382 protein-coding genes, 1 tRNA gene, 1 other RNA gene, 2 pseudogenes and 1 riboswitch (2 of these 387 running past the window's edge) are annotated in these 457,707 nt (G+C 71.8%); of the genes and pseudogenes, 165 read left to right on the top strand and 221 right to left on the bottom strand.

Annotated elements, in window-relative coordinates; genetic code table 11:
- A protein-coding gene (locus tag ACGFIM_RS23765; RefSeq protein WP_393203651.1) for a TIGR03619 family F420-dependent LLM class oxidoreductase crosses the window boundary here: on the top strand, positions 1–446 show its 3' portion. It extends 463 nt beyond the left edge of the window; 446 of the gene's 909 nt are visible here — the last part of the coding sequence; its start codon lies beyond the left edge, outside the window; its stop codon occupies positions 444–446.
- A gap of 291 nt (positions 447–737) precedes the next feature.
- Here ACGFIM_RS23765 and tpx read toward each other — a convergent pair whose 3' ends face one another.
- Positions 738–1,238: a thiol peroxidase gene (gene tpx, locus ACGFIM_RS23760; RefSeq protein WP_364060804.1), complete on the bottom strand. Its 501-nt coding sequence runs from the start codon at positions 1,236–1,238 to the stop codon at positions 738–740.
- Between the two features lie 294 nt (positions 1,239–1,532).
- The gene (gene icmF / locus ACGFIM_RS23755) at positions 1,533–4,745 is read right to left on the bottom strand and encodes a fused isobutyryl-CoA mutase/GTPase IcmF (protein ID WP_393203648.1); all 3,213 of its coding nucleotides are present in this window, start codon (positions 4,743–4,745) and stop codon (positions 1,533–1,535) included.
- 124 nt (positions 4,746–4,869) lie between these two features.
- On the opposite strand from icmF, the gene ACGFIM_RS23750 reads away from it, so the two are divergent.
- Positions 4,870–5,919 carry a glucose 1-dehydrogenase gene (locus ACGFIM_RS23750; RefSeq protein ID WP_393203647.1) on the top strand — a complete coding sequence of 350 codons (1,050 nt, stop codon included), beginning with the start codon at positions 4,870–4,872 and terminating at the stop codon, positions 5,917–5,919.
- A 172-nt stretch (positions 5,920–6,091) separates the two neighbouring features.
- On the opposite strand, the gene ACGFIM_RS23745 is transcribed toward ACGFIM_RS23750, so the two are convergent.
- Both ACGFIM_RS23745 and ACGFIM_RS23740 read right to left on the bottom strand, forming a co-directional pair.
- Entirely contained in the window at positions 6,092–6,811 is a 720-nt protein-coding gene (locus tag ACGFIM_RS23745; RefSeq protein ID WP_393204174.1) for a CHAP domain-containing protein, read from the bottom strand.
- A 169-nt stretch (positions 6,812–6,980) separates the two neighbouring features.
- Positions 6,981–7,751 carry a PP2C family protein-serine/threonine phosphatase gene (locus tag ACGFIM_RS23740; RefSeq protein ID WP_393203645.1) on the bottom strand — a complete coding sequence of 257 codons (771 nt, stop codon included), beginning with the start codon at positions 7,749–7,751 and terminating at the stop codon, positions 6,981–6,983.
- Between the two features lie 76 nt (positions 7,752–7,827).
- Here ACGFIM_RS23740 and ACGFIM_RS23735 point away from each other — a divergent pair, with 76 nt between their 5' ends.
- The 8 genes from ACGFIM_RS23735 (at position 7,828) to ACGFIM_RS23700 (ending at position 17,173) form a co-directional block, all read left to right on the top strand.
- Positions 7,828–9,657, top strand: coding sequence for an N-6 DNA methylase (locus ACGFIM_RS23735; protein ID WP_393203643.1), 1,830 nt, complete (start codon positions 7,828–7,830; stop codon positions 9,655–9,657).
- A gap of 40 nt (positions 9,658–9,697) precedes the next feature.
- Positions 9,698–10,588 (top strand): serine/threonine-protein kinase, encoded by an 891-nt coding sequence (locus tag ACGFIM_RS23730; RefSeq protein WP_364060789.1) that lies wholly within the window; start codon positions 9,698–9,700, stop codon positions 10,586–10,588.
- Positions 10,589–10,764: 176 nt separating this feature from the next.
- Positions 10,765–12,060 (top strand): ABC transporter substrate-binding protein, encoded by a 1,296-nt coding sequence (locus ACGFIM_RS23725; protein WP_393203640.1) that lies wholly within the window; start codon positions 10,765–10,767, stop codon positions 12,058–12,060.
- Complete coding sequence (locus ACGFIM_RS23720) at positions 12,057–13,019, top strand: carbohydrate ABC transporter permease (RefSeq protein ID WP_393203638.1); 963 nt, start codon at positions 12,057–12,059, stop codon at positions 13,017–13,019. Before ACGFIM_RS23725 ends, ACGFIM_RS23720 begins: the two co-directional genes overlap by 4 nt.
- A complete protein-coding gene (locus tag ACGFIM_RS23715; RefSeq protein ID WP_364060780.1) occupies positions 13,016–13,819 on the top strand; it encodes a carbohydrate ABC transporter permease in 804 nt (267 codons plus the stop codon). Before ACGFIM_RS23720 ends, ACGFIM_RS23715 begins: the two co-directional genes overlap by 4 nt.
- Complete coding sequence (locus ACGFIM_RS23710; RefSeq protein ID WP_393203636.1) at positions 13,816–15,186, top strand: GH1 family beta-glucosidase; 1,371 nt, start codon at positions 13,816–13,818, stop codon at positions 15,184–15,186. The genes ACGFIM_RS23715 and ACGFIM_RS23710 overlap by 4 nt, the downstream gene beginning before the upstream one ends.
- A 32-nt stretch (positions 15,187–15,218) precedes the next feature.
- Positions 15,219–16,214: a LacI family DNA-binding transcriptional regulator gene (locus ACGFIM_RS23705; RefSeq protein WP_393203634.1), complete on the top strand. Its 996-nt coding sequence runs from the start codon at positions 15,219–15,221 to the stop codon at positions 16,212–16,214.
- 17 nt (positions 16,215–16,231) lie between these two features.
- Positions 16,232–17,173: a phosphotransferase family protein gene (locus tag ACGFIM_RS23700; protein WP_393203632.1), complete on the top strand. Its 942-nt coding sequence runs from the start codon at positions 16,232–16,234 to the stop codon at positions 17,171–17,173.
- Between the two features lie 82 nt (positions 17,174–17,255).
- Here the strand turns inward: ACGFIM_RS23700 and ACGFIM_RS23695 are convergent, their stop codons facing one another.
- The 6 genes from ACGFIM_RS23695 to ACGFIM_RS23670 form a co-directional block, all read right to left on the bottom strand.
- Positions 17,256–17,783: a carboxymuconolactone decarboxylase family protein gene (locus ACGFIM_RS23695; protein ID WP_393203630.1), complete on the bottom strand. Its 528-nt coding sequence runs from the start codon at positions 17,781–17,783 to the stop codon at positions 17,256–17,258.
- Between the two features lie 36 nt (positions 17,784–17,819).
- Positions 17,820–19,334, bottom strand: coding sequence for an alpha-amylase family glycosyl hydrolase (locus tag ACGFIM_RS23690; RefSeq protein WP_393203628.1), 1,515 nt, complete (start codon positions 19,332–19,334; stop codon positions 17,820–17,822).
- A gap of 4 nt (positions 19,335–19,338) precedes the next feature.
- On the bottom strand, positions 19,339–20,271 hold the full coding sequence (locus ACGFIM_RS23685; protein ID WP_393203626.1) for a carbohydrate ABC transporter permease: 933 nt from the start codon (positions 20,269–20,271) through the stop codon (positions 19,339–19,341).
- Entirely contained in the window at positions 20,268–21,134 is an 867-nt protein-coding gene (locus tag ACGFIM_RS23680; protein ID WP_393203624.1) for a carbohydrate ABC transporter permease, read from the bottom strand. The genes ACGFIM_RS23685 and ACGFIM_RS23680 overlap by 4 nt, the downstream gene beginning before the upstream one ends.
- 6 nt (positions 21,135–21,140) lie before the next feature.
- Positions 21,141–22,490, bottom strand: a complete 1,350-nt coding sequence (locus ACGFIM_RS23675) for an ABC transporter substrate-binding protein (RefSeq protein ID WP_393203622.1) — start codon at positions 22,488–22,490, stop codon at positions 21,141–21,143.
- Positions 22,491–22,672: 182 nt separating this feature from the next.
- Positions 22,673–23,662 (bottom strand): LacI family DNA-binding transcriptional regulator, encoded by a 990-nt coding sequence (locus tag ACGFIM_RS23670; protein ID WP_393203620.1) that lies wholly within the window; start codon positions 23,660–23,662, stop codon positions 22,673–22,675.
- 239 nt (positions 23,663–23,901) lie between these two features.
- Between ACGFIM_RS23670 and ACGFIM_RS23665 the strand changes: the two genes are divergently transcribed.
- The gene (locus ACGFIM_RS23665) at positions 23,902–26,754 is read left to right on the top strand and encodes a CARDB domain-containing protein (RefSeq protein WP_393203618.1); all 2,853 of its coding nucleotides are present in this window, start codon (positions 23,902–23,904) and stop codon (positions 26,752–26,754) included.
- Between the two features lie 24 nt (positions 26,755–26,778).
- Here ACGFIM_RS23665 and ACGFIM_RS23660 read toward each other — a convergent pair whose 3' ends face one another.
- A complete protein-coding gene (locus ACGFIM_RS23660; protein ID WP_393203616.1) occupies positions 26,779–27,651 on the bottom strand; it encodes a sugar kinase in 873 nt (290 codons plus the stop codon).
- Between the two features lie 193 nt (positions 27,652–27,844).
- Here ACGFIM_RS23660 and ACGFIM_RS23655 point away from each other — a divergent pair, with 193 nt between their 5' ends.
- The 4 genes from ACGFIM_RS23655 (at position 27,845) to ACGFIM_RS23640 (ending at position 30,479) form a co-directional block, all read left to right on the top strand.
- Entirely contained in the window at positions 27,845–28,594 is a 750-nt protein-coding gene (locus ACGFIM_RS23655) for a hypothetical protein (protein WP_393203614.1), read from the top strand.
- Positions 28,595–28,768: 174 nt separating this feature from the next.
- Positions 28,769–29,470, top strand: coding sequence for a DUF4344 domain-containing metallopeptidase (locus tag ACGFIM_RS23650; protein ID WP_393203612.1), 702 nt, complete (start codon positions 28,769–28,771; stop codon positions 29,468–29,470).
- Between the two features lie 31 nt (positions 29,471–29,501).
- Entirely contained in the window at positions 29,502–30,206 is a 705-nt protein-coding gene (locus ACGFIM_RS23645) for a maleylpyruvate isomerase family mycothiol-dependent enzyme (RefSeq protein ID WP_393203610.1), read from the top strand.
- Positions 30,207–30,215: 9 nt separating this feature from the next.
- Positions 30,216–30,479, top strand: coding sequence for a DUF6343 family protein (locus ACGFIM_RS23640; protein WP_393203608.1), 264 nt, complete (start codon positions 30,216–30,218; stop codon positions 30,477–30,479).
- Between the two features lie 6 nt (positions 30,480–30,485).
- On the opposite strand, the gene ACGFIM_RS23635 is transcribed toward ACGFIM_RS23640, so the two are convergent.
- The gene (locus ACGFIM_RS23635; protein ID WP_393203606.1) at positions 30,486–30,734 is read right to left on the bottom strand and encodes a type B 50S ribosomal protein L31; all 249 of its coding nucleotides are present in this window, start codon (positions 30,732–30,734) and stop codon (positions 30,486–30,488) included.
- Between the two features lie 101 nt (positions 30,735–30,835).
- Entirely contained in the window at positions 30,836–31,603 is a 768-nt protein-coding gene (locus ACGFIM_RS23630; protein WP_393203604.1) for an SDR family NAD(P)-dependent oxidoreductase, read from the bottom strand.
- A gap of 488 nt (positions 31,604–32,091) precedes the next feature.
- Here ACGFIM_RS23630 and recQ point away from each other — a divergent pair, with 488 nt between their 5' ends.
- Together recQ and ACGFIM_RS23620 are read left to right on the top strand one after the other, a co-directional pair.
- Complete coding sequence (recQ, locus tag ACGFIM_RS23625) at positions 32,092–33,918, top strand: DNA helicase RecQ (RefSeq protein ID WP_393203602.1); 1,827 nt, start codon at positions 32,092–32,094, stop codon at positions 33,916–33,918.
- 1,143 nt (positions 33,919–35,061) lie between these two features.
- Positions 35,062–35,325 (top strand): hypothetical protein, encoded by a 264-nt coding sequence (locus tag ACGFIM_RS23620; protein ID WP_393203600.1) that lies wholly within the window; start codon positions 35,062–35,064, stop codon positions 35,323–35,325.
- Positions 35,326–35,461: 136 nt separating this feature from the next.
- On the opposite strand, the gene ACGFIM_RS23615 is transcribed toward ACGFIM_RS23620, so the two are convergent.
- Positions 35,462–35,782 (bottom strand): hypothetical protein, encoded by a 321-nt coding sequence (locus ACGFIM_RS23615; RefSeq protein ID WP_393203598.1) that lies wholly within the window; start codon positions 35,780–35,782, stop codon positions 35,462–35,464.
- Positions 35,783–37,821: 2,039 nt separating this feature from the next.
- Here ACGFIM_RS23615 and ACGFIM_RS23610 point away from each other — a divergent pair.
- On the top strand, positions 37,822–38,157 hold the full coding sequence (locus ACGFIM_RS23610; protein ID WP_393203596.1) for a hypothetical protein: 336 nt from the start codon (positions 37,822–37,824) through the stop codon (positions 38,155–38,157).
- Positions 38,154–38,672: an SgcJ/EcaC family oxidoreductase gene (locus ACGFIM_RS23605; RefSeq protein WP_393203594.1), complete on the top strand. Its 519-nt coding sequence runs from the start codon at positions 38,154–38,156 to the stop codon at positions 38,670–38,672. Before ACGFIM_RS23610 ends, ACGFIM_RS23605 begins: the two co-directional genes overlap by 4 nt.
- A 199-nt stretch (positions 38,673–38,871) precedes the next feature.
- Here the strand turns inward: ACGFIM_RS23605 and ACGFIM_RS23600 are convergent, their stop codons facing one another.
- Entirely contained in the window at positions 38,872–39,690 is an 819-nt protein-coding gene (locus ACGFIM_RS23600) for an alpha/beta hydrolase (protein ID WP_393203592.1), read from the bottom strand.
- A gap of 139 nt (positions 39,691–39,829) precedes the next feature.
- Between ACGFIM_RS23600 and ACGFIM_RS23595 the strand changes: the two genes are divergently transcribed.
- Complete coding sequence (locus tag ACGFIM_RS23595) at positions 39,830–40,468, top strand: alpha-ketoglutarate-dependent dioxygenase AlkB family protein (RefSeq protein WP_393203590.1); 639 nt, start codon at positions 39,830–39,832, stop codon at positions 40,466–40,468.
- Positions 40,469–40,676: 208 nt separating this feature from the next.
- Here the strand turns inward: ACGFIM_RS23595 and ACGFIM_RS23590 are convergent, their stop codons facing one another.
- From ACGFIM_RS23590 to ACGFIM_RS23565, 6 genes are all read right to left on the bottom strand, one after another.
- On the bottom strand, positions 40,677–41,366 hold the full coding sequence (locus ACGFIM_RS23590; RefSeq protein WP_393203588.1) for a helix-turn-helix domain-containing protein: 690 nt from the start codon (positions 41,364–41,366) through the stop codon (positions 40,677–40,679).
- A 9-nt stretch (positions 41,367–41,375) separates the two neighbouring features.
- Complete coding sequence (locus ACGFIM_RS23585; RefSeq protein ID WP_393203586.1) at positions 41,376–42,422, bottom strand: alpha/beta hydrolase-fold protein; 1,047 nt, start codon at positions 42,420–42,422, stop codon at positions 41,376–41,378.
- 92 nt (positions 42,423–42,514) lie between these two features.
- Positions 42,515–43,738 (bottom strand): amidohydrolase family protein, encoded by a 1,224-nt coding sequence (locus tag ACGFIM_RS23580; protein ID WP_393203584.1) that lies wholly within the window; start codon positions 43,736–43,738, stop codon positions 42,515–42,517.
- A 419-nt stretch (positions 43,739–44,157) separates the two neighbouring features.
- Positions 44,158–44,364 carry a hypothetical protein gene (locus ACGFIM_RS23575; protein WP_393203582.1) on the bottom strand — a complete coding sequence of 69 codons (207 nt, stop codon included), beginning with the start codon at positions 44,362–44,364 and terminating at the stop codon, positions 44,158–44,160.
- 543 nt (positions 44,365–44,907) lie between these two features.
- On the bottom strand, positions 44,908–45,192 hold the full coding sequence (locus ACGFIM_RS23570) for a hypothetical protein (RefSeq protein WP_393203580.1): 285 nt from the start codon (positions 45,190–45,192) through the stop codon (positions 44,908–44,910).
- 58 nt (positions 45,193–45,250) lie between these two features.
- Positions 45,251–46,267: a LacI family DNA-binding transcriptional regulator gene (locus ACGFIM_RS23565; protein ID WP_393203578.1), complete on the bottom strand. Its 1,017-nt coding sequence runs from the start codon at positions 46,265–46,267 to the stop codon at positions 45,251–45,253.
- 147 nt (positions 46,268–46,414) lie between these two features.
- Here ACGFIM_RS23565 and ACGFIM_RS23560 point away from each other — a divergent pair, with 147 nt between their 5' ends.
- From ACGFIM_RS23560 to ACGFIM_RS23520, 9 genes are all read left to right on the top strand, one after another.
- Entirely contained in the window at positions 46,415–47,695 is a 1,281-nt protein-coding gene (locus ACGFIM_RS23560; protein ID WP_393203576.1) for an extracellular solute-binding protein, read from the top strand.
- Complete coding sequence (locus ACGFIM_RS23555; protein WP_393203574.1) at positions 47,692–48,651, top strand: carbohydrate ABC transporter permease; 960 nt, start codon at positions 47,692–47,694, stop codon at positions 48,649–48,651. The genes ACGFIM_RS23560 and ACGFIM_RS23555 overlap by 4 nt, the downstream gene beginning before the upstream one ends.
- Positions 48,648–49,496, top strand: coding sequence for a carbohydrate ABC transporter permease (locus ACGFIM_RS23550; protein WP_393203572.1), 849 nt, complete (start codon positions 48,648–48,650; stop codon positions 49,494–49,496). The genes ACGFIM_RS23555 and ACGFIM_RS23550 overlap by 4 nt, the downstream gene beginning before the upstream one ends.
- 8 nt (positions 49,497–49,504) lie before the next feature.
- The gene (locus tag ACGFIM_RS23545) at positions 49,505–50,872 is read left to right on the top strand and encodes a glycoside hydrolase family 5 protein (protein WP_393203570.1); all 1,368 of its coding nucleotides are present in this window, start codon (positions 49,505–49,507) and stop codon (positions 50,870–50,872) included.
- Positions 50,873–50,941: 69 nt separating this feature from the next.
- Positions 50,942–51,907, top strand: coding sequence for an STM4015 family protein (locus tag ACGFIM_RS23540; RefSeq protein ID WP_393203568.1), 966 nt, complete (start codon positions 50,942–50,944; stop codon positions 51,905–51,907).
- Between the two features lie 81 nt (positions 51,908–51,988).
- Complete coding sequence (locus ACGFIM_RS23535; protein WP_393203566.1) at positions 51,989–53,068, top strand: STM4014 family protein; 1,080 nt, start codon at positions 51,989–51,991, stop codon at positions 53,066–53,068.
- Between the two features lie 159 nt (positions 53,069–53,227).
- Positions 53,228–54,034 (top strand): STM4013/SEN3800 family hydrolase, encoded by an 807-nt coding sequence (locus ACGFIM_RS23530; protein ID WP_393203564.1) that lies wholly within the window; start codon positions 53,228–53,230, stop codon positions 54,032–54,034.
- A complete protein-coding gene (locus ACGFIM_RS23525; RefSeq protein ID WP_393203562.1) occupies positions 54,021–55,301 on the top strand; it encodes an STM4012 family radical SAM protein in 1,281 nt (426 codons plus the stop codon). The genes ACGFIM_RS23530 and ACGFIM_RS23525 overlap by 14 nt, the downstream gene beginning before the upstream one ends.
- The gene (locus ACGFIM_RS23520; protein ID WP_393203560.1) at positions 55,295–56,128 is read left to right on the top strand and encodes an STM4011 family radical SAM protein; all 834 of its coding nucleotides are present in this window, start codon (positions 55,295–55,297) and stop codon (positions 56,126–56,128) included. Before ACGFIM_RS23525 ends, ACGFIM_RS23520 begins: the two co-directional genes overlap by 7 nt.
- A 227-nt stretch (positions 56,129–56,355) precedes the next feature.
- Here ACGFIM_RS23520 and ACGFIM_RS23515 read toward each other — a convergent pair whose 3' ends face one another.
- The 3 genes from ACGFIM_RS23515 to ACGFIM_RS23505 form a co-directional block, all read right to left on the bottom strand.
- Positions 56,356–57,816, bottom strand: a complete 1,461-nt coding sequence (locus ACGFIM_RS23515) for a DUF6745 domain-containing protein (RefSeq protein WP_393203558.1) — start codon at positions 57,814–57,816, stop codon at positions 56,356–56,358.
- Entirely contained in the window at positions 57,816–58,112 is a 297-nt protein-coding gene (locus tag ACGFIM_RS23510; RefSeq protein ID WP_393203556.1) for a hypothetical protein, read from the bottom strand. Before ACGFIM_RS23510 ends, ACGFIM_RS23515 begins: the two co-directional genes overlap by 1 nt.
- Positions 58,113–58,177: 65 nt before the next feature.
- The gene (locus ACGFIM_RS23505) at positions 58,178–59,743 is read right to left on the bottom strand and encodes a DUF4434 domain-containing protein (RefSeq protein WP_393203554.1); all 1,566 of its coding nucleotides are present in this window, start codon (positions 59,741–59,743) and stop codon (positions 58,178–58,180) included.
- A gap of 97 nt (positions 59,744–59,840) precedes the next feature.
- Here ACGFIM_RS23505 and ACGFIM_RS23500 point away from each other — a divergent pair, with 97 nt between their 5' ends.
- The gene (locus tag ACGFIM_RS23500; protein ID WP_393203552.1) at positions 59,841–60,632 is read left to right on the top strand and encodes an SDR family NAD(P)-dependent oxidoreductase; all 792 of its coding nucleotides are present in this window, start codon (positions 59,841–59,843) and stop codon (positions 60,630–60,632) included.
- A gap of 73 nt (positions 60,633–60,705) precedes the next feature.
- Here ACGFIM_RS23500 and ACGFIM_RS23495 read toward each other — a convergent pair whose 3' ends face one another.
- Complete coding sequence (locus tag ACGFIM_RS23495) at positions 60,706–61,095, bottom strand: VOC family protein (RefSeq protein WP_393203550.1); 390 nt, start codon at positions 61,093–61,095, stop codon at positions 60,706–60,708.
- A gap of 59 nt (positions 61,096–61,154) precedes the next feature.
- Between ACGFIM_RS23495 and ACGFIM_RS23490 the strand changes: the two genes are divergently transcribed.
- Positions 61,155–61,583: a MarR family winged helix-turn-helix transcriptional regulator gene (locus ACGFIM_RS23490; RefSeq protein WP_393203548.1), complete on the top strand. Its 429-nt coding sequence runs from the start codon at positions 61,155–61,157 to the stop codon at positions 61,581–61,583.
- 165 nt (positions 61,584–61,748) lie between these two features.
- On the opposite strand, the gene ACGFIM_RS23485 is transcribed toward ACGFIM_RS23490, so the two are convergent.
- Positions 61,749–62,255, bottom strand: a complete 507-nt coding sequence (locus tag ACGFIM_RS23485; protein WP_393203546.1) for an FAD-dependent oxidoreductase — start codon at positions 62,253–62,255, stop codon at positions 61,749–61,751.
- A 35-nt stretch (positions 62,256–62,290) separates the two neighbouring features.
- Between ACGFIM_RS23485 and ACGFIM_RS23480 the strand changes: the two genes are divergently transcribed.
- Positions 62,291–62,692, top strand: a complete 402-nt coding sequence (locus ACGFIM_RS23480) for a TetR/AcrR family transcriptional regulator (protein WP_393203544.1) — start codon at positions 62,291–62,293, stop codon at positions 62,690–62,692.
- A 164-nt stretch (positions 62,693–62,856) separates the two neighbouring features.
- Here the strand turns inward: ACGFIM_RS23480 and ACGFIM_RS23475 are convergent, their stop codons facing one another.
- The 6 genes from ACGFIM_RS23475 to ACGFIM_RS23450 all read right to left on the bottom strand — a co-directional run bounded on the left by ACGFIM_RS23475 (position 62,857) and on the right by ACGFIM_RS23450 (position 69,495).
- Positions 62,857–63,921 carry a dienelactone hydrolase family protein gene (locus ACGFIM_RS23475; RefSeq protein ID WP_393203542.1) on the bottom strand — a complete coding sequence of 355 codons (1,065 nt, stop codon included), beginning with the start codon at positions 63,919–63,921 and terminating at the stop codon, positions 62,857–62,859.
- Complete coding sequence (locus tag ACGFIM_RS23470; RefSeq protein WP_393203540.1) at positions 63,911–65,191, bottom strand: Gfo/Idh/MocA family protein; 1,281 nt, start codon at positions 65,189–65,191, stop codon at positions 63,911–63,913. The genes ACGFIM_RS23475 and ACGFIM_RS23470 overlap by 11 nt, the downstream gene beginning before the upstream one ends.
- Before the next feature lie 8 nt (positions 65,192–65,199).
- Positions 65,200–66,486 (bottom strand): ABC transporter substrate-binding protein, encoded by a 1,287-nt coding sequence (locus tag ACGFIM_RS23465; RefSeq protein WP_393203538.1) that lies wholly within the window; start codon positions 66,484–66,486, stop codon positions 65,200–65,202.
- A 48-nt stretch (positions 66,487–66,534) separates the two neighbouring features.
- Positions 66,535–67,401 (bottom strand): carbohydrate ABC transporter permease, encoded by an 867-nt coding sequence (locus ACGFIM_RS23460; protein WP_393203536.1) that lies wholly within the window; start codon positions 67,399–67,401, stop codon positions 66,535–66,537.
- Positions 67,385–68,347 (bottom strand): carbohydrate ABC transporter permease, encoded by a 963-nt coding sequence (locus ACGFIM_RS23455; protein WP_393203534.1) that lies wholly within the window; start codon positions 68,345–68,347, stop codon positions 67,385–67,387. The genes ACGFIM_RS23460 and ACGFIM_RS23455 overlap by 17 nt, the downstream gene beginning before the upstream one ends.
- Positions 68,348–68,541: 194 nt before the next feature.
- Positions 68,542–69,495: a LacI family DNA-binding transcriptional regulator gene (locus ACGFIM_RS23450; protein ID WP_393203532.1), complete on the bottom strand. Its 954-nt coding sequence runs from the start codon at positions 69,493–69,495 to the stop codon at positions 68,542–68,544.
- Positions 69,496–69,687: 192 nt separating this feature from the next.
- Between ACGFIM_RS23450 and ACGFIM_RS23445 the strand changes: the two genes are divergently transcribed.
- From ACGFIM_RS23445 to ACGFIM_RS23430, 4 genes are read left to right on the top strand one after another with little or no spacing between them, the layout of a single operon-like run.
- Complete coding sequence (locus tag ACGFIM_RS23445; RefSeq protein WP_393203530.1) at positions 69,688–70,581, top strand: NAD-dependent epimerase/dehydratase family protein; 894 nt, start codon at positions 69,688–69,690, stop codon at positions 70,579–70,581.
- Positions 70,578–71,450 carry a 5-dehydro-4-deoxyglucarate dehydratase gene (locus ACGFIM_RS23440; RefSeq protein ID WP_393203528.1) on the top strand — a complete coding sequence of 291 codons (873 nt, stop codon included), beginning with the start codon at positions 70,578–70,580 and terminating at the stop codon, positions 71,448–71,450. The genes ACGFIM_RS23445 and ACGFIM_RS23440 overlap by 4 nt, the downstream gene beginning before the upstream one ends.
- Positions 71,447–72,499: a mandelate racemase/muconate lactonizing enzyme family protein gene (locus tag ACGFIM_RS23435; RefSeq protein WP_393203526.1), complete on the top strand. Its 1,053-nt coding sequence runs from the start codon at positions 71,447–71,449 to the stop codon at positions 72,497–72,499. Before ACGFIM_RS23440 ends, ACGFIM_RS23435 begins: the two co-directional genes overlap by 4 nt.
- A complete protein-coding gene (locus tag ACGFIM_RS23430) occupies positions 72,499–74,427 on the top strand; it encodes a DUF6807 family protein (RefSeq protein WP_393203524.1) in 1,929 nt (642 codons plus the stop codon). The genes ACGFIM_RS23435 and ACGFIM_RS23430 overlap by 1 nt, the downstream gene beginning before the upstream one ends.
- A 91-nt stretch (positions 74,428–74,518) precedes the next feature.
- Here the strand turns inward: ACGFIM_RS23430 and ACGFIM_RS23425 are convergent, their stop codons facing one another.
- Entirely contained in the window at positions 74,519–75,262 is a 744-nt protein-coding gene (locus ACGFIM_RS23425) for a TetR family transcriptional regulator (RefSeq protein ID WP_393203522.1), read from the bottom strand.
- A gap of 101 nt (positions 75,263–75,363) precedes the next feature.
- Between ACGFIM_RS23425 and ACGFIM_RS23420 the strand changes: the two genes are divergently transcribed.
- The gene (locus tag ACGFIM_RS23420; RefSeq protein ID WP_393203520.1) at positions 75,364–76,587 is read left to right on the top strand and encodes an acyl-CoA dehydrogenase family protein; all 1,224 of its coding nucleotides are present in this window, start codon (positions 75,364–75,366) and stop codon (positions 76,585–76,587) included.
- A 27-nt stretch (positions 76,588–76,614) separates the two neighbouring features.
- On the opposite strand, the gene ACGFIM_RS23415 is transcribed toward ACGFIM_RS23420, so the two are convergent.
- The 3 genes from ACGFIM_RS23415 to ACGFIM_RS23405 all read right to left on the bottom strand — a co-directional run bounded on the left by ACGFIM_RS23415 (position 76,615) and on the right by ACGFIM_RS23405 (position 79,098).
- Positions 76,615–77,244 (bottom strand): DUF6879 family protein, encoded by a 630-nt coding sequence (locus ACGFIM_RS23415; protein WP_393203518.1) that lies wholly within the window; start codon positions 77,242–77,244, stop codon positions 76,615–76,617.
- Between the two features lie 14 nt (positions 77,245–77,258).
- Positions 77,259–77,390: a hypothetical protein gene (locus ACGFIM_RS23410; protein WP_393203516.1), complete on the bottom strand. Its 132-nt coding sequence runs from the start codon at positions 77,388–77,390 to the stop codon at positions 77,259–77,261.
- A 781-nt stretch (positions 77,391–78,171) separates the two neighbouring features.
- Positions 78,172–79,098 (bottom strand): alpha/beta fold hydrolase, encoded by a 927-nt coding sequence (locus ACGFIM_RS23405; protein ID WP_393203514.1) that lies wholly within the window; start codon positions 79,096–79,098, stop codon positions 78,172–78,174.
- A 393-nt stretch (positions 79,099–79,491) separates the two neighbouring features.
- On the opposite strand from ACGFIM_RS23405, the gene ACGFIM_RS23400 reads away from it, so the two are divergent.
- Genes ACGFIM_RS23400 through ACGFIM_RS23380 form a run of 5 tightly spaced genes read left to right on the top strand, consistent with a single transcriptional unit; the run spans position 79,492 to position 83,958 of the window.
- Entirely contained in the window at positions 79,492–80,157 is a 666-nt protein-coding gene (locus ACGFIM_RS23400; RefSeq protein WP_393203512.1) for an ABC transporter permease, read from the top strand.
- Entirely contained in the window at positions 80,150–81,337 is a 1,188-nt protein-coding gene (locus ACGFIM_RS23395; protein WP_393203510.1) for an ABC transporter ATP-binding protein, read from the top strand. The genes ACGFIM_RS23400 and ACGFIM_RS23395 overlap by 8 nt, the downstream gene beginning before the upstream one ends.
- Entirely contained in the window at positions 81,334–82,110 is a 777-nt protein-coding gene (locus tag ACGFIM_RS23390; RefSeq protein WP_393203508.1) for an ABC transporter permease, read from the top strand. The genes ACGFIM_RS23395 and ACGFIM_RS23390 overlap by 4 nt, the downstream gene beginning before the upstream one ends.
- Positions 82,107–83,066 (top strand): glycine betaine ABC transporter substrate-binding protein, encoded by a 960-nt coding sequence (locus ACGFIM_RS23385; RefSeq protein WP_393203506.1) that lies wholly within the window; start codon positions 82,107–82,109, stop codon positions 83,064–83,066. Before ACGFIM_RS23390 ends, ACGFIM_RS23385 begins: the two co-directional genes overlap by 4 nt.
- 40 nt (positions 83,067–83,106) lie before the next feature.
- Positions 83,107–83,958 (top strand): SDR family oxidoreductase, encoded by an 852-nt coding sequence (locus ACGFIM_RS23380; RefSeq protein ID WP_393203504.1) that lies wholly within the window; start codon positions 83,107–83,109, stop codon positions 83,956–83,958.
- On the opposite strand, the gene thiC is transcribed toward ACGFIM_RS23380, so the two are convergent.
- A complete protein-coding gene (gene thiC, locus ACGFIM_RS23375; protein ID WP_393203502.1) occupies positions 83,955–85,508 on the bottom strand; it encodes a phosphomethylpyrimidine synthase ThiC in 1,554 nt (517 codons plus the stop codon). The two genes, ACGFIM_RS23380 and thiC, sit on opposite strands and share 4 nt — an antisense overlap.
- Positions 85,501–85,613, bottom strand: a riboswitch (TPP riboswitch). (Overlaps the previous gene by 8 nt.)
- Before the next feature lie 95 nt (positions 85,614–85,708).
- On the opposite strand from thiC, the gene ACGFIM_RS23370 reads away from it, so the two are divergent.
- The 3 genes from ACGFIM_RS23370 to ACGFIM_RS23360 all read left to right on the top strand — a co-directional run bounded on the left by ACGFIM_RS23370 (position 85,709) and on the right by ACGFIM_RS23360 (position 88,165).
- Positions 85,709–86,056, top strand: a complete 348-nt coding sequence (locus ACGFIM_RS23370) for a hypothetical protein (protein WP_393203500.1) — start codon at positions 85,709–85,711, stop codon at positions 86,054–86,056.
- Positions 86,057–86,066: 10 nt separating this feature from the next.
- Positions 86,067–86,933 (top strand): universal stress protein, encoded by an 867-nt coding sequence (locus ACGFIM_RS23365; protein ID WP_393203498.1) that lies wholly within the window; start codon positions 86,067–86,069, stop codon positions 86,931–86,933.
- Positions 86,934–87,133: 200 nt separating this feature from the next.
- On the top strand, positions 87,134–88,165 hold the full coding sequence (locus tag ACGFIM_RS23360) for a cellulose binding domain-containing protein (protein WP_393203496.1): 1,032 nt from the start codon (positions 87,134–87,136) through the stop codon (positions 88,163–88,165).
- On the opposite strand, the gene ACGFIM_RS23355 is transcribed toward ACGFIM_RS23360, so the two are convergent.
- Positions 88,162–88,827 (bottom strand): AIM24 family protein, encoded by a 666-nt coding sequence (locus tag ACGFIM_RS23355; RefSeq protein WP_393203494.1) that lies wholly within the window; start codon positions 88,825–88,827, stop codon positions 88,162–88,164. The genes ACGFIM_RS23360 and ACGFIM_RS23355 overlap by 4 nt on opposite strands.
- Positions 88,828–88,932: 105 nt before the next feature.
- Complete coding sequence (locus tag ACGFIM_RS23350) at positions 88,933–90,153, bottom strand: FAD-dependent monooxygenase (RefSeq protein ID WP_393203492.1); 1,221 nt, start codon at positions 90,151–90,153, stop codon at positions 88,933–88,935.
- 155 nt (positions 90,154–90,308) lie between these two features.
- Between ACGFIM_RS23350 and ACGFIM_RS23345 the strand changes: the two genes are divergently transcribed.
- A complete protein-coding gene (locus ACGFIM_RS23345) occupies positions 90,309–90,941 on the top strand; it encodes a TetR/AcrR family transcriptional regulator (RefSeq protein ID WP_393203490.1) in 633 nt (210 codons plus the stop codon).
- A gap of 102 nt (positions 90,942–91,043) precedes the next feature.
- Here ACGFIM_RS23345 and ACGFIM_RS23340 read toward each other — a convergent pair whose 3' ends face one another.
- On the bottom strand, positions 91,044–91,781 hold the full coding sequence (locus tag ACGFIM_RS23340) for a phosphotransferase family protein (RefSeq protein ID WP_393203488.1): 738 nt from the start codon (positions 91,779–91,781) through the stop codon (positions 91,044–91,046).
- A 62-nt stretch (positions 91,782–91,843) separates the two neighbouring features.
- On the opposite strand from ACGFIM_RS23340, the gene ACGFIM_RS23335 reads away from it, so the two are divergent.
- Entirely contained in the window at positions 91,844–92,212 is a 369-nt protein-coding gene (locus ACGFIM_RS23335) for a hypothetical protein (protein ID WP_393203486.1), read from the top strand.
- Between the two features lie 79 nt (positions 92,213–92,291).
- Here ACGFIM_RS23335 and ACGFIM_RS23330 read toward each other — a convergent pair whose 3' ends face one another.
- Positions 92,292–92,447 carry a hypothetical protein gene (locus tag ACGFIM_RS23330; RefSeq protein ID WP_393203484.1) on the bottom strand — a complete coding sequence of 52 codons (156 nt, stop codon included), beginning with the start codon at positions 92,445–92,447 and terminating at the stop codon, positions 92,292–92,294.
- Positions 92,448–92,885: 438 nt separating this feature from the next.
- On the opposite strand from ACGFIM_RS23330, the gene ACGFIM_RS23325 reads away from it, so the two are divergent.
- The gene (locus ACGFIM_RS23325; RefSeq protein WP_393203482.1) at positions 92,886–93,800 is read left to right on the top strand and encodes an MBL fold metallo-hydrolase; all 915 of its coding nucleotides are present in this window, start codon (positions 92,886–92,888) and stop codon (positions 93,798–93,800) included.
- Positions 93,801–93,864: 64 nt separating this feature from the next.
- On the opposite strand, the gene ACGFIM_RS23320 is transcribed toward ACGFIM_RS23325, so the two are convergent.
- Positions 93,865–94,071, bottom strand: coding sequence for a hypothetical protein (locus tag ACGFIM_RS23320; protein WP_393203480.1), 207 nt, complete (start codon positions 94,069–94,071; stop codon positions 93,865–93,867).
- A gap of 509 nt (positions 94,072–94,580) precedes the next feature.
- A tRNA-Arg gene (locus ACGFIM_RS23315) sits at positions 94,581–94,652 on the bottom strand.
- A gap of 116 nt (positions 94,653–94,768) precedes the next feature.
- Between ACGFIM_RS23315 and ACGFIM_RS23310 the strand changes: the two genes are divergently transcribed.
- Positions 94,769–95,158: a response regulator transcription factor gene (locus ACGFIM_RS23310; RefSeq protein WP_393203478.1), complete on the top strand. Its 390-nt coding sequence runs from the start codon at positions 94,769–94,771 to the stop codon at positions 95,156–95,158.
- A 20-nt stretch (positions 95,159–95,178) separates the two neighbouring features.
- Here ACGFIM_RS23310 and sigJ read toward each other — a convergent pair whose 3' ends face one another.
- The gene (gene sigJ, locus ACGFIM_RS23305; protein ID WP_393203476.1) at positions 95,179–96,150 is read right to left on the bottom strand and encodes an RNA polymerase sigma factor SigJ; all 972 of its coding nucleotides are present in this window, start codon (positions 96,148–96,150) and stop codon (positions 95,179–95,181) included.
- A gap of 307 nt (positions 96,151–96,457) precedes the next feature.
- On the opposite strand from sigJ, the gene dnaE reads away from it, so the two are divergent.
- Positions 96,458–100,012, top strand: coding sequence for a DNA polymerase III subunit alpha (gene dnaE / locus ACGFIM_RS23300; RefSeq protein WP_393203474.1), 3,555 nt, complete (start codon positions 96,458–96,460; stop codon positions 100,010–100,012).
- Between the two features lie 90 nt (positions 100,013–100,102).
- Here dnaE and ACGFIM_RS23295 read toward each other — a convergent pair whose 3' ends face one another.
- From ACGFIM_RS23295 to ACGFIM_RS23285, 3 genes are all read right to left on the bottom strand, one after another.
- Positions 100,103–101,608, bottom strand: a complete 1,506-nt coding sequence (locus ACGFIM_RS23295; protein ID WP_393203472.1) for an MFS transporter — start codon at positions 101,606–101,608, stop codon at positions 100,103–100,105.
- Positions 101,605–102,048: a MarR family winged helix-turn-helix transcriptional regulator gene (locus tag ACGFIM_RS23290; protein WP_393203470.1), complete on the bottom strand. Its 444-nt coding sequence runs from the start codon at positions 102,046–102,048 to the stop codon at positions 101,605–101,607. Before ACGFIM_RS23290 ends, ACGFIM_RS23295 begins: the two co-directional genes overlap by 4 nt.
- A 157-nt stretch (positions 102,049–102,205) precedes the next feature.
- Entirely contained in the window at positions 102,206–103,036 is an 831-nt protein-coding gene (locus tag ACGFIM_RS23285) for an alpha/beta fold hydrolase (RefSeq protein ID WP_393203468.1), read from the bottom strand.
- Positions 103,037–103,162: 126 nt separating this feature from the next.
- Between ACGFIM_RS23285 and ACGFIM_RS23280 the strand changes: the two genes are divergently transcribed.
- The gene (locus ACGFIM_RS23280; RefSeq protein ID WP_393203466.1) at positions 103,163–104,020 is read left to right on the top strand and encodes an SAM-dependent methyltransferase; all 858 of its coding nucleotides are present in this window, start codon (positions 103,163–103,165) and stop codon (positions 104,018–104,020) included.
- A 382-nt stretch (positions 104,021–104,402) separates the two neighbouring features.
- On the opposite strand, the gene ACGFIM_RS23275 is transcribed toward ACGFIM_RS23280, so the two are convergent.
- The gene (locus ACGFIM_RS23275; protein WP_393203464.1) at positions 104,403–104,960 is read right to left on the bottom strand and encodes an NADPH-dependent FMN reductase; all 558 of its coding nucleotides are present in this window, start codon (positions 104,958–104,960) and stop codon (positions 104,403–104,405) included.
- Between the two features lie 131 nt (positions 104,961–105,091).
- On the opposite strand from ACGFIM_RS23275, the gene ACGFIM_RS23270 reads away from it, so the two are divergent.
- From ACGFIM_RS23270 to otnC, 4 genes are all read left to right on the top strand, one after another.
- A complete protein-coding gene (locus ACGFIM_RS23270) occupies positions 105,092–106,090 on the top strand; it encodes a cupin domain-containing protein (protein ID WP_393203462.1) in 999 nt (332 codons plus the stop codon).
- Between the two features lie 80 nt (positions 106,091–106,170).
- On the top strand, positions 106,171–107,091 hold the full coding sequence (locus tag ACGFIM_RS23265; RefSeq protein WP_393203460.1) for a hypothetical protein: 921 nt from the start codon (positions 106,171–106,173) through the stop codon (positions 107,089–107,091).
- Between the two features lie 109 nt (positions 107,092–107,200).
- Positions 107,201–108,433 carry a 3-oxo-tetronate kinase gene (otnK, locus tag ACGFIM_RS23260; protein WP_393203458.1) on the top strand — a complete coding sequence of 411 codons (1,233 nt, stop codon included), beginning with the start codon at positions 107,201–107,203 and terminating at the stop codon, positions 108,431–108,433.
- A complete protein-coding gene (gene otnC, locus ACGFIM_RS23255) occupies positions 108,430–109,068 on the top strand; it encodes a 3-oxo-tetronate 4-phosphate decarboxylase (protein ID WP_393203456.1) in 639 nt (212 codons plus the stop codon). Before otnK ends, otnC begins: the two co-directional genes overlap by 4 nt.
- Positions 109,069–109,125: 57 nt before the next feature.
- On the opposite strand, the gene ACGFIM_RS23250 is transcribed toward otnC, so the two are convergent.
- Positions 109,126–111,927, bottom strand: a complete 2,802-nt coding sequence (locus ACGFIM_RS23250; protein WP_393203454.1) for an AAA family ATPase — start codon at positions 111,925–111,927, stop codon at positions 109,126–109,128.
- 102 nt (positions 111,928–112,029) lie between these two features.
- Here ACGFIM_RS23250 and ACGFIM_RS23245 point away from each other — a divergent pair, with 102 nt between their 5' ends.
- Positions 112,030–112,644 (top strand): LysE family translocator, encoded by a 615-nt coding sequence (locus ACGFIM_RS23245; RefSeq protein WP_393203452.1) that lies wholly within the window; start codon positions 112,030–112,032, stop codon positions 112,642–112,644.
- A 5-nt stretch (positions 112,645–112,649) separates the two neighbouring features.
- Positions 112,650–113,213, top strand: coding sequence for a TetR/AcrR family transcriptional regulator (locus tag ACGFIM_RS23240; RefSeq protein WP_393203450.1), 564 nt, complete (start codon positions 112,650–112,652; stop codon positions 113,211–113,213).
- A 22-nt stretch (positions 113,214–113,235) separates the two neighbouring features.
- On the opposite strand, the gene ACGFIM_RS23235 is transcribed toward ACGFIM_RS23240, so the two are convergent.
- From ACGFIM_RS23235 to ACGFIM_RS23220, 4 genes are all read right to left on the bottom strand, one after another.
- A complete protein-coding gene (locus ACGFIM_RS23235; protein ID WP_393203449.1) occupies positions 113,236–114,432 on the bottom strand; it encodes a hypothetical protein in 1,197 nt (398 codons plus the stop codon).
- A 9-nt stretch (positions 114,433–114,441) separates the two neighbouring features.
- Positions 114,442–114,822: a RidA family protein gene (locus tag ACGFIM_RS23230; RefSeq protein WP_393203447.1), complete on the bottom strand. Its 381-nt coding sequence runs from the start codon at positions 114,820–114,822 to the stop codon at positions 114,442–114,444.
- A gap of 9 nt (positions 114,823–114,831) precedes the next feature.
- On the bottom strand, positions 114,832–115,908 hold the full coding sequence (locus ACGFIM_RS23225) for an alanine racemase (protein WP_393203445.1): 1,077 nt from the start codon (positions 115,906–115,908) through the stop codon (positions 114,832–114,834).
- A 109-nt stretch (positions 115,909–116,017) separates the two neighbouring features.
- Entirely contained in the window at positions 116,018–117,544 is a 1,527-nt protein-coding gene (locus tag ACGFIM_RS23220; RefSeq protein WP_393203443.1) for an amidohydrolase family protein, read from the bottom strand.
- Positions 117,545–117,724: 180 nt separating this feature from the next.
- Between ACGFIM_RS23220 and ACGFIM_RS23215 the strand changes: the two genes are divergently transcribed.
- The 3 genes from ACGFIM_RS23215 (at position 117,725) to ACGFIM_RS23205 (ending at position 120,008) form a co-directional block, all read left to right on the top strand.
- Complete coding sequence (locus tag ACGFIM_RS23215) at positions 117,725–118,579, top strand: arylamine N-acetyltransferase (RefSeq protein ID WP_393203441.1); 855 nt, start codon at positions 117,725–117,727, stop codon at positions 118,577–118,579.
- 39 nt (positions 118,580–118,618) lie between these two features.
- A complete protein-coding gene (locus tag ACGFIM_RS23210) occupies positions 118,619–119,686 on the top strand; it encodes a protein kinase (RefSeq protein WP_393203439.1) in 1,068 nt (355 codons plus the stop codon).
- 127 nt (positions 119,687–119,813) lie between these two features.
- Positions 119,814–120,008: a hypothetical protein gene (locus ACGFIM_RS23205; RefSeq protein ID WP_393203437.1), complete on the top strand. Its 195-nt coding sequence runs from the start codon at positions 119,814–119,816 to the stop codon at positions 120,006–120,008.
- Between the two features lie 49 nt (positions 120,009–120,057).
- On the opposite strand, the gene ACGFIM_RS23200 is transcribed toward ACGFIM_RS23205, so the two are convergent.
- Together ACGFIM_RS23200 and ACGFIM_RS23195 are read right to left on the bottom strand one after the other, a co-directional pair.
- Positions 120,058–120,375 carry a DUF3817 domain-containing protein gene (locus tag ACGFIM_RS23200; RefSeq protein ID WP_393203435.1) on the bottom strand — a complete coding sequence of 106 codons (318 nt, stop codon included), beginning with the start codon at positions 120,373–120,375 and terminating at the stop codon, positions 120,058–120,060.
- A 2-nt stretch (positions 120,376–120,377) separates the two neighbouring features.
- Positions 120,378–121,163 (bottom strand): SURF1 family protein, encoded by a 786-nt coding sequence (locus ACGFIM_RS23195; RefSeq protein WP_393203433.1) that lies wholly within the window; start codon positions 121,161–121,163, stop codon positions 120,378–120,380.
- A gap of 105 nt (positions 121,164–121,268) precedes the next feature.
- Between ACGFIM_RS23195 and ACGFIM_RS23190 the strand changes: the two genes are divergently transcribed.
- Positions 121,269–121,442 carry a hypothetical protein gene (locus ACGFIM_RS23190; RefSeq protein WP_364060449.1) on the top strand — a complete coding sequence of 58 codons (174 nt, stop codon included), beginning with the start codon at positions 121,269–121,271 and terminating at the stop codon, positions 121,440–121,442.
- Positions 121,443–121,661: 219 nt separating this feature from the next.
- Positions 121,662–122,165, top strand: a complete 504-nt coding sequence (locus ACGFIM_RS23185; protein ID WP_393203431.1) for a hypothetical protein — start codon at positions 121,662–121,664, stop codon at positions 122,163–122,165.
- A gap of 2 nt (positions 122,166–122,167) precedes the next feature.
- Here ACGFIM_RS23185 and ggt read toward each other — a convergent pair whose 3' ends face one another.
- Positions 122,168–123,946 carry a gamma-glutamyltransferase gene (gene ggt / locus ACGFIM_RS23180; RefSeq protein ID WP_393203429.1) on the bottom strand — a complete coding sequence of 593 codons (1,779 nt, stop codon included), beginning with the start codon at positions 123,944–123,946 and terminating at the stop codon, positions 122,168–122,170.
- Between the two features lie 94 nt (positions 123,947–124,040).
- On the opposite strand from ggt, the gene ACGFIM_RS23175 reads away from it, so the two are divergent.
- Positions 124,041–125,144, top strand: a complete 1,104-nt coding sequence (locus tag ACGFIM_RS23175; RefSeq protein ID WP_393203427.1) for a sensor histidine kinase — start codon at positions 124,041–124,043, stop codon at positions 125,142–125,144.
- On the top strand, positions 125,141–125,788 hold the full coding sequence (locus ACGFIM_RS23170; protein WP_393203425.1) for a response regulator: 648 nt from the start codon (positions 125,141–125,143) through the stop codon (positions 125,786–125,788). Before ACGFIM_RS23175 ends, ACGFIM_RS23170 begins: the two co-directional genes overlap by 4 nt.
- 4 nt (positions 125,789–125,792) lie before the next feature.
- Here the strand turns inward: ACGFIM_RS23170 and ACGFIM_RS23165 are convergent, their stop codons facing one another.
- Complete coding sequence (locus ACGFIM_RS23165) at positions 125,793–126,290, bottom strand: hypothetical protein (RefSeq protein WP_393204172.1); 498 nt, start codon at positions 126,288–126,290, stop codon at positions 125,793–125,795.
- A gap of 9 nt (positions 126,291–126,299) precedes the next feature.
- Positions 126,300–127,192, bottom strand: a pseudogene (locus ACGFIM_RS23160) (FAD-dependent monooxygenase); the annotation flags it as partial.
- 94 nt (positions 127,193–127,286) lie between these two features.
- On the opposite strand from ACGFIM_RS23160, the gene ACGFIM_RS23155 reads away from it, so the two are divergent.
- The 7 genes from ACGFIM_RS23155 to ACGFIM_RS23125 all read left to right on the top strand — a co-directional run bounded on the left by ACGFIM_RS23155 (position 127,287) and on the right by ACGFIM_RS23125 (position 131,557).
- Positions 127,287–127,490: a hypothetical protein gene (locus ACGFIM_RS23155; RefSeq protein ID WP_393203423.1), complete on the top strand. Its 204-nt coding sequence runs from the start codon at positions 127,287–127,289 to the stop codon at positions 127,488–127,490.
- A gap of 8 nt (positions 127,491–127,498) precedes the next feature.
- Positions 127,499–127,957 carry a Clp protease N-terminal domain-containing protein gene (locus ACGFIM_RS23150; RefSeq protein ID WP_393203422.1) on the top strand — a complete coding sequence of 153 codons (459 nt, stop codon included), beginning with the start codon at positions 127,499–127,501 and terminating at the stop codon, positions 127,955–127,957.
- A 169-nt stretch (positions 127,958–128,126) separates the two neighbouring features.
- On the top strand, positions 128,127–128,309 hold the full coding sequence (locus ACGFIM_RS23145) for a hypothetical protein (protein ID WP_393203420.1): 183 nt from the start codon (positions 128,127–128,129) through the stop codon (positions 128,307–128,309).
- Between the two features lie 148 nt (positions 128,310–128,457).
- Complete coding sequence (locus tag ACGFIM_RS23140) at positions 128,458–128,751, top strand: SHOCT domain-containing protein (protein WP_393203418.1); 294 nt, start codon at positions 128,458–128,460, stop codon at positions 128,749–128,751.
- A 90-nt stretch (positions 128,752–128,841) separates the two neighbouring features.
- Complete coding sequence (locus ACGFIM_RS23135; RefSeq protein ID WP_393203416.1) at positions 128,842–129,042, top strand: hypothetical protein; 201 nt, start codon at positions 128,842–128,844, stop codon at positions 129,040–129,042.
- Complete coding sequence (locus tag ACGFIM_RS23130; RefSeq protein WP_393204170.1) at positions 129,039–130,127, top strand: sulfite exporter TauE/SafE family protein; 1,089 nt, start codon at positions 129,039–129,041, stop codon at positions 130,125–130,127. Before ACGFIM_RS23135 ends, ACGFIM_RS23130 begins: the two co-directional genes overlap by 4 nt.
- Positions 130,128–130,180: 53 nt before the next feature.
- On the top strand, positions 130,181–131,557 hold the full coding sequence (locus ACGFIM_RS23125) for a sel1 repeat family protein (RefSeq protein WP_393203414.1): 1,377 nt from the start codon (positions 130,181–130,183) through the stop codon (positions 131,555–131,557).
- 6 nt (positions 131,558–131,563) lie between these two features.
- Here ACGFIM_RS23125 and ald read toward each other — a convergent pair whose 3' ends face one another.
- Positions 131,564–132,673 (bottom strand): alanine dehydrogenase, encoded by a 1,110-nt coding sequence (ald, locus tag ACGFIM_RS23120; protein WP_393203412.1) that lies wholly within the window; start codon positions 132,671–132,673, stop codon positions 131,564–131,566.
- Positions 132,674–132,725: 52 nt separating this feature from the next.
- A complete protein-coding gene (locus ACGFIM_RS23115; RefSeq protein ID WP_393203410.1) occupies positions 132,726–134,108 on the bottom strand; it encodes an aspartate aminotransferase family protein in 1,383 nt (460 codons plus the stop codon).
- A gap of 276 nt (positions 134,109–134,384) precedes the next feature.
- Between ACGFIM_RS23115 and ACGFIM_RS23110 the strand changes: the two genes are divergently transcribed.
- A complete protein-coding gene (locus ACGFIM_RS23110; RefSeq protein ID WP_393203408.1) occupies positions 134,385–135,740 on the top strand; it encodes a dipeptidase in 1,356 nt (451 codons plus the stop codon).
- A 3-nt stretch (positions 135,741–135,743) separates the two neighbouring features.
- Here the strand turns inward: ACGFIM_RS23110 and ACGFIM_RS23105 are convergent, their stop codons facing one another.
- Positions 135,744–136,481 (bottom strand): cysteine dioxygenase, encoded by a 738-nt coding sequence (locus ACGFIM_RS23105; RefSeq protein ID WP_393203406.1) that lies wholly within the window; start codon positions 136,479–136,481, stop codon positions 135,744–135,746.
- 110 nt (positions 136,482–136,591) lie between these two features.
- Between ACGFIM_RS23105 and ACGFIM_RS23100 the strand changes: the two genes are divergently transcribed.
- The 3 genes from ACGFIM_RS23100 (at position 136,592) to ACGFIM_RS23090 (ending at position 145,182) form a co-directional block, all read left to right on the top strand.
- A complete protein-coding gene (locus tag ACGFIM_RS23100) occupies positions 136,592–137,473 on the top strand; it encodes a LysR family transcriptional regulator (RefSeq protein WP_393203404.1) in 882 nt (293 codons plus the stop codon).
- A 21-nt stretch (positions 137,474–137,494) separates the two neighbouring features.
- Positions 137,495–138,121: a LysE family translocator gene (locus tag ACGFIM_RS23095; protein WP_393203402.1), complete on the top strand. Its 627-nt coding sequence runs from the start codon at positions 137,495–137,497 to the stop codon at positions 138,119–138,121.
- A 95-nt stretch (positions 138,122–138,216) separates the two neighbouring features.
- Positions 138,217–145,182, top strand: a complete 6,966-nt coding sequence (locus tag ACGFIM_RS23090; RefSeq protein ID WP_393203400.1) for a hypothetical protein — start codon at positions 138,217–138,219, stop codon at positions 145,180–145,182.
- A 20-nt stretch (positions 145,183–145,202) separates the two neighbouring features.
- On the opposite strand, the gene ACGFIM_RS23085 is transcribed toward ACGFIM_RS23090, so the two are convergent.
- From ACGFIM_RS23085 to ACGFIM_RS23065, 5 genes are read right to left on the bottom strand one after another with little or no spacing between them, the layout of a single operon-like run.
- The gene (locus tag ACGFIM_RS23085; RefSeq protein ID WP_393203398.1) at positions 145,203–146,786 is read right to left on the bottom strand and encodes an acyl-CoA synthetase; all 1,584 of its coding nucleotides are present in this window, start codon (positions 146,784–146,786) and stop codon (positions 145,203–145,205) included.
- Entirely contained in the window at positions 146,786–147,931 is a 1,146-nt protein-coding gene (locus ACGFIM_RS23080; RefSeq protein WP_393203396.1) for a thiolase domain-containing protein, read from the bottom strand. Before ACGFIM_RS23080 ends, ACGFIM_RS23085 begins: the two co-directional genes overlap by 1 nt.
- A complete protein-coding gene (locus tag ACGFIM_RS23075) occupies positions 147,928–148,956 on the bottom strand; it encodes a lipid-transfer protein (protein ID WP_393203394.1) in 1,029 nt (342 codons plus the stop codon). The genes ACGFIM_RS23080 and ACGFIM_RS23075 overlap by 4 nt, the downstream gene beginning before the upstream one ends.
- Positions 148,953–149,852, bottom strand: coding sequence for a Zn-ribbon domain-containing OB-fold protein (locus tag ACGFIM_RS23070; protein ID WP_393203392.1), 900 nt, complete (start codon positions 149,850–149,852; stop codon positions 148,953–148,955). The genes ACGFIM_RS23075 and ACGFIM_RS23070 overlap by 4 nt, the downstream gene beginning before the upstream one ends.
- On the bottom strand, positions 149,842–151,389 hold the full coding sequence (locus ACGFIM_RS23065) for an acyl-CoA synthetase (RefSeq protein ID WP_393203390.1): 1,548 nt from the start codon (positions 151,387–151,389) through the stop codon (positions 149,842–149,844). Before ACGFIM_RS23065 ends, ACGFIM_RS23070 begins: the two co-directional genes overlap by 11 nt.
- 116 nt (positions 151,390–151,505) lie before the next feature.
- On the opposite strand from ACGFIM_RS23065, the gene ACGFIM_RS23060 reads away from it, so the two are divergent.
- Positions 151,506–152,315 (top strand): crotonase/enoyl-CoA hydratase family protein, encoded by an 810-nt coding sequence (locus tag ACGFIM_RS23060; protein WP_393203388.1) that lies wholly within the window; start codon positions 151,506–151,508, stop codon positions 152,313–152,315.
- Between the two features lie 24 nt (positions 152,316–152,339).
- On the opposite strand, the gene ACGFIM_RS23055 is transcribed toward ACGFIM_RS23060, so the two are convergent.
- Positions 152,340–153,446 (bottom strand): NAD(P)H-dependent flavin oxidoreductase, encoded by a 1,107-nt coding sequence (locus ACGFIM_RS23055; protein ID WP_393203386.1) that lies wholly within the window; start codon positions 153,444–153,446, stop codon positions 152,340–152,342.
- Positions 153,447–153,613: 167 nt separating this feature from the next.
- Entirely contained in the window at positions 153,614–154,534 is a 921-nt protein-coding gene (locus ACGFIM_RS23050) for a DUF3068 domain-containing protein (protein ID WP_393203384.1), read from the bottom strand.
- A gap of 166 nt (positions 154,535–154,700) precedes the next feature.
- Between ACGFIM_RS23050 and ACGFIM_RS23045 the strand changes: the two genes are divergently transcribed.
- Positions 154,701–155,846, top strand: coding sequence for an acyltransferase family protein (locus ACGFIM_RS23045; RefSeq protein ID WP_393203382.1), 1,146 nt, complete (start codon positions 154,701–154,703; stop codon positions 155,844–155,846).
- Here ACGFIM_RS23045 and ACGFIM_RS23040 read toward each other — a convergent pair.
- The 5 genes from ACGFIM_RS23040 to ACGFIM_RS23020 all read right to left on the bottom strand — a co-directional run bounded on the left by ACGFIM_RS23040 (position 155,773) and on the right by ACGFIM_RS23020 (position 163,666).
- Entirely contained in the window at positions 155,773–159,936 is a 4,164-nt protein-coding gene (locus tag ACGFIM_RS23040) for an alpha-(1->3)-arabinofuranosyltransferase family protein (RefSeq protein WP_393203380.1), read from the bottom strand. The two genes, ACGFIM_RS23045 and ACGFIM_RS23040, sit on opposite strands and share 74 nt — an antisense overlap.
- Complete coding sequence (locus tag ACGFIM_RS23035) at positions 159,933–161,051, bottom strand: glycosyltransferase family 4 protein (protein WP_393203378.1); 1,119 nt, start codon at positions 161,049–161,051, stop codon at positions 159,933–159,935. The genes ACGFIM_RS23040 and ACGFIM_RS23035 overlap by 4 nt, the downstream gene beginning before the upstream one ends.
- Entirely contained in the window at positions 161,048–161,851 is an 804-nt protein-coding gene (locus tag ACGFIM_RS23030) for a glycosyltransferase (protein WP_393203376.1), read from the bottom strand. The genes ACGFIM_RS23035 and ACGFIM_RS23030 overlap by 4 nt, the downstream gene beginning before the upstream one ends.
- A gap of 11 nt (positions 161,852–161,862) precedes the next feature.
- Positions 161,863–161,997: a hypothetical protein gene (locus ACGFIM_RS23025; RefSeq protein ID WP_329584535.1), complete on the bottom strand. Its 135-nt coding sequence runs from the start codon at positions 161,995–161,997 to the stop codon at positions 161,863–161,865.
- 121 nt (positions 161,998–162,118) lie between these two features.
- A complete protein-coding gene (locus tag ACGFIM_RS23020; protein WP_393203374.1) occupies positions 162,119–163,666 on the bottom strand; it encodes a hypothetical protein in 1,548 nt (515 codons plus the stop codon).
- An 80-nt stretch (positions 163,667–163,746) separates the two neighbouring features.
- Between ACGFIM_RS23020 and ACGFIM_RS23015 the strand changes: the two genes are divergently transcribed.
- Positions 163,747–165,573, top strand: a complete 1,827-nt coding sequence (locus ACGFIM_RS23015) for a hypothetical protein (protein ID WP_393203372.1) — start codon at positions 163,747–163,749, stop codon at positions 165,571–165,573.
- 16 nt (positions 165,574–165,589) lie between these two features.
- On the opposite strand, the gene ACGFIM_RS23010 is transcribed toward ACGFIM_RS23015, so the two are convergent.
- The gene (locus tag ACGFIM_RS23010; protein WP_393203370.1) at positions 165,590–167,767 is read right to left on the bottom strand and encodes an acyl-CoA dehydrogenase; all 2,178 of its coding nucleotides are present in this window, start codon (positions 167,765–167,767) and stop codon (positions 165,590–165,592) included.
- Between the two features lie 75 nt (positions 167,768–167,842).
- A complete protein-coding gene (locus tag ACGFIM_RS23005; RefSeq protein WP_393203368.1) occupies positions 167,843–168,619 on the bottom strand; it encodes a hypothetical protein in 777 nt (258 codons plus the stop codon).
- 1,180 nt (positions 168,620–169,799) lie between these two features.
- Here ACGFIM_RS23005 and ACGFIM_RS23000 point away from each other — a divergent pair.
- The 3 genes from ACGFIM_RS23000 to ACGFIM_RS22990 are packed head-to-tail and all read left to right on the top strand — an operon-like array spanning position 169,800 to position 173,087.
- A complete protein-coding gene (locus ACGFIM_RS23000) occupies positions 169,800–170,513 on the top strand; it encodes a hypothetical protein (RefSeq protein WP_393203366.1) in 714 nt (237 codons plus the stop codon).
- 19 nt (positions 170,514–170,532) lie between these two features.
- Positions 170,533–171,987, top strand: a complete 1,455-nt coding sequence (locus ACGFIM_RS22995) for an AMP-binding protein (RefSeq protein ID WP_393203364.1) — start codon at positions 170,533–170,535, stop codon at positions 171,985–171,987.
- A gap of 5 nt (positions 171,988–171,992) precedes the next feature.
- A complete protein-coding gene (locus tag ACGFIM_RS22990) occupies positions 171,993–173,087 on the top strand; it encodes a S1C family serine protease (protein ID WP_393203362.1) in 1,095 nt (364 codons plus the stop codon).
- A gap of 136 nt (positions 173,088–173,223) precedes the next feature.
- On the opposite strand, the gene ACGFIM_RS22985 is transcribed toward ACGFIM_RS22990, so the two are convergent.
- The 3 genes from ACGFIM_RS22985 to ACGFIM_RS22975 form a co-directional block, all read right to left on the bottom strand.
- Positions 173,224–173,844: an OmpA family protein gene (locus ACGFIM_RS22985; protein ID WP_393203360.1), complete on the bottom strand. Its 621-nt coding sequence runs from the start codon at positions 173,842–173,844 to the stop codon at positions 173,224–173,226.
- Entirely contained in the window at positions 173,828–174,439 is a 612-nt protein-coding gene (locus ACGFIM_RS22980; RefSeq protein WP_393203358.1) for a hypothetical protein, read from the bottom strand. The genes ACGFIM_RS22985 and ACGFIM_RS22980 overlap by 17 nt, the downstream gene beginning before the upstream one ends.
- A 225-nt stretch (positions 174,440–174,664) precedes the next feature.
- Positions 174,665–175,627 carry a GlxA family transcriptional regulator gene (locus ACGFIM_RS22975; protein ID WP_393203356.1) on the bottom strand — a complete coding sequence of 321 codons (963 nt, stop codon included), beginning with the start codon at positions 175,625–175,627 and terminating at the stop codon, positions 174,665–174,667.
- Positions 175,628–175,725: 98 nt separating this feature from the next.
- On the opposite strand from ACGFIM_RS22975, the gene ACGFIM_RS22970 reads away from it, so the two are divergent.
- Entirely contained in the window at positions 175,726–176,139 is a 414-nt protein-coding gene (locus ACGFIM_RS22970; protein ID WP_393203354.1) for a hypothetical protein, read from the top strand.
- Positions 176,140–176,302: 163 nt separating this feature from the next.
- Here ACGFIM_RS22970 and ACGFIM_RS22965 read toward each other — a convergent pair whose 3' ends face one another.
- The 8 genes from ACGFIM_RS22965 to ACGFIM_RS22930 form a co-directional block, all read right to left on the bottom strand.
- Complete coding sequence (locus tag ACGFIM_RS22965) at positions 176,303–176,899, bottom strand: hypothetical protein (RefSeq protein ID WP_393203352.1); 597 nt, start codon at positions 176,897–176,899, stop codon at positions 176,303–176,305.
- Positions 176,896–177,780 carry a hypothetical protein gene (locus ACGFIM_RS22960; RefSeq protein WP_393203350.1) on the bottom strand — a complete coding sequence of 295 codons (885 nt, stop codon included), beginning with the start codon at positions 177,778–177,780 and terminating at the stop codon, positions 176,896–176,898. Before ACGFIM_RS22960 ends, ACGFIM_RS22965 begins: the two co-directional genes overlap by 4 nt.
- Before the next feature lie 364 nt (positions 177,781–178,144).
- Complete coding sequence (locus ACGFIM_RS22955; RefSeq protein ID WP_393203348.1) at positions 178,145–178,924, bottom strand: alpha/beta hydrolase; 780 nt, start codon at positions 178,922–178,924, stop codon at positions 178,145–178,147.
- Positions 178,921–180,975, bottom strand: coding sequence for a glycosyltransferase family A protein (locus ACGFIM_RS22950; protein WP_393203346.1), 2,055 nt, complete (start codon positions 180,973–180,975; stop codon positions 178,921–178,923). The genes ACGFIM_RS22955 and ACGFIM_RS22950 overlap by 4 nt, the downstream gene beginning before the upstream one ends.
- A gap of 34 nt (positions 180,976–181,009) precedes the next feature.
- Positions 181,010–182,131 (bottom strand): PLP-dependent aminotransferase family protein, encoded by a 1,122-nt coding sequence (locus ACGFIM_RS22945; protein WP_393203344.1) that lies wholly within the window; start codon positions 182,129–182,131, stop codon positions 181,010–181,012.
- A complete protein-coding gene (locus tag ACGFIM_RS22940; RefSeq protein WP_393203342.1) occupies positions 182,128–183,210 on the bottom strand; it encodes an alpha-hydroxy acid oxidase in 1,083 nt (360 codons plus the stop codon). The genes ACGFIM_RS22945 and ACGFIM_RS22940 overlap by 4 nt, the downstream gene beginning before the upstream one ends.
- A complete protein-coding gene (locus tag ACGFIM_RS22935) occupies positions 183,207–185,282 on the bottom strand; it encodes an amino acid adenylation domain-containing protein (protein WP_393203340.1) in 2,076 nt (691 codons plus the stop codon). Before ACGFIM_RS22935 ends, ACGFIM_RS22940 begins: the two co-directional genes overlap by 4 nt.
- 2 nt (positions 185,283–185,284) lie before the next feature.
- A complete protein-coding gene (locus ACGFIM_RS22930; protein WP_393203338.1) occupies positions 185,285–186,406 on the bottom strand; it encodes a serine/threonine protein kinase in 1,122 nt (373 codons plus the stop codon).
- Between the two features lie 359 nt (positions 186,407–186,765).
- On the opposite strand from ACGFIM_RS22930, the gene ACGFIM_RS22925 reads away from it, so the two are divergent.
- The 9 genes from ACGFIM_RS22925 (at position 186,766) to ACGFIM_RS22885 (ending at position 212,327) form a co-directional block, all read left to right on the top strand.
- Entirely contained in the window at positions 186,766–186,966 is a 201-nt protein-coding gene (locus ACGFIM_RS22925; RefSeq protein ID WP_393203336.1) for an MbtH family protein, read from the top strand.
- A 242-nt stretch (positions 186,967–187,208) separates the two neighbouring features.
- Positions 187,209–189,914 carry a condensation domain-containing protein gene (locus ACGFIM_RS22920; RefSeq protein ID WP_393203334.1) on the top strand — a complete coding sequence of 902 codons (2,706 nt, stop codon included), beginning with the start codon at positions 187,209–187,211 and terminating at the stop codon, positions 189,912–189,914.
- Positions 189,911–195,328 carry an amino acid adenylation domain-containing protein gene (locus tag ACGFIM_RS22915; RefSeq protein ID WP_393203332.1) on the top strand — a complete coding sequence of 1,806 codons (5,418 nt, stop codon included), beginning with the start codon at positions 189,911–189,913 and terminating at the stop codon, positions 195,326–195,328. Before ACGFIM_RS22920 ends, ACGFIM_RS22915 begins: the two co-directional genes overlap by 4 nt.
- Positions 195,325–204,768, top strand: coding sequence for an amino acid adenylation domain-containing protein (locus ACGFIM_RS22910; RefSeq protein ID WP_393203330.1), 9,444 nt, complete (start codon positions 195,325–195,327; stop codon positions 204,766–204,768). Before ACGFIM_RS22915 ends, ACGFIM_RS22910 begins: the two co-directional genes overlap by 4 nt.
- A complete protein-coding gene (locus ACGFIM_RS22905) occupies positions 204,765–206,540 on the top strand; it encodes an ABC transporter ATP-binding protein (protein WP_393203328.1) in 1,776 nt (591 codons plus the stop codon). Before ACGFIM_RS22910 ends, ACGFIM_RS22905 begins: the two co-directional genes overlap by 4 nt.
- Positions 206,537–208,315: an ABC transporter ATP-binding protein gene (locus ACGFIM_RS22900; protein ID WP_393203326.1), complete on the top strand. Its 1,779-nt coding sequence runs from the start codon at positions 206,537–206,539 to the stop codon at positions 208,313–208,315. Before ACGFIM_RS22905 ends, ACGFIM_RS22900 begins: the two co-directional genes overlap by 4 nt.
- A gap of 4 nt (positions 208,316–208,319) precedes the next feature.
- Complete coding sequence (gene asnB / locus ACGFIM_RS22895; protein ID WP_393203324.1) at positions 208,320–210,149, top strand: asparagine synthase (glutamine-hydrolyzing); 1,830 nt, start codon at positions 208,320–208,322, stop codon at positions 210,147–210,149.
- Between the two features lie 226 nt (positions 210,150–210,375).
- A complete protein-coding gene (locus ACGFIM_RS22890) occupies positions 210,376–211,191 on the top strand; it encodes a thioesterase domain-containing protein (protein WP_393203322.1) in 816 nt (271 codons plus the stop codon).
- A complete protein-coding gene (locus tag ACGFIM_RS22885; protein ID WP_393203320.1) occupies positions 211,176–212,327 on the top strand; it encodes an acetyl-CoA carboxylase biotin carboxylase subunit family protein in 1,152 nt (383 codons plus the stop codon). Before ACGFIM_RS22890 ends, ACGFIM_RS22885 begins: the two co-directional genes overlap by 16 nt.
- Positions 212,328–212,769: 442 nt before the next feature.
- Here ACGFIM_RS22885 and ssrA read toward each other — a convergent pair.
- The 5 genes from ssrA to ftsE form a co-directional block, all read right to left on the bottom strand.
- Positions 212,770–213,153, bottom strand: a transfer-messenger RNA (tmRNA) gene (ssrA, locus tag ACGFIM_RS22880).
- Between the two features lie 341 nt (positions 213,154–213,494).
- Complete coding sequence (locus tag ACGFIM_RS22875) at positions 213,495–215,345, bottom strand: penicillin-binding transpeptidase domain-containing protein (RefSeq protein WP_393203318.1); 1,851 nt, start codon at positions 215,343–215,345, stop codon at positions 213,495–213,497.
- Between the two features lie 49 nt (positions 215,346–215,394).
- Positions 215,395–215,862 (bottom strand): SsrA-binding protein SmpB, encoded by a 468-nt coding sequence (gene smpB, locus ACGFIM_RS22870; protein WP_393203316.1) that lies wholly within the window; start codon positions 215,860–215,862, stop codon positions 215,395–215,397.
- Between the two features lie 47 nt (positions 215,863–215,909).
- Positions 215,910–216,821: a permease-like cell division protein FtsX gene (ftsX, locus tag ACGFIM_RS22865; RefSeq protein WP_393203314.1), complete on the bottom strand. Its 912-nt coding sequence runs from the start codon at positions 216,819–216,821 to the stop codon at positions 215,910–215,912.
- Positions 216,822–216,841: 20 nt separating this feature from the next.
- Positions 216,842–217,531 carry a cell division ATP-binding protein FtsE gene (gene ftsE, locus ACGFIM_RS22860; protein ID WP_393203312.1) on the bottom strand — a complete coding sequence of 230 codons (690 nt, stop codon included), beginning with the start codon at positions 217,529–217,531 and terminating at the stop codon, positions 216,842–216,844.
- 202 nt (positions 217,532–217,733) lie between these two features.
- On the opposite strand from ftsE, the gene ACGFIM_RS22855 reads away from it, so the two are divergent.
- Entirely contained in the window at positions 217,734–217,928 is a 195-nt protein-coding gene (locus ACGFIM_RS22855; RefSeq protein ID WP_393203310.1) for a hypothetical protein, read from the top strand.
- Here ACGFIM_RS22855 and prfB read toward each other — a convergent pair.
- Complete coding sequence (gene prfB, locus ACGFIM_RS22850) at positions 217,911–219,029, bottom strand: peptide chain release factor 2 (protein ID WP_393203308.1); 1,119 nt, start codon at positions 219,027–219,029, stop codon at positions 217,911–217,913. The genes ACGFIM_RS22855 and prfB overlap by 18 nt on opposite strands.
- A 47-nt stretch (positions 219,030–219,076) precedes the next feature.
- Here prfB and ACGFIM_RS22845 point away from each other — a divergent pair, with 47 nt between their 5' ends.
- Positions 219,077–220,093 carry a hypothetical protein gene (locus ACGFIM_RS22845; protein WP_393203306.1) on the top strand — a complete coding sequence of 339 codons (1,017 nt, stop codon included), beginning with the start codon at positions 219,077–219,079 and terminating at the stop codon, positions 220,091–220,093.
- 166 nt (positions 220,094–220,259) lie between these two features.
- Here ACGFIM_RS22845 and ACGFIM_RS22840 read toward each other — a convergent pair whose 3' ends face one another.
- The 4 genes from ACGFIM_RS22840 to ACGFIM_RS22825 all read right to left on the bottom strand — a co-directional run bounded on the left by ACGFIM_RS22840 (position 220,260) and on the right by ACGFIM_RS22825 (position 226,819).
- Complete coding sequence (locus ACGFIM_RS22840) at positions 220,260–225,134, bottom strand: NAD-glutamate dehydrogenase (protein WP_393203304.1); 4,875 nt, start codon at positions 225,132–225,134, stop codon at positions 220,260–220,262.
- 38 nt (positions 225,135–225,172) lie between these two features.
- Complete coding sequence (locus ACGFIM_RS22835) at positions 225,173–225,976, bottom strand: tryptophan 2,3-dioxygenase family protein (protein ID WP_393203302.1); 804 nt, start codon at positions 225,974–225,976, stop codon at positions 225,173–225,175.
- An 85-nt stretch (positions 225,977–226,061) separates the two neighbouring features.
- The gene (locus ACGFIM_RS22830) at positions 226,062–226,265 is read right to left on the bottom strand and encodes a zf-HC2 domain-containing protein (protein WP_393203300.1); all 204 of its coding nucleotides are present in this window, start codon (positions 226,263–226,265) and stop codon (positions 226,062–226,064) included.
- Positions 226,265–226,819: a sigma-70 family RNA polymerase sigma factor gene (locus tag ACGFIM_RS22825; RefSeq protein WP_345396666.1), complete on the bottom strand. Its 555-nt coding sequence runs from the start codon at positions 226,817–226,819 to the stop codon at positions 226,265–226,267. The genes ACGFIM_RS22830 and ACGFIM_RS22825 overlap by 1 nt, the downstream gene beginning before the upstream one ends.
- A gap of 108 nt (positions 226,820–226,927) precedes the next feature.
- On the opposite strand from ACGFIM_RS22825, the gene ACGFIM_RS22820 reads away from it, so the two are divergent.
- The 4 genes from ACGFIM_RS22820 (at position 226,928) to ACGFIM_RS22805 (ending at position 231,772) form a co-directional block, all read left to right on the top strand.
- Positions 226,928–227,554, top strand: a complete 627-nt coding sequence (locus tag ACGFIM_RS22820) for a DUF4142 domain-containing protein (RefSeq protein WP_393203298.1) — start codon at positions 226,928–226,930, stop codon at positions 227,552–227,554.
- Between the two features lie 15 nt (positions 227,555–227,569).
- Positions 227,570–229,204: a DUF1996 domain-containing protein gene (locus ACGFIM_RS22815; RefSeq protein WP_393203296.1), complete on the top strand. Its 1,635-nt coding sequence runs from the start codon at positions 227,570–227,572 to the stop codon at positions 229,202–229,204.
- A gap of 71 nt (positions 229,205–229,275) precedes the next feature.
- Positions 229,276–230,127 carry a ferric reductase-like transmembrane domain-containing protein gene (locus ACGFIM_RS22810; RefSeq protein ID WP_393203294.1) on the top strand — a complete coding sequence of 284 codons (852 nt, stop codon included), beginning with the start codon at positions 229,276–229,278 and terminating at the stop codon, positions 230,125–230,127.
- A 28-nt stretch (positions 230,128–230,155) separates the two neighbouring features.
- Positions 230,156–231,772, top strand: a complete 1,617-nt coding sequence (locus ACGFIM_RS22805; protein WP_393203292.1) for an NADH-ubiquinone oxidoreductase-F iron-sulfur binding region domain-containing protein — start codon at positions 230,156–230,158, stop codon at positions 231,770–231,772.
- Positions 231,773–232,532: 760 nt separating this feature from the next.
- On the opposite strand, the gene ACGFIM_RS22800 is transcribed toward ACGFIM_RS22805, so the two are convergent.
- A complete protein-coding gene (locus ACGFIM_RS22800) occupies positions 232,533–233,342 on the bottom strand; it encodes a L,D-transpeptidase family protein (RefSeq protein ID WP_393203290.1) in 810 nt (269 codons plus the stop codon).
- Positions 233,343–233,482: 140 nt separating this feature from the next.
- Here ACGFIM_RS22800 and ACGFIM_RS22795 point away from each other — a divergent pair, with 140 nt between their 5' ends.
- A complete protein-coding gene (locus tag ACGFIM_RS22795) occupies positions 233,483–234,121 on the top strand; it encodes a GNAT family N-acetyltransferase (protein WP_393203288.1) in 639 nt (212 codons plus the stop codon).
- Between the two features lie 144 nt (positions 234,122–234,265).
- On the opposite strand, the gene ACGFIM_RS22790 is transcribed toward ACGFIM_RS22795, so the two are convergent.
- Genes ACGFIM_RS22790 through ACGFIM_RS22780 form a run of 3 tightly spaced genes read right to left on the bottom strand, consistent with a single transcriptional unit; the run spans position 234,266 to position 238,058 of the window.
- Complete coding sequence (locus ACGFIM_RS22790) at positions 234,266–236,227, bottom strand: acetoacetate--CoA ligase (protein ID WP_393203286.1); 1,962 nt, start codon at positions 236,225–236,227, stop codon at positions 234,266–234,268.
- Positions 236,228–236,286: 59 nt separating this feature from the next.
- A complete protein-coding gene (locus ACGFIM_RS22785) occupies positions 236,287–237,144 on the bottom strand; it encodes a serine hydrolase (RefSeq protein WP_393203284.1) in 858 nt (285 codons plus the stop codon).
- Positions 237,141–238,058: a LysR family transcriptional regulator gene (locus ACGFIM_RS22780; RefSeq protein WP_393203282.1), complete on the bottom strand. Its 918-nt coding sequence runs from the start codon at positions 238,056–238,058 to the stop codon at positions 237,141–237,143. Before ACGFIM_RS22780 ends, ACGFIM_RS22785 begins: the two co-directional genes overlap by 4 nt.
- A gap of 87 nt (positions 238,059–238,145) precedes the next feature.
- Here ACGFIM_RS22780 and ACGFIM_RS22775 point away from each other — a divergent pair, with 87 nt between their 5' ends.
- Entirely contained in the window at positions 238,146–239,717 is a 1,572-nt protein-coding gene (locus ACGFIM_RS22775; protein ID WP_393203280.1) for a penicillin-binding transpeptidase domain-containing protein, read from the top strand.
- A gap of 12 nt (positions 239,718–239,729) precedes the next feature.
- On the opposite strand, the gene ACGFIM_RS22770 is transcribed toward ACGFIM_RS22775, so the two are convergent.
- The 11 genes from ACGFIM_RS22770 to ACGFIM_RS22720 all read right to left on the bottom strand — a co-directional run bounded on the left by ACGFIM_RS22770 (position 239,730) and on the right by ACGFIM_RS22720 (position 248,904).
- A complete protein-coding gene (locus ACGFIM_RS22770; RefSeq protein ID WP_393203278.1) occupies positions 239,730–240,482 on the bottom strand; it encodes an HAD family hydrolase in 753 nt (250 codons plus the stop codon).
- 119 nt (positions 240,483–240,601) lie between these two features.
- Entirely contained in the window at positions 240,602–241,228 is a 627-nt protein-coding gene (locus ACGFIM_RS22765) for an HAD family hydrolase (RefSeq protein ID WP_393203276.1), read from the bottom strand.
- A gap of 496 nt (positions 241,229–241,724) precedes the next feature.
- Positions 241,725–242,165, bottom strand: a complete 441-nt coding sequence (locus ACGFIM_RS22760) for a DUF2690 domain-containing protein (RefSeq protein ID WP_393203274.1) — start codon at positions 242,163–242,165, stop codon at positions 241,725–241,727.
- A gap of 127 nt (positions 242,166–242,292) precedes the next feature.
- Complete coding sequence (locus ACGFIM_RS22755; RefSeq protein WP_393203272.1) at positions 242,293–242,799, bottom strand: DUF6912 family protein; 507 nt, start codon at positions 242,797–242,799, stop codon at positions 242,293–242,295.
- 90 nt (positions 242,800–242,889) lie between these two features.
- Positions 242,890–243,534, bottom strand: a complete 645-nt coding sequence (locus tag ACGFIM_RS22750) for an HAD family hydrolase (RefSeq protein ID WP_393203270.1) — start codon at positions 243,532–243,534, stop codon at positions 242,890–242,892.
- Positions 243,535–243,595: 61 nt separating this feature from the next.
- Positions 243,596–244,891, bottom strand: a complete 1,296-nt coding sequence (gene nagZ, locus ACGFIM_RS22745; protein ID WP_393203268.1) for a beta-N-acetylhexosaminidase — start codon at positions 244,889–244,891, stop codon at positions 243,596–243,598.
- A gap of 138 nt (positions 244,892–245,029) precedes the next feature.
- Positions 245,030–246,697 (bottom strand): phosphoenolpyruvate--protein phosphotransferase, encoded by a 1,668-nt coding sequence (gene ptsP / locus ACGFIM_RS22740; protein WP_393203266.1) that lies wholly within the window; start codon positions 246,695–246,697, stop codon positions 245,030–245,032.
- Positions 246,694–246,954: an HPr family phosphocarrier protein gene (locus tag ACGFIM_RS22735; protein ID WP_393203264.1), complete on the bottom strand. Its 261-nt coding sequence runs from the start codon at positions 246,952–246,954 to the stop codon at positions 246,694–246,696. Before ACGFIM_RS22735 ends, ptsP begins: the two co-directional genes overlap by 4 nt.
- Positions 246,955–247,137: 183 nt before the next feature.
- Entirely contained in the window at positions 247,138–247,584 is a 447-nt protein-coding gene (locus ACGFIM_RS22730; RefSeq protein WP_393203262.1) for a PTS glucose transporter subunit IIA, read from the bottom strand.
- A gap of 10 nt (positions 247,585–247,594) precedes the next feature.
- Positions 247,595–247,831, bottom strand: coding sequence for a glucose PTS transporter subunit EIIB (locus ACGFIM_RS22725; protein ID WP_393203260.1), 237 nt, complete (start codon positions 247,829–247,831; stop codon positions 247,595–247,597).
- Between the two features lie 38 nt (positions 247,832–247,869).
- Positions 247,870–248,904, bottom strand: a complete 1,035-nt coding sequence (locus tag ACGFIM_RS22720; RefSeq protein ID WP_393203258.1) for an SIS domain-containing protein — start codon at positions 248,902–248,904, stop codon at positions 247,870–247,872.
- A 127-nt stretch (positions 248,905–249,031) separates the two neighbouring features.
- Between ACGFIM_RS22720 and ACGFIM_RS22715 the strand changes: the two genes are divergently transcribed.
- The 4 genes from ACGFIM_RS22715 to ACGFIM_RS22700 all read left to right on the top strand — a co-directional run bounded on the left by ACGFIM_RS22715 (position 249,032) and on the right by ACGFIM_RS22700 (position 253,219).
- A complete protein-coding gene (locus tag ACGFIM_RS22715; protein ID WP_393203256.1) occupies positions 249,032–249,772 on the top strand; it encodes a GntR family transcriptional regulator in 741 nt (246 codons plus the stop codon).
- Positions 249,773–249,844: 72 nt separating this feature from the next.
- A complete protein-coding gene (locus ACGFIM_RS22710) occupies positions 249,845–251,158 on the top strand; it encodes a PTS transporter subunit EIIC (RefSeq protein ID WP_393203254.1) in 1,314 nt (437 codons plus the stop codon).
- Positions 251,159–251,301: 143 nt separating this feature from the next.
- Positions 251,302–252,597 carry a PTS transporter subunit EIIC gene (locus ACGFIM_RS22705; RefSeq protein ID WP_393203252.1) on the top strand — a complete coding sequence of 432 codons (1,296 nt, stop codon included), beginning with the start codon at positions 251,302–251,304 and terminating at the stop codon, positions 252,595–252,597.
- 193 nt (positions 252,598–252,790) lie between these two features.
- Complete coding sequence (locus tag ACGFIM_RS22700; RefSeq protein ID WP_393203250.1) at positions 252,791–253,219, top strand: Rv3235 family protein; 429 nt, start codon at positions 252,791–252,793, stop codon at positions 253,217–253,219.
- A 223-nt stretch (positions 253,220–253,442) separates the two neighbouring features.
- Here the strand turns inward: ACGFIM_RS22700 and secA are convergent, their stop codons facing one another.
- Positions 253,443–256,232 (bottom strand): preprotein translocase subunit SecA, encoded by a 2,790-nt coding sequence (gene secA, locus ACGFIM_RS22695; protein ID WP_393203248.1) that lies wholly within the window; start codon positions 256,230–256,232, stop codon positions 253,443–253,445.
- A 224-nt stretch (positions 256,233–256,456) separates the two neighbouring features.
- Here secA and ACGFIM_RS22690 point away from each other — a divergent pair, with 224 nt between their 5' ends.
- Both ACGFIM_RS22690 and ACGFIM_RS22685 read left to right on the top strand, forming a co-directional pair.
- Positions 256,457–256,717: an HGxxPAAW family protein gene (locus tag ACGFIM_RS22690; protein ID WP_393203246.1), complete on the top strand. Its 261-nt coding sequence runs from the start codon at positions 256,457–256,459 to the stop codon at positions 256,715–256,717.
- A gap of 758 nt (positions 256,718–257,475) precedes the next feature.
- Positions 257,476–258,675 carry a winged helix-turn-helix domain-containing protein gene (locus ACGFIM_RS22685; protein WP_393203244.1) on the top strand — a complete coding sequence of 400 codons (1,200 nt, stop codon included), beginning with the start codon at positions 257,476–257,478 and terminating at the stop codon, positions 258,673–258,675.
- 819 nt (positions 258,676–259,494) lie between these two features.
- Here ACGFIM_RS22685 and ACGFIM_RS22680 read toward each other — a convergent pair.
- From ACGFIM_RS22680 to mtrA, 6 genes are all read right to left on the bottom strand, one after another.
- The gene (locus ACGFIM_RS22680) at positions 259,495–260,193 is read right to left on the bottom strand and encodes a response regulator transcription factor (RefSeq protein WP_364060212.1); all 699 of its coding nucleotides are present in this window, start codon (positions 260,191–260,193) and stop codon (positions 259,495–259,497) included.
- 172 nt (positions 260,194–260,365) lie between these two features.
- Positions 260,366–261,034, bottom strand: a complete 669-nt coding sequence (gene hpf / locus ACGFIM_RS22675) for a ribosome hibernation-promoting factor, HPF/YfiA family (protein ID WP_393203242.1) — start codon at positions 261,032–261,034, stop codon at positions 260,366–260,368.
- A gap of 626 nt (positions 261,035–261,660) precedes the next feature.
- Positions 261,661–262,344 (bottom strand): ComF family protein, encoded by a 684-nt coding sequence (locus ACGFIM_RS22670; RefSeq protein WP_393203240.1) that lies wholly within the window; start codon positions 262,342–262,344, stop codon positions 261,661–261,663.
- Between the two features lie 573 nt (positions 262,345–262,917).
- Positions 262,918–264,657, bottom strand: coding sequence for an LpqB family beta-propeller domain-containing protein (locus tag ACGFIM_RS22665; RefSeq protein WP_393203238.1), 1,740 nt, complete (start codon positions 264,655–264,657; stop codon positions 262,918–262,920).
- Positions 264,644–266,389 (bottom strand): MtrAB system histidine kinase MtrB, encoded by a 1,746-nt coding sequence (gene mtrB / locus ACGFIM_RS22660; protein ID WP_393203236.1) that lies wholly within the window; start codon positions 266,387–266,389, stop codon positions 264,644–264,646. Before mtrB ends, ACGFIM_RS22665 begins: the two co-directional genes overlap by 14 nt.
- An 18-nt stretch (positions 266,390–266,407) precedes the next feature.
- Positions 266,408–267,085: an MtrAB system response regulator MtrA gene (mtrA, locus tag ACGFIM_RS22655; protein WP_090763607.1), complete on the bottom strand. Its 678-nt coding sequence runs from the start codon at positions 267,083–267,085 to the stop codon at positions 266,408–266,410.
- Positions 267,086–267,573: 488 nt separating this feature from the next.
- On the opposite strand from mtrA, the gene ACGFIM_RS22650 reads away from it, so the two are divergent.
- Genes ACGFIM_RS22650 through ACGFIM_RS22630 form a run of 5 tightly spaced genes read left to right on the top strand, consistent with a single transcriptional unit; the run spans position 267,574 to position 272,823 of the window.
- On the top strand, positions 267,574–268,587 hold the full coding sequence (locus ACGFIM_RS22650) for a hypothetical protein (RefSeq protein ID WP_393203234.1): 1,014 nt from the start codon (positions 267,574–267,576) through the stop codon (positions 268,585–268,587).
- The gene (locus ACGFIM_RS22645) at positions 268,584–269,270 is read left to right on the top strand and encodes a DUF4129 domain-containing protein (protein ID WP_393203232.1); all 687 of its coding nucleotides are present in this window, start codon (positions 268,584–268,586) and stop codon (positions 269,268–269,270) included. The genes ACGFIM_RS22650 and ACGFIM_RS22645 overlap by 4 nt, the downstream gene beginning before the upstream one ends.
- Positions 269,267–270,448, top strand: a complete 1,182-nt coding sequence (locus tag ACGFIM_RS22640) for a DUF4350 domain-containing protein (RefSeq protein ID WP_393203230.1) — start codon at positions 269,267–269,269, stop codon at positions 270,446–270,448. Before ACGFIM_RS22645 ends, ACGFIM_RS22640 begins: the two co-directional genes overlap by 4 nt.
- Positions 270,438–271,418, top strand: a complete 981-nt coding sequence (locus ACGFIM_RS22635) for an AAA family ATPase (RefSeq protein ID WP_393203228.1) — start codon at positions 270,438–270,440, stop codon at positions 271,416–271,418. Before ACGFIM_RS22640 ends, ACGFIM_RS22635 begins: the two co-directional genes overlap by 11 nt.
- 34 nt (positions 271,419–271,452) lie before the next feature.
- Complete coding sequence (locus tag ACGFIM_RS22630; RefSeq protein WP_393203226.1) at positions 271,453–272,823, top strand: DUF58 domain-containing protein; 1,371 nt, start codon at positions 271,453–271,455, stop codon at positions 272,821–272,823.
- Between the two features lie 37 nt (positions 272,824–272,860).
- Here ACGFIM_RS22630 and ACGFIM_RS22625 read toward each other — a convergent pair whose 3' ends face one another.
- Entirely contained in the window at positions 272,861–273,853 is a 993-nt protein-coding gene (locus ACGFIM_RS22625; RefSeq protein ID WP_393203224.1) for a stage II sporulation protein M, read from the bottom strand.
- Between the two features lie 51 nt (positions 273,854–273,904).
- On the opposite strand from ACGFIM_RS22625, the gene ACGFIM_RS22620 reads away from it, so the two are divergent.
- Entirely contained in the window at positions 273,905–275,071 is a 1,167-nt protein-coding gene (locus ACGFIM_RS22620) for an RDD family protein (protein ID WP_393203222.1), read from the top strand.
- 151 nt (positions 275,072–275,222) lie between these two features.
- Here ACGFIM_RS22620 and ACGFIM_RS22615 read toward each other — a convergent pair whose 3' ends face one another.
- On the bottom strand, positions 275,223–276,614 hold the full coding sequence (locus ACGFIM_RS22615; protein ID WP_393203220.1) for an LVIVD repeat-containing protein: 1,392 nt from the start codon (positions 276,612–276,614) through the stop codon (positions 275,223–275,225).
- 420 nt (positions 276,615–277,034) lie between these two features.
- Between ACGFIM_RS22615 and ACGFIM_RS22610 the strand changes: the two genes are divergently transcribed.
- A complete protein-coding gene (locus ACGFIM_RS22610; protein WP_393203218.1) occupies positions 277,035–277,667 on the top strand; it encodes a DUF305 domain-containing protein in 633 nt (210 codons plus the stop codon).
- 413 nt (positions 277,668–278,080) lie between these two features.
- Here the strand turns inward: ACGFIM_RS22610 and ACGFIM_RS22605 are convergent, their stop codons facing one another.
- Together ACGFIM_RS22605 and ahcY are read right to left on the bottom strand one after the other, a co-directional pair.
- A complete protein-coding gene (locus tag ACGFIM_RS22605) occupies positions 278,081–279,316 on the bottom strand; it encodes an adenosylhomocysteinase (RefSeq protein WP_393203216.1) in 1,236 nt (411 codons plus the stop codon).
- 149 nt (positions 279,317–279,465) lie between these two features.
- Complete coding sequence (gene ahcY, locus ACGFIM_RS22600; RefSeq protein WP_393203214.1) at positions 279,466–280,893, bottom strand: adenosylhomocysteinase; 1,428 nt, start codon at positions 280,891–280,893, stop codon at positions 279,466–279,468.
- Positions 280,894–280,996: 103 nt separating this feature from the next.
- Here ahcY and ACGFIM_RS22595 point away from each other — a divergent pair, with 103 nt between their 5' ends.
- Positions 280,997–281,347, top strand: a complete 351-nt coding sequence (locus ACGFIM_RS22595; RefSeq protein WP_393203212.1) for a MerR family DNA-binding transcriptional regulator — start codon at positions 280,997–280,999, stop codon at positions 281,345–281,347.
- 410 nt (positions 281,348–281,757) lie between these two features.
- On the opposite strand, the gene ACGFIM_RS22590 is transcribed toward ACGFIM_RS22595, so the two are convergent.
- Genes ACGFIM_RS22590 through ACGFIM_RS22570 form a run of 5 tightly spaced genes read right to left on the bottom strand, consistent with a single transcriptional unit; the run spans position 281,758 to position 285,780 of the window.
- Positions 281,758–282,693, bottom strand: coding sequence for a cation diffusion facilitator family transporter (locus ACGFIM_RS22590; RefSeq protein WP_393203210.1), 936 nt, complete (start codon positions 282,691–282,693; stop codon positions 281,758–281,760).
- A gap of 48 nt (positions 282,694–282,741) precedes the next feature.
- Complete coding sequence (locus ACGFIM_RS22585; RefSeq protein WP_393203208.1) at positions 282,742–283,848, bottom strand: SIS domain-containing protein; 1,107 nt, start codon at positions 283,846–283,848, stop codon at positions 282,742–282,744.
- Complete coding sequence (locus ACGFIM_RS22580) at positions 283,845–284,012, bottom strand: Trm112 family protein (protein WP_364060155.1); 168 nt, start codon at positions 284,010–284,012, stop codon at positions 283,845–283,847. The genes ACGFIM_RS22585 and ACGFIM_RS22580 overlap by 4 nt, the downstream gene beginning before the upstream one ends.
- Complete coding sequence (locus tag ACGFIM_RS22575) at positions 284,009–285,367, bottom strand: phosphomannomutase/phosphoglucomutase (protein WP_393203206.1); 1,359 nt, start codon at positions 285,365–285,367, stop codon at positions 284,009–284,011. Before ACGFIM_RS22575 ends, ACGFIM_RS22580 begins: the two co-directional genes overlap by 4 nt.
- A 44-nt stretch (positions 285,368–285,411) precedes the next feature.
- Positions 285,412–285,780 carry a DUF3499 domain-containing protein gene (locus ACGFIM_RS22570; RefSeq protein ID WP_393203204.1) on the bottom strand — a complete coding sequence of 123 codons (369 nt, stop codon included), beginning with the start codon at positions 285,778–285,780 and terminating at the stop codon, positions 285,412–285,414.
- A 367-nt stretch (positions 285,781–286,147) separates the two neighbouring features.
- Between ACGFIM_RS22570 and ACGFIM_RS22565 the strand changes: the two genes are divergently transcribed.
- Positions 286,148–286,507 carry a metallopeptidase family protein gene (locus tag ACGFIM_RS22565; protein WP_364060146.1) on the top strand — a complete coding sequence of 120 codons (360 nt, stop codon included), beginning with the start codon at positions 286,148–286,150 and terminating at the stop codon, positions 286,505–286,507.
- A 542-nt stretch (positions 286,508–287,049) separates the two neighbouring features.
- On the opposite strand, the gene ACGFIM_RS22560 is transcribed toward ACGFIM_RS22565, so the two are convergent.
- From ACGFIM_RS22560 to ACGFIM_RS22545, 4 genes are all read right to left on the bottom strand, one after another.
- Positions 287,050–288,354: a DUF5719 family protein gene (locus ACGFIM_RS22560; protein ID WP_393203202.1), complete on the bottom strand. Its 1,305-nt coding sequence runs from the start codon at positions 288,352–288,354 to the stop codon at positions 287,050–287,052.
- Positions 288,354–291,182 carry a glycosyltransferase family 2 protein gene (locus ACGFIM_RS22555; RefSeq protein WP_393203200.1) on the bottom strand — a complete coding sequence of 943 codons (2,829 nt, stop codon included), beginning with the start codon at positions 291,180–291,182 and terminating at the stop codon, positions 288,354–288,356. Before ACGFIM_RS22555 ends, ACGFIM_RS22560 begins: the two co-directional genes overlap by 1 nt.
- Positions 291,183–291,310: 128 nt before the next feature.
- Positions 291,311–291,571 (bottom strand): WhiB family transcriptional regulator, encoded by a 261-nt coding sequence (locus ACGFIM_RS22550; RefSeq protein WP_176903063.1) that lies wholly within the window; start codon positions 291,569–291,571, stop codon positions 291,311–291,313.
- 317 nt (positions 291,572–291,888) lie between these two features.
- Positions 291,889–293,583, bottom strand: a complete 1,695-nt coding sequence (locus tag ACGFIM_RS22545; RefSeq protein ID WP_393203197.1) for a hypothetical protein — start codon at positions 293,581–293,583, stop codon at positions 291,889–291,891.
- 181 nt (positions 293,584–293,764) lie between these two features.
- On the opposite strand from ACGFIM_RS22545, the gene cofD reads away from it, so the two are divergent.
- Together cofD and ACGFIM_RS22535 are read left to right on the top strand one after the other, a co-directional pair.
- Positions 293,765–294,703: a 2-phospho-L-lactate transferase gene (gene cofD / locus ACGFIM_RS22540; protein ID WP_393203195.1), complete on the top strand. Its 939-nt coding sequence runs from the start codon at positions 293,765–293,767 to the stop codon at positions 294,701–294,703.
- Positions 294,704–294,764: 61 nt separating this feature from the next.
- Entirely contained in the window at positions 294,765–296,042 is a 1,278-nt protein-coding gene (locus tag ACGFIM_RS22535; protein WP_393203193.1) for a coenzyme F420-0:L-glutamate ligase, read from the top strand.
- Here ACGFIM_RS22535 and ACGFIM_RS22530 read toward each other — a convergent pair.
- From ACGFIM_RS22530 to ACGFIM_RS22500, 7 genes are all read right to left on the bottom strand, one after another.
- Positions 296,032–297,786 (bottom strand): substrate-binding and VWA domain-containing protein, encoded by a 1,755-nt coding sequence (locus ACGFIM_RS22530; protein WP_393203191.1) that lies wholly within the window; start codon positions 297,784–297,786, stop codon positions 296,032–296,034. The two genes, ACGFIM_RS22535 and ACGFIM_RS22530, sit on opposite strands and share 11 nt — an antisense overlap.
- Positions 297,787–298,011: 225 nt before the next feature.
- Positions 298,012–300,558, bottom strand: a complete 2,547-nt coding sequence (locus tag ACGFIM_RS22525; RefSeq protein ID WP_393203189.1) for a bifunctional FO biosynthesis protein CofGH — start codon at positions 300,556–300,558, stop codon at positions 298,012–298,014.
- Between the two features lie 48 nt (positions 300,559–300,606).
- On the bottom strand, positions 300,607–301,503 hold the full coding sequence (locus ACGFIM_RS22520; RefSeq protein ID WP_393203187.1) for a DNA-3-methyladenine glycosylase family protein: 897 nt from the start codon (positions 301,501–301,503) through the stop codon (positions 300,607–300,609).
- Positions 301,504–301,534: 31 nt separating this feature from the next.
- A complete protein-coding gene (locus ACGFIM_RS22515) occupies positions 301,535–302,626 on the bottom strand; it encodes a sugar phosphate nucleotidyltransferase (protein ID WP_393204168.1) in 1,092 nt (363 codons plus the stop codon).
- A gap of 20 nt (positions 302,627–302,646) precedes the next feature.
- Positions 302,647–303,762 (bottom strand): glycosyltransferase family 4 protein, encoded by a 1,116-nt coding sequence (locus ACGFIM_RS22510; RefSeq protein WP_393203185.1) that lies wholly within the window; start codon positions 303,760–303,762, stop codon positions 302,647–302,649.
- A 93-nt stretch (positions 303,763–303,855) separates the two neighbouring features.
- The gene (locus ACGFIM_RS22505; RefSeq protein WP_393203183.1) at positions 303,856–304,761 is read right to left on the bottom strand and encodes a lysylphosphatidylglycerol synthase domain-containing protein; all 906 of its coding nucleotides are present in this window, start codon (positions 304,759–304,761) and stop codon (positions 303,856–303,858) included.
- Positions 304,758–305,597: a methyltransferase domain-containing protein gene (locus tag ACGFIM_RS22500; RefSeq protein WP_393203181.1), complete on the bottom strand. Its 840-nt coding sequence runs from the start codon at positions 305,595–305,597 to the stop codon at positions 304,758–304,760. Before ACGFIM_RS22500 ends, ACGFIM_RS22505 begins: the two co-directional genes overlap by 4 nt.
- Before the next feature lie 94 nt (positions 305,598–305,691).
- Between ACGFIM_RS22500 and ACGFIM_RS22495 the strand changes: the two genes are divergently transcribed.
- The 3 genes from ACGFIM_RS22495 (at position 305,692) to ACGFIM_RS22485 (ending at position 309,038) form a co-directional block, all read left to right on the top strand.
- The gene (locus tag ACGFIM_RS22495) at positions 305,692–306,885 is read left to right on the top strand and encodes an SPFH domain-containing protein (protein WP_393203180.1); all 1,194 of its coding nucleotides are present in this window, start codon (positions 305,692–305,694) and stop codon (positions 306,883–306,885) included.
- A gap of 107 nt (positions 306,886–306,992) precedes the next feature.
- On the top strand, positions 306,993–308,069 hold the full coding sequence (locus ACGFIM_RS22490) for a hypothetical protein (RefSeq protein ID WP_393203178.1): 1,077 nt from the start codon (positions 306,993–306,995) through the stop codon (positions 308,067–308,069).
- Between the two features lie 9 nt (positions 308,070–308,078).
- A complete protein-coding gene (locus tag ACGFIM_RS22485; protein ID WP_393203176.1) occupies positions 308,079–309,038 on the top strand; it encodes a YbhN family protein in 960 nt (319 codons plus the stop codon).
- On the opposite strand, the gene ACGFIM_RS22480 is transcribed toward ACGFIM_RS22485, so the two are convergent.
- The 3 genes from ACGFIM_RS22480 to ACGFIM_RS22470 form a co-directional block, all read right to left on the bottom strand.
- Positions 308,939–310,000 carry a glycosyltransferase family 4 protein gene (locus ACGFIM_RS22480; RefSeq protein ID WP_393203174.1) on the bottom strand — a complete coding sequence of 354 codons (1,062 nt, stop codon included), beginning with the start codon at positions 309,998–310,000 and terminating at the stop codon, positions 308,939–308,941. The two genes, ACGFIM_RS22485 and ACGFIM_RS22480, sit on opposite strands and share 100 nt — an antisense overlap.
- Positions 310,001–310,002: 2 nt before the next feature.
- Positions 310,003–310,932 (bottom strand): glycosyltransferase family 2 protein, encoded by a 930-nt coding sequence (locus tag ACGFIM_RS22475; RefSeq protein ID WP_393203172.1) that lies wholly within the window; start codon positions 310,930–310,932, stop codon positions 310,003–310,005.
- Positions 310,933–311,032: 100 nt separating this feature from the next.
- A complete protein-coding gene (locus tag ACGFIM_RS22470) occupies positions 311,033–313,204 on the bottom strand; it encodes a hypothetical protein (protein ID WP_393203170.1) in 2,172 nt (723 codons plus the stop codon).
- Between the two features lie 273 nt (positions 313,205–313,477).
- Here ACGFIM_RS22470 and ACGFIM_RS22465 point away from each other — a divergent pair, with 273 nt between their 5' ends.
- From ACGFIM_RS22465 to ACGFIM_RS22445, 5 genes are all read left to right on the top strand, one after another.
- Positions 313,478–314,971 carry a hypothetical protein gene (locus ACGFIM_RS22465; RefSeq protein ID WP_393203168.1) on the top strand — a complete coding sequence of 498 codons (1,494 nt, stop codon included), beginning with the start codon at positions 313,478–313,480 and terminating at the stop codon, positions 314,969–314,971.
- 163 nt (positions 314,972–315,134) lie between these two features.
- Entirely contained in the window at positions 315,135–316,781 is a 1,647-nt protein-coding gene (locus ACGFIM_RS22460) for an LCP family protein (RefSeq protein ID WP_393203166.1), read from the top strand.
- Between the two features lie 261 nt (positions 316,782–317,042).
- On the top strand, positions 317,043–319,127 hold the full coding sequence (locus ACGFIM_RS22455; protein WP_393203164.1) for an acyltransferase family protein: 2,085 nt from the start codon (positions 317,043–317,045) through the stop codon (positions 319,125–319,127).
- A gap of 56 nt (positions 319,128–319,183) precedes the next feature.
- A complete protein-coding gene (locus ACGFIM_RS22450) occupies positions 319,184–320,146 on the top strand; it encodes a glycosyltransferase (protein ID WP_393203162.1) in 963 nt (320 codons plus the stop codon).
- A 450-nt stretch (positions 320,147–320,596) separates the two neighbouring features.
- The gene (locus tag ACGFIM_RS22445) at positions 320,597–321,310 is read left to right on the top strand and encodes an acetoacetate decarboxylase family protein (protein ID WP_393203160.1); all 714 of its coding nucleotides are present in this window, start codon (positions 320,597–320,599) and stop codon (positions 321,308–321,310) included.
- Between the two features lie 98 nt (positions 321,311–321,408).
- Here the strand turns inward: ACGFIM_RS22445 and ACGFIM_RS22440 are convergent, their stop codons facing one another.
- The 6 genes from ACGFIM_RS22440 to ACGFIM_RS22415 all read right to left on the bottom strand — a co-directional run bounded on the left by ACGFIM_RS22440 (position 321,409) and on the right by ACGFIM_RS22415 (position 327,139).
- Positions 321,409–322,293, bottom strand: a complete 885-nt coding sequence (locus ACGFIM_RS22440; RefSeq protein WP_393203158.1) for a glycosyltransferase family 2 protein — start codon at positions 322,291–322,293, stop codon at positions 321,409–321,411.
- A gap of 182 nt (positions 322,294–322,475) precedes the next feature.
- Positions 322,476–323,243: a CDP-alcohol phosphatidyltransferase family protein gene (locus ACGFIM_RS22435; RefSeq protein ID WP_393203156.1), complete on the bottom strand. Its 768-nt coding sequence runs from the start codon at positions 323,241–323,243 to the stop codon at positions 322,476–322,478.
- The gene (locus ACGFIM_RS22430) at positions 323,221–324,261 is read right to left on the bottom strand and encodes an iron-containing alcohol dehydrogenase family protein (RefSeq protein WP_393204166.1); all 1,041 of its coding nucleotides are present in this window, start codon (positions 324,259–324,261) and stop codon (positions 323,221–323,223) included. The genes ACGFIM_RS22435 and ACGFIM_RS22430 overlap by 23 nt, the downstream gene beginning before the upstream one ends.
- Positions 324,262–324,290: 29 nt before the next feature.
- Entirely contained in the window at positions 324,291–325,025 is a 735-nt protein-coding gene (locus ACGFIM_RS22425; protein ID WP_393203154.1) for a sugar phosphate nucleotidyltransferase, read from the bottom strand.
- Between the two features lie 75 nt (positions 325,026–325,100).
- Positions 325,101–325,724, bottom strand: coding sequence for a DUF5941 domain-containing protein (locus ACGFIM_RS22420; RefSeq protein ID WP_393203152.1), 624 nt, complete (start codon positions 325,722–325,724; stop codon positions 325,101–325,103).
- Positions 325,721–327,139 (bottom strand): CDP-alcohol phosphatidyltransferase family protein, encoded by a 1,419-nt coding sequence (locus ACGFIM_RS22415; protein ID WP_393203150.1) that lies wholly within the window; start codon positions 327,137–327,139, stop codon positions 325,721–325,723. The genes ACGFIM_RS22420 and ACGFIM_RS22415 overlap by 4 nt, the downstream gene beginning before the upstream one ends.
- 112 nt (positions 327,140–327,251) lie before the next feature.
- On the opposite strand from ACGFIM_RS22415, the gene ACGFIM_RS22410 reads away from it, so the two are divergent.
- Together ACGFIM_RS22410 and ACGFIM_RS22405 are read left to right on the top strand one after the other, a co-directional pair.
- Positions 327,252–328,514 (top strand): SDR family oxidoreductase, encoded by a 1,263-nt coding sequence (locus tag ACGFIM_RS22410; RefSeq protein WP_393203148.1) that lies wholly within the window; start codon positions 327,252–327,254, stop codon positions 328,512–328,514.
- Positions 328,515–328,540: 26 nt separating this feature from the next.
- On the top strand, positions 328,541–330,277 hold the full coding sequence (locus tag ACGFIM_RS22405) for a CDP-glycerol glycerophosphotransferase family protein (RefSeq protein ID WP_393203146.1): 1,737 nt from the start codon (positions 328,541–328,543) through the stop codon (positions 330,275–330,277).
- 401 nt (positions 330,278–330,678) lie between these two features.
- On the opposite strand, the gene ACGFIM_RS22400 is transcribed toward ACGFIM_RS22405, so the two are convergent.
- Complete coding sequence (locus ACGFIM_RS22400; protein WP_393204164.1) at positions 330,679–331,695, bottom strand: glycosyltransferase family 2 protein; 1,017 nt, start codon at positions 331,693–331,695, stop codon at positions 330,679–330,681.
- A 79-nt stretch (positions 331,696–331,774) separates the two neighbouring features.
- Between ACGFIM_RS22400 and ACGFIM_RS22395 the strand changes: the two genes are divergently transcribed.
- The 5 genes from ACGFIM_RS22395 (at position 331,775) to ACGFIM_RS22375 (ending at position 336,217) form a co-directional block, all read left to right on the top strand.
- Positions 331,775–333,214, top strand: coding sequence for an LCP family protein (locus ACGFIM_RS22395; RefSeq protein ID WP_393203144.1), 1,440 nt, complete (start codon positions 331,775–331,777; stop codon positions 333,212–333,214).
- Positions 333,215–333,248: 34 nt separating this feature from the next.
- Positions 333,249–333,620, top strand: coding sequence for an STAS domain-containing protein (locus tag ACGFIM_RS22390; RefSeq protein WP_393203142.1), 372 nt, complete (start codon positions 333,249–333,251; stop codon positions 333,618–333,620).
- Positions 333,621–333,673: 53 nt separating this feature from the next.
- On the top strand, positions 333,674–334,519 hold the full coding sequence (locus ACGFIM_RS22385) for a GNAT family N-acetyltransferase (RefSeq protein WP_393203140.1): 846 nt from the start codon (positions 333,674–333,676) through the stop codon (positions 334,517–334,519).
- Positions 334,513–335,352: an LLM class flavin-dependent oxidoreductase gene (locus ACGFIM_RS22380; protein ID WP_393203138.1), complete on the top strand. Its 840-nt coding sequence runs from the start codon at positions 334,513–334,515 to the stop codon at positions 335,350–335,352. The genes ACGFIM_RS22385 and ACGFIM_RS22380 overlap by 7 nt, the downstream gene beginning before the upstream one ends.
- Before the next feature lie 184 nt (positions 335,353–335,536).
- Positions 335,537–336,217, top strand: coding sequence for a hypothetical protein (locus ACGFIM_RS22375; protein WP_393203136.1), 681 nt, complete (start codon positions 335,537–335,539; stop codon positions 336,215–336,217).
- A 141-nt stretch (positions 336,218–336,358) separates the two neighbouring features.
- Here the strand turns inward: ACGFIM_RS22375 and ACGFIM_RS22370 are convergent, their stop codons facing one another.
- From ACGFIM_RS22370 to ACGFIM_RS22360, 3 genes are all read right to left on the bottom strand, one after another.
- A complete protein-coding gene (locus ACGFIM_RS22370) occupies positions 336,359–336,754 on the bottom strand; it encodes a VOC family protein (RefSeq protein WP_393203134.1) in 396 nt (131 codons plus the stop codon).
- A 124-nt stretch (positions 336,755–336,878) separates the two neighbouring features.
- Positions 336,879–337,550, bottom strand: coding sequence for an HAD family hydrolase (locus tag ACGFIM_RS22365; RefSeq protein ID WP_393203133.1), 672 nt, complete (start codon positions 337,548–337,550; stop codon positions 336,879–336,881).
- Positions 337,551–337,702: 152 nt separating this feature from the next.
- Entirely contained in the window at positions 337,703–338,866 is a 1,164-nt protein-coding gene (locus ACGFIM_RS22360) for an acyl-CoA dehydrogenase (RefSeq protein ID WP_393203131.1), read from the bottom strand.
- A 130-nt stretch (positions 338,867–338,996) separates the two neighbouring features.
- Here ACGFIM_RS22360 and ACGFIM_RS22355 point away from each other — a divergent pair, with 130 nt between their 5' ends.
- Positions 338,997–340,310: a UDP-glucose dehydrogenase family protein gene (locus tag ACGFIM_RS22355; protein WP_393203129.1), complete on the top strand. Its 1,314-nt coding sequence runs from the start codon at positions 338,997–338,999 to the stop codon at positions 340,308–340,310.
- Between the two features lie 70 nt (positions 340,311–340,380).
- On the opposite strand, the gene ACGFIM_RS22350 is transcribed toward ACGFIM_RS22355, so the two are convergent.
- The 3 genes from ACGFIM_RS22350 to ACGFIM_RS22340 form a co-directional block, all read right to left on the bottom strand.
- The gene (locus ACGFIM_RS22350; RefSeq protein WP_393203127.1) at positions 340,381–341,280 is read right to left on the bottom strand and encodes a GNAT family N-acetyltransferase; all 900 of its coding nucleotides are present in this window, start codon (positions 341,278–341,280) and stop codon (positions 340,381–340,383) included.
- Between the two features lie 223 nt (positions 341,281–341,503).
- Positions 341,504–341,998 (bottom strand): 5-(carboxyamino)imidazole ribonucleotide mutase, encoded by a 495-nt coding sequence (purE, locus tag ACGFIM_RS22345; protein WP_393203125.1) that lies wholly within the window; start codon positions 341,996–341,998, stop codon positions 341,504–341,506.
- Entirely contained in the window at positions 341,995–343,143 is a 1,149-nt protein-coding gene (locus ACGFIM_RS22340) for a 5-(carboxyamino)imidazole ribonucleotide synthase (RefSeq protein ID WP_393203123.1), read from the bottom strand. The genes purE and ACGFIM_RS22340 overlap by 4 nt, the downstream gene beginning before the upstream one ends.
- A gap of 391 nt (positions 343,144–343,534) precedes the next feature.
- Here ACGFIM_RS22340 and ACGFIM_RS22335 point away from each other — a divergent pair, with 391 nt between their 5' ends.
- Complete coding sequence (locus tag ACGFIM_RS22335) at positions 343,535–344,017, top strand: GtrA family protein (RefSeq protein ID WP_393203121.1); 483 nt, start codon at positions 343,535–343,537, stop codon at positions 344,015–344,017.
- Here ACGFIM_RS22335 and ACGFIM_RS22330 read toward each other — a convergent pair.
- The 8 genes from ACGFIM_RS22330 to ACGFIM_RS22295 form a co-directional block, all read right to left on the bottom strand.
- Complete coding sequence (locus ACGFIM_RS22330) at positions 344,001–345,278, bottom strand: ATP-binding protein (RefSeq protein ID WP_393203120.1); 1,278 nt, start codon at positions 345,276–345,278, stop codon at positions 344,001–344,003. The two genes, ACGFIM_RS22335 and ACGFIM_RS22330, sit on opposite strands and share 17 nt — an antisense overlap.
- A 3-nt stretch (positions 345,279–345,281) precedes the next feature.
- Positions 345,282–345,950 (bottom strand): response regulator transcription factor, encoded by a 669-nt coding sequence (locus ACGFIM_RS22325; RefSeq protein WP_012888073.1) that lies wholly within the window; start codon positions 345,948–345,950, stop codon positions 345,282–345,284.
- Positions 345,951–346,603: 653 nt separating this feature from the next.
- The gene (gene bfr / locus ACGFIM_RS22320; RefSeq protein WP_393203119.1) at positions 346,604–347,098 is read right to left on the bottom strand and encodes a bacterioferritin; all 495 of its coding nucleotides are present in this window, start codon (positions 347,096–347,098) and stop codon (positions 346,604–346,606) included.
- A gap of 25 nt (positions 347,099–347,123) precedes the next feature.
- Entirely contained in the window at positions 347,124–347,300 is a 177-nt protein-coding gene (locus tag ACGFIM_RS22315) for a (2Fe-2S)-binding protein (protein ID WP_364060003.1), read from the bottom strand.
- Between the two features lie 185 nt (positions 347,301–347,485).
- Positions 347,486–348,106 carry an MBL fold metallo-hydrolase gene (locus ACGFIM_RS22310; protein WP_393203117.1) on the bottom strand — a complete coding sequence of 207 codons (621 nt, stop codon included), beginning with the start codon at positions 348,104–348,106 and terminating at the stop codon, positions 347,486–347,488.
- Complete coding sequence (locus ACGFIM_RS22305) at positions 348,106–349,191, bottom strand: S-(hydroxymethyl)mycothiol dehydrogenase (RefSeq protein WP_393203115.1); 1,086 nt, start codon at positions 349,189–349,191, stop codon at positions 348,106–348,108. The genes ACGFIM_RS22310 and ACGFIM_RS22305 overlap by 1 nt, the downstream gene beginning before the upstream one ends.
- Positions 349,192–349,279: 88 nt before the next feature.
- Positions 349,280–349,792 carry a PH domain-containing protein gene (locus ACGFIM_RS22300; protein ID WP_393203113.1) on the bottom strand — a complete coding sequence of 171 codons (513 nt, stop codon included), beginning with the start codon at positions 349,790–349,792 and terminating at the stop codon, positions 349,280–349,282.
- Between the two features lie 71 nt (positions 349,793–349,863).
- Positions 349,864–350,685: a biotin--[acetyl-CoA-carboxylase] ligase gene (locus tag ACGFIM_RS22295; RefSeq protein WP_393203111.1), complete on the bottom strand. Its 822-nt coding sequence runs from the start codon at positions 350,683–350,685 to the stop codon at positions 349,864–349,866.
- A gap of 38 nt (positions 350,686–350,723) precedes the next feature.
- Here ACGFIM_RS22295 and fdhD point away from each other — a divergent pair, with 38 nt between their 5' ends.
- Positions 350,724–351,599 (top strand): formate dehydrogenase accessory sulfurtransferase FdhD, encoded by an 876-nt coding sequence (fdhD, locus tag ACGFIM_RS22290; RefSeq protein WP_393204162.1) that lies wholly within the window; start codon positions 350,724–350,726, stop codon positions 351,597–351,599.
- 45 nt (positions 351,600–351,644) lie between these two features.
- On the opposite strand, the gene ACGFIM_RS22285 is transcribed toward fdhD, so the two are convergent.
- The 3 genes from ACGFIM_RS22285 to ACGFIM_RS22275 form a co-directional block, all read right to left on the bottom strand.
- A complete protein-coding gene (locus ACGFIM_RS22285; RefSeq protein WP_393203109.1) occupies positions 351,645–354,266 on the bottom strand; it encodes a phosphoenolpyruvate carboxylase in 2,622 nt (873 codons plus the stop codon).
- A 68-nt stretch (positions 354,267–354,334) separates the two neighbouring features.
- The gene (locus ACGFIM_RS22280) at positions 354,335–355,894 is read right to left on the bottom strand and encodes a hypothetical protein (RefSeq protein ID WP_393203107.1); all 1,560 of its coding nucleotides are present in this window, start codon (positions 355,892–355,894) and stop codon (positions 354,335–354,337) included.
- 3 nt (positions 355,895–355,897) lie between these two features.
- Positions 355,898–356,890: an ABC transporter ATP-binding protein gene (locus ACGFIM_RS22275; protein ID WP_393203105.1), complete on the bottom strand. Its 993-nt coding sequence runs from the start codon at positions 356,888–356,890 to the stop codon at positions 355,898–355,900.
- A gap of 36 nt (positions 356,891–356,926) precedes the next feature.
- Here ACGFIM_RS22275 and ACGFIM_RS22270 point away from each other — a divergent pair, with 36 nt between their 5' ends.
- From ACGFIM_RS22270 to ACGFIM_RS22245, 6 genes are all read left to right on the top strand, one after another.
- Positions 356,927–358,513 carry an acyl-CoA carboxylase subunit beta gene (locus ACGFIM_RS22270; protein WP_393203103.1) on the top strand — a complete coding sequence of 529 codons (1,587 nt, stop codon included), beginning with the start codon at positions 356,927–356,929 and terminating at the stop codon, positions 358,511–358,513.
- Positions 358,510–358,719 carry an acyl-CoA carboxylase subunit epsilon gene (locus tag ACGFIM_RS22265; protein ID WP_393203101.1) on the top strand — a complete coding sequence of 70 codons (210 nt, stop codon included), beginning with the start codon at positions 358,510–358,512 and terminating at the stop codon, positions 358,717–358,719. Before ACGFIM_RS22270 ends, ACGFIM_RS22265 begins: the two co-directional genes overlap by 4 nt.
- Positions 358,720–358,826: 107 nt before the next feature.
- The gene (locus tag ACGFIM_RS22260) at positions 358,827–359,768 is read left to right on the top strand and encodes an NYN domain-containing protein (RefSeq protein WP_393203099.1); all 942 of its coding nucleotides are present in this window, start codon (positions 358,827–358,829) and stop codon (positions 359,766–359,768) included.
- A gap of 83 nt (positions 359,769–359,851) precedes the next feature.
- Positions 359,852–361,312 carry an AlkA N-terminal domain-containing protein gene (locus tag ACGFIM_RS22255; protein WP_393203097.1) on the top strand — a complete coding sequence of 487 codons (1,461 nt, stop codon included), beginning with the start codon at positions 359,852–359,854 and terminating at the stop codon, positions 361,310–361,312.
- The gene (locus ACGFIM_RS22250; RefSeq protein ID WP_393203095.1) at positions 361,309–361,821 is read left to right on the top strand and encodes a methylated-DNA--[protein]-cysteine S-methyltransferase; all 513 of its coding nucleotides are present in this window, start codon (positions 361,309–361,311) and stop codon (positions 361,819–361,821) included. The genes ACGFIM_RS22255 and ACGFIM_RS22250 overlap by 4 nt, the downstream gene beginning before the upstream one ends.
- A gap of 12 nt (positions 361,822–361,833) precedes the next feature.
- Positions 361,834–362,373 carry a hypothetical protein gene (locus tag ACGFIM_RS22245; RefSeq protein WP_393203093.1) on the top strand — a complete coding sequence of 180 codons (540 nt, stop codon included), beginning with the start codon at positions 361,834–361,836 and terminating at the stop codon, positions 362,371–362,373.
- Between the two features lie 626 nt (positions 362,374–362,999).
- Here ACGFIM_RS22245 and ACGFIM_RS22240 read toward each other — a convergent pair.
- Positions 363,000–363,542, bottom strand: coding sequence for an MFS transporter (locus ACGFIM_RS22240; RefSeq protein ID WP_393203091.1), 543 nt, complete (start codon positions 363,540–363,542; stop codon positions 363,000–363,002).
- Positions 363,543–363,787: 245 nt separating this feature from the next.
- Between ACGFIM_RS22240 and ACGFIM_RS22235 the strand changes: the two genes are divergently transcribed.
- A complete protein-coding gene (locus ACGFIM_RS22235; RefSeq protein WP_393203089.1) occupies positions 363,788–364,222 on the top strand; it encodes a MarR family winged helix-turn-helix transcriptional regulator in 435 nt (144 codons plus the stop codon).
- Here ACGFIM_RS22235 and ACGFIM_RS22230 read toward each other — a convergent pair.
- The 12 genes from ACGFIM_RS22230 to ACGFIM_RS22175 form a co-directional block, all read right to left on the bottom strand.
- Entirely contained in the window at positions 364,212–365,141 is a 930-nt protein-coding gene (locus ACGFIM_RS22230; RefSeq protein WP_393203087.1) for a hypothetical protein, read from the bottom strand. The genes ACGFIM_RS22235 and ACGFIM_RS22230 overlap by 11 nt on opposite strands.
- A complete protein-coding gene (locus ACGFIM_RS22225) occupies positions 365,141–365,803 on the bottom strand; it encodes a hypothetical protein (RefSeq protein ID WP_393203085.1) in 663 nt (220 codons plus the stop codon). The genes ACGFIM_RS22230 and ACGFIM_RS22225 overlap by 1 nt, the downstream gene beginning before the upstream one ends.
- The gene (locus ACGFIM_RS22220) at positions 365,800–368,574 is read right to left on the bottom strand and encodes a BTAD domain-containing putative transcriptional regulator (protein ID WP_393203083.1); all 2,775 of its coding nucleotides are present in this window, start codon (positions 368,572–368,574) and stop codon (positions 365,800–365,802) included. The genes ACGFIM_RS22225 and ACGFIM_RS22220 overlap by 4 nt, the downstream gene beginning before the upstream one ends.
- A 71-nt stretch (positions 368,575–368,645) precedes the next feature.
- On the bottom strand, positions 368,646–369,059 hold the full coding sequence (locus tag ACGFIM_RS22215; RefSeq protein WP_393203081.1) for a flp pilus-assembly TadE/G-like family protein: 414 nt from the start codon (positions 369,057–369,059) through the stop codon (positions 368,646–368,648).
- Entirely contained in the window at positions 369,056–369,463 is a 408-nt protein-coding gene (locus ACGFIM_RS22210) for a TadE/TadG family type IV pilus assembly protein (protein WP_393203079.1), read from the bottom strand. Before ACGFIM_RS22210 ends, ACGFIM_RS22215 begins: the two co-directional genes overlap by 4 nt.
- Positions 369,460–369,891, bottom strand: a complete 432-nt coding sequence (locus ACGFIM_RS22205; RefSeq protein WP_393203077.1) for a TadE/TadG family type IV pilus assembly protein — start codon at positions 369,889–369,891, stop codon at positions 369,460–369,462. The genes ACGFIM_RS22210 and ACGFIM_RS22205 overlap by 4 nt, the downstream gene beginning before the upstream one ends.
- Positions 369,888–370,124 (bottom strand): hypothetical protein, encoded by a 237-nt coding sequence (locus tag ACGFIM_RS22200; protein ID WP_393203075.1) that lies wholly within the window; start codon positions 370,122–370,124, stop codon positions 369,888–369,890. The genes ACGFIM_RS22205 and ACGFIM_RS22200 overlap by 4 nt, the downstream gene beginning before the upstream one ends.
- Positions 370,124–371,050, bottom strand: a complete 927-nt coding sequence (locus tag ACGFIM_RS22195; protein WP_393203073.1) for a type II secretion system F family protein — start codon at positions 371,048–371,050, stop codon at positions 370,124–370,126. Before ACGFIM_RS22195 ends, ACGFIM_RS22200 begins: the two co-directional genes overlap by 1 nt.
- Complete coding sequence (locus ACGFIM_RS22190; protein WP_393203071.1) at positions 371,037–371,951, bottom strand: type II secretion system F family protein; 915 nt, start codon at positions 371,949–371,951, stop codon at positions 371,037–371,039. Before ACGFIM_RS22190 ends, ACGFIM_RS22195 begins: the two co-directional genes overlap by 14 nt.
- 2 nt (positions 371,952–371,953) lie before the next feature.
- Positions 371,954–373,249 (bottom strand): CpaF family protein, encoded by a 1,296-nt coding sequence (locus ACGFIM_RS22185; RefSeq protein WP_393203069.1) that lies wholly within the window; start codon positions 373,247–373,249, stop codon positions 371,954–371,956.
- Positions 373,246–373,962 (bottom strand): hypothetical protein, encoded by a 717-nt coding sequence (locus ACGFIM_RS22180; protein ID WP_393203067.1) that lies wholly within the window; start codon positions 373,960–373,962, stop codon positions 373,246–373,248. The genes ACGFIM_RS22185 and ACGFIM_RS22180 overlap by 4 nt, the downstream gene beginning before the upstream one ends.
- 1 nt (position 373,963) lies before the next feature.
- On the bottom strand, positions 373,964–374,629 hold the full coding sequence (locus tag ACGFIM_RS22175; RefSeq protein WP_393203065.1) for a hypothetical protein: 666 nt from the start codon (positions 374,627–374,629) through the stop codon (positions 373,964–373,966).
- Between the two features lie 332 nt (positions 374,630–374,961).
- On the opposite strand from ACGFIM_RS22175, the gene ACGFIM_RS22170 reads away from it, so the two are divergent.
- The 3 genes from ACGFIM_RS22170 to eccB all read left to right on the top strand — a co-directional run bounded on the left by ACGFIM_RS22170 (position 374,962) and on the right by eccB (position 382,143).
- Positions 374,962–379,554 carry an FtsK/SpoIIIE domain-containing protein gene (locus ACGFIM_RS22170; RefSeq protein ID WP_393203063.1) on the top strand — a complete coding sequence of 1,531 codons (4,593 nt, stop codon included), beginning with the start codon at positions 374,962–374,964 and terminating at the stop codon, positions 379,552–379,554.
- Between the two features lie 197 nt (positions 379,555–379,751).
- Positions 379,752–380,639 carry a M23 family metallopeptidase gene (locus ACGFIM_RS22165; RefSeq protein ID WP_393203061.1) on the top strand — a complete coding sequence of 296 codons (888 nt, stop codon included), beginning with the start codon at positions 379,752–379,754 and terminating at the stop codon, positions 380,637–380,639.
- A 100-nt stretch (positions 380,640–380,739) separates the two neighbouring features.
- Positions 380,740–382,143, top strand: a complete 1,404-nt coding sequence (eccB, locus tag ACGFIM_RS22160) for a type VII secretion protein EccB (RefSeq protein ID WP_393203059.1) — start codon at positions 380,740–380,742, stop codon at positions 382,141–382,143.
- A 157-nt stretch (positions 382,144–382,300) separates the two neighbouring features.
- On the opposite strand, the gene ACGFIM_RS22155 is transcribed toward eccB, so the two are convergent.
- Both ACGFIM_RS22155 and ACGFIM_RS22150 read right to left on the bottom strand, forming a co-directional pair.
- Positions 382,301–383,098, bottom strand: coding sequence for a hypothetical protein (locus ACGFIM_RS22155; RefSeq protein WP_393203057.1), 798 nt, complete (start codon positions 383,096–383,098; stop codon positions 382,301–382,303).
- A gap of 3 nt (positions 383,099–383,101) precedes the next feature.
- On the bottom strand, positions 383,102–384,148 hold the full coding sequence (locus ACGFIM_RS22150; protein ID WP_393203055.1) for a hypothetical protein: 1,047 nt from the start codon (positions 384,146–384,148) through the stop codon (positions 383,102–383,104).
- Between the two features lie 205 nt (positions 384,149–384,353).
- Between ACGFIM_RS22150 and ACGFIM_RS22145 the strand changes: the two genes are divergently transcribed.
- The 6 genes from ACGFIM_RS22145 to ACGFIM_RS22120 are packed head-to-tail and all read left to right on the top strand — an operon-like array spanning position 384,354 to position 388,852.
- Positions 384,354–384,776: a WXG100 family type VII secretion target gene (locus ACGFIM_RS22145; RefSeq protein ID WP_393203053.1), complete on the top strand. Its 423-nt coding sequence runs from the start codon at positions 384,354–384,356 to the stop codon at positions 384,774–384,776.
- An 18-nt stretch (positions 384,777–384,794) separates the two neighbouring features.
- A complete protein-coding gene (locus ACGFIM_RS22140; protein ID WP_393203051.1) occupies positions 384,795–385,106 on the top strand; it encodes a WXG100 family type VII secretion target in 312 nt (103 codons plus the stop codon).
- Between the two features lie 40 nt (positions 385,107–385,146).
- Entirely contained in the window at positions 385,147–385,515 is a 369-nt protein-coding gene (locus ACGFIM_RS22135; RefSeq protein ID WP_393203049.1) for a hypothetical protein, read from the top strand.
- A 7-nt stretch (positions 385,516–385,522) separates the two neighbouring features.
- A complete protein-coding gene (locus ACGFIM_RS22130) occupies positions 385,523–386,983 on the top strand; it encodes a hypothetical protein (protein ID WP_393203047.1) in 1,461 nt (486 codons plus the stop codon).
- A complete protein-coding gene (locus ACGFIM_RS22125; RefSeq protein WP_393203045.1) occupies positions 386,980–387,393 on the top strand; it encodes a hypothetical protein in 414 nt (137 codons plus the stop codon). Before ACGFIM_RS22130 ends, ACGFIM_RS22125 begins: the two co-directional genes overlap by 4 nt.
- A gap of 19 nt (positions 387,394–387,412) precedes the next feature.
- The gene (locus ACGFIM_RS22120) at positions 387,413–388,852 is read left to right on the top strand and encodes a hypothetical protein (RefSeq protein ID WP_393203043.1); all 1,440 of its coding nucleotides are present in this window, start codon (positions 387,413–387,415) and stop codon (positions 388,850–388,852) included.
- A 132-nt stretch (positions 388,853–388,984) separates the two neighbouring features.
- Here ACGFIM_RS22120 and ACGFIM_RS22115 read toward each other — a convergent pair whose 3' ends face one another.
- Together ACGFIM_RS22115 and eccD are read right to left on the bottom strand one after the other, a co-directional pair.
- Positions 388,985–389,422, bottom strand: coding sequence for a YbaB/EbfC family nucleoid-associated protein (locus ACGFIM_RS22115; protein ID WP_393203041.1), 438 nt, complete (start codon positions 389,420–389,422; stop codon positions 388,985–388,987).
- Positions 389,423–389,452: 30 nt separating this feature from the next.
- Positions 389,453–390,889 (bottom strand): type VII secretion integral membrane protein EccD, encoded by a 1,437-nt coding sequence (eccD, locus tag ACGFIM_RS22110; protein WP_393203039.1) that lies wholly within the window; start codon positions 390,887–390,889, stop codon positions 389,453–389,455.
- 162 nt (positions 390,890–391,051) lie between these two features.
- Here eccD and eccCa point away from each other — a divergent pair, with 162 nt between their 5' ends.
- From eccCa to ACGFIM_RS22095, 3 genes are read left to right on the top strand one after another with little or no spacing between them, the layout of a single operon-like run.
- Positions 391,052–395,050, top strand: a complete 3,999-nt coding sequence (gene eccCa, locus ACGFIM_RS22105) for a type VII secretion protein EccCa (RefSeq protein WP_393203037.1) — start codon at positions 391,052–391,054, stop codon at positions 395,048–395,050.
- The gene (locus tag ACGFIM_RS22100) at positions 395,037–395,369 is read left to right on the top strand and encodes a hypothetical protein (protein WP_393203035.1); all 333 of its coding nucleotides are present in this window, start codon (positions 395,037–395,039) and stop codon (positions 395,367–395,369) included. The genes eccCa and ACGFIM_RS22100 overlap by 14 nt, the downstream gene beginning before the upstream one ends.
- Positions 395,370–395,392: 23 nt before the next feature.
- A complete protein-coding gene (locus tag ACGFIM_RS22095; protein ID WP_393203033.1) occupies positions 395,393–396,502 on the top strand; it encodes a transglycosylase SLT domain-containing protein in 1,110 nt (369 codons plus the stop codon).
- A gap of 168 nt (positions 396,503–396,670) precedes the next feature.
- Here ACGFIM_RS22095 and ACGFIM_RS22090 read toward each other — a convergent pair whose 3' ends face one another.
- The 3 genes from ACGFIM_RS22090 to ACGFIM_RS22080 all read right to left on the bottom strand — a co-directional run bounded on the left by ACGFIM_RS22090 (position 396,671) and on the right by ACGFIM_RS22080 (position 401,000).
- Positions 396,671–399,277: a protein kinase gene (locus ACGFIM_RS22090; protein WP_393203031.1), complete on the bottom strand. Its 2,607-nt coding sequence runs from the start codon at positions 399,275–399,277 to the stop codon at positions 396,671–396,673.
- Positions 399,278–399,440: 163 nt separating this feature from the next.
- Positions 399,441–400,583, bottom strand: a complete 1,143-nt coding sequence (mycP, locus tag ACGFIM_RS22085; RefSeq protein WP_393203029.1) for a type VII secretion-associated serine protease mycosin — start codon at positions 400,581–400,583, stop codon at positions 399,441–399,443.
- Between the two features lie 144 nt (positions 400,584–400,727).
- Positions 400,728–401,000 carry a WXG100 family type VII secretion target gene (locus ACGFIM_RS22080; RefSeq protein WP_393203027.1) on the bottom strand — a complete coding sequence of 91 codons (273 nt, stop codon included), beginning with the start codon at positions 400,998–401,000 and terminating at the stop codon, positions 400,728–400,730.
- A gap of 270 nt (positions 401,001–401,270) precedes the next feature.
- On the opposite strand from ACGFIM_RS22080, the gene ACGFIM_RS22075 reads away from it, so the two are divergent.
- Both ACGFIM_RS22075 and ACGFIM_RS22070 read left to right on the top strand, forming a co-directional pair.
- Positions 401,271–403,019 (top strand): biotin carboxylase N-terminal domain-containing protein, encoded by a 1,749-nt coding sequence (locus ACGFIM_RS22075; protein WP_393203025.1) that lies wholly within the window; start codon positions 401,271–401,273, stop codon positions 403,017–403,019.
- Between the two features lie 331 nt (positions 403,020–403,350).
- The gene (locus ACGFIM_RS22070; protein ID WP_393203023.1) at positions 403,351–404,736 is read left to right on the top strand and encodes a hypothetical protein; all 1,386 of its coding nucleotides are present in this window, start codon (positions 403,351–403,353) and stop codon (positions 404,734–404,736) included.
- Positions 404,737–405,437: 701 nt separating this feature from the next.
- Here ACGFIM_RS22070 and ACGFIM_RS22065 read toward each other — a convergent pair.
- Positions 405,438–405,848, bottom strand: a complete 411-nt coding sequence (locus ACGFIM_RS22065; protein WP_393203021.1) for a VOC family protein — start codon at positions 405,846–405,848, stop codon at positions 405,438–405,440.
- 354 nt (positions 405,849–406,202) lie between these two features.
- On the opposite strand from ACGFIM_RS22065, the gene ACGFIM_RS22060 reads away from it, so the two are divergent.
- Positions 406,203–406,733 carry a GNAT family N-acetyltransferase gene (locus ACGFIM_RS22060; protein WP_393203019.1) on the top strand — a complete coding sequence of 177 codons (531 nt, stop codon included), beginning with the start codon at positions 406,203–406,205 and terminating at the stop codon, positions 406,731–406,733.
- 80 nt (positions 406,734–406,813) lie between these two features.
- On the opposite strand, the gene ACGFIM_RS22055 is transcribed toward ACGFIM_RS22060, so the two are convergent.
- The 11 genes and pseudogenes from ACGFIM_RS22055 to ACGFIM_RS22005 form a co-directional block, all read right to left on the bottom strand.
- A complete protein-coding gene (locus ACGFIM_RS22055) occupies positions 406,814–407,146 on the bottom strand; it encodes a gas vesicle protein K (RefSeq protein ID WP_393203017.1) in 333 nt (110 codons plus the stop codon).
- Positions 407,143–407,334 (bottom strand): gas vesicle protein, encoded by a 192-nt coding sequence (locus tag ACGFIM_RS22050; protein ID WP_393203015.1) that lies wholly within the window; start codon positions 407,332–407,334, stop codon positions 407,143–407,145. Before ACGFIM_RS22050 ends, ACGFIM_RS22055 begins: the two co-directional genes overlap by 4 nt.
- A gap of 28 nt (positions 407,335–407,362) precedes the next feature.
- Positions 407,363–408,352, bottom strand: a complete 990-nt coding sequence (locus ACGFIM_RS22045; RefSeq protein WP_393203013.1) for a GvpL/GvpF family gas vesicle protein — start codon at positions 408,350–408,352, stop codon at positions 407,363–407,365.
- Positions 408,345–408,677, bottom strand: coding sequence for a gas vesicle protein GvpJ (gvpJ, locus tag ACGFIM_RS22040; RefSeq protein ID WP_393203011.1), 333 nt, complete (start codon positions 408,675–408,677; stop codon positions 408,345–408,347). Before gvpJ (ACGFIM_RS22040) ends, ACGFIM_RS22045 begins: the two co-directional genes overlap by 8 nt.
- Position 408,678: 1 nt before the next feature.
- Positions 408,679–409,089, bottom strand: a complete 411-nt coding sequence (gene gvpO, locus ACGFIM_RS22035) for a gas vesicle protein GvpO (RefSeq protein ID WP_393203009.1) — start codon at positions 409,087–409,089, stop codon at positions 408,679–408,681.
- A gap of 6 nt (positions 409,090–409,095) precedes the next feature.
- Positions 409,096–409,320 (bottom strand): gas vesicle protein GvpG, encoded by a 225-nt coding sequence (locus ACGFIM_RS22030; RefSeq protein ID WP_393203007.1) that lies wholly within the window; start codon positions 409,318–409,320, stop codon positions 409,096–409,098.
- Positions 409,321–409,333: 13 nt separating this feature from the next.
- Positions 409,334–410,128, bottom strand: coding sequence for a GvpL/GvpF family gas vesicle protein (locus ACGFIM_RS22025; RefSeq protein ID WP_393203005.1), 795 nt, complete (start codon positions 410,126–410,128; stop codon positions 409,334–409,336).
- 226 nt (positions 410,129–410,354) lie between these two features.
- A pseudogene (gene gvpJ / locus ACGFIM_RS22020) lies at positions 410,355–410,561 on the bottom strand (gas vesicle protein GvpJ); the annotation flags it as partial.
- A gap of 263 nt (positions 410,562–410,824) precedes the next feature.
- On the bottom strand, positions 410,825–411,829 hold the full coding sequence (locus ACGFIM_RS22015) for a LacI family DNA-binding transcriptional regulator (protein ID WP_393203003.1): 1,005 nt from the start codon (positions 411,827–411,829) through the stop codon (positions 410,825–410,827).
- On the bottom strand, positions 411,826–414,609 hold the full coding sequence (locus tag ACGFIM_RS22010; RefSeq protein WP_393203001.1) for a glycoside hydrolase family 3 C-terminal domain-containing protein: 2,784 nt from the start codon (positions 414,607–414,609) through the stop codon (positions 411,826–411,828). The genes ACGFIM_RS22015 and ACGFIM_RS22010 overlap by 4 nt, the downstream gene beginning before the upstream one ends.
- 104 nt (positions 414,610–414,713) lie before the next feature.
- On the bottom strand, positions 414,714–415,919 hold the full coding sequence (locus ACGFIM_RS22005; RefSeq protein ID WP_393202999.1) for an ROK family protein: 1,206 nt from the start codon (positions 415,917–415,919) through the stop codon (positions 414,714–414,716).
- A gap of 274 nt (positions 415,920–416,193) precedes the next feature.
- On the opposite strand from ACGFIM_RS22005, the gene ACGFIM_RS22000 reads away from it, so the two are divergent.
- From ACGFIM_RS22000 to ACGFIM_RS21990, 3 genes are read left to right on the top strand one after another with little or no spacing between them, the layout of a single operon-like run.
- A complete protein-coding gene (locus ACGFIM_RS22000; RefSeq protein ID WP_393202997.1) occupies positions 416,194–417,837 on the top strand; it encodes an extracellular solute-binding protein in 1,644 nt (547 codons plus the stop codon).
- 35 nt (positions 417,838–417,872) lie between these two features.
- Complete coding sequence (locus tag ACGFIM_RS21995) at positions 417,873–418,880, top strand: ABC transporter permease (protein ID WP_393202995.1); 1,008 nt, start codon at positions 417,873–417,875, stop codon at positions 418,878–418,880.
- Positions 418,877–419,806, top strand: a complete 930-nt coding sequence (locus ACGFIM_RS21990; protein WP_393202993.1) for a carbohydrate ABC transporter permease — start codon at positions 418,877–418,879, stop codon at positions 419,804–419,806. Before ACGFIM_RS21995 ends, ACGFIM_RS21990 begins: the two co-directional genes overlap by 4 nt.
- A gap of 12 nt (positions 419,807–419,818) precedes the next feature.
- Here ACGFIM_RS21990 and ACGFIM_RS21985 read toward each other — a convergent pair whose 3' ends face one another.
- Together ACGFIM_RS21985 and ACGFIM_RS21980 are read right to left on the bottom strand one after the other, a co-directional pair.
- Positions 419,819–419,998 carry a hypothetical protein gene (locus ACGFIM_RS21985; protein ID WP_393202991.1) on the bottom strand — a complete coding sequence of 60 codons (180 nt, stop codon included), beginning with the start codon at positions 419,996–419,998 and terminating at the stop codon, positions 419,819–419,821.
- 85 nt (positions 419,999–420,083) lie between these two features.
- Positions 420,084–420,620 carry a hypothetical protein gene (locus ACGFIM_RS21980; protein ID WP_393202989.1) on the bottom strand — a complete coding sequence of 179 codons (537 nt, stop codon included), beginning with the start codon at positions 420,618–420,620 and terminating at the stop codon, positions 420,084–420,086.
- Positions 420,621–420,822: 202 nt separating this feature from the next.
- Between ACGFIM_RS21980 and ACGFIM_RS21975 the strand changes: the two genes are divergently transcribed.
- On the top strand, positions 420,823–420,984 hold the full coding sequence (locus tag ACGFIM_RS21975) for a hypothetical protein (RefSeq protein ID WP_393202987.1): 162 nt from the start codon (positions 420,823–420,825) through the stop codon (positions 420,982–420,984).
- On the opposite strand, the gene ACGFIM_RS21970 is transcribed toward ACGFIM_RS21975, so the two are convergent.
- The 4 genes from ACGFIM_RS21970 to ACGFIM_RS21955 are packed head-to-tail and all read right to left on the bottom strand — an operon-like array spanning position 420,967 to position 424,571.
- Positions 420,967–421,608 (bottom strand): VOC family protein, encoded by a 642-nt coding sequence (locus ACGFIM_RS21970; RefSeq protein ID WP_393202985.1) that lies wholly within the window; start codon positions 421,606–421,608, stop codon positions 420,967–420,969. The genes ACGFIM_RS21975 and ACGFIM_RS21970 overlap by 18 nt on opposite strands.
- On the bottom strand, positions 421,595–422,419 hold the full coding sequence (locus ACGFIM_RS21965) for an alpha/beta fold hydrolase (protein ID WP_393202983.1): 825 nt from the start codon (positions 422,417–422,419) through the stop codon (positions 421,595–421,597). The genes ACGFIM_RS21970 and ACGFIM_RS21965 overlap by 14 nt, the downstream gene beginning before the upstream one ends.
- Positions 422,416–423,369: a Rieske 2Fe-2S domain-containing protein gene (locus tag ACGFIM_RS21960; protein WP_393202981.1), complete on the bottom strand. Its 954-nt coding sequence runs from the start codon at positions 423,367–423,369 to the stop codon at positions 422,416–422,418. Before ACGFIM_RS21960 ends, ACGFIM_RS21965 begins: the two co-directional genes overlap by 4 nt.
- Positions 423,366–424,571 (bottom strand): flavin monoamine oxidase family protein, encoded by a 1,206-nt coding sequence (locus ACGFIM_RS21955; protein WP_393202979.1) that lies wholly within the window; start codon positions 424,569–424,571, stop codon positions 423,366–423,368. Before ACGFIM_RS21955 ends, ACGFIM_RS21960 begins: the two co-directional genes overlap by 4 nt.
- Before the next feature lie 51 nt (positions 424,572–424,622).
- Here ACGFIM_RS21955 and ACGFIM_RS21950 point away from each other — a divergent pair, with 51 nt between their 5' ends.
- On the top strand, positions 424,623–425,810 hold the full coding sequence (locus ACGFIM_RS21950; protein ID WP_393202977.1) for a cytochrome P450: 1,188 nt from the start codon (positions 424,623–424,625) through the stop codon (positions 425,808–425,810).
- On the opposite strand, the gene ACGFIM_RS21945 is transcribed toward ACGFIM_RS21950, so the two are convergent.
- The 3 genes from ACGFIM_RS21945 to ACGFIM_RS21935 are packed head-to-tail and all read right to left on the bottom strand — an operon-like array spanning position 425,803 to position 428,015.
- Entirely contained in the window at positions 425,803–426,654 is an 852-nt protein-coding gene (locus tag ACGFIM_RS21945) for an ABC transporter permease (protein ID WP_393202975.1), read from the bottom strand. The genes ACGFIM_RS21950 and ACGFIM_RS21945 overlap by 8 nt on opposite strands.
- On the bottom strand, positions 426,651–427,592 hold the full coding sequence (locus ACGFIM_RS21940; protein WP_393202973.1) for an ABC transporter ATP-binding protein: 942 nt from the start codon (positions 427,590–427,592) through the stop codon (positions 426,651–426,653). Before ACGFIM_RS21940 ends, ACGFIM_RS21945 begins: the two co-directional genes overlap by 4 nt.
- A gap of 48 nt (positions 427,593–427,640) precedes the next feature.
- Complete coding sequence (locus tag ACGFIM_RS21935) at positions 427,641–428,015, bottom strand: hypothetical protein (RefSeq protein ID WP_393202972.1); 375 nt, start codon at positions 428,013–428,015, stop codon at positions 427,641–427,643.
- Between the two features lie 240 nt (positions 428,016–428,255).
- On the opposite strand from ACGFIM_RS21935, the gene ACGFIM_RS21930 reads away from it, so the two are divergent.
- From ACGFIM_RS21930 to ACGFIM_RS21920, 3 genes are read left to right on the top strand one after another with little or no spacing between them, the layout of a single operon-like run.
- Positions 428,256–429,605 (top strand): cytochrome P450, encoded by a 1,350-nt coding sequence (locus tag ACGFIM_RS21930; RefSeq protein ID WP_393202970.1) that lies wholly within the window; start codon positions 428,256–428,258, stop codon positions 429,603–429,605.
- Entirely contained in the window at positions 429,602–430,543 is a 942-nt protein-coding gene (locus ACGFIM_RS21925; protein WP_393202968.1) for a class I SAM-dependent methyltransferase, read from the top strand. Before ACGFIM_RS21930 ends, ACGFIM_RS21925 begins: the two co-directional genes overlap by 4 nt.
- Complete coding sequence (locus tag ACGFIM_RS21920; RefSeq protein ID WP_364059772.1) at positions 430,540–430,725, top strand: hypothetical protein; 186 nt, start codon at positions 430,540–430,542, stop codon at positions 430,723–430,725. Before ACGFIM_RS21925 ends, ACGFIM_RS21920 begins: the two co-directional genes overlap by 4 nt.
- A 261-nt stretch (positions 430,726–430,986) precedes the next feature.
- Here ACGFIM_RS21920 and ACGFIM_RS21915 read toward each other — a convergent pair whose 3' ends face one another.
- From ACGFIM_RS21915 to ACGFIM_RS21890, 6 genes are all read right to left on the bottom strand, one after another.
- On the bottom strand, positions 430,987–431,331 hold the full coding sequence (locus tag ACGFIM_RS21915; protein WP_364059769.1) for a YciI family protein: 345 nt from the start codon (positions 431,329–431,331) through the stop codon (positions 430,987–430,989).
- 456 nt (positions 431,332–431,787) lie between these two features.
- Entirely contained in the window at positions 431,788–434,721 is a 2,934-nt protein-coding gene (locus ACGFIM_RS21910) for an NHLP bacteriocin export ABC transporter permease/ATPase subunit (protein WP_393202965.1), read from the bottom strand.
- Positions 434,718–436,976 (bottom strand): NHLP family bacteriocin export ABC transporter peptidase/permease/ATPase subunit, encoded by a 2,259-nt coding sequence (locus tag ACGFIM_RS21905; RefSeq protein WP_393202962.1) that lies wholly within the window; start codon positions 436,974–436,976, stop codon positions 434,718–434,720. Before ACGFIM_RS21905 ends, ACGFIM_RS21910 begins: the two co-directional genes overlap by 4 nt.
- A gap of 9 nt (positions 436,977–436,985) precedes the next feature.
- Positions 436,986–437,810 carry an HlyD family efflux transporter periplasmic adaptor subunit gene (locus ACGFIM_RS21900; RefSeq protein WP_393202959.1) on the bottom strand — a complete coding sequence of 275 codons (825 nt, stop codon included), beginning with the start codon at positions 437,808–437,810 and terminating at the stop codon, positions 436,986–436,988.
- 4 nt (positions 437,811–437,814) lie between these two features.
- Entirely contained in the window at positions 437,815–439,140 is a 1,326-nt protein-coding gene (locus ACGFIM_RS21895; protein WP_393202956.1) for a SagB family peptide dehydrogenase, read from the bottom strand.
- 53 nt (positions 439,141–439,193) lie between these two features.
- Positions 439,194–441,326 (bottom strand): TOMM precursor leader peptide-binding protein, encoded by a 2,133-nt coding sequence (locus ACGFIM_RS21890; protein ID WP_393202953.1) that lies wholly within the window; start codon positions 441,324–441,326, stop codon positions 439,194–439,196.
- 473 nt (positions 441,327–441,799) lie between these two features.
- On the opposite strand from ACGFIM_RS21890, the gene ACGFIM_RS21885 reads away from it, so the two are divergent.
- Entirely contained in the window at positions 441,800–444,640 is a 2,841-nt protein-coding gene (locus tag ACGFIM_RS21885) for an AAA family ATPase (RefSeq protein ID WP_393202951.1), read from the top strand.
- On the opposite strand, the gene ACGFIM_RS21880 is transcribed toward ACGFIM_RS21885, so the two are convergent.
- From ACGFIM_RS21880 to ACGFIM_RS21840, 9 genes are all read right to left on the bottom strand, one after another.
- A complete protein-coding gene (locus ACGFIM_RS21880; protein WP_393202949.1) occupies positions 444,641–445,093 on the bottom strand; it encodes a hypothetical protein in 453 nt (150 codons plus the stop codon). It lies immediately after the preceding gene.
- Between the two features lie 592 nt (positions 445,094–445,685).
- Positions 445,686–448,352: a cellulose binding domain-containing protein gene (locus tag ACGFIM_RS21875; RefSeq protein WP_393202948.1), complete on the bottom strand. Its 2,667-nt coding sequence runs from the start codon at positions 448,350–448,352 to the stop codon at positions 445,686–445,688.
- Positions 448,353–448,521: 169 nt separating this feature from the next.
- Positions 448,522–449,010, bottom strand: a complete 489-nt coding sequence (locus ACGFIM_RS21870; protein ID WP_393202946.1) for a hypothetical protein — start codon at positions 449,008–449,010, stop codon at positions 448,522–448,524.
- 73 nt (positions 449,011–449,083) lie between these two features.
- Positions 449,084–451,963: a glycoside hydrolase family 3 C-terminal domain-containing protein gene (locus ACGFIM_RS21865; RefSeq protein WP_393202944.1), complete on the bottom strand. Its 2,880-nt coding sequence runs from the start codon at positions 451,961–451,963 to the stop codon at positions 449,084–449,086.
- A gap of 13 nt (positions 451,964–451,976) precedes the next feature.
- Entirely contained in the window at positions 451,977–452,798 is an 822-nt protein-coding gene (locus ACGFIM_RS21860) for a carbohydrate ABC transporter permease (RefSeq protein WP_393202942.1), read from the bottom strand.
- On the bottom strand, positions 452,795–453,676 hold the full coding sequence (locus ACGFIM_RS21855; protein WP_393202940.1) for a carbohydrate ABC transporter permease: 882 nt from the start codon (positions 453,674–453,676) through the stop codon (positions 452,795–452,797). The genes ACGFIM_RS21860 and ACGFIM_RS21855 overlap by 4 nt, the downstream gene beginning before the upstream one ends.
- Positions 453,677–454,981: an ABC transporter substrate-binding protein gene (locus ACGFIM_RS21850; RefSeq protein WP_393202938.1), complete on the bottom strand. Its 1,305-nt coding sequence runs from the start codon at positions 454,979–454,981 to the stop codon at positions 453,677–453,679.
- A gap of 17 nt (positions 454,982–454,998) precedes the next feature.
- Positions 454,999–457,284, bottom strand: coding sequence for a TIM-barrel domain-containing protein (locus ACGFIM_RS21845; RefSeq protein WP_393202936.1), 2,286 nt, complete (start codon positions 457,282–457,284; stop codon positions 454,999–455,001).
- Between the two features lie 261 nt (positions 457,285–457,545).
- On the bottom strand, positions 457,546–457,707 hold the end of the coding sequence (locus ACGFIM_RS21840; RefSeq protein WP_393202934.1) for an NAD(P)H-quinone dehydrogenase. The gene runs 1,227 nt beyond the window's last position; only the last 162 of its 1,389 coding nucleotides appear in the window; its start codon lies beyond the right edge, outside the window — the gene reads right to left on this strand; the stop codon is at positions 457,546–457,548.

Here is a 457,707-nt window from a genome sequence, read left to right as displayed (position 1 = left end):
CGGTGTCGTTCGAGCACGACCTGTGGTCGATCCCGCCCAGCCACATCGAGCCCAAACCGGCCCGCCGCCCGCCGCTCTACCTCGCGGGCTTCGCCGAGCCCGCGCTGCGCCGCATCGGCAGGCGCGGCGACGGCTGGCTGACCGCCACGCTGCCCATCCCCGTGCTGACGTCGATGTGGCAGACCGTGTGCCACGCCGCCGAGGAGGCCGGGCGCGATCCCGGCGCGCTGCGCATGATCCTGCGCGCCAACCCGATCATCACCGACGACGGCACGCCGCCGCGGAGCGGCACGGTGGCCGAGATCAGCGCCTACCTCGCCGAGGCCGTGGAGGCGGGCGGTGCGCACGAACTGATCATCGACCTCCAGCACACCGCCACCGACGACCAGCACATGCTCGACCTCGCCAAGTCCTTCCAGGACGAACTCACCACCCGTCTCGGCTGACCCCGGCCGCACGAGCGCCGGCCGGGTCGCGCACTCGCCCGCCCGGCCGGGAAGGGCCGGGGAAGCAGCCGCGCACAGGGCTCCCGGTCGCGCGCCACCGCATGAGAAGCCCGCCCCGGGCGAACAGCCGCCGCGCGAAGAGCCCGTGAGCGGAGAGCCCGTGAACGGAGAGCCCGTGAACGGAGAGCCGGACGCGCAGCCGGATGGAAGGTCCGGGCGCAAAGGGCCGGGTGTGGGAGAGCCCGCCTGGCTCGGGGTGTGAGGGCAGGCGGGCCCGGAGTCCTCAGCGGATCACTTGAGGGCGGCGAGGGCGCCGTCGTAGTCGGGCTCCTGGGTGATCTCCGGCACGAGCTGGGAGTAGACCACCTTGTTGTCGCCGTCGAGGACGATCACCGCGCGGGCGGCGAGACCGGCCAGCGGGCCGGACTCCTGCGCCACGCCGTAGTCGGTGAGGAACTCGCGGCCGCGCATCAGCGAGAGCGTGGTGACGTTCTCCAGGCCCTCGGCACCGCAGAAGCGGCCCTGGGCGAACGGCAGGTCGGCCGAGATGCACAGCACGGCCACGTCGGGGTGCTCGGCGGCGATCTCGTTGAAGCGGCGCACGGAGGCCGCGCAGACACCCGTGTCGATGCTCGGGAAGATGTTGAGCACCTTGGTCTTCTGGCCGAAGTCGTCGAGCGTGCGCTCGGACAGGTCCTTGCCCACCAGGCGGAACGCGGGCGCGGTGTCGCCGGCCTGCGGGAAGGTGCCGCCGACCGTAATCGGGGTGCCCTTGAAGGTGACGTCGGACATGAAAACCTCCTGTTAGCGATGGTGCCGAGATCGTGCCCAGCAGCGCGATCCTATCGACGCCCGTGACCGGTGAACCCCGCACCGCCAGTCCGCCGTCCGCCGATGATTCCGCCCGCCCCGCCCGCTGAGGCTCCCTCGCACGGCTCCGGTGGGCGGCGCGAACGCCGTGAGTCAGCCCCACGCGCACGCACCTTCCAGCCGGGACAGGCGAACGCCCTGAAGAGGGCTCCGCGCTCAACGCCCCGGCCCGCGTGCGGCGCAGGTGCCGAAGCGGGCGGGGCGGGCCGTGGGTGGTCAGATGTTGCGGCGGTACTGGCCGCCGGCCTCGAAGAGGGCGTCGGTGATCTGGCCGAGCGAGCAGTGCCTGACCGCCTCCATCAGCACCTCGAAGAGGTTGCCGTCCGACATGGCGGCCTCGCGGAGCCGGGCGAGGTGGACGGGCGCCTCGGAGCGGTGCCGCTCGTGGAAGGCGCGCAGCCGTTCGAGCTGGGAGCGCTTCTCCTCCTCGGTGCCGCGCGCCAGCTCCAGCTTGTGCGGGTCGGAGTCGTCGGAGCCGGCGGGGTTGCGGAAGGTGTTGACGCCGATGATGGGCAGGGAGCCGTCGTGCTTGCGGGTCTCGTACAGCATGGACTCGTCCTGGATGCGGCCGCGCTGGTAGCCGGTCTCCATGGCGCCGAGCACGCCGCCGCGGTCGGACAGCCGCTCGAACTCGGCGAGCACCGCCTCCTCGACCAGGTCGGTCAGCTCGTCGATGATGTACGACCCCTGCAGCGGGTTCTCGTTCTTGGCCAGGCCCCATTCGCGGTTGATGATGAGCTGGATGGCCATGGCGCGGCGCACCGACTCGGCGGACGGCGTGGTCACGGCCTCGTCGTAGGCGTTGGTGTGCAGGCTGTTGCAGTTGTCGTAGATGGCGATGAGGGCCTGCAGCGTGGTGCGGATGTCGTTGAAGTTCATCTCCTGGGCGTGCAGGGACCGCCCGGAGGTCTGGATGTGGTACTTCAGCTTCTGCGAGCGCTCGCCCGCGCCGTACCGCTCGCGCATGGCGATGGCCCAGATGCGGCGGGCGACCCGGCCGAGCACGCTGTACTCGGGGTCCATGCCGTTGGAGAAGAAGAACGACAGGTTGGGCGCGAAGTCGTCCACCTTCATACCTCTGGCCAGGTACGCCTCCACGTACGTGAACCCGTTGGCCAGCGTGAACGCGAGCTGGCTGATGGGGTTCGCCCCCGCCTCGGCGATGTGGTAGCCGGAGATGGAGACCGAGTAGAAGTTCCTGACGCCGTTGCGGATGAACCATTCCTGGATGTCGGCCATCATCCGCAGCGAGAACTCGGTGGAGAAGATGCAGGTGTTCTGCCCCTGGTCCTCCTTGAGGATGTCGGCCTGCACGGTGCCCCTGACGGTGGCCAGGGTGCGGGCGCGCAGCTCGCGGTCCTCGCGCTCGTCGGGCTCGCGGCCGTGCTCGGCGCGGAAGCGGTCTCTGGCCTGGTCGATGGCGGTGTTGAGGAAGAACGCGAGGATGGTCGGCGCGGGGCCGTTGATGGTCATCGACACCGACGTGTTGGGCGCGGACAGGTCGAACCCGTCGTAGAGCACCTTCATGTCGTCGAGGGTGGCGACGGAGACGCCGGACGTGCCGACCTTGCCGTAGATGTCGGGCCGCGGGTCGGGGTCGTGGCCGTAGAGGGTGACGGAGTCGAACGCGGTGGACAGCCGGGTCGCGGGCTGGCCCTCCGAGAGCAGCTTGAAGCGCCTGTTGGTGCGGAACGGGTCGCCCTCGCCGGCGAACATCCTGGTCGGTTCCTCGTCGTCGCGCTTGAACGGGAACACGCCCGCGGTGAACGGGAACATGCCGGGCAGATTCTCGCCGCGCAGGAAGCGCAGCAGCTCGCCGTGGTCGGTGTAGCGGGGCAGGGCGACGCGGGGGATGCGGTTGCCGGAGAGCGTCTCGCGCCACAGCGGCGTGCGGATCTCCCGGTCGCGGACCTTCACCACCAGCTCGTCGCTGGAGTAGCGCTCCTTGATGCCGGGCCAGGCCTCGAGCAGGGCGCGGCTCTCGTCGCTCAGCTCGCGCTCGGCCTGCTCGGCCAGCTCGGCGAGCCGGCCGGACTCGGGGGCGTCCTCACCCAGGAGTTCGCGTACGGCGGCGAGCTGCTGCCTGCGCCTGGCCACCTCGGCCTGCGCCCGCGTCTCGGCGTGGTAGGCGCGCACGGTCTCGGCGATCTCGGCCAGGTAGCGGCTCCTGGACGGCGGCACGATGGCCTCGGCGACCTTCGAGGTACGGCCTTCGACCTTGGGCAGCAGCCCGGGGCCTGAGGCGCCGGTCGGCAGCAGCGGCTTGAGGTGGTGGTAGAGGGCGGTGACGCCGGTGTCGTTGTAGCGGGCGGCGATGGTGCCGAAGACCGGCATGTCCTCGGGCGAGACGCCGAACGCCTCGCGGTTGCGTACGAGCTGGCGGCGCACGTCGCGCAGGGCGTCCTCGGCGCCGCGCCGCTCGAACTTGTTGATCACCACGGCCTCGGCGAAGTCGAGCATGTCGATCTTCTCGAGCTGCGAGGCCGCGCCGAACTCGGGCGTCATGACGTAGATCGGCACGTCCACGTGCGGCACGATGCCCGCGTCGCCCTGGCCGATGCCGGGCGTCTCGACGATCACCAGGTCGTGGCCGGCGGCCCGGCAGGCGGCGATGACGTCGTCGATGCAGGCGGGCACCTCGCTGGCGGCGCCCCTGGTGGCCAGGGAGCGGAAGTAGGTCTGGGGGCCCAGGCTGTTCATCCTGATGCGGTCGCCGAGCAGCGCGCCGCCGCCGCGCCTGCGGGTGGGGTCGATGGCGATGATCGCGATGCGCAGCTTGTCGTCGTGGTCGATGCGGAAGCGGCGGACCAGCTCGTCGGTGAGCGAGGACTTGCCGGAGCCGCCCGTACCGGTGATGCCGAGGACGGGCGCGCGGCGGTCGGTGGCGTTCCTGATGCCCTCCAGCAGCTCGGCGGGGGCCCGGCCGCTCTCGATGAGGGTGATCGCGCGGGCCAGCGCCGCCTGGTCGCCCGCCATGACGGCCTCGACCGGCGGCGGGTCGCCCAGCTCGACGTCGCACTCCTGGATGAGCTGGTTGATCATGCCGGGCAGGCCGTAGCGCTGGCCGTCCTCGGGCGAGAAGATGCGCGCGACGCCGCGCGAGTGGAGCAGCTCGATCTCCTCGGGGACGATGACGCCACCGCCGCCGCCGTACACCTTGATGTGGCCCGCGCCGCGCTCGCGCAGCAGCTCGACCAGGTAGGTGAAGAACTCGACGTGCCCGCCCTGGTAGGAGCTGATCGCCACGCCCTGGACGTCCTCCTGGATGGCGGCCGTGACGATCTCGTCGACCGAGCGGTTGTGCCCGAGGTGGATGACCTCCGCGCCCTGGGCCTGGAGGATGCGCCGCATGATGTTGATCGCCGCGTCGTGCCCGTCGAACAGGGCCGCGGCGGTCACGAAGCGGACGGGGTGTACCGGGACGTGCACGCCTGATCACTCCTTCGTGGAGGCTTCTCCCCCAAGATATTTGGACGTCCTACTTTCTTGATAGTAGGACGTCCTACTATTTCCCGACAGTGTCCGGGGTAAGGGGCTGGCAGGAGGTGACGCGATGCGCGCGCTGACGTTCGTGCCGGGAAGCAAGGGCACGCTGGAGGTGCAGGAGGTGCCCGACCCCGAGCCCGGCCAGGGCGAGCTGCTCGTCCAGGGGCTCGCGCTGGGCATCTGCGGGACCGACAGAGAGCTGGAACAGGGCGCCTACGGCTGGCCGCCGCCGGGAAAGGAGCGCATGGTCATCGGGCACGAGTCGCTCGGCCGGGTGCTGCGGTCGCCGGACGGCTCGGCGTTCTCGCCCGGCGACCTGGTGGTGGGCGTCGTACGCCGCCCCGACCCCGAGCCGTGCGGCGCCTGCAAGCGCGGCGAGTTCGACATGTGCCGCAACGGCGGCTACACCGAGCGGGGCATCAAGGAACTCGACGGCTTCGGCAGCGAGCTGTGGACCATCGAGGCCGCCTACGCCGTCCGGATCGATCCCGCCCTGGGCGAGCTCGGCGTGCTGGTCGAGCCCGCCTCCGTGGTGGCCAAGGCGTGGGAGCAGATCGAGCGGATCGGCTCGCGGTCCTGGTTCGAGCCGCGCACGCTGCTGGTGACGGGGGCGGGGCCGATCGGGCTGCTCGCGGCGCTGCTCGGACGGCAGCGCGGCCTGGAGGTGCACGTGCTCGACCGCGCCCCGCACGGGCTCAAGTCGAGCCTGGTGGAGGAGCTGGGCGCGATCTACCACTCGTCCTCGACGCTGGAGGACTTCCTGGAGGCCAAGCCGGACATCATCATCGAGTGCACGGGCGCGGGGCGGCTCGTCATCGACTCGCTCACGACCACGGCGGCGGCCGGCATCGTGTGCCTGTGCGGCCTGGCTCCCGGCGGGCGGGCGCACCGGGTGGACGCGGGCGTGATGAACCGGGAGATCGTGCTGGAGAACGACGTGGTCTTCGGGACGGTGAACGCGAACCTGCGGCACTTCAGGGCCGCGGCGGCGGCGCTGGCCCAGGCCGATGCGGAGTGGCTGGGGCGGCTCATCACCCGGCGGGTGCCGCTGACGCGGGCGCTGGAGGCGTTCGAGCCGGCCGAGGACGTCAAGGCGGTCATCGACCTGACGTCCTGAGCCCTCTCAGCTCCGCTCGTACGGCCTGCGTCTCCTGGCGGCGGGCTCGGGCGCGGACCCGGCGGGGACCGGCGTGCGCGCGGGACGGGCGGCCTGCGGGGCGCCTTGGAAGCTCTGAGCCCTGGGACGCGAGGTGTGCGGCGGCGCAGGGACCTTCCTGACGGGCCTGCGCTCAGGGGGGGCTCTCGGCGGCGAAGGGGTTCGCGGAGGCCGGGACGCGCCGCACGTCCTGGGCGGCGGAGCGGGAACGCGGGGACCACGACCAGGAGAGCCGGCGGTGTGCGCCGCGGCGGCCGGTCAGCCGCAGCGAGAGGACGATCGTGGTGAGCACCATCGCGGCGAGTAACGCGACGGGCGTGCCTAAGAAGTCGAACGGCGTGCCCTGCCCGGTCTGCGACCTGGGCGGCGAGATGAAGGGCTGCTCGGTCGAGCGGATCTCGTTCAGCTCCGCGTTGGCCTTCACCAGGCGCGGGATGCCGTAGCCGACGACCTTGTCGGTCGTCCTGACCTTGCGTTTGAGCCAGACGCGGTCGACGTTCGCCTCGATGGTGTGGATCTTCTTGCCGGCCACCCGCTCGACGATGCCGACGTGGTCGATGCCCTTGTAGCTCTTGCCGCCGCGCCAGTCGAAGAAGACGAGCGCGCCGGGCTCGGGCTTCTTGCTCCACGCGCCCTTCTGGATGAACCAGGCCGCGTGGGAGGGCGTCCAGGCGAACTCCCCGACGTACTCGGAGACGCCGGCCTTGTTCGCGGCCCAGGCGAGGAACATGTCGCACCACGGTGCGTCGCGGTATTGGCTGTCCTGGACGCGATCGGCGTACCACTGGCCGAACTTGGTGTACTGGCCCTTCTTCTCCTTGTATCCGAGTTCCTGCCGCGCCGTCTTGAGCAGCTTGTCCGCGATCGGGTCCAGAGTGACTCCTCCCAGAAAACAGGCGAATCACGATGGACTGTAGTAGCGCCATCGCGGAAGCGCGCGGGTCACCCGGAAAGTGTCACCCTATGAGCCGAAATTTCGGCCGTGTTGCTCCTGTGGCGGATGTGACGAGCTACTACGACTCTTAGGAGCCGGCGCCCACGCGGTAGACGTTCGCATCGCCCGCGCCCGGCGCGACCACGTCGGCCACGATCACGGTCACGTTGTCGGGCGAGCCGCCCTCGTTAGCGAGATCGATGAGCCGCTGGACGGCCGCCGCGGGTTCTGCCACCGTGGTCAGGACCTCGTGCAGAACCTCGGGCCCGAGCACCGTCGTGAGCCCGTCGGAGCAAAGGAGGTAGCGGTCATCAGGCTCGGCCTCGCGCAGCGCCATGTCCGGCTCCGCCCTGCCCTCGCTGCCCAGCACGCGCAGCACCATCGACCGGCGGGGGTGGACGGCGGCCTGGTCCTCCGTGATGCGCCCTTCGTCCACCATCGACTGCACGAGTGTGTGATCCTTGGTCATCTGGTAGAGAGCACCATCGCGAAGCAGGTATCCGCGGGAGTCACCGAGATGAGCCAGAGCGAAGCGGTAGCCGTCCCAGAGCATGGCGGTCACCGTGGTGCCCATCCCTCTGCGCGCCGGGTCGATGTCGGCCAGCTCGACCAGCCTGCGCCCCGCTTCGTGCACGGCGCCCTCCAGGGCCGCCTCAAGGTCGGAGCCCGTCTCGGGAAGCGTGGCGTCCAGCTCGCGCATGACGGCGATCACCGCCGAGCTCGCAAGCTCGCCGGCCGCGTGTCCACCCATCCCGTCAGCCACCACGAGCAACCGGCCGCTCGCGTAGCCGGAGTCCTCGTTCTGCTCCCGGCGGCGGCCCACGTCTGATCCGGCGGCATAGCGGATGTTGTGCTTCATACCCTGCAGTAAATCATTGGTTGAAAGACTTCACAAGCAGATGCGCTGAAGACTCTTGTGAACTACTGTGGGCTCCATGAGCCACGACCCGACCGTCAACGCCGGGGACATCGCCCGGCTCGCCGGCGTCGGGCGGGCCGCGGTGAGCAACTGGCGCCGTCGCCACGACGACTTCCCCCAGCCCATCGGCGGCACCGCCAACCAGCCGCTGTTCTCGCTGCGGCAGGTCGAGTCATGGCTACGCCGCTATGGGAAGTCCTACCAGGTCTCCCTGGGAGATCGTGCCTGGCAACGCCTGAAAGCCGCGGGAGATTTGCATCTGGGCGAGCTGGTGGCCCAGGCCGGGGCGCTGCTGACCAGGGCGGCCCAGGTCGCCGGCGACGGCGACGGCCCGCGTCCTGCCGCCGGTCCCGGCGGCGAAAGCGCAGGTCACGACGGTGCCGGAGCGCTCGATCCCGAGCTGACCGACCTCATACTCCAGCTGGGCGGCGAGCTCGGGCCGCTGCGCGCGTACGAGTTCCTGTGTGAGCGTTATCTCGAAGCGCACTCGCGCCGGCTCTCGGTCACCCGCGACGACATCGCCGGGCTGATGGTCCGGCTCGTCGGCACCGAGGGCGCGACCGTGCTCGACCCCGCGTGCGGCGTGGGCACGCTGCTGCTCGCCTCCAGCCGCGCCGCGCGCATCCTCGGCCAGGAGCTCAGCGAGACCTCGGCCGCCATCGCCGCCTCCCGGCTGCGCCTGCGCGGCGTCGAGGCGACGATCGTGGCCGGCGACTCCATGCGGCGCGACGGCTTCGCCGGCGAGCGGGCCGACGCGGTGGTGTGCGACCCGCCGTTCGGCGAGCGGGCCTGGGGCTATGAGGAGCTGACCGGCGACCCGCGCTGGGAGTACGGGCTGCCGCCCAGGGGCGAGCCCGAGCTGGCCTGGGTGCAGCACTGCCTCACCCACGTCAAGCCGGGCGGCCTGGTGGCCATCCTGATGCCGCCGGCCGCCGCCAGCCGCAAGGCGGGCCGCCGCATCCGCGCCAACCTGCTGCGCGCGGGCGCGCTGCGGGCCGTCGTGTCGCTGCCGGGCAGCGACCTGTGGCTGCTGCGCCGCCCCAAGGCCGGTGAGCGCCCGCCGTCGGAGGTGCTGATCCTCGACGCCACGGCCGACCTGTCGACGGTGGAGCCGGCCTGGCAGGCCTACATGGAGGACCGCTGCGACCAGACCGTGCGGATCATCGACCTGCTGGCCGACGAGGTCGACATGACCCCGGCCCGCCACCAGCGGCGCGACGACGTGGGCCGGGCCTTCGCCGAGGCCCGCGACCGCTTCCTCGCCGCCGCGGCGGTGCCGCCGCCCGACCTCAAGGTGCTCGACCAGCCGCTCGACCAGCCCGCCACCACGCTCGGCGACCTCATCAAGGAGGGCCTGGTCACGGCCTCGCAGGCGCCGCCCAAGATGGCCGCCGACGGCGGTGACATCCCGGTGCTGACCTCCGACGACCTGCTCAACGGCGGCTCGCCGTCCGGCTCGACGACGATGCAGCAGGGCCTGGTCCCGATCAAGCCGGGCGACGTCGTGGCCTCCTACTCCGCCGTGCGCGTGATGGCCGACGGCGGCGCGGTGCTGGGTCCTCACCTGACGCTCTACCGCGTGGACGGCCGCAGGCTCGACCCCGACTTCCTCGCCGGGTTCCTGCGGGCCGCGGGCGGGCGGGTGACGACCGGCTCCAGCAGGTTCGACGTGCGCCGTACCAAGCTGCCCCGGCTGTCGTTGCGCGAGCAGAAGGCGTACGGCGCGGCGTTCCGGCAACTGGCCGTGCTGGAGGACGCCATCCGCGAGACCTCCACGCTGGGGCACACGCTGATCCGGCTGGGCCTGGACGGCCTCGCCGACGGCCACCTGCACCCGCAGTCCTGACGGTGTAGTTTTCTCCGGAAGGCTGCGGGAGAGGGGGTTTATGGTCATCGGTGACCGCTACGAGCTCGACGACCTTCCTCTCGGTCAGGGCGGCATGGGCGCCGTCTACGCGGGCCATGACCGCCACCTCGACCGCAGGGTGGCGGTGAAGCTGCTGCGCCTGCCCAGCGGGCCGGACAACGAGCTGGAGCGCCGGTTCATCAGGGAGGCCAGGATCCTGGCCAGGCTGGAGCATCCCGGCGCGCCCGTGCTCTACGACTTCGGCACCCACGAGCAGCGGCTCTACCAGGTGATGCAGTTCATCGAGGGCGTCACCGTGGCCGACGTGGTGCACGAGCACGGCCCGCTGCCGGTGCCGTGGGCGGCGGCGATCGCGGCCCAGGCGTGCGCGGTGCTGTCGGCGGCGCACGCGCTGTCGATCTGCCACCGCGACCTCAAGCCGACCAACCTCATGCTCTGTCCCGACGGCAGCGTGAAGGTGCTGGACTTCGGCCTGGCGATGCTCAGGGAGCCCGACGTCACCACCTTCACCAGGATCGGGCAGATCCTCGGCACGCCCGCGTACATGGCGCCCGAGCAGATCCAGCACGGCATCACCGAGCCGCGCAGCGACCTGTACTCGCTGGGCTGCGTGCTGCACGAGATGCTCTCCGGCGAGCAGCTCTTCACCGGGCCGACCGACTACGTGGTCTTCGAAAAGCAGGTCAAGGAGCGCCCGCCCACCATCCCCGGGCTGCCGGAGCCGCTGAGCGAGCTGCTCGCGCAGCTGCTGGAGAAGAAGCCCGACGACCGCCCCGCCGACGCCGACGAGCTGTACGAGCGGCTCGACCCGTTCGCGGTCGGGCTGCCGATGCTGCCCGGCTTCCTCACCACCGACCCGAGCCCCGGCCGCATGTACGCCAGGATGGCCGGCCGCGCCCTCACCGGCTGAACCGGTTCCGCCGCACGCGCGCCGCGAAACCCCACCCGACCTCGCGAGATCGCGCTCTCTCGGATAACACCATCGTTATCTAACCTCCGTTGACAGAGCCGTGTGAGCGCCGCGAATCTCTTGAGAGAGCGCTCTCTCAGTCACTCCCTTTTGTACAGAGACCCAGGAGGGTTTCGATGGCCCCTCGCATCCGGCGGCTCGGCCTGCCCCTGCTCACCGCGTCCGTCCTCGCACTGGCGACGGCCTGCGGCGGCGGAGGCGAAGGCACCGCGGCCGAGTCGAGCGCCAAGCCCGGCGAGAAGATCAAGCTGACCGTCGACCTGTTCGGCGACTTCGGCTTCCAGCCTCTCTACGAGGACTACAAGAAGACGCATCCGAACATCGAGATCGTCGAGAACGTCACCCAGTTCAACGACCACCACAGCAACCTGGTCAAGCGGCTGGCCACCAACGCGGGCGCGGGGGACGTCGTCGCGGTCGAGGTCGGCTACATCAGCACCTTCACCGCCCAGCCCGGCAAGTTCGTCGACCTCAAGCAGTACGGCCTCGACAAGCGCCAGTCCGAATACCTCGACTGGAAGTGGCAGCAGGGCCTCAGCAAGGACGGACAGCAGCTCCTCGGCCTCGGCACCGACGTCGGCGGCCTGGCCATGTGCTACCGCAAGGACCTGTTCAAGAAGGCCGGGCTGCCCGACGACCGCGACAAGGTCTCCGAGCTCTGGCCGACCTGGGAGGACTACATCGCGACCGGCAAGAAGTTCGCCGCGGCGAACGTGCCCGGCGCGAAGTTCGTCGACTCCCCCGGTGAGATCTTCCGCGCCATGGTCAACCAGGCCCCGGTCGGCCTGTACGACGAGCAGGACAACATCATCGTCGAGACCAACCCCGAGGTGAAGAAGGCCTGGGACCTGTCCAACCGGCTCACCCAGGAGGGCCTGACCGCCAAGCTGGCCGCCTTCTCCCCGCCGTGGAACACCGGCTTCGCCAAGGGCTCGTTCGCCACGATCATCTGCCCCGCCTGGATGACCGGCTTCATCCAGGAGCAGGCCAAGGACTCGGCCGGCAAGTGGGACATCGCCGCCGTGCCCGGCGGCTCGGGCAACAGCGGCGGCTCCCACCTCATGGTGCCCAAGCAGAGCAAGCACCCCAAGGAGGCGGCCGAGCTGATCGACTTCCTCACCTCCAAGGAGAACCAGGCCAAGGTCTTCAAGGAGGAAGGAACGTTCCCGTCGATCCCGTCGCTGTACGACGACCCGTCGATCCAGAACTTCACCAAGCCGTTCTTCGGTGACGCCCCCATCGGCAAGATCTACTCCGACGCCGCCAAGGCGCTCAAGCCGCAGCACCTCGGCCCGAAGGAGGCCGACGTGCGCACGGTCATCGGCAACGGCCTCGGCCGGGTCGAGCAGGGCAAGCAGACGCCCGACGAGGCGTGGGCGCAGGTGCTCCAGGACGTCAAGAAGATCAAATGAGCTCTCTCCCTCTCGCGGTCACGCAGAGGCGCAGGCGCAGCGTGCGGCACACCCTCGACACGAGGGTGTCGCCGTACGCCTACGTGGCCCCGTTCTTCCTGCTGTTCTGCGCCTTCGGGCTCTTCCCGCTGGTCTACACGGCCTGGGTGAGCCTGCATGAGTGGACGTTGCTGTCGGAGACGCAGGAGTTCATCGGCCTCGGCAACTACGCGACGTTGCTGGGCGACTCCTACTTCTGGAACGCCACGTTCAACACCCTGTCCATCGGGATCCTGTCCACCGTGCCGCAGCTCGCCCTCGCCATCTGGCTCGCGCACCTGCTCAACAGGCGGCTGCGGTTCCAGACGCTGTTCCGCGTCGCGCTGCTGCTGCCGAACGTCACCAGCGTCGTCGCGGTGGTCGTGATCTTCAGTCAGCTCTTCGGCCGGGACTTCGGCCTGATCAACTGGATCCTGTCCTGGTTCGGCGTGGGCCACATCGACTGGGCGGCGGGCACCGCCACCTCGCACGTCGCGCTCTCCGTGATGATCATGTGGCGCTGGACCGGCTACAACGCGCTGATCTTCCTCGCGGCCATGCAGGCCGTGCCGCGCGACCTGTACGAGGCCGCCACCCTGGACGGCGCGAGCAGCTTCACCCAGCTCCGCCGCATCACCATCCCCATGATCAGGCCGACGATCATCTTCGTGGTGATCGTCTCGACGATCGGCGCGATGCAGATCATCGCCGAGCCGATGCTGTTCGGCCAGAGCAGCGGCAGCGGCGGCGGCATCGCGACGGGCGGTCCCGACCGGCAGTTCCAGACGCTCGCGCTGTTCGTCTACGAGCAGGGCTTCGCGAACTCGACGTTCGACTTCGGCTACGCCTCCGCGGCCTCCTGGCTGATGTTCGTCGCCGTGGTGATCGTCGCGAGCATCAACTTCCTCATCACCCGGCGCATGAAGGGCGGTCTGGTATGAGGCTGCGCTACCTGACCCTCATCGCGGTGGCGTTCTTCTCGGCCTTCCCGCTGTACTACAGCGTGGTCGTGGCCTCCCGGCACAACTCCGCGCTGGCCCAGGTGCCGCCGCCGCTGCTGCCCGGCGGGAACTTCTTCGCCAACGTCGCGCGCGTCTTCGACACCGTGCCGTTCGGGCTGGCGCTGCTCAACTCCGTCATCGTGGCCGGCTCGATCTCGATCGCGGTGATGTTCTTCTCGACGCTGGCCGGGTTCGCCTTCGCCAAGCTGAGCTTCAGGGGCAAGAACATCATGCTGGTCATCACGGTCGCGACCATGATGGTCCCCGCGCAGCTCGGCATCATCCCGCTCTACATGCTCATGGTGAAGCTGGAGTGGACCGGCACCAACTACGCGCTCATCGTGCCCGCCCTGGTCAACGCGTTCGGCGTGTTCTTCATGACGCAGTACCTCCAGCGCGCGCTGCCCACCGAGCTGCTGGAGGCCGGCCGGGTGGACGGCTGCACGACCTGGGGGCTGTTCTGGCACGTCGTGCTGCCCGCCGCGCGGCCCGCGGCGGCAGTGCTCGGCATGCTGACGTTCATGTCGGCGTGGAACGACTACTTCTGGCCCCTGGTCGTGCTCACCCCGGACAACCCGACCGTGCAGGTGGCGCTGTCGACGCTGGCCAGCGGCTACGTCAACGACTACGTGCTCGGCCTGGCGGGCACCGCGATCGGCACGCTGCCGCTCGTGGCCGTCTTCGCGCTGTTCGGCAAGCAAATCATCGGCGGAATCATGCAAGGAGCTGTTAAGGGATGATCTTTCCCGAGGACTTCGTCTGGGGAGCCGCCACGGCCTCCTATCAGATCGAGGGGGCGGTCAAGGAGGACGGGCGGGGCCAGTCGATCTGGGACACCTTCTCCCACACCCCCGGGAACGTGGCCGACGGCGACACCGGCGACGTCGCCTGCGATCACTATCACCGCTTCCGCGACGACGTCGCCCTGATGCGGGAGCTGCGGCTGGGCGCCTACCGGTTCTCGGTGGCCTGGCCGCGCATCCAGCCGGACGGCCACGGAGCGATCAACCCGCGCGGCCTGGCCTTCTACGACCGGCTCGTGGACGAGCTGCTGGCCGCGGGCATCACGCCGTACATCACCCTCTATCACTGGGACCTCCCCCAGGCGCTGGAGGACCGCGGCGGGTGGACCGACCGCGACACCGCGTACCGGTTCGCCGACTACGCCCAGGTCGTGTACGACCGGCTCGGCGACCGCGCCCGCAACTGGGCCACGCTCAACGAGCCCTGGGTGTCGGCGTTCCTCGGCTACGGCAACGGCGTGCACGCGCCGGGCCGCCGCGACCCAGCCGAGGCCCTGCGCTCGGCGCACCACCTGCTGCTCGGCCACGGGCTCGCGGCCAGGCGGCTGCGCGAGTCCGGCGCGGGGACCGTGATGCTCGTCGTCAACTCCGCGCCCGTGCTCACCCCGGCCCAGGTCAACGACCCGTCGGCGGTGGCGAGCGAGGAGGACGCGGCGGCGGTCGACCGCGTGCACGCGCTGCTGACCCGGCAGTTCCTCGACCCCGCCGTGTACGGCAGGTACCCGGACGAGGTCATCGCGGCGGCCGAGCACAACGGCGGCACCGCGCACATCCGGGACGGCGACCTCGCGCTCATCAACGCGCCGCTCGACCTCATCGGCATCAACTACTACAACCCGTGCGTGGTCGAGGCCGGTCCCGGTCTGCCCGCCGACCCCGCCTGGCCGGGCTCGGAGGGCGTCAGGTTCGCCGAGGCCGACGCGCCGGTTACCGCCATGGGCTGGCCGATCGTCCCCGACGGCCTGTCCCGCCTGCTGATCCGGCTCTCGCAGGACTATCCGCAGGTCGGGCTCATGGTCACCGAGAACGGCGCGGCCTTCGACGACGTCGTCGAGAACGGCAGGGTGCACGACGACGACCGGGTGGCGTACCTGGACGGGCATCTGCGCGAGGCGCACCGCGCCATCGAGGCGGGCGCCGACCTGCGCGGATACCTGGTCTGGTCGCTGCTCGACAACTTCGAGTGGGCCGAGGGCTACCGGCGGCGCTTCGGCATCGTGCACGTCGACTACGCCACCCAGGAACGGCTGCCCAAGGACAGCGCGCTCTGGTACAGGGACGTGATCGTCAGGAACGGCCTGTAGATTTTTATCGTGGTCTTCCTATCGGTGCAGTCATGAGACGCCCGACCCTGGAGGCGGTCGCCGCCCGGGCGGGTGTCTCGCGTGCCACGGCCTCCCGCGTCGTCAACGGGCAGACGACGGTCGCGCCCGAGATCCGCGACGCCGTGCTGCGCGCGATCGACGAGCTGGGCTACGTCCCCAACTCCGCCGCGCGCAGCCTCGTCACCCAGCGCACCGACTCGATCGCCCTGGTCGTCAGCGAGCCGGGCAACCGGGTCTTCTCCGAGGACCCGATGTTCTCCACCGCGATCAGGTCGGCGTCGGTGGAGCTGGAGGCCGTCAACAAGCAGGTCGTGCTCATGCTGGTGTCCTCGCCCAAGAGCCACGCCAGGGTGGAGCGTTACATCGCCGGCGGCCACGTCGACGGCGTGATGCTGCTGTCCATGCACGGCGCCGACCCGCTGCCGTCGGCCCTGTCGCGGCTGCGGGTCCCCGTGGTCTCCTACGGGCGGCCCGCGGTGCCGGTCGACATCCCGTACGTCGACAACGACAACGTCGGCGGGGCCGAGGCGGGCGTGCGCCACCTGGTGGAGAGCGGGCGGCGCAGGATCGCCACCATCGCCGGGCCGCAGGACATGATCGCCGGCCAGGACCGCCTGACCGGCTACCGCAACGTGCTGCGCGACTCCGACCGGCGCTCCATCGTGGCCGTCGGCGACTTCACCCGCGAGTCGGGGGCCGTCGCGATGCGGCAGCTCCTGCGCGACGACCCCGAGCTCGACGCCGTGTTCGTCGCCAACGACCTCATGGCGGTGGGGGCGCTGCAGTCCCTGCGCCAGGCGGGGCGGCGGGTGCCCGACGACGTGGCGGTGGTCGGGTTCGACGACATCGAGGCGGCCAAATACACCGAGCCGCCGCTGACCACGCTCCGCCACCCGATCGCGGAGCAGGCGGCGGCCATGGTGCGGCTGCTGCTCAACCTGTTCGAGGGCGGGCCGGCCGACCCGGTCATCCTGCCGACCGAGCTGGTGATCAGGGAGTCGGCCTGAACGCGCAGGGGTCCGCGGTGACCGCGCCGGAGAGCGGCGCCGCCGTGCCGGGAGCCGCCGTGCCGGGAGCCGCCGTGCCGGGAGCCGCCGTGTCCACGGAGGCGGCGGTGGCGGCGGCCGTCGCGCTGGCCGAGGAGCACGGCGTGCGGGTGCGCGAGCCCGTGGTGCTCAACGACTCGTTCAACGTCCGCGTCCACCTGCGGCCCGCGCCCGTGGTGGCCAGGGTGCCCACCGTCACCGCGCTCGGCCGGGCCCGCCCGCAGGACGCGCTGGCGCGCGAGCTCTCCGTCGTGTCGTTCCTGGCCGAGGCGGGCGCTCCGGTGGTGCCGCCCAGCGACCTGCTGCCTCCAGGTCCGCACGTACGCGACGGTGTGACGCTCTCCTTCTGGGCGTACGCCGAGCACGACCCGGGCCGCGAGGTGACGCCCGCCGCGTTCGGGGGCATGCTGGCCGAGCTGCACGCCGCGCTGCGCGGCCACCCCGGCGACCTGCCGCTGCTCGGTCCCGTGCTGGACGAGCCGCTGCGGCTGCTCGACCTGCTCGCGGCGGCCCTCGACCCCGGCACGCTGGCGCGGCTGCGCGAGGCGCACGCCGAGCTGGCCGAGCGGTTCTCCGGCGCGGCGGCGGGGGCGCAGGTCGTGCACGGCGACGCCCATCCCGGCAACCTGCTGGCCACGCCGGACGGCCTGCTGTGGAACGACTTCGAGGAGTGCATGGCCGCGCCGGTGGCGTGGGACCTCGCCTGCCTGCTGCGCACCAGGCGGCTGGACGGGCGGGCGGCGGTGCGCGCGTACGGCGCCGACCCGGACGACCCGCTGCTGCGGGCGTGCCTGGCGGCGCGCGGCCTGCAGGGCACGCTGTGGGTGCTGCTCAGGGCCTTGCGCTTCCCCGAGACGGCCGGCGAGGCCCGCGCGGCCCTGGACGCCTGGCTGCGCGACCCGACCGGCGAGACCCGCTGATCGCCCCGCCGCCGGGCCGCGGGGACCTTCTCCCTGCCCCGCCATGCGCCGAAAACCCGGCCATGGCCGAGCCGGGCCGCGGTCAGACGCGGAAGACGCGGAGCTGGAGCGCGAGCGTGGTGTAGTAGCCGACCAGCGTGGTCAGCTCGAACAGCTCGCGCTCCCCGAGCAGCGCGTACTCCTCGTCGTCCAGGTCGCCCTTGGTGACCAGGGCGCGGGCGACGCGCAGCACCGCCGACTCCACCGGGTCGTCGAGCCGGAGCTCGTCGCCGGCGCGCAGGGCGGCGAGCTGCTCGCCGGTGAAGCCCAGCTCGCGCGCGATCGGCTCGTGCGCGGCCTGCTCGAACGCGCTGTCCTGGTGCCCGGCCACCACGAGGATCGCCAGCTCCCTCGCCCGGTCGGGCAGCGTGGAGCGGTAGCGGATCGCCGCGCCGAGCCGCTGCAGCGGGTCGCCGACCGGCGGGCTGAGCAGCATCGCGTTGAACGGCCCGGTGAGCCCGCCGTCCTCGTCCACCATGAACCGGCCGCGCGGCCCCGAGGTGATCGAGTCGTAGAGCTCCCGGGCCGCGGGGTCCAGGTCCTGCGGTGGTGTCCGACGCAGCCGTGCCATGCCGCGATCGTAACGGGCGGCGGCACGGCGGCGGGCTCAGGCGGTCGTCAGCCAGGCCGTGGTGTCGGTGGGCAGCATGCCGTCCTCCAGCGGCCCGCTGGCCAGCAGCACCCGGCCTTGCGGCAGCGCGACCGGCGCGGCGCCCAGGTTCGTGACGCTGGTCAGGCCCGAGTCGCGGGTGAAGGCGAGCACCTCCTCCCCCATCGGCAGCCAGGTCAGCGTCCCGTCGCCGAGCAGCTCCCTGCGGATGCCGAGCGCCGAGCGGTAAAGGTTCAGCATGGAGCCGAGGTCCGTACGCTGCGCCTCGGCGGTCAGCTTGCGCCAGCTCTCCGGCTGCGGCAGCCACGGCGTGCCCCTGCCGAAACCGAACGGCGGCTCGTCGCCCGACCACGGCAGCGGGACGCGGCAGCCGTCGCGGCCCGGGTTCTTGCCGCCGGAGCGGCGGTACATCGGGTCCTGGCGCACCTCGTCCGGCAGGTCCTCCACCTCGGGCAGGCCCAGCTCCTCGCCCTGGTAGACGTAGACCGAGCCGGGCAGCGCCATCGCGAGCAGCGCGGCGGCGCGGGCGCGGCGGTGGCCGAGCTCCAGGTCCGTCGGGCTGCCGTGCAGGGCGCCGCCGTGGGCGAAGGAGGTGTCGGCGCGTCCGTACCTGGTGACCGGCCTGGTCACGTCGTGGTTGGACAGCACCCACGTGGGCGGGGCGCCGATCGGGGTGTGCGTGGCCAGCGTCAGCTCGATCGACCTGCGCAGGTCGCGCGGGTCCCACGCGCAGGACAGGAAGTCGAAGTTGAACGCGGTGTGCAGCTCGTCGGGGCGCAGGTAGCGGGCGAAGCGCTCCTGGTCGGACAGCCAGACCTCGCCGATGAGGACGCGGCCGCCGTACTCGTCGGCGATCTTGCGCCACTTGCGGTAGACGTCGTGCACCTCGTCGAGGTCCTCGTACGCGGTGTCCGACTTGATGAGCAGGGCGGCCGAGTCGATGCGGAAGCCGTCCACGCCGCGCTCGAACCAGAACCGCAGCACGTCCTCGAACTCCCGGTGCACCTCGGGGTTCGTCCAGTTGAAGTCGGGCTGCTCGGGGGCGAACAGGTGCAGGTACCACTGGCCGTCGGGGACCTGCGTCCACGCCGGGCCGCCGAAGATCGACTGCCAGTCGTTGAGCGGCTCGTCGGCGAACCAGAACCGGTCGCGGGCCGCCGGGTTCGCCAGGGCCTCCTTGAACCAGGCGCTCTCGACCGAGCTGTGGTTCGGCACCACGTCGATGATGACCTTGATGCCGAGCCCGTGCGCCTCCTCGATGAACCGCTCGGCCTCGGCCAGCGTCCCGAAGACCGGCTCGATGTCGCGGTAGTCGGCCACGTCGTAGCCGCCGTCGGCCATCGGCGACGGATACCACGGGTTGAGCCATATGGCGTCGATGCCGAGGTCCTTCAGGTACGGCAGGCGGGAGCGCAGGCCGGCGAGATCGCCGACCCCGTCGCCGTTCCCGTCGGCGAAACTCCGCAGGTAGACCTGGTAGATCGCGGCCCCCCGCCACCACGTGTGCGACATGCGCTCATCCCTTGATGCTTCCGGCGGTCAGGCCCGCCATGATGTGCCGTTGGAAGATGAAGAAAACGATGATCATGGGGATGCTGGTGATCAGCAGCCCGCCCATGACCTGGTTCTGGGTGACGGCCCCGGCCGTCTGCGACAGGCCCACGCTGATCGTCATCTTCTCGCTGTCCGTCATGACCAGCAGCGGCCAGACGAAGTCCTTGAACGAGGTGACGATCGTGAAGATGGAGACCACACCCAGGATGGGCCGGGAGACCGGCAGGACCACCGACAGCAGGGTCCGCACCGCCCCCGCCCCGTCGATCTGCGCCGCCTCGATCAGCTCCCGGGGGATCGAGTCGAAGAAGCGCTTGAGCAGGAAGATGTTGAAGCCGTTGGCCGCGGCCGGCAGCCACAGCGCCCACGGGTTGTTGAGCAGGCCGAGGTCGACGACCGTGACGTACAGCGGGATCAGCACCACCATCGCCGGGATCATCAGCGTGGCCAGCATCATGCCGAGGATGACGCCGCCGAACACCGGCCGCAGCTTCGACAGCGCGTACGCCGCCGACACGTCCACGGCCATGCAGACGGCCCAGCCGCCCAGCGCGTAGTAGCCGGTGTTGAACAGCAGCGTCCCGATGTCGAACAGGTCCCACGCCTCGAAGAACGCCTCGGGCGACGGGTCGGCGGGAAAGAGCGTGGGCGGCATCTGCGCCAGCTCCTCCGGCGTCTTCAGCGCGCCGGTCGCCATCCAGTACAGCGGGAAGACGAACGCCAGCGTGAACAGCACGAGCACCGCGACCAGCACGAGCCAGTAGATCCGCCGTCCCCACCTGCTGTTGAGCTGGTGCGGCGAGACGATGGTGCGGAACGGCACCTCGATCGGCTTCGGCGCGCGCTTGCCGCCCCGGTCGCGCCGGGCGGCCGCCCGCGCTCCGATGGAGATCACGCCTTGTCCTCCCTGGTCAGTCTGAGCTGGAAGGCGGCGAAGACGAGCAGCACGATCATCAGCATCATGCCGAGCGCTCCCGCCGAGCCGTAGTCCTGCAGCGTGAACGCGTTCTGGAACATCAGGTACGCCACCGTGATCGTGGCGTTCTCCGGCCCGCCGCCGGTCAGCATGTACGGCTCGATGAAGACCTGCATGGTCGCCACGATCTGCAGCATCAGCATGAGCAGCAGGATCATCCTGGTCTGCGGGATCGTGACGTGCCTGATCCGCTTGAGGATGCCGGCGCCGTCGAGCTCGGCCGCCTCGTACAGCTCGGGCGGGATGTTCTGCAGCGCGGCGAGGTAGATCAGCGTCGCGCTGCCCATGTTCATCCACGTCGAGACGATGACCAGGCTGATCAGCGCGGTGGACGAGCTGTCGAGCCAGGCGAGCGGCGGCAGGCCGAAGGCGTCGAGCACCTGGTTGAACAGCCCGGGCCCCGGGTCGTAGAACCACCGGAACAGCAGCACCGCGACGATCGGCGGCAGCATGACCGGCAGGTAGACCACGAACCGCAGGTAGGCCCGGGCGTGGCGCAGCTCGTTCAGCACGAGCGCGACGACGAACGGCACGGCGTAGCCGCACAGCAGGGCGAGGAGCGTGAACTCCAGGGTGTTGAGCCAGGCCTCGCCGAAGGCCGGGTCGGAGATCGCCGTCTTGAAGTTGTCGAACCCGACCCAGACCGGCTCGTTGATCAGATCGGTCTTCTGGAAGCTCAGGATGAACTCCCTGACCATCGGATACCAGGCGAACACCGTGAAGCAGAACAGCGCCGCGCACAGGAACCCGTAGGCCGTCAGATTGCGCCTCAGAAACCGCATGAAGGGTCAGCCCTTGGCGGCCAGCAGCGCGTTCGCCTTCTTCTCCGCATCGGCGAGCAGCTGGTCGATGTTCGCGTCCTTGCGGCTCAGCACGCCGGACATCGGCACGTCGAGAATGGCGTACAGCTCCTGCGCATGCGGCGGCTCGGCCTTGGGCGGGACGTTGCCCGCGGCCTCGACGTAGGAGGCGTAATTGGCGACCGGCAGCGTCGCGTTCTTCTCCCGCTCGGCCTGGATGGCCTGGCCGGTGGGCGAGTCGCCGTACACCGCGTTGTCGGGCACGCCGACCGGGTTGCCGATGGCCTTGCCGCGGGCGAAGTCGAAGCGGCCCTTGCCGACGGTGTTGTAGCGGAAGTCCAGCCACTGCAGCGCGGCCTTGGCCTGCTCGGGCGTCGCCTTCGGGTTGATCATGAACGCCTCGCCGCCGCTCAGCGACGCCTTGGCCTCGGGGAAGCCGGTGATGCCGTAGTCGTCGACGTCGCCCTTGAACTTGGTGACCACGTCCGTGATCACGTCGGGGGCGCCGAGCATCATGCCGACCTTGCCGCTGCCCATGGCCATCATCAGCGACTCCCAGCCGACCAGGAGCTTGGTGCCCATGCTGTCGTCCACCCAGCGCATGTCGTGCAGGGTCTGGAGCACGGCCTTGCCCTCAGGCGAGTTGAACGCGGCCCGCTTGCCGTCGGGGGTGAGCACGTCGCCGCCGCGGCCGTAGAGCGCCTGGGTGAAGTGCCAGCCGCCGGTGTTGCCGCCGGAGTACTCGCCGTAGCCGACGTAGCCGGGGCCCAGCGCGGCGATCTTCTTCGCCGCCTCGCGCACCTCGGCCCAGGTCTTCGGCGGGGCGTCCGGGTTCAGCCCGGCCTTCTGGAAGAGCGCGCGGTTGTAGACCAGGCCGACGCTGTAGTGCACGTTGGGGACGCCGTAGACCTTGCCGTCCTTGGTGAGCAGCTCCTTGTGGTCGGCGCGCAGGTCGTCCCAGTTCTTGATGAGGTTCGTGTACGGCGTGATGTCCAGCGCCTGGCCCTTGGAGATCACGTCGTCGTAGTTGGTCATCGGCACCACGAACGCGGTCTCCATCTGGCCGCCCGCGAGCTTGGGACCGAAGGTCTTGGGGTCGAAGCACGGCTGCTGGTCCGTGCTCTTGACCGTCACGCCGGGGTGTTCCTTCATGAACGTGGCCACGTCGTCGTCCCACGCCTTGCGTTCCTTGGGCGCGGACTTGGCCGGCTGGCAGGCCACCGTGATCGACACGGCCGAGGCGCCGCCGGCGGACGGGGCGGGCTCGTCACCCGAGCCGCATGCGGTGGCCGTGAGGCTCAACGCGGTTACGAGCAGGAGTCCGGTGGATCTCTGCATGGTTGGACCCTTCTTGATGCGAGGTGCCCACACCATAGGTTCCGCGACGGAAAGGCGCAATATTTCGACTTCACATTGCAAGATAACGACTGCGTTACGCGTCCCTCCGACCTCCGCACGCGCCGCCGCCTCCAGACCTCGGCGCGCGCCGGGAGGCGGGCCGGACTGCGTTACTCGGGCTGTCAGACCTTGGCGCGGGCCGTGGAGGCGCGGACGACGAGCTCGGGCTCGAACAGCAGCTCGTCGGCGGGGACCACGGCCTTGTCGATCTGGGCCACCAGCAGATCGACGGCCGCGCGCCCCATGGCGTCGATGGGCTGGCGCACGGTGGTGAGCGGGGGCTCGGTGCAGTTCATCAGTGCGGAGTCGTCGAAGCCGATGACCGAGACGTCGGCGGGGACGGCGAGCCCGGAGCGGCGGGCGGCCCGCACGGTGCCGAGCGCGAGCAGGTCGCTGGCGCAGACGACGCCGGTGACCCCGCGCCTGACCAGGCGGGTGGCGGCGGCGTGGCCGCCTTCGAGCGAGAACATCGTGTGCTCGACCAGCTCGGGGTCGCCGCCTGACGCGAGGAAGGTCTCCAGCTTGCGCCGCGACGGCATGTGGTCCTTGGGCCCGAGCACCATGCCGATGCGCTCGTGGCCGAGCGCCCGCAGATGGGCGATGGCGATCTCGGCGGCCACCGCGTCGTCGCAGGACACCTGGGGGAAGTCGAGGTGCCGGACGGCGGCGTTGACCAGGACGGTGGGCAGCTTGCGCTCGTGCAGCAGCTCGTAGTGACCGTGGGAGGCGTCGGCCTGGGCGTACAGGCCGCCGGCGAAGACCACCCCGCTGACCTGCTGCTGGAGCAGGAGGTCGACGTAGTCGGCCTCGGAGACGCCGCCGACGGTGCGGGTGCACAGCACCGAGGTGAAGCCCTGCTGGGCCAGCGCGCCGCCGACGACCTCGGCGAAGGCGGGGAATATCGGGTTCTGCAGCTCGGGGAGCACCAGGCCGACGAGCCTGGCACGGTCGCCGCGCAACTGGGTGGGGCGTTCGTAGCCGAGCACGTCGAGCGCCGTCAGCACCGCCTCGCGGGTCGCGTCGGACACCCCGGGCTTGCCGTTGAGCACGCGGCTCACGGTCGCCTCGCTCACTCCGACTTTCTTGGCCACCTCTGCGAGTCGTCGTGTCATGCGCAAACTATACGGCCTTCAGCGCAAGCGCTTGCAACGGCTTACGCTCACCCGACGTCGCGCCTTGCGCGGGGCTCACGGCGGTTCCGGCCAGCCGAGACGGCGCTGACCAGCAGGGCCGTACGGAATCGGACAACACGCGACAGGTAATCTGTTGCGAAATCTCGTCGAAATATTGCGGCCATCTGTGCGACATCTTATGGTGCGGCCATCCGCTTCACCCTCGAAGGGCCACCCCCATGAGAGCTCTGCTAGCCGCCCTCTCGTTACTCGTCCCGCTCCTGGCCGTACCACATCAAGCCGCCCACGCCGCCGCTGAGGGGAACCTCGCGCTCGGCAAGCCGATCACCGCGTCGTCCCACACCCACGTCTACGTCGCCGCCAACGCCAACGACGGCGACGTCACCACGTACTGGGAGAGCGCCGGATATCCCGCCACGCTCACCGCCGAGCTCGGCGCGGACGTCACGCTCGGTTCCATCACGCTCAGGCTGAACCCCGACCCCATCTGGGGCCGCCGCACCCAGACGCTCGCCGTGCAGGGCCGCACCCAGAACGGCGGCGACTACACCACGCTCGTCCCCGAGGCCACGTACACCTTCGACCCCGCCACCGGCAACAGCGTGACGATCCCCGTCACCGGCCGGGCGGCGGACGTGCGGCTCCGCTTCACCGCCAACACCGGCGCGCCCGGCGGGCAGGTGGCCGAGTTCGAGATCTCCGGCACCCCCGCCCCCAACCCCGACCTCACCATCACGAGCCTGACCTCCTCGCCCGCCTCCCCCACCGAGACCGACGAGGTCACGCTGTCGGCGACGGTCAGGAACGCGGGCACAGAAGACTCCCCCGCGACATCCGTGACCTTCTACGCGGGCGATGACAAGCTCGGCACCGCAGCCGTGGGTGCGCTGGCCGCCGGCGCGAGCACGACCGTCTCGGCGGGCATCGGCGCGCGCGAGGCGGGAACGTACCGGATCTCGGCCACGGTGGACGAGGACGGCGAGATCCCCGAGCAGAACGAGTCCGACAACACCGCGACCGCCACCCTGACCGTCCGGCCCGCCGAGACGGCCGACCTGGTCGCCTCCCCCGTCTCCTGGACGCCGGGCAAGCCGGCCGCGGGCGAGACGGTGACGTTCACCGTCGCCGTCAAGAACCAGGGCACGGTGGCATCCGGCGGCGGCTCCCACGGCATCACGCTCACCGTCACCGACGCCTCGGGCGACGTGGTCAGGACGCTGACCGGCGCGGTGAGCGGCCCGATCGCCCCCGGCGCCACCACGAGCCCGGTCACGCTCGGCACGTGGACGGCGGCGAACGGCAAGTACACGGTCAAGACGGTGCTCGCCGCAGACGACAACGAGCTGCCGGTCAAGCAGGAGAACAACACCAGCACGCTGCCGCTGTTCGTCGGGCGGGGCGCGAGCATGCCGTACGACACGTACGAGGCCGAGGACGCCGTCATCGGCGGCGGCGCGACCCGCGTCGGCCCCAGCAGGGAGATCGGCACGATCGCCGGCGAGGCGTCGGGGCGGCGCGCCGTGACGCTGAACCAGACCGGCGCGTACGTCGAGTTCACCGCGAAAGCCCCGACCAACACCCTGGTCACCCGGTTCTCGATCCCCGACGCGCCGGGCGGGGGCGGCATCGACGCCACGCTCAACGTCTACGTGAACGGCACGTTCCGCAAGACGATCGAGCTGACCTCCCGCTACGCCTGGCTGTACGGCTCCGAGGCGAGCCCGGTCAACGACCCGAACGCGGGACCGCCCCGGCACATCTACGACGAGGCTCACGTGCTGCTCGGCGAGACCGTCCCCGCGGGCGGCACGATCAGGCTGCAGAAGGACGCGGCCAACACCTCGACGTACGCGATCGACTTCGTGGACTTCGAGCAGGTCGCGCCCGAGGAGAACCCGGACCCGGCGGCGTACGCCGTACCGGCCGGATTCACCCACCAGGACGTGCAGGACGCGCTCGACAAGGCCCGCATGGACCCCGAGCTGACCGGCGTCTACCTGCCGGCGGGTGACTACCGGACGGACGGCAAGTTCCAGGTGTACGGCAAGGCGATCAAGGTGGCCGGCGCGGGCCCCTGGTTCACCCGCTTCCACGCGCCCGCCGACCGGAGCAACACCGACATCGGCTTCCGCGTGGACGGCACCGCGGGCGGCTCGTCGTTCTCCGGTTTCGCCTACTTCGGCAACTACGTCGAGCGCATCGACGGCCCCGGCAAGGTCTTCGACCTCACCGACGTGGCGGACCTGACCATCGAGAATGTGTGGGTCGAGCACCAGGTCTGCATGCTGTGGGGCACGAACGTGGACGACTCCGTCATCAGGAACGCGCGGATCAGGAACGTGTTCGCCGACGGGCTCAACCTCACCAACGGCAGCACCGGCAACCGCGTGACCGACGTCGAGACCAGGTCCACGGGCGACGACAGCTTCGCGCTGTTCTCCGCCACCGACAAGAACGCGGGCGAGCAGCACGGCAACGTCTACGAGAACCTGACCTCGCTGCTGACCTGGCGGGCCGCCGGCCTTGCGGTCTACGGCGGCTACGGCAACACCTTCCGCAACATCTACGTGGCGGACACGCTGGTGTACTCGGGCGTCACGATCTCCTCGCTGGACTTCGGCTACCCGATGCACGGCTTCGGCGCCGACCCGCCCACCACCTTCGACGACATCTCGCTGGTCAGGGCGGGCGGGCACTTCTGGGGGCAGCAGACGTTCCCGGCGATGTGGCTGTTCTCCTCATCGAAGGTGTTCCAGGGCATCAGGATCAGCGATCTGGACATCGTGGACCCGACGTACAGCGGGATCATGTTCCAGACCGGCTACCAGGACCCGAGCACGCCGCTGAACCCGATCACGGACACGGTCTTCACGAACGTGTCCATCAGCGGGGCCACGAAGAGCGGTGACGCCTTCGACGCCAAGTCCGGCTTCGGGATCTGGGTGAACGAGCTGCCCGAGCCCGGTCAGGGCCCGGCGATCGGGTCGGCCACGTTCCACAACCTGCGCCTCAGCGGCAACCACGAGGACATCAGGAACACGACCTCGACGTTCACACTGGCCATCGACTAGATCCCGGCGACTAGATCCCGGCGACTAGATCTCGGCCCGGGTGGGCAGCCCCTGCCAGTCGCTCACGCTGGTCACCGCGGCGGCGCTCAGCAGCGCCCCGCGGTGCAGGCGTTCCTGCGGAGTGAGGCCGTCGAGCGCGGCGCTGATGTAGCCGGCGGCGAACGCCTCGAACGCACCACAGGTGTCCACGATCGGCACCTGCCAGCCCTGGACGTCGTAGCGCATCCGGGCGGCGCGCACGCTCGCGCCCTTCGCGCCCCTGTCCACGACGACCTCGCGCTCCGGGGTGAGCGCGGCCTTGACCAGGTCCAGCTCGTCCTGGCGGAGGAAGAGCAGGTGGGAGGCGCGGGCCAGCTCGCCCAGCACCTCTTCCGCCTCGCGTACGGAGGACCACAGCTCGGGGACGTACTCGACGGCGAACGAGATCATGACGTCCGCGTTCCTCGCCGCGTTGACGGCGACGCGGACGGCTTCGCGCGCGTCCCTGCTGAGTCCCGCCGTGACGCCGGTCACGTGGAGCATCTTCGCGGCGCCGATCCGGTCGATCGGCACGTTGCCCGGCGCGAGCAGCGAGCCCGCCGAGCAGGTCCGGTAGTGCGAGACGCGGGCCTGCCTGGCCACCCGGGTGTCGCGGAGCAGCAGGCCGGTCTGCACGCCGTCCACCACCCGGATGTCGGTGACGTCCACGCCCTCGCCGCGTAACACGGTGAGCGCCCTGGCGCCCAGCTCGTCGTCGCCGACCTTGCCCAGGTACGCGCAGCGGTGCCCGAGCCTGGCGAGCGCGACGGCGAGGGTGAACTCGGGGCCGCAGACGTCCAGCCTGGCCTCGCTCTCGTGGCGGACCCTGCCGCTGGAGACGACGCCCAGCGGCTCGCCGAGGGTGTAGACGTCCGTCATGGGCCCAGAGCGTAGTGGATCACGTGTCCTAAATCGCATTTTTCGGACATAAGTCCTGGTTAAAGCATGATCAAATTTTTTCCCGAACTTAGACACAACCTTTTCCAGATCCGGTGCCTCAAAGTAGTAGAGGGAGCCGGCACCCCCGAGGCCGAGCTCTGAAGTCAATACGGGGAGAGGAATCAGCACCCTCATGAGAAAGATCGCAGTTGGAATCCTGACCGCCATGGTCGGCGGCACCATGCTGGTGTCGGGCGCGGGCGTCGCTTCGGCGGCCACCGCGACCACGGCTCACAAGCCGGGCACCAAGCTTTACATTCGCGACATCAAGCCGAACCCGGTCCTGGTCAAGCGGGGCGCTGAGACCACGACGTACTTCAACGTCGGCGCCAGCCGCAACGTCAAGCGCGTCGAGCTGAGCGTGGCCCCCGAAGGCGTCCGCACGCTGGCCGCCAAGAAGGTCAAGGACCTCAAGGGCTGGCGCTTCTCGGTCGGCTTCAACGAGCACGACCCGGCGGGCAAGTGGAAGGCCACCGCCGTGGCCTTCGACTACCGCGGCAGGAAGGTCGCCACCGACTCGGCGTTCTTCTACGTCAAGCAGGTCAAGACCAAGGCCGACACCCGCATCACGCGGTTCAACGCCGGCCCGTCCAAGGTCCGTAAGGGCAAGACGATCACCTTCACCGGTCGTCTCGAGGCCCGCGACGGCCGCCGCTGGGAGGGCGCCGACCGCGAGCGGGTGGACATCTACTACCGGGCCACGGGCTCCAAGGTCTGGAAGCGGGTCACCTCCGACCTCACCGACCGGCACGGCAAGTTCTACGCCAAGACCCGCGCCTACAAGAGCGGCTCCTTCCGCGCCGTCTTCAGCGGCGACCGGCAGCTCAAGGACACCAAGAGCCGTACCGACTACGTGCGGGTCTACACCTGGCACCGCCACTGAACACGTGGGCAGGGCCCGATGAGGGTCCCGCACATGTGAGGCCATAGGCCGGCGGCCCGGCCCCTCCCGGGGCCGGGCTTCCGGCTTTTTCGGCCCGGACAGGTTTAGTGATCTTGGGATCGCCGCATGGGAACCCCCATTGCGAAAGCCGACCCCCCGTGAAGGAGCTTCCGGATGCCGCACCCCGTGATCGCCCTTGTCCTGAGCATCACGAGCGCGCTGGGAGCGGCCCCCTCATCCGAGGTGTCCGTACGCTACGAGCAGCCCTCCTCCGCACGCGCCGAGCAGGCGGAGAAGCTGCTGAAGAAGAGCGGCGCGCTGAAGACCGACATCCGCACGCCGCGGCCCGTCGAGGTCGTCGCACGCGACTGCGACTCCCCCGAGGCGACCTGGAACGACGGCAAGCGGCGCATCACGATCTGCTACTCGCTCGTCGATCAGGTGCACCGCACGATCAAAGGCATCTCGCAGACCGAGGAGGCCGACGACAAGACCACCGGCGCCCGCACCGACGGCGCGCTCGCCGTGCTCTTCCACCGCCAGCTCGGCCATGCGCTGACCAAGCTCAACGGCATACCCGACAGCCCCGTGCAGGCCGACCAGTTCGCGGCGCTGACGCTGCTCGCCGACGACCCCGAGCACGTCGTGGCCGCCGCCGAGGCCCGCCACCTGCTCGCCGGCCACGACGGACCCGCCCAGCTGGACGGCATGAAGGAGTCGGCCTCCTTCGCCTGCCTGCTGTACGGCTCCGACCCCGGCAAGTACGCCCGCATCGCCAAGGGCGGCTGGGTGCCGCCGGAGCGGGCCCCCTCCTGCCCCGCCGAGTACGAGCGGGTCAAGTCGGCGATCGGCGGCGCCGTGCGCACCGGGCCGTGAATCGCCGGACTTGACGGGTAGCGTCCCCGGTATGGCCGAGGACCTGCTCAAAGACTTCAACCCGTTCGACATCTTCGACGCCGAGGCCGCGCGGCTCGACCGGTTCTTCTCCGGGCTCGACGAGGCCGGCTGGCAGCGGCCGTCCCGATGCGCGGGCTGGTCGGTCCGCGACGTGCTCGCGCACCTCGCGGGCGAGGAGACGTACAACCACGCCTGCCTCGACGAGACCGTGCCCGACCTCATGGCGCGGCTGGCCGCCGAGGGCGTGAGCGACTACAACGACTTCAACGAGCTGTGCGTGCGTCAGCGCAGGGACCTGCCGGTCGGCCAGGTGCTCGACGAGTGGCGCACCAAGAACGCCGAGACCAGGGCGCGCATGCGGGCGCTCGGCTACGACGCCATGCTCCAGACCCTGGCCGGGCCCTACCCGGTCGGGCAGCAGACGTTCCACTACGACTCCGAGTACGCCACCCACGCCGACGACGTGGGCGCGCCGGTCTCCGACGAGGAGGCCGAGGGCAGGACTGCGTGGCGCGTCGCGGTCGGCAGGTTCGTGCTGGCCGAGCGGGGCGCGAAGGTGCAGGTCGAGCCGATGGGCGAGCAGATCTTCGCCGCGGTCGACGGCGTCAGCGCGACGCTGCCCGCCCCCGACTTCGTGACGGCGACCGTGGGGCGGCTGCCCGACTCCTACGACCTCGACCCGCGCCTGGCGGCGGCCCTGCGCTGCCTGGCCTGAGGAGGCTCCATGTGGTCTCGCGACCGCTCGGGCACCGAGCCGGTCACCGCCCGCAGCGCTCTGGGCGTGCGGCGGGTGCTGTCGATCATCGCGCTGGTGCTGGCCGTGGTGGCGGCGGTGTTCTTCGCCGTCCAGGCCATGAACACGGGCGAGCAGGTGTGGATCTGGGAGGCGGTGATCGCAGTGGTGGTGGCCGTCGTCGCCGCCGTCGATCTGCTGGTGCTGCGGCACCGCCGGGCCTCCGCCGAGGCAGAGAGCCGGCGGCGGCGCTGAGCCGCGTCAGGCGGTGCGGCCGTAGCGCTGCTTGAAGCGTTCGACGCGGCCGGTCGTGTCGAGGATGCGGCCCTTGCCGGTGTAGAACGGGTGGCTCGCCGACGACACGTCCACGTCGACGACCGGGTACGTCCTGCCGTCCTCCCACTCGATGGTCTTGTCGCTGGTCAGCGTGGAGCGGGTGAGGAAGGCGTGGCCGGCGCTCGGGTCGCGGAAGACGACGGGGCGGTAGGCGGGGTGCAGGTTCTTCTTCATGCCCCCTCCAACCGGATGACAACGGTTTTCATTCCCATCCTCCTGGGTCTTTCAGCAGGCACTTTCCGGAGCCTTCTCCGGGCCGCACGGCCTCGAGGCCTTCATGCCGGCGCCTCGGGGTCGAGCCCCAGCACCGCACGACCCCCGTCCACCGGCACCGTGACCCCGTTGACGAAGGACGCCTCGTCCGAGAGGAGATACGCCACCACGGACGCCACCTCCGCCGGGGTGGCGACGCGGCCCAGGGGATGCAGTCTGGCCAGCTCGGCCTCCACGGCCGCCGCGCCCTCGGGGCTCTGCTCGGCCAGGAACCGCTCGTACCGCTCGGTCGCCACCGAGCCGGGCGCCACCGCGTTGACCCGGATGCCGCGCTTGCCGTACTCCACGGCCAACGCCCTGGTCAGCCCCTCGGTGGCGGCCTTGGCCGTCGCGTACGGCAGGCTGCCGGGCACGGGCCGCGCGGCCTGGTGCGAGGTGACGTTCACGATGGCACCGGGCGTCCCGGCGGACAGGAAGTGACGCACGGCGGTGGCACAACCCACAAGCGCGAGGTCGAGATTGGCCGCGATCAGGCCCCTGACCTCGGCGATCGGCGTCGAGTGCACGGAGGCGTCACGGAAGACGGCCGCGTTGTTCACCCATCCCGCCAGCCGGCCCGACTCCCCGGCCAGGCGGGCGGCACCGCCGGCGACCTCCTCGTCGGAGGCGTCCCCGATGAACGGCACGACCCGGCGGCCGTCCGCCCAGGACAGGGCCTCCTTGTCGCGTTCAAGGGCGACCACGGTGACCTGATCGTCGCGCAGCAGCCGCTCCACCACCGCCCTGCCGATGCCTCGTCCACCACCAGTGACCACGTAGGAAATAGTCATATTCTTGACGCTAATCGATCTTTTGCGCTTTTGCCGGGATCAAAGTGACGTGCGTCACCATATTCTCCCGAGAATGGACAGAACGTAATCGCGCGATTGCGATGACGACATTTTCCGGACGCATGGGCGATCACCTGGCCGACCGGATGGGGCGCCATTTATCGCGCCTTTTCCCGCCGCTTGAACGGACGGTTGAGTACGGCGGATACGCCGTTGAGTGCGGTGGGTGCACAGCGGCGAGTACGGTGGGAAGCCGCCGCCTACAGCGGGGACACGCCGGGTGGGCCCTGCGGCCGGGAACACGTCGTTGCCTATGTGGGAACACACCGGGGTGCGGCAGGGACGCGCCGTCGCCTACGGTGGACGCGCGACCGCGACAGGGCGGACCCGCGCCCCGCGATGATCCCCGCTCGGTACGGCGCCGAATGCATGGTCAGCCCAGGGCGGAACCGAACACCAGCCCACCGCCGAACACGTAAGGTAGCCGCATGGATACCCCCACCGACGTCCTGCACCGCGTGTTCGGCTACGCCTCCTTCCGGGAGGGCCAGCAGGAGATCATCGATCACGTGGTGGCCGGGGGTGACGCGCTCGTCCTGATGCCCACCGGCGGCGGCAAGTCCCTGTGCTACCAGATCCCCGCGTTGGTGCGTCCCGGCGTCGGCGTGGTCATCTCCCCCTTGATCGCCCTGATGCAGGACCAGGTCGACGCGCTCAGGGCGCTGGGCGTGCGCGCCGGGTTCCTCAACTCCACGCAGGACTTCGACGAACGCCAGCTCGTCGAGGCGGAGTTCCTGGCCGGCGAGCTCGACCTGCTCTACCTCGCCCCCGAGCGGCTGCGCCTCGAGGCGACGCAGCGGCTGCTGTCCAAGGGCGAGATCTCGGTGTTCGCCATCGACGAGGCGCACTGCGTGGCGCAGTGGGGTCACGACTTCCGCCCCGACTACCTCGAGCTGTCCCGGCTGCACGAGCTGTGGCCCGACGTTCCGCGCATCGCGCTCACCGCCACCGCGACGCCCGCCACCCACGCCGAGATCTCCTCCAGGCTCGGCCTCGAGCAGGCCCGCCACTTCGTGGCCGGCTTCGACCGCCCCAACATCCACTACCGCATCACCCCCAAGAGCGACCCCAAGCGGCAGCTCCTGGAGTTCCTGCGCACCGAGCACGACGGCGACTCCGGCATCGTCTACTGCCTGTCCCGCTCGTCCGTCGAGAAGATCGCCGAGTTCCTGGCCGACAACGGCATCCCCGCGGTCCCCTACCACGCCGGGCTCGACGCCCGCACCCGCGCCCACCACCAGGCCCGGTTCCTGCGCGAGGACGGGCTCGTGGTGGTGGCCACCATCGCGTTCGGCATGGGCATCGACAAGCCCGACGTGCGCTTCGTGGCCCACCTCGACCTGCCGAAGTCGGTGGAGGGCTACTACCAGGAGACCGGGCGGGCGGGGCGCGACGGGCTGCCCGCCACGGCGTGGATGGCGTACGGGCTGCAAGACGTCGTCCAGCACCGCCGCTTGGCCATGGAGGGCGACGAGGCCCACCGCCGCCGCCAGGTGCTCCACCTCGACGCGATGCTCGCGCTGTGCGAGACGGTCGGCTGCCGCCGCGTCATGCTGCTCGACTACTTCGGGCAGACGGGCTCCCAGCCCTGCGGAAACTGCGACACCTGCCAGACGCCGCCCGAGTCGTGGGACGGCACGATCGCCGCCCAGAAGGTGCTGTCCACGGTGCTGCGGCTGGCGCGGGAGCGGCGGCAGAAGTTCGGGGTGGGGCAGATCGTCGACATCCTGCTCGGCAAGAAGACCGCCAAGGTGCTGCAGCACAACCACGACACGCTGAAGGTCTTCGGCGTGGGGGCCGACCTGGGCAACGCCGAGTGGCACAGCGTCGTCCGCCAGCTCCTCGCCCAGGGCCTGCTGGCGGTCGAGTCCGACTACGGCGCCCTCGTCCTCACCGACGCCAGCGCCGACGTGCTGCGCGGGCAGCGCGAGGTGCGGCTGCGCCGCGACGTCCTCCGCCCGGCCCGCGCCAAGGCGTCCTCCCCCGCCGCGAAGGCCGCTAAGGCCGCCGCCGAGCTGCCCGCCGAGGCCGCCCCGCTCTTCGAACGCCTGCGCGCCTGGCGCGCCGCGGTCGCGAAAGAGCAGGGGGTGCCCGCCTACGTCATCTTCCACGACGCGACCCTGCGCGAGATCGCCACCGCGCGACCCACGACACTCCAGGAGCTCAGCCGGGTGAACGGTGTGGGGGAGAACAAACTGGCGAAGTACGGCGACCAGGTCCTGGAGCTTCTAGGCGAAGACACCCCGGAGGCGTAACCCGGGAAGACGCCTCCTTCGGCCGGCCATACCCTCGACACCACCTGGCCGGCCCCGGCACCTCCGCCAACGTCCCGGCCGAACGCCCCACGGGTAGACCAGCCCCAGCACGCCTCGACGACCTCACGCCCCATGACCGGCCCAGCACCCGACACGGCCGCACGCCGCACGCCGCACGCCGCACGTCGCACGTCGCCCTAGCGTCCAACACGGCTGCACGCCGCGCGACCGAGCCAACGTGCAGCGCGCCCGCACGCCACGTGACCGAGCCCGACACCCGGTACGGCCGCAGGCCCGAGGCCACGCCCAGCGTCCACTACGCCCACTCGCGCCACGACCCACCCCCACGTCCGGCACGACCGCACACCCAGCGACCCACCCCCACGTCCGGCACAGCCGCACACCCAGCGACCCACCCCCACGTCCGGCACAGCCGCACACCCAGCGACCCACCCCCACGTCCGGCACAGCCGCACACCCAGCGACCCACCCCCACGTCCGGCACGGCCGCACACCGCGCGTCCGCCTAGCACCCGACACGACCACCAGCCCTGTGACCCAATGTCCGGCGGCGGCCACCCACCCTGCGACCGGCCCCGACGCCCTTCCGCGTTCTTTCACACCCGCCTCACCGCACCCGAGTCCGTCGTGAAGGAACGGAAGGCGGGCGATGAGCGCGTGGCGGGGCAGTCGGCCCGCAAAGCGCACGCCGACCTACGTACGGACACAGACGACTACGTACGGACACGAACGCATGGGCACAGGCCGGTCTCCCCAGGCCCGAACAGATAGCTGACGGCGAGCGCCCGCATAAGAGCATCCCTACGGAGGAGTCACCGGCAGCGCCCCACGGGCTCGCCACCGCGAGCCGGTCATCACCGCAGGACCCCGCGAACCGCAGGGCGGCCCCGCGAGCCAGTCATCACCGCAGGACCCCCGCAAACTAGTCACCGCAGGGCCCCCGCGAGCTGGTCACCACAGGGCTCGCGGAAGGAGTCCACGAGAGCGCGTCTCGCGAAGAGACGCAGAAATGCAGAAACGCCGGCGGGTCAGGACGACCGACCGCCAGAGGCACGGACGAATCCTGAGGCTGTGGAGCGGCGCGCGGCGAACACGGGCCGACGAAAGAGACCACCCACGGAGGTGGACAACGAGGAGGGACCGCGCCGAACGATGGTGGTGGCGACGGCCGCACGAAGAACGGTCGTCGCCACCACGTTGGCCGGCCTGTCCGCGCTGGACGAAGGGTCGTCTCGCGGACTCGACCGGACGTCTTACCGGCTCCCCGGCATGGCGTGGCTCGCGTGGCATTCCAGCCGCAGCCGAGTGACCCTGACCGATCTTCTCACCGTATCGGTCGGAACGCCGCCGGGTTCTACCAAGAGCCGCGTCAAGGTGTGCGGTTGACATTTCCGTACGAAGTGATCGTACGACGTGTCGGGAGTCGATGTGCAGCCGGGTCCCGCCACTCGGACACTTGCCGATCTTCAGATACCCCGTTGCGCGGGTTCGCCGGCGGGGAGGGGCGGTGGTCTGCCGGCCGTCAGCGGAACGGGGTCCAGGCGGGATCGCGGCCGAGGAAGGCCAGGAGGTGGTCGTGGGCGGGGGCGTGCGGCGGGACGGCGAGCGGCGGCGCGAAGCGGACGAAACGCTCCTCGGCGGTCACGAAGAGGCGAGCCAGGTCGAGCAGTTCCTCGGCCAGGAGCGGCGGCAGCGGCCGGCGTTCACCGCACGACACGGCGACGTCCCACCCGTGAACGGCCACCTCGATCGCCCCCACCGCGGCCACCATCGGACGGGTCAGATGCCGGTCGCCGACCGCGACGAGATCGTCCCCCGCGAGAGCGACCCACCGCCCGAGCACCTCCGTGACGCTGTCCCTGAGGAGAAGAGCAAGGTTACGCACACCACGGTGCGAGGCCGAGCCACGCATCCCATCCTGCGGAGCCTGGCCGCGCAGCTCATCATGCTGCGGGTGCAGATTGCGAAGCTCGCGCTGCGAGGCCGGGGTGGCAGGGCCAGGTGCAACCGGGTCGCGGAGCCCATCCTGCGGGACCGGACTGGGAGGGTCCGGCTGTGCGGCTGGGTGGCGCACCTCACCCTGCGGGGTCGGATCGCACCGCCCCTGCCGACGCGGCTCACCCTGCGCAGTCGGATCGCACCGCCCCTGCCGACGCGGCTCACCCTGCGCAGTCGGATCGCACCGCCCCTGCCGGTGCGACTCACCCTGCGCAGTCGGATCGCACCGCCCCTGCCGGGCGGATGCGTCACGGAACTCGCCCGGCACAACCGAGCCGCGGAGTCCGTCCCGCACAGCCGGATTACGCAGCTCGTCCTGCAGGTCCGAACTGGGCGGTTCGGGCTGTGCGGCCAAGTGGCGCACCTCACCCCCTGCGGTCGGATCACGCCACCCCTGCCGGGCGGACCCTTCATGAGACCCACCCGCCACAACCGAACCGCAGCATCCGTCCTCCACGGCCGGGCTACGCAGCTCGTCTTGCGGGTCCGAAGTGGGAAGCTCGGACCCTGCGGCCCAATGCCGCACCTCACCCTGCGGGGTCGGATCACGCCACCCCTGCCGGGCGGACCCATCACGGGACCCACCCGGCGAAGCCGGGCCACCTGGCCTGTCCTGCGCGGCCGGGTTGCGGAGCCCATCCCATGGGGTCGGGGTGCGGCGCTCCTGCTGTGCGGTGAGGCTGTGGGGCTCGTTCTGCTGTGCGGCGGCGCTGCGGGGCGTGTTCTGCTGTGTGGGGTTGCGGGGGGCGGCGATCACGGTTGGCTTGGGCTTCTTGGTCATTTGCGGTTGCAGGCCGATCGCCTTGGTGTCGTCCATCGGGGGCGCGGGCGAGACGGTGGCCGTTTCGGCGGGGCGCGCTGTACTGCCCGCGGCTGTGCAGGCAGGGGCGGCCGCTTCGGCGAGGGTCTGGAGGGAGTCGCTCAGGTGGAGCAGCAGGTCGTGGAGCGTCCAGCCGGTGCAGGGAGTCGGGCGGCCCAGGATGGCCGGGGTGACCAGGCACAGGCTGCCGAGGGCGTACGTGGTGGCTCGCTCAAGTAGCGCCACCCCTGCTTTCAGAGCCTTCTCGTGCTCGCTCATATCGCCTCCTCGTAAGTGGAGACCCGTGGGGAGACGAGAACTCATCGGGGCCGGTACGTCGTCACCCCTTCCCGCGGGTCGTCGGCCTCCCGTGAGTCGTCGGCCTCCACTGGGGCTTGGCTTCCATGGTCAGCCCCGCTCTAACGCTCTCGTCGTCGGCTTCCCGCGGATCGTCGGCTCCCACTGGGGCGTCGGCCTCCGCTGGGTCGTCGGCTTCCTGTGAGGCGTGGGTTCCTGTGGGTCGTCGGCGACGGGAGGATCCGGTCTGGCGGGTGGCCTGGGCCAGGGGCACGCTCCTCCTGGTGCCACGCGGTTCCGGGCATGCGGGGACCGTCACGCGTTGCCGGTGCTTCGGCAATCGCCCAGGAGATCTGTGGAGCCGCGATGGTGCGTGGAACCTTGTGCCGGGATCTGGAGTAGTGGGGGTGAGGACGGATGAGGTGAAGGAGGTCCGGGTGAAGGCGTGGTGGGGTGTCGCGGCTGTGGTGGTGGCGATGGTGACGGGGGTGGGCGGGTGCGCGGGTCCGGGGTCGGCCTCCGGCGGTGAGGCGAGTGCCGGTGCGGGGACCGGCGCTGGTGCGACGTCGGGTGGCGGCGCCGAGGCGGGTGCCGGTGCGGAGGCGACTGCTGACGCGCAGGCTCCGACGGCTACCGGCGGGCAGGCGACGCCGACCGCTGCGCCACCGACGGTGCCGGCGACACCGGCTACGGCAGCCGAGACGGAAGACCCGGCGGCGACGGGGAGCGCCGCTGACGCGGAGACGCGGGCGACCGCGCGGGCCGGGGTGGGGTGTAAGGGGACGCCGGTGTTCCTCGGCGAGGGGTTCCCGGAGGTGCGGGGGACGGCGGAGGGGGCCGAGCTGTGGGGGTTGCTGTTCGTACGGACGACTCCGCTGAAGCGCGGGGACGAGGTGAAGATCGTGTGGCGGATGACCGGCGAGGGACCGCTCAAGGTGCGGGCGAGCCTGCCCGACGGCACCCAGGCGAAGCTGATCTGGGGGCCCGAGGAGCATGGCGGGTCCAATTGGCGCAGGCCCGGCCAGGAGTGGGGTACGGGCTTCGTGTTTCCGAAGGCGGGCTGCTGGAAGATCGAGCTCACTCGTACGCGCGGCTCGGGCCACCTCTGGCTGCCGGTGCGATGACGGCCCGGCCCGGGCCCTGCGCGCGCACCCGTGATCGGCTCGCCCCGGCCGGCGGAGGTGGCAAGGGCTGCAGGGCCTTCGGCACGACCGCCCCCGATGCGGCGTCGCTCCGCCTGCAGTGCTGTGGGGCACACCGGATTGACAGCCTCGTGGCCGCCGTACAGGAATCCCAGCAGAGGGAGCAGGTGGAAGACTTCATGGGCCTGTTCCGCAAGACCGACCCGGTGTGGACGACCGCGCACGGCAAGCGGATTTCCGGCTGGCAGGCCATCCACGACTTCACCGCCCTGGTCCTGCCGGGCGCCACCAAGCACGGCGTCGCCACCTACACCCCCGTGCGCATCCTCTTCATCCGCCCGGACGTGGCCGCCGTCAACGTCCACCAGGTGCCCTTCAACCCTGACGGCACCCCCGCCGACGTCCCCGAGGGACGCCCGTTCTCCATCCTCGCCAAGGAAGAGGGCGTCTGGAAGATCGCGGCCGCCCAGAACACCCGGGTCCATCAGGGCTCCTGAAGCGTCCGGAGGCACATCGCGGTTGCAGTTCGGATGGCACGGTGGCCGCCCGGTTCGCCCGCGCCACGGCTCCGGTCCGGACGGCACGGACGGCGGCCCGGTTCGCCCGCGCCACGGCTCGGGCGCGGGCGAGCGCGTCGCTTCCGGCCGGCCGATCCGTCATCCCACCGGAAGCGTCGGCGGCCGCCAGGTGGGGGCGTTACGACTCGCGGCCGGTCAAGGCGCGGTCGATGAACGCGGTGACGTCGTCCAGGACCTCGTCCTTGTTCGTCTCGTTGAAGATCTCGTGGCGTGCCCCGGGGTAGATGCGCTCGGTCAGGTCCGTCCCGCGGATGGCGTCGATGCCGGTGCGGGTCCCGGAGATGGGGACGAGCCGGTCGTCCTCGCCGTGTGCCCAGAGCGTGGGCAGGGGGCCGAGGCTGCCGGTCTTGTTGATGACGTCCAGGGTGGTCGCGAGCGCCTCCAGCGTGGCCCGCTTGAACGGGCCGTGCCAGACCAGCGGGTCGGCCGCGTACGCCTCCCCCACCGCCGGGTCGCGGGACAGGGTGGACGGGTCGATGGGGGTGTCGGGCGGCTCGGGGTAGGCGAGGAGTTCCGGTACGATCGCCCACTCGCCGAGCACCGGGCCCGACAGGACGAGCGCGGCCAGGCCGGTGCCGTAGCGCTGGGCGTAGCGCGCCGCGATCAGGCCGCCCATCGAGTGGCCGATCATCACGACCGGTACGTCCGGGTGCGCGGCCCTCGCCTGCTCCTCGACGGTGTGCACGTCGGTGACCACGTCCTCGTAGTCCTCGATGAGAACGCGGTCGCCCCCGGACTTGCCGTGCCCCATGTGGTCGAGCCCGTAGACGGCGGCTCCATGCCGGACGAGCCGGTCGGCCACGTACTCGTACCGGCCGATGTGCTCCCCGTATCCGTGGACGAGGATGGCGATGTAGCGCGGCCGGTCGTTGGGCCATTCGCGGACGTGGTTGGTGACTCGGGTGCCGGTGAACGTGTACTCGCGTGAGGTGGCCATGCCCGCTCCTGGATGCTCACTTCTGGGTCCGAAGTGCGGTGAGCGTACGCCGTCCGGCACTCGCGATCAAATAGGCCGGGCTCGAGGTCCGCAGGGAGAATGGGGGGATGCGGCGTACGACACCAGAACGGGAGATGCCGTGATCCCGCTGCCGTTCAGGGAGATCGCCCCGGGTGCGGTGCACGTGCCCGGCTGGCTCAGCCTCGATCAGCAGCGCCACCTCGTCCAGGCCTGCCGGGAATGGGCGAAGGGTCCCGTGCCGATGCGCCACACCGTGCTGCCGGGCGGCGGCGTCATGTCGGTGCAGACGGTCTGCGTGGGCTGGCACTGGCAGCCGTACCGGTACACCCGCCTGGCCCACGACGTGAACGGCCGGCGGGTGGCGGAGTTTCCCGCGTGGCTGGCCGAGCTGGGCCGGCGCGCGCTGGCTGACGCGTACGGCACGGACATCCCGTACGAACCCGACACCGCGCTCATCAACTTCTACGACGGCCAGGCCAAGATGGGCATGCACCAGGACAAGGACGAACGTTCCGACGCCCCTGTGGTGTCGCTGTCCATCGGGGACGCCTGTCTGTTCCGGTTCGGCAACACCGAGACGCGCGGCCGGCCCTACACCGACATCCGGCTCGAATCGGGCGACCTGTTCGTGTTCGGCGGGCCGTCAAGGTTCGCCTTCCACGGGGTGCCGAAGGTCTATCCGGGCACCGGAGACCCCGCCACGGGCCTGGCCTCCGGCCGGCTCAACATCACGATGCGCGTCACCGGCCTGCAGTGAGGAGATCACGCGATCGTGCCCGCCCTGCGGCGAACGCGTCCACGGGCGTGACCCGCCGCAGACGGCGAACCCTCCGGAGCGCGTCACGGGCGCGACCCGCCGCAGACGGCGAACCCCGCCGGCGCGGGTCACCGTACGGCCGCGGGCACGGAGGCCACCGAAGGTGACGGGCCCGCAAGCACGGATCACCGGGCCTGCGGGGGCGGGGTCACGCGTCTGCGAGGACGTACCCGAACTCGTCGTCCTTGAAGCTGCGCCGGAGCGTGCGCAGCACCCTGCCGGGGTCGTCGTCGGGCCCCTCGACGTAGAAGGGCTTGCCGTCACGCCCGAACGTGATCGCCGCCTCCTCCTCCCACTTCCCGAGGACGTCGGCGCCGAGCGAGAACAGGTCGTGCGGCTCGAACCCGAGCGTGCGGGCGTAGTCGACCGAGCCGAAGACGAGGTGCCTGGCCAGCTCGATCGGGGCCTCCTGCCACCCGGCGTACTCGCCGAAGAAGTACTCGCGGAAGCGCACGAGGTCGCGGTCGTCGAGCACGTCGGGCCCGATGACGGCCTTGACGCCCAGGCACCAGACGTCGGCGAGGTAGCCGCAGACCGTCAGCCGGTCCCAGTTGTACCGCCGCGCGATCAGCACGCTGAGGTTGCCGCCACCGCCGGAGCCGGGGGCCTCGTCGACCCAGCCGCGCGCCGGATCGACGCCGAGTCCTTCGCTCCAGCCGACGTTGATCCAGCAGCCGACCACCTCGGCCTCACCGGGGCCTGCGGCCTGGGCGGTCTCCTCGGCGATGGCGCGCACCAGCGGCGCCACGACGGACGGCGAGACCTTGAGCGCCCGGGCGATCTGCTTGGGCGACATGCCCTGCTCGCGCAGCTCGCGTACCTGGTCCTTCAGTTCCATTGCGGCAGCCTACTGGACCGGGCCCGCGGTCAGGCGGCGGGCGAGCCAGGCCAGGGCGAGCGGATAGCGGTATTCGATGCCGCCATGGCCTGCGTCGAAGAGCTCGAAGTGGACCCGGTCGTCCGGCACGCCCGCCGCCTCCACGGCGCGCCGGAACGCCACGGCGCCGAAGTCGAGGAAGTATTCGTCGCGGCGGCCCGCGTCGATCCAGATCGCCCGCATGGAACGCAGCGCCTCGGCGTGTCGCGGCTCGCCGGCCATCACCACCGGATCGCGGGCGAGCCACCGCTGCCACACCTCGGGCACGACCGCCCCCGTGTCGTCGAACGGCAGCCGCACCGTGCCGTCGTCGTCGGCGGAGTAGGCGGCCGCGTAGGCGTACATCTCCAGCAGCTCCAGGTCGCCCTCCTTGGTGCCGGCCGGCCTGCTGCGGAAGTCGGCGAGGAAGGCGTCGTACGAGCCGTCGTACATGTCGCGCAGCCGCCGCGCGAGCTGCGGGAACGTGCGCCGCATGCTCACCTCGAACAGCGCGTCGCCGGCGTGGGTGGCCAGCGCGCCGAACACGTCGGGCGCGAGCATCGCGGTCACCATCGCGCCGTAGCCGCCGCTGGACTTGCCGGTGATGGCGCGGTGGTCGCGGCCGGCGATCGTGCGGTAGTGGGCGTCGACGTACGGGACGATCTCGTCGCGCAGGTACGAGTGGTAGCGGCCGGTGGCCGGCGAGTCGAGATATTGGCTGCCGCCGAGCGAGGTCCAGGCGTCGACGTAGACGACGATGGCGGGCGGCACGTCGCCCCCGGCGAACAGGGCGTCGGCCAGCTCGGGGTACGGCTGGCGGAACGGCGCCCTGTTGAACCACATGGCGACATGGCCGGTGTAGCCGAGCAGCACGTAGATGGTGGGATAGCGGCGGTCGGGCGCGTCGTCGTATCCGGGCGGCACGTAGACGACGAGCGGCCGCTCGTGCGGGTCGCCGAGAGGGTTGCCGCGCAACAGCGCGCTGTCGACGACGTGGTGGTCGAGGCGTCCTGCGAGGTCGGCGGACCAGGGCAGCATGCGGGATCTCCTCGAGGGACGTGCGGACTCGGCCGGGCGGCGGAGACGTACGGCAGCATGATGCCTCACGCCACCGACGAAAACCGCGCCGCTCAGCCGACCGAGGAGGTCACGGTGTCCACGCCCGCCTGGCTCACCGACCGGCCCGCGACCAGGACCAGCGCGATGTTGCGCAGGTCGGAGAGGCGTTCGAGCGGGTCGCCCGCGACCGCGATGACATCGGCCCGCTTGCCGGGGTCGAGGCTGCCCGCCACCTCGCCCGCCCCGCAGGCGTCGGCGGCCAGCACGGTGGCCAGCTCGATGATCTCGGCGTTGCCGTAACCGGCCATCGCGAACACCTCAAGCCCGCCCACGTAGCCGTCGGTCCGGTTGGCCACGTCGCCCACCGCGAACCCGGCGTCCGTGCCCGCGATCTGCCGCACTCCGGCCTCCCGCATGCTCGCCACACCCGCCAGCCAGGCGTCGAGCATCTCCTGCCCGTGCACCTTCTTGACGCGGCGGAACGCGCCGTGCACGGTCGGGCAGACGTACGTGCCGCTCTCCGCGACCAGCTCCACCAGCTCCGGGTCGTAGCGGTGGCCGGACGGGGTGAAGAACGTGCAGTGCTCGATCGTGGTGACGCCGGCCTCGACGCTGCTGCGGATGGCGGCGTGGGCATGGGCGTGGGCGGCGACGCCCTTGCCGCGCGACGCGGCCTCCTCGACCACGGCGCGGAGCTGCTCGGTGCCGTACTGCGGGACCCAGCTCGGCGGCGCGCCCGGCGTCATCTGGCCGCCCGAGGCCATCACCTTGAGGCAGTCGGCGCCGGCGCGCAGGTTCTCCCTGGCCACCCTGCGGATGGCGGCCTCGTCGTCGGCCTCCCCGCCCATGTACCAGCAGTGGCCGCCGGTGATGGTGATCGGCCTGGTGGCGGCCACGATGTGCGGGCCGACGGCCAGGCCCTCCTCGATGGCGTCGCGCAGCTCCAGGTCGAGGAAGTCGCGCGCGCCCAGGTCACGGGCGGTGGTGACGCCGGCGGAGACGAGCTTGCGGGCGTTCTCGGCCATGCGCAGCAGCAGGTGGGCGTCGCTCTCGGGGCTGCGCCGCGTCACCGGATCGACCTTGTCGTCGAAGCCCAGGTGAACGTGCGCGTCGATCAGGCCCGGCAGCACCGTGTGGCCGGGCAGGTCGATCACCTCCGCCGCCGCGGCCGCCTCTCCGGCGCTGCCGCGCGGCCCCACGGACACGATCCGCGACCCGTCGATGAGGACCTCGCCGTCTGTGATCGTCTCTCCGGGACGTCCGGTGAGCACCCTGGACGCGCGAATGATCCTCATACGTCCCAGCGTGCCACGGCCCTGAAGGCGGCGAGAAGGAGACCGCGAGGGCGCGTGGGTTCTGGTTGTGGTACTTGCCGAGCGCGGACGTGACGGCATAGGCGGCGCCGTACTCCGCGTGCCCGGTGTCCTCCGCGCGCGTGCCGATCACCAGGTACGGGCTCGGCCGGAAGAGGCGCATGGCCCGCCTCCACCGCTGGTAGAGCCCGGCCGGGGCGTCGCCGTGGCCGGCGTCGAACTCGGGGTGATGGGGCGCCGACGGCTCCGGCGTCGAGGCGGCGAGCAGCAGCGGCCCTCGCCGGCCCCTGTCGACCCCTGACCTCCGCGACCAGCTCGATGAACCGGCGCCCCGCCGTACCCGGGTCGGCGCGCTTGATGCCCACCACGGGATAGGTGTGGCGCCCCCATCCGGGCCACGATCACGGGAACAGGCGGCGCCGGTACGCCTGGCGCAGGTCCTCCAGCAGCGCCGCGACCAGCAGGCGCTCGGCCGTCTCCCGGTAATCGGTCTGCTGCCCGTGTTCTGCCCGGCCGCCGATGCGCATCGCGTACTCGATGAGGCCGTCCTCCGCCGCGCGCCGTCCATGGGGAGCCTTAGGGAACCACCGGTAGTCGGGCATGCCCATGAGCGGCAGCGTGGCGTGCAGCAGGGCGATTGCTTTTTCTCGCCGGTTTCCGGCTGGGCCTCCCGCCAGGCCAGAGAATGAACCGGGTCAGCAGAAAACGGGGCGGTGAAAGCAGCGTGCCGCCGACCCAACGCGGAAAAAGACCGTCGCGGGAGGCCGGCCGCTCGACAATTCCCACCGCATCGGGAGCGGCGGACGCGTCGATCAGCGCGTGCGGCGCCCGGCGGCCGACTTTTCTGACGTCGTCCACGGCTTCATCGACGGGTGACATGTCGCCGGTGAACACCAGAATGGGCTTGCCGACTTCTCCGGCGAACGGAGAGGGACGGCGTACGACATCGATGAGCAGGGGAAACGCGGAGGCGTTGGATATGAGCGATCAATCCTCCGCATTGATGCTCACCAGCACGACTCGGCGGAACCGAGGGTACTCAGGTCGTGCCGCCGCCCGCTCGGGTATCGGTATGAGAATCCGACTTCCAAGGCTATTCTCCCTGCTTTCCCTTTTGGGAAAGCACTCTTATTAGATGAAATAGTACGAAATCACCGCTCGCTCGGCGGGGCCTTTTTCGCCGAACCCCGGTAGCGCTCGGCGTCGTACCGGCGGTCGTTGTCCTCCAGTTTGGCGTGCGCCGCCGCCATCAGGTCGACTCCCAGGACGTCGGCGAGCCGCACCAGGTAGAGCGTGACGTCCCCCAGCTCCTTGCGGATGCGCGCCAGCGTCTCGGGGTCGGGCCGCGCGGACGCCCTCTGAGCAGGTTCGCGTGAACCACGCCTCGCCGCGTCAGGCGACCACGGCTCGCAGCCGTACGCCTCACAGCAGGCCACGGCTCAGCACCGCCGGCTCGCGCCCGTGAACGGGCGCGGCCGGCCGCCGCCCCGCGGATCAGCCCTCGTAGCGGGCCGTGCTCTCGCGAACGATCAGCTCCGTGGCGAGCTCAACCCGCTTGGTCTCCGGCACCTCGCCGTGCCCCATGGCCAGCACCGTCTTGGTGGCGAGCGCGGCCATCTCCTGCAGCGGCTGGCGGACGGTGGTGAGCGGGGGCCAGGCGGACTTGGCCAGGGGCAGGTCGTCGAACCCGACGACGCTGAGGTCTTCGGGGACGCGCAGGCCGCGCTGGCGGGCCGCCTCGAAGACGCCGAAGGCCATCAGATCGCTGGCGGCGAAGATGGCGGTGGGCGGCTCGGGCAGGGACAGCAGGGCGTGGCCCTCGTCGTGGCCGGATTCGACGAGGAAGGTGCCGCGCCGGATGAGCTCGGGCACGACGGGCAGCCCGGCGGTCTCGAGCGCGGCGCGGTAGCCGTCGATGCGGGCCTGGCTGCACAGCATGTCGGACGGGCCGCTGATCATGCCGATGCGGCGGTGGCCGAGCTCGATGAGGTGGCGGGTGGCGGCGAGGCCGCCGTTCCAGTTGGTGGCGCCGACGGAGACGACGCCGGGCGCGGGCTCGCCTTCGGGATCGACCACGGCGAACGGCAGCGAGCGGGCGCTGAGCTGGGCCTGGATGCCGGTGGACAGGCGGGAGGCGACGATGACGACGCCGTCGGTCCGCCGCGCGGCGAGGCGTTCGAGCCAGTCGCGGCCGGGGCCCGCGTGGGTGTGCAGGACGGAGATGACGACGCTGGCGCCGGCGTCGTGTGCGGCGCTCTCGGCTCCGCGCACGATCTCCATGGCCCATGGCGACTCGATCTCGGCGAAGACGAGGTCGACCAGGCCCGCCGGGGTGTCGTCCTGGCTGATGCGCCGCTGGTAGCCGTGCTCTTGGAGCAGGCGCTCGACGCGGTGGCGGGTCGCCGGAGCGACCTCCGGACGCCCGTTGATGACCTTAGAGACCGTGGGGATGGACACGCCGGCCTCTTGGGCGATCAGTGCGATCGTGACCCGCCTCTTCGCTGCTGACACAAATCGGGAGTGTATCCGAAAGTTTCGGTTTGGGATCGCTCCCACGGCAGGTATTGACGCTTAACTTGCCGTTTACCTACGATCACGGCAACGAAACTATCGGGGGGTTCACGAAAGTTTCAATACGCCAGCTGAGGAAGGAACCCCATGAAACGCAGTCTGGTGGTGCTTGCGACCGCCTTGCTTGTGGCCGGTTGCAGTGGCAGTGGTGGTGGGGAGTCCGCTCCTCAAGAAGACGGCGCTCCCCAGAAGGTGACGCTGGAATGGTGGCACCTGTCGACGGCGGATCCGCTCAAGACGTTGTGGGACAAGCGCGCCAAGGAGTTCATGGCCGCGCACCCGAACGTCACGATCAAGGCGACCGTCCTGGAGAACGAGGCGTACAAGGCCAAGCTCACCACGATCACGCAGTCCGGCAAGGCACCTGACATCTTCGCCACCTGGGGCGGCGGCGTGCTCCAGCAGCAGATCGACGCCGGCCTGGTCAAGGACATCTCGGAGGACGTCGCCGATGTGCTGCCGAACTTCACGCCCGCGTCGCTGAGCGCGTACCAGGTGGACGGCAAGACGTACGGTCTGCCGACCGACATCGGCCTGGTGGGCTTCTGGTACAACAAGAAGCTCTTCAAAGAGGCGGGCATCGACGAGCCGCCCACGACCTGGTCGGCGTTCCTTGAGGACGTCAAGAAGCTCAAGGCGTCCGGGACCACCCCGATCGCCCTGGCGGGCAAGGAGAAGTGGCCGGGCCACTACTACTGGGCCTACCTCGCGCTGCGCATCGGCGGCCTGGAGGCGCTCAAGCAGGCCGAGACCGACCACGACTTCACCAAGCCCGAGTTCATCGAGGCGGGCCGGCAGGTGAAGGCGCTGGCCGACCTGGAGCCGTTCCAGAAGGGCTTCCTCAACGCGGCGTACTCGACGCCCGACGGCCAGGCCGCGCTGGTCAGCAACGGCAAGGCCGCCATGGAGCTGATGGGCCAGTGGGCGCCCGCCACGCAGAACGACGCGGGCAAGGGCCTCGGCGACGACCTCGGCTTCTTCAAGTTCCCCGCGGTCGAGGGCGGCAAGGGCTCGATCGACGACGCGTTCGGCGGCGGCAACGGTCTGGCCGTGGGCGCGGACGCGCCGAAGGAGGCCGTGGAGTTCGTCAAGTTCATGACCCAGATGGACAAGCACTCCGAGGCCGTGGAGTCCGGCGGCGTGCTGCCGGTGCTCAAGGGTGAGGAGAGCGCGGTCAAGGACCCGAACCTCAAGGCGGTCGCGGAGGCGCTGTCGAGCGCCACCGGCTACCAGCTCTACCTGGACCAGGCCTACCCGCCCGCGGTCGGCGCGCAGGTGAACGACAGCGTGGCCGAGCTGTTCGCCGGGACGAAGACACCGGAACAGGTCGGCGCCGATATCACCGAAGTGGCCAAGAGCGAAGGATGACGACGCTCACGAGAGGGCCGGAGGCGGTCAAGCTTCCGGCCCCCGCTCCTGCGACGAAGCGACGCGGCCGGTGGATCAGCATCACGCTGTTCATGCTCCCCGCGCTGGTGCTGTTCCTGCTGCTGGTCGTGGCCCCCATGCTGGTGGCCATCTACTCCAGCGCCTTCAAGTGGAACGGCCTGGGCGGGCTGCCGACCAACTTCATCGGCCTGGACAACTTCACCCGGCTGTTCAGCAGCGAGATCTTCGCCCAGGACCTGTGGCACCTGCTGGTCCTGGTGCTGTTCTCGATCTGCATCCAGCTGCCGTTCTCGCTGGCCATCGCCATGCTGCTGAACCAGCGCATCCGCGGCAGAGCGCTGTACCGGGTGGTGTTCTTCGCCCCGTACGTGCTCAGCGAGGTCATCACCGGCGTGCTGTTCTCGCTGATCCTCTCGCCGGGCTCGGGCATGGCGAACCAGATCCTCGGGCTGGTGGGCCTGGAGTCGGAGTGGCTGGCCGACCCCGACACCGTGATGCCGTCGCTGTTCCTGGTCATGACCTGGAAGTACTTCGGCTTCCACATGATGATCTATCTGGCGGGACGGCAGAACATCCCGAACGAGCTGATCGAGGCCGCCCAGATCGACGGGGCGACGGGCTGGAAGACGTTCAGGTACGTGACGCTGCCGCTGCTCGGCCCGACGATCCGGATCAGCGTCTTCCTGTCGGTCATCTACACGATCCAGCTCTTCGACCTGGTCTGGATCCTGACCGGCGGCGGGCCCTCGCACTCGTCGGAGACGATGGCGGTCACCATGATGGAGTGGGGCTTCAAGCGCTCCCAGGTCGGCTACGCCAGCGCGATCAGCGTCGTGATGTTCGCGCTCAGCCTCGTCTTCGCCCTCCTCTACCAGCGTTTCGTGATGCGCCGCGACCTTGAGGGCGCGACCACCTCGATGGGAGACAGGCGATGAGCAGCAAGACGGGAAAGCCGCTCAAGAGGCGGCGCAACACGCTGCCGCTGCACGTGATCGCGGTGATCGTGGGCGCTTTCATGGTCGCCCCGGTCGTGTACGCGCTGCTCGGCGGCTTCAAGACCAACAGCGAGCTGTCGGGGAACCCGTTCGGGCTGCCCTCGACGTGGGTCACCGAGAACTACACCGACGTGCTCGGCTCCGCGTCGTTCTGGCGGCAGATGTGGAACAGCACGTTCATCGCGATCAGCACGACCGTGCTGACGGTGGCGCTGTCGGCGCTGGCCGCGTTCGTCTTCGCCCGGTTCGCCTTCCGCGGCAGGGAGCTGTTCTTCACGCTCTTCACCGCCGGGCTGATGTTCCCGTTCGCGGTGGCGATCCTGCCGATCTTCGTGCTGCTGCGCGCGTTCGGGCTGCTGGACAACCCGCTGGGCGTGATCCTCACGCAGGCGGCCTTCGGGCTGCCGCTGACGATCATCATCCTGCGCGGCTTCTTCCGCAGCATCCCCGGCGAGATCGAGGAGGCCGCCACGATCGACGGGTGCTCGCCGTTCGGATTCCTGTGGCGCATCCTGCTGCCGATGGCCAGGCCCGCCATCGCCACCGTCTCCGTGCTGGCCATCGTGGGGAGCTGGAACAACTTCATGCTCCCGCTGGTGGTCTTCAGCGACGAGTCGAGCTGGACGCTGCCGCTCGGCATCCAGCAGTTCCAGGGACAGTACGCCTCCGACACCGCGCGCATCCTGGCCTACCTGATCCTGGCCATGGTGCCCGCGCTCGCTTTCTACGCCATCGCGGAACGACACCTTGTCGGTGGGCTCACCGCCGGCGCGACGAAGGGGTGAGTGAGTCCATGCTGCACGTGTCAGGGACCCGGCTGGTGACCGAGGACGGCACGCCGGTACGGCTGCGCGGGGTCGGCCTCGGCGGCTGGATGAACATGGAGAACTTCATCACCGGCTACCCGGCCAACGAGTCCGCCATGCGCGAGGCGGTCCGCGCCGTACTGGGCGACGAGCGGGCCGAGCTGTTCTTCGAACGGCTGCTGACCTCGTTCTTCACCGAGAAGGACGCCGACCTGCTGGCCGGGCTGGGCATGAACTGCGTGCGCATCCCGGTCAACTACCGCCACTGGGAGTCCGACGACCGGCCGATGGAGATCGACCCGCGCGGCTTCCGCCACCTCGACCGGGTCATCGCCATGCTGGGCGAGCGCGGCATCTACAGCGTGATCGACCTGCACGCGCTGCCCGGCGCGCAGAACCAGCACTGGCACAGCGACAACCCCACCCACGTCGCCGCGTTCTGGCAGCACCGGCACTTCCAGGACCGGGCGGTGCACCTGTGGGAGGTGATCGCCGACCACTATCGCGACAATCCGTGGGTCGCCGGATACAACCCGGCCAACGAGCCGGCCGACGTGTCGGGGAAGGTGATCGGGCCGTTCTACGACCGGCTGGTGAAGGCGATCAGGGCGACGGACCCGCACCACGTACTGTTCCTGGACGGAAACCGCTACTCCACCGACTTCTCGATATTTCGGGAGGTGTATGAGAACACGGTCTTCGTCATGCACGACTACGCGCTGGCCGGGTTCGCGCACGGAGGCCCGTACCCCGGCTACACGCGCGGCGAGTGGTGCGACCGCAACGAGCTGGAGCGCACGTTCGCCAAGCGCTCGAGCTTCCAGCGGGAGACCGGCACGCCGCTGTGGGTGGGCGAGTTCGGGCCCGTCTACACCGGCGACCCCGCCGTGGACGAGCAGCGTTACCAGATCCTGCGCGACCAGCTGTCGATCTACGACGAGCACGGCGCGGGCTGGTCGCTGTGGACGTACAAGGACGTCGGGCTACAGGGCCTGGTGCACGCCACGGGGGCGTACCTGGACCGGTTCGGCGAGGTCATCGCCAAGAAGCGGCGGCTCGGCGTGGACCGCTGGGGCTCCACGATGGAGGAGTGCGCGGAGGCGCTCGCCCCGCTGCACACGCTGGTCGAGACCGAGTTCCCCGAGTGGGACCCCTACCCGTGGGGCGCCCGCTACCAGACCGACGACCTGATCAGGCACATCCTGATGGCCCAGGCCATGCTGCCGGAGTACGCCGAGCGCTTCCGCGGGCTCGGCGACGACGAGCTGATCGAGCTGGCCGACTCTTTCCTGCTGGAGCACTGCGTACGCCGCGAGCCCCTGCTGGAATTGCTGTCGGCGAACCTCCAGGGCTGAGCCCCGGAATTGTCGGGTGGATCTAGTAGAACAGGAGTCGCTGTAGCCCCCGACAACCGAGGACCATCCGTGCTCTTCGACGACCAGCCCAGCCACGACGACACCTACGACGACTTCTACGCCGGGCTGCCGGTGTACTCCGTGCTGTCCGAGAAGAGCCTGGTGGAGTCGCCGCCCCCGGATCCGGGGGCGGTCGCCTGGAAGCTCCAGGCGAGCGAGTGGAGCGAGGAGCTTCCCGACGACATCATGGAGGTCCTCGGCTGGTTCTTCGACCACGCCGACACGGCGAAGGTCAAGGCGATCGTGATCGGCGAGTGGGAGGAGAACGCCGAAACCAGCTCCGAGCAGATCGTCAAGCTGCTCGCCGGCAATGCCGACCGGCTGCCCGAGCTGCGCTCGGTGTTCCTCGGCGCGATCTCTCCCGAGCAGTCGGAGATCTCCTGGATCCAGCAGTCCGACGTCACGCCGCTGCTGACGGCCTTCCCCCGGCTGGAGCGGCTTGAGGTGCGCGGCGGGTCGGAGCTGCGCTTCCCGCCGGTGCGCCACGAGTCGCTGCGCGTGCTCAGGTTCGAGACCGGTGGCCTGCCCGCCGCGGTCGTGCGCGGGGTCGGCGAGTCCGACCTGCCCGCGCTCGAGCACCTCGAGCTCTGGTTCGGCATCGACGACTACGGCGGCGACTCCACGCTCGACGACGTCTCCGGCATCCTCTCCGGCGCCCGGCTGCCCGCGCTGCGCTACCTCGGCCTGCAAAACTGTCCGTACGCCGACGAGCTGGCCGGCGCGGTGGCGGCGGCCCCGGTCGTGGCCCGGCTGGAGACGCTGAGCCTGTCGATGGGCTCGCTCGGCGACGACGGCGCGGCGGCCCTGCTCAGCGGCCAGCCGCTCACCCACCTGCGCCGGCTCGACCTGCGCCACCACTACATCGGCGAGTCCATGGCCGCCCGCCTGACCGCGGCGCTGCCGGGCGTCGAGGTGCTGCTCGGCGAGCCCGCCGACCCCGAGGACCACTGGCAGTACGTCGCGGTGAGCGAGTGAGGCCGGCATGACCCTCGGGCCGAGCCGGCCGTCCTCCATGTCCCCCGGTGCCACGCCCCGCGTCGCGGGGTGGGAGTGACGGTGCGTTTCGCCGTGGCCGGCACGCCGGGAGACCGGCGGGTCACGCTGTTCCGCGACGCGGTCGTGGCGCGGGGCCTGCCGGAGCCGTACGTCGTGTCCTGGCACGACGTGCTCGCCGGGCGGGAGATCGGCGCGCCCGATGGCTCGCTGCTGCGCATCGACTCTCCCGGTGAGGACGCGCGGGCCGACGAGCTGCTGCGCGGGCCGGGCGACCCCACCAGGGTCGGCGGCGGCGCGGCCTGGTACAAGGCGTTCGGGGCCGGGCTCGACCGGGTCGCGGCGATCCCCGGCGTGCGGCTGCTCGGCGACGTCGACGAGATCAAGGTGATGTTCGACAAACGGCGCTGCCACGCGGTGCTGGCGGCGGCCGGGGTGCCGGTGCCCGAGGCGTTCGCGACCCGCTCGTACGACGAGCTGCGCGCGGAGATGGCGCGGCGGGGGTGGGCGCGGGTGTTCGTCAAGCCCGCCCACGGCTCGTCGGCCTCCGGCGTGATCGCCTTCCAGACCAGCGGCCGCCGGGTCCACGCGGTCACCTCGGCCGTCTGGATCGGCGGCGAGCTGCGCAACTCGCTGCGGGTCAGGACCATCGCCGAGGAGGCGGAGGTGCGCCGGCTGGTCGACCTGCTGGCTCCCGACGGGCTGCACGTCGAGCGGTGGTTCCCCAAGGCGATGACCGGCGGGCGGGCGTTCGACCTGCGGGTGGTGACGGTGGCGGGCGCTCCGACCCACGCCGTCGTGCGGACCAGCCGCGTGCCCATGACCAACCTGCACCTCGGGGGCGCGCGCGGCGATCTCGACGTCGTACGCCGCCGGGCCGGGCTGTGGGAGCGGGTGCTGGAGGTCTGCACCGCCGCGGCCCGGTGCTTCCCCGGCAGCCTGACCACGGGCGTCGATGTGATGGTGGGGGCCGATTGGCGGTCGGTGGCGGTGGCGGAGGTCAACGCCTTCGGCGACCTCCTCCCAAGATTGGTGGATTTTTCAGGACATGGGCGTGACACCTATGCCGAACAGGTCGAGGCCGTACTGAGCGGCCGGTACCGACCTCGCACCGACCACCGCGACATGAGCACCGCAACCTGAGCACCGCAACCTGAGCACCGCGACATGAGCACCGCGACATGACCGCCGCGACGGACTCCGAGACGCGGACACCAAGACACGGACACCGAAACACTGGCACCGAGACACTGGCACCGAAACACGGCTCCGCGCCGACCACAGCGAGCCGACCACAGCGACATGAACCTCGACATGAACACGATCGTGGGCACCCACGACATCCTCATGATCACCCTCGACACGCTGCGCTACGACGTGGCCGCCGAGCAGGAGGCGGCCGGGCTGCTGCCCGGCCTGCTGCCGCCCGGCGTGCGCTGGGAGCGGCGGCACAGCCCCGGCAGCTTCACCTACGCCGCCCACGCCGCCATGTTCGCCGGGTTCCTGCCCACCCCGGTCACGCCGGGGCCCCATCCCCGGCTGTTCGCGGCCACGTTCCCCGGCAGCGAGACGACCGCGCCGGGCACCTGGGTGTTCGACGCGCCCGACCTGCCCACCGGGCTGGCGCGGGCCGGCTACCACACCGTCTGCATCGGCGGCGTGGGCTTTTTCAACAAGCTGACCCCGCTCGGGTCCGCGCTGCCCGGCCTGTTCGCCGAGAGCCACTGGGAGCCGGAGTTCGGCGTCACGAACCCCGGCTCGCTCGAGCGCCAGATCGACCGCGCCGCCGAGGTGCTCGGCCGCGTACCCGGCCTGGTCATGCTCTTCCTCAACGTCTCGGCGCTGCACCAGCCCAACCACTTCTACCTGCCGGGCGCCCGCGAGGACTCCATCGACACCCACGCCGCCGCCCTGCGCTACGTCGACCGGCACATCGGCCGCCTCTACGACCTCATGCGCCGCCGTCGCCGTCCGTGCCTGGCCATCGTGTGCTCCGACCACGGCACCGCGTACGGCGAGGACGGCCACACCGGTCACCGGATCGGCCACGAGGTGGTCTGGACCGTCCCCTACACCCACTTCGTCCTGGAGAACCATGCGGCCGCATGAAGGCCCCTATCAGAGCTACGTCTACGCCTACCCCCACAAGACCGCCTACCGCCCGCTCGATCCGCGCCCGCGCCTCAAGGAGGTCTGGGCCGGCGAGCGGCCCGGCGCCCTCTACGTGCACATCCCGTTCTGCGAGATGCGCTGCGGCTTCTGCAACCTGTTCACCCGCACCGGCGCCCCCGAGGAGCTGGTCACCGCCTACCTCGACGCGCTCGAACGCCAAGCCCGGCAGGTCCGCGACGCCGTGGAGAAGACCGCTTTCACCACGGCGGCCATCGGCGGCGGCACCCCCACCTACCTCAGCGCCCGCGAGCTGACCCGCCTGTTCGACCTCACCGAGCAGGCGATGGGCGTCGATCTCGCGCGCATCCCGCTGTCCGTCGAGACCTCGCCCGCCACCGCCACCCCCGACCGCCTGTCCGTGCTGGCAGAACGCGGCGCCTCGCGCATCTCGATCGGCGTGCAGAGCTTCGTGCCCGAGGAGGCACGCTCGGCCGTACGCCCGCAAAAACGCGCCGACGTGGACGCCGCGCTCGACGCGATCAGGGCCTCCGGCGTGCCGGTGCTGAACATCGACCTCATCTACGGCATCGACGGGCAGACACCGCGCTCGTGGCGCTACTCGCTCGACACGGCGCTCGGCTGGCGGCCCGAGGAGATCTACCTCTACCCGCTGTACGTCCGGCCGCTGACCGGGCTCGGCAAGCAGGGGCGGGCCTGGGACGACCAGCGGCTCGAGCTGTACCGGGTCGGCCGCGACCACCTGCTGGCCGCCGGATACGAGCAGGTCTCGATGCGCATGTTCCGCCTGCCCGGCGTCGAGTCCGGCACCGGCTACTGCTGCCAGACCGACGGCATGGTCGGCCTCGGCTGCGGCGCCCGCTCCTACACCAGCGGCCTGCACTACTCCTTCGAGTACGCCGTCGAGGCCCGGCACGTCCGAGCGATCATCGACGACTACATCGCCAGGGACGACTTCGACGTCGCGAACGTCGGCTTCGTCCTCGACGACGACGAGCGCAAGCGGCGCCACCTCATCCAGTCGCTGCTGCGCGCCGAGGGCATGTCGCGCTCCCTGTACGCCTCCCGCTTCGGCACCGACGTGCTCGACGACTTCCCGCTCGCCGACGCGTTCGCCCCCTGGCTGACGATCACCGACGAGACCGTCACGCTCACCCCCGAAGGGCTCACCCGCTCCGACGCCATCGGCCCCGCCCTGTTCTCGCCCCGCGTGCGGGCCCTCATGGAGTCCTACCGGCCATGCTGACCATCCTCTACCGCGGCCCGCTCGCGAGCTGCGACTACGACTGCGCCTACTGCCCGTTCGCCAAGCGCCGCGACACCCCCGAGCAGCTGCGCACCGACCGGGCCGCGCTCGAACGCTTCACCGCCTGGGCGGCCGCGCAGGACGAGGAGCTGTCGATCCTGTTCACGCCGTGGGGCGAAGGGCTCGTCAGGTCGTGGTACCGGCGGGCTCTGGTCGAGCTGTCCTGGCTGCCCCACGTCGCCAGGGTGGCCATCCAGACCAACCTGAGCTGCCGCACCGAGTGGCTGGCCGAGGCGTCCGAGCGGGCGGCGCTGTGGGTGACGTACCACCCGACCCAGGTCCCGTACGAGCGGTTCCTGGGGAAGGTGCGCTCCCTGCCGGTGCGCCACAGCGTGGGCATCGTCGGCGACCCCGCCCACCTGCCGCACGCCCGGCGGCTGCGGGCCGACCTGCCGCCCTCGACGTACCTGTGGGTCAACGCCGAGGAAGGCCGCCTCTACACCGACGACGAGGCCGCCGAGTGGACGGCCATCGACCCTCTCTTCCCCTACAGCCGCTTCCCCCACGCCAGCGCCGGCCTGCCCTGCCGCACCGGCGACACCGTGATCTCCGTCTACGGCGACGGCACCGTACGCCGCTGCCACTTCATCCCGGAGGTGCTGGGGAACCTGTACGACGGCTCGTACCGCGCCGCCCTCCGCCCCCGCCCCTGCCCCGCCGCCGCGTGCGACTGCCACATCGGCTACGTCCACCTGGAGCCTTTGGGCCTGTACGACGTCTTCGCCGGCGGCATCCTCGAACGCATCCCGCACGCCTGGCCCACCTGACCCCCGACGACGCCCGCCCCGCCGAGGCGACTGACCAGCCGAAAGCGCCCGCCCCGCCGAGGCGACTGGCCCCCCAAGGCGCCTGCCCCGCCGCGGCACCCGGGCGACGCGGACCGGGCCAAGACGCCGGGGACCCGCGCAGCGCAAGGCGGGCCGGGATGCCGGGACCCACCCACGCCGCTCCCACCCCCAGGCATCGGGGCCGGGACGGTTAGGCGGTTGACGGGTCAGGTTTCGCGTTCGGGGGTGTACTCGTCTTCGGTGAGGCCGAAGGTCCAGGCCACGCCCTGCTTGGCACGCCGAATCCACGGGGGCACGCGCAGGAAGTAGGTGCGGCGGGTGCCGTCGGGCTCCGGTGTGGAGTTGACCACCTCCACCATGGTCAGCGGCTCGTCCCCCGGCAGGTCGGCTCGCCACAGCGTGCCGGTCTCGTCGGAGTGGATCCGCTTGGCGTCGGACTCGGTGAGGTAGCGCTCGAAGCCGAAGTGTTCCAGCATGACGCGCCGCAGCTCGGCGTTGCGCTCCGTGCGGATGCGTTCGGCGGTGAGATCGCTCATCACGGCGCCGAAGCCGGCCGGCACGGGCATGCCGCGCCAGGCGTGCAGGGCGAAGCCGTCGGCGTACGACAGCGCGGGCCCGTCGGCGCGGTGCAGCCGGCCGAGGTCGTCGAAGTGCAGCTCGACGGGACGTTCGGTGACGATCGCCACCCGCTCGTACGGCCACCACCACCCCGCCTGCTCGGCCACCCGCTTGAGCCCGTCGAGACCCGGAACGTCATCGCCGAGACCCGCAGGACCCCCGAGCCCGCCACGCCCCTCCGGGCTCTCGGACCTGCCGGCCCCATCACGCCCGTCAGAGCCGTCCAGGCCGACGCGAGCGCCCGGCTCGCCACGCCCGTCCCGGCTCTCTCGGCCGCCACGCCCGCCGATCCCGCCTCGGCCATCGAGACCATCCGAGTCGTCCCGGCCGTCTGCGGCGACCGGCCCGCCCAGCCCGTCGTCCTCGCCCGGCCCTTGCGAACGGGCGTGGCCGGCGCGGGCGGGCGCGGCGAGGCCCCGGCGCGTGGTGCCGAGCGCGTCGAAGGCGAACAGCCAGGGGGCGTCGTGCTGGCCGAGTATGGCGTCGAGGGTGGCTTCCCGGAGCACCGCGCCGACGTCCCGGCCGCCCGGGGAAGAGCCGCCGGCCCCGTCCCGCCGGGCGCCCGGCTCGGCCGCCGGCGGGTCGGACGGGTCGTCGCCCAGCCGGCCGATCGCTCGCCGGATGTCGCTGATCAGGCGTTCGACCTGCGGCCAGAGCCGGCCGCCCGTCCCGGCCCAGTGCTCAGCCCAGCCGGCGGGCCCGAGCTCGGCGTACGCCGCCGCCCTGGCGCGCTCCCACGGCCTGGTGCGCAGGTCGTCGCGCACCGAACGCCCGGGACCGCCGGCCCCGAGCAGGCGGGGCGGCTCCGGCGCCGGAAAGGCCCCCGCAGGACTTTCCGGCGCGAGCCCCGCCTCGGCCAGCGCCGCGCGTGTCTGCTCGTCACCCGTCAGCCAGGCCGCCACGACCGCCCCCGCCGCCGGGGACGGCAGCGTCACGACCAGCTCGGGCTCGGGCAGCCCCGCCCCCTTGTACGCGTGACGCACCGCCGCCTCGGCCCCCTCGCCGGGCCCGGTGGCCAGCGCCACCTGCTCCCATGCCGGTGTGCTCATCAGTCGGCGACCATCTGGAAGGAACCCGGCACGTATTCGCGCTGCCTGACCACGCGGTACCAGCCCTTGGGCAGCGTGATCGCCGCGTGCTCCTCGTGGACGAGCCGCCCGCCCTCCGGCAGGTGGAGGAACCCCTGGGACAGGGTGCCCGGGCCCGCGATGGCGTGCGCGTGCCCGGTGGCCTCGCCGTACGCCAGCACCAACCGCCCGCGCGCGTCACGTGGCTCGGGAGGCGACGCGGCGGGCGCGGACTCCTCGGGAACGGGGACGAGCAGGATGTCGCCCTGTCGATACATCACCAACCTCCATCGATCGGGGGATGATCGAAAAGTAGCGACCGCCACCGACAATTCCGGGGCTCTTACCGCATCACGTACGGGCTCGTGCTCGACTCCCCCGCCGAGTTCGTGGCGGTGATCGGGGTCCAGGGGGACGTGGGGACGTACGGCGCCCAGGCGGACTCCAGGCGGGACGTGCGGCCGTACCACTCCTGCGCGACCCGTGTGCCGCCGAAGTCCAGGGTGCCGCCGCGCAGGTTGTAGCCCTCGACCTGCACGCCGGCCCGCCCGTTCAGCTCCTTCCTGTGCGCCGCCACGATGATCGGCTGCCGCCACCCGGCCGCGATGTCGTCGGCCAGGGAGGGCGTGTCGTAGCGGGCCTGGCAGGTGAAGAACGGGTCCCAGCCGTACGAAATGATCTTGGAGACGTGCGAAGCGGTCGCCATGATCTGCTGGTCGAGCCGGGCCTTCGTGGTGCGCCCGCGCGGCGGCTGCGGGTCCACCCGGCCGCACTCCCCCGGGGCGGGCGTAGGTTCGAAGCCTTCGATGTTCACCCACAGCTCGACCCCGTCGGGCACCCGCCGGGCGGCGGCTTCGAGGTAGTCGGCGGTGGACCCGTAGTACGCCTCCGCGTTGGTCACCGCGCCGACGACGGGCCGGAGCCGGGCGGCCACGGCGGCGCCGGCCTCGTGCGGGCCGTGGACGGGCACCTTGCCGGTGCCGCGTCCGTCCTGGACGGCGATGGCCATGGGCAGCCCGGCCCGGGTGCCCGCGATGTCCGCGATGCCCGCGGGCACCTGCGACGGCGGGAACCCGCGCCCCCGCCGCGCGTCGATGTACGGGCTGACGACGATCCTCTTGCCCGGCAGCGCATCGGCGACCACGGCGTGCTGGGCGGCGTACAGGGAGATGATCGGATCGCGCTCGGAGCGGCCCCGCGCGGCCAGCTCGAACGACTGGTACACCCCGCCGAACGCCGCCAGCGAGCCGAACCGCGCCCGGTAGCCGGCGAGCACCCGCGCGGTGAAGGCGTCGAGCGCCGCGGTGTGGGCGAGGTCGGGCTCCCACGGTTTGCCGGGGCGCTGGGGCGCGGCGGGCAGCCCGGGGTAGACGGTCATCCCGTACGCGGCGGCCTCGCGGATCAGATGGCCGATCCCGTCGCCGTCGGTGGAGATCAGCACCAGGTCGTGCTCGCGGGCGGTGCACGTCCTGGCCAGCGACAGGCGGTAGAAGACGCGCCCCTCGGCCTCGGCGCGCCGGTCGATGCCGGGGCAGCGCAGCAGGTCGTCGCCGAACTCCTCGCTGGTGACGTACGTGTAGACGCGCCGCACCCGCACCCCGGGCGGCTCGGCGCACGGCCGCCCGTCCATCCGGCAGGCGGCGAAGTCGGGGCCTGGACGGCCGGCGGCGAAACGGGGCCCGAACGTGATCAGGGTGTCGCCGCCGATGGAGTGGATCGCCTCGACCATGCGGCGGGTCACGCACGGGTCGGCGCGCGGGATCACCCAGTAGCCGGTCACCGCGTACGGGGCGGGGACCCGCAGGTCGCGCGGCGGGCATCCGTCGTCCGTCGCCGGTGGCTCGGTCTCGGGCACCACCAGGCTCGCCACGAAGGCGGCCGCCACCACCAGCCACAGGATCCGGTGCACCCACACCCCCTCACGCCCACTCCAGACTACGCAGCGGCCCCGGCCGCGGGCAGTACCGGACGATCACCGACAATGGCGGTCAGGGGGTAAGAACATCGTGCACATCGATCTCACAGGCAAGACCGCACTGGTGACCGGCTCGACCCAGGGCATCGGCGCCGCCATCGCCACCGGGCTCGCGCGGGCCGGCGCCCGGGTGGGGATCAACGGCCGCAGCGAGGGCTCGGTCGCCGCGGCCATCGAGCGCATCAGCGGGGAGCAGCAGTACGACCTGGTCGCCGCCCCCGGCGACGTCTCCACGGATGAGGGCAGCGAGCAGGTCGTACGGACGCTGCCGGACGTCGACATTCTGATCAACAATCTCGGCATCTTCGGCGCCAAGCCGCCGCTGGAGATCGACGACGCCGAGTGGCGGCGCTACTTCGAGGTCAACGTGCTGGCCGCGGTCCGGCTCACCCGGGCCTACCTGCCCGCCATGAAGGAGCGGGGCTGGGGCCGCATCCAGTACATCGCCAGCGACTCCGCCATCGCCATCCCGGCCGAGATGATCCATTACGGCATGTCGAAGACGGCGCTGCTGGCCGTCTCCCGTGGCTTCGCCAAGGAGGCGGCGGGCAGCGGCGTCACGGTCAACTCGGTCATCGCGGGCCCGACGCACACCGGCGGCGTGGAGGACTTCGTCTACCAGCTCGTTGACCGCGACCTGCCGTGGGAGGAGGCGCAGCGCGAGTTCATGCGGCTGCACCGGCCGCAATCGCTGCTACAGCGCCTGATCGAGCCCGAGGAGATCGCGAACCTGGTGGTCTATCTCAGCTCGCCGCTCGCCTCGGCCACGACGGGCGCGGCGGTGCGGGTGGACGGCGGTTACGTGGACTCGATCCTCCCGTGAGTGCCCGCACCGTGAGGGCCCGGATCGCCACGACCGCAACGGGCTCGGGTCGTCAAGACCGCTGCGGCTCACGTCAGTACGACTGGAGCTCGATGAGCGTGCCCTCCGGGTCGCGCAGGTGCGCGGTGCGCAGCGTGGGACCCCACTGGGGGCGGTCCTGGGGCGGGGCGGCCATGGTGGCGCCGTGCCGTTCCAGGATCGCGGCGGCCTTCTCCACATCGTCCACCTTCATGACCAGCATCGCCCGGTCCGCACCGCCCTCCTGGGACGGCGCCGCCGGAGGGATGCCGAGCTGGGCGTGGTCGAACAGGACCAGGCCGGCCTCGCCGTCGATGTCCCAGTTGGCGTAGCCGGGCAGCACCTTGACCGGTTCGACGCCGACCAGCTCGCGCAGCACGCCCTGGTAGAAGGCGAGGGTTGTCGGGAAGTCGCGCACGAGGAGCCGGGGGCAGAGCACGTCCATGGGTTGCCTCCAATAGTTGGTTGGAGTCAATTATTGGTGAGCACCATACACTTGGTGGCATGGATCTTCCGCCCACCCTCCTCGCGTTCCCGACCTTCGTGCTGCACAAGGTCGGCACGGGCAGCCGGAAGGCGCTGGCCGGGCGGCTGTCGGAGGAGGCGGGGCTGAGCCTGTGGGAGTTCGCGGTGCTGGCGGCGCTCGCCGATTTCGGCGCGTCTGCGCAGCGCGAGGTGGGCGATCGGCTCGGGCTCGATCCGAGCGACATGGTGCGGCTGATGGACGGGCTGATCGCGGCGGGCCTCGCCGTACGCGACCGCGACCCCGCCGATCGGCGCCGCTACCGCATCTCGCTCACGCCCGCCGGGCAGGAGGCGCTGTCGCGGGCTCGCACGCTGGTGTCGGAGGTGGAACGCGAGACCCTGGCGCCGCTCACGCCCGAGGAGCGCACGCTCCTGCACGAGCTGGTCACCAAGGTCTTCACCCGCTGACGCGCAGTGCGCGCGGCCGGAGCGCCACAGGGGCTTGAGCGCGGCAGACGACCGAAGCACCACAGGAGCTGAATCAGCAGGCGGCCGAGGCGCCGCAGGGACTGAACGCGGCGGGCGGCCGAAGCGCCGCAGGGACTGAACGCGAAGGAGGGGCGGCAGGCCGGGTCAGCGGCGGTCCAGGCCGCTGAGCTGCCAGGCGAGGCGGCGGCGGACGGCGGAGACACGGCCGGCCAGCGCGAGCACCGCGTTGCGCAGCGGGCGGGCCGCCGCGCGGGCCGTGGCCCCGTCGGGCAGCGGCGCGACGACCACCAGGCCGTCGGGCGAGAAGTACAGGATGACCTCGTCCTTCGGCACACCGCCGCGCAACCGCACGTCGGCGAGGACGAACGACTCCTCGTACGTGCCGCCGGTGAAGCCGATCCCGGCCTGCTCGCGCACCAGGCTGTGCATCCCGTCGGCGCCGACCAGGTAGGCGGCGCGCAGCACGGTGCCGTCGTCGAGGGTGGCGGCGACGCCGGTGGCGTCCTGGGTGACCGCGGTGACGCGGGCCGGCCGCAGCACCCGGCCGCCCAGCTCCTCCAGCCGGGCCAGCAGGTACGCCTCGGTGTCGGCCTGGGAGATCATCAGCGTGTACGGGTAGCGCGTGGGCAGCCCGCCGAAGGGCACCGGCACCAGCACCCTGTCGCGGTCGCGGATGGTGAAGCGCGGTGTGCACCCCGCGGGCGACCAGGTCGCCGGTGACCCCGTACGGCTCCAGCAGTTCCAGGGTGTGCGAGTGGACGACGGCGGCGCGCGAGGTGAGAAGGCGATCCGGAGCCGCGACGAAGGCGGCCGTCCTGGAGGCCGCGCGGGCGCACTTCGGCGAAGACGGCGGCGAAGACGGCCACGAGCGGGCCATCGCGGCCGGCGCGGGCGCCGACCCGGCCATGGTGATGCGCCGCTTCGGCAGCAAGGAACGACTGGTCGCGGCGGCCGGCGAGGCGGACCTCGGCCTGCCCGACCTGCGCGGCACGCGCCGCGCGAGGAGGTCGCGGCGGCGCTCGCGCGCCGCTTCCTGTCGCGCTGGGAGCCGGGCGATGGCCTGCCGGTCCTGCCGCGTACGGGGATGACGAACGCCCGGGCCGGTGGACGCAGCAGACAGTGGACCCGCGAGACGGGTGGGCGCAGCAGGCGGATGGACACCGCAGACGGGTGGACACCGCAGACGGATGGACACCGCAGACGGATGCCCATCGCAGGCGGTGGGTGCCGCGGATGGTGGGCTACGACGGGCTCATCGCGACGTGGAAGCAGGGGAACCGGAGAGGTTCGCCGCCAGCCAGGCGAAGGCCCGCTCCTGCATCGGCACGTCGAAGCAGTGCGGCACGTCGGCGAAGACGGCCTCGTACGCGCCGGGCGCGTCGCGGTAGCGCCCGGCGATGATGGCGTGCGCCCGCCGGATGCCCTCATCGGGGAAGAGGCGGTCGCGCGTGGCGTACTGGACCATGAGCGGCGCGGGCGCGCGGGCGGCCACCAGGTCGGGGTAGTCGCCCAGGCGCGGCAGGCCGGGCGGCCACAGCATCCAGGTGTGCAGCTCGACGTGCCCGCCGAGCATGTCGCGGAAGGAGGAGGCCATGGCGGCCACGACGACCGCGCGCATGTCGGGGTCGAACGCGCCGAGCAGCGCGGCCCGCAGCCCGCCGCCCGACAGCCCCACGCAGCCCACCTCGGCCACGTCGGGGCGTGAGCGCAGGTAGGCCGCCGCCGCGAGGTCCTCCCCCGCGACGACGCCCGCGAACGAGGTGCCGAGCGCGGCGCAGTGCTTGGCCACGACGTGCTCGTGCTCGCGGGCGGCCAGGTCGTAGCGGTCGGCCTCGCTCAGCTCCGGCCGCTCGGGGAGCTCCAGCGGGAAGCGGCGGCTGCCCCACACGAACACGTCGTGGGCGAGCACCACGAACCCGCGCCGTGCCAGCTCGTTGGCGTAGGCCCGGCCGCCGTAGAGCTCGCCGCGCAGCCGGCGCACCTCGGGACTGGGCGCGCCGGGGCCGTCGGCGATCTTCTCCTTGCCCGCCCACTTCATGCCGGCGTGGCAGTGCAGCGCCACGACGCCGGGCAGCGGGCCGTCGGCCGCGCGCGGGCGCAGCAGGTAGGCCCGGGTGCGCGGCCCGAAGCCCACCGACCAGGACAGCTCCTCGCCGTACAGGTCGCCGTCGGTCCAGGAGCGCTCGACCCGGACGTCGCCCGCGCTCAGGTCGAGCACGCCGATGGCCTCACGCGCCCGCGCGCGCAGCTCGGGCCCCGGCAGGGTGGGATAGAGCCCGAGCTGCGCGGCGGCGATGGGGGCCAGCTCAGAGAACACGGGTCCCGTCGTCGCCGAGCAGGACCGGGGCGCCGGTCCTGGCGGAGATGTTGGCGGCGTGACCGGTGAGCACGCTGCGGATGCCGTCGCGGTAGCCCGCCTGGCGGGCCAGCGGGTCGTCGCCGGGGCCGCGGAAGACGTCGTTCAGCAGCAGGCGGTCGCCGCCGCCGTGGCCGCCGGCGCCCTGCTCGATCGGGATCTCCTCCGGCGGGCTCCAGTGGCGGCGCAGCAGCAGCCGCTCGGAGGACCCGGTGGCGTGCTCCTTGGAGGCGGCGCTCGGGTCGATGGCGGCGTGGACGGGCGTCCACTCCCGCTCCACCACGTCCAGCTCCAGCCGGCCCTCCGTGCCGTTGAAGGCGACCCGGTAGCCCTCCCACGGCGCGTGGGCGTGCAGCGAGTACGTCATCACGGCCTGGTTGGTGTAGCGGACCATGACCGACATGTTGTCGTCGATCGTGATGCCCTCGCCGAAGACGTCCTGGTCGCGCAGGTAGCCGTCCTCGTGCTCGGCGTCCAGGTAGAGCCGCTTGAGCCGCTCGTCGGCGGAGATGTCGAGCAGCCAGGGGTCGCTGCCGAGACCCGGCGCGCCGTGCGCGCGCCTGGGCCGCTCGCCGAGCCCGCGCTTCCTCGCGTTCTCCGCGCCGTAGAAACGCAGGCCGGTCTGCGCGAAGACCATCTCGGGCGCCGCGCCCAGCCACCAGTTGACCAGGTCGAAGTGGTGGGTGGACTTGTGCACGAGCAGGCCGCCGGAGTTGGCCCTGTCGCGGTGCCAGCGGCGGAAGTAGTCGGCGCCGTGGATCGTGTCGAGCGTCCACTCGAAGTGCACCGACGTCACCTCGCCGATCGCGCCCTCCTTCAGCAGGCGGCGCACCGCGGAGTTGCGCGGCGAGTACCGGTAGTTGAAGGTGACGATCAGCTTGCCGCTGCTGCGCTCCGCCGCCGCGGCGATGGCCGCGCAGCCGTCGGCGTCGATCGTGAGCGGCTTCTCCACGATGACGTCACGGCCCGCGTCGAGCGCCGCGCACACGTACGTCGCGTGGGCGGCGTCGACGGTGGTGACGATGACCGCGTCGGCGAGCTCGAGCACCTTGCCGAACTCCTCAGGGGCGAAGCACGGCACCTGCCGCCCGATCCGCTCGACGTAGTAGTCCATGCGGGTGCGGTTGGTATCGCACAGGGCGACGATGGTGCCGGCGTCGCGCCAATCTCCGAGCAGCGCGTCGACGTACATCTGCGCGCGGTGCCCGAGCCCGACGAACGCGTACTTCATGACTCTCCTTAGCCTGCGATGGAGGCGTTGGCCTCCGTGATGAACTTCTGCGCAGCGTCATCGGGGGTCATGCGACCGAACATGACCTCCTCCGAGTAACGCGTCAGGATGTCCTCCATGGCGCTCGCGCCCTTCGGCGGAGCGGCCGGCGGGTCGGTCAGCTCGCCCTTGGCCTCGTCGAGGAAGGCGAGCGTCTTCTGGTCCGCCTCGGGCAGCTTGTCCTTGACCGCGGCCAGCACCTTCGAGCTGGCCGGCAGGCCACGGTCGCTGAGGATGATCTCGCCCGCCTCGGGGTCGTTGATCATGAAGTCGATGAACTTGGCCGCCTCTTCGGGGTGCTCGGACTTCGACGAGGCCGCGTAGAACATGGCGGGCTGCAGGAACATGCCGCCGGTCGGCGCGCCCTCCAGCTTCGGCATCCGCAGCAGCTCCAGCTCCTGGCCGGACGCCTTGGTCGCCGCGCCGAGCTGGTTGCTCCACCACATGCCCATCGCGCCGGTGTTGGTGCCGAGCAGCGACTGGTCGATGCTGGTGGCGCCGATCTCGGAGCTCTTGGCCGCCTCGGGTGCGCCCTTGGTGGCGATCAGGTCCTGCATGATCTTCCACCAGTCCTTGATGGTCTGGGGAGACAGGCCGAGCTTGTTGCCCTGGTAGAACTCCTCGCCCTTCTGCGCGGCGTAGATCTGCAGGTACGCGGGGTTCCAGCTCAGCTGCGTACCGATGATCTTGCCGCCGCTGCCTTCAGTGATCTTGGCGGACAGGTCGATGTAGTCCTGCCAGGTCCACTTGGTGTCGTCCGGCATCTCGGCCTTGGCCTGCTTGACCAGCGCCGGGTTGACGATCAGGGAGAAGGCGTTCACGCCCGTGGGGATGGCGAACTGCTTTCCGTCGATGGCACCCGTGGCCAGCACCTTGGCGTCGATGTCGGCCGTGTTGACCTTGCTGGACAGGTCGGCGAGGGTGCCGCGGTCGGCGTACTCGCGCAGGCCGCGGATCTCCAGGCTGATGACGTCAGGGGCGTCACTGCCGGCGACCTTGGTGGACAGCGTCTCGTAGTAGGAGGCCCAGTCGGAGAACTCGCCTTCGACGTCGATGTTCGGGTTCTTGGCCTCGAACTTCTTGATCGCCTCCTCGGTCATCTTCTGCCGCGCGTCACTGCCCCAGTAGGAGAAGCGCAGCTTGACCTTGCCATCGGCGGACTCGCCACCACCGCTTCCGCTGCCGCAGGCCGCGGTGACCGCCAGCACAGCGGTGGCGAGCAATGCCGCCGACCACATCTTCTTGCCAGAGCTCACGGCTCTACCTCCTATGGGTGTTCGCTGTTGAGGGGGGTGGAGGAGGAACTACTTCAGTCCCGTGGTGGCGACACCACGGATCAGGTATTTCTGGCCCGCCAGGAAGAACCCGAAGATGGGTCCCAAGGCGATGATCGACATGGCGAACATCGGGCCCCACGACGAGTCGCTACTGGCGTCCAGGAACGTCCGCAACGCTACCGGTACGGTGAAGTTGTCGGGGTTATTGAGATACAAGAGTTGACTGAGAAAATCGTTCCATGTCCAGATAAAGGTGAAGATCGCCGTCGTGGCCAGCGCGGGCGTGCACAGGGGCATGACGACCCTGATGTAGATACGCCAGTAGCCGGCCCCGTCGATCTCGGCGGCCTCGTCCAGCTCCCTCGGCAGCGTGCGGATGAACTGCACCATGAGGAAGATGAAGAACGCGTCGGTCGCCAGCACCTTAGGCATGATGAGCGGCCAGATCGTATTGATCAAGTCCAGCTTCGAGAACATGATGTACTGCGGCACGATCGTCACGTGCGCGGGCAGCATGATCGTGCCCAGCATGAGCGCGAACCACAGCTTCTTCAGCGGGAAGTTCAGCCGGGCGAACGCGTAGGCGGCCAGCGAACACGCCACCAGGTTCGCAAGCACCGACAGCACGGTGATCACCGCGGAGTTCCACAGGTAGTAGCCGAAGGGGTGCTTGAGCGCGTACCAGCCCTCGGTGTAGTTCTCCAGCGTGAAGGTGCTCGGCCACAGGCCGGGTTCGCGGAAGATCAGCTCCTCCGGCTTGAGCGAGCTGGAGATCATCCACAGCAGCGGATAGAGCATGATCAGGCCGAAGCCGATCAGCAGGATGTGCTTGACCACCGGCCCGCCGCGCAAGGGGCGGAACAGCACCGGAGTCGGCCTACTTGGTGTCGCCATAGAAGACCCAATACTTGGAAGCGAGGAAGTTCACCCCGGTCAGCCCGGCGATGATCAGCAGCAGGACCCAGGCCATCGCGGCGGCGTAGCCCATGTCGTAGTTCTTGAAGCCGTTGAGGTAGAGGTAGAGCGTGTAGAACAGGGTGGAGTCGGCCGGGCCGCCCCTGCCGCCACTGACGATGAACGCCTGCGTGAACGACTGGAACGACTTGATGAGCTCCAGCACCAGGTTGAAGAAGATGATGGGCGTCAGCAGCGGCACCGTGATCGACCTGAACTGCCGCAGCGGGCCGGCGCCGTCCACCGCGGCGGCCTCGTAGTAGCTGCTCGGGATCTGGCGCAGACCGGCCAGGAAGATGATCATCGGGGCGCCGAACGTCCACACGTGCAGGAGGATCAGCGTCGACAGCGCGGTGTCGGGGTCGCCGATCCAGCCGGGCCCCTCGATGCCGAAGAGCGCGAGCACCGCGTTCACCAGGCCGTCGGCGCCGAAGACCTTGCGCCACAGGATCGCGATCGCGACGCTGCCGCCCAGCAGCGAGGGCAGGTAGAAGATCGAGCGGTAGATGGCCAGGCCGCGCAGGCCGCGGTCGAGCACCAGGGCGAGCGCGAGGGCGAAGGCCAGTTGCAGCGGGACCGAGACGACCACGTAGATCGTGGTCACCTTCAGCGAGTTCAGGAACCTCGGGTCCTGCGTGAACATCTTGACGTAGTTGTCGAGCCCGACCCACTTGGCCTCCTCCAGGAGGTTGTAGTCGGTGAACGACAGGTACAGGGAGGCGAGGATCGGGCCGACCGTGATGACGAGCAGGCCGGCGAACCAGGGGGCCAGGAAGAGGTAGGCGGCCCGTGCCTCCCGACGGGACCGTTTCGTGGAGCGGTGGCCGCCGCGCGGGGCATCAGGCGCCGCCCGCCGGGGTTTCACCGCCGCCGAAACTTCAGTCATCACGGACCTTCCGGCGAGTAGGTGAACGGATAGCGCTTTCCTATAGCTGGCGGGAAAGTTACGTCAACCCTTTGCAGGCGTTACATAGCCGTTACCGATATATCTTTACAGCGTTTCACCAGCTAGTGAGCTTGATCGCCTGAGAAGTCTGATGAATTTCGTTTCGGTTTAGTACAACCGTTTGCAGCACCGCGTCATCGCGGAGCCGCGGTGGAGTCCCTGATCACGAGCCGGGTCTCCAGCGACGTCGTGGCGCTCACCTCCTGGATGAGCAGATCGACCGCGAGCCGCCCGGCCGCGGCCGTCGGCATGGCGACGGTGGTGAGCTTCGGACGGTTGAGCCGCCCGGGAACGATATCGTCAATTCCCACCACGCTGATGTCCTCGGGGACGGACAGCCCGAGGTCGCCGAGGCCCTCGATGAGCCCGATGGCCACCAGGTCGTTGTAGGCGAGCACGCCGGTCGCGCCCGAGTCGCGCACCCGCGCCGCCGCCGCGAAGCCGCCCCGCTCGGTGGGCGCGTTGGGGCCGATGACGACCAGCTCGACGTCCGGCACCTGCTCGGCCGCCGTACGGATCTCCGCGCTCGTCCACGACCCGGCCGGGCCCGACACCAGCGCGACCCGGCGATGCCCGAGCCCGGCCAGGTGCTCCACGGCCAGCTTCGCGCCGTGGCCGACGTCCATGAGCACGGTGGCCGCGCCGCGCAACCGGCGGTTGATGACCACGCACGGCACCCGCTCGGCCAGCCGTTCCAGCGCCTTGTTGGAGGAGCGGGGGCTGCACAGCACCACGCCGTCCACCTGTTTGGAGAAGGCCTGGATCAGCTCCTCCTCCACGGCCGGCTCCTCGTCGGTGTCGGCCACGAACAGGTGGTAGTCGCGCTGCCTGGCGGCCGCGTGGGCGGCCTTGATCAGCGGAGGGAAGAAGGGGTTGGCGATGTCCGCCACGATCAGCCCGAGATTGTGCGTACGCCCGGTCGTCAGCGCCCGTGCCGCCCGGTTGGGCCGGTAGCCCAGCTCCTCCGCCACGCTCAGCACCCGGTTGCGGGTGGCCGCGTTCACCATGTGCGGCGCGGAGAAGGTCCGGGAGACCGTCGACACGTGCACCCCGGACGCCCGGGCCACATCGCGAATCGTCACTGTCACAGTCGCTCACCCTAACGCAACCGCTTGCAGGGGCCACTAGGGCGATGAAAGCGCTTGCCACACGGCCGGTGAAACAAGCTCTTCGAGAAGCCCCAGCTAGACAGGCGGTGACGAAATCACCCCTTGACGCCTCGCCCTTCCGGACACAAAGGTTTAGTGCAACTGTTTGCAGTCTTGAAGGAGCCCCACACGGTGAGCAGAGTCCTCGTCACCGGAAGCGCAGGACGCCTCGGCCGCAGCGTGGTCACCACGCTCGCGGCGGCCGGGCACGAGGTCATCGGGGTCGACCCAGCCCCCGGCACGCCCGCGGAGGCCGCGGTCACGTTACCGGCCGACCTCACCGACACGGGAGAGGCGTTCGAGGTGCTGGCCGGATTCCGTCCCGAGACGGTGATCCACCTGGCCGCCATCGCCACGCCGTTCAGCCGGCCCGAGTCGGTGATCTTCAAGGTCAACACGCAGCTCGCGTTCAACGTGTGCGAGGCGTCGGTGGCACTCGGCGTGGCGAACCTGGTGCTGGCCAGCAGCCCCACCGTCATCGGGTACGGCGCCCCCGGCGGCTGGGCTCCCCGCTACCTGCCCATCGACGAGGAGCACCCGGTCAAGCCCTGGAACGCCTACAACCTGTCCAAGGTGACCGCCGAGCACACGATGAAGGCGTTCGCGGAGGCCGGCACCACCAAGATAGCCGCCGTGCGCCCGTGCTTCGTCATCCCGCCCGAAGAGTGGGCGGGCGCGCCCACGCAGTCCGGCCACACCGTGCGCGAGCGGCTCGACCGGCCCGAGCTGGGCGGGGTGTCGCTGTTCAACTACATCGACTCCCGCGACGCCGCCGAGATGATCGCCGTGCTCGCCGAGGCGCTGCCCGAGCTGCCCAACGGCGAGGTGTTCTTCGCCGGCGCCGCCGACGCGCTGGCCAGGAAGCCGCTGGCCGACCTGCTCCCCCAGGTCGTGCCCGGCACCGAGGGGTTCGCCGACGGGCTCACCGGCACCACCCCCGCCTTCTCGACCGCCAAGGCAGAGCGGCTGCTCGGCTGGCGGCCCAAGCGCAGCTGGCGTACCGAACTCAAGGATGAGACCGAATGAAACTCAGCGGTGTGCTGTTCTTCCCCGTGACCCCCTTCGGCGCCGACGGCGCGCTGGCCGAGGACGTGCTCGCCGAGCACGTGCGCAGGGGCATGGAACACGGCCCGGGCGGCGTGTTCGCGGCCTGCGGCACCGGCGAGTTCTCCGCGCTGTCGGAGGACGAGCACGCCCGGGTGGTGCGGGTGGCCACCGAGGTCGTGGCCGGGCGGGCGCCGGTGTTCGCGGGCGCGGGCGGGCCGATCGGCGCGGCGCTGCAGCAGGCGCGCGCCGCCAAGGACGCGGGCGCCGACGGGCTGCTGCTCATGCCGCCCTACCTCGCGCAGGGCCCTGGGCACGGCTTCGAGGCGTACGTGCGGGCCGTCGCCGAGGTGCTGCCGGTGATCATCTACCAGCGCGGCTCGGTCGTGCTCGACCCCGAGACCGTGGTCCACCTGGCCGGCATCCCGGGCGTGATCGGGCTCAAGGACGGCGTCGGCGACATCGACCGCATGCAGCGGATCGTGCTCGCCGTCCGCGAGAGCCACCCCGACTTCCTGTTCTTCAACGGCCTGCCGACCGCCGAGCTGACCATGCCCGCCTACCGGGGCATCGGCGTGCACCTGTACTCCAGCGCGGTGTTCGCGTTCGCGCCGGAGATCGCGCTCGCCTACCTGAACGGCGACGAGCGGCTGCTCACCGAGTTCTACGCCCCGCTCGTCCGGCTGCGCTCCAAGGTGCCCGGTTACGCGGTGTCGCTGATCAAGGCCGGGGTCCGGCTGCGCGGCCTGGACGTCGGCGGCGTGCGGCCGCCGCTGGCCGAGGTGACCGATGAGCACCTGGCCGAGCTGCGGGAGCTGATCAAGGTCGGGCTCGACCGGGTGGCGTCATGACGATCGCGGAGCTGCGTACCGAGCTGCGCTCGGCGCCGCTGCCCCGCCCGTGGGGCGCGGACGTGCCGTACAACCATGTGATCGTCACCCACGTGACGCTGAAGGACGGGCGCACCGGCACCGGGTTCTCCTGGACGCCGCAGATCGGCGCGCACGCCGTCAAGGCGCTGCTCGACCACGACATCCGCGAGGCGCTGATCGGCGCGCCCGCGCACCCCGAGGTGGTCTGGGACCGGCTCTGGCGGCACCTGCGCGAGGCCGGGCCCGGCGGCGTCACCACGATCGCACTGGCCGGCGTGGACCTCGCGCTGTGGGACCTGCGCTGCGGCGAGTCGGCGCTGCCCGACGTGCTGGGGCGGCGTCGCGACGAGGTGCCGGTCTACGGCAGCGGCGTCAACCTGCACTACCCGCTGGAGGAGCTGGTCGAGCAGGCAAGGCGCTGGGTGGCGGCCGGCTACCGCGGCGTCAAGATCAAGGTGGGCCGCCCCGACCTGGCCGAGGACGTCGAGCGGGTGGCGGCCGTCCGCGAGGTGATCGGCCCCGACCGGCTGCTGATGATCGACGCCAACCAGCGCTGGGACCTGCACAGGGCCCGCCGCGCGCTGGCCGCGCTGCGCGAGTTCGGCCTGTACTGGATCGAGGAGCCGCTGCCCGCCGACGACGTGGCCGCCCACGTCGAGCTGCGCCGCTCCATCGACGTGCCGATCGCCGTCGGCGAGAACGTCTACACCGCCTACGGCTTCCGCGACCTGCTGGCCGCCGGGGCCTGCGACGTGGTCCAGCCGAACGTGGTGCGGGTCGGCGGCATCACGCCGTTCCTGCGCATCGCCGAGCTCGCCCGCACCTATGACGTGCCGGTCTACCCGCACCTGCTCAGCGAGGTGTCGGGGCAGCTCGCGCTGGCGCTGCCGCAGCCGCTCATGGTGGAGGACGTCGAGGACGCCTCCTTCGCCCGCCTGGGGCTGCTCGCCGAGCCGTACCCGGTGCACGTGTCGGACGGCGTGCTGCGCGCCGGCGGGCACGCCGGGCTCGGGCTGGGGTGGTCGTGATGGCGCCGGCCAAGGTCATCCTCACGGGAGCGCAGGGGCACGGCCGCCACCACCTCGGCATCCTGCGCGAGCTGTCCGAGCGCGGCGTCGTCGAGCTGGCCGGCATCTGCGACCTGCGGCCGGTCGAGGTGGACTTCTGCGACCCGCCGCAGTCGTCCGACCTGGGCGAGCTGATCGCCAAGACCGGCGCGGAGTTCACCATCATCTGCACGCCGATCAACACGCACGCCGACCTCGCGATCACGGCGCTGCGCGCGGGCACGCACGTGCTGCTGGAGAAGCCGCCCGCGCCCAGCCTCGACGAGCAGCGCAGGATCGCCGAGGTCGTCGCCGAGACCGGCCTCGCCTGCCAGGTCGGCTTCCAGTCGCTCGGCTCGGCCGCCGTCCCCGCGCTGCGGCGGATCATCGCGGGCGGCTCGCTCGGGCGCATCCGCGGCATCGGCGGGGCCGGTGCGTGGGAGCGTCCTTCGGCGTACTTCACCCGCGCCCCGTGGGCCGGCCGCCGCCGGCTGAACGGCGTGGACGTGATGGACGGCGCGCTCACCAACCCGTTCGCGCACGCCATCGCGACCGCGCTGGCCCTCGTGGACTCCCCCATCGCCGGGATCGAGACCGAGCTGTACCACGCGCACCCCATCGAGTCCGACGACACCTCCTGCGTGCGCATCCGGCTGGAGGACGGGCTGGTCATCACCATCGCGGTGACACTGTGCGCGCCCGAGTCGCAGCCCCGGCACGAGCCGTACCTGGTGGTGCACGGCGAGCGCGGCAAGGCCACGCTGACGTACACCACCGACCGGCTCGTGGTGGAGCCGGCCGAGGGAGGGGTCGTCACCACCGTGCACGGGCGCACCGGGCTGCTGGAGAACCTCATCGACCACGTGCGCACCGGCGCCGAGCTGCTGGCGCCGCTGTCCGCGACCGAACGCTTCACCCAGGTGGTGGACGCCATCCGGCGGTCGCCCGAGCCGGTCCCGATCCCCGAGCGGCACCAGATCGTGCTCAGGGACGCGAGCGGCGAGGTCTCCGGGCGGGTCCTGCCCGGCGTGGTCGAGCTGACCCGGCGCAGCGCCGCCGAGCTCGCGCTCTACTCCGAGCTGGACGCGCCATGGACGCGGGTGTCGCTGCTGGTGTCGGGCACCGAGGTGGCCGCCTACGACTTCCGCCCCGACCTGCCCGCCACCGACTCGCCGCGCCCGTACCTGCACGGCGTGCGCACGCTCGGCGGCGTGGAGGTCACCCAGGTGCGGCCCGATGACCACGTGCACCATCTGGGCGCCGGGGTCGCGATCTCCGATCTCGGCGGCGCCAACTTCTGGGGCGGGCGCACGTACGTCAAGGACCAGGGGCCGACCTGGCTGGACAACCACGGCACGCAGCGGCACCTGGCCTTCACCCGGCTGGACGACGACGGCTTCACCGAGCTGCTGGAGTGGATCGGGCCCGGCGGGCCGCTGGTCCGCGAAGAGCGCACGGTGACCGCGCGGCCGCTGGGCGAGGCGTGGGCGCTGGACTTCGCGTTCACGCTGACCAACCTCACCGGGGAGCCGCTGAAGATCGAGAGCTCGGCCACCAAGGGCCGGGCGGGCGCCGGGTACGGCGGCTTCTTCTGGCGGGCGCCCGGCACCTCCGCCCGCCGGGTCACGCTGCCCGGGGACGAGCAGGCCGTCCACGGCAGCAGGGAGCCGTGGATCGCGATGTCCGGCACCACGCCGGAGGGGCGCGACTGGACGCTCGTCTTCGTGCAGGCCGACGGCGACCCGTGGTTCGTGCGGGTGGCGGAATATCCGGGAGTGGGACAGGCGCTGGCGTGGGACACGCCGCTGACCTTCGAGCACACGCTGTCGCGGCGGGTGGTCACGGTCGTGGCGGACGGCCGGCTGACGGCGGACGAGGCTGGGGCGCTGGCGTCCGCCGTCACGTTCTGAGGCCCACCTCAGGGCTCCGGTCCACGCCTCACCGGAGCCCCCACCCGCCGCCCCCGCCTCAGCCGGCCGCCCCGGCCGGGGCGGGGGCGCTTCATTCTCCACCGAGCTTTTCCACCGAGCCGGAACCCGCCCCCGTGCCCGAGTCCGGCTCAGCAGGCGGAGCGCCTTCCGGCTCCTGCGGCCTTCCTCCCTGCGACGCGGGCCCGGCGGCCGTCGATCTGAGCAGGCGCAGGGCGCCCCGGGACAGGGCGGTCAGGATGTCGGCCGCCTCGTCGAGATCGGGGTACCGCCCTTCGATGTGTCCCATGGCCAGCGCGTTGGTGGCCGCGTTGAGCCCTTCGGCGATCATCTCGAGCCGCCGCCGGTCGCGCTCGCCGTCCGCGGTGTAGCCGAGCGCGGCCAGGTCGGCGGCGTGATGGTCGCGGTAGGCGTCCGCCGTCTCCCTGGCGAAGTCGCGCAGCGAGGACGAGGGATCGTGGCGCGCCCTGAGCTGGATGCGCAGCAGCTCGGGATGGCGGCAGATGGCCTCGAGCGGGATACGGAACGTCTCGCGATGCAGATCGATGTCCCCGGGAGCCTCGCGGGCCTTGCGGCGCGCCTCGCGCATGGAGGCGCGCAGCCGCTCGCCGCCTTCCTCAGCCAGCACCCGCAGCAGCTCCTGCATGTCCTTGAAGTGCACGTAGAAGCTGGACTGCGCGATGCCGGCGGCCCTGGCGACCTTGACCGTAGTGAGGCCGGCCTCGCCCTCCTCGTCGAGGATGGTCAGGGCCGCGCGCAGCAGCCGGCGCCTGGTCAGGTCCTTGGCCTCGCTCCTGGTGCGCGGCGTGCTCGTCATCGGTCGATTCTCCCGCGGGTCTTGTGCGGAATTTCACCGATAGTACTATCGGTGAAATCGCCCTCGGGGATTCCGTCCCGCGCCTTGGGAGGTACGACCGCATGGCCATCGACTTCACCCTCGCCCCCGAGCACGAGGAGATCCGCAAGCGGGTCCGCGCGTTCATCCAGGGCACGGTCATCCCCGCCATGGACGAGGTGCCCGAAGGAGACCGCGAGGCGTACCTGCGCACGATCTTCCGCCTCCGCTCGCTCGCCAAGGAGCAGGGACTGTGGCTGCCGCACATGCCGAAGGAGTGGGGCGGCATGGGGCTCGGGCACGTCGAGCTGGCCATGGTGCAGTCGGAGGCGGCCAAGACCCGCATCGGCCCGTGGGTGCTCAACTGCCAGGCCCCCGACGAGGGCAACATGCACACGCTGCTGCACTGGGGGAACGACGAGCAGAAGGAGAAGTACCTCCGCCCGCTCGTTGAAGGGCGGGCGACGTCCTGCTTCGCCATGACGGAGCCGGAGGTGGCCGGATCCGACCCCACCCTGATCCGTACGGAGGCGGTCCAGGACGGCGACGAGTGGATCATCAACGGCCACAAGTGGTTCATCTCCAACGCGCGCCGGGCGAACTTCGCGATCCTCATCGCCCGTACGGAGAAGGACGTGCCCGAGGGGTCGCGGGGCGCGAACACCGCGTTCATCATCGACCTGCCCGACCCGGGCTGGCAGGACGTCCGCGAGATCGAGACCATGCACGGCTCGACCGGGCACAGCGAGATCGTCATCAAGGACCTGCGGGTGCCCGCGAGCGCCGTGCTCGGCGGGCGCGGCAACGGGCACCGGCTGGGGCAGTACCGCCTCGGACCGGCCCGCCTCGCCCACTGCATGCGCTGGATCTCGCAGGCCGAGACCGCCCTGGACATGATGGTGGACCGCGCGCTCAACCGCTACAGCCACGGCTCGCTGCTCGCCGAGAAGCAGGGCATCCAGTGGATGATCGCCGACTCGGCGATGGAGCTGTACCAGTGCAAGCTCATGGTCCTGCACGCCGCATCGAAGATCGACAAGGGTGAGGACTTCCGTACGGAGGTCTCCATGGCCAAGCACTTCGTCGCGGGCAGCCTCAACCGCATCGTCGACCGTGCCATCCAGGTGCACGGCGCGCTCGGCTACTCCACCGACACGCCGCTCGCCCAGATGTTCCAGCACGCCCGGTGGGCCCGCTTCGCCGACGGGGCCGACGAGATCCACCAGATGCGCATCGCCGAACGCACCATCGCCGCCTACCAGGCCACCGGCTCCACCTCGGCAGCCACCGGCGGCCTGCCGCTGTAGCCGTCGCCGGCAGCCCTGGGGACCGCGTCAGACGCTCACCCGGGGCGCGGGCAGCGGCACGATCTCCCGGTCGTAGTAGGACCGGAAGTCCTCACCCGCGGCGAACAGCTTGTCCAGCTCACCGTGGCAGGCCTCGATGACCTCCCGGTCGTCGATGCGCCGCGCCCCGCTGTGCCTGCCGGTCTCGTCGTACGTCACCTCGTACATCACCACCGTGCCGAGCACCACCAGCTCCGGCAGCCGCCGGCCGCCCTCCAGCTCGGCCACCTCGCCCGCGTCGAGCACCCGCACCTGCTCGACGGTGGCCACCCGCAGCGCCAGCACGTGCATCTCCCATTGCAGGTACGGCGTGACGGGCTGCTCCACGATCCTGATGCGCCGGCGCAGGAAGTTCTCGGCCGGGCGGTCGTACTCCCGCATCAGCCCGCCCCGGCTGTCGAACCAGCCGATGGGCTTGTCGTCGATGAGCTTCAGCGACCGGTCCCAGTCGCCCTCCATCATCGCGACCCAGCTCGGCTCGCCCGTCTCCTGGAAACTCTGGATGCGCTCCAGCTTCCAGAACACGTCATCTATTTTCCGGAAATTAGGCCAGAAATCGTCAAGGTATTCATCCGCACTCAGCCTGACGCCCGGTATTTCGTGAATGCGTTCAAGCATGAGAGTATCCCCTGTCACGCACGCAGCCCGCACGCCGGACGACCGGACAGCACGCCAGAACCGGTCGCCGCACTCGACGGCATGAGCTTGATTTCGCAGGTCAAGTCCCTGACTATCACCACGAAGCGCCGCTTGTCGAGCATCACCCACCCAACCCCGGCAAAACCCGAAAACCCGCCTCCGCACCGGAACAAACCCCTACAAATCGAATTGCCCCCGCCCCGATCGGACCCTGAAAATCAGCGGGAATCCACACCGGCCGGCAACACGCGCACTCACACCGGCCGCCGCATCGGGCCGGGGTGCCGAGGCCTCCCCTCGCCGTGAAACGGCCGCCGCACGGGCAGGACCGGTTCCCGTGCAGCGGCCGCGCGCCCGGCGGCCCCGGCCCGAGCTCACCCACCCGTCGGGCGCGGCCTTGCAGCGTTTGCGACACCATCCATCGGCGCACTCGCCGATCCGCTGCAGGCCGCGCCCGACCTACCCACCACCGATGCCGGTCACGCAGCACCCGCACCGGCACCCGGCGCCTACGGCGGCACCCAGCACTCGTGCCGGCCTCCGGCGCCCCCTCCTCCCCACCGGCCTCCTCCGCCCTCCCACCACCCGAACCGACGCCTCGGCGCCCGCACCAGCCCTCCCGGGCTCCGCGCCGGAAGCCCCAGCGGCCCGCCGAAGCTCAACGACCGCGCCGAAGGCTCCGGCGTCCCGCGCCGAGATCCCCAGCGGCGCCGCCGAAAGCTGCGACGTCCCCGCTGCGCGCTCCAGCGCTCGCGGCGGGCGCCCCGAGGGGCGCACCGGGCCACCGGCGACCACCGCGCCCCCGCGAGAAGCACCGGGCGTACGGGAGGCTCGCGCCGGCTTCCGGTGGGGCGCGGTGGTCGTCCCGGCGCGCCGGCCGGACTCCCCAGACGGCCGGCGCGCGGGTCAGCGGGCCTTGGCGGCCTTGGCGGCGACGGTCCGGATGGCCTTGACGGCGACCGCGGGCTGGTCCACGTAGATGTAGTGCTCGCTCTTCTTCGCCACGGTCAGGCGGCTGTTGCGGGACAGGGCGAGCCACTTGCGCTGGCCGGCGGTCCACGCCTTCTCCAGCTTCGGCCCGTACGTCGGGATCGCCGCGAGGTACGGCTTGCCGTGCCGGATCACCTCGACCGGGATGCGCCCGGCCGAACGCACCCGGCCGTCGGGGACGACCAGCATCTCAGGGTTCTGCCCCTGGAAGACCGCGAGGTTCTGGGCGCGCAGCTCGGCGGCGGGGCCGGTGGCCGACGCGGGGATGGCCTTCTTGACGTCGCGCTGCATGGTGGAGGGGGTGGCGTCGAGCAGCACCAGGCCCTTGACGCGGTCGCGGTGCTCGGGGGCGTACCTGGCGGCGATGAGCCCGCCCAGCGAGTGACCGGCGAGCACCACGGGCTGACGGCCGGCGACGCGGTCGAGCACGCCGGTGAGGATGCGCCCGGTGTCGGCGAAGGTCTGCTTGCGGGCCGGCTTGTCGCTCTTGCCCTCGCCGAGCCGGTCGTAGGAGCAGACGCGGTTCTTCTTGCTCAGCGTCTTCTGCAGGGAGGCCAGCTTGTCCAGCCCGTCACCCATGCCGGCCAGCAGCACGATCACCGGCTTGCGGCCCGTGGCCGGACGCCCGGAGCACGACACGTTCACCGACTTGCCGGCAACCTTGATCTTCTTGGTGCCGACGAACGGGTCGGCCTTGTGCCTGGCAGCAAAGGGGTCGAAGTTCGCAATGCCGGTGCCGGCCAGCGGGTCCCGCGGGGCGGCGGCGGCCGGTCCGGCGGCGATGCCCATCCCGACGGCGGTGCACGCAGTGATCACGGCGGCTGCCTTGAACGTGCGCTTCATGTCGTCCTCCCAAGCGTGATGTCAGGGCCGCCGGGCTGGTCCGGCCGGCGGTGCCGGCGGGCGATCTCGTTGATCGCGCCGGCACAGAGAACGCTAGGGTTTCGGCCCCCTCCCGGTCGTCACCGCTCGGTGGACAACCTCCGGTAGCTCTCAAGGGGGACAACCGCCGCGTCAGCCGGCCGCGGCGGGGATCAGGCGGCGGTCACGATGCGGGCGCCGGCGGTCGGCGGGCCGGCCGCGCAGCGCTCCCGGAAGGCCTCTTCCATCAGGCGCTAGAAGCGCTTCCACCCGAGGTCAAGAGCACCGCAGCAGGCAACCCTCCCCACTCCATCTTTGTGCAAGAAGTGACAGATGAGGCGTTTGATGCTGGGTGTCACGGCTAGGAGTCAGGCGATGACACTCTGGGAGTACATCGAGGACAGATGGGATCTCATCGTCTTCGAGACGTGGCAGCACGCCAGCATGGTCGCCCAATGCGTGCTGGTGGCGGCCGTGCTCGGCGTGCTCATCGGCGTGACCACCTACCGCCGCCCCAAGCCGTCGGCACTGGCCACGGCGGTGGCCGGGGTGCTGTTCACGGTGCCGTCGCTGGCCATGCTGGGCCTGCTGATCCCGCCGCTCGGCCTGGGCGTGGCCCCCGCGGTGACGGCGATCGTCCTGTACGCCCTGCTGCCCATCGTCCGCAACACGATCGTCGGCCTGCGCGACGTCGATCCCCTGCTGGTGGACGCCGCGCGCGGCATCGGCATGAGCCGCCGCAGGTCGCTGCTCAGGGTGGAGCTGCCGCTCGCCTGGCCGGTGATCCTGACGGGCATCCGCGTGGCCACGCAGCTCTCCATGGGCATCGGCGCGGTCGCCGCGTACGTCTCCGGCCCGGGGCTCGGCGAGCAGATCTTCTCCGGGCTGGCCAGGCTCGGCGGCGCGAACGCGCTCAACGCCACGCTGACCGGCACGATCGGCGTGGCGATCCTGGCGCTCGTCTTCGACGGCTTCTTCGTGCTCATCGGCCGGCTCACCACGCCGAACCGGCGGCCCGCATCGGGAGGTGCACGTGCCTGACCAGCAGCGGGCCACGACGACTCACGGCGTGCCGATCGAGCTGCGCAAGGTGACCAAGACGTTCCCCGGCGGCGGCGAGCCGGCCGTGAAGGAGCTGGACCTGGACATCGCGGCGGGCGAGATCGTGGTCCTGCTCGGCCCGTCGGGCTGCGGCAAGACCACCACGATGCGGATGATCAACCGCTTGATCGAGCCCACGTCGGGCGACATCTTCATCAACGGCCAGAACTCCCGCGACATCGACCCCGACCGGCTGCGCCGCCACATCGGGTACGTCATCCAGCAGGCCGGCCTGTTCCCCCACATGACGGTGGCGGCGAACATCGCCCAGGTGCCCAAGATGCTGGGCTGGGACCGCAGGCGCATCGCCGAGCGGGTGGACGAGCTGCTGACGCTGGTGGGGCTGGAGCCCGAGCAGTTCCGCGACGCGTATCCGCGCCAGCTGTCGGGCGGCCAGCAGCAGCGGGTGGGCGTGGCCAGGGCGCTGGCCGCCGACCCTCCGGTGCTGCTCATGGACGAGCCGTTCGGCGCGCTCGACCCCATCACCCGCGAGCGGCTGCAGGACGAGCTGCTCCGCCTCCAGGACGACCTGGCCAAGACGATCGTCTTCGTCACGCACGACGTGGACGAGGCGCTGAAGATCGGCGACCACATCGCGATCATGCAGCGTCCCGGCCACATCGTGCAGTACGCCCGCCCGGCCGAGATCCTCACGAACCCGGCCAGCGAGTACGTCGAGCAGTTCCTCGGCGGCGGCTCGTCGATGCGGCTGCTGCGCCTGACGAAGGTGGGCGACATCGAGCTGGATCAGGTGCCGTTCTTCGCCGAGGACCGCGACTGCGCCGACGTGCTGCGCGAGATCGAGCGGGACGGCCGCGGCTACGCGCTGATCACCGACGGGATGCGCCGCCCGCTGCGCTGGGTGACCACGGCCGGCCTGGAAGGCCGCACGGGCCCCGCCGGCGCGGCGGGCGATCCCGTGACCAGCGCGATCAGCCATCGCAGCACGCTGCAGGATGCGCTTGAGGCGCTGCTCAACGCCGACACCGACATCCTGCCGGTGGAGGGCAGGCGGCGCGCGTACGCGGGCGCGCTGTCGCTGAGCACGGTGCAGAACGCGATCCAGTCGATCAAGGCCCGCGAGCGGGAGCGGCGGATGAAGAGGAGCGGTGCCGGATGACGGTGGACAGCGCCGCCGAGAGGGAGGCCACCACCCCCGAGCCGCGCATCGGCCGGTCGTGGCACGCGATCCTGCCGCCGCTGTGCTACCTGGCGGTGGCCGCCGCGATGGTCGGCTACACGCAGGTGGTGCCGCTCGACGGCATCGAGCGCGGCTCGCTCAGCCTGCCGTTCCTGCTGCGCCGCACGTGGGAGCACATCCAGCTGGTGTTCTTCTCGACCGTGCTGGTGCTGGCGGTGGCGCTGCCGCTGGGCGTGCTGCTGACGCGCGGCGCGCTGCGCAGGGCCACGCCGGCGGTGCTGTCGCTGGTGAACCTGGGCCAGGCCACCCCGGCGGTGGGCCTGGTGGTGCTGCTCGCGGTGCTGTTCCAGATCGGGTTCTGGACGGCGGTGGCCGCGCTGTTCGCCTACAGCCTGCTGCCCACGCTGCGCAACACGATGGTGGGCCTGGAGCAGGTGGATCCGCGCCTGGTGGACGCGGGGCGGGGCATCGGCATGTCCGCATCGGGGGTGCTGTTCAAGGTGGAGCTGCCGATGGCGGTGCCGGTCATCCTGTCGGGCGTCCGTACGACGCTGGTGCTGAACGTGGGCACGGCGGGCATCGCGGCGTTCATCGGCTCGGGCGGGCTCGGCGACCTGATCACCGCCGGGGTGAGCACGCAGCGCAACCTCATCCTGATCACCGGATGCGTGCTGATCGCGGTGCTGGCGCTGCTCATCGACTGGGCGGCCGGCGTGGCGCAGCGGCTGCTGTCCCCGAAGGGCCTCACATGAGGGCTCTGGCCGCCGCGCTCGCGGTCCTGGTCTGCGCCGCCGGGTGCGGTCTGCGGCCCGCGTCGTCGTTCGTGCCGCCGATCGAGCCGGGCAGCATCCGCCCGATCCCCAACCTCGAGGGCAAGCGGGTGCGGGTGACGTCCAAGGAGTTCACCGAGCAGCTCGTGCTCGGCAAGATCGCCGTGGTCGCCCTCACCGCGGCCGGGGCGGACGTGGTGGACCAGACGAACGTGCAGGGCAGCGTGAACGCCCGCGCCTCGCTGATCCGCGGCGACGCCGACCTGATGTGGGAGTACACGGGCACCGGCTGGATCACGTACCTGGGACAGCAGCGGCCGGTGCCGGGCGCGCAGGCGCAGTACGAGGCCGTACGCGACCTGGACCTGCGGAAGAACGGCATCGTGTGGCTGCCGCCCGCCCCGCTGAACAACAGCTACGCGATCGGCGTCACCCGGGCGTCGGCCGAGAAGTGGGGCCTGTCGAAGATCTCCGACATCACCAAGGTGCCGCTGCCGCAGCGCACGTTCTGCGTGGACCACGAGACCTTCGGCCGCGACGACGGCTTCCTCGGCATGCTGCGGGGCTACGGCCTGGAGTACGGCAAGGACGTGCCGCGGGCGAACGTGAAGCGGCTGTCGGTCGGCGTGCTCTACCGGTCGGTGGCGAGCGGGCAGTGCACGATGGGCATGGTGACCACCACGGACGGCCGGGTCAAGGCGCTCGGCCTGGTGCTGCTGGAGGACGACCGGCACTTCTTCCCGCAGTACAACGCGGCGGTGACGATGCGACGGCAGCTCTTCCAGGCGCACCCGGAGATCGCCGAGATCTTCGCGCCCATCAGCGCGAAGCTGACCGACGACGTGATGCGCGACCTGAACGCCCAGGTGGACGTGGACGGCGACATGCCCGTGCTGGTGGCCCGCGACTGGCTCAGGTCACAGGGATTCGTCGGGTGAGGGGCGTTAGCCGCACCTGATCGCGGGCAGCCCGCAGGTCATGTCGCAGACACCACCACCCCAGCAGCAGCCCTATCCGGGCAGCACCGGCGAGATGGCGCCCGAACCGCGCGACGAGATGCGCGACTACGCCGGCCGTGACCTGCTCGCCGGCAAGAAGGCGCTCATCACCGGCGGCGACTCGGGCATCGGCAGGGCGGTCGCGGTGGCGTTCGCCAAGGAAGGCGCGGACGTCGCGATCGCGTACCTGAGCGAGCACGAGGACGCCGCGCACACCCGCAAGCTGGTCGAGGAGACCGGGCGGCGCTGCGTGCTGATCCCCGGAGACCTGGCCGACCGCGCCCACTGCGTGTCGGTCGTCGAGCAGACGGTCTCCGAGCTGGGCGGTCTGGACGTGCTGGTGAACAACGTGGCCTACCAGCAGCCGGTGAGCGGCCTGGAGGAGCTGGACGACGAGCAGTGGGAGCACACGTTCGCCGTCAACATCCACAGCTACTACCGCGTGCTGAGGGCGGCGCTCCCGCACATGCGCGAGGGCGCGGCCGTCATCAACACCTCGTCGATCAACGGCCTGCGCGGCAACAAGTCGCTCATCGACTACGCCGCCACGAAGGGCGCGATCAACGCGTTCACCTACTCCATGGCCCAGAACCTGGTCGAGCGCGGCATCCGGGTCAACGCGGTGGCTCCCGGACCGGTGTGGACGCCGCTCATCCCGGCCACGATGCCGCAGGAGAAGGTGGAGACGTTCGGCGAGCAGGTGCCGATGGGGCGACCCGCCCATCCGGACGAGATCGCCCCCTCGTACGTGTTCTTCGCCTCCGACCGGCTGTCCTCGTACTACACGGGCGAGGTGCTGGCTCCGATCGGCGGCGAGACCTTGCCGGGTTAGCCCGCGTCGCTCACGTAGACCGTGCCGCCCAGGCGGCGGAACTCGGCCGCCTTCTCCGCGTAGCCGGCCTGCCTGATGTCGTGGCTGATCCGCATTGAGCAGAACTTCGGCCCGCACATCGAGCAGAAGTGCGCGGTCTTGGCGGGCGCGGCGGGCAGCGTCTCGTCGTGGAACGAGCGGGCCGTGTCGGGGTCGAGCGACAGGTCGAACTGGTCCTCCCAGCGGAACTCGAAGCGCGCGTCCGACAGCGCGTCGTCCCACTCCTGCGCCTTCGGGTGCCCCTTGGCCAGGTCGGCGGCATGGGCGGCGATCTTGTACGTGATGACGCCGGTCTTCACGTCGTCCTTGTCCGGCAGGCCGAGGTGCTCCTTGGGGGTGACGTAGCAGAGCATGGCCGTGCCGTACCAGCCGATCATGGCGGCGCCGATGCCCGAGGTGATGTGGTCGTAGCCGGGGGCGATGTCGGTGACGAGCGGGCCGAGCGTGTAGAACGGCGCGTCGTCGCAGAGCTCGCGCTGGAGGTCGACGTTCTCCTTGATCTTGTGCATGGGCACGTGGCCCGGGCCCTCGATCATCACCTGGACATCGTGCTCGCGCGCGATCTTGGTGAGTTCGCCCAGCGTGCGCAGCTCGGCGAACTGGGCCTCGTCGTTGGCGTCGGCGATCGAGCCGGGCCGCAGGCCGTCGCCCAGCGAGAACGACACGTCGTAGCGGGCGAGGATCTCGCACATCTCGGCGAAGTTCTCGTACAGGAAGCTCTCGCGGTGGTGCGCCAGGCACCAGGCGGCCATGATCGAGCCGCCGCGCGAGACGATGCCGGTCTTGCGGCCCACGGTGAGCGGCACGTGCGCGAGCCGCACGCCCGCGTGCACGGTCACGTAGTCGACGCCCTGCTCGCACTGCTCGATCAGGGTGTCGCGGAAGACCTCCCACGACAGCTCCTCGGGACGGCCCTTCACCTTCTCCAGCGCCTGGTAGATCGGCACGGTGCCGACGGGGACCGGGGAGTTGCGCAGGATCCACTCGCGGGTCTCGTGGATGTCCGCGCCGGTGGACAGGTCCATGATCGTGTCGGCGCCCCAGCGGGTGGCCCAGGTCATCTTCTCCACCTCCTCCTCGATGGAGGAGGTGACCGCGGAGTTGCCGATGTTGGCGTTGATCTTCACGAGGAAGTTACGCCCGATGATCATCGGTTCGGATTCGGGGTGGTTGACGTTCGCGGGGATGATGGCCCGGCCCGCGGCCACCTCCTCGCGGACGAACTCCGGCGAGACGCCCTCGCGTATCGCCACGAACTCCATCTCCTTGGTCACCAGGCCCCGGCGGGCGCAGGCGACCTGGGTGACCGGATGCCCGGCCGCCCGCCGCTCCTCGATCCACTCCGCCCGGCGGCGCGGCAGGCCCCGGCGCAGATCGGGCTCGTAGGAGGGGTCGGTGTACGGGCCCGAGGTGTCGTACAGGGTGACCGTCTTGTCGTTCGACAGGCGCACCTGGCGCATCGGGACCCGGAGCTCACCGCAGTAGATCTTGGAAAAGCGCGCGTCGCTCATCGCGCAAACTCCCTTCGCCGGCATTACCCGGAGCAGGTTCTGGCGGTCGGCGGCTCGCAGCCGTCCTCTCAGCCCGGTCTCCACCGGGCTCCCGCGTTCGGACGGCGGTGATCGTACCCGGGCCCGCCAAGGTCCCAAACCCGCCCGAAAAAGGTTTGATGGGTCTTCTCAGCGGTACGGACCCCATCAGGGGAAACATGATGAGAATCGCCGCTGTCGCAGGACTACTCGTCGTGATGGCCGCATCCGGCGCCACCGCCGCCGCCGGGGACGGCATGCAACAGCACGAGGTCAGCCAGGAGCAGTACGACATCCTGCTGGCTCAGTGCCGCTACTCCAATACCGGCAAGGCCAAGTGCCGCGCGAACGTGAGAGAGCTCTACCGCGTCGGCCGTACCGACCCCGCACTCGACTGCCGCACCTACGCCGGCGTGACCGTCTGCGGCACGCTCAAACTCAGCGCCGCCGAGCGCGCCTGCGTGCGCGACTCCGAAGCCAAGGGACTGTCGTTCCGGCGCGCCGAAGTGGAGTGCTACGTCCTGTCCTGAGGAGCCGAGCGTGATCATCGTAGGTGTGGACGGCTCCCGGCCCGGCCTCGAGGCGGCCGGCTGGGCCGCCACCGAGGCCGCGCTGCGCCAGGTGCCGCTGACCGTCGCCCACGTCGTGCCCGCGTGGGTGTGCGAGGAGGGCACCCCCGTCCGCTACGCCGAGGTCGCCCGGTGGATGCGCGAGGGCGCGCAGTCCGTGCTGACCTCCGCCAAGGACCGCGCGCTGCGCGAGCGGCCCCAGGTCCAGGTGGAGACCGTCCTGCTCCCCGGCGATCCCCGCGCGGCGCTGGTCGAAGCATCCGCCGAGGCCGAGCTGCTGGTCGTCGGGAGCCGCGGGCTCGGCGGCGTGCGCGGGCTGCTCGTGGGCTCCGTCGCGTACGGGGTCGTCGCGCACGCCGAGACGAACGTCGTCCTCGTCCGCGACCGCGCCGCCACGCCCGGCGAGATCGTCGTGGGCACCGACCTGTCCGCCCGCGCGGGCAAGGCCCTGGAGTTCGCCTTCGCCGAGGCCGAGCTGCGCGGGGCGCGGCTGCGGGTCGTGCAGGCGTGGGCCTGGCCCCAGCCGGGCGGCTTCGAACCCGCCGACAGCGACAGCGAGCAGGGCCATCTGCTCGCCCTGCAGAGCGCGCTCGTCCCGCTGCGCGCCGAGCATCCCGGCGTGGAGGTGACCGCCGAGGTGGTGCACGGGCATCCGGTCGACGTGCTGAAGGAGGCGGCGGCGGGCGCCGAGCTGCTGGTGGTGGGCTCGCGCGGGCGAGGGCAGCTCGCGGGCATGCTGCTCGGGTCGATCAGCCAGGCCATGCTGCAGCACGCGCCCTGCCCGCTCGCGGTGGTCCGCGCCCCCGACACGGCATCGCAGCCCGGCTCCCCCGTCTGACGACCCCGCCGGATCGCCCTCACCCGCGAACCTGCACCCGCACGCCCCGGCCTGACGAGTCCACCGCATCGCCCGCACCCGCGAACGTGAAAGTTACATGGATCTCCCCAGGTCACCCCTGATGACCAGATCGGCCCCTTTTCCGCATCCGTAAGGGTTCTTTACGATCTGCGCGCAGGGTGACGACGGGAGAGCGGACCATGCGCAAGATCGGTGCAGTGCTGGCCGGGATGGTGGCCGTGATCGCGGCCGTGCTGTTCGCGACGACGCCGGCCGAGGCGGCGGCCGTACGGATCATGCCGCTCGGCGACTCCATCACCGGCTCCCCCGGCTGCTGGCGCGCCCTGCTGTGGAACCGGCTGCAGAGCACCGGCCACACGAACATCGACTTCGTCGGCACGCTGCCGCCGCAGAGCTGCGGGATCGAGCACGACGGCGACAACGAGGGCCACGGCGGCTACCTCGCCACCAACGTGGCCGACCAGAACCTGCTGCCCGGCTGGCTCTCGGCCACGCACCCCGACATCGTGCTCATGCACTTCGGCACCAACGACGTGTGGAGCAACATCCCGCCCGCGACGATCCTCAGCGCGTTCACCACGCTGGTGAACCAGATGCGGGCGAGCAACCCCAACATGCGCATCCTCGTCGCCAAGATCATCCCGATGAACCCGTCGAGCTGCCCCGACTGCGCCCAGCGCGTCGTGGCGCTCAACGACGCCATCCCCGCCTGGGCCGCCGCGACGACCACCGACCGGTCGCCGATCACCGTGGTGGACCAGTGGACGGGCTTCGACACGGCCACCGACACCTACGACGGCGTGCACCCCAACGCATCGGGCGACCAGAAAATGGCCGACACGTGGTACCCGGCCCTGGTCGAGGCGCTGTCCGGCACCCCGACCCCCACCGACACGCCCACCGTGCCCGAGGGCGGCTGCACGGCCACGTACCAGACGACAGGTCAGTGGCAGGGCGGCTTCCAGGGCGAGGTCACCGTCACCAACACCGGCACCGCGCCGATGACCGGCTGGACGGTGACCTGGACGTACGCCGACGGCCAGCACCTCACCCAGCTCTGGGGCGGCACGCTGAGCACGGACGGCTCGTCGGTGACCGTGCGCAACGCGGCGTGGAACGGCTCGCTCGCGCCCGGGGCGTCCACGACGTTCGGCTTCCTCGGCTCGTACGAGGGCGCCAACACCGCCCCCACGCCCGCCTGTTCGAGCTAGGAGGACGCCTTCACCACCGGCGGCCCCTCGCTGGCCTGCACCAGCACGAACCCCTGCCCCCTGAACGCGAGCTGCATGGCCTCGCCGCTCCCCCGGCCGATCAGCGCGCCCATCTTCACCGTCCGGTTGACGCCGACCTGCAGCGAGGTGCTCCAGCACACCGCCGACTGCCCGTCGGCGTACGTCGGCATGCGCGAGGCGTCGAGCAGCACCGGAGTGCCGTGGGTGGTCACCGCCACCCACCCCGTGCCGGTGATCGTGGTGTTGAACAGCCCGCCGGCCGCGATCCCCGCGCCCTGCACCCGCTTGATGTCCCACGACAGCTGCGGCTGGAAGGCGAGTAGATTGCGGCCGTTGACCGTGATGCCCTCGTTCTCCAGGTAGAACAGGTGGATGTCGTCGGCGTTGTCGGCGAGGTAGAGCAGGCCCTGGCCGCTCACGCGCATCAGCGAGGCGCCCTCGCCCGTGACGGCCTTCTTGAACAGCTTGCCGAGCCCGCCGCCTTCGTAGTCGAAGTCCATCTCCCCCTGGAAGGCGACCATCGAGCCCTGTTTGGCCAGCACGTCGCCGGGGAGCTGCGCGCGCAGCATCTTGGCGTTCTCCAGCGCGAACCCGGGAGGGAGCCGCTGGGGGTCGATGTTGCCGAAAACCGAGCCGCGCACCTGCTTGTCAACCTTCCGTCGTCGGGTGTGTACGAAAGGATCAACGGCCGCGGGCCTCCCGCCGGTTCCCTCGCACGCGGTCCGGCTTCCCGCCGCGTCTGGGGTTCAGCTTCCCGCCGCGGTGCCGAGGAGGTGCGCGCCGGGCACGAAGTCCGGCAGGGTGAGCGCCGAGTGCGCGGGGCGCTCCGCCGGCGCGGGCCCCTCCACCAGATCGCGCAGCATGGCGTCGCGCCGCTCCATCTCCTCGGCCGTCGCGGGGAAGATGTGGCTGCCGCCGCCGTCGACGAACGCCTGGTTCAGGGTGACGAATTCGCGGGTCTCCCGCTCGTACGCGGCGAAGGCGGCCTCGGGCTCCGGGTACGCGGCCAGCGACCCGGCCAGCATGTACGCCCCGACGAGCGCGAGGCTGGTGCCCTGCCCGGTCAGGAACGACGGCGCGTACGCCGCGTCACCGACCAGCGCCACCCGACCCTTCCACCAGCGCGGCATGCGGATCTGGCTGACCGTGTCGAAGAACAGGTCGTCCGCCTGGCGCATGGCGGCCACCAGGTCCTGCACCTTCCAACCCGCGTCGGCGAAGGTCTCGGCCACCAGGTCCCGCTGCGCCTCGGGGTTGCGGAAGGCGTGGAACGGCGGGTCCTTGCGCGCGAAGTTGAGGAAGCCGTGCACCTCGTCGCTCTCGTCGCCGGGCGCGTAGAGGACCGCGGCCCTGCCGGGAGTGCTCCACAGCACCGCCTCATGGGAGAGCCCGAGGACGTTCGGCATCGTGAAGCCGGCGAAGACGTAGCCGAGGTAGCGGTGGAACTGCTCTTCCGGGCCGAACAGCGCCTCCCGGGTGCGCGAGTGCAGCCCGTCCGCGCCGATCACCACCCAGTACGTGTGCCGCGCGCCGCTTGCGAAGGTGACCTCCACCCCGTCCTTCGTCTCGGTCATGGTCTTGATGGAGTCGTTGAACACGAACCTCACTTCGCCTCCGGTGGCCGCGAACAGGGCGTCGGCCAGGTCGCCCCGGCGCACCTCCAGGTCCCGGCCCTCCACGCCGCCGTCGATGAGGCGCGGGTTGAGCACGGCGACCTCGTCCCCCGCGGCGTCGAGGAACGTGAAGCGGCGCATGTCCACGTTCACCTCGCGCAGCCGGGGCTCGATCCCCATACGGCGGACCGCTTCGAGCGCGGTGCCGCGCACGTCGATCGGATAGCCGCCGCCGCGCAGCCCGCCGGCCCGCTCCACGACGGTGACGGAGAAGCCGTAGCGGTTGAGCCAGTACGCCACCGCCGGGCCGGAGATGCCGCCGCCGGAGACCAGGATCTCGCGCTTCGTTGTCATGACTGATCTTCCTTCCTGTGGTTGTGGCACGAGCAGGGAAGGGCGGTGACGGCCCCGGAGATGTCAGCCCCTCGGGTCCGTGGCGCTCGCTACACTACAACGTGCAGTGTAATCAACACTACAACGGTCAGTGTAATTCCGCTACGATCAGCCCCATGCAGACCACGAAGACCCTGCGTGAGGGCTCGCCGCGCAAGCGGGCCGCCATCCTCTCGGCGGCCAGGGAGCTGTTCCTCACCGACGGCTTCGACCGTTCCAGCATCGGCGCGATCGCCGCCAAGGCAGGCGTGTCCACGCGCACGGTCTACGACTACTTCGGCGACAAACGGACCCTGCTGCGCGCCGTCGTCGAGGCGATCGGACAGTCGCTGATCACCGCCATCAAGGGGACCCTCGACGACACGCTCACCGGCGTCACCGAGCCGTCCGAACTGGAGGACGCGCTGGTCACGTTCTCCATGCGGATAGCGACCGACATGCTCGACTCGGCCGAGTACTCGACGTTGCAACGCCTGGTCGCGGCCGAATCCGCCAACCTGCCCGCCCCCGTCGAGCAGCCCATGTCCCACGTGCCCGAAGAGGCCCTCGCCGAGCGCCTGGCCGAGCTCGGCCGCGCCGGCCTCCTCGACGTCCCCGACCCCCGGCTCGCCGCCGACCACTTCATCGCGCTGACGTTCGGGGTCGCGATCAGCAGGCTCGGCTCGGCGAACGCCGCAGAGGACACCCGCGTCCGTCCGCTGATCGTGGAGGGCGTACGCGCCTTCCTCCGCGCGTACCGGGCCGCCTGACCCTTCGCGCGCACCGGGCCGGCTGAACCCTCCGCGCTTACCTGTGACGGCGCGCCGTCTCCGCCGGCCTCCGCGCGTACCGGGCCGCTCCGAGGGCCGCCATCACCCTCGGGCGCGCAGCACCGAGAGCTCAGGCCGGGGGTCGAAGCCGTGCTCGATCAGCCACGGCGTCGCCTGCAGGCAGCGCACCGCCCACCACCCGCGGATCACGTCGAGATCGACCTCACCGCCGTAGCCCTCGATGACCTCGGGCAGCCGTTCCTCGTGGCACAGCGTGAGGGTCGCGAGGTCGAACATCGCATCGCCCTGGCCGCCCTCCGACCAGTCGATCACACCCGTCACCTCGTCGCCGTCCACGAACACGTGGGTGATCTGCAGGTCTCCGTGCACGAACACCGGCGTCCACGGCCGCAGCGCCGCCTCGGCGATCCGCCGGTTGCGCGCCACCGTCTCCGCGTCCAGCACCCCGTTCGCGACCAGCCACGCGCAGGCGGCATCCAGCTTCGGCACGATCTCGTCGAGGCTCATCCCGACCCGCTCGGGCAGCGGCGCGTCGTGCAGTCTCCGCACGGCGGCGCCGGCCGCGACCCACGCCGCCCGCGACGCCGCCGACGGCTCCTCCAGGCGGCCCAGCGCCTGGCCCGGCAGCGCGCCCAGCGCCAGCACGGGCGGCCTGCGCCACAAGATCTCCGGCGTGGGGATCGGCGCCATGGCCATCGCCTCGACCTCGGCGTCGATCCTCGCCTGATCGGCATCGATCTTCAGGAACACGTCACCGACCCGGAGGGTCGTCCGCTCCCTATGGGCGACGACGACCTGCACCTCATCCACGCCGACCATTGAACGCGACGAAGGATGCGAACGTCGCCACGTTTTCCGCATGCCCGGCTAGGGTGAGGCCGATGTCGTGGACACTCGCAACGCCGGACGGCACCTCGCTCGACGTCAACGCGTGGAACTGGCGCCCGACCGTGGAGCTGCTCGAGCGGGCCGGCGTCATCGACGCGGAGACGGCCGGGCTGCTGGGCTACAACATCGACGTCGACCTGTCCGGCGAGCAGGCCCGGCGCATCGCCGATTTCCTGGACGCCTACCTCGCGGGCCTGCCCGATGACGGCCGGGTCATGCTGGACGGCTCGACCACCACGGAGCCCGACACGGACGAACTCCACCGGGACGATCTCAGCCGCAACTACTCCGCGACGGCCGCCTGGCTGCGCACCTTCCGCGACTTCTGCCGCGCGGCGACAGGCGGCTTCACCGTCGGCTGAGCATTCCTCTCCCTCGCCGGCCGAAGCGAGGGCGTTGACCACGGACGTGATCGCGACCGCGGCGAGAGCGCAGCCGCCGCTACTCGAACGCGGTCCGCTGCGTCGAGCCCCACATCATTTTCGCGGCGGTCTCGTGATAGAGCTTGATGGCAGGGTCGTTCTCGTCGTCGTAGTCGCCGTTCTGGTAATTGACGATTTTCGCGATGCACAGTGCGCAGAGCTTGCCCTCGGACACCGGTTCCTTACACGCGTTGCATTTCGCCATGCCACGGCCCTCCGATGTGGTCCACCTGCAAATGATCACCTTCATGACGGACCTTACATGGCGTATCGGAGCGTGTACTCCGAATCGCTGATTCGCTTATGCCCGGCCGTCTACCGCCGGAGAACGGCGGTGGCGCCGCGCAACAGTTCCTCGCTGCTTCCAGCGATACGGGTACAAGGCCGGACGCGTGCTCGGCGAGCAGTTTCAGCGCCGCCGCGCAAGCCCCGCCCGATCCGGCCAGGGCGGCGATTCAGGTGGACCAGTACGGCGCCCTTTGGCGGGAAATCAGGTCCGACCTGGTGCGATATCGGCTCCCTTATCGGTGAGCCATGAAGATCGCTATTGGACATGCCGAAACGAGGTCTGCTTCGCTGTCCGCACCCTTTTCGAGAAAGCAGGTCTCCGCTCATGCCGTCCCGTCGTACCGTGCTGGCCGCCACCCTGGTGCCGCTGCTGGAAAACGCGCGCCCGGCGTCGGCCGCGCCCAAGACCGCACAGGACTATTACGACCGCGCGGCCAAGCTCGCCGGAGACGATCCCGTGCTGAAGGCCCTGGTCAAGGCGCTCTCCCCCGGCCTCCAGATGCCGGCCGCGCAGCCCGTCAAGCCGTTCAGGATCTTCGATGACGTGGCGGTGGTCGGCACCACGTTCGTCCAGGCCACGGCGCTGCTCACCGCGAAGGGCGTCATCCTCATCGACGCGATGGGCTCACCGGACGACGCCAGGAAGATCATCGTTCCCGGCCTGCGTGCCGTCGGTGTGAATCCCGCCCACATCACGTACGTGGTCGCGACCCACGGTCACGACGACCACTTCGGCGGCGCGCAGTACCTCGCGGACACGTACGGCGCCCGCGTCATGATGCACAAGGCCGACTGGGACCTCATCGCCGAAGAACGCCCCGAGCACGCCCCCAAGCGCGACCTGGAGATCGCAGACGGACAGAAGCTGACCCTCGGCGACACCACGATCGTCTTCCACCACACGCCGGGCCACACCCCCGGCACCGTCTCCCCCATCTTCCCGGTCCGCTGGAGGGGCCGCCGCCACACCGCGATGCTGTGGGGCGGCACGAACCCGCCCGCCACGGTGGCGGCCAAGCGCGCGTACCTGTCCTCCGTACGTACGGCCGCCGCCGCGATGCGCAAGGCCGGGGTGGACGTCGAGCTGAACGGCCACGGCGGCGCCGACTACGGCCTGACCCGCATCGAGCAGCTGCGCGCGGGAGCCACGAAGAACCCGTTCATCATCGGCCCGGCCAGGACGCAGCGCTTCATGAAGGTCATGGAGACGATGCTGCGCGGCCGCATCCTCCAGGACTAGGGAGGTCCGCGTCCGGCCGCTCGGCCCCCGCCTGCTGCCGGCGCGCACGCGGGTCGGGGTCCGGTCACGCGAGGGAAGAATCCACACGAACATCCAGGGTTTCCGAGCCTTCGATTCTCCCGACCGTCACGTACAGCGTCTTCCCGTCTCGCTCCACCTCAACGCCTGCGACGAAAGCAGCACCAGCGTCTTCATGCGCCGGAATCGTCTTCCGCCATCCGTTCGCCAGGAAAGGATCGAGCAGCTGCGCGATATCGGTGCCGAGATCCATCACTCCGAACCACGACGAAGAACACCAGCGTGAGGTGACCGGCGATTCCCGCCATGGCCCGGGCGGTAAGTCACGTGGCGCGGAGCCGATCACATCCGACGATCAAGCTAGTGATGCTGCACCTCACCCGGCGAGGACCACGTTATGGGCTCCGGCTTCAACTCCAGCGGAGGCATGACGCTCCGCCAAAAACGCCTGATCGCGCTCTTTCGAAGCCGGCCCTCCTCATCCCCCTTCAGCCGGAGGAGCGAGCTTGGACATCCCCCGATCGCCCTCCGGCGAGGGGGCGGTGGCGCTGATGGTCTGCACGTCCCGCGGGCCGGCCGAAGGCCGCGCGCCCTTCCGTACCGGCAGCGGCTCCGGACGGGGCGGCAGCCACGCGATCACGGGCTCGCTCCCCACGCCCAGGACGGCCACCGGCTGCTCCGCGACCGGGTCGCCGGCCGACCGGCGACTTCCCCGAAAAGCAGAAAGACCTACGTTTCCGCAGGTCTCGGTCATACCGTGAGTGCCCCCTGCAGGATTCGAACCTGCGCACCCGGCTCCGGAGGCCGGTGCTCTATCCCCTGAGCTAAGGGGGCTCAACAGGTGATAAGGCTACCAGCATCCGGGGACCACTACGCACCAGATAACACTCCATGAACGCATCACGCGAAAACCACGCGTGACCTCCCAGCTACCGGTTAGCTTTGCGGCCGTGGGCGAGGCTCTTGGGAAAGTACTGGTCGTAGACGATGACGAGGTCATCCGTCAGCTCATCGCGGTGAACCTCAACCTGGAGGGGTTCGAGGTCGTCACCGCCACCGACGGGCAGGACTGCCTGGATCGGGTGCTGGACGTGAGGCCCGACGTCATCACGCTCGATGTGATGATGCCGCACCTGGACGGGTGGACGACGGCGCAGCGGCTGCGGTCGGACGAGGCCACCAGGCACATCAAGGTGGTGCTCATCACGGCGCGGGCGCAGGACGATGACAAGCTGCGCGGCAAGGGCATCGGGGTGGACGCGTATCTGACGAAGCCGTTCGACCCGGCCGAGCTGATCCAGGTGGTGCGGGATCTGGCGGCCGGGGCGGTCAAGAAGTGACCTCCAGCCGGTCCGGCACATCATCCAAACCAGCCGGACCGGCGGTGTGCTCCACATCTGCCGGGCCCTCGCGGTGACGGCTGGTCGGAGGCGGTCCACGCCGTCAGCTTGTCGGGGTTGCGTACGGCCCAGATGTCCGTGATGCGGTCTCCCGCCACCTCGAACGCGAGCACCGCCAGCGTCTTGCCGTCCTGCTCGGCCACCAGCCCCGGCCGGCCGTTCACCATCCGCTCGGTGAACGCCAGCCCCGGCGTCATCTCCATGATCTCCAGGGCGTGGCGGGCGATCGCCTGGGCGCCCCTGATCGGTTCGAGCCTGGCCGGGACGCGGCCGCCGCTGTCGGCGGTGAGGGTGGCGGCGGGGTCGAGGAGTCCGATCAGCGCGGCGATGTCCTGAGTCTCCCACGCCTGCTTGAAGTTCCTGACCACGCCGGCGCGCTGCGCGTTGGTGGTGGCGGGCCGCTGGGCGGCGGTGATGCGGCGCCGGGCGGAGGTGGCGAGCCGGCGGCAGGCGGCGGGGGTGCGGCCGACGATCTCCGCGACCTCGGTGAAGGGGTAGCGGAAGACGTCGTGCAGGATGAACGCGACCCGCTCGGCCGGGGTCATCGACTCGAAGACGACGAGGAAGGCCATGCTGAGCGACTCGTCGAGGGTGACGCGGTCGGCGGGGTCGGCGGTGCCGTCGCCGGTGGTGATCCAGTCGGTACGTTCCGGCACCGGCTCGGGGATCCACTCCCCCACGTAGCGCTCGCGGCGGACCCTGGCCGAGCCGAGCAGGTCGAGGCAGATGCGCCCGGCGACCTTGGTCAGCCACGCGGCCGGCACCTCGATGGCCTCCTGTTCCTCGCGCGACATGGCGTACCAGCGGGCGTAGGTCTCCTGGACGACGTCCTCGGCGTCGGACAGGGAGCCGAGCAGGCGGTAGGCGAGGCTGATCAGATGGCGGCGCTCGCCGACGACGGCGGCGAGGCTCGGGTCGGACGGACTGGTCATCGGCATGGTCCCTCGGTACGGCGGTCCTTCACCAGGATGACGACGCAGGGGCCGCGGATGTGAGGCTCACATTTCCCTCTGCTGCGTCGTCGGAGTCCCGTAGGTCCACGTATCCGAGGAAGGAAGCGTCATGTCCGCAGTCGAGCGGGGGCGGTCGCGGCTGCCCGGTCCCGCAAGGTTCATCCCCGAGGTGGGGGGCGATGGCGAGGGCCCCTCATGAACGGGCTCCGTTGCGGCGCTTCGAGTGGCGCCTGGGACGGCATAGGGTCGGTGGGGTAGATCTGGCGAGGCGAGGTTAGGGGACCGGGTGAGCAAGTCGTTCGTGCACCTCCACGTGCACACCGAATACAGCATGCTCGACGGCGCGGCGAAGATGAAACCGCTGTTCAAAGAGGCCGAGCGGCTGGAGATGCCGGCCATCGCGATGAGCGACCACGGCAACATGTTCGGCGCGTACGAGTTCCAGAAGGTCGCATCGGGCTCCCCGGTCAAGCCGATCATCGGCATCGAGGCGTACGTCGCGCCGGAGAACCGCTTCGTCAAGAAGCCGGTCTTCTGGGGCCAGCGCGCCGAGACCGGCGTGGCCGACGCCGAGGGCGGCAAGGACGTCTCGGGCGGCGGCCGGTTCACCCACATGACGATGTGGGCGAAGGACGCGGACGGGCTGCGCAACCTGTTCCGGCTGTCGTCGCTGGCCAGCTTCGAGGGCTACTACTCCAAGCCCCGCATGGACAAGGACCTCATCTCCCAGCACGCCTCCGGCATCATCGCCACGACGGGCTGCCCGTCCGGCGCGGTGCAGACGAGGATCCGCCTCGGCCAGTACGACGAGGCCGTCAGAGTCGCCGCCGAGTACCAGGAGATCTTCGGCAAGGAGAACTACTTCCTGGAGCTGATGGACCACGGCATCGACATCGAGCGCGAGGTCCGCGAGGACCTGCTGAGGCTGGCCAAGCAGCTCGGCATCCCGCTGCTGGTCACCAACGACTCCCACTACGTCACCGAGGACCAGGCCGACGCGCACGACAGCCTGCTGTGCGTGGGCGTCGGCAAGAACAAGGACGACCCCAACCGCTTCCGCTTCAACGGCTCCGGCTACTACCTCAAGTCGGCCGAGGAGATGTACCGCCTCTTCCCCGAGCTGCCGGAGGCGTGCGACAACACGCTGCTGGTCGCGGAGATGATCGGCGACCACGGCGAGGTGTTCGCGCACGTCGACCGGATGCCCGACTACCCCGACGTGCCCGAGGGTGAGACGCAGGAGTCGTGGCTGCGCAAGGAGGTCGAGCGCGGCCTGGAGATGCGCTACGGCTCTCCCATCCCGGACGAGGTGAGGGAGCGCTACGAGACGGAGATGAAGGTCATCGGCCCGATGGGCTTCTCCTCGTACTTCCTCGTGGTGGCCGACATCTGCAGGTACGCGCGCGACAACGGCATCCCGGTCGGCCCCGGCCGCGGCAGCGCCACCGGCTCGATCGTCGCGTACGCGACCCGCATCACCGAGCTGGACCCGCTGGAGCACGGCCTGCTGTTCGAGCGCTTCCTCAACCCCGAGCGCATCAACCCGCCCGACATCGACCTCGACTTCGACGACCGCCAGCGCGACCGCATGGTGGCCTACGTCACCCAGAAGTACGGCAGCGAGTACACCGCCCAGGTCAACACGTTCGGCACCATCAAGGCGAAGGCCGCCGTGAAGGACGCGAGCCGCATCCTCGGCTACCCGTTCGCCATGGGCGACAAGATCACCAAGGCGATGCCGCCCGACGTCATGGGCAAGGGCGTCCCGCTCGCCGACCTGTTCAACGAGGACCACCCCCGCTACGTCGAGGGCACCGAGATCCGCGCCCTCTATGAGTCCGACCCCGACGTGCGCAAGGTCATCGACACCGGGCGCGGCATCGAGGGCCTGATCCGCGGCACCGGCGTGCACGCGGCGGCGGTCATCCTGTCGTCGACGCCGCTGCTCGACCTGATCCCGATGCACATGCGGGACAAGGACGGCGTGGTCATCACCGGGTTCGACTATCCGTCCTGCGAGGACATGGGCCTGGTCAAGATGGACTTCCTGGGCCTGCGGAACCTCGGCATCATCGACCACGCCATCCAGATCATCAGGCAGAACCGCGGCATCGAGCTCGACACGCTCACCATTCCGCTCGACGACGCCACGACGTACCAGCTCATGGCGCGGGGCGACACGCTGGGCGTGTTCCAGCTGGACGGCGGGCCCATGCGCTCGCTGCTGAAGCTGATGGAGCCGACCCGGTTCGAGGACATCGCGGCCGTGCTGGCCCTCTACCGGCCCGGCCCGATGGCGGCCAACGCCCACACCAACTACGCCCACCGCAAGAACGGCCGCCAGGAGATCGAGCCGATCCACCCCGAGCTGAAGGAGGCGCTCGACCCGATCCTCGGCCCCACCTTCCACCTGCTCGTCTACCAGGAGCAGATCATGGCGGTGGCGCGAGAGCTGGCCGGCTACTCCCTCGGCGGCGCCGACCTGCTGCGCCGCGCCATGGGCAAGAAGAAGCCCGAGATCCTGGCCAAGGAGTTCGAGAACTTCCAGGCGGGCATGCGCGGCAACGGCTACTCCGACGAGGCCATCCAGGCGCTGTGGGACGTCATGCTGCCGTTCTCCGGGTACGCGTTCAACAAGTCCCACACCGCCGGCTACGGCCTGGTCGCGTACTGGACCGCCTACCTCAAGGCCAACTACCCCGCCGAGTACATGGCGGCCCTGCTCACCTCCGTCGGCGACGACAAGGACAAGGCGGCCGTCTACCTCGCCGAGTGCCGCAAGATGGGCATCCAGGTGCTGCCGCCCGACGTCAACGACTCCCAGCTCGACTTCGTCGCCGTCGGCGACACCCAGGTCCGCTTCGGCATGGGCGCCGTGCGCAACGTCGGCGAGAACGTCGTGGACGGCATCATCAAGGCCCGCACCGACAAGGGCCGCTTCACCGACTTCAACGACTTCCTCGCCAAGGTGCCGCTGACCGCCTGCAACAAGAGGGTCATCGAATCGCTCATCAAGGCGGGCGGGTTCGACTCGCTCGGCCACCCGCGCAAGGGCTTGATGATGATCCACGAGCAGGCCGTCGAGTCCGTCATCGACATCAAGAAGAACGAGGCCCACGGCCAGGACTCGCTCTTCGGCGGCCTCGCCGACGACGGCGACGACGAGATCTTCACCATCGCCGTCCCCGACGGCGAGTGGGACAAGAAGACCAAGCTCGACTTCGAACGCGAGATGCTCGGCCTGTACGTGTCCGACCACCCCCTGGCCGGCACCGAACGCCTGCTCGCCCGCAATCGCGACACCACCATCGCCGACCTGCTCGACAGCGGCCGCGAGGACCGCGGCGACGTGCAGGTCGCCGGCCTGGTCACCAAGGTCGACCGGCGGGTCAACAAGGCGGGAAACACCTGGGCGATCATCACCGTCGAGGACATGGACGCCGCCATCGAGTGCCTGTTCTTCCCGCGCAACTACGAGCTGTACGGCCCCGAGCTGCGGCCCGACATCGTGGTGTCCGTACGCGGGCAGATCAACAACCGCGACGGCGCGATCAGTGTCTTCGCCCAGGACATGACGCTCATCGACGTCTCCGGCGTCAACAGCGAGAACGGCGCGCCGATCACGCTGCAGATGCGGGAGGAGCGCATCACGCCCGCCCTGCTCGACGAGCTGCGCCAGGTGCTCAAGACCCATCAGGGGCAGGTGCCGCTGCAGATCAACCTGCGGCGGCCGGCGGGCAAGACGATGGTGCTGGCGCTGCCGGAGTGGCCGGTCAACGCGGCCCCCAGCTTCGCCGCCGACATCAAGGCCCTCCTCGGCCCCGAGTCCATCTCGCTCTGACCGCCCCGGCCGCCCCGCCTGTCCCCCGCTGGGGACGGGCGCGGGAGGCCGGGTGCGCCCGCTGTCGGAGGGTGGGGACCGGGCCGGTGGTCAGGTGCCGATGCGGCCGAGGGCACGGTCGGCGAGGATCAGGGAGAGCAGCAGGGCGGCGACGGCCGCGAGCAGCAGGCTCAGGCCGTGCAGGCCCGCCGTGGTGGCGCCGTGGCGGTAGAAGGCGGCGTTGGCGGCGGCGGCCAGCAGCGCGCCGATGTACATGAACGTGCGCAGCAGCCCGGCGGAGGAGCCCATGCGGGCGGGGTCGGCCTGGGCGTAGAGGGCGTTCTGGTTGCCCAGACCGATGAGCCCCTGCGAGATGCCGAGGACGCCGCCGATGAGCAGGAGCAGCCAGACCGGGCTGGAGGCGTGCAGGCCGAGCAGGGCGAGGCAGCCGGCGATCTGGGTGAGGGCGCCGACCACGAGCTTGGCGCGCACCTTGGCGCTCCTGCCGGCGATCGCGGTGGCGATGATCGCGGTCGCCGACAGGGGCAGCAGGAGCAGCCCCGCGTGCGACGGGCTCAGCCCGCGGCTCTCTTCCAGCCACTGGCTGAAGGCGTAGAGGAAGGCGTAGCTGGTGGTGAAGGCCAGCACCTGGCGTCCGTACGTGGCGAGCAGCGCGGGGTTGCCGCGCAGCACCCGCAGGTCGATGAACGGCTCCGCGCGGCGCAGCTCCCACCAGGCGAATCCGCCGCCCAGCACGGCCGCCACCGCCACCAGGTAGAGGTGCGCGCCGCCGGGCTCCATCAGAAAGAGCATGAACGCGGTGAGCATCCCGGCGAACCCCGCCATCCCCGGCAGGTCCAGCCCCTGACCCGGACTGGTGCGCAGGTCGGAGCGCTTGGGCAGCAGCAGCGTGCCCAGCACCAGGCAGGCGAGGGCGAGCGGCACGTTGACCGCGAAGATGAGGTGCCAGCCGCCGAGTCCGATGAGCAGGCCGCCGAGCGTGGGGCCGACGACCGAGATGACCTGGTTGGAGATCGACAGCAGGGCGAGCACGCCGCCGGGGTTCCGCAGCCCCGTGCGCTCTGCCTCGCTGCGCAGCAGGAACATCGAGGCCGGGTACGCGGCGCAGGTGCCGAGGCCGAGCAGCACCCGCGAGACGATGAGGACGCCCAGGTCGGGCGCGAACATCGCCATCGTGCCCGCGATGCCGACCAGCGCGGTGCCCAGCAGGTAGAGCAGGCGCGGGCCGTACATGTCGACGAGCCGCCCGATCACCGGCTGGCCGACGGCGGTGGCGAGGTAGAGGCCGGAGATCAGCCACGCCGTCTCCGACGGCGGCGCGCCGAAGGCCGCGCCGATCGGGATCAGCGCGACGGCGAGCATCGACGAGTTGATCGGGTTCAGGATCGAGCCGAGGATCATGGGCGCGATCAGCCGCCGGTCGAAGCCCCGCCGCCCATTCCGCGACCGGCCATGCGCCCGCTGCTCGGCCTCACCGGCGCCTTCCGGCCGGCCATGCTCCGGCTCTCCGGGGCCGTCCGTACCGCCCCACCGGCCATGCTCCGGCTCTCCGGGGCCGTCCGCGCCGCGCCGCGTCTCTCCGGCTCCCTCCTTCACGAGTGTGCGACCTCGTCCAGCAGGGCCATCGCTGTGATGACGGCGCGGATCTGCTCCTCGCCGCCCCGCTCGCGCAAGGCTGCGGCCAGCCAGGCTTGGCGGGCCTCTCTGTCGCCCTGGCGGCGGGCGGTGCCGAGGTCGGTCAGTGTGATGACCAGGCGGCGGCCGTCTGCGGGGTCGGGGTTGCGTTCGACCAGGCCGGCCTGTTCGAGGGAGGCGACGATCTTGGCCATCGACTGCGGCCTGACGCGTTCTGCGGCGGCCAGTTCGCTGGCGGAGGCGGGGCCGTGCTTGGCGATCCGGGTGAGGACCGACGACTGCGCCGGGGACAGACCGCCCTCCGACGGCAGGGCCTCCAGCCTGCGGCGCAGGCGGCCCAGCACCACCCACACCTCGGCCGCGGCCCGCGACGCAAGGTCCGATTCATCCCCGAAAGTCACCTTTTCACCCTAAAATGGGCAGCCTGAGCTGTGCAACTGAGGGTGTTCAGTTCAGGCTGCCCATCGGAGGCCCGACGAGAAAGGGCTCGTCCACCGAGCTCGGACCAGAAGGTCCTCGCGCAGACGGGCTCAGGCGGGAAGGTCCTCGCAGACGGGCTCAGGCGGGAAGGTCCTCGCGCAGGAAGGACGTGACGGCGGCCAGCCAGCGTTCCGGCTGGTCCACGTGGGCCATGTGGCCGGCCTCCTCCAGGATCACCGCGCGGGCCGACGGAATGAGCGCGCTCGCCTCCTCGGCCAGGGCGGCGGGGAACGTCATGTCCTGCCGGCCGTGCAGCAGCAGGATGGGCACGCCCAGCCCGGCCAGCCGCCGGGCGGCGTCGTCGATCCGCGCGGACGGCAAAGACCCCGCCTGCCAGGCGCGCAGCCACTCGCCCGAGAAGCGTACGGCGGCCAGGCGCTCGCGATAGCCGTCCAGCATCTCCGCCCGCCACACGTCGGCCTCGGCACCGGCGTACGCCGCCGCCCTGGTCAGCTCGGGCCCGGTCAGCGTGGACTCCGACCACACGCGGCGCTCGGCGGCCGTCCGGCGCTCACGCTCCGCCCAGCCGTCGTAGGCGTCCTTCGGCACCGGCGGCACGCTGCTCGACGCGATCACCAGGCGGCGTACGCGACCGGGCGCGAGCACGGCGAGCCGCTGCGCGAGCAGGCCGCCGTAGGAGAACCCGAGCACGTCGGCCCGCTCCAGGCCGAGGGCGTCGAGCAGCGCGACGAGGTCGCCGGTCGCGGCTTCGGGCGTGTAGTGGTGGGGACCCAGGCCCCGAGTGGAACGCCCGCATCCCCGCAAGTCCGCAAATATCACATCGTGGTGGTCGGCGAGCCGGACCAACGGCTCCCGCAGGTAGCTGTGGTCCCAGTCGGGTCCGCCATGGATCACCAGCAGCGGCTCGCGTCCAGGCCCCGGACCGGTCCTGGCCACGAAGATCCGCACCTGCGGATCTTTGCTGACTTCAACGCGATCCTCCGCAATCATCCACTTCTGCCGTTCGACGCCCCGCGTTACGATGCCGTTGATCTCCGAGTCAACCACCATGAGTCGGCCGACGTTTGGGGTGCCATGGGTGAGAACGGAAAGATCACGGAGCTGAGCGACGCCGGCGACCCCCCGGTGCCGCCCGGGATCGACCCGACCGTCCCCAGCATCGCCCGCGTCTATGACTACTTCCTCGGCGGCAAGGACAACTACGCGGTGGACCGCAAGGTGGCCGAGGAGGCGCTGAAGATCGCGCCGGATGCGCGCGAGGCGGGCAGGGCCAACCGCACGTTCCTGCGGCGCGCCGTCGAGTACATGACCGCCGAGGCCGGCATCCGCCAGTTCCTCGACCTCGGCTCCGGGCTGCCGACGCAGGGCAACGTCCACGAGATCGCGCAGGCCATCGCCCCCGAGGCGCGCGTGGTGTACGTCGACAACGACCCGGTCGTGCTGGCCCACGGCCGGGCGCTGCTGGCCACCAACGACGTCACCACCGTCGTCGAGGGCGACATCCGCAGGCCCGCCGAGATCCTGGAGCACCCCGAGGTGCTGAGGTTCATCGACTTCGGCGAGCCGGTCGGGATGCTGCTGGTGTCGGTGCTGCACCACGTCCACGACGACGAGGACCCCGACGGGATCATGGAGCGGTTCCGCTCGGTGCTCGCGCCGGGCAGCCACCTCGCCATCGTGCACTTCCACAATCCGGGCGACGAGCACCCCGAGGCGTCCAAGATCGCGCTCGAGGCCGAGCGGGACTTCAACCGCAACCTCGGCACCGGCCGCTGGCGCAGCCGCGCGGAGATCGCCGGGTACTTCGGCGACATGGAGCTGATCGAGCCCGGACTGGTACCGCTGGCGGACTGGCGTTCCGAACCGGAAGACCTCATCCGGCAGGACGTGACCCGCTACAACGTGCTGGCCGGCGTGGGTCGCCGCCGCTGACCGGCCCCACCACTGACCGGCCCCACCACTGACGGGCCCCCGCCACTGACGGGCCCCCGCCACTGACCGGCGCCACAGCGCGGCACCGCGCCCCCGCGCACGCCGGCCCCGAGCCGGTGCGCCCTGCCCCCTCCTCCCTGTGGCAGGGCGCACCTCCTCCCCCCTGCCCGCCGGGCAGGACACTGTCCCGCAGCTCGACCGCGCCCGGCCCGGCGGGGGTCCACGGTGCTCCTGATGACCGGTGTCGGGCGCGGCCTGCCCCTTACGAGGTCGTCGGGGGTTTCGGCGAGTGCGGCGATGCCGGTGCGCTCCCGGACCGATCCTGTCATCAGGATCGTTTTCCGTAGAGGGGGCGACTGGCCGGATAGATACGTCTTCGCCGTCATCCTCTCAGCGGCCGCAGCGCGGACCCCCACGCGAGCAGCTGGTCGAACATGAGGTTCAGCCGCTCCTCGTGCTGAGGGGCGGGCCGGAAGTCGGTGAAGTTCTCGAAGTCGGTGGCGACGGAGAGCGCGACGTACGCCTGCACGGTCGCCACCTGCACCGTGGACAGGATGTCGCGCAGGTGCCCGACGGAGCGCACGCCTCCATCGACCCCGTAGCTGACGAAGCCGGCCGCCTTGTTCGCCCACTCGTTGAACAGGAAGTCGATCGCGTCCTTGAGCGCGCCCGGGATCGAGTGGTTGTACTCGGGTGTCACGAACACGAACGCGTCGAGCGGTGCGATGGCCGCCGACCAGCGCTTGGTGTGCTCGTGCTGGTAGACGCCGGCGGCCGCCGGAGTCTGCTCGTCCAAGTGGCGCAGGTCGAAGTCCCGCAGGTCGAGCAGGCGGTATTCGGCGTCGCCGCGCTTGGTCGCAAGCTCGTGCACCCAGCGCGCCACCGCCTCGCCGTTGCGGCCTGGCCGTGTGCTGCCCACGATGATGCCCACCTTCGGCATGTCAGCGTTCCTCTCAGTTCCTCTCAGCAAGGTGTCGGTACGCCGACCACCGTAGGCGGGGGATGGTGAGATGCTGAATGCCTGGAAGTCCACGATTTATACGTCATCGTCCACGGGTCTAGACTGCTCGCATGGATGTCCTGAGCGACGTGGTCGCCCTGATGCGGACCGGCCGGCCGCTCTCCGCGCGCATCTCCTGGCGCGCCCCCTGGGCGCAGACGTTCCCCTCCGCGCCCGGCTCGGCGAGCTTCCAGATCGTGCTGCGCGGCTCCTGCTGGTTCGTCCCCGGCGACGGGGAGCCCATCCCGCTCAGCGTCGGCGACGTGGTGTTCCTTCCGCACGGAGACTCGTACGGGCTCACCGACGATCCCGAACGCCCCCTACCGCCGCCCACCGGCTGCAACCACCACGACCCCGCGCTGTTCACCTCGGCCGGGGTCGGCGGCAGCGGAGCGGAGACCGTCACGCTCGTCTGCGGCTATCAGCTCGATCCCCGCCTGGCGCACCCCGTCCTGCGCACGCTGCCCCCGGTGATCCATCTGACCGCGACGCTGGGCTGTCACCCCGAGCTGCGAGCGGCGGTCGAGCTGCTGGCCGGGGAGATCGACAACCCGCGCCTCGGCGCGGACACGATCGTGACGTCCCTGCTCGACGCGGTGCAGCTCTACGTGCTGCGCGCCTGGTTCACCTCCAACGAGGTCTGCACGTACGGGGGCTGGGCCGCCGCGCTCGCCGACCCGGCCGTCGGGCGGGCGCTCGACGCCATGCACCGCGCACCCGAGCGCCGCTGGACGGTCGAGTCGCTCGCCTCCCAGGCGGGCCTGTCGCGTGCCGGGTTCGCCCGCCGCTTCACCGAGCTGGTGGGGCAGCCGCCGCTTTCGTACCTGACGTGGTGGCGGCTCGCCACGGCGGCACGGCTGCTGATCGAGTCGGACGCGCCGGTGTCGGAGATCGCCGCGCGCGTGGGTTACGGCTCGGAGTTCGCCTTCGGCAACGCGTTCAAACGCGAGTACGGTCTCGCGCCCGGCAGGTTCCGCCGCCGCCACGCCCTGGCCCCCGCCGCCACCGGCGACGCGCCCTGGATTCAGGAGGCGGAGCGGCGCGGCCCAGCCTCGTCGACGGGGTCGTAGCGGACCCGAACCATCGCCGCACGATGACAATTAGTGGGGTATTTGGGGCTTATGGTGATGATCTGCACCAGAATGGGGGGATGGCATACCCTCCACAGCCGCAGCCCCAGCAGCCCGGCCCATGGGAAGGCGCACCCGGCCAGGGGGCGCCGCAAGGGTACGGCCCGCAGACACCCACCGGCCCCCGGCCCCCGGCCCAGCCCACCCAGCCGGGCCCGCCCACGCCGCCCGCCTACGGTCAGCAGGACTACGGGCCGTCACCGTACGCCCAGGGCGGTCCCCCGTCCGGACCCGCGGCCTCCCGGCCCGGCGGCGCCGGCACCGGCACCAAGGGCGCGGCGGTCGTGTTCACGCTCATCGGCCTCACCACGGCGGCCATCATCGGCCTTGTCATCTACTTCTTCGTCTCGCTCAAGGACGAGACCGGCGAGGTCGCCATGCCCACGTCCCGGCCGAGCACGGCGCAACCCGACCGAACCGGGCCTCCCCCGGAGACGAGCACCCCGGCCCCCACACGTGAGACGGCGCCGCCCCGCGCCCCCCTCACGGCCGACGAGTTCGGCGACTGGAACTTCGCGCTCGACGGGGTCAGGTTCCAGGCGAGCAAGGTCGCCGGCTGGACGTACGACACGTGCACCCCTGTGGACGGCAATGAGCGGGTGCTGCGCGCGAACGGGTGCCGGCGCGCGGTGCAGCTCGCGTACTCGGCCTACAAGGGCCACCTCAAAGCGCTGGTGCTGCTCATGGCGTTCCCCGACGAGCAGTCCGCGAAGTCCGCCGCCGACCGCCTGGCCGAGCTCTCCTCGAACGCGGTGCGGTGGCGCCGGGACCATACGCACGCCGACTACGTGTACGGCAAGATCCTCAAGGGGGCCTCCAAGAAATACGTGGTCGTGACGATCGTGACCGCCGACAAGACGGCGAGCAAGCGGGCGCAGAGCTTCCACGGGCACCTGCACGCCGACCACAAGGCCTATTTCCTGTGGCGCGACATGAGCTGATCAGGACCAGGCACCTCCGGAGGACTTCCGCCCCGTCGTCGCTGATCCACTTTTGCGCCGATAACGTCGGTTTCATGTTCGACCACCTCCCCCGCACCGAGAGGCGTCCATGATCGGTGCCATCGCCGACGACTTCACCGGCGCCACCGACGTGGCCGTGGCCATGCGCCGCCGTGGCCTGCGTACCGTCCTGTACTTCGGGCTGCCGCCCCAGGGCACCGAGCCGCCCGAGCACGACGTCGTCGTGATCGCGCTCAAGACCCGTACGATCCCCAAGGCCGACGCCGTGGCGCGCACGCTGCGCGCGCTGCGGTGGCTGCGGGCGCACGGCGCGGCGCAGCAGGTCTACTTCAAGTACTGCTCGACGTTCGACTCCACCCGCGACGGCAACATCGGCCCGGTGCTCGACGCGCTGGCGGACGCCATGGAGGTGCCGCTGGTCGCGATGACGCCGAGCTCTCCCGAGCACGGCCGCACGCAGTACAACGGCTACCTGTTCGTCGGCGACGTGCTGCTGGGCGAGTCGCACATGCGGCATCACCCGCTGACGCCGATGACCGACTCGTACCTGCCGCGGCTGCTGGAGGCGCAGAGCGCCTACCGGGCAGGGGTGGTGACGCTCGACCAGGTCCGCGGGCACGTGGTCGAACAGCGGCTGGCCGAGCTGCGCGAGCACGGCGTGCGGTACGCGTTCGTGGACGCGCTGGACGACTCCGACCTGGAGGTGTCGGGGCGGGCGCTGGCGGGGGCGCGGCTGGTGGCGGGCGCGGCGGGGCTGGCCGGCGGGCTGGCGGCGGCGCACGCGCGCACCGGCGGCGGCGAGCCGCCCGCGCCCGAGCCCTCCGGGGTGGCCGCGGTGCTCGCGGGGAGCTGCTCGGCCCGTACGCTGGAGCAGGTCGCGGCCATGATCGAGGCGGGCAGGCCGGCGTACCGGCTGGACCCGCTGACCGACCGCGACCCGGTCTCGCTGGCCCGCACCGCCCTGGCCTGGTACGACCGCCTGCCGCCCGGCTCGGGGGCGCCCCTCATCTACTCCTCGCTCGAACCGGCGGCGCTGCGCCGCGTCCAGCAGATCCTCGGCGCGGAACGCTCCGCCACGATCATGGAGCACGCGCTCGGCGACATCGCGCGCGGCCTGGTGGAGCGGGGCGTCACCCGGGTGATCTCGGCGGGCGGCGAGACCTCGGGCGCGATCGTCAGCGCGCTCGGCGTGCCGGGCGGCGTGATCGGCGCGGAGGCGGCGCGCGGCGTTCCGTGGATTCACACCCCTGACGGCCTGTCGCTGCTGCTCAAGTCCGGCAACTTCGGCGGGCCCGACCTGCTGGTGGAGGCGTCGCGATGATCTCTGCCGACCATGCCGGGCAGCGGCGGGAGATCATCGCCGCCGCACGCTCCCTGTTCGCACGCGGCCTCACCCACGGCAGCACCGGCAACCTGTCCGTGCGGGTGGGCGACCGCGTGCTCGTCACCCCGACCGGCTCCAGCCTGGGCACGGTCGAGGCCGCCGACCTGTCGCTGATCGACCTGTCGGGCGCGCACGTGGCCGGGCCCAAGCCGTCGAAGGAGGCGTTCCTGCACGCCGCGCTCCTGCGGGCCAGGCCCGAGGCGGGCGCGGTGGTGCACACGCACTCCACGTACGCCGCCGCCGTGTCCTGCATGGACGGGCTGGACCCCGACGACGCGCTGCCGCCGCTGACCGCGTACTTCGCGATGCGGGTCGGGCGGCTGCCGCTGCTGCCCTACTACGCGCCGGGCGATCCCGCGCTCGGCCCGGCCGCCGAGGAGAAGGCGCGCACGCACCGGGCGCTGCTGCTGAGCAACCACGGACCGATCGTCGCGGGCACGACGCTCGGCGCGGCCATGGACGCCGTGGAGGAGCTGGAGGAGACGGCCAAGCTCTTCCTCATCCTGCGCGGCCTGCCCACCCGCCCGCTCACCCCGGAGCAGCGCGAAGCCCTCGCCGATCCGCGCGGCTGACCGTCCACGGCCGGCCTGCTCCTCATCGCGGAGCCGGCCGGCCCGGCGTGCGCCGGGTCAGGGCAGCAAACCGAAGCGGCGGGCGGTAGCGGCGGCCTGGGTGCGGGTGGAGACGCCGAGCTTGCCGAGGATGTTGGAGACGTGGACGCTCACCGTCTTCTGTGCGATGAACAGCCGCTCGGCGATCTCCCTGTTGGTCAGCCCCTCGGCGACCAGCCGCAGCACCTCGGCCTCCCGCGCGGTCAGCCGCCCCTCGACCGGCTCGGCGGCCGCACCCGTGCCGGGCTCACCCCTGCCCGGCTCGCCTGTGCGGGAGCCACCGGCGGTGACGCCGAAGCGGGCGCGGCGCCCGAAGTCGAGCAGCGCCTTCTCCAGCGGCGCGGCCCGCAGCTTGCCCGCGACCTCCCTGGCGGTCTCCCACTCCGCCTGGGCGGCCTCGCGGTCGCCCGCCGCGAGCAGCGCCTCGGCCAGCCGCCAGCGGGCGCGCGCGGCCTCGTACACGAAGCCGTAGCCGAACGCCTCGACGACCTTGCGGCACAGCTCGACGTCGAGCCGCCCGTGGACGCGGTGCCACTCGGCCTCGACGCGCAGCGCCCACGCCCGCCCCTCGGGGCCGAGGTGCCCGCCGTCGCCGGTGGGGCCGTGCTCGGCGGCCAGCCTGGCCTGGGCGCGCAGCTCGTCGGCGCCCTCGGTGATGCCCAGGTCGGCCAGCGCCCACAGCCCGGTGGCGGCGATGCGGACGTTGCCGGACTCGCCGGGCTGCTGCGCCGCGAGAACCGCGCGGACGTGGTCGAGGGCGGTGGCGGGGTCGCCGTTCCACAGCGCGTGCTCGGCGGCCAGGCCCCGCGACATGTAGGAGGCGAGCGCGTCGGACCAGAACGGCCGCAGCCAGCTCAGCCGCGACTCGACCGCGGGCAGGCCCCGCGCCACCTCGATGAACAGCGCGAACGACGACAGGATGGCCTCGGGGACGGTGCCGACCCTGGCGCCGAACCCGGCCGCCATGGCCTCGGCGGCGTCCCACTCGCCGGCGACGTAGTGGATGAGGAAGCGCAGGAAGCGCAGGTCGGTGCCGTACGTGCTCCACATGAGCCCGGTCTGGGACGCCAGGCGGATGCCGTCGTCGGCGACCTCGGCGGCGTGTTGGAGCACGCCCTGCTCGTAGTGGATGCGGGCGTGGTGGAAGCGGGCCCGCAGGTCCATGGCGAGGTCGCCGGTGGGCCCCGCCATGGCCTGATCGATCAGGTCGTGAGCCCGGCGCATGTCACCGGCAACCTCGGCGTAGACGGCCAGCGTGAGCATGGCCCCGACCTCGGCGTCCCGGGCCCCGGCCGTGCGGGCGATCTCCAGCGCCCGGGTTGCCAGCTCCTCGGCCTCGTGGTGGCGCGGGCTCCACAGCAGCGTGCGGGCGTAGGTGGCCATGGCGCGGGCGAGCGTCGCGGGCTCGCGCGCGCTGTCGACGGCGCGCTCGGCCACCTCCATCGCGGCGGCCTCGTCATCCATCTCGTAGAGGTAGTAGGCGAGCCGCTCGCTCACCTCGGACGTCTGCGGCAGCACGCGGAGCTGCGCCACCGCGCGGTGCTTGTCGCCGCTGTCGGCCGCCATGACCGCGCTGCGGAACGCCAGCTCCACGCGGCTCTCCCCGGCCAGCCGCTCGGCGTCGTCGACCCGCTCCCACAGCGACAGCGCGCGGTCGTAGTGGCGGTGGGCCTCGGCGGGCGCGCCGACCCGCTCGGCCGCCCTGCCCGCCTCGACGGAGGCCGCCAGCGCGCCCGGCAGGTCGTGGCCGGCCAGATGGTGGTGCGCCAGCTCGGCGGGCGAGGTGAGCAGGCGGGCGAAGGCGGCGTGCAGGCGGGTGCGCTCGCCCGGCAGCAGGTCGTTGTAGACGGCCTCCTGGAGCAGCGCGTGGCGGAAGGCGTAGCCGTGGCCGCGCACCTTGAGCAGGCCGCGCGAGACGATCTCCCTGACCGCCTCCTCGAACTCGGCGAGCGGCAGCCCCGACACCTCGCGCAGCAGCTCGTCCTCCACCCTGTGCCCGGCCACGGCGGCGGCGCGCAGCACCCGCTGACCGGCCTCGGACAGCACCTCGACCCGCGACAGCAGCAGCCCGGCCAGCTCGTCGGGCAGGTCGTCGCCCTCGGCCATGGCGGCGAAGAGCTCTTCGGCGTAGAACGGGTTGCCGTCGGCGCGGGAGACGATGAGCCCGAGGCTCTGGGCGTCGATCTCGCCCAGCGTGGCGACGTAGTCGGCCATCTCGCCGTCGTCGAGCGGCCCGAGCTCCACGCTCGTCACCGTGGGCAGGCGCCTCAGCTCGGCGAGGACGGGCCTGAGCGGGTGGCGCCGGTGCAGGTCGTCGGTGCGGTACGTGCCGACCACGCAGACCCGCTCGCTCTGCAGCATGCGGCTGAGGAAGACCAGCAGGTCACGGGTGGACCGGTCGGCCCAGTGCAGGTCTTCGATGACGAACAGCACCGGCTGCACGTCCGCCAGCAGCCCGAGCAGTGAGCCGAACAGCCGCTGCTGGGTGAGCCCGGTGGCGGGCGCGCTCTCCGTGCCGGGCAGCAGCTGGCCCAGCATGGGGTGGGCGGCGGCGGCCTCGCGCACGGCCGGCTCCGCGCCGCGCAGCGCGTCGGCCAGCGGGAGGTACGGCAGCGCGTCGCCCAGCTCGGCGCACTGGCCGACCAGGACGCGGAAGCCGCGCGAACGGGCCTCGGCGACCAGCTCGGCGGCCAGCCGGGTCTTGCCGATGCCGGCGTCGCCGCCGATGAGCGCCACGCCCGCCACGCCATCGGCGGCCGATCCGAGCGCCCGCAGCAGTCCGGCCAGCTCAGCGGCTCGCCCGACGAAAAGACCTGTCACGTTTGCAAACTATGCCATCTTCCACCGACAGCCGATTGGTCCACGAAACCGCCCGGCGATTGGCTCTGCTGGCCGGACCAAGCCGGTCCTAGATTGCTCTCCGTGATTGATCCGACGACGTTCGCCGTCTTCGTGACGGTCAGCATCACCGTGGTCCTGATCCCCGGGCCCAACCACCTCTACATCGCCGCGCGCGGGCTCTCCCAGGGGCGGGCGGCCGGCCTCGCCAGCGCGTTCGGGGTGGAGACCGGCACGCTCGTGCACATCGCGGCCGCCGCCGCGGGCCTGTCGTACGCGATCGCGCGGTCCGCCACGCTGTTCGCGATCATCAAGTGGGCGGGCGTCGCGTACCTCGTCTACCTGGGCGTGCGCGCGCTCACCGGCAAGGAGCAGCGGTCCGACGCGCCGGAGCCGCAGCCGCTGCCCCGGGTGTTCCTCGAAGGGCTGCTGGTCAACGTGCTGAACCCCAAGGTGGCGCTGTTCTTCCTGGCGCTCCTGCCGCAGTTCGTGGACCCCCGCGCGGGCTCGCCCGCGCTCCAGGTGGTGGTGCTCGGCCTCACGCTGCTGCTGGTCGGGCTGATCTCCGATGTCGTGTACGCCGTCACCGCCGGCGCGATCGGCCGCCGCCTCACCCGGGCCGCCACACCCATGCGGTACGCCGGCGGCGTCGTCTACCTCGCCCTGGGCGTGCTCACGGCGTTCGCCGCGCGAGAATAGCCTCCATGGCGCCCAGGAAGCAGCGGGAGATCTTCGACGCGACCCTGCGGCTGGTGGCCGAGCGGGGCTACGACGGGCTGACCGTCGAGGGGGTCGCCGAGCGCTCCGGCGTCAACAAGACCACGATCTACCGCTGGTGGCCGTCGAAGGCGGCGCTGCTCGGGGCGGCGCTGGTGGAGTCCGACGTGCTGGGGTTCGCCGTGCCCGACACGGGGAGCCTGCGCGGCGACCTGATCGCGCTGGTGGAGAACGTACGACGGCTGCTGACCGAGCCGCCGGGCAGCGACATCGCGGTGGCCGCGCTCGCCGCCGCCGTCCGGCACCCGGAGCTGGACGGGCGGCGGTTCTTCGCCGACCGCTTCGCCAAGGAGCGGGAGATCTTCGAGCGGGCCGCGCGCAGGGGCGAGCCGGCCGCCTCCGCCGACCCGATGCTGATCATGGACCTGCTCGCCGGGGCGGTGTGGATGCGGGCGGTGCTGCGCGGCATGAAGGTCGGCGACGACTTCGCCGCCGAGGCCGTCTCCCTGGTCCTCGACGGCGCGCGGGCCGAAGATCCCGGAGCCCGCTGAGCGCCTCGGCCGCGCCCGCGCGTCAGCGGGCCTCGGACAGGGCGGCCGGGATGCGGTCGAGCACCGGGTACGGCACCAGCCCGTACGCGTAGAAGTCGAGGGCCATCGCCCCTGCCGCCTTCGCGCCGCGTGCCTTGGCCACCAGCCGGTCGGTGGAGTCGCTGTCGGGATGCCCCGGCCGCAGCACCGCGCGCACCTCGCGGTCCTTGCCCACCGAGCGCAGGTAGGCGGCGACGTCGTCGGCCACCCGCGCCGCGTCGCGGGCGTACGCGAGCACCCCGAACGCGGGCACGAGGTCGCCGAGCGCCACCAGGTCGACGCCGAACTGCCAGGCGTCGTGGGCGGCCAGGCCGGGGGTGGGCAGGCCGTCGGCGTACCCCTTGACCGCCCCGGTGGAGTCGATGAAGACCAGCTTCGAGCCCTCGCCGGCCACCGCCGAGGCCACCTCGGAGACCAGCGTGGTGACGGTCTCGGAGCGGGCACGGGCGTAGGCCACCACGTCGGGCCCCGCGTACGCGGTCAGCGCCGCCCGCGTCACCTCGCCCTGCGCGGGCGGGTCGCCGTCGAAGACGCCGCCCACGATGCGGGCGCACTCCTCGCGCGCCACCTCGGCGTCCACGCCGAGGTCGGTGGCCCGGCGCATGCAGTAGTCGCAGAAGCACAGGCCGAACAGGTAGGCGTCCATGGGCCCGAGCGGCACGAAGGAGCGCTGCGGCTTCAGCGGCCTGAAGTGCAGCGACTCGGCGACCACGCTGTCGGCGCCGAGCCTGGCCACCGCCCTGGCCAGCGCCACCGCGTACGCGCGCACGTCGGGGTGCGCGGGGCACAGGTCGGCGAGCGAGCCGCGGTCGCCGAAGCAGTCGCGCACGGTCACGTCCGGATGCTCGGTGCCGAGCGTGGCGTTGCGCAGGAAGACCGTCCAGGCGTGCAGCTTCAGCGACCGCTGCGCGCACGCCTCGGCGAGCCCGTCGAACGCGTCGGTGTGGCCGGGGACGGGCCGCAGCCGCAGCCCGTCGAACAGCTCGGGCGGCGGCGTGAAGTGGGCGCCGTCGTGGCGCACGGTCAGCCGGGACAGCCCGTGGGGGGTGACGTCGCGGGAGGCGTGGTGGACGGCGCCGACGGTGACGCCGGACACGCCGTAGCCGCTGATCCTGTCGAGCACCCGCTCGACGCCCTCGCCGCGCAGGTCCTCGACGAAGGCGTACACCGAACTGTCCACAGCCGCACCTCAGGCGCTCTTGTGCGCGACGAAGTCGATCTCGACGAGGATGTCCATCAGCTCGGAGCCCACGGTGGTGCGCACCGGGTAGGGCGGGGTGAAGTAGGACTTGTAGACCTCGTTGTAGGCGGCGAAGTCGCGCTTGACGTGCTGGAGGTGCACGGTGGCCTTGATGACGTCGTCGTAGCCGAGGCCGTGGGCGGCAAGGATGGCGCCGAGGTTGCGCATCACCTGGTGGGTCTGGGTGGCGACGTCGTCGCCGACGATTTCGCCGGTGTGGGGGTCGAGCGGGCCCATGCCGGAGGTGAAGACGAAGTCGCCGACCACGAGCCCTTGGGAGTAGGCGCCGACCGGGGCTGCGCCCTCCGTGGTCTTGAGCTCCTTTTTCACGAGATCTCCCTAGAAATTGGTGCGTATCGTGCCAACGACACGGTAATCCCGGTCCACCAGCGGCAGCACGCGCCACTTGTCGAAGGCCGTGCAGGGGTGGGAGATGCCGAGCGCCAGCAGGTCGCCGGGCTTGAGCCCGCAGGCGCGCACCACGGTGTGCTGGTCCTGCATCTTCAGGATCGTCACGCCGCCCCTGCGGGGGATCGGCAGGCCCTCGTCGTAGGGGGCGTCGCGCTTGCCCATGCCGACGATCGCGAGGTCAGGCTCGGGCGTGGACAGCACGTGCGCCCACACCTCCAGCGCCGGGCGCAGCTCGCCCTCCATGCGGTTGAACGGCGTGCGCTCGCGGTAGAAGCCGTCGTCGTGGGTGACGTACGCGCCGCTGCGCAGCAGGATGCGGGCCTGGGTGGCGACCAGCTCGCGGCCGATCACGTCGAACCACTGGCTGCCGCCGACGGTCAGGATGGGGCGCTTGAGCCGGACGTACTCGACGGCCTCCTGGAGCGCGGCCAGATATTTCCGGACCTCTTCCGCGCTCTTCAGCCCGCCCTCGTAGCCCGCCACCCCGGCCAGCTCGACGCCGGGCGTGCGCTGCGCGTACGCGGCCACCTCCAGCAGCCGCTCCAGCGAGCGGCAGCCGGCCCGCCCGCCCTCGTGGCCCAGCTCCACCAGCACCGGGAACGGCCGCGCGCCCGCGTGCCGGGCGAGGATGTCGATGACCGCCTCGGAGTCGGCGAAGCTCAGCAGCGCGAACGCGGGGTCGCGGTCCAGCTCGGCCGCCGCCCAGGCCAGCCCCGCGGGATCGACCACCTGGTTGGCCACCATGACGCGGCCCGCCCCGAAGCCCCTGACGATCTTCGCCTGCTTCAGCGTCGCCACCGTGAGCCCCCACGCCCCCGCGGCGAGCTGCATCGCGGCGATCTCCGGCGACATGTGCGTCTTGGCGTGCGGGGCCAGCTCCATACCGTGATCGCGGACGAACGCGGCCATCGTGGCGACGTTGTGCTCCAGCGCGTCGCGGTGCACCAGCATCGCGGGAAACTCCAGGCCGCCGTCGAAGACCGACTGACCGAGGATCGCCGGCACCACACCCCCTTCGTCCGCGTCCGACCCTATCCCAACGCCTGTCATCCCAACGCCTGTCCCGGCCGCGCGCTCACGGACCGCTCGGTCCCCGCACGCTCCCGCCGCGTGCTCACGGCCGCAGCGCCCGGCCCGGGGTGGCACCGGTCAGCTCGCCGCGCGCCAGCACCGGCACGCCCGACACCAGCACGTCGTCCACGCCCTCGGCGAGCGTACGCGGCGCCGGGTACGTCGCGAGGTCGGCCACCGTATCCGGGTCGAAGACCACCACGTCGGCGGCGCAGCCCTGCCGCAGCAGCCCCCGGTCGAGCAGGCCGAAGCGGCGCGCCGGATGGGCCGACAGGTGCGTCACCGCCTGCTCCCACGTCCAGTCGCCCAGCTCCCTGACGTGCCGGCCGAGGAACCTCGCGAACGCGCCGTAACCGCGCGGATGGGGGTGGCCGCCCACGTAGATGCCGTCGGAGCCGCCGGTCTGCGAGGGGTGGCGCAGCATCCTGCGTACCGACTCCTCCCCCTGCGGACCCTCGTCGGGACGGGCCGAGACCACGCCCGCCTCCAGCCGCGTCTCCACCAGCAGCCGGCGGCAGAACTCCGCGGGCGTCATCTCCGCGCGCTCGGCCGCCGCGACCATGGTCAGGCCCTCGGCCCACTCCAGGCCGGGCGCGTGCGAGACGGTCAGGCGCGGCCAGACCGCCTCCAGCGTCGGCCACCAGTCGTCGAGCACGCCCGAACCGATCATCTCGATCGCCGCGTCCGGCTCCGCGCCGGGCACCTGCGGCGGCAGCACGACCATCGCGAGGATCGTGTTGCCGCGCAGGTAGGGGTAGGTGTCGAAGGTCAGGTCCACGCCCGCGGCGAGCGCCCGCTCCACCAGCGGCAGCAGCACGTCGGCGGGGCCGTGCAGGTGGGAGACGTGCACGGCGGCACCCGACCGCTCGGCGATCTCCATCACCTCGGTCATCCCGGCCTCGGCGCGCTCGCCGTAGGCGCGCATGTGGGTGACGTACGGCAGCCCGCCCAGCGGGGCGCACAGCGCCGCCAGCTCCGCCGCGTCGGCGTAGCGGCCGGGCAGGTATTCGAGGCCGCTCGACAGGCCCACCGCGCCCTCCGACAGGCCGCGCTCGACGCGGCGCACCATCTCGTCGAGGTCGCCGGGCGCGGCGCGGTCAGGCGACGGGCCCATGACGTCGTAGCGGATCGTGCCGTGCGGCAGCAGGTACGCGGTGTTCAGCGCCACCGCCCGGTCATAGCCGTCGAGCAGCTCGCGCACGCTCAGCGGACCGTCGGTCAGCGCGCCGTTGACGGCGGCGAAGTAACGCGCGGCGTAGGCCACGGTCGCCGCCGAGCCGGGCGCGAACGACAGCCCGTCCTGGCCCAGCACGAACGTCGTCACGCCCTGCCGCAGCGCCGCCCGCTGCACCGCCTTGTCGAACACGGCGGCGTCGCCGTGGGCGTGGCAGTCGACGAACCCCGGCGCGACGAACCGCCCGGTCGCGTCGATCACCGTGCCGGCCCCGGCCGGATCGATCCTGCCGATCGCCGCGATGCGATCACCCGTGATCGCCACGTCCGCGCGGAACGGCGGGGCGCCCGTGCCGTCGAGCACCCGGCCGCCGCTGATCACTACGTCGAAGGTCACTCCAGGATTCAATCAGAGCCGCCCCTGCGAGTGCGTTCGGCGAGGCGGCGCAGCAGGAGGTGAATCCCGGCGACGGGCTCGCGCATGCTGAACGGCTCGGCGAGGTGGCGACGAAAGCCTGGGAGCGGGCTGTACAGACGACACTGCCGAAGTCGTGCGCAATCCGTGCAGAATTGCGGGATGGACACCACCGCTTATCTCTCCCGCCTTGGCCTGCCCTCCTTACTGGGCGCCCCTCCGAGCGCCGCGAACCTGCGGGCGCTGCACGCCGCGCACGTCGAGCGGGTGGCGTACGAGGCCTTGGAGATCTGGCTCGGACGGCGCACGACCGTCGATCCCGAGGAGTCGGCGGCGCGCATCCTCAAGGGGCGGGGCGGCTACTGCTACCACCTCAACGGCGCGTTCTCGGCGCTGCTGCGCTCGCTGGGCTACGACGTGACGCGGCACGTCGGCGGGGTGCAGATGCGCGACGGCGAGCCGGGGATCACCGGCAACCACCTGGTGCTGACCGTGCGCGGGCTGCCGTCGGAGGACAATCCGGGCGGCGAGTGGCTGGTCGACGTGGGGCTGGGCGACGCGTTGCACGAGCCGTTGCCGCTGGTGGAGGGCACCTATCGGCAGGGACCTTTCACGTACGGGCTGCGCCGCTCGGAAGTGGCGCCCGGCGGCTGGCGGCTTGACCACGACCCGAGCGGTTCGTTCCTGGGCATGGACTTCGCCCCCGACCCTGCGGAGATGTCGGCTTTCGCGGATATGCACGAACATTTGACGACGTCTCCAGATTCGGGGTTCGTGCGGGTGGCGGTGGTGCAGCGGCGCGACGCGTACGGGGTGGACTGCCTGCGCGGGCTGCGCCTGACCCGCTACGGCAACACGTCGCTGGCAGTGACGCTCGACTCGGCGCGCGACTACTTCGCGGCGCTCAACGACATCTTCGGGCTGCCGCTCGACGACGTGAGCGCGGCGGAGAAGGAGGCGCTATGGAGCAAGGTGCACGCGGCGCAGGAGGCCTGGCTGGCGGCCAGGACCTCGTGATGGCCGGGCCCTGTCAGTGGCGCTATGGTGCACGTAGACATGGGTGAGACCAGGAAGCTCAACGGTCGCTACCGCCTGCTCAATCCGCTCGGCTCGGGCTCGCTGCGCCTGGCCTTCGACGAGGCGGAGCACCGCGACGTGGCGGTCAGGCAGTTACGGGTGCCACCGGAGTTGCGGGAGTCCGCCCTGTTCGAGGCGCGCAGGGCGAGCGGGCTGCACCACCCCTTCGTGGTACGGGTGCTCGACGTGCTGATCGAGGACGGCGTGCCGTGGCTGGTCATGGAGTTCGTCTCCGGCACGTCGCTCGAGCAGGTGGTGCGATCGCAGCGTCCGCTGCCCATCGCCCAGGCGGCCAGGGTGGGCGTGTGCCTGCTGTCGGCGCTGAGCGCCGCCCACGCGGCCGGCATCGTGCACGGCCGGGTCGATCCGGGCAACGTGCTGCTCACGACGACGGGCCGGGCGCTGCTGAGCGGGTTCGGCTATCCGAGCCTGAGCATGCTGCCGTCGGCCGACCTGTGGTCACTGGCGGCCACGCTGCACTTCGCGGTGGAGGGCCGCCCGCCGGGGCAGGTGCCCGCCGAGGGCGCGGACCCGTTCAGGTCGCTGCTGCGGGCCATGCTGCACCCGTCGGGGCCGCCGCCGATGGAGGTGGTGCGCGAGACTCTGGAACGGCTCGCGGTCGACCGCCCGCTCGACGCCGTGATCGAGGCGTCGGGGCCGCTGCCGCCCGCCCAGGTGGCGGCGATCGGGCTCGACGTGCTGGAGCGGCTCGCGGCGTGGAACGAGTTCCACGGCGGGGTGCAGCCGGGCAACGTGCTCATCGACGACTCGGGCAGGGCACGGCTGATGCCGTTGCTGCGGGCGGGAACGCTCCCGGCGTTCTCGGCGCCCGAGGGCGCGGCGACGCAGGCGGCGGATCTGTGGTCGCTGGGGGCCACGCTCTTCGCCGCCGTCGAGGGCACGCCGCCCTCGCCCGGTGCGCCGCTGAAGCACGCGGGACCCCTGGCTCCGGTGCTGTACCGGCTGCTCAAGGGCAACCCGTTGGAACGTCCCACTGTGGACGAGCTCCGGGCCGATCTGCAGAAGATCGCCGGCGCCGGCCCATGATGCCCGTTGCGCAACGATTGAGATACATCGCGAGACGGAACCAAGCCGCCTGGTTCATCCGTTGGACAGGCGACGCAGAATGTGGGATGAGGCGGAGCGCGCGCTCCGCGTTCGGAGGGTTTCGAGGATGTCGCCAGTCCAGAAGTATCTGATCGGCGCGGGCGCCGCGGTCCTGATCGCCTGGCTGCTGCCGCTGCCGGGGTGGGTCGCCCTGCTGGTCCTCCTCGGCGTGATCGCCGCCCCGGTGGTGGGCTACTTGATGCTCGACCCGTCGCAGCGCGAGCGCCTCAAGAGGGCCCGCAGGCGCGGCATCGGCCGCTAGAAGCCGCCCGGAAGCATCGCCGCACGGCGGAGGCGCCCCTTACGGGGACTCAGCCCGCCTCCGCCGCCGCGCCCAGCTCGTTCTCCACCCGCCTGGTCACCCTGCGCTCGACGTAGAAGGACAGGAACGGCACCGTGCCGCCGAGCATGACGCCCAGCAGGTACGGCCACGACCAGCGCGCCTTCATGCCCAGGTTCATGGCCGCGACGAGATAGATCATGTAGAGGCCGCCGTGGATGGGGGCGACGATCTTCGACATCGCCTCCTGGCCGAAGCCGTAGCGCAGGACCATGCCGACGCAGAGCACGAGCAGCATGACGCCCACGACGTAGGCGAGCACCCGGAAGGGCTTGAGAGCCGATTCCACCGTTAACCTTCCAGAACCATTTCAGGGGACGACGTGCGGCGGTCCCGATCGCTTCGCACCGCGTCGCGGACGAAGTGGAACCACATGAAGACAGCGAATCCCGCGAAGATCCACCAGTTGGCGGCATAAGCCAGGTTACGCCAGGTCAGCTCTCCCCCGACGACGGGCGGCCGGACCTTGACCTGAGCGAGCGGGCCCGAGGGCGGCTGCGCCACGACGAAGCCGGTGCGGACCTTCTGCCCCTGCCACAGGTTGATCAGCTCTCCGGTGGAGACGGTCTGCACCTGGCCGGGCGGCAGCCCTTCGGCCCGCCGCTGCACGCTGTCGGTGCCCTGCTGGGGGCGCAGCCGGCCGGACACCGTGACCTTGCCTTCGGGCACGGACTGAACGGCCGGGTCGTCGGCCTTGGCCGTCCAGCCGCGCACGACGGGCATGAGCGTGCCGTCGTCGAGCCGGAGCGGCGTGAGCACCCAGTAGCCGTGGTCGCGCGAGACGTTGCCGCCGGGCGCGTCGACGTCGGCCCGCCGGTCGGCGACCAGGAGCTGCCGGTCCGCCTCGTAGACGCCCTCCGCGGTGACCCTGCGCCCGACGTACTCGCCGTTCATCTGCCCGCCCACCTGGGCGAGCGTGGCGACCGGCACGGCCGCGGGGTCGGCGGCGGCGCGCGGCTTGCCGGAGTCCTGGAACACCCCGAGCTGCCAGCGCCCGAGCAGGATGAACGCGACGAGGACCCCGATGGTCAGCAGGTGCAGCCCGAGGAGCCGGGGCGACAGCAGGGTCCGTAGCATGCATCCAAGCTATCTGCCAGGTCAATCGCTGTCGTCATCAGGATGGCCCAATCGATCCCACCAAAAGCCGCAAACGACGCAGGGGATCACGCTAGGCTGCTGCCCATGTCTGACCAGCACATCGATCCTGCGGGCAACACCCAGGCCTTCCGCGCGTTCGCGAACGCGCGCGAGCAGGAGGCCGCCGCCGAGCCGAAGAAGTCGCCGCTCGTCCCCATCATCGCAGTCGTCGCCGCCATCGTCGTCATCGGCGTCGTCGCGTTCCTGCTGCTGCAGTAAGCAGCCGACTGCATCACCCGCCGCGGAGGCCGTGGCGGGGATTCGTCGTTCCCGTACGCCGGCCCCGCCGGGGCATCCGGCCTCGTTGAATGCGCTGTCCGATGACGGACCTCCAGCTGCAAGCGCATCCTGCTGTCCAGCGACTACCACCCCACGCCGACCAGGCCGGACGTCTCCCTCGTCACGGACGCGATCACCGAGATCAGGCCGCGCTCGATCGTGGACGCCTCGGGGACGGAACACGAAACGGACGCGATCGTCTACGGCACCGGCTTCAAGGTGAGGGACGCGCTCACCGAGCAGCGCATCACCGGCCGCGACGGGGTGAGCATCCAGGAGGCGCGGAAGGACGGCGTCCAGACCCACCTCGGCATCGTCACCGCCGGGTTCCCCAACCTGTTCTTCCTGCTCGGCCCCAACACCGGCCTCGGCCACCACTCGGTCGTCTTCATGATCGAGTCGCAGGTCCGGTACGTGATGGAGTGCCTGCGGCTGCTCTCGCGCACCGGCGCGCAGGCGATGGAGGTGCGGCCGGAGGCGCGGCGCGCCTTCGACGCGCGGCTGCACCGCCGGCTCGACCCGCTGGTCCGGAACGCCGGCGGCTGCCGCTCCTGGTACCTCGACGAGCACGGCGTCAACCGGACGGTCCGGCCGGGCTTCACCTTCGAGTACTGGGCGCGTACGAGGAGGGTGAAGCCCGGCGCGTTCCGGCTCATCCGCTGACGTCAGCGGCGCGTGGAGACCACCATCGCGCTGCCGCCGCCGCGCCTGGTCGGCTCGGCCACCGCCTGGATGCGGCCCCGGCCCAGGAACTCCAGCGCCGTCGCGGCCCCGATCTCGGGGTTCTCCGTGAACGCGTGCCCCATCGACTCCAGCTCCGCCTGGTGCGCGGCCAGGAACGCGGGCTCGGCCTCGGTCCGCTCGGTGTTGCGCTGCGTGGCGCGCGGCGCGGCCAGCGCCTCGGGCAGCGTCATGCCCCAGTCGTAGCGGTTGAGCAGGATCTGCAGCACGGTCGTGATGATCGTGGAGCCGCCGGGCGAGCCGACCGCGAGCACCGGCCTGCCGTCGTCGAACACCAGCGTCGGCGCCATCGACGAGCGCGGCCGCTTGCCGGGGCCGGGCAGGTTCGGATCGCCCGGCGCGGGGCCGAAGGTGAAGTCGGTCAGCTCGTTGTTGAGCAGCACGCCGCGGCCGGGCACCACGATGCCGTTGCCGCCGGTGGACTCGATGGTCAGGTTGTAGGCGACCACGTTGCCCCAGCGGTCGGCCACCACCAGGTGGGTCGTCTCCGGGCCCTCCTTGGCGACCGGGGTGGCGGTGCCGCTCGGCCGGTCGCAGCGGCCGTAGCGGCCGTCGGGATCGCCGGGCGCGGCCGGGTGCGGCATCGCGGTCTGCCCGATCAGGCAGGCGCGCTCCTTGGCGAAGCCGTCCGACAGCAGCTCCTTGAGCGGTACGCGCGGGATGTCGCCGACGTACGCGCCGCGGTCGGCGAAGGCCAGCCGGGACGCCTCCAGGTATTCGTGCAGGCCGACCTGCGGCAGCGCCTCCAGGATGTTGAGCGCCTCGCCGACCGTGGAGCCGCCCGACGACGGCGGCGCCATGCCGTACACCTCCAGGCCCTTGTACGAGACCTTGGTCGGCTCGCGCAGCAGGGCGCGGTAGGCGCGCAGGTCGGACAGCTCCATCAGGCCCGGCCTGACGTTGCGGGTGCTGCCCGGCGTGACCGGGGGCCGCTTGACCGTGGCCACGATCTCCTTGCCCAGCCCGCCGCCGTACAGCCAGCCGGGGCCGCGCTTGCCCAGCTCCCGGTAAGTGTTCGCCAGCTCGGGGTTCTTGAACACCGAGCCGACCGGCGGCGGGGCGCCGTTCGGCAGGTAGAGGCGGGCGGTGGAGGTGAAGTCCTTGAAGCGGTCGGCGTTGGCCGCCGTCTGGTCGTGGAAGGTCTGATCGACCACGAAGCCCTTCGTGGCCACCTCGATGGCCGGCTGGAGCGCCTGCTTGAGCGAGTACGTGCCGAACGTGCGCAGCGCCAGATCCCAGTTCGCCACCGTGCCGGGCACGCCCGCCGACAGGCCGCTGGTGACGGCCTCGTCGAACGGGATGCCCTCCAGCGACGTGGCGGTCATCTTGCGCGGCGCGGTCTCCCTGCCGTCGATGGTGAAGACCTTACGTTTCCCGGCGTCGTAATAGACCATGAAGCCGCCGCCGGTCAGGCCGGCCGAGTACGGCTCGGTGATGCCCAGCACGGCGCCCGCCGCCACGGCGGCGTCGATCGCGTTGCCGCCCTTCTTGAGCACCGATATCGCGGCCTTGGTGGCATCGTGGTCGACGGTCGCGACGGCGCCGCCGTATCCCTCCGCCACGGGCACCTTGCGCGGGTCGTGCCGCTGCTGGAATGCCTGTGGCCGCTGGGGCTGCTGGGGGGTGGATTGTGCCGACGCCGCGGGGGCGGACGTGAGCGACACGAGGACTGCTGCTGCTGCGGAAAAGATCGCACGGCGCATGTTTCCCACGATGACCCAGCTACGCCCGTTGTGGTAGAGGCCGGTCACACATCAGGGTGATGCGCTGGTCAGAAGCTTGACTTAGCGTGGTCTCGTGCGTAGATCCGGCTTCGACCCCTTTCTCGCGCTGATCGTGGCCGTGGCCCAGGCGGTGATCGCCCGGGGCGCCTCCTGGGGGCAGGCCGGCTGGCGCGAGCCGCTCGACGGCCGCGCCTTCGCGCTGCTCGCGATCGGACCGGTGATGGTGCTGCTGCACCGCCGCTTCCCGCTGCTCACCACCCTCGGCGCGCTGGTCGCGAGCAACCTGTTCCTCCACTTCGGCTACGCCTACGGGCCCGCCTTCATCAGCCCGGCCGTCCTGCTGGTCCTCCTGGTCGTACGAGGGCGGAGGGCGCTCGGCTGGGCCATGGCCGGGGTGGCGGTGCTGTCGTACCTCGCCTACGCCTGGTCGATCGGCTCGTCCGACTTCTTCCACAGCGTGTGGGTGCTCACCGCGAACATGCTGCTGATGGTCATCGCCGAGCTGGTCAGGATCGCGAACGAGCGGCGGCGCGAGCGCGAGCGCACCGCCGAGGAGGAGGCCAGGCGGCAGGCCAGTGAGGAACGCCTCACGATGGCGCAGGAGCTGCACGACGTGCTCGCGCACAACATCTCGCTCATCCACGTCCAGGCCAGCACCGCGCTCCACCTCATCGACGACAACCCCGAGCAGGCCCGCACCGCCCTGGCCACCATCAAGACGGCCTCCAAGGAGGTGCTGGGCGAGATGCGCTCGGTGCTCAACGTGCTGCGCGAGGGTGCGCCCCGTTCCCCCACCGCCCACCTCGACCGGCTCGACGAGCTGATCGAGCGCTCCGGGCAGAAGGTGACGCTCGAACGCAACGGCTCCAGGCCGCTGCCGCCGCAGGTGGAGCGGGCGGCGTACCGGATCGTGCAGGAGTCGCTCACCAACGCCGGCAGATACGCACCAGGCGCCGACGTGCGCGTCCTGCTCGACTTCGGCGAGGACGAGCTGCTCATCCGGGTCACCGACACCGGCGCCGCCGGGCCCGCCCCGCTGGCCGGCGAGGGCAGCGGCAACGGCATCCCCGGCATGCGCGAGCGGGCCTCCGCGCTCGGCGGCACCCTCGTCGCCGGCCCGCACGGCGACGGATTCCAGGTCGAGGCCAGGCTGCCCCTACCCAAGGAGAGTTCATGATCAAAGTGCTGCTCGCGGACGACCAGGCGCTGGTCCGCGCGGGTTTCAAGGCGCTGCTCGACGCGCAGCAGGACATGACCGTGGTGGCCGAGGCGTCCGACGGCGCGGAAGCCGTCCGGCTGGCGACCCGGCACCGGCCGGACGTCGTGCTCATGGACATCCGCATGCCCGGCACCGACGGGCTCACCGCCACCCGCCAGATGCCCGAGGGCCCGCGGATCATCATCCTCACCACGTTCGAGCTGGACGAGTACGTCTTCGAGGCGCTGCGCAGCGGCGCCAGCGGCTTCCTCGTCAAGGACACCGAGCCCGCCGACCTCATCCAGGCCGTCAGGGTGGTGGCGGCCGGTGACGCGCTGCTGTCGCCGAGCGTCACCCGCAGGCTCATCGCCGAGTACGCATCCCGCGCCAAGGAGCCCGTCGCCACCGACGGGCTCGACCAGCTCACCGAGCGCGAGCGCGAGGTGCTCGCACTGGTCGGCACCGGGATGACGAACGACGAGATCGCGGCCAAGCTGTTCATGTCGCCCGCGACGGCCAAGACGCACGTGAGCCGGGCCATGATGAAGCTGCACGCCCGCGACCGGGCCCAGCTCGTGGTGATCGCGTACGAGTCGGGCCTGGTCAAGCCGGGCTGGCTGTGAGGGCTCAGACGACGGATTCCGCACGGGTGCCGGCGCGGCCGAACCAGTGCTCCGCCGCCGCCTCGACCCCGTCGGCGCCCGCCCAGGCCACATAGCCGTCCGGGCGGATCAGCAGGGTGTCGGCGGGCGGGTCGTCGCAGGACGCCCTGACCACCCGCACCCAGTCGTCGTCCAGGGCGGCACCGCCGCCCAGGTCGAGCAGCACGGGCCGGGCCTCGCGCATCAGCTCGGCCACTCGCCGCCCGCCGTGCAGCGCCAGGTCGGGCACGAACCGGCCGGCCAGCGGATGCGCGCCCTCACCGCTCGGATAGCGGACGCCCGCGTCGTGCAGCAGGGTCGCCAGGTGGCGGGCCGGGCCCTCGAACGCGAAGACCTCGGCGAGCAGCGCCCGCAGCGCCTCGCCCGTCTCGCCCTCCGCCCTGTCGATGGCGGCCTGCGCCCGGGCCTGTAGCAGCGTCCTGCGCGCGAATTCCCGCCGCTCGCTTTCGTAGGTGTCCAGCACCTCCTCGCTCACCCGCCCGCGCAGCCTGCCCGCGAGCTTCCAGGCGAGGTTGACGGCGTCGGTCATGCCGGCGTTGAGCGCCGAGCCGCCGGCCGGGAACAGGTGGGCCGCATCGCCCGCCAGGAACACCCGGCCGCTGCGGTGCCGCTCGGCCAGCCTGGCCTGGGATGACGTCCCCGACAGCCAGATCGGCTCGCCCAGGGGCAGCTCCCTGCCGAGCACCCGGCGTACGGCGGCCTGGAAGTCCGCCAGGCTCACGGGGCCGTCCTGGCAGGCGCGGCCTTCCCGCACCGCGGCGATGATCGCGCCGTCGCGCAGCGACGTGACCAGCACGCGGCCGTGCGGCCTGCGGTTCCAGCCCGGGTGCAGGCCGGTCGCCTCCATCGCGGCGAACGCCTCGGGGCCCGCGGTGAAGTGGCCGAGCAGCAGGCCCTCCTCGTCGGTCGTGGGGAAGGCGATGCCGGCCTGCTCGCGGACGAGGCTGCCCGCGCCGTCGCAGCCGACCGCGTACGCGGCCCGCAGCTCGCCTGCCGAGGTGCTCAATGTCACCCCCTCGCCGTCCTGGGCGAGCGCGCGCACCTCGCAGCCCCGCCTGATCTCGACTCCCAGCTCGCGCGCCCGCTCGGCGAGCCGCCGTTCCAGCTCCGGCTGCTGGATGAGCAGCAGCCGCAGCGGGATGTCGGCGATGCCGTCGAACCGCAGCGGCACCTCTCCGAACGGGAAACCCGGCGCGCGGCCGGCGTACGGGCTGCCCTCGCTGAAACGCTCCAGCAGCCCTCTGTGGTCGAGCAGCTCGACGATCTGCCCGACAAGGCCGTTGGCCTTGGGCAGGTCGCTCGGCTCGGACCTCTTCTCCAGCACGATCGGCGGGCGCCGGCGAGCCGCAGCTCGCAGGCGAGCATCAGCCCTACGGGGCCCGCTCCCACGATCAGCACATCTACCATGCCTGTCAGGCTAGGTTGACACAATCGTGCGTGTCAAGCTAGCCTGACAAGCGTGGATGTAACAGAGATCGCCGAGCGGATCAGGGCCAACGATCCCGCCATGGGCCTGCGCGCGGTCGGTGCGCTGCACCGGCTGGCCGAGCAGGTGGAGGCGGTGTCCGTGGCGCTCGCCAGGGAGCAGGGCTGGACCTGGGAGCAGATCGGTGACGCGCTCGGCATGTCACGCCAGTCCGTACACGCCAAATACGGCAAGTGAGGAGACCGATGTTCGGCAGAGAGAAGAGCCCGGTGACGATCATCGTCAAAGCGGGCTTCGAGGAGGCGCGCATGCGCGGGGACCGGCGGCTCGGCACCGAGCACCTGTTCCTCGGCCTCCTCCACCACAAGAAGTCCGCGCAGCTGCTCGGCGTCGACCTCGCCGCCGCCAGGGCCGCGCTCGACGAGCTCGACCGGGCGGCCCTGCGCATGCTCGGCCTGGAGGTCGGCGAGCTGCCCCTGACCCCGCGCCATCCGCCCGTTCCGGCCACCATGCTGACCTCGAGCGCCCGCGCGGTGCTGAACAAGTCGGTCAGGGCGCTCCCCGCCCGCGTCAGGAACGCCGAGCTGCCCCGCCACCTGATCCTCGGCCTCCTCGACCAGCCCCGCCCCGACCCGGTCGCCCAGCTGATCGACCAGCTCGGCCTGGACCGCGCCAAACTCCGCACCCGCCTCACGAGCTCCTGACCGGCACCTGGGAGGGCCGCCGCCCCTGCCGCCCCGGATCACCCTCCTCGAGCCCGTCCCAGCGGGCGAGCCCGGACGAAGATGCACCCGCCCGGCTCGGCCAGGCCTGGTCCGGCAAGGTCTTCCCGCAAAGAGCCCGGCCCGGTCCGCGAAGTGCCGGATCGCCGCCGTGGCGACCGAGTCGTACCCGCCCGACCTGGCACTGGCCGCCGCCCGGCTGCGGCCGCGCGGCGCGTGGGTGGTGGCGGACGACGACGAGCCGCGCCTGCCGTTCGCCGACGACGTCTTCGACCTGGCGCATTCGACGCGGTTTCTCCTCGAGGCCCGCGAGCCGGCCTCCCCGGCCGAATAGCCGATACCGGCTCGCGGCCTACCCCTCCCGTCGTACGCGGGCGCCGCCGGCGCACTCCTCCTGGCGCAGCGCGGACAGAGCCCGGCGTCCGATTCGCCGGAGCCTCCTTCGCAGGACGCTTGAGTCACGACGTTCGAAGGAGGAGAACATGCACACCATCGCCATGATGGCGCCCCACTGGGGCCCGGCCGCGGCGGGCTTCTGGCCGATCTTCCCCATCGCCTGGGGCCTGTTCTGGGTGGCGCTCATCACGCTGGCCGTCGTCGGCTTCCGCAAGGGCTGGTGGGGGCCGCGGCGCGCGGGCGGCAGGCCGCCGTTCGCGCCGGCGGAGCCGCCGACGGCGTCCGCGGAGCGGATCCTCGCCGAGAGGTACGCTCGCGGCGAGATGACGGACGACGAGTACTTCGAAAAGATGTCCGTTCTCCGCGGCGGCGCATCGTAAACATCACTTTGAGTGAAACAACTGTCACTGGCCGCATTTATGGACTCGCGTTACGTTTCGTCTACGGATACATCGAAAGTGGGGACAAGAATGCGGTCCATCGCCAAGTTCTGCGGCCAGTGCAGCTGTGGCTGCCCCGAGCTGTTCGTCGATCACACGGCGCCCGAGGAGCGCCAGGTGATCATCGTCGACGACTTCGGGCAGCGCGTCGAGATGAGCCTCGACCAGTTCAGTTCGATCGTTGAGGCCGCCAAGAGCGGGTCTCTGGACAGCCTGGCGCTCGTACCCTGAGCGCGCAGGCCCTCACCCTGCTGGCCGGCGGGGCCGCCGCCGGTCTGCTCGCGGGAACCGCCACCTGTACGGCGGCGCAGGGCGGGCTGCTCATCGGGCTCGCCGGCGACCGGAGGGGGCGTGATCCCGCGCTGGTGGGCTGGTTCCTCGCCGGACGGCTGGCCTCACACACCGCGGCGGGGGCGCTGCTCGGGCTGCTCGGTTCGGCCGTCAGCCTGCCGCCTCAGGCGCGAGCGGTGCTGCTCGTCGCGGCGGGAGTCACCGTCGTGGTCTTCGCCGTACGGCTGATCAGGCGGGGGCGCGCGAGCTGTGAGGACCACGCGGCGGGAACGGATCCGGCAGACGGCTCCGAGGCGAGGGCGGAGCACTCGGCCTGCTCGGATCCCGCGGCATGCGCAACCGGCCGGACGCACGCGCCCGGCCGGGAACCTGCGGCCGGCCACGAGCACGCGACCGGTGACGAGCCCATGGCCGCCCGGGAGCACGCGACACATGGGAAGCCCGCGGCCAGGCCCGCTGTCATCTCCCGGTGGAGAGCCCCGCTGCTGGGCGCGGCCACCATCCTCGTGCCCTGCGGGGTCACGCTCGGCATGGAGATGGTCGCGATCTCCAGCGGCTCGCCACTGGCGGGGGCCGCGGTGATGGCGGGGTTCGTGGCGGGCACCGCGCCGGCGTTCGCGCTCCTCGGGTACGTGCTGCGGCGCATCTCCAGGACGCGCCTGGCGCGCGCGGCCGGGGTGGTGGCGCTGGCCGCCGGCCTCTGGACGGCCGGGTCGGGCATCAGCCTCGGCGGCTGGCTGGGCGCCCCCGCGCCCGCCGAGGCCAGGCCGCAGGGCCCCGCGCCCACGTCGGTGACCGTGTGGGCCACCCGCGACGGCTACCGGCCCGCCATGGTGGATCTCCGCGCGAACACCGAGGTCGTGGTGGTGTTCGAGGTACTGGATCGGGGCTGCACGGACACCGTCGTGATCGACGGGCGTGACGTGGCGCTGCCCGCCACCGTACGCCTGCCGCCCCACCCTCCCGGCACGCTCCGCTACGTCTGCGGGATGGGCATGTACGCGGGCTTCATCAACTTCTCGTGAAGCATGAGGCGATTACGGTTCGCGATCGGGTGATCACGTGCCACTCTGTCGCCATGGCCTGGCGAGGAGAGGTGGCGGTGCCGGCGCCGCGCGCAGGAGACGAACCCGAGCTGCTGGCCGCCGCGCAGGCGGGTGACGCGCGCGCCGCGCACCGGCTGGGCAAGCTCTACGCCCAGCACGGCGAGCGCGCGGCGGCCAAGCACTGGTGGGAGCGCGCCGCCGCGGGCGGCAACGTCGACAGCGCGTACAACCTGGGCATCTGGCACGAGAAGCACGGCAGCCTGGAGGAGGCCGTCACCTGGTACGAGGCGGCGGCGAGCACCGGCGACGCCGAGGCGGCGACCAACCTGGCGACGCTGCTGCTGGAGCAGCGGGGCGACCCGGAGGCGGCCAGGAGGTGGTTCGAGACCGCGGCGGCGGCGGGGTCGCGGGCGGCGGCCAGGCGGCTGGCGCTGATGTGCGAGGAGTCGGGCGAGCTGGGCGCGGCCCGGGAGTGGCATCGCAGGGCGGCGGCGGACGGCGACGTGGCCTCGGCCCACGACCTGGGGTTCCTGGCCTACTGCGCGGGCGACGATGCGGAGACCCTGCACTGGTGGGAGTGCGCGGCGCGGGGCGGCCACGCCGAGTCGGCGTACTGTCTCGGCCTGTTCCTCGACGCGACCCGCGACCCCGAGGGCGCCGAGGCGTACTACCGGCTGGCCGCCAAGAGCGAGCATCCGGGCGCGGCGTCGCGGCTGGGCGGGGTGGCGCTGTCCCGGGGCGACCTGCGTACGGCGCGCGGCTGGTTCGAGCAGGCGGCGGCCGCCGGGCGGGCGTGCGACCAGCGGATGGCCGGGTTCGTCTGCGTGGAGCTCGGCGACACGGCGGCGGCCAGCCACTGGTTCGGCCGGGCGGCGGCGAGCGGCGACCCCGAGGCCGCCTACAACTACGGGCTGCTGCTGATCGCCGAGTTCGGTGACTTCGCGGGCGGCCGCCACTTCTTCCGCCAGGCCGCGCAGGCCGGGCACCATGAGGCCGCGATCGAGCTGGGCGGCCTGCTGTCGGCGGCGGGCGAGCACGGCGAGGCGCAGATCTGGCTGTCCGACCCGCCGCCGCCCGCCTGGGCGCGGCCGGCCGAGCCGGAGCTGACGGCCAGGGCGGAGCTGGCCGCCGCGGCGATCGCGCGCGGCGGCGGCGTCCCGCCCTCGGTGGCCGACATGGTCGAGGTGCTGAGCACGTGGGACGTCGTCACCCGGCCGCTGCACGACCACTCCGACGTGGTGGCCTGGCTGGTGGCGCGCAGCGGCGTGCATCTCAGCGCGGTCGAGCACCTGGCGTCGGTGCGCGGCACGCTGCTGCGTCCGGGCAGCGCGCCGTGGCCGGGTCAGGGCGAGCTGGAGCACGTCCTGACCACGGCCCGCGACCTGCGCCGCCGCCTCGGCGTCCGGTGAGCGGTCTTACAGGACCTCGGACACCGGCGTGTACGGCAGGCCGAGGGCCTGCGCCACGGGCTCGTTGGTGAGCAGCCCGCCGTGGGTGTTGAGGCCGCTCGCCAGCGCGGGGTCGCTCTTGAGCGCGTCGCGCCAGCCCAGGTTGGCCAGCTTGACCGCGTACGGCAGCGTCGCGTTGGTCAGCGCGTACGTCGAGGTGTTGGCCACGGAGCCGGGCATGTTGGCCACGCAGTAGAAGATCGACTCGTGCACCTTGTACGTCGGGTCGGCGTGCGTGGTGGGCCGGGAGTCCTCGAAGCAGCCGCCCTGGTCGATGGCGATGTCCACCAGCACGGAGCCGGGCTTCATGCGGGAGACCAGGTCGTTGGAGACCAGCGTCGGGGCCTTGGCGCCGGGGATGAGCACCGCGCCGATGACGAGGTCGGCCTGCAGCACCTCCTGCTCGATCGCGTACGAGGTGGACACCAGCGTCTTGAGCCTGCCCTGGTAGATGGCGTCGATCTGGCGCAGCCGGTCGATGTTGGTGTCGAGCACGGTGACGTCGGCGCCCATGCCGACGGCGACCTGCGCGGCGTTCAGCCCGGAGACGCCGCCGCCGATGACGACGACCTTGGCGGGGGCCACACCGGGCACGCCGCCGGGCAGGATGCCCCTGCCGCCGTTGAAGCGCATGAGGTTGTAGGCGCCCACCTGCGGCGCGAGCCGCCCGGCGACCTCGGACATGGGCGCGAGCAGCGGCAGCGCGTTGCCCACCTGCACGGTCTCGTACGCGATGCCGGTCGTGCGGGCGGCGAGCAGCGCGTCGGTGCACGGCTTGGAGGCGGCGAGGTGCAGGTAGGTGAACAGGACCAGGCCCTCGCGCAGCCGGTGGTACTCCTCCTCGATGGGCTCCTTCACCTTGAGGACCATGTCCGCCTCGGCCCATACGGCGTCCGCGGAGTCGACGATCTTGGCGCCCGCGGCCAGGTACTCCTCGTCGGTGATCTGCGAGCCCAGGCCGGCGCCCCGCTGTACGGTGACGTCGTGCCCGTTGCGCACCAGCTCGTGCACGCCTGACGGGGTGGCGGCGACACGGTATTCGTGGTTCTTGACCTCGGCTGGGACGCCGATCTTCATTGCGGTGGGTCCTTTCGGGAACCGGCACACCGTCGTACCGGGTGGGAGGGTGTCAAAGCCGTGCCCACGCCTCGGTGAGCACGCCGCGCAGGATCTCGCCGATCTCGGCGAACTCCTTCGGCCCGGCGATCAGCGGCGGCGCGAGCTGGATGACGGGGTCGCCGCGGTCGTCGGCCCGGCAGTACAGGCCGGCGTCGAACAACGCCTTGGACAGGAAGCCGCGCAGCAGCCGCTCGGACTCCGCGGCGTCGAACGTCTGCTTGGTGGCCTTGTCCTTGACCAGCTCGATCCCCCAGAAGTAGCCGGAGCCGCGCACGTCTCCGACGATCGGCAGGTCGCGCAGGTCGTCGAGGGTCCGGCGGAAGAGCGGCTCGTTGGCGGTGACGTGGCCGAGCAGGTCTTCGCGCTCGAAGATGTCGAGGTTGGCCAGGGCGACGGCGGCGGAGACGGGGTGGCCGCCGAAGGTGTAGCCGTGGGGGAACATGGTGTCGCCGCTCTTGAACGGCTCGAACAGCCGCTCGTGCGCGATCATCGCCCCGATCGGGGAGTAGCCGCTGGTCATGCCCTTGGCGCAGGTGATGATGTCGGGCACGTAGTCGAACTTCTGGCCGCCGAACATGGTGCCGAGCCGGCCGAAGGCGCAGATGACCTCGTCGGAGACGAGCAGCACGTCGTACTCGTCGCAGATCTCGCGCAGCCGCTGGAAGTAGCCGGGAGGCGGCGGGAAGCAGCCGCCGGCGTTCTGCACGGGCTCGGCGAAGACGGCGGCCACCGTGTCGGGGCCCTCCATCTCGATGGCGCGGGCCACCCGGTCGGCGGCCCACTGCCCGTACTGCTCGGGACTCATGCCGGGGACGCCGGTGATCTCGTCGGCGCGGTAGTGGTTAGTGTTGGGCACCCGGATCGAGCCCGGCACCAGCGGCTCGAACATCTGCTTGAACGCGGGGACGCCGGTGATGGACAGCGCGCCCTGCGTGGTGCCGTGGTAGGCGATCTGCCGGCTGATGACCTTGTGCTTGAGCGGCTTGCCGATGAGCTTGAAGTACTGCTTGGCGAGCTTCCACGCGGTCTCGACGGCCTCGCCGCCGCCGGTGGTGAAGAAGACGCGGTTCAGCTCGCCGGGGGCGAGGGCGGCCAGGCGCTGTGCCAGCTCGGCGGCCTTGGGGTGCGCGTAGGACCACAGCGGGAAGAACGCGAGCTCCTGTGCCTGCTTGGCGGCGGCCTCGGCCAGCTCCTGCCGGCCGTGACCCACCTGGACCACGAACAGCCCGGCCAGGCCGTCGAGGTAGCGCTTGCCGTGGATGTCGTAGACGTAGGACCCCTCGCCACGCACGATGGTCGGGATCTCGGACTGCTCGTAGGCGCTGTGTCGGGTGAAGTGCAACCACAGGTGGTCCTGAGCGGCATTCAGGACGTCGAGTTCCGGCTGCGTCATGGTTATCGTCCCTCGTGTCTCAACTCCCCACAGTCTGCACGTACACCTGCGGAGTTGCCAAGCGAATCGGTTGCAGCAATATGCAAGAAAATCGGGATCCGCAAAACCCATATGTAACGGCGACGAAATCCGCAGGTACATTAGCCCGCGGGTCCGCAACCGCGCCCTGCGCCGTTTCCGCAGCACAGGACCGGTTGTGGTCCAATGAGACCCGAACTGCCGTGAGCGCCCGTACACGGGCGCGACTGATGAGAACGACCCCCGGGGGACCGTCCCGTGACTCCTGAACAGATCGAGAACGCTGTCTCCGCCGCGATGCCGCAGGCCGTCGAGGAGCTCAAGAGGCTGGCCGCCATCCCCTCCGTGGCCTTCCCCGGGCACCCCGAAGAGCCCGTGCTCGCCGCCGCCGGGATGGTGGAGGAGCTGCTGCGCTCCACCGGCCTGCCGCGCGTGCAGCAGGTGCCCGTCGAGGGCAGCTTCCCGGCCGTCTTCGGTGAGGCCCCCGCGCCGCCCGGCATGCCGACCGTGCTGCTGTACGCCCACTACGACGTCCAGCCCGCCGGCGACCCGGCCGCCTGGCGCACCCCGCCGTTCGAGCCGACGCTGATCGACGGCCGCCTCTACGGCCGCGGCTGCGCCGACGACAAGTCGGGCGTCATCTCCCACGTGACGGCGCTGCGGGCGTTCCAGGGGAACTTCCCCGTCGGGATCAAGGTCATCATCGAGGGCCAGGAGGAGTACGCGGGTGACCGTCTCGAGGCGTTCGTCGAGCGCAACCCCGACCTGCTGCGCGCCGACACCATCGTGGTGGCCGACACCGGCAACCCGCGCGTCGGCGACCCCTCGGTGACCACGTCGCTGCGCGGCATGGCCGCCTTCACCGTCGAGGTGCGCACGCTGCGCGAGCCCGTGCACAGCGGCTCCTTCGGCGGCGCCGCCCCCGACGCGCTGGCCGCGCTCATGCGCATGCTGACCGCGCTGCACGACGAGAACGGCGACATCCGCGTGCCCGGCCTGCCCCGCGGGACGTTCCTCGGCCAGGGCCCGTCCGAGGAGGAGTTCAGGCAGACCGCGGGGGTGCTCGACGGCGTCTCGCTCGTCGGCTCCGGCTCGCTGGCCGACCGGCTCTGGGCGTCGTACGCGATCACCGTCACCGGCCTCGACGTCCCCAGCGTCTCCGGCGCCATCAACGCCGTCCAGCCCGTGGCTCGTGCCAGGGTGACGGTCCGCGTGCCTCCGGCGGGCGACCCCAAGACCACGGTCGAGGCGGTGGCCGACTTCCTGCGCCAGGTGGCCCCGTGGGGCGTGCAGGTGTCGTTCGGCGACTTCACGGTCGGCGCCGGCTTCCAGGCCGACTCCGGCGGCAAGGCCCGCGCCGCGCTCAACCGCGCCATGGAGCGCGCGTTCGGCCGCCCACCCAGGGACGTCGGCGCCGGTGGCTCGATCCCGCTGGTCAGCGCCCTGCTCAAGCAGTTCCCCGCGGCCGAGATCCTGCTGTTCGGCGCAGAGGACGAGGAGGCGTCGATCCACGCGCCCAACGAGCGGGTGGACCTGGAGGAGCTGCGCCGCATCGCCACGACGGAGGCGCTCTTCCTGCACGAGCTGAGCCTGCCCTCCGCGCTCGGCATCTAGCGGTCAGCGTACGGGCAGGTCGTAGGCGCGGCGGATGCTGCTGCCGAGCCTGGCGACGTCCGCCCCGTACACGTGCAGCGACACCCCCAGCTCGGAGCTGGTGTTGCGCACCCGGTGGATGTCCCCGGGCGGGGCGAACCCGCTGACCTCGCCAGGATGGTTGGCGGCCCGCCCGATCTCCACCAGGTGGTCGCCCATGTCGCGGTAGAGGATCTCGTACTCGATGCCGCTGATGATGCCGAACGTGCACCACGACACGTGATCGTGGATCGCGGTCTCCTGGCCGGGGCGCCAGACGACGCCGCAGATCGAGAAGGCGTCCTCGGCGTGCAGGATGTGGGAGACGTACCCGTCGGGCGAGCCCTCGCGCTCGCCCGGCGTGAGCACGTCGAGGCCGGGCAGGTGGTCGCGGAGCAGGTCGGCGACGGCGAACGCGGTGCGCCGGGCGTCGAGCCCGCGGGCCACGATGCGCGACACGCCCGCCACGAGGACGTCGAGCCCCGGCCGTACGACGGTGGTGCCGGTGGCCGTGTCCGCGCCGGCCCTGTTCGCGGGGGTCCCGTTCGCGGCGGCCGTGTCCCCGGTGGCGGTGTTCGCGGCGGCCCTGTTCGCGGTGGCCCTGTTCCCAGTGGCGCTGTTCCCGGTGGCGCTGTTCCCGGCCCTGTTCCCGGCCCTGTTCCCGGTGGGCGTGTTCGCCGTGGCGGCGTTCGCGGTGGCGGCGTTCGCGGTGGCGGCTTCCATGGTGAACCCCCTGCCGAGGTCCGTCGTTTTGCCTTCATCTCTACGGTCCCTCACCTCGACTGATAGGTCCAACAGATGTCTTGTGGTTGATCGATAGATATGCTTGATGAATGCTGGATGTGGTCCGCCTGCGCGTCCTCCTCGCGGTCGCCCGCAAGGGGTCGCTGACCGAGGCCGCCAAGGAGCTGCACTACTCCCAGCCGTCGGTCAGCCACCACCTGGCGAGGCTGGAGGCCGAGACCGGCGCCAAGCTCATCCAGCGGGCCGGACGCGGCATCCGGCTCACCGAGGCGGGCCGCCTGCTCGCCGAGCGCGCCGCCGAGATCATCGAACGCCTCGACGCCGCCGCCGAGGAACTGGCCGCCCACGTGGGGCTGCGCTCCGGACGGGTGCGGCTGGCCGCCTTCCCGTCGGCGCTCGGCACGTTCGTCCCCGACGCCGCCACGCTGCTCGCCGGCACGCACCCCGGGCTGCGGCTGCAGCTCACCGAGGTCGAGCCGCCCGAAGCGCTGCGGCTGCTGCGCGCCGGGCGCGCCGACGTCGCGGTCATCTTCCGCTACGACGACACCGCGCCCGAGGACACCGGGCTCCACCTGATCCACCTCTTCGACGACCCCGGCTACCTGCTGGCCGCCGGCGAGCCCGGCGAGGTCGCCGACCACGCGGACTCGCCCTGGATCGGCGGCTGCGACCGGTGCCGCAGCCACTTGCTCGACGCGTGCGCGAAAGCCGGGTTCGAGCCGCGCATCGGGTTCACCAGCGACGACATCGTGGCCGTGCAGGCGCTCGTCGCGGCCGGGCTCGGCGTGACGCTGCTGCCGGGCCTCGCGCTCGCCGCGCACCGCCACCCCGGCGTGCGGGCGCGGAAGGTGCCGGGATCCTTCCGGCACGTGTACGCCGCCGTGTACGGCGAGCCGCCCCACCCGCCCGCCACGGAGGCCCTGCTGAAGGCCATCAAGGACGCGGCCGGGCGGCTGCGGAAAAGTCTTTGACGCCGTTCCTACGATGGCCACATGCCGGACATCACGACGCTCGCCCTCTTCTGCGCCGCCACCCTGGGGCTGCTGATCGTCCCCGGGCCCGCGGTGCTCTACATCGTCACGAGGAGCGTCGCCCAAGGCCGTGGCGCGGGGCTGGTGTCGGTGCTGGGCGTGCACGCGGGCTCGCTCGTCCACATCGCCGCCGCGGCGCTCGGCGTCAGCGCCCTGCTCGCCGCCTCGGCCACCGCGTTCACCGTCGTCAAGTGGGCCGGCGTGGCGTACCTGCTCTACCTCGGAGCGAGCAGGCTGCTGCGCAGGGGCGGCGACGACCGGCCGATCGAGCTGCCCGTGCAGACCAGGCGGCGGCTGTTCTGGGAGGGGTTCGTGGTGAACGTGCTCAACCCCAAGACGGCGGTGTTCTTCCTGGCGTTCCTGCCGCAGTTCGTGCATCCGGAGGCCGGGCCCGTCTGGGCGCAGGTCCTGCTGTTCGGGCTGCTGTGGGTGGTGCTCGGGGTGGCGTCGGACGGCGCGTACGCGCTGCTGTCCTCCGCGATCGCCGGCCGCCTGGGCGGGTCGGCCCGCGTCCGGCGGCGCCTCGACGTGGGCAGCGGGCTCGTGTACCTGGGGCTGGCGGCCTGGCTCACGACCGAGAAGGCCTGACAAGACGGGAAATTTCCCGGCTGTAGTGCGATAGTGAGTGAGATCGGCCGCAGATCAGGGGACGGCACGGCGGGACGTAGCTGATAGGCGGACCCATGCACACGCCACCGCACAGCCTCGGGCTCGAAAGGGTCGCAGAGGTCTTCTCCGGTCATGACGACGTCGTCGGCGTGACCGGCTCCGCGTACGCGATCGGACCCGATCTCGTCCTGACCTCGGGACAGGTCGTGGACACCGGCGGGCCCTGCCACGTACGGCCCGCGTGGTCGGACCGGTGGCTGCCGGCCGCACCCGTGTGGCGGGCCAAGGGCGGGACGGGCGGGGCGGACGCGGTGCTGCTGCGGGTCTCCGAGCCGGCCTGGGCGTCCGTCGCGGGCATCGAGCACACCCGGTGGGGGCGGGTCGCGGGCGCGACGGCCCGGTGCGTGGCGTCGGGGTTCGGGCAGGCCGGCGAACGAGGCCCGGCGCGCCCGCCCGAGACCGTGACCGGGCTGGTGGACCCGCCCGCCGGCTTGGTGTCGCGCGCGCTGACGGCCCGCGTGGTGAGCCCCGACCTCGAGACGCGGCCCGCCGCACTCTGGCACGGGCTCCCCGGCGCCGCGCTGCTCGCCGAACCGGCCGGGCAGATCGTCGGCGTCGTCACCGCGTACGCGCCGCGCCGGCTCGACGTCGTGCCCGTGAACGCGCTGGTCGCCGACGAGTGGTTTCGCGAGCTGACCGGGGTCGCGCCGTGGCGCATCGAACCCGTCCCCGCCGCCCCCGCCGTCGCCCTCCGCCACCTCCTCGTCCCCGCCCGCTCCTTAACGGCCGCTCGACCGCACGTCCCGGCCACGCCCGCAGCAGGGCCGCTCCTGGCCGCTCCCACCTACCCGGACGTGCCCGCCCCGCCGGCCGCCACCGTCCGGCCGGCCCCTCCTCCCCCGCCAGACGCGATCACCCGGCGGATCCCCTCGTCCCCACAGAGCGCAACCGACCGGCAGGTCCACCCTCCCCTGCCAGGCTTGACCGGCGGGCAGGTCCCCCCTCCCCCGCAAGGATCACTGGCCTTTCCGCGTCCGGAGGGCTCGCCGGGCGTGGCGGGCTCGCCGGGCGTGGCGGGCTGGGCCGAGCTGACGGCGGAGCGTGCCGTGGTGGCGTTCCTGGGGCGGGAACGGCCGCTCGGCGAGCTGCGCGCATGGGCCGGGGAGGCGTCATCGCTGTCGATCGCCGTACTGACCGGGCGAGGCGGCACCGGGAAGACGCGGCTGGCCGGCGAGCTGTGCGCGGAGCTTGCGGCGCTGGGCTGGGACGCGGGGTTCCTGCCGCTGGACACGCTCGCCGCCGTGCTGTCCGCGCCGCACACCGGCGACCTCAGGCAGAGCGGCACGGCGGGGCAGGGCGTCCGGTTCGAGGCCGTACGTCCGACGCTGGTCGTGCTCGACGGGCCCGAGGCGTCGCCGCCGCTGGTGGGCGAGCTGGTACGGCGGCTGGCCCGGCACGGCCGCAACCCCCGCGTACGGCTGCTGCTGGTCGCCCGCGAACCCGGCGACGGCGACTGGTGGCGCCGCCTGGACACGGCGGCCGGCGGCAGGCTCAGGCGCCTCAACACCACAACCGTCCAGCTCAACGGCCACCCGTTGACGCTCCCCGAACGCCGGGAGCACGCGCTGGCCGCGATGCGCGCCTTCACCGCCCTCGGCGCCACCCCGCTGCAGCCCGGCCTCGCCCCGCAGCCTGACCCCGCACGGCCGCTGGCCGAGACCGCGCCACCCGGCGCGGGACAGGACACGACCGCGCCACCCGGCACGGGACAGGACACGACCGCGCCACCCGGCACGGAACAGGACACGACGGTGCTGCCCGGGGCGGGTCAGGGCGAGATCGCGCTGCCCGGCCTGCCCCGGCTCGACGACCCGGAGTACGGCCTGCCACTGCACGCGCACCTGGCCGCGCTGCTGTGGCTGGACGGCGCGCTCCACGTGAGGGGCGAGGAGCTGATCGCCCGGTTCGTCGCCCGCGAGTGGACCCGCTGGCTCCGGCTCTGGCCGGACGACCCGGACCGGCCCCACGACACGACCGCCCATCAGCCCGAGACGCCCGAGCGGCCGGACGACGCGCTCACTCACCTGCCCGGAGCCCACGAACGGCCCGACGACACGCTCACTCACCCACCCGGAGCCCACGAACGGCCCGACGACACGCTCACTCACCCACCCGGAGCCCACGAACGGCCTGGCGAGGCGGCTCTTCACCTGCCCGAGGAGCACGGCCTGCCCGGCGTCGCGGCCGGCCACGGCCCGCTGCGGGACCGTTCCGGTGATGTGGCCGCCGCACGGCCTGACGCGTTCGAGTGGTTCGAGAGTCCGGCCGAGCGCAGGCCGGAGGGGCTGAGGCGGCTCGGCGAGCTGGCGGCGTGGCAGGCGGTGGCCGTGCTGGTGCTCACCGCGGCACGCGACGACGAGCTGCCCGCGCTGCTCACGGCCGTCCCGGGCATCCGCGCCCGCACCACCGCGACAGGCGGCTCCGCCCGCCCCGGGTTCGCCGAAAGCCCTGCTCACTACGGCACCACGGGCATGGGCGCCGTCGCGGACACCCTTAGCAGCGGATCGAGGGCGGAAGGCGGGGCCGATTCCGGAGCCTGGCCCACCGCAGGTGCCGGAGCGGGAGGCGGGGCCGGGTCCAGCGCCGGAGCGGGAGGCGGGGCCGGGTCCAGCGCCGGAGCGGGAGGCGGGGCCGGGTTCAGTGCGGGGGGCGGGGTCGCTGGGGAGGTGGCGCGGTGGCTGGGGCGGCTCGGGGTGCCGGTCCACGGGTTCGACGTGGTGGCCGAGCACCTGCTGGACGCGACCGAGGACCTGGACGCGCTCGTCCTCGCCGTCCACGACCACGAGGCGAGGACGACGGCGCACCTCGTACGGATGCTGGACGTCCTGCGCCTCGCGGCCGGTCGCGAGCGGGTGCGGGCGGCGCTGTGGTCGCTGCTCGCCAGCCGCATCGGCCGGCTGGTCGCGGCGGCGGTCGCCGATCCCGCGAGCAGGCTCGGCGACGTGCTCAGCGCCGCGCTGACCTTGTTCGCCGACGATCGGCGGCTCGCCGAGGCGGTGGCCGCGCTGCCCGTGGCGCAGCCGGGGAACGCCGGTCCCGGCCTGCGCAACGGCGGGCTCGGCCTGCGGGCGCTGGACGTGACGCTCGCCGAGCTGACCGTGCGGCATCGGCGCACCACCGGGGAGCGGGTCGCGCTGGCAGGGGCGCTGGCGTGGTGGTCGCGCGGGCTGGCGGCCGTCGGCAGGGTGGGCGAGGCGGTCGCGGCCGCGGGTGAGGCCGTGGAGGTGTACGCGGGCGCTCCCCCGTACGAGGACGCGGCGGGGCATGCGGAGGCGCTGTTCGGGCTGGGGGCGTACCTGCTGCTCGGCGGCGAGGCGGACGGAGCGCTCAAGCCCGCGCGTGAGGCGGCGGCCCGGTTCGGCGTGCTCGCCGAGGACGATCCCCGCTACGCCTGGCCGGCCGCGCGCGCCCAGTACAACGTGGCGTGCGCGCTGCTGGAGAGCGGGCGGGTCGATGAGGCGGTGGCGGCGTTCGAGGCGGCGGGCGGGCATCCCGGCTTCGCGTCCTGCCTGGCGGACCTCCTCGCCGTCCCGCCCGCCTCCGGCCCCGGTCCTGGCCCTGGTCCTGGCCACGGCGCGAACGGGCCCACCGGCGCGAACGGGCCCACCGGCGCGAACGGGCTCACCGGCGCGGGCGGGGCTGCGGCGGCGGTGGCGCGTGAAGGCGCGGCGGTGACCTCCGGCGGGCTGCCGTTCGCCGGGGCGCAGGAGGTGGTGGCCGGGCCGGAGCCGCTGGCGCCGTCCGACCAGGTCGGTACGGCCGAGGTGCTGCCGGAGCTGGCGGCGCGCCTGGCGGTGGCGGTCACGTCCGCGCTCAGGGGCGTCGCGCCGACGAACCGGGACGTGGCGCACGGGCTGCATTTCGCCGCCGCCTGGCTGGAGACGAACGGCAGGCCGTCCGAGGCGCTGGCACCGGCCGGGGAGGCGGTGGCGCGGCTGCGCGGGCTGGCGGCCGAGGAGCCGGAGCTGCGGGCGATGCTGGCGTCGGCGGCGGGCGTGGTGTCGAGGCTGCACGCGGGGCTGGACGATCTGGACGCGGCGATCAGGGCGGCGGCGGAGTCGGTACGGAACCTGCGCTCTCTCGTGACGCTCGATCCCGCCGAGCACCGGAGCGCCCTGGCGGACCGGCTGCTCGACCTGGGCGAGCTGCTGCTGGCCGACGACCGGCCGGACGAGGCGCTCGAGCCGTTGCAGGAGGCGATGGCGGTGCCGGTGGCGGAGGTCGAAGGGCACCGGGCGGCGCAGGCGCGGGGCCGCCGGCTGCTCGGCCTGTGCCTGGACGGCCTGGGCCGCACGTCCGACGGTCTCGCGCAGCTGGAGATGGCGGCCGAGCTGTACGACGTGCTGAGCATCGACGACCCTTCCTACCGCCGGTTCGGCCTGGAGGTGCGGGCACGGCTGCGCAGGGGCGGCGAGCAGGACCGGCCCGCCGGCGAGCCGTGGCTGCTGCGGATGGTGCTGGACCGCACGGAGGAGGCGGTGGCCAGGGCGGAGCGGCGGCTCGCCGAGTGCAGGGAGGCGGTGGAAAGCGCCGGTCGGCCGGAGATCGAGCGCATTCACGCGTACCTGTCGGCTCAGGCGGATCTCGCCCGGGTGTGGGCGGACACGGGACGGGCGGGCGAGGGGTTCGCGCTCGCCATGCAGGCGGCCGAGCTGCTCGAACGGCATGCCGCGCCCGACCGGCCGCACGCGATCGCCGTGGGCATGGTGGCGGCGGCGCTCGGCCGGTCGCTGGTCGGGCTCGGGCGGTACAAGGAGGCGATCCCGCACCTGCTGACCGCGATCGAGGCGAGCAGGCCGCAGGCGGGCGCCCGCGCGGAGCTGGCCGAGCTGCTGATCCTGGAGACGTTCGCGCTGTCGCGCGCCGACTGCCCGTCGGACGCCGAGGCGGCGGCGGCGCGGCTGGTCGAGCTGTACACGTCGCTGGTGAAGGAGAACGCGGCCCGGCCGATCGCGCTGGCCGGCGCGCTGCGGCTGCAGGCCGGGATCCGCTTCGCCCGCCAGGACGTCACGGGCGCGCTGGCCTGCGCCGACCGGGCGCTCGCGCTGCTGCCGCTGCCATCGGGCGGCGACGAGCTGCTGCTCGCCGCCGGATGCCACGAGCTGGCCGGGCTGTGCCTGGCCGAGCTGCACGAGCCGGAGGCGGCCGAGGCGCGGCTGGCCGAGGGCACGGCGAAGCTGGCGGCCTGCGAGGGCCGGGTGCCCGGCGACTTCATGGGCGTTCACGTGCGGGCGCTGGTCCGGCTGGCGCGGCTGCGGGTGGAGCGGGAGGGACCGTCCGCCGGGGTCGAGCCGTACGCGCGGATCCTGGGCATCCGCCCGCTGCCGGAGCCGGACGCGCTCGACGCCCTCATCACGGCGCTCGACGAGTACGCGGGCGAGGTGCGGGAGGCCCGGTCCGATGAGGGTGCACCCGTGGACGTCGGGGGGCTGCTCGAGCCGCTGGCCGCGTTCACCGAGGCGCTGGAGCGCGAGGTGCCGCTCAGCGGCGAGGACGGCCAGGACGTGCACGACCGCTACGGCCGCTGCCTGATGACCCTCGCCGCCACCGCGCAGCGCAGCGCCGCCCAGGTGGCGGAGCTGGCGGTGCGCGTGTACCGGGGGCTCGCCGCCGTCTCCCCCGCCTACCGCGAACCTCTCGGCCGGGCGCTGGCCGCCCTCGCCGCCGCCCGTCCCGCGCTGCCCGTGCTGGAGCAGGCCGTCGTGCTGCTGGACGAGCGCGACCCGCGCCTGCTCGCGGAGACCCTGCACGGCTACGCGGGGGCGCTGCTCGACCAGGGCCGGGCGGTGGAGGCGCTGGCGCACTGCGAGCGGGCCGCGGACCTGTGCGACGAGCTGGACGACCCGGCCGTGGCGGCGGCGGTGTTCGCCCGGCTCGGCTCCGCGCTGGCCGCGCTCGACCGGCCGCAGGCGGCGCTCGAGGCGATCGCGTGGTCGCTGGCCGAGCTGGACAGGGCGGCCGAGGACGACGTCGAGCTGCCGCTGGTGCGGGCGCGGGCGATCCAGGTGCGCGGCAGGGTGCTGCGGATGTCCGGGCGCGGGCGGGAGGCGCTGGCGCATCTGGTGGAGGCGTTGCGGCTGTTCCGGGGGCTGCCCGAGCCGCGGGCCGCCGCCGAGACGGCCGCGCTGATCGCCGACGACCTGCTGGCGGAGGGCCGCGCGGAGGAGGCCGTCCAGTACGCCGAGATCGCCGCGAACACCTACGAACAGGGCACCGTCCAGCAGGTCCTCGCCACCCAGCGGCTGATCAGGTGCCACATGATGCTGGGCCGCCTGGCCGAGGCCGGCACGCTGGTGGAGGCCCTGATCCCGGTGGCCAGGCGGACGCCGGGCGACCTGACGTACCGGGCGGTCCTCGCGGACTCGCTGGCGCAGAGCTCCGAGCTGCTGCCCCTGCTCGGGCTGGACGACGGCACCGAGGCGGAGGCGAGGGCCCGCGAGGCGATCACCGTCTACGACCAGCTGCTGGCCGCGGGCGCGAACGCGCAGGCCCTGCACACCAGCAGGGCGGGCGCGTGCCTGACGCTGGCCGGAGCGCTGAGGATGCGGGGGCGGCCGGCGGAGGCGGTGCAGCCGCTGCGGGAGGCGGTGGCGGCGCTCGAACGCTTCTCGCCTGACAACCCGATGCAGGCCGGGCTGCTGTCCAGGGCGATGCTCATGCTGGGCGACGCGCTGATGGAGGCGGGCCGGGTGCTGGAGGCCGGGCTGGTGTTCCACCGCGGTACGCAGGTGACGCGCGACCCGCTGGCGCGGGCGGTGGCGCACGCCCGGTTCGGCGCGTGCCAGCAGGACCTGGGGCGCGACGACGCCGCCGACGCCGCGCTGCGCGTCTCCGCCGGCCTGCTGCGCGGCCTCCCCCGCGAGACCGCGTCCGAGCTGCTCCAGGACGTGCTGCGGCGCAGGCTCGCGCTGCTGGAGAAGGCGGGACGGGCGGCCGAGGCGCAGGCGGTCCAGGACGAGCTGGCCCGCCTGACCCCCTGACCGGCGCGTATCCGGAACGGCTAGGAGGCGTTCGCGGCGGTCTCCCTGGCCCACCGGTAGTCGGCTTTCCCGGCGGGCGAGCGCACCATCTCGTCCACGAACGCGTACGTCCTGGGCACCTTGTACCCCGACAGCAGCGTCCTGCAGTGCGCGTCCAGCTCCTCCCGCGTCACCTCCACGCCGGGCCGCAGCTCGACGACGGCGGCCACCCGGCTGCCCCACCGCTCGTCCGGCACCCCGGTCACCACGGCGTCGAACACGGCGGGATGCCCCTTGAGCACCGCCTCGACCTCCTCGGGGAACACCTTCTCGCCGCCGGTGTTGATGCACTGGGAGCCGCGTCCGAAGACGCTCACGGTGCCGTCCTTCCCGACGGTGGCGAGGTCGCCGGTGAGCAGCCAGCGGGTGCCCTCCTCGTCGGTGACGAACGTGCGGGCGGTCTTCTCCGGGTCGTTGTAGTAGCCGAACGCGACCCGCCCCGACCGGGCGACGGTGCCGATCCGCCCGGATCCCGGCTCGACGGGCCGGTTGCGCTCGTCGAGCACGGCCAGCCGGACGACGGCGTTGGGCTGGTAGCGCAGGCCCTTCTCGGGCGACGAGCCGGCCACCGCGGAGGCGGTGTAGCCGGACTCGGTGGAGCCGAAGTTGTCGAGGATCATCACGTTCGGCAGCAGCTCCTGGAGCCGGTCGCGGACGGCGCCCGACAGGATCGCGCCGGTCGAGCTGATCACGAAGAGCGAGGACACGTCGTACGAGCCGGACTCCAGCTCGTCGGCGATCGGCCGGGCCATGGCGTCGCCGGTGATGTTGAGCGTGGTCACGCGCTCGCGCCCGATGGCGCGTAAGACCTCGGCGGCGTCGAACTTGCGCACGTACACCATCGTCGAGCCCATCCAGAACGCGATGAACGTGGCCATCTGCGCCGCCCCGTGCATGAGGGGCGGCGCGGCCATCATCACCATCGGGGTGGCCTCGATCGCCGCGTCGATGACCTCCTGCGGGGTGGCGCGCGGCGCGCCGTACGGGTTGCCGCCGCCGAAGCCCATGAACAGGTCCTCGACATGCCACATCGCGCCCTTGGGGAGACCGGTGGTGCCGCCGGTGTAGATGATGTAGAGGTCCTGGCCGGAACGGGCGGGGAAGCCGCGCTCTGGCCTGCCGCGCTCCAGGGCGGCCGGGTACGGCACGGCCCCGCCGATCGACGGCGGCCCGCCCACGGCGATGAGGTGGTCGAGCAGCGGCGCCTGCCCGGCGACGGCGGCCACGCGCGGCTCGAACTCCACGTCGTAGACCAGCGCCCGCAGGTCGGCGTCGCGGTAGAGGTAGAGCAGCTCGGCCTCGACGTAGCGGTAGTTGACGTTGATCGGCACGGCGCGGATCTTCAGCGCGGCGAGCAGGCCGGCGACGTACTCCACGCCGTTGCAGAGGTGCAGCCCGACGTGCTGGTCGGGGTGGACGCCGAGGCCGGTGAGGTAGTGGGCGAGCCGGTTGGCTTCGGCGTCGAGCTCGGCGTACGTGCGCCGCTGGTCGCCGCAGACGATGGCCGTGCGCTCCCCGATCGCGTCCGCGAGCCCCTCGAACAGGTCGGCGTGGTTGAACTCCATCAGGGTCTCTCCCGTCCGACGATCCACATCGCGAAGAACTGGGCGCCCCCGCCGTAGGCGTGGCCCAGCGCCGTGCGGGCGCCGTCCACCTGGTGCTCGCCGGCCATGCCGCGCACCTGGAGCGCGGCCTCGGCGAACCTGATCAGTCCGGACGCCCCGATGGGGTTGCTGGAGAGCACGCCGCCGGAGGCGTTCCACGGGATGTCGCCGTCGAGCGCGGTGGCGCCCGACTCGGTGAGCTTCCAGCCCTCGCCCTCGGCGGCGAAGCCGAGGTTCTCCAGCCACATCGGCTCGTACCAGGAGAACGGCACGTACACCTCGGCCACGTCGATCTCGCGGCGCGGGTCGGTGATGCCGGCCTGGCGGTAGACGTCGGCGGCGCAGTCCTTGCCCGCCTGCGGGTTCACGGTGTCCCGCCCGGCGCGGAAGATCGGCTCGGAGCGCATGGCGGTGGCGTGCACCCAGGCGGGCGTGCCGGTGACGGCCGTTTCCGCGGCGAGGACGAGCGCGCAGGCGCCGTCGCTGGAGGGGCAGGTCTCCAGGTAGCGGATGGGCTCCCAGAGCATGGGCGTGGACTCGACCATCTTCTGGTCGATGCCGGGGATCTTGAGGTGCGCGTACGGGTTCTTCAGCGCGTTCAGCCGGTCCTTGACCGCGACGAGCGTGCCGATGTGGCCGGGCGCGCCGGATCTGCGCATGTACTCGCGGATGTGCGGGGCGAAGTAGCCGCCCGCGCCGACGACCAGCGAGGAGCTGAACGGCAGGTGGGTGGACAGGGCCCAGGTGGCGTTCGACTCCGACTGCTTTTCGAAGGCGACGACGAGGACGCGGTCGTGCACGCCGCCCTGGACGAGCGAGGCGCCGACGATGGCGGTGGAGCCGCCGACGCTGCCCGCGGTGTGCACGCGCATCAGCGGCTTGCCGGCCGCGCCGAGCGCGTCGGCGAGGTACAGCTCGGGCGTCATCACGCCTTCGAACAGGTCGGGCGCCTTGCCGACGACCACCGCGTCGATGTCCTTGAACGTCAGCCCGGCGTCGTCGAGCGCCCGCAGCGCCGCCTCGCGGACGAGCCCGGCGATGGAGACGTCGCGCCGCTTGGTGGTGTAGCGGGTCTGGCCGACGCCGATGACCGCGCACCTGTTCATCGGGCCTCCAGAACGGTGACGAGGTTCTGCTGCAGGCAGGGTCCCACGGCGGCGTGCGCGACGGTGCGGCGCGCGGTGCCATCGTGGATGCGGCGGGCGGCCTCGCCGATGCGGATGAGGCCGGTGGCCATGACGGGGTCGGCGGCGAGCGGGCCGCCCGAGGGGTTGATGACGGTGTCGCCGCCGAGCTCCAGCGCCTCGCGCAGGATCAGCTCCTCGTGGGGGAACCGGGCGTGCAGCTCGGCCACCTCGACGGGTCCCTTGGCGACGCCCGCGGCGCGGGCGGCGTCGGCGGCCGAGCCGGACCTGGCGAGGTCGCGCAGGCCGAGGTAGTGGGGTTCGACGCGGTGCGCGATGCCGGTGATGTAGGCGGGGCCGTCGCACAGCTCCCTGGCGCGGTCTCCGGCGGCGAGCACGACGGCGGCGGCGCCGTCGGTGACGGGCGGCACGTCGATCTTCCTGAGCGGCCGCACCGCGTAGTTCTCGCCGCCGGGCTCGGGCTCGGGGAGGTCGAGCGCGTACGGGTTGGCGCGCCCGTCGGCCCGGCTGCGGCGGACGATCTCGTCGAGCTCCTCCGGCTCCGCGCCGACGGCGGCGGCCTGGAGCGCCGCGTAGGAGAGCAGGTCGAGGCCGAGCGGGGCCAGGTAGTAGGGGTCGAGCTGGAGCGTCATGATCGTGCGCAGGTCGCCGAGCGACGACTTGCCGAAGCCGTAGACGAGGGCGGTGTCGACGTCGCCGTGCTGGAGGCGGACCCATGCCTCGTACAGGGCCCAGGCGCCGTCCATCTCGACGTGGCTTTCGGAGATGGGCGGCCAGGCGGCCAGCGCGTCGAGCGCGGAGACGAACGAGAACGGCGCCCCCGCCAGGTAGTCGCAGCTTCCCGAGCAGGTGAAGCCGAACCGGGTGAGGCCGGTGCGCTCCTTGACCTCGTCGATCACCGGGGCGATCATCTCGGGCTCACTGAGGCCGGTGTCGTGATCGGTGTGCCGCGTCTGCGCGAACGCGACGATCGCCACTTCTCTCATGACAGCTCCACGTCGGGCTCGCCGGTGGGGGCGAACCAGCGGATGTTCGCCATGGACGCCGTGCGCTCGTCCTCGGGGACCCAGACGGCCTTGACGCGCATGCCCTGCCGCACTTCGTGGGCGGGCACGTCGCCGACGAGCGCGATCATGGGGATGTCGGTGCCGTCGAGCAGGATGTACGCCGACACGAACGGCACCTGAGGCGCCCTCGGGTCGGGCAGGCTGTTGATGGCGAACGTGGTGACGGTCCCGGTGTCGGGCACCTCGACGGTGTCCGGGATGGCGGTGCCGCACTCGGGGCAGGCCGACCGGTACGGCACGTACACCTTGTCGCAGCGCGCGCAGCGCCCGCCGAGGAGGACGCCGCGCTCGATGCCTTCGAGGAAGACCCGCAGCGCGCCGCCGGCCCTGATGCGGTATTCGGTGCGAATGCCGGCGCGGATCTGGGAGACCTCGGGGACGAAGTGGGAGATGTCGGTGATGTGACCGGTGGGCCTGTCGCTCCAGACCGGCCAGACGCGCAGGCCCTGCCGCAGCGCCTTGGGGTTGCCGGGGTCCACGGCGTGCACGAGGTCGGTGCCGGCGCCGTCGAGACGGATGAACGCCCAGGCGAAGGGGCGGTCGAGGGGGTGGCCGGGCAGCGGCTCGTCCACCCAGGCCCACGTGGTGACCGTGCCCGCCGGGCCGACCTCGACGTACTCGCCGGTGACCGGCTCGCCGGTGGCGGGGTCGTACTCGAGGGGCGGCACCAGCACGCGGCCCTCCGCCGTGCGCACGCCGACGAGGCGGCGGGCGCGTAACTCGCTGAGGAAGCGGCCGATCACCGGCCCCGTGGTGCGGGTGTAGCCGCCGGGGAACTCCAGGACGTGCTGCGCGACCAGCGGATCAGATGGCACGGTCGTGTCCCTCCCAGTACGGGGCGCGGAGCTTGCGTTTGAGCAGCTTGCCGTTGGGCTCGCGGGGCATCTCGGCGATGAAGTCGATGCTCTTGGGCCACTTCATCCTGGACAGGCGGCCCGCCAGCGAGGCCAGCAGCTCGGCGGCCAGCTCGGGTCCCGGCACGGCGCCGGGGGCGGGCTCGACGACGGCCTTGATCTGTTCGCCCCACTCCTCGTCGGGGATGCCGAACACGGCGACGTCGGCCACCTTGGGGTGGACCATGAGCTCGTTCTCGATCTCGGCCGGGTAGATGTTCGCGCCGCCGGAGATGATCATGTCGGCCTTGCGGTCGCACAGGTAGAGGAAGCCGTCGTCGTCGAGGTAGCCGATGTCGCCGACGGTGAAGAAGTCCTTGAGGCGGTTCGCGGCGGTCTTGTCGGGGTCGCCTTTGTACTCGAACGCGGCGCCCATCATCTTCATGTAGATCGTGCCGGGGGTGCCGGTGGGCACCGGTTCGCCCTGCTCGTCGGCGATCAGCAGCTCGCTGATGGGCCAGGGCTTGCCGACCGTGCCGGGGTGCGCCTTCCAGTCCTCGGGGGTGGCGAGGGTGCCGCCGCCCTCGGTGGCGGCGTAGTACTCGTACACGCAGTCGCCCCACCAGTCGAGCATCGCCCGCTTGACCGGGACGGGACAGGGGGCGGCGGCGTGGATCATCCAGCGCAGCGAGGACAGGTCGTAGGCGGCGCGGGTCTTCTCCGGCAGCGCGAGCAGCCGCTTGAAGTGCGTCGGCACCAGGTGAGAGCCGGTGACGCGGTGCCGCTCGCACAGGCGCAGCATCTCCTCGGCGTCGAAGCGGTCCATGTAGACGAGCGTGTGGCCCATGTGCAGGGCGGTGCCGCCGAACTGGGTGACCGCCGTGTGGTAGCTCGGCGAGGTGACGAGGTGGACGTTGGGGCGGCCGGGCGTGATGCCGAACAGCGCGAGCAGGAACGTCATCAGCTCCGCACCGTCGTCCGGGTCCAGGCCGCTGAGCGGCCGTCTGACGCCTTTGGGCTTGCCGGTGGTGCCGGAGGTGTAGTGCATGGTGGCGCCGGCGGTGCGATCCTCGGGCGCGGTGTCCGGCCGCCCGCCGGTCAGGTCGCTCTCCGGGCGGAACCCCGGGGCGTCGCCGCCGATCGAGAAGCGCCGGTCGGGCGCGATGGCCTCGGCGCCGCGCGCGCCCTCGGTGAGGAAGCGCGGGTGCACGAAGAACGCCTCGGCCTCGCTGTCGGAGACGATGTAGGCGATCTCCGGGCCGGTGAGATGCCAGTTGACCGGCGTGTAGTACCAGCCCGCCTGCAGGGCCGCCAGGTAGAGGACGAGGCCGTCGGCGCTGTTGGGCACCAGGCCGCAGATGACGTCGCCGGGCCGGAGGCCGAGCGCGCGCAGCCCGTGCACGAGCCGGTTGGCCCGGGCCAGGAGATCGCCCGCGCGGTGCTGCCTGCCGTCGGGGTCCACGGCCGCGATCCACTCGGGATCCGCTTGCGCGAGCCTCCAGAAACCGAGCGTGCCCATCTGATCTCCTCAGCGTTGGGCGGGCAAAACAGGAACCTGTTCTCGTTTCTGGTGGGAGCGTATCCTGGGCCAAAGTCCTGAGCAAGCGCTTGATCTAGCGACGTACGGAGGCCTCAGTGGAGCTTTTGCCGATCAGCACGCCGCACTGCCGGATCGAACGCGACGGCCACGTTCTCATCGTCACCATGAACCGGCCGGAGGCCCGCAACGCGCTCTCCGCGGACATGCTGATCGGCCTGGCCTCGGCGTGGGCGTACGCCTCCGAGGAGCCCGGCGTGCGGGTGGCGATCCTCACCGGCGCGCAGGGCACGTTCTGCGCCGGGGCCGACCTCAAGGCGATGGGGCAGCCGTCGAGCGACCCCGGCGTGCAGGCCCGCGCCGCGAAGATCCCCGGCTTCCACTGGAAGGGGCTGCTGCGCGAGGACCCGCCCACGAAGCCGGTCATCAGCGCGGTCGAGGGCTACGCGGTGGCCGGAGGCACCGAGCTGCTGGTGGGCACCGACCTGCGGGTGGTGGCCGAGTCGGCGACGCTCGGGCTCTTCGAGGCCAAGCGGGCGCTGTTCCCGATGGGCGGCAGCGCCGTACGGCTGCCGCGCCAGATCCCCTACTGCCACGCCATGGACCTCCTGCTGACCGGCCGCGCGATCACGGCGGCGGAGGCGCTGTCGATGGGGCTGGTCAACCGCGTCGTCCCCGACGGCCAGGCGCTGGCGGCGGCCCGCGAGCTGGCCGACGACGTCGCCGCCTCCGGCCCGCTCGCCGTCCAGGCCATCCTGCGCACCTACCGCGACACGCTCGGCCTCTCCGAGCCCGAGGCCCTGAAGGTGTCGGACGAGCTGGGCTGGCCGGTGATCGGCTCCGAGGACGCCAAGGAGGGCACCCGCGCCTGGCGCGAAAACCGCCCCGCCCGCTATGAGGGCCGGTGACACCCGACGCCGGCACACGGTGGCTCAGCCGGTGGTGAGGTGCTGGAGGCGGGTGCAGGCTTCGGCGTACTCCTCGACCAGGGAGTAGACGACGTCTCTGGCGGGCCGGACCCGGTTCGTGATGCCGATGATCTGGCCGGCGGGGAACGTGGCGAGCTCGGCGGCATCGGAGCGGCCGATGCGGCGCAGGGCGTCGGAGACCAGCATGAACTGCAGCGGCATCGGCAGCGTGCCCGGCGACTCCGCGGATTCCCACGCCTCGGTCCAGGCGTTCTTGAGCAGCCGGGCGGGCTTGCCGGTCCAGCTCCGGGAGCGGACGGTGTCACGGGAGGTGGCCTCGAGGATGCGCCGCCTGGCCATCTCGGGAGTGTCGGCCTCTTCGACGGTGAGCCAGATCGAGCCCGTCCAGACGCCCTCGGCGCCGAGCGCCATCCCGGCGGCCATCTGGCGGCCGTTGCCGATGCCGCCGGCCGCCAGCACCGGCACGTCCACCGCGTCCACGACCTGCGGGATGAGCACCATGGTGGAGATCTCGCCGGTGTGCCCGCCGGCCTCGGCGCCCTGGGCGACCACGACGTCCACGCCGACCTCGACCTGCTTGAGCGCGTGGCGCGGGGTGGAGGCGAGCGCGGCGACCTTGACGCCGTGGGCGTGGGCGAGCTCGACCACGTCGGCGGGCGGCGGGCCGAGCGCGTTGGCGAGCAGCGCGATGGGATGGCGCAGGGCGACCTCGACCTGCGGGCGCGCGGTGGCGTCGGTCCAGCCGAGCAGCACCTTGCCGGGGTCGGCGTCCCCGGACAGCGGCGGCACGCCATGCCGGGCGAGCAGGTTCTCGACGAACGCCCGGTGGCCGTCGGGGATCATCGCCTGGAGGCGGCCGACCAGCTCGCCGGGCGCGAAGTCCGCGCCCTCGTACGAGGCGGGCATGACGACGTCCACCCCGTACGGCCGGCCGTCCACGTGGTCGTCGATCCACGTGAGCTCGATCTCGAGCTCTTCCGGGGTGAAGTAGAGCGCGCCGAGCACGCCCATGCCGCCGGCCTTGCTGACGGCGGCGACCACATCCCGGCAGTGGCTGAACGCGAAGATCGGAAACTCGATTCCGAACATGTCCGTGACGCGTGTCCGCATGGCCCGACGATACGTCCGCCATACGGCGAACTGCAACGCGTTCTAGCGTGGAATCCTCGGTCCTCTACTCACGGGTAACATCAAATTGCAACTTGTTCCAACCAGAACGCCCGCGGCCATGAAAAAGGGCCCGTTCCCGCGGAACGGGCCCGGAACGTACGCGGGGCTCAGGCGGCGGCCGGGCGGCGCAGGCCCAGGACGACGCCGGCCACGACGAGCACCACACCGACGATGAGCAGCACCAGCGGGATGACGTTCTTCAGCAGGTTGATGGCGTTCTTCGCCTGCTGGGCGTTGTCGACCAGCTCTTCCACGGTCTTGTCGGTCATCTTCGCGGTCGCGACGAAGGCGTCGGAGCGCTCGACGCCGTCCTGCGTCTTCAGCACCTCGTGGCGCTGCACCTCCTGCCGCACGGGAGACCCGGTGACCGGCTCGACCCAGTACGTGGTCTTGCCGTCGTACCAGCGGTCCACCTGCACGTCACCGGTGGCGTCCTTGATGCCGAGCACGTTGGCGGGGGCGGTGCGGGTCTCGGTCTTGGTGGGCGGGACCTGCTGCTCGAAGACGTAGACGGGCAGGCCGTTGACCGTGTCCTCGCGGACGAAGTGCGCGTCGAACGCCTTCTGCGCGGTGGCGTTGAACACCTTGTAGGTCTTCTTCTCCACGTTGAACGGGAACTTGTAGACCTGCCCCTCCATCTGCACCGGCGTCTTCTCGACGCTCGCGCCGCAGCAGTTCAGCGCCTCGCCGGTGTAGCGGTCGAAGGCGCTGCGCCGCTCGGTCAGCTCGATCAGGGGCCGCTTGTTGGTCACGTCGTTGACGACCATGGCCTCGTCCCAGACCACCCGCTCACTGGTGGCCTCCTTCACGTCGCCGCGGGTGGTGACGATGATGTCGAGGTCACCGGTCAGCACCTTGAGATCCTGCAGCGAGAAGTAGCGGGCGTCCTTGGCCTCGAGCCGCGAGATGCCGAACTGGTCGGCGGGCGCGGAGATGATCTTGTCGGCCGCCCAGAACCTCAGCAGCGGCGCCAGTGCGATGAAGAAAGCCCCGAACCCGATGAGGACGAGCGTGGAGATGCGACCCATCGAGGCCTCCGCATTGTAGAACATGTTGTCGTTCGGTGCGTTCGTCGAGCATCAAAGTATGACAGGGGGTGCCACCGGTCAGCGGCGGCGGAACCACCGCAACCAAATCGATAGAAACAAGTTCTATCGTAGTTTCGGCAATCGGCAGCGGACATCTGGAGCGTGGATGAAGGGCAGGGACGCCGCACTCGACGGCATCCGCGCGGTGGCCGCGCTCGGCGTCTGGCTGCTGCACGTCGGGAGCAACACCGGCGTCATGTACCGCGACGGCATGCTCAACTGGCTGATGAGCCGCCTCGGCGTCGCCGTCCCCATCTTCTTCCTCCTGTCGGGCCTGCTGCTCTACCGCCCGTGGGCGCGCGCGGTGATCGAGGATACGCCACGCCCGCGGCCACTCGGTTACCTGTGGCGCCGGGTGCTGCGCGTCATGCCCGTCTACTGGCTGGTGAGCGCGCTCGCCCTGTGGGCGTGGACCTCCTACGACTGGACCGGCTGGCTGAAGTGGATGCTGCTCGCGCAGAACTTCTTCCCCGACGATCCGACGCCCGACGGGCTCTACCAGATGTGGACGCTGCCCATCGAGATGTCCTTCTACGTGGTGCTGCCGGTGCTGGCCTGGGCGCTGCACCGGTGGGCGCGCGGCGGCAACCGCCCGGTGCGGCTGCTCGCGGGCATCTCGGTGCTGCCGGCGATCTCGGTGGTCACCGTGGTCGTCGCCCGGCTGGCCGAGCTGCCCGACCTCGCCCTGCTGCTGCCGTACCACCTGGTGTTCTTCGGCTGCGGCATGGCGATGGCGGTGCTGTCGGTGTGGATCGGGCACAGCCGGGTGATCGAGTCGCTGGCCCCGCAGCTCCTCGTCCTCGCGGGCCTGCTGTACGTGCTGCTGAGCACCGAGCTGGCCGGCCCGCGCACCCTCGTGATCCCCACGCTGTCGCAGTCGCTGTGGCGGATGGCCCTGGAGACGGCCGTGTCGGTGCTGCTGGTGGCGCCGTTCGCACTGGCCTCCAGGCCGGAGTCGCTGCGCAACCGGGTGCTCGGCAACCCCGTCGCGGCCTACCTGGGCCGCATCTCCTACAGCTTCTTCCTCTGGCACGCGCCGGTGATCACGCTGCAGCTCAAGCTGACCGGCGCGCAGCCGTTCCAGGCGGACTTCACCAGCGTCGCGGTGATCTCGTTCGTGGTGACGATGCTGCTGAGCGTCGGCAGCTACCACCTGATCGAGGTGAGCGCGCTCAAGCTCAGCCGACACCGGTCAGCACCTGCCTCGCCGCCGGCAGCTCGCGCCGCTCTTCCCGCCGCGCCGGCGCGCTGACGAGCTGCCCGAACAGCACGCCGACCGCCGCGCACGAGGCGAGCTGCGGCACGTGGTCCATGAGCAGCTCGACGTCGATGCCGTACTCGCGCAGCGTCATCGCGGCGGCCAGGGACAGCGCCGCCGCGCAGCACGCGCCCGCCGCCGCCCAGTGGGCGGGCCACCGCCTGGCCCGCAGCAGCAGGGTCACCAGCAGCGCGCCGAGCACCGCCAGCATGCCGGGCCAGCTCGCCGTCCAGCCGCCGAACGCCAGCGCCGCCACCACCACGTACGGCGCCCGCGGCCACGACAGCCGGGCCGCCGCGGCGGCGGCGGTCTCGCGCACGTGCTCGGGACGCGGCCCCCGCAGCACCACGGCGGCCAGTGCGAGCAGCGCGATCCCGGTGAGCCCCAGCAGGAGCGCGAGCCGGTAGACCCGGTCGGGCAGGTACTCCATCATCACGGTGCCCGTGGTGCCCGCGGGCAGCTCCCATGCCTGCTTCCAGCCGTCGATCCTGACCGGTTTGAGCGTCTCGCCGCCGATGCTCGCCCGCCAGCCGGCGTTGAAGTTCTCGTTGACGACGAGGAAGGAGTCCTTGGGCGCGCTGACCTCGACCTCGCGCTCGGTGGGCGTCCAGGTCTTCTGCACCACCCCGCCCTCCACACCGGGCGTCCGCTCGGGCAGCGCGCCGACCACCAGCGCGTCGATCGCGTACGGGTCCCAGCCCGCCACCCGCACCCGGTTGTCGCCGGCGGAAAGCCGCGCCTTCTCGCAGCCGGTGATCCGGACGGGCCGCTGTTCGAGCAGGTCGGCGTGGGTGCCGGTGACGCTGGTGGGGATCGTGCGGCCGTTCACCTCGATGGCCGGGCCGAAGCCGCAGCTCAGCCGCAGCGGCACGTCGCCGGGCCGCCCGACGGGATCGACGCCGGGGATGATCAGCTCGGTCACCTGCAGCCGCTGCGCGAACGGCGTGAAGCGGAGCTTGAGCGTGCGGGTCTTCATCGGCTTGAACGTCACGATGCCGTGCTCGTCCACACGGCCGCCGCGCACCTGCCCGCCGTCGCCGCTGACGATCACGTCGAGCGGGCCCTGATCGCCTCCGGGACGGCCGATCTGGACGCGGGAGACCGTGATCGGCTTCTTCCACGCGACGGTGAGCACGGGCTCCTTGTCGTCGGCGGCGGGGATCCACGTGGTGCTGTCGTCGCCGTCGAAGGCCGACCTGGGCGAGACGACCGCGTCCTCGCTGAGCTGGGACGAGCCGGTCACGCTGGTCAGGTCCGCACGGATGCGGGTGTAGCGGTCGATCAGCTCGGGGTCGCGCAGCACGGCCGTGCCCCGCACGGTCACGCTCCCCGCCTCATCGGCATGGAAAGTGCGGTCGAACCCGGTCTCCTCGCTCTGCTCGGCCAGCGTGACCTCGTTGCAGACCCAGCGCCGCGGATTGCGCATGCAGGCGGGCCGCCCGTCGAGGCCGCGGTCCATGACGTACACGTCGCCGTCCTCGCCGGGCAGCCGGATCGTCCGCCCGGCCGTGACACCGGGGATCGACAGCTCGACCACGCCGACGCGCTGGCCGTAGCTCCACGTGCCGGAGGCGGTGGCGGCCACCTTGATCCGCACCCAGCTCGTCGGCCCGTCCGGCACGCGCAGCCGCTGCGGGTCCGTCGTACGGGCGACGTCCTGCACCAGGCTGCCCGCCTCGGTCTCCACCGCGACGCGGGAGACGGCCTGGCCGAGCAGCAGGTCGGGCGCGAACATGATGTTCACGTACGGGATCCGCATCCGGCCGCGCAGGTCCACCCGCAGCCACTCGCCGCGCGGGTCCTTCGTGCCGTCGCTCTCCCAGCCGGTCTTCGCGTTGCCGTCCATGGCGGCGTACGGGCCGCGCCCGCTGCTGCTGATCCCGGCCGGCGCGTACGGGTCGGCGGCCGATGAGGAGGCGCTGATGCCGGCGATGCCGTCGTACTCGGCCACCGCGGCCTCGTCGAGCCAGCCCTCCTCCAGCAGGTCGAGTGCCCTGACCCCGTCGAAGTCGCTCTTGTGGCCGGCGGTGAGCGTCGGCGACCGGTTCGTGCGCAGCTCCCCGAACGAGCGTTCCTTCAGCCGCAGCGCATCACTGACCACGGTGGGCGCCTCGCGGGTGCCCGCGTCACCGTTGACCAGCACCGGCTCATCGTCCAGCAGGCCGAGGTCGCCCATCGTGAGCAGCGACTCCGGCGCGCCGCGCACCGCCAGCGCATCGGCCGCGGGGCGCACGGAGACCAGGTCGGCGGCGCCCGTCACCTCGTACAGCTCCAGCGCGGGGAAGGCCGGGTCCAGCATGTTCACCGCGTCGTCGGTCTCCTGGTCGCCGACCGGCTCGCCGAACGAGCGCACCTTCGTGATGCCGGGCGACTCGCGCAGCGCCTCGTAGACGCGCGACGGCCAGGCGCCCTGGAGGTTCGGCCTGACGAGGTCGTTCCTGACGAGCAGGTAGCGCACGCCGAGCCTGCGCAGCACCTCGGTCAGCCCGGCCGAGCCGCGGCCCGACGCGAGGCGCAGGTCGATGGCGTCGAGCAGCCGGGTCAGGCCGACCGAGCCGGGCGGCTCGATCTTCCTGGTGGTCCAGCGGGCCGTGGTCAGCGCCTGGAGCGGCTCGTCCATCGGGCGGCCCCAGACGTACTCGGCGAACTTCGCGCCCGGCACGACCAGCACGCCGTCGTCGCCCGCGTTGCGGTCGAGCCAGGCGGCGGCCTCGCGCCAGTGTGCGGGCACCTCCTTGAAGTCGCCGGGCGCGGCCAGGCCCTGGTTGAAGACCGGCAGCACGAGCGCGGTGCAGGCGGCGACGGCGATCGTACGGACCGGCAGCCTGGCGTGACGCGCCAGCAGGTGCGCGAACCCGAAGGCGAGCGCGAGCCGGACGAGCGGGTCGAACTTGCGCAGGTTGCGCAGCGGCGCGAGCGGCCCGTCGAGCAGCCAGCGCACCGCCTCGGCGGTGACCGGCTCGAGCGCGCTCGCGTGCCCGGCGACCAGCGCGGCCACGCCCACCAGGAAGAGCGTCACCACAAAGCCCCTGGCGGGCAGGTCGCGGCGGGCGAGACCGGCGAGGCCGAGCGCCGCGATCACGCCCGTGACCACGACCATCGAGGCCGCGGTCGCGATCCTGAACCCCGGCGGCTGCTCCAGCACGCCGTTCAGCGGCAGGTAGCGCGCCCAGTCGGAGGCGCCGCGCAGCACGTTCGTCAGCGAGGTGACGGCCGTGGTGGTCTCAGCGGTCTCGGTGTACGGCAGGAACGAGAACGCGTACCGGCCGATCAGCAGCAGCGGCAGCGACCAGAACAGGGTGGCCACCGCGACCGCGCCCGACCACCAGCCGAGCAGCCGCCAGCGCGGCACCGGGCGCGGCCTGGTGAGGATGTAGAGTACGGGCGCGACCAGCACGGCCAGCACGGCGACCGCGTTCACGCCGCCGCACAGCGCCACCGCAAGCGCCGACCTGATCGCGCCGCGCGCCCGCTGGCCGGTCTCCGACGCGGTGAGCAGCGGCAGCAGGATCCACGGCAGCATCGCGGCGGGCAGCCATTCGACGGAGATCTCCCCGATGATCGACAGCGTGCGCGGGGCCAGCGCGTACGCCAGCGCCCCCGCGATCCTGGTGCCCGGCGAGCCGATGCCGAGCCGTCCCGCCAGGCGCTCGACGCCGAGGAAGGCCACGCACATCAGCAGCGTCAGCCACAGCCGCTGCGTCACCCAGGGCGGGATCCCCGCGAGGTCGCCGAGTGCGAAGAACGGGCCCATCGGGAAGATGTAGCCGGACACCTGGTTCTGCAGCTGGCCGAAGTGCTGCAGGTCCCACAGGTGGGCGGCGCGCTCGAGCCAGCCGGCCGGGTTGAGCGCGAGGTCCATCTTGGTGTCGGAGATGAGGTGGCCCGGCCGGGTGGTGAACGCGAGCAGCGCGAAGCCGAAGCAGCACAGCAGCAGCCAGATCCGCCGCCTGGCGGCCTCGCCCACCGGGCGGCCCGCGCCGATGCGCCGCCCGGCCACCAGCTTGTCGGTGGGCAGCAGCGTGGGAGCGGGCGGCAGGGTTCTGATCCGCCCGGTCGCGGGCGGCCTGGCGGGCGAGCTCATGAGCGCTCCCGCCCGAAGTGCGGGTCGGGGCCGGGGTCGGCGCCGTGCAGGAGCGCGAGGAGGCGTTCGGCGCTGTGGTCCCAGGAGAAGCGGTCAGCCCATGCCCGACATTTCACGCTATAAGTTTCGTCCAGCTCGTCGAGTGCGGCGGCGATCCCCTTGGCCAGCCCCTGAACAGGCTCGCCGTCTTCCGGCAGCAGCCAGCCGGTCTCCCCCGGCCGTACGGCGTCGCGCAGCCCGTCCACGTCGAAGGCCACGGTCGGCACGCCCAGCGCGGCGGCCTCCAGCACGCTCAGCCCCCACCCCTCGCCCTGGGAGGCGCTGATGTGCAGCCAGGCCCGCGCGACCACCCGAGCCTTCTCCTCCTCCGGCAGGTAGCCGTGGAGCGTGACGCCCTCGGGCAGCCGGGCCCGCAGCGCCGCCTCCTCGGGGCCGCGGCCGACGATGTCCACGGCCAGGTCCGGGTGCTGCTCACGCAGCTCGGCGACGGCGTCCAGCAGCAGGTGCACCCGCTTGTGCGCGACCAGCCGCCCGAGGCAGACCAGGCGCGGCTCGCGGCTCTTCCCGGCGGGTCCCGGCGAGACGACGCTCACCCCGTTCGGCACGATGTGGACGGGACCCCGCCACCCGAGCCGCTCACGCATGGCGCGCTCGGTGGACGGCGAGACGGCCACGCTCGCGTGCCGCCGGTAGCTCCACCGCGAGACCGGCCCTTCGAGGAAGCGCCCGAAGGCCGCGAGCCAGCCCGGCATGTGCACGCCGAACTGCCGGTCGTGCACGTGGTGCACCACGCAGACCACCCGCGTGCGCCGCCGCACCACCCACGGGGTGAAGAACGGGATGCCGTTCTGGCAGTCGAGCACCGCGTCGAAGCGGCCCCTGCGCAGCAGCAGCCAGGCCAGCACCAGCGGATAGACGGTGAAGACACCGCCCATCCGCACGAAGCGCACGCCCTCCACGAGCTCGCTTCCGCGCTGCCCGGGAGCGCGGGCGGTGACGTACGTGACCTCGTGGCCGGCCCGCGCGAAGCGACGGGCCGACTCCCAGGCGAAGGTCTCGGCGCCGCCCGCCTGGGGATGCCAGGGGTCACGCCAGTTGACGACAGCGATCTTCACGGATATCCGACGGGGTCGAGCGGCGGCTCCCACGCCGTCCGCGCGGCGGATCCGGGCCTCGTGCGCAGCCGCAGCCAGATCCTGCCCAGCTCCAGCACGATGCCCGCGGTGTGCCGGGCCGGGGAGAAGCGCGAGCCCGGCATGTCGCGCCAGCGCACGGGGATCTCGGTGATCCGGCCGCCCCGCTCGGCGCAGCGGGCGAGCAGCTCGATGTCGAAGGCGAAGCCGGGCGTGCGCAGCAGCTCGGCGCACTCGCGGGCGAGCGGGCCGTCGAAGAACTTGAAGCCGCACTGGGTGTCGCCGACACCGCGCACGAGCGCGCCGGCCAGCGCGCGGAACCCGTACGCGCCCAGCTCGCGGATCCGGCTGTGCCGGTTCTCCACGCGGGAGTCCCGGTGGGCGCGCGACCCGATCACCACGCGCTCGCCGGACAGCAGCAGCCCGAGCGCCAGGTCGATGGCATCGAGATCGGTGGCCATGTCGGCGTCCAGGAAGCCGACGTAGGGCGCGCGGGTGGCGAGCAGCCCGGCGCGTACGGCGGCTCCCTTGCCGGGCCTCGCGCACCGGACGAGCCGGACGGGCACGGGGCCGCGCGGCCAGTTCTCGACGATCTCGGCCGTACGGTCCGTGCTGGCGTTGTCCACGACGATGACGGAAGCGGGGAACGGCATGCGGGCGAGCTTCGCGCACAGCTGCAGGAGCCCCCCGGGTAGTCGTCCTTCCTCGTTGTAGGCGGGAATGACGATCTCAAGCAGTGGTCGCCGGCTCGTGCCCTCGTCCCCTTGCGGAGAGGGTGGCATGGCGCTTCTGGTTACCGGTCGCCGTAGTTGTAGAGCGGCTGGTTGACCGGCGTGGCCGTGGCGCCGGTGAAGGACACGGTCGTGACCGTGGCCACGAGTGCCGCCACGGCTACGCCGATGATCGCTGCTAAGAGGACTTTGATCAACGGGGTTCCTCCTGAAGCGGGCGGGTAGTGCGGGCGTCCCTCAACTTAGAACCAATTCTTGCTACTGGGAAGTAGCTAGGTTGAACTCTAACAAAAACGCTGACGAGCGTACCGATCGGCGTCAGGGTGCCGCCACCCGGCCGTCGAACCGGTACAACCGCAGGTCACCGGTATCGACCAGGACCCTTGCGCTGCGTAGCCACTGCGCGAAGCGCTCGCGTTCCGCAACTGTCCCGGCGTCCACTATCACGTAGCGGAATCCGGCGGCTCGGAGATCCGGGGCAGGCCCGACTAGTACGCGTTCTACCTCCCGGGCGCGCGGGTCCTCGCTGCGCACGACCATGTCGCCGACGCGTACGGCGTCGTTGGTCACCACCCGCCGCCCCGGCACCGCGAAGAAGCGCTGGGCCGGGTCGAGCAGCGCCCGATGCCCGTTCCAGGGGAAGCGCCGGTAGGACTCGAACGGCAGCACCAGCACCTCGCCGGGCTCGGGGTCCCGCCTGATGATCTCGCGCGCCGCCGTCCAGCTCTCCGGGTAGCGCACCGCCTCCAGCCGGCCCAGCGCGCCCCAGGCCAGGGTGGGCAGCACCGCGACCGGCACCAGCACCAGCGCGAGCACCCACGCCTTCCACGCCGCCACGTGCTCGGCCAGCAGGCCGAGGCCGAGCGCCGCCATCAGCGCCAGCGGCGCCACGTACTGCTGGGCGTCCCTGAACACCGCGAAGCCGCCCCACAGCTCCACCGCCCGCTCGAAGACCGCCCTGCCCGGCGCGGTCACCCCCACGGACGCCACCGCGAGCCCGGCCGCCGCGGCCCCCGCGAGCCCCCACCTGCCCGGCATCCCGCCGCGCAGGAACGCGACCGCGCCCGCCGGCGTCAGCAGCAGCCGCGCCGCCGCGCCGACCGGATCGCCGTAGCCGGGCGGCACCGCGTACGCGTTCCAGATCCCGCCCAGCGACAGCAGGCTGCCCACCGCGCCGAACGGCGTGTCCGCCCTGGCGGCGAAGGCCGCCACGCCCACGGGGTCGCCCTCCAGCCCGTACGGCCGCAGCGCCGCCGGCACCAGCCACGGCAGGCTGAACAGCGCGAGCAGCGCCGCCACCCGGGCCACCGTCTTCACGCGCGGCCCACCGGCGGCCACAGCGGCCGGCAGGGCGGTGATCGCGGTCACCGTCATCGCCGCGAACCCGCCCACGGCGGCCGGCAGCATCGCCAGGGCGATCCGCCGCCCCGACCAGACCGCGCGCACCACCCAGGGCAGCCCCGCGTAGCCAAGCAGCAACGCCCACTGTCCGATGAGCAGCCGCTCGGCGACGTACGGGTTCCACACGTAGCAGGCCCCCGCGACCAGGCGCGGCCCGAGCGACGCCGACGGCACCAGCAGCGCCGCGCCCGAGCAGCCCAGCACGAAGACGCCGAGCAGGATCGCCTTCTGCACCAGCTCGGCGGGCAGCACCTGCGCGAGCGCGGTCACCACGGCGTCGCTCGGCACCACCCGCGGCGCGCCGCCCGCCAGCCCGAACGTGAACCGGGAGAACTCCGGCTCGGGCACGAACACCATGTCCTGGATCAGCACGAACCCCCAGCCCAGGGCCGGGCCGAGCGCCAGGCAGCCGAGCACGAGCCCGAGCAGGGCGGCGGCGAGCCCGGCACGGGCAGACTGGGACATCCCGCTATGACATCACAACCGGGACACGGCCGTTCCCCTGAGGAGCGTCCCCGGTTACGCTGCGCGCGGGGGAGAACGGGGTGATCATGGACGAAGGCGTCTTACCGCGCCTGCGCGGGCGCGACGCCGTGCCGGCGGCGGGTCTCGTGATGATCGCCGTGCAGCTCGTGTGGAAGTACGAGCTGGTCAGGCGGACGTTCTTCCGCCAGGACGACTTCCACTACATCATCCGCGGCCGGGAGAGCGGCCTCACCTGGGACTACCTCATGTGGGTGGACGTCGGGCACCTGCTGCCCGGCGGCTTCGGCATCTCCTGGGCGATGGCCAGGCTCGGCGGCTACAACGAGGCGCTCGCCCACGCCACCACGATGACGCTGCAGGCCGGGGCGAGCCTGGCCATGCTGCGGCTGCTGTGGGTGCTGTTCGGCCCCAGGCCCGCGATCCTCGTGCCGCTCGGGCTCTACCTGGTGACGCCCATGACCGTGCCGTCGCTGTCGTGGTGGGCGGCGGTACTGGAGACGCTGCCGCTGCAGCTCGCGCTGCCGATGGCGCTCGCCTCGCACACCCTGTACGTCCGCCGCGGGCGGGCGCGCCATCTGGTGGCGGCGTGCGCGTGGACGGTGTTCGGGCTGCTGTTCTTCGTCAAGGCCGCGTTCATCCCCGTGATCATGCTGGTGGTGACCGCCGTCTGGCTGCGGCCGCGCGGGTGGTGGCGGCTCTGGCGGGCCTGGGTGCCGTACGCGGCGATCCTGGCGGCGTACGCGGCCGTCTTCTTCACCGGGCTCTACGGCTCCGTACAGCTCAACGACAGGACACAGACGCCCGAGCTGCCCGGCGCGGGCACGGCGGCCGAGTTCGCGTGGGTGCTCGGCTTCCGCGCGCTGGTGCCGTCGGCGCTCGGCGGGCCCTGGCGGTGGCGGCCGATCGGCGACGACTACGCGATGGCGGCCACGCCCGCGCCGCTCGCCTGGGCCGCACTCGCCGTGGCGGCGATCGTGGTGGCGGTGTCGCTGCGGCACCGGCGGCGCGCCTGGGCCGCCTGGCTGACGCTGCTCGGCTACTTCCTGCTCGCGGACGTGGTGCCGGTGCTGCTCGGCCGCATCGAGCTGCTCGGCCCCGGCGTGCTCGGCCACGAGCTGCGCTACCTCGCCGCCACCGCCACCGTCGTGTCGCCGGCGGTCGCCCTCGCCTTCATCCCGCTCGACGGCGAGGAGCACCCGTGGCGGCGGCCGCTCCCCCGGTGGCGGTGGGCGTGGATGCCGCTGGCCGCCGCCGTCTGCGCGGGCTCGGTGTGGTCCGTGGCCGCGTACGCCGACCGGCCGCTGGGCGGTCCCGTGCGCGACTACGTGCGGACGGCCTCGCGGGCGCTCGCGCAGGTGCCGGCGGGTGCGGTGGTGCTGGACACGTACGTGCCGCCCGAGGTCGCGTCCCCGGCCTTCTTCCACGAGTACGCCCGGCACTCCAGGCTTCTCGGCGTGCCCCGCCCGTGGCCGGTGACGTGGACGCGGGAGCTGACCGGGCCGGTGCGCAACCCGCTGGCGTTCGACAGGCGGGGCCGGCTGCGGCCGGTGACCGTGCGCGGGCTGCGGCTCCCGCAGCGGGCGTGCGTGCCCGTCGGGGCCGGCGAGGTGCGCTTCCGCCTGCCCGCGCCGCTGCCCGGCGGCGCCTACACCGCGCAGATCTCCTACCTGAACGCCGCCCCCACCACGCTCGCCGTCCGGCTCGGCGGTCCCGGCGAGGCCCGGGTACCCACAGGAAAGGACCTGGGCACGACGTTCGTCCAGGTCCACGGCCAGGGCGCGGAGCTGTTCCTGCGCGTGCCGGACGGTCCGGCCGCCTGCGTCGGCGAGATCAGGATCGGCCGCCCGGTCCCCGACGAGGACGGCCCGGCCATCCCCGTGGGATGACCGGGCCGCCCGCGGGTCACTTGCCCGGCTCGGGGTCCCTCGGCAGGCCCAGCATGCGCTCGCCGATGATGTTGAGCTGCACCTCGGTGGTGCCGCCGTAGATCGTCATGGCGCGGGTCGCGAGCACCGCCCTGTTCCAGTAGCCGGCGTCACCCAGCTTCATGTCCGCCGCGATCACGGCGGAGCTGCCCAGCAGCTCGACCGCCGTCTCCGACACGTGCTGGGCGTGCGAGGTGGACAGCAGCTTGCGCACGGAGGCGTCCGCGCCCGGCTCGCTGCCCGCGAGCTGCTTGAGCGTCACCCGCAGCGACAGCGCGTTGATCGAGTGGCCCTCGCAGACCACCTCGGCCACCCGCTGCTTCTCGACCGGCGTCAGCTCCCTGCCGAGGCGGCCGGCGAGGCCCAGCAGGTCCGGCACCGACGCGCCGGTGCCGCCCGAACCGGACGACAGCGACACGCGCTCGTTGGACAGCGTGTTGCGGGCCACCTTCCAGCCCTGGCCCACCTCGCCCACGACCAGGTCGTCCGGCACGAACACGTCGTCGAGGAACACCTCGTTGAACAGGTTCTCGCCGGTCATCTCCGTCAGCGGCCTGACCGTCACGCCCGGCGCCTTCATGTCCACGAGGAAGTACGTGATGCCCTCGTGCTTGGAGCCCTCGTTGGAGTTGCGGGCGATGCAGATGCCCCACTCGGCCACGTGCGCGACCGACGTCCAGATCTTCTGGCCGTTGAGCTTCCAGCCGCCCTCGACCTTCTCCGCCTTCATCTGCAGCGAGGCCAGGTCGGAGCCGGCGCCCGGCTCGGAGAAGAGCTGGCACCAGATCATCTCGCCGCTGAGCGTCTTCGGCAGGAAGCGCTGCTGCTGCTCCGGCGTGCCGTACGCGACGATCGACGGCACCACCCAGGCACCGATGATCATGTTGGGCACGCGGACCTTCGCGGCCTTGAGCTCCTGCGCGATCAGCACCTGCTCCAGCGGCTTGGCGCCGCGGCCCCACGGCTTGGGCAGGTGCGGCATGACGAAGCCGCGATCGGCCAGCGCCCGCTTCTGCTCCTTGCCCTCAAGCCGCGCGATCTCCGCGATCTCGGCGCGGATCGACTCGCGCAGCTCCTCCGCGCCCTCCGGCAGCTCGATCTCCATCTCCCGCCTGACGCCCGACAGCGCCAGCTCGGCCACCTCGGCCGCCCAGTCGGCCGACGAGCCGAGCAGCGCGCGCAGGGTGAGCGCACGGCGGAAGTACAGGTGGACGTCATGCTCGTACGTGTAGCCGATGCCGCCGAACGTCTGGATGGCGTCCTTCGCGCACCGCACGGCCGCGTCGGGGGCCATCACCCCGGCGACCGCGGCGGCGAACTCCAGCTCCTTGCCCTCGGCGCGGGTGGCGTCCCAGACCGTGGCGCGGGCCTGCTCCAGCGCCACCAGCATGCGCGACAGCTTGTGCTTGATGCCCTGGAACTGGCCGATCGGGCGGCCGAACTGCACGCGCACCTTGGCGTACTCGGCGGCGGCCGTCACACACCACGACGCCAGGCCGGTGGCCTCCGCGCCGAGCAGGATCGCCGCGATGGCGCGCACGTCGGAGCGCTGCACGCCGCCCAGGATGCCGGAGGCCGGCACGGTCACGCCGTCCAGCTCGACCTTGGCGACCGGCCTGGTGATGTCGAGCGACTTCAGCTCGGTGACGGTGGCCGAGGCCGCCTCGATCAGCACCCACTCCTCACCGTCGTCCGTGGCGACCGGCAGCACCAGCGAGTCGGCCAGCGAGCCGCCCAGCACGGGCTCGGCGGTGCCGGAGACGACCAGCGAGCCGTCCTCCGTACGCGTGCCGGTGAGGTTCCCGGTCAGCGCGAGCGCGGCGGTCAGCGTGCCGTCGGCGTACCGCTCCAGGTGCTCGGGGCGCTTCGAGGCGTTGATGACCGCGCTGGCCAGCACCGTCGGCACGTACGGGCCCGGCGCCATGCGCTCGGCCAGCGCCTCGACCGCCACGGCCGTCTCCAGCAGGCCGTAGCCGGAGCCGCCGTGCTCCTCGGGCACGTGCAGGCCGAGCAGCCCCTGCTCGGCCAGCCCCGCCCAGAACGGCGGGCGCCCCTGCGAGCCGGCGCGCACCAGTTCCGAGGGGATGTTCCGCTCGGCCCAGCCGCTCACCGACTCGTAGAGCGCCTCATGCTCCTCGCTCAACCCGATCGCCATTGCTCATCCTCCAGCCAGGTCCGAGACATGCACAGAACCATATTCTAGAGGATGCTTCTGGCCTAGGTCTGCCGGTCAGATCGGGCGAACCTGCTCCGCGAGCGTGTTCAGATCCCGCCAGCGCGCCTTGTTCGCCTCGGGGATCGAGGCCATCAGCATCGCCGGCTTCGTCTTGCCCACCTCGATCACCGACACCATCGCCTGCGCCGTCTGCTTCTTCCCACCCGAGGTGTACGTCACCTTGAAGCCCAGCGTCCAGCCCGTGCCCACCGGGACCTTCTGCGACGCCGTCCACTCCTCCAGCGTCGCGCCCTCAGGGAACTGGGTGCGGATCGTCCACCTGGCCGCCTGCGTCGCGATCTCCCGGTAGTCGGCGTTCGACGACGGCTTCTTCTCCGGTGCCTCCCCCGGCAGCATCGCCGAGGCGATCACCGTGTACGGCGCCTCCACCTTGCCGATGCGCTGCGCCACCGAGAACGGCGAATACGACCTCGCCTTCCACGGCGCCGCCAGCCGCGGGTACTTGATACCGGTCTTCGTGTCGGTGATCGTGCCCGTGGCCGCGGACGCCGTGCCGGAGAACGTCGCGAACTTCTTGCTCGCCGGGGCGGGCGGCAGCACGATGGGGCTCTGCGTCGGCGACGGGCTCGCCGTCGCGGACGCCGACGGCGTCGGCGTCGGCGGCACCGGAGCCACCTGCACCACCTCCTCCGGCTCGTTCTTCGGCACGTCACCGGAGAACACGACGAACACCAGCAGGACGGCCAGCACCGTCGCCACGATGGCGGCGAACAGGTAGACGACCCTGATCGGGATGTCGCCGATCCCGCGCCGCTTCGGCGGCGGCGCCAAAGGCCGCACCCCGGGCTGCCCGAACCGCTGCTCTTCAGCCTGCCGCCCCGCCCCAGCATCAGCCCCACCGGCCGCCGCGCCAGGCCCTCCGGCCACCCCGACGTCAGGTCCGCCGGCCGCTGGAGAGTTCGTCTCCCCGGTCACTCCGGCGTGAGGCGCACCAGCCACCCCGGCATCCGCCCCCTGACCGGCCCCTTGCGCCGGACCGGCATTCGGCCCTTGGACAGGCCCATGCCCGGGTCCTTGCCCCGGGACCTGGGCCGCCCCGGCCCCTGCTGCTGCGCCCTGGCCCGGCCCGGCTGGACCCGTGCCAGGCGCTGCCTGCGGGCCGGAGCCCGGAACGGGGTTGGGGCCGGATCCTGCGCGCGGGCCGGAGCCCGGGACAGGGTTGGGGCCGGATCCTGCGCGCGGGCCGGAGCCCGGGACAGGGTTGGGGCCGGAGTGCGGGCCAGGTCCCATGGGGTGCGCGGCCGGTGGCATGCCCGGCCCCTGCGGCGGCATCGCGTTGGGCCCGGAGCCCGGCATCGGCCCCTGCGGCCCCGATCCCGGCACCGGGTGCCCGCCCGAGTTCGGCCCGGGAGCCATGTTCGGACCCGCACCCGGCGGCACCGGCGCACCCGGATACGGCCCCCCGGCGTTCGGCGCGGCGCCCGGCGGCATCGGATGGCCGGGCTGCTGCGGCCCAGGACCGTGGGGGCCGGCACCTGGCGGCACAAGGTTCGCACCGGAGTTCGGGCCGGGCCCGACGTGGGGCCCAGAGCCCATACCCGGCCCCTGGGGCCCCGGCCCGTAAGCGCCCGACCCCGCATGAGGTCCCGGCACGGGGTGCCCGCCCGAGTTGGGCCCGGGACCGACGTTCGGGCCCGCACCCGGCGGCAGGACCGGGCCACCCGGATACGGTCCGGGGGCTGAGGCCGGTGCGCCATAAGGGGGTGCGCCCTGCGCCGGGTTGCCACCGGCGGCCGGTGAAGGCGCGCCCTTCCGCCCGGAGCCCTGCGCCTTCGGCGGCAGCGGCGCCACAAGCCGCCCCAACTCCGTCTCGGTCCCTACCGCCGAGGTGACCCCTCGCCCGGCCTTCGCCCCCGCACCGGCCCCCTGCTGGGCCGTACCGCCTGCTCCGGAAGCGGCTCCCGGCTTCGCCGCAGCGCTCTTGCCCGGGGCCGCGCTCTTCTCGGAAGCGGTGCTCGGCTTCACCGCAACGCTCTCGCCCGGGGCCGCGCTCTTCTCGGAAGCGGTGCTCGGCTTCGCCGCAGCGCTCTTGTCCGAGGCGGCGCTCTTCTCGGAAGCGGTGCTCGGCTTCGACCCGGTCGCCTGGCCGCCGCCAGAGCCCGCCGCCTCGCCTGGCGAGGCGCCACCCCCCGCAGCCTTGCCCGACGTAGCGCCGCCCCCCGCAGCCGAGCCCGCGCCCGGCACGGCACCTTCGCCCGCGGCCGAGCCCTGGCCCGGCACGGCGCCCTTGCCCGCAGCCGCCCCCGGCGCGGACCCCTTCGCCGCACCCGCACCCGCGGCCGCGCCCGACGGCGCGCTCGCCACCGGCGCGGCGCCCTTGCCCGCAGCCGCGCCCGGCTTCGCGCCCGCCGCCGAGCCGCCGGCCGCGCCCGAGCCGGAGCCCTTCGCGGCGCCTGCGGACGGGCCCGTGCCTTTACCTGTGGCGACGGTCTTGCCGGGCCCTCCGGCGGCGGCGGAGGCGGAGGTGCTGGGCTTCAGTGGGGCGGACGGGTCGGACGCCGACGCACGGGAGATCTTGACCGTCTCCTCCGCGGGCAGGACGATCTTGCGGAACGGAGTGGTGGGTGGGTCATTGGTAGGTGTCTGGTCGCCGTCGTCCGCCATGGCCATGAGGTTACGGCACCCAGGAGCGCGATATTTCCGCTATTCCCCCACCAGAAGATGATTCTGTAATCTCACGGAGCATGAGGGGTTTCTACGAGATCGCGGCCCACGACCCAGAACGCCCCGCCCTCCTCGGCGACGAGGGCACGACCTACGGAGAGCTGCTCGATCGCGTCAACCGCGCCTCGAACGGCCTGACCTCGCGCGGAGCCGGCCAGGGCGACTGCGTGGTGACCGTGCTGAAGAACGGGCTCGACGCCCTGACGATGATGCTGGCGACGTACCAGATCGGCGTCTACCTCGTCCCCGTCAACTGGCACTTCACCACCGAGGAGATCGACTACATCGTGGCCGACTGTCAGGCCAAGGCGGTGATCTCGCCGGACGCCCTCACGGTGGCGGAGCTGATCGACGGGCAGCCCGCCACGCCGCCCGCCGTGCGCAAGGCCGGCTCGATGATGCTCTACACCTCGGGTACGACCGGCCGCCCCAAGGGCGTGCGCCGCCGCCTGCTGGACCTGACGCCGGAGGAGCTGTACCCGATCCTCATGCGCAAGAGCTGGCGGCACTTCCGGCTGCCGATGGACGGCGTGCACCTGGTGTGCTCACAGCTCTACCACTCCGCCCCGTACGGCCAGGCGATGATGGCGCTGCAGTTCGGCCACTCGATCGTGGCGCCCGAACGGTTCGACGCGGTGGGCACGCTGGAGCTGATCGAGCGGTACCGGGTGACGAACGCGTTCATGGTGCCCACGATGTTCCACCGCCTGCTGGACGTACCGGACAAGGAGAAGTACGACCTGTCCTCGCTCACGCACCTCTACCACGGGGCCGCCCCCTGCCCGCCGGCCACGAAGAAGGCGATGATCGACTGGCTGGGCCCGGTGCTGTGGGAGTACTACGGCTCCACGGAGGCGGCGGTGGCCACCATGGTGTCGTCGGAGGAGTGGCTGGCCAAGCCCGGCACGGTGGGCAAGGCGCTGGACGGCATGTCGTTCACGATCGTCGACGAGGACGGCAACGAGGTGCCGCCCGGCACGCCCGGCCTGGTCTACATCGGCGGCATCAACAAGTTCGAGTACCACGGGGACCCCGGCAAGACGGCGGCGACGATGCGCGGGCGTGACTACACGCCGGGCGACATCGGCTACCTCGACGAGGACGGCTATCTGTTCCTGCTGGACCGGCGTACCGACCTGATCATCTCGGGCGGCGTCAACATCTACCCGGCGGAGGTCGAGGCGGCGCTGCTCGAACACCCCTCCGTGGCCGACGTCGCGGTGATCGGCGTGCCCGACCCGGAGTGGGGCCAGAAGGTGGTGGCGCTGGTCCAGCCCGCCGAGGGGGTGACGGGCGGCGACGAGCTGACCGCCGAGCTGCTGCGCCACTGCGCGCCGCGCCTGGCCAGGCTCAAGCATCCGCGGGTGATCGAGTACCGGGACTCACTGCCCCGCACGCCGACCGGCAAGCTGAGCAGGAGAAACGTCCGGGAAGCGTATCTTTCCGAGTCGGCTGGGCAGTTCACATCCCCATGAGGGGAATGGCCGCAGGACTCGCCGTCGCAGCGATGCTGCTCGCAGGCTGCGGTCCTCCCCCGACGACCACGGGTACGGACACCCCCGCCGCCACGGCGACCGCCTCGGCCCCCGCCGCCACGGCGACGGCGCCTCCGTCCACCGCCATGCCCTCTCACGCGTCCACGCCTCAGGCGCTGGAGGCGGCGTACGAGAAGGTGATCGCGGACGTGCTGCCGTCCATCGTGCAGATCAACACGAAGGTCGGGCTGGGCTCGGGCGTGGTGTTCGACCGCAGCGGGCACATCATCACGAACGCTCACGTGGTCGGGCAGGCCACGCGCATGAACGTCACCATCGCCACGGGCGGCGCGCCCAGGACGGCCCGGCTGGTGAAGGCGTTCCCGGCCGGTGACCTCGCGGTCATCAAGGTGGACAAGGCGGACGGGCTGCGCCCGGCCAGGTTCGGCGACTCGTCCAAGGTGCGGGTGGGGCAGATCGTGCTGGCCATGGGCAACCCGCTCGGGCTGTCCGGCAGCGTGACCGACGGCATCGTCTCCGCCCTCGGCCGTACGGTCACCGAACCCCAGGACCCCGGCTCGCCCGGCGCGACCATCGCGGGCGCCATCCAGACCTCGGCCGCCATCAACCCCGGCAACAGCGGCGGCGCGCTCGTCGACCTGTCGGGGAACGTCATCGGCATCCCGACGCTCGCCGCCACCGACCCGCAGCTCGGCGGCGGCGCCGCGCCCGGCATCGGCTTCGCCATCCCGAGCAACACCGCCACCGACATCGCCCGCCAGATCGTCGAGAACGGCAAGGTCACCAACAGCCACCGCGCCGCCCTGGGCATCAGGGGCAGCACGGTCATCGGCTCGGACGGACAGCCGAGCGGCGTCGGGGTGGCCGGCGTGGAGCGCGGCGGCGGGGCCGAGAAGGCCGGCATCCGGCCCGGCGACGTGATCACCTCGATCAACGGCAAGGAGACGCCCACCATGGCGGCCCTGGCCGAGACCATCACCACGCTCAAGCCCGGCGCCCGCGTCAAGGTCGGCCTGATCCGCGCCGACGGCACGGAGGAGACGGTCACCGTCACCCTCGGCGAGCTCCAGGCCGACTGAGCGATCCCCTGCTCACCCCACTGCTCCGGCGGTCACTCCTCCCGGGGCGACCGCTCCCAGGCAAGCAAGCCCGCCTCTCACCGACGCCCCAGGCTCCGCCACCGCGCGGGGCGGCGGTTCGGCGGCGGGTCCCGCGCTACTGCTCGGCGGTGAAGATGATTTCGACGCGGCGGTTCTTCGCGCGGTTCTCCTCCACCGGCCTGCCCTGGACGATGTTCGGCAGCTTGGGGCGGCTCTCGCCGAAGCCCCGGGCCTGGAAGGTGATGCCGGAGCCGGCGAGCAGGCCGCGCATGACCTTCTCGACCGCCTGGGCGCGGCGGAGCGACAGGGTACGGTTGTAGGCGTCGGTGCCCTGGTCGTCGGTGTGGCCCTCGATCTTGACGACGCCGCCGTCGCCCTCGTCCTGGACCCTGCGCGCCACCTTGGCGAGGCGGTCGCGGGCCTTGGCGGTGAGCCGCCACTTGTCGAGCGCGAACAGCACGTCGCTGGTCACCGCGACCGTCACCTGCTCGCCCTGGGTGGTCTCGCTCTCGGTGCCGTCCATCGACTCGATCTCGCCGATGATGTCCTCGACGGGCAGTACGAGGTCCTCGACGGGCCCGGTGGCGCCGTCCGGCACGGTCGGGACGGGCGTCGGCGATGACCCCGGCAAGGCGACCGCCGGCAAGGCTACCGGCGGCGACCCCGCCGCAGCGGCCTCGGCCGGGAAGCCGGAGGCGACGGCCAGGGCGAGCGTGACGCTAAGAGATCGGAACATCGTTGAGCACGCCGAACATCGGCATCTCGATGTCGACCTTGGTGACGTCCGGCGGCGGAGCGGCGAAGACCGCGTACAGCGTGGAGGACTCGCCCGGCTCCAGGAACTGCCCCTGGGTGCCGGAGCACACGCACTCGGCGTCCTTGGTCGTGCCGTTGCGGGCCACCCGGTAGCGCTTGGCGTTGACGGGGTCGATCAGGGAGACGTTCGAGACGGTCAGGTCGAGCGGCCCCCTGCCCAGGCCGTTGTGCACGTTGACCTTGCCCTCGGTGGCGGTGATGGTCCAGGTGAGGCTGGCGGTCTTGCCCTGGCGGCGCAGGGAGGTGATGTCCACCCTGCCGGCGCCGGTCATATCGCCGGCGCTGACCTTGGCGGTGCGGGTGGCGATCACGGTGGCCTCCTCGGCGGGCGTCTGCTGCGCCGGTGCCGAGGCCTCCTGGGCGGGCGTCTGCTGCGCCGGTGCGGAGGCCTCCTGGGTGGGCTGTGCGGCGGCGCTGGTCGTGGGCGCCTCGCCGCCGCTGCCCGGCGGGCCGGGGAGCACGCCGCAACCCGCCAGCGCGAGAGCCGCGACGGCCGGCGCGAACAACTTTCGCATGTGTGGTCCACCTTCGTCGTCGGGATGCTTGGCCTCACCGCGCCTCGCCGCGGGCGGCGTGAGATGTCCGGATGGTCGCGTCACGCGCGCTGATCACGCCGCGCTCGCGTCTTGTGCGCGTGCCCTTCGGCCTCGCCCCGCCCTGGCGCCTCGCCAAGTGGGGTCAAACTCTGCCACAGTTCTCACAACGGCATCAACCACCCCGCAACGCCCCCGGTAACGGTCTCAACCGGCGGCCTGGGTCATCCGATAGCGGGAGGGCGGGATGCCGTACCGGTCGATGAACGCCTGCCGCAGCGTCTCGGCCGTCTTGAACCCGCAGCGCGCGGCGACGGCCGCCATCGGCAGCGACGTGGTGGCGAGCAGCTGGGCCGCGGCCTCGGTGCGGGCCTTGCGAACGTAGCGGCCTGGGGTCAGGCCGAGGTGCTTGATGAACAGGCGGGTGAGGTGACGTTCGCTGACGCCGGCCTCGGCGGCGAGCGCGGCGGTGCCGAGATCGTCGCGCAGGTGGGTGGCGATGTGCTCGACGAGCCGCCGGACCAGGCCGTCGGCGGGCGACGGCGGCTCGACGAACATGCTCATCTGGGCCTGGTTGCCCGGCCGCTGCAGGTAGGTGACCATGTTCCTGGCGACGGTCCTGGCCAGCTCGGTGCCGTTGTCCTCCTCGACGAAGGCGAGCGTGAGGTCGAGCGCGGCGGTGATGCCGGCGGAGGTCGAGACCTTGCCGTCGCGGATGAAGATCGGGTCGGGGTCGACGGTCACGCCGGGGAAGCGCCCGGCCAGCTCGTGCGCCTGCTTCCAGTGAGTGGTGGCGCGCCGGCCGTCGAGCAGCCCGGTGGCGGCCAGCACGTACGCGCCGGTGCAGACCGACGCGACCCTGCGGCTCTCCCGGGCCAGCCGCCTGATGTGGCCGACGATGTGCGGGTCGGCCGCGGCGTCCGCGTAGCCGATGCCGCCGGAGATGAGCAGCGTGTCGAGCGGGCCCTTGACGCGTTCGAGCGCGAGCTGCGCCTCGATGCGCAGCGCGGTGCCGGTGGTGACGGGGCGTCCGCCGGGGGTGGCGACGCGGTATTCGTAGTACGGCAGCGCGCCGTGCCAGTTGGCGCTCTCCAGCGTCGAGGTCACGCAGGCGATGTCGAGCAGCTCGGCCGCCTCGTACGCCACCACGACGAACCGTCGTCGGTCCATGGCCCGACTGTAGGTCCGGCAGACCGAGAACCCAAGTTTCCGGACATGTCCGGCCACTTCCCTTGGTCCCGGCGGACCCCGGCGGCGACAGTCGGGGCATGACGACGACCACCACCCCCGCCAGGACCGGCCGTAACTGGGGCAGGTTCGCCCTCCACTACGTCGAGATGATCATCGCGATGTTCGCCGGGATGCTCCTCATCGGCATGCTCCGCTCCGCCGCCGACCTCGGCGTCACGTACACCGAGCAGCCCGAGCTGTGGTACCTGGCGATGGCGCTCGACATGTCCATCGGCATGGCCGCGTGGATGCGGGTGCGCGGGCACGGCTGGGCGCCGACACTGGAGATGTGCGCGATCATGTTCGCCCCGGCCGTGCCGTTGTTCCCGCTGCTGTGGGCGGGCGCCATCGACGGCGGCGTGCTCATGATCGTCGTGCACGCCGGAATGTTCCCGCTCATGCTGGTGGCGATGCTGCGCCGCCTCGACGAGTACGCCGGCTGCCGTCACTGACCGCCGTGCGGCAGCCGTCGAGGACGTCCTGCCGCCGCGGGTGCCCGAACCCGGCCCGCGCGAGGCGCATCCCCGGCTCGGCCTCGGCGGCGCGCAGCGCGGCGCCGCCGAGATGCCGGTCGTGCGCGGCCGGCCCGCTCAGCAGGTGACCGTCCGGAACCTGCTACCGATCGGGCGCGTACTTCGCCGTGATATCGCGCAGCTCACGCTGCCTGTCCCGGATGTCGGTGATCAGCACGTACGCCACCAGCAGCAGCCCCAGGCAGAGCACGTCCGCCGCCCACCACGGGATCTCGGCGAGCAGCAGGTAGCCCTGCCCGTCGCTGAGCTCTCTGATCACCACGGTGACGACCGCGACCACGACGGTGACCAGGGCCCACGTCCACCAGCGCGGCAGGCTGCCCTTGTTCCACAGCCGCACCCGCCAGTTCATGAACACGGTGAGGACGCCCAGCAGCGCGCAGAACCCGATCAGCCACCACGGCAGCGCGAAGGCGGTCTGCTCGGAGATCTGCTCCTTGGTCGCGCGCAGCTCCGCCTCCGCCGCCTGCCGGGCCTGCTCGGCCTCCTGGAGCCGCCGCTCCAGCTGCGCCACCGTCTGCCTGCGCGGCGGCTGCGAGGTCTCCTCGGTGGGCAGCATGCGCGCCACGACCGTGAGCATGATCGCCACGAACGAGAGGGCGAGCACGATCGCCATGAACAGGTCGATGAACCGCAGGTCGAGCGGTGGCGCGAACGACCGCGTGGCCTGCTTTCTCACTGCTCCCTCACCAGCGTGTACTTCTGCGGCTTGCTCTCGACGGCGCTCAGCCGCTCGACCGCCGTGCGCAGCGCGTCGATGCCCTTGATCAGCTCCTCGGTCCTGTCCCTGGACTGCGCCAGCTCCTGCGTCAGCCCGCGCAGCTCAGGGCCGGCGGGCGCGGACGAACCGCCCTTCGCGGCGCCGGGCAGCCGGGCCAGGTAGACGAGGAACACTTCGTCGGCCGCCGCCACGCCGGCCCGTTCGGCCCGCTCGACCAGCGCCATCGCGCCGAACGCGAGCACGCTCAGGAACAGCGCGATCATGGTGACGCCGAACGCGGAGGCCAGCTCGGGCAGCACGTGCTGCTTGAGCGCCGTGATGAGCACGCCGGGGTCGCCCCGGTTGTCGAGCGCGTTGCCGAACGAGCCGACCATCGTGGCCATGGTGAGCGCCGTACCGATGAAGCCGAAGACCGGCAGCGCCCAGATCAGGGCGTGATCGATGTGGTGCTTGTTGGCCATCTCGGTGTCGTCGAGCGCGGAGCGCGCGCTCAGCACCGCCTCCGCGTCGCCGCCGGCCTCGGCCGCCTCCTTGAACAGCCGCAGCCGCCGCCCGACCAGCGTGTCATCACTGGGCCGGACGGCCTGCACGCTGGCCGCGGCCCGCGCCGTGGCGGCGCTCTCCTTCTTGATGTCGGGCACCGCCCGCACGATCCGCAGCACGGTGGTGAGGAACACCGCGATGATCAGCGTGACCACCAGCTCGGCCGCCCCCGGCGCCGTGGTCGCCCCCACGAATGACAGTAACTGGCGCACCATCCCGGTCATGAGCAGCACCGCGGACACCAGAATCCCCACCAGCGGCGCGAACCCCGAATGGCGCCAGTCGAACCTTGACACGCTTCAACCCCACTCCAGCACAGGAATTGTCAGAGCAACACCTAAGCACACGGACAGCAGTGGGTAGTGACGGAGTGGCAGATCTGTAACCAGACCGGTCCTGAAACGCACGAAACCCCGGATCACCTTACAGGGCAGGCGATCGGTACGGAATCTCCCGATGTGCGGGTTCGCCGGACGTGCGGGGTCTCTGCGACGCCACCCGGGCGCGCGACGCCTCCAGGTGCCCGGCGCCTCCGGGAGCGCGAGGCCGGCCCTGGGCTCGCGGCGCCTCCAGGCCCGCGGTGTCCCCAGGCCCGCGGTGCCTCCGGGCCCGCGGTGTCCCCAGGCCCGCGGTGTCTCCGGGCAGGTGGCGGGGCGCGGGTCAGTATCCCCAGTCGCGCAGCCAGCGGAGGCAGTCGGCGGCCCAGTGCAGGCCGGTGCCGTGCGCCAGCCCGAGCGCGTGCGGCCCCGTCTGGTACAGGTGCAGCTCGTACGGCCGCCCCCGCTCGTGCAGGGCCCGCGCGAACGCGAGGCTGTTACCGCAGGTCACCTCGTCGTCGTCACGGGTGTGCCAGACGAAGCATGGCGGCACCACGCCGTCCACCAGCAGCTCGCCGGAGAAACAGCGCCGCAGCTCCTTGTCGCCGGCCTGCTCTCCGAGGAAGTTGTCCCTGGTCTCCTGGTGCGCGAGCGGGTCCAGCATCGAGATGACCGGGTAGCACAGCACGCCGAGCCCGGGTCGCGCCGTCCGCCGCGCGTCATCGGGCCCGGCGACGCCGGTGAGCAGCATCGCCGCCAGGTGGCCGCCCGCCGAGGTGCCGATCACGCCGATGCGCTCGGGGTCGATGTTCCAGGCGGCCGCGTGGGCGGCGGTCACCTCCAGGGCGCGCCAGGCGTCGGCGAGCAGCGCCTGGTGGCGGTATCCGGCGGAGCCGAGCCGGAAGTGCACGACGACGCCCGCGATCCCGTTGCCGGCGAGCCAGCGCGCGTATTGGGCGCCGGACTTCTCCGACAGGAACGTGTACGCGCCGCCGGGCAGGATGAGCATGGCCCCGCCGGTGGCCTCATCCGGCGCGGGCAGGTGGACGTCGAGGAACGGCACGTCCCGCTCGCCGGTCCCGCGGGCGTGCGGGACCTCGCCGTCCCACAGCCGCACCTTCACCGCGTCCCCCTCCCGTTCGCGGGCTTCCCGCGCACGTGGACGGCCTGGCCGCGCTCGACGTCGATGACGAACTCCTTCTCCTGCCAGACCGCGGCCGGGTCCACGACCGGGGGCTTCTGGCGCAGGGCGTTCCTGGTGCGTTCCACGCCCTCCAGCAGCCAGGCGTACCGGTCGCGCGGGACGCGCTGCGCGTCGAAGAAGCCGGCGAGGGTCCGCCGGTAGCAGAGCATGATCTCCCGGTGGTTCTCCGCGATCAGCTCCTCGGCCAGCCGCTCGGCGACGTCCACGCGGTCGTCGTGCGCGGCGTCCCTGATGCGGTCCGCGTGCGCCGGGGAGAACCACCGCTCCTCGATCTCCGCCGCCCGCCCGGGGAAGAAGACCTCCAGCACGCGCTCGCGGACGACGCGCCGGGCCTCCGGGTCGTGGTGGGCGTGGAAGCGGTAGGCGTTCTGGAAGATCCAGCGCAGCGGGAACAGCAGCCGCTCGGGGAAGATCCGCTGCTCGAACGCCTGGTCGTCGTAGCCGCGCACCTCCTCCTCGATGTCGCGCTGGATGCGGGTCATGTGGACGTACAGGCCGCTGGCGCGCTCGATCGCCGAGTCCCGGGTGCGGCCGTAGAAGACGGACTGGCCGTGCATCAGATTCCTGGCCATCTTGATGAGGCGGTCGATCTCGGTCTCCGCGTACGCCTGCGCCGGCCCGAGGCGTACGGTGCAGCCGGCAGCCTGCAGCACCCGCCCCGACTGATAGTCGCTGCCGGTCACGATGCGCAGGCCCGGCCGGTAGAGCTGGTGCTGGCCGCCGATGGCGAAGGCCCACGTCCTGATGGCCTTGAGCGCGTCGCTGGTGTCCGGGTAGATCATCTCCTCCGGTACGCCCATACCGGCGAACAGCCAGGTGAGGAAGATGTCGTGGCCGACGACGGCGTGCCAGCGCCACTTCTCCTCCGGGCGCACACCGCCGTTCTCCAGGAAGACCAGCGCGGCGTCCCATCCCGACACGGGGGCCTGCGCCGGCACGATCGTGCGGTCTTCCAGCACGTACGCGCACCGCCCCGCCGGGTCGCGCAGCACGCCGAAGCGCCGCCCGTGCTCGTCGGTGCCGGTGAGCGGGACGCGCAGCACGCCGCCGCCGGCCGTGCCGAGCTCCATCTCCCCGCCGATGCGGCGGCGCAGCCATCGGGGCAGGACGTCGAAGGCGAGGACGCCCGACAGGTCGATGGGGACGTCCACGGCCGCGTCCCACCTGGCCCGCTCGGCGAGCCTGCCGGGCGCGGCGGCCCGGTGGCCGGAGAACAGCCGCAGCGCCGCGGTGGCCTTATAGGTGAGGAACGGCATGACGCCGTCCACGGTGGGGCTCTCGCCGAAGACGCGCAGGATCTCCCTGAGCACGTGGGGGTGGTAGACCGTGTCGCCGTCGGACACGGCGATCACGGAGTGCTGCAGGCGGCTCCAGTCGCCGTCCACCTCGCACATGCGCAGCACGGTCGCGACGCACCGATCGACGCCCAGCCTGGCCGCGTGGCCCGCGCCCGCCCTGGGCTGGTTGAGGTAGACGATGCGGGCGGGCCCCGGGTCGGCGTCGATGATGTTCTTGACGATCTGGTCGGACCCGTCGGTGGAGTTGTTGTCCACCGCCACGATCACCACCCGGCCCATGTCCACGCCCCGCTGGTTGAGCAGGGAGTGGAAGGTGGCCGCGATGTGCGGGGCCTCGTCCATGAACTTGACCACGATGAAGACGTCGCGCCGCTCCCTGGCGTAGCGCTCGGCGTCCGCGAGCGGGCGGCACTCGTCGGGGCCGAAGTGGACCGTCCTGCCCAGCAGGAAGCGCTCGACGACCGCGCGCTGCAGGTCCTCGACGGGGCGGGACTCGGCGCGCGCCCGCAGCACCCGCCGCGCCAGCAGGATCTGCTCCGCCCGCAGGTCGTCCACGTCGGAGCTCATGTGCAGCGCGAGCAGCGGGCTGCGCAGGGTGTCCGCGACCGGCTCGCCGCGTCTGCGGTCGGTCCACTCGTGGTGGAACAGGGGCGATCGTGGGTGTGATGTCACGCTGGTCTCCAAAGAGCAGGGGCCGGCAGGCCGCTCACAGGGCTCGCAGGTGGGCGCGGAGGAACGCGGCGAGCCGCTCGCATCCCTCGGTCAGGTCCGGCTCGTCGTAGTGGACGAAGCACAGTCGCATGCAGCAGGCGTGGCCGCCGCGCCAGGAGCACAGGCTCCCCGGCCGGTAGGCGACGCCCGCCTGGGCCGCCGCGGGGAGCAGGGCGGCGGTGTCCACGTGGCCGGGCAGCCGCAGCCACACGTAGTAGCCGCCGTCCGGCGGCTCGAAGGTCACCTCGGGCGGCAGCGTCGCGGCCAGCAGCCGGACCATGTGGCGCCGCCGCGCCGCGTACAGCTCGCGGATCTCCTTCAGGAAGCGGTCCTGCAGCCCGAGCGCGAGCGCGCTCTCCATGACGGCTCCGGCCACCGGGCTCGCCCCGCCGGCGCTGCGCAGCTCGCCGTCTTGCAGCAGATGGGCGAGCCGTTCGCGGCTCGCGTGGATCCAGCCGAGCCGCAGGCCGGGGGCGAAGATCTTCGAGAACGAGCCCAGCGAGAGCACCCGGTCGGGCGCCGCGGCGCGCAGCGACGGGACGGCGGGTCCGGCGTCGCCCAGGAGGTGGTAGACCTCGTCGGCGACGATCAGGAGGTCGTGCCGGGCGGCCAGGCCGGCCAGCCGTGCCCGGCGTCCGGGCGACAGCGTGACCCCTGTCGGGTTGTTGCAGACCGGGACCGTGTAGAGGAGCCGGGGTCGTTCCGTGGACAGCAGCTCGTCCAGCGCGTCCACGTCCAGCCCGTCGCCGTCGATCGGCACGCCGAGCACCCGCAGGCCCCTGTCCCTGAACACCTCCAGGGCGAAGAAGTACGTCGGGTCCTCGACCACGATCGTGTCGCCCGGCCTGGTGCAGCGGCTGAGCACCAGGTCGAGCCCGTGCGAGGCGCCGGCGGTGATCAGCAGCTCGTCCGGCTCCACGGGGTGCGGTGTCCACCCGGTCAGGAACCTCGCGATCTCGCCGCGCAGCGAGCCCCACCCCTGCTCGGGCGCGTACTGCAGGTAGTCGTTGCCCGGCAGGGCGAGCCGGTGGGCGGCGGCCTGCCGGAACGAGTCCAGCGGCAGCAGCCGGGGCTGCGGCTCGCCGATCCCGAGGTCGATGACGTGTGCTCCGGTCACGAACACCCCCCTGCGGGACAGACCGCGTCCCTGCCCAGCTCGGCGACGGCCGGGCGGCCCGACAGCGCCATGGCGACGTCCAGCTCGGCCTTCAGCAGCCGCAGCACCCCGCGCGCGCCCTCCTCGCCCGCCGCGGCGAGCCCCCACAGAACAGGGCGTCCGACGAACACCGCGCGCGCCCCGAGCGCGAGCGCTTTGAGCACGTCGATCCCGCGCCGCACGCCGCCGTCCAGGTAGACCTCCACGCGCTCGCTCAGATGGCAGATCGCACCGGCCACCTCCGCGAGCGCGTCCAGCGCGGCGATCGCGCCGTCGAGCTGGCGGCCGCCGTGGTTGGAGACGATCACCCCCGAGACCCCGCACTCCACGGCCAGGGCGGCGTCCTCGGCGGTCAGCACGCCCTTGAGCACCACGGGCAGGTCGGTGACCCCGCGGATGCGCTCGACGGCCGTCCAGGTCACGCCCGGATCCAGCAGGTCGCGGGTGACGGCGGCGAGGTCGTCTCCCGGGCCGGCGAGACCGCGCAGGTTGGCCGCCTCGACGCCGTCGGGCAACAGGAACCGGTGGCGGATGTCGCGGTCCCGCCATCCCATCAGCGGCGTGTCGGCGGTCAGCACGAGCGCCCGGCAGCCGGCCTCCTCCGCGCGCTTGATCAGCTCGTCCGTGAGGCCGTGGTCGCGGAAGCAGTAGATCTGGAACCAGACCCGGCCGGGCGCGGCGGCCGCGACCTCCTCGATCGGCCGGCTGGCGAACGTGCTCGCGATCATGAGCAGGCCCTCGGCGGCGGCCGCGCGTGCCGTGGCGGCCTCGCCGTCGGGATGGGCCAGGCGGTGGTAGGCCATCGGCGCCACCCCGATGGGCGCGGCCAGCGCGGTGCCGAGCACGCGGGTGGTGGCGTCCCGCCGCCGTACGTCGACCAGCACCCGGGGGCGGACGGCCAGGCGGCGGAACGCGCTGACGTTCGCGGCCAGGGTCACCTCGTCGCCGGCCCCGCCGTTGAGGTAGTGCCAGACGTCCTCGGGGAGCCTGGCGCGGGCCAGGGCGGCGTAGTCCGCCGTGCTCGCCGGCACCTCGGTCACCGCGCCACCTCACCGGCGGCGGGGGCGGCCTCCGCCTCTGCGATCAGCTCGCGCAGCACCGGCTCCGGCACGCCGGCGATCAGGGCCGCCCAGTCCGGCCCGGCCGCCCGCTGGACGGACACCACGGCGTCGCCGACGCCCGGATGCTCGCGCAGCACGGCCTCGATCTCCTCCAGCTCGATCCGCACGCCGTTCACCTTGACCTGGTGGTCGTTGCGGCCGAGCAGCTCGATCGAGCCGTCGGGGAGCCAGCGTCCGAGGTCGCCGCTCCGGTACAGGCGGGTGTCGTCGCCCGATCCCGGCTCCGCGAAGGGGTTGGGCACGAACCTGGCGGCGGTGAGCTCGGGCCGCCCGAGGTAGCCGTGGGCCAGCGCCACCCCTCCGGTGCAGACCTCGCCGGTCGCGCCCGGCGGAACCGGGCGCATGTCCTCGTCGAGCAGGTACATGCGGGTGCCCGTGATCGGACGGCCCACGGGCACGCTGGCCAGGTCGCCCGGCGGCGCGCAGATCCAGTACGTGCCGTCGACCGACGACTCCGTCTGCCCGTAGATGTTGAACAGCGGCACCGACGGGCACACCGCGAAGTAGTGCTCGAGCAGCGGGACCGGCAGGACGTCGGCGCCGGTGATGACGGCGCGCAGCGCGTTCCACGGCATCGCGGGCTCCTGTTCCAGGAGCAGCTTCAGATCCGATGGGACGACGCTGAGCAACGTGACGCCGTATCCGGCGACGAGCCGGGCGATCTCGCCGCCGTCGCGGCCCGCGCTCGCAGGCGCGATCACCACCTGCGCCCCGGCGCACAGCGGGCTGAGCAGCTCCACGATCGCCAGCGAGAACGCGAACGAGGCGAGGTGGAGCATCCGGTCGTCCGGGCGGATCCGGTAGGCGGCGCGCTCCCAGCGCATGCTGTTGCTCAGGCCTTGGTGGGTGAGCACGACGCCCTTGGGCCTGCCGGTGGTGCCGGAGGTGTAGATCACGCAGGCGGCGCTGCGCGGGACGTCCGGGATGTCGAGGTCGGTGTCCTGACCGTCCGGGACCTGCTCGTCCAGCAGGACGATCCGCGCGCCGGTGTCGGGCAGGTCGCCGGCGAGCGAGGAGAGGGTGAGGACGAGCGGCGCGCCGGTGTCGGCCGCGATGTAGCGCAGCCGGTCCTGCGGTTGCGCGGGGTCGAGCGGCACGTACGCCGCGCCCGCCTTCAGCACGGCCAGCACGGCGACCGCCATCGCCGGCGAGCGCTCGAGCGCGATCCCGATCAGCATGCCGGGGCGGGCGCCGCAGCGCTCGATCAGGTGGCGGGCCAGCAGGTTGGCGCGGCGGTTCAGCTCGCCGTACGTCAGCGTCCCCGCGGGCGAGACGACGGCAGGAGCGTCCGGTGAGCGGCGTACCTGCTGCTCGACGAGCCGGTGCAGGCACTGCCGCGCGGGGTCGTCCGGCAGGGATCGCACGGCGGCGCCGCTCCACTCCACGGTCACCAGCCGGTGCAGGTCCGGCGGCAGCTCGTCGATCGCGTGCGGCGGCTCGTCGCCGGAGGCGGCCAGCGCGTTGCGCACGACGTGCTGGAGGTGGTCGCGGAACCAGCGTGCCTCGTCCGGGCCGAACAGCCCGGCATCGAGCTCGACGCGCCCGGTGACGTGGCCGTCCCGCAGCTCGAACGCGACGGCGACGGACGGGCGCGGCAGCGGCGGCGGTTCGCCGTGCAGGCCGTCCAGCCGGCAGGTGACGTCGGCGGTGACGGACGTGTCCGGGGCCGCGTACGCCTCCCGCACGGCCGCCTTCGTGCGGCGCACCAGCTCGCCGATCGTCGCCGCGCCCGCCAGGTCGAGGTGCACCGGCACCGCTCCCGGCGGGCGGCCGGTCGGAAGCGGGCTCGCGACGGCGAAGCGCGTGGCGCCGCCGTGCCGCCGGACGCACAGTCCCACGGCGGTGAGCAGCAGCGCGTACGCGTCCATGGACGGCGCCGCCGGCGACCGGCCGGCGATCTCCAGATCGAGCGCGTGCGGCGGGAGCGCGCCGGAAACGGGCCGCCTGCGGCCGATGCTCAGCGGCCGAGCCGCGGAGAGCCGGGCGGTCATGGTCAGAACCTGCCGTGGCGCTTGGGGAAGTAGTCCTCCAGCCCGCCCTCCCGGTGGATGTCCACCGTGGAGCAGTGCAGCCCGCCGCCGAACGGCGCCACATCCCAGAACGGCACGGGAACGACCTCGAAGCCCAGGCTGTCGAGCAGCTCCATCTGCGCCACCTCGCTCGCCTCCACGCAGACCGTGTTCTGGTCGAGGCTGAGCACGTTCATCGACAGCCACGGGCTGCAGAAGCAGAGCTTCGGCATGTCGTCCCATGACCTGGCGGGCGGGGCGGCGGAGACGATCTCCCAGTCGTTGACCTTGAAGTACTGGACGAGCTCCTCTTCCGCCTCGCGCTCGCCGCAGTGGAGCACCAGGCCTGGGCGCAGTGGCACCCATGTCGCGTCGATGTGCACCGGGTGCGTGTTGCCGAAGGTGACGGCGTGCACGCGGTGGCCGGGGAAGTGCCGCCTGAGCCACTCCACGCCGCTTCTGTTGGTGACCATGGAGAGCTGGACGAACAGGTCCTTGCCGAACCTCGCGATGTCGGCGGCGTCGAAGAGCGGCTCGGCCTCGGTCAGCACGAGGTTGTTCTCGCGCACCCTGGCGATCTGCTCGTCGAAATCCAGCCGCTCGTACTCCTCCCAGAAACCGGCCCGGTACGAGGCGTCGGTGAGCCGCGGTTTGGGCGCCGCCTCCCAGCGCATGCCGGGGTCCTCGCGGAAGTAGGAGCCGAGCAGCGGCCGGTAGCAGAGGTATTCGAACCACCTGCTGCGGTAGCACATGGTCGCTTCGAGGATCTCGTTGCCGACGGTGATGAGCACGTCCCTGGGCGGCATGCAGCCGAACATGCTGCCCTGCTCCCAGTCGGGCGTGGACACCGGCCGGCTGAAGTCGATCGCCTCCGGCCTGTCGACGCGGATGCCCCGCCGCCGCAGGAGGTCGGCGAAGGCGTCGAGCTGCTCGTTGGCGGCCGCCACCATGTCGTCGGGGAGCCGGCCGTAGGTGCCGGCGGGGAAGCCGTGCTCCGGCCAGTCCCTCACCACCGCCGGCTCCGGCGCCTGCACCATCGTGCCGTCGGCACGGCCCACGATGACGTGGGTGAGCGGATCCCATCCATTCCATGAATTGACTTTCACGGGCGGCCCCAAATAGCGACGGTGGATTGAAAATGGGTTGACAAAGGGTCGGCGAAACGCTACGACCACGTGATTCATCCGTCTTCACGCTAGGAGCGCGATTTCTTTCTTGTCAATACGCCCGCCGGACACACCGGCACACCGGAAAGATCGCGTTCCACATCGGCATGAAATCTCATCTCCGCCTCTTGCCAAGCCTGTATCGGTCACCTAATCTCCGGAATCGTTGGGTCATTCCCATTGCAGGTCCACGGGGCGCGACCGGGGGAAAGGCGAGCCGCCTTCCCGGTTCGGCATGCGCTTTTTCGCATGCCCGCGCGGTGCGCACCGCAAGTCGTGACGAGGGGGCGGGGGAGCCTATGACGTCCACCGACGATGACCGCGTCTACAAGGTCGTATGCAACGACGAGGAGCAGTACTCCATCTGGTTCGCCGATCGTGAATTGCCTCCGGGCTGGCGCGAGGCGGGCCCCACGGGAAGCAAGCGCGCATGTCTCGACCACATCGCCGAGACATGGACCGACATGCGGCCGCTGAGCCTGCGCAAGTCCCTCGGATGAGCCCGGACAGGATGACCGGAACGGAAACCGAGCGCACTTCCCGCGCCACCTTACTGCGGCGCATTGAACGGCTTACCGGAACACAACAGGAAATGCTCCTTTCCCGTCTTTCCGCGCTCGCGGAGCCGGGCCGTGACGGCGCCTCCATCAAACTGGTCGCCTATATCGCGGAGAAAAAGTACGGAACCCTCAGCTCCGCCGAAATCCGGCATTTCGTGGCACAACGCATTCCGCATGCCGTGGTGCCGGCGGAATTCATCAGGGTGCGCTCGCTGCCCGTCCTGCCGAGCGGCAAGGTGGACCGCAACGCGCTTCCACCGCCCGGCGCCGTGCCGTTCGAGCCCGGCACGCCGTACGCGCCGCCCGCCACGCCGGTGGAAGAACGCCTCGCCGCGCTGTGGTCGGAGGTCCTCGGCGTTCCCGAGCCCGGCGTCCACGACGGCTTCTGGGCCTCGGGCGGCCAATCCGCGCTCGCCGTGCGGCTGGTGTCCCGGATACGGGCGGAGTTCGGCGTCGAGCTGCCGGTGGCGAGCCTGTTCGACGAGCCCACGATCGCGGGCCTGGCGCGCAGGGTGGCGGCCGCGCCCCGCCAGGCGCCCATGGCGGCCTCCGACGCGGCGGTCCTGTCGTCCGCGCAGCTGCGGCACTGGTTCCTGCAGGCGCTCGACCCGGAGAGCAGCGCGTACACGATCTGCGACGCCGTACGGATCGCGGGCCCGCTGGACGTCGCCGCGCTGGAGCGCGCGCTCGGCGAGATCGTCAGGCGGCACGCCGTCCTGCGCACGCGCTATCCCGCCCGGCAGGGCCGTCCCGTCGCCGAGGTCATGCCCTCGGCGGGCGGCCTGGCCAGGGACGCGCTCGACCACGTGCCGCACGCGAAGCGCGAGCAGGCGCTGCTGCGCCTCGTACGGGCACAGGCGCACCGGCCGTTCGACCTGACCGCCGAGCCGCCGCTGCGGCTGCGCCTGGTGCGGATGGGCGACCGCGACCACGCGCTGATCCTGGTGGCGCACCACATCGCGGCCGACGACGTCGCCTTCACCACCGTCTACCGCGAGCTGGGGCTGCTGTACGCGGCGTTCTCGCGCGGCCTGCCCTCGCCGCTGCCCGAGCCGCCGATCACCTACGGGCAGTACGCGGCGCGCGAGGCCCGCCTCATCGAGCGCGACGAGGAGGAGGCGCTGCGCTACTGGACGCGCGAGCTCGCCCCGGCACGCGACGGCAGGCCGCTGCCCACGGACCTGCCCCGCGGGCCGCGGCGGAGCGGACGCGCCGTCGTCCACCGGGTGCGAGTCCCCGGCCGTACGGCGGCGCGGCTCGAAGCCGCCGCCCGCTCGCACGGCACGACCATGTTCACGATGGCGCTCACCGCCTTCGCCCGGCTGCTCGCCCGCAGGACGGGAGACGACCAGGTCGTCATCGGCGTGCCCTTCGCCAACCGGGTGCACGGCGACGTCGAGGACCTGGTGGGCTGCTTCACCAACCCGGCCGCGCTGCGCGTGGACCTGTCCGGCGGACCGGGCGTGGACGAGCTGGTGTCGCGGGTGCACGGGGCCGTCGCCAGGGCCCACCGCTACCAGCACGTCCCGTACGAGAAGGTCGTGGACGCGCTGCGCACCGCCTGGGGCGTGACCCGGCCGGAGCCGTTCGCCGCCGTGCTCAACGTCATCACCGCCTCCGAGGCGCCGGAGCTGCCCGGCTGCGTCACGAGCCGGATGGACACGAGCGCCACCATCACCACCAAGTACGACCTGACGCTGTACCTGCAGCACGCCCCCGGCGTCCTGCACGGCCATCTCGTCTGCGACGCGGACCTGTTCACCGAGCGCACCGCCGCCGCCCTCGCCGGGGAGTTCGAGTCCCTGCTCGGCGAGGCGGCGGCCGCGCAGCCCGCGAAGGAGCACGCCATGAACGCCACCCCCGGTGACCTGCCCGTCATGCGGCGCAAGGCGGTCGTCCTCGACGCGAGCGACGCCGTGACCATGGGCCCGCTCGCCCCCGACCGGCCACTGCCCCTGGTGGTGACGGCGGCACGGCCGGTGGAGCCCGTCTCGTGGGCCGAGGCGCACCGGGAGGAGCTGGAGCGCCGGCTGCTCGAGTGCGGCGCGATCCTGTTCCGCGGCTTCGGCGTGCGGACGAAGGAGGAGTTCGAGCGGTTCGCGCTGGTGTTCGTCCCCGAGCTGCTGCACTACGTCGAGGGCTCGTCGCCGCGCACCGCGCTGGCGGACGGGGTCTACACCTCCACCGAGTACCCGGCCGGCTACACGATCTCACTGCACAACGAGCTGTCGTACGCGCACACCTGGCCGGGCAAGCTGTTCTTCTTCTGCCAGACGGCCCCGAGCGGCGGCGGCGAGACGCCGATCGCCGACTGCCGCCGGGTGCTGGAGTCGCTGCCCGATGACCTCGTCGCCGCGTTCACCCGCTCCGGCGTCCAGTACGTGCGCAACCTGCGCGACGGCGACGGGCCCGGGCTGTCGTGGCGCGAGGTGTTCGAGACCGCCGACAGGACCTTCGTCGAGCGCTACTGCGCGGAAGGGGACATCGACTTCCGCTGGAAGGACGACGGCGGCCTGTGGACCAGGCAGGTCAGACCGGCGGTGATCCGGCATCCGCGCACGGGCGAGCGGGTCTGGTTCAACCAGGCCGACCAGTGGCATCCCTCCGGCCTCGGCGAGGAGCTGGCCACCGCCATGTCCTCCGTCGCCGGCGAGGCCGGCCTGCCCATCAACGCCCGCTACGGCGACGGCTCGCCGATCGACCCGGCGGACCTCGACGTCGTCCGCAAGACGGCCTGGCAGGCCGCCGTGCGCTTCGCATGGGAGGAAGGCGACATCCTGATGATCGACAACATGCTCGTCTCCCACGGGCGCATGCCCTTCACCGGGCCACGGCGCGTGCTCGTCGCCATGGGAGAGACGGTCCGCCTGGGCGACGTGGCGTCATGAGCGAGCAGATCCAGGGCTATCGTCTCTCCCCCCAGCAGGAACGCCTGTGGCCGTGGGCCGGACGCGACCCCGAGGCGTACTGGACGCAGGCGGTCGCCGCCCTGCCGGGGCCGTTCGACGCGGCGCGGCTGCGCGATGCGCTGGCCGGCGTGGTGGAGCGGCACGAGATCCTGCGTACGAGCCTGCGCACGCTTCCCGGCCTGGCCGACGCCGTCCAGGTCATCGAGGCCGCCACCCCGCCCGAGCTCCGCGACGCCGAGGGCGGCATCGACGACCTGCTCCGCAGGGAGCGCAAGGGGCAGTCGCTCGACACGGCGCCCCTGCTGCGTTGCGCCGTCACGGGCGCACCGGACGGCGGCCGGCGGCTGCTGCTCAGCGCACCGGCGCTCTGCCTCGACGCGACCTCGATGCGCACGGTGGTGCGCGAGCTGCTCGCGCTCTACCAGGGCCGGCGGCCGGAGCCGTCCGAGGCGCCCGTGCAGTACGCCGACTACGCCGAATGGCAGCGCCAGCTCGCCGGGGAGGCGGCGGCCGGGCCGGGCACCGCGGTGACCATCCCGCTTCGGGAGTCGCGCCTGCGGCTCGGACCGGACGACCTGGGCGAGGTCGCCGCCGCCGCCGAGGACCTGGGGGTGCCGCTCCAGGCCTTTCTGGCGGCCTGCTGGCGGGTGGCGCTGCGGGCCGCGTCCCTGGAGAGCGTCGCGGGCGCGCCCCTGATCGCCGCCGTGGACGGCCGCGCGCACCCGCGCCTGGAGACCGCGCTCGGCCTGTACGAGCAGTGGGCCGCGCTGCCCGGCGAGATCGGCGGCGGCGTGACGTTCGACCGGCTGGCCCGCGACATCGGGGACCTGCAGGCCGCCGCCGGGCCGCCCGCGCACGGCTCGCCCGAGGCGGTGGCCTTCGCCTTCCGCTCCACGGCCGGCGAGCCCGCGATCGCCTCGCTGCGCAGCCGTACCGCTCCCGCGAGCCTCGAACTCGCCGTCACGCGGACCGCCGCGGGCTGGGAGGTCCTGCTCGCCTTCGACCCGGAGCGGCACCCCGCCGGCGAGACGGGCCTGCTCGCCGAGCGTTTCGTCCAGGTGGCCCGCGCCGCGGCGGCCGGCCCGTCGATCGCGGTCGCCGCCGTGGACGCCACGACGGACGCCGAGCGCCGCCTGTTCGCGGCCTGCAACGACACGGCGGCCGAGGAGCCCGCCGCATCCGTCCTGGCGCTGTTCGACGCCCAGGCCGCGCGGACCCCGGACGCGACCGCCGTGGTGTGGCCGGGCGGCACGCTGACCTACGCCGGGCTGGCCGATCGGGTCGCGCTCATCGCCGGCGCCCTGTCGGGGGCGGGGGTGCGGCGGGGCGACCTGGTCGCGCTCCGCCTCGGCCGCTCCCCCGACCAGGTGGCCTGCGTGCTGGCCTGCTGGCGGGCGGGCGCGGCCTTCGTGGCGCTCGGCACCGACGACCCGCCCGCCCGCGTCGAGAGCGTCGTACGCGCCGCCGGGTGCCGCCTGGTGGTCTGCGACGCCCGCCACCGCGACCTGGCGGGAGCGGACGTCCTGTGCCTGGACGAGCTGCCGGCGCAGGCGGCGGGAACGCACGCCCGCGACGTGCCGGGGCTCGACGACGTCGCCTACATCGCGCACACCTCGGGCTCAACGGGCACGCCCAACGGCGTGCTCGCCCACCACCGCGGCGTGGCCAACTACCTGCGCTACGTCCTCGACGAGTACGCCATCACCGGCGACGACGTGGTGCTGCAGCAGGCGCCGTTCACGTTCGACGCCTGGCTGCGCGACTGCGTCGCGCCGCTGCTCGCCGGGGCGTCGATCGTGATCGCGACCGAGGAGCAGCGCCTCGACCCGGCGGCCACGGCGGAGGCCGTCGAGCGTCACCAGGTGACCAGGATCCTCCACAGCGTGCCCACGACCCTGCGCGGCCTGGCGGACGCCGCGCTGAAGGCGGGCCGCCGCCTCGACTCGGTCACGACGGTGCTGAGCAGCGGCGAGCCGCTCTTCCGTACCGACTGCGACCGGCTGCGCGCCGCCTTCGGGCCCGGTGTCGCCATCGTCAACCAGTACGGGCCCACCGAGTGCACGATGACCACCACCTTCCACCGGGTGACGGGCGGCGAACCGCACGCCATCCCGATCGGCGGGCCGATCAGGAACGCCAGGGTGTACGTCCTGGACGCCGGCGGCAGGCCCGCGCCCACCGGGGTGACGGGCGAGGTGTGCATCGGCGGCATCGGCGTGGCGTACGGCTACCTCGACCGGCCTGGGCTCACGGCCGAGCGGTTCGTGCCCGACCCGTTCGCCGGACGTCCGGGCGCCCGCATGTACCGCACGGGGGACCTCGCCCGGCGCCTGCCCGACGGGAGCATCGCCCTCCTCGGCCGGATCGACCACCAGATCAAGCTGCACGGGGTGCGCATCGACCCGGGCGAGATCGAGTCGTGCCTGGCGGCGCACGACGCCGTGCGCGAGGCGGCCGTCGTGGCCGTCCCCGGTCCGTCGGGCGGCCTGCTGCTGTCGGCGCACCTCGTCCCGCACGAGCCGGGCGCGCTCGACGCCGATGACGTGGCCGCGTGGGCGGCGGAGCGCCTGCCCGCCCGCCTCGTGCCCGCCCGGTTCGCCGTCACCGGCGCGCTGCCGCGCACCAGGCACGGCAAGGTGGACCGGCGTGCCCTGGCCGAGCAGGCCGCACGCCATGAGCCCGGCGCCTACCTGCCGCCGCGCACGGAGGCGGAGAGCGCCATCGCGCGCGTCTTCGCCGAGACGCTGGGGCTCGACCGGGTCGGCGCCGACGGCCACTTCTTCCGCCTCGGCGGCCACTCGCTGCTCGCCACGAAGGTCGTCTACGAGATCGGCGAGGCGCTCGGCGTGCGGCTGGACCTGCGCAGCATCTTCGACCACCCGACGGTCGCCGGGCTCGCCCGGGTGGCGCAGGCGGCGGAGCCCGGGGCCGCGCCCATCGCCCGGCAGCCCGACCGGCCCGCCCACCCGGTCTCCTTCGCGCAGCGCCGCCTGTGGCTCGCCGACACCCTCGCCGGCACCGGGACGCAGCCCCCGGGCGGGAGCAACGTGCAGATCGTGGCCCGCGCGCAAGGACGGCTGGACGCCGGGACGCTGAGCCGCGCGCTGTCGCTCCTCGTCGAGCGGCACGAGGTGCTCAGGACCGTCTTCTCCCTCGCCGACGGCGAGCCCGTCCAGTCGGTACGGCCGAGCGGCCCGGTCGTGGTGGAGGTCACCGACCTGACCGGGGAGGACGACCACGACGAGCAGGTGCGGCGGATCATCCGCGAGGACGCGCGGACCAGGTTCGACCTGAGCGCGCTCCCGCTGTTCCGCACCCGCCTCATCCGCACCGGCCCTGAGGAGTCGGTGCTGCTGTTCACCCTGCACCACATCGTGATCGACGAGTGGTCGGTCGGCGTGCTGCTGCGCGAGCTGGTGGCGGCGTACCACGCGCTGTCGCAGGGCCGACGGCCCGAGCTGCCCGAACCGCAGGTCCGCTACCTCGACTTCGCGGCCTGGCAGCGCTCGTGGCTGAGCGGCGCGCGGCTGGAGGCGCTGTCGGCGTACTGGCGGAGCCGCCTGGAGGGCGCGCCGCCCGACGTGGCGCTGCCCGCCGACAAGCCGCGCCCGAAGGAGCCCACGCTGAGCGGCGGGCGCGTCACCATGGCGCTGCCCGCCGAGCTCACCGGCGCGCTCGCCCGGCTGGCCGAGGAGCGCGGGGCCACGCTGTTCATGGTGCTGCTCGCCGCCTTCAAGGCGCTGCTGCATCACAGCACCGGCCAGGAGGACCTGGTGGTCGGCTCGCCGATCGCCGGGCGCACCCGGCGGGAGGTGGAGAACGTCGTCGGGTTCTTCGCCAACGTGCTGGTGCTGCGTACCGGCCTGGCCGGCGACCCGGGCTTCGACGAGGTGATCGAGCGGGTCAAGGAGACGGCGCTCGGCGCCTACAGCCACCAGGACATGCCGTTCGAGAAGGTCGTGGAGATGCTCGGCCCCGAGCGTGTGGCGCACCGCATCCCCCTCGCCCGGGTGTGGTTCGTGCTGCACAACACGCCGATGCCGGCGCTGGAGGCGCCCGGGCTCAGGCTCACGCTCCAGGAACGGCCGAGCGACCTGACCACGTTCGACCTCAACCTCGCGCTGACCGAGACCGAGTCGGGTCTGGTGGCGGCGCTCGCCTACAGCGACGACCTGTTCCACCCGTCCACCGCCGAACGCCTGCTGCACGAGTACCGGCGGCTGCTGGAGGCGGTCGTGGACGACCCCGGGATCAGGCTGAGCGACCTGCGGCGGCACGTGACGCGCAGCGGGCGGAAGGAGCGATTGATGACGTACAAGCGGCAGGCCGAGTCCGGCGCCAGGAGCTTCGCCGCCGTGAAGGCGAAGAAGGTGCGGCCGGTCCGGGTCACCGGCGACTCGCTGGTCCGCGCCGAGCCGATGGGCCCGGGGCCCTCGCAGCCCCTGGTGATCACACCGTCGGGCGGCGGGCTCGCGCTGCGCGAGTGGGTCCCGGCCAACCGCGAGCCGCTGGCCGGGCACCTGCGCACGCGCGGCGCGGTGCTGCTGCGCGGCTTCGACGTGGCGGACGCGGCCGCATTCGAGCAGGTGGTGGAGGCGTACTCACCGCGGACGCTGGACTACTACGAACGCTCCACGCCCCGGCAGGAGGTCGGCGGCAAGGTCTACACCTCCACCGAGTTCCCGCCCGAGCGGCACATCCCGCTGCACAGCGAGAGCGCCTACTCCTACTACTGGCCGATGACGCTGTGGTTCTGCTGCATCACGCCCGCGAGCGAGGGCGGCGCCACCCCCATCGCCGACACGCGCGAGCTGCTCAGGCTGCTCGGTCCCGGCCTGCGGGAGCGGCTGGCCGAACGCAAGGTCATGTACATCCGCAACTACCACGACGGGTTCGACATCCCCTGGCAGGTGGCGTTCCAGACCGAGGACCCCGAGGTGGTCGCCGCGTACTGCCGCAGGACCGGCATGGAGTGGGAGTGGCTGCCCGGCGGCAGGCTGCGGACCCGCCAGGTGCTGGACGCGATCGTCACCCACCCGGACACCGGCGACGAGGTGTTCTTCAACCAGGTGCACGCCTACCACATCTCGTCGCTCGACCCCGAGACGCGGGCCGCGGTGAGCGAGATGTTCCCACCCGACGACCTGCCCAGGGACGTCAGGTACGGCGACGGCACCCCGTTCACCGCGGCCGAGCTGGAGGAGATCCGCCGCGCCTACGAGCAGGCCACGGTCGCCTTCCCCTGGCGGCGCGGTGACGTGATGGCGCTCGACAACATGCTCATGGCGCACGGGCGGGAACCGTACCGGGGGCTCCGCAAGGTCGTCGTCGCCATGTCCGACCCGTACGACCGGCAGAAGCTGCGCGAGAAGCTCGGAGAGGTGACCGCATGACGGCGTCCGGTGACACGGTGGTCGAGGGCTACCGGCTCTCCGCCCAGCAGGCCGCCCTGTGGCTGGAAGGCCACCGCGCGGCCACGGTCGGCTGCACGATCAGGCTGACCGGAGACCTCGACGTGGACACCCTGCGCGCGGCGGTCGAGCACGTGGTGCGCGAGCACGAGATCCTGCGCACCGCGTTCCGCCGCCTGCCCGCCATGACGCTCCCGCTCCAGGTCGTGGACGAGACGCTGCTGGAGACGGGGCCGGTCCGCTGGCTCGGCGACGGGCCGGGCGGACGCCTGGACCGTGGGGCCGAGGCCGAGACGGGCCCCACGGTGCGGGCCCGGCTCACCGGCGGGCCCGGCTCGCCGTGGACGCTGGAGCTGCGGCTGCCCGCGCTGAACGCGGACGCCCGCACCCTGCTCCACCTCGCCTCCGCCGTCTGCGCCGCCTACCGCGACCTGCGCGCCGGGCGGCGGCCGCAGGAGGCCGAGGTGCAGTACGCGATGTTCGCCGAGTGGCAGCACGAGGTGGCCGCCGGCGGCGACGCGCAGGAGGGCCGCCGCTACTGGGAGGAGTACGCCGCCCGGCACGCCCCGCTCCCCTGGCCGCTCGCCACCACGCCCGAGCCGGCCCGGCCACCGCTCGCCAGCACACCCGAGCCGGCCCGGCCACCGCTCGCCACCGCGCCCGCACCGGATGCGCCGGCCCCCTCGCCGCCCGCCGCCGCCTCCGGCGCGCCGCCTGCGGCCGTGTCGCTGCCCCCGGAGACGGTGGCGCTGCTCGGCCGCTACGTGAAGGACACCGGCACGGAGCCGTTCGCGGTGCTGCTGGCCGCCTGGACGGCGCTGGTCTCGCGCATGTCCGGCGGCCGCGAGACCGTCACGTACGCGGTCTTCGACGGCCGGGCGTTCGAGGAGCTGCGGGACGCGCCCGGCCCGTACTCCCACCGCCTGCCCGTGGCGAGCGGCGCCGGGCACGACCGCACGTTCGACGACGTGGCGGGCGAGGTCTCCGAGGTGCTCAGCGGCCACGGCACCTGGCTCGCGCACGCGCCCGCCGAGGCCGCCGACCGCGCCATGGTCGCCGAATACCTCGACTGCCCGGAGCGCTTCGACCTCGGCGCGGCCGAGGCCGTGGTCACCCGGCTGGACACCCGGCTGCCCGGCGAGCGGCTCCGCCTGACCTGGCGTGACGCGGAGGGCTCGCTGGTCGTGGAGGCCGCCTACGACCCGGCCGCCGCCTGCAGGGCCGACGCCGAGCACCTGCTGGAGACGTACGCGACGTTCCTGCACGCCGCGCTGGCCGCACCGGGCAGGCCGATCGGCGAGCTCGCCTGGCTCGGCGAGCGGCAGCGGCGCGAGCTGCTGGGCGCGGCGGGCCCGCCGCGCACGGCCCGCGCCTTCACGCCGTTCACCAGGCTCTTCGAGGAGCAGGCGCGGCGCTCCCCCGGCGCGGTGGCCGTCCGGTGCGGCGGCGATGCGCTCACCTACGCCGGGCTCAACGGCGCGGCCAACGCGCTCGCGGCACGGCTGCGCGAGCGGGGGCTCGGCAGGGGGTCGGCGGTCGCGATCTGCCTGGAGCCGTCGATCCCGTGGCTGGTGTCGGCGCTCGGCGTGCTCAAGGCGGGCGCCGCGTTCGTGCCGGTCGATCCCGGCGATCCGGCCGAGCGGCAGGCGTTCATCGTGCGGAACGCGGCGTCGGCCGCCGTCATCGGCGGCCCGCACCTCGCGGGGCTGCTGCCCGGCGACGTCGTCCACCTGCCGGTGGTGGAGCCCGCGGACGGCGCGTGGCCGGATCCTGACGGCACGGTCACGGCGGCGGACGCCGCCTACGTCATCCACACCTCGGGCTCGACGGGCGTGCCCAAGGGGGTGGTCGTCGAGCACGGCGGCCTGGCGTCGTACCTGGACTGGGCCAACGAGGCCCTGGTCGGAGACGTCGCGGTGCCAGCGCTGTCGCGTCCGACGTTCGACGCCTCGCTCAAGCAGCTCCTCGCGCCGCTGGCGCGCGGCGGCACGGTCTGGCTCCTCCCGCCGGAGACCGCCGCCGATCCCGCGGCGATCCACGCGGCGCTGTGCGAGCACCCCGGCCCGCTGGCCGTCAACTGCGTGCCGTCGCTGTGGCAGGCCCTGCTCGAAGCCGCCGGGCCCGACCGGGGCGACGGCCTCAAGGGCAGGCTCGTCCGCGTCCTGCTCGGCGGCGAGGCTCTGCCGGAGCCGCTGGCCGAGCGCACCCGCGAGCTGCTGCCCGATGTGGAGATCTGGAACCTGTACGGCCCCACGGAGGCGACGGCGAACGCCACGGCGGGCTCCGTCGTCCCCGGCGACCGCGTCACGATCGGGCGGCCGATCGCCGGCACCAGGGTCTACCTGCTCGGCCGCGACCTCGAGCCGGTGCCCTTCGGCGCTCCCGGCCGCCTCTACATCGGCGGTGACGGCGTGGCCCGGGGGTATGCGGGCAGGCCGGCCGAGACGGCGGCCAGGTTCGTCCCCGACCCGTTCTCCGGCGAACCCGGCGCCCGCCTGTACGACACGGGCGACATCGCCCGCCTGCTGGCCGACGGGCGCCTTGAGTTCCTGGGCCGCGACGACCTGCAGGTCAAGCTGCGCGGCTTCCGCATCGAGCTGGAAGGGGTGGAGGCGGGCCTGCGCAGGGTGCCGGGCGTGCGCGACGCCGCCGTGACGCTCACCGAGGGCGACGGCGGCGACCGGCGGCTCGCCGGCTACCTCGTGCCCGAGCCCGGCGCCCGGCTCACCGTCTCCGGCGTGCGCGAGCACGCCCGCCGCCTGCTGCCCGACTACATGGTGCCCGCCGTGCTGACCGTGGTCGGCGCGCTGCCGCTGACGCCGACCGGCAAGGTGGACCGCGCGGCGCTGCACGCGCCGCAGGGCCAGGAGCCGGCCGCCGTCCAGGGGCCCGCCGCCCCGCGCAGCCTCGTCGAGGACCAGCTCATCGGCATCTGGAGCATGGTGCTCGGCCGCCCGGAGGTCCACCCCGGCGACGACTTCTTCGCGCTGGGCGGCCACTCGCTGCTCATCGTCCGCCTGATGGCGCGCGTGCACGACGTCTTCGGCGTGGAGCTGTCGCCGCGCACCATGTTCTCCGCCCCCACGCTGCGGGAGTTCGCCCGGGTGGTGGAGCAGGCGATGGCGCGGCGGCGCGGCGCGTCTGCCCCGGCGATCACACCGGTCCCCAGGACGCCCGCGCCGCCGCTGTCGTTCGAGCAGCAGCGGATGTGGATCCTGGAGCGGCTGCAGCCCGGCAGCCCCCGCTACAACGTGATCGCCGCCCGCCGCATCGCCGGCACCGTGGACGAGGACGCCGTGCGCGCGAGCCTCGCCGCGATCGCAGCCAGGCACGAGGTGCTGCGCACCGGGTTCGCCGACTCCGGCGGGCAACCCCGCCTGGTGATCCGCGAGCAGGTGGAGGTGCCGTTCGCGGTGGTCGAGAGCGAGGAGGCGATCAGGCGCCTCGCCGACGAGCCCTTCGACCTCGCCGCGCCGCCGCTGCTGCGCGCCGCCCTGCTGCGCGCCGGCCCGCAGGAGGCCGTGCTGGTGCTGGTGGTCCACCACATCGTCTGCGACGGCTGGGCCAAGTCCGTGCTGTTCGCCGAGTTCGCCGAGCTGTACCGGGCGGCGCTCACCGGCGATGCGCCCGACCTGCCCGAGCTGCCGGTGCAGTACGCCGACTTCGCCGCCTGGCAGCGCGACCGGCTCGGCGACGAGGTCCTGGCCGGGCAGCTCGCCTACTGGCGCGACCGGCTGGCGGACGCGCCGGTGCTGCGCCTTCCCACCGACCGCCCGCGCACGCCGCACCGCCGCCACGAAGGCGCGGCGGTGCGCGGCAAGCTGCCCGCCGAGACCTCCGGCGCCCTGCGCAGGCTGGCCGTCGAGCACGGCGCGACGCTGTTCATGACCGCCTTCGCCGCCTTCACCGTGCTGCTCTCCCGCTACTCGGGCCAGCGGGACATCGTGGTCGGCACGCCCGTGGCCAACCGCAACCGGGTGGAGCTTGAGCGGCTGGTCGGGTTCTTCGTCAACACCGTGCCCCTGCGTACGGATCTGTCCGGCGACCCCACCTTCGCCGAGCTGCTCGGCCGGGTGCGCGAGGCGGCGCTGGGCGCGTACGCGAATCAGGACGTGCCGTTCGAGCGGATCGTCGAAGAGCTGCGCCCGGCCCGCGACCCGTCGATCACCCCGATCTTCCAGGCCATGTACGTGCACGTCCCGCCGGGTGACGGCGAGGTGCCGCTCGGCGGCGGCACGACCCTGCTGCCGCACGCCGTCGAGACCCGCACCGCCCTGTTCGACGTCACGCTCTCGGTGCTGGAGGAGCCGGACGGCCTGGACCTCTACCTCAACTACGACACCGAGCTGTTCGACGAGGTCACCGCCCGGCGCATGCTCGACCATCTGGAGCTGCTGCTGGAGGCGATCGCCGACGACCCGGAGCGGCGGTTGTCCGCGCTGCCCGCGCTCACGCCCGGCGACCGGGACCTGCTGGAGTCGTGGCGGGCGCCCCGGCCGGAGGCCTCTGGAGAGTGCCTGCACCGGCTCATCGAGGCGCAGGCCGAGCGGACGCCCGACGCCGTCGCGGTCGCCTTCGCGGGCGGCTCGTGGACGTACCGGGAGCTGAACGAGCGCGCCAACCGCCTGGCGCACCGGCTCATCGCGCTCGGGGTGGGGCCGGAGGAGCTGGTCGCCGTGTGCGCGGAGCGCTCGCCCGAGCTGATCGCCGGCCTGCTCGCGGTGCTGAAGGCGGGCGGCGGCTACGTGCCCGTGGACCCGGACGACCCCGCCGAGCGCGTGGCCGCGCTCCTGGCCGAGGTCTCGCCGGTTCTCACGCTGGCCGACCGGCGGGGCCGCGAGAAGGCGGCGGCGTGGGCGGGCCTGACGCTGTCGCTGGACAGCGGCACGCCCCACGGCCCCGCGGCGAACCCGGACGTGGCGGTCTCACCGGACAACGTCGTCTACGCGATCTTCACCTCGGGATCGACCGGCAGGCCCAAGGCCGCCGTCAACACCCACAGGGCGGTCTGCAACGAGCTGCACCGCATGCGGGACGCGCACCGCATCGACGCCTCCGACGCGGTGCTGCTCAAGACCCGCTTCACCTTCGACGTGTCGGTGTGGGAGCTGTTCTGGCCGCTGACGGCGGGGGCCGGGATCGTGGTGACCGAGCCGCGCGGGCACCTGGACCCGTTCCATCTGGCCCGGGTCATCGAGGAGTACGGCGTCACGATCGCGCAGTTCGTCCCGACCATGCTGCGGGCGTACCTCGACGCGGGCGCGGGCGGGCTGGACCGGCTCCGCACCGTGCTGTGTATCGGCGAAGCGCTGCCCCAGGACCTCCAGGACCGCTTCCTCGCCCGGTATCCGGGCGTGCGGCTGGTCAACCTGTACGGTCCCGCCGAGGCCGCCATCCACGTCACCGACTGGGAGTGCCGGCCCGGCGTGCCCGTGTCGCTCGGCGCGCCGATCCCCGGCACGGCCGTCCACGTGCTCGATTCCGACCTGCGGCCGGTGCCGGTGGGCGTGCCCGGCGAGCTGTATCTCGGCGGCACCTGCCTGGCCAGGGGGTATCTCGGCCGGCCCGCACTGACCGCCGAGCGGTTCGTCCCCGACCCGTTCTCCGGCGTCCCCGGTGCGCGTCTCTACGCCACCGGTGACCTCGCCCGCTACCGGAACGACGGCACCCTGGAGTTCCTGGGGCGCGCCGACCACCAGCTCAAGATCAGGGGGCATCGCGTCGAGCCCGGCGAGGTCGAGGCGGCGCTCATGCGGCTGCCGGAGGTCGGCGAGGCCCTGGTCGTGCCGTACGACGGCGGCGGCGATGTGATCCTCGCCGCGTACGTCACGCCCGCAGGCGGGGCCGCGCCGTCCGTGCCGAGCATCCTGCGGCGGCTCCGGCGCACGCTGCCCGGCCATCTCGTGCCCGGCGCGGTCACCGTCCTGCCCGGCCTGCCCCGCACGCCGAACGGGAAGCTGGACAGGAAGGCCCTCCCCGACCCGGTGCCGGCGGGCGAGCGGACCTCCGGCGAAGCGCCGCGCGACGAGGTGGAGACGCGGCTCGCCGAGATCTGGCGCGACCTGCTCAACGTCGGCTCCGTCGGCCTCGGCGACGACTTCCTCGCGCTCGGCGGCCACTCGCTGCTGATGATCCGGCTCGCGTCCCGGGTCAGGGACGCCTTCGGCGTGGAGCCGAGCCCGCTCGACGTGCTGGAGTCCAGGACGCTGGCCGGGTACGCCGAGCGGATCAGGCGGCTGACCGGCGCGCCGCCGCCGCAGGAGCCCGGGGACGCGGCGGACGGCGAGCTCAGCCACGCGCAGCGGCGGCTGTGGTTCGTCAGCCGCATGCAGCCGGACGACCCGGTCTTCACCATGGCCGAGGCGTGGCGCATCGACGGGGACTTCGATCCCGGCGTCGCCGAGCGGGCCGTCGCCGCCGTCGTGGCCAGGCACGACGTGCTGCGGTCGGCGTTCACCTCCTCCGGCGGCGTGCCGCGGGTGCGGATCGAGCCGTCGGTCACCGTGCCGCTCCAGGTCGCCGACCTGCGGGAGCGGCCCGGCGACGCCGAGGAGTGGCTGCGTGATTTCGCCGCGACGCCGTTCGACATCGAACGCGCTCCCCTGCTGCGCGTCGCCGCGGCCCGCACCGGGGAGACGTCGTGGATCCTCGCCGTGGCGCTGCACCACATCGTGGGCGACGCCTGGTCGCTCGACGTGCTCATCGGCGACCTCGTCCAGGCCTACCGGCGGATCGCCGAGGGCGGCGCGGAACCGCCCCCGCTGCCCGCCCAGTACGCCGACTTCGTCGCCTGGCAGCGCGACCGGCTCCAGGGCGGCGAGCTGGACCGGCAGCTCGGCTTCTGGCGGCGCGCCCTGGACGGCGCGCCCGGCCTGCGCCTGCCCACCGACCGGCCCAGGCCGGAGACCGCCCGCCACCGGGGCGACCGGGTCCGCCTGACCCTGCCGCCCCCGGTGCTGGAGGCGCTGCGTGAGCTGTCGGTACGGCTGGGCGCGACCATGCACATGTCCACGCTGGCCGCGTTCTTCGCGCTGCTCGGCCGCTACAGCGGGCAGGACGACTTCACCGTGGGCGGCGTGGTCACCAACCGGGCGAGGTCGGAGTTCGAGCCGCTGATCGGCTGCTTCGTCAACGCGGTCACGTTCCGCGCCGACCTGTCGGGCGACCCGACGTACCGCGAACTCATCGGCCGGGTCCTGGCGACCGCCCGCGAGGTCTACGCGAACCAGGACATCCCCTTCGAGAAGCTGGTGGAGGAGCTGCGGCCCGCGCGGGACCGCTCCCGCGCGCCCCTGTTCCAGGTGCTGTTCATGTACGCGGCCGGCACCGGAACCCCGCTCGACCTGCCGGGCGCCACCGTACGGCCGCTGGAGCTCTACAACGGCACCGCCCTGTACGACCTGCGGCTGCTGGCCGGCGAGGACGAGCAGGGCCTGCACCTGCTGCTCACCTACGACCGCGACCTGTTCGACCGGGAGACGGCCGAGCGCATGCTGGCCGGCTTCGCGGCGCTGCTGGAGTGCGCCGTCCGGCAGCCCGACGTGCCGCTGTCGCGGCTGCCGTGGCCGCCGTGCGACCAGCTGCCCGCCGCATGGACCCCGTCCGAGGAGCCGGACATCGGCGAGCCCGTCCACCAGGTGATCCGCGCCAGGGCGGCGGCCACGCCCGGCGCCCCCGCGGTCACCCACGGCGGCAGGACGCTGAGCCATCGGGAGCTGGACGGGCTCGCGGGCAGGCTGGCGGCCCGGCTGCGGGCGCACGGCTGCGGCCCCGGCTCCGTGGTGGGGATCCTGATCGAGCGCTCGCCCGAGCTCGTCGCCGGGATCCTCGCGATCCTGCGTACGGGCGCGGCGTACCTGCCGCTCGACCCCGGCCACCCGCCCGAGCGCATCCGGTTCGTCATCGCGGACGCCGCACCCGCCGCGGTGCTCACCACGCGCGGCCTCGCCGCCACGGTACGGGACCTGACCCCCGCGATCATCGAAGCCGACACCGCCGGCCCCGGTCCGGCCCCCGAGGACGCCGCGGAGCCCGTCCCGGCGCCGGGAGAGGCCGCCGTGCCGCTGGACGCGCCCGCGTACGTCATCTACACCTCCGGCTCCACCGGGCAGCCCAAGGGCGTCGTGGTCTCGCACCGCGCGCTCGCCGCCTCGACGGCGGCCCGGCTGCGCTACTACCGCGACCCCGTGGGCGCCTTCCTGCTGGTCTCCCCGGCGGCGTTCGACAGCTCGGTGGCGGGCCTGTTCTGGACGCTGGCCACCGGCGGCCGGCTGGTGCTCCCCGGCGAGGCCGCCCCCGGAGAGCTCGCCGCGATCATCGAGCGGGAGCGCGTCTCGCACCTGCTGGCCGTGCCCTCGCTCTACGGCGCGCTGCTCGGCTGCGCGGCGCCCGAGCAGCTGGCCTCGCTGCGCACGGTGATCGTGGCCGGGGAGGCGGTGCCGTCCCGGCTGCTGGCCGCGCACCACGAGCGGGTGCCCGGCGCGACGCTCTACAACGAGTACGGCGTGACGGAGGCCGGCGTGTGGAGCTCGGTCTGGACGTCACCGCCGGGAGCCGTGCCCGATCCGGTCCCGGCGGGCCGGCCCATCGCGGGCACCCGGCTGTACGTGCTGGACCGGCACCTCGCCCCGGTGCCCGCAGGAGGCGCCGGCGAGCTCTACATCGCCGGTGCGGGGCTCGCGCAGGGGTATCTGGGCCGTCCCGCGCTGACGGCGGAGCGGTTCGTGCCCGATCCGTTCTCCGAGACGCCCGGCGCGCGCATGTACCGGACCGGTGACCTGGTCCGCGTGCTGCCCGGCGACGGCCTGGTGGTGCTGGGCAGGATCGACAACCAGGTGAAGGTGCACGGCCACCGGATCGAGCCGGAGGAGGTCGAGGCCGCGCTGCGGACCCACCCGGGGGTGCGCGCGGCCGTGGTGGCCGCCGCCGAGGACGGCCTGGTCGCCTACGTGGTGCCCGAGCCCGGCCCAGCGGGTCGCGGCGGAGCCCCGGCGGCCACCCGGCCTGGCGATGCCGAGCTGCGCGAGCATCTCCGCGCGCGGCTGCCCGCGCCCATGGTGCCGGGCGTCTACATGACGCTGGACGAGCTGCCGCTCACCCCGAACGGCAAGATCGACCGCGCCGCGCTCCCCGAGCCCGGCTCCGTCGCGCGACCGGCGTACGAGGCGCCGCGCGACGAGCTGGAGGAGGAGATCGCCGCGGTCTGGGCCGAGCTGTTCGAGCTGCCCCGGGTCGGCGTCCACGACGACTTCTTCGCGCTCGGCGGCCACTCGCTGCTGGCGCTGCAGGTCATCGCGAGGATCGAGGACGCGTTCGAGGCGAGCCTGCCCCTGCACGTCCTCTTCGAAGCGCCCACCGTCGCGGAGCTGGCCACCCGCGTGGAGCAGGCGCTCGCCCAGCGCCTCGGCGAGGACCGCCCATGACGCTCCTGGACGCGGGAACGCGTCCTGGCGGCGGCACCCCGCCCTCCCAGTGGTCGCTGTTCACCACCTACGCCCGCCCGCAGCGGCGGCGGCTCGCGATCCTCGGCGCGGTGCTCCTGGCCGGCACCCTCCTGCAGGTGGGCGCGCCACAGATCGTCCGCTCCTACATGGACCACGTGGGCGACGGCCTGACCGGGCCGCTCGTCGCCGCCGCGCTCGCCTACCTCGTGACCGCGTTCGTGCTGCAGGCGGTCAAGGTCACCTCCAGCTACATCGGCGAGAAGGCCGCGTGGTCCATGACCAACGAGCTGCGGCTGGACCTGACCAGGCACTGCATGGAGCAGGACATCCGCTTCCACCGCGAGCACACGCCCGGCGAGCTGATCGAGCGGGTGGACGGCGACGTGACGGCCCTTGCGGGCTTCCTGTCCAGCGCCCTGCTGCTCATCCTCAGCAACGCGCTGCTGCTCGCCGGCATCTTCACCTCGCTGTTCCTCACCGAGTGGCGCATCGGGCTGGCCCTGCTGATCTACGCGATCTGCGCCGTGACCGTGCTCGCGAAGGTGCGCGACATCGCGGTGGACGCGTGGAACTCGGCGCGGGAGTCCAGCGCGCGGCTGTTCGGCTTCGTGGAGGAGCGGCTGTCGAGCACCGAGGAGACCCGCGGCAACGCCGCGGAAGGGCACGTGCTCGGGCGGCTGTCCGGCCTCACCGGCGACGTCCTGACCTGGCAGCGCCGCGCCAGGGTGCGCTCCAACCTCATCTTCCTCTGGCTGCACGGCCTCTACCTCGTCGGGTACGGCGCGGCGCTGGCCGTGGGCGCCTACCTCTACGTGCACGGCGAGGCCACGATCGGCACCGTCTACCTCGTCGTCGCCTACACCAACGCGATCTACACGCCGATTCACGAGGTGCGCATGCAGATCCAGGACCTCCAGCGGGCCAACGCGAGCGCGCGGCGGGTCGCCGAGCTGTTCGCGAGCCGGCCGTCGGTCACCGACGGGCCGGGGGCGGAGCTGCCCGGCGGCGCGGCGCCGGCGGTGGAGTTCGACCGGGTCTCCTTCGCCTACGGGCAGGATGCGCCCCGGGTGCTGCACGACCTGTCGTTCCGGCTCGAACCCGGCACCGTGCTCGGCGTGCTCGGGCGTACCGGCAGCGGCAAGACGACCGTCGCCAGGCTCGTCGCCCGCATGTACGACCCCACGGAGGGCGCCGTCCGCGTGGGCGGGGTGGACATCCGCGAGCTGCGCCAGGAGGAGCTGCGGCGCAGGGTCGGCATCGTCACCCAGGACGTCCAGCTCTTCCACGGCAGCCTGCGCGACAACCTGGCGCTCTTCGACACCGGCATCGACGACGAGCGGATCATCGCCGCGATCGACCGGCTGGGCATGGGCGACTGGCTGTCGCGCTTCCCCGACGGCCTGGACACCGTCATCGAGTCCGGCGGACGCGACCTGTCGGCGGGCGAGGCGCAGCTGCTGTCGCTGTGCCGGCTGCTGCTGCGCGACCCCGGCGTGGTCATCCTGGACGAGGCGTCGTCGCGCCTGGACGCGGCCACGGAACGCATGCTCGGCCGGGCGTTCGCCGAGCTGTTCCGCGGGCGCACCGCCATCGTGATCGCGCACCGGCTCACCACGCTCGCCCACGCCGACCAGGTCATGATCCTGGAAGACGGCCGGATCGCCGAGCACGGGCCGCGTACCCGTCTCATGGACGACCCCGGATCCCGCCTGTCCCGGCTCATGCGCGACATCTCCGAGGATCAGCGGTGAAGACGCTCCGGCTCACCTGGCGGCTGGCCGCCCGCAGGCGGTGGATCCACCTCGGCCTGCTGTGCTGCCTCGGCCTGTTCATCGTCGGCCGGCTCGTGCCCGGCGCCATGGAACGCGCCTTCTTCGACTCGCTCACCGGCTCGGCCGCCGCCGCCATGAGCCCGTGGGCGATCGTCGCGCTCATGGTCGGCCTGGAGCTGGGCCGGCTGATGCTGTCGCTGGGCGCGGCCGTCACGGACGTCACCGCGCAGTACTCGGCGGCCGGGCTCGTCCAGGGCAACCTCATGCGGCGGGTGCTGCGGCGGCCCGGCGCCGTCGCGCTCAAGGACGCGCCGAGCGCGGCGCTCAGCCGCTTCCGCGACGACGTCCAGGACATCATCGTCTTCCTCACCGCACCCGTCACCCTCATCGGGACGCTGGTGTTCTCCGTGCTCGCGGTGTGGATGATGATCCAGATCAACCTGCGGCTCACGCTCATCGTGGTGCTGCCGCTGGTGGCGGTCATCGCCGCGGCCACCATCGCCAGCAACCGCGTGCGCCGCTACCGCGAGGACAGCCGCAAGGCCACCGCGACCATCACCGGGTTCCTCGGCGAGATCTTCGACGCCGCCCAGGTCATCAAGCTCCTCGGCGCCGAGTCCCACATGCTGCGCCGCTTCCGCAGGCTCAACGACGAGCGGCAGCGGGCGGCGGTCAAGGACGGCGTCTTCAGCCAGGTGCTCGACTCGATCTTCTACAACGCCGTGGACCTCGGGATCGGGCTGGTGCTGCTGCTCGCCGCCGCGCCGATGGTCGGCGGCTCCTTCACCGTCGGCGACTTCGCGCTCTTCGACTACTACCTGTTCTTCGTCACCCGGCTGCCGCTCAGCATCGGCCAGATCCTCGTGCAGTACCGGCAGGCGTCCGTGGCCACCGACCGGCTGCTCGCGCTGGCCGGCACGGACGACCCGGCCGAGCTGACGCAGACGGCCGGCGGCGACGGCGGGCCGAGGCGCGCGGCCGTCGGCGACGACGGCGGGCCGGCCCGGCAGGAGGCCGAGCCGCTGCGCGAGCTGAAGGTGTCGGGGCTGAGCTACCGCTACCCCGGCTCCGGCGGCGGCATCACGGACATCGACCTGGTGCTCGAACGCGGCACGCTCACCGTGCTGACCGGCCGCGTCGGCTCGGGCAAGACCACGCTGCTGCGCGCCCTGCTCGGGCTCGTGCCCGGCACCGGGACGATCATGTGGAACGGCACGCCCGTCGAGGACCCCGCCACGTTCTTCGTGCCGCCGCGCTCGGCGTACACCGCGCAGGTCCCCCGGCTGTGCAGCGACTCGGTCAAGGAGAACATCCTGCTCGGCCTGCGCGAGGAGGACGTGGACCTGCCCGGCGCGCTCAGATCCGCGGTGCTGGACCAGGCAGAAGTCGGCCTGGACACCATGGTCGGGCCGCGCGGGGTCAAGCTCTCCGGCGGCCAGGTGCAGCGCGTCGCGCTGGCCAGGATGTTCGTCCGCGACTGCGACCTGTACGTGATCGACGACCTCGCCAGCGCCCTCGACGCCGGCACCGAGCGCGTCCTGCTGGACCGCCTGGGCGAGCGGCGCGGCGGCACGTTCCTGGTCGCCTCGCACCGGCCCCGCGTGCTGGAACGCGCCGACCGGATCATCGTGCTGCGCGACGGCGCGGTGCACGCCGAGGGCACGCTGCGGGAGCTGCTCGAGCGGTCCGAGGAGATGCGCGAGCTGTGGCTGGAGTACGTCAAACGAGCCGGCGACGAACCGGCCGGGAGGTGAGGCGATGTGCGGGATCGCCGGGTGGGTGGACTACGCCGCCGGCCCGACCGAGCGGGAGGGCGTCCTGCGCGCCATGACGGACACCATGGCGTGCCGGGGCCCCGACGCGGGCGGCACCTGGTCGTGCGCGCAGGCCGCGCTCGGGCACCGCCGCCTCGCCGTCATCGACCCCGAGGGCGGCGCGCAGCCCATGACGGCGCTCCAGGACGGGCGGGTCGCCGCCGTGCTGAGCTACAGCGGCGAGGTCTACAACTTCGCCGAGCTGCGCTCGGAGCTGGCGGGCCTCGGCGCGAAGTTCCGTACCAGGAGCGACACCGAGGTGGTGCTGCGGGCGTACCTGGCGTGGGGCGAGCGCTTCGCCGCGCGGCTCGAAGGCATGTACGCCTTCGCCCTGTGGGACGCGCGCCGCCGCGCCCTGCTGCTCGTCCGCGACCGGCTGGGCGTCAAGCCCCTCTATTACGCGCGTACGCCCGGCGGGGTGCTGTTCGGCTCGGAGCCCAAGGCCATCCTGGCCCACCCGGGCTTCGAGTGCGCCGTCGACGTGGACGGGCTGCGCGAGCTGTTCACGCTCGTCCGCACTCCCGGCGCCGCCGTCTGGCGCGGCATGGACGAGGTGCGGCCCGGCACCGTGGTCACCGTGGACGAGCGCGGCTGCCGTACCTCGGCCTACTGGCGGCCGGCCGCCGAGCCGTACGAAGGGGACGCCGCCTCCGCCGCGTCCACGCTGCGGGACCTGCTCGAAGGCGTCGTCGAGCGGCAGCTCGTCTCCGACGTCCCGCTCGGCGTGCTGCTGTCGGGCGGGCTCGACTCCAGCGCGGTCGCCGCGCTCGCCGCCCGGCGCAGCCCCACCCGCATCCGCTCCTTCTCGGTCGAGTTCGCCGGCCACGAACGCGACTTCCGCCCCGACGACGAGCGCCCCGACCTCGACGCCCCGTACGCGGCCCGGGTCGCCGAGCACGCCGGGACCGCCCACCTGCGCGTCGTCGTGGACAGCGCACAGCTCATCGAGCCCGGCCTGCGCACCGCCGTGCTGCGCGCCTACGACCGGCCGCCGCTGCAGTCCGACATGAGCACCTCGCTCTACCTGCTGTTCCGCGCCGTACGGCGGCACTCGACGGTCGCGCTGTCCGGCGAGGCCGCCGACGAGATCTTCGGCGGGTACGGATGGTTCCACGAGCGCGAGGCCGTACACGCCGGCACCTTCCCCTGGGTGGCCGGCGCCGTGCGCTTCCCCCGCTTCTCCATCCTGCGCCCCGAGGTGGACCGGCTCCTCGACACAGACGAGCATCTGCGGCAGTCGTACCGCGACGCGCTGGCCGAGGTCCCCGCCCTGCCCGGCGAGGACGCCGAGGAGCGCCGCATGCGCGAGGTCACGTACCTGCACCTGACCCGGTACCTGCCCCCGCTGCTCGAACGTAAGGACCGCATGAGCATGGCCGTGGGCTTGGAGGTGCGGGTGCCGTACTGCGACCACCGGCTGGTCGAGTTCGCCTACAACGTGCCGTGGAAGCTGAAGAACCCGGGCGGCGGGGAGAAGGGCCTGCTGCGCGCCGCCGTCGCCGACATCCTGCCGCCCGCCGTCCTGTCCCGGCGCAAGAGCAACTACCCCACCACCCGGGACAAGCGCTACACCGAGCTGATCCGCAACGAGTACCTGGATCTGATGGGGCGCCCGGAATCCCCCGTCTTCGACCTGGCCGACCGCCGCAAGCTCACCTGGCTGGCGCGGGACGCGGGCGGCACCGCCAGCGAGCTCTTCACCCGCCGGGCCCGCGAACAGGTGCTCGCCCTCGACCAGTGGCTGTCCCTCTACCGGCCCCGGCTGATGCTGTGAGGCACGCATGGACCAGATCTCCCGCGACCGCCGCGCCACGCTCCTCCGCCACCTCCGCGAACGCCGCCGCACCCTCCCACGGCCACCGTCTGAGCCGGGCGGCGTGGAAAACGCGGCGGGCGCGGACGGCGCGACCGGCGCGGACGACGTGAATAGCGTGGGCGGCGCGAATGGCGCGAATGGCACGAATGGCACGGGCGGCGTGTGCGGCGCTTCCGGGAACCCGGTGCCGCTCAAACGAACCGGGACGGGCCCGCCGCTGTTCTGCGTCCACCCGGCCGGCGGTTCGATCTTCTGCTACGCCGAGCTGGGCCGCTCCCCCCGCCTGACCTGCCCCGTGTACGGCCTGCAGGCCGAGGCGCTGGAGCCCGGCGGCCGCACGTACGAGAACGTCACCGCCATGGCGGCCGCCTACGTGACGGCCGCGGAGCGCGTGCATCGCGGCGGCGGCTGGCGGCTCGCCGGATGGTCCACAGGCGGCCTCCTCGCCTACGCGATGGCCTGCCGGCTGGCCGGGGCGGGTCACCGCGTGGACGCGGTGGCGATGCTCGACCCCCCGATCCCCGGGCCGGAGGGCGACTGGGCGACCGGCGGCATCGCCGTACTCGCCGACTTCATGGAGTACCTCTCCGACGTCACCGGCATCGAAACCGTCATGACCGCCAGCGAGATCGCCGCCCTCGCCCCGGAGAGCAGGCGGGCGAAGGTCCTCGCCCGGCTCGGCGCGTCGGGCGCGTTCCCCGCAGGCATGAACAGGCTGGAGCGGATGCTGGCCGTCTTCACCCACAGCCGCGAGATCATGGCCCGCTACCGCCCCGAGCCGTTCGACGGCCCGGTCCTGCTGCTCGCCGCCGCCGGCGAACCCGCCAAAGCGCGGCAGGCGATCGCCCTCTGGCGCTCGCTGTGCGGCGACCGGCTGCGGACCGTCGAGCTACCGTGCCGGCACGCCGGCCTCCTCAGACCACCCCACCTCACCACGGTCACGGCCGAACTGGCCCGGCTCCTCGACCCCGAGGAGGGCGACTCATGGCGAACATCCTGATCATCAATCGGCGCACCGACGAGTTCGCCGAGTACGACCGCTACATCGACCACGACAGGCATCGGGTCGCGTACATCACCGTCCCCGGCTGGCGGGCACCGCAGGAGGCGTACGCGGTCATCCGCCTGGAGTCGCTCGACGACGCCGAAGCGGTGATGGCGGCCGCCACCCGGTGCCACGCCGCACTCGGGAGCCTCGACACGGTGCTCGCGCTGTCGGAGCTGGACGTCCTCGCGGGCGCGAGGATCCGCGACCTGTTCGGCGTCCCCGGGCTCGGCGAGCGCGAGATGCGCAGGCTGCGCGACAAGCCGGCCATGAAAGAGGCCGTACGCGCGGCCGGCCTGCGCGTGCCGGATCACGCCCTCGTCCGCACCCCCGCCGACGTCGCGGCGTTCGCGGCGGGACGCGACGTCATGGTCAAGCCCCGCATGGGGGTGGGCAGCGTCGGCTGCGTCCGCGTACCGGCCGGCGCGGCGGCACCGCCGCTGGAAACCTGCATGGAGGCCGAGGAGTTCGTCCCGGGGCCGATCTGGCACGTGGACGGCCTCATGCGGGCGGGCGCCCGCGTCCTCGCCAAAGCGTCACGCTACATCGGCACCTGCTACGACCTGCTGCGCGGCCGGCCCCTCGGCTCGGCCGTCCAGTCCGGGCCGCAGGCGGACGACGTGCTCCGCTTCGCCGGCGCCTGCCTCAAAGCCCTGGACTTCGAGACCGGAGCCTTCCACCTGGAGATCATCGAAGCGCCCGACGGCCTGGTCTTCCTGGAGGTAGGGGCGAGGGTGGGCGGCGGCCCCATCCCGAAGGTCTTCCGCGACGTGTACGGCATCGACCTGTTCCAGGAGTGGATCAGACTGGAGATGGGCGAGGACGTATCGCCGCCGGCCCTTCCGGAAGGCGTCTGCTCCGGCTTCCTGATGGTCCCCGGCCGCCCCGGCCGCCGCGTCACCCGCATCTCCAGCCTGGCAGGCCGCATCGAGCACCTGTACGCCGAAACCCTGGCCCTCCCCGGCCACGAGTTCACACGGGACGCCGACGTAGACCGCGTGGCCGACTTCCACTTCCGCGCCCCCACCCCCGCCGCCGTGGAAGAGGCCATCGCCGAAACCCTCAACGCCTTCGATGCCGCCTTCGCCTGACGGCCGGCAGCACGTACCGACACCGCCCGCTCGCGGCGCAGTGCACGAGAGCCGGTGACGCCCCGCACCCGTCCGCGCGAACGCGACCAACCGGCACGCACAGCGCGAACGACCGGGCCCGACCGCGAGAGGCCGCGATCAGCACGCCCGGCACGCTAAGGCCGCCGACCGCGACCCCACGGACAGAGCGCACGCGCGGCCCCGAAGCACACACGCACGCAGCGCAGGCGACGCGAAGAGGCACGACACGACCGCCACACGCACGACACAGCCGGGAGGGAGTGCGGAAGAGCGCGAGCCGGACGAGCGCAGCGCGGAAGAGCACGAGCCGGATGAATGCAGCGCGGAAGAGCGCGGCGGGGCAAGCGGTGGACGGCCCCGGACACGCGAAACCGCCCCTCGCCGGCGGAAGGTCCGCGGCAGAGAGGCGGTTGCGGAAAGCGAGTGGAGGTGGCGGGAATCGAACCCGCGTCCTTCAACCCCAAGTCAGGGCTTCTCCGGGCGCAGCCTGCTGTGCTTTTCTCGGCCCCGGCGATCACGCAGGCAAGTCGCCGACGGGCTCAGCCACTGTTAGATTTCCCGATCTCCCCCGTGGCCGGGTCGATCGGTTGAGCCTTCTAACGATGCCAGACACCGGGCCGAAGGCGCTCCCGGGCTGACAGTGGCTTCGCTGATCAGGCAGCGAGGGCCAGGGAGTCCCTGGCCGCCACAGTGCTCTTGGAATTGGCACTTATTGTTTGCGGTCACAGGATTAACGAGGTTATGTCCGCAGTCCTCGGCCCGCTTCACCTAACTTGCAAGGTCAAAGTCGAAGCCAGTCACCCCCTGTGCAGTTGTCAACCATCACGGCCGGCCCCGCTGAGGATCGGCGCAACAGGAATGTACATCGGACAACGCCCCCGATGCCAACTTAATTCCGCGCCGTCGCGGGACCTCGCCGCAAACGCCGAAACCCCCGGGAGCCCGGCGCGAAGGCACGTGCTCCCGGGGGCCGACCGGCAGGGTCGAGCCGGTCCGGACGGCAGGACTTCCCCCGAGATGAAGTCCTGATCTCATCACGGCGACTGGGACCGCAACCCCCCGAGCGGGCCCAGTCACTCAGTAAGACGCCGGGGGACGCCCGGATGGTTGCTCAGCGTCACGACTTTTTCACGTTCGGCCGCGATGTCAGCCCGCAAGAGCCGCGAAGAAGTCTCCGGCCACGGCTGCGGCGTCGTGGTTCTTGGCCAGCACGGCGACGGCGACGTCACCCTGCCAGCCGACCCACCAGGTGAGGCCGCCCTCGGCGGTGGCGGTGATGCCGTAGACCTTGGACTTGCCGGCCTGCGCGGGCGTGCCGGCCGCACCGGCGCGCATCATCGTCTCCAGGGTGGCGCGCACCTTGGGCTCCATCTGCTCGGGCGCGGGCTGGGTCGCGGGCGGCGCCGTGGCGGTCGCGCTGGGCGTCTTGGGCTCGGTCACGAGTACGGGAGGCCGCCACGTGCCGGAGGCCACCGCGGCGGCCACCAGAGCCATGCTCAGCGGGCTCACCTGGACGTTCTGGCCCGCGATGGCCTTGGCCTTGTCGGCGTCGCTGGACAGCCTCGGCAGCTTGCCGCTGAACGACTTCAGCGGCAGCCGCCACGGCTGCTCCAGGCCCAGCGCCTGCGCGCTCCTGAGCAGGTCGTCGCCGGTGACGCGGCGGGCCAGCGAGGCCAGCGCGGTCACGCACCCCTTGGCGAAGTTGTCCTGGAACGAGGCCGACGCCGGCAGCGGGACGTTGCGGGCCGTCTGGACGAACTTGGCGCCGCCGACCGTGCGCTCCTGCGGGCAGGCCAGCCGCTGCTTGGGGCTGACCCCGGCCTTCAGCAGCGCGTCGGCCGCGATGATCGAGAACGCGGTGCCCGCGGGGAACTTCCCGGCCAGCGCGTTCCGCTCCTGGTGGTACCCCTTGCTGCCGACCGCGAGGATCTCGCCGGTGTCGGGCTGCACCGCGACCAGGGCGCTGGCCTGGGTCTCGGCCACCGCCTGCTCGGCCGCGGCCTGCACCTTCCTGTCGATGGTGGTCTTGACCGAGACGTTCTGCCGCCCCGGCCACTCCTCCAGCAGGGCGACCTGCCGGCCGGTCTTGAGATCGAGGGTGATCACCTTCGTCTCGGTGGAGCCGGTCAGATAGTCCTGGTACGCCTGCTGTAGCCCGCTCTTGCCCACCGAGTCGCCGGCCCGCTGCGGGCCGCCGAGCTTCTGCTCGGTCTCGGGTGTGAGCGCGCTGACGGTGCCGACGATCTGGCGGGGCGCGTCGGGGTTGACCGGCTGCTGCTGCGACACGACCTTGATGCCGTCGATCGCGCTCAGCTTGTCCCGCATCGACTGGTAGCGCGAGCGCCCGAACGTCACCAGCGGCACGAACTTGTCGGGCGGCGACGACCTGACCCGGCTCAGCAGGCGGTCTTGGGCGTAGCCGGTGACGTCGGACAGCCTGGCGACCACCTCCTCGGCCCGGTCGCCCAGCTTGTCGGGGACGACGCCGGCGACGTAGAGGACGGTGTCGGTCTGCAGCGGGTCGTTGTCGCGGTCGAGTACGGGCTGGCGCGGCTTGGGCTCGGTGTCGACCGCGAAGCGCTGGCCCTCCTTGAGCTGCGGGTGCAGCACGGAGGGCGACCAGCGGACCTTCCACATGCCGTCGACGAGGTGGAGCGGCAGCTTGCTGTCGTACTGCCACAGGGGGTTGTTCTCCCCGAGGTCGACCTCGGCGTGGAAGTCCGCCTCCGACTCGTCGCCGTTGACGCTGATGGCCGTGATCTTGAAGCGGAAGGAGGCGGCGTCGAGCTCCAGCTTGGCGTCCTCCAGCGCCTTGCGCACCTTCGCCGGGTCGCCGTCGGTGCGGCGGGCGGCCAGCTCGTAGTCCTCCGACTGCCAGCCCACGAGGAAGTCGCGCACCGCGTCGTGGGGTGACGACTCCTCGAAGCAGCCGGTCAGCGTCGTGCCGGCGAGCGCCAGCGTGGCGGTCGCCGCCAGCAGGCGACGGGCGCGGTTCATCGCCGTGCGCCTGAAAGGTCCGCGTCTCATCGGTCGCAGTGCCGCCGTCTCATCTGTTGCGGTAGCGCAGCGCCCGGGCCATCTCCCGCTTGGCCTGCTGCTCCGCCAGCGCCTGCCGCTTGTCCCAGTCTTTCTTGCCTCGGGCGACGGCGATCTCGACCTTCGCCCTGCCGTCCTTGAAGTAGAGGGTCAGCGGCACGATCGTCAGGCCGCCCTCCTTGACCTTGGCGGCGAGCTTGTCGATCTCCTTGCGGTGCAGCAGCAGCTTGCGCTTGCGCCGGGCCGCGTGGTTGGTCCACGTGCCCTGCGCGTATTCGGGAATGTGCACGTTGAGCAGCCACGCTTCGTTGCCGTCGATCGTGGCGTAGCCGTCGACGAGCGAGGCGCGGCCCTCGCGTAGCGACTTCACCTCGGTGCCCTGCAGCACGAGACCCGCTTCGTAGGTGTCCTCGATGTGGTAGTCGTGCCGAGCGCGCTTGTTCTGGGCGATGACCTTCCGCCCGGTCTCACGTGGCATGGTTCGACTTTACCGGCGACAGGGACGCTCGCAGCCCATGCGCACCGCTACACCCGCAGATAACGACGTAGCGTCACGAACGAGGCCAGGATACAGATCACAACACCGATGATCATGGTGATGGTGATCGTCTGGGCCAGGTCGTTCCAGCTGAGCTGAGCCGTGGCACCGCCGAAGAAGCCGACGATCTCCTCGAAGAGGAACACCTTCGCGCAGATCAGGATGACCGCCGCGAAGACTCCGCCGACCAGACCGGCGATGACGCCCTCCATGACGAAGGGGAGCTGAATGTAGAGGTTGGAGGCGCCGACCAGCCGCATGATGCCGGTCTCGCGGCGCCGGTTGAACGCCGACAACCGCACCGTGTTACCGATCAGCAGCGCCGCCGCGAGCACCAGGATGATGGCCACGGTCAGCGCGGCGAGCGCGAGCTTGTCGAGCATCTCGAAGAACGGGGCGATGAGCTGTTTCTGGTCCATCACCTGGGCCACGCCCGGCTGCCCGGTCACGGCCTCGATCACCGGCTGGTAGTTGTCGGGATCCTCGAGCTTGATGCGGAACGACTGCGGCAGGTCCTCCACCTTGGTCGCGTCGACCAGGGCCTTGTTCGTGGACGAGAACGACTGCTTGAAGTTCTGGTACGCGTCGGCCTCGTCCTCGAAGAACACCTCCTTGACGCCCTTGGTGCCCTTGATGTGCTGCTCGAGCGCCTTGATCTGCGCGGGCGTGATCGCCTTGCCTTTGCACTCCGGTATGGCCGTCCCCTTCTTGCACAGGAAGACGGAGATCTCGACCTTGTCGTCCCAGTAGCCCTTCATCAGCCCGACCTGGGTGTTGATCATCAGGCCGACGCCGAGCATCGCCATGCCGACCGCCACCGTGATGATCACGGCGATCGTCATCGTCAGGTTACGACGGAGGCCGATCCAGACCTCGGAGAAGATGAAATTCGCCCGCATGTCTTGTCTGCAGCTCCCTGTCAGTACGCCTGGCCGTACACGCCACGCGACTGGTCACGGACGATCTTGCCGTCCTCCAGCTCCACGACACGCTTACGCATGGAGTCGACGATGGCCGCGTCGTGCGTCGCCATGACGACCGTGGTGCCAGTCCTGTTGATGCGGTCGAGCACCTTCATGATGCCGATGCTCGTCGCGGGGTCGATGTTGCCCGTGGGCTCGTCGGCCAGCAGGATCATGGGCCGGTTGACGAAGGCGCGGGCCATGGCGACGCGCTGCTGCTCGCCGCCGGACAGCTCGTCGGGCATGCGGTGTGCCTTGCCTTCGAGGCCGACCAGCTCGATGACCTCGGGCACCACCTTGCGGATGAAGCGCCGCGGCTTTCCGATGACCTCGAGCGCGAACGCCACGTTCTCGTAGACGTTCTTGTTCGGGAGCAGCCTGAAGTCCTGGAAGACGCAGCCGATGCGGCGGCGCAGGTGCGGCACCTTGAAGTTGGAGAGGCGGCTCAAATCCTTGCCGGCGACGTGGATCGCGCCGGAGTTGGGCCGCTCCTCCTTCAGGATCAGACGCAGGAACGTGGACTTGCCTGATCCCGAGGGACCGACGAGGAACACGAACTCACCCTTGTCCACGTCAACGGATACGTGGTCGAGGGCGGGCCGCTTCTGGTTCGCGTAGACCTTGGTGACATTATCGAAATGGATCACGAGAGCATCACGGCATGCCAGTCTAGGGGTCAGGACGGAAGCGAGGGTGGCATATGCCCACTTCCCGCCGGGCGACCATCGGTTACGTCTTCTTTACTGATGATCGACGTTCCGATTGGCCAGACGACAGTCTAGGGGGAAGACTGGCATGGAACGTCCATAACGGAAACAAAACGATTGTGCGGCTAGACTTGGGGCTGTCATGAGTTGCGAACACCTCGTATGCGCGCAGTGCGCCCACCCCGTGATCGAGGGACGCTGCCCCATGTGCCGGGCGAGCCGGGAGCGGATGCACAACCACGGCTTCGCCGGGCTGTCACCCGCGCTCCTCGCGCTGCTCCTCGTCGCCCTGCTCCTGCTGACGCTGGCCGCCGAGCACCTAGTCGGCGGCGCCTGACTCCTGTCGCCGCATCCATCGGATCTCCGACTCGATGAACTCGTCGAGGTCGCCGTCGAGCACCGCTGACGGGTTGCCGGCCTCGGTACCGGTGCGCAGGTCCTTCACGATCTGGTAGGGGTGCAGCACGTAGTTACGGATCTGCGTGCCCCATGAGGTGGTCGTCGCGCCCCGCAGCTCCGACATCTTCTCGGCCTCTTCCTGCCGCTTCAGCTCCAGCAGCTTGGCCTGCAGGACGGCCATCGCCGTGGCGCGGTTCTGCAGCTGCGAGCGTTCGTTCTGGCAGGAGACCACGATGCCGGTCGGCAGGTGGGTGATGCGCACGGCCGAGTCGGTGGTGTTGACGCCCTGGCCGCCGGGGCCGCTCGACCGGTAGACGTCGACGCGGATCTCGTCCTCGTTGATGTCGATGTGGTCGGTCTGCTCGACGACGGGCACGACGTCGACGCCCGCGAACGAGGTCTGCCGCCGCCCCTGGTTGTCGAACGGGCTGATGCGCACCAGGCGGTGGGTGCCGTGCTCGCCGCGCAGCGTGCCGTAGGCGTAGGGCGCCTTGATGGCGAAGGTGGCGGACTTGATGCCGGCCTCTTCGGCGTAGGAGGTCTCGTAGACCTCGGTCGGGTAGCCCTTGCGCTCGGCCCAGCGGAGGTACATGCGCAGCAGCATCTCGGCCCAGTCGGCCGCGTCGACGCCGCCGGCCTGGGAGTTGATCGTGATGAGCGCCTCGCGGGCGTCGTACTCGCCCGACAGCAGCGTGCGGACCTCCAGCGCGCCGATGTCGGACCGCAGCGACTGCAGCTCCTTGTCGGCCTCGGCCCGCGTGTCGTCGTCGCCTTCCTCGGCCGCCAGCTCGTAGAGGACCGCCAGGTCGTCGAGCCGCCTGGCGATGCCCTCGACCCGGTTGAGCTCGCCCTGGAGGTGGGAGAGCCTGCTGGTCACCTTCTGGGCCTGGTCGGGGTCGTCCCACAGGTCGGGCGCGGCAACCTGCTGCTCCAGCTCCGCGATCTGCTTGCGCATCGCGTCGAGGTCGAGCACGTCCTGGATGCTGCGGAGCGTGCCCCGGAGCTCGTTGATCTCTTCTGCCGGATCGATGCCTGCCACGTCTCCCAAGGGTACGCGACCCGCGCGGGCCCGAATAACATGGCGAGGTGCGTGCATACGGTCGGCGGAGGACGCTGGCGCTCGCCGCCGGTCTTCTCGCCGCGGTGACCGCCTGCTCCGGCGATGCCCGACCGGCCTCCTCGACCCCGGCGGCGGCCACCTCCACACCCTCGCCGTCCCCTGAGCCGCCGGTCGTCACCAAGCAGGAGGCGGCCGAGGAGTTCGCCGCCTACACCCGCACCGACGATCTGCTGCGCCGTGTGCCGAGCGAGTTCCAGGGCCGGCTGCTGCAGGTGCAGGACATCACGACCGGCGGGCAGTGGCAGCTCACCCAGGCCGCCTACCTGTCCACCGGCTACGAGCCGCCGCGCCATCAATGGGGCACGCCGACGTTCTACGTGCCGCGGTTCGCCAAGGGCGACGGCGCACCCTGGTTCAGCGTGCTGGTGCCGCGCGACGGCCGGCCGACGCTGCTGACGTTCGTGAAGTCCGACCGCTGGCGGCTCAGCTCGGCCGCCGAGCTGCTGCCCGGCCAGAAGCTGCCGCCGATCAAGCTCGACGCCGAGGGCTATGCCACGGCGGTGCCCGCCGACGACAAGACGATCACGATCAGCCCGCAGTTCATCGGACCCGTCCACGCGAGCGTGGCCGAGACCGGCAAGGCGGGCGTCACCGACGGCCTGCTCGCCGCCGGCCCCTACACCACCGAGGTGGCCGAGCAGATCGCCGAGCGCCGCGAGAGCGCCAAGAGCGACGGCTTCAGCTACGACTCGATCTTCAGCGCCGACAACTTCCCCGTGTACGCGCTGCGCACCGAGGACGGCGGCGCGCTCATCCAGTACTCGCTGTCGCGCACCACGTCCACGCAGACCAAGACGGCCGAGGACGACTACATCCCGGTGCCCGACTCGGCGCGCTGGGCGATCAGCTCGCCGGTGCTGCGCCGCTCGCTGAAGCTCACCGAGACGCACCAGTACGCGACCGCCGTGCCGCCGCTGTCCGCCCCGGCGCCCGCGCCCGTCATCGCCCACGACGGCGCGCTGACCCGCGCCTCCGGCCAGTAGCGCCAGGCAGGACGCCGAGCGCCCGCTGCGCGGCCGTACAGACGGCGCCAGAGCCCTCTGCGCGGCCGTGCAGACGGTGCGAGAGCCCGCTGACCCGACGTGCGCGCCCTCACCCGACGTGCGCGGGAAGGGCCGGGGCGGGCGGGAAGGCCCGCCCCGGCGGCGCTCACGCCTCCGTGTGAGGCAGGTTGCTCGCGGCCACCAGCGTGCGGATGGCGCGCAGCGCGACCGACAGCGTGGCCAGGTCGAAGTTGTCGCTCTCCCAGATCTCCGACAGCGTCTGCCTGGCCCTGGCGACGGCCGCCGCGTTGGCCTCGGTCCAGCTCGCCAGCCGCTCCTCGGGCGACAGGCCCGGCTTGCTGTGCGCGAGCACGTCGCGGGTCAGCGAGGCGTGCGCGGCGTACAGGTCGTCGCGCAGCGCCGAGCGGGCCATCGAGTTCCACCGGTTGTCACGGGGCAGCGCGATGATGCGCTCGCGCAGCCGGGCGAGCTGCAGCCGGTCGGCCAGGTCGAAGTAGACCTCGCCGACCTCGTTGACCGGGCGCCCCGTCAGCGAGGCGATCTCCACCAGGTCCAGCGTGGAGTACGCGGGCACCATCGCGGCCACCCGCTCGGCCATCTCCTCGGGCACCCCGCGGGCCACGAACGAGTCGCGGCGCTCCTCGTACGCGGCGAGGTCGGGCCCGGTGAGCAGCTTCGGCAGGTGCGCGATGAGACCGTTGACGCCCTTGTCGAAGAACGCGACCGAGGCGGCGAGGTCGAGCGGCGGCCGCCGGTTGACCAGCAGCCAGCGCGCGCCGCGCTCGGCGAGCTTGCGCGCCTCGAGCAGCATCTTGATCTGCGTGGCGGTCTCGACCTGGTTGTCCAGCGACTCGACCTCGCGGTAGAAGCCGGGCAGGTCGAAGACCTCGCGCGCCACCAGGTACGCCCGCACGATGTCGGGCGTGGACGCGCCGGTCTCCTCGCCGAAGCGGTACAGGAACGTGGTGCCGGCCGAGTTGACCAGCTCGTTCACCACGCGGGTGGTGATGATCTCGCGGCGCAGCGGATGCTTGTCCATGTACGGCCTGAAGCGCTCGCGCAGCGCGGACGGGAAGTACTCGACCAGCCACGACGCCAGGTAGGGGTCGTCGGGCAGGTCGGAGGCGAGCAGCTCGGCGTCGGCCACCAGCTTGGTGTAGGCGAGCAGCACGGAGAACTCGGGAGCGGTGAGCCCGAGCCTGGCCTGGCGCCGCTCGGCGAGCGTCTTGTCCGACGGCAGGAACTCCAGCCCCCGGTTGACCAGCCCGTCGCGTTCGAGCTTGCGCAGGTAGCGGGCGTGGATGTGGAGCATCGAGACGGCCTGCGCGCGGGAGGCGGCGAGCACGACGTTCTGCGCGTAGTTGTCGCGCAGCACCAGCTCGGCGACCTCGTCGGTCATCGAGGTGAAGAGCTGGTTGCGCTGCTTGTCGGTCAGCTCGCCGTCGCGGACGACCTGGTCGAGCAGGATCTTGATGTTGACCTCGTGGTCGGAGGTGTCGACGCCGGCCGAGTTGTCGATGAAGTCGGTGTTGATCAGTCCGCCGTTCAGCGCGAACTCGATGCGGGCGAGCTGGGTGAAGCCGAGGTTGCCGCCCTCGCCGACGACCTTGCAGCGCAGCTCGGAGGCGTTGACGCGGAGCGCGTCGTTGGCCTTGTCGCCGACGTCGGTGTGGGACTCGGAGGTGGCCTTGACGTACGTGCCGATGCCGCCGTTCCACAGCAGGTCGACCGGGGCCTTGAGGATGGCGCTGATCAGCTCGTGGGGCGCCATGGACGCGACGCCCGCGGGGATGCCGAGCGCGTCGCGCATCTGCGGGGTGATCTGGATCGACTTGGCGGTGCGCGGGAAGACGCCGCCGCCCGGGGAGATCAGCTCGGGGTCGTAGTCCTCCCACGAGCTGCGGGGCAGCTCGAAGAGGCGGCGCCGCTCGGCGTACGAGCGGGCGGCGTCGGGCGTGGGGTCGACGAAGATGTGCCGGTGGTCGAAGGCGGCGACGAGCCTGATGTGCTTCGACAGGAGCATGCCGTTGCCGAACACGTCGCCCGACATGTCGCCGATGCCGACCACGGTGAAGTCGGTCGTCTGGACGTTCACGCCCATCGTGCGGAAGTGGTACTTGACCGACTCCCACGCGCCGCGGGCGGTGATGCCCATGCCCTTGTGGTCGTAGCCGATGGAGCCGCCGGAGGCGAAGGCGTCGCCCAGCCAGAAGCCGTACTCCTTGGCGACCTCGTTGGCGATGTCGGAGAACGTCGCGGTGCCCTTGTCGGCGGCGACCACGAGGTAGGTGTCGTCGCCGTCGTGCCTGACGACGTCGGGCGGCGGCACGACCTTGCCGTCCACGAGGTTGTCGGTGACGTCGAGCAGGCCGGAGATGAACGTCCGGTAGCACGCCACGCCCTCGGCCAGCAGGTCCTCCCGCTTGCCGGACTTCGGGGGCTTCTTCACGACGAATCCGCCCTTGGAGCCGGTCGGCACGATCACGGTGTTCTTCACCATCTGCGCCTTGACCAGGCCGAGGATCTCCGTACGGAAGTCCTCCATCCGGTCCGACCACCGCAGGCCGCCCCGCGCGACCTTGCCGAAGCGCAGGTGCACGCCCTCGACGCGCGGCGAGTACACGAAGATCTCGTACTTCGGCCTGGGCAGCGGCAGCACGCTGATGGCCTGCGGGTCGAACTTCAGCGAGATGTACGGCTTGCGCGCGCCGTTCACCGTCTGGAAGTAGTTGGTGCGCAGCGTCGCGTGGATCATCTCCAGGTACGCCCGCAGGATGCGGTCCTCGTCCAGCGAGGCCACCTCGTCGAGCGCCCCGAGTATCTCCTCGTTGAGCGCCTCCACGAGGTCGGTGCGCACGTCCTCGCCGCGCTTGGGGTCGAGCTTGGCCTCGAACAGGTGCACCAGCAGCCGGGCGATCCTGACGTTGCCCTTGAGCACGTCCTCCATGTACCGCTGGGAGAACGTGCTGCCGGTCTGGCGCAGGTACTTGGCGTAGGCCCGCAGGATCTCGACCTGCTCCCAGGTGAGCCCGGCGCTGAGGATGAGCGCGTTGAAGTCGTCGGCCTGCACCCGGCCCGTCCACAGGGCCTCGAGACCGTCCTGGAAGAGCTTCTTGAAGTCCTTCCTGTCCACGCCCTCGGCCGGGGTGTAGCGCAGGCCGAAGTCGTAGATCCAGGCGTTCTTGGTGCGCGGGTCGTTGTCGCGGTCGATCTCGTACGGCCGCTCGTCCACGACCTCGACCCCGAGCCGCTGGATCAGCGGCAGCGCCTGCGACAGCGAGATGGGCGAGCCGATCTTGTAGATCTTCAGCCGTCGTTCGCCCTCGGCCGCGTCGTACGGCTCGTACAGGTTGATGCCGACCTTGTCGCCGTCGCCCTCCGCGACGAGCTGTTCGAGCCGCTGCAGGTCGGCCACGGCAACCTTGGGCGGGAAGTCCGCCTTGTAGCCCTCGGGGAAGGCGGCGGCGTAGCGCTTGATGAGCTGGGGCGCCTCCTCCTCGGAGGTCAGCTCGGTCAGCGCGGCGGCCAGGTCGTCCTCCCAGGAACGGGTGAGCGCCGCCAGGCGGGACTCCAGCTCCTCGACGTCCACGCTGGGCGGCGGGAGCTGCTTGCCGCGCTCGCCGCGCACGACGACGTGCAGCCGGGCCAGCGTCGACTCGCCGATCTGGGCGCTGTAGTCGATGGACGTGCCGCCGAGCGCCTTGAGCAGCACCTCCTGCATCTTCAGCCGGACCTTGGTGGTGTAGCGGTCGCGCGGCAGGTAGATCAGGCAGGAGATGTAGCGGCCGTAGTCGTCGCGGCGCAGGAAGAGCTTGACCTGCTTGCGCTCGCGCAGCCGCAGCACGCCGAGCGCGATCGGCAGGAGCTGGTCGAGCGAGGTCTGGAAGAGCTCGTCGCGGGGGAAGGTCTCCAGGATCTCGATGAGGTCCTTGCCGTCGTGGCTGTCGGGGGCGAGCCCGGCCTTGTCCAGCACGTCGGCCAGCTTGCGGCGCAGCACCGGGATGCGGGAGATCGACTCGTTGTAGGCCACGTGGGTGAACAGGCCGAGGAAGCGCCGCTCGCCGATCACCTCGCCCTCGGCCGAGAACAGCTTCACCCCGATGTAGTCGAGGTAGGAGGCCCGGTGCACGGTGGCCTTGCTGTTGGCCTTCGTGATGATCATGAGCTGCTTCTCGCGCGCCTTGGCCCGTACCTCGGGCGGCAGCGCGGCGAAGCTCTCCGAGCCGGCCTTGTCGTCGCGGAGGATGCCGAGCGCCGCTCCGGGCACCGCGCGCAGCGCATCGCCCTCGTCGGTGTGCTCAAGGCGGTACTCGCGGTAGCCGAGGAAGGTGAAGTGCCCGTCGGCGAGCCAGCGCAGCAGGTCGATGCTGTCCTCGACCTCCGCGGGCTCCAGCGGCGGCGGGTTCATGCTCAGGTCCTCCGCCGTCTGCACGGCGAGGGCGCGCATCTTCGCGTAGTCCTCGACCGTGTGGCGCACGTCGGCGAGCACCTTCAGCAGGTCGGTCTCGAGCCTCTTGAGCACCAGGGGGTCGGACTGCCGGTCGATCTCGATGTGGATCCACGACTCGACCAGCATCTGGCCGGTGATGTCCTCCTGGTCGCGGCCGAGCATCCTGCCGGTCATGTCGCGGCGCACCCGCATCTGCGGGTGGACCACCAGATGGGTGCCGAGGCCGTGGCGGTCGAGCTCCATCGTGACTGAGTCGACGAGGAACGGCATGTCGTCGGTCACCACCTCGACCACGGAGTGGCCGGGGTCCCAGCCGTTCTCCTCGATCGTGGGGGTGTAGGCACGGACCACCGCCCTGCCTTGGGGGCGGACCTCCGCGAGCTGCCTCTGGGACATCGCGGGGCCGTACACGTCAACGGGGTTGCGGTCGAGCAGGTCCTCCGGTGCGACATGTCGGTAATAAAGCCGCAGGAAGGACAGCGCCTCCTCGGCGCTCATATGCTCACTGCTCGCCGCGCAGCTTTCCGCGGCTCGCTGGAGCAGCTCATCCTTGGCCTCGTCGAGCGGCATCTCGCTCTCACTCCTTTGTGAGGGTTCGCCATGGCTGTTCATAGCCAGGCCCTTAGTTCCCACAGCAGCGGGAAGTAGTGCAGGCGCGTCCTGCCGCGCGGATGGGGAGCACCGGTCGAGCCGCCTGTGCCCGATCTGGTGCCGATCTGGCGCTCGACCCTCTGGACGTGGCGCATCCGCCACAGCGCGGCGGTCTCGTCGTGCGTCAGCAGGTCTTCGGCCAGCTGCCACGGGTCGTCGTGAGACCCGCGGTCCCTCGCCACGGCCGGCAGCGAGTCCATGATCTCGCTGTCGGAGACCGGCAGGCCACGCTGGGAAAGGGCGGTCTGGTAAGCATCCCACAGGGTGGGCTCCGCGAGACTGCGGCGCAACCGGGCGAGCTCGTCCTCGCCCGCGTGCCCGAAGGAGCCGAGATGGCGCTCGTCCTTCGGCCCCGCCGGCGACTCCGGCTTCCCGAACGACACCGGCTGGAACCCGCTCGCGGGCGCCGGACCGGCACGGAAGGCCGGGAAGTCCTGCGGGGTCATCGTCTCCAGGACCTCGACCTGCTCGGTCATCACCCGCTCGGCCGCGCGCACCCGCCGGAACAGGTGCCCGGCCCGCCACGGCTCGCCCGCGGACATCGCGGTGCGCGCCGGCTCCAGTTCCCGAAGCAGCGGCTTGACGCACGGCTCAGAGACCTGGTGCGCGGTGATGAACGGCTGCTCGTCTGGGGCCGCGGACCGCGGCCGCCGCTGGTCGAGGAGCTCGGGCAGGCGAAGGTGGTCGCCGTAGGAGAGCAGGCCGCCCTGCCCACCGAACCGCCGATGCGGGGGATCGGGCGCATCACCGTCGATGCCCACCGAACACCTCCCCCTGACCACCCGGCCAGGTCAGACCGGGTGTGACGCCTTGCCCTACCGATACCACCCGAAAAGGGGACGAACGTCAACGTGACATGGAAGACATCGGAGGGTCATCGCCCGAGGTCGAGGAGGGGTCGTGTTTGAGCTCGTCGAGCTGCAGGGGCACCTCGGCGAACTCCACCAGCTCCGCCTGGCATCGCTCGCACGTTTCGAGGTGGCGTTCGAACGCCTCGTGCTCCTCCTCATCGAGGACGCCGAGGACGTAGGCGGCCACCCCCTCGTGCATCAGCCGGCTACCCCCTTGTCCCGCAGCAGCTCGCGGAGAGCCCGGATCCCGTAGTAGAGCCGGGACTTCACCGTGCCCGGCGGGATCCCCAGAATCTCCGCCGCTTCACTTATCGTACGGTCTCGAAGGTAGGTCTGCTCAATGACTTCGCGGTGTTCCGGAGACAGGGACCGCAGCGCGTCAGCGACGACCATCGCCGATAACGCCCGCTCCGATCCGTCCGGGACCGACATCATGTCGACTTCAGGCGGCTCGACCTCCTGCGGCCGGACGCTCTTCCGCCGACGACCATCAATGACTATGCGGCGGGCCACGGTGAGCAGCCACGCCCATATCAGGCTCGGTTCCCATTGCAGTCTTGCCGAGTTTCGCCAGGCTCTGACGATCGTCTCCTGCACGACGTCTTCAGCCCACTGAAGGTCGTTACCTGTTGATTTACGTACGTGGCGCAGCAGAGGGCCGCCGAACTCCTGGTAGAGCACCGCGATGCGGTGCTCCGCCTCGGCATCCGCACTCTCGAACCTGCCGTCGAGGTGACCTAGCACGGGGCACATCTTTACACCTTCGTTATCCAAGCGGTAGCCACTCCGATAACTCCAGTCATTTCTAACTATCTCCGGCCATACGTGAACCTCGCCTGCTACGGCCGCGTACCTCCGACCATGCACAGGCTTTTGCGCGGCGAGTTGTTCATGCTCGGCGGCTTCGTGGTAGCCGCCGCCGCGACGATCGCGCTGGTCATGCCCTCGGCGATCGGCCCCGCGTCCGCTCAGTGGGCGCCGCGGTCGTCGGGGCCGCTGACGGCCGCCGACGTCGATCTGCTCTTCAAGGTACGCCAGGCGGGCCTCTGGGAGATGCCCGCCGGCGAGTACGCCCAGACCCGCGCCGAGTCCCAGCGTGTGAAGGAGGTCGGGAAGCTCCTGCGGGATGAGCACAAGGAGCTCGACCTGCTCGTCCGCCAGACGGCGAAGAAGCTCGGCGTGGCCCTGCCCGACGAGCCCAGCCCTGAGCAGCAGCGCTGGATGGCCCAGCTGGCGGCCGAGAGCGGCCCCGCCTTCGACAAGGACTTCGCCAACCTGTTGCGTGCCGCGCACGGGAAGGTCTTCCCCGTCGTGGCGGGCGTGCGGTCCGGGACCAGGAACTCCGAGATCAGGAAGTTCGCCCAGGAAGGCATCAACTACGTGATGCGCCACATGGCGTACCTGGAGTCCACCGGCTTGGTGGACCACAGCCGGCTTCCGGAAGCCCCCACGCCCTCACCCGCTCCACCCGTCGTCAACGGCGGTTGAAAAGAGGAGACACACATGACGAGATCCAGACGCATGGCCGCGGCCGTGTCCGCGCTGGCCGTGACGGCGACCGGCCTGGTGTCCGCGGCCGTCATCGGCGTGGGCCCGGCGGTCGCCGCCCCCTGCATCCCCGGACAGACCGGCCAGTCACCTCAGGGGCGGCAGACCCAGCAGCCCGGCAGAGACCAGCCCGACGGAAACCAGCAGGGCAGGAACCAGCAGGGCAGGAACGAGCAGGGCAGGAACGGCCGGGGCTTCGACAGAGACTTCGGCAGGGACTTCGGCCGGCGCGGCCAGGCGCAACAGGACCAGGACCAGAACCAGCAGCAGAGCCGTAACCGCCAGGTCGGCCGGCAGGGCCAGGACGGGCAGGGCTTCGACCAGCAGGCGCCGCAGGGCGGCGGCGTGGCCGTGAATCCGCGTTCTCCCGATGACGAGAACGACGGCGGCCCGTCGCTTTTCTCGCGCCGCCGCGGCGGTAAGCCGACCAATTCCCCCAGCCCGACCCCCAGCCCGACCGATAATCAGGGCAATCCGGACAACGGAAACAACAACGGCAATAACGGGAACGGCGCCAATAACGGCAACGGAAACAACGACGGGAGTAACAACGGCGACAACGGGAACACGGGCGACAACACCGGGAACAACGGCAATCCTGGCGACAACGGCAACAACAACGGAAACGGCGGGAACAACGGGGATAACGGCAACGGCGGGAACAACGGCAATGCCGACCCCTCGCAGAGCCCCTCGCCCTCTCCGACCGCCGGTGACCCCTGCGCCGGCCTCGGCCCGTTCGTCCAGGACTTCGTGGACATCCGGCAGGTGCAGCCGACCCGCCTCGACGCCCGGTTCGGCAGGAACGGCTCGCGCGGCTCGTTCGTCTCGCGCTGCGGCACCAACCGCGAGGGCCACAACAACCCGGACAACTTCATCGTCGCCCCCGGCGTGCAGAACGGCGCGCACCACCTGCACGACTACGTCGGCAACCTCTCGACCGACGCGTTCTCGACCGACGAGAGCCTGGCGGCGGCCGACACGACCTGCCGACTCGGCGACCAGTCCACGTACTTCTGGCCGGTGATCAGAGACCGCAGGTCCGACACGAACGCCGGCGACCCGGACGGCAACGTCGGCCAGGTGCTGCGGCCCCGCTCGGTCGAGCTGCGCTTCCGCGGCAACCCGACCTCCAGGGTCGTCGCCATGCCGAGGTTCATGAGGATCATCACCGGCGACGCCAAGGCGGCCACCAACGGCACCGCTAACGCACACGCCGCCTGGACGTGCACGGGATTCCAAAATCGCATAACAACCGATAAATATCCGCTTTGCCCGCGCGGGAGCCTGGTGGTTCGTATTCTGGACTTCCCCAGCTGCTGGGACGGCCAGAACACCGACAGCGCCGATCACCGCACGCACGTGGTCTTCCCCGACCAGAACGGTGCCTGCCCCCAGGGGACCAGGGCGATCCCCCAGCTCCGCATGACCCTCACGTACGCAGTACCGCAAGGACCCTCGTACGCCCTGGACGCCTTCCCGGAGCAGAAGCACAACCCGGTCACCGACCACGGCGACTTCGTCAACGTGATGCCCGACAGGCTGATGCAGAACGTCGTCAACTGCATCAACCGGGGCCGCCGTTGCTGATCTGATCGGCCGCCCGGCCAGGGCACCCAGCCTTCCGAGTCGCACCCTCACTCGACCTTGGAGGGAACTACATGCTCCACAGACGACACCCCAGGCACGCCCCTACCCTGCTGGACACCAGGAACGTCCGGCTGGGGGCGAGCGCGATGATCGCTGCCGTCATGCTCTCGGCGTTCGCGCTGACCAGGACCGAGCAGGGCATCGCGATGCTGGGCCGAGGGGTCGGCTTCCTCGAGTTCTACGCAGGCGTGTTCGCCCTGGTGCTGCTGACCGCGACCGTCGCGCTCGGCCTGATCACCACCGAACGCGTCTTCCTGTCCCCGGCCAACCGGGTCAGGGCCCAGCTCGCGCACCGGGCCACCGCGCTCATCGGGCTGGCGTTCCTGCTGACGCACATCACGCTCATGATCAGCCTGGGGCACGTGCCGGCGGGGGCCGCGGTCGTGCCGATCGCCGGGATCTGGGTGGGATTCGGCACCCTGGCCTTCGACCTCATGGTCGTGGCCGTGGTGACGGGCATGATCCGAGGACGCTTCGCCGTGCGGAACAGGCCGTGGATGTGGCGGATCCTCCACTCCGCCGCCTACCTCGCCTGGCCCATCGGCATCATGCACGGATTGACGGCCGGCCGCCCGCCGGCCGGTTGGGTGGCCTGGTCGTACGTGGCCAGCATGGCGGCGGTCGGCAGCGCGCTGATCGTCCGCGTGCTGGCCACGGTCCGCCGGCCGCCGATCGTACCCGAGCGGGTGCCGGGGCCCGAGGTCACGTCCGCCGCTCCGGTGGGCGTGCCCGCCGAGCGTCCCGCCACCGCCCGGACCAGGGCCCAGGAACGCAGCAGGGAGGCCGCCGCCGCGGCGACGGCCCGGGCCGATGCGCCCGTCAGCCTCGCCGAGGCGCGCCGCAGGTACAGGGAGGCGGGATGACCCCGCCCGCACGCGAACAGGAGGCTTCGTGATACCCGCCCGCGTCCCACGGGTGCTGCGCATGGGTCCGGCCCGGCTCACCGCCGGGCTGGACCACTGCCGCCGTCTCGACCTGCCCGCCCACCGCACCCTGCACGGCCTCGTGGAGCCGCGCGAGCTGAACGAGCTCATCTCGTACGCCAACGAGGTGGACATGCGCGGCCGGGGCGGTGCGGCGTTCCCCTTCGCCAGGAAGCTCAGGGCGGTGGCCGACGCCGCCGGCACCGGCGAGAGCGTCGTGCTGGTCAACGGCGCCGAAGGCGAGCCGGCCAGCTCGAAGGACGCCATGCTGCTCACCCGCAACCCGCACCTCGTGCTCGACGGCGCGGTGCTGGCCGCCGAGGCGCTCGGCGCCCGCGAGGTCGTCGTCGCCACGGCGGGCGGCGAGGTCGCAGAGGCGTCCGTCGCCGCCGCCGTGGCCGAGCGCCGCGCGGCCAACGTCTCCGGCGGCGCCGAGAGCCGCGTCCCGATCAGGGTGGTCGGGATCAAGGAGCGGTTCATCTCCGGCGAGGGCGGCGCCCTCGTCCGGGCGGTCAACGGGGAGGAGGGCATCCCGCCGGGCAGGAAGAAGCGCGCCGCGCACAGCGGCGTGGACGGGCTGCCGACCCTGCTGTCCAACACCGAGACGTACGCGCAGCTCGCGCTGCTGGCCGAGTACGGCCCCGAGAAGTACGCCGAAGTGGGCACCGCCAGGGAGCCCGGCACGATCCTGCTCACCGTCAGCGGCGGCGCCGCCAACGGCGCGGTCATCGAGACGCCCACCGGCACCCTGCTGGCCGACGTGCTCGCCCTGTGCGAGGCGGACGCCGGCGACGGTGTGCTGGTCGGCGGCTACCACGGCGCGTGGCTGTCGGCCGAGGCCGTCGAGACGGCGGTCATCTCGCGCGAGGGCATGAAGGCGGCAGGGGCCACCCTCGGTGCGGGCATCATCGTGCCGCTCGGCGAGTCCACGTGCCCGCTCGGCGAGGCCGCGCGGGTCGCCTCGTACCTCGCGTCGGAGTCCGCCGGGCAGTGCGGGCCGTGCCGGCTCGGCCTGCCCGACGTCGCCAGGGCCCTCTGCGCGCTCGCCGAGGGCACCGGCTCCGTGGACGCGGTGCGCCGCGCCGTGCGCGTCGTCGAGCGCCGCGGCGCCTGCTTCCACCCGGACGGCACGGCCAAGTTCGTGCTGTCGGCTCTGGACGCGTTCGAGGACGAGATCGCCGTCCACCTGGAGCACGGCTCGTGCGGCCGTCCGGTACGCGGTGTCATGCCGATGCCGGAGCGCGAGCCCGAGCCCGAGTACCGGCTCGAGGTCGACTGGTCCCGCTGCGCCGGGCACGGCCTGTGCGCGCACCTGCTGCCCGAGTTCGTGGATCTGGACGACTACGGGTTCCCGTCGTTCAGGACGATCCCCGGGTTCATGCTCAAGGACGCGCGCCGGGCCGTCGACATGTGCCCCGCGCTCGCCCTGCGCCTGGCCCAGACCACCGGCGACGGCCCCAAACCGGCCGGCTCCCCGCTGCGGCTGGTCAAGGACGGCGTGCTGAAGAAGGCCGGGGACAGCGTGCCCCGCCTCGCCCGCGTCGGTGGCCTGCCTCGCTTCTCCCGCGTAGGCGGCCCCGCCTGACCCGAGGGGCCCGGCGACGCGTGCCGTGGACCCGCACCCGGCACACCCCGCCCCGCCGCCGGGCCCCTCCCCGACCGAGCCCCGCCCCTTCCCGGCACCACACGCCGGACGACCCCACCCCACGCGGCCGCCCTCCGCGTCCGCACGACTCCGCCCGACGCCCCGACCAGCCCCTCGCCCGCTCCTGCGCCCCCGTGACGCCGCCGCCGCGCCGCCACAGCGTCCCCGCCCGCCCTCCGCGGAGCGTTCACGGCGACGGCTCCCCATCGCCCGGCCTTTCGCGCCGCTCACCCGCTCGCCCTGCCGCCCTCCACCTCCGAGAGCAGGCATGGCCCAGACCGGCAAAGGAAGGGCGACCACAGCCCGAGCCGCCCATCGCCGACGACGCCGGCCGGCCTTTCGTGCGGCCCGGGTGCCACCGCCCCCGGGACCGGCCAAGCCCAGCCCCGCAGCCACAACGACACCGCCCCCGGAACGACCGACCCCACGCACACAGCCACCACGGCCCCACAGCCGGAATGGCCGCCCCACGCGCACAGCCGCACGACACCACACCCGGAACGACCGACCCCACGCACACGGCCACCACGGCCCCACAGCCGGAATGGCCGCCCCACGCGCGCAGCCGTGACGGCGCCACGCCTGAAATGGCCGCTCTATGCGCGCGGGCCGGAACGATTTCGTGCCGGGAATGGCGGGCCGGGGACGCGCCGCAGACGGGCACGAGAAATGTCACTATGGTCCGAAATTTCGAGAAATTTCATCGGAAGGCGCGCACCGAAAACTTCCCCCGCACGTGCACCGGCTCCCCGATCTTCACCATCCGGTACAGCCGCTTGGACGTCTCGAGCGGCAGCCGCACGCACCCGTGCGAGGCCGGCCGCAGCGGGACCTTCGTCGAGCCGTGCATGGCGATGGCCCCGGTGAAGTAGAGCGAATTGAACATCGACCCGAGCGGCCCGGTCGTCCAGCCGGGTGCGCGGCGCAGCACGCGGAAGTCGCCGACCGGCGTGATGGCGTTGCCGCAGCGCCCGCTATGGCAGTAGCGCACCTCGGCGCCGCTGGAGATGTGCGAGATCAGCGCGGGCCTGCGGTTGCGGTAGACGACGAGCAGCTGCCTGGTGAGATTGATCTCGACCCGGTTGGCCGCGCCGTTCGGCACCAGCACCCGGTGCTTGATGGGCTTGTCCAGCGCCGACAGCATCTTCGGCCCGACCTGGTTGCTGAGCTGCATGCGCTTGTGCTTCTGGAACGCCCAGACGGCGAACTTGGTCTGCTCGTCGTACTTGCCGTTGATGGGCCCGAAGTAGTAGCGGCCGCGGTGGAGCTTGCGCTGCAGCGTGCGGACGGCCTCGCCCTTGTCCCCCGGCCGGAGCAGGACGGGCTTGCGCTCCGCCTCCTCCTCGGTCGCCGTGCTCTCTGCGGGCGGCGGCGGGCTGAGGAGCCGAACGGCCCCCGCGGCGGACGCGGCGCTCGACGTCGCGGCGGAGGCGGGCAGCGGGGTCGCGGTGAACGGGACGACGCCGGCGGACAGAGCGAACACTGTGAATGTCTGAAGCTTTATCGTCATAAATCGACGCTACCCAGACACCAGAGAATTCATGGTTTTGTCGAGGAAAAGACGCGGCTAATATCGAGATTCAGGAAAATGCGCTTTTGTCGGAAAAATGACTCGCGCGGCCTCCCCCGCGTCTGGCAGCATCCCGTGCCATGCGTAACTGGCCGCTCTTCGAGCTAAAGATCACCACCCCGAACCTCAGCCTGCACGTCCCTTCCCTGGAGGAGCTCGACGAGCTGGCCGACCGTGCCGCCGACGGCGTGCACGAGGAGGGGCAGATGCCGTTCATATTCCCGTGGACCGAGGGCACGCCGGCCGAGCGCGCACAGCGCACGATCCAGTACCACTTCTCCACCTGGGGCCGCTTCAGCGCCGACGAGTGGGCGATCGAGTTCGTCGTCGTACGCGACGGCCAGGTCCTCGGCGTTCAGGGCGTGACGGCGAGCGACTTCCGCGTGCTGAAGGAGGTCAAGACCGGCTCCTGGCTGGGCAGGCCCTTCCAGGGGCAGGGCGTGGGCACCGAGATGCGCCAGGCGGTGCTGCACTTCGCGTTCGCCGGTCTCGGCGCCCGGTACGCGCTGACGGAGGCGTTCGACGACAACCCCGCCTCCCTGCGCGTCACGCGCAAGCTCGGCTACCACGACGACGGCTTCAGCCTGATCAAGCGCGGCGGCGAGCCGGTCGTCAGCCACCGCTTCCGCCTGCCCAGGGAGGACTGGAAGGAGCAGCCCGGGTTCGAGATCCACGGCCTGGACGCGTGCCTGCCCCTGTTCGGCCTGGACAAGGACTGACCCGCGCCCATCCGGGGCGGGCCCGCGCCGGACCCGGACGGACCCGCCCCGAACCCGAGCCGGCCTGTCCCGAACCAGAGCGTCCCGGGCCCGAACCCGAGCCGACCTGTTTCGAACCCGAGCCCGAGCCGGGGTGAGCCCGCGTCAGTCCCGGGTGAAGTGGGGCAGCACCTCCGGGTTGGCCATGGCGTCGGGGTTGGCGGCCTTCTCGATGGGCGTGCCGAGCAGGATCTTGCGTACGGGCACCTCGAGCTTCTTGCCCGACAGCGTCCGGGGGATGCCCGGCACCACCCGGATCTCGTCGGGCACGTGGCGCGGCGACAGCTCCGTGCGCAGGGCGGTGCGCAGCTCGCGTTCGAGCTCGTCGGTCAGCTCGGCCTGCTCGGCGAGCGTGACGAAGAGCAGCAGCCTGCCCTCCTGTCCGAGCTGGCCGGTGTCGATGACGAGGCTGTCGGCGATCTCGTCGAAGCGCTCGACCACCCGGTAGAACTCGCTGGTGCCCATGCGGACGCCGCCCCGGTTGAGCGTGGAGTCGGAGCGCCCGTAGATGACGCAGCTGCCGTCCTCGTTGATCTTGATCCAGTCGCCGTGCCGCCAGACGCCGGGGTAGACGTCGAAGTAGCTCTCGGTGTAGCGGCGGCCGTCGGGGTCGTTCCAGAAGCAGACCGGCATCGACGGCATCGGCTGGGTAACCACCAGCTCGCCCACCTCGCCGATCACCGGCTTGCCCGCCGGGTCGTACGACTCCACCTTCGCCCCCAGCGACCGGCACGGGATGATCCCGGCCCTGACGGGATGGAGCAGGGTCGCCCCGACGAACCCGGTGCACACGTCGGTGCCGCCGGAGAACGACCCCAGCGGCGTGCCGGGGAGCTGGGCCGCGAGCCAGGCGAAGCCCTCGGGCGGCAGCGGCGAGCCGGTCGAGCCGACCCCGCGCAGCTTCTCCAGCCCTTCCAGGCGCAGCCCGGCCTTGAGCGAGGCCATGATGTACGGCGCCCCCACCCCGAAGTACGTCACCCCCTCCGAGGCGGCGACGCGCCACAGCGCGTCCGGCGACGGATGCGTGGCCGAGCCGTCGTAGAGCACGGGCGTGGCGCCCACCAGCAGCGCGCCGATGAGGTAGTTCCACATCATCCAGCCCGTGGTGGTGTACCAGAAGAACACATCGCCGGGCCCGAGGTCCTGGTGGAAGGTGAGCGCCTTGAGGTGTTCGAGCACCACGCCGCCGTGGCCGTGCACGATCGGCTTGGGCAGCCCGGTCGTGCCGCTGGAGTAGAGGATCCACAGCGGGTGGTCGAACGGCACCCGCTCGAACTCCAGCGGCCCCGCCTCGGCCCGCAGCCCTTCCCAGCCGATGACCTCGCCGTGCGGCACCTCGGCGGTGCGGGCGGCGGCCGGCTCGGCCTGCTGCGGCGCGCGGCCCTCGTCGGCGGCGGCCAGGTAGGGGATCCACACGGTGGCGCGCAGCGAGGGCAGCGCGGCGGCGATCTCGTTGACGGCGGCGGAGCGGTCGAAGCTCTTGCCGTTGTAGTGGTAGCCGTCGACGGCGATGAGCACCTTCGGCTCGATCTGTTTGAACCGGTCGACGATGGACGGCACGCCGAAGTCAGGCGAACCGGCCGACCAGATCGCCCCCAGCGACGCCGTGGCCAGGAAGGCGATCAGCGCCTGCGGGATGTTGGGCACGTAGGCGGCCACCCGGTCGCCGCGGCCGACGCCGAGCCTGATGAGACCGGCCCGCACCCGCGCGACCTCCTCACGCAGCTCGGCCCTGCTCATCTCCTGCCGGCCGCCGTCCTCGCCCAGGAAGATCAGCCCGGGGCCGTCGTCGTGGCGCAAGGCGTTCTCGGCGTAGTTGAGGCTCGCGCCGGCGAACCATCGGGCGCCGGGCATCGTGCCCGACAGCACCGGCCCGTCGCCGCGCTCGCCGATCACCTCGAAGTAGTCCCAGATCGACGTCCAGAACGCGGCGGGATCGTCGACCGACCACCGCCACACGTCCTCGTAGTCCTCCGACCGGCCCAGCCACTTCAGGTAGCGGGTCAGCCTGGCCGATGCGACCACCTCGTCGTCCGGCTCCCAGAGAAGCTCGCCCTCAGCAACCATGTCACTCATCCTGTCGCCCGTACGGAGGAATGTCATACCCGGCACTCCCCCATAACTTGCTACCTCCGTAGGTGGTCCACCGCCATACGCGCGGCGGTGCCGATCACCGCGTCGGCGCGCGGCTGGTTGAGCGCGGTGCTGAACGACCGGGTGAACACCGACACCGCGTACCGGCGGCCGTCGGGGTACTCCACGACGCCCGACTCGCAGCGCAGCGTCGGGAAGGTGCCGGTCTTGCCGCTGACGGCCACGTCGTCGTACGGGAAGCCGGAGGCCAGCCGGTGCGGCCAGACCTGCATGTTGAGCACGCTGCGCATCCACGCGCACGACTCGGCGGACGCGGCCTCGTCGCGCCAGATCAGCTCGAACAGCCGGACCATCTCGCGCGGCGTGCTGCGGTTGGTGCGCTCCGGGTCGAGCACGCTGAGCCGGGCGATGTCCTCCGGGTCGAGGTACGGCCAGGCGTGCCCGGCGTCCTCGCGCATGCGCGCGTTGGCCTCACCCGCGCCCTGCACGACCCGCGTACGCGTGAGCCCGAACCCGTCCAGCATGGCGTTGACCGCGTCGCACCCGATCAGGCCGAGCAGCGTGTCGGCCGACGTGTTGTCGCTGACCGCGATCATCAGGTACGCGAGGTCGCGCAGCGACATCGTCACGTCGTCGAGCATCGCCGCGATCCCGGTCGGCCCCGGCACGCGGCCCTCGGCGGGCACCGTGACCCGGTCGGTCAGGACGAGCCGCCCGGCGTCGGCCTGGCGGCAGAGCTCCACCAGCAGCGGCACCTTGAACATCGAGGCCGTCGGCAGCGGCTCGTCCGGCCCGTGGCCGACGTCGTGACCGGTGTCGATGTCGGCCGCGTACAGCCACCCGGTCACGCCGGCGCGGGTGAACAGGGCGTCGAAGTCGGGCGGGGTCATGCCAGCATCCCCGGCCTTCGGCTGACCCGCCGCTGGGGCGCGAGGCCGTGCTCGGTCATCCCGGCGCTCTCCTTCAACGTCCGTACGGCCACGGCCGAGAAGCCCGCGGTCGCGGCCGTCTCCGTGCGCCAGGCCGTGGAGACCCGGCTCGCGATCGGCGAGCCTAGCAGCGGCCGCCAGGCCAGTCCCGGCAGTTCCATCCTCGGGCCGAACGCCACCGCCGCCCCCGCGAGCACCAGGCCGAGCCCGGCACCGTCGTGCACCTGCGCGGGGACGAAGCCGTGGCGGCGGCACTCCGACAGCACCTCGGCCCGCCAGCCCGGCTCGCCCTCCTGGGGCGGCAGCAGCAGCTCGCGGCCCGCCAGATCGGCCAGATGCACCTCGCCGACGGCGGTCAGCGGATCGCTCTCGGACAGCAGCACGCCCTGCGCCTGCACGAGCGTCCGGCCGAAGCGCAGTCCGGGCGCGGCGACGGGATGGCGGACGAGCCCGACGTCGATCGTGCCCTCCGCCAGGGCCGTCACCTGGTCGGCGGTCCAGATCTCGGCGGGCGCGAGGCGTACGTCCGGGCTGGCCGCGCGGAAGTTCGCCACCAGGGCCGCCAGCACGGAGGCGGCCAGGTCGGGCGGCACGCCGACCTTGAGCACCGCGCCGCCGCCCTGTCTGGCCAGCTCGTGCAGCCGTTCGACGCGGGAGACGATCTCGCGGGCCTCGCCCAGCAGCAGCCGGCCCTCCTCGGTGAGCCGCACCTGGCGGGCGGAACGGTCGAACAGCCGTACGCCCAGCTCCTCCTCCAGCCGTTTGATGCGCTGGCTGAGCGGCGGCTGGGCCATGCCGAGCCGGATCGCCGCGTTGCCGAAGTGCAGTTCCTCCGCGACCACGATGAAGTAGCGGAGGTGCCGAACGAGGTCCATGACCAGCAAATATATCCAGATTTATATCTAGATGTCCCTCATATCAATATTGGACACTATTACTCCCGCTCTGGTGTCCTCTGCGGCATGGCACAGCGAACGGGGAGAATTTACGGCAGGCGTCACCGCAGGCCATGGCTCTGGATCGGGGCGGGGCTGCTGGTCCCGGTCGTCGCGGCGGGCGGCGTCATCTGGGCGACATGGACCCAGGGCTCGCCCGAGGAGACCGCCGACCGCTACCTGGCGGCCTGGACAGCCCAGGACTACGCCACCATGCGGGGCCTGGTCGCCGACCCGCCGGCCGGCTTCGAGCGCGCCCACCGCGACTTCCGTACCGGGCTCAAGCTGACCGGCGCGACCTTCCAGCGCGGCGACCGGAGCGCGCACGACGGCGTCATCGCCTTCGACGCCGCCCTGCGCGGCCCGCGCGACCTCACCTACACCGGACGGCTGCGCCTGGTCGAGCGCGACCGCTCATGGAAGGTGTCCTGGACGCCCGCCACCATGCACCCGCAGCTCAAGCCGGGCCTGTCGCTGCGCGCCGTCACGCGCGAGGCCGAGCCGGTACGCGTGCTCGCCGCCGACGGCACCCAGGTCAACGACCCCTCCGCGCCCGGCTCCGTGCAGCAGCTCATCGAGGGCATGAAGACGACCCTCCCCGAACGGTTCTCGACGCGCCGCCGTACCGTCATCGGCCTCTACCGGGGGAACGAGCCGGTGAAGATCCTGACCGGGGACGAGGGCGGTGAGCGGCCCATCCAGACCACGCTCGACCTCAAGGTGCACCGGGCGGGCGCGCAGGCTCTGAAGGGCGTGGACAAGCCGGTCTCGCTAGTGGCGCTGCGGGCCTCCACCGGGGAGATCCTGGCCGTGGTCAACGCGCCCGGCGGGTTCAACAGGGCGCTCATGGGCAAGTACCCGCCCGGCTCGACGTTCAAGGTCGTGACCGCCTCCGCCCTCGTCGCCGGCGGCATCCGGCCCGGTCAGCGGGTCGCCTGCCCGGGCGAGCAGAACATCGGCGGCTTCCCCTTCCACAACGCCGGCCACGAGGACTTCGGCACGCTGACGTTCCAGGACGCGTTCGCGCACTCCTGCAACACGACGTTCGGGCAGATGAGCGTCGACCGGCTGAACGGCGGCCGGCTCGGCGAGGTGGCCAGGAGCTTCGGCTTCGGCACGCCGATCACGCCCGGCGTGCCCGCCGTACGTGCCGAGTTCCCCGACCCCAAGGACGACACCGACCTCGCCTCCGCCGCCATCGGGCAGGGCCGGGTACTGGCCAGCCCGCTCAACATGGCCTCCGTCGCCGCCGCCATCGCCTCCGGCGCGTGGACCCCGCCCCGCCTGGTCGTCGGCGAGCGCATCCCCGATCAGCAGCCCGGCACGCCGCGCCCGCTGGAGAAGGGCGTCGTGAACGCGCTCCGCTCCCTCATGCCCGCCGTGGTGACGGACGGCACCGCGCACGACGTCAGCTTCCCGCCCGGCACGGCGGGCAAGACCGGGACCGCCGAGTACGGCTCGGGTAAGGAGCCGCCCGCGCACTCGTGGTTCATCGGCTACCGGGGCGACCTCGCGTTCTCCGTCATCGTGGAGGGCGGCGGCGCGGGCTCCGCCGTGGCCGCGCCGATCGCCGCCCGCTTCCTCAACGCCCTCTCGTGAGGTCCTGCGGGATCAGATCCCCCTGCTGTCCACCGGGCTGTCTACCGGCGAGGTCAGGGCCACGACCGCCTTCACCACCTCGGCGGCGTCGGACAGGTCGGGCAGCACGATGTCGGCCCCGGCCTCGCGCAGCTCGGACGCCATCGACCGCCCCGAGGCGACCCCGATCATCCCGGCCCCGCCGATCTTGGCCGCCTGCGCGTCACGGGTGGAGTCACCGATGACCACCGTGTTGGCCTTGGTGAACGGCGTGCCCAGCCGCTGCCTGGCCCGCGACTGCGCGACCTGCAGCAGCGTCGCCTTGGGGTAGACCTCCTCGCCGTAGCCGCCGAGCTCGAAATCGATGTACTTGTCGAGCCCGAACGCCTTCAGCTTGAGCACGGCGTTGCTCTTGATCGTGCCCGTGAGCACGGTCTGGACGACGCCGTCGACCCTGGAGACGGCCTTGAGCGCATCCTTCGCCCCGGCCATCATGCGGCCCTCCTTGGACAGCCGCCCGCGCCGGTCCGCGAAGGCCGCGGCCAGCTCCTTGAGGAACGCGGGCAGGTGGTCGTCCTCCGCCACGATCCCGTTGACGGCGAGCGTCTCGAAGATGATCTCCGAATCGGGGCGGCCGAGCGGGGGGACGAGCTTGACGAGCGGGCGCCCGGTCACGGCGCGGAACGCCTCCGCGTAGGCGTCTCTGGTCACGATCGAGACGTCGACCAGCGTCAGGTCGACGTTCCACAGCACAAGGCGGTTGATGGCGGCCTCCTGAAGGATCACTGCAAAGGTTAGGCCATCACGAGCCGCCGGGCCCCTCACCACGGGAAATCCGGCATGACCGGGCCATCGCGCGGGAGGGCCGGCGGGGTTCAGCCGGTCGGACGTGGCTCAGACGTGGCTCAGACGTGGTTCAGGGCGTCGGCGAGATGATCGACCACGGGGAAGCCGGTGCTCTCCAGCTCCTGCCTGGTCGTCATGCCGCCGGTGTAGAGCACGGCCCTCGCGCCCACGTGGCGGGCGGCCAGCCCGTCGTCCACGCTGTCGCCGATCACCAGCACCTGGGCGGGGTCGATGCCGAGTGCCTTGACGTGCTCGGCCATGTGCGCGGCCTTCTCGCCGCCGGTGGCGCCGCTGATGCCGTCGATCCTGGTGAAATGGCGGGTGATGCCGAACGACTCCACCTTCGGCACCAGGTGGGCGTGCGGGGCCATCGAGCAGAGCGACTGCGTGCCCGTCCAGCTCGCCAGCACCATCTCGGCGCCCGTGGCCAGCTCGCACACCTCGGCCAGCCGGAAGTAGTGCTCGTGGAAGCCGTCGTCGAGGCGCTTCCACTCGCCTTCGACGAGCGGGCGGCCCAGCAGGCGCTCGTACGCCACCCAGATGGGGCGCGTGTAGACCGCCCGGAAGCCGTCGGCGGTCAGCGGGGGAAGCTCGTACGGCTTGAAGACCTCGTTGGTGGCCCCTACGACAGCGTCGATGTCATGAAAAAGGGTGCCGTTCCAGTCCCAGATGATGTGCTGTGTCATGGCGGGCACAAGACTAAATGCCCGCCATGACATCTCCATGACACCCCCAACCGCCACCCCTCCGAGCGGAGCGACGGGCGGGCTCCCACCGCCGCGCGCCGGCGCGGAACGGCAACCGGACTCCCGCCACGGCACCTCGGGACCGGGCGGCGGCGGACCGCCTCCGGCGTGCACGCGGCGGCTTCGCGCCCGCCGGGAAACTGCACGCCGGACAACGGCCCGCCGGACAACTGCACGTCGCCTACGCCGTCAGGCAGGCCCAACGCCATCACGCAGGCCGGCCCGTCACAGGCCGGCCATCACGTAGGCCCGATGCCATCGCGCAGGCCAACCCATCAGGTGGGCGCAACCCGTCACGCAGCCCCGGCCGGCACGGGGGCAGGTCCTCAGCTCACCTCGCGCCTCCGGGAACGCCTGCCGGCTCGGGGCCCGTCTCAAGGGCGTGTCGCCTACGTGGCGGCGTTGCGCCCTGTGCGTGGGGTTCCAGGAGCGGCGATCAGCCGCAGGCCTTGCTGGTGCTGCCGGAGGCGTTCTGGCCGCCGCGGCCGCCGCCCCACTGGACGGACGCGCTGCCCCAGGCGCACATGTCCTTGCCGTAGAGCATGTCGCCCCAGTGCCGCCCGCCGTTGCCGGCCTTGAAGTTGAAGGAGTTGTGGCGGCCGTCGGCGGTGTAGACGTGGATGGTGCCGACCATGGTGGTGCCGACCTTGATCTCCGTCCAGTTGGTCTGGCACTTGCTGGACCACATGAGCTTGATCGTGCCCACCGTCCCGTGAGCCCGGCTGGTGATGTTGCCTGTGCGGACGGCACGGGCGTAGTTACCGCAGTGCGTCTTGTAGGGGTCCTGGTGGTCGTACGGCTTGAGTGCGGCGTGGGCCGGTGAGCCGGCCAGGAGGACCGCCGCCCCGAGGGCGACGGCCAGGACTCGACGCTTCACGTGCAAACCAACTCCCTGTCGTGGTTACTTTGCCGTGCCGAGTCATTGCGGGAAGTGACGATCACTAAACCCGGCCCTCCTCTGCCGTGATCCCACCGTTGGCAACCGGCGTGGAGTCAGGGATCCATCACCTGATGAGGTCAGGGATCTCCTGGGTCGCGTACCACATGAGCTCGTGGGCCTCGGCTCCGTCCACGGTGAAGCGGGCGTCGTCGTCGCCCGCGTCGGCGGCGGGCAGCGCGGCGATGGCGGCCTCGATGTCGGCCACCGCGTCGTGGTCGTCGATGTGCACCGCGGCGACCTTGGTCATCGGCACCACCCGCGACAGGCGGACCCGGCCGCGCTCCTCCAGGGCGGCGCCGGCGGTGACGCCCTTCTCGGGCACCTCGGCGGCGATCACGACACGCCGCGCGGGGGCGTCGACGCCGTCGGCGCGGTCGGCGGCCAGCATCCGCAGCGAGGCGCGGGCGGCCTCGGTGAGCGCGACGTATTCGAGCTCCTCGGTGTCGCCCGAGGCGTACCACTCGATCAGCGCGGGGGTCACCGCATAGCCGGTCAGCGGGGCCGGGCCCACCTCTCCGGCCTTCACCGCAGCAGCAAGAGCCGGGAGAGTACACGGCAGATAGACGCGCATGACGAACCTTTCCAGACGTGCGGGGCTCGACCAGGCGGGAGCCCGATCGCAACCTTACTGCCGGTCCCTGGTCACGACCGTGGCGGACGACTACTTCCGCAGGGTGAGCCGCAGCAGGCCCTCCAGCTGCGTGATCGTGGTGACGGGGTCACGGTGGTGTATGCCGTTGATGCCGAGGGCACGGGCGGCGGCGATGTTGGCCTCGATGTCGTCGATGAACACGCATTCCTCGCCGGGCAGGCCGATGAGGTCGAGCGCGTGGCGGAAGATGCGCTCCTCCGGCTTGCGCATGCCGACCTCGCCGGAGATGACCACCGCGTCGAACAGCTCGTCCCAGCCGTCGCGGGGGTAGGTGTTGGACCACGAGTTGGACAGCAGGCAGGTCTTCACGCCGTTGCCGCGGACCTCGCGCAGCATGTCGTACATGGCCTCGACCCGCTCGAAGCCCGCGAACATGCGCTCGAGCAGCCCTTCGGCGACCGGCGGCACGCCGTCGACGGTGAGCAGCCGGGCGGCCAGGTCGCGCTCGAAGGCGGCGCCGTCGATCTCGCCCCTTTCCAGCGCGTGGACGACGTTGTCGCCGTCGCCGCCGCGGTAGGCGTGGTCGATGAGCTCGCGCATCACCTTGTGGTAGTGGCCGGCGTCGATCCTGTCGGCGGCGATCCAGCGTGCGATGGCGTCGGACAGGCTGGTCGTCAGCACCCCGCCCCAGTCGATGAGCACACCCGTAACCATCGTTCCAGGGTAGAGCGTTGCGAAACGCTGTTTCACTCCCAAATCAGGGCGATAGGGAGCATCAGCCCCCGGCGCGGGCGGCGAGCTTGCGGTGCGCGGACGAGCGCAGCACGCCGGCCGCCTTCGCCGCGGAAGCGACGGGCGCCTCGGTGAGGAAGCCGCGCTTGTGCTTGAGCGTCAGCAGCCGGGTGACCGACTGGTCGAGCCGCTGCTCGGAGATGCGGCCCGACTTCACCGCCTTCAGCACCGCCTTGTACGCCTTGGGCAGGTCGTTGGGCATGAGCAGCAGGTCGGCCCCGGCCAGCACGGCCCGCACCGCGACCTCGCCGTCGTCGTACTTCTTGCGCGCGCCCGCCATGTTGAGCGCGTCGGTGGAGATGACGCCCTTGAAGCCCAGCTTCTCGCGCAGCAGGCCGGTCAGGATCGGCTTGGACAGCGTGGCCGGGTCGCCCGACGGATCGAGCTTGGGGAAGACGATGTGGGCGCTCATCACCGCGTCGACGCCCGCGTCGATGGCGGCCTTGAAGGGCGGCGCGTCGATGCGCTCCCACTGCGCCTTGGTGTGCTTGATGACCGGCAGCCCGGTGTGACTGTCGACGCTGGTGTCGCCGTGGCCGGGGAAGTGTTTGGCGGTCGCCGCGACCTTCGCATCGCCGAAGCCCTTGACCGCCGCCGCCACCAACGCCGCCACCCGCTTGGGGTCGTCGCCGTACGCGCGGCGGCCGATGACGGGGTTGCGCGGGTTGACGTTGACGTCGGCGACGGGCGCGAAGTCGAGGTTGACCCCGAGCGCACGCAGCTCCTCGCCGGTCGCCTTGGCCACCTCGCGGGCCAGGCCGGTGTCCTTGGTGTCGCCGATCGCGCCCTGGCCGGGGAACTTCGTCATCAGCGCCGACATGCGCGAGACCAGGCCGTTCTCCTGGTCGGTGCCGATGAGCAGCGGCACCTTGCCCGCGGCGCGCTGCAGGCCGTTGGTCAGCCCGACGACCTGCTTGGTGCTCTTGACGTTGTGGGGGAAGAGGATGACGCCGCCCAGGTGGTATTTCGCGATCACCTTGGCCGGGGTCTGCGCGCCGTAGCGCGCCTGGTTCTCACCCGAGGCGGAGCCGGCCGTGGTGCCGTAGAGGACGGGCATGAACAGCTGGCCGACCTTCTCCTCGGTGGTCAGGCGCGACAGGACCCGCTGGACCTCGCTCTGCGCGGGCGTCGTCGCGGCCGAAGGCGTCGCGGGCGCGCTGCTGCGCGCGGGCGGCGCGGCCTTGCCTCCGGTCGGCTCGGCCCCCGCGGGTCCGCCGCCACCGCCGCACGCGACGAGCGCGATCACCAGGAGTCCTGTCGTACCGATCCGTCGAAGCATGACTCCAAAGGTATCCACCCGACGACGCGTCCGGGCCCGCGCTCGCCCTCAGCGCAAGAACCCGGCCGCATGCAGCCCCGCGCCGCTGAAGGCCCCGCCCCGAGCCTCGAACTCGATCCCAGGGCGAGAACCCGGCCCCTACAGGCCGAGCCTGGCCAGGCCGGGCAGGTGGACGCGGGCCGCCGCGCGGGCGTCGGCCGCCGTGGGCTGCGCCCTGGCCGCCTCGGCCGCCGCACGGCACTGCTCCAGCGTGTGCGCGGCCAGCCCGGCGCGTACGCCGGCCAGCGCCGACGGCGCCATCGACAGCGACGTCACGCCCAGCCCGGCCAGGACGCACGCCAGCGCCGCGTCGGCGGCCGCCTCCCCGCACACCCCGCAGGGCTTGCCCGCCTGCCCGGCCGCGCCGGCGACCATGGCGACCAGGTCGAGCAGCGCCGGCTGCCAGGGGTCGTGCAGGCCGCTGACGGCGCCGAGCCCGCGGTCGGCGGCGAAGGCGTACTGGCTGAGGTCGTTGGTGCCGATGGAGACGAAGTCGACCTGGGAGAGCACGTCGGCGGCGCGCAGCGCGGCCGACGGGATCTCGATCATCACGCCGATCTCCAGCAGCCCCTTGTCGGCGCACTCCCTGGCGAACCAGGTGGCCTCCTCCGCCGTGGCCACCATCGGGGCCATCACCTGCAGCTCGGGCGCGGCCACCGCGGCCAGGGCGCTGAGCTGGACGTCCATCACCTCGGGCGCGCGTTTGAACAGGCGCAGCCCGCGCTCGCCCAGCGCCGGGTTCTGTTCGGCGGGCACGCTCATGAACGGCAGCGGCTTGTCCGCGCCGCCGTCGAGCATGCGCACGACCACCTTGCCGCCGGGGAAGGCGTCGAGCGCCGCACGGTAGGCGCCTACCTGCTCGTCCAGGGAGGGGGGCTCGGCGCGGTCGAGGAAGAGGAACTCGGTGCGGTAGAGGCCGATGCCCTCGGCGCCGGCGGCGAGCGCGGCGTCGATCTCGGCGGGGCCGCCGATGTTGGCGAGCAGCGGCACCGGATGGCCGTCCGCGGTCGCTCCTGGACCGGTCCACGACGCGAGCGCGGCCTGCCGGGCGGTCGCGGTGCCGACGGCGGCGGCCACGTCGGCGTCGGCGGGCGAGACGCGGACCTCGCCGGAGGTGCCGTCCACCATGACCTGGACGCCCGGCGGGATGCGGGTCGCGCCCTGGCAGGCCACGACGGCGGGCACGCCGATCGCCCTGGCCATGATGGCGGTGTGGCTGGTGGGGCCGCCCTCCTCGGTGACGAACGCGACGACGTCGTCCCTGGACAGCAGCGCGGTGTCGGCGGGCGCGAGGTCCTTGGCGACCAGCACGTACGGCTCCTCGGGCGCGACCGGCAGCCCCGGCAGCGCCTGCCCGTAGAGCAGCGCGATCACGCGGTCCCTGATGTCGCGCAGATCGGCGGCGCGCTCGCCCAGGTATCCACCGGATCCGGCGAGCACGTCCTGGTACTTCGAGAACGCCTCGAAGACCGCTCTGGGGGCGGCGAGCCCGCGGTCGATGAGCGAGCGCACCTTGACGACCAGCCCGGGGTCCTCGGCCATCAGCGCCTGGGCCTTGAGTATCTCCCCTGCCTCGCCGCCCGCCTGGTTGCCGCGGGCCTCGAGCTCGCCCGCGACCTGCTGGAGCGCGACCATGGCGCGCTCCTTCTCCTGCTCCGCCTCACCGGTGTAGGTGGCGCCCTCGGGGGGTTCGGGCACAGAGACGGTCAGCACGAAAGAGGGTCCGTGCCCGATGCCCGGGCTGACCCCCACCCCCCGCAGGTTCATGGCGCGCCGGCGATCGCGGCCAGCTCGTCGAGCACCTCTTCCGAGCCCTCGCCCTCCGCGGAGATCACCACGGTCTCGCCCTGACGGACGTCGAGCGCCATGATGGCGAGGATGCTCTTGCCGTTGACGGGCCCGCCACCGTGCGCCTTCTCGACCGTGATGTCCATCGGGGCCTGCTTGGCCCGCTGCACGAACGTCGCCGCGGGACGGGCGTGCAGCCCTACCTCAGCCGCCACGGTGACCTTGCGTTGCCCCATTGTCGTGCTCCTCCTTCTGCACCGGTCCAGACCGGCCGGACTTTCGTACGATCGCCCCAAGAAACGGGCGACCGACAATATTGTGACGGCTCACACGAGCCCTCCCGACTACCGTTGATGCCACCCCGGACACCTCTTATTCCCCGATAGCCGCCAAACTGCCCACCAGGGCGCAAACCACGCTCAAGCCCATTCGAAGAGCTGGTCCCCCGCGTGCACCGCCCCCTGCGTGACCTCGGTGACGGCGCCGGACAGCGCGTCGAGCGCGACGACCGGGCAGACCGGTGAGCGGCCGCCCGCCTCGATGACCGAGGGGTCCCAGGCGACCACGGGCTGACCGGCCGCGACCCGGTCGCCCTCCGACGCCAGCAGCTCGAACCCCTCCCCCTTGAGCTGCACGGTGTCGATGCCCAGGTGCACGAGCACGCCCTTGCCGTCGTCGCCGACGATGACGTACGCGTGCGGATGAAGTTTCACGATTTTTCCGGAAATGGGGGCCACGGCCTCGCCCGGCCCCCTGAGCGGGTCGATCGCCGCCCCCGGGCCGACCATGCCCGCCGAGAACACCGGATCGGGCACGGCCGCCAGGCCCACGGCCTCCCCCTCGACCGGGGCGAGAACAGTCGTCATGATCTCGCCCTTAGCCGATGACGTCCTCGATGTCGCTGGCTATCGTGTCCGCCTCAGGCCCGACGACGACCTGAACCACGTTGCCCGTGGCCATCACGCCGTGGGCGCCCGCGGCCTTCAGCGCCGCGGGATCGACCTTCGAGGCGTCGTGCACCTCCGTGCGCAGACGGGTGATGCACGGCTCGATGTCGATGATGTTGCCGGCGCCGCCCAGCGCGGCGATGATCGCGTTGACGTCCGCCGCCATCAGGTCCTCCCTAGGGTCGGCTCTGTGACCAGGCTAGATCAGTCGGTCTGGGTGACCTTGTTGAGGCCGCGCGGCGCGTCGGGGTCGATGCCGAGCCGGCGGGCCAGCGCCTCGGTGAGCAGCTGCCCCGGCACGATCAGGCCCATCGGGGCCACCCACTCGGGCAGGTCGGGGCCGTTCAGGCTGGCCGTGCCGACCCGCGACAGCGCGTCGCCGCCGCCGATCGTGTACGCGGCCGCCCCCGCCGCGACCACCCGCTCGGCCAGCGCCACCGTGCCCTGCAGCGTCGGGCTGTTCTCGGAGGCCACCAGCAGCGCCGGGGTGTCGGCGTCCACGACCGCGATCGGGCCGTGCAGCAGGTCGGCGTACGACAGGCCCATGGCGTGCAGGTAGCAGGCCTCCTTGAGCTTCAGCGCGGTCTCCAGCGCCGTGGAGAAGGCCATCCCGCGCCCCGAGACGACCACGCCCTGCTTGTCCAGCAGCCCCTCGACCACGGCCTCCAGGTCGCCGGGCTCGGCGATGAGCTTCTCCACCGCCTCGGGCACCCGCCGCAGGTCGTCCACGTTCACGTCCGCGCCCAGCCCGATCGCGAGCACGGCCAGCGCGGCGAGCTGCGTCGTGTACGTCTTGGTCGCCGGCACCGCCTTCTCCTCGCCGGCCACCGTGCACAGGGCCACGTCGGCGGCCTGCGCGAGCGGGCTCTGCTCACCGCCGTTGGTCACGGCCACGGTCTTGGCGCCGCAGTCCTTGGCCCACGCCAGCGTCTCGACGATCTCCTCGGTGCGTCCCGACTGGGAGATCGCGACGGCCAGCACGCCGTCGAGGTCGAGCCTGCGCTTGTACGTGGTCGCGATCGACGGGGCGGCCAGCGCCGCGAGGCGGCCCGCGTGCGCCTCGATGAGGTAGCGCCCGTACACTGCGGCGTTGTCAGAGGTGCCGCGCGCGATGAACAGCAACTGGCGGGTCTGCTCGCCGAGTGCGCCGATCTCGCCGGCCTTGGGGAGCAGGGAGTCCAGTGTGTCCCGCAGCGCCGTCGGCTGCTCGGCGATCTCGCTGCGCATTCTCGTGGTCATCTCGCGCTCATCCCTCAACTCATGCGGTGTTCAGACTTGCCGTCATACGCGACTTATGGTGGTCTAGTCCGGACTAGACCAGTACGAACCATAGCCCATGGCCTTGGCGGAGACGAGGGGAGGATCCGTGGCGCGCATCGATCCGGACAGCCCGGTGCCCAAATACTTCCAGCTTCGCGAGATCCTGCTGGACCTCATCGACAGCGACGAGCTCAGCATCGGTGCGGCCATTCCGTCCGAGCGCGAGCTCTGCCAGCGGTTCGGGCTGTCCAGGATGACCGTACGCCAGGCCGTCGACCACCTCGTCTCCGAGGGCAGGCTGCACCGGGTGCCCGGCAAGGGCACGTTCGTGGCCCGGCCGAAGATCGAGCTGGCCCTGCAGCTCACCTCGTTCACCGAGGACATGCGGGCGCGCGGCATGGTCCCGGGCTCGCGCGACCTCGACCGCCGCATCGTGCGCGCCAGCGCCCACCTGGCCAAGGAGCTGGGCATCCAGCCGGGCGAAGAGGTGCACTTCATCGAACGGCTGCGGACGGCCGACGGAGAGCCGCTGTCCATCGAACGCGCCCACATCCCGGTCAAGCTCGCACCGGACCTGGCAGACTACGACCTGTCAGATAAATCACTCTACGAGCTGCTGGAGCGCCGCTACGGACTCGTCATGGACGCCGGAGAGCTGACCATCGACGGCGGCCTGGCCGACCCCAGCGACGCCGACCTGCTGAAGCTGCCCAGGGGCGGCGCCGTCCTGCTGCTGCAGCGCCGGTCGTTCTCCGGCGGGGTCTGCGCCGAGCTGGGCGTGTCCACCTACCGCGCCGACCGCTACCAGCTGCGCACCTCCCTGGAGATGCCGGCCCGCCGGGGCTGACCCGAGCCCGCCCGGTTCGCCGCGCTCGTACGACCCCCAGCCCCGGCAGAGACGCCTCCGGAGGAACGACCGGTGAACGAGACCACCGCCGCCCGGCCCTCGCCGTTCGCCCGCACGATGAGCGTGCTCCAGCGCCTGGGCCGCTCACTGATGCTGCCCATCGCCGCCCTGCCCGCCTCCGCTCTGCTGCAGCGCTTCGGCCAGCCCGACATGCTCGGCTCCAACGGTCCCGCGCCCGGCGGCCTGGCCGACGTGGCGGGGCTGGCCTGGGTGAGCCGGGTGGCCGAGGTGCTGGAGGCGGCGGGCGCCGCGCTGTTCGAGAACCTGCCGCTGCTGTTCGCCGTGGGCGTCGCCATCGGGTTCGCCCGCAAGTCCGACGGCTCCACCGCGCTCGCCGCCGTCGTCGGCTACCTGGTCTTCGACCGAGTGACCAAGGTGATGTTCGCCGGCTCCGACATCAGGGAGACCGTGCTCATCCGGGAGGTCCAGCCCGACGGCATCAAAGAGATGATCAACTACGGGCTGCAGAACCCCACCAGGGTGCTCGGCGGCATCGTCATCGGCCTGGTCGCGGCCCTGCTGTGGCAGCGCTTCCACCGGATCAAGCTGCCCGCGTGGCTCGCGTTCTTCGGCGGACGGCGCTTCGTCCCGATCGTCACCTCCATCGCGGCGCTGCTCATCGGCGTGCTCTTCGGCTGGCTGTGGCCGGCCATCGGCGAGTGGATCCGGCACGCCGGCGAGGCGCTGACCTCCATCGGCCCCCTCGGCACCGGCTTCTACGGCCTGATCAACCGCCTGCTCATCCCCCTCGGCCTGCACCACTTCGCCAACTCCGTCGTCTGGTACGTCGTGCCGCAGTGCGAGGTGAACGGCCGTGTGCTCGGCGGCGACTGGAACTGCTACTTCGGCGGCGACCCGCACGCCGGCGAGTTCATGGCCGGTTTCTTCCCCATCATGATGTTCGCCCTGCCGGCCGCCGCGCTCGCCATGTGGCGGGCCGCGCCCGAGCACCGGCGCGCCCGCGTCGGCGGCATCATGCTGACGGCGGCGCTCGCCTCGTTCGTCACCGGCATCACCGAGCCGATCGAGTTCGCGTTCATCTTCGTCGCGCCGCTGCTGCTGGTCGTGCACGCGGTGCTCACCGGCGTGGCGATGGCGGTGACCACGCTGATCGGCGGGCAGCTCGGCTTCGGCTTCTCCGCCGGCCTGCTCGATCTGCTGCTGAACGCCAGCAAGTCGAACACCGAGAACTTACCGGGCATCCTGGCGATCGGCGCGGTCTACGGCGTGCTGTACTACGTCGTGTTCTCGTTCCTCATCCGCCGGCTGAACATCCAGACGCCGGGGCGCGAGCCCGAGCCCGACGTGGACGCCGGCGAGAGCTGACCGGCGCTCCCTCGCACCTGACACGGTCACCCACGCCTGGGGACGGTTTCCCGATGCCGCCGCCAGGGCAGGAAACCGGCGATCCCCCGTGAGACGGGCCGGACGCGCGGCGGCCGGCCTGGGAAGAGGGGGGATCGACGGCCGTGCCGCCCGCCTGGTCGTCCGCGGCGTTCGCCGTGCTGCAGCGCATCGGCCGCTCGCTCATGATGCCCATCGCGGTCCTGCCGGCCGCGGGGCTGCTGTTCCGCTTCGGCCAGGACGACCTGCTCGGCGCGGACGGGCTCGGCGGCACGCTCCCCTGGCTCCTGCCGGTGGCCGGGGTGCTCGCGGCGGCCGGAGGCGCGCTGTTCGAGAACCTGCCGCTGCTGTTCGCCGTCGGCGTCGCCATCGGGTTCGCCCGCAAGTCCGACGGCTCCACCGCGCTGGCGGCGCTGGTCGGCTACCTGGTCTTCGACCGGGTGACCAAGACCCTGTTCTTCGAGGCCGGTCACGGCGCCGTCTACGCCAAGGTCGCCGTGACCCTGCGCGACGGCTCTTCCGTACTGAATCCGGGGGCGCAGAACCCGACCGGCGTGCTGGGCGGCATCGTCATCGGCATCACGGCCGCGCTGCTCTGGCAGCGCTTCTACCGCGTCAAGCCGCCGCCCTGGCTGGCCTTCTTCGGCGGGCGGCGCGCCGTGCCGATCATCACCGCCGTCGCCGCGCTGCTCATCGGCGTCGCGTTCGGCCTGCTCTGGCGGCCGATCGGCGACCTGCTCGCGGACGCCGGCGACTGGCTGTCGGCCCACGGCACGGTCGGCACCGGCATCTACGGCGTCGCCAACCGCCTGCTCGTCCCCGTCGGCCTGCACCACTTCCTCAACACCATCGTCTGGTTCACCCTCCCCGAGTGCCACGCCGGGGCGAACGGCGCCACCAGGGACGCGGCCGGCGACCTCAACTGTTACTTCGCCGGCGAGCAGGGCGCCGGGATCTTCATGACCGGCTTCTTCCCCGTCATGATGTTCGGCCTGCTGGGCGCGGCCATCGCGATGTGGCGGGCGGCCCCGCCGCACCGGCGCAAGGCGGTCGGCGGCATCATGCTCTCGGCCGGGCTGACGTCGTTCGTCACCGGCATCACCGAGCCGCTGGAGTTCGCGTTCATCTTCGTCGCGCCCGTGCTGCTCGTCCTGCACGCGCTGCTCACGGGCCTGTCGATGGCGCTGATGGCCGAGCTGGGCGCCCGGCTCGGCTTCACGTTCTCCGGCGGCGCCATCGACATGGCGCTGAACGCCACCAAGTCCAACACCCACGGCCTGCCGCTGATCCTGGCGATCGGGGCCGCGTACTTCGTGCTCTACTACGCCCTCTTCGCCGTCCTCATCCGCCGCCTCGGCCTGCCCACCCCGGGCCGCGAACCAGACACAGAGCCACAGGGCGGCACGAAAACCACACCCTGACCGCTTCAGGACACCCGAAATCCGCCCTTCCCTCCGCCCGGAACGCCTGACGACATCCCACGGACCGCTCCAACTCGGGACCGACTTCCCCCCGCATCAGCGGACATACCGCCACCCCACCCGCCGAAGTTGGTGCCGGTTGTATTCCTCGCCCGGACCGAAAACTCCTAGAAGCGTCTCCTTCTCTCCCCCCATGAAACGGAGGTTCGCCATGGCCCTCGGCTTCACCGCCGCAGCCTCGTACGACGAGGGCCACCGCACCCACGGCTCCCTGGCGCTCGACCGCCCTCCGATGGTGTGGGGGCCCGCCGGAGCCCCGCCCGACGAGCGCAGGCTGCGCCACCTCGCCCAGGCCCTGGCCGAGGTGCTGGCCGGCCGCCGCCCCGCCACGACCGTGGCCGGCCGGCTCATCGACCGCGCCTACCGCGACCTGGTGCGGATGGGCACGATGTACCACGGCGACCGCCCGCCGTTCGCGGGCCGCGTCCACCTGACCGAACCCCGCGACGGCGCCGTCGAGATGTGCACGCTCGTCCACTGCGGCGACCGCGACCACGTCCTCGCCCTGCGCCTGGAACGCCGCGGCGCCCAGTGGCTGTGCACCGCCGTGGAGACCGCCTGAGCCCGGCACCGCGGGACGGATCCCGGTGAGGACAGGACGAATACCGGCGAGACCACCACGAAGACCGATGAGAACAGCCCGAGAACCGGCGAGAACAGCACGAGAACCAGTGAGAACGGCACGAACCCCCGCCCTCACACGAGAGCGGGGGTCCAGCGCGAACGATGCGGCTACGACCGCGACCGGAAGACCGCCACGGCCGGGACCGCGGTCCCTGCCTGCCTCAGGCGGCGTTCTTCGGGTCGCCGTGGCAGCGCTTGTACTTCTTGCCCGAGCCGCAGGGGCAGGGCGCGTTGCGCTCGACGTTGCCGTACGCCGCGCGCTCGGCCGCCGTGGTGCGCACCTTGACGTGCTCGACGTCGCCCTGCTCGCCGGGCGCGGTGTATTCGAGCTCCGACGGGCGCTGCGGCCCGCGCAGCCCGCGCGCGATGATCGAGCGGGTCTCCGCGATGGCGGCGTCCTCTTCCTCGACGATGGGGTTCTCCTGCACCTCGACCTCGAGGTTGAACAGGAACCCGACGGAGTCCTCCTTGATGCCCTCGAGCATCGCGGTGAACATCTCGTAGCCCTCGCGGGCGTACTCGATCTTCGGGTCCTTCTGCGCGTAGGCCCGCATGCCGATGCCCTCGCGCAGGTAGTCCATCTCGTAGAGGTGCTCGCGCCACTTGCGGTCGAGGACGGACAGGATGACCCGCCGCTCGAGGTCGCGCATGGTCTCGGGGCCGAACTCCTCCTCACGCCGCTTGTAGGCGGCCAGCGCGTCGGCCTTGATCCGCTCGCTGATCAGCTCGGCGGTCAGCTCCTCGCGGCCGCCGGCCTCCTCGATGAGGTCCTCCATGCGGACCGTGATCGGGTAGAGCTCGCCGAACGCCTTCCACAGCTTGTCGAGGTCCCAGTCCTCGGGGAAGCCCTCGGACGTGGCGCCCTGGACGTAGCCGTCGATGACCTCTTCGATGAAGCCCAGCACCTGCTGCTGCAGGTCGGCGCCCTCGAGCACGCGACGGCGCTCGGCGTAGATCACCTTGCGCTGGCGGTCCATGACCTCGTCGTACTTGAGAACGTCCTTGCGGATCTCGAAGTTCTGCTGCTCGACCTGGTGCTGGGCGGAGGCGATGGCCTTGGAGACGATGCCGGACTCGATCGGCTGGTCGTCGGGGATGTTGAGCCGCGTCATGATCATCTCGACCCTGGCCGAGTTGAACAGGCGCATGAGGTCGTCGCCCAGCGACAGGTAGAAACGCGACTCGCCCGGGTCGCCCTGACGGCCGGAACGACCGCGGAGCTGGTTGTCGATGCGGCGCGACTCGTGGCGCTCGGTGCCGAGGACGTACAGGCCGCCGAGCGCGACCACCTCGTCGTGCTCGGCCTTGACCGCCGCACGCGCCTTCTCCAGCGCCTCGGGGTAGGCCTTCTCGTACTCCTCCGGCGTCTCGACCGGGTCGAGCCCGCGCTGGCGCAGCTCCTGGTCGGCGCGGAACTCGGAGTTGCCGCCGAGCATGATGTCGGTGCCTCGACCGGCCATGTTGGTGGCGACGGTCACGGCGCCCTTGCGGCCCGCCTCGGCGATGATCGCGGCCTCACGCGCGTGGTTCTTCGCGTTGAGCACCTCGTGCGGCACGCCGCGCCGCTTGAGCGCCCGCGACAGCCGCTCGGACTTCTCGACCGAGGTGGTGCCGACCAGCACCGGCTGGCCCTTCTTGTGGCGCTCGGCGATGTCCTCGACCACCGCGGCGAACTTGGCGTCCTCGGTCTTGTAGACGACGTCCGGCTGGTCCTTGCGGATCATCGGACGGTTGGTCGGGATCGGGACGACGCCCAGCTTGTACGTCTGGTGGAACTCGTTGGCCTCGGTGGTCGCCGTACCGGTCATGCCGGCCAGCTTCTCGTAGAGGCGGAAGTAGTTCTGGAGGGTGACCGTGGCGAGAGTCTGGTTCTCGTCCTTGATCTTCACGCCCTCTTTGGCCTCGATGGCCTGGTGCATGCCCTCGTTGTAGCGGCGGCCGTGCAGGATGCGGCCGGTGAACTCGTCGACGATCAGCACCTCGCCGTCGGCGACGATGTAGTCCTTGTCCTTCTTGAACAGCTCTTTCGCCTTGAGCGCGTTGTTCAGGAAGCCGACCAGGTGGGTGTGCTCGGGCTTGTAGAGGTTGTCGATGCCGAGCCAGTCCTCGACCTTCGCGACGCCCGACTCCAGGATGCCGACCGTGCGCTTCTTCTCGTCGACGATGTAGTCGCCGGTGCTCTCCTCGCCCGGGTTCTTCGCCTCGACGCCCCTGCGCAGACGGGGCACGATCTTGGCGAACTCCTGGTACCACTTGGCCGACTGCTCGCCGGGACCGGAGATGATCAGCGGCGTGCGGGCCTCGTCGATGAGGATCGAGTCGACCTCGTCGACGATGGCGAAGTAGTGGCCGCGCTGCACGCACTCGTCCAGCGACCAGGCCATGTTGTCGCGCAGGTAGTCGAAGCCGAACTCGTTGTTGGTGCCGTACGTGATGTCGGCCTGGTACTGCTTGCGCCGCTCGTCAGGCTGCTGGCCCGCGACGATGCAGCCCACCTCGAGACCGAGGAAGCGGTGGACACGGCCCATCGTCTCGGCGTCGCGCTTGGCCAGATAGTCGTTGACGGTGACGACGTGGACGCCCTTGCCTGCGATCGCGTTGAGGTAAGACGGCAGCGTACAGGTCAGCGTCTTGCCCTCACCGGTCTTCATCTCAGAGATGTTGCCCATGTGAAGGTTGGCGCCGCCCATGATCTGAACGTCATAGGGCCGCTGCCCGAGCACGCGGCGAGCCGCCTCGCGCACGGTAGCGAAAGCCTCAGGCAGAAGGTCGTCGAGGCTTTCGCCATCGGCGTGACGCTGGCGGAACTCGTCCGTCAGCGCACGCAACTCCGCGTCGGACAGGCTCGTGAAGTCGTCCTCGATGGAGTTGACCTGGTCTGCGATCCGCTTGAGCTTGCGCAGGATCTTGCCTTCGCCGGCACGTAGGATCTTGTCGAGAATGGCTGCCACTTTATGTAAAGCTCCTCGCAGGTCTACCCCGGCGGCGCCGCCAGGAGGAGAGGCCGAGACAAACTTCCCCGCCTGCCATCGTAGGCGGTCTCGCAACCAGACACAGCCACCGTGCCGACGAGGGCACCGAACCGGTCTGGGAGAATGAAGGGAAGGCAGAGGGTATGCCGGTGGAGAGCCGGCTCGCACCAATTGCGGGATTTCCGGCAAAGGAAGGATTAGTCATGGTTGAGGGGAAGAAGTCGGAGCAAACCGAGCATCTCGGCAGCCACGCCGGGCGCGCGTCTTCGTGGCTCGCGGTGGTCGTGATGCTGGTGGGAACGGTCGTGGCCGGCTTCGGACTCACGGCCGGAAACTGGACGATCGTGTGGATCGGCGCCGGTGTGTTCGTCGTCGGCGGAATTCTCGCCCTCGTCTTCGACATCTTCACCGACGTCGTGATCGACGCGCCGCGGGTGGGGATGCGCGCCGAGGATCATCGCTGACCCAGGCTTCGCACGGCGGGCGGCCCGGTATGCGGCCGCCCGCCGTTTCATATCCAGATCTTTGCGACTACGCCCGGGCGTGTCCCACCCCCGCATTCCCCCTCGAACACCCCCATTCCGCCGCAGGTCTCACAGCGCTCACCGACCGTCCACGAGAACGCTTCCGCCGTACGCGACCGCCCCGGCCCTTCGAGACCCCGCCCGCTCTCGCGCCGGCAGCACTCCACGAACCCGCAGGCGCACTCGACCGCCCCGCGGATTTCGCGGCTCCCCCGCGAACACGCCACACCACACCCGGCGCCCCGCCGAAACGCTCACCAAGCGAGCACCCGCAGCACCCACCCCCTCACCCACCGGCCGCACCGGCCGGAACGGCACCTGCGCTCCTGAGCCGAGCGCGTGATGCGCGCCAGACGAGCCGGCACACACCACACCGCCCAACAGCCGCACTCATCCCACACACAGCCACCCGACAACGACACACACCCCGCACAGCCGCCCAACAGCGACACTCACCGCACGCAGCCGCCCAACGGCGACACTCACCGCACGCAGCCGCCCAACGGCGACACTCACCGCACGCAGCCGCCCAACGGCGACGCTCACCCGCGACACGAGGTCAGCCCGCCACGACGACCAGCCCGCCCATCACGAGACCGCCGGTACTTGACGTGATCTCGACCACTTGACCGCGCCGGCGGTTTCGTCGGTGGGCGTCGCTAGATTGCTCGCATGCATCGCCGTACGGACTCGCAGATATGAGCGGCGTCACCGACCTCACCCCCGACGAGGCCCGCCGCATCATCCTCCGCGCCCAGGGCCTCATCGGCGCCGACGCCCGCAAGGGCGGGGTGCACGCCATGCTCCGCAGGCTCGGCGCCGTGCAGCTCGACACCATCTCGGTCCTCGCCCGCTCCCACGAGCTGGTCGCCTACGCCCGGCTCGGGGCGATCGGCAGGGCCGCGGTCGAGCGCGCCTACTGGCACGACCCGGCGCTCAGCTTCGAATACTGGTGCCACGCCGCCTGCCTGCTGCCCATCGAGCACTGGCCGCTCTACGCGTTCCGCCGCCGGGCCTTCCGCGAGCGGCGCCACCGCTGGCACGAGGTCCCCGACGGCGTCGAGAAGCTGCTCGACCAGGCCCGCGAGTCCGGCCCGCTGACCACGTCCGACGTGGGCGGCGCCAAGAACGGCGGCCCCTGGTGGGACTGGTCCGACTCCAAGATCGGCCTGGAGTGGCTGCTCGACATCGGCGAGCTGGTCTGCACCCGCCGCGTCGGCTGGCGCCGCGTCTACGACCTCGCCGAACGCGCCGTCCCGCCGGAGCTGCTGGCCGAGGATCCGTCCGACGAGGAGTGCATCACCCGCCTGGCCGGCATCGCCGGTCGCAGCCTCGGCGTGGCCAACCGTACCGACCTCATCGACTTCCTGCGCCTCAAGGGCCGCTACGCCGAGATCCTCGACGAGGCCCTGCTCAGCGGCGCGGCCGGCCTGGTGCCGGTGACGGTCACCGGCTGGCCGGGCAAGCGCGGGCGCCCCAACGCCTGGGCCGACCCCGCCGCCCTGGCCGCCGAGCCGCGCGGGCGCCACCGCACCACGCTGGTGTCGCCGTTCGACTCTCTCATCTGGCATCGGGGGCGCACCGAGCGGGTGTTCGGCTTCACGTACACGCTCGAGCTGTACGTCCCCAAGCACAAGCGCGTCCACGGCTACTTCACGATGCCGGTGCTGGCGGGCGGCCGCCTGATCGGGCGCGTCGATCCGGCCCGCGAGGGCTCGACCCTGGTGGCCCGGCAGCTCAGCCTGGAGCCCGGCCTCTCGTCCGCCAAGTGGGCCGGCGCCTTGCGCGAGGCCCTGTGGTCCGCGGCCTCGTGGGTCGGCTGCGACGACGTACGCGTCGAACGCGCCGACCCTCCGGAGCTCCTGCCCATCCTCAACACCCCGCCCGCCGAAGCCTGACCCCTCCGGCCACCCTCAGCACACGAGCCGGGGCACGACGCACGTGAGCACCCGAGCCCCGCCCAGCCAGGGAGCGGGGCCGGGGACCGCACGACGTCCACCCCGACCGCACAGCCCCCTGCACACCCACCAAGCCGTCAGCCGCCCGCGAAGGGCAAGCCGATAGGCGGTCCCTGGGTTCATCACCCGGGCCGACGGACTAGCCGAGCCTCAAAGCGCCACGGCACGCACCAAGACCACGGTCCGTACCGGGTAGGCCAGCGCACGACAGACCAGAGTGCGCGCAAGGGAAGGGCCGGTCACACCACGGGCGACGACAGAGGCGGGGCCGGCACGGCGGGGCCGGCGCGGCTGGGACCCGTCCGGTAGACGACCGGTCAGCGCTCGACAGAGTCCGGCGCGGTGAGGCAGGGCGGGGCGGGGGGCGTTGTCCGGGCGAAGCCCCGAATAGGCACCGTGCACGATCACCACGGCGCTCAGCGGAAACCCCGAAACCACAGCGCGAGCGCACACGACCGACCACCACGCTCCGCCAAGAACCCGAAACCACAGAGCACACCATCACCAGACCACCAGGCGGAGGCTCGTAACAGCCGCCCACGCGACCAACCACACAACGCTCGGCGAAGAACCCGAAACGGCAGAGCACACCATCACCAGACCACCAGGCGGGGGCTCGTAACAGCCGCCCACACGAACCGTTCGCGACGCTCGGCGGGGATTCCGGAGCGGTGACGTGCGCGATGGTTCGCGACGCGCGGCGGGGATCTCGGAGCGGCGATGTGCCCGATCGTTCGTGGCGCTGGGCGGGGTCGGGGGTCAGGTGATCTCGAGCATGCGCTCCCGTACCGCGTAGACCACGGCTTCCATCCGCGAGTGCAGCTGCAGCTTGTCGAGGATGTTGCGGACGTGGTTCTTCACCGTGTTCTCGGAGATGAACAGCTGTTTGGCGATCTCCCGGTTGTTCATGCCTTTGGCGACGAGCCGCAGCACCTCCATCTCCCGGTCGGTCAGACGGGGGACGGGCAGCTGGGGCGGGCGTTCGGCCTCTTTGCGGCTCATGTTGGCGAACTCGCTGATCAGCTTGGCCGCCATCGCCGGGTTGATTAACGACTGGCCTTCGTGCACGCCCCGCACCGCGGCGGGGACGTCGTTGATCTGCACGTCTTTGAGCAGGTAGCCGGTGGCTCCCGCCTTGATGGCCTCGAAGAGGTCCTCTTCCTCGTCGCTCACCGTCAGCATGATGATGCGGGTGCTCGGGACGGAGGCCTTGATGCCCTTCGTCGCCTCGATCCCGTCTTGCTTGGGCATGCGCACATCCATGAGCGCCACGTCGGGCATGAGGCGGTCGGCCAGTTCGACCGCCTCCTGCCCGTCGCTCGCTTCGCCGACCACCTCGATGTCGGGCTCCGCGGCCAACGCCAGTGCCAGGCTCCGCCTGATCAGCTCGTGGTCGTCCACGATCAGCACGCGGATGGGTTCGCTCGACTGTGTGCGGGTCTCGCCAGACTCGGTCACGAGGCCTCCTTGATCCGCCTCGTGCCTGACATTCCCTCGTTTCGCTCGCTCACCTGCGCCTGACTGAGCTCGCTCACGTCTCCTCCTCGTCGGGGGGCCAGAGCCGTTGAACCGCCATGATGGCACGTAACCCGCGGTTCTCGGGTGGTCGAGAAGATCTTTTAGCGTGTGATCAGGGCTCTACGAGCCGCAGCACGCCGTAGTTGTACCCACGTCTGTTGTAGACGACTGACGGAAGCCCGCTCTCCTTGTCGCGGAACAGGTAGAAGTCGTGGCCGACGAGCTCCATTTCGAGCAGGGCCTGGTCGATGGTCATGGGTTCGGCCTTGTGGAACTTCTCCCGGACGATGAGCGGCCCCTCGCCGTCCATCTCGATCGGGACGATGTCGTCGTAGGCCTGGTCGCTCTCCTGCCGCCGCTCCTCCTCCGCGGCTTCGGCCTGCTGGGGGACGGCGGTGCGGCCGCTCTTCTCCGGCTCAAGGGCGCCGGGCAGCGTTCTGGTGATCTCCGCCAAGGAGGGCGGGCAGTGGTTGCCGTGATGGACCTTGCGCCGGTCGGCGAGCCTCCTCAGGCGGCCTTCCAGCTTGTCGAGGGCGAGATCGAGGGCGGCGAACCGGTCGTCGGCCGAGGCTTCTGCACGGATGGTGGGCCCTCGCGAGTGGATGGTGAGCTCGACACGCTCTCGCTGGTCGGCGAGACGCGGGTTGCGTTCCTTCGACACCTCCACATCGACCCGGATGAGTTTGTTGTCCAGACGTTCGATCCTGGCCAGCTTGGTCGTCACGTGGTCGCGGAACCGATCACTCACTCCTGTGTGCCGGCCCTTGACGATGATGTCCATGCAACAGCCCCCCTTCGTCTAACGACTGAGCAAGAGCGCCCGACGACAAGTGCGCCGGACCGGGTGCACTGTCTGCCTTTCTCTCACCGTTCCCCTCTTCCGACGGAGCGTCACCGGGATCTCGGAGGGCACCCGCCCGGCCGACCTGGTCTTCGACCCCACATCCGCCTGCTGAGGGTCTCGCAGCGCTGTCGCCACTACTGCCCTTCTCTTCTGACGGGGGACATCTGGACCCCCGGGAAGGCAGGACTTACCCCTAAGCCGCACCGTGATCGGTCGACAAAGAGTCGCCTTACGTGGACCGTTTTGCCTGCGGCTGGCATCGGCTAGCAGAGCCGGGGACCCCGACCCTGCGCAACCACGGACCCGAACGGGTGCCATGTCAGAACGCTATCCGCATCCAGCACGAATGTCAGCCGGAGGGTCGGCCGGTGGATCACTTTCCGTGATTTCCCCTAGGTGGGTAAGCGCTGGCCGATGCCCGTTTCAACCTGTCCGCAACCCTTGTGGGACGAGGCTCCCGTACGTCCGACCCGGGGCACAGCGGTGACAGGACAGAGACATGTGACCTCCTGGGCATAGTGAGGAAAATGATCTTTCTTTACGGACGGTGACCGTAATAAAGGTCAAGATCTTCGGTATGCCAGGCGTGTCGCGGCCACGGTCACCGCGAGTGGCGCGCTCACCCCTGCCGCCCGCAGCGCCCTCGCGGCCTCGGCGAGCGTGGCGCCCGTCGTGACGACGTCGTCCACGAGCAGCGCACAGGGCCCTGGAGGCGTTTTCACGGCTTGGGGCACCTGGAGTGAGCCTGCGAGGTTTTCGGCCCTCTCAGCGCCGCTCAGGCCCGCCTGGTCGGTCACCTCGCGTGCTTGCTCCAGCCCGTGCCACAGCTCCGCGCCCAGCCCGAACCCCCGCAACCGCTCCGCGACCAGCGCCGCCAGCCGCCCCACGGGGTCGTGCCCCCTCCCCCTGCGCACCCTGCGTGAACTGGGCACGGGCACCACCGCGAACCTCTCCAGCGGCGGCCGCCACGCGAAGGCCGTCAGCGCCGCCAGCGTCAGCGCCTCCGCCAGGGCCCCGGCCACCGCCACCGCGCCCCGCTCCTTGTAGGCCAGGATGAGGCGGCGCACCGAGCCGGTGTACGGCGCCGCCGACCAGCAGTCGGGCAGCCCTGGCGGGACCGGGACGGGCATGCGCCGCGCGGGCGCGGCGGTGAGCGACGCGTGGCAGCCGGCGCAACACGACGCCCCCTTCACCCCGCACCCCACGCAGGCGGCGGGCAACACGAGATCGAGTACGGCGGTCAGCACGCGCCCTAGCATGCCGCCCGCCACCGACGATTCCGCCCCTCGGCCGAGCCCGCCCACGGCCAAGCCCGCGCCATGGGCGAGGGGTCCCCAGCGGCGCGCCCCCGATCGGCGGTGCCGAGGTGGCAGGCCTGCGGTGCCGGGCTTCGGGATGGCCGCCTGCGGCGGAGGGACCGCAAGCGGCTGCTCTCGCAGGGCTGACGCGGGCCGGAGCGCCCGGCCCAGGCGGGGCCGAGGGCGCCGAGCCACCAGCCGGGCAAGAGCGCACCGCCTTCCCCAGGAAAGGCGGGCGACCCGGGAAGAGGGCGAGGGTAACCCGGGAAAGCGGTCAGCCCGGGTGAGGGCGCCGTCGCTCAGAGCGCGCGGATCAGCCAAGGGCAGAGAGCGTCGTCAGCCAACGGAAAGAGCGCACGCTCAGCCCCAGGCCGGAAGACGCATTCGGCCAGCGGAAAGAGGACGCGGTCAGCCCCAGGCCGAAGGACGCGGTCGGCCCGTGCCGCGGAGGGCGCGGATCGAGGCGGGGGCGGATCGAGGAGGGGGCGGATCGAGGAGGGGGCGGATCGAGGAGGAGGCGGGTCAGCCCAGCGGGAAGAGGGGTTCGCCGGCGGCCGACTCGAGTTTGGCGGTCCAGGTCTGGCGGTCCTGGTTGAGCTCCAGGATCTTGCCGTCGCCGCCGCTCCCCACCCCGGCCAGGATGCGGTCGTTGAACGCGGCCAGCGAGCTCACGCGGTCCTTCAGGGGTACGCCGCTGGTCTGCCCGTCCCCCACGTTGATCTCGTTGAGTATCTGCCCGGCCTTGCTCTTCACGAGCACGAGCAGCCGCAGGTCGTCGGCCCACGCCACGTCGATGATCTTGTCGCTGCCCTCCGTGGTGGTGAGCGACTGGAGGTTGCCGAGCCGGACGCCGCGGCCCTCGCCGATCAGCGCCCCGATCTGCACGGTCCTGTTGTCGATGGTGACGACGACGCGCACGCCGTCCCTGGCGATGCGCAGGCCGGTGATCTTGAGGCCGACGAGCTGTTTGGGGGCGGCGACGCGCTGGGGGCCGTCGCCGCTGCTGGGGTCGTAGCGCAGCAGGGCCTGGTCGTCCTGGTCGTACGTCCATAGCGTGCCGTCGCGCCGCCAGGTCGGCGGCGTGAGGTGCTTGCCCTGGATGACCTCCTGCCAGCCGCCGTCCTGGCCGATCTTGGCGATGGAGACGCCGGTGGAGGTGCGGGCGGCGGCGTAGACGCCGTTGCCGTTGTCCTTGGAGACGGCGAAGTGGTCGTAGCCGTCGCGCTGCTCGCCCGCCGCGCCGGCGACGGCGCCGGCCGCGCCGTCCTGGCCGAGGTAGTGCAGGGCGCCGTCGTCGACGTAGTAGGCGCGTTCGCCGCCGTCGCCGAGCCAGCTGTCCTCGGTGCCGGGCCGGTCGGTGATGTACGGCTCGCCGTCCACCTGGACCTCGATGATGCGGCCCTTGGCGATCTCGTTGTTGTTGAGGCTGTGGCGGATCTGGGCGCGCAGGGCGTCTTCGGCGCTGAGGTCGAGGACGTCGAAGTCGCCGCGGAGGTTGATGACGACGCGTTCCTCGCCGGAGCGGATGGACTCGATGGCGCTGCCGGCGGGAAAGCCCGTGGTGACGGCGCCGCGCAGCGCCTCGGTGGGCGGTTCGAGCAGGCGCTTGAGCACGGTCTCCGCGTACGTCTCGGTGGTCTTGAGCCGCAGCCGCACCCGGTCGACGACGAGCCGCGACTGGCCGTCGAGCGCGAGGTAGTAGAGGTTGGTCGGCCGGTACGAGCGCGCCACGTCGGCGGCGGTGAGCAGCAGCCCCTGGGGCAGGCTGTTGACGCGGTAGCCGCCGCCCGGCTCTCTGACCAGCTCGAAGTCCTGCGACCAGGGCCCGGCGGTCGGCTTGTACGAGTCGTCCTCGTTGATCTGCGCGACCCACCGGCCCTTGACGGTGATCTTCATGGAGGGCTCGGTGCCGTCCATGGAGGCGGGCGGTATGACCTCGTACAGGTCCTCGATGACGGTCACCGGGCCGGACGCGCTCCACTTCTGCCGCGCCTGGGGCGTCAGGTACTGCTGGAGCACGGCCGGGTCCTCGGGGTAGGCCGCCATGGCGGCCTGCAGCCCTCTGAACGTCTCGATGGGCCCCCAGGACCGCTGCGGCCCGATGGCGATCATGCGCTGGAACGGCTTGGTCAGCGGGTCGCCCGCACCCTCGTCGTTGACCGTGTACGGCCCGCTCACCGGGATGACGGTGCACCCGGAGCCGGTGAGCACCGCCAGGACCGCGATGAGGGCCGTCACGACGAGCCGGCTAGTCCTCCTCATGGGCGCCCCCGTCTGCCGTGGCGGGGAGGAGGACGGGCGTCATGGAGGTGCGCCACGTGCGCCGCATCTCGATCTCGGGCGGCACCAGCGACAGCGGCGAGCCCTTGAGGTCGGCGCCGGCGACGCGCGGCAGCGTGAGCCGGAACTGCGAGCCCTCGCCGGGCTGGCCCCACGCCTGGAGCCAGCCGCCGTGCAGGGTGGCGTCCTCGCGGGAGATGGCCAGGCCGAGCCCGGTGCCGCCGATGGTGCGCGCCCGCGAGGGGTCGGCCCGCCAGAACCGGTCGAACACCAGCGTCTCCTCGCCGGGCTTGAGTCCGATGCCGTGGTCGCGTACGGCGACGGCGACGGCGTCGCGGTCGGCGCCGACGGTGACCACGATGTCGCGGCCCTCGCCGTGCTCGATGGCGTTGAACAGCAGGTTGCGCAGGATGCGCTCGACCCGCCGGGTGTCGATCTCGGCCATGCAGGGTTCGTTGGGCAGCCGCAGCTCGAAGCGGGTGGAGTGGCGCTCGGCCAGCGCCTCGGAGTCGCCGATGGCGCGCAGCACGACGTCGCGGATGTCGACGGAGTCGAGGTCGAGCGTGGCGGCGCCGGCGTCGTAGCGGCTGATCTCCAGCAGGTCGGCCAGCATCGCCTCGAAGCGTTCGAGCTGGGCCTGCATCAGCTCGGCCGAGCGCGCGACCATGGGGTCGAAGTCCTCGCGGGCGTCGTAGAGCAGGTCGGCGGCCATGCGGACGGTGGTGAGCGGGGTGCGCAGCTCGTGTGAGACGTCGGAGACGAACTGCCGCTGCACCTGGGACAGCTCTTCCAGCTGGTGGATCTTGAGCGCGAGGTTGGCGGCCATCTCGTTGAAGGAGTTGGCGAGCCTGGCGAGGTCGTCCTCGCCGCGCACCTTGAGCCGCTCGTCGAGCTTGCCCGCGGCGAGGCGCTCGGCGGCCTGTCTGGCCAGCCGTACGGGGGTGACGACCTGCCTGGCCACCAGGTACGCGATGGCGGCGAGCAGCAGCACGAGCCCGAGGCCCACCACGACGATGGCCAGCCGGACGTTGGAGAGCATCTCTTCTTCCTCGGTCATCGGGAAGAAGTGATAGACCTCGTAGTTGCGCCCGTCGGGCTGGTGCACGGCGCCGACCACGACGAACGTCAGCCGCGGCTGTTTCTCACCGGAGAATTTGATCGTCTGGATCGACGCGACGGTCTTGTCGAAGCGGCCGTTCTTGATGTTGCGCCGCAGGCTCTGCTTGAGCTGCTCCGGTACGTTCGCGGGCACGACGTTGCCGGACGCCCGCGACTCGCCGGGGGTCGTCAGGTTGAGTATCAGCACGTCGTAGCGCTTGCCGGAGCCGTCTTCGCCGGTGCCGGCGACGGTGTTCATGACCTCGTCGAGGCGGTTGACCGCGCCCTGCTTGCCGGAGTCGGCGGTCTGCGCGTCGTCGTCGGTCTCCGGGGCCAGCGCGTCGGCGATCTGCAGCCGGTCGGTGAACGCCTCGTTGGTGGCCGACTGGGTGCTGCTGTTGATGACCGACTGGTAGATCTGGCCGTACAGGAAGGTGCCGAGCACCACCACGACGATCATCGAGATGACCAGCGTGCTGGTGACCACCTGGAGCTGCAGCGAGCGCCGCCAGACGCTTCGCGTCCTGCCCGCCGCACGACGAACCCTCCGGCGGACGCCCCCCAGGATCTGGCGGAGCGTCCGTCGGCGGGTCTTACGTCTCGTCGTCGGGGGCATGGCGGGGTGGAACGAGGATCAGGCCGGGCCGGCTTTGTAGCCGACGCCGCGTACCGTCACGACGATCTCGGGGTGCTCGGGGTCCTTTTCGATCTTGGCCCTGAGCCGCTGCACGTGGACGTTCACCAGCCGCGTGTCGGCGGCGTGGCGGTAGCCCCACACCTGCTCGAGCAGCACCTCGCGGGTGAAGACCTGGCGCGGCTTGCGGGCCAGGGCCACCAGCAGGTCGAACTCCAGCGGCGTGAGGTTGATGGTCTCGTCGCCACGCTTGACCGAGTGGCCGGCGACGTCGATGGTGATGTCGCCGATCTGCAGGATCTCGGGGGTGGGCTCGTCCGTACGGCGCAGCCGCGCCCGCACCCTGGCGACCAGTTCCTTCGGCTTGAACGGCTTGACGATGTAGTCGTCGGCACCCGACTCGAGGCCGAGCACGACGTCGATCGTGTCGCTCTTCGCCGTGAGCATGACGATCGGGACCCCCGACTCAGCCCTGATCCTGCGCGCGACGTCGATGCCGTCGGCTCCCGGCAGCATCAGGTCGAGCAGGACCAGGTCCGGGCGTGTATCCCGGAACGCGTCGAGGGCCTTGTCGCCATCGGAGACAAAAGACGGCTCGAAGCCTTCCCCTCGCAGCACGATCCCCAGCATCTCGGCGAGAGCGGCGTCGTCGTCAACGACCAGCACGCGACCTTTCATGGCCCCTCATTCGTTCTACGCATTGTGGGACATACCCGCACGATCGCTGAAGGTTACCCTTGGTCGGCCCATGAGTGTGACCTGAGCCCTACAAAAGGCGAATTTTAGGTCCGCCCCCGCGACCGCTATCTCAGTCTGCGGTAACGGAGCGACTTTCGGCCATCCCTGGACGCGAACCTTGTCCCGAATCATCAACCTATGTGGGCAAGATGCACCGGCGAATCCGCTCCGCTACACCATCCTGCGGTCCAGCATGCCAGGATTGGGATATGTCAGACGGTCACGGTCCCATGCCCGAGACGCCATCAGGCTGGTCGGCCGAACAGCCCCCGCCCTACAGCGCCCCGCCGGCCTCCCCATGGACCGCGCCTGGCTCTCAGCAGCAGGTGCCCTACGGCGGCCCCCCTCCTCCGCAGGCGCCCTCCGGGCCGCAGGCACCCCATCCCGCCTATCCCGGCCCTCATCCGGCGCAGCCGCCGTACCAGAACATGCCCCATCCGCTGGCGCTGCGGCCCGGCATCATCGCGCTGCGGCCGCTCGGGCTCGGCGACATCCTCGACGGCACGATCAAGCTCATCAGATCCAACCCCAAGGCCGTGCTCGGCCTGTCGGCCATCGCCGCGCTGCTCACCTCCATCCCGCTGGGCGTGGGGCAGGCGCTCATCACGGGCTCCGGCCTCACCACATTGGAGGATCCGGCGCGCTCCGCCCAGGCCCAGTTCGAGGCCATGGTCGGCACGATGGGCGCCACGCTGGTGTCGTACGCCGTGCAGTTCATCGTCGTCACGCTGCTGACCGGCGTGCTGACCCGCATTCTCGGCCGGGCCGTCTTCGGCGGCGGCATCACCGCGAGCGAGGCGTGGCAGCTGTCCAAGTCGCGCATGCCCGCGCTGTTCGGCGTGGTGGGGTTGATGACCCTCATCATGGCCGCGCCGTTGGTGGTGTTCGTCGCGCTCATGGTCGGGCTCAGCGCCGCGGGGGCGGGCGGCGAGGGGATGATCGGCGTGATCCTGCTGTTCCTGCTCTTCTACATCGGCTACTACCTGTTCGTCAGGGCGCGCTTCTCCCTCGCCTCCCCCGCCGTCGTGCTGGAGGGCCTGGGACCCATCGCCGCCCTGCGCCGCTCGTGGCGGCTCGTGACCGGCGACTTCTGGCGGGTGTTCGGCATCATGCTGCTCACCCTGCTGCTGGTCCAGTTCGTCTCCGGCATCATGGGCTTCCCGTTCACGGCGGTCGTCACCGCGCTCGGTTCGTTCGGTGCGGGCTCGGCGACGACGGCCGTGGTGACCGGCGTGCTGCTGGCCATCGGCTCGACGATCAGCATGATGGTGGTCTATCCGTTCGAGGCGGGCGTGGCCGGGCTGCTGTACACCGACCGCCGCATGCGCAGCGAGGCGTTCGACCTCGTCCTGCAGACGGCGGCCATCGAGCAGCAGCGCCAGGGCTGGGTGCACGCCTCCGCCGACGAGCTATGGCACTCGGACGACTCCGCGCGGTCGTGAGCCCGATCGACCGGGAGGAGGCCGCCCGCAGGGCCGCGGAAGAGCTCCTGCACACCCGCTACGAGCAGGAGCCGCTGCTCGACCGGATCCGCCGGTACATCCTGCAGTTCCTCGGCGACCTCTTCGACGGCATCAGCGGCGGCGGCACGACGGGCGCGGTCATCGCGGCCGTGATCATCACGGCGGTCATCCTGGCCTTCATCGCGCTCATCGGCTGGCGGCTGAGCAAGGCGTCCCGCCGCAACGCGGCCGCCTTGGACGGGCTGTTCGGCGAGCAGGTGAAGACGGCGGCCCAGCACCGCCGGGCCGCCGATGAGTTCGCCGCTCAGGAGCGCTGGACGGAGGCGCTGCAGGAACGCCTGCGCGCCATCGCCCGCGACCTGGAGGAGCGTGCGCTGGTCAGCGGCATGCCCGGACGCACGGCCGACGAGCTCGCCGCCGAGGCGGCCCAGACGCTGCCCGCCTTCGCCGGGGAACTCACGGCGGCGGCCCGCTCGTTCGACGACGTGACCTATGGCGGGGTGGCGGGCACCAGGGAGGCGTACGCGGCGATGGCGAGCCTCGACGAGCGCCTGCGCCAGGCCCGTCCCGTCCCCCTGGCCACCGCCGCGCAAGCCGGGAACACCGCCGTGGAGACCGGGGACACCGCCGCGCGAGGCGTGGACGCCGGGAGCGGCCCGTGAGCCTCACCACCGCCACCACCGCGGCCTCCACCCCCACCTCGCCCACGGCGCGCTCCGCCTGGCGCTCCAGCCGGGCGATCGTGCTGATGGGCGTCGCCATCGTGCTGGCCGCCGTACTGTCGGTGCTGCTGGGCCGCACCCCCGACGCCGGCCCCAACGGCCCGCTCGACCCCGACGACGCCTCGCTCGCCGGCTCCAAGGCGCTGGCCGAGCTGCTGCGCGCGCAGGGCGTCACCGTCGAGAAGGTCGACTCCGCCGAGGCGGCGCTCGCCAAGGGCGCCGGCGGCGACCGGGTGCTGCTGATCACCGACACCACCTTCCTCGACCACTACACCCTGGCCAGGGTGCCCGGCGACCGCGTGCTCGTCGGCGACCTGCTCGGCATGCCCGTCCTCGCCCCCGGCGTGACCTTCGCGCCCGCCGAGCGGGCCCGCACCCGCTCGCGCGAGCCCGAGTGCGACCTGCCGGCCGCGACGGCGGCGGGCAGCGCCTACCTCGGCGGCCCGCAGCTGCGCGGCCCCTCCGGCTCGACCGGCTGCTACCCGGCCGATGACGGGTACGCGCTGGTGCGCTACCAGTACGGCGGCGGCACGATCACGGTCGTCAGCGACGGCTCGTTCATGACCAATCAGCGCCTGGCCGAGGACGGCAACGCGGCGCTGGCGCTCAACCTCATCGGGACGGGAAAGCCGGTCATCTGGGTCGTGCGCCCGCAGACGCCCCCGCCGACGAGCCTGCCCGGCGAGAACGGCGCCTCGCTGTACGACCTGATGCCCGGCAGCATCCGCTGGGGCATCTACATGGCGATCATCGCGGTGGCCGTCACCGCGTTCTGGCGGGGCCGCCGTTTGGGCCCGGTGGTCGTGGAGAAGCTGCCGGTGGTGGTCAGAGCCGCCGAGACGGTGGAGGGCCGGGGCCGACTCTACCGCGCAAGGCGCGCGCGGGAACGCGCGGCCGACGCGCTGCGCGCCGGTACGATCGACCGGCTCACCCCCAGGCTGGGGCTCGGCGCGGGCGCGGCCGGGCACGAGGTGGTGACCGCGCTCGCCGCCCGTACGGGAGACGACCCCCACGTGATCGGCGACGCGCTCTACGGCCCGCCGCCGCACGACGACGCGGGACTGGTGGCGCTCGCCCGATATCTGGACTCCATCGAAAGGACCGTCAGTGAGCTTTGACGAGACTTATCGCGCGCCGCAGCAGGCCGATGCGGCCAGGGAGGCGCTGAGCGCGCTGCGCGCCGAGGTGTCCAAGGCCGTTGTCGGCCAGGACGCGGTGGTGACGGGGCTGGTCATCGCGCTGCTGTGCCGGGGCCACGTCCTGCTCGAAGGCGTGCCCGGCGTGGCGAAGACGCTGATGGTCCGCACGCTCGCCGCCGCGCTTGCGCTCGACTTCAAGCGGGTGCAGTTCACCCCCGATTTGATGCCGGGCGACGTGACCGGCTCGCTGGTCTACGACACCAAGACCGCGGAGTTCGAGTTCCGCGAGGGCCCGGTCTTCACGAACCTGCTGCTCGCCGATGAGATCAACCGCACGCCGCCGAAGACGCAGGCGGCGCTGCTGGAGTCGATGGAGGAGCGGCAGGTCAGCGTGGAGGGCACGGCGCGCGCGCTGCCCGACCCGTTCGTGGTCTGCGCGACCCAGAACCCCGTCGAGTACGAGGGCACCTACCAGCTCCCCGAGGCCCAGCTCGACCGGTTCCTGCTGAAGCTGACCGTGCCGCTGCCGCCGCGCGAGCAGGAGATCGCGGTGCTCGAACGCCACGCGCGCGGCTTCGACCCGCGCGACCTGTCGCAGGTCAAGGCCGTGGCGTCGGCCGCCGACCTGGCGGCGGGACGCGAGGCGGTCGCCGCGGTGCACGTCGCGCCCGAGGTGCTCGGCTACATCGTGGACGTGGTCCGCGCGACGCGGAACTCCCCGTCGCTGCAGCTCGGCGTCTCGCCGCGCGGCGCCACTGCGCTGCTTGCGTCCTCGCGGGCGTGGGCGTGGCTGTCGGGCCGCTCGTACGTCACGCCGGACGACGTCAAGGCCCTGGCGAGGCCCACGCTGCGCCACCGCGTGCAGCTGCGGCCCGAGGCGGAGCTCGAGGGCGCGACCGCCGACGGCCTGCTCGACGGCATCCTCGCCTCCGTCCCGGTCCCGCGCTGATGGCGGGCACCGCACGCGCAGGGCGGGGGTGCCGATGGCGCTGACCGGACGTGCCGGGCTGCTCGCGGCGATCGGGATCGTGGTGGTGCTGTTCGCGCCGCAGCCGGGGGCCGCGCTGGCCGGGGTGTGCCTGCTGCTGGCCGCCGGCATCGTGGTGGATCTGACGTTCGCGGGGGCCGTGCGCCCGCTGCGCTTCCACCGCTCGGGTGACACGCTGCTGCGGCTCGGCCAGCGGGGCACCGTGGAGCTGGTGGTGGAGAACCCGGGCGGACGCCGCGTGCGCGGCGTGCTCAGGGACGCCTGGCCGCCGTCCGCGGGCGCGGCGCCCAGGACGATCCCCATCGACGTGCCGGCCGGAGAGCGGCGCAAGGTCACCGTCACGCTCTCCCCCACCAGGCGCGGCGACCGCTCGTCGGTGGCGGTGACCGTGCGCTCGGTCGGGCCGCTGGGGCTGGCCGCCCGCCAGGGCGGTCACCGCTCCCCCTGGACGGTGCGCGTGCTGCCGCCGTTCCTGTCGCGCAAGCACCTGCCGGCCAGGCTGTCCCGGCTGCGCGAGCTGGAAGGCCGGCATCCCGCCCTGGTACGCGGCCAGGGCACCGAGTTCGACTCCCTGCGCGAGTACGTCGTGGGCGACGACGTGCGCTCCATCGACTGGCGGGCCACCGCGCGCCGCCACGACGTCGTCGTGCGCACCTGGCGGCCCGAGCGCGACCGCCGCGTGCTGATCGTGCTCGACACCGGCCGCACCTCGGCGGGCCGGGTGGGCACCGCTCCCATACCGCTGGCCGGCGAGCAGCCGGGCGGCGGAGGGCCGGCGGCCAGCGACGCGCGACCGGCGGCCGGCTGGCCGCGCCTCGACTGGTCGATGGACGCCGCGCTGCTGCTCGCCGCGCTCGCCGCCAGGGCCGGCGACCGGGTCGACTTCCTCGCCTACGACCGCGCCGTACGCGCCTGGGTGAGCGGCGCGTCCCGCACCGAACTGCTGCCGTCGCTGGTCAACGCGATGGCGCCCATTGAGGCCGAGCTGGTCGAGGCCGACGCGCAGGGCATGGTCGCCACCGTGCTCGCCCGCGCCAAGCGGCGCTGCCTGGTCGTGCTGCTGACCGACCTCAACCCGGCGGCCATGGACGAAGGGCTCATGCCGGTGCTGCCGCAGCTCGCCTCCCGGCATCTGGTGCTGGTCGCCGGCGTGTCCGACCCGAGCGTGACGGCCATGGCCGGGCGCCGCGAGACCGCCGAGGAGGTCTACGACGCGGCGGCCGCCGAACAGGCGCGGCTCGGCCGCAGGCGCATCACGGCCCGGCTGCGCAGGCACGGCGTCGAGGTCGTGGACGCGCCGCCGGACGACATCGCGCCCGCGCTGGCGGACGCGTACCTGGCGCTGAAGGCCGCGGGCCGTCTCTGACGGGGTCCGGCTCTGACGGGGTCCGGCTCTGACGGGTCTAAGCGGTGGGGGCGACGTCGGGGGCGCGCTCGATGTCGCCGGACTCGCCGAGGCGCTCGGCGCGGCGGCCGAATCCGATCACGTACGCGAGGAACGCCACCTCGGCCAGCGCCCCGATGCCGATCCGCGCCCAGGTGGGCAGCCCCGACGGCGTGACGAACGCCTCGATCAGCCCCGACACGAACAGCACCACGACCAGCCCCAGCGCCACGCTCATCACGGCCCTGCCCTGCTCGGCCAGCGCGTCCAGCCGGCGGCGCGGGCCCGGGTCGATGACCGTCCAGCCGAGGCGCATGCCCACGGCCGCGGCCAGGAAGACCGCGGTCAGCTCCAGCAGGCCGTGCGGCAGGATCAGGCCGAAGAAGATGTCCAGCTTGTCGCGGGAGGCCATGAGGCCCGCGGAGACGGCGACGTTCTCGGCGTTGACGTAGAGCACGTACGGGATGGGCAGGCCGAGCAGCACCGCGTACGCGATCGTCTGGGCGGCGATCCACGCGTTGTTGGTCCACACCCGGCTCGCGAAGGAGGCGGCGGGGTGCTCGGAGTAGTAGTCGGCGAAGTCCTCGTTGACGAGCCGGGCGATCTCGTCGGGGCTGCCGATCGTGGCCTGCACCGCGGGGTTGGCCGCCACCCACGCGGCGATCACCCACGAGACGGCCAGGAACGCGACCGTGCTCGCCAGCCACCACCAGCGCGCCCGGTAGGCCACGACGGGGAACGAGACCGTGACGAACCGGGTCAGCTCCCGCCAGGCCGGCGTGTGCGCCCCGGTCACCGCGGACCTGGCCCTGGCCACCAGCGCCGACAGCCGCCCGATCAGCAGCGCGTCGGAGGACGACGAGCGCACGATGGACAGATGCGTGGCCACCCGCTGGTAGAGCTCGACCAGCTCGTCGATCTCGGTGCCGGTCAGCGAGGAGCGGTGCGTGACCAGGTGGTCGAGCCGGTCCCAGACCGGACGGTGTGCCGTGACGAACGCATCGATGTCCACGTGACCATTCTGGCCGCTCGATCACCGCATCCGAGCCGTTAGGCTCCACGTATGTCCGAGGTTGTGACCGGAGACGCCGTCGTCGTCGAAGTACGCGTGGCCCAGATGCCCTCGCGCGCCCTGGCGCTCCTCATCGACGCGGTCGTACAGATCTTCCTGCTCATCGGCGCCAACGTCCTTCTGAGCATGGTGGGCGACATGACCGACCTCGCGGCCTTCAGCGCCATCGTGATCGTCCTGGTGGTGCTGGTGCTCGTCGGCTATCCGGTGATCTTCGAGTCGCTCACCAGAGGCCGCAGCCTCGGCAAGCTCGCGCTCGGCCTGCGGGTCGTCGGCGACGACGGCAGCCCGGAGCGGTTCCGCCAGGCGCTGTTCCGCGGCCTTGCGGGAGTGCTGGAGTTCTGGATGCTGTCGGGTGCTCCGGCGCTGATCTCGTCGCTGATCTCGCAGAAGGGCAAGCGGCTCGGCGACATCTTCGCGGGCACCATCGTGATCTCCGAGCGGGCGCCGCGCGACCGGGCCCAGCCGATCTGGATGCCGCCGCAGCTCGCGAGCTGGGCGGCCACGCTGGAGCTCTCCCAGCTCCCCGAAGAGGTGGCGCAGACCGCCAGGCAGTACCTCACGCGATGGCACGACCTGTCGCCGCAGGTCCAGCACGAGATGGGGGTGCGGATCGCCACCCAGGTCGCGGCCTTCGTCTCGCCCGCCGCTCCGGCGGGGGTGCCGCCGCACGCGTACCTGAGCGCCGTCCTGGCCGAGCGCCATCGGCGGGACCAGGAACGTTTCGCGCAGCGCATGGGGCTCGCCCAGCCGCAGCAGCCCTACGCACCCCCGGTGCCCGGTCAGGCCGCGCCGCCGTACGCCGCTCAGGCCCCCGGTGAGGCCGCCTCACCGTACGGCCCTCCGGCTTCCGGTCCTGGTGCGCCGCCGTACGCTCCTCCGGCCGCGGGGCCGGCCCCGGCCGGGGCGCCGTACGCGCCGCCCGCACAGCAGGGGCCCGCACAGCAGGGGCCCGTACAGCAGGGGCCCGTACAGCAGGGGCCCGCACAGCAGAGGGCTGCGCAGCAGGGACCCGTACAGGGAGCTGGGCAGGGGGAGCCTGCACCCGGGTCTGCACGGCAGGGGGCTGGGCAGCAGGGGCCGATGCCGCCAGCGGGGCCCGCCCCCGACCCGGAGCCGCCTCAGGCGGCTCCGGGCGGGTTCGCGCCACCTCAGTGAGCGCGGTCGGCGAGCCCGCCGATGAGCAGCGCTCTCAGAGCCCGTTCATCAGGGCCCGTTCATCAAGGCCCGACCATCAGGGCCCGACCATCAGGGCCCGACCATCAGGATCGTCAGGGCAGGGTTTCAGGCCGGGGGCGGTTCAGTCCCGTCACCAGCCGTGACCCGGCCCGCCGCCCCGGTACGACTCCTGCGTCTGCACGTTCAACCGGTTGGTGTGGACGTGCTTGGCGCTGTCGGTGAGGCGGTCGTCGATCTTGACGATGTCGAGTCCCTCGTGGAAGTCGGCACCGTAGATGTAACCGTTGTAGTAGTAGGCGGACCAGATGCCGCCGCCGTTGCCGTCCGAGCGCGGCCCGCGCTCGAAGTAGCCGATCTCCCTGGGCCGCGTGGAGTCGGTGAAGTCCCAGATCGACAGGCCGCCCATGTACCACGCCTGGACCATGATGTCGCGGCCCTTGACGGGGATGAGCGAGCCGTTGTGCGCGACGCAGTTCTCGCTGTCGTCCTGGTAGCGGGAGATCTTGAAGTAGCTCTTGAACACGAGCTTGCCGTGGACGATCTCGTAGATGGCGTCCGCGCCGCGGTTCGGCCCGGTGGCCTCGTTGCAGGTGGCCGCACCGCCGCCGCCCAGCTCGTCGGTGAAGACGACCTTCTTGGCGTCGTTGCTGAACGTGGCCGAGTGCCAGAACGCGAAGTTCGGGTCGGTGACCCTGGCGATGACCTTCGGGTTGAGCCGGTCCTTGATGTCGAACAGCACACCGTCACCCATGCAGGCGCCGGCCGCGATGTCCTTCTCGGCGTAGGCGGTGATGTCGTGGCAACCGCTGGTGGGCAGCAGCAGGCCGGGCTGCGTCTCGTTGCCGCCGTCGGGGAAGACGACGGGCGTGGCGGCGACCTCGGCGGCGGCCGGGTTGCGCAGCGGCACCTTGATGATCGAGATCTTGTCGTGCGGCGGCGGGCAGTCGGGGAAGTTGTCCGCCGGCTGGTACGACGAGACGTAGATGTAGACGTTCTTGTTCTTGTCGGGGCCCTTGCCCGGCACCAGGGTCAGCGTGTGCGAACCGCAGTTCGTCTCGACGGCCTTGATGTACTTAGGGTTGGTCTTGTCGGAGATGTCGAAGATGCGGACGCCCTCCCACGACTCCTTGATCGTCGCGCTCTGCGACTCGCTGTTGCAGGAGTCGTCGCTGCGCGAGGAGTCGACGGCGGCGAACAGCAGGTTGCCGTAGACGCTGACGTCCATCTGGGAGCCGGGGCAGACGACGGAGCTGACGACCTTCGCCTTCTCCGGCTTTCTGATGTCGTAGATGGAGAAACCGCCGTAGTTGCCGACATAGGCGTAGCCGTCCTGGAACGCGATGTCGGTGTTGATGGTGTCGGCGATCGGATCCGGCTTCGGGATGTTGAGGACGTGGGTCACGTTGGGGCTGTGCACCACGGTGTCGGCGGGCGGGATGTCCGCCGACGCAGCGGGCATGCCCGCCAGCGCTAAGACCGTGGCCGCCGCCGCCACCACGATGGAACGGCGCGATAGGGACACTCGGGAGCCTCCTTGACAGGGTTTCTTGCCGGGTCGCTGGAAAGAACGGGAAGTCGGCGGGGGCCTCGCCGGATGCCCCGCCGCGTATCCGGGGTCAAAAGCCGTGGTCGTGCCCCCGCTCGGCGTGAAACGTGGCCACCTGAGCGTTCAGCCGGTCCATCGTGACGCGGTCGGCCCCCGGAGCCGGGACGCGCGCCGCCCGGGCCTGCGCGGCCGGCGCGGTGCGGAGGACGAGGGCTCTGCGGAGGGGGGACACGAAGGAACCTCCATAAAGGGAGCATAAATCTACGCAATCCTCGCCTTTCTTCGCGTCCCTGACCAGCGTCCAAGATGTCAAATCTTATTGCGCTTCGTCCTCTTCTCAATTCCCGACTTTTCCCCTATAGTTCGCAATCTAAACTAAGTCAGTCAGGAGGGTGAGTGCGCGTCGCGCTCGTCATCGTGGGCCTGATCGTCGCCCTCACCGGGTGCACATCCGGCTCCCCGCCGCAGGCCCCCAGAGCCGACTCGACGGCGCCCGTCATCGCCCCGGGACGCCCCGGAGAGCAGGCCAGGACGCTCTCGCCGGACGAGGCCGCCACCGCCGTGCCGTCCGCCACCCCCAACGCGGCGGACGTGACGTACGTCCAGAACATGATCGTCCACCACCGCCAGGCCGTGGACATGGCCCTGCTCGCGCCGGGCCGCGCAGCGTCGGACCAGGTCAAGGCGCTCGCCGACCGCATCAAGGCCACGCAGGAGCCCGAGATCCAGTTCATGAGCAGGTGGCTGCGGGAGCAGGACCAGAAGGTGCCCGACCATCACGCGGCCCACGAGGGCATGCCGGGGATGGCGACACCCGAGCAGCTGGAGGCGCTGAAGGCGGCCAAGGGCGAGGACTTCGACCGGATGTTCCTGCAGCTCATGATCAACCACCACCTCGGCGCGATCCAGATGTCGAAGCAGGTCCTGACCGACGGCTCGCACATCAGGATCGAGGAGCTGGCCGGTGACGTCAGCGTCACGCAGGCCGCGGAGATCCGCCGTATGCAGCAGATACAGGCGAAGCTGTAGCGCCGCGGGCTGCGGCCCTGAGGCGCCGGCACTCGGCGCGCGCGGGCCAGGGTCCTGAGACCCTGGGCGCACACGGCCGCTCGGGCCAGGGTCTTGAGAGCTCGGTCGCATGGCCACGCCGCCCGGGGCCCTGAGAACCCGGACACACCGCCATGCGGGCCGACGTCCTGAGAACCCGGACACACCGCCATGCGGGCCGACGTCCTGAGAACCCGGACACACCGCCGAGCGGGCCGACGTCCTGAGAACCCGGACACACCGCCGAGCGGGCCGACGTCCTGAGCCCCCGGACACACCGCCGAGCGGGCCGACGTCCTGAGCCCCCGGACACACCGCCATGCGGGCCGGGGTTCTGAGAACCCGGGCGCGGGGCCGCGCGGGCCGGGTGGGGCTGGAGGCGCTGTCGCGGGGCGTCAGGAGCCGACGCGCCAGCTGTGGAGGTAGTCCTCCTGATCGGGCGTGAGGCGGTCGATGCCGATGCCGGCGGCGGCCAGCTTGAGCCTGGCCACCTCGTGGTCGATCTCTTCGGGCACGTCGTACACGCCGGGCGGGAGCGCGGCCCGCTCGCCCGCCAGCCAGGCCACCGCGAGCGCCTGCGCGGAGAACGACATGTCCATGACGGCCGCGGGATGCCCCTCGGCGGCGGTCAGGTTGACCAGGCGGCCCTCGGCGAGCAGCAGCAGGCGCCGCCCGTCGGGCATGAGGTATTCGTCGGTGTTGGGCCGTACGCCGCGGCGCACGTCGATGGCCAGCTCGTCCAGCGCCCGCACGTCGATCTCGACGTCGAAGTGACCCGCGTTGGCCAGGATCGCGCCGTCCTTCATCGCCGACAGGTGCTCGGCCCTGATGACGTCGCGGTTGCCGGTCACGGTGATGAACAGGTCGCCCACGGGCGCCGCCTGCGCCATCGGGCGTACCTCGTAGCCCTGGAGGGTCGCGTCGAGCGCCTTCACCGCGTCGATCTCGGTGACGATCACCCGCGCGCCGAGCCCCTTGGCCCGCTCGGCGACGCCCCGCCCGCAGTATCCGAACCCGGCCACCACCACCGTGCGCCCCGCCAGCATCGTGTTGGTGGCCCGCATGATGCCGTCGAACGTGGACTGCCCGGTGCCGTACCGGTTGTCGAACATCCGCTTGGTGCGGGTGTCGTTCACGGCCACCACGGGGAAGCGCAGCGCGTCCTCGGCCGCCATCTGGCGCAGCCTGATGATCCCCGTCGTGGTCTCCTCGCAGCCGCCGCTCACCCCGTCGAGCAGGTCGCGCCGCTCGGTGTGCAGGGTGTTGACGAGGTCGCAGCCGTCGTCGAGTACGAGGTCGGGCGCGATGTCGAGGGCCTCGTGGATGTGCCGGTAGTAGGTCGCGCGGTCCACGCCGGCCTTGGCGTAGACGCCGATCCCGTACGAGAGCAGCGCCTCGGCCACATCGTCCTGCGTGGACAGCGGGTTGGAGGCGGCCAGCGCGATCTCCGCGCCGCCCGCCTTGAGCGCGCCGAGCAGCACGGCCGTCTCGGCGGTGACGTGGAGGCAGGCGGCGATCTTCAGCCCGTCGAGCGGCCGTTCGCGCGCGAACCGCTCGCCGATCGCGGTCAGCACCGGCATCGACCGAGCGGCCCAGGAGATCTGCCGCTCGCCGCTTTCACTGAGATCCATCGCCAGCCTTGACGTCGCCGCGTGCGGGGCGGCTTCGGCCCCGCCGTACAGAAGCCGTACAGAACAGGAGACCCCGGATGCGCCGGGGAGCTTATGGGTGAGCTCCGGAAGGCGCGCAAGGCCTCCCGGAGCTCAGCGAGCGGCAGTGCTCAGTAGCGGTAGTGGTCCGGCTTGTACGGGCCCTCGACGTGGACGCCGATGTAGGCGGCCTGCTCCTTGGTCAGCGTGGTGAGCTTGACGCCGAGCGCGTCGAGGTGCAGCCTGGCCACCTTCTCGTCGAGGTGCTTGGGCAGCGTGTAGACGCCGACCGGGTAGTTCTCGGTCTTGGTGAACAGCTCGATCTGCGCGATCACCTGGTTGGTGAACGAGTTGGACATCACGAAGCTGGGGTGGCCGGTGGCGCAGCCCAGGTTCATCAGGCGGCCCTCGGCGAGCACGATGATCGAGTGGCCGTCGGGGAAGACCCACTCGTCGACCTGCGGCTTGATGTTGCGCTTCTCGACGCCGGGCCACTTGGCCAGGCCGGCCATGTCGATCTCGTTGTCGAAGTGGCCGATGTTGGAGACGATCGCCTGGTGCTTCATCCGCGACATGTGCTCGGCGGTGATGATGTTGAAGTTGCCGGTCGCGGTGACGAAGATGTCGGCGATGTCGACGACCTCGTCGAGCGTGGTCACCTGGAAGCCGTCCATGGCGGCCTGAAGCGCGCAGATCGGGTCGATCTCGGTGACGATGACGCGGGCGCCCTGGCCGCGCAGCGCGTCGGCGCAGCCCTTGCCGACGTCGCCGTAGCCGCAGACCACGGCCACCTTGCCGCCGATGAGCACGTCGGTGGCGCGGTTGAGGCCGTCGATGACGGAGTGGCGGCAGCCGTACTTGTTGTCGAACTTCGACTTGGTGACCGAGTCGTTGACGTTGATGGCCGGGAAGAGGAGCTGGCCGTTCTTGTGCATCTCGTAGAGACGGTGCACACCGGTCGTGGTCTCCTCGGTGACGCCCTTGATGCTCTGGGCGATCTTCGTCCACTTCTTCTCGGGCCCGACCGTACGGGTGAGCAGGTCGATGATGACGTGCCACTCCTCCGGGTCGTCGGCGGTCGCCGGGGGAACGGCGCCGGCCTTTTCGTACTCGGCGCCCTTGTGGACCAGCAGCGTGGCGTCACCGCCGTCGTCGAGGATCATGTTGGGCGCGCCGCCGTCGGGCCAGGTGAGCGCCTGCTCGGTGCACCACCAGTACTCCTGCAGCGTCTCGCCCTTCCACGCGAACACCGGCACGCCCTTCGGGTCGTCAGGGGTGCCGTCGGGGCCCACGACCACCGCGGCGGCGGCGTGGTCCTGCGTGGAGAAGATGTTGCAGCTCACCCAGCGCACCTCGGCGCCGAGGGCCACCAGGGTCTCGATGAGGACGGCGGTCTGGACCGTCATGTGCAGCGAGCCCATGATCCTCGCGCCGCGAAGGGGCTGGGAGGCCGCGTACTCCTTACGTACCGCCATCAGACCGGGCATCTCGTGCTCGGCGAGCCGGATCTCCTTCCGGCCGAACTCGGCAAGTGAAAGGTCGGCGACCTTGAAGTCCATCGGATGTCCCCTCGCGTCACGGATGGTTGTCGCCGACGAGTTTAGGCGTCGCCACCGCACCGGCGCACCTCACGGGCGTCGAATCTGACGTAAGAATGTAAGAATGCGCATCACGGAAGCGGCCAAGCGGCTCGGCATGTCACCGCGAATGCTCCGATACCGGGAAGCACTCGGCCTGCTGCCGCCCGTCAGGGAGCAGGGGGCGCACCGGCGGTTCGGCCCCGACGAGCTGGCCGCCGTGGCCCAGGGGGTGGAGCTGGAGAAGCGGTTCGACGTCTCGCCGGCCGAGCTCGCGTTCGCGCTGCGGGTGCTGAGCGAGCCGGCGGTGGCGGCGGCCGTACGCGACCTCGGAGTGCGCATCGGGCGCATCCCGGCGCCGCGCCGGGCCCTCGACTTCGAGAAGGAGAAGGCCCTGCGCCTCCTCCGCCCCACCCAGCCCCGCCAGGAAGCCTGACGCCCCCTCCCCCTGCCGGCCCTGCCAGGAAGGCTGAGGCCTCCTCCTCCCCCTGCCGGCCCTGCTGCCGAGGCTGACGTGTCTTCCACTCCCCCAGCCCCGCCAGGGAGGCTGACGCCCCCTCCCCGCCGGGGTGGCTGATCGGCGCGAAAGGCGGCTCCGCCCCGGCCCGCCGGGGACGGCGGACCGGCCCGGCAGGACGGTGCCGCACAAGACGGTGACGCCCCTGCGAGGGGCGTCACCGCCGCTGTTCTGAGTGTTCCGCCGGACCGGAGCGGCGGGCCAGGAGCCGGAGCCGTGGGCCGGAGCCGTGTGCCCGAGCCGCGGGCCGTGTGCCCGAGCCGTGGGCCCGAGCCGCGGGCCGTGGGCCGGGAGCCGCGGGACGGTTCGCCGTAACGCGGAGCCGCGGGTCAGCCGGCCGAGGCGCTGGTGCTGCGGCTGCGGTCGAGGTCGGGCTCCAGGTAGATGACCCGGGCGATCGGCACCTTCTCGCGGATGCGCCGCTCGGCCTCGTCGATGCCGCGCGCCACTTCGGCCGCCGTGTCGTTGTGCTCGACCGCGATCTTCGCGGCCACCAGCAGCTCCTCGGGGCCGAGGTGCAGGGTCCGCATGTGGATGATCCGCTCCACCTCGGGCGCGCTCTCCAGCGCCGCCCGGATCTGCTCCTCCATCTCGGGGGACGCGCCCTCGCCGACGAGCAGCGACTTGGTCTCGATGGCCAGCACGATCGCGATGACGGCGAGCAGGATGCCGATCATCAGGGTGCCGACGCCGTCCCAGACGCCGTTGCCGGTCAGCACGGCCATCGTCACGCCGAACAGCGCGAAGACCAGGCCGAGCAGCGCGCCCAGGTCCTCCAGCAGGATGACGGGCAGCTCGGGCGACTTGGAACGCCGGATGAAGGCGAACCACGACTGGTCGCCGCGCAGCGGGCGCGATTCCTTGACCGCGGTCCGGAAGGAGAGCCCCTCGGCGATGATCGCGAAAATCAGCACCGCGAACGCCCAGATCGGCGACTCCACCTCGTGCGGATCGGCGATCTTGTGAACGCCCTCGTAAATCGAAAAGGCCGCGCCGATCGTGAACAGCACGACGGCCACCACGAACGCGTAGAAATAGCGCTCGCGGCCGTATCCGAAGGGATGCTCGCGCGTGCTCGCCCTGGCCGCCCGTTTGCCGCCGATCAGCAGCAGCACCTGGTTGCCCGAGTCGGCGACCGAGTGGATGCCCTCGGCGAGCATCGATGAGGAGCCGGTGAAGGCCGCGGCCACGAACTTGGACACGGCGATCGCCAGGTTCGCGGACAAGGCCGCGATGATTGCTTTCGTTCCGCCGCTCGCGCTCACCGATCTTCTCCACTCATAAGATCACTTCAAACTCGTCGAAAGAGGATCCTATGGGGAAATTCTCGCAATGACCTCGGCAATCGCCGACTCGGCGGCCGGATCCACGCCGTATCCCAAGGCCAGATAGGTGCTCGCGTAATCGCCGAGCGCCATGAGAGAGGCGATGCGCTCCAGCGGATGGACGCCCTCGGCGGCCAGCTCGGTCACCGGCACGTCGCGCTCGGCCGCCAGCCGCAGCGCCGCCTCCCGCCGCCGCGTCACCTGCGGGTGCTCCTCCGTGTCGCGCAGGACGACGAGCCGCAGCGTACGGCCGGAGGTGTCGGCGAAGATGTCGCGCTCGGCCAGCGGCCCGTCGAACGCCGCCACCTGGTGGTGTCCCGCCTCCGGCAGCGTGCCGTGCAGCGCGGGGTATTTGGCGCTCGCGGCGAGCTGGCAGGCCAGCCGGTACGCCGCCACCGCCGACACCTGCGACGTCCCCCAGATCATCGGCACGGTCTCGGCCAGGTCGAGCGCCAGCGACTTGCCCGGGTTGATGAACGACTCGCTCGACGGCCGGCAGCGGTGCGCGATGTCCTCCAGCAGCCGCGCCACCCGCTCGAACAGATCGGCGTCCGCCTGCACCAGCCGCAGCGCGGCGGCCGCCACGATCGGCGGGACGCTCAGCAGCCACAGGCCGGCCCGCGCGGGACCGGTGACCGGCACCGGCACGAAGACGCCCGACGCCTGCACCGCCATCGCCTCCAGCGGGGAGCCCGCCGGGCCGACGGCGAGCAGCGAGCAGCCCCGGCGCACGGCCTGCGCGGCCAGGGCCAGCGTCTCCTCGGTGTCGCCGGAGCCGGAGACGGCGATGACCAGGTCGGTGGCCCCCACCCAGCCGGGGAGCTGGTAGGAGCGCACGGTCACGATCGGCAGCGGGGCGCCGTTGCCCACGACGGCCGCCAGGATGTCGCCCGCCAGACCGGCGACGCCCATGCCCACCACCACGATGGCCCGCGGGCGCCCGTCGGCGGCCAGCCTCTCCACGCCGGCCTCGACCGCGCAGCGGTGGCCGGTGCGTATGTGGGCCGCCGACGCGGCCACCGCCGGAAGCATGGCGCCCGGGTCGGCCTCGGTGAGGTGTCCCTGGTCGTCGAGCCGCTCCGGCTCCCAGGTCACGGCTTCCTGGCCTCGTCGACGAGCAGAACCGGGATGTCGTCTCGGACGGGGTAGATCAGGCCGCAGCCGGTGCAGGCCAGCTCATCGGCCTCCTGCTCGGCCCGCAGCGGAGCCTTGCACGCCGGGCAGGCCAGGATCTCCAGCAGCCAGTCGTCGATCTTCACTCTGACACCTTTCCCACGATGGCGAGGACCTCGTCCCTGATCGCCGTCATTGTGCTCTCGTCGGCCGCCTCGGCGTTCAGCCTGAGCAGCGGCTCGGTGTTGGAGGGACGCAGATTGAACCACCAGCCGGATCCGGTGACGGTCAGCCCGTCGATCTCGTCGAACTCGCCCCGGCCCGCGAACGCCGCGCGCACCCGCCGCAGCGCCTCCGCCTGGTCGGACACCGTGCTGTTGACCTCGCCCGACGCGTGGTAGCGGGAGTAGGCGCCGGCCACCTCGGACAGCGCCCGCTCCTGCTCGCCCAGCGCCGCCAGCACGTGCATGGCCGCCAGCATGCCGGAGTCGGCGAACCAGAAGTCCCTGAAGTAGTAGTGGGCGGAGTGCTCGCCGCCGAACACGGCCCCGGTGCGGGCCATCTCCGCCTTGATGAACGAGTGGCCGACCCTGGTGCGCACCGGCACACCGCCGTGCTCGGCGACGATCTCCGGCACGCCCTTCGACGTGATGAGGTTGTGGATGATCGTCGCGCCCGGGTGCTTGGCCAGCTCGCGTACGGCCACCAGAGCCGTGATCGCCGACGGCGAGACCGACTCACCGCGCTCGTCGATCACCCAGCACCGGTCGGCGTCGCCGTCGAAGGCGAGCCCGATGTCGGCGCCGGTCTCGACCACGGCGCGCTGCAGATCGACGAGGTTCTGCGGCTCGAGCGGGTTGGCCTCGTGGTTGGGGAAGGTGCCGTCGAGCTCGAAGTAGAGCGGCACCAGGTCGATCGGCAGCCCCTCGAAGACCGCGGGCACCGTGTGGCCGCCCATGCCGTTGCCCGCGTCGACGACCACCTTCAGCGGGCGGATGCCGCTCAGGTCGACGAGCGTGCGCAGGTGGTGCGCGTAGCCGGAGAGCAGGTCCTTCTCGATCACCGAACCGGCCGGCGTCCCCGCCGGGGCCTGCTCGCGCAGCAGCTCGGCCGCCCTGTCGCGGATGCGCGTCAGGCCGGTGTCGCCGCCGATCGGCACCGCGCCGGCGCGGCACATCTTCATGCCGTTGTAGCGGGCCGGGTTGTGGCTGGCGGTGAACATCACGCCGGGCAGGCCAAGGCTGCCGCTGGCGTAGTAGAGCAGGTCGGTGGAGCCCAGGCCGGCGTGCACGACGTCGGCCCGGCGCGCGCGGGCGCCGCGGATGAACGCCTCGGCGAGCACGGGCGACGACTCGCGCATGTCGTGCGCGACCACGATCGACTCGGCGCCGGTGACCTCGACGAAGGCCGCCCCTATGGCTTCGGCGGCCGGCTCGTCAAGCTCGTCGGGCACCACCCCGCGAACGTCGTACGCTTTGAAGATCTTGGCGAGGTCGCCCACTCTTCAGCTCCGCCCTAGGTCGGTTTCCGCCTTACAGAAGGAGCCTACCGGTCACGGTGCTGCTGGGCCGATCTCAGAACGCGCAGGTGCCCGCGGCGGCCGACCTCGACGCCCTGGCCGACCGGCTCACCGCTGCCGGACGACGACGGGCGCGCGGCCTCCCTGACCGCGTTGGCCAGCGCTTCGAGATCGTCGGAACTGGGCGAGGCGCCGTCGGTGGGCAACCGCACCACCTCCCAGCCGCGAGGGGCGGTCAGTCGCTCGGCGTGTTCGGCGCACAGGTCATAACAGTGTGGCTCCGCGTACGTCGCCAGGGGGCCGAGAACAGCGGTCGAGTCGGCGTATACGTACGTGAGCGTGAAGACGGCAGGCTGACTGCAAGCGGTGCGGGAACAGCGGCGGACGGGGCTCACGGAGGGACCGTATCTGGTAAGAGTGCGAGGCGCCACTACCTGAGCGCTCTTAACGAGCGTGTCGCCACAATTCGGACACCTGTCGCAGCGTTTCCACCCACATGCCCCGAGACCTCCGTCCCTTGGACCGCGCTTCCATTCCCGCCTTTCCCCGCGAGGTCACGCGCTCAATCCTACCGTTCCGATCTTCGTGGAAGATCACATTTCTGCCACTTCGCGCCCCACCTTTCGGACATCCGGTGACCGCTTCCGGGCAACCACGTGACGTCGCCGTACACTGACACTCGTGACTCACAAGCGCGGTCCCAGACGGCGCGATCGCCACGGCCGCGGGCTCCGCGGCCCGCTCGCCCCCTCCCACATTCCCATGGCCAAATCCCGCAGCGAGCGCTTCGACGACCTCGTGCTCGACGCCGTCGACCGGCTGCGGCCCCGGTGGGAGCGGCAGCTGTCGGCGGTGGAGTTCGCGGTGGAGGAGGTGCCCCCGCTGAGCGAGCTCGGCGACGGGCCCGGGCTCGACTCCGACCCCGTGCCCTTCGGCCGTGCCGACGCGGCCACCGGCCACTCGCCCGCGTCCATCGTGGTCTACCGGCGGCCCCTGGAGGCCCGGGCGCGCGACCGCGACACGCTGGGCGCGATGGTCCACGACACCGTCGTCGAGCAGGTCGCCTCACTCCTCGGCCTCGCCCCGGAAACCGTCGACCCGGGCTACGACGACCGCCGCTGACCCCGGCGCCGTCTCTTGGGCACACCTCGCCTCGGGGACACCCGTAGAACCGGCCGCCCCTGACCGCCGAGACCACCACCGGCTCCACCGAAGCGAGCGGCCTCGAAGAGAGCACCCCCACGGCCATCGAGACACGAGCGACGGGGCGCGGCGGTGGGTGCGGGCGGGATGACCCGCTCGGAACACCCCCCGTACGGGCGCCCCAGGACACGGCGGTGAGCGCGGGGACGGTTTCGCGGAATCGGGGGGCGGGGGTTCGTCACGGTGTGCGATGCTGAGTGCATGTTCCGTCACTTGCGCAGGCGAGTCAGGCGCAGCGAACATCGCTTCTCCTACAAGCCAGGCTCTCGCCGCTGGTGGCGTCCGCCCCCTTGAGTGACCTGCTCGGGGTGCTCGCAGTCCACACTGGTGGCGGCCGTCTCCGAAACCGCACGGCCACGAACGGCCCACCGCGCCGTCGGGGTGGGCGGTGTCTCCGGTCGCCGATATGCCGCCGCGGCCCGCGCAACCGGCGGGGGCGGTAAGGCGCGCCGGTGCGCCCGCTACGGAAGGACCACGCGTGGGGTGTCCTTCAGCGGTGGGAGGAGGGTCCAGGTGCGGGCGGGGGCGAGGGGCTGGGTGGTCAGCATGACGCCGTCCCTGCGGCGCTCCTCCAGCAGCCGGGCGCCGTAGACCTCTCCGGAGACGGGCGTGACGGCCACCGCGAAGTCGCCCTTGGCTTTGAGGCGCACGTCCCGCGTACGCCCGGCGGGCACCGCCACCTCGTACGGCTCCCCCGCCGCCCCCTTGGCGGGGATGATCTGCACGCGCACCTTGCCGGGCCCGCCGAGAGCGGTGAGAAGCAGGCGGGCGCCTGTGGTGTTGCGGGCGACGGCGCTGCCGAGGGCGAGCGAGGGGGTGCCGGCCGTGTAGGCGACGTCGGGCTTGGAGCCGGTGCCGATGGAGACGGCCCCGGCGACGATGGGGACGGGCGAGGTGAGGACGAGCGCGGCGGACGAGCCGGCGACGCCGGTGGTGATGTCGAGCGCGGTGACGCTCCCCGCGGGCACGTCGAGGGTCTCGCGGCCCTTCATGGCGTACTCGGCGTCCTCGCTGACGGCCTTGATCTGCACGGTGGCGTCGGTCTCGCCGGGCGCGGCGACGAGGAGCCTGCGCAGGCCGCCGCCCTTGGGGATGCCGGGCACGACCACGCGGGTGGCGGGTGCGCCGGCGGCGGGCAGCCAGTCCACGCCGCCGCTCTCCAGGACGGTCCTGGCGGCGACGGCCACCCGCCCGAACGAGGTGGTGACGCTGACCGCCATGATGTCGGCGGACGGCGCGAGCGTCTTGAGGTCGATCTCGCGGTGCTTGCCGGGACCGATCTCCAGGCCGATCCCGGCGTCGCCGGAGACGAGCCCTTCGGCGGCGTACACCTGGACGTCCACCATGGCAGGCGCCTTGTCGGCGTTGGTGAGGTGCAGGCGCACGTCGGCGTCGGCGGGTCCGGGGCCGAGCAGCCAGGTGGAGGGGGCGGGCTCGGTGCAGCGGACGCCGGCCAGGCCGCGGGCCGATCCGCTGGTGGCGCGGGTGACGTAGCCGGCCTCGAGGCCGCCGGGGCCATGGGTGACGTACGGGGCGTCCTTCTCCATCGTCTCGCTGCTGAGCTCGCCGGGCAGGTAGACGTCCACGCGGCGGCCCTTGTCGCCGGGGCAGACGGTGGTGACGGACTCGACGGCGACCTTCGTGGGCCCGGTGGGCGGGGGCGGCAGCGGGGCGGGCCTGGTGACGTACGCGATGCCGTACATGGCGGCCAGGGCGACCACGACGAGCGTGAGCAGGCCGAACCGGTTCTCGATGAACGCCTTCATCACGCCCCCGCCAAGGCCACGGCGCCGGGCTCGGCGCTCTCTTCCTGCCGCCGTCCGGGTGATGCGAGCAGGGCCACGACGAGCACCATCGCGCCCTGCGTGTACAGCCACATGGTGTGCAGGGCGCCGGCGGGCTGGGCGGGCACCCGGGTCACCGGCTCGGCGAGCCGCCACAGGCCGCCGCCGGTCTTCGACAGGCTCATGCGTTCGAGCGACGGCTGCGAGTCGAGCGTCGCGGCGAGCTCGGCGGGTACGGGCGGCGCGACGGCGACCATGCCGACGCCGAGCCTGCCGAGCGTGGCCGCGTCACCGCCCCGGCCGCCGATCAGGCCGCGCACGGCGTTCGCCAGGCGGTCGCGCTCCTGCGAGGCGGTGGGCAGCTCGGACTCGCCGAGCAGCGGCCCGCGCCCGTGCAGCACGGTGAACGACGAGCCCTTGAGCACGACGGTGCGCTCGCCGTTCGCGGTGCGGGCGGCCGCCAGGGCGGGCATGACGTCGGGGGCGTCGCCGGTGAGCGGCCCGCGCACGCCCTGGTGGATCCAGTACCCGGCGGCGAGCAGCGGCGTGCTGAACGCCACGGCCGCGATCGCGACCGCGCCGAGCCGCCGCAGCCCGCCGGAGGCGCGCAGCTCGGGCAGCCGGTGCGCGGTCAGCCCGACGAGCACGACAAGGCCGGTCCCCGCGAACGCCAGCGGCACCCCTGGCCACACCCGCGACCCGTCGACGGTGATCCGGCTGACCAGGATGGCGGCGAGCACGCCGTACAGGGCGACGCCCCAGCCGATGGCGACGATGATCCGCTGGCGGCGCATGAGCAGCGCGGCCAGCGCGGTGACGACGAGCCCGGCCGTCACCCAGAACGGCGGCAGCCCGGGGCCTCCCGGGCTGAGCGCGAGCAGCGACTCGGGGGCGAGCGTCTGGTCGGCCAGCGCGGGATCGTGCAGCCCGGCCTCGAGCAGCAGCCTGCCGGGGTCGGTCACCAGGCTCGCGAGCCAGGGCAGCAGCAGGACGGGCGGCACGGCAAGCGCGATGATCATCGAGATGCCCGCGCCGCCGCGCCCCCGCGGGCCGCGTGGCCGTACGGCGCCGCCGAAGGCCACCGCGCCGAGCACGCCGAGCACCGCGAACAGCGGGTACACCAGGGGCACGAACGCGGTGCCGACCGCCAGCCATAACCCGAGCGCCCAGGCGGCCCGCCGCGCCCTGCGCCGGTCGGGGGCGAGCAGGATGACGCCGAGCAGCCAGGCGTACACGGGGACGAGCACGAACACCACGGCCGTGCCCAGCCGGCCCGCGGCGATCGCGCCGGTGGCGACGGGCAGCAGCGCGTACGTGGCCGCCGCCCACGCCCGAGCGGGCACGCTGGGGATGAGGTGCCGGGTGGACAGGTACGCGGTGGCCCCGGCGAGCGGCACGCAGCCGAGCAGCAGCACCGAGACGGCCAGCCACGTCTTGCCGAAGAACAGCGTGGACAGGGCGGCGATCACGGCCACGTACGGCGGCGCGGGGTCGGTCGAGCCGAGCCCGATGTCGTGGAAGCCCTCGGTGTAGAAGTCCCACAGGTCGCGGGCGCCGCCGATCACGGGGACCAGCGCGCCGCCGCCGAGGCGTTCGCCGCCGAGCAGGGAGCGCTCGGCCACCAGCGTGACCAGGGTGAGCCCGATCATGAGGATGACGCCGGGGCGTCCGATGAAGCGCTGGAAGGCGCCGGCGTCGGGCGGCGGCGCCAGCTCCTGCTCGGCGTCGGGGTCGGCGGCGATGTGGTGGCGTCCTGCCGCGTCGACGGGGGCCTGCCCGGCGAGGAAGCTCTGCACCATGTCGAGGAGCCGGCGGTAGGCGACGCCCGGCGGGGTCAGGAACCACTTGATGCGCCGGTACCCCTTCCTGCGGCCTTGGCGGCGCGCCCGCCGCGCCCGCAGCAGGCGTCCTGGATGGCCCAGCACGGACCCGAGCGCGAGCACCTCGTCGAGCGCGTTCGCGGGCTGCTTGCTGATGATGAACAGCAGCGTGCGCACGGCCGAGCCGAGCACGTTCCGCAGCAGCGCCCAGAGCATCGCGCGGAACGGCAGGTTCGCCATCACCACGAAGATGGCGTTGCGCCGGTCGAGGCGGCGGGGGTGGTCGCCGCTGACCGTGATGCGCCGCCGCCTGCGGGCCGCCGCCTCGGCGTGCCAGGCCACGGCGGAGGTGACGACGAGGACCTTGTGGCCGGCGTTGCGGACCCGCCAGCACAGGTCGAGGTCGTCGCGGAAGATCGGCAGGAACGGGTCGAGCCCGCCGACGCGCTCCCAGACCTCGCGCTTGATGAGCATGCCCGCGGTGGAGACCGACAGCGTCTCCCGCGTGCCGTCGTGCTGCCCTTGATCGAACTCCAGCGGTTCGAGACCGGTGTCCCTGCGCCCGGTGCGGCCCACGGTGACGCCGAGCTCGAGCAGCCTGCGGCGGTGCAGCCAGTCGCGCAGCTTGGGGCCGAGCACGGCGGCCTTCGGGTCCTGCGCTGCGGCGGTGAGCAGTTCCTCCAGTGCGCGCCGGTCGGGTGCGCAGTCGTCGTGGAGCAGCCAGATCCACTCCTCGCGCCCTGCGGGCGGCAGCTTCTCCAGCACCTCGGCGACCGACTCGCCGAAACTCGTCGAACGTGGCAGGGAGAGCACGTTGCCGGGGCCGAGCGCCTGGCGGAGCAGGTCGGCCGAGCCGTCCCTGCTGCCGTTGTCGACGCCGACCACGCGGTCCGGCCTGCGGCTCTGGTTGATCAGCGCACGCAGTGTCTCTCCCAGCCAGCGCGCGCCGTCGTGTGCGACGACGATCACGGTGACGTAGGGACGTGACATCGGTGAGCTCCTGGGGGGATGATCAGGCGCGCCCACCATACAGTGACAAGGGGTTCAAGAGATGCGAAAAGGGTCACACGGCTCTCCGTGTGACCCTCTCCCCCCTTGTGTCTTTCTCCTACGGCCTGTCACACGGCCTGGCGCTTGATCCGGCGGCGCTCCCGCTCGGACAGCCCGCCCCAGATGCCGAAGCGCTCATCATGCTCGAGTGCGTACTCCAGGCACTCGGCACGGACCTCGCACGATCGGCAGACCTTCTTGGCCTCTCTGGTGGAGCCGCCCTTCTCCGGGAAGAACGCCTCCGGATCCGTCTGCGCGCACAAGGCGCGCTCCTGCCAGCCGAGTTCTTCAGCGTCAAGCTGTTCCTGTGCGATGACCGGATCGGTCACTGCACACCTCCCTGCCGCCCGCCCGCAATGGAGCCCCCCATGGACGCCTTCCTTATTACCCACCCACAGGAAGGCGTAACAACATGGTTGTAATTACACGCGTGTGCGCTACGCGGCGTCAAGCGGCATGCAGGTATCCGGGGAAAGACCAGATCTCGCCCCGGTGTGCTCGGCATGTCATGTTCGAGTCCGGATCGACGGCCTGTGCATGGCGTCGTCCTGGCTCGTGCAACACTCTCAGCGGTCGGAACCGTACCAGTGCGGGATAGACGCCCGCCTGCGGCCCACCTTTCCTCTAGTCGTTCATTGCCGGTCCGTTACCTGCGTGGCTCGTTGGGGGTGTATATGGCGGTCGGGTCGATCGGGTCGTCTCCCGGCAGGCGCTGAGCGCCGAAGCCGCCGGCCTGCTGGAACCCGTCGAGCCGCATCGTCGACTCCCCCGCCGGCGCGCTCTCCCACTGGTGCGGGCCGGGGGCGGGCTGCTGCGGGGCCTGATGGGCGGGCTGGTACTGGCCCTGCTGCGGCTCGTACCCGTGCTGGGGCTGCTGGGGGTGGCCGAACGGGTCGTCGTACGGGCGGGCCTGCTGCCCGCCGAAGTCGGGGACCGGCTGGTTGCCGGCGCTCGACTGGTACGTCTCCGCCTGCTGGTAGGCGTCCATGAGCTGCTGGGAGCGCGGGTCCACGGGCTCCTGGTAGGCGTGCTGGGCGAACTCGGCGCCCGAGTAGCCGGTGAACGGCTGGCCGCCCTGCTGCTGGGACTGGTCGAAGGCGCTCTGCCCCTGGTAGCGCTGCTGCGGGTAGGCGGCGCCGGGCGCGGAGCCCTGGTCGTTCGCGGGGGGCGCGTACGGGCTCGGCTGCTCGGCCTGGGGGGCGTACGGGCTGTGGCCCGGCTGGTTGTGGACGTTCGGCTGGCTGTCGGCCGGGACGTACGGGGCGGGGGTGTACTCACCGGCCGGCGGGTTCGACGGGGCCGTGTCCGCGGGAGTGTAGGGCTGCTGCTCGAACCCCTGGGAGGCGAAGGGCTCGGGCTGCTGCTGGTCCGACGACGGCGCGGCGGGCAGGGCGCCCCTGATCTGCGGGGCCGCCTGCTGCTCCGGCTGCCCGGCGGAGCTCGGGGGCTGCGGGCCGTAGCCCGGGGTGGAGGGCGGCTGCTGACCGTAGCCCGGGGTGGAGGGCTGCTCCTGGCCGTAGCCGGGGGTGGAGGGCGGCTGCTGGCCGTAGCCGGGCTGCGGGCCGGGAACGGGCGGCTGTGCGGGCTGGGCGGGCTGGCCCGGCTGGGAGGGCTGGCCGGGCTGCTGGCCGCTCATCGGCTGCTGACCGGGACCGGGCTGCTGGCCCGACGGGGGCTGCTGGCCGTACGCGGCGGGCTGCCCCTGGTCCTGCGCCCCGCCGAACCCGGGCTGCTGGCCGCTCACCGGCTGCTGGCCGTAGCCGGGGTCCTGGGGGCCGCCGAAACCGGGCTGCTGGGGGAAACCGGGGGCCGCGGGACCCTGCGCCTGGCCGGGCCGGCCGTACGGCTGCTGGTCGAAGAAGCCGGGCTGCTGCTGGCCGAACTGGCCCTGGTAGACCTGCGCGGCCGGACGCTGGGGAAGCACCTGCGGCAGGAGGTAGACCAGGGCGATGACGGTCAGGGCGAGGCCGGTCAGGCCGCTGAGCAGGAACTCGATGGCCTCGCGCCCGGTGGCGTCGGCGAACAGCCCGCCGACGAACGCCACCAGACCGAACAGCGCCGCAAGGCCCAGGCCGGCCACCGCGCCGTACGTGATGGGCTTGGCCTTGGGCGACGGCTCGCCGCCGATCTTGGTCACGAGGAGCACGGAGCCGAGCAGCAGCGCCGTCACCACCGGGTTGGTCACGCTCGACTGGTAGGAGGCGGCGCGGTCGGCGAACGACGACAGCGCCGAGGTGCCGACCAGGATGTGGCCGATCGCCAGCACCACCCTGATCAATCCGCCCACGAGCATGATCCAGGCGGCCGGCTCCCTCAGCCGGGCTACGTCAAGTTTGCTCACAAGTACCCCCAACGGACCCATTGGTCCGAAGGGAGTTTGCCACATCACTGACTCGTATGCCGGGAGTCACAGAAAGCACTTCCCTATCAAATTGGCCAATGCCTCGACATATGCGGTCGATCGTGCCCGCAAATCCGGTCCCGAAGCGGCCTCGTCCGAGCCCGATGAAAGACTGGTCCGCATGCACATCGTGTCCCTCGCCGGCGGCATCGGCGGCGCCCGGTTCCTGCGCGGCCTGCGCGCCGCCGCGCCCGACGCCTCGATCACCGTCATCGGTAACACGGGTGACGACATCACCCTGTTCGGCCTGCGGGTCTGCCCCGATCTCGACACCGTCATGTACACGCTGGGCGGCGGCATCGACGAGGAGCAGGGCTGGGGCCGGGCCAAGGAGACCCACGTCGTCAAGGAGGAGCTGGCCGCGTACGGCGTCGAGCCGCAGTGGTTCGGCCTCGGCGACCGCGACTTCGCCACCCACATCGTGCGCTCGCAGATGCTGGAGGCCGGCTACCCGCTCTCGCAGATCACCGAGGCGCTCTGCGCCCGCTGGCGACCCGGCGTCCGGCTGCTGCCGATGACCGACGACCGCTGCGAGACGCACGTCGTGATCGAGGACGAGCGCGGCAGGCGCGCGATCCACTTCCAGGAGTGGTGGGTACGCCTGCGCGCCTCGGTGCCCGCCAAGTCGTTCGCGCTGGTCGGGGTCGACACCGCCAAGCCCGCGCCGGGCGTGCTCGAGGCCATCGAGGAGGCCGACGTGGTGGTGCTGCCGCCGTCCAACCCGGTGGTGAGCATCGGCACGATCCTCCAGGTCCCCGGCATCCGCGAAGCGGTGCTGCCCAAGACCGTCGTCGGCGTCTCACCGATCATCGGCGGCGCGCCGGTGCGCGGCATGGCCGACGCCTGCCTGACCGCCATCGGCGTCGAGACGACCGCGCAGGCCGTGCTGGAGCTGTACGGCTCCGAGCTGATCGACGGCTGGCTGGTGGCCGAGGAGGACGCCGGCGTCGCGCTCGACGGCGTCAAGGTGGTCGCCAGGCCGATCCTCATGACCGACGCCGACGCCGCCGCCGACATCGCGCGTTCCGCCCTCGACCTCGCCAAGGAGCTGGCCCGATGACGGCACGCCCGGCGACACCCCGTCCGATGACCGCCCGGCGCCCGACCCAGGAGGCCGCCCGATGACCACCACTTCCCAGCGCGTCGAAGTGATCGCCGTGACCGGCATCGGCGAGGTGCGGCCCGGCGACGACGTGGCGGCGCTGCTCGCCGATGCCGGCCTGCGCGACGGCGACATCGTCGTGGTCACGTCCAAGATCGTGAGCAAGGCGGAGGGCCGGGTGCGGCACGCGCCCGACCGCACCCGGGCGATCGCCGAGGAGACCGCGCGCGTGGTCGCCCGGCGCGGCGACACCGTGATCACGCAGACCCGTCACGGCTTCGTGATGGCCGCGGCCGGGGTCGACGCCTCCAACACCGAGCCGGGCACGGTGCTGCTGCTGCCCGAGGACCCGGACGCCTCGGCCAGGCGCATCAGGGCCGGGCTCGGCCGCCGGGTCGGGGTGATCGTCTCCGACACGTTCGGGCGGCCGTGGCGCAACGGCCTGACCGACGTGGCGATCGGCGTGGCCGGGCTGCGCCCGCTCGACGACTACCGCGGCCGCTCCGACGCGTACGGCAATCAGCTGAACGCCACGGTCACGGCCCTGGCCGACGAGATCGCGAGCGCCGCCGAGCTGGTCAAGGGCAAGCTCGACGGGGTTCCCGCGGCGATCGTGCGCGGGCTCGCCCACCTGGTGACCGACGACGACGGGCCCGGCGTCAAGCCGCTGGTACGCCCGGCCGACGAGGACCTGTTCCGCTACGGCTCGCGCGACGTCGTGTTCGCCCGCAGGACGATCAGGGAGTTCTCCGACGAGCCCGTCGATCCCGCGGCGGTGCGCAGGGCGGTCGCGGCGGGCATCGCCGCGCCCGCGCCGCACCACACGACGCCGTGGCGGTTCGTGCTGCTGGAGTCGCCGGAGACCCGGACGAAGCTGCTGGACGCCATGCGCGAGGCGTGGATCGCCGACCTGCGCGGCGACGGCTTCTCCGAGGAGTCGATCGCCAAGCGGATCAAGCGCGGCGACGTACTGCGCAACGCGCCCTACCTGGTCGTGCCCTGCCTGGTCATGGACGGCTCCCACACCTACCGCGACGACCGGCGCAACGCCTCCGAGCGGGAGATGTTCGTGGTGGCGACGGGCGCCGGGGTGCAGAACTTCCTCATCCAGCTCGCCGTCGAAGGGCTGGGCTCGGCGTGGGTGTCGTCCACGATGTTCTGCCGCCCGGTGGTGCGCGAGGTGCTCGACCTGCCCGCCTCGTGGGACCCGATGGGCTGCGTGGCCGTCGGTCACGCCGCCGCGCCGCCCCGCGACCGCGCGCCGCGCGACCCGGACGACTTCATCCTCACTCGCTAGCCGGGGATCCGCACGTGGGGTGGCACAGGCGCCGGGCGAGCGCGGAGAGGAACACGTCGATGATCTCGTCCGGCTCCTGCGCCTCGTGCAGCGAGCCGTTCGTGGCGGCGACGATCTTCGCCAGCCCGTCGCGGTCCACGCCCTTGCCGAACGCGATGACGATGATCTGCACCGGCCGGTCGGGATCCCACTCGCGCTGGAGCCGGTCGAGCAGCTCGGACAGCGTGATGCCGGTGCCGTCGTCCCGGCCCGCGGTGATGACCAGGAGCGAGTTGTTCATCTCCTCCCGGTACTCGCCGGTCACCTTGCGAAAGCCGCTGAGCACCGCGTCGTACAGGGAGCTGTCGCGGCGCGGATGCGCCTTGATCGTGCCGGTCAGCTCGTCGAGCCTGCCCCTGCGGACGACCTGGCCCTCCTCGGGCTCGTTGATCGCGCCCAGGCCGACGAGCCGCCGGTAGCCCTTGATGCCGCCGACCCCGTCGGCGAACTCCCACAGCCCCATGTGCGTGGAGTCGGGGAAGAGCCGCAGGCCGATCTTCGCCGCGTCGAGCGCCACGTCCAGCTTGGTGCGGCCGTTCAGCTTCTCGGCCATGTGCTTGGAGGTGTCGGCCAGCACGAGGATGTTCGTCGCGGGCGCGAGGCGGCTCCAGGCGCGCAGGGCCTCGTCGATGTCCTCGGGCGTCACCGAATCCCTGGTGAGCGGCGCAGCCGTGGGGATCTGCGGGCCCGGCGAGATCGGCCCCGCCCGGCCGTCACCCGACCGGAAGCCGGCCCTTCGCACGATCTCCTGGGCCTCGGGGCCGCGCAGCCACTCGGCGAACGCGCTCGACGCCTCGGCCACGTCCGGGTCGCCGGCGGTCACGACGTACGGGTAGTCGAGGTTGATCGTGCCCTCGCGCGGGTGCAGCGCCACCACCGGGTCCTCCGACGGCCGCAGGTTGTGCTGCCAGACGCTCTGCTCGGGCACGATGACGACCGGCCGCCGCCAGAACGTGCGGTCGTCCACGGCGGCCAGCATGCTGCGGTAGTCGGGGGCCGAGCCGGCCTGCGCCCACCGGACGAACGCGGTGAGCGCCTTGTCGGCGTCCGGCCCGGTGCCGACGACGTCCCTGGCGGCGGCCACGGTCGCGATGCCCGCCCCGGCCAGCGAGGGGTCGGGCACGCGTACGATGTCGGGCTCGTCCTCGTTGGGCGTCAGCCGCCCGCGCACGGTCGAGGGGAAGACCATCCGCCAGTTCATCTGCGTGCCGCCCACGGAGAAGCGCCTGGCCAGCGAGGCCCGGGTGGCGAAGACCAGCGGCGAGGTGGCCACCACGCTCTCCTGCGCGGGCAGCGCGCTCGCCCCCTGCTGCCGGGCGAGGCGGATCCAGGCCGACGAGTCGGCGATCCAGCCGTCCGGCCGCTCGCGCAGCACGCCCGCACGGTCGCCGATGAGCGTGCGCAGGACCGTGGCGGGCGGCTGCTCGGTCACCTGGACGAGCACGCATCGGCCGCCCGCGACCGTCTTCGTCGCGTTGAACCGGTCGGCCGCCTCCATGACGGCGGGCGCGATGTCCACGGCGGCCGCGACGTCCACCAGAACGGGCTCTCGCGCACGGCACACCAGGCCGCCGCCGCCGAAGACGACGACGAGGCCCGCCGCGACCATCGCGACGGCCGTCAGCCCCGCCAGCATGCCGCGCTGGAACGCCTTCCTGCGGCGCTGTTCGGGTGACAGAGCGGCACGGTGCCGACCTAACCGCACGGTGACCCTCTCCCGCGAGATCCTCCTCGCGCCTCGCCGGACGCCTGCGAGGCCCTTGCGCGCCCCGCCGCACGCCGCGACACCTTCCCGCACCTCGCGCGACGTTCGCCGCGAGACCCCGCCCGCGGCCCGCGCGACGCTCGCCGGACGCTGCGAGACCCCTTCCGCGCCTCGCGGGCGCCCCCGCCGAGGGCACCCGCCAGACATTGGTAGAACATGTTACAACTAGGCCAGCGGCAGGACCCGGCGCACGCTCGTGCAGACGCCGTCGCTGGCCGCCGCGGCCGCCAGCCGCTCCTCGCTCGGCACGCCGTAATCGGTGGTGCGCTGCCGCACCGGCCGCCCGGTGACCTCGACCATCGCGCGCAGCTCGCTGATCGTCTTGTACGACCCGTTCTCCGACCCGGCCATCCGGCTGATCGTCTCCTCCATCAGCGTGCCGCCGAGGTCGTTGACCCCGCCCTGCAGCACCTGGCGGCACAGGTCGTCGCGGAGCTTGACCCACGAGCACTGGATGTTGGCGATGGCGCCGTGCAGCAGGATCCGCGCGAGGGCGTGCACGGCGCGGTTCTCCTGCGCGGTGGGCCCGGGCCGCGCCACGCCCGCCAGGTAGATGGGCGCGCTGGTGTGCACGAACGGCAGCAGCACGAACTCCGAGAACCCGCCGGTCTCCTCCTGGATGCCGCGGATGAGCTTGATGTGCTTCACCCAGTGCAGGTGGTTGTCGACGTGCCCGTACATCATGGTCGAGGTGGTGGGGATGCCGACCTTGTGCGCGGTGGTGATGACCTCGATCCACTCCCTGGCCGGCAGCTTGCCCTTGGTGAGCACCCAGCGCACGTCGTCGTCGAGGATCTCGGCGGCGGTGCCGGGCAGCGAGTCGACCCCGGCCTCCTTGGCGGCCTCCAGCCAGTCGCGGATGGACATGTTCGTCCGGCTCGCGCCGTTGATGACCTCCATCGGGGAGAACGCGTGGACGTGCATGTCCGGCGTGCGCTCCTTGACCGCCCTGGCGATGTCGAAGTAGGCGGTGCCGGGCAGGTCGGGGTGGATGCCGCCCTGCATGCACACCTCGGTGGCCCCGGCCGCCCACGCCTCCTCGGCCCGGTCGGCGACCTGGTCGAGGCTGAGGGTGTAGGCGTCGGCGTCGGTCCTGCGCTGGGCGAAGGCGCAGAACCGGCAGCCGGTGTAGCAGACGTTGGTGAAGTTGATGTTGCGGTTGACGACGTAGGTGACGTCGTCGCCCACCGCCTCGCGGCGCAGCGCGTCGGCGATGGCGGCCAGCTCGTCCAGCGCCTCGCCCTCCGCGCCGAGCAGCGCCACGGCCTCGGCGTCGGTCAGCCCCGTGGGGTCGGACTCGGCCCTGCGCAGCGCCTGGCGCACGTCGCTCGGCGTGGCGGCGGCGACCGTGCCGAGGCGCTCGCGCAGGGCGTCCCAGTCGCCGTAGACGTGGTCGAAGTCCTCGCGGCGGTCGCCGGTCCGGCCGACGGTGTCCACCTCGACGTGCAGGTCCACCCGGCCGGAGGCGGCGAAACCGCCGTCGGGCTCCTGCCAGGGGCGGCCCTGCGGCACGGCGTCCTCGCGGGCCAGGCCGGTCTCGGGGTCGGCCAGCGCGCTGACGTGGCCGATCAGGCGGGGGTCCAGCCAGGGCTCGCCGGCCCGCACGTACTCGGGGTAGATGGTCAGGCGCTCCTTGAGCGTGAACCCGGCCTCCCGCGTACGCGCCGCCAGCTCGTCGATCTGCGGCCACGGCCGCTCCGGGTTGACGTGGTCGGGGGTCAGCGGGGACACGCCGCCCCAGTCGTCGATGCCGGCCCTGATCATCAGCTCGTACTCGGAGTCCACCAGGTTGGGCGGGGCCTGGATGCGGACGCGCGGGCCGAGCACCAGCCGGGCCACCGCGATCGTGGCGGCCAGCTCCTGCAGGTCGGCGTCCGGCAGGCCGCGCATCGCGGTGTCGGGCTTGGCGCGGAAGTTCTGCACGATGACCTCCTGGACACCGCCGTACTCCCTGGCCACCTTCCTGATAGCGAAGATCGACTCCGCGCGGTCCTGCACGGTCTCGCCGATGCCGATGAGGATGCCTGTGGTGAACGGCACGTTCGTGCGCCCGGCGTCCACCAGCACCCGCAGCCGCACGGCCGGATCCTTGTCGGGCGAGCCGTAGTGCGGCTGCCCCTTCTCCTCGTACAGGCGGCGCGAGGTGGTCTCCAGCATCATGCCCATCGACGGCGCGACCGGCTTGAGCCGCTGGAAGTCACGCCAGGTCAGCACCCCCGGGTTGAGGTGCGGCAGCAACCCGGTCTCCTCAAGCACCCTGATCGCCATGGCGCGCACGTAGGACAGCGTGTCGTCATAGCCGTGCGCGTCGAGCCACTCCCGCGCCTGGCGCCAGCGGTCCTCCGGCCGGTCGCCCAGCGTGAACAGCGCTTCCTTGCACCCCATCGCCGCCCCCTGCCGGGCGATCTCCAGCACCTCGTCAGGGCTCAGGAACGGCGCCTTCAGCTTGTGCGGCGCGGTCGCGAACGTGCAGTAACCACAACGGTCCCGGCAGAGCCGGGTCAACGGGATGAACACCTTCTTGCTGTAGGTGATGATCCCGTCGCGGCCGGCGGCGCGCAGACCGGCGTCGCGCACCCGGGAGGCGTGGTCGAGGAGCGTGCCGAGGTGCTCGTCACGGGCGTGCAGCAGGACCGTCGCCTCGGTCACGTCGAGCGTCTTGCCGTCCCTGGCGCGGGCGAGGGCGCGGCGGAGCGCGGAGTCAGAACTCATACAGGGCACAGTACGACGGGCTGAGTTCGCCGTACGCACCCAGGGGCTTCAGAACGACCGGTAGTCCCGCACCGGCATGCGCGGCCCGCGCGCGGGCGGGCGCAGCCCGGTGAGCCAGACCAGCACGGTCGCCCGGTGCCGATGCCCCGTGTACGGCTCGAGCAGCCGCAGCATCCCCCGGTCGTCGGTCTTCTCCCCGGTCAGCGCGTAGCCGACGAGCGTGGGCAGGTGGTAGTCGCCCACGCTGACCGCGTCGGGATCCCCGAACGCCCGCTGCCGCACCTCGGCCGAGGTCCACACGCCGATGCCGGGCAGCGCCCGCAGCAGCCGGTCGAGCTCCTGCGAGGTGGCCGCCGCCTCCAGCTTCTCGGCGTGCCATGCGGCGGTGGCGATGGTCCGCGCGCGCACGGCCTCGGCGCCCGCCCGGTGCCAGTGCCAGCTCGGGATCTGCCGCCACACGGCGGGCTCGGGCACGACCCGCATGCCCTCGGGGGCCGGGCCGGGCGCGGGCTCGCCGTAGCGGGCGAGCAGCCGGCGCCAGGCCCGCCACGCCTCCCTGCCGACGACCTTCTGCTCCAGCACGGCGGGCACCAGCGCCTCCATGACCCGCCCGGTACGCCCGATGCGCAGCCCCGGATGCCTCCGCACGGCCTCGGCCAGCACCTCGTGCCGGACGCTGAAGCCCGAGAGGTCGTCGTCGGCGCCGAGCAGCGCGGGCAGCGTCTCCAGCGCCCAATCGGCCCCGGGGCCCCACGCCTGGCCGAGCACGGCGCCGCCCTGCACGCTCACCCGCAGCGTGCAGGGCCCGTCGGGTGTCCTGGACGTGCGCCACACCGCACCGTCGCGGCCTCTGCGCCAGGTGGGGTCGCCGCCGCCCCTGCGATGGGGCTCGAGGACCAGCCCGACGTCGAGCGGCCCGTCCGGCACCCACCTGCGCTCTTTCACGCGTCCAGTCTGCCGCCTCCGGGGACCGCGTTCAGACGTCGCTGGAGTAGCGCAGCGCGCGCTCGGGCAGCTCGACGCCCGGCCAGATGCGCACGCCGTGCTGCAGCTCGTTGCCCGGGCCCACGATGGCGCCGTCGCCGATGACCGCGTCGCGCACCACCGTGCCCGCGCAGACGCGCGCGCCCTGGCCGAGCACGGAGTCGATGACGGAGGCGCCCTCCTCGACGACGCAGTCGTCGCTCAGCACCGAGCCCATCACCGTGGCCCCCGCCTCCACCACCGCGCGGGCACCGACGGCCGTGCCGCCGAGCACCTTGGCGTCGGGCGAGATCCGGGCGCCGTCGAGCGCGAGGTACTGGCCCGGCGGGCCGGGCAGCGCGGGCGAGGACAGCCGTCCCAGCACCAGGTCGCGCGAGCCCTGCACGAAGGCGGCGGGCGTGCCGACGTCGATCCAGTAGGTGCGGGTGGCGTAGCCGAGCACGAGCTGCCCCGACTCGATGAGCCCGGGGAACGTCTCGCGCTCGACCGACACGACCTCGCCGCGCGGTATGGAGTCGATCACCGAACGGGTGAAGACGTAGCAGCCGGCGTTGATGCGGTTGGTGACGGGGTTGGGCGTCTTCTCCAGGAACGCCGTGACCCGGCCCTCGTCGTCGGTCGGCACGCAGCCGAACCGGCTGGGGTCGACCACTTCCGTCAAATGGAGCGTTACAGCGGCCTCGCGCGCGCGGTGGAGGCGGACCTGCTCGCCGATGTCGTGCCCGGACAGGATGTCGCCGTTGAGGACGAGCACCGGGTCGTCGGGGCCGGCGGTGAGCGCATCGGCGGCGTTGCGGATCGCCCCGCCGGTGCCGAGCGGCGTCTCCTCTGTTATGTACTCGAGCGAGAGCCCGAACGCCGACCCGTCACCGAAGGCCGGCTCGAACATGGACGCCTTGTACGAGGTCGCGAACACGATACGGCGCACACCGAACGATCGTGCGCGCGCCAGCTGGTGGGCCAGGAACGGCACCCCGGCGGTCGGCAGCAGCGGCTTCGGCGTGCCCAGTGTCAGCGGACGCAGGCGCGTGCCCTGCCCCCCGACCAGGAGGATCGCCTCGAGGTCTGGCAAAGAGCTCTCCATCACTCCGTGAGGTTACCGAACTATTCGATCGCGCGTTGATAAGAGCTGAGATGCGCTTCGGCCGAGGCGTCCCAGGTGAACTCGCGGGCCCGTGCCAGACCGGCCTCGCTGAGCTGCCGCCTGCGCTCGGGAGACGACAGCAGCCTGCTCAGCGCGTCGGCGATGCTGTCGGCGTCCGGCTCAGTGTAGGCCACCGCGTCGCCGCCGACCTCGGGCAGCGACGTGCGGTGAGTCGTCAGCACCGGCGCGCCGCAGGCCATGGCCTCCAGCACCGGCAGCCCGAACCCCTCGCCGCGCGAGGGGAAGGCGACGACGAGCGCGCCGCCGAGGAAGCCGGGCAGCTCGGGCGCGCTGAGGTAGCCGGGCCTGACCACTCTGACCGTGGCCTCCACCTCGCGGCAGGCGGCGTCCACGTCGTCCTCGTGCACGCCGCCGCCGATCACCAGCGCCGGCGGCTTGTCCAGCCGCTTGACGGCGGCGGCGAAACCGCGGATGAGGTTGGGGACGTTCTTGCGGGGGTCGAGCGCGCCCAGGAACGCCACGTACGGCTGGCCGTGCAGGCCGCAGCGCGTGGCGGCCCGCTCGATCTCCTCTTCGGTCGGCGGGTGGAACTGCGTCATGTCCACGCCGTGGTAGGCGACGTCGATACGGGTGGGGTCGGCGTCCAGCACGCGGATCAGCTCGTCCCTGGTGGCCTTGGACGGCACGATGATGCGCCGGGCGTGGCGCACGGCGGTGCGGGTGGCGGAGCGGAAGAAGGACGCGCGCGGGCTGTGCTGGTCGGGCTCGGTGAACCAGGTGACGTCGTGGACGGTCACCACGGTCGGCACGCCGGAGCCGAGCGGCATGGAGTAGTAGGGGGCGTGGATGACGTCGGCTCCGGCCTTGCGGGCGAGCAGCGGCAGGCCGCTCTGCTCCCACGCGAGCCTGGCCGCCCTGTGGGCGATGGCGACGGGACCGGGGATGACCTCGGCGGACGGAGCGAGGCGGCGGTAGCGCTCGGCCTCCGTACGCTGGCAGACGACGGACAGCTGCGCACCGGCCCGATCGAGCGCGGCCACGAGCCCGTCCACGTACCTGATCAGCGCTCCGCGGTCCGCGGGTACCGCGGCCGCATCGACGAGCACACGAGGCATACGAAGATCTTCTCCCCTCAAGATCAACGCGGGACCGGGCGTCCCCCTCTGAAATTCAGCTTATGACCAGCGTCCCCTAAATCGTGGGACAAATCACACTGAGTCGCGACGCGCCGCGATTCCCGCGGTGCCCGCGCAGATGAGGTCGCCGACGATGATCACGACGCGGGAGGCGAGGGCCACCGCGATCGCCGAGCCGCTGTCGAGCTGGGGAGCGAGCACCGCGACCATGGCGACCTCCCTGACGCCCGCGCCCGCGGGGATGACGAAGGTGAGGATGCCGAGGCACCACGACAGCGCGAACGCGCCGATGGCGAAGAGCAGGCCGCCCTGCGGGATGACGAAGTAGAGGTGCACGCCGTAGGCCGTCCAGCCGGCCAGCGCCCAGCCGAGCGCGGTGAGCATGCCGCGCCTGGTCAGCGGGCGTTCGAGCGGCTCGCGGCGCAGCTTGCGCAGGGCGAAGCCGATCACCGCGTTGACGACCTTGGGCTCCAGCGCCACCAGCAGCACGGGGATGAACAGCAGCAGCCAGCCGAACCTGTCCCAGCCGAGCGTGACGAGCGTGACCAGCAGGCCGGTGGCGAGCTGGATGGGCATCATCAGGAAGAACGCCGCCGCGCTGCGGGTGCGCGGCACGCCGAGGTCGCGGCCCATCTCCATCTGGGCGAGCACCGGCCAGACCGTGCCGGGGATGTACTTGCCGAGCTGGCCGACGAAGAACACCTTCGCGGCCGGGCGTACGGGCAGCGGCGAGCCGAGGTCGGCCAGCAGCGTGCGCCAGGTCAGCATGGCTCCGAGCAGCGCGGCGACGACCGCGGCCAGCGAGCCGCCGAGCGCCGGGGGCGACATCCTGGAGAAGCCGGCGACGACCGCGTCCCACTCCCTGATCACCGCCCACGCGCCGAAGCCGAGCGCGATGGCCAGGAAGCCATATCTCACCAGCCGGCGAGCCGGCGAGCGGCGGGGCACGGCCTCCGACGCGGCCTCGTCGGTGGTCACAGCGGCCGCACTCGCTCGGGCGGCTGCGGCAGGTGGGCGCCGATCGGCTTGCGCGCCCGCTTGGTGGCCACCCACAGGTACGTCGGCACGAGCGGCAGCAGCAGCCTGAGCACCCCGCGCGGCGTGTGCGCGAGCACGGCCCTGGCGACCTTGCCGGGCAGGCCGGGGAAGAGCTCGCCGCCCGCGAACCTCTCCGGCGTGGCCAGCACCGGGATCGTGTAGTCCCACACGTGGAAGGCGCGCAGCATCTTGCGCAGCCCGCGCCGGGTCCTGAACCGCTCGTAGTAGTGGTCGGCCCGGCCGAAGGCGCGCACGTAGCGGTCGGCCAGCGCGGGCGGCAGGTAGGACAGGAACGGCAGCTTGTAGTGCGGCTCCATGATGCCGAGCCGGTTGCCGAGCCCGAGGTAGAGCACGCCGTCGTCGGACAGCACGCGGTGCATCTCGGCCACCACCGCGTCGGGATCGACGACGTGCTCGTAGATGTGGTTGAACACCAGCACGTCGATCGAGTTGTCGGGGAACGGCAGCGCCGTGCCGTCGCCGCAGACGAACGCCACCCGGTCGCCGAACCGGTCGGCCGCCTTGCGCAGCCCCGGCACGTCGATGTCGATGCCCAGCGTGTGCTTCGCGCCCGCCTGCGCGAGCTCGTCGGCGATGAAGCCGGCCGAGCAGCCGACGTCGCCCACGGTGAGCCCGTGAAGCGGCCCGGAGAAGTGCTCCAGGACGGCGATGATCTTCGCCGCCTTCCGCCGCCGCTTCGCCTCGTCGAGCATGGCGGACTGGAACTCGGAGTATTCGAGCTGCGCGACCCGCTGCTTCACCCGTTGTCTGACCACGACTCCCAACCGTACCGACCTCCGCGCCCCTTCGATGTCAAACGGCCTTTGGTACGGTGGCCGACCCAGCGGAAGGCTGACGAATGGGGGCACAGTGGCGCTTTTCGACAAGATCCGCGGCGAGTTCATCGACATCGTCGAGTGGCTGGACGACAGCCGCGACACCCTCGTCTGGCGCTTTCCCCGGTACGACAACGAGATCAAGATGGGCGCCCGGCTCATCGTGCGCGAGTCGCAGGTCGCCGTCTTCGTCAACGAGGGCCGCATCGCGGACGCGTTCGCGCCCGGCTCGTACACGCTGGAGACGCGGAACCTGCCCGTCCTGTCCACGCTGAAGGGCTGGAAGCACGGCTTCCACTCCCCCTTCAAGGCCGAGGTGTACTTCGTCAGCACCCGGCAGTTCGCCGATTTCAAGTGGGGCACGCGCAACCCGATCATCGTGCGCGACCCCGAGTTCGGGCCCGTACGGCTACGGGCGTTCGGCGCGTACTCGGCCAGGGTGACCGACGCCCGCGCGCTGCTGCGGGAGCTGGCCGGGACCGACCCGCAATTCCGCACCGAGGAGGTGGAGGGCTACCTGCGGCAGATGGTCGTGGGCCGGCTCGCCAACGCGCTCGCCACCGCCGGGGTCCCTCTGCTCGACCTCGCCGCCGGGCAGCACGAGATCAGCCGGCGGATCGCGCGGGCGCTGACCGAGGACCTCGCCGGGGTGGGCCTTGCGATCCCCGCGTTCACCATCGAGAACATCTCGCTGCCGCCGGAGGTGGAGCAGGCGCTCGACAAGCGCTCCCAGATGAAGATCGTGGGGGATCTCGGCGAGTACGCCCGCTTCCAGGCGGCCAATGCGCTCGACCAGGCCGGCGGCACCGGCGAGGGCGTGGGGCTCGGGATCGGCATGGGCATGGGGGCGGCCGCCGGGCAGCACCTCGCCGCCGCGCTCCAGCCCCAGACGCCCCAAGCCCCGCAAACGCCGCAGGCCCCGCGAACATCCCCGGCCCCGCAGATGCCGCAACCGCCGCAGGACGCCCCGCCGCAGGCGCCGCAGGCCGCTCAGGCCGCCCCGGGCCAGGCGCCTCAGGGCGGGCCGCCGCCGCTGCCGCGGACCTGGTACATCGGGGTGGGCGGCGAGCAGCGCGGCCCGTACGCGGAGAAGGACCTGAGGGCGGCCGGGCTGACCGACGGCACGCTCGTGTGGACGTCCGGGATGCCGCAGTGGCTGCCCGCCCGCGACGTGCCCGAGCTGGCCGCGCTGCTGCGCGACATGCCTCCCCCGCTCCCGCCCGCCTGACCGGCGGCCCCACCAGGAGCCCGACCAGGAGCACAGCGCCCGGCCACGGCCCCGCACGACCAGCGCCGACCAGGAGCCCCACCAGGAGCCCGACCAGGAGCACAGCAATGTCCTCGCCCACCCAGACGCCCGCCCATCCGTGCCAGGGGTGCGGCGCGAGCGTGGAGTACGCCCCAGGGACCCTCGCGCTGCGCTGCCCGTACTGCGGCTTCGAGCAGCGGATCGCGCCACCCGCGCGGCAGGTCCGCGAGTTCTCCTACGACGCCTTCCTCGCCAAGCCGCGCGTCCGCGCGCTCGCGCCGAACAGGTTCTCCTGCCCGGGCTGCGGCGCGCGCACCGAGAGCGACGCGCTGTCGCGGGCCTGCCAGTTCTGCGGCACTCCCCTGGTCGCGGACACGGCGGCCGAGGAGCAGATCGCGCCCGAGGCGGTGCTGCCGTTCGCGCTCGACAGGAACGGCGCACGGCACGCCCTGCGCAGGTATGTGCGCACCCGCTGGTTCGCCCCGAACCGGTTGAAGAAGGTCTCCGAGGCGGAGACCATGAAGAGCACGTACCTGCCGCACTGGACGTACGACGCCCGCACGGTCTCCGACTACACCGGCAAGCGCGGCGAGCACTACTACGTCACCACCACCCGCAGAGGCCCCGACGGCCGCAAGACCACCCGCCGCGAGCGGCGCACCCGCTGGTACCCGGCGCGCGGCCGGGTGTCCCGCGACTTCGACGACGTGCTGGTCCCCGCCACCCGGCGGCTTCCCGCCGACCGGCTCGCCAAGCTGGAGCCGTGGCCGCTGAAGCAGGCGCTGCCGTACGAGCCCGCGTACGTGACCGGGCACCACAGCCTGCGCTACGACGTCGAGCCGCAGACGGGCCTCGAGCAGGCGAAGGGCATCATGGCCAAGGTCATCGAGGCGGACTGCAAGCGCGACATCGGCGGCGACGTCCAGCGGCTGCTCCGGGTGGACACGCGCTACTCGGACGTCAGGTTCAAGCTGATGCTGCTGCCGGTCTGGGTGGGCAGCTACGTGTTCGGCGGCAGGACGTACCAGGTGCTCATCAACGGCGTGAGCGGGGAGGTCCAGGGCGAGCGGCCGTACAGCGCGGTGAAGATCGTCGCGGCGGTGACGGCCGCGCTCGCGCTCATCGCCTGCGTCGTCTGGCTTTACCAGGTGTACCGCGCGTAACCTGGCCCAATGCTCCGCCGACTGTTGCGCTTCCTCCTCGCCCTGGTCGCGCTCGGTTTCCTCGGCTACGGGCTCGCCTCCAACTGGCAGGAGACCACCGACGCGCTGTCGCGCATGTCGCCGTGGGCCGTGCTCGGCGCGTTCGGGTCCGTGCTGCTCGGCCAGTTCTTCATGCTGGTGGCCTGGCGGGAGATCCTGGCAGGGCTGGGCACGCGGGTGCCGCTGCCGATCGCCGGGCGGATCATGTTCGTGGGCCAGCTCGGGAAGTACATCCCGGGCGCGGTGTGGGCGTACGCGGCGATGATGGACCTCGGCCGCGACCACGGCAGCCCGCCGCGCCGCACGTTCGCCACGATCTCGCTCGGCCTGGTGATCAACCTCGGGGTGGCGATCTCGATCGCGGCGGCCACGCTGGGCACGCTGGAGGCGGTGCGGCAGGCGTGGTACCTCGTGCTGCTGGTGCCGGTCATCATCGTCTGCCTGCACCCGAAGGTGCTGGCCTGGGGCCTCAACCTGGCGCTGCGGATCGCGCGCAGGGAGCCGCTGGAGAGCGTGCTGCCCGGCCGTACGGTGCTGGTGGCGGTGGGCTGGACGGCGCTCGGCTGGATCGTCTACGGCCTGCACGTCTGGCTCGTCGCGGATCGCGCAGACCTCTACGTGATCGCGACCGGCGCGTACGCGTTCGCCTGGGCGACCGGCATCCTGACTGTCGTGGTGCCGGCCGGCGTCGGCGTCAGGGAGGGCGCCCTGGTGCTGGTGCTGGGGCCGCTCATCGGCACGCCGGCGGCGCTCGCGGTGGCGATCGTGTCGCGGGTGGCGTTCACGCTCGCCGACGCCGCGCTGGCGGGGCTGTTCGTGCTGCTCGGCCGTCAGGCGGCGAGCAGAGCCGTCGCGTACGCCGACCAGAACGGCTCGGGGTCGACCGCCTTGACTCCCGACCGCAACCTCTCCGGCTCGCCCGAGGCGTAGAACCGCTCGATCGCCGCGCGCAGCGCGCCCACGTCGTTGGGCTCGACCAGCAGGCCGTCAACGCCGTCGGTGATGTGCTCGGCCAGCGCGCCCACCCGGGTGGCGATCACCGGCACGCCGTGCTCGTGGCCGAGCCAGACGTTCTGGCTGGCCGTGGCGCTGCGGTAGGGCAGCACGAGCGCGTCGGCGCGGGCGAACAGCTTCGGCACCTCGCTCGCCGCGACGTAGCCGGGCCGCAGCTCCACGCGGTCGCCGATGCCCAGCTCGGCGATCAGCGCCTTCGTCTCCTCGAGCCCGCTCCAGAACTCCCCCGCCACGGTCAGCGAGACGCCCTCGGGCAGCGCCCGCAGCAGCAGGTCGAGCCCCTTGTACGGGCGCACGATGCCGAAGAACAGCAGCCTGCGGTGGACCTCCTGCGAGCGCTCCGCCGTCGTGGACGGCAGGTGCGGCGGCAGCCCGGCCACGCTGACCGGCGTGGCGGCGAGCCCGCGCGCCAGCTCCGCCTGCTGCTCGGAGTGGGCGAGCACGCCGTCGACCCGGCCGAGCAGCGCCTTCATCAGCGGCTCGTCGTAGAACTTGCGCTCGTGCGGCAGCACGTTGTGGCAGAGCGCGACCGTGCGGGCGCGGCGCTTGAGCCCGTACAGGATGCCGAGGTAGGGGGGCACCTGCACGGGGCTGAGCACGGCGAGCACGACCAGGTCGGCCGAGCGCAGCCGCCGCCCGGCCGCCACCCAGCCGTCGGGCCGCCGCCAGTCGAGCCTGCGCAGCGTCCTGTCGTACGGGGTGCCCTCGGGCTCGGAGATCGTCTGCTGCCCCGGGTAGAGGAACGACGGGTACTGGGCGCGCCACGACTCGATCACCACGTCGTGGCCGAGCGCCGACAGCCGGTGCGCCAGCTCCGTGGTGTGCTGGGCCCCGCCGCCCTTGTACGGGTAGGTGGGCCCGACGATCGCGATGCGCACGGTCACTCGCCCCGCGAGCGCACGATCAGGTCGGCGAGCAGCGCCACGGCCCCGATCAGCAGGCCCGACAGGAAGATCATGACGGTGTTGGCGGGGAAGTAGAACGGGTGCTGGATCATGTCCCAGACGCCCTTGACGAACCCGATGCCGACCAGCCACAGCGCCGGCGGCATGAGCACCTTGAGCGGGTTGAAGTACATGATCATCCGCAGCACCTGGAGGATGTAGCGGTAGGCGTCGGAGACGAAGCTGAACTTGGACTTGCCGGCCCGCTTGGAGTACTCCGTCGGCAGGTAGTAGATGTCGTGCTGGTTCATCAGGAACGACAGCGTGATCGTCGTGACGCACGAGAACCCGGGAGGCAGCAGCCGCAGGTAGGGCCGCGCCACCTCCTTGCGGAAGGCCCGCAGGCCGGAGTTGAGGTCGGGGATCTTCTGGCCCGCCAGCATCTCGGCGATCTTGCGGATCACCCACTTGGCCGGCACGCGCAGCAGCTTGTGTGAGCCCTCCTCGCTGGTGCGCGCCCCCACCACCTGGTCGATCGACGGGTCCTTCTCCAGGATCTGCACCAGCTCGGGGATGCGCTCGTTGGCGTAGGACATGTCGGCGTCGGTCCACACCACGATCTCGCCCCTGGCCTCCTGCGTGCCGATGCGCCGCACGGTGCCGGAGCCGCCGTTGCGGTGGAAGGCGCGCACGCGCAGGTGCGGGTAGTCGGGTGCGGCCTCCTTCAGCCGCGCCAGAGTCTCGTCGGTGGAGCAGTCGTCGATGGCGACGAGCTCGTACGTGTAGCCGCTCGAGTCCATCGCCTTGGTGATGCGCTCCACCTCGTCGATGACGTGGTCCTGCTCGTTGTAGCAGGGCAGGACGATCGTGACGTACGGCGCTTCTTCCACGGCGGTTCCACTCTTGGGGGTCTCTGGCGTGCTCACGGGGGTCGAGGTTACTCTGCCCCACTGGAAGGCGAGTGCACATCGCCCCAGCGGGAGCCCCGGCTTGCGGGGCTTCTCCTCCCAGTGTGACTCATCCCGGTCAGGCCACGGTCATCCAGACGTTGATTCTCAGTGACCATGTGGCATTGGGAGCTTCAGTGAGCGACCGCTCGTCCTGCCGGGTCACCAGCCGCATCACCTGGATGGCCGGTCCGTACGGCGAGACCTGCGGCTCCTCGGCCCCCATCAGCACCGGGATCCGGCCCGCCGCGCGCACCCGCTCGATCTGGCGGCGCACCTCGCTCTGCGGCGCGACGTCGTCGCCCTGCCGCTTCACCCGCGCCGCCGGACGATCGCACATCCCCCGTACGACCTGGACGAACCGATCACCGGTCACCCGCTCCACGAACAGCACCGACGCCCGCTCGGGGATGCGCGCGCACATCGCCTCGATCGCCGCCGCCTCGCCCCGCTCGACCGGCGTGAACGCGGTGCCGATCGACGTCACCGCGGGCGGCACGAGCACCAGCAGCACCGCCAGCACCGTGCCCCACTTGAGCACCAGCGGGCCGTGCCGGTCCATGAGCCGCCGCAGCCGGACCAGCCCGTAGGCGGCCAGCAGGATCACTCCGGGGATCACCACCGGCACCAGGCGGCGGGCGGCCCACGGATGGTCGGGGGTGATCTCAGGGCGCAGCAGCGTGGTGACCGTCGTCCAGCCCACCACCGCGAGCGGCAGCAGCCAGGGGAACGAGGAGCCGTCGCGCAGCAGGCGGCGCACGAGGAGCGCGGCGGCGATCGTGGCCAGCGCCAGCGTGGCGGGGCCGAGGTACCAGGTGACCCAGTGCAGGGAGTTCTCGAAGTACAGGCGGGTGCCGTCCTCCGGCAGGCCGTTGGCGCGCTGGATCTGCCGGATCATCTCGTACGTGCGCCAGTCGTCCGGGTTCGCCGGGTGCCTGGTGACCGTCTGGTACCACGGGCGGGCGTACAGGGCCACCATGAGCAGCACGGTCAGCACCGCGCCGGTCCTCGGCACCCACCGGGGCATGCGCAGGCGGGCCAGCGCGGGGGCGGCGGCCGTGCCCGCGGCGGTCAGCACGAGGACGGCGGCGCTGATGAACAGCAGCGGCCGCACCGAGCCCGACAGGTAGTGCAGGTACGGCCTGGCCAGCAGGTACGCCGCCGCGAGCCCGATGCCGGCACCGGCCAGCAGCCCCGCGAGCAGCGGGAGACCCAGGCGGCCCACCGGGCGGCCCAGCCTGCGCAGCGCGATCAGCAGCCCGGCGAAGGCGAGCACCGGCAGCACGTCGCGCAGCCCGTCGATCCGCACCAGCACCGCGAGCCCGGACACCAGCCCGGCGAGCAGCGCCGTCAGCCGGCCCGCCCGGCCGGCTCCCGTGGGCGAGGTGCCCGCAAGCGCGTCGCAGGCCAGCGCCAGCCCGCCGAACAGCAGGATCATCGACGGGATCTCGCTGAACGTGGTCCGCGACGTGTAGAGGACCGGAATGCAGATCGCGAACGCCGTCGCCGCCACCACGGCCCACCGCGCCCCGGCCAGCCGCGCCACCACGCCGCCCAGCGTGAGCACCGCGAGCGCGCCGAGCACGACGGGCATCATGAACGGCGCGCCCAGCCAGTCGCCGATCGCGAACAGCATCGGCGGGCCCGGCATGAACTGCGGCAGCACCCCGCCGTCCACGGCGTAGAACCCGATGCTGTCGAACTCGAGGCCCGGGTCGGGGCCGCCGAACGCCTCGGGGTGCACCGGGATCGGCAGCGAGCCGTGGCCCGCGATCCAGGCGGCGTACTGGGCGTAGGTGGCCGGGTCGCGCCTGACGGCGAGCTGCTCCGAGTGCAGGAGCGCGTTGAAGATCCCGGACGCCAGCGCCACGCCCACGAGCCCGAAGAGCTGCCACCAGGACGCCCACAGGCCGCCGCCGGGCTCGGCCTGGAGGCTCTTCGGCCCGGCGTCCGGCGGCGGGCTCCCGGGCTCACCGTCCCGGACCGTGCTCTCGGGTTCGCCGTCCCTGACCAGGCTCCCGGGCTCGCCGGCCCGGACCGGGACCGCGACCGCCGCGGCGGACCGCAGGCCGCGGGTGCCCGCCCAGCACAGCAGCGCCGCCGCGGCCCCGCCGAGGATCGTGACGGGGACCGGCCTGAACCAGCCGAGCAGCAACAGCGGAAACCCGGCGAGCAGCCAGCCCGCCACGGCCGACGCGGGCAGCACCGACAGCGTGGCGAGCCACCGGCCGGGACGATGATCGTGTTCCATCGGAGACCGAGCGTATCCAACCCCGCGCACAAGCCGCGTCCGCGGGGAGGCCGCCGGGCGCCCGGGACGGGGCCGGAGGCTCGGGATGGTCGCGAACGCCGGTAGCGTACGCGACGTGCCGGAAATGGGGAGGACCAGCGGGTGATGGCGGAAGCACACGCCGGAAGGCCCGGGGAGCCCGCCGACGCCGCGGATCTCGCAAACGCCGCGAAGCCCGCGAAACCGGCGGAGCCGCCGGGACCGGCCGGACCCGGGGAGCCCGCGCGGCCCGGAGTGCCTGCCGCGGCCGGAGAGCCCGCCGAGGACATCGGCCCCGGCCGGGGCAGGAGGCGGCGGGCGGCCGGGATGCGGGAGCGGGTGCGGCGGCACCGGTGGTTCCTGCTGGTGCTGGGGCTCGGCGCGCTGCTGCGGGCGCTCGCGATGCTCGGCTACCGCCCCGCCCTGTGGTTCCCCGACTCCTACACCTACATCGTCACCGTCTTCAGGCCCCGGCCCGACCTGGTGCGCCCGGCCGGCTACTCGATGTTCCTCAAGCTGCTGGAGCCGCTGCACGCGTTCGGTGCGGTGACGGCGGCGCAGCACCTGCTGGGCCTCGCGACCGGCGTGCTGATCTACCGTGCGGCCCACCGCGCGCCCAGGTGGGCGGCGACGCTGGCCACGGTGCCGGTGCTGCTGGACGCGTACCAGATCGAGCTGGAGCACCTGCTCGTCTCGGACACGCTGTTCATGTTCCTCGTGGCGAGCGCGGTGGTGCTCGCCGTGCGGGCGCGGCCGGCGGCGCTCACGGTCGCGGGCATCGGGCTGCTGCTCGCCGCCGCCACGCTGACCAGGACCGTCGGGCAGCCGCTCATCGTGGTGCTCGCGGCGTGGTTCCTGCTGCGCGGGCGGTTCAGGCCCGCGGGGGTGCTGCTGGCCGCGGCGCTGGTGCCGGTCATCGCGTACGGCGCCTGGTTCTACGCGACCTACCAGCGGGTGGGCCTGATAGGTGCGAACGGAGTCTTCCTGTACGCCCGCACGATGTCGTTCGCCGACTGTGCCGAGATGGACCCGCCGCCCGACCTCAGGGAGCTGTGCGACCCGCGCCCGCCCGGGCAGCGGCCGCCGTCGCAGGAGTACATCTGGGCCCAGGACTCCCCGCTGGTGCGGCGTCCGGGCATCACGTTCACGAAGGAGACCGACGACCTCGCGGCGAGGTTCGCGATGCTCGCGATCACCTCGCAGCCGTTCGATTACGCGAAGTCGATGCTGGTGGAGCTGGGCCGCACGTTCCGCTGGGACCGGCCGATCTACCCCGACGCCGAGATCTACGGCTACTACCAGTTCCCCGCCGAGCGCCCGGGCCCGCCTGGCCGCTATCCCGCGCAGGTGGGCGCCGAGTATGCCAAGCTCTACGAGCAGGGTGCGATCGGCACGGAGATCGTCGAGCCGTATGCCGGTTGGCTTCGGGCCTACCAGAGCGTGGCACGCCTGCCCGGATCGCTGCTGCTGGCGATCCTGCTCGTGCCACCGGTGGCGGCGATCGCCCGCAGGCGCGCGGGCAGGCACCTCGCGGTGCCTCCGGCCTGGCCGGTGCCCTGGTCGGTGGCTCTCGTGCTGCTGATCACACCGGCCGCGGCCGCCGAGTTCGACTACCGGTACGTGCTGCCGGCCGTACCGGTGGCCTGTCTGGCGGCGGCCCTCGCCATCGGGCCCGCGGAGGTGAGACGACGCGAACGACGACGCGACGAGCGAGGACGACCTGGTCGCGGAGAAAGAGTTTGGCGATGATATTCCACCAAATGTCCGGCTCTGAGTATGCTGTGCCGCGGAAACATCACGCCCGGGTCACGGCCGTTCCCCACGTTCATGGCCCGTGGCACGCCGTACGTGACCTAGTCTCGTGGCGCGAAGCGACCGAACCGGCGGCGCAAGGAGTGAGGTCGGGGGGCGTATGACTGACTACAGGAGCGTGCCGGTCGTCGACTCCGCGCACGGCCGCCGATCCGCCCCCACGCAGCCGGGCAGCCGGATGGCGCGCAGGGCGGCGGCCGCACCGCCGCCACCGCCCGACGACCGCCCACCGCGCAGCCGCCGCTCCGGCGGCTCGGGCGGCGGCCAGACCAAGATGCGCGTGCTGGCGTGGGTCAGCATCGGCGTCACCACGGCCATGGTGGCGGGGGCGCTGACCGCGTACACCGCCTACCGCGACGCCTTCGGCAACATCAACGAGAAGAGCGTCAAAGAAGACATCATCAACCCGCGGCCCCCCGACACCGGCGCGCTCAACGTGCTGCTCGTCGGCTCCGACTCGCGGGCGGGGGCCGGCAACGCGAAATACGGCCAGAAGATGGCCCGCACCGCCGACGCGGGCGGCAAGCGCACCGACACGATCATCCTCCTGCACCTGTCGCCCGACCGCGACAAGGCGCGGCTGATCAGCTTCCCGCGCGACTCCATGGTGCAGATCCCCAAGTGCAAGAACGAGACCACCAAGCAGGAGATGCCGCCGCGCCGCGACATGATCAACTCGGCGTACAACACGGGCGGCATCGCCTGCACGATCTCCACCCTCGAAACCCTCACCGGCATCCGCATCAACCACTTCGTCGAGGTCGACTTCAGCGGCTTCAAGAACATCGTCGACGCGCTCGGCGGCATCGAGATCTGCCTGAAGTCCGGCGTCAACGACAAGGCCTCCAAGCTGGTGCTGCCGCCCGGCAAGAGCCTGCTCGACGGTGAGAAGGCGCTCGGCTACGTACGCCTGCGCAAGTACGGCGACGGCAGCGACATCCAGCGCATCAAGCGCCAGCAGATCTTCCTCAGCAAGGTCGTCGCCAAGGCCACCAGCAGCGAGCTGCTGACCGACGTGGGCCGGCTGCGCGACTTCATCGCCGCCGCCGCCAGCTCCGTCACCATGGACCCCGAGCTGGCCAACGACACCGAACGGCTCATCGAGATCGCGATGAGCGCGAAGAAGATGACGGCCAACGGCGTGCAGTTCACCACGGTGCCCTGGCTGCCCGACCCCCAGGACGAGAACCGGGTGATCTGGAAGCAGCCCGACGCCAACGAGCTGTTCACCGCGATCAAGACCGACACCGAGGTCACCAAGCCGGCCGAGACGGACACCCAGACGGCCGCCAAGCCGAAGGCGAACATCAAGCCGGAACAGGTGCGCGTCCAGGTGCTCAACGGCACCAAGACCGTCGGCAAGGCCCGCGAGGTCGCCGACATGCTGGCCAAGCAGGGCTTCAACGTCGTGGGGCTGGGCAACTACGAGGCCCCCGGCGGCGCGAGCCTGGCCAAGACCGAGATCCACTACGCCAAGACGGCCGCCACCGGCGCCGACCACGCCACCGCGCTCGCCGGAGCCGTCCTGCCCAAGCCGCAGGCCGCCGCCGGCAAGGTGAAGGCGGCCGGGGCGCAGCCGTACACCTCGGCGGCCACCACGACCACCGCGGGAGCGCCCGCCAAGGGCACCCCGGTGATCCAGCTCGTGGTGGGCGAGGACTTCGAGTCGGTCAAGGTCACCAAGCTGCCCGACAGCGTCGAGAACAGCACCATCACCGCGTCCGAGCAGAAGAACGTGTGCACCTGAGGCTCCAAGTTCGCTGTGTAACGCGCCGATACGGCCGTCTGCGAGAGACAGGAGTCCTGAGGCGGGCTAGGCTGTTGCGGGTCGGCGACGCAGCGCGAAACGGACCGTGTACGGTCCATGACCGCGCTGCCGTCGTGTTCCCCGGCCCCGAGCGAAGCTGAGCGACTTCCTTCTGTGTCTGACACCAGATCCTCCCGACCGGCCACGACCCCGCGGCGTCCCGATGAGGAGGGACCTGCCAACACGGGAGCCCGATGGCCGATGCCGGAAGAGACCTTCTGGAGCGAGTCCACCGACCCGCACGGTGTGGCGCCAGGCGAGCTGACGCAGCCCCAGCCGGCCGTCACGCCGGATGACCCGGCTCCCGAGCCCCGGCCCCGCGGCATCGGCCCCGAGGCCGGGCGCTCGCACGCCCGCGACGCGGAGTCAGGACGATCGCGCTCCAACGGCCGGCACGCGGAGGCCGGACACCCCTACTCCGACGACCACGGCTCCGACGGCCGCCCCCACGCCGGCGGCCACCGCTCGGACGCAGGCGGCCTCCACGCCGACGGCCGCCCCACCGCCGACGGGCGCGGCCCGGTCGCCGCCGGCCGTGACGCGGACGCCGCCAGCGCCCGTTCCGGCGAGCGCGGCGCCGATGCCGTGCACCCGTACTTCGGCAGCGCGGCGTCCGACGCCGCGGACTCCAACGGGCGCCGCTCCGACGCCGGGCACGCGTTCTCGCGTGGCCGTCACGCCGAGGACGACCGGCCGTCCGGCGACGTCCTGGACGCGGAAGACCCGCCCTTTCGAAGCCGCCCGCCGGAGGGCTCCAGGCAGCCGGCCGCCCATGGGCGCGGCGCCGAGAACGGGCGGCCGGTGGGCAACGGCCGTGGTGCCGAGCCGGGGCGGCTGGTCGCCGGCGGTCGCCGCTCCGAGGCCGGGCAGCCGGTCTCCCGTGACCGGCGTGCCGAGGGCGGCGCGCAGCGTTCCCCGGCTCACGGCCGGAGCCCGGAGGCCGGCGAGGCCCGCCCGCAGGGCCGTGGCCGGGCTCCGGAGGTCGGCGAGGCCCGCCAGGACCGCCGCCTGGCCGCGGAGGCCGCGGACGTGCGCTCCCAGGGGCGTGGCCGGGCCGCGGAGGCCGGTGACGCGCGGGCACAGGCCCGTGCCGCCGCCCCCGAGGGCAGGCGCGCGAGGAGGGCGGCCGAGGAGCCCGTCGCACGGGTGGCGACGCAGGAGCCCGGGCAGCCGGCGGAGCGGCAGGCCGCGAGCGGCGGTCAGCGGCACAAGGGCGCTCAGGACGCAGCGGCGGGCACGGGCACGCGTACGCAGGACCGGCCGGAGCCGCAGCCGCAGGCCGAGCGGCCGAAGCGCAAGCGCGACCCGTTCCTCGACAACGTCAAGTTCCTGCTGATCGCGCTGGTGCCGATCGGCCACTCGCTGGTGCCGACGCTGTCGGCGCACTCGGCGCGCGCGGCCTACATCTTCATCTACACCTTCCACATGCCGCTGTTCGTGGTGATCAGTGGCTTCCTGTCCAGGAACTTCTGGAACTCCAACGCGAAGACCAACAAGCTCGTCGACACGTTCCTCATCCCGTACGTGATCGTCGAGGTCGGTTACGCCGCGCTGCGCTTCGCGCTGGGCCACAAGTGGAGCCTGACGATCATCGACCCGGCCTGGCTCAACTGGTACCTGCTGGCGCTGCTGTTCTGGCGGCTGTCCACACCGGTGTGGAAGCGGATGAGGTACCCGGTGCCGGTGGCGATCGCGATCTACCTCTTCGCCGGGTTCTCGCAGATCTCGGGCGACTTCAGCATGGACCGCTTCTTCGGCCTGCTGCCGTTCTTCGTGATCGGCCTGGTCATGCAGCCCGAGCACTTCGACATGCTCAACCGCATGTGGATCAAGGTCGTCGCGGTCTTCACCATCCTGGGCGCGGCGGCGGTGGCGATCCTCATCGCGCCCAAGGCGCCGCTCGGCCCGTTCTACTACAAGAACAGCTACCACGACCTCCACGTGTCCTGGTGGATGGGCCTGGGCGTGCGTACAGGCCTGCTGATCTGCGCGCTGGCGATGTGCTTCGCGATCCTCGCGCTGGTGCCCAGGAAGGAGACCTGGTACACCGACCTCGGCACCCGCACGCTCTACTGCTACCTCCTCCACGGCGTCCCGGTGCTGATCGCCAAGGACATGGGCTGGCTGTCGGTGCCGTGGCTGTACGGCCCGCTGGGCGTGCTCGCCATCGCGTCGAGCGGTTTCCTGCTGGCCATCATTTTGTGCCTGCCGCAGACCCGCACGCTGTTCAAGTGGATGCTCGAACCGCGCCTCACCTGGCTGTATCGCCGGCCGTCACGAAGTTAAGCGATCGTTCCCTTCGCATTAACGTCGTTGACCGGACGGGCGCGGAGCATCGATCCATGCGTGCATGTGTCGCCACGACCGTCCATCATCCCGAGGACGCCCGGATCATGCACCGCCAGATCCGGGCGTTGCTCGACGCGGGCCACGAGGTGACCTATGTGGCGCCGTTCACTCACTTCAACGTGACGCCCGCCGCCGAGCTGAGCCCGGTGGACGTGGCGCACCTCGCCTCCGCCGGCCGGGTCAGGGCCGCGCTCAGGCGCGGCCTGCGGGGCGCCGACCTGCTGATCGTGCACGAGCACCGGCTGCTGCGCGCGCTGCCGCACCGTCGTCCTCCGGTCGTCTGGGACGTCCGCGAGCGGGTCGCGCCCAAGCGGCTGGACCGCGCGCGGCAGCGCCATCGGGTGATCACGCCGGCCGAGGTGCCGGAGGCGACGCTGGTCTCCCCCGCGCCGCTCCCGCCGGGCGACACCAGGGTCGTGCACATCGGGCGCCTGTCGGCCGAGCGCGGCGTGATGGAGCTGATCGGGCTGGCCGAACACCTGGTGCCGCACGGCATCCGGGTCGACCTGATCGGGGCCGCCGCGCCCGGCGTGCGCCCGCTGCTGCGCGACGCCCAGCGGGTCGGGCTGCTCGACTGGTACGGCTACGTGCCGCTTCGGCACGCCCTGCGCATGTCCGAGGGCGCGCTGGCCGGCCTGTCCCTGGCCGGTGCCTCGGTGACCGCCATGCCCACCAAGATCCTCGACTACATGGGGCGCGGGCTGCCGGTGGTCACCACCCCGCAGGGCGCGGGGCCGGTCGAGGCGGCCGGGTGCGGGATGGTGGTGCCGCTGGACCTGGACGCGGTGCTGAACGCCGTACTGGATCTGAAAGAGGATCCGGAGCTGCGGGTGCGGCTGGGCAAGAACGGGCACGCGCAGGCCCGTCTGCGCCACCACTGGCCGGACCACGCGCCCGCCTTCGTCCGCCAGGCCGAGTCCTGGGCCGCCACCACCACCCATGCCCTGGCCGTCTGACACACCCTTCCCACCGCCACACCGATCACCGCCCGCCCTCGACGCTCCTCCCCTGCCGTCCGCCTCACCCCTCCGCCTCCCGCTTTCTTGCCGTCGGCCCCTCGCTCTCGGCCTCCGGCCGCCGTCGCACAACCGCCATCGCCTCAGCCCGGCCGGTCGGCATCCTCGCCGACCGCCCGCGACCCGGCACGTGCGCCCCTGGCCGGCCCGGCCCCGGCCTCCCTGCGCGGGGCCCGGCTGCGGGGCGGAATGAGCCGACGGCCTCCTGCTCCCCCTTCACGCCCCCGCCTCCTGGCGGATGACGTAAGGGGCACCTGCGCGGAGTGCTCGGGGGTGGAACCGGGTGGTTCGCCTTTCTTCCCTCCGACACACCTTTCTTCCCTCCGACACAGTGGTGACCGGCGGCGGCGGAGAATGGCCACGGGGCGTGGCGGTTGATGTACTGGATCCATGGCATCGCATCTGATCCAGGGCCGGACGGTGGACATGCCCGTGCGGGTGAGGGACGCCGAGGTGTGCAGCGCCCTCTACCCGGTGCGAGCCGACGCCGCGCGGGCGGTCATCGCCTACTCCGGACTCGACGTCGCCGAGGTGCTGCCCGGCAAGGCCGCCTGCCTGCTGGTGTTCATCGACTACCGCGACGGCGACCTCGACACCTACCACGAGTTCGGCGTGGCCTTCCTGGTGCGCAGGCCGGACGCGCCGAGATCGGTGGGGCTGGGCGAGCTGCGGCACGCGGGGGTGTTCGTGCACTGGCTGCCGGTGGACCAGGCGTTCACGCTGGAGGCCGGGCGGTCGCTGTGGGGGTTCCCCAAGGAGCTGGCGGACATCGAGCTGCGGCTGGCCTCGCCGTACAAGCGGTGCATCCTGCGCAAGGACGGGCGGCCGGTGCTCGACATGCTGATCAAGCCGGGCGTGCCGGTGCCGGGGGCGGGCGTGACGGCGCCGCTCGACGCGTACACGCACTGTGACGGGGTGACGCGGGTGGTGCCGTGGACCGTACGGGTGCGCGGTGCCCGGCTGCGCGCCGGCGGCGCGCTGATCCGCCTGGGCAACCACCCCGTCGCCAAGGAGCTGAGCGAGCTGGGGCTGCCCAAGCGGGCGATGTTCAGCACCACGGTGGCGCACGCCGCGATGTGCTTCGGCGAGGCCCGCGAGCTCTGACGCAAGGTTCCCAAGCTGGGACGCAGGACCGCGAGCTCTGAGCGGGCCGGGCGGACCGGTGGCAGGCCCAAAAGAAGGCCCGCCGGATCAGCGGCGGGTCAGACGATCGGCGGGCGGCCGAGCTTGACCATCCGCCACGCGGTACGCCACGCCATGGGACGCCGCTCGCCCGCCGACGTGCGCAGCCCCTCGATGAAGCCGCCGAACCACGCCTTGAGCGCGCCGGACGAGCCGCGCTCACGGATCAGCGTGAGCACCACCCAGTTGAGGAGGTAGATGACGGCGAGCGGCCACGGCAGGTTGCGCTTGGCCAGCCAGACGCGGTTGCGGGCGTTGAGGCGGTAGAACTCCGCGTGCCTGGTGGGCGGCACCTGCGGGTGGTACATCACCGTCTGGGCGTCGTACTCGATGCGGTAGCCCTCGCCCAGCAGCCGCCAGGCCAGGTCGGTCTCCTCGTGTGCGTAGAAGAACCGCTCGGGCAGCCCGCCGACCTGGAGAAAGGCCGAGCGCCGCACCGCGGACGCGCCGCCCAGGAACGTGGTGACCGGGGACGAGCGCTGCGGGTCGCCCGCGCGCAGGCGCGGCACGTGACGGCGCTGGCCGATGCCGCCGTCGGGATCCATCACCCGGAAGCTGATGACGGCCAGGTCGGGCTCGGTGGCGAAGCGGTCGCGCACGTGGGAGACGACCTTCTGGTCGGCGTACCAGCCGTCGTCGTCGAGGAACAGCACGACATCGCCGGAGCACTCCTCGACACCCCGGTTACGGCCGGCGGGGATGCCGGTGTTGTGCTCGAGCCTGATCGACTTCACGACCGCGGCCGAACCCTCGGGTGGCGTCGCCGACAACTCCGGCACGTCGGCTCCGTTGCCTACGATCACCACCTCGACGTCTCCGTCGACCTGGTTGAGCGCGGATTCGACCGCCCGGTTCAGCTCCGCGACCCGGTTGCCCATGGTGAGGATGACGCACGAGATCTTCAACGAATCACTGTCCTGACGCGTTGAGAACACGAGCGGAGCATTCTTTCATGATCACCGAGTCTGCTGGTCTGCATGGTCTGGATGGTGAAGCTAAGCGTATCGGAACCGACAGTGAACCCCCACCGAACCGCGGACGTCCGATCAATACGACGGACCAGACGCCCGAGCGGTTCCGGGCGAGATCAAGCAAGTCGCCTCGATGCCATGATGCTGATCAGATGCAGCACGACCTGCACCGCCGCCGCCACGGCGCAGGCCACGACCAGCACCCGCGTCGCCGTCGGCACGCCGGCCACCGCGTCGATGACCGCGGCCACGACCGCGAGCAGCGACAGCTCGATGGGCTGCACGATGCGGTGGAACCTGGTGGCCGCGAGCACCCGCCTGGCGAGCCCCAGCAGCCCCGAGCGGAACTGCACGGCCGCCGCCTCGCTGGAGGCGCCCAGCCCGCCCTTGGCCCTTGCCACCTCCACCAGGTCGCTTTCGGCCTTGATGAGGATCGCGCCGAGCGCCCCGGCGAAGCCGAGCACGGTGTACCAGTCGGGCAGCACCGCAGAGGCCCGCCAGCCGAGCCCGGCCAGTACGGCCGCCTCGGCGAAGTAGGCGCCGACCCGGTCGAGGTAGACGCCGGCGAGCGAGGTCTTGCCCGTCCAGCGGGCCAGCTCGCCGTCCGAGCAGTCGAGCAGCAGATAGACCTGGATGAGCAGGGCGGCGCCGACGGCCGCCCACAGCCCCGGCAGGGCGAGCACGAAACCGGCCGCCACCCCGGCCACCGTCATCACCCAGGTGAGCTGGTTGGGCGTGACCGGGGTCTTGGCCAGCGCCCAGGTGACGTAGACGGACAGCCGGCGCATGTAGAGCACGCCCGCCCAGTGCTCGCCGTTGCGGCGCTCCAGGTGGCCCGGGGGCTGGGCCACCTGTCTGAACTCAGCTAGCGAAGGCCCGGACATAGTCCCCCACCCGATCGCGGATCTCCGACTCCTGCATGCGCAGGTGTTCCAGGATCGTGTAACGGCCGGGGCGAGTGGCCGGGGCCAGCGCGACGACCTCGGCGAACTGCTCTTCCGTCAGCCCGATGTCGCCGGGCACGACGGGCAGCTCGTGGCGGCGCAGGCAGCCGACCACCTGCTGCACGCGGGCGTGGTCCTCACGCAGGAAGAAGCAGAAGGCGGCACCGATCCCGGCGAGCTCGCCGTGGTTGGAGGTGCCGGGGAAGAGCTGATCCACGGCATGAAGGATCTCATGATCTCCACCGCTCGCGGGCCGGGATGAGCCGGCGACCACCATGGACATGCCGGAGAGGATCAGCGACTCGGCGAGCACGGTCAGGAACGCGTCGGACTCGATCGAGTCGGTGCGCCCGATGAGCGCCTCGGCGGCGGTGCGCGACATCGAGCAGGCCAGGCCGTCGATGGGCTCGCCGCGCTCGACGTTGCCGAGCTGCCAGTCCTCGATCGCCGACAGGTTGCTGATGACGTCGCCGATGCCCGCCCGCACCAGCGACTTCGGTGCGTTGTGCACGAAGTCGAGGTCGACCAGGATGGCGAGCGGCATCGGCACCCCGAAGGTGCCCTTGCCGCCCTCGTAGACCAGCGAGGCCGTGGGCGAGCAGATGCCGTCGTGCGACAGGTTGGTGGCCACGGCGACCATGGGGATGCCGGCCAGCGACGCGGCGTACTTGGTGGCGTCGATCGTCTTGCCGCCGCCGACGCCCACCACCACCTCGTAGGCGCCCTTGCGCAGGTCGGCCCCGAGCGAGACGGCCGCGTCGACCGTGCCGTCGGCCACCCTGAACACCTCGGCCTCGCCCAGCGTGGGGGCGATGAGGCTCTCGATGTGGTCGCCCTGGCCGGGGCCGACGGCCACGGCGACCCGCCCGGAGGTGGCCACGCGGCTGTCGGCGAGCAGGGCGCCGAGCTCGGCCACCGCGCCCCGCCTGACGTCCATGGTCAGCGGCGCGGGCAACATCCTCGCGAGAAGCGGCATCCGCGCCTCCCTCAGTAGTGAACGGCGATGGCGCGGGCTTTGGCCAGGTCGTCGTGGTTGTCCACCTCGACCCAGTCGACCTCGCCGATGGGCGCGGTGTGGATGACCTCGCCGCGATCGACCATCTCCTGGTAGCCGTCCTCGTAGTAGAGCTGGGGGTCGCGCTCGAACGTGGCCTTCAGCGCGTCGGCCAGCCGGTCGGCGGCGCCGGGACGGATGAGGGTGGCGCCGATGTACTCGCCGTAGGCGTCGGCCGGGTCCATCAGCTTGGTGATGCGGCGCAGCGCCCCCTCGGGCGACAGCGTCACCTTCATCTCCTCGTCGGCCAGCTTCTTGACGTTGTCGACGGCGAGCAGCACGTCGCTGGTCTCGGGGGCCGACAGCAGGGTCTTCTCGACCGACACCGGGTGCACGGTGTCGCCGTTGACCAGCAGCACGCCCTGGGAGAAGTAGTCGCGCGCGCACCACAGGGAGTAGGCGTTGTTCCACTCCTCGGCCTTGTCGTTGTGCACGAGGGTGAGCTTGACGCCGTGGCGCTGCTCCAGCTCGTCCTTGCGCTCGTGTACGGCCTGCGCCGCGTAACCGACGACGATCACGACCTCGCGCAGGCCCACCTCGGCGAGATTGCGCAGCGAGATGTCCATGATCGTGGTTTCGCCGTCGACCGGCACGAGCGCCTTGGGCAGCGTGTCGGTGTACGGCCGCAGGCGTCGTCCGGCCCCGGCGGCCAGCACCATTCCCAGCAACGTGCACTCCTCAGTCAGCGAGACTCCGTGGCCCAAAGAGTATTCGTCTTTGGCCCCCGTGCGGGTAATCAGGCGTTAGTCTTGCGTTCCCGCATCCGCGGCTTCCACCCCGGTTCGCGAGGTGGCGAGCCAGCAGGTGAGGCTCTCCCAGCCGAAGAGCCCCCAGAGATAGAGCGCGAGGAGCGCGTAACCGCCGCTCAGCCGGCCTGACAGGGCGACCAGCGAGATCGCCATCATCCTGCCGTCCCAGCCGAGCCCGGCCGCGGGCAGCCAGGCCGGCGGGTAGACGCGCTGGCGCAGCCGGTAGACCAGATCGTAATGATGGAAGGCGAGCGCGCCGAGCAGCGCGAAGATCAGCGCGGGGTGCACCTGGTGCGCGAAGCCGCAGGCGGCGATGAAGGCGTACTCGATGAGGCGCAGGATCGGCGGCACCAGCCAGTCGAACCTGCCGTCGTGGGGGTGCGAGCTGCCGGGGCCGGCGAGCAGCAGCGTCACGGCGGGCGCGAACACCGCGAGCCCGTCGGCCCCCGCCACGCCGATGAGCAGCAGCACGCCCGTCACGAACGTGCCGGCGAGCACCGGCGGCAGCGGCGGGAGCTGCCCGGCGACGAGCAGGCCCATGGCGCGCGACAGCGGCCCGTCGTCGCGGTGGGCCACGACCGTGCTCCTGGGTACGGGGGTCATCTGCACGGAGATCATCTGGCCGACCTCGCGATCCGTCCGGCGAGCTGGTAGAGGGCGGCCACGCCGCCCCAGCACAGCAGCGACAGGAACGTCACGCGGGCGTCCCAGAGCGCGGCCGTGACGGCGATCAGCGCCATGCGCTCGCCGATGGGCAGCACGATGATCTTCTTGAGCCAGCGGGCGATCGTGTCGCGTTCGAGGCGGTGCGCGAGCTTGAGCACCCCTCCGGGCGCGCGGCGCAGGTCGCGCGACTCCAGCAGGGAGCGGGTGGGCCTGCCCCACGTCGCGCCGACGCGGACGCCGTCCTCGACCGCCCCCGCGTACGTGGCGTCGACGGCGTGCCTGACCACCTGGAGGACCATCGCGGCGACGGCGAGGTACCAGATGCCGGGGTCGGCGGACCCGGCGGCGAGGCCGACGTAGACGGCGTACTCCTTGAACCGGTCGGACATGCCGTCGGCCCACGCGCCGAGCGGGGTGAAGGTGCGCGTGTAGCGGGCGAGCTGGCCGTCGAGGCAGTCGAGCGCGAACGACAGGTAGAGCAGCACCGCGCCCAGCACCAGCGCGCCCCTGGTGCCGCCGGAGAACCACACGGCGGCCAGCACCGCGAGGCCCAGCGAGACACCGGTGACGGTGTTGGGGGTGACCTTGAGGCGTACGGCGGGCTTGATGAGGTGGCGGGTCCAGGTGGAGACGAAGAACGTGGCGAAGAAGCCGTCGTCGGCCTTGACCGAGCTGTCGAGCCTGACCTTGGCCTCGTCGACCTCGGCCAGGCGCTGCACGGCGGCGTCCGCGGCCTGCTGGCCGGCCACCCGGTCGGCGTGCAGCGGGCCGATCGCGGCGGCGCGCACGCTCACGCCCGACCTGACCAGCCCGACGAGCAGCAGATCGACCGCCTCGACCGGGGTGACGGGGCCGAGCCTGCCCTCCTCGGCCAGCTCTGCCAGCTCTTCCGCGACGTCGGCGAGCGTGCCCAGGTCGGACGCGCCGGCCATCAGCATGCCGCGGAAGGTGGCGTTGGCCTCGGGGACGAGGTGGAACGAGCTGCCCGCGGCGACGATCTTGCCGCGTTCGACGCGTACGGGCGGGCGCAGCGGGCCCGCGGTGGGGTCGTGGGAGATCAGGGCGCCGGTGCTGCGGGCGGGGTGTTCGAGGAGCAGCGCCAGCGTCTCGGTGTGGGCCACCAGGTCGGCGGGCAGCACGGCCACCGGGCCCGCGGACGTGCGTATGATCTTGGAGATGCCGCGCAGGTCGGCCGCGAGCCCGCCACCCGCGCTCATCACCTGCACTTCGCGCACGGGCAGCCTGGACAGCTGGTCGTTGAGCCGGTCGAGCAGGGTGCCGTCGCCGCTGAACAGCCTGCCTGCCGGGGTCGTGGCGAGCAGCACGACCGATGTGGTCGTGCCGTCGCGGGTCAATGAGTCGGGCAAAGCGCAGGTCTCCTCCCGGTCGGGGTGGAGTGCGGTGGACTGGGGGGTGCGTAGACACAGCGTAGCGACAGGTCAACGTCAGATCACGGAGCAGCACCGTTACGCTGCCCCTATGAATTCACGGCTGCGATCGGTTGGAGTGCTTCTCGCGGGCGGCGTGGGACAGCGGGTCGGGGCGGGCAGGCCCAAACAGCTCATCGAGGTCGCCGGGCGGACGATCATCGAGCATTCGCTGGCCGTCTTCGAGCGGGCACCGGAGATCGACGAGGTCGTGGTGCTGATGACGCCCGGATACGCCGACCGGGTGCGGGAGATCGTGGCGGCCGGCGGCCACCGCAAGGTGAGCAAGGTCGTGGACGGCGGCGCCACCCGCACGGAGAGCACGTGGCGGGCCCTGCAGGCGCTCGGCGACGACGAGTGCAACGTGCTGCTGCACGACGCCGTACGCCCCCTCCTGGAGCCCCGGATCATCACGGAGTGTGTCCGGGCCTTGGAGACCCACGAGGCCGTCAACGTGGCGATCCCGAGCTCCGACACCATCTTCACGGCCGTCGCCCGCGACGGCGGCGAGGTGATCGGCGAGGTGCTCGACCGGTCGCGGCTGCGGCGCAGCCAGACCCCGCAGTGCTTCCGGCTGTCGGTGATCAGGCGGGCGTACGAGCTGGCGATGGCCGACCCCGGCTTCGCCGGCGGCACCGACGACTGCGGCGTGGTGCTGCGCTACCTGCCCGAGGTGCCGATCCACCTGGTCGCGGGCAGCGAGCGCAACATCAAGGTCACCCATCCGGCCGACCTGCACATCGCGGAGCTGCTGTTCGAGCTGCCCGCGCCGGTGCCGCGCGGCGCCGGCGACGCGCTGGCCGGCCAGGTCGTGGCCGTGGTGGGCGAGACCGTGCCCTCCGCACCGTGGGGCGGCGCCGACGTCCGCATGCTGACCAGGGCCGACGGCGTGCGCGCCGAGGACTACGACTCGGTGGCCAAGGCGCTCGGCGACGTGGGGCCGGTGGACCACGTGGTGTTCGCGGCGGGCCAGGGTCACCGGGGCGGGCTCGTCCAGGCCAGGGGCGAGACCGTCGCCGACGCGGTCGCGGCCGGTCACCTGGGCGCGCTCAACGTGGCCCGCGCCGCCCGGCCGCACGTGCGCCGCAGCCTGCTGTTCCAGGTGCCGCCCGGCTCGGGGGCGCTGCACGCGTCCTGCGCGGCGGCGGTGGCCGCGCTGACCCGGGCGCTCGCCCGCGAATGGGCCGCCGACGGCATCCGGGTCAACTGCGTTGATACCGGGGCTTCTCCCGACCTGGCCGCGCAGACCTCGCTGGACATTCTCATCTCCGACCTATCAGGGCAAGTCATAGACGTGCGCGTTGACCGCGCTTGACCCGCACCTTGTTACCGTGCGTTCGCATGAGGAGACTCATCGTGAGCGCGGCGCTGCTCGGCTGCTACCCCGTCCTGCTGGTCGCGGCCCTGTTGCCGGCGCCCCTGCTCTTCGGGCTGGTCGCCGCCGCGTCGTACGCCGTCGAGTACGCCGCACCGCGCGCCGCCCGCCCCCTCACCGACGCGCTCGGCAAGGTGCACCTCGGCATCACGCTGCGCTTCGCGGCGCGGGAGATGCTGGCGCTGCTGCTGGTCGCGCGCGTGGCGGGCGCGCAATCGCCGTGGTTCGCGGCGCTGGCGGCCGGGATGCTCGCGATCCACGGCGTACGCGCCCTGCACAGCGGCCTCGCCCTGCGGCTGCGGCAGATGCTCAGCAGGATGCCGGTCACCACCCGCAACCTCGACGTCTCCGCGCTGCGCATCCCCAAGATGCCGGCCAAACCGCTGCGTGACAGCCGCAGCCTGCCCTTCCTCTACCTGGACGCCCTGCCGGTGCTCGGCGCCGTCCTGGGGGCCGCCCCCGCCACGCTGGGGGCCGCTTTGGCGCTCGCGGCCGGGCTCGCCGGGGCGCTCGCGCTCATCCCGTACGTACGCCGCGCCGCCCCGCTCACCGACCGCGCCCGCGTCCTGCAGGTCGTCGGCGAGCAGGTCGAGCGCTACAAGCCCGAGGTCATCCTCTACTTCTCCGGCGCCACCGCCGCCGCCTACCAGGCCAGGATGTGGCTGCCCGTCCTCGAACGCATCCGCCGCCGCGCCATCGTCGTCCTGCGCGAGCGCGGCATGGCCGCCCACCTCGAGGACACCAGCCTGCCCATGGTGTGCATCCCCTCGTCCGCCGATCTCATGAGCTTCCGCGCCCTGACCAGCGCCAAGCTCTGCCTGTACGTCTCCAACGTCGGCAGGAACGTCCACATGCTGCGCATCCCCACCCTGCGCAGCGTGTTCCTCAACCACGGCGACAGCGACAAAGAAGCGTCGTTCAACCCGTTCTCCCGCGTGTACGACGAGGTGTGGGTGGCCGGTCCCGCAGGCCGCGACCGCTACCGGCGGGCCAAGGTGGGCGTCAGGGACGAGAACATCCACGAGGTCGGCAGGCCGCAGCTCGAAGGCATCTCGACCAAGGGGCCCGACCTGCCGTACAGGACCGTCCTGTACGCCCCCACCTGGGAGGGCTGGAACGACGACCTCTTCCACACCTCGCTCATCACCATGGGCCCGCGTATCGTGCGCGCGCTGCTCGACCACCAGCCGCCGCTGCGCATCATCTACAAGCCGCACCCCCTCACCGGGCACCGCGACAAGGCCGCCACCCGGGCGCACCGCAAGATCGTCGCCATGATCGAGGCCGCCGAACTCGCCAAGTCCAAGGCCCGCCACCCCTCCCGCGCCACCGCCGAACAGCCGCACATCCGCCACCTCATCGTCACCGGGCCGGAACCGCACCTGTACGACTGCTTCAACGAGTGCGACATGCTGATCAGCGACATCTCCAGCGTCGTCGCCGACTTCCTGGCCAGCGAGAAGCCGTACGCCGTCACCAACGTCACCGGCCTGCCCGAGGCCGCCTTCCACGAGCGGTACCCGAGCACGGAGGCGGGCGTGCTGATCAACTCGGACCTGTCGGGGCTCGCCGAGTTCCTGGACGGCGAGGACACCCTCGCCAGGGCCCGCATCAAGCTCCGCAGCTACTTGTTCGGCCCTGAGTATCCGGACGCGATGGCCCGCTTCGACGCCGCCATCGAACGAGTCTTCGCCGAATCCTGACCGCCGCCCCTCCCCTTCGCATCAAAGGGACCTCACCGAAGTACGGCGCAGGCTTCAAGACGGGGTCGGTGAGGACGCATCGCCCCCGAAGGGCTCCTCACCCGCGCCGCTCCCCTCCTCTCCGAGAGGACCTCGCCGAAGTACGGCGGGGTCCTCGAACGCCGTCGTCAGGCGCGGGGCCCGTGCGACGGCCCGCTGAGCGCGTAGGGCCTCCAAGCGGCACGGCGCTCCCCGAGCGGGCGGGAGCTTCAGGCCGACGGCAAGGGGCTCGGGCGGTCCTGGCGAGCGGGCGGGCGCCGGGGCCGGCGGGGTTCCCCGGGCGCGGTCCAACGCGCACGACGTCCCTCGCACGCGGGCGGCCCCCGCCGGGGTGTCGGCGGGGGCCGGGGTGAGCGGAAGGGTCAGCGTTGAGGGCGGGAGAGTTTCTTCGGGCTGGTGAGGAAGCCCCAGCCCCAGGAGCAGTGCATGGTGGCGTACACGATCGGCAGCCACAGCCGCGAGCTCAGCGGCAGCCCGCCGCCGGTCAGCACGGACCCGGCCACGATGGCGACCACGTACCCGCCGGGGATGACGAGCCCGAGCGGGAAGAACGGCGAGACGACGAGCCCGAGCAGCATCGCCAGCACGGCGGCGGGCGGCGCGAGGTAGCGGAGGTTGATCGTGCCCTCGTGCGTGCGGGCCACCACGCGGCGCCAGCGCCCGTAGTGGAAGTACTGCTTGGCGAGCGCCTTGACGTTGGGCCGCGGCCGGTACGAGACCCGCATGCGCGGCTGGAACCACACGAGCCCGCCGGTCTGGCGGATGCGGTGGTTCATCTCCCAGTCCTGGGCGCGCAGGAAGTGCTCGTCGTAGCCGCCCACCCGGTCGAGCGCCGAGCGGCGGAAGACGCCAAGGTAGACGGTGTCGGCGGGGCCGGCGGTGCCGCCGACGTGGAAGGCGGCGGCGCCCACCCCGATCTTCGAGGTCATGGCGCAGGCGACGGCCTTTTCGAAGGGGGTGACGCCTTCGGCGGCCATGATGCCGCCGACGTTGTCCGCGCCGGTCTCGGCCAGCGTCTCGACGGCGACGCGCAGGTAGTCGCGGGGCAGCATGGCGTGCCCGTCGACTCTGGCGACGATGCCGTTGCGCGAGGCGGCGATGGCCGCGTTGAGCGCGTTGGGCGTGCGTCCTGTCGGGTTGGGAACGACCGTCACGCGGCGGTCGGACGCGGCGATGGCGTCGGCGACCTCCTGGGTGCGGTCTTGGGACGGCCCCACGGCGAGGACGACCTCGATCTCGCCGGGGTAGTCCTGGGCGAGCACCTGTTCGACGGCCTCGCGGAGGTGCCGTTCCTCGTTGAGGACCGGCATGATGACGGAGATGGGGGGCCAGCCGCGCGTCTCCGCGGGCGCGTGCGGCGAGTCGGGGAACTGCTTCATGGCGGGGCTCACGCTACTGTACGACCGAGGGAGGAGGGCAATCCAACGCCCGATACTCCGGCGTGAAAAGGGGGACGGGATGGGCGACCCGGGCGAGGAGGACGGCGGTGTGCTCGTGGGCGGCGACGCCTACGGCGGCGTCAGGCTCGCGCCGGTCCGTACCCGGAGGCCGCGCAGGAGCGCGAAGGCCCGCCGCAGAAACCTGATCCTCGCCGGTTTCCTGTCCTCGTGCGTGCTGGTGACGACGGGCGTGGTGTGGGCGACGCCGCGGCAGATCGGTACGGTCGACGCGGGGGTGACCGCGCCCGCGTCGAGCGGGGCGGAGAACATCCTGCTCGTCGGCGTGGACAAGCGCGACGATCTCACCCGCCAGCAGCAGAACCGCCTCAAGCTGGGCCGCGAGTCCGGTCAGCGCACCGACACGATGATGGTCATCCACCTGTCGGAGGACCACAAGAAGGTGACCGTGGTGAGCCTGCCGCGCGACACCTGGGTGACGATCCCCGGCAAGGGCGAGCACAAGATCAATTCGGCGTACCAGTTCGGCGGGCCGAAGCTGGCCAAGCAGACGGTCGAGGCGGTGACCGGGCTGGAGATCAACCGCTACATCGAGGTCAACATCCTGGGCTTCATCGACGTCGTCGACTCGCTCGGCGGGGTCACGGTGTGCACGCCGGTGCCGATCAACGACACCAAGATCGACCTCAATCTCCCGGCCGGCACCCATCAGCTCGACGGCGTGCGGGCGCTGGGCTACGCCCGTACGCGCGCGACCGCGCGTGCGGATCTCGACCGCATCGACCGCCAGCAGCAGGTCATCTCGGCGCTGCTCAACCGGGCGCTGAGCGCCGACACGCTGGCCAATCCGGCCAAGCTGGCCTCGTTCGTCAACTCCACGCTGAGTACGGTGAAGGTCGATCCGGACGACGGGCTGCTGGGCCTGGCCACGCAGCTGCGCGACGTGTCGCTGGACGACGTGAAGTTCGCCGAGGTGCCGCTGGCCGACGTCGACTTCAAGACGCCGACCGGCGAGTCGGCGGTGCTGTGGGACAAGGCGGCGGCGCGCGAGATGTTCGCGAAGATCGACCGGGACGAGGATCCCGGCAAGCCGTCCGCGCCGGCCTCGCCGAAGCCTTCGGCCAAGCCGTCCGCGCCCTCGCCCGGCGAGATCTCGCTCAAGGTCAAGAACGGCACGCTCATCACGGGGCTCGCGGCCCGCACGAAGGAGGCGCTGGTCGCGTACGGGTTCAAGGTGCCGGGCCAGCCCGGCAACACCAATAAGAAGGACTACAAGCAGACCTTCATCCGGTACGGCGCGGGCTTGGCGGAATCGGCGAAGGTGGTCGCTCAGGCCATTCCCGGCGCCGAGCTGCGCGAGGCGGACATCGACGGCATCGAGGTGATTCTGGGCACCGATCAGCCGAAGGTGCGGCAACGCAAGTCCAGCGCCACGCCAAGTGCGAAGCCGAGCGTTACACCGAGCACCAAAACGGCAATGCAGAACATATGTAAGAAATAGGTATAACAATCCGGGTGACGGGCAGGTGAGCCCCATGGTGGTCGAGTGCTGGCGAGAGGACCACTGCACGGTTCTGCACGTCGTAGGCGATCTCGATGTCGCCGGAGCGCCCCGGCTCCGCTCCGAACTCGAGCAGGCGGTGTCCACCGATGGGGCTTCAGACGGGTCCGCCGCCGGCCCTCCCAGAGTGGTGGTCGATCTGACCGAGGTGCCGTTCTGCGATTCGGTCGGGCTCGGCGTGCTCGTGGCCGCGTACAACATGATCCACAATTTGCACGGCCGGATGATCCTCGTCGTCGGGCCGGGAATGATCCGCCACCTGCTGACGATCACTCATCTGGACCGCCATTTCGAGATGAGCGAATCCCTCAACGCGGCACGCGCCACGCTCGGCAGCGCCGCCTGACCGTTTCACCGCCGTACGCCTTCCGCCGCCGCGGGAGGCGTACGCCATCGCGCGTGGAGGCCGTCACGTTGTTCGAGCAGTTCCCCGAGCCCGCGCGATCGCAGCTCGCCGCCGCCTTCGACGAGGGGCGGACGCGGCCTGAGTGGTGTTTCACGCGGGAACGGGCGCGGCTTGCGTACTGGACGCCCATCCCCGGCTCCGAGCCGATGATCGTCTGGCAGTTCGAGCCGGGCCCCGACCCCGGCACCGCCGCCGAGCTGCTCCGCCACAGCCTGCGCGAGCTCGGCCTGCGCAAGGCCATCCACGACATCACGCTGCCGCCCGGCCTCACGCCCGCCGTCGATCGCGCGGTCGAGCATGAGGCGCTGCTCGCGGCCGGGTTCGTGATGGAGGTGGAGCGGCTGCTGCTGGAGTGGGCGGCGGGCAGCGACCTGCCGGACGAGCCGGGGCGGCTGACGTACCGGGCCGCGCGGCGCATGGACCCCGGCGAGGTGATCCGCCTGCTCGTCCGCATCTCCGAAGGCTCGCTCGACCACGACACCAGGGTCGAGGTGGCCACGTCGGGCGCGGAGGCCGAGGCCCGCTGGACGTACGACGACCTGATGGCGCGCAAGGCCAAGCCCGACTGGTTCGTCATCGGCTACCTCGGCGACTCGCCCGTCGGCCTCGTGGCCCCCGACGACCACTCCATCGCCTACATCGGCGTCGTCCCCGAGCACCGCGGCCACGGCTACGTCAACGACCTGCTCGCCCACGGCACCCGCACGCTCGCCGCCGAAGGGCTGCGCCGCATCGTCGCGGCCACCGACGTCGCGAACGTCCCGACCGCCGCCGCCTTCCGCCGTGCTGGATACTCGGAGATCGGCCGGCTGTTCCGCTACTACTGGAGGACATGGTGAGACTCGGGGTCATGTACGACAGGGACCTTCCGCCCGAGCAGCTCGTCCCGTTCGCGCGAGCGCTCGACGAGACGTCCGTGCACGACCTGTGGGTCGTCGAGGACCTCGGCTGGACCGGCGGCGTCTCGGCGGCGGCCACCGCGCTCGCCGCCACGTCCCGGCTGCGCGTCGGCATCGGCATCACGCCGGCGCCCCTGCGCAACCCGGCGCTGCTGGCCATGGAGCTGGGCAACCTCGCCCGGCTGCACCCCGGGCGGCTGGCGGCGGGCATCGGCCACGGCGTGGGCGACTGGATGCGCCAGGTGGGCGCGGCCGTCCCCTCGCCGCTCTCCCTCCTGGAGGAGACGATCACGTCCGTACGCGCGCTGCTGCGCGGCGAGCGCGTCACCCTCGACGGCAAGGAGGTGCACCTGGACGGGATCTCGCTGGTGCACCCGCCGGTCGTCGTACCGCCGGTGCTCGCCGGCGTGAAGGGGCCGCGCTCGCTCGCCCTGTCGGGGCGGGTGGCCGACGGCACGATCCTGCCCGAGGGCATCGCGCCCGCCGACCTGCCCGGGTACGTCACCCGCATCGGCGGCGGTCCCGGGCACGAGCTGGTCGTGTTCGCGTACCTGCGGCTCGGCGACGAGACCGAGCAGACCCGCGCGGCCGTGGCCGGGCAGGCCGGGTTCCTGGGGGTGGCGCCCGAGCAGGTGGCGGTCGCCGGTGGCACGCCTGCCGAGGCCGCCGCGCACGTCAAGGAGCTGTGGGCCGCCGGGGCCGCCACGGTGGCGGTGCGCCCGCTCGGAGCCGATCCGCTGGGGCAGGTGCAGGCGCTGCTGTCGGCGCTCTGAGCGGAGCCGGCCTTTCGGGGCGGTCGGCGACCACCTGAGCCGGGTCCCGCCACGGGACCGGCCGAAAGGCCGATGCCGCGGGGGTCGCGTTCGTCCGGACGGCCGATGACCGGGCCGCGCCGCTCGGCCAGCATCATGGGGCATGAGGCATATCGCGGCACTTGCGGCGTGTACGACGCTCCTCGTGACGGCCACCGCCGGCTGCAGCCTGGACGCCGAGGAGGTGCACGCCTCCCGAACGTTCCCCCACACGGGCGACAGCCTGAAGATCGACGTGCCCATGGGCGGCGTCCGCGTGCTCCCGGGCTCGCAGGGCACCGTCCAGGTCGAACGCTGGCTGCGCGGCAAGGCGGCCACCGACGACCCCTCGTGGTCCCTGCGCGACGGCACCCTGCGGCTCAGCGCCGGCTGCAACCTTGTCTTCGGCGACTGCGGCGCCCGCTACCACGTCAAGGTCCCGCCCGGCGTCCGGCTCTCGGTCGAGGCGGAGGACGGCGTCATACTCAACGGCCTGGCCCAGGACGTCGACGCGGTCAGCCACGAAAACATCGAGGTCGACCGCGCCTCCGGGCGGCTGCGGCTGCGCAGTGAGGGTCCCGTGCGGGGCACCGGCCTCACATCGCGGGACGTACGCGTCCGCACCGATTACGGCGCCATCAACCTGGCCTTCACCTCCCGTCCCGGCAAGCTCGACCTGAAGTCGAACGACGGGCCGGTGACGGCGCGGGTGCCGTCGGGCGCGTACGCCGTCACCGCCGTCACCGAGACCGGGCGGCGGCAGACGGAGGTCGAGCACGACCGCCACGCCGACGCCACGATCGTGGCCCGCAGCGACACGGGCGACGTCCGCATCCTGAAGAAGTGACCGCCCGCCGGAGCCGCCGCGCCTCCGGAAAACGACCACCCGCCGGACCGTGCTGACCACGTCGTCGGTCTGGGCGTCCATGCCGGGGCCGGCGAGCGCGGAGCTCGGGGCCGCCAGGATGGCGAGTGCGGAGGACAGTCCTCAGGTGGTGGCCACCAGCTCCACCTCGAAGCCGTCCTCGTTCTCCAGGTAGGCCGCGTAGTGGGCGTCACCGCCCGCGTACGGATGCCGGTCGGGGAACATCAGCGTCCACCCGTACGCGGCCGCCTCCTCCACCAGCTCGTCCACCCGCTCGCGGCCCCCGGCGTGGAAGGCCAGGTGGTTGAGCCCCGGCCGCAGCCGCTCGTGCCGGTCGGAGGTCAGCGCCGGCGACTGCTCGACCACCACGTACGTCTCCCCCAGCCGCCAGCTCCGCCCGTCGGGCCAGTCCTGGAAGGCGGCGTACCCGAGCGCTTCGAGCAGCCACCCCCAGCTCTTCACGGCCCGCCCCAGGTCGGGAACCCAGATCTCGATGTGATGCACCATCCCCGCAGCCATGCGCCCGACCTTACGCCGCCCCGCCGGGGCACGGTCTGCGCACCATGTGCGCACGCTGCCCGGGTCACTGTTCGCCTCCGGCCTGCCGGTGATCCTCGCGCTCTCCGCGATCCGCTTCGCGGCCTCACACGGCCTGACCGCAGGACGCGGCGCTCTCCCGCACGATCTCCATGGCCAGGACCACGTCGGTCACGACGTGGTCCGCGTCATTGTGCGGGTCGGGCCACGTGCCCCGGTCGATGCGGATGGTGCTCAGACCTGCCGCGCGCCCTCCGGCGATGTCGGCGATGAGGTGGTCACCGACCATCCACCCGCCGTCGGCGCATGCCGCACCGCACCGGCCGGCGGCTATCTCGAAGAGCCTGACGTCGGGCTTGCGGATGCCCTCGACGCCCGAGAGCGCATAAGCGTCAACAGCGTCGGCCAGACCTGTGGCCTGCAGTTTGCCGAGCTGGCTGTCGGCCATGCCGTTGGTGACGATGGCGACCTTCCAGCCGGCCTCGCGCAGCCGGGCGAGACCGTCCATCACTTCGGGACGGCACCGGACCAAGTGCGGCATCCGCCTCCGATAGCCCGCCCAAAGCTCCTCCACCGATGCCTTGAGGCCGAAGTGCTCACGGGCCAGCGTGAAGAACTTCGCGCGGTGCGGAAAGCCGGCCCTGTCCAAGCCGATCAGCCAGTCCACCGCACCGCTGCCGAGATCATGGTCTGCGGCGAACTCCGCCGCCCACACCTGGAACGCCTCGTCCCGGTTCACGAGCGTGTTGTCGAGATCGAAGAGGGCGAGACGCTGCATGACCCGATCGTATGGGCGCGAGGCGTCTCCGTGCGCTCTGCTCCGTGTTCGCCGGAACAGCCACGGAACAGCGCCCGTTGAGCGCCGGGCCCGGGTGTCGGCGGGCCCCGGCTCTCCGCTGTCGGGAACCGGGGTTTCCGCTGCTCAGCGCCCTACTTGAGGAGCTGGCGGGCCATCACCATGCGCTGGATCTGGTTGGTGCCCTCGTAGATCTGGGTGATCTTGGCGTCGCGCATCATGCGCTCGACCGGGAAGTCCTTCGTGTACCCGTACCCGCCCAGGAGCTGGACGGCGTCGGTGGTGATCTCCATGGCGGCGTCCGAGGCGAGGCACTTGGCGGCGCTCGACAGGTACGTGAGGTCCTTCTGCGGCTCGCCGTTCATGGCGCGTTCCGACTTGGCCGCCGCGTGGTACGTGAGCTGCCTGGCCGCCTCGAGTTTCATGCCCATGTCGGCGATCATGAACTGCAGGCCCTGGAAGTCGGCGATGGGCCGGCCGAACTGCTTGCGCTCCTTGACGTACCCGATCGCGAAGTCGAGCGCACCCTGGGCGATGCCGATGGCCTGGGCGGCGATGGTGATGCGGGTGTGGTCGAGGGTGGCGAGTGCGGTCTTGAAGCCGGTGCCCGGCTCGCCGATCATGCGGTCGGCCGGGATGCGGACGTTGTCCAGGATGACCTGGCGGGTGGGCGAGCCCTTGATGCCGAGCTTCTTCTCCTTGGGCCCGAAGGACACGCCTTCGTCCGACTTCTCCACGACGAAGGCGGAGATGCCGCGCGCGCCGGCCGACGGGTCGGTGACGGCCATGACGGTGTAGTACTCGCTCACGCCGGCGTTGGTGATCCACATCTTGGTGCCGTTGAGCACGTACGCGTCCCCGTCGCGGACGGCCCGCGTCTTCATGGACGCGGCGTCGGAGCCCGCCTCGGGTTCCGACAGCGCGTACGAGAACATCGCCTCCCCGCGCGCCACCGGCGGCAGGTAGCGGGACTTGAGCTCCTCGGAGGCCGACAGCAGCAGCGGCACGGTGCCGAGCTTGTTGACGGCCGGGATCAGGGACGACGACGCGCAGGCGCGGGCCACCTCCTCGATGACGATGACCGTGGCGAGCGCGTCGGCCCCGGCGCCGCCGTACTGCTCCGGCACGTGCACCGCGTGCAGCTCCGCCGCCACGAGCGCCTTGTAGACGTCCCAGGAGAACTCCTCGGTCTCGTCGATCTCGGCGGCGTGCGGCGCGATCTTCTCGTCGGCCAGGGCCCGCACGGTCTCCCTGAGCATGTCGTGCTCTTCGGCGGGCGCGTAAAGAGGGAAGCTCATGCTTCAGATACTAGGACGTCCGACCAGATTGTTACCAGCTAGTACGGTTTGCGAAGATGCGCAGGTGGCACGTACGAGGTAGCGAGGCCCCGGTAGCATGCCTGCCTGCGCGATCGAAAGGAGCCCACTCGTGCCATACCGCCTCACGGTGATCGGGACCGGCTACCTCGGAATCACCCATGCGGCGTGCATGGCTGATCTCGGGTTCGAGGTCCTCGGCCTTGACGTCGACGCCGACAAGATCCGACGTCTCAACGCCGGCGACCTCCCCATTCACGAACCCGGTCTCGAACCCGTGCTGCGCCGTGGCCTCGAATCAGGGCGGCTCCGCTTCACCACCTCGTACGAGGAGGCCGCCGCGTTCGGCGACGTGCACTTCATCTGCGTCGGCACGCCGCAGAAACGCGGCGAGTACGCCGCGGACGTCTCCTACATGGACAGCGCTGTCGAATCCCTCGCCCCGCTCCTCGACCGCGAGTGCCTGGTCGTGGGCAAGTCGACGGTCCCCGTCGGGACCGCCGAACGCCTGGCCGACAAGCTCGCCCGGCTCGCCCCCGCCGGCGCCCAGGCCGAGCTGGCCTGGAACCCCGAGTTCCTGCGCGAAGGCTTCGCCGTCGAGGACACCCTCCACCCCAACCGCATCGTGCTCGGCGTGCGCAGCGAGCGCGCGGAGAAGATCCTGCGCGAGGTGTACGAGCCGATCGGCGACGTCCCGATCGTGGTGACCGACTACGCGACGGCCGAGCTGGTCAAGACGGCCGCGAACGCGTTCCTCGCCACCAAGATCTCCTTCATCAACGCCATGGCCGAGGTCTGCGAGGCCGCGCACGCCGACGTGACGCTGCTGTCCGAGGCCCTGTCGTACGACGACCGCATCGGCGGGCGCTACCTCAACGCCGGGCTCGGCTTCGGCGGCGGCTGCCTGCCCAAGGACATCAGGGCCTTCATGGCGCGCGCCGGCGAGCTGGGCGCCGACCAGGCGCTGACGTTCCTGCGCGAGGTGGACGCCATCAACATGCGCCGCCGTGCCCGCATGGTCGATCTGGCCCGCGAGCTGGCCGGCGGCTCCTTCCACGGCTGCACGGTCGGCGTGCTCGGGGCGGCGTTCAAACCGGACTCCGACGACATCCGCGACTCGCCGGCGCTCGACGTCGCCGTCACGATCGGCCACCAGGGCGGGACGGTCACCGTGTACGACCCCATCGCCCTCGACAACGCCCGCAAGGCGCACCCCGAGCTGAACTACGGCGAATCGGCCATCGAGGCGGTACGCGGGGCGCACGTCGTGCTGCTGCTCACCGAGTGGCAGGAGTTCGTCCGGCTCGACCCGGAGGAGCTGGGGGCCGTCGTCGCCGCCCGGCGCATCGTGGACGGGCGCAACGCGCTCAACGCCGAGGCCTGGCGCTCGGCCGGCTGGCACTACCGCGCACTCGGCCGCCCCTGACCGCCCCCTTCCGCATCCGCCCCGACCAGCCGACCCGGCCCCTTCGGGTGACGCCTCGGGCGTGGCATGGTCAGGTCAGGTGGCGTACCCACTGGGTGAGCAACGGGCGGTAGCCCCGGCGCGCCCAGAACGGGGTGGAGAGCGGGTTCGGCAGGGCGTGGTGGAGCAGCATGGACGACACGCCCTCCGCCGCCGCGTGCGCGTGGGCGACCTCGGCCAGTGCCGCCCCGATGCCACGCCCCCGTGCCGACGGCTCGACGTACATCACCCCGAGGTAGGCGACCGGCGCGTCGTTCACCCACCCCGCGATCCACCGGGCGCGTACGGGCGGCTCGACGATGACGCAGCCCACCGGCTCGCCGTCCACCTCGGCCAGCCAGCACCACTCCAGCGGCAGCACCTCGCCCGCCACCGACTCCCTGATCCTGACCGGGGTGGACGGCCTGGGCGTCACCCAGCCGAACTGGGCGTCGAAGGCGGCCAGGCGTTCGTACAAGGCCGAGACCGCGTCCACATCGCCGTGGCCCGCCGCGCGGATCTTCACCGGCGAGGCGGGCGGAGCGGGCGCGTCATGCGGGCGCAGGCGGTGGACGGAGACCGCCACGGTGGGGGCGAAGCCGCGTACGGCCAGCGCTCTGACCGGGACGGTGTCGCGGCTCGGCCACACGACGCTCAGCGCCTGCTCGGGCTCGTCGCCGCGCGGCATGTCCAGCCAGCGGTCGAGCAGCGCCCCGAGGGCCTTCTCCGGGTCGGGACCGGACACCCGGGCACGCAGCCGGTGCACGACCAGCGGCGACCACGCGGCCTGGAGGCCGCCGGGGTCGAGCCGGTCCACGTTCACCAGACCGACGCCGCCGGGCACCTCGAGCGGCACGTCGTGCTCTCTGACGACCAGCGCGCCCTGGTCGGCCACGAGCGGGTCAACAGCGCGTACGCGGGCCTCGTGGCCCTTGATCGGGTCGTCGTCCATGGCTCGGCACCCTATCCGCGGAAAACCCCAGGATAAAAGGCATGTGCCCCTTTCGGACATCCGCAAGAGCCCGCCGGCGCGGACCCGACCGCCGGCGCTCCCGGCCACCAAGGAACGCTCTGCCAGGGGCCGGGCCGGAACCGCGCGGCGACGACACGCGAGGGGCGCCGGGAGGGGCACGTGAGAGGCTCGGCGCCGGGATCTGCGCGGCGCCCGCACGCGACTACAGCTCGGCGGCCTCGGCGCGGAGGCGCTCGCCCTTCGCGTACGCCTGCTCCTTCAGCTTCTCCTGGAACTCCTCCATCCGCGCCCGCAGCCCCTCGTCGGACGCGGCGAGGATGCGGACGGCGAGCAGGCCGGCGTTGCGGGCGCCGCCGACGGCGACGGTGGCGACGGGCACCCCGGCCGGCATCTGCACGATCGACAGCAGGGAGTCCATGCCGTCGAGGTACTTCAGCGGCACCGGGACGCCGATCACGGGCAACGGGGTGACGGAGGCGAGCATGCCGGGCAGGTGGGCGGCGCCGCCGGCACCGGCGATGATGACCTTGATGCCCCGGGAGGCGGCCTGGCGGCCGTACTCGATCATCTCGATCGGCATGCGGTGGGCGGAGACCACGTCGGCCTCGAACGGCACGCCGAACTCGGCGACCGCCTCGGCGGCGGCCTTCATGACCGGCCAGTCGGAGTCGCTGCCCATGACGATGGCGACGGTCATGTGTACTCCCCTGTCATGAGGTAGACGGCGGCGTGGCGGGCGCGGGCGCGCACCTTCTCCAGGTTGGAGCCGAGCGCGGTGACGTGGCCGATCTTGCGGCCCGGCCGCACCTCCTTGCCGTAGAAGTGCAGCTTGATGCCGGGGTCGTGGGCGAGCACGTGCTCGTAGCGCTTGAACAGGTCGGGGTCGTCGCCGCCGAGCAGGTTGGCCATGACGACGTGCTGGGCGGTCATGCGGGGCGAGCCGAGCGGCAGGTCGAGCACGGCGCGCAGGTGCTGCTCGAACTGCGAGGTGGTGGCACCCTCGATGGTCCAGTGGCCGCTGTTATGCGGGCGCATGGCCAGCTCGTTGACCACGATGCCGCGCGCGGTCTCGAACATCTCGACGGCCAGCAGCCCGGTGACGCCCAGCTCGTTGGCGATCTGCAGGCCGATGTGCTGGGCGCGCGCGGCGGCCTCGGGGTCGAGGTCGGGGGCGGGCGCGATGACCTCGACGCAGATGCCGTCGCGCTGGACGGTCTCGACGACGGGGTAGCTGACGCCCTGGCCGTGGGGCGAGCGGGCGACCAGCACGGCCAGCTCGCGCTCGAACGGCACGAACGCCTCGGCCATCAGCTCGACGCCGGTCGCGAACGCCTCGGCGGCCTCCTCGGGCGTGCGGCACACCCACACGCCGCGCCCGTCGTAGCCGCCGCGCACGGCCTTGAGCACGACGGGCCAGCCGTGGGACTCGGCGAACGCGGTGACGTCGTCGAGCGTCGCCACGCGCCGCCAGGCCGGGCAGGGCACGCCGATGGCGCTCAGCCGCTCGCGCATGACCGCCTTGTCCTGGGCGTGGACGAGGGCGTCGGCGCCGGGACGGACGGTGACGCCGGCGGCGGTCAGGGCCTTGATGTGCTCGGTGGGCACGTGCTCGTGGTCGAACGTGACGACGTCGCACCCCTGGGCGAACTCGCGGAGCACATCAAGATCGCGATAGTCTCCGATGCGCGTGTCGACGACGACCCTGGCCGCGCTCTCGCCGGGATTGTTGGCCAGCACCCGCAACTCGACGCCGAGCGCGATGGCGGGCGGCTGCGACATCCTGGCGAGCTGGCCCGCGCCGACGATGCCGACGACCGGTCCGATGGGGCTGATGGCACTCACGCCAGGTGAGCTTACCGGGACGCAACCACTTACCCCGCCCGGCCCCGGACCTTCCGGATGATCGTCACGGCTCGTCAGCGGGCCGATCAGGTGCGGGAGCTGGACGACCGTCCCAGGTCGGCCTGACCGGCACGACCGCCCAGCGATTCGCGTGCCCTCGAACCGCAGGGAAGCGTAATGCCTACTTAACGGGCATGCCGCACATAAGGCGTTTTTTCTGCAGACCATCTTTGCGGGGTATGTTCGTACGCCTGACACCCGGCCTGCATCGCGGCCGGTACGCTGAGTGGACCACGCTCGACGTGGGTCACGCCCGGCACGGACGTCACGCCCCGACGTGAACCACGCCCGGCGTGGCGAGGCTCGACGAGGGAAGGGACCCAGCAGAGACGTGACTTTCGCCAAGCGGCTCTACCAGCGGTTCGCCTCTCTCGTGCACGAGCTGGCCAAGTTCGGCAGCATCGGGGCGGTCGCGTTCGTCCTCGACACGAGCCTGCTCAACCTCTGCAACGTCGTCATCGGCCTCGGCCCGCTGACCTCCAAGGTCGTCGCCACCACGATCTCCACGACCTTCGCCTACCTCGGCAACCGCTACTGGACCTTCCGCCACCGCGAGCAGAGCGGCCTCGGCCGCGAATACTTTCTGTTCTTCCTGCTCAACGGCATCGCCCTGCTGTTCGGCATGCTGACGATCGGCTTCACCACGTACACGCTGGGCCTGCACGACACGCTCAGCTTCAACATCGCCAACATCGTGGGCGTCGGGCTCGGCACCCTGTTCCGTTACTGGTCGTACAAGAAGTGGGTGTTCCTGGAGGCCACCGAGCCCATCCCCGTCGAGCTGCCGGAGAGCGGCGTCAGGCAGGACCGCTGACCACCCTGTTGCGGCCGTCGTCGTCGGCCGGGCGCAGGAAGATGGCGAACGTCGCAGGCCTGCGCCGCACCAGCTCGAGCCGGCCGCCGTCGGCGGCCGCCAGCGCGCGGGCCAGCGTCAGGCCGAGTCCGGTGCCTCCGCCGCCGCTGACGTTCCTGTCGAAGATCTTGGGAGCGATGTCGTCGGCGATGCCGGGGCCCTCGTCGGACACCTCGATCACCACGTAGTTGTCGCCACAGGTGGTGGAGACGGTGACCGTGCCGCCGCCGTGCCGCAGGGAGTTCTCCAGCAGCGAGGCGATGACCTGGCCGAAGCCGCCCGTGGTGGCCATCGCCTTGAGCCCGCGCATGCCTTCGAGCCGCAGCTCGCGGCCGGCGTCCTTGAACACCGGCTCCCACTCGGTCATCTGCTGCGACAGCACCTCGTCCACGGCCACCGGCTCGGCCTGGGCGTGCCGTTGCCGCCGGGCCGCGGCGAGCAGCTCGTCGATGACCGCGGTGAGCCGCTCGGCCTGCACGATCGCCGCCTCGCCCTCCTCGCGGACCACATCGGGCTCGTGGGCCGAGGCCACGATCTCCTCCAGCCGCATCGTCAGCCCTGTCAACGGGGTGCGGAGCTGGTGCGAGGCGTCGGTGGCGAACTCGCGCTCGCGCGTGAGCAGGTCGGAGATGCGGGTGGCGCTGCGGTCGAGCACCTGCGCCACGCGATCCAGCTCCGGGATGCCGTAGCGATGCTTGCTCGGCCGCGCGTCACCCGACCCCAACCTGTCGGCGATCTTCGCCAGGTCCTGCAACGGCAGCGTGAGCCGCCGCGACTGGACGACGGCCAGGCTCACGGCGACCGCCAGCGCGGCGCCGGCCAGCGCCACGATGAGCAGCAGCCGAGCCCGTACGTCCTGCTCGACCTGGTCGCGGTCGCGACTGATGCGCACATAGATGCCGGTATTGGTCTGGGCGTCCTCGGTCATCAGGTGACCCGACGGCGGGGGGTCGCCGACGACGGTCACCCTCAGGGGGGTTCCGCGTTCCCAGATCTGTATGAATCTGCCCGGATACTTCTGTTCCAGTTGCTGGGGGTCGAGCGGCGTCTCCTGGATGCGGGCGTACTCCACCTCGCCCACGAGACGCTTGGCCTCCGCCCCGAGCTCCTTAGCCGCCTCATCCACGATCAGGCGGCTGACGACGACGCCCAGGGGGACCCCCAGCAGCAGGACCGCGATGACCGCGACGAGCAGCGTGGAGGAGAGCAGTCGGCGGCGCATCTCCTACTCGCGCTCGAACCTGAAGCCGACCCCCCGGACCGTGGTGATGTAACGCGGCTTGGCGGCGTCGTCGCCCAGCTTCCGACGCAACCAGGAGATGTGCATGTCGAGCGTTTTCGTGGACCCCCACCAGTTGGTGTCCCACACCTCGCGCATGATCTGCTCACGGGTGACGACCTTGCCCGCGTCGCGTACGAGCACGCGAAGCAGGTCGAACTCCTTGGTCGTCAGGTGCAGCTCCTTGTCCCCCATCCAGGCGCGGCGCGAATCGGCGTCGATCCGCACGCCCTGGACGACCGGGGTCTCAGACGTGCCACGCCGCAGCAGCGCCCGCACTCTGGCGAGCAGCTCCGCGAGGCGGAACGGTTTCGTCACATAGTCATCGGCGCCCGCGTCGAGTCCGACGACGGTGTCGACCTCGTCGACGCGTGCCGTGAGAATCAGAACCGGAGTGCCGTGCCCTTCGGCACGGATCCGGCGGGCGACCTCCAGGCCGTCCATCTCTGGCAGCCCAAGGTCGAGAACAATGAGATCGATGCCGCCCGAAAGGGCCCTCTCCAAGGCTTGAGGGCCGTCCGGGCTCACCTCGACCTGATAGCCCTCGCGGCGCAGTGCGCGCGCAAGCGGCTCCGAAATCGAGGTGTCATCCTCGGCGAGAAGAACGCAGGTCATAAAGCGATCGTAGGACCTTAGGCGATCGTTTCCCGGGTTGAGCGCGCGGTTTGACTCGTCGTTGACCTATCCATTGACCTGGGCAAACACAGCTAAAATAGCTTAGGGGGTGATTAAAACACCACCGCTTGCGTTGCGCGGGTCAACGAGGTGGTCATGCCCGCTCTGGAACGCCGCAATCACCACGACCGGATAATGATCGGCGTTTCTCGCATAAGTCCCAGAAAATCGATCAAGCGGAAATGCCGCCGTTTCCGGACTTCCCGGCTCGACACCGTTCGCCTCCCGGCCGGGGGAGGGAGGACGGACAGCCTTCCCCCTCCCTCCCCAAAAGCCCCAGCCGAGACACGGCGCAGCCTCCCGACCGTGGGGAAGAGAGGACGGGCGGTGCGGTGGCCGGGGTGCGCGGGCGAGGGGCTACGGCGCCCCGGCAGGGGTCACGGAAACCCGGCACTGGCCACGGGAAATCCGGCAGGGCCGCAGGGAAAGCGGTGGCGAGCCGGTGCGGAGTGGCCGGCCCTCCCGGCTCGCGTGACGCGGCGAGTGCCAGGGCCGCACCAGGCGAGCCGGTGCGGAGTGGCCGGGCCTCCCGGCGTCCGCTCGGACGGCTTCGACGGCCTGCACGCCCCGGGCAGCCGGTGAGGGCGGCGGGGTCAGTTGTAGTCGTTGTCGAACGAGCGGGGCTCGGCGTAACGCGCCAGGTAGAGCTGCTCGCCCAGGCTCTGGATGAGTTCAAGCTCGGTCTCGAGGTAGTCGATGTGCTCCTCCTCGTCCTTGAGGATGTCCTCGAAGATGTTCGCCGAGGTGATGTCGCCCTTCTCGCGCATGAGCTGGATGGCCGGCCGCAGGCGCTGCACCACCGCCATCTCGACCTCCAGGTCGGCCTGGATCTGCTCGGGCACCGTCTGCCCGATGTGGAGCGTTCCAAGCCGCTGATAGTTGGGCAGGCCCTCGAGGAAGAGGATGCGGTCGGTGAGCCGCTCGGCGTGGCGCATCTCCTCGATGGACTCGTCGCGGGTGCGCTTGGCGAGCTTGGTGTATCCCCAGTTCTCCTGCATCTTGGCGTGCAGGAAGTACTGGTTGATCGCGGTCAGCTCAGCGGTGAGCTGTTCGTTGAGCAACTCGATGATCTGCCTATCGCCCTGCATCCGGGGCCCCTCATCGTCGATCCGGTCATGCGGTCGTCAGTTCTTGAGACCTTTTCAGGATCGCACAGATCTTCCGAACACAACGGGCACAGTCACCACCGGCACCAGTGGTGTCGCGGATCTGCTTGGCGCTGGTCGCCCCGGCGGCGATGCAGTCGTGCACTTCGTTCTCGGTCACGGCACGACAGATGCACACGTACATTGCTGGGGGCAGGCCTTTCAACGCAGGGACGAACGAGGGGGACCGCCTTAGGTAAGGCACACCTAAGATAACGCACTGAGGTTAGGCTTGCCTACGTCGGGTCGGTCACACTCGCCGGATTCCCGCAGGTGAAAGGCCTTCCGCGGGTCGGAAGGCCCCCGGGCTCGGCGTCGGAAGGGCCCGGCTCAGTGGCCGCGGGCGATCCACTCCTCCAGGTGCGGCGCCTCGGCGCCGATCGTGGTGGAGTCGCCGTGCCCGGTGTGGACGACCGTCTCCGGCGGCAGCGTCAGCAGCCGTTCCCTGATCGACTCGATGATCGTCTCGAACGAGCTGTAAGACCGCCCGGTCGCCCCAGGCCCGCCCTTGAAGAGCGTGTCGCCGCTGAACAGCGCCCCCAGGTCGGGCGCGTACAGGCAGACCGCGCCCGGCGAGTGGCCCGGCGTGTGCAGGACCTGCAGCGCGATACCGCCCACCGTGAGCTTGTCGCCGTCGCCCAGCGGCTCGTAGGACACCTCGGGCCCGTACACCTGCTCCCACAGCACCTGGTCGGCGGGGTGCAGCCGGATCGGCGCGCCCGTGCGCTCGGACAGCTCGCGGGCGGCGTTGATGTGGTCGTTGTGGGCGTGGGTGCAGACGATGGCCCGCACGCTGCGCCCGCCCGCCCGCTCGGCGATCGCCGTCGCGTCGTGGGCGGCGTCGATGACCACGACCTCGCGGGCGTCGCCGACCAGCCAGACGTTGTTGTCGACGTCCCACGTGCCGCCGTCCAGCGAGAACGTGCCCGAGGTGATGACCCTGTCGATCATCAGAAGACCACCACCGAACGCAGCACCTCGCCCCTGTGCATCTTCGCGAACGCCTCCTCGACCTGGTCCACCCTGATCGTCTCGGTGACGAACTTGTCGAGCGGCAGGCGGCCCTGCAGGAACAGGTCGATGAGCATGGGGAAGTCGCGCGAGGGCAGGCAGTCGCCGTACCAGGAGGACTTGAGCGCACCGCCGCGGCCGAACACGTCGAGCAGCGGCAGGTCGATGCGCATCTCCGGAGTCGGCACGCCGACCAGCACGACCGTGCCGGCCAGGTCGCGGGCGTAGAAGGCCTGCTCGTACGTCTCGGGCCTGCCCACCGCCTCGATCACCACGTCGGCGCCGAAGCCGCCGGTCAGCTCGCGGATCGCCTCGACCGGGTCGCTCTCGCGGGAGTTGACGGTGTGGGTGGCGCCGAACTGACGGGCCCACTCCAGCTTGCGATCGTCCACATCGACCGCGATGATCTTCGCCGCGCCGGCCAGCGAGGAGCCGAGGATGGCCGCGTCGCCCACACCGCCGCAGCCGATGACCGCCACGCTGTCGCCGCGGGTGACGCCGCCGGTGTTGATGGCCGCGCCGATGCCGGCCATGACGCCGCAGCCCAGCAGGCCCGCGACCGGCGCGGGCGCGTCGGCGGAGACCTTCGTGCACTGGCCCGCCGCGACGAGCGTCTTGTCGAGGAACGCCCCGATGCCGAGCGCGGGCGACAGCTCGGTGCCGTCCTTGAGCGTCATCTTCTGCCGGGCGTTGTGGGTGTTGAAGCAGTACCAGGGCCGCCCGCGCAGGCAGGCCCGGCACTGGCCGCACACCGCGCGCCAGTTGAGGATCACGAAGTCGCCGGGCGCGACCTCGGTGACACCGGGGCCGACCGCCTCGACGACGCCCGCCGCCTCGTGTCCGAGCAGGAACGGGTAGTCATCGCTGATCCCGCCCTCCCGATAGTGCAGGTCGGTGTGGCACACGCCGCAGGCCTGCACGTTCACCACCGCCTCGCCCGGACCCGGGTCCGGCACGATCACCGTCTCGAGGGAAACTTCCTGGCCCTTGCCCCGGGCGACGACGCCCTGCACTTCGTACGGCATGCCAGCCATCTTGTGTCAGGAGGTTGATCTCCGCAAGAGACCGGGCGTGAGCGCGCCGAGACCTTTGCAGGACCCGCGTCCCCACATGTCAGCGGCCGTCGATCTCCCCGTCGGCTGCGTCCTCGACGAGCCGGAACAGGTCGGTGCGGACGTCCTGGATCTTCGGGATGTCGCGCAGCACGATCTCGCCGCGCTCGCCCGCCGACTCGACCGTCAGCGTGCCGCAGCCGAGCAGCCGCTCGGCGAACGTCTGGTCGGAGCTCACCGTGTTGACCTTGGCGATGGGGATCTCGTCGGTCGACTTGTTGAGCACGCCGGTGCTGATCGTGAAGCGGTGGGTGGTGAGCACGTAGCCGGTGTTCTTCCACTGCAGGTACGGCACGAACGACCAGATCGTCAGCAGGATGAGCCCGATGACCGCGACCGCGATCCTGGCATAGCCGGCGTACTCGAAGTCACCGGGGATGAAGTAGATCGCCGCACCCGAGGCGGCGGCGATGAGGACCAGCGCGATGAAGGGGCCGACGAGCCGCTTCCAGTGGGGGTGGAAGCTACGGATGCGCCGCTCACCCTGCGTCAGATGGTGGTCGGGAATGGTCATGGCCCAATCATGGCCCAAAACATGCCATCAACGCTCCGTACCCGTCATGCCGCGGGAGCGACCCGGCCCCCTCACCCCGCCGGCCTGACGTGCACGACGTCGCCCGCGCTCAGCGTGTGGCGCTCGCCGCCCGCCTCCACCTGCAGGTGGCCGTCCTTGTCGACGCCGGTGGCCAGGCCGGTGAGCGTGCGGTCGTCGGGCAGCTCGACCCTGACCCGCTGCCCGACGGTGGCGCTGGCGGCCAGGTACGCCGAGCGCAGGCCGGCCGCCTCGGCGTCGCCGCCCGCCCGCGTCCAGTCGCGGTAGTGGGTCTCGACCTCGCGCAGCACGGCGCGCAGCAGCGGGTCGCGGTCGGTGCAGGCGGCCTTCTCCACGGCCAGCGACGTGGCGGTCTCGACGGGCAGCTCGTCGTCGCGGAGCGAGACGTTGAGCCCCATGCCGATGACGACGGCGTCGCCCGCGCGCTCGGCGAGCACGCCGGCCAGCTTGCGCTCGCCGATCAGCAGGTCGTTGGGCCACTTGAGCCGGACGTCCACCTCGGCGACGCGGCGCACGGCCGAGGCGGCGGCGACGCCGTACAGCAGCGACAGCCAGCCCTGGGCCGCGACCGGCACCCGCGGCCTGAGCAGGATGGAGAACGTCAGGCCCGAGCGGGGCGGCGCCGACCAGGTGCGGCCGAGCCGCCCGCGGCCCGCCCGCTGCGCCTCCGCGACCAGCACCGTGCCCTCGGGCGCGCCGTCGCGGGCGGCCGCGGCGAGGTCGGCGTTGGTGGAGCCGGTGCTGCCGACGACGGTGAGCGCGGTCCACAGCGAGCCGGGACGCACCAGGGCACGGGTGAGCGCCGCCTCGGACAGTGGCGGGCGCTCGAGGTCGGAGTAGCGTGAGTCGGGCATCCCCCTATCTTCGCAGGGGGTAGGAGGGAGGGATGAGCATGCGTACGACTCCCCCGATGGCGAGCGGCCGGGACGTCAAGGCGCGCCCCGGTCCGATCACCCGCGTCCGGGTCAGGGAGCTGACCGGCGCCGCGGGCCGCGACCGGCGCGACGACCTCGCGACCGAGGAGCCGCTGGAGATCCGGCTCACCGCGCCGGACGGCACGCGCAGGACGGTCGCCATCACCATGCGCACCCCGGGGCACGACTTCGAGCTGGCCGCCGGGTTCCTGCACGGCGAGGGCCTCGCGGGGCCGGGCGACATCGCGGCGATCGCGTACTGCACCGACGAGGACCTGCCGCCCGAGGCGCGCTACAACACGGTGACGGTGCGCCTGCACGGCCCCGTCCCCGAGCTGCCCGCGCTCGACCGGCACTTCCTGACCTCCAGCGCCTGCGGCGTGTGCGGCTCGGCCAGCCTCGACGCGCTGCGCGACCGCTGCCGGCCGGTGGCGCGCGGCGAGCTCACGCTCTCCCCCGACCTGCTGTACGGGCTGCCCGAAGCGCTGCGGCTGGCCCAGGGCGTGTTCGGCAAGACGGGCGGCCTGCACGCGGCGGGCCTGTTCGCGGCCGACGGCACGCCGGTGGCGGTGCGCGAGGACGTCGGCCGGCACAACGCGGTGGACAAGCTCGTGGGGTGGGCGGCGCTGAACGAGCGGCTGCCGCTGGCCGAGCACGTGCTCATGGTCAGCGGCAGGGCGAGCTACGAGATCATGCAGAAGGCGCTGGCGGCCGGGGTGCCCGTGGTGTGCGCGGTATCGGCGCCGTCGTCGCTGGCGGTGGAGCTGGCCAGGGAGTTCGGGCTGACGCTGGTGGGCTTCCTGCGCGGGGAGCGCTGCAACGTGTACGCGGGCGCCGAGCGCGTGCTGTCGTGACGAGCCCGCGCCGGGGACGGTCCCGGCACGGGCTCCTGCGTGCGGTCAGCCGGTGTTCTGCAGTCCGGCCGCGACGCCGTTGACCGACAGCAGCAGCAGCGTGGACAGGCGGTCGCGCTCCTGCTCCGACGGGTTGCCGGTGCGCAGCGCGCGCAGGGCACGGAGTTGCAGGTGCGACAGCGCGTCCACGTACGGGTCGCGCAGCTGCACGGCCCTGCTGAGCACCTTGCGGTTCTCCAGCAGCCGGGTGTGCCCGGTGACGCGCAGCACCAGCTCGCGGGTGCGGTCGTACTCCTCGAGGACCTGCCTGCTGAAGTCCTCCCGCCCGCCGAGCGCGAGGTAGCGCTCGGCGATCGAGCGGTCGGTCTTGGCCAGCGACATCTCGGCGTTGTCGAGCAGCGAGTTGAACAGCGGCCACTCCTGGTAGGCGGCGCGCAGCTCGTCGATGTCGCCGACGGCGGCGAGGCCGGTGCCCAGGCCGTACCAGCCGGGCAGGTTGACGCGGGTCTGCGCCCAGGCGAACACCCACGGGATGGCCCGCAGGTCGTCGAGCGAGCGCGGGGCGCCGAGGCCGCGCCGGGCCGGACGGGAGCCGAGCCGCAGCGTGCCGATCTCTTCAAGCGGGCTGACCAGGCCGAACCACTCGGGGAAGCCCGGCGCCTCGGTCAGCGCGCGGTACGCCTGCTCGGACGCCCTGGCCACCTGCTCGGCCATGCCGCGGAAGCGCTCGGCGGCGGCCGCCGTGCGCTCGCTCACCGTGGGCGAGGAGGCCAGCAGCACCGCGTTGGCGACCTGCTCCAGGTGGCGGCGGGCGATCGCGATGTGGCCGTAGCGGGCGAAGATGACCTCGCCCTGCTCGGTGACCTTGAACCGGCCCGCGACGGAGCCGGGCGCCTGCGCCAGCACCGCGCGGTTGGCCGGGCCGCCGCCGCGGCCGAGCGCGCCGCCCCTGCCGTGGAACATGCGCAGCTTGACGTCGTGCTTCGCGGCCCAGGCGGTCAGCGCCTCCTGCGCCTCGTACAGCCGCAGCGTGGCGGCCGCGGGGCCGAGCTCCTTGGCCGAGTCGGAGTAGCCGAGCATGATCTCCATGCGCCGGCCGGTGTCGGCGAGGCGCTGCTGCACCTCGGGGATCTCCAGCATGCCGGTCAGCACGTCGGCCGAGTTGGCGAGGTCCTGGCCGGACTCGAACAGCGGCACCACGTCGAGCACCGGCGCGCGGTCGCCGAGCGCGTAGCGGGCCAGCTCGTAGACGGCGGCGATGTCGTCGGCCGAGCGGGTGAAGGAGACCACGTAGCGCGAGCACGCCTTGACGCCGTAGCGCTCCTGGATCCAGCCGATCACCCGGATGGTGGCCAGCACCTCCTCGGTGCGTTCCGACGGCTCGGCCCCCGAGCGCAGCTCCTCCAGGGCCGCGGCGTGCACCTGGGAGTGCTGGCGCACCTCCAGCTCGGCCAGGTGGAAGCCGAACGTCTCCACCTGCCAGATGAGGTGCTGCAGCTCGCCGTACGCCTGGCGCGGCGCGGAGGCGGCCAGCGACTCCTGGGCGAGGCGCAGGTCGGCCAGCAGCTCGTCGGGCGAGCGGTAGGCCAGGTCGAGGTCGCGGCGGTGGGTGGCGGCGATGCGGGCGGCCACGAACAGCAGCCACTGCCGGTGCGGCTCGCGCGGCGAGCGGGTGGCCAGCTCCGACACCACGTCGGGATGGGCGGCCACGGCCGCCGCCAGCCGGGTGCGCAGCTCGGCCGATGGCGGCGCGAACTGGGCGGATGCGGTCAGCGTGCGGGCGATGCGGGAGCAGGCCGTCTCCAGCGCCGCCAGGACGTGCTCCGACTGGATCTGGATGGTCTCGCGGGTGACCTTGGCGGTCACGTTGGGGTTGCCGTCGCGGTCGCCGCCGATCCAGCTTCCGTACCTGATGAACGGCTTGGCCAGGGGCGGGCGGGTGCCGGTGCGTTCGTCGAGCGCCGCGTCGAGCGAGCGGTAGACCTGCGGCACCGTACGGAACAGCGTCTCGTCGAAGGCGGCCATGGCGGTGCGCACCTCGTCGAGCGGGTCGAGCTTGGTGGAGCGGAGCTGGGCCGTGCGCCACAGCAGGTCGATCTCCTCCAGCAGGCGCCGCTTGCTCTCGGCGCGCTCGGAGGCCCCGCGGCCGGGGGCGTTGTACTCGGTGAGCTGGCCGCTGATGCGCTGGATGGCGGTGACCACGGCCCTCCTGCGGGCCTCCGTGGGGTGCGCGGTGAGCACCGGGTGCAGCTCAAGGCCGTCCAGCAGCTCGACGACGCGGTCCTGGCCGAGCTGCTGCACGGCCTGCGCGAGCGATTCGCGCTGCACCTTGCCCTCGGCGTCGCGCTCGCGCAGCGTGCGGATGCGGTAGTGCTCCTCGGCCAGGTTGGCGAGGTGGAAGTAGCAGGTGAACGCGCGGGCCACCGCCACGGCCCGCTCGATCTCCCATCCGGCGACCATTTCGGTGATGGCGTCGGCCGAGACCTCGCCCCTGCGCGCCGCGATGACGGCTTTGCGCAGGCGTTCGACGTCGGCCAGCAGGTCTTCGCCGCCCTGCTCGGCCAGCACTTGGCCGAGCAGTTTGCCGAGCAGACGCACGTCGTGACGTAGCTCGTCCGGCATCTCGGTAACGGCGGCACTGCGACGCTCGAGCCCCTGGTCAATCATGTTTCGAAGGGTAGCGAGTCGTTTTTCGGCGCCGTAGACCGGTCTCAGGTATTGGACTAGACCACTGGTCAGGTGGGTCGCGACACCGCCGCGAGGAGTTCTGGCGTGCGGCGGAAGCCGACCCTGGCGGCCAGCCGCCGCCCGAGCGTCTCCATCAGCAGCCCGCAGAAGGGCGCGAGCACGGACGCCCAGGTGAGCCCGAACGCCATCGGCACGACGAACGGCAGCGACAGCACGCTGATCGCCACCATGGCGCCCATCGCCGAGGCGAACGCGAGCCCGCCCTGTCCGGGGGCGGCGCCGGTGAAGGCGTTCATGCGTTCCGGCACCGTGTACGGCAGCACCACGCTGGTCACCGAGCCGACCCCGAGCCCGATGCCGAGCACGCCCCACCCGGCGAGCAGGGCGGGCGGGATCGCGGACGGGTGGCCGGTGAACAGGGCGGCGCCGGTGGCGATCACCGCGATCAGCGGCACGGCGATGAGCGCGCTCGCGAGGTGCCGCCCGGCGAGGTCGGTGGCCAGGCCGCGCTCGTCGCCGGATGCGACGGCGTTCATCCAGATCGAGCGGCCGTCGATGCCGAAGGCGTTGACCGACTGCAGGGTGATCATGCCGGCGGCGATCGAGGCCAGCGCGATCGCCGTGCCGGAGCCGCCGGTTCCCCCTCTGGTCAGCGAGAACGCCAGGATGACGGTGAGCGCGATCGCGCTGACCCAGCCGACGCGGTAGCGGGGCTCGCGCCTGATGTACTTCAGCTCCTTGGTCACCACGGCGGCCAGCGGCCCGTCCGGCAGGAAGCGGTCGATGAGCCCGCTCTCCCTGCGTACGGTGGCCGCTTTGACGGAGTCGCCGGGCGTGACCAGGGCCCGGCTGAGCGCCTTGATCCAGAGCACGGCCAGCACCACGGTGAGCAGCGCGACCAGCACCACCTCGGCGAGCGCGAGCAGCCCGCCGTCGCTGATGGCGTGCGCCAGCATGCCGGGCGGCGTCCACCTGAGCGCGCCGGCCAGGCGGTGCAGCAGCGCTCCCGGGTCGGCGAAGCCGCTGTTCAGCAGCAGGTTGGGAAGCTGCGCGAGCAGGACGACGAGCAGCGCGGCGACCGCCAGCACGTCGCGCCCGCGCCGGGTGCGCAGCGCGCTGGACAGCGCCGTGGTGATCAGCCGGGAGGCCACCACGCAGAGCGCGAACTGCACCAGCACCGCGAGCAGCCCGATCAGCCAGCCGCCCGCCCCGGATGCGAGCCCGACGAGCGCGCCGAGCGTCACGATCAGCAGTGCGGCGGGCCAGACGCCGATCACGGACGCGGTGAACATGCCGACCGCGAGGCGCGGGGTGCGCAGCGGCAGGAGCGCGAGCTTGGCCGGGTCGACCGTGTCGTCCACGCCGAACGCGAGCAGCGGCACGATCATCCAGCCCGCGAGCAGCGCGGTGAAGGCGAGGGTGACGAGGTCGGCGGCGACGTCCGGGGCGGCCAGCCGCAGCAGGCTCATGAGCAAGAAGCCGAGTGCGGCCAAGCCTGCCGCGAGGAGCAGCGTGAGCACGAAGCCGATCTTGCGCTGCACGTCGCCGCGCAGGTTTCCGGCCAGCAGGCGCAGCTTGAGCTGCGCGAAGAGCGCGATCGTCGCCATGGGTCAGGCTCCCCCTGCCTGGTCCGGGCCCTGCTGCCAGGGATGGGACTGCGGAGGACCGGGGTGCGGCGGACCCGGCTGCGGAGGACCGGGGTGCGGCGGACCCGGCTGGGGAGAGCCGTAGGGCGAGGGACCCGGCTGCGGAGGACCGTAGGGCGAGGGACCCGGCTGCGGAGAGCCGTAGGGCGAGGGACCCGGCTGCGGAGAGCCGGGCTGTGGCGGGCCGGGCTGTGGCGGGCGGGAGCCGAGCCAGCTCAGCTTCGCGCCGTCGGCGCCGGGCGCGCCGCCGACGAGGTCGAGGAAGGCCTCGTTGAGGCTGCGCCCGCCGCGTACGTCCGCTAACGGGCCCTGTGCCACGATCTGCCCCGCGCTCATCACCGACACCCAGTCGCACAGCCGCTCCACCAGGTCCATCACGTGGCTGGAGAAGATGACGGTGGAGCCGGAGGCGGTGTAGCGGCGCAGCACCTCGGTGAGCGTGTTGGCGCTGACCGGATCGACGCCTTCGAACGGCTCGTCCAGGAAGAGCACCGACGGGTTGTGCAGCAGCGCGGCGGCCAGGCCGATCTTCTTGCGCATGCCGGTGGAGTAGTCGACGACGAGCTTGTCGGCGCTGGAGGTGAGGTCCATCACGTCGAGGAGCTCGGCGGCGCGCTGCTCGACGTCGGCCTTGGGGATGCCGCGCAGGCGGCCGTTGTAGATCAGCAGCTCGCGGCCGGACAGCCGCTCGAACAGCCGCAGCCCTTCGGGCAGCACGCCGATGCGGGCCTTGACGGCGACGGGATCGTGCCAGACGGAGTAGCCGTCGATCTCCGCGATGCCGCCGTCGGGGCGCAGCAGCCCGGTGATCATGCTGAGCGTGGTCGTCTTGCCCGCCCCGTTGGGGCCGACGAGTCCGGCGAAACTGCCGCGGGGGATGGTGAGGTTCACGCCTGCGACGGCGATCTGCTGCCCGTAGCGCTTGAACAGGGCGTGCGTGCGTACGGCGTCCGTCATGGATCCACTCTAGGAGGAGGGGCTAGCCTTGCGCGCATGACCACTGCCGAGCCGATGCCGGAAGAACCGGATATTCACACCACCGCCGGAAAGATCGCTGATCTGGAGTTTCGTCGCGCGGAGGCCGTGCACGCGGGGTCCGCGGCGGCGGTGGAGAAGCAGCACGCCAAGGGCAAGATGACGGCGAGGGAGCGGGTGCTGGCGCTGCTCGACGAGGGCTCGTTCGTCGAGTTCGACACGTTCGCCAGGCACCGCTCGACCATGTTCGGGCTGGACAAGCGGCGTCCGTACGGCGACGGCGTGATCACCGGCCACGGCACCATCGACGGCCGCCAGGTGTGCGTGTTCTCCCAGGACGTGACGGTCTTCGGCGGCTCGCTCGGCGAGGTGTACGGCGAGAAGATCGTCAAGGTGCTCGACCTGGCGCTCAAGACCGGCTGCCCGATCATCGGCATCAACGAGGGCGGCGGCGCCCGCATCCAGGAGGGCGTGGTCGCGCTCGGCCTGTACGCCGAGATCTTCAAGCGCAACGTGCACGCCTCCGGCGTGATCCCGCAGATCTCGCTCATCATGGGTGCCGCGGCCGGCGGTCACGTCTACTCCCCCGCGCTCACCGACTTCGTGGTGATGGTGGACCGGACCTCGCACATGTTCATCACGGGCCCCGACGTGATCAAGACGGTGACCGGCGAGGAGGTCACGTTCGAGGAGCTGGGCGGGGCGCACACGCACAACACGAAGTCGGGCGTGGCCCACTACCAGGCCGCCGACGAGCAGGACGCGTTCGACTACGTCAGGGCGCTGCTGTCGTACCTGCCGTCCAACAACCTCGACGAGCCGCCCGTCTACGCCGCGGCGGAGGACCTCGACCCGGACCCCGAGCTGGACGAGCTGATCCCCGACTCGGCGAACCAGCCGTACGACATGCACCGGGTGATCGAGCACGTGCTCGACGACGGCGAGTTCCTTGAGGTCCACGCGCAGTTCGCGCCGAACATCGTGGTCGGGTACGGCCGGGTGGACGGCCGGCCGGTGGGCGTGGTGGCCAACCAGCCCATGCATTTCGCCGGATGTCTGGATATCAAGGCATCCGAGAAGGCTGCGCGATTTATTCGAACATGTGATGCCTTCAATATCCCCATCTTGACTTTTGTTGACGTGCCGGGTTTCCTCCCCGGCACCGATCAGGAATGGAACGGAATCATCCGCCACGGCGCCAAGCTCCTGTACGCCTACGCCGAGGCGACAGTCCCGCTCGTCACCGTGATCACGCGCAAGGCGTACGGCGGCGCGTACGACGTCATGGGCTCCAAGCACCTCGGCGCGGACATCAACCTGGCCTGGCCCACCGCACAGATCGCGGTCATGGGCGCCCAGGGCGCGGTCAACATCCTCTACCGGCGCGAGCTGGCCGCCGCCGCCGACCCCGACGCGCACCGGGCCAAGCTCGTCACCGAGTACGAGGACACGCTGGCCAACCCGTACATCGCCGCCGAAAGGGGCTATGTGGACGCGGTGATCCGGCCGTCCGAGACCCGGCCGCAGGTCGTCAAGGCGCTGCGCGCGCTGCGGAACAAGCGCGCCACGCTCCCGCCCAAGAAGCATGGGAACATCCCGCTATGACGCCACATCTACGTATTGTCCGGGGCGACGCCACGCCCGAGGAGGTGGCCGCGCTCGTGACCGCGCTCGCGGCGCGGCGGCGCCCCGCAGCCGAAACGGAGCGCGCTCCATCTTTGCCTCGCCAAACCTGGCGAAACCCCGCCAGAGCTATGCGTAAGCCTGTCGTCCCAGGGAAGTCGGCATGGCGGATGAGCGCACTACCCTAGATAGATCCTGCGAATCGGGTGTCAAGTTCCCCGGGAGTTGGGACTATCTAGAGAAAGTAGGCGTATATAGTCAGCCGATCAACTAACACCGCGGCCTGGAGGACGACATGGCCATCCCAGACCTCATGCCGCATCCTGTGGCAGCCAAGTACGCCGTCCTAGTGGATGTCGGTTATCTGTACGCGGCGGCGGGTGAAGTGCTGCTCGGCGCGAAGGAGCGCAAGGAATATCGGGTGGCCGCCGATGAGCTCATCCAAAGTCTACAGAAACATGCAGAGGAACGTATTTCAGGCGAACTTCTGCGGATCTATTGGTATGACGCAGCTCGTGATCGCGTGCCGACCGTCGACCAACGTGTGATCGCCCAGCTCCCGTGGGTCAAGGTGCGCCTCGGCAACCTGAACGCCCGCGGCCAGCAGAAAGGCGTTGACGCGCAGATCCGGAGTGATCTGGAGGCGCTGGCCAGGCATCATGCGGTCACCGACACGATCCTGCTGGCGGGCGATGAGGACATGGTTCCGGCGGTCGAGGCGGCACAGGCGTACGGCGTGCGCATCCACCTGTGGGGCGTCGAACCCCCGTACGGCACCAACCAGGCAGAGCGCCTGGTGTGGGAGTCCGACACCGTCGAAGTGATCAGTGCAGATTTCCTGAGGCCCTTTTTCAGCCGTGCTCCGCAGCCCGTGCCCGTCACACCGCCCAGCACCGCGCCCTCGCCCGCGCAGGTCTTCGCCGGGCGCGCGCCCGTCAAGCCGCACGCCAAGCCCGGCCAGGTGGCCAAGCTCGGCCCCAGCCGGCCGCGCGTGGAGGACGTGGGCGAGCACGTCGCACAGAAGTGGATCTTGACGCGTGGCCGCGACAACATCCGCGACCTGCTGCCCGGCCCGATACTGCCGACCGTGATCGACACCGAGTTGCTGATCGAGGCGGAGAAGGAGCTGGGCCACTCGCTGCGGCCGTACCCGGAGGCGCGGGTGTGGCTGCGTGACGGGTTCTGGGCCCGGGTGTACCGCGAGTTCGACCTGGGGGTGGGCGTCTCGTCGAAGTAGCGCACCGGCGGTGACCTGGGCCTTCACGGCCCGGTCCGATTTCCGCCAGTCGTCACCCCTGAGCAGGGCATACGGTCGGAGACATGGCCCTCCAAGAGCTCGACTTCGACTCCTGTTACCGGGCCGTCTCCGCCAGGGACCCCCGGTTCGACGGCCGTTTCTACACGGCGGTGACGACCACGCGCATCTACTGCCGTCCGATCTGCCCGGCTCGTACGCCGTCGTGGCGCAACGTGCGCTTCTACCGGCACGCGGCCTCGGCCGAGGCCGCCGGGTTCCGGCCGTGCAAGCGCTGCCGGCCCGAACTGTCGCCCGGCGACCCCGGCTGGGACCTGCGCGGCGACCTGGTCGGGCGCGCGCTGCGGCTGATCGACGACGGCGCCGCCGACGAGCAGGGCGTGGGCGGGCTGGCCCGGCGGCTGCACATCACCGAACGCCACCTGCACCGGCTGTTCGTCGCCGAGCTCGGCGTCGGCCCGCTCGCGGTGGTGCGCACCAAGCGGCTACTGCTGGCCAAGCAGCTGCTGACGGAGACGTCGCTGCCGATCACGGAGGTGGCGTTCGCGGCCGGGTTCGGCAGCGTGCGGCAGTTCAACGCGACCATGCGGGAGACGTACGGCTTCACGCCCAGCGAGCTCCGCGCCACCGCCGGACCGCGCCCCGCCGCCGCCCGGACCTGCACCGCGCACGCCCCCGCTTCGGCAACCGGCGCCTGCGATCCGGCGCCTGCCGCCCAAGCAGGCGCTCCGCTCCGGCTGCGGCTGCACCGGCGGGAGCCGTACGACGCGGACGGCGTCTTCTCATTCCTCGCCGCACGCGCCATACCGGGGCTCGAGGTCGCGGACCGGACGTCGTACCGCAGGGCCGTACCGGGTGGGACGATCACCCTCACCCCGCGCCCCGGCCACATCGCGCTGGACGTGGCCGTCGAGGACACCCGGCAGCTCGCCAGGATCGTCGCCCGCTGCCGCCGCCTGCTCGACCTCGACGCCGACCCGCAGGCCATCGCCGACGTCCTCGGCGGCACCTCGCTCGCCCCGCTGGTCGCGGCGCGGCCCGGGCTGCGGGTGCCGGGCACGTTCGACGGGTTCGAGCTGGCCGTGCGCGCGGTCGTGGGGCAGCAGATCTCGGTGGCGGGCGCACGTACGCTGCTCGGCCGCATCGTGGCCAGGGCCGGCGCGCCCGGCGGCCTCTTCCCCACTCCCGCCCGGCTTCTGGAGGCGGACCTGAGCGGGCTCGGCCTGACGGGCCGCCGCATCGGCACGCTCAAGGACCTGGCCGCCCGGATCGCCGGCGGGCGGCTCGACCTCGACGGCGGGCAGGACCCCGGCGAGGCCGTGGCGGAGCTGCTGGAGGTGCGCGGCATCGGGCCGTGGACCGCCGGCTACATCGCGCTGCGCGCGCTGCGCGACCCCGACGCCTGGCCCACGGGCGACCTGGTGCTCATCAAGCGCATGGCCGCGCTCGGCATTCCCGACGACCACATCGAACGGTGGCGCCCGTGGCGGGCGTACGCCGCACTGCATCTCTGGAGCTCATCATGATCGCTGCACAGCTCGTACCCTCGCCGGTGGGGCCGCTGGCGCTGCTCGCCCGCGAAGGCGTGCTCGTCGCGGCCGGCTTCACCGCCGAGCCCAAGGACATGTTCGCCCGGCTCACGCCCGCCCTGCAGGCCGAGGGCCTGGAGATCGTGGACGACCTCGGGGCGCCCGCCGAGGCCGCCCAGGCGTACCTCGCCGGGGAGCTGGACGCGCTGGACGGCGTACCGGTCTGGCAGCCCGGCACGCCCACCCGTAAGCGGCTGCACGCGGCACTGCGGGAGGTCAAGGCCGGGACCACCGTCACGTACGCCGAACTGGCCGAACGCGCGGGCCTGCCGCGCACCGCCGCCCGCGCGGCGGGCTCGGCCTGCGCCCAGAACCTGATCGCGCCGTTCGTACCGTGCCATCGGATTTTGCCCAGCACCGGAGGATATGGCGGATACCTCTACGGCGTTTCGGTAAAAGAATGGCTTCTTGCTCACGAACGTGGAGCCATCGCCGATCGAACGTAAACGCGAGGTCACATGGGCCACCCCGGCTGGATCCTGAAACCCGTCGTCGCAGGCCCGTCGAACATCCCCAAAATCACGGATATCGACCGAGCGCTCACCGATCCAGAACTCACCGCGCTCTCGACCATCGTGTACGGCAACCCTGACACGCCCGACGGGATGGAGGTACTCAGAACCTTCGCCCATGCCACAGCCAGGCGCCCGAAAGACCAGCCGAGCTATGCTGAGCTGGTATTCATGCTGCTCCCCGAGTTCGACTTCGCCCAACTATTCAAGGAGGCCGGCGTGGTGGTATCCGCCAAGGACGTTATCGACCACCCCTATGTCCGCGAATGGGTAGAACTAGGCAAAACCATGGGCAAGGAGGAGGGAAGGGCGGAAGGCGAGGCCGTCGGCAAGGCCGAAGCCCTCCTCAGCGTGCTCCACCAACGCGGAATCGACCTCCCCCACGAAGCCGAACAACGCATCCGCTCCTGCACCGACCAGGACACCCTCGACAACTGGCTCAACAAAGCACTCAAAATCCACAACGCGGCCGAACTTTTCGACTGAGGCAGTCTCAGGCCGGGGCGTGGATGTCCCAGGCCCGGGACCGGTCAGGGTACGGCGGCGAACAGCAGCTGCGCTGCTCGGCTCGGAGCGGCCTGCGACGGCCTGTGGCCTGCACAAAGCGGTCGCCCCAGTCGACGACGCGGCCCGGCGACGTCGGCTTCGGCAGTGCCGTCACTCGGCTCGGAGCGACCCGCGCCGCCGCCCTCATCTGCGGGGAGCGGCCGCGGAACACCCGCTGACGGCGCCGGACGCCGTTGTGGGGGTGACACCGGTCGGCAGCGGTGGACGCCGATCCGAGGCGGCCGGTCGAGGGCAGCAGGGGCCGGTTGACGGCGCCGGACGCCGCTCGGCCGCGCGCCACACGGGAACGATGACACCAGTTGACAACGGACGCCGATCCGAGGCGGTGACGCCGGTCAACGGCGGCGGACGCCGATCGGGGACGGTGGAGCCGGGCGACGGTGCCGGGCGCCGATCCGGGGCGGTGGGCCGGTCGGCGGCGGCGGGTGGCGGCAGGGGGCGGTTGGAGGCAGTTGGGGTGGTCGCGGTGGTGCTCGCATTCGAGGCGGCCCAGGCGTCGGCTCACCGGCGGCGGTCAGGCGGAGCCGTCGGCTCACCGGCGGCGGTCAGGCGGAGGCTAGGCGGCGGGATAGGAGGCCGGCGGCGAAGACGGGGGCGAAGCCGAAGACGGTCATCGCGAGCGCCGGCCAGACGCCGCCGGAGCGGAACGTCGCCGGCTCGCGCAGCACTCCCCCGTCGGGGCGCGGGCGGCGCGGCACGAGTGTGAGCACGCCGGCCAGCCCGGCCACGCCGATCGCCACCACGACCCAGAACGTGGCCCGCCGGCCGTACGACTGGCCGATCCACGTGCCGAGCGGCACGCCCACGACGTTCGCGGGCGTGAGGCCGGTGAACATCAGGGCGATGGCGCCGGCCCGCTCGCGCGGCTCCACCAGGCCGGCGGCCACGACCGAGCCGACGCCGAAGTACGCGCCGTGCGCGTAGGCCGACAGGAACCGGCCGGCCATGAGCACCACGTACGTGGGCGCCAGCGCCGATAGCGCGTTCCCGACGATGAACAGCACCATCAACGACAGCAGCATCGTCTTGCGCGACAGCCGCGCGCCGAGCGTGGTCGGCGGCGGCCCGCCGAGGGCGTAGCCGGACACGAGCAGCCCAGCGGCCGGGATGTCACCCCGAAGCCGGACGCCACGTCGGGCACACGTCGGGCAGCAGCCCGTTGATGATGAACCCCGTTGATGATGAACTCGGTGGTGCCGATGCCAAAGGCGCTGATCGCAAGGGCGAACAGGGCGAGCGGCATACAATACTCCTCAGAAGGCATTAGTGAGCGTACGCATTATTTGCGCATGCCGACTAGCTGACCATGCAAGCCTGCCGAGGAGACGGTCGCGTGACCCTCGCCGATGACGCCGTGGAGGCGCGCGCCCAGGGCTGGCGCACGCTCGCGGCGCTGCACGCCACCATCGAAGAACGGCTGGAGAAGGCGCTTCAGAAGAGCCACGGCCTCAGCGTGAGCGAGTACACCGTGCTGGACGTCCTGGCCAGGCAGGACGGCCGGCACATGCGCATGCAGCAGCTCGCCAGGGCCGTGGTGCTCAGCCAGAGCGCCACGACCCGGCTGGTGACGCGCTTGGAGAAGCGCGAGCTGCTACGGCGCTACCTGTGCGAGGACGACCGGCGCGGCATCTACTCCGAGGTGACGCAGGCCGGCTTCGACCTGCTCGGCCAGGCGCGCCCCACGCACGACGCGGTGCTGAAGGAAGTGCTCGACGAGGCCGCCGAGCTGCCCGAGCTCGCCCCGCTCGTCGCGGTGATCAGGGCTTGACGTTGCTCTGGATCTCGCCGACCGGGACGTCCCGGCTGGTGCTGACCTCGACGGGCTCGAACTGCACCGGCACCGTGTTGCCCGCCACCTCCACCGGCCACACGGTGGAGACCGTCAGCGTGTACTTCTCGCCCGGCTGATCGACCGACGAGCGCAGGTAGCGCACGCCGCACGAGAACTCGCCGCCCTGCGTGAACGGCGTGCCCGAGGCACCGCAGCCCGTCTCGGTCACCTCGGCGCGATCGTTCGACGTGCCCGGGTCGATCTTGATCTCCTTCAGCGTGGCGACGAGGGTCACGCTCATGACGCCCGGGATGGACGCCGTGACGGTGCGGCGCGGCTCGCCGATGCCTTCGAGCCACACCCAGGTGGGCAGGTTGACGTAGCTCTTGGCGTCGGGGCTCAGCTTGATCGTGCCCTTGGGCACGGTGATCGCGGCCCGCGCGATCTCGGCGAGCTGCTCGACCGTGATGCCCGACGGCGGGGTGGTGTTCGGCGGGACGAAGATGAAGCGTTCGAGGCTGGCCCAGCAGGCCGCGCCGTTGGGGTCGGCCTTGTTGTAGGCGGGCACCCACCACAGCCCTTCCTGGCCCAGCTTGTCCTTGAACGGCTGGATGAACTCGCGGAAGCCGTCGGTGTCGGCCCGCGTCCTGTTGCCGCGCGGGTCGGAGATCTGCCGGAACATGTCCTCGGCGTTCGCGGCCGGCTCGTACCAGCAGGGCCGCTTGATCCGGAAGCCGTCGCCCTCGCCGCCCTTGGATCCGGAGATCTTGATGGTGTCCGTGGAGAGGTCGACGAACCTGGTGCGCCCCTGGCCACCGCCCCGGACGTCCACGTCGGGCCGGTCACGGCCATCCGGAGGCGCCTGGAAGCCGGTCACCAGGACGCCCGCCATCAGCGCGGAGATCAGCGTCTTCATCAGGCACACCGCCCCCCGCCCGTCTGCGAGCTCCTGATGCGCCACACCCCGTCGCCGGAGCGGTGCGCGAGCACGGTCTCGGTGTACGGCTTGCGCATCCAGGTCGGCTGGCGCGCGATGGGCTTGCCGGTCCTGGCGGAGACCACCGTGACGTCCGACTCGTCGACGCAGGCGTTGACCTGGGCGCCCTTGCCGTCGAAGACGGCGGCGACCTCCACGTCGTACAGGCGCGCGGTGCCGCGGATCGTCTCGCCCTCATCGGTGAAGGCGCGGATCCACTGGCTGATGCGCTCCTCCGCCTCGAACTCCATGTTCTCGCCGTAACCGGACTTGCCCTCCGCGATGGCCCTGCGGACGCCGACGTAGAAGTCGACCATGACCTTGTGCAGCGGGTCGGGCTTGGGCGGCCAGTCGATCCTGATCCGCAGGCCGTCGCCGACGTTGACCGTCTGCGTGCCGGTCGGGACGGACGCCGGGGTCGCCGTGTTCCCGGGTTCCTTGCTCTCCGCCGGTTCCGATTGCGGCGGATCGGACTCCGGCTCCGTGGCCGCGGGACTCCGCTCGGGTGCGGGCGGCGCGGCCTCCTGGGGCCGGTACGGGGGATCCGCCGCGGCGCACCCGGCCGCGAGCGTTAAGGCGAGCACTATCGCCGTACGTCTCATGCAGATGACTCCCTCACCACATGCATGCGCCACGTGGGCAGCAGCTCTTCGATCAGTGCCTCTGTCTCGGGCGCCATCCCGCCGCCGTAGGGGTGGGATGCCGCCCTGCGCGTCAGGCCCTCGACGACGGCGCGCAGGCGCACGATGTCCTCGGTGGCGTGCGTGGCCCGCAGCAGGTCGCGCCAGAGGCTCTCGTCGTCGGGCGCGAGCAGCAGCGCCGCGCGTACGGCGGACACCGCCGCGTCCGGCCGTCCCTGGGCGAGCCGGATCTCGCACAGCTGGTGCGCGGCGTCGGCGACCGCGGCCGTGACGTCGTACTCCAGGTCGTCGGCGGCCAGCCAGGCGTAGCCGCCGGGGCGGCGGCCGGCCAGCAGCGGGCCTCTGACCAGGCTGAGCGCCTTCTCCAGCAGCACGGCGCCGGTCGTGGGGTCGCCCTGCGCGCGGCGTACCAGCTCGCGGAAGAGCGCCCAGTCCGTACGCACCCCCGGCCCCAGGCTGAGCCGCCCGGCGGCGTCGGTGCGCAGATGCTCGGGACCGAGCCATTCCGCGACCCTGGCGATGGTGGCGTCCCTGACGATGTCCTGCACGCCGCGCGGCCACAGGACACCGCCGAGCACCACCGGATGCACGCCGCCGACGTGCGTGGCCAGGTAGACCAGCAGTTCGGCGGCCAGCCCCATGCGGCCCTCCTCCAGCGGGGGCAGGCCGGCGATCTCGATGGGGCCGAGTATCCGCACCTCGATCTCGGGCTGCTGGAGCGCGTCCAGCGGCTCGGGCTCGCTGACGGGCTCGCCGTCGAGGCGGTCGGCGGTGCGGAACAGGTCGATCAGGGCGCGGTAGTGGCGGCGCGGCAGGAGCTGGGCCTTCACCTCGAAGCCCAGCTCGGCGATCCTCGCCCGGCCGTCGTCGCCGATCTCCAGCGTCCAGGTGGCGTGCGGCACGTCGCCCGCCACCACGTAGCCCGCGGTGTCGCGGCGGGCCAGCAGTGCCAGCCTGCGCGCCTCCTCGTGGGTGGGCGCCACCGCCGACAGCAGGTAGTGGGCGCGGCGCGGGCTGCCGGTGATGCGCCCGGTCAGCACCTCCCTGCGCGGCGCGGCGCCGGCCTCCAGCTCGGGCAGCACCTCGGCGAGGCTGCCGACCGCCCTGATCCGGTCGGGCGCGATCGCGGTCAGCTCCTCGCCGAAGCCGACGAGCGTGATGCGCATTCGGTCGGACCAGCGGTTGGTGGCCAGCTCGACGGCGAGCGCGGCGAGCGCGGCGGTGGTCTGCGCGCCGCGCACGTTGATCAGGCCCTGCGCGGCCTCCAGGTCGATGAGCACGCGCCCGCCGGCGTCGGTGCCGATCGACACCAGGCCCGGGTACGGTGCGCCGCCCGCCTGCGACCTGTCCACCGGGTCGGGCAGCAGGCGGCCCTCGTGCGCGGGCAGCCGCCAGACCTGGCCGCCGTCCACGGCCGTCCACGGCGCGGGCGGGTCCGGGTCCGGCGGGTGGATCCACAGGTCGAGGTTGCGGGGCGACAGGTGGGCGCCGTACACGGTGGGCGGGGTGCGGCGGCGCGCGGCCAGCTCGGCGCCCAGCATGCGCAGCCCGACGTCCAGGACGCGGGCGCCGGGCGCGTCGCTGCCGATCCGCAGCGCGACCTCGGCCTGCGCGGCGTCGTCGTGGGGGCGGGCGATGCGGCGGCCGAACACCCGCCGCCAGAGCTGTTCGCGGCGCCTGCCCGCGAGCACGAACAGCAGGCCCGCGGCGGCCAGGGAGGCGGCGGCGAGGTAGTCGATCAGCTCGCCGTCATGACGCTCCTGGATGACCGGCTGCTGCTCCTGCCGATCCTGGCGCTGCTCCTGCCGGTCCTGGCGTTCCTGGCCCTGATCCTGACGCTGATCCTGGCGCTGGTCCTGCCGGCCCGGCCGCTCCTGCCGGTCCTGACGCTGCTCCTGAGCGCCGGGCTTGACGTGCTTGCCCTTCGGCACCGCCGCGCGGCCGGGATGCTCGCGCAGCGTCTGCTCGCGCGGCTGGTCGGCGGGGACGATGTGCACGTTGCGCGCGTCGTCCGGCATGTCGAGCACCCAGCCGGGCCTGATCAGGTCGGCGATCTTCAGCCGGGAGCCGTCGGGCTGCACCTTCGACTCGTTGAGCCGGTAGATCTCGTGGTAGCGGCGGCCGTCGCCCAGGCACTTCTCCGCGATCTCCCACAGGCTCTCGTGATGGCGGCCGAGCGGCGGCTGCACCACGTACACCTTCTTGGTCTTGGGGGTCTCCAGCGTCTGCTCGACCAGCGGCGCCGAGTACGCGACCGCCGTCACCGGCGGCGCGGCCGGGGTGGGCGACGGCTTGACCAGCGGCACCACCATCGCGCCCGCCGTGAACAGCAGCAGCGCGGCGGAGACGAGCTTGTTGGCGATGAACTGGGTGCCGCCGGAGAGCGGGACCCTGGCGGGCATGCCGACCCTGCGGACCCCGGCGTACACCTCGACGACCACGCACACGAAGAGCTGGAACCAGGCCAGCCAGACCAGCAGCACCAGCACCGCGATGATCGTGCTCGGGCCGACGCTGCCGGTCAGCACGTCGAGGTCGAGCAGCTCGGGCCTGATCGGCGGCCCGACGAAGGTGAGCAGCGCGTACGGCACGCCGCCCACCAGCCCCACCAGCACGACCAGCGCGGCGAGGCCGGTCAGCACGTCACCGGCGCTGCGCCTGCCCCTGGCGCGCGTGGCTGCGCGGGCCGGGACACGCCGTCCGTGGTGACGCGCAGGCTCTCGCGTCGGCATCGCCTCTCCTTTCCCCGGGTTCAGGGTCGTGCCTGTGACGTCCCCGCATCCATCGACCGGCGGGTTTCGGTCTATCTCGCTTCGGGCGCGGCGCCGGCCTCGCCGGTCATCTCGGCGCCGGAGAAGCCGATCGCGCCGAGGAAGAACGCCTCCCACCGGGCCGTCACGGTGACCGTCACCTGTGCCTGGCCATCGACGGTGCACGCGCCAAAGCGGACGTCGTCGGCGCCCTGAGCGGCGACGATCTCCTCGGCCCGCGCGCACACCTGGTCCTCGCCGAGCAGCCGGGTCTCGCCGGTCTGCCTGAGGTGGTCGACGTCGAGCTGGTCGGCGGCGCCCCGCGCGGCCTGCTCGGCCACGTCGGCGGCGCGCAGCCGGGCGTTGATCGCCGAGCCGCCGTCCACCAGCAGCCCGGCGAGCAGGAACACGACGACGGAGAACAGCACGGTGAACACCGACATGGAGCCGCGCTCTCCCCGCTTCACTCGACCCTCCTGAACTGCTCGAGTGGCACCACGGCGGTGCCCGTGAGCCGCTTGGTGCCGCCGAAGCCGAGGAAGGCGAGGTCCAGCTCGCACGTCACCTCGGCCTGGACGTGCCCGCCCTGCTCCCACTGCGAGCCGTCGAGCGAGACGGCGGAGGATCGGCAGCGGTCGCCGAGCACGCCGGCGAGTATCGCCTCGGCGGCGGATTCCGCGTCGTCGAACGTGCGCTGCACGGACGCGGCCCTGGCGGCGTCGCGCGCCGCCCCGTTGACCCGGCCTTGCGCCTCGACCAGCACTCCCGCGCCGGCCAGGAACATGAGGAACAGCAGGAAGACCGGGGCGAGCATGACGGTCTCCACCGCCATCGAGCCGCGCTCGGCGGTCCCGGCCCGGGCGGCGGTCATCGGCAGTCCTCGCCGCCGTTGTCGGGGCGGAAGCACTCCACGGGCCCGCCGGAGGTGGCGGTGATCGTGAAGGCCAGCTCCGGCAGCAGCGGGATCACCTGGACGGCGCTGCCGGTCACGGTGACGAACCGCTCGTCGGGCTCCTTCTCGGAGGTCGTGGCCGTGGCCTCGCGCAGCAGGCTGGGCCCGACCGTACGGATGATCTCGGTGGCCTTGCCGGTGGCCGCGCCCTCCCAGTCGCCGGAGTCGAACGGCGCCGCCCTGGCCACGCGGGCTCCCTCCCTGGCCGCCGCCTCGGCGACCTGACGGGCGTGGAACCACAGGGCGACCTGCACGATGAGCAGCACGGTCGCGAGGATGACCGGCATGAGCATGGCCAGCTCGATCACCGTCGCGCCGCGCTCACCGCGTCGCGGCCGGGCTCTCACGGGGCGTCGTCACCTCCGCCGCCGCCACCGCCGAAGCTCTGCTCGATCTGGGCCTGCTGGTTCTGCACCAGCGTCCTGATCAGGGCGGCCAGGCCGAGCGCGACGCCGGCGATGATCGCGGTGATGATCACCCATTCGACGGCGGAGGCGCCGCGGGTGGGCGCGGTGCGGGCACGGTGAACGCGCACGCCGAGGTACGCGGTGAGATAGACGATCCACGGATGGTCGCGCATCAGACCCCCAACATCTTCATAGCGGCGGGAAAACTGAGGAAGATCACGAAACCTGCGCAGAGCAGGAGCTGGGCCACGAGCATCGACTGCGAGCGTTCGCCCGCCCGGCCCTCGATCTCGGCGAGCTCGCGGCGGCGCAGGGTGGCTGCCCTGGCCGTGAGCGAGGCGCGCACCTTCGCGCCGTCGTCGGCGACCAGGCCGAGCGCCGCCGACAGGTCGCGCAGCTCGTCGACGTTGATCTCCTCGCCGAGCTGCCCGAGCGCCTGCCACGGCGTGATGCCGACGATCCGCGCCCCGCTGAGGGCGTCGCGGATGCGGCCCATCGCCCAGTTGGGCTGCTCGCCGCTGACCGAGACGGCCATCATCAGCGCCTCGGGGACGCCGCGGCCGCCGGCCAGGTTCATGGCCACGAGGTCGAGGAACGCTCCCACGACGTGGCGGAAGTCGCGCCGCTTGGCCGCCGCGTCCCGCTTCACCTGCAGATCGGGCAGGAAGAAGAAGACCACGGCCGCAAGCAGCGCGGCCCAGAACGGGATGGCCGGATCGGCTCCCCACCCCATGAGCACGAGCCAGCCGAGCAGCAGCGGGAACGCGAGCAGCCCGCTGGCGGCCAGCAGCGCCTTGGTGGCGAGGAACGCCTCCCACGAGCGGCCGAGCAGCGCCAGGTCGGCCTTGACCGACCTGACCTCCCAGCCGCGGGCGGCGTACAGGGCGGCCAGCCGGGCCCCGAGCCCCCGGCGGAACGCGCTGACCTCCTCGTCGGGCAGCGCGAGCTGGATGCGCGGGGCGCCGGACTCCTCGCGTACGGCGTCCAGCGCGAGCAGCCGCGCCACCAGGCCAGGCCGGGCCGGGAAGAGCGCCCTGAACAGCACGAACAGGCCGAGCCCGAGCACCGCTCCGGCGAGCGCGCCCTCAACCACGGCCACCACCTCCTCCTCCTGCGGCTCCGGCCGGCGCCGCAGCCGGGGCGCCGTTCCGCTGGTCCGCCGCCGCGCCGCCCATCAGCAGGCGGGTGGGCTTGTCGAACCTGGCCAGTCGCCGCATCCACATGAACCCGGCGCCGAACAGCCCGGCCACGACCACCAGCACGGCCTGGCCGAGGGCGCTTCCGTACTCCTTGACGTAGTCGGGGTTGAAGACCACGAGCAGCCCGGCGAAGACCAGCGCGGTGATCACCACGATCTGCACGCTGCGCCGGGTGGAGCGGCGCTCGGCCTCGACGCGGCGGCGCATGTCGAGCTCCTCGCGGGCCGAGACGGCCAGCGCGCTGAGCACGTCGCGCAGGCCGGGGCCGCGCAGCTTGGAGTTGAGGATGAGCGCGGCCACGACGAGGTCGGCCGAGGGGTCGTCGAGGTCGTCGGCGAAGCGGGCCAGCGCCTCGGGCAGCGCCATCCTCGTGTGCAGCCGGTCGATGAGGGCCCGTAGCGGCGCTCTGAGCGAGGGCGCGGCGGCCCTGATGGACGACGGGATGGCCTGTTCGAGCCCGGCGGCGCCGGCGATGGTGTCGCGCAGCGACTCGGTCCAGGCGGCCAGCCCTTCCAGGCGGCGCATGGCGGCGCGCTCCTCCGCGGCGCCGCCGGCCAGGCCGCGCCAGGCGAAGACGAGCAGCACCGTGCCGACGGCGGCGACCGGCCACCGGGTGACGACCAGGACGAGCGCGGCGGCGACGGCGGCCACGGCGGCGCGGGTGGTCAGCATCTTGACCATGTGGCGCTTGGGCTGGGACGGGCGGGGGCGCACGCCGTACAGGGCGACGATGAACAGGAACACCCCGCCGCCCGCCACGGCGCCGGCGAGCAGCGCCAGCGGATCGATCGTGAACGGCATGCTCACCAGCCCCCCGGGTGGTAGCCGTGCGCCATCAGCTCTTCCAGGCAGGACACCGGCGCGTGCGGGACGGCGCCGCCGTCCGGCCCCGGCACGAAGACCTCGCTGGACAGCACGCGCCCGTCGCAGCCGTTGACCTCGCGGATGCTGGAGACGTAGCGGCGCAGCCTGCCGCCGCGGTGGTAGTCGTTGCGCTTTTCGATGAAGACCACGAAGTCGATGGCGCCCGCGATGAGCATGTGGGTGGCGTCGATCGGCAGACGCTCCGAGGCCTGCAGCGCGTACGTGGCGATGCGGTTGAAGACCTCCATGCTGGAGTTCGCGTGGATGGTCGACAGGGAGCCGTCGTTGCCCTGGGTCATCGCGTTGAGCATGGTGACGATCTCGTCGCCGAGGACCTCGCCGACGATGACGCGGCTGGGGTTCATGCGCAGCGAGCGGCGTACCAGCTCGGCCATGGAGATCTCGCCCTGGCCCTCGGAGTTGGGCAGGCGCTGCTCGAAGGCGACGACGTTGGGATGCAGCTCGGGGAACTGGTCGAGGCCGAGCTCCAGGGCGCGCTCGACGGTGATGAGGCGCTCGTTCGGGGGGATCTCGTTGGCCAGGGCGCGCAGCAGCGTGGTCTTCCCCGCGTTCGTGGAGCCGGCGATCATGATGTTCTTGCGGGCGGCGACGGCCGCCGAGAGGAAGCGCCCCACGTCCGGGCTCAGAGTGCCGTTGCCGACGAGGTCGGACAGGAAGACCTTGCCGAGGCGGGCGCGGCGGATCGAGATCGCGGGCCTGACCGTGACGTCCATGACCGCGCTGAGCCGGGAGCCGTCGGGCAGCCGCAGGTCGAGCTGGGGGTTGGCGGTGTCGAACGGCCGGCTCGACAGCCCCGAGTACGCCGCGAGGATCTGGATCAGCTCGATGAGCTCCTCGTCGGAGTCGGCGACCGGGTCGTGCATCAGCTCCTGGCCGTCGGCGTAGCTGACGAAGACCTTGTCGCAGCCGTTGATGTCGATGTTCTCCACCTGGGGGTCGTCGAGCAGCGGCTGGAGCCGGCCCACGCCGAACAGCGCGGCGTGGATGCCGGCCGCCAGCGCCTCTTCCTCCTCCACGGTGGGCGGGGTGCGTCCTGAGCCGATCTCGTTGCGGGCGTGCTCCTCCAGCACCTGCGAGATGAGCGCCCTGGCGAACTGGCGCTCGTCCTCGCCGGTCATCGGGGGCAGCCCGTTGGCCTGGTCGAGCCGGCGCTGGTGCGCCAGGCGGTCGCCGACCTCCTGGCGGAAACGCTTGACGAGCGAGTGGTCGATCATCGGTGGCTCACCAGCTTCGCCGCGAGGTCGCGGGCCGTACGGATGAGGAGCGAGCGGTCGAGCCGCCCGCCCCACTGGCCGCGCAGCAGCTCGGCGCCCTTGGGGTCGTGGGCGAGGCCGTGCACGAACTGGACGGTGGGGCCGACGATCCTGCGGACGTCCTCGATCGAGCCCCGGTAGTTGCGCGGGTCGGCGATCACGACGACGCCGTGCGCCTTGGTGATCTGCAGCCGCTCGCGCAGGTGGGCGACGTGGTCGAGAGTGGCCCTGGTGAACAGCACGACCTGCTCGGCCTCGGCCATCAGGTCGCCGATCTGCGGGTACGCGCCCAGGCGGCCGCAGTCGGCGATGACGTCGGCGCCCGGTATGGCGGCAAGCGCCCTGCCGAGCGGTCCCCACAGCCAGGTGAGCCCGGCCGCCTGCTCGCCGTGGCCGAGCCCGACGAGCACGTCCAGACCGCCGACGATCTTCTGGGTGTGCTGCTGGATCTGCGCCGGCACCAGCCCGCGCCGCGCGGTGGCGCCGAGGCTGAGCAGCCCCTTGGCAGGGTTCAGCACGCCGCCGCCGGCGGCGGGCAGCCGGTAGGCGAGGTCGCCGCCCGCGGGGTCGCATTCGGCGAGCAGCACCGGGCGCGGCCATACCGCCGCCAGTGCCGTGGCGGCGGTGGTCACCCCCGGCGCGCCCTTGTCGGCGGCCAGAACGATGAGCCCCACGTCAGCGCGCTCCCGGAAGCTCGGCCACCGCGACCTCGCCCGCGGAGGCGGCCGCCACGATCTCCGGCGCCGCCGCGGCGTCGACGACCACGGTGATCTGTCCTGACGCGGAGTTCTTCGCGCGTTCGCTCACCTCGAAAACGAGGGCGTTCGCGGCGAGCACGCGGCTTTCTCCCTGGCTCGACCGGCTCGGTACGAAAATGACCTGAACGCGATCGCCTTCTTCCACTCCGGCCGGGATTTGCCCGGCCTTGAGCGACAATCCGACGGTCGCTTTTCCTTCGCGGAGCTCGCTGCTCGCCTTCGCGGTCATCCGCTCGGTCAGCAGCGTGCCCGGCAGGAGCGTGACGGTGGCGAAGGTTTCGGCCACCTTCTTACGGTGCGACCACGCGATGAAGTCGATGCCGGTATTGGCGATCTTCACTTCTTCGAGTGCCGACTCGGGGATTTTCTGGCCCGCACCGACCTGCTGCGTGACGCGGATGGCGGACACCCGGTTTCCGCTGTTGAGCACGAGCATGGTCGTGGCCAGCGCCCCGCCCAGGATCAGCAGGACGGCCAGCGCGGCGAGCGCCGGCTTGCGTTCCCTGGGTGGTACGGGGAGCTTGCGCGAGGCAGGGCCGGACAGCCCCGCCGCGTTCGCGGCAGGCTTTTCACTGGTCCTCATGGGTGGGGGGCTCCAGGAGTGAATTGCGGAATTCACGCCATTATGCGGGGAACACTCCGGCGGAGGTGGCGGAATTCGGTGACCCATGCTTCTTTCGCAGGTGACTCGATGTCAAGCCGGATTCATCGATGCCACTTGTTTCTACCGAGTTGACGAATCTCGAAATTTCCGGCAAGCGGTCTCGATGGCCACACGAGTCACATCGTTCACAGCTTTTTCGAGAATGCGGCCGATTGCTTTACCGCTCGCCATGCCGTTCCCGTCAACAGGCGCACCCGGCCACGTTCCGGACGCTACCTTGGGCGCCCTGAGTCGACCGAGGAGACGGCACCATGCGGATCATGCTCACCGTGGTCGGCGGGCAGGGCGATCGCGACGTCGTGATCGACGCCGACGACGGGCTCACGGTGGCCGCGCTCAGCGCGGCACTCGGCGACGAGAAGCCGCTGGCCGACGTCGTACGGCTGCCGCAGGCGCGGGGCACCCATGCGCGGGCGCCGTACGCGCCGGTCACCGCGGGCGCCCGCGTGCCCAGGCCGCGCCGGCCGGAACGCTCCGACATGGGGCCGCCCGTCCTGTGGCGCGACGGCCGCCCGCTCGACCCGGCCGCCCGGGTCACCGCCGTGCTGCGCGACGGCGACAAGGTGACGCTCGACGCCAGGCTCGCCCGCGCCACGCTGATCGAGGAGCCGGACGGCGTGGCGGAGGTGCGCGTGGTCGGCGGCCCGGCCGCGGGAGCCGTGCACCGGCTGGGGCTGGGCGTGCACGTCATCGGCTCCGACCCCATGTGCGCGATGGCGGTGGACGACCCGGCGCTCGCGCCCGAGGCGGTCACCGTACGGGTGCGGCCGGAGTCGATCACCGTGGAGCCGGCCTGGCGCCCGCCCGAGGAGGCCCCCAGGCTCAAGCTCAAGGGCCGCTGGGCCGACGAGGTCGCCGAGCTGACCGCGCGGACCGCGGAGCGCGAGGCGGCCGCGCGGTCGGCCGGGTACGGCGAGGTCCCCGAGCTGGACGGGCAGCCGCTCACCGAGCCCGTCGAATGGCCCGACCAGGCCGTGCTGACCTGCGGCTCCTCGGTGTTCGTGCTCACCTCGATCGAGCCGGCCGACGCGCATCTCGCGCCGCGCGAGGAGGGCGGCGTCGCCTACAACCGGCCGCCCAGGCTGCACAGGCCACAGCCGCAGCGCGCGTTCGTCAAGCCGAAGCCGCCTGCCAGGAGCGAGGGCATGCGGCTGCAGCTGCTCGCCGCGTTCCTGCCCGCCGTGCTCGGCCTGACGCTCGCGATCGCGCTCAATCAGTGGTACTACCTGCTCGTCGCGTTCATGACGCCGATCATCATGATCGGTCAGTGGTGGAGCGACCGGCGGCACGGCAAGAAGCAGTACAAGAAGGCGCTCAAGGAGCACCAGGAGGAGGTGCGGGCGTACGAGGAGGCCGTGGAGCGGGCCCGCGCCGCCGACGAGGCCGCGCGCCGGGCCGACGCGCCCGACCCCGCGCAGGTGCTGCTGACCGCGACGGGGCCGCGCCGGCGGCTGTGGGAGCGCCGCATCCACGACTCCGACGCGCTGCGGCTGCGGGTCGGGCTCGCCGACCTGCCCGCCGACCTGGAGCTGAAGGAGGAGCAGGGCGGGCCCATCGACCCGCCGATCTGCCGGTCGGTGCCGGTGGCGCTGCCGATGCGGCGGCTCGGCGTGGCGGGCGTGACCGGGCCGCGCACGGCGGCGACCGGCCTGGCCTCCTGGCTGATCGCGCAGGCGGCGACCCTGCACAGCCCGCGGGATCTCACCATCGTGGTGGTGTCGGCGCACGCCGACGCCGAGCGGCGCTGGGGCTGGCTGCGCTGGCTGCCGCACTGCGCGCCGCAGGCCGGCCAGGAGTGCGTGGCGCTGGTGGGCACCGACCCCGAGTCGGCCGCCCGCCGGGTCTCCGAGCTGGCCGCGCTCATCGACGAGCGGCAGAACACCACGATCCCCGAGCTGGGCAAGGTGCCGACCGGCTGGGACGACCTCGGCGGGCCGGAGAAGCCCGCCTTCTCCTCCTACGACGTGCGCCCGTACGACGTGCTGGTGATCCTCGACGGCGCCCAGGTGCTGCGCGGGCTGCCGAACATGCCGCAGGTGCTGCGCCAGGGGCCGCGCTCCGGCGTGTTCACGCTCGCCATCGACGAGGACCAGCGCCTGCTGCCCGAGGAGTGCCAGACGGTGGCCGCGTGCGGCGAGGACGGGTTCGTCCACCTGCGCGGCGGCGGACTGGACGTGATCGGCCCCGTGCTGGCCGACCAGGTCTCGCCCGCCTGGTGCGACCGGCTGGCCAGGGCGCTCGCCCCCATCCGCGACGTGAGCAGGGACGACCCCGGCGGCAACCTGCCGGGCGCGGCCCGCCTGCTCGACCTGATGGGCATGCAGGTCCCCTCGGCGGCCGAGCTGGCCGCCGGATGGGGGCCGCGCGGCACCACGAAGGCGCTCATCGGGGTGGGCCCGGACGGGCTGTTCTCGGTGGACCTCAAGCTCGACGGCCCGCACGGCCTGATCGCCGGCACCACGGGCGCCGGTAAATCGGAGCTGCTGCAGACGCTGATCTGCTCGCTGGCGGTGGCCAACCGGCCCGACCAGCTCACGTTCGTGCTCATCGACTACAAGGGCGGCGCGGCCTTCAAGGAGTGCGTACGCCTGCCGCACACGGTCGGCATGGTCACCGACCTGGACGGCCACCTGACCCAGCGGGCGCTCGACTCGCTGGCCGCCGAGCTACGGCGCAGGGAGCGGCTGCTGAACTCGGCGGGCGCCAAGGACATCGACGACTACGAGGGGCCCGGCATGCCCCGGCTGGTGCTCATCATCGACGAGTTCGCCGCGCTGGTGGCCGAGCTGCCCGACTTCGTGAACGGCCTGGTGGACATCGCCCGCAGAGGCCGCTCGCTCGGCATCCACCTGATCCTGGCCACGCAGCGGCCGGCGGGCGTGGTGACGGCCGACATCCAGGCCAACACGTCGCTGCGCATCGCGCTGCGGGTGACCGAGCCCGCCGAGTCTGCCGACGTCATCGACGTGCCCGACGCGGCGCACATCTCCAAGTCCACGCCAGGCCGCTGCTACGTCCGCTCGGGTGTGGACGCGGCGGTGGCCGTGCAGACCGCCAGGGTCGGCGGGCGCGGGCCCGTGGCCGGTGCGGACGACGGCGCGGCCCGGGTGCGGGTGCTCGACGTGGGCTGGCGCGCGCTGGGCAAGCCGCTGCCGCCGCCCCCTCGGCACGAGGAGGAGGACAACGCGGTCACGGACCTGTCGCTGGTCGCCGACGCGCTGATCGAGGCCGCCGAGCTGGCGGGCGTGCCCAGGCAGCCGAGCCCGTGGCTGGAGCCGCTGCCCGAGCGGTTCGTGCTCGACCTCCCTGACGAGGTGCCGGCGTACGCGCCCGGCGAGGAGTTCGAGGAGGTGCGGCCGCTGCCGTTCGGGATCAGCGACCGGCCGTGGATGCAGGACAGGCAGCCGCTGGTGCTCGACCTCGCGCACGGCGGTCACCTGCTCATCGCCGGCTCGGCGCGCAGCGGGCGCTCGACGGCGCTGCGCACGATCGCGGGCTCGATCGCCGCGTACGCGCCGCCCGAGGACGTGCACGTGCACGCCGTGGACTGCGGCTCGGGCGCGCTGCTGCCGCTGGTGGCCATGCCGCACTGCGGCGCGGTGATCACCCGCGACCAGCTCGACCGGGTGGAGCGCCTGCTCAACCGGCTGCGCGACGAGGTCGGCCGCCGCCAGCAGCTGCTGGCCGAGGCCGGGCACGCCTCGCTCGCCGAGTACCGGCAGGCCGGGCACCGGCTGCCGTGGCTGGTGTTCATGCTCGACCGGTGGGAGGGCTTCGTGGCCGCGTTCGAGGGCTACGACTACGGCCGGCTCATCGACGCGCTGCTGCAGCTCTTGCGCGAGGGCCCGGCCGTGGGGCTGCGCGCGGTGGTCACCAGCGACCGTTCGGGGCTGCTCGGCCAGGTGTCCACGGTCTTCGACGACCGGCTGCTGCTGCGGCTGTCCGACTCCGCCGACTACGGGCTCGCCGGCTTCCCGCTCAAGGGCCTGCCGTCGGCGCTGCCGCCCGGACGGGTGCTGTCGATGGCCGAGCACGGCATCGTCGAGCATCAGATCGCGCTGCTCGCCCCCGACCCCGCCGGTCCCGCGCAGGTGGCGGCGCTGCAGGCGCTGGCGCGCAAGGCGGGCCCCGCAACCGGGCGGCGCTGGCCCGGCGGGCCGCCGCTGCGGGTGGACGCGCTGCCGCTGCGCATCACCGCCGCGCAGGCGATGGAGCTGGACCCCGAGTTCAGCCCGCCGTCGCCGCTGTGGGCGCTGATCGGCGCGGGCGGCGACGCGCTCGCGCCGATGGGCCTGGACCTGCTGACCCAGGGCCCTGGCGCGGTGATCGCCGGGCCGTCGCGCTCGGGACGCTCGTCGGTGCTGATGACCGCGGCCCGGTCGCTGATCGCGCGTGGCACGCCGGTCATCGCCGTCGCGCCCAGGCGCAGCCCGCTGCGGGACCTGGAGGGGGCCGTGGCGGTGCTGGACGGCGAGGCGACCGGGCTGCCCGAGCTGGTGGCCGACCTGCACGACTACGTGGTGCTGGTGGACGACGCCGAGCTGGTCAACCCGGACGGGCCGCTGGGCACGGCGCTGGAGGAGGTGCTGCGCTCGGGCAGGGACGGCGACCACGGCCTGCTGATCGCGGGGACGACCGGGGATCTCGCGGTGGCCTACCGGGGGTTCGTGGCCGAGACGCGTAAGGCGCGTACCGGGGTGCTGCTCTCGGTGCAGGGGCAGACCGACGGCGACCTGTTCTCGATCAGGCTGCCGCGCGGCGCGACGGGCGGGCCGCAGGGGCGCGGCCTCCTGGTGACGGCGGGGACGATCACGCCGATCCAGGCGGCCCTGCCGGACGACTGACCGCCCCGCCCACCTCACCCGACCAGCCCGTCCGACCGCTCGGCCCGCTCCCCGCCGCGACCGGATGCTCACGGTTCCTGCCGGACTGTCACCACATATCCCGAAAAATCGACTCATTCCGGTGAACATCCCGCGGAACCGCTAGCCGAACAATGATCGGACTGGCAGGCTTCCATGCCGTGCGTAACAAGATCCTCTTGGCGAGCGCGTGTGCCACCGCCGTGCTCCCCCTCCTCTGGACGTCCCCCGCATCCGCGTCCACCGCGAGCGCCGGCGTCACATACCAGCTGCCCTTCCCCTGCGGCGAGAAGTGGGTGGGCAGCAGCAAGAGCTCAGCTCACACCGCCGGCTACGAGATCGACTTCAACGGCAGCGCCACGGACGGCGACGCCGACCTCGGGCGCACCGTGGTCGCCGCGGCGGCCGGCAAGGTCGTGATGTCGGAGTACCGGACCACCGACGGCTTCGGCAACGTGGTGAAGATCCAGCACTCCGACGGCACGGTCACCCTGTACGCCCACCTCAACAGCCGCTCGGTCGCCAAGGGCGCGAGCGTCAAGCAGGGCCAGAAGATCGGCACGGTCGGCAAGACGTCGGCCAAGTACAAGCTGGCCGCGCACCTGCACTACGAGCTGCGCACCTCCGCCGGCAAGATCATTCCCGCCACCTTCAACGGCACCAAGTTCAGCTACCCGAACCAGACGTTGACCTCGAAGAACTGCGGTGGCGGCGGCACGACGGGCCAGAAGCCCGCCACCGGCGGCAACAAGTACACCGCCACCCAGGTCTGCGGCGCGGGATTCAAGGAGATCGACTCGGCCACGCTGAAGGGCCAGGGCCGCGTCGTGCTGCTCTACAACGCCTCCACCGGCCAGAACTGCGTGGTCACGCTGCGCAACAACGGCTCGGGCAAGGCCAACATGACCGCCTACCTGGAGGTCAAGGGCAAGAAGCGGCAGACCGACAAGGGCAGCTTCCAGTACTACGCGGGCCCGATCCGCGCCGCGGCGAAGAGCACCTGCGTCAAGTGGGGCGGCTCGATCGGCAGCACCAAGTACGACAGCCCGTTCGAGCACTGCGGCTGACGCTCGCGCGCGTGGCCCTGCCGCCTCAGTGGTGCCGATGGGACTGCTGGGACGGCAGGGCCTTTATGCTGAAGCGCGGGTTTTGTCGCAGGGAGGTGCCGTGCAGACCAAAAAGGACCTGTATCAGGCCCACCGGCTGCAGCAGCAGCGACTCGGCATGGCCCTGTTGCAGGGCGAGCCCGACGTGGCCGAGCCGCCCACCCGGCGGCAGAACGTCGCGACCTTCGGCGGCATCCTCGTCGGAGTGCTGATCATGGCCGTGTTCGGCATCTGGGGCATGATCAAGCCGGGCAACGCCACCAAGCTCACCGATCCCGGGCAGCTGCTCGTCGAGGAGGAGAGCGGCGCCAAGTACATCTACAGCGAGCAGCAGCGCCGCCTGCTGCCGGTGGCCAACTACGTCTCGGCGCGGCTGGTGCTCGACTCGCCGGAGATCACGACCAGGATGGTGACCGCGGCCTCGCTGGCCGGCTTCGCGCGCGGGCCGCTCATCGGCATCTCCGGCGCGCCCGACTCGCTGCCGGTCAAGGAGAAGCTGGTCAAGGCGCCCTGGTCGGTGTGCGTGGCGGAGGGGCCCGACAAGCTCAACGGGACGAAGTCGTACACGACCCTGGTGGGCGGGCAGGACGTCGGCGGCCGGCCGATCGGCACGGACGCGATGCTGGTCACCGACGGCCGGCAGAACTGGCTCATCTGGGGCGAGCGCCGCATGCGCGTGCCCGCGCACGGCGTGCGGGCGCTGAACGCGCAGCCCAGGAAGGTGCCGACGGCCTGGCTCAACGCGCTGCCCATGGGCCACGACTTCGACGGCCCGCAGGTGCCGCAGCGCGGCAAGAGGATCCGCGGCGCCGGCACGGTCGGCCAGGTCTTCACGGTACCGGCCGTGCAGGGCACGCCGGGGCGCTACTACGTGCTGCTCGCCGATGGGTTCGCGCCGATCTCGCAGGTCCAGGCCATGCTCCTGCTGGAGAACCCCGTGAGCAAGAAGGCGTACGGCAAGTCCGCCGTCAAGGCCATCACCATCGACGCCGCCTCCGCCAACGCCTCGCCCTCCCGTACGAACGTCATGGACACCTCCTTGCCGCAGATGATGCCGAAGGTGATCGGCGTCTCCGGCTCGGTGCCGCTGTGCATCGTGTACGGCGGCACGCAGTCGGGCTCGCTGGCCACCAAGGTGACGGCAGGCAGTAAGATCCAGATCCCCACTCCGGCCTCCTCGGCCGTGCAGGGCAAGTTCGACCAGATCCTGCTGCCGCCCGGCAGCGCGGTCGTGGCCGGCCTGCTGCCCGGCGAGGGCCAGCTCGACGCGGTGACCAGCTCGATGTCGCTGATCACCGACCAGGGCGTGCGCTACCCGCTGCCGTCGGGCGACGTGCTGGGCAAGCTGGGCTACGACGCGGGCGACGTCGCGCCGGTGCCGGCGAGCATCATGCACGCGATTCCCGAGGGACCGGCGCTCGACCCCGCCGCAGCCTGGACGCCGCTGACGCCGGGCAGCAAGTAGGCCGGACGGCGAGCAAGACCGAGCCGGCGGGCAAGCCGGGCCGGACGCGGCGGCGGCCCGATGCGACCCGCCGCGCGCCGCGGGACTCCGGCCCGGAAGCTAGAGACTCCGGCCCGGAAGCGGCGGGACTCCAGCCCGGAAGCGGCGGGACTCCGGCTCAGAAGCCGAACTCGGGGATCGGCGACTTCTTGAGCTCGCTCTGGTCCAGTTCGGCGCCCGGCAGGGTGTCGAAGTTCCCCGACGAGGGGTTGTACATCGCGCTGGCCTCGAGCAGGTTCGGAGTCTCGCCCTTCACGGCCTTCAGGCCCGGCAGGTCGTGCGTGAACTGGCTGTAGGCCACACTCGCCGCGGTCAGCAGGAGCGAGCCCTTGAGCATGAACTTGACGTGGTTCTTGAGCAGCTGCATCCCCATCTCATGCAGGACCCGCACGTCCATCATCGTTTGCTGCATGATGGCGGCATTGGCGATCGGATTGACCCTGGACACCAGCACGAGGGCGGCCATGAGGTCGATCAGAAGGCCGACGAGCGTGAAGAACCCGAGGGCAGCCGTGCTCCACTGGGCCGAGACCTCCAGCGTGTTGCCGGCCGCCTGCCGGTTCCTGTCGAGCTGCTCCAGGTGCTTGTCGAGCACCTCGGCCTTCTCCTTGAAGGCGGCGTAGGACAGGCCCTTCCAGTCCTCCTTGCCGACCTCTTCGACCAGCTTCTTGAGCTCGGCCCGCAGGGTCGCGATGTCGCCTCCGCCGCCCGCGGCCGGCTCCTTGCCGTCGGCGGCCTCCACGCCGACCGGGGTCTTGTCGAGCCACTGCTCGGCGGCCCGCTGCTGCTCGGGCGGGTCCATGTTGAACAGGTGCATGATGGCGACCACCGGTGCCGCGTACGGTATGACGGCCATGGCCGCCGTGGCGCTCCACAGCGCCGACTTGAACAAGGAGAGCTCGGTCTCGTAGGCCATGCTCTACTCCTCCTCGCTGCGGATGACGGCGGGACCTGCCTCTTCGTCGAAGCCCCAGGTGCTCTCGTCCTCGCTCAGGTACGGTCCGCTCTCGCCGGTCTTCTCCTCCCGGTTGCCGGCCGCGGCGCCGCCCATGGGCGGCGGGTAGATGGGCATGCCGGAGTTCAGCGCCCTGGAGATGCTGCCCGGCGGTGGGGTGCCGCCCGCCGCGCCGCCGCCGGAGCCACCGAACCCCACGCCGCCCTCGGGATACAGGCTCGTCCGCGGCATGCCGCTCGTCGCGCGCGGGTCGAAGGCGGTGGCGTCGGGCATCCGCGCCTGGGGGATCTGGTTGGCGAGGTTGCGGTCGATGCCGGCCAGGTCGGTGGGCGACGGCTGGTTGATCCCCTTCAGGTCGGGGTTGTTGAGTTCAGGGTTGTTGAGCGCTGGGTTGTTGAGCTCAGGGTTGTTGAGCGCGGGGTTCTGCAGATTGGGGTCGTTCAGGCCAGGGTTCTGCAGGTTCGGGTCGTTGATGCCGGGGTTCTGCAGGTTCGGATCGTTCAACCCGGGGTTTTGAAGGTTCGGGTCGTTCGGATCGGGGATCTGCAGGTTCGAATCGTTCGGGTCGGGGATGTCGGCGCCGATGTCGTCGAGGTCGCGCCCGCCCTGCGGATCGAGGGCATTGGGGTCGGGCGTCGGCATGCCGAACCCTTCGGGCATATCGGTGTCGAACGACCCGGGCATCTCCGGAGTCATGGGCGTCTTGATCCCGCCGCCGTTCAGCCCGCCGCCGACCTTCCGATTGATCTTGCTGGCCTCCTCGGCGGTCTCACCGTTGGTGGCGATGTCGTTGATCGCCTGCCGCCAGGACTCCAGCACCTCCTTGCCCTGCGCGAACGCGTCGGCGGCGGCGTCGCGCACGGACCGGTGCGCCACGTTCAGACCGCCGCCGATCAGGCCGAAGGTGAACGTGTGCATGTCGATCGCCCGGGTCTTGTCGCTCAGGGACTGCATGCTCGGGGCGTAGTCGCCGACGTTCTTCCCCAGCTTCCGCACGCTGGAGTACTTCATGTGGAACTCGGGGTCCTTCTCGGCGGGCCCGAACGAGCCGAGTGCGCCCCCGGCATTCCCTAGAGCGGTAGAGAACGGGTCACTTCCGGACGATGAGTTCGACATACGCCCCCCTAGTCACATCGCACCCGAGACACGTTATCGGCCAAATCAGCACCTTCCATCCCATTGATATGGAAAATTAACGTGATCACGTGCGACCCTAGTGACCGATCTTCACTACTGTGACGACCGTGCCGACAGCGCGCGGTCGGCGGTAGTAAGCCGACCAGCAAGGAAGGGAGAGCCTGTGGGCGCTGAACCGCAGACTCAAGTAAGCCAATCCGATCTCATCGCGGCGGTGCAGCGCATCGAGGACGCGGCGCTCCGTCTGCGCGCCATCCAGCGCAACCTCGACAACGCCGGCATCGAGCTCAAGCACAGCTGGGTCGGTCAGTCGGAGGCGGCCTTCGCCGCCGTGCACAAGATCTGGCACGAGCGCTTCGACAAGGTGATGGAGAGCCTGCAGCGGCTGGCCGAGAACATCACGACCAGCAACAAGAACTACGTCCAGTTCAACCAGGAGCGCGCGGAGGCGACCAACAAGATCGCCGCTGCGATCAACGCCGGTTTCAACAGCCGTCTCTGACGCACTCCGGAGGACAACATGCCTGCAGAAGACATCTTCGATATCACAAAGGTCAACTTCTCCGGCCTGGGCAAGGGCGAGGAAGCCTTCGCCAAGGCCTTCAACGACATGGTCACCTGCCTCGAAGACCTCGAGCGCGACCTGCTGGCCAAGAGCGCGATCTGGCAGGGCCAGACCAAGCAGGTCTTCGACGAGGTCCGTCAGCTCTGGCAGGCCGAGGCCCGCGACATGTCGCAGTTCGTCGAGGCGCTCAAGACGAACATCAACGTCACGAACCTGAACATGCAGCAGGTCGAGATGATCAACAGCCGGATCTTCGACCACAGGTAAGACCCGTGCGTACGCGCCGGGGCCCTGAGGAAGGGGGAGCATGGGCACCGATCGTGGAGTGGACCTCAGCAGGCGAGCGATCAAGGCGGCGAAAGCGGACCTGGAGGAAGCCCTCGGCAAACTGGCCCCGGAGAAGACCGACGACAAGGACAGCACGGTGACGCCGGTCTTCCAAGAGGGTGGCGCGGTCCGCCGCCTGAGCAGCGACCCCGAGGCCATGTCCGGCTTCTGGCCGGCCGCGTACGGCTTTCAGACGAGCGCGTACAACGGCATCACAGCGGTCACCAGCGCGTACGCCGGTATCGTCACCCAGCTGGAGAGCGCGATCGAGCTTCTCGAGCAGGTACTGAAGAACTACGACGGCGCCGAGCTGGACAGTTCCCAGCGTTCGAACGCCCTGAAGGCGTGAGCGTCCGATGGAGCAGAGATCACCCATCAGGGCGCAGATCGACCAGACGGAGTTCGACGGTGCCACCACGGAGATGGTGCGCCAGGCGCTGACCGCCAACAAGCCGTCGATGCTCCGCGACGCGGCGGGTGAGATGCTCACCGCCAAAAGGCGCCTCGACGACCTCGTCGAGGTGATCGACCGGCACCTGCGCGCGCTGGACGAGCGCTGGACCACGGGCGAGGACGCCAAGACGGTCAAGAAAGCGCTGCGCGCGCTGCGCGGCGCGGCCGCCGACGTGTCCACCACGATCAGCGACCAGCCCGTGGACGCCAAGCAGTGCCCGGCGCACCCCAAGGGCGTCGCCCCGGCGCTCACGCTGCAGGCGCACACGCTGGCCGCCTTACGCGGGGATCAACTGCCCGAGACGCCCGACCGCGACGTCTCCATCCTGGAGGGCGCCCTCCAGGGAGGGGCGGCGGGAGCGGCCGTGGGCGTGTTCGGCGGTGGAGTCGGCGCGTTGATCGGCGGCGGCATCGGCCTGATCGCCGGCGGTGTCACGGCCATCTTCACCGACGGCCCCTTCTTCAACTTCATCGGGGATTCGAAGGAGGAACAGGACAGGAAGGCAGCCAAGGAGTTCCTCCGGGTGCTCAGCGAGGCCACCGCGGCCAACAACCAGGTGTTCCCCGCGGAGCTGCGGACCGACATCCCGGTGTTCGACGCGCCGCCGGTCACCCCCCCGGGGTACACCTACGACGGCCCCGGCTTCGGCGACGGAAAGGTCAACGGGGCGGCGGCGGACCTGGCCGGCTTGGACGTCCCCAACCAGGACGGCCTCTTCGACCCCAGCCAGCACCGGATCCCCGGCATGGACGGGCTCGGCGGCCTCGTCAACGAGCACGACGGCACCGGCCTGAACGGGACCGGGCTCGACGGCGTGAACGTCCCCGACGGCTCCGGCCTGGACGGCACGGGCACGGACGGGACGGGCACGGACGGGACGGGCCAGAACGGCGCCGGGCTCGACGGGACGAACGCGCTCAACGGCGTGAACGTCCCCGACGCCACCGGGCTCGACGGCACCACCGGCCTGCCCGACCCGCCGAGCACCTCGCTCGCCAGCCTGCCGGACCCGTCACAGTTCGGCGGCCACCCCAACCCCAATCTCGGCGGCACCCCCGCCACCACCGGGATCGGCAGCGGCTACGTCACCGGGCCGGGCACGGGAGGCGGTGGCGGCTACGGCGGCGCTTTCGGCGGCGTGGGCGCCGGCGGTGGTGCGGCCGCGGCCGGTATGCGCGGCCTGGGCGGCCTGGGCGGCGGCACGCCGATGATGCCGTTCGTCCCCGCGGGCGGCCAGAAGCGGGAGGAACGGAAGAACGAGATGGAGCGGGCCGCGTACGTATGGGACGACGAAGACTACTTCACCAGCGATGTGCCGACCATCGACCCGCACATCACCGGTGATGCGAAAGGCAGGGCATGAGACCGGCTGACGACGGCGGATCCCCCGTTCCCGAGCTGGAACTGGCCAAGGATTTCCCCGGCATCGAGGACGACGGGCGCGGCCCGTACGTCGACCACACCGAGGTCAGGAAGATCGTCTCGCGGCTGCGCGAGCAGCTCGGCGCACTGCGCGGCAGCGCGCCCGCGAGCATGAGCGCCACCTGGAGCGGCCCCGGCACGATCGGCGAGGTGTCGGGGCTGGGCAACGTCGGCCCCACCGAGACCGGGTCGTGGGAGGTGGCCAGCAACTTCGGCTACAACACCCAGCAGGCGTACAAGGTGTTCGGCGGCAGCTACGGGCAGCTCATCGACTACGTCGAGAAGTGGGCCGACGCGGTGGAGCGGGCCATCGCGAACTACGAGAAGGGTCACGCCGACAGCAGTGCGTGAGAAGCGGCAGGGATGAGATATGGCCGATCAGTGGGAGCCCATCAGGATCTACAGCTACCTGGGCGCCACCAAACCCGACATCAGCGTCACCCGCGAGCGCGTGGTCAACTACCTGAACGGCACCGACCCCGACAGCGTCGAGGCCGCCGGTAAGAGCTACGTCGAAGCGGCCAAGCTGATCAAGGGCGAGGGCGGCGTGCAGGGCGCGCTGATGAAGGCGGCCAAGGACCTGTCGGAGGTGTGGCGCGGCCCGAGCGCCCGGCAGGCGATGAAGGCGCTGCGGCTGCTGCACGCCAGCGCGGGCGCGCTCGGCGATGCCATGCAGAAGACCGGCGAGCCGATGAAGAAGTACGCCGAGCGGGTCAGGCACTACCGCTCGACCGTCCCCGGCCCTGCGCTGGCTCCCGGCCTCGTCAACCAGGGCGTGACGAACGGGCAGTCCGGCGGCACCGGCACGGACGGCACCGCGCCGCCCCTGATCACGGGCAGCGGCCTGAACGGCAACGCGCAGTACACGCCGCTGGCGCCGCTGGCCGACGAGCAGGCCAGGCGGCACCTGGAGAACCTCAACGTCGAGATCGTCGACATCAACCTGCAGATCGCCGAGGGCCTGGCCTTCCAGCTCCCGGAGATCACGCCGCTGACCGTGAACACCCAGCCGGCCAAGAAACTGCACGTGCCCGAAGTCACCGAGACCTCGGGCAGCGGCGGCGACGGCCGGTGGACCGGCGGCTCCGGCTCTGAGGGCTCCTACGGCACCGGCGGCTCGGGCCACACGGGCGGCTCCGGCACCGGCGGCACGGGCTCCGGCTCGAACGGCGACGGTTCGAACGGCACCGGCTCGAACGGCACCGGCTCGAACGGCACCGGCTCTGACGGCACCGGCGGCACCGGCGACGGCACCACCAAGCCGCAGGACCCGGGCGGGCAGCAGGACGACCCGTCCAACGGCGGCGACCCCACCACCCAGCAGCCGGGCACGGGCGACCAGCAGCAGCAACAGCCCGGCCAGGACCAGCAGCAACAGCAACAACAGCCCGGGCAGGACGAGGCCCCCGCGGTCATCGGCGGCCCCGGCAACCAGCGCACGGAGCTGGCGCAGACGCCCACGGCGACCCAGCCGCCGCCCACGACGACCACGCCGAACCCGTACACCGCGACGCCGAACCCGTACGTCTCGACGCCGCCCACGATCTTCCCGAACACCCAGCCGCCGGGAGGCACGCCGTACGGCGGCACGGGCGCGGGCCCCTGGTACGGCGGGAGCGGCGCCCCTGCCACCAGCCCGTCCGTGCTGCGCAGCACGCCGGGCGCCGGGAACGGCTTCATGGCCTTCCCGCCCGGCGCGATGGGCGCCGCGGGGCAGAATAACGGCGAGGAGCGCACCAGGGAGTACTACGACTCCGAGACCGACCTCTGGGCTTCCCCGGTGCAGACCAGCCCGGACAAGCTCGGCTGAGCGGCGGCCGCTCGAGCAGCGGACGGCCGGGCCTCCCGCGACGAGGCCCGGCCGTCCCGCTTGCGCAGGAGCCCGTCCGGCGCGCGTGGAGGGCCGGCGTCCGGCGCACGTCGAGGCCGGGCCGCCCGCCGGTCAGCCCTCCATGCGGTTGCGGATGCGGTCCAGCTGGCCCATCGCGTCCTCGAACATGCGGTCGGCGGCCGCCTGCGCCCGCCGTACGAGCTCCATCTGGCCGTCGGGGTCGGTGGCGAAGCGCATCGGGTTGTTCTCGCCGAACTCCTCCTCCATCGCCTCCGACAGCTGCCGCTGCAGGTCGGCGGAGGCGTCCGCGAAGGCCCGCTTGATGCGCTCGGCCAGCTCGCCGGAGGTCAGGCGCATGGCCTTGGGGTGCAGGATCAGATCCTGCAGCCCCGCCTGGCCCATCTCCACGGTCACCAGGCCGTCCTCGTCCTGCGCGCGGCCCACGAGAGTGCTGAGCCTCTCCTGCAGTGCCACGACGCGGGCCATCCGGGACTCGGAGTCTTTGATCAGCTGGTCGATGTCGATGCCACCGAAGTCAGGCTCGATCATGCGGTCACTCAACCCTCTCGTGTACGGGGATCAGCCGGACAGGCCGCGGATCCAGGTGTAGACGTCGAGCACGCCGAGCGCGAGCGGGAACAGCGCGATGAGCAGGATGACGTCCACGATCTCGCCCGCCCGGCCCCAGAACGGCGACAGCCTCCCGGACGGCAGCCACAGCCCGAGCCCGACGACCAGCATCGACAGCCACAGCAGCGCCATCACGACGGCCGCCGCGCCGACGGTGGCCGCGCCCGCGCTGAGCGCCACCGCCATCGCGCCCAGCCCGGCGAGGCCGGTGCACAGCAGCCAGAGCCGCTGCCCGAGCCCGCCGAACACGCGGGCGCGCAGCAGCAGCACCAGGCAGAGCACGACGGCCATCGAGCCGGACATCCAGCCGGGCTCGCCGACCAGGAAGATCAGCGCGCCGATCGCGGTCATGGCGATGCCGGCCACCATGCCGGTGGCGTACCTGCTGGCCTGGGCGGTGCGGGCCAGGATGCCCTCACTGTCGATGCGCTGGTTGTCGGAGCGCAGCTCCTCGGCGTTGGTGGGCAGCGGCGGCAGCGGCACCCTGGCGATCTTGAACGACAGGGTCGGGATGAGCGGGCTGAGCGAGATCAGCACGGTCACGGTCATGGCCGCGGTGCCCGCGGCGGGCACGCCGAACACCATCACCATGGCGGCGGCGACCGCTCCCGCCAGGGAGGCGATGGCCGTGCCGAGGAAGCCCGCCACGCCGTCGGCGACGACCGTGCCGCCGATCGTGGCCACCAGCGCCGTACAGGTCATCGCGGCCAGCAGGTGGGGCGCGCCCACCCCGCTCAGCGTGGCGCCGCTCATGAGGCCGTACAGGCCCGCCACGAAGGCGTAGGGCAGCGCCGCGTACCCGATCAGCGCGCCGGCCGACGAGTCGCCCACGGCCCGCGACAGGGCCGCGCTGACGCCGATCAGCAGCAGCGCGAGCATGCCGGCCACCACGGTCACGCCCAGCGGCTCGCTGGCCGACAGCATCAGCGCGGGCACGCCGAGCACGAGCAGCACGGCCGCGGCGCCGGCGCCCAGCAGCCGGGTGTGGCGGCCCTCCCACTTGCCGGTGCTCTCGGAGACGCCGGTCGCGACCACGTCGGCCACGTCGTCGTAGAGCGCGGGCGGCAGCGCGGCCTCGCGCGGGCGCAGGTAGAGGATCTCGCCGTCCAGCACGCCCAGCGCGCTCAGCGTCTGCCCGAGGTCGAACGGCGCGCCGCCGAGCCGCTGCAGCACCCAGCCCGGCGCGGCGGTCGCCTCGCCGTCCGCCTCGCCGACCGCGCGCAGCAGGCCGGGCAGCACGTGCGGCAGCGGAACGTCGGCGGGCAGCGCCAGGTCCACCCTGCGGCGCGGCGCGACGATCGTGACGTGGCAGAGCGGGGCCAGCGGCGCGTGCGGCCGGGGCTGCCCGCCCTGCCCGCCCTGCCCGCCCGGTCCTGCAGGTGGCATGGGCGGCATGGGCGGCACAGGTCGCATCGGCTGCATCGGCTGGTGGGCGAGCGAGGTCACGACCACTCCAGAGGCTGGCTGGCTAAATCCGACATGGCGAACATATAGGGACGGCGTCTCTGGTAAGAAAGTGTCTCAGGTGACAGGAGGGTTGTCCCGCCAGTGAGCATCGTCGTCGTACGGCGGCCAGAGCGCCGCCCGAGTCCTCAGCCACCGCGCGGAGAGATCCTTCTGGAGTCGCCGCCCGAGATCCCCGAGGTGCAGCCGGCCGGCTTCACCGGCGTGCTGATGTACGTGCCCATGCTGGCCGGCGCCGCCGCCATGGGCCTGATGTTCACCGCCGGCGGCAACTCGAACCCCATCATGTACGTGGCGAGCGGCCTGTTCGCCGTCTCCATGGTGGGCATGACGATCGGCCAGCTCGGCCGCAACTCGGGAGAGCGCAAGAACCGCCTCAACGGCCTGCGCCGCGACTACTTCCGCTACCTGGGACAGATCCGCAAGCGGGTCCGCAAGGCCGCGATCCAGCAGCGCGAGGCCCTGGAGTGGAGCGGCCCGCCGCCGGACACGCTGTGGTGGGTGGCGATGGGGCCGCGCCTGTGGGAGCGCAGGCCGCGCGACGACGACTTCGCCACCGTACGCCTGGGCACCGGCGTGCAGAAGCTGGCCGTGCAGCTCGTGCCGCCCGACACCAAGCCGGTCGAGGACCTCGACGCCCTCACCGCGGGCGCGCTGCGCCGCTTCGTCAGGGCGCACTCCACGGTGGCCGGGCTGCCGGTCGCGGTGGCGCTCAACTCGTTCGCGCGGATCCGGCTCACCGGCGAGCCGCGGGCGATGCGCTCCCTGGTCAGGGCCATGATCGCGCAGCTCGTCACCTTCCACTCCCCCGACGACATGCGGGTCATGGTGTGCGCGAGCGGCGAGTGGATGCCGCACTGGGACTGGGTGAAGTGGCTGCCGCACGCGCTGCACCCCGACGAGGTGGACGCCGCGGGCAAGGTGCGGCTCATGGCCGAGAACATGAGCCACCTCGACCGGCTCGTGGGCGACGAGCTGAAGGAGCGGGCCAGGTTCCGGCCGAACGCGGGGGCCGACGCGCTGCCGTACCACGTGGTGATCGTGGACGGCGGGCACGTGCCGCACGACTCGCAGCTCGGCACGGACGCCATCCAGGGCGTCACCGTCATCGACCTGTCGGATGCGACGGGACCGGTCGAGGAGGCCGCCACGCTGCGGCTGGACATCCAGCCCGACGGCTTCCACATGGTGAAGATCGACCACACGGGCAAGCGCACCTCGACCAGGCTCGGCGACCCCGACCGCCTCGACTACGCCAGGGCCGAGGGCCTGGCCAGGCAGCTCGCACCGCTGCGGGTCTCGGTCGGCTCCGACGGCGAGACCCAGGACCTGCTGGGCACCAGCATGAACCTCACCGACCTGCTCGGCGTGGGCGACCCGGCGCAGATCCAGCCGGCCCTCACCTGGCAGCCCAGGGCCGGGCGCAACCGGCTGCGGGTGCCGATCGGCATCGGCTCCGACGGCCGCGTGGTCGAGCTGGACATCAAGGAGTCGGCGCAGGGCGGCATGGGCCCGCACGGGCTGGTCATCGGGGCCACCGGTTCCGGCAAGTCGGAGCTGCTGCGCACGCTCGTGCTCGGCCTTGCCATCACGCACTCGTCCGAGATCCTCAACTTCGTGCTCGTCGACTTCAAGGGCGGTGCGACGTTCCTCGGTCTCGAGGGGCTCTCGCACGTCTCGGCGATCATCACGAACCTCGAGGACGAGCTGCCGCTGGTCGACCGCATGCACGACGCGTTGCACGGCGAGATGGTGCGCCGCCAGGAGCTGCTGCGCGCGGCCGGCAACTACGCCTCGCTGCGCGACTACGAGCGCGCCCGCGAGCAGGGCGCCGACCTGCAGCCGCTGCCGACGCTCTTCATCGTGCTCGACGAGTTCAGCGAGCTGCTCGCGGCCAAGCCCGAGTTCATCGACCTGTTCGTGATGATCGGCCGGCTCGGCCGCTCGCTCGGCGTGCACCTGCTGCTCGCCTCCCAGCGGCTGGAGGAGGGCCGGCTGCGCGGCCTGGACACGCACCTGTCGTACCGGATCGGCCTGCGCACCTTCTCGGCCATGGAGAGCCGGGTCGTGCTGGGCGTGGCCGACGCGTACGAGCTGCCGTCCGCGCCCGGCAACGGCTACCTCAAGTACGACACGACCGGCATGACGCGGTTCAAGGCCGCGTACGTCTCCGGCCCCCACCAGTCCGAGCCCGGCCGGTCCAGCGCATCGGGCGACCAGGCGCCGATCCGCGAGATCGTCGAGTACAGCCCCGCCTACATGCCGCTGCCCGAGGTTCCCGAGCCGGAGGAGCCCGAGGACGAGAACGAGACGCCGGAGCCGGCCGCCGCGGGCCAGCGCAGCCTGCTCGACGTCGTCGTCTCCCGCCTGGCCGGCCACGGGCCGCCCGCGCACCGCATCTGGCTGCCGCCGCTCGCCGAGCCGCCCACCCTGGCCCATCTGCTGCCGCCGCTGTCGGTCACCCCCGAGTACGGCCTGACCACGACCGGCTGGCAGGGCCGGGGCAAGCTGCACGCCGTCGTCGGCATCATCGACAAGCCGTTCGAGCAGCGGCGCGACCCGTACTGGCTGGACATCTCCGGCGCGGCCGGGCACATCGGCGTGGCCGGCGGCACGCAGAGCGGCAAGAGCACGGTGATCCGCACGCTGATCACCGGCATGGCGCTCATGCACACCCCGCGCGAGGTGCAGTTCTACTGTCTCGACTTCGGCGGTGGCGCGCTCGCCTCGCTGGAGGGCCTGCCGCACGTCGGCAGCGTGGCCAACCGGCTCGACGCCGAGCGGGTCCGCCGTACGGTGGCCGAGATCGCCTCGCTGCTGGAGCGGCGCGAGCGCGAGTTCGGCGAGCAGGGCATCGAGTCGATGGCCGCCTACCGCCGCATGCGCCAGGAGGGCAAGCTCGAGGGCGACGGCTGGGGCGATGTGTTCCTGGTCGTGGACGGCTGGCTGACGCTCAGGCAGGAGTTCGAGTCGCTGGAGCCGACCATCACCGACCTCGCCGCCCGGGGCCTCGGCTACGGCATCCACCTGGTGGCCGCGACCAACAAGTGGTCGGAGTTCCGTCCCAGCATCCGCGACCTGTTCGGCACCAAGATCGAGCTGAAGCTGGGCGACGCGTACGAGTCGGAGGTCAGCAGGAAGCAGGCGATGGCGGTGCCCGAAGGCACGCCGGGCCGCGGCCTGACCAAGGACGGCTTCCACTTCCTGTCGGCGCTGCCCAGGATCGACGGGGTGCAGAACTCCTCCGACCTGGCCGCCGGGGTGCGGGCGCTGGTGCAGGCGGTACGCGAGTCCTGGCGGGGCCCGTCCGCGCCGCCCGTGCGGCTGCTGCCCGCCGTGCTGCCGGTCTCGGCCCTGCCGGAGGACCCCGACCGCATCCCCATCGGCATCGACGAGAACTCGCTGTCGCCGGTGGCGCTCGACTTCGACGCCGACCCGCACTTCGTGGTGTTCGGCGAGAACGAAAGCGGCAAGTCCAACCTGCTGCGGCTCATCTCCGAGCAGCTCGTCAGCAGGAAGCAGCCCAGCGAGGCGATGCTGATCGTCATCGACTACCGCCGCTCGCTGCTCGACTCGGCCGCCACGCCCCACCGCATCGGCTACGCCGCCTCCAGCGCCGCCGCCTCCAGCCTGATCGACGACGCCAGGGAAGCGCTGCTCAGCCGCCTGCCCCCGGCCGACCTGACGCCCCAGCAGCTGCGCGACAGAAGCTGGTGGCAGGGCTCCGACCTGTACATCGTCGTGGACGACTACGACCTCGTCGCGACCTCGGCCAACCCGCTGGGACCGCTGGTCGACCTGCTGCCGCAGGCCCGCGACATCGGCCTGCACCTGGTGCTGTCGCGCCAGATGGGCGGCGCCAGCCGAGCCATGTTCGACCCGGTCATCCAGCGGCTGAAGGACATGGCGACGCCCGCGCTGCTCATGTCGGGCAGCAAGGACGAGGGCTACCTGTTCGGCAACGTACGCCCGCAACCGCTCCCGCCGGGCCGCGGGTTCCTGGTGGACCGCCGCTTCGGCTCGCGCCTGATGCAGACGGCGTTCCTGGACGCAGAAAGGGGGACCGACCATGGCCGACCTTGAGATCCACTTCTCCGCGCTGGACCGGTGCCGCACCGCCATCAAGAAGGCGGCAGGCCAGTACCAGGACACGCTCGTCGAGCGTAACCCCGGCGAGCTGACGTACGACGCGAACGGCGAGATCCGCAACAACCGCACGCCCATCAGCGCCGACACCTTCGGGCACCTGCCCAGCTCGGCGGGGCTCGCATCGTCCGCCAACGCCGTCTGGAGCGCGCTCATCAGCGAGATGGACGAGGCGCGCAAGAAGCTCGCGGCCACCGAGCGAGGGCTGAGCGAGGTGGAGGAGAACATCCGCCGCGCCCACCGGGCCACCTCGTGAGCGGGGACGCCGTGGGTGATTCCGTGAGCGTCGGGCACCTGCCGGGCGGCGCCGCGCTCGACGAGATGCTGCGCAAGGTGACCGGCTCGCCGGGATCGATCGACACGATCACCTCGCAGTGGCGGACCTCGTCGGGCGACGTCCAGGAGTTCGCAGGCGCGCTGGCGTCGGCGGTCCAGAACGTGGCGGACGCCTGGAACGGCCGCTCGGCGGAGGCGTTCGACTCGTACATGCGCAAGTACGGCACGGCCGCGGAGAGCCTGAAGTCGGCGCTGAGCGACTGCGCCGCCTCACTCGACGACGCCGCCTCGGCGTTGCGCGAGTCGCACACCGAGATCTCCTCCATCTGCCGCGACCTCAACACGAACGCCGCGAATTACCGCGCCCGCTACCTGGCCGATCATCCGGACGCGACCGAGGCGGACCTGCGCGGCGGGCTTGCCGCGCTGGTCGAGCAGGCCAAGAAGGACGCCAAGCCGTGGGTGGACTCGGCCGAGACGGCCGTCTCCAAGGCCAAGAAGGACATCGATCGCCACCTGCGCGACCGCAAGCTGACCTTCCGCGCCATCCCCGACGTGACCACGCAGGAGTTCGCCGGCGAGAAGGGCCCGAACCTCGACTGGATCGCCGACCCCGACTACCGGCCCGACGGCGGCGTCTCCGTACAGGGCGGCCGGGGCGCGCCGGTCGCCACCGCCGGATACCCGGGCTCGGGCGGCTTCACCGGCTACGGGCCCAGCGGCCCGCCTCCGCCCGGCGGCGGCGCCGCGCCGCCCGAACGGGTCAGGGAGTGGATCGAGGAGGCCGTCGGGATCCTCGCCGCCCGCGGCGTGCCGAGGTCCAAGATGAACGTCAACGACATCTGGATGATCATCCAGCACGAGTCCGGCGGGAACCCGCACGCCATCAACAACTGGGACTCCAACGCGGCCAAGGGCACGCCGTCCAAGGGGCTGATGCAGACGATCGACCCGACGTTCAACGCGTACGCGCTGGACGGGCATCGCAACATCTACGACCCCGTGGACAACATCATCGCGGGCGTGCGGTACGCGATCGCCAGGTACGGGTCCGTCTCGAACGTGCCCGGCGTGGTGAACGCCAAGAACGGCGTGGGCTACGTGGGCTACTGACCCGCGGCGCGCCCCTACGCGAGGGGACGCGCCCCGGGAGAAAGGGCCGCGCCCACGAACGCCGAGGCGCCCTCCGAACCGGTCGTTCACCGGCCCGGAGGGCGCCGGCCGTCGTCTGGTGCGCCTGCCGCGGGCGGACGCGTGCGCGTCACGCGCGGCCGCGACGGATCAGTTGCAGTTGGCCCAGTCGGCGCTCGACCTGCCCGAGCCGACGTAGCCGGAGATGCGCACGCACTTGCCCTTGGCGCTCACCTTCACCGGCCCGGCGTAGTACTCGTAGTTGCCGTTGTCGGACTGGCTGCCGCCGCCCTGCGCCTCGAGCGTGACGCCGGTCGAGGTGCTCTTGCCGATGTCCGCCGTCTTGATGGTGACCGCGCAGTTCTGGCCCGTGCTGTTGTTCCACAGCTGGTACGTCACACCGCCCGCGAACGAGATCGACCGCTGCACCGAGAACCCGGAGCCGCACACCTGCGTGGCCGTGTACGGGTTCGTGGCCGGCGTGGTCGGCTGCGTCGTGGTCTTCGTCGGCGACGGCTTGGCCGTCGTCTTGGTCGGCTCCGGCTCGGGCTGCCGGGTCTGCTGGGCCGGAGTCTTGGTGACGGTCTTGGTCGGCGTCGGCGTCGGCTGCACCGTCTTGGTGACGGTAGCCTGCGGCTTCGGAGTTTGCGTGGGCGTGCTCTTCTTCGTCGGCGTCGCCCGCTGCGTCTGCGTCACCGTCACCGGCGGCTGCGTCGGCACCGTGACCGGCTGCGACGGCAGCGGGGCCGGGGTGGTCGGCGCCGAGGTCAGCTCGGGCACGTCAGGCGTGGCCGACGACCACTCGGTGGGCAGCACGAGCGGGCCCACGTCGTTGGGGTCGCCGCTGGCCGCCCACGGGACGGTGGCCTCGGCGGTCGCCTGCGGGTCACCCGGGCCGCCGGTGCCCTGCGGCGGGGGCGTCGACGTGCCGGTGGGCGTGGGGATGGCGTCGCTGTTCGCCTGCTGCGCCACGAGGGACGGGTCCACCTGCTGGAGGCGTACGTACCGGTTGGCGCCCCACAGGCCCACGGCGGAGACCAGCGCCACCGTGGCGACGCCCGCGATCAGGCCCAGCGGCAGCCCTCTGCGCGGAGCGGGCGACGCGGGCTGCTCGATCCTGATCTGCGCGGGCGGCTGCGGCGGGTCGGCCTCCGGCGGCCCCCACATGGTGGCCTCGGGCGTCACGGGCCGGCCTTGAAGGTGCGGCTGACCCTGCGCGGGCACGTGCGGCTGGCCCTGTGGCGGCACGCTCGGCGGGCCCTGCGTGGGCGAGCCGGGCATCGGCGGCATGGGCGGGCCCTGCTGCGCGCCCTGAGGCGGCGGGCCCTGCATCGGCGGCCCCTGAAGCGGACCGGCCTGGACGGGAATGTGCGGCGGCACCGGCGCGCCCTGTGGCGGCACCGGGATCGGACCGCCCTGCCCCTGCGGCGGCATCGGGCCGCCCTGCCCCTGCGGCGGGCCCTGGTACGGGCCTCCCTGCGGGGGCATTCCCTGCATCGGGGGGCGGGCGATCGGCACGCCCTCGAGCGGCGGGCCGTCGGGAGCCGGCCGCGGCGCGGGCGGTTTCGGCGCCTCCGCACCGTTCGCCCCGGGCTTGCTCTTCTCAGCGGCGGGCGGCTGCTGCGCCCCGTTCGCCGCAGGCGCACCCGCCTTGGCCGCCGCAGGCTGCTGCGGCCCACTCTCGGCAGGCGTGCTCGGCTTGCCAGGCGCCGCTGCCCCGGCCCCACTCGCCGCAGGCTGCTTCGGCCCCTCCGCCGCAGGCGCTTCCGCCTTGCTCGCCGCAGGCGTGCCCGGCTTGGCGGTCGCGGGCTGCTGCGGCCCGCTCGCCGCAGGCGTGCTCGGCTTGTCCGCCGTGGGGGTCTTGTCCTTCGAGGCGGGCGTGCCCGCAGCGGTTCCGGCGGTGGCCGCGGCCACCCCGGCGGCGGCCCCCTTGGCCGCGGCGGCGGCCCCCTTGGGCGTGGTGGCGGCCCCCTTGGGCGTGGTGGCGGCCCCCTTGGGCGTGGTGGCCGGGTTCGGGGCGGGGGCGTCGCCGAGCACCTGCATGAGCGCGCTGTACGTGGTCGGCCGGTCCCCGACCTCCTTGGTCAGGGCCGACAGCAGGACGCGGCGCAGCGGCTCGGCTTGGATGCCGACGTCGGGCTCGCCGTTCAGCGTCGCTTCCTTGCCGGCGAACGGCGGCCGGCCGGTGCCCGCGTACACGATGGTGGCGGCCCAGGCGAAGACGTCGGCGTAAGGGCCGTACTCGAGGCCCTTGAGCTGTTCGGGAGCCTGGTAGGCGGGATCGCCCGCGGGGTCGCCGATGGCGGCGTCGGTGACGCGCGGCCCGTCGGGGCTGAGGATCACGTTGTGCGGGGTGAGGGCGCGGTGTGCCAGGCCGGCGAGGTGGATGGCGGACAGCGCGGTCAGCACGCCGACGGCCACCCGTTCGAGCGCATCGCCCTTCAGCGGCTCGCCGCCGGCGACGGTCTCGGCCAGGCTCTTGCCTTCGACGTACTCGCGCACGATGTACGGCCGGTCGCCGAGGTAGCCGGCGTCGAGCACTCTCGCCACGTACGAGCTGGAGACCCGCTTGACCCCCAGGTACCGGTCGAGCTCGCGCTCGGACTCAGGTTCGGCGGGGAGCAGCTTGATGGCCACCTTGGGCGCGTCTTCCGACTCGCGTCCGAGGAAGACCTCCCCTCTCGGCCCCTCTCCCAGCAGCCCGACAATGCTGAAAGCGCCGATCCGCTCTGGATCCCCAGGGCGCAAAGGGTGCATGCCCAAACCTTTCACCAGCAAAGCATGATCTGATCACATTCAACCAGATCCGTCACATCAGCATCAGGCGTTACGGACACTGGTCAACAAAACGGTGTACCGATTTCTTGCAATCGCAGTCATCACGCCGTCCGCTTCAGTGTGGTGATGCGACAATTCGCGATCACGCAGAACGTCCGGGACGCCATCCCCTCCTGCGCCCCATCGGGATCACCACGCGCAACGCCAGCACGAGCAGCGCCAGCCCGATCGCGCCGGCCGCGATGACCACGGCCAGCTCGATCGCCTTGCGGTCGACGGGCGGGGCCTTGGCGACGGCGCTGCTCGGGATCGGGCTCGGCGGCGGGGGCGCGACGACAGGCGCGTCCTCGGGCTCGAACGGCAGGACCGCGCTCACCGCCTGCATCGGGTTGACCATGCCCGCCCCCTTGCCCGCGCCGGTCGCGCCGTCGGCCGTGGCGATGATGCGCCGGCGTACCTGCGTCTGGTCGAGCGTGGGATAGCGGGCCCTGACGAGCGCGACGACGCCCGCCACGTACGGCGCCGCATAGCTCGTGCCGTCGAGCCCCTTGAAGTAGGAGCGGCCGGGCCAGGTCGAGACGAGGTTCTGGCCGGGCCCGAGCACCGACACGGGCGTCTCTTTGTTGGAGAACTCGCTCAGGGCGCCGTCCGGCCCCGCCGCGCCCACCGCGAGCACGCCGTCGTAGCTGGCCGGGTAGGCGGGCGAGGGCGTGCCGTCCTTGCGGGACACGTTGCCCGCCGCGGCGACGACGACCGCGTCCTTGGCGAGCGCGTACCGCACGGCCGCTTCGAGCGCGGGGTGGTCGAGGGTCTTGCTCGAGATGTTGATGACCTTGGCGCCCTGGTCGGCGGCGGCCTTGATGCCCTTGATCAGCAGCTCGGTCTTGCCGTCGTTCTCGGAGTCGGTGAACTTGTACGACAGCAGCCGCACCCCGGGGGCCACGCCGTGGAACAGGACGCCCTTGACGTACTGGGCGCCGATGATGCCCGCGACCGCGGTGCCATGGCCGACGCAGTCGTCGTAGCCGGAGCCGACGAGGTCGGCCTTACCGGCCAGGCGGAGCTGCGGATGGGTGAGATCGACGCCGGTGTCGATGACAGCGACGGTGACGTTCGCGCCGGTGGACAGCGACCAGACGCGTTTGGGGTCGAGCCGCTTCTGCGCCCAGGACTCACCGACCTCGACCGTGCCCCTGGGCGGGTTGCACCGTTCGGGGGCCGCGGCGGCGGGAACGAGCGGAGCCTGCAGGGCGAGCACGCTGGCCAGGAGGGCGCGACCAATCATGGAGAAAAAGGGTAGCCCGCCCGATTCGCCACAAAGATACGTTCAACCGGTATTCGGGCGAAGCAAAACGATCACCGCGAATTAGGATCCGGTTCCGCTGACGGCAAGAAGCCCCGGCCACGTCGCCAGGGCCTCTTGCATTGATCATCGCGTGGCGGAGTCGATGTTCTGGCGGTAGGTCCCGATGACGCGGGCCGCCTCCTGCAGCTCCTCCGTCATCCGCTGGAACGCCGTGCGGTAGTTCTGCCACGCCTGCTGGAAGCGCTGCGCCCCGGGGCCGGTCCACGCGGTGCCGACCTTCGCGGCCTCGCGGTCGAGCGCGGTCATCGTCGTGCGGACCGCCTCCGACTGCTGCGTGAACTGGCTGGACATCTGCTGCATTTCCTCGAGGTTGCCGCCGACCATGTTCTGGCTCATGCATACCCTCCTGGGGGAACCTGTGAAAGCGCCCTCACCCTAAGGAAAGGCCACCGCCCGTCGCCGGAGATATGCCAAGCGGCTATGGTCTACCCGAGGAATGCTCGGATCTCATGGGATACCGCCCGCACCTCCAGGAAGCCGGGATGACCAGCGGCGACAGGGTCTCTCCCGGACGCCTGAGCCGGGCGCGTCCCACGACAGGACGCTCGACGCGAACGACGGCGCGCACGCAGGGGGCGCCGAACCTAGCAGGAAGGACGGGAGCCGGTGCGGAAGGTGCTGATCGCCAATCGCGGCGAGATCGCCGTGCGGGTGGCACGCGCGTGCAAGGACGCGGGCATCACCAGCGTGGCCGTATACGCCGACCAGGACCTCGACGCCCTGCACGCCAAGGTCGCCGACGAGGCGTACGCGCTCGGCGGGCGTACCCCCGCCGAGACCTACCTCGACGCGGGCAAGATCCTCGACATCGCACGCCGCAGCGGTGCCGACGCCGTACACCCCGGCTACGGGTTCCTCGCCGAGAACGCCGGCTTCGCCCAGGCGGTCATCGACGCGGGCCTCATCTGGATCGGCCCGCCGCCCGCCGCGATCGCCGCGCTCGGCGACAAGGTCCAGGCCAGGCACATCGCGCAGAAGGTCGGCGCGCCGCTGGTCGCGGGCACCAAGGACCCGGTGAGCGGGGTCGAGGAGGTGCTGGCGTTCGCCGAGGAGCACGGCCTGCCGATCGCCATCAAGGCCGCATACGGCGGCGGCGGGCGCGGCATCAAGGTCGCCCGCAGGATGGAGGAGGTCGCCGAGCTGTACGAGTCGGCCGTCCGCGAGGCCGTGGCCGCGTTCGGGCGCGGGGAGTGCTTCGTCGAGCGCTACCTCGACCGGCCCCGCCACGTCGAGACCCAGTGCCTGGCCGACGCCCACGGCAACGTCGTCGTGGTCAGCACCCGCGACTGCTCGCTCCAGCGCCGTCACCAGAAGCTGGTGGAGGAGGCGCCCGCGCCGTTCCTCACCGACGCCCAGATCGACGTCCTCTACGCCGGCTCCAAGGCCATTCTGAAGGAGGCGGGCTACGTCGGGGCCGGCACCTGCGAGTTCCTCGTCGGCCAGGACGGCACCATCTCCTTCCTGGAGGTCAACACCCGGCTCCAGGTCGAGCACCCGGTCACCGAGGAGGTCGCGGGCATCGACCTCGTACGCGAGATGTTCCGCATCGCCGACGGCGAGCCGCTCGGCTACGACGACCCGCCGCTGCGCGGCCACTCCATCGAGTTCCGCATCAACGCCGAGGACGCCGGCCGCAACTTCCTGCCCTCCCCCGGCACGCTGACCACGCTGCGCGCGCCGTCCGGCCCCGGAGTGCGGCTCGACTCCGGCTACGAGGCGGGCATGACGGTGCCGGGGACGTTCGACTCGCTGGTGGCCAAGCTGATCGTCACCGGCCGTACGCGGCGGGAGGCGCTCGAACGCTCCCGCAGGGCCCTCGCCGAGTTCGAGATCACCGGCATGCCGACCGTGCTGCCGTTCCACCGGGCCGTGGTCACCGACCCGGCGTTCACGTCCGAGCCGTTCTCGGTGCACACCCGGTGGATCGAGACGGAGTGGCAGAACACGGTGGCCCCGTACGAAGGGGACGTCGCGACCGCCGAGGAGACCCCCAAGGAGACCGTGACGGTCGAGGTCGGCGGCAAGCGGCTGGAGGTCGTCCTGCCCGCCGGGCTGGGCGCGTCCGCCTCCGCGCCGGCCGCCCGCGCCAAGGCGCCGAGGCGCGCGGGCGGCGGTGCGAAGAAGCCCGCGGCCGGCGGCGACGCGCTGGTCAGCCCCATGCAGGGCACGATCGTCAAGGTCGTGGCCAATGACGGCGACACGGTGAACGAGGGCGACACCGTCGTGGTCCTCGAGGCCATGAAGATGGAGCAGCCGCTGGCCGCCCACAAGTCCGGCACGGTCACCGGTCTGACCGCCTCGGTCGGGCAGACGGTCAGCTCGGGCGAGACGATCTGCGAGATCAAGGACTCCTGACCGTACGCACGGCTGCCCGCCGAGAGCGCCCCCGAGGGAGAGGACCGTGAGGACCGCACCGGATGGGGGCGCTCGACGGAGAGGCCTCTGAGGACTCACCGGATGAGGGCCCCCAGGCGGCTCCCTGGACGAGCGTCCTCGACACCTGAGCATTCCTCGCGATCGGGACTCCGGCGAGGGCTTGGCCGGGGATCGACCCTGCCCGGGCATAACCGGTGCCAGGCTGTTGCGCCACGGAGCGCTCCTGCGCGGCTCCGGACGGGTAGCGTGCCCCTTGAGGAACTTTGCCGATCGCCCGTTCGTCCTCAAGGGCGAAGGAGGCTTGCTGCCCATGACCCATTCGCTGCGCCGAGCAGGGGCCGCGATCGCGGCTCTGATCGCCGGTCTTATCGTCGTTCTTGCGCTTTCCCCTGCCGCCAACGCGGCGGCTCCCCCGGATGCCGACACCGTCGTGTCCAACTGGAAAAAGGCGCCGCTCTATGTGGTGGCCGGCTCATCCTTGTCGTCCGGCCAGGAGAGCGAGATCAACGACGCGCTCAAGGACGCTGACACCAAGATCTACGCTGTGGCGCTGCCCGATGGCACGATTGACGAGTCCAATGTCAGGACGTACATGAACCAGCTCAGCTCCGCGTTGAGCAAGGCGGGCCGTCCTCGTGCGACCATCGCCGTCCTCGACGGCACGACCCTTTTCGCCGGTTCGAGCGCCCTGCGCACCGGCCTCGCCGGACAGCTGGCCAACCTCGCCGTGAACGCCAACTCGGGCGACGTCGTGGCCGGCATGAAGGACTTCGCCAACCGCGTCGACATGGCCGCCAAGGGCGACCGTTCGGCGCTCGACAGCGGCAGCCAGGCCAACCCCGGCGCCGGCGGCACCGGAGCGCTGATCGCGCTCGGCGCGCTGGTCCTCGTCGGCGGTGGCGGCTACTTCCTCTACTCCAACAAGCAGAAGAAGAAGCGGGCCATCGAGGAGGCCAAGCAGCTCGAGGCGGTCAAGCAGACCGTCGAGGAGGACGTCACCAAGTTCGGTGAGGAGATCACCGCTCTCGACGCCGACGTCACGCTCGCCGGTGAGGGCGGCAAGCACATCGACGAGTGGCAGACGGCGCTCGACGCGTACGAGAAGTCGAAGAACCAGCTCGCCAACGTGCAGCGGGCCGAGCAGATCCGCGACGTCACCCAGACCCTCGAAGACGGCCGTTACGCGCTCGCGGTGGTCAAGGCCAAGGTCAACAACGAGCCGGTGCCCGAGCGCCGGGCGCCCTGCTTCTTCAACCCGCAGCACGGCCCGTCCGTCCGCGACGTCCGCTGGGCCCCGCCCGGCGGCACCGTCCGCGACGTGCCCGCCTGCAAGATGGACGCCGAGGCGGTCGAGCGCGGCTTCGACCCGCAGATGCGCGAGGTCATGGTCGACGGCCAGCGCCGGCCCTACTACGACGCGGGCCCGGCCTACCAGCCCTACGCCTACGGCTACTACGGCGGCTTCGGCGACATCATGACCGGCATGTTCATCGGCACCATGATGGGCAGCCTGCTGAGCGGCGGCTGGGGCATGGGCGGCTACGGCGCCGGCTACGCCGAGGGTTACGCCGACGCCGGCGGTGACTTCGGCGGAGGCGGAGGCTTCGGCGACTTCGGCGGCGGAGGCGGCGGCTGGGGTGACTTCGGCGGCGGAGGCGACTTCGGCGGCGGAGACTTCGGCGGCGGCGACTGGTAAGTCGCCCGGCCTCTAGAGCACGACGAAAAGCCCCGGCCCAGGTCCACCTGAGCCGGGGCTTCCCCATGTCAGCGGTACGCGCCCCGAGCACCAGGGGCCGCCCAGCCCTCCCCTGTCCAGGACAGCCTGGTGACGTTCCCGCCCGCCGCCACCCGGAACAGCCGGCTCAAGGCTCTGCCCGCAGCCACCCGGAACAGCCAGGCCGCCTCAAGGCAGCCACCCCACGGAACACCTGATTCGAAACGAACCGCTCCGACCAACACCTGCTTGAACCGGGCCACCCCCAACAACACCCGGCCCAAGGCGGACCGCCCCACGCAACACCCGGCTCGAACCGGGCCACCCGAGAAACGTCCGGCCCGGGGGCGGGCCATCCCGTGGGGCGGCCGGTCAGGGCGGATGGGGTGGCGGTCGGCCGGTGCTCGGGCGGCGGGTGGCCCCTGGCGGTTCGGCTTGAGGGTTTACGCGGTTCGGCGTCAGGCGGTTCGCTTCGGACGTGCGCGCAGTTCGGCCGGGGACTTACGCGGTTCGGGTTCGGATGTACGCACCGCTCGGCTGCGGACTTGTGCGCCGTTCGGGTTCGAGCGTACGCACCGCTCGGCTGCGGACTGCGCGCGGTTCGGGTTCGGACGTGGGCGCAGTGCAACCGCGGACTTGCGCGTGGTTCGGTGCGGGCGTGCTCGGGTCGGCCCGAAGCGGGGTCACCGGTTGAGGGGTTGGTGGAAGCGGACCGTGTTGCCGGCGGGGTCGCGGAAGGCGGCGTCGCGGACGCCGTAGGGGCGGTCGATGGGCTCCTGGAGGATTTCGGCGCCGGTGGCGCGGGCGCGCTCGAAGTCGGCGTCGAGGTCGTCGCTACTGAAGACGATCATCGGCAGGACTCCCTTGACGAGCAGGTCGCGCAGCGCGTCGCCGTCCTCCTGGGAGCGGCCCGCGTACGGGCTGGAGAGCACGAGCTCGGGCCCGCCGTACACCGGGCCGGTCAGGCTCACCCAGCGCTGCTGCCCCGACCCGTTGTCGTCGGTGACCTTGAAGCCGAGCGCGTCGCGGTAGAAGGCGATCGCCTCGTCCATGTCGTCCACGGTGATGTGACAGTACTGAAGTGCGAGAGTCATGCGGCCACGCTAGGCGGCACCGCCCCGGCGGGGCTTCTTCAAAGCTGACCGATTGCCGATCATCGTGCCGGGTCACAAGCGGTACGCGCTCGCCGAGGACCACCTGCGGCAGGGGTTCGCCGTGGTGGCCGACTCGGTGAACCCGCGCGGCGGTCACCCGCGACGCCCGGCGCGAGGCCGGGGCACGCTCCGGGAGCGCCGGTCGCGGCCGTGGGGCACGTCGCGAGCTTGGCCGCCGGGATCGGCGTGCTGTGGCGGGGTGGGCTTGTGTGTGCGGGGCGCGCCGCTGCCGTTCCCGGTCGGACGGGATGAAGCGGCCTGGTGCTGTCAGGGGTGGCCTGCAGAATGGCGGATGTGATCTACCTTGCCGAGGGCGAGCGGGTGGCGCTGCGCTACCTGTGCCTGCAGGACTACGAGGAGCTGACGGCCCTGCACCAGGAGAGCGCCGAGATGCTCGCCCGCTGGATGCCGGGCCCGCCCATCGTCACGTACGAGGCGTTCGTGGGCTACCTGTCCAGGTTCGACGGCACGGTGAACGAGGGGTTCCTGATCTGCCGGCGCGACACGGGCGCGATCGTCGGCCGGGTCGACGTCAACAACATCGTCAGGGGCACGCACCAGAGCGGCACCATCGGCTACTCCGCGTTCGCCTCGACGACCGGCCGCGGCTACATGACGGAGGGCCTGCGGCTGCTGGTGCGGCACGCGTTCGGCGAGATGGAGCTGCACCGGCTGGAGGCGAACATCCAGCCGCACAACACCGCCTCGATCAACCTGATCAAGCGGGTCGGGTTCCGGCGCGAGGGCTTCTCACCGAGGTTCCAGTTCATTGACGGCGCCTGGCGGGACCACGAACGCTGGGCCATCACGGTGGAGATGACATGAGAGAGCCCGCCTCGCCCGGCTGAGGACCGCCAGGCGCCGCGCGGCCACGGTGGGCCTGCCGCGTCGCCCGCCCGGGACCGTCAGGTCGTGGGGAGGAGGGTGCCCAGGGGGCCGAGGTCGAGGTTGAGGTCCTCGGGCGTGAGGCCGAAGCGCTCGCACAGATCGGCCATGGCCTCCTCCAGGCGCATCAGCGTGACGCCGAGCGTCTCGATCTGCTCGTCCGTCAGGCTGCCCTCCTCCATGCGGCGTACGCACTGGCGCTCCACGAGCTGGCGTACCAGCTCGATGATGGTGAGCACGAGGCGGGACAGGTCACGCTCGACCGTCTCCGGGTCGGCGGCGATGCGCCGGCACGGTGCTTCCAGAGGGGCTCCCGCGGCGGCGTCCATAGCGGCGTCCATAGCGGCGGTCACAGGCTCCCTTCCAGCTCGTCGACCGAGGCGATGACGGCGTTCAGCGAGATGCGGACGAGGTCGATGTCCGCGATGGACAGCACCAGGTCGCCGGTCAGCACGACGCCGCCGGCGAGCAGCCGGTCCAGCAGGTCCACCAGCGCGACCCGCTCAGGGGGAAGCTGCTCCAGCGCCACCACGTCCCGCATCACGCCTCCCCCTCCGCGCTTTCGCGCCTCACGCCGTCTCCATGACCGTGAACGAGTACGGCGCCCACGGGCCGGTCAGCCTGACCTCGACGCCGTCGCCGCCGAGCGTGCCCGCCAGCTCGGTGAACTCCGCGGCTCGGGACTCGTCCACCAGGTATGCGCCGTTCAGCAGCATCCAGTCGTTGCGGCCGGACAGGCGCGGGTCCTGAGGGCGGTGGCGGCAGCCGTCGGCGGCCAGGGCCGACAGCGTGCGGTGGATGTGGTCGGCGCGGCGCAGCGCCTGCGCGCGGAGCTGCTCGCGACCGCGCAGGCTCGCCCGGCGCCGTTCCAGGTACGCCCGTCCCGGCCGCGACTCCCGCTCATCGCCGTTCGGGCAGCGCCGCGCCGCACGTGCCTCACCGTCCCGGCCACGCCGGTCCTCGCCGACGGCCGCCCCGCCGGACGACACACCGGCCGATCCGCCGGACGACGCACCGGCGCCGGAGCCTGCCCGTTCGGAGGCGTCCATGGCGGCGGCCCGCGCGGCAGGGCCGGACGCCGCAAGACCGGACGCCGCAAGACCGGACGCCGCAAGACCGGACGCCGCAAGACCGGGCGCCGTGAGGCCGGTCGCGCCGGGTTCCGGTGCGGCGGTGTAGACCTTGACACCCCACTCCTGGCGGCCCGTCACGTGGGACAGCACCCGGTGGAATTCCTCCCCGCGCCGCTCCAGCAGGTCCGTCACCTGGTCGTCGCCCGCGTACACGGTGACGAGCCGGACCGGGGCGGTGGTGGTGACGGCGGCGACCGCGTCGACCACGCGGTGGTGGGCGCGGGCGGTCTCGGCCAGCCAGTCCAGGTCTTCGAGCGAGCGCTTCAGCGGCTCCTCGCCGAAGCCGTCGAGCGGCACCGTGCTCACGTACGCCACGAGCCCGTTGCGGGCGATGGTCCGCACCGGCGCCTCCGCGACGCCGGCAAGAGGCTCGCCGGGCGGCAGCGGCTCGCGGGCCACCGCGTACAGGTACGTGCCGTCAGCCATGGTCCGCCTCCCTTCCCTCGGCGATGGCCAGGCGGCGGCGCAGCCTGCGGTTCTCCTCGACGAGCTCGCGGTCCCTGCCGGAGAGCCAGGGGTCGTGCGCCCACCAGTCGATGCCCAGCTCCCTCGCGGTGTCCACGGACGCGATGAGCAGCCGCAGCTTGATCGTGAGCAGTTCGATGTCGAGCAGGTTGACCCGGATGTCGCCGGCGATGACGATGCCCCGGTCGAGGACGCGCTCCAGGATGTCGCCGAGGTTGGCGGGCTCGCGGTTGGCGGGCCCCGCCCCGTACGAGGGGCGGACGACGGGACCGGATGAGGCCGCCATGTCACGCCTCCCCGAAGTCGGCGTTCGACCGCCGGTAGCGCCGGATTCTCCGATATGACAGCAAGCTGCCCCCCTTATCCATCTCCACCCGGTAGACGGCGAGCATGTCGCCCGACGACGGGATGCGGCGGTCCTCGACGATCTCGACCTCGACCAGCCAGCCGTCGTCCGCGGGCGTGACCGAGGTGACGCCCTCGGCCTCTTTCCCGGTCAGCTCGGAGACGAGGCGCAGGCCGGCGCCGCCCGCCGAGGCGGCGTCCAGCTCCCCGGTCTCGGGCCCGCCAGGCTCGAAGCCCGGCTCCCCGGTCTCGGGCTCCCCCGCTTCGAGGTCCCCTGCGTCTCCGAGATCCCCGGTGTCCCGTTCCTCGGTCTCCACTACGTACCTACCTGAGGCGGGCCGCTTGGCGCTCACCCCGGCTCACCTCCCCGTCGCCAGGCGCAGGACCTCTTCGACGGCCCGGCGTTCCTCTTCCTCCGAGATCTCGCCGGCCTGCCTGGCCGCCTCGATCGCCTCAAGCCGCCTGCGCACGGCGGCGGGGTTGCGCAGCTCTCGTTCGGCCTGGTCCTGGATCATCTCGGCCAGCCTGACCAGGCCGCGCACCGGCGCGAGCGGCCAGGTGAAGATCAGGGAGATCAGGCCCACGCGGCGCACCCCCTCACGCCTGCGCGATGACGAAGTCGTACGGGGCCATCGGGCCGAGCAGCCGCAGATCGACCCGGTCCGCCCAGCGCTCGCCGAACTCCTTCAGCGCCTGCTCCAGCTCCTTGCTCCTGTCGGCCTTGACGAGGAGGGCGACGTGCGCGGCGTCCCATTCGTGGGACGGCTCACGCAGCGACGCCTGCAGGTAGTGGCCGGTCAGGCCGTCGAGCAGCAGGCGGGTGTCCATGTCGCGCTTGGCCTCGACGGAGGCGGTGATGATCTCGCCGAGCCTGATCCGCTCGTTGCGGGTGGCGTCCTCGGAGGTGCCGCGGATGGCTTCGCGCAGCGAGGCGGCCTCCGGGCTCTCGGCGAGGATCTCGTTGAGCACGGCCCGCTCCTGGTAGCGGCCTTTGACCACGTACTGGGTGGTGCCCATGAGCTCGTCGAGGGCGGCGCGGAAGTCGTCGTGGTGCGGCCCGAGCAGCTCGTCCACGACGGCGCCGGTGCCGGAGAGCACCGCGCCGAACCGGAACGGCAGCACCGGCCCCTTGGCGGCCATGCCGTCCAGCAGCTCCTCGTGCGCGAGCAGGTCGGCGGGCCTGCCGAGCGGTCTGTCCACGTTCACGTCGCTGACGAGGGCGGCGATCTCGCGGTGCGTGATGAGCCGCACCTCGCTGGGAGGCTCGCCCAGCCCCTTCTGGTCGTGGCTCACCTCGGTCTCGGCGGGGACGATGCCGTAGACGTAGGTGGCGAGGTTCTGGGCCTCCTGGGTGGCCTGGCCAGCCCCGGAGACGTCGGTCGAGCGTCCCATGGCGCTGTTCTTCCTCTCACTTGAAACGCATCTTGGTGGGGGCGCTCCGGGGTTGCTTGCGCTGGTGTGCCTCGTCCGAGCCGCCGAGCTCGTGCGGCTCCTCGTCGCCGCCTTCGACCATGCCCTGGATGACGTCCGCGGACTTGTCCTGGCTCGCGGCGCCGGTGACCGCGCCGACGGCCTCGGGCAGGCTCTGCTCGGTCTGCGACAGGTCGAGGCGGTTGGCGGCCTCGGCGAAGCGCAGGTACGTGTCGACGCTCGCCACGACGACGCGCGCGTCGATGGTCAGGATCTCGATGCCGACGAGGGACACTCTGACGTAGGCGTCGATCACGAGTCCTCGGTCCAGGATCGTGTCGATGACGTCGGCAAGGCCGGTGGGTCCCCGCCCGCCACCCGGCCCGGCCGACGCCGGTTGCACTGACGTAGTCATGATGTGGCTTCCTCCGCCTCACCCGGCCTGCCCGATGAAACCGACACTGAACCACATATGACTGAAAACCGGACAGATTTGGGGTGCGCCTCGCTTACGGGCGATGACGCACCGCGATTCTTGGGGCCGGCGGGTGTTTATCACCCAGAGGAGGTCAGGTGCTCGCGCGGCGTTCAGCACCCGGAAGAGGTCAGGCGCTCGTCGCGGCGTTCACCACCCGAAGAGGTCAGGCGCTCGTCGCGGCGTTCAGCACCCGGAAGGGGTCAGGTGCTCGCGCGTATCACCAGCTGCGGCGCGAGCAGCGTCGAGTCGGGCACGGTGCGGCCCTCCAGCTTGTCCATCAGCAGCCGGACCGCCTCCCTGCCCACCTCCTCGGCCGGGATCAGCACCGAGCTGAGCGGCGGGCTGGCCCGCTCGGCGACGTCGTCGGGGCAGATCGCCACCACCGCCACGTCGTCGGGCACCCGGCGGCCGAGCTGGCGCAGCGCGGCCAGCACGTGACCCACCGCCGACTCGTTGTGCACGACCAGGCCCGACAGGCCGGGGTGGTCGAGCAGCAGGTCGCGGACCGTCTCGTACACCTCGTCGAACGTCTCCTCGCAGGGCAGCGCGACGCCCCGGACGCCGTACGTCTCCAGCGCCTCCACGAAGCCCTCGCGGGTGCGGGTGGCGAAGCCGGTGCCGCGGTCGTACACGACGGAGGGGGCGCCGAGCAGCGCGATCTCCTCGTGCCCGCGCTCGGCCAGATGCTCGACGCAGCGCGCGCCGGCCGCCGCGAAGTCGAGGTCGACGCAGGTCAGCCCGGCGGGCTCGGCGGGGAAGCCGATGAGCACGCTCGGCTCGGGCAGCTCGCGCAGCAGCGGCACCCGCGTGTCGTCCAGCTCGACGTCCATCAGGATCAGCGCGTCCACCAGCGCGCTCGCGGCCACCCTGCGGATGCCCGCGGTGCCCTCGTCGGCGGTCAGCAGCAGCACGTCGTGGTCGTAGCGGCGGGCCGCGGTCACGACCGAGCTCGCAAAGCGCATCGCCACCGGCACGTGCATGCCGGCACGCAGCGGTAACACCAGCGCGATCACGTTGGAGCGCTTGCTGGCCAGCGCGCGGGCGCCGGCGTTGGGGTGGTAGCCCAGGGCGCGGACGCTGTCGAGCACCCGCTTGCGGGTGTCGGCCGAGATCGTACGCTTGCCGCTCAGCACGTACGACACCGTGCTCACGGCCACACCCGCGTGCTTGGCCACCTCCGCGATGGTGACCGTGCGCCCGCTCAAGCCCCGGCTCCGAAGTCGATCACCGTCAGCGTCACGCCTTCGTTCTCGAACACCACATACAGATCGTGCACCCCGTCCACGGCTTCGAGTGAGGCCGGAACGGCGTGATATTCGTACCGGCCGGTGCGCGGCACGGGGAAGGCGGCCAGCTCCCTGCCGTGCAGCGGGTCGCCGAGCCGTACGGTGATCATGCCGCCCTCCGTGCTGCCCGCCGTGACCACGCAGGTGGTGGCTCCGGTCAGATCGACCTCGCGGAACAGGATCCAGGCGCCCTCGACCTGGGAGCGCACGGCGTCGCCGTCCAGCCTGCTCTCGTCCGCGAACGTGATCGCGTCGTAGGCGTCGTGGCAGGCCGCGCGCAGGGGCCCGCGCTGCGGCGGGATCTCCTCGCCCTCGACCTCGAAGTCCGCGCTCAGCCGCAGGTCGGTGGCGCTGCGGCCGACCATGAGGCGGTGCGGCGCGCGCTCGACGACGAACCTGCCCCTGGTGACGTCCCAGAACGCCAGCTCGCAGACCGGCAGCCGCAGCTCCACCGTGCGGCTCTCGCCCGGCTCGAGGCGGACCTTCTCGAACCCGCGCAGCCGGCGCAGCGGCTGCTTGACCCGGGAGCGCCGCTGGTGGGTGTAGAACTGCACGACCTCGACGCCCGGCCGCGACCCGGTGTTGGTGACCGTCACCTCGGCCCGCAGCTCGCCGCCGTCGAGGCGGACCCGCAGGTCGCGGTAGCCGAACGTGGTGTAGCTCAGCCCGTGGCCGAACGGGTGCAGGGGGACGCCGCGGAAGTACTGGTAGGTGGCGTCGCTGGCGATGATGTCGTAGTCGAGCAGGTCGGGCAGGTCCTGCTCCGAGCGGTACCAGGTCTGGGTCAGCCGGCCCTCGGGGTCGGCGTCGCCGAACAGCACCTCGGCCAGCGCGTGGCCGTACTCCTGGCCGCCGTGCGCCGACCAGAGCACGGCGGGCAGGTCGCGGGTGGTCCAGGTGAGCGGGTAGCCGCTGGTGAGGACGAGGGCGGTGCGCGGGTTGGCCGCGCGCACCGCGCGCACGACGGCGTCCTGCGCGGGGGCCAGGGCAAGCGTGCAGCGGTCCTCCGTCTCGCGGCCGTTGACCAGCGGGTGGTCGCCGGCCACCACGATCGCGACATCGGCCTCTGCGGCCAGCCTGGCGGCCTCGGCGGCGCCGCTCCTGACGACGTCCATGGCCAGCCAGAGCGCCTGGTCGGCGTCCTCCACCAGGCGCAGCACGCCGTCGTCGCCCGCGCCGACATAGCCGCCGGTCGCGATGTGGCGCAGGGCGAGCATGCCGCGCGGCCGCTCCTCCATGCGGAACGTCTGGCGGACCTCCCACCCGTTCGGCCCCGGCTGGTCGTTGACCAGGGTGGTGCCGTCCACCGAGACGAAGCGGCCGGTGACGACGGCGCGCAGGGCGTACGAGCCGCCGCCCCAGTCGAAGACGTCGAACAGCCCCGCCTCGGCCGCGCCCACGGTGAGCGGCCCGCCCGCCGGGTCGGCGGCGACCGGCCCGGACTCGGCGGTCAGCGTCACCCGGTCCACCGCCTCGCAGAACACGGTCTCGCACCGCTCGGCCAGCCCGGCGCGGGCGGTGACCGCGTACGGCAGCGTGCCGCTGTACCAGTCCTCCATCAGCGTGTCGCCGAGCTGCCCGAGCACCGCGATCTTGCGGACGTCGCGCAGCGGCAGCAGGCCGTCGTTCTCCAGCAGCACGAACGAGCGCCGCGCCGCCTCCCTGGCCAGCGCCCGGTGCTCGGGGCAGTTCACCACGCTGTCGGTGATGTCGTCGTACGGCGTGGCCGGGTCGAACTCGCCGAGCCTGAATCTGACGGCCAGGGCGTGCCGGGCGGCCTCGTCGATGTCCCGCTCGGTGAGCAGCCCCTGGTCGAGCGCGGCACGCAGGTGACCGAGCGTGTCCTGCGCGCGGTCGTCGTCCTGGGTGAAGCTGTCGAGTCCCGCCTTGACCGCGTGCGCGTACGCCTCGGGCGGCGATGCGTAGTAGCCCTGCAGGCCGGTGAGGTTGCCCGGCGCGTACGCGTCGCTGACCACCAGCAGATCTCCCGGTGCCCAGGCGCGCAGCACCTGCCCGATGAGCGGGCTGAGGTGCGCGGGCCGCCCGTTGACCAGGTTGTACGACGGCATGACCGCCACCGCGGCGCCCGACTCGATGGGCCCGCGGAAGGCCGGCAGCTCGTACTCGTGCAGCACCCTGGGCGGCAGGTTGCTGGAGGTGGTGCAGCGGTCGGTCTCGTTGTTGTAGGCGAGGAAGTGCTTGAGCGTGGGCGCGGTCTTGAGCACGGCGGGCGGGGCCTCGGCGTCGGGAGCGCTCCCATTCAGCCCGCGGGCGTACGCCGTGGCCAGCAGCGAGGTCAGCCACGGGTCCTCGGAGTAGCCTTCCTCGTTCCGCCCCCACCTCGGGTCGCGCAGCGGATTGACCACCGGCGCCCACACGTTGCGCCCGGCGCCCGCCGGGTCCTTGTGGTGGAAGGCCAGCACCTCGTCGCCGGTCGCCGCGCCCACCCGGTGCAGCAGGCCGGGGTCCCAGGACGAGGCCAGGCCGATGGCCTGCGGGAAGACGGTGGCGGGGCCGAGCCAGGCCAGGCCGTGCAGCGCCTCGGTGCCCGTGCGGAAGGGGCCGATGCCCAGCCGCTCCACCGGCGCCTGGTACTGGTGCAGCAGGCCCACCTTCTCCTCGATGGTCAGCCTGCTCAGCACGTCGTCGATCCGGTCGTGAAGGGGGACCGCTGGGTCGCGGAAGGGGGGTTCTTGCATGATCGTCCCTCTGAGAGTGTCGAAGCGCTTCGACGACCGGCCTGGGGAAGTTACGCGGACATTTCGGTGGATTGACTGAAGGGTGCACGTCCCCGTGAGCGAGGTCAAGAGGTCTGCGGCAATCCTCCCGGCAATCTTCCGGAATCGATCGAGTCGAGCACCCGCGCCGCGCCACCGAGCGCGGCCGCGTCGTGCCCGAGTGTCGAGGCCACCACCTCGGGGCCGCCCGGCGCGACCACGCGCCGGGCCAGCTCCTCGTGCACGGCGGGCAGCACCCACGGCGCCAGCGGAACGTAGTAGCCGCCGAGGATCACCACGGCGGGATCGAGCAGGTTCGCCAGGATGGCCACGCCCTGGCCCAGGCCCGCACCGACCGCGGCGAGCCGGGCGAGCGTGCCGGGGTCGCCGGCCCGCGCCTGGCGGACGACCTCCTCGATCTCGGCCTGGGTCTCGGCCGGCGACAGGTCCCTGCGCAGCACGGCGCCGATGCCGGCCACCGCCTCGAGGCAGCCGCGGCGCCCGCAGTGGCAGACGGGCCCGTCGGGGTCGAGCTGCACGTGGCCGATCTCGCCGCTGTGGCCGCGTCCGCCCCTGCGCAGCCGCCCGTCGAGGATGATGCCCGCGCCCACGCCGCGCCCGCCGCTGAGATAGACCAGGTCGGAGGCGCCCGCGTGGGAGCCGAAACGCTGCTCGGCCAGGGCCGCGAGGTTGGCCTCGTTGTCCACCTGGATGGGGAAGCCGGGATCGCGCAGCGCCTTGGCCAGGTCGCCGGCGATGTCGGCGTCGTGCCAGCCGAGGCTGGGCGCCAGGCGCACGGTGCCCTGCACGTCGACCAGCCCCGGCACGGCCACGGCCAGGCCGAGCACCTGGCGCTCCTCCTTGGCCATGCGGCTGACCACGCGCCGGATGATCGCGCCGACCCCGGCCACGCTCTGGCTGACCGAGTCGCCGCCCGAGAACGCCCGCCGCCAGGTCAGCAGCCGCCCGCCCGCGAGGTCGGTGGCGATGGCCGAGACGGTGTCGACGCCGATCTCGACGCCGATGGCCGCGTAGGGGGAGCCGTCGAGCACGAGCATCGTGGCCGGACGGCCGACGCGGTTCTCCGTCAGCCCGGTCTCGCGGACCAGCCGGCGGTCGATGAGGTCGGCGACCAGACTGGAGACGGTCGCCTTGTTCAGCCCGGTGGAGGCCGCGATGTCGGCCCGCGAGCACGGTGCGTGCTCGCGGACGAAGCGCAGCACGACCGCCAGGTTGGTGGCCCGCACGTCGGCGAAGTCGGCCGGCTGAGGGCCGGTCGTGGAAGTGATCAATATCAGCCCCGTTCCCGCCAAGAAGTGATCCCAGCATGCCGCATCGCCGGCTTTCTCCACCAACCGGAGAACGGCGGCTCCGGCGCTCCGTCATGCGGGTTGCTCATCGGCACCAACCTGTGACCGTCGCGATCCCTTGTGGCTGCAGTCACACTCTACTAATTTGTTTGGTCGAAATACCAACTAATTGTAGGTGGGGCGCGGCCTGCGGTCCACCGCGGGCAGCGGCGTTCCGCGCCCTGAGGCCCATCCCATCCCGAGGAGGGACCCAGTCATGCCGACACCCAACCCGACCCGCCGCGGTTTCCTCGGCCTGGTCGGCGCAAGCGTCCTGGTGGCGGGCTGCGCCGAGAAGAGGCAGGCGCCCAAGGGCACGGCCGTCGCCGCCGACAAACTCTCGAGCCTCGTACCGACCCGGGTGCCGTACGAGATCCCCGGGCTGAAGCCGGACCTGCCGGGGTCCGAGTTCGTGCAGCCGGGCTTCCTCAAGCGACCGGCCGAGATGGTACAGGCCGTCACCACCCCGCCGCTGACCAGCGGCAAGGAGGTGACCGCGATGACGCCGCTGTGGGGCACGGTGCCGCCGGGACTCGGCAGCAACTCCTACTACGACGAGGTCAACAAGCGGCTCGGCGGCGTCGTCCGCTTCAACATCTCCGACGGCAACACCTACGGTGACAAGCTCAGCACCGTCCTGGCCAGCGGCGACGTGCCGGAGATGGTGATGATCCCGCAGTGGGAGCTGACCAAGATCGGCCACTTCACCGAGGCGGCCAACAAGCTCTTCGCCGACCTGTCCCCCTACCTCGCCGGCGACAAGGCCAAGGAGTTCCCGCTGCTGGCCAACTACGACACCGCCGCCTGGCAGTACGGCGTCTTCGGCGGCGTGCTGCAGGGCATCCCGTGGCAGAACGACCCTTACCCGTTCGCCACGTTCGTCCGCGAGGACATCATGAAGAAGCTCGGCCTCGAACACCCCAAGAGCGCCGACGACCTGCTCGCGCTCGGCAAGGCCATCACCTCGCCCAAGGACAAGCGCTGGGCGTTCGGCGGCGGCATGGAGCAGGAGGTCCAGCGGGCGTTCGGCGTGCCGCGCGAGTGGCGCAAGAAGAGCGACGGCACGCTGGAGTACAAGTACGAGACCGAGGAGTTCGCCGCCCACATCGAGTTCGTCACCAAGCTCTTCGAGGCCGGATACGTCCACCCGGACGTCGTGGCCAACAAGGACGCCGACAACAAGGCGATCTTCGGCAGCGGCGAGATGGTCATCTACCGCGACGGCCTCGGCGCCTGGCACGAGGCGCTCGGCCGCTTCCAGGCCGACAACCCCGACTTCGACATGCAGATCGTCGACCCGTACCCGGCCAAGCCCGGCGGGCGGCTCATCATGTGGCGCAACGAGCCCGCCAGCATGTTCGTCTTCATCAAGAAGGGCCTCGGCGACGCCCGCACCCGCGAGCTGCTCGCGCTGTCGAACTGGGCCTCGGGACCGTTCGGCACCCAGGAGTACGAGCTGTGCTACAACGGCGTCGAGGGCAAGCACTACAACGTCGTGAACGGCCAGGTCAAGCAGACCCCGCTCGGCCGCAAGGAGGTCGCGCCGACCTACCTGTTCCTGTCCGGCCGCCCCAACGCCAACGCGATGAGCCAGTACGAAGGGCTCGTGCAGTCCCTGTGGGACTGGCAGACCAAGGCCTCCAAGATCCTGGAGAACGACCCGTTCGTCGGCATCCGCGTCGAGACGCCGTCGAAGATGGCCGGCATGGCCACGCCCACCGAGGACAAGATGCAGGAGATCTTCCGCGGCAAGCGACCGGTCTCCGAGTGGCCGAAGATCCTCAAGGAGTGGCAGGAGCAGGGCGGTAACGAGGCGCGCGAGTTCTACATGAAGGTCGCGCGCGAGAACGGGCGGCTGTGACGGCGTCGCGGACGGGCACCGGGGCCGGCAAGAGCATGAGCACGGGCACGAGCGCGGGCGGCGCCACCGGCGGCCCGGCGACGATGAGGAAGCCGCCGCGCCGCACGGCCCCCGCCCACAAGGCGCACGAGCTGACCTGGCGGGCCAAGCTGCGCAGGGACTGGCCCCTTCTGGTGATGAACCTGCCGATGCTGCTCATCGTGCTCGCCTTCTGGTGGATCCCGGCGCTCGGCAACGTCATCGCCTTCCAGGACTACAACCCGTACACCGACGGCATCCTCGGCAGCCCCGTCATCGGTTTCACGAACTTCGCGCTGCTCTTCGAGGACCCGCAGTTCCTGCGCGCGATCGCCAACACCCTGTCGATCACGGCGTTCCAGCTCGTCTTCTACTTCCCCGTGCCGATCCTGCTGGCGCTGCTGCTGAACAGCATCGTCTCGGCCCGGGTGCGGGCGTTCGTCCAGGGCGTCGTCTACATGCCGTTCTTCTTCTCCTGGGTGCTGGTCATCGCCATCTTCCAGCAGATGTTCGGCGGCGCCGGGCTGCTCGCGCAGATCCTGCGCGACCACGGGTACGAGGGCATCGACTGGATGACGAACTCCGACACGTTCATCCTGCTGATCACCTCGCAGACGATCTGGAAGGACGCCGGCTGGGGCGCGATCATCTTCCTGGCCGCGCTCAGCACCATCGACCCGCACCTGTACGAGGCCGCCGCCGTGGACGGCGCCCGCCGCTGGCGCCGGATGTGGCACATCACGCTGCCCGGCCTGCGCCCGGTGATCGTGCTGCTGCTGATCCTGCGGCTCGGCGACGCGCTCAACGTCGGCTTCGAGCAGTTCATGCTGCAGCGCAGCGCGGTCGGCAGCGAGGCGTCCGAGGTGTTCGACACGTTCGTGTACTGGTCCGGCCTGCGCACCGGCGACCTGGGGTACGGCGCCGCGGCCGGCCTGTTCAAGGGCCTGGTGGGGCTGCTGCTGATCCTCGCGGCCAACCGGGTGGCGCACGCCATGGGTGAACGAGGGGTGTATTCGCGATCATGAGGGCTTCGACGCTCTCGCGCCGGCGCGGCGTGCGGCGCCCGTCCCGGCTGGCGCCCTGGGAGGAGCCACCGTCGGTGGCCGGGCGGCTCGGCAAGGGCACACTCATCACGCTGATCCTGGTGGCCGTGCTCGGCCCGCTCTACACGATCGTGCTCACCAGCCTCAGCTCGGCGAAGACGGTGACCGAGGCCGGCGGGCTCGTGCTGGTGCCCGACGGCATCACGTTCGAGGCGTACCGGCAGATCTTCTCCGACACGGTGGTCAGCCGGGCGATCCTGGTCAGCACCGGCGTGACCGTCGTCGGGACGCTCATCAGCGCCGGGGTGAGCGTGCTGGGGGCGTACTCGCTGTCGCGGCCCGGCTCGTTCCTGCACCGGCCGCTGCTGTTCAGCATCCTGCTGATGTTCGTCTTCTTCCCGGGCATCATCCCCGTCTACCTGATGGTCAGCGGGCTGGGGCTGAAGGACAGCTACTGGTCGCTGATCCTGCCGTCGGCGGTGTCGGCGTTCAACGTGGTGGTGCTGCGCTCGTTCTTCATGAACATCCCGAAGGAGATCCTGGACAGCGCCCGCATCGACGGGGCCGGCGAGTTCCGCATCCTCTTCCGCATCGTGCTGCCCATGTCGAAGGCGGTCACGGCGGTCGTGGCGATGTTCTACGCGGTCGGCTACTGGAACGCGTGGTTCAACGCGATGCTCTACATCGACGACACGCGCAAGTGGCCGCTCGCGCTGATCCTGCGCCAGTACGTGGTCGACTCCAACCCGCTGCCCGCCGCCACCGCCGGGGTGACCGGGGACGCGCCGCCCACCCTCGCCATCAAGATGGCCATCGTGGTGATCGCCGTCATCCCCGCGCTCATCCTCTATCCGCTGGTGCAGCGCCACTTCACCAAGGGGGTGATCGTGGGCGCGGTCAAGGGGTGAGCCCGCCCGCCCCTACGAGTAGAAGTGCATGACGATGGCCAGGCCGACGAAGTGGACGAGCACCACGATCGTGATCAGCGAGATGAACACGAACTTCGCCGGGCCGTGCTCGAAGTGCCTGCCCTCCTTCAGGGGGCGCAGCTTGGCCTGACGCTCGGCGATGCGCTCCTCGATCGGCTTGCGGTAGAACACGGCGGCGTCCCTTCGGGGGCGGGGCGAGATCTGCTGGGTTTCTCCGACAAAGGTACCCGGCCCCGGCGCCGGCCCTGGCACGTGGTCAGTAGAGGCGGTGCAGATCCATCTGGAAGTTCTGGTGCCAGGTCGCGCCGCCGTCCGTGGTGGTCTCGCCGATCTCGTGCCAGGTCGTGCCGGTGAAGGTCAGCGTGTAGCGGGTGGTGAAGGCGGGCGTCTGCAGGGTCCACTCGAAGCGGTGGTCGCCGACGACCGGGGTGACGGTGGTGACGTTGCCGCGGGAGAACGCCTCCCAGCGGTACTCCCCCGTCACGTCGTTGTAGTTGATCACGGCGAGCGCGCTGTCCACGATCGTGCGCGGGTCGGCCTTGTCCCGGCCCTGCCCCTCGACCGAGATCACCAGGTCGCCCGCCTGGTAGCGGATCCACTCCGTCTGCAGGAACTCCTGGCGGGCGCCCGACGGCAGGATGGTCCAGCCCGTCCCCGCCCACGCGCCGACCATGAACGACAGCCGCCGCATCGCCTCGGCCTGGGTGAGCGGCTCGCGGGCCGCGGCCAGAGCGGGGGTCGAGGAGACCAGCAGCAGGAGGCAGGCGAGCGAGAGTAACAGGCGTGACTTCATGGCAGACGTCCTCCACGGTCGTGCGGGGTTTCCTGGCGACATGTACGCCGGCGAGCATCGCGTTCCCCGGCATACGTACGCCAGGGCCCCGATGCGTAATTCCGATGCGTAATTTGATGCGTAAAAGCGGCCACTCTCTGGACCGGCGGCGGCGGCGCGCCGATGATGCGGATGAAGCCCGCAATCTCGTTAAGGAGCGCTCATGGGAGTGAACCTCCGGCTGGTCGTCCCCCTGGTCTACGCGGCAGCGGTCGTCGTGGCCTTCCTGATCGGCCAAACGGTGGGCACGGTGGTCACCATCGTCGGTGCGCTCCTCGTGGCGGCGTACTTCCTCTTCATGGCCAGGTCACGCCAGCGCCAGTAACGCGCCCCAGGGGTCGTACACGATCGTCGCGCGGTCGCCGTCCCGGTGGCCGGGCGCGATCGTGGCGCCCAGCTCGACGGCCCGCGCGGCCGTCGCGGCCCGGTCGGCGGTGGCGAAGAACGTCACCCAGCGCGGGCCCATGCCCTCCGGCGGCGGCCCGACCTCCACCCCGTGCAGCTCGGGGTAGCAGGAGGCGTCGCCGGTCCACAGCTCGTGCCGGCACCACGTGCCCGGCTCGTCCACCAGCACGATCCCGGACGGCCGGTGGCCCTCCCAGAGCCCGAAGACCGCCCCCGACGAGTCGAGCGCGAGCAGCAGCCGCCCGTCGTCCCCGGCGGGCACCGGCCCGAACAGCACGCTTCCCCCGCGCTCCTTCACCCGCGCGGCCGCCGCCTGCGCGTCCGCGGTCGCCAGGTACGTGTTCCAGCACGCGGGCAGCCCGGGGGGCACCCGGCCGAAGCCGCCGACGACGCGGCCGTCCAGCTCGATGAAGGCGTAGCCGCCCGCGTCGCGGAACGTCCAGCCGAACAGCGCACCGTAGAAGGCCCGCGCGCCCACGGGATCCAGCGCCCCGTAGTCCACCCAGCACGGGGTGCCCGGCGTGTAGTGCTCACGAACCGGCATGCTGCACCTCCGGCACCACTTCCGCCGTCACTTCGGGCACCGCCGCGCTCAGGTGGGCGGCGATGGCGGGCGCCACGGCGGCGGGGCGTTCGATCATGCACAGGTGCCCGGCGTCTGGAACGGTGAGCACGCGGCAGCGCGGCACGGTGTCGCGCAGCCGCACGGAGGCGGCGCGGAAGGTCGGCATGTCCTGCTCGCCTATCAGCACCAGCGTGCGCGCCGCTATGCCGCGCAGGTCGTCCGCGGTGTGCACGTGGCCGCTCAGCCCGGCCATGGCGCCGTCGCGCAGCTCCCGCCACGAGTGCCCGGCGACGATCGCGCGCAGCCTGGCCCGCAGCTCGGGATGGGCCTCGGTGCCGCGGAAGATGTCGGGCGGCGCCGCCATCCACACATCGGCCAGCCGCTCGCCGTCCACGCCCATCCTGGCCAGCCCGGCGAGCGTGCGGTAGCGCTCCGCGGTGCCCGGCTCGGAGGGGGCGCCGGCGATGGTCGGCGAGCCGACGATGAGCCCGCGCACGTCGTCCGGGTGGTCGATGGCGAGCTGCAGGGCGATCATCGAGCCGATCGACTCGGCCACCACCAGCGCGGCCCGCTCGGCGCGGGCCAGCTCGGCGAGTTCCGCCGCCAGCGCGGGCAGCGACGTGCCGGGGCACAGCGGGCGCGAGCGGCCGTGCCCCGGCAGGTCCACGCCGACGTGCCGCCAGCCGGGCAGCAGCCGCCACAGCGCCTCCCAGACCGAGCCGTCCATCGTGTAGCCGTGGATCCACAGCACCGAGGGGCCCTCGCCTCGGGTCCGCACGTACAGGGTCATGACAGCGCCTCCGCCGGGGCGAAACCGTCGCAGAAGCGGCGGAAGGCGATCACGGAGGTGTCGGCCGCATCGAAGCGCTGCGGAGCGTGCACGTCCAGGTGGTCCCAGACCACCCGGTCCTGCTGGAAGGCGTACTTCGCGCCGTGCACGAGCGCGGGCAGCGAGGCGGTCCTGTCCGGCCGCACGCCGATGACGACCCGGCCGACGCAGCCCGCGCCGTCCGGCACCGCTCCCGTGATGATCGTGTACGGCGCCTCCGCCGTGCCCAGCTCGGTCAGCACGAGGTGCGGGCTGTAGGCGCGGGCCACGAAACGGGAGGCGAAGTTCAGCGCCCCGTCCTTCTTCCCCGGCCGCTCCCACGGCGGCGTCTTGGTCCGGAACTCGCCCTCGATGACCAGCTCGTCGTGTTCCCCCATGCTGACGCGCATGCCCTTGACCGCGGGCACCAGGTGGACGGTGCTGAAGTGCTCGGCGTCGAAGGCGTTCTCCACCACGTACTCGGCGGGCACCGCGACCTCCTCGCGCACGGCCGGCACGAACGTCAGCTCCTCGGCGGCCTGCTTGATCGCCTGTTCGAAGCCGCGGTCGTCGCCCGGGTCGTCGGACAGCCGGGCGAACAGCGCCGACCCGGCCCGCAGCGTCCGCACCTCGGGCACCGACCAGCGGCGGGCGGTGTCGCCGAGTGCGATGCGCTTGCCGTGGAAGGGGCAGATGACGCACTGGCCGTCCAGCGTGCCGCCGTAGCCCAGGTGGGCGCCCCGGTGCGGGCAGGTCGCCGCGAACACGCGGACGCGGTCGTCGTCGCGCACCGCGATCAGGTCCCGCGCGCCCAGTTTGAGCGGGGTGATGCCGGGGCCGAGCTCGTCGTCGAGCGCGAGCAGGAACCATCCGCCGTGCAGCCGATCGGGGGCGGAACCGGACGTCGTCTGTTCGATCACCTCAGTGCTCACCTCAGTGCTCCGATCACCTCAGTGGCCGCGCGCTCGCCGCCGGCCATCGCCATGTGCGCCATGGGCGGGCCCGCCGGGCCGGTCGTGGCCTCGCCGGCGAAGAAGAGGGTCCCGTCCATCGGTTCGGCCCAGGCGGCGGGCGCCCACAGCGCCCCCACCGCCGGGTAGGTGTACGCGCCGCCCGCCCAGGGATCGGCGCCCCAGTCGGCCACCCGCGCACGCTCCGGCGCCCGGCCGCCGGTCCACGGCAGCGCCTCGGCCAGCAGCGCGGGCAGGGTGCCCGCCTGCCAGGCGGCCCTGGCCCGGCCCGCCGCGCCCGCCTTGGCCACGACCACCGCCTCGGGACGCCCGGCCGTGACGGTCACGAAGCCCAGCCGGCCGCCCGGGTCGAAGACCACGGCCGACTCGGGAGCGGGCACGGGATAGGTGACCACGGCGCACCAGGCGTCGCCGGGTCGCAGCTCGCGGGCCGCCGCCTGCTTGCGTACGGGGAGGTCGTCGATGAGCAGCCGCCGGTCGGCGACGACCTGCGGCGGCACCGTGACGACGGCCGCGGCGGCGCCGGCGCGGCGGCCCGCCGCGGTCACGGCGCGGACGCGGCCGGGCGACCAGCTCAGGCGGACGACCGGGTCGCCGAGCCGGAGGTCCAGCCCGTCGGCCAGCAGCCCGGTCAGCGTGCCGAAGCCGCCGGGCAGCGCGAACTCGCCCCGGCCCGCGGCGTCGGCGCGTCGGGCGACGGCCACGCCGAGCGCGCTCAGCGCCTCCGGCTCGCCCGCCCAGTTCTGCCTGAACCACTCGGCGGCGGGCTCCAGGGCGCCGGGGACGCGCGCGGTCGCCTCCTTCAGCCACAGCGCCACCGGCACGTCTCCGGGCGCGCTCGCCGCCAGCCGCGCCTCCAGCAGCGGCGGCGGCGGGCGCAGTGCCGACAGCGGGCGGGGCGCGCCGTCCAGCAGCACCCGGGCGGCGTAGCGGGGCAGCGGCACCGGGGCGGGCAGGCCGGGCAGCGCGCCGATCGGGTTGCGGTCGCCGTGCAGCACCTGCGCCCCGAGCTCCAAGCCCGAGCGCTCGTCGGTATGGATCCTGCCGCCGACGCGCTCCCTCGCCTCCAGCACCGCGACCTGGAGGCCCGCGCCCGCCAGCGTCCTGGCGGCGGCGAGCCCGCTCACGCCCGCGCCGATCACGACCACGTCCAGCTCTGTCACCGGCCCGTCCTCTGTAGTAGGTTGGCGTCGCCTTGATCACGAGGAGATGCGATGACGGCACCCCGCACGCTTCCCGCCCACCTGGCCCATCCGTTCTCTCCTCGCGGACGGCTGGATCCGTATCCGGCGTACCGGTGGCTGCGGGAGAACGACCCTGTCCACTTCGACGTCACCTCGCGCATGTGGCTGCTGACCGCGCACGCCGACTGCGCGCTCGCGCTGCGCGACCCGCGCTTCTCGGCGGCGCTGGGGCAGCGGGAACGAGTGAGGGACGACGAGCTGCCGCCGTCGATGCTCACCACTGACCCGCCCGAGCACCAGCGGTTACGCTCGCCCGGAGCGCTGCTCATGGGGCCCGCCGCGATCCGCGGCATCTCCGGCGGCATCGAGGCCGAGATCGAGCGGGTGCTCGACGGCCTGGCCGGGCGCGAGCGCATCGAGGCCACGGCCGACATCGGCGAGCCGCTCGCCACGGGCGTGCTGGCCAGGCTGTTCGGGCTGCCGCCCGCCGACCGGGCCGCCTTCGCCGAGCTGGCCGCGCGGGTCGCGGTCAACCTCGACCCGCTGGCCGGGCCGCAGGCCGCGGCGGCGGGGCGGACGGCGATGGGCGAGCTGACCCGCTTCCTCGGCGAGCGCGCCGACGCGGCGGCCGCGGCCGTGAAAGCCGGCGACGACGCGACGCCCTTCGGGCGGCTGGCCGCGGACGACCGGCTGACCAGGGCGGAGATGCTGGGCATCGCGTCGCTGACCGTCGTCGGAGGGTGGAAGCCGCTGGCCGAGATGGTGGGCAACGCGCTGCACTGGCTGCTGCCCCGCCAGGAGGCCGCCGAGCAGGTGCGCGGCGGCCACGACACGGCGGTGTCCGCCGTGGACGAGCTGCTGCGCCTGGAGTCGCCGATCCCGTTCACGGCCAGGGTGACCACCGAGGAGGTACGCCTGGACGGCGGGGTGATCCCGGCCGGCGCCAGGGTGCTGGCGCTGGTGGGCGCCGCCAACCGCGACCCGGCGGTGTTCACCGCTCCCGACGAGCTGGTGGTGACCCGCTCGCCCAACCCCCACCTCGCCTTCGGCGCGGGCACCCATCTCTGCCTCGGCGCCCCGCTGGTCAGGCAGGCCGGCGCGCTGCTGCTGCGCGGCCTGCTGAGCAGGTATCCGGGGCTGCGTCCCGTCGGGGAGCCGCCCGCGTGGGCGGCGAGCCTGGTGCCCAGGCGGCTGACCGGCTTCACCCTCGCTACCTGACGTTCGCGCCGCGCCAGCGGAACGTCAGCAGGGTCAGCAGCAGCGCCGCCGCGCACCAGGAGCCGAGCACGACGGCGGTCCTGCCGAGCTCCCACGTGTGCGCCGGCTCCACCACCGCGAAGTCGGCGGGCAGGAACACCGAGCGCAGCCCCTGCGTCATCCACTTGAGCGGGAAGAACGCCGCGATCGTCTGCATCCAGTGCGGCAGCTCGCTGTAGGGGAAGAACACCCCGGAGATGAACTGCAGCACCAGGAACGGCAGCGTCACGATGGCGGAGGCCGACCTGGCGTTGGGGATGACCGCGCTGAAGGCGACCGCGAGCAGCGAGCAGGCCGCGGCGCCGAGCAGCAGCACCCACGCGAACGTCAGCCAGTGGCCACTGTCGGACGGCAGCGGCAGGTGGAACAGCGTCACCCCGACCAGCAGCAGGATCGCCGCCTCCAGGATGCCGGTCACCACCACGCGGACGATCTTGCCGATGAAGTACGCGGTCTTCGGCATCGGCGAGGAGGCCAGGCGGCGGATCATGCCGTTGTCGCGCTCGATCGCGATGTTGATCGCCAGGCCGTTGAAGCTGACGCTCATGATGCCGCAGGCGATGATCCCGGCCACGAACATCTGCTTGAAGTCGGTGTGGGTGCCGGGGACCGTCCCGGAGAAGATCGAGCCGAGCACCAGCAGCAGCACGATCGGCAGCAGCAGCGTGAAGAACAGCGACTGCCGGTTGCGGAAGAACGACTTCAGCTCGACCGAGGAGCGGGCCACCGACGCCCGCCATAATCCCGAGCCCCCGCCGTACGCGACCGCGCGGTTCTGTTCGGCGACCACGGCGTTCGAGCTCATGACGCTTCCCCCTGGTTCTCGCGGATCAACTTGAGATAGACGTCCTCCAGCGTCGGCCGGTGGACGCGCAGGTCGGGCAGCTCGCCCACACCGGCGGCGGCCGCCCACGGCAGCAGCGCGGCCAGGACCTGCGTGGGCCGGTGGGTGTGCAGCACGATCGCGTCCCCGTCGGAGGGGGCCACGGTGGTGCCGTGAGGCAGGTCCGGCAGGGTCGCGGCGCTCAGGCCGCCGGTGGCGGTGAAGCTCACCGTGGCGGGCACCTCGCGCCGCCCGCCCAGCTCGCTGACCGCCCCGGTCTCGACGACCGCGCCGGCGACGATGACGGCGGCCCGCTGCGCCAGCGCCTCCACCTCGTCCAGGTAGTGGGTGGTCAGCACGGTCGTCTTGCCCTGGTCGGCGAAGAAGCGCACCAGGTCCCACGCCTCCGCCCTGGCCTCCGGGTCGAGCCCGGTGGTGGGCTCGTCCAGGAAGATCAGGTCGGGGTCGCCCACGATGCCGACGGCGACGTCGAGGCGGCGCAGCTGGCCGCCCGACAGCGTCTGGGCCTGCTTGCGCTCCTGCTTGCCCAGCCCCACCATGCCGATCACCTGATCGACGGGCAGCGGCTTCGGGTAGAACGAGGCGAAGTGCTCGACCACCTCGCGCACGGTCAGGTCGGTGTACGCGCCGGTGGTCTGCGGCACGATGCCGATCCTGGCCCGCCAGCTCGGCGCGTCCTCGGCCGGGTCGCGGCCGAGCACCCGGACCTCGCCGCCCGAGCGCCTGCGCACGCCCTCGAGGATCTCGACCGTCGTCGTCTTGCCGGCGCCGTTGGGGCCGAGTAAGGCGAAGACCTCTCCTTGCCGGACGTCCAGGTCCACGCCCCGCAGGGTGTGGCTGGCGCCGTACTGCTTGCGCAGTCCCCGTACGCGGATCGGGTCGGCCTGATCGTCGGACATGATCTCCTCATTCCTCTCGGGCGTGCGAGACCTCGGCGGCGGCTCAGGTCAGGTGCAGCAGCAGCACGGGCAGCAGCAGCAGTTGATGTCGATGCCGGCCGCGATCGAGTCGAGGTCGCCCTCGCTCAGCTCGGCCATGTCGATCTGCGGCGTCTCGGGGATGTGGAACTCGTACACCCCCGTCTCCAGGCCGCGCTCCCAGAGGGCGACCTGAACGTCGATGTTGGACTCGTGGGCGCCTTCGGGGACGTTGCGCACCACGGTGATCTGAGCGTCCGCGGGAACCTCGAGGCCGGATTCCGCCAGCGCCTCGCGCGGATTGTTGTCGAGCTTGGCCGAGAACTCCTCGCTCGACCACGCCGTGATGAGAACCCGGGTGTAGGCGTTGACGAATTCCGTCCGCTCTCTGGGATTCAGTGCCATTGCTTCCTCCTGGGAGCTTTCCCCATCGGCGCCGGTGCGCCGTCTCGGAATGGAGTCTTGCACGCCGATTTCCAGGTTGCCCAGACTTAATTTCCGGGGCACTCGATTAAGTATTGAGGCCCTTCCTGCCAAAAGGTACTCTGCAAATGCGCGGGCCGGAACCGTACGAAATACTTATACGTATTCAGCGGCCGGAAATGCGTATTCCGAATTCCATTTACGTAAGCAATGGGAGTGCTCATGTCCGGGACGTACGTATCCCCCCGGGTGCCGCCTGGACCGGCGGAGACCCAGAGCCTGCGCGCCATGCGGGACGCGCCGCTCGAGTTCGTGACCGCGATGGCGGCCCTCGGGGACGTGACCCGCCACGACGCCGACGGAGAGCCCGTCTACATGCTGAACCGGCCCGACCTGGCCAGGTACGTACTCAAAGAGAACGGTACGAACTACACCAAGGACCGTACGCCGGACGACGACATGCTCCGCCCGCTGCTCGGCAACGGCCTGCTGACCAGCAACGGCGCCGAGTGGGCGGCGCAGCGCCGCATGTGCGCGCCCGCCTTCAGGCCGTCCGAGGTCATCCGGTTCGACCAGGTCATCGTGGAGGCCGCCGAGCACCTGGCGCGGCAGTGGCGGGGCGCGGCGTCCGTACGCGTGGACCACGACCTGACCGCGCTCACGCTGACGGTGATCGTCAAGGCCATGCTCGGCACCGACATCGGCGGCGCGGGCGAGGGGTTCGGCCGGGCGGTGGACGCGGTCAACCGGTTCATCGGGCACTACGTACCGGCGGACGACCCCGACCCTGCCGACACCGCGGCGCGCTACGCCGGGTTCCAGCGGGCGCGGGCCTTCCTCGACCAGGTGACCCGGGTCATCATCGCGGCCCGCCGCACGGGCGGCGCGGGCGACGACCTGCTGAGCGCGCTGCTCGCGGAGGCGCATCCTGGCGGAGCCGGCCACGGCGCACCCGCGATGACGGACGCCGAGCTGCGCGACCAGGTGCTGACGATCATCATGGCCGGGCACGAGACCACCGCCAAGTCCCTGACCTGGACGCTCTACCTGCTCGACCGCCATCCCGAGACCGCCGATGCGGTCCGCGCGGAGATCGACGAGGTGCTGGGCGGCCGGGCTCCGAGCGCCGCCGACCTGCCCGCGCTGCGCAGGTGCCGGCAGGCCGTCCAGGAGGCGATGCGGCTCTATCCGCCGGTCTGGCTCATCTCGCGGCGCAGCGTCGCGGCCGACGTCATCGACGGCTACGAGATCCCCGCGGGGTCGCTGGTCTGCATCAGCCCGTGGGTGCTGCACCGCGACCCGCGCTACTGGGACGAGCCCGAGGCCTACCGTCCCGAGCGGTTCGACCCCGAGGCGGCCGCTCGCCACCTCAGCCACCAGTACCTGCCCTTCGGCGGCGGACCGCGCGTCTGCCTGGGGCGGCACTTCGCGATGGTCGAGGCCACGCTCGTGCTCGCCGTGCTGCTGCGCGACCTGCGCATGGAGCTGGCCGAAGGGTTCCCCGTCGAGCCCGAGGCGCTGGTCACGCTGCGGCCGCGGCACGGCATGACGATGACGCCGAGGCCGCGGTGAGCGCGGGTCCGGCCGGCTCGTACGACGTCGCCGGCACCACCTTGGGCGGCGTGCCCGGCGAGCTGGCCCGCCTTGAGGCGCAGGCGGCGCTCTCCTTCGACGAGGAGCTGCGCATCATGCGCGACCTCGGGCTGACCCGCGCGGGGCCGCTGCTCGAACTCGGCGCCGGCTCGGGCGCGGTCACCCGCAGGCTGCGCGCCGCCGAGCCCGGCCTGCCGGTCATCGCGCTCGACGTGGACGCGGAGCTGCTGCGTCACGCGGGCGGCTGCGGCGCCCCGCTCGTGGCCGCCGACGGCGCCCGGCTGCCCCTGCGTACGGGGAGCGTGGGAGGCGTACTGCTGCGATACGTACTGCAGCACCTCGCCGATCCCGCGCCGATGCTGGCCGAGGTGCTGCGCGTGCTGCGGCCCGGCGGCACCGTGGTCGTCGTCGAGGTCGACGGCATGCTGTGGGGCCTTGCCGAGCCGATGTACCCCGAGCTGGCCCACGTGCACGCCGCGATGGCGCGGGCGCAGCGCGAGGCGGGCGGGGACCGCCGGATCGGCAGGCGGCTCACCCGGCTGCTGCGCCGCGCGGGCTTCGCGGACGTGCTGCTGCGCCCGTTCGCCACCACCAACGACACCCATCCGACCGCCGCCTTCGCCCCGCATCTGGGGCCCGAGCGCCTGGCGCCGCTCGTGGCCGCAGGCGCGCTGTCGGTGGCCGAGCTGGCCCTGGCGGCCGACCGCTGGCGGCGTTTCCTGGCCGATCCGGACGCCTGGGTCATGCTGCTCGGCTTCGCCGCCGCAGGGACCGCGCCACCGGGCCCGGCCCACTCGGCACCCGAGAAGGAACCGCCCGGCTCCACCCTCACAGGGACCGCGCCACCGGGCCCGGCCCCCTCAGTACCGGAGAAGGATCCGGAGAAACCCGCAAGGTTCGGGAGGAATGCACCATGAGTCCGTTCTGGAAGATCTTCGTGGCGATCTTCTGCTACATCAGCGGGATCGTCGGCCTCGGCCTGGCCGTGGTGAACGCCAGCCAGCAGCCGCCCGCCACCACCCCGGCCATCGTGTACGGCGCCGCCGGCCTGCTCTTCCTGGCCGCGGGCATCGTGCTCAGCCGCCGCCCCAGTTACTGAGGCGCTGTCACTGAGGCGCTGTCACTGAGGCGCTGTCACTGAGGCGCTGTCACTGAGGCGCTGTCACTGAGGCGCTGTTACTGAGGCGCGCACCCGGCCCCGGTGACCGTCCCGCGGCCGCCGGGGCGCCGGGGTCCCGCGCCAGGGCGGCCGGCGGCCGGCGGCGTGGCATAAGGCCGCGAAAACGTCTCAGAACAGCGTCAGACGGTGTGCGACGGCGTTGGGGCGTGGGGTCCACGCCCCTGACCGTGAGGTCGTGCTTCAGGCCGTGGGGTCGCAGGGCCGGACCTCGACGATGTCGCCCGGCGCGTACGGCATCTTGCGCGCCCACGACTCGGCCTCCTCCGCGGAGGCGACGTCGATGATCCAGATGCCGCCGATCTGCTCGCGCCCGACCGCGTAGGGCCCCTGGACGGCCGGGCCGTCCGGCCGCACCAGCCTGCCCTCGCGGGACCTGGTGAGCCCCGCGCCGTACTTGACGTTGACCCCCGCCTCCACCATCTCCCTGCCGAACCGGCGGTGGGCCTCGGCCATGCGCCTGCGCTCGCTCTCGCTGAAGGCGTCCCAGAGCATCTCGTCGCCGTGGATCAGCAGCACGAAGTCCATCAGTCGTCCACCTTCCTCGGACATCCGCCCACGGGATCGGCGAGAGGCGGGCAGCGGCCCCGGTCGGCACTATCGTGACATCCTGCCACGTCGGAGCGCTGCTCGTCTGCCCCCAGCGCCCCCTTCCCACGGCGGAAGGCACCCCTGTCGCGCGCCCAGGGCCCGCCCCCGCCGCGCAGCCGGAAGCGCCCCCGCCCCACGCCCGGGAGCGCCGCCGGGGCATGCCCGGGAGCACCGTCGCCGCATCTCCCGGAACCGCCGTCGCCTCGTGCCCCGGGAGCACCGTCGGCCGGAAGCGCCGTCGGCGCGGAACGCCGTCGGGCCGGGAACGCGGTCGAGCCGGGAACGCGGTCGAGCCGGGAACGCGCCGGCCGGAAACACGGTCGAGCCGGGAGCGCGGTCGAGCCGGGAGCGCGCCGGCCGGGAGCGCGCCGGCGCGGAGGGCCGGCGCCGCGCTCAGATCTGCCGCCGCGCCAGCCGCGCGAACAGTCCCTGCTCATCGGCCAGCAGCTCGTCGTAGGTGCCCTGCTGGACCACGCGGCCGCCGTCGAGCACGAGGATCTTGTCGGCGTCCCTGATCGTGGACAGCCGGTGGGCGATGACCACGCGGGTGGCGTTGAGCCTGCGGGTGCTCTCGGCGATGACGTTCTGCGCGGGGTTGTCGAGCGCGCTGGTGGCCTCGTCGAAGAAGACGATGCGCGGGCGCGAGACCAGCGCCCTGGCGATCATGATGCGCTGCCGCTGCCCGCCCGAGAGCGTGTGGGTGCCTTCGGAGAGCACGGTGTGCATGCCCATCGGCATGGCCGAGATGTCGCCGTCGATGCCGGCCATCGCGGCGGCCTCCCAGGCGTCGTCGATGGTGTGTCCGGTGCTGCCGACGATGTTCTGCTTGATGTCGCCGGCGAGCAGCGCACCGTTCTGCAGCACCACCCCGCACTGCCGGCGCACCGCGCCGAGGTCCAGCTCGGCCAGGTCCTGGCCGTCGTACATGACGCTGCCCGAGTCCGGCTGCTCGAAGCCGAGCAGCAGGCGCAGGATCGTGGACTTGCCGCTGCCCGTCGGGCCGACGATCGCGACGAACTCGCCGGGCTCGATCGACAGGTCCACGTCGATGAGCGCCCTGGGGCCGTCGGCGCCGTAGCGGAAGGACACCTTGGACATCGTGATGCGGCCGGACAGCTCGCCCGGGTCGGCCTTGCCCGCGTGGTCCTCGGGCTCGACCTCCAGCACGGGCGCCAGCTTCTCGATCATCGGCACGATGCTCATGGCGGTGATGGCCGCGCCGGTGAACTGCAGCACCGAGGCGATGAGCAGGTTGAACGCGGTGAAGAAGGCGAGGAACGCGGCGATCGGCAGCTCCCCGCCCAGCGGCCCCGCCGCCACCGCGAAGATCACGAACGAGCAGACGAGCGGGAACCCCGCGTTGAAGGTGGTCACCAGGTTCTGCAGCCGCCTGGCCTTGGCCGAGGTGGCCCTGGCCTTCATGAAGTCGCGGGTCCACACCGAGAACGCCTGGTCCTCGGCGGCGGCCACGCGCAGCTTGGGCACCGCCGACAGCAGCTGGAACACCCGGGACGACAGCCGCTGCTCCTGCTCGTACAGGCGGCGCTGGAGGCGCACCTCGAAGAACCCGGCGACCGCGCACACCAGGATGCCGATCAGCACCAGCAGGGTCGCGAGCAGCGCCAGCCGGACGTCGTAGACGTAGACGAGGACGAGGTTGGCCAGGCCGCCGAACAGCCCCAGCGTGGCCGTCGTCATCACGCCCGAGAGCATCTCCTGCGCCGCGCTCACGCCGAGCACGGTCGTGCCCAGCTCGCCGGTGGAGTAGCGGCCGAAGAACGTGACGGGCAACGACAGCAGCCGCGTCCACGCGCCCGCCTGCACGCGTGCGGAGGCGCGGCCCTCGATGCGCAGCGCGGCCACGTTCTGCACGATCGACAGCGCGGCCGCCACGAAGGCGCCGCCGATCACCAGCGCCGCGCCCTGCACGATGAGGTCGCGCTCGGCGCGCGCCACGAACGTGCCCAGCACCAGCCCGGTCATCGCGGGCACGAGCAGCCCGATGACGGCCACGAGCGTGCCGAGCGAGGCGAGCACGAACAGGTCGCGGCCGTTGCGCGCGAACCCGAAGCGCAGCAGCCCGGCGACCGTGCGGACGTCGGGCGGCAGCGGCTCGTACAGCACGTCGGCCTTGTTGGCCAGGGTGGCCGCCACCGCCCTGGTGACGGGCGTGACCCGGCTCTGGCCCGGCTGGGCGAGCACGTAGCGGGAGCCGATCGGCAGCAGCGCCACGGGGGTGCCGTCCTCGCGCAGGTAGCCGACCATGGGGCCGATGTCCCGCTTCCACCAGCCGTCGTCCAGCCGGACCGAGCGCGTACGCACGCCTGAGGCCAGGGCGATGGCCTGCAGCGAGTCGACGTCCCTGGCGCCGCCCGGCGGGGGCGCGACGACGCCGAAACCGCCGTGCGAGGCCACCAGCCGGGCGGCGGCCAGCATCGGCGGGTCGGAGGTGACGTCGGCCAGGCGCACCCTCGCCTCGGTGTCGCGGACGAGGGTGTCGAAGGCGCGCCGGGCCGCCACGGCGACGCCCGACTCGCGCTCCTTCCTGCGTTCGAGCGAGCGCAGCTCGTGGGTGCGCTGCCGCTCGACGCGGCGGTCCACGGTGTACAGGAAGCGGATGGCGTGCTCGACCCAGCGGCTCCACAGCGTCTCGTCGGCCAGGAGCTGCCAGGTGGACCTGGCCCGCAGCTTGGCGGGGGCGGTGGCGACCACCCAGTCCCGCTCGGTGACCGCCAGCTCGGCGCCCGCCGTCAGCACGCCGGCCACGCCGTCGGGCATCTCGACCGCGCCCTCTTCGACGGTGAGCCACTGCACGCCGTCCACGGACCTCGCGGCGCGGCCGGCGCCCAGCTCGGTGACCGCGTCGGAGGCCAGCGGGACGAACTCGCGCGGCGGCAGCCCGTCGCGCAGGGCGGTGGCCAGCGACACCATGCCGGCCTCGACGCCGCGGACGAGCTGCTTGACGGCCAGCCCGTAGCCGGCGGTGGACATGGTGGCCGAGCGCCCGGCGCCGGCCAGCTCGCGCAGCTTGGCCAGCGGCACGCGGGAGACGCGCGAGCCGAGCACCGGGCGTCCGACGATGCCGTGCCGGGGGCCGCGCGGCGCGCCGGGCAGCAGCGTGCCCTCGCGGACCCGGCACAGGTAGTTCCAGCGGCCGACGGGGCGCCCGTTCTCCAGTCGCACCGCGAACAGGTCCACCTCGCCCCGCTCGACCAGCAGCACCTCGCGCACGCCCGACATGACGAACAGGTTGCCTGCGGAGTAGTCGACCGGCGTGGCCGCGTCGGTGAAGAACGGCGAGAACGCCGGGAGCGCCGCGGTCGTCACGTTCCCTCCCCGTTCCTGCGCGAGCTTCTCAGCAGCTCGGCGTAGTGGCCGTCCAGCGCCAGCAGCTCGGCGTGCCGGCCGCGCTCGACCACCTCGCCGCGGTCGAGCACGATGATCTCGTCGGCGTCGCGCACGGTGGACAGCCGGTGGGCGATGATCAGGCAGCCGCAGCCGCGCCTGCGCAGGTTGTCGGCGATGACCCGCTCGGTCTCCGGGTCGAGCGCGCTGGTCGCCTCGTCGAGTATCAGCAGGGTCGGCCTGATGGACAGCGCCCTGGCGAGCTCCAGGCGCTGCCGCTGGCCGCCGCTGAAGTTGCGCCCGCCCTCCAGCACGCCGCTGTTGAGACCGCCCGGCCTGGTGGCGATGAGGTCGAACAGCGCGGCGTCGCGCAGCGCGGAGACCACCACCTCGTCGGGCAGGTCGTCGCTCCACAGCGTGAGGTTGTCGCGCACGGTGCCCTCGAACAGCATGATGTCCTGGTCCACGTACGCGACCGACGCCGCCACCACCTCCCTGGGCAGCTCCTCCCGGGGCAGCCCGTCGAGCAGCACCCGCCCCGACGTGGGCACGTACAGGCCGGCGGCGAGCTTGCCCGCCGTCGACTTGCCGCTGCCGGAGTTGCCGACGATCGCGAGCCTGCGCCCCGGCACGAGCGTGAACGACAGGTCCTTGATGACGGGCTCGGCCGTCGCGCTGTAGCTGAAGGTGACCCGGTCGAACTCCAGCCGCCCGTCCAGCCGGCCCTCGGCGCGCTGCCGTACGGGCGCGCGGCGCTCGAAGACCTTGGCCACGGGGTACTTCTCGACGTCGTAGAGCCGGCAGACGTCGGCGGAGATGTCCTGGAGCTGCCCGCCCAGGTTGGTGAGCTGCGTGACGGGCCTGGACAGCGAGCTGAGCAGCGTCTGGAAGGCCACCAGCATGCCGACGCTGATCACGCCGTCCACCACGCGCAGCCCGCCGATCAGCAGGATGAGCCCGCTGTTGACGCCGGCGAGCAGCGGCGGCACGACGGTGAGCATGGCGGTGGTGACGCCGAGCCGCTGCTTGGCGGTGACCGCCTTGGCCAGGAAGCCCGACCAGCGCTGGAAGGCGGCGGGCTCGGCGCCGGTGGCCTTGACGGTCTCGATGAGCTGCAGGGTGTTGAACGTGGTGGAGGTCAGGTTGCCGAGGTCGGCGCGGAGCGCGGCCACCGCGTCCGTGCGCGCCCTGGACACCTGGCGCAGCACCAGGATGTTGACCATCGCCATGCCCACTCCGACCAGGCCGAGCAGCAGGTCGTAGCGGATCAGCACGATGCCGTAGAAGAGCACCAGGACGAGGTTGACGACGGTGATGGCGAGGTCGCGGGAGAGGATCTCGGCGACGGTGTCGTTGGCCTGCACGCGCTTGGCGACCTCGGCGGGGCGGCGCTGGAGGTAGAACTCCACGGGCAGCCGCAGCAGGTGCCGGAAGAAGCGGGCCGAGCTGACCAGCCCGAGCCGGATCTCCATGCGCAGCAGATAGTGCCGCTGCACCGAGGTCAGCACGAACACCGCCACCGCCGTGACCCCCACGCCGAACAGCAGCGGCACCAGGTAGCCGGGGTCGCGCCCGCTCAGCACCCGGTCGATGAAGACCCGGCTGAAGGCGGGCCCGATGATGCCGGGCACGACCAGCAGCAGGCTGGCCAGCAGCACCAGCGGCAGCGCCCGCCCCGACGGCATGCGGCGGGCGAGCAGCGCCTGCCCGACCCTGGTAGGCCGGCCGCCCGGCCGGAAGTCGGGGCCGGGCTCGAAGGTGAGCACGACGCCGGTGAAGCCCGAGTCGAAGTCGTCCCAATCGATCATGCGGGGGCCGTTGGCGGGGTCGTTGACCGCCACGGCCTTCCTGCCGAACCGGCTGCGCACGCCCTCCAGGACCATGAAGTGCTGGAAGGCCCAGAACACGATGGCCGGGCCGGTCAGCGTGCGCAGGTCCTCGGCCTCCATCTGAAAGCCCCTGGCGATGAGCCCGTACCGGCGGGCGGCGGCGATCACGCTGGAGGCCTTGGCGCCGTCGCGGGAGACGCCGCAGGCCGCGCGGAGCTCTTCCAGCGGGACGAACTTGCCGTAGTAGCCGAGGATCATCGCCAGCGAGGCGGCCCCGCACTCCACCGCCTCCATCTGGATCACGGTCGGCGTGCGCCGCCGCCACCGCCACCGCCTGGCCGGACGCGGCCGCGGCGCGCGCGGGGCGGCCGGCGGCCTGGCCTGTGCGGGAGCGCTCGTGGTCGTCACATCTCCCCCTCAGCGCCCGAGCAGCAGGTCGAACATGGTCTGGCTGCCCAGGACGATCGCTCCTGCCACCGACACCTGCGACTGCAGGGGCACCGGCGGCCCGTCCTTGGTGGACCAGGCGTAGCCGGACGGCGTGCTCGGGTCGCGCTCCAGATCGACGATGACGAGCCGGGCGGGCGCGCCCTTGAGGTAGCCGCGCGCCGCCTCAACGCCGCCCACCAGGTCGGCCGCCTGCTCCAGCATCACCGGGTACGCGCTGACGGAGTGGACCCGCCCGCGCAGCAGCCCGAACGCGCCCGGCGGCGCCGACGACACCGACAGGTCGACGGGCCGGCCGGGCACCACGCCCATCGCGCGGTCCACCGGCACGAACAGCATCGCCACCAGCCGGTCGTCGGGCGCGTCCGTGCGCTCGATGAGCAGCAGCTCCTCGCCCGGCGCGACCACGTGGCCGTCCACCGCGTTGAAGGCGACCACCCGCCCGGTGAACGGGCTGCGCACGACCCGCTCGCTCACCCGGCCCGTCCCGCCGTCCACGGTGATCACCGCGACCTCCTGGCCCCGCCGCACCGCGTCGTCGGGACGGACCAGCATCGAGCGGACCGTCCCGCCGTACGGGCTCTGCAGCCGCGCGGTGCCCGCGGGACGGGTGAGCACGCCCGAGGCGGACACCGTCACCGGCAGCCGCCCCACGAAGAACCAGACGCCCGCCGCCGCCACGATGATGAGCACCACGAACGTGGCGATCCATCCGCGCGGCGAGGCCAGCAGCGTCGGCGAGTCGAGCTCGTCGGGTTCGCGCATCCGCTGCAGCGCCTTGAACCGGAACTTCATCTCGCTATCCCCGCCTGCTGCCGATCACCAGCTCGCCGACGCTGCCCTCGCTCAGGTAGCCGAGGCCGCTGGCGCGCGCGAAGTCGCCGGCGTCGCCCCCGCCGAGCCCGCACACGGCCAGGTTCATGGCGGTGCCGACCAGGTAGATCGTCTGGTAGAGCACGCCCACGTGCTTGAGCACCAGCGGGTAGGCGATGGTCTCGTACTTCCACATGACCCGGCCGAAGCGGGCGGTGACGATGAGCAGCACCTGCGGGTCCTGTTCGAGCTGCGCCGCCGCCTTGGCCCGCTCCACCAGCACCCGCACCGCCGGCCCCGGCTCGGCCACCAGCTCCAGGGCGTGGCCCGCGGTGTCGTAGTGCCACAGCCCCGGGTCGAGACCGCGGCAGGAGACGGCGAGCGGATAGACCTCCAGCTCGTGCACCGAGCCGCCGGAGGGGTAGGGACGGTCGGCCAGCTCCTGGCCGTCCGGCGAGGGGAAGGCCGCGCGGCGCCGCATCGACCGGTAGAGCAGCTCGCCGAGCTGGTCGAGGGTGATGGGCGCGCCGTCGTCGTGCTCGCGTATCGAGCGGCGGCGCTCCAGCGTCTCGTACAGGCCGGAGCCCGGCTCGTCCATGTCGGGGGCGGCCAGCTCGACCCGCTTGCCGCCGAAGGGGGCCGGGGCGGCGGGCAGGGGCTCGAAGCGATCCTTGAACGGGTAGGAGCCGCCGTACCTGTCGGTGATCCGCGGTCCCCTGCTGTGGGCGTGCAGCCACAGGTCCCGCGGGTGCCACTGGGCCAGCTCCAGCTCGCCGTCCTCGTCTTCGGCGGTCAGCGCGCCGGCGGCGGCCAGGAAGCGCAGCAGCTCGCGGTCGCCCACCCGGTCCGGGGTGGTCCAGCCGGACAGCGCGCCCAGCACGCCGGCGGCGGCGGGCTCCAGCTCGGCCACGGCGGGGCTGCGCGGGCCGCGCACGCACAGCACGCCGTCCTCCGCCGTGATCACGGCGAAGCGGGACAGCTTGATCCTTTCGCCGGGGGCGGGCGCACCGGCGGGCTCGACGGGGCCGGCGCCCACGGGCCGCAGCCTGGCGTGCGGCGTGACGTACTCCAGCATGCCGCCCATCGCCAGGCGGCGTAGCAGCAGGTTCCAGCGCAGCAGCCCGGCCTCGCCCACCGTCGCCGCGAGCGTCGCGTCCGTCGCCTCGCCCGCCGCGAGCACGCGGAGCGCGGCCACCGTCTGCTCGGGCAGGTTCCGCAGGTCCAGTGAGCCGGCCGGCGAGGAGATGCGCACCTCGCCGTCCGACTCGGCGAGCGTCGCGTCGCGGCGCAGTCGCCGTTTCGTCTCAGTCACGCCGGGTTCCTCCCTCGTTCACTGCGGCGTCTCGTGGCCGGTCCGAGGAGCTGTCAGAAGAAGACGCTGACGGGGTTGAGCTCGTCCTCCGCGAGGGGTTTCGGGATCCAGCCGAGCTCGACCGGCACGTCGTACAGGCGGCCGGGGCCGAGCCGCCGCCAGAAGTGCCGCATGCCGGGCGCGATCACGCGGACGACGCTCAGCTCCAGGTCGGGCCGGCTCTGGTCGAGCACGATGACCTCCAGGCCCGCCGCGGCGGCCCGCTCCACGCACGTCTCGACGTCGGCCGCCAGGTCCTCGCCGCCCGACGGCGGGTAGTCGGCGAGCGTGCGCGCCCGCTGTGCGGGGTCGGGCACCAGCCACTGCTGCTCGGCCAGCTTCGTCTCCTTCCACCAGGCGAGCGTGGCGACGTCGTCGTCCAGGTAGAGCGTGTTGCCCTGCTCGTCGCGCCGCTCCACCGAAGGCAGGAACTGGTTGACCTCGGTCAGCGTCCTGATGGCGGCGATGCGCGGGTCGAGGTGCGCGCCGAAGCCGACGATGACGTCCTCGACCGGGTGGTTCTTGCGGTACGACACCCCCACGAACGCCGGGATGCCGAGGTCGGTGGTGATGTCGAGCAGCCAGATGTCGCGATCCATGCCCTGGTAGAACTCGCGCACGGTGTCGACGTACGGGTCGTGCAGCGAGTCGAGGTCGAAGGCCGGCCGCCGGGCCCGGTTGTACCACCACAGCGCCACCGCGTCCCGCTCCACCAGCTCGCAGAAGCCCTGCAGGATGGCCTCCTCGACGGAGTTGCCCGAGGCGTTGCCGTTGGAGTCGCCCACGCAGTAGAAGTGCCGCTCCAGGTCGGGGTGGCCGTACCAGGCGTAGCCCGAGGGCACCAGCCGCTCCCGTTCCTCGGTCAGCGACCAGGCCGACGACCAGTCCACCGGCAGGTCGGTGCGGAAGCGCTCGGGCACCAGGTGCAGGCGGTGCGCGGGGTCCTTGTTCCACTCCTCGCGGATGGCGTACTGGCGGTCGGAGAAGTGCAGCAGGCTCTCCGGGTGCACGGCCACGGCCGGGTCGAGGTCGGCGTAGGCGGCCTCGGTCACCGGCTCCTCGCCGCGCCACACGCCCGAGTAGCGCTCGATGGCCTCGCACAGGGCGCTCACCTTGGCCTGGACCTCGGTGCGGCCCTTGCCGCCGCTCTGCCCGCGCAGGTTGCGGCGCAGCAGGTCCATGTTGTCGCCGATCATGGCGAAGTTGTGTCCCGCGGTGAAGCTGTAGGTGACGCCGTTGTCCTCGTCGGCGAACGTGTGCAGCCTGGTCACCGCGCCGATGAGCGGGCTGATGTGCTTTTCGAGCCGTGCGTACGTACGCGCGGGCGGCTCGATCCGGTAGCCGCCGTCGGTGACGTGCCTGGCGTCGCGGGCCGAGAGCGTCACCTTGGGGCTGCGCTCGCTGATCAGCGTGGGGTCGCCGCAGGCCGGGCACTGCGGCAGCCGGATGACGGTGTGCTCGGTCACGCCCAGGGTGCGCAGGTCGATGGTGGTCATCTTGCCGTCGAGCCGGGACGCGGCGGCCGAGGGGTCGTCGCGGCGGGCGGCGATCTTGGCGAGCTCCACCGCCAGCAGCCCGCCCGCCACCGAGGGGCCGGCCGGCACGGACTCGCGCACCGGGTGGTACGGCACGCCGCCGCCGCGTTTGCCCGCCAGGTAGCGCTCGACCTGCCGGTTGCCGGCCAGCCGCTGCGCCAGGCAGGCCCAGCACGCGGTCCGCCCCGGCCGCAGCACCGGGCCGATCCACAGGGTGACGCCGTCCGGCTTGATCAGCGCCCACGGGTGCCCGGCGGCGAGGTAGGCGGCGTTGAGCCGGTCGAGCGCGGGGTCGAGGTAGTCGCCGGTGACGACGACCGCCATGGTGCCCGCGGGGCCCGCGGCCTCCTCCTCGACGCTCCTCGTACGCGTGTGCAGCCCGTGCTCGCCCAGCGCGGCGCCGATCGGCCCGGGGTCGGCGCCCTCGGCGGCGACGACGACGATTTCGGTGCTCTCCAGCGCCGACCGCGCGCGCACCGGGTCGATTCCCTGCGCGTCCCAAAAGGCGAGGGTGTGCTCCGGCCAATCGGGCCGGCCGTCGGCGAGCACGCCGTAGGCGGCGAACTTGCGAATGGCCATGAGCGTCTGCATGAGCGGCAGTTCGTCGCTCAAGGATGCGGCGATCTCCGCGACCGTATGCCGTCCGTCCAGGTAAGGCAGGACTTTTCCGGCCCCCTCGGCGGTCACCCGATAATGCTGGCCCTCGGCCAGGAGAAAGACCGTCGACCCGTCGAGTAACTGCGAAGTGAAATGCGCTTTGAGACGTGGGCGGTCCATGGCCCTCCCCGTTTTGGGTTTTCGTCGGTGCCGCCGTCGAACGGTGCCGGCGGTTGATCGCAGAGTCGCATCGGGCTCGCCGCGGTGTAAAGACGTAATTCCGGCGTACGCATTTGACTGCACAATGCGGTGAAATACGTATGTGAGCCGCCGGGAATGCGCATGCCGGCCGGGAGCCGAGGAGGACTCGAGAACTGACCAGACCTTGTCACAATTGTCCGATTTGTCGGTCAACTATTGACAGCGGACCTGTCCTTGGCGGGATGATCCCTATGACAGTCCAGGGGGCCAAGGCTTGGGGAGTAGCAATGTCTTCGGGACAGACGCTGCTACACCGTGACACCGAACTCGCCGCAGTGCGCGAAGCTCTGTCCAGGATCCGATCCGCCAACCCGTCGGTCCTGCTGATCCAGGGCCCGCGCGGGATCGGCAAGACCACGCTGCTCAACGCGGCGCTGTCCGCCCTGTCGGAGACGGGCGCGCTGCTGCTCATGGCCCGCGGCCACCCGGCCGAGCGCGAGCACCCCTTCGGGGTCGTACGCCAGCTCTTCGAGCCGCTCATGTCGCCGGGCCGCGCCCCGCCCACCGGCCTGCGGCTCGACCAGAACCGCGCGGACGACCCCGTCACCCCCGACGTGCTGCACGGGCTCTACCGCGCCACCCGCGACTTCACCGGCGACCAGCCGCTGATCATCGCCGTCGACGACGTGCACCACGCCGACCAGCAGTCCGCCGAGTGGTGCTCCTACATCGCCAGGCGGCTCGACGGCCTGCCCATCGCGATGATCCTGACCAGCGACGAGCCCGGCGAACCCGGCGGAAACGACCTGGCCAGGGACCTGGCGGCGCTGCCGTACATGCGGCTGCTGCGGCCCGCCCCGCTGACCCACCTCGCCGCGCGGCGGCTGCTCGCCGGCCAGCTCGGCACCGCCGAGCAACAGGTCGAGGCCGAGGTCGCGCACGCCTGCCACCAGCTCACCCAGGGCAACCCCGCGCTGCTGCACGAGCTCGCCGCCAGGCTGGCCAGGACCGGCGTGCCCGCCACCCGCGACGAGCTGCCCCAGGTGCTGGACACGGGCGCGGCGGCGATGACGCAGACCGTGCTCGGCTGGCTGACCGACAGCGACTCCGCCGCCGACGCCGACTGCGTCGCGCTGTTACGCAGCCTCGCCGTCGTGGCGCCTGACGACGGCCTGGAGATCGCCGCCATGCTGGCCGGCCAGGGCCAGGACTCCGCACGGGTGGCCGCGGCACGATTACGGCGGCTCGGCCTGGTCACCGGCGCGCCACCCGACAGGTTCGCGCATCCCGGCATCCAGCAGACCGTGCTGGCCGGCATGGACCCGGCAGAGCGCGACGAGCTGCACCGCCGTACCGCCGCGCTGCTGCACCGGCTCGGCCGGCCGCTGCGCAGCTCGGCCCGGCACCTGATGTCGGCGGGCCCCACCGGCGACCCGCAGACCGTGACCGTGCTGCGCGAGGCCGCGGGCGAGGCCGGCAACGAGCACTTATGGCAGGACGCCACCGGCTACCTGCACCGCGCGCTGGCCGAGACCGACGACCGCGAGACGGTGCTGGAGGTCACCGCCGAGCTGGGCGCGGTCGAGATGCACCACAACCTGCCCGCCTGCCTGCGCCACCTGCGCACCGTCTACGGCCGGGTCAAGCGGGCACCGCAGGCGCTGATGTCGATGACGCCGTTCGCCGACATCCTGGTCAGCGCCAACTCCGTCGAAGCGGGCGAGGTCATGGCCGAGGCCGCGGCCACGGCGGCGGCCACGCCGCACCTCGCGAGCGCCGACCTGGCCCTGCTGTTCGCCGCCCAGGCGCTGATGTGGGGCCGCTCCGCGGGGCGGATCGGGGTGCGGCGGCTCAGCCGCTCGTTCGGCACCCTGCTCACGCCCGCCGCCCGGCAGTTCCTCAGCATCCTCGCGCTGGCCACCGGCGTACGCGGCCGCAACCTGCCGCGCATGCTCGCCCAGACCCGCCGCTGCCTGGACGGCCAGGGCACGGTGCCGGTCACCGTCGTGCTGCCGCTCGTCTGGGGCGACCGCCTCGACGAGGCCTCCTACTGGGCGGAACGGCTCGTCACCGAGACCAGGGACACCGGCTCGACCACCCGGCTGGCGCTGACGCTGTCCACCAGGGCCGAGGTGCGCTACCAGCTCGGCCGCCTGGACGCGGCGCTGCGCGACGCCAACGACGCGATCGCCAGCGCCCGCGAGGTCGAAGCCGAAGGCTTCCACGCCGCCGCCACCGCCTGCGCGGCCCGCATCCTGCTCGAGCGGGGCGAGCTGGAGGCCGCCGAGTCCGCGCTGCGCACGGTCAGGGCGTACGGCGACTGGCACCCGCTCATCTCCGGTCACGTCCTGGACGCGCTCGGACGCGTGCACCTGTCGCACGGGCGGCCCCGCGACGGGCTGCTGACCCTGCTGGAGTGCGGGCGCCGCCTGACCGCCGCCGGCATCACCAACCCGGCCTGCGTGCCCTGGGGCCCCCACGCGATCCTCGCCTACGCCCTGTCCGGCGAGCGCTCGGCCGCCCGCATGATGGCCGAACGGGAGCTGGAGCTGGCACGGGCATGGGGCGCGCCCACCACGATCGCCCGCGCGCTGAGCGCGGGCAGCGTCGCCCACGAGGGCAGCACCCGGCTCGACATGCTGCACGAAGCGGTGGACCTGCTGGCCGACCGGGGCGCCCGGCTCGAACAGGCCAGAGCGATGGTCCGCCTCGGCATCGCCCAGCGCCAGGCGGGCGACTCCGGCAAGGCGCACGAAACGCTCGCCATGGCGCTGCGGCTGGCCAACGACTGCGGCGCACAGCGCCTGGCCGCGCTCGCCGACAAGCACCGGGCCGCCACCGCGCCGCGCCGGTCCTCCCCCGCCGCCGGCGGGCGCAACGGCCACCCGCTGACCGTCGGCGAACGCCGCGTCACCGACCTGGTCCTGCGCGGCATGAGCAACATGGAAGTGGCCGCCACCCTGTCGATCAGCAAACGCACCGTCGACACCCACCTGGCGCGGATCTACCGCAAGCTCGGCATCCACACCCGTGCCGAGCTGGCCGTCATCCTCACCGGTCTCGCCGACGACCACGACGAACCGCCACCCGACGAGCCGGTGCCCGCCGGGCTGCTGGAAGACCTCTGATCAGCGCATCAGCTCGTACGCGGCGTACGCGACGACCCCGTACGCCGCGTGCGGCACCACGTCGGAGATCCAGTCGGCCGCCGACCACTTGCGCGGGTCGGTGACGCCCAGGACGGTCATCGGGCCGTTGGAGCCGAGCATGGCCAGCGCCGCCAGCGCCGCCACCCCGGCCGGGCACGGCGGCCGCCGCCGCCCGGCCAGCAGCCCGTAGCAGACGGCCACGCCCGCGCCGGTGGCGTACCCGAGGAGCGCGCCGATCGCCTCCTCGCGGTTGCCCGCCCGCTCCTCATCGCCGCCCAGGCTCAGCCCCGCCGCCTCGGCCAGCCTGCTCGCCGTCTCCTTCGGCGTGCCGCTCGCCGGTCTCGCCCTGACGAGCATGTCGAGGTACGTGACGATGTTGAGCGCGCAGGTGCCGGCCGCGCCGGCGATCAGTCCCTTGACGAGTGTGTGCATGCCCCCGCAGCTACCCACCCTCCCGCCCGTCCCTCCCCGGGCGCGGCATCCTTTCGGGGCCGAGCTCCCCTGAGGGGGTTGGAGGGACTGAGGCCCCCTCGGAGGCTGACGCCCCTGAGGACCAGCCGGCTGAGCCCCATCGAGATGCGGACCGTCCACCGCTGACGGACCGCCCGGCCGCAGGCATCCCCCGCGCGGAACCAAGAAGAAGGCCGTAACCCCACACCCACCGCCCGGACACACCCCTCCAGCCGGGCTTGAGGTCCCTCGGGAAGTGAAGGGGCTGACGCGCCCCCACGGGCCGAGGTCCTTCGCCCCAACCCCGAAAAGGACATCAGCCTGGCAGGAGGGACACCTAGGGAAACGGTGGGTGGTGGCTGCGAGACGGTGGAGCCGGTCCTTGCGAGGCCGCCGGGACGCATCCACGGACCCGGGGCGCCCCCGCCCGGACGGACACAGGCCGCCCCCCAAGCAGACCCGAGGCGCCCCCACCCGAACGGACACAGGCCGCCCCCCGAACAGATCCGGGGCGGTCCCATCCGGGCGGGTGCGGGGCTCGGCACCCCATCGGGTGGGGTGGCATGTGTGGGCGTTACGAGGGGGCGCAGGTCAGGGTGGTGGGTGGGGTGGTGGGGCCGGTGGCGTTGAAGCCGAAGGTGGTGGTCGCGCCGGCCGTCAGAGCGCCGTTGTAGGAGGCGTTCGTGACCGTGACGTCCTGGCCGGTCTGGGTGTGGGTGCCGCCCCACAGGGTGGTGATCTGCTGGTCGCCGGGCCAGGCCCAGGTCACCGTCCAGCCGGTGATCGCGGCGTCGCCGGTGTTCTCGACGGTGACGCCGGCCTGGAAGCCGCCGGGCCAGGAGTCGCCCGCCTGGTACGTGGCCGTGCACCCGCCGTCGCCGGGGCCCGGTGTCTCGGTCGGCTCCCCGGTCGGCTCCCCGGTCGGGTCCCCGGTGGGGACCTCGGTCGGGGTCACGGTGATCGGCGGCCCCGTACGGTCGCCGTAGATGATCCCGCGCCCGTTGGTGCCGAGGTAGACACGGCCGTACACGCGCGGGTCACCGGTCAGCGCCTCGCCCATGTTGCCCCACTGGTGCTCGTCGTCGTTGATGCGCAGCCAGCTCGACCCGCCGTCGTCCGAACGGTACAGGCCGGTGACGCCGTCGATGGTGGCGACGGCGAAGACGGCCGGGTAGTTCGCACCCGGCGCCGCCTTGCCGAAGCCCACGTTCACGGCGTCGGTGATGCCGGAGAGCCGGGTGAACGAGGAGCCGCCGTCGGTCGAGTGCCAGATGCCGCCATCGCCGGCCACCCACACGTCGCCTTCGCGGCCGGGCACGGCCTTGAACTTGCCGCCGGCGGGCAGCCCGGTCGCGGCGGTGGCGGCGAAGGTGGCTCCGCCGTCGGTGCTGCGGTAGAAGCGGCCGCCGCTGAGGCCGTAGAACGTCATCGCGTTGACCCGGTCAGACTCCACGATGGCGTCGGTGGGCAGGCCGGAGGCGGTCTGCCAGGCGGTGCCGAACCCGACGGAGTAGACGGGCGTCACGCCCTTGGGCGCCCACACGAAGCGGGAGCCGTCGGCCGCCGCGGCGACCGTGCCGCCCTCGTTGACGCCGCCGGGCTCGGTGCCCTGGAACCAGGTGGCGCCGCCGTCGGTGGAGAAGGCCACGTGGCTGTCGTTCGGGCGGTCGGAGTCGGTGAAGTCACCGGCGCGCACCATGATGGACGGCGCCTGCTCGGCGTAGTCGAGGCTGGTCGTGGAGGTGAAGGTGGGCTGGGTGAACATCATGGACGGCACCGCGTCCAGGTCGGTGTGGCGGAAGCCGGCGATGTCGCCGAGGCCGCTGATCAGCGGCGCGCCACTGGGCGGGCTGATCAGGTCGAGCACGGCGGTCTCCTCGAGGCCGCGGGCCATGGGTTTGATCGTGAACGTGCCGCCGGCGTCCCACTGCGTGAGGTTCTCGGTGCCGTAGATGGTGGCGCCGGTGCCGTACATCATCCGGTCGGAGTCGAACGGGTCGATCTCCAGCGACTCGGTCATCCAGCCGAGCTTGGGCGTGACCTCGGGCGGCTCCGGGTCGGTGCCGAAGGTGAGCCACGGGTTCTCGCTGATGTCCATGGTGTAGCGGAACGACCGGTCGGGGTAGGAGGTCCAGTCCCACACGCGGGTCCAGGTCTCGCCGGAGTCGGTGGAGCGGAAGAAGATGACGTCCGGCCACCAGGAGATCTGCGTGGCCACCATGATCGTCTCGGGGTGCTGCCTGTCGATGGTCAGGCCGCTGTAGCCGAAGTAGGCGTCGGAGCCGGCGGACGGCACGGGGCTGATCTGGGTCCAGGCGCCGGTCTCGGTGTCGTAGCGCCACACGTCGCCCTTGCCCCCGTCGTACGGCCCGCCGGTGTCGCTGGTGGCGATGTAGAGGTAGCCGTTCTCGGTGTCGAGCACGCCCTTGTGCGCGATGTAGCCGGTGGGCCGGCCGGGCACGCGCGACCAGGTGGCGCCGCCGTCGGTGGTGCGGTAGATGGTGTCGTCCTTGTCGGCGACGCCGACGTAGATGGTCTGGGTGGGGCTGCCCTTGCCGGAGGAGCGTGGGTCGTAGGTGACCCAGACGACGCCGGGGCGGTGGCTGAGGTAGCCGGTGGGGTCGCTGGGGTCCTGGGCGTAGTCGCCGGGGTTGGGGAAGCTCGTCACCTGCGACCAGGTGGCGCCGTAGTCGGTGCTGCGCCACAGGCCGTTGCCGTTGGGCGCGCCGAGGTACAGCACGCGGTTGTCGTTGGGGTCGACGGCCAGCGCCTCGCCCATGCCGCGGCCGGGCATGTTGCCGCCCAGCTTGAACGGCAGCGGCGTGACCTGCCAGGTGTCGCCCTTGTCGGTGGAGCGCAGGATGGCCCCGTTGCCCGGGTCCCAGTCGTTGGTGTGCATGCCGACGGCGGCGTACACGCGGTTGGTCTCCACGGGGTCGGTGGCCAGGCTGATCACGCCGTTGTAGCCCCACCTGTCCCAGCCGACCCAGTCGAGCAGCGGGGTCCAGGACTTGGTGGACTGGTCCCACCGGTACGCGCCGCCGATGTCGGTGCGGGCGTAGATGAGGTCGCGTTCGGACGGGTTGAAGATGATGCCGGGGACGAAGCCGCCGCCGTCGATCCGCACGTTCTTGAACGCGTACGGGTCGGAGGCGACGGCCGCGACCGGCGTCATCCGCACGATGGCCGTCACGAGGAGGACGGCGGCGGCCGTGAGCACGGCAAGCAGCCTTTTTCGCATGCGCGGCTTTCCTTTCCAGGCACGCCACAGGCGCGCCAGAGGGCGTGGATGACCGCCATGCACGAGCAGAATGCGAGACCCTGACCGTCGCCGCGCCTTCGCGCATGAGCTTCACAAGAAGGCTCACACACGGGCGCGGCGACGGTCAATAGTTTGGACGCTCGACGAATTAATGAGCAACGGAAACGCCGGCCACAGGGCGTTCCGAGCGCGTCCCGAGCGCCGCCCACAGCGCGATGGCGATGTAGAGCGCCTGCTCGGGGATCCGCTCGATCAGCGGCGAGGCGATCGAGGTGCCGGCGATGGCGGCGTGGATGTTCGCGGGCAGCAGGACGACGAAGAGCAGCGCCAGGCAGATCCCCGCGGGCCTGCGGAAGCGCGCGAGCACCAGCCCGGCGGCGCCGGCCAGCTCCAGCACCCCGGTCAGGTACACCATGAACCCCGGGAACGGCACGAACGGCGGCACCATCGCCACCATGTCCCCGTAGTTGGGCATGACGGTCACGCTTTCCGGGACGAAGTGCGCGCTCGCCGTCATGACGAGCATGACCGCGAGCCCATGCGCCGCGCTCTCCCGCCATGTGCCGAACCTGCGCACGCCCAGCGCGCCGAGCGCCCGGAACACGAGCGTGGCGACCACGAGAACGATCACGGTCATGAGAACTCCTTGGATAGTCGTGCTATCTACTCATAATAGATACCACAACTATCCAATGACGTCACATCTTTTCTCAGCGTGCGACGGCGAAGTCCTTGATCCGCAGGTCTCCCTTGAACACCAGATAGAGATCGCCCTTACCGGGCCGCACGGTCGCGGTCGCGGTGCCGTAGGCGTAGATCCCGCCCGTCGCCGGCACCTCGACGGTCGCCAGCAGCGCACCCTTCGGCGAGCCGCGCCGCACCTCGAACGAGCCGCCACCCGCCGAGGCCACCGACGCCGTCAGCCGCCCGCCCCAGGAGGCCCGGGTGAAGGCCACCCAGTCGCCCGCCGAACCCTCGACGACCTCGCCGCTCACCTTGCTCTCGTCGGCGAACGCGACGCCCCGGTAGTCGTCGAAGTCCATCGCCCTGGTCGGCTTCGCCAGATCGCGCACGGGGACGGTCTCGCCCGGGACCCGCAGCGTCGTGGACCGGCGGATCCGGTCGGACGCGGAGCCGACGAGCACGTCATGGGTGGCGTTCTCGACGACCCATCTGTTCCTGGTGTGGTCCCACACCGCGAGGTCGGACCTCTTCAGCCGGAACGTCACCGTGCGGCTCTCGCCCGGCTTCAGCGTCACCCGCTGAAAGCCGCGCAACTGCTTGACCGGCTGCGCGAAGCGGGAGTCGCGCTGGTGGGTGTAGAGCTGGACGACCTCGTCGCCGGTGACCTTGCCGGTGTTGGTCACCCGGACGCTCACCTGCTCCCCCTGCACGCGCAGGCCCTGGTAGCCGAAGGTGGTGTAGCTGAGGCCGTGCCCGAAGGCGTACAGCGGCTTCTCCTTGCCGTACAGGTACGTCATGCCGGTCTTGACCAGGTCGTAGTCCAGCAGGTCCGGCAGGTCGTCGGAGGCCGGCCAGGTCTGGGTGAGCCGGCCGCCCGGGTTGACGTCGCCGAAGAGCACGTCGGCGATCGCGTGCCCGGTCTCGGCGCCCGCGTGCGTGGTCCACAGCAGCGTCGGCGCGTCCACGATGACCGGGTAGCTCGTTTCCAGCACGACCACGGTCTTCGGGTTGGCCCTGCGCACGGCCTCGATGAGCCGCCGCTGGCCCTCGCCGAGCCGCAGCGTGTCGCGGTCGTGGAACTCGCGCCCGGCCACGAACGGGTGGCTGCCCACCACGACCACCGCGACCTGCGCCTTCCTGGCCTGCGCGGCGGCCTCGGCGATGCCGTCGGAGACGACCTCCTTGGCGAACGTCGCGGCCTGCGCCTTGGGCACCAGGCCGAGCGCGCCATCGGCGGTGACGCCCACGTACGCGTCGGGCAGCCCGAACCAGCTCTCCACGGTCTCGTAACCGGCGTACCGGATGAGGTAGGAGCCGTCCTGCTGCCGCTCCAGGGCGAACTGCTGCGAGACGTACCAGCCGTCCGGCTCGGTGTCGTCGGTGTCGAGCGAGCGCCAGTCGCCACCGAGCAGCCGGCCGTTGCCCGCGTTGCGCAGCGTGGAGACGCCGCCGGTCCAGTCGGTGAGGTCCCACTGGGAGGCCGCCGTGGGCGTGGTGTCGATGAGCGCGGCGTTGTCGTCGGGTCCGGTGCCGGTGGCGGTGAGGTACTTGCCGGACTCCACGTGCCTGAGCGCGATCCGTTCCAGGCCCTCGCCGGTCGTCACCTCGGGCACCCGCTCCTTGATCCCGTCGAGCGGCGTCACCTGGTACGGCAGCCGCCCCGAGTACCAGTCGCGGTAGAGCCTGCCCGCCAGCGGCCCGACCACGGCCGCGGACTTCGGCGCGGACAGCGGCAGCACGCCGGAGTTCTTCAGCAGCACCGCCGCCTTGCCCGCGGCCTCGCGGTTCAGCCGCCGGTGCGCGGCGCTGTCGATCACCTCGGCGCCGATCCCGCTGTACGGCCCGCCGTCCGGGTCGAAGTGCCCGAGCCTGGTCCTGATCGACAGCACCCGCGACACGGCCCTGTCCACGTCGGCCTCGGTGATGTGGCCCTGGTCGAGCGCCGCCTTCAGGTGGGTGACCAGCGGCCCGCCGTCGCCGTCGTCGATGGTGAAGCCGTCCAGCCCGGCCTTGAGCACCGCCGCGAACGCCTCGGGCTTGTCGTCGTAGTAGCGCTCCAGGTCGGTGAGCGCGTGCGGCCCCCAGGCGTCGCTGACGTTGTAGAGCGTCTTGCCGGTCCACGACCGCACGACCGTGTCCAGGTCGGGGTTGACGTGGTCGGGCCGCCCGTTGACCAGGTTGTACGACGCCATCACCCCGGTCGCCGCGTCGGCCGCGATCGGCGCCTTGAACGCCTGCTCGTAGTACTCGTGCTTGAGCTTGGGCGTCAGGTTGGAGGAGGTGAGGCTGCGGTCGGTCTCGTTGTTGTAGGCCAGGTAGTGCTTCAGCACGGGCGCGGTCTTGAGGTAGAAGGGGTCGTCGCCCTGCAGGCCCTTGCCGTACGCGGTGGCCATGGCCCCGGTCAGCAGCGGGTCCTCGGAGTAGCCCTCCTCGTTGCGTCCCGCCCGGGGGTCGCGCAGCAGGTCTGCCACCGGCGCCCACACCTGCAGGCCCCACAGCACGGGGTCGGTGGCGTTGTAACCGCGCACCTCGTCGCCGACCGCCGAGCCGATCCGCTCGACCAGCTCGGGGTCCCAGGTGCTGGCCAGCCCGACGGGCTGCGGGAAGACCGTGCCGCTTGCGAACTTCTGGCTCCAGCCGTCGTCGCGGTGGTTGGACCAGGCGACGCCGTGCAGGGCCTCGGTGCCGTTCTTGTGGTAGCCGATGCCGAGCCTGGGGATCGCGGGCTGCGACTGGTGCAGCAGGCTCAGCTTCTCATCCAGCGTGAGCCGGCCGAGCAGGTCGGAGACCCGCTGTTCCAGCGGGAGCGCCGGGTTCTGGAAGGGGTGGGTCTCGGCGGCCTGCGCGGGTGCGGCCAGCAGGGACGCGGCCAGCGCGACCGCGGCCGATAACGGGACTTTTCGCATTATGGGGTCTCCATCACTTGATGGCGCCGACCGTCACACCTCGGGTCAGCGTGCGCTGGAAGATCAGGAAGAACACGACCGCGGGCAGCACGCCGAGCAGCGCGGACGCGCTCGACATGGTGGCGTCCATGTACCGCTCGCCCTGCAGGACGCCGAGCGCCACCGGCACGGTCTGGGTGTCGTTCGAGATGAGCAGGATGAGCGGGAGGAAGAACTCGTTCCAGGTCCAGATGAAGAAGAAGATCAGCAGCACGTTGATCGTGGGCCGGCTGATCGGCACCACGATCCTGACCAGCGCGCGCAGCCGCCCCGCGCCGTCGATCGCCGCCGCCTCCAGGATCTCCTTCGGGAACTGGCCGAGCACCGCGCTCAGCAGGTACGTGCCGAACGCCGCCTGGATCGCGGTCATCACGATGATCACCGCGAGCTGCGTGTCGTACAGGCCGGCCGCCTTGGCGAGATAGTAGAGCGGGTAGGCCAGCGACTCCTGCGGCAGCGTGTTGGCCACCAGGAACAGCACGAGGATCCACAGCCGGCCCTTGACCCTGCCGATGCCCAGCGCGTACGCGTTGAGCACCGACAGCGCGACCGCGAGCACCGCCACGGACGCGCTGATCAGGAAGCTGTTCCAGAGCTTGGTACCGAACTGCACCCGGTTCCAGAAGTCCACGATGCCCTGGAGGTAGAGCCCGTCGGGCAGGCTCAGCGGCCCGTGCGAGCTGTACTCGGCGGGCGACTTGATCGCGTTCATGGCCACGATGACGAACGGGAAGATCATCACCACGGCCAGCACGGCGAGCGCGGCCAGCACCGCCCAGCGTCCCGGGCCCCTCATGACTCACGCTCCTGCACCCGCAGGAAGAGGAACGTCACCACGACGATGATCAGCGCGAGCACCGTGGCGATCGCCGAGCCGTAGCCGACGTTGCTCTTCTGGAAGAAGTTCAGATACGAGAAGTACGACGGCACCATCGTCGCGTTGCCGGGCCCGCCGCGGGTCAGCACGAAGATCGGCCCGAACACCTTCAGCGCCGCGATCGTGCAGGTCAGCAGCACCACGAAGATCTCCGGCCGGATCTGCGGCAGCGTGATGTGCCAGAACCTGCGCCACCACGAGGCCCCGTCGATCTCGGCGGCCTCGTAGTAGGACGGGTCCACCCGCTGCAGCCCGGCCATGAAGATGACCACGGGATAGCCGAGCTGGAACCAGACCATGACCCCCATCACCGTCGCGAGCGCGAGGTCGGGGTCGCCGAGCCAGTCGAGGTCCAGGCCGAAGATCTGGTTGACGGCGCCGTACGAGGGGTGCAGCATCCAGCCCCACACCACGCCCGCCACCGCGACCGGCAGCACCTGCGGCAGATAGTACATCGCGCGCAGCGCGGCGGCCGTGCGCGTGCCGAACCGCTTGCCGATGTAGTCGAACAGGGCGGCGGCCAGCACGAGCCCGATCGCGGTCGGCACGATCGCCATGGCCACGATCAGGGCCACATTGTGCTGGAACGACTCCCAGAACCGCTCGTCGGACAGCAGCCGCGTGTAGTTGTCGAGCCCGATCCAGCGCGGTTTGCCGACCCCCGACCAGCGGGTGAAGCTCGCCGCCACGTTCATCACGAACGGCACGACGATGACGGCGGTGAACAGCAGCAGGCTGGGCACCAGGTAGAGCCAGTACCCCCGTCTGCCGGAGCTCGCGCGTGTGCGTGCGCTCATCTAGTTGCCCAGGTCGGCGAGGTTGTCCTCGTACGGCCCGGCGATCTCGTCCAGCACCTCGGCAGGGGTCTTGCTGCCGTTGATGAGGTTCTGGACCCCGGCCACCAGCACGTCGTAGTAGCCGGGCGCGGGCCAGTCGGGGTAGAAGGCCAGCCCGTCGGCGGCGGTGAGCGTGTTGAAGGTCTCGATCAGCTCCTTGCTCTTCTCGTCGGTGATGGCGGCCGGGTCGGCGGCCACGGGCACGCCTCCGGAGTTGCCGAGCAGGTTCTGGATCTCCTTGCTCATCGTGATGTCGATGAAGTCGTAGGCCAGGTCCTTGTTCTCGGAGTTCTCAGGCACCACCCAGAGGTTGCCGCTGGAGCCCGGGGCCATGGTCGAGCCGGGGAACAGGAAGTGGCCCCACTCGAAGTCCTTGATCTCGGAGGCGAAGCGGCCGTACCACCAGCTTCCGCTGATGACCATCGGGAACTCGCCCTTCATGAACGCCACGCCCATGTCCTCGGCCTTCAGGCCGGCCGAGTTCTTGGCGATGTAGCCCTTCTTCACCCAGTCGGCGAACGTCTCCGCGCCGTAGGTGAACTCCGGCCCGTGGAAGTCGACCTTGCCCGTGTAGAGCTGGTACGCCTCCATCCAGGGCTTCTGCGCCTTGCTCAGCGCGAGCTGGTAGACGATCTGCTGGGCCGGGTACTCGGCGCCGGCGTTCGCGATCGGGGTCACCCCGGCCTTGACGAACGTGTCCAGCGCGGCGGTGAACTCCTCGAACGTGGTCGGGACCTCGACCTTGTGCTTGGCGAAGAGGTCCTTGTTGTAGTAGACCATCACGAACTCGCCGTAGTTGGGCACGCCGTACCACTTGCCGGAGCCCATCACACCGCGCTCGTCGTACTTGGCGGTGGTCTGCAGGCCGCCGGGCAGCAGCTTGTCCCAGCCGCGCTTGGTGGCCTCCTCGGTGAGGTCGGTCAGCAGGCCCTGCTTCGACAGCAGACCGGACGTGGCGTTGCCCTTGTTGTACTCCATGAGGTCGGGCGCCTCGTCCGAGTTGAGCACCATGCTCGCCGTCTTCTGGATCTGCTCGAAGCTCTTCTCCTCGAACTCGACCTTGACGTTCGGGTGCGACGCCTCGAACTTCCTGATCGCCTCCGCCCACGCCTTGCCCATGGCGCTCTCGGCGCTCTCGTAGTGCCAGAGCTTGAACACGCGCGGCTCGGTGCCGCTCGGGTCGGGGCTGCCCGAGCCTCCTGAACCGCAGGCCGACAGGGCGAGCACGGCGGCGGCCAGCATCGCCGCGCCTCGTGATCTGAGCATGATCCCTCCAGGGGGTGTTACGAGAGGACGGCCCGCGCGGGAGCTCCGGCCACCGGGACGATGTCCACGCCGGTGACGCGCTTCGGGCCGGTGACGGCGACGCGCAGCTCGTCGCCGTCCCTGGTGGCGACCGCGACCGTCAGGCCGTCGGCGTCGTGGATGTGGACCGTGGCGTCGCCACCCCCGAAGGCGACGAGCGTGATCTGCTCCGGCACGTCCACCGTGTCGCCTTCCTCCTGGACGGGGATGAGCGCGCCGTAGCGGACGAAGAGCGGGATCTGGTCGAGCGGCTTGGCGACCCTGACGTAGCGGGAGCCGTCGAGCACCTCGCCCGTCCAGTAGTCGACCCACTGACCCGCGGGCAGGTAGACCTGCCGGACGCCTTCGGGCGCGGTCATGGGGGCCACGAGCAGGTCCCGGCCGAGCAGGTACTGCAGGTCGGCCTGCCAGGCCACCGGGTCGTCCGGGTAGTCGACGCACAGCGCCCGCATCATCGGCGCCCCCGTGCGCGCGGCCTCGACGGCGGCGGAGTAGATGTAGGGCATCAGCCGGTAGCGCAGCCTGAGCGCGGCGACCGCCTCGGCCTCGACGGCGGGGAACTCCCACGGCTCGCGGGTGGTGGTGCCGTGCAGGCGCAGCAGCGGCGACAGCGCGCCGAACTGGGTCCAGCGGACGTACAGGTCGTCGGTGGGGCGGCCGGTGAAGCCGCCGGCGTCGTGGCTCCAGAACGGCACGCCGGACAGGCCGTGCGCGAGCCCGCCCCTGATCGTGCTGCCCATGGCGGCGTAGCTGGTGTAGGTGTCGCCGCCCCACTGGGCGCTGTGGCGCTGCCCGCCCAGGTACGACGAGCGCGCCCACACCAGGCCGTGCCCGTTGACCTCGCGGGTGACCTCGGCGACGACGTCGTTGAACAGCAGCGTGTAGACGTTGTGCAGGTCGGTGCCGGACATGCCGTTCCAGGCGACCGAGTCGGCCGGCACGCCCTCGGCGAAGTCGGTCTTGAACAGCGCCACGCCCTGGCGCAGCAGCGGGCGGAGCAGGCCCTTGAACCACTCGACGGCCGCCGGGTTGGTGAAGTCGACGATGCCGCAGGCGGGGAAGGAGCCGTGCCAGCAGTCGGCGACGTACACGAGCCCAGCCTGATTCTTCAGGAAATATCCGGCCTCAGCGGCCTCGCGGAAGAGCGGGCTGAGGTGGGAGACGTACGGGTTCATCCAGAGGCAGACCTTGAACCCCATCTCGTCCAGCTCCGCCAGCATGGCGTCCGGGTCGGGGAAGTTCTTGGCGTCCCACTTCAGGTCCGACCAGTGCCCGTCGGTCTGCCAGTACGTGTCCAGGTGCAGCACGTCGCAGGGGATGCCGCGCTCCCTGATCGTGCGCGCCCTGGCCAGCACCCGCTCCTGGCTGTCCACGCAGAACCCGGAGGAGATCCAAGTGCCGAACGCCCACTTCGGCGGCAGCGTGGGCCGGCAGGTCAGCCGGTCGTAACGCTCCAGCACCTCGGGCGGCGTCGGCCCGGCGATCACGTAGTAGTCGAGCACGTCGTCGGGCACCACGATCTGCACGACGCTGTGCGTGGACTGGCACACGTCGAACTCCACCGGCGCGCCGCTGTCCACCAGCACCCCGTAGCCCCGGCTGGACAGGTAGAGCGGCACGTTCTTGTACGCGCGCTGCGACTCGGCCCCGAAGGCGTCGAAGTTCCACATCACCGGCCGCTGGCCGCGCTTGTCCAGCCGGGTGAACGACTCGCCGAACCCGGAGAACGCCTCGTCCGGCGCGGCGGCGAAGCTCTCGTGGTAGGCCACCGGCGTGCCCGAGACGCGGGAGCGGCCGAAGGGCAGCGTGCGCAGCCGGCCGCTGATGTCGGTGTGCCCCCGATCCTGCTCGACCAGCATCGCGCCGGAGGCGTCGGTGAAGCGCAGGTGGAAGGGCGACAGGGCGATCTCGGCGCGCAGCGAGCCGGCGTCGATCACGATCGGCTCGCCGGGCTCGGCCACCGCGCGGGCGCCCTCGTACGTGCCGGGCGTCACCAGGGCGATCGCCTGCTCCGAACGCGGCCGCGCGGTCGCATCCTCCGACAGCCTGACCCTGATCACGCCCTCGCCGGCCGCACCGACCTGCACGACCAGCGTCTCCTGCGCCGTGGTCACCGCCTTGAGCAGCACGCCGGCACCGTCGGCCGCCAATAGCTCGGCGGAGGCGAGCGCCGACAGGCCGCCCTCACCACGCTCGCGTACCGGCAACTCAGGCGGATCCGCGACGAAGTACTCGTGCGCGACCAAGGGCGGGCGATAGGGCATGGAGGCTCCTTCAACGCGGGCGCAAGACTCTGAATTAGTTTGCTGTCCATACCAACAAAGGTCAACGGTCGAAAGTCCCTCCGCTTGCCGCAGGGCACACAAAAAGGCCGAGGCAGACGCCTCGGCCTTTGGACCGTCGCGCCGCCACCGGGAGGGCGGCAGCGACGATCGGCTGGTGACGGACGGACACGCCCGGCCGCACCAGCCGGACGGACAGGTCTCAGACGGACACGCCCGGCCGCATCAACCGGACGGCGGGTCTCAGATGGAGACGCCCGGCTGCATCAGCCGGCGCGCCGCCTCGGTGATCGAGCCCGACAGCGACGGGTAGACCGCGAACGTGTGAGCGAGCTGGTCGACGGTCAGCCGCTGCTGCACCGCCACCGACACGGCGAGGATCAGCTCCGACGCGCGCGGCGCGAC

Source organism: Nonomuraea sp. NPDC049309 (assembly GCF_043196965.1).
GTDB lineage: Bacteria > Actinomycetota > Actinomycetes > Streptosporangiales > Streptosporangiaceae > Nonomuraea > Nonomuraea fastidiosa.
Note: the sequence above shows the minus strand (reverse complement) of the source record. Positions and strands in the feature narration are given on the sequence as shown.

Excerpts from the sequence above, each read along its gene's own strand:
- tpx (WP_364060804.1), bottom strand. The coding sequence starts at position 1,238 with ATGTCCGACGTCACCTTCAAGGGCACCCCGATTACGGTCGGCGGCACC.
- ACGFIM_RS23750 (WP_393203647.1), top strand. The coding sequence starts at position 4,870 with ATGCGCGCGCTGACGTTCGTGCCGGGAAGCAAGGGCACGCTGGAGGTG.
- ACGFIM_RS23740 (WP_393203645.1), bottom strand. The coding sequence starts at position 7,751 with ATGAAGCACAACATCCGCTATGCCGCCGGATCAGACGTGGGCCGCCGC.
- ACGFIM_RS23735 (WP_393203643.1), top strand. The coding sequence starts at position 7,828 with ATGAGCCACGACCCGACCGTCAACGCCGGGGACATCGCCCGGCTCGCC.
- ACGFIM_RS23730 (WP_364060789.1), top strand. The coding sequence starts at position 9,698 with ATGGTCATCGGTGACCGCTACGAGCTCGACGACCTTCCTCTCGGTCAG.
- ACGFIM_RS23725 (WP_393203640.1), top strand. The coding sequence starts at position 10,765 with ATGGCCCCTCGCATCCGGCGGCTCGGCCTGCCCCTGCTCACCGCGTCC.
- ACGFIM_RS23720 (WP_393203638.1), top strand. The coding sequence starts at position 12,057 with ATGAGCTCTCTCCCTCTCGCGGTCACGCAGAGGCGCAGGCGCAGCGTG.
- ACGFIM_RS23715 (WP_364060780.1), top strand. The coding sequence starts at position 13,016 with ATGAGGCTGCGCTACCTGACCCTCATCGCGGTGGCGTTCTTCTCGGCC.
- ACGFIM_RS23710 (WP_393203636.1), top strand. The coding sequence starts at position 13,816 with ATGATCTTTCCCGAGGACTTCGTCTGGGGAGCCGCCACGGCCTCCTAT.
- ACGFIM_RS23705 (WP_393203634.1), top strand. The coding sequence starts at position 15,219 with ATGAGACGCCCGACCCTGGAGGCGGTCGCCGCCCGGGCGGGTGTCTCG.
- ACGFIM_RS23695 (WP_393203630.1), bottom strand. The coding sequence starts at position 17,783 with ATGGCACGGCTGCGTCGGACACCACCGCAGGACCTGGACCCCGCGGCC.
- ACGFIM_RS23690 (WP_393203628.1), bottom strand. The coding sequence starts at position 19,334 with ATGTCGCACACGTGGTGGCGGGGGGCCGCGATCTACCAGGTCTACCTG.
- ACGFIM_RS23680 (WP_393203624.1), bottom strand. The coding sequence starts at position 21,134 with ATGCGGTTTCTGAGGCGCAATCTGACGGCCTACGGGTTCCTGTGCGCG.
- ACGFIM_RS23675 (WP_393203622.1), bottom strand. The coding sequence starts at position 22,490 with ATGCAGAGATCCACCGGACTCCTGCTCGTAACCGCGTTGAGCCTCACG.
- ACGFIM_RS23670 (WP_393203620.1), bottom strand. The coding sequence starts at position 23,662 with ATGACACGACGACTCGCAGAGGTGGCCAAGAAAGTCGGAGTGAGCGAG.
- ACGFIM_RS23665 (WP_393203618.1), top strand. The coding sequence starts at position 23,902 with ATGAGAGCTCTGCTAGCCGCCCTCTCGTTACTCGTCCCGCTCCTGGCC.
- ACGFIM_RS23660 (WP_393203616.1), bottom strand. The coding sequence starts at position 27,651 with ATGACGGACGTCTACACCCTCGGCGAGCCGCTGGGCGTCGTCTCCAGC.
- ACGFIM_RS23655 (WP_393203614.1), top strand. The coding sequence starts at position 27,845 with ATGAGAAAGATCGCAGTTGGAATCCTGACCGCCATGGTCGGCGGCACC.
- ACGFIM_RS23650 (WP_393203612.1), top strand. The coding sequence starts at position 28,769 with ATGCCGCACCCCGTGATCGCCCTTGTCCTGAGCATCACGAGCGCGCTG.
- ACGFIM_RS23645 (WP_393203610.1), top strand. The coding sequence starts at position 29,502 with ATGGCCGAGGACCTGCTCAAAGACTTCAACCCGTTCGACATCTTCGAC.
- ACGFIM_RS23640 (WP_393203608.1), top strand. The coding sequence starts at position 30,216 with ATGTGGTCTCGCGACCGCTCGGGCACCGAGCCGGTCACCGCCCGCAGC.
- ACGFIM_RS23635 (WP_393203606.1), bottom strand. The coding sequence starts at position 30,734 with ATGAAGAAGAACCTGCACCCCGCCTACCGCCCCGTCGTCTTCCGCGAC.
- ACGFIM_RS23630 (WP_393203604.1), bottom strand. The coding sequence starts at position 31,603 with ATGACTATTTCCTACGTGGTCACTGGTGGTGGACGAGGCATCGGCAGG.
- recQ (WP_393203602.1), top strand. The coding sequence starts at position 32,092 with ATGGATACCCCCACCGACGTCCTGCACCGCGTGTTCGGCTACGCCTCC.
- ACGFIM_RS23605 (WP_393203594.1), top strand. The coding sequence starts at position 38,154 with ATGACGGCCCGGCCCGGGCCCTGCGCGCGCACCCGTGATCGGCTCGCC.
- ACGFIM_RS23600 (WP_393203592.1), bottom strand. The coding sequence starts at position 39,690 with ATGGCCACCTCACGCGAGTACACGTTCACCGGCACCCGAGTCACCAAC.
- ACGFIM_RS23590 (WP_393203588.1), bottom strand. The coding sequence starts at position 41,366 with ATGGAACTGAAGGACCAGGTACGCGAGCTGCGCGAGCAGGGCATGTCG.
- ACGFIM_RS23585 (WP_393203586.1), bottom strand. The coding sequence starts at position 42,422 with ATGCTGCCCTGGTCCGCCGACCTCGCAGGACGCCTCGACCACCACGTC.
- ACGFIM_RS23580 (WP_393203584.1), bottom strand. The coding sequence starts at position 43,738 with ATGAGGATCATTCGCGCGTCCAGGGTGCTCACCGGACGTCCCGGAGAG.
- ACGFIM_RS23575 (WP_393203582.1), bottom strand. The coding sequence starts at position 44,364 with ATGGGCATGCCCGACTACCGGTGGTTCCCTAAGGCTCCCCATGGACGG.
- ACGFIM_RS23560 (WP_393203576.1), top strand. The coding sequence starts at position 46,415 with ATGAAACGCAGTCTGGTGGTGCTTGCGACCGCCTTGCTTGTGGCCGGT.
- ACGFIM_RS23555 (WP_393203574.1), top strand. The coding sequence starts at position 47,692 with ATGACGACGCTCACGAGAGGGCCGGAGGCGGTCAAGCTTCCGGCCCCC.
- ACGFIM_RS23550 (WP_393203572.1), top strand. The coding sequence starts at position 48,648 with ATGAGCAGCAAGACGGGAAAGCCGCTCAAGAGGCGGCGCAACACGCTG.
- ACGFIM_RS23545 (WP_393203570.1), top strand. The coding sequence starts at position 49,505 with ATGCTGCACGTGTCAGGGACCCGGCTGGTGACCGAGGACGGCACGCCG.
- ACGFIM_RS23530 (WP_393203564.1), top strand. The coding sequence starts at position 53,228 with ATGAACCTCGACATGAACACGATCGTGGGCACCCACGACATCCTCATG.
- ACGFIM_RS23525 (WP_393203562.1), top strand. The coding sequence starts at position 54,021 with ATGCGGCCGCATGAAGGCCCCTATCAGAGCTACGTCTACGCCTACCCC.
- ACGFIM_RS23520 (WP_393203560.1), top strand. The coding sequence starts at position 55,295 with ATGCTGACCATCCTCTACCGCGGCCCGCTCGCGAGCTGCGACTACGAC.
- ACGFIM_RS23515 (WP_393203558.1), bottom strand. The coding sequence starts at position 57,816 with ATGAGCACACCGGCATGGGAGCAGGTGGCGCTGGCCACCGGGCCCGGC.
- ACGFIM_RS23510 (WP_393203556.1), bottom strand. The coding sequence starts at position 58,112 with ATGTATCGACAGGGCGACATCCTGCTCGTCCCCGTTCCCGAGGAGTCC.
- ACGFIM_RS23495 (WP_393203550.1), bottom strand. The coding sequence starts at position 61,095 with ATGGACGTGCTCTGCCCCCGGCTCCTCGTGCGCGACTTCCCGACAACC.
- ACGFIM_RS23490 (WP_393203548.1), top strand. The coding sequence starts at position 61,155 with ATGGATCTTCCGCCCACCCTCCTCGCGTTCCCGACCTTCGTGCTGCAC.
- ACGFIM_RS23470 (WP_393203540.1), bottom strand. The coding sequence starts at position 65,191 with ATGAAGTACGCGTTCGTCGGGCTCGGGCACCGCGCGCAGATGTACGTC.
- ACGFIM_RS23460 (WP_393203536.1), bottom strand. The coding sequence starts at position 67,401 with ATGGCGACACCAAGTAGGCCGACTCCGGTGCTGTTCCGCCCCTTGCGC.
- ACGFIM_RS23455 (WP_393203534.1), bottom strand. The coding sequence starts at position 68,347 with ATGACTGAAGTTTCGGCGGCGGTGAAACCCCGGCGGGCGGCGCCTGAT.
- ACGFIM_RS23440 (WP_393203528.1), top strand. The coding sequence starts at position 70,578 with ATGAAACTCAGCGGTGTGCTGTTCTTCCCCGTGACCCCCTTCGGCGCC.
- ACGFIM_RS23435 (WP_393203526.1), top strand. The coding sequence starts at position 71,447 with ATGACGATCGCGGAGCTGCGTACCGAGCTGCGCTCGGCGCCGCTGCCC.
- ACGFIM_RS23430 (WP_393203524.1), top strand. The coding sequence starts at position 72,499 with ATGGCGCCGGCCAAGGTCATCCTCACGGGAGCGCAGGGGCACGGCCGC.
- ACGFIM_RS23425 (WP_393203522.1), bottom strand. The coding sequence starts at position 75,262 with ATGACGAGCACGCCGCGCACCAGGAGCGAGGCCAAGGACCTGACCAGG.
- ACGFIM_RS23420 (WP_393203520.1), top strand. The coding sequence starts at position 75,364 with ATGGCCATCGACTTCACCCTCGCCCCCGAGCACGAGGAGATCCGCAAG.
- ACGFIM_RS23415 (WP_393203518.1), bottom strand. The coding sequence starts at position 77,244 with ATGCTTGAACGCATTCACGAAATACCGGGCGTCAGGCTGAGTGCGGAT.
- ACGFIM_RS23405 (WP_393203514.1), bottom strand. The coding sequence starts at position 79,098 with ATGAAGCGCACGTTCAAGGCAGCCGCCGTGATCACTGCGTGCACCGCC.
- ACGFIM_RS23400 (WP_393203512.1), top strand. The coding sequence starts at position 79,492 with ATGACACTCTGGGAGTACATCGAGGACAGATGGGATCTCATCGTCTTC.
- ACGFIM_RS23390 (WP_393203508.1), top strand. The coding sequence starts at position 81,334 with ATGACGGTGGACAGCGCCGCCGAGAGGGAGGCCACCACCCCCGAGCCG.
- ACGFIM_RS23385 (WP_393203506.1), top strand. The coding sequence starts at position 82,107 with ATGAGGGCTCTGGCCGCCGCGCTCGCGGTCCTGGTCTGCGCCGCCGGG.
- ACGFIM_RS23380 (WP_393203504.1), top strand. The coding sequence starts at position 83,107 with ATGTCGCAGACACCACCACCCCAGCAGCAGCCCTATCCGGGCAGCACC.
- thiC (WP_393203502.1), bottom strand. The coding sequence starts at position 85,508 with ATGAGCGACGCGCGCTTTTCCAAGATCTACTGCGGTGAGCTCCGGGTC.
- ACGFIM_RS23370 (WP_393203500.1), top strand. The coding sequence starts at position 85,709 with ATGAGAATCGCCGCTGTCGCAGGACTACTCGTCGTGATGGCCGCATCC.
- ACGFIM_RS23360 (WP_393203496.1), top strand. The coding sequence starts at position 87,134 with ATGCGCAAGATCGGTGCAGTGCTGGCCGGGATGGTGGCCGTGATCGCG.
- ACGFIM_RS23350 (WP_393203492.1), bottom strand. The coding sequence starts at position 90,153 with ATGACAACGAAGCGCGAGATCCTGGTCTCCGGCGGCGGCATCTCCGGC.
- ACGFIM_RS23345 (WP_393203490.1), top strand. The coding sequence starts at position 90,309 with ATGCAGACCACGAAGACCCTGCGTGAGGGCTCGCCGCGCAAGCGGGCC.
- ACGFIM_RS23340 (WP_393203488.1), bottom strand. The coding sequence starts at position 91,781 with ATGGTCGGCGTGGATGAGGTGCAGGTCGTCGTCGCCCATAGGGAGCGG.
- ACGFIM_RS23335 (WP_393203486.1), top strand. The coding sequence starts at position 91,844 with ATGTCGTGGACACTCGCAACGCCGGACGGCACCTCGCTCGACGTCAAC.
- ACGFIM_RS23325 (WP_393203482.1), top strand. The coding sequence starts at position 92,886 with ATGCCGTCCCGTCGTACCGTGCTGGCCGCCACCCTGGTGCCGCTGCTG.
- ACGFIM_RS23320 (WP_393203480.1), bottom strand. The coding sequence starts at position 94,071 with ATGGATCTCGGCACCGATATCGCGCAGCTGCTCGATCCTTTCCTGGCG.
- sigJ (WP_393203476.1), bottom strand. The coding sequence starts at position 96,150 with ATGACCAGTCCGTCCGACCCGAGCCTCGCCGCCGTCGTCGGCGAGCGC.
- ACGFIM_RS23280 (WP_393203466.1), top strand. The coding sequence starts at position 103,163 with ATGGGTGAGAACGGAAAGATCACGGAGCTGAGCGACGCCGGCGACCCC.
- ACGFIM_RS23275 (WP_393203464.1), bottom strand. The coding sequence starts at position 104,960 with ATGCCGAAGGTGGGCATCATCGTGGGCAGCACACGGCCAGGCCGCAAC.
- ACGFIM_RS23270 (WP_393203462.1), top strand. The coding sequence starts at position 105,092 with ATGGATGTCCTGAGCGACGTGGTCGCCCTGATGCGGACCGGCCGGCCG.
- ACGFIM_RS23265 (WP_393203460.1), top strand. The coding sequence starts at position 106,171 with ATGGCATACCCTCCACAGCCGCAGCCCCAGCAGCCCGGCCCATGGGAA.
- otnK (WP_393203458.1), top strand. The coding sequence starts at position 107,201 with ATGATCGGTGCCATCGCCGACGACTTCACCGGCGCCACCGACGTGGCC.
- otnC (WP_393203456.1), top strand. The coding sequence starts at position 108,430 with ATGATCTCTGCCGACCATGCCGGGCAGCGGCGGGAGATCATCGCCGCC.
- ACGFIM_RS23240 (WP_393203450.1), top strand. The coding sequence starts at position 112,650 with ATGGCGCCCAGGAAGCAGCGGGAGATCTTCGACGCGACCCTGCGGCTG.
- ACGFIM_RS23215 (WP_393203441.1), top strand. The coding sequence starts at position 117,725 with ATGGACACCACCGCTTATCTCTCCCGCCTTGGCCTGCCCTCCTTACTG.
- ACGFIM_RS23210 (WP_393203439.1), top strand. The coding sequence starts at position 118,619 with ATGGGTGAGACCAGGAAGCTCAACGGTCGCTACCGCCTGCTCAATCCG.
- ACGFIM_RS23205 (WP_393203437.1), top strand. The coding sequence starts at position 119,814 with ATGTCGCCAGTCCAGAAGTATCTGATCGGCGCGGGCGCCGCGGTCCTG.
- ACGFIM_RS23195 (WP_393203433.1), bottom strand. The coding sequence starts at position 121,163 with ATGCTACGGACCCTGCTGTCGCCCCGGCTCCTCGGGCTGCACCTGCTG.
- ACGFIM_RS23190 (WP_364060449.1), top strand. The coding sequence starts at position 121,269 with ATGTCTGACCAGCACATCGATCCTGCGGGCAACACCCAGGCCTTCCGC.
- ggt (WP_393203429.1), bottom strand. The coding sequence starts at position 123,946 with ATGCGCCGTGCGATCTTTTCCGCAGCAGCAGCAGTCCTCGTGTCGCTC.
- ACGFIM_RS23170 (WP_393203425.1), top strand. The coding sequence starts at position 125,141 with ATGATCAAAGTGCTGCTCGCGGACGACCAGGCGCTGGTCCGCGCGGGT.
- ACGFIM_RS23150 (WP_393203422.1), top strand. The coding sequence starts at position 127,499 with ATGTTCGGCAGAGAGAAGAGCCCGGTGACGATCATCGTCAAAGCGGGC.
- ACGFIM_RS23140 (WP_393203418.1), top strand. The coding sequence starts at position 128,458 with ATGCACACCATCGCCATGATGGCGCCCCACTGGGGCCCGGCCGCGGCG.
- ACGFIM_RS23135 (WP_393203416.1), top strand. The coding sequence starts at position 128,842 with ATGCGGTCCATCGCCAAGTTCTGCGGCCAGTGCAGCTGTGGCTGCCCC.
- ACGFIM_RS23125 (WP_393203414.1), top strand. The coding sequence starts at position 130,181 with ATGGCCTGGCGAGGAGAGGTGGCGGTGCCGGCGCCGCGCGCAGGAGAC.
- ald (WP_393203412.1), bottom strand. The coding sequence starts at position 132,673 with ATGAAGATCGGCGTCCCAGCCGAGGTCAAGAACCACGAATACCGTGTC.
- ACGFIM_RS23115 (WP_393203410.1), bottom strand. The coding sequence starts at position 134,108 with ATGACGCAGCCGGAACTCGACGTCCTGAATGCCGCTCAGGACCACCTG.
- ACGFIM_RS23105 (WP_393203406.1), bottom strand. The coding sequence starts at position 136,481 with ATGGAAGCCGCCACCGCGAACGCCGCCACCGCGAACGCCGCCACGGCG.
- ACGFIM_RS23100 (WP_393203404.1), top strand. The coding sequence starts at position 136,592 with ATGCTGGATGTGGTCCGCCTGCGCGTCCTCCTCGCGGTCGCCCGCAAG.
- ACGFIM_RS23095 (WP_393203402.1), top strand. The coding sequence starts at position 137,495 with ATGCCGGACATCACGACGCTCGCCCTCTTCTGCGCCGCCACCCTGGGG.
- ACGFIM_RS23090 (WP_393203400.1), top strand. The coding sequence starts at position 138,217 with ATGCACACGCCACCGCACAGCCTCGGGCTCGAAAGGGTCGCAGAGGTC.
- ACGFIM_RS23085 (WP_393203398.1), bottom strand. The coding sequence starts at position 146,786 with ATGGAGTTCAACCACGCCGACCTGTTCGAGGGGCTCGCGGACGCGATC.
- ACGFIM_RS23080 (WP_393203396.1), bottom strand. The coding sequence starts at position 147,931 with ATGAACAGGTGCGCGGTCATCGGCGTCGGCCAGACCCGCTACACCACC.
- ACGFIM_RS23075 (WP_393203394.1), bottom strand. The coding sequence starts at position 148,956 with ATGAGAGAAGTGGCGATCGTCGCGTTCGCGCAGACGCGGCACACCGAT.
- ACGFIM_RS23065 (WP_393203390.1), bottom strand. The coding sequence starts at position 151,389 with ATGGGCACGCTCGGTTTCTGGAGGCTCGCGCAAGCGGATCCCGAGTGG.
- ACGFIM_RS23055 (WP_393203386.1), bottom strand. The coding sequence starts at position 153,446 with ATGCGGACACGCGTCACGGACATGTTCGGAATCGAGTTTCCGATCTTC.
- ACGFIM_RS23050 (WP_393203384.1), bottom strand. The coding sequence starts at position 154,534 with ATGGGTCGCATCTCCACGCTCGTCCTCATCGGGTTCGGGGCTTTCTTC.
- ACGFIM_RS23045 (WP_393203382.1), top strand. The coding sequence starts at position 154,701 with ATGAAGGGCAGGGACGCCGCACTCGACGGCATCCGCGCGGTGGCCGCG.
- ACGFIM_RS23040 (WP_393203380.1), bottom strand. The coding sequence starts at position 159,936 with ATGAGCTCGCCCGCCAGGCCGCCCGCGACCGGGCGGATCAGAACCCTG.
- ACGFIM_RS23030 (WP_393203376.1), bottom strand. The coding sequence starts at position 161,851 with ATGCCACCCTCTCCGCAAGGGGACGAGGGCACGAGCCGGCGACCACTG.
- ACGFIM_RS23020 (WP_393203374.1), bottom strand. The coding sequence starts at position 163,666 with ATGTCCCAGTCTGCCCGTGCCGGGCTCGCCGCCGCCCTGCTCGGGCTC.
- ACGFIM_RS23010 (WP_393203370.1), bottom strand. The coding sequence starts at position 167,767 with ATGGCGATCGGGTTGAGCGAGGAGCATGAGGCGCTCTACGAGTCGGTG.
- ACGFIM_RS22995 (WP_393203364.1), top strand. The coding sequence starts at position 170,533 with ATGAGGGGTTTCTACGAGATCGCGGCCCACGACCCAGAACGCCCCGCC.
- ACGFIM_RS22990 (WP_393203362.1), top strand. The coding sequence starts at position 171,993 with ATGGCCGCAGGACTCGCCGTCGCAGCGATGCTGCTCGCAGGCTGCGGT.
- ACGFIM_RS22985 (WP_393203360.1), bottom strand. The coding sequence starts at position 173,844 with ATGTTCCGATCTCTTAGCGTCACGCTCGCCCTGGCCGTCGCCTCCGGC.
- ACGFIM_RS22980 (WP_393203358.1), bottom strand. The coding sequence starts at position 174,439 with ATGCGAAAGTTGTTCGCGCCGGCCGTCGCGGCTCTCGCGCTGGCGGGT.
- ACGFIM_RS22975 (WP_393203356.1), bottom strand. The coding sequence starts at position 175,627 with ATGGACCGACGACGGTTCGTCGTGGTGGCGTACGAGGCGGCCGAGCTG.
- ACGFIM_RS22970 (WP_393203354.1), top strand. The coding sequence starts at position 175,726 with ATGACGACGACCACCACCCCCGCCAGGACCGGCCGTAACTGGGGCAGG.
- ACGFIM_RS22935 (WP_393203340.1), bottom strand. The coding sequence starts at position 185,282 with ATGACCGCCCGGCTCTCCGCGGCTCGGCCGCTGAGCATCGGCCGCAGG.
- ACGFIM_RS22925 (WP_393203336.1), top strand. The coding sequence starts at position 186,766 with ATGACGTCCACCGACGATGACCGCGTCTACAAGGTCGTATGCAACGAC.
- ACGFIM_RS22915 (WP_393203332.1), top strand. The coding sequence starts at position 189,911 with ATGAGCGAGCAGATCCAGGGCTATCGTCTCTCCCCCCAGCAGGAACGC.
- ACGFIM_RS22910 (WP_393203330.1), top strand. The coding sequence starts at position 195,325 with ATGACGGCGTCCGGTGACACGGTGGTCGAGGGCTACCGGCTCTCCGCC.
- ACGFIM_RS22905 (WP_393203328.1), top strand. The coding sequence starts at position 204,765 with ATGACGCTCCTGGACGCGGGAACGCGTCCTGGCGGCGGCACCCCGCCC.
- asnB (WP_393203324.1), top strand. The coding sequence starts at position 208,320 with ATGTGCGGGATCGCCGGGTGGGTGGACTACGCCGCCGGCCCGACCGAG.
- ACGFIM_RS22885 (WP_393203320.1), top strand. The coding sequence starts at position 211,176 with ATGGCGAACATCCTGATCATCAATCGGCGCACCGACGAGTTCGCCGAG.
- ACGFIM_RS22875 (WP_393203318.1), bottom strand. The coding sequence starts at position 215,345 with ATGAACCGCGCCCGTCGCCTGCTGGCGGCGACCGCCACGCTGGCGCTC.
- smpB (WP_393203316.1), bottom strand. The coding sequence starts at position 215,862 with ATGCCACGTGAGACCGGGCGGAAGGTCATCGCCCAGAACAAGCGCGCT.
- ftsX (WP_393203314.1), bottom strand. The coding sequence starts at position 216,821 with ATGCGGGCGAATTTCATCTTCTCCGAGGTCTGGATCGGCCTCCGTCGT.
- ACGFIM_RS22855 (WP_393203310.1), top strand. The coding sequence starts at position 217,734 with ATGAGTTGCGAACACCTCGTATGCGCGCAGTGCGCCCACCCCGTGATC.
- ACGFIM_RS22840 (WP_393203304.1), bottom strand. The coding sequence starts at position 225,134 with ATGCCGCTCGACGAGGCCAAGGATGAGCTGCTCCAGCGAGCCGCGGAA.
- ACGFIM_RS22830 (WP_393203300.1), bottom strand. The coding sequence starts at position 226,265 with ATGCACGAGGGGGTGGCCGCCTACGTCCTCGGCGTCCTCGATGAGGAG.
- ACGFIM_RS22825 (WP_345396666.1), bottom strand. The coding sequence starts at position 226,819 with ATGTGCCCCGTGCTAGGTCACCTCGACGGCAGGTTCGAGAGTGCGGAT.
- ACGFIM_RS22820 (WP_393203298.1), top strand. The coding sequence starts at position 226,928 with ATGCACAGGCTTTTGCGCGGCGAGTTGTTCATGCTCGGCGGCTTCGTG.
- ACGFIM_RS22815 (WP_393203296.1), top strand. The coding sequence starts at position 227,570 with ATGACGAGATCCAGACGCATGGCCGCGGCCGTGTCCGCGCTGGCCGTG.
- ACGFIM_RS22810 (WP_393203294.1), top strand. The coding sequence starts at position 229,276 with ATGCTCCACAGACGACACCCCAGGCACGCCCCTACCCTGCTGGACACC.
- ACGFIM_RS22800 (WP_393203290.1), bottom strand. The coding sequence starts at position 233,342 with ATGACGATAAAGCTTCAGACATTCACAGTGTTCGCTCTGTCCGCCGGC.
- ACGFIM_RS22795 (WP_393203288.1), top strand. The coding sequence starts at position 233,483 with ATGCGTAACTGGCCGCTCTTCGAGCTAAAGATCACCACCCCGAACCTC.
- ACGFIM_RS22790 (WP_393203286.1), bottom strand. The coding sequence starts at position 236,227 with ATGGTTGCTGAGGGCGAGCTTCTCTGGGAGCCGGACGACGAGGTGGTC.
- ACGFIM_RS22785 (WP_393203284.1), bottom strand. The coding sequence starts at position 237,144 with ATGACCCCGCCCGACTTCGACGCCCTGTTCACCCGCGCCGGCGTGACC.
- ACGFIM_RS22780 (WP_393203282.1), bottom strand. The coding sequence starts at position 238,058 with ATGGACCTCGTTCGGCACCTCCGCTACTTCATCGTGGTCGCGGAGGAA.
- ACGFIM_RS22775 (WP_393203280.1), top strand. The coding sequence starts at position 238,146 with ATGGCACAGCGAACGGGGAGAATTTACGGCAGGCGTCACCGCAGGCCA.
- ACGFIM_RS22765 (WP_393203276.1), bottom strand. The coding sequence starts at position 241,228 with ATGACACAGCACATCATCTGGGACTGGAACGGCACCCTTTTTCATGAC.
- ACGFIM_RS22755 (WP_393203272.1), bottom strand. The coding sequence starts at position 242,799 with ATGCGCGTCTATCTGCCGTGTACTCTCCCGGCTCTTGCTGCTGCGGTG.
- ACGFIM_RS22750 (WP_393203270.1), bottom strand. The coding sequence starts at position 243,534 with ATGGTTACGGGTGTGCTCATCGACTGGGGCGGGGTGCTGACGACCAGC.
- nagZ (WP_393203268.1), bottom strand. The coding sequence starts at position 244,891 with ATGCTTCGACGGATCGGTACGACAGGACTCCTGGTGATCGCGCTCGTC.
- ptsP (WP_393203266.1), bottom strand. The coding sequence starts at position 246,697 with ATGAACCTGCGGGGGGTGGGGGTCAGCCCGGGCATCGGGCACGGACCC.
- ACGFIM_RS22735 (WP_393203264.1), bottom strand. The coding sequence starts at position 246,954 with ATGGGGCAACGCAAGGTCACCGTGGCGGCTGAGGTAGGGCTGCACGCC.
- ACGFIM_RS22730 (WP_393203262.1), bottom strand. The coding sequence starts at position 247,584 with ATGACGACTGTTCTCGCCCCGGTCGAGGGGGAGGCCGTGGGCCTGGCG.
- ACGFIM_RS22725 (WP_393203260.1), bottom strand. The coding sequence starts at position 247,831 with ATGGCGGCGGACGTCAACGCGATCATCGCCGCGCTGGGCGGCGCCGGC.
- ACGFIM_RS22720 (WP_393203258.1), bottom strand. The coding sequence starts at position 248,904 with ATGACCACGAGAATGCGCAGCGAGATCGCCGAGCAGCCGACGGCGCTG.
- ACGFIM_RS22700 (WP_393203250.1), top strand. The coding sequence starts at position 252,791 with ATGAAACGGAGGTTCGCCATGGCCCTCGGCTTCACCGCCGCAGCCTCG.
- ACGFIM_RS22690 (WP_393203246.1), top strand. The coding sequence starts at position 256,457 with ATGGTTGAGGGGAAGAAGTCGGAGCAAACCGAGCATCTCGGCAGCCAC.
- ACGFIM_RS22685 (WP_393203244.1), top strand. The coding sequence starts at position 257,476 with ATGAGCGGCGTCACCGACCTCACCCCCGACGAGGCCCGCCGCATCATC.
- hpf (WP_393203242.1), bottom strand. The coding sequence starts at position 261,034 with ATGGACATCATCGTCAAGGGCCGGCACACAGGAGTGAGTGATCGGTTC.
- ACGFIM_RS22665 (WP_393203238.1), bottom strand. The coding sequence starts at position 264,657 with ATGAGGAGGACTAGCCGGCTCGTCGTGACGGCCCTCATCGCGGTCCTG.
- mtrB (WP_393203236.1), bottom strand. The coding sequence starts at position 266,389 with ATGCCCCCGACGACGAGACGTAAGACCCGCCGACGGACGCTCCGCCAG.
- mtrA (WP_090763607.1), bottom strand. The coding sequence starts at position 267,085 with ATGAAAGGTCGCGTGCTGGTCGTTGACGACGACGCCGCTCTCGCCGAG.
- ACGFIM_RS22650 (WP_393203234.1), top strand. The coding sequence starts at position 267,574 with ATGCCCCATCCGCTGGCGCTGCGGCCCGGCATCATCGCGCTGCGGCCG.
- ACGFIM_RS22630 (WP_393203226.1), top strand. The coding sequence starts at position 271,453 with ATGGCGCTGACCGGACGTGCCGGGCTGCTCGCGGCGATCGGGATCGTG.
- ACGFIM_RS22620 (WP_393203222.1), top strand. The coding sequence starts at position 273,905 with ATGTCCGAGGTTGTGACCGGAGACGCCGTCGTCGTCGAAGTACGCGTG.
- ACGFIM_RS22605 (WP_393203216.1), bottom strand. The coding sequence starts at position 279,316 with ATGGATCTCAGTGAAAGCGGCGAGCGGCAGATCTCCTGGGCCGCTCGG.
- ahcY (WP_393203214.1), bottom strand. The coding sequence starts at position 280,893 with ATGGACTTCAAGGTCGCCGACCTTTCACTTGCCGAGTTCGGCCGGAAG.
- ACGFIM_RS22595 (WP_393203212.1), top strand. The coding sequence starts at position 280,997 with ATGCGCATCACGGAAGCGGCCAAGCGGCTCGGCATGTCACCGCGAATG.
- ACGFIM_RS22565 (WP_364060146.1), top strand. The coding sequence starts at position 286,148 with ATGGCCAAATCCCGCAGCGAGCGCTTCGACGACCTCGTGCTCGACGCC.
- ACGFIM_RS22560 (WP_393203202.1), bottom strand. The coding sequence starts at position 288,354 with ATGAAGGCGTTCATCGAGAACCGGTTCGGCCTGCTCACGCTCGTCGTG.
- ACGFIM_RS22555 (WP_393203200.1), bottom strand. The coding sequence starts at position 291,182 with ATGTCACGTCCCTACGTCACCGTGATCGTCGTCGCACACGACGGCGCG.
- cofD (WP_393203195.1), top strand. The coding sequence starts at position 293,765 with ATGCACATCGTGTCCCTCGCCGGCGGCATCGGCGGCGCCCGGTTCCTG.
- ACGFIM_RS22535 (WP_393203193.1), top strand. The coding sequence starts at position 294,765 with ATGACCACCACTTCCCAGCGCGTCGAAGTGATCGCCGTGACCGGCATC.
- ACGFIM_RS22525 (WP_393203189.1), bottom strand. The coding sequence starts at position 300,558 with ATGAGTTCTGACTCCGCGCTCCGCCGCGCCCTCGCCCGCGCCAGGGAC.
- ACGFIM_RS22515 (WP_393204168.1), bottom strand. The coding sequence starts at position 302,626 with ATGGAGAGCTCTTTGCCAGACCTCGAGGCGATCCTCCTGGTCGGGGGG.
- ACGFIM_RS22510 (WP_393203185.1), bottom strand. The coding sequence starts at position 303,762 with ATGCCTCGTGTGCTCGTCGATGCGGCCGCGGTACCCGCGGACCGCGGA.
- ACGFIM_RS22490 (WP_393203178.1), top strand. The coding sequence starts at position 306,993 with ATGTCCTCGCCCACCCAGACGCCCGCCCATCCGTGCCAGGGGTGCGGC.
- ACGFIM_RS22485 (WP_393203176.1), top strand. The coding sequence starts at position 308,079 with ATGCTCCGCCGACTGTTGCGCTTCCTCCTCGCCCTGGTCGCGCTCGGT.
- ACGFIM_RS22470 (WP_393203170.1), bottom strand. The coding sequence starts at position 313,204 with ATGGAACACGATCATCGTCCCGGCCGGTGGCTCGCCACGCTGTCGGTG.
- ACGFIM_RS22460 (WP_393203166.1), top strand. The coding sequence starts at position 315,135 with ATGACTGACTACAGGAGCGTGCCGGTCGTCGACTCCGCGCACGGCCGC.
- ACGFIM_RS22455 (WP_393203164.1), top strand. The coding sequence starts at position 317,043 with ATGCCGGAAGAGACCTTCTGGAGCGAGTCCACCGACCCGCACGGTGTG.
- ACGFIM_RS22450 (WP_393203162.1), top strand. The coding sequence starts at position 319,184 with ATGCGTGCATGTGTCGCCACGACCGTCCATCATCCCGAGGACGCCCGG.
- ACGFIM_RS22445 (WP_393203160.1), top strand. The coding sequence starts at position 320,597 with ATGGCATCGCATCTGATCCAGGGCCGGACGGTGGACATGCCCGTGCGG.
- ACGFIM_RS22435 (WP_393203156.1), bottom strand. The coding sequence starts at position 323,243 with ATGTCCGGGCCTTCGCTAGCTGAGTTCAGACAGGTGGCCCAGCCCCCG.
- ACGFIM_RS22430 (WP_393204166.1), bottom strand. The coding sequence starts at position 324,261 with ATGTTGCCCGCGCCGCTGACCATGGACGTCAGGCGGGGCGCGGTGGCC.
- ACGFIM_RS22420 (WP_393203152.1), bottom strand. The coding sequence starts at position 325,724 with ATGATCTCCGTGCAGATGACCCCCGTACCCAGGAGCACGGTCGTGGCC.
- ACGFIM_RS22410 (WP_393203148.1), top strand. The coding sequence starts at position 327,252 with ATGAATTCACGGCTGCGATCGGTTGGAGTGCTTCTCGCGGGCGGCGTG.
- ACGFIM_RS22405 (WP_393203146.1), top strand. The coding sequence starts at position 328,541 with ATGAGGAGACTCATCGTGAGCGCGGCGCTGCTCGGCTGCTACCCCGTC.
- ACGFIM_RS22400 (WP_393204164.1), bottom strand. The coding sequence starts at position 331,695 with ATGAAGCAGTTCCCCGACTCGCCGCACGCGCCCGCGGAGACGCGCGGC.
- ACGFIM_RS22395 (WP_393203144.1), top strand. The coding sequence starts at position 331,775 with ATGGGCGACCCGGGCGAGGAGGACGGCGGTGTGCTCGTGGGCGGCGAC.
- ACGFIM_RS22390 (WP_393203142.1), top strand. The coding sequence starts at position 333,249 with ATGGTGGTCGAGTGCTGGCGAGAGGACCACTGCACGGTTCTGCACGTC.
- ACGFIM_RS22380 (WP_393203138.1), top strand. The coding sequence starts at position 334,513 with ATGGTGAGACTCGGGGTCATGTACGACAGGGACCTTCCGCCCGAGCAG.
- ACGFIM_RS22370 (WP_393203134.1), bottom strand. The coding sequence starts at position 336,754 with ATGGCTGCGGGGATGGTGCATCACATCGAGATCTGGGTTCCCGACCTG.
- ACGFIM_RS22365 (WP_393203133.1), bottom strand. The coding sequence starts at position 337,550 with ATGCAGCGTCTCGCCCTCTTCGATCTCGACAACACGCTCGTGAACCGG.
- ACGFIM_RS22360 (WP_393203131.1), bottom strand. The coding sequence starts at position 338,866 with ATGAGCTTCCCTCTTTACGCGCCCGCCGAAGAGCACGACATGCTCAGG.
- ACGFIM_RS22350 (WP_393203127.1), bottom strand. The coding sequence starts at position 341,280 with ATGGACGACGACCCGATCAAGGGCCACGAGGCCCGCGTACGCGCTGTT.
- purE (WP_393203125.1), bottom strand. The coding sequence starts at position 341,998 with ATGACCGTCGCCATCGTCATGGGCAGCGACTCCGACTGGCCGGTCATG.
- ACGFIM_RS22330 (WP_393203120.1), bottom strand. The coding sequence starts at position 345,278 with ATGCGCCGCCGACTGCTCTCCTCCACGCTGCTCGTCGCGGTCATCGCG.
- ACGFIM_RS22325 (WP_012888073.1), bottom strand. The coding sequence starts at position 345,950 with ATGACCTGCGTTCTTCTCGCCGAGGATGACACCTCGATTTCGGAGCCG.
- bfr (WP_393203119.1), bottom strand. The coding sequence starts at position 347,098 with ATGCAGGGCGATAGGCAGATCATCGAGTTGCTCAACGAACAGCTCACC.
- ACGFIM_RS22315 (WP_364060003.1), bottom strand. The coding sequence starts at position 347,300 with ATGTACGTGTGCATCTGTCGTGCCGTGACCGAGAACGAAGTGCACGAC.
- ACGFIM_RS22310 (WP_393203117.1), bottom strand. The coding sequence starts at position 348,106 with ATGATCGACAGGGTCATCACCTCGGGCACGTTCTCGCTGGACGGCGGC.
- ACGFIM_RS22305 (WP_393203115.1), bottom strand. The coding sequence starts at position 349,191 with ATGCCGTACGAAGTGCAGGGCGTCGTCGCCCGGGGCAAGGGCCAGGAA.
- ACGFIM_RS22300 (WP_393203113.1), bottom strand. The coding sequence starts at position 349,792 with ATGACCATTCCCGACCACCATCTGACGCAGGGTGAGCGGCGCATCCGT.
- ACGFIM_RS22295 (WP_393203111.1), bottom strand. The coding sequence starts at position 350,685 with ATGCCCGACTCACGCTACTCCGACCTCGAGCGCCCGCCACTGTCCGAG.
- fdhD (WP_393204162.1), top strand. The coding sequence starts at position 350,724 with ATGCGTACGACTCCCCCGATGGCGAGCGGCCGGGACGTCAAGGCGCGC.
- ACGFIM_RS22285 (WP_393203109.1), bottom strand. The coding sequence starts at position 354,266 with ATGATTGACCAGGGGCTCGAGCGTCGCAGTGCCGCCGTTACCGAGATG.
- ACGFIM_RS22280 (WP_393203107.1), bottom strand. The coding sequence starts at position 355,894 with ATGGCGACGATCGCGCTCTTCGCGCAGCTCAAGCTGCGCCTGCTGGCC.
- ACGFIM_RS22275 (WP_393203105.1), bottom strand. The coding sequence starts at position 356,890 with ATGACGGACGCCGTACGCACGCACGCCCTGTTCAAGCGCTACGGGCAG.
- ACGFIM_RS22270 (WP_393203103.1), top strand. The coding sequence starts at position 356,927 with ATGACCACTGCCGAGCCGATGCCGGAAGAACCGGATATTCACACCACC.
- ACGFIM_RS22265 (WP_393203101.1), top strand. The coding sequence starts at position 358,510 with ATGACGCCACATCTACGTATTGTCCGGGGCGACGCCACGCCCGAGGAG.
- ACGFIM_RS22260 (WP_393203099.1), top strand. The coding sequence starts at position 358,827 with ATGGCCATCCCAGACCTCATGCCGCATCCTGTGGCAGCCAAGTACGCC.
- ACGFIM_RS22255 (WP_393203097.1), top strand. The coding sequence starts at position 359,852 with ATGGCCCTCCAAGAGCTCGACTTCGACTCCTGTTACCGGGCCGTCTCC.
- ACGFIM_RS22250 (WP_393203095.1), top strand. The coding sequence starts at position 361,309 with ATGATCGCTGCACAGCTCGTACCCTCGCCGGTGGGGCCGCTGGCGCTG.
- ACGFIM_RS22245 (WP_393203093.1), top strand. The coding sequence starts at position 361,834 with ATGGGCCACCCCGGCTGGATCCTGAAACCCGTCGTCGCAGGCCCGTCG.
- ACGFIM_RS22230 (WP_393203087.1), bottom strand. The coding sequence starts at position 365,141 with ATGAAGACGCTGATCTCCGCGCTGATGGCGGGCGTCCTGGTGACCGGC.
- ACGFIM_RS22225 (WP_393203085.1), bottom strand. The coding sequence starts at position 365,803 with ATGAGACGTACGGCGATAGTGCTCGCCTTAACGCTCGCGGCCGGGTGC.
- ACGFIM_RS22220 (WP_393203083.1), bottom strand. The coding sequence starts at position 368,574 with ATGCCGACGCGAGAGCCTGCGCGTCACCACGGACGGCGTGTCCCGGCC.
- ACGFIM_RS22210 (WP_393203079.1), bottom strand. The coding sequence starts at position 369,463 with ATGACCGCCGCCCGGGCCGGGACCGCCGAGCGCGGCTCGATGGCGGTG.
- ACGFIM_RS22200 (WP_393203075.1), bottom strand. The coding sequence starts at position 370,124 with ATGCGCGACCATCCGTGGATCGTCTATCTCACCGCGTACCTCGGCGTG.
- ACGFIM_RS22190 (WP_393203071.1), bottom strand. The coding sequence starts at position 371,951 with ATGCCGTTCACGATCGATCCGCTGGCGCTGCTCGCCGGCGCCGTGGCG.
- ACGFIM_RS22185 (WP_393203069.1), bottom strand. The coding sequence starts at position 373,249 with ATGATCGACCACTCGCTCGTCAAGCGTTTCCGCCAGGAGGTCGGCGAC.
- ACGFIM_RS22175 (WP_393203065.1), bottom strand. The coding sequence starts at position 374,629 with ATGAGGACCAGTGAAAAGCCTGCCGCGAACGCGGCGGGGCTGTCCGGC.
- ACGFIM_RS22170 (WP_393203063.1), top strand. The coding sequence starts at position 374,962 with ATGCGGATCATGCTCACCGTGGTCGGCGGGCAGGGCGATCGCGACGTC.
- ACGFIM_RS22155 (WP_393203057.1), bottom strand. The coding sequence starts at position 383,098 with ATGGCCTACGAGACCGAGCTCTCCTTGTTCAAGTCGGCGCTGTGGAGC.
- ACGFIM_RS22150 (WP_393203055.1), bottom strand. The coding sequence starts at position 384,148 with ATGAAGTACTCCAGCGTGCGGAAGCTGGGGAAGAACGTCGGCGACTAC.
- ACGFIM_RS22140 (WP_393203051.1), top strand. The coding sequence starts at position 384,795 with ATGCCTGCAGAAGACATCTTCGATATCACAAAGGTCAACTTCTCCGGC.
- ACGFIM_RS22135 (WP_393203049.1), top strand. The coding sequence starts at position 385,147 with ATGGGCACCGATCGTGGAGTGGACCTCAGCAGGCGAGCGATCAAGGCG.
- ACGFIM_RS22130 (WP_393203047.1), top strand. The coding sequence starts at position 385,523 with ATGGAGCAGAGATCACCCATCAGGGCGCAGATCGACCAGACGGAGTTC.
- ACGFIM_RS22125 (WP_393203045.1), top strand. The coding sequence starts at position 386,980 with ATGAGACCGGCTGACGACGGCGGATCCCCCGTTCCCGAGCTGGAACTG.
- ACGFIM_RS22120 (WP_393203043.1), top strand. The coding sequence starts at position 387,413 with ATGGCCGATCAGTGGGAGCCCATCAGGATCTACAGCTACCTGGGCGCC.
- ACGFIM_RS22115 (WP_393203041.1), bottom strand. The coding sequence starts at position 389,422 with ATGATCGAGCCTGACTTCGGTGGCATCGACATCGACCAGCTGATCAAA.
- eccD (WP_393203039.1), bottom strand. The coding sequence starts at position 390,889 with ATGCCACCTGCAGGACCGGGCGGGCAGGGCGGGCAGGGCGGGCAGCCC.
- ACGFIM_RS22100 (WP_393203035.1), top strand. The coding sequence starts at position 395,037 with ATGGCCGACCTTGAGATCCACTTCTCCGCGCTGGACCGGTGCCGCACC.
- ACGFIM_RS22090 (WP_393203031.1), bottom strand. The coding sequence starts at position 399,277 with ATGCACCCTTTGCGCCCTGGGGATCCAGAGCGGATCGGCGCTTTCAGC.
- mycP (WP_393203029.1), bottom strand. The coding sequence starts at position 400,583 with ATGATTGGTCGCGCCCTCCTGGCCAGCGTGCTCGCCCTGCAGGCTCCG.
- ACGFIM_RS22080 (WP_393203027.1), bottom strand. The coding sequence starts at position 401,000 with ATGAGCCAGAACATGGTCGGCGGCAACCTCGAGGAAATGCAGCAGATG.
- ACGFIM_RS22070 (WP_393203023.1), top strand. The coding sequence starts at position 403,351 with ATGACCCATTCGCTGCGCCGAGCAGGGGCCGCGATCGCGGCTCTGATC.
- ACGFIM_RS22065 (WP_393203021.1), bottom strand. The coding sequence starts at position 405,848 with ATGACTCTCGCACTTCAGTACTGTCACATCACCGTGGACGACATGGAC.
- ACGFIM_RS22050 (WP_393203015.1), bottom strand. The coding sequence starts at position 407,334 with ATGCGGGACGTGGTGGCGCTGGAGCAGCTTCCCCCTGAGCGGGTCGCG.
- ACGFIM_RS22045 (WP_393203013.1), bottom strand. The coding sequence starts at position 408,352 with ATGGCTGACGGCACGTACCTGTACGCGGTGGCCCGCGAGCCGCTGCCG.
- gvpJ (WP_393203011.1), bottom strand. The coding sequence starts at position 408,677 with ATGGCGGCCTCATCCGGTCCCGTCGTCCGCCCCTCGTACGGGGCGGGG.
- ACGFIM_RS22025 (WP_393203005.1), bottom strand. The coding sequence starts at position 410,128 with ATGGGACGCTCGACCGACGTCTCCGGGGCTGGCCAGGCCACCCAGGAG.
- ACGFIM_RS22010 (WP_393203001.1), bottom strand. The coding sequence starts at position 414,609 with ATGCAAGAACCCCCCTTCCGCGACCCAGCGGTCCCCCTTCACGACCGG.
- ACGFIM_RS22000 (WP_393202997.1), top strand. The coding sequence starts at position 416,194 with ATGCCGACACCCAACCCGACCCGCCGCGGTTTCCTCGGCCTGGTCGGC.
- ACGFIM_RS21995 (WP_393202995.1), top strand. The coding sequence starts at position 417,873 with ATGAGCACGGGCACGAGCGCGGGCGGCGCCACCGGCGGCCCGGCGACG.
- ACGFIM_RS21990 (WP_393202993.1), top strand. The coding sequence starts at position 418,877 with ATGAGGGCTTCGACGCTCTCGCGCCGGCGCGGCGTGCGGCGCCCGTCC.
- ACGFIM_RS21980 (WP_393202989.1), bottom strand. The coding sequence starts at position 420,620 with ATGAAGTCACGCCTGTTACTCTCGCTCGCCTGCCTCCTGCTGCTGGTC.
- ACGFIM_RS21975 (WP_393202987.1), top strand. The coding sequence starts at position 420,823 with ATGGGAGTGAACCTCCGGCTGGTCGTCCCCCTGGTCTACGCGGCAGCG.
- ACGFIM_RS21970 (WP_393202985.1), bottom strand. The coding sequence starts at position 421,608 with ATGCCGGTTCGTGAGCACTACACGCCGGGCACCCCGTGCTGGGTGGAC.
- ACGFIM_RS21965 (WP_393202983.1), bottom strand. The coding sequence starts at position 422,419 with ATGACCCTGTACGTGCGGACCCGAGGCGAGGGCCCCTCGGTGCTGTGG.
- ACGFIM_RS21950 (WP_393202977.1), top strand. The coding sequence starts at position 424,623 with ATGACGGCACCCCGCACGCTTCCCGCCCACCTGGCCCATCCGTTCTCT.
- ACGFIM_RS21945 (WP_393202975.1), bottom strand. The coding sequence starts at position 426,654 with ATGAGCTCGAACGCCGTGGTCGCCGAACAGAACCGCGCGGTCGCGTAC.
- ACGFIM_RS21940 (WP_393202973.1), bottom strand. The coding sequence starts at position 427,592 with ATGTCCGACGATCAGGCCGACCCGATCCGCGTACGGGGACTGCGCAAG.
- ACGFIM_RS21935 (WP_393202972.1), bottom strand. The coding sequence starts at position 428,015 with ATGGCACTGAATCCCAGAGAGCGGACGGAATTCGTCAACGCCTACACC.
- ACGFIM_RS21930 (WP_393202970.1), top strand. The coding sequence starts at position 428,256 with ATGTCCGGGACGTACGTATCCCCCCGGGTGCCGCCTGGACCGGCGGAG.
- ACGFIM_RS21920 (WP_364059772.1), top strand. The coding sequence starts at position 430,540 with ATGAGTCCGTTCTGGAAGATCTTCGTGGCGATCTTCTGCTACATCAGC.
- ACGFIM_RS21915 (WP_364059769.1), bottom strand. The coding sequence starts at position 431,331 with ATGGACTTCGTGCTGCTGATCCACGGCGACGAGATGCTCTGGGACGCC.
- ACGFIM_RS21900 (WP_393202959.1), bottom strand. The coding sequence starts at position 437,810 with ATGAAGTTCCGGTTCAAGGCGCTGCAGCGGATGCGCGAACCCGACGAG.
- ACGFIM_RS21885 (WP_393202951.1), top strand. The coding sequence starts at position 441,800 with ATGTCTTCGGGACAGACGCTGCTACACCGTGACACCGAACTCGCCGCA.
- ACGFIM_RS21880 (WP_393202949.1), bottom strand. The coding sequence starts at position 445,093 with ATGCACACACTCGTCAAGGGACTGATCGCCGGCGCGGCCGGCACCTGC.
- ACGFIM_RS21875 (WP_393202948.1), bottom strand. The coding sequence starts at position 448,352 with ATGCGAAAAAGGCTGCTTGCCGTGCTCACGGCCGCCGCCGTCCTCCTC.
- ACGFIM_RS21870 (WP_393202946.1), bottom strand. The coding sequence starts at position 449,010 with ATGACCGTGATCGTTCTCGTGGTCGCCACGCTCGTGTTCCGGGCGCTC.
- ACGFIM_RS21865 (WP_393202944.1), bottom strand. The coding sequence starts at position 451,963 with ATGCGAAAAGTCCCGTTATCGGCCGCGGTCGCGCTGGCCGCGTCCCTG.
- ACGFIM_RS21860 (WP_393202942.1), bottom strand. The coding sequence starts at position 452,798 with ATGAGGGGCCCGGGACGCTGGGCGGTGCTGGCCGCGCTCGCCGTGCTG.
- ACGFIM_RS21855 (WP_393202940.1), bottom strand. The coding sequence starts at position 453,676 with ATGAGCGCACGCACACGCGCGAGCTCCGGCAGACGGGGGTACTGGCTC.
- ACGFIM_RS21850 (WP_393202938.1), bottom strand. The coding sequence starts at position 454,981 with ATGCTCAGATCACGAGGCGCGGCGATGCTGGCCGCCGCCGTGCTCGCC.
- ACGFIM_RS21845 (WP_393202936.1), bottom strand. The coding sequence starts at position 457,284 with ATGCCCTATCGCCCGCCCTTGGTCGCGCACGAGTACTTCGTCGCGGAT.